Origin of the sequence: Haloarcula taiwanensis (assembly GCA_002844335.1) — an archaeon.
In the GTDB taxonomy this organism is placed as follows: domain Archaea; phylum Halobacteriota; class Halobacteria; order Halobacteriales; family Haloarculaceae; genus Haloarcula; species Haloarcula taiwanensis.
Genome location: CP019154.1, coordinates 1 through 453809 on the forward strand (window position 1 = coordinate 1; position 453809 = coordinate 453809).

Genomic DNA, 453809 nt, shown 5'->3' on the forward strand with positions numbered 1-453809 from the left:
ATGACTGACGAAAGCAACAACTCGGCCCCGGAATCCGATCTGTCGACACCAGAAACGTCGAACGATGCCGACGGGTCCGACGGGCACCCCGGCTCCGAAACGGACCCCGACATATCGACCGGGCCATCAGATCTCGACGATGTCATTCTCGACAATCTCGATACCGGATCCGATGATCCCTCAGACGAAGCGTCCCGTGGCCTGTTCGACGACCTTCTCGAAGGGGAACCCATTTTCGAGAACAAGGAGGTCCTTCGCCCCTCGTATACGCCACACAAACTCCCCCACCGCGAGGAGCAGATCAACAACATGGCGACGATTCTCGTTACCGCCTTGCGCGGTGATACGCCGTCGAATATCCTCATCTACGGCAAGACGGGAACAGGGAAAACCGCGTCCGCGAAGTTCGTCAGCGAGGAACTCGAAACGACCTCACAGAAGTACGAGGTTCCCTGTGAGGTCGAGTATATCAACTGCGAGGTGACCGACACCCAGTACCGCGTACTGGCTCAGCTCGCGAATAAGTTCATCGACAAGAATGCCCGGCTCATCGACGACCGAATCGCCGAACTCGAAGACCTCCAGTCGCGCGCACGCGAGAACACGGCGGCTGCACTCGAAGAGACGGCGTTTGACTCTCTCGACGACATCGAAACCGAAATCAGTTCGCTGGAAGCAGACAAGGCGGAGTTCGAGGAAGTGCCGATGACCGGGTGGCCAACGGATCGGGTCTACAGCTCCTTTTTCGACGCAGTCGACTACCACGAGCGCGTGGTCGTCATTATGCTCGACGAGATTGACAAGCTCGTCGAGAAAAGCGGCGACGATACCCTGTATAACCTCTCCCGGATGAACTCCGAACTGGAGAACTCCCGCGTCTCGATTATGGGCATTTCTAACGACCTGAAGTTCACTGATTTCCTCGATCCTCGGGTCAAATCAAGCCTCGGAGAGGAGGAGATCGTCTTCCCGCCATACGATGCGAATCAGCTCCGGGACATCCTACAGGCACGCTCCGACGTGGCGTTCAAAAATGACGCGCTCACCGAGGATGTCATCCCGCTGTGTGCGGCCTTCGCTGCACAGGAACACGGGGACGCACGTCGTGCGCTTGACCTCCTCCGGACTGCGGGCGAACTCGCCGAGCGCGACCAGACCGACAACGTCCTCGAAGACCACGTCCGCCAAGCTCAGGAGAAGATCGAACTCGACCGCGTCGTCGAGGTCGTCCGGACGCTTCCCACCCAGTCGAAGATCGTCCTTTTCGCCATCATCCTTCTGGAGAAAAACGGCGTCCACAACATCAACACCGGCGAGGTATTCAACATCTACAAGAACCTCTGTGAGGAGATCGACGCCGATATCCTGACACAGCGCCGCGTCACTGACCTCATTTCGGAACTCGATATGCTCGGCATCGTCAACGCCGTCGTTGTCTCGAAGGGCCGATACGGACGGACGAAAGAGATCTCGCTGTCGGTTCCAACCGAGGAGACGGAGGCGGTACTTCTGTCCGATTCACGACTCGGCGATATCGACGACGTCCAGCCGTTCGTGCAGGCCCGCTTCGACAACTGATCTGCGGATTGTCTGAGCGCCCGGCAGTCTCCGCCGTCGCAGGTGAAACAGTCCCCCTATCGAGAGTGACGAACTACCCGGACGCAGTCGTGTTCGTGGCTGTCGACCCTGTTTCGTTCGTCACTGCCGGTCCTGCCCCGCTTGGTACTACGTCGGTCGCTCCAGCCTGGTTCCACTGGAGCCGGACCTGCCCCAGCAGTGGGACCCGCATTTCCGCGGTACCGACGACCCACCCAGGCTTGACCGGTTCGCTGATTGGGCTGGAGCCGACCTGGTCGTACCGGCCGTTGTTGTCGCCCTTGGTGATGAAGCCGGCGTGGTCGGCCGGACAGGAGCTGAGTTCGTCACAGCTGTCCGCACTCCCGATGTAGTCCTTGTTCGCCCGGTCGTACCAGTTCTCGCCGGCATCAACCCACAGCATCGCTCGGTGGATGATCGGGGTCTGCCGACTGTTGCCGTCGGGCTCGTATACGATAACGTCGCCCGGTTGCTGGAACTTCCGATAGCTGTCGTCGTTCGCCGCAGTAACGACACCCCTGTGATCACCTGGGCCGGAGAACCGCTCCTCTTCCATCACGAACACGAGGTCGCCTTCCTTGATATGCGGGTCCATGCTCGGGCTTTCGATAGCGACCAGTGGGGGCCACACGCCGCTAACGGCGAACAGCAACACCCCGACAAGCAGGACTGAACCGGCGCTACTGACGATATCGGTCACGTACATCATCCCTCCCGGTCCCTCGGTTCCGTCCCCGTCCGACGACCGATGGTCTGACCCGGCCATTCGTACCACGAATACTCGGAGGCGGCCAATCAACCTTCTGTTGTTACAGCGACCACTACCGTCCGAGTCAGTCAACTTGCCGCTGGCGCTGAAGCTTCTCCGACCCCTATAGTCGCTGCTGTGTGCCATAGCTGGGACGGCTGGACCCGGACGTACCCGAGACGCGGGATTCGGAAGATTCCGGTTCCAATAACCCACTGCGGGCGCACAACAGTACTCGCTCCGGTCACCTGATCGTATCTCGTGTTGGTCACTTTGTTGTCACCTTTCGTAATAAACCCAGCGTGGGGGGCCGGGCAGTTCCGAAGCTCGTCGCAACTGTCCGCGCTTCCGATGTACGTCTGGTTCGCTCGGTCGTACCAGTTCTCGCCGGCATCAACCCACAGCATCGACCGGTGGATAATCGGCGTTCGCTGTTCGTTACCGTTGGGTTCGAAGACGATGACATCTCCGGACTGCTGAAAGGTCCGATACCCGGTTTCGGCCCCGGTTGCCGCCGTTACAACGCCGTGACGCGCCCCCTGTCCGGGGAACCGTTCTGCGTCCATGACAAACACCATGTCACCGGTGTCGATGTGTGGCTCCATGCTCCCGCTCTCGATTGCGACAAGCGGGGGCCACACTCCGCTGACGGCAAACAGGAGCGCACCGACGAGCATGACCGCTCCGACGCTCGTACTGATGTCGCGGACGTACAGGCCGAGACGAAACGTTGGGCTGGTGTCAGCAGCCTCCTCCGTCTCGTCTGGCGACGTGCTGCTGGTCGATTCGTCCCGGCCCATCCTACCTCGGATTGCCGACAGCGGGGTATCAATCTTGTGACGACTGTCGGTCCGCTATCCTTTTGCCCGCAGACACTGAGTGTGGAACGTGCCTCTGGAGACGCCGGCACGAATCGTCAGCGAACTCGCGAGCCGCGGCTACAACGCGGAGCGCGAAGCAGTGACGCGGATCGCCGATACCCCGGATCCATCGGCGACACTGGAACGCGCACTCGAAACCCTGCCCGATGACGCGCTGAAGCTGACAACCGACCACGTCGAATCTGTGATTGAGACGGCAGAAGACGCGGGAAGCACGCCGAAAACCGGACCAGGCGCAGGAGACGAAATTACCGGCACCCCTCCCAATCCACACCCCTCCGTTTCAACTGGAACGAGTGCAGCCGCGTCGACCGAACCGGGTACGTCTTCTCCACCTGAAACGGAGGGGTCACGGGATGTGGACACATCCCTCCGGGCAATCGAGGTCGCGAACGACATGACCGGTCAGTCAACTGGGACCGGCGAGTACTCGGACTTCGTCTCGGTGTTCCGGGACCGCTACGAGAAACTGGCGAGCAAACTCCGTGGCAGAGTGAACCACCGGCCGACCGACGCAATCGAAAACATGGGTGGCGGCAGCGACGCGGCGCTCATCGGGATGGTCTCGGACATCCGCTCGACCGCCAGCGGGCACTGGCTCGTCGAACTGGAGGACACGAACGGGACCTTCCCCTGTCTGGTGATGAAAGACCGCCCTATCGCCGACCTCGTCCAGCAGTTGCTCATGGACGAGGTCATCGCCGTCGAGGGAACGCTGGCCGACGACGCCGGCATCCTGTTTGTGGACTCGCTGTACTTCCCGGACGTGCCCCGAACGCACAGCCCCTCGACCGCTGACCGTCACGTTCAGGCGGCACTCATCTCAGACATCCACGTCGGCAGCCAGGAGTTCATGGAGGACGCCTGGCACCGCTTCACGGACTGGCTCCACACCCCAGAGGCTGAGACTGTCGAGTATCTCCTCATCGCCGGCGACATGGTCGAGGGCGTCGGCATTTACCCTGAGCAAGACGAGGAACTGGACATCATCGACATCTACGACCAGTACCGCGCATTCTCGGAGTACCTCAAGGAGGTTCCGGGCGATATGGAAATCCGGATGATTCCGGGCAACCACGACGCCGTCCGACTGGCCGAGCCCCAGCCCGGCTTCGACGAGGAACTCCGGGACATCATGACTGCCCACGACGCTCAGGTCCACTCTAATCCCTCGTTGGTCACCGTCGAGGGCGTCACGGTGCTGCTGTACCACGGCGTCTCGCTGGACGAGGTCATCGCCGAACTTCCGGATGAGGAGGCCAGCTACGAGGAGCCACACAAGGCGATGTACCAGCTCCTGAAGAAGCGCCACGTCGCGCCGCAGTACGGCGGTCACACCCGGCTCGCCCCCGAGGACCGCGACTATCTGGTCATGGAGGAGGTCCCGGACGTGTTTCACACTGGCCACGTCCACAAGCTCGGCTGGGGCGAGTACCACAACGTCGTTGCGCTGAACTCCGGGTGCTGGCAGGCCCAGACCGCGTTCCAGAAGAGCGTCAACATCGACCCCGACGCCGGCTTCGCGCCGATTCTGGACCTGGATACGCTTTCGATGACGGTCCGGAAGTTTACCTAACCACCTTTTTCCACGGGGGCCTCGCGCTCGCCGGGGCCGAGCGCTCAACCCCCGTACAAAAACGTGGGCGAAAAAGGCCGGACGCTCACTCCGTTCGCGTCCGGTGAAACCGGTCGCCAGGCGACCGGTATGCTAACCGCCCGGCACGACCGCAGGCCTGCCCTTCCCCGGGTCGCTTCGGGTGCGACAGTCGTCGCACCACTCGCTCCCGGCCCGAGTACTTCTCTTCGTGTTCTTCCAGAAGCACGATACTGACTCCACACGGCCTTCCGCGCCCGAATACGTCCGGAAACGGCCCGAATAATCACCGCTATCTCGTAGCAGTGGCGGGGCTCACCGGTGTGGTCGTTATTAAGACCCATCAGGTGAAAGCGGAGTGTATGAGCGACGACCAAGACCACGGATTCGAAACCGACGCCTTGCACGTCGGCCAGGAAGAGCCGGACGCCGAGACCCGCTCTCGCGCGCCGCCGCTGTACCAGACCACCTCCTACGTCTTCGAAGACGCCGAGGACGCCGCAAAGCAGTTCGCACTGGAGAAGCCGGGCCACATCTACTCGCGGCTGATGAACCCCACAGTTGGGATGCTGCAGGAACGGCTGGCGGCGCTGGAGGGCGGCGTCGGCGCGGTCGCCACCGCGTCGGGCATGGCGTCGCTGAATCTGGCGACCTTCCTCCTCGCGGACGTCGGTGATAACGTCGTCACGGCGTCGTCGCTGTACGGCGGCACCTACACCTACTACACCCACACCGCGCCGCGCAATGGCGTCGAAACCCGCTTCGTCGACACGCTCGACTACGACGCCTACGCCGAGGCTATCGACGAAAACACAGCCTATGTCCACTGTGAGACCATCGGCAACCCGGCGCTCGTCACGCCCGACTTCGAGCGCCTGGCCGAGATCGCCCACGACCACGGCGTCCCCTTCTTCGTCGACAACACGTTCGCGACGCCGTACCTCTGTAACCCGATTGAGCACGGGGCTGACCTCGTCTGGAACTCCACAACGAAGTGGATTCACGGCCACGGCACCACCGTCGGCGGCGTCCTCGTCGACGGCGGCTCCTTCCCGTGGGAGGAACACGCGGACAAGTACCCCGAAATCGCCGGCGACAACCCTGCGTACCACGGCGTCAACTTCCGTGAGCGATTCGAGGACGCGGCCTTCACCTACGCCGCCATCGCTCGCGGTCTCCGTGACTTGGGCTGCCAGCAGTCGCCCTTCGACGCGTGGCAGACGATGCAGGGTCTGGAGACGCTGCCCGCACGGATGGATCGCCACTGTGACAACGCCATGGGCGTTGCCGAGTTCCTCGCTGACCACCCCGAAGTATCGTGGGTCACCTACCCCGGCCTCGACGACCACGAAACGCACGACACCGCCAGCAAATACCTCGACGGTGGCTACGGCGGCATGATAACGTTCGGCCTCGACGCGGGCTACGACGCCGCCCGGACGACCGTCGAATCGACCGAGATTGCGTCGCTGCTGGCCAACGTCGGCGACGCGAAGACGCTCATCATCCACCCGGCCTCGACCACCCACCAGCAGCTCACGGACGAGGAGAAGGCCGCCGCTGGCGTCACTGACGACATGGTTCGTCTCTCTGTTGGCACTGAGTCTGTCGAAGACATCAAAGCCGACCTCGACCAGGCAATCGGCCAGGCAACTAACTAACGAAGAATACGGTATTCTACAGAACTTTTCTGAACGTGCGTATCAAAGTACTGCAATAATTCATCTATTCATTAGGCTTATTACGGGAGAAGACAATGCATTCAATGAACCGTCGCTGGTAGCGAGCACGCGTCGGTTCACGCTCAACCATACTCTGTCATTGGTCCGACAACGACTGCTCGCGTCCGTGGGGAGCGTGCCTCTCCCCGTTTGTTCTCCGTCTACCGTGCAGCGTACAGGTCGTGACCGTGAGCGACAAAAACAGAGATTCGTTACAGGATTCCTTCGGCTTCCAGCAGCTCGTACAGTTCGTCCATTGTCTCGACTGTCGTGTCACACGACGGCGCGACGGCCGGTTTCGGGTCGAAGCCGATAGCCAGGTTCGACACTTCGAGCATCGGGAGGTCGTTGGCCCCGTCGCCGACGGCAACAGTCGCGTCCCGGTCTTCGCCGGTGACGGCGGTGACGACTTCCATCGCGTCGTCTTTCGTCCCGGAGATGAGCGGCCCGCGAACTTCGCCGGTCAGCTTTCCGTCTGCCACGGGCAGTCGGTTGGCGACGATGGCGTCGACCTCGACCCCCTCCGTTTCGAGTGCAGCCTCGACGCCGCGCTCAAACCCTCCAGTGAGGATAGCGACGTAGACGCCGGCGTCTCGTAGCGCAGTGATGACCTCGGCTGCACCCGGACGCAGGGCGACCTCACTGAAGGCCGCCCGGGCCTGTTCATCCGAGAGGCCTTCCAGCAGCGCACAGCGCTGGCGCAGGCTCTCGGCGTACTCGATTTCGTCGTTCATCGCGCGCTCGGTGATGTCGGCCATGTCCTCGGCCGTCCCGTTCTGGCTCCCGAGCAGGACCGTCATCTCCGAATCGGAGAGCGTCCCGTCGAAGTCGAAGGCGACTAGCATTACCCGTCCGTTTCACGTGGAGGGTTTCAAACTATCCGGTTTCCGGTCGGTCGCTGTTCCGAACCCGTACTCAAGGCTTCGGCGGCGGCCCGTCGTAGGCGTCCATATCTTGGTAGAAATTCAGCATCGCGAACTTGAGTTTCTCGGGCCCGATATCCACCATCTCGCGGCGTTCCTCCGGCGGGAAGGTCCCGCGGACGGCGTAGTCGTGCATCTCCATCTCGGCGGCCTCCGTGTAGCGCTTGTCAAGCAGGATGCGCGCGCCGAAGTCCTCGGGCGAGCGGACAACTCGTCCGAGGGCCTGCCGCGTCTTTCTGACCGTCGGAATCTCGACGGCGTAGCGCCAGCCGGCCTCGTCCTCGTCGTCGCCGAAGGCCACGTCGTAGGCGTCCTGGACGGCATCCATCCGGTCGTCGAGGTGGGGGTACGGGACGCCGACCACGACCACGGTCCGGGCGTCGTCGCCGTCGTAGCTCACGCCCTCGCCGAGCGTCCCCCACAGCGAGGTGTAGAGCACGCCGTCGTCGCCGTCGGTAAAGGCCTCCCGGAGGTCCCGGGCCTGCGTGCCCGGCTCGTCGAGGTATCGCGTCGCGCTCACGGCGGTCATGTCGTGGTAGCGCTCGGCCTCGCTGTAGGAGGGGCAGAACACAAGTGTGTTGCCGGGGGTGAACCGGACGATGTCTTCGAGCGTGCGGGCGATGCGCTGCTGGGTCTGTGGGTCGTCCCGTTCGCTGGAAAACAGCGCCGGGCCGTCGACGGCATAGGTCCGCCGGCGCTCCTCGGGGAACTGCGCACCGTAGGCCATCGTCACCGGGTCGTCGACGCCGACGACGTTCTCGGTCACGTCGAACGGGCGCAGCGTGGCACTCATCAGCACCGCCGCGTGCAGGTCGGAAAACAGGTCGCGGGTCACCTGCTCGGGGATGCAGGTGTACAGTTCCGCGCGGCCGTACACCTCGTCTGTCGATTCGTCCCGGCGGACGCTGACGACGGGGTACTGACCGGTCTCGTCCGTTTCATCGAGCCAGTCGGAAATGAAGCCGGCGGCCTGCAGCGTCTGGCATTCCTTTCTGGTGTCGAGGTCTCCTTCTTTGAACGCCTCCTGGTAGCGAGCGTCGAGGTCCCGGCCGAGGTCCAGCGCGTGGTCCAGTTCCTCGTGGAAGCCGGGGCCGGTGTAGCTCTGCAGGAAGGCGAGCGTCAGGTCGTCTTTCCGGTCGTCGTTAGCGATGGTCACGTCATCCCAGTGCTCGTCGACGGCCGCGCGCCCGCCGAACTCGAACGAGTCCTCGTAGGCTTCGACGAGCGCGTCCCGGAACGTCTCGATGACGTTGGCCGCGGCGTCGGTCCGGGCGTCGTCCTCGCCGTCGAGTTCCTCGATGGCCTGGTCGAGCGTGTTCTCCGTCAGCGTCCGCCGGGCGTGGTCGCGTGCGGCCGATTCGACGTTGTGGGCCTCGTCGAAGACCGCGATGATGTCCTCGGGGTCCCGGCCGATCCAGTGGAAGAACTGCTCGCGGATGGTCGGGTCCAGCAGGTGGTGGTAGTTACAGACGACGAGATCGACGCCGTCCATCCCCTCTTTCAGCAGTTCGTAGCCACACAGGCCCTGCTGGTGAGCGTACTCGTACACGTCATCGGGCGTCCGGACGTCGTCGAACAGCCAGGAGTAGAACTCGCTGGTGTCGACAGTAAGGTTCCGGTAGTAGTGGTCGCAGGTCGAGCGTTCGGTTTCGATTTCCTCGCGCTCGTCCTGCAGGTCCCGGAGTTCCTCGACGACGGCGTTACGGGCCTCCATCGCTTCGCTGCTGCCCGCCTGGCCGTCCGAGAGGAGTTCGCCCTCGCGCTGTTCGAGTTCGGCGATGTCGTTCTCGACCTCGACCAGGTCACGGGTCGTGTCTCGAAGTGCCTGACACTCCTCGTAGTCCACGTCGATGTGGCACATCGAGCCCTTGCCCCGGAAGACCACGGCCCGCAGGCGCTCCTGGTCCGTTATCGCTCTGGCGTCCTCGACGAACTGGCGCATCTGCTGGTGGACGTTCGTCGTGATGACGACGGTCTTGCCCGTCTCGCGGGCGTGTTCCAGCGCAGGGACCAGCGATGCAAGCGTCTTTCCGGTCCCACAGGCCCCCTCGAACAGCACGTCCCGACCCTCTTCGAGGGCGTCGTATATCGTGCCCATCGCCTCCTGCTGATGGTCGTACGGCTCTTCGAAGGGGAAAAACCGCATGTAGCCGTCGTCTGTCGTTGCCACGTGCCCCGATTGGCCGTTCACCGGCAAAAGGGTTCGCCCCCACAGCTACTTGCCGCGAGCGCTCCTCAAGAGATACATGTGGCGTGTCACGCTCGCCGTCGGTATTGCCCTTCTCGCGGGGTGTTCCGGCTTCCTCCCGGCTGGCCCGTCGGCGGACGACAGCGACCCGGTGACGCCAGCGCCCGTCCCCACTAACACACCGGAGGCGACGGTCACAGTCCCGACCAGCGACGGGAGGGTCGACGTGGACCGACTGCTCGACCGCCATCAGCGGGCACTTTCGAACCGGAACTTCCATCGACACGTCGAACAGGCCGGGCCACAGAACACGCTCGACGTCTGGATCGACCGTCAACGAGGCATCCAGCGGGTCAGACAGCGGTTCGGTCCGATATCGGACGACGTGGTCCTCGCCGACGGGACGCTGTACACGAACGTCCGGGACGACCCCGATACGCCGTACGCCACCACGCCAGCGACGCCGAACACGTCGCTTGTCGCCTCGCCGCCCGGCGTTGACCTGCTTCGACGGCTCCTGTCGAACACTGCGTATCGGACGGTGGCGTCCGTCCAGCGGAACGGACGGCCTGTCGCTGTCCTGGCCGCAACGAATGCGGTCGAGACACCAACCGCCGAAAACGAATCCGCGGTCGTGCGGTCACGGCTGTACGTCGACCGACAGGGAGTAATCAGACATGTCGAACACACTGAACAGCGGCCGGAGCGGCCGGATATCGACACGACGATGACGGTCACAACCGATATCGCCCGCGTCCCGATTCCGTGGTGGCTCGAAGACAACGACCCTTACAGTTCCGGCTCGACGTAGGCTTTCCTGATGTCGTCGTTGGTGTCCTGCATCGCCGATTCCAGCGCCGTTATCTCGTCGTCTATCGATTCCGTGTCCAGCGCCGGGTCGAACTGCAGGTCTGCGAAAACGATGACCTCGTTCGGCCCGAAGTAGACCGTCCGGAAGCCGATAATTTCGTCCACGTGTTCGTTCTGCATGACAACCTCACGGAGGCGCTGTTCCTCGTCCGTCGGGAGACTCTCCCCCAGCAGGAGCCGCTTGTTCTCCCAGGCCAGTGCCAGGGCGAAGCCCATCAGCATAATCCCGATGAGTAGTGCGGAAACCCGGTCGAAGAAGGGGTTACCGGTCTGCTGCTCGAGGAACAGGCCGACCAGCGCGATGACGATCCCCGCGAGTGCGATGGCGTCCTCGGTCAGGGCGGTCAGCGTCGTCACGTCGCTGGTCTTGCGGAACGCCTCGCGGTATCCCGACCAGTCGTTGCGGTCTATCTGTCGCTGCATCTCCGCGCGGGCCTTCACCAGTGCGTACGTCTCAAACACGAACGCACCGAGGAGGACGGTGTAGTTGACCCACAGCGGGTCCAGCCACGCCGGGGGCTGGAAGGAGAAAAACAGGAACTCGACGGCCTCGCCGGCGTGTCCACCACCGCCGTGGCCGCCGGCCGTGAGCTCGTTCCAGCCGTGTTTCGCGCTCTCCCAGCCGGCGATGCCGAACAGGAACACGGAGACGAGGAAGCTATAGAAGAACTGTGCCTTGCCGTACCCGAAAGGATGACGGCGGTCGCGCTCCCGTTCGCTGAACCGAATCCCGATGAGTAGAAACACCTGATTCCCGGTGTCTGAGATGCTGTGGTACGTCTCCGACAGCATCGCGGCACTCCCCGTGAGAAGGAAGCCGAAGAACTTCAGAATCGCAATCGCGCCGTTGGCTATCAGTGCGGCGATGACGACTGATTTACTCCCTGCCATTATTTTTCCGTCACGACCGTAACGCAAAATGCTTCTGGATTTATACCTGGCCCCGCTACCGTCAGTATGCTCACTGCTATCTCAGACACGCACGGAACGGAGGACCACCGGCTGACAGGTCGGACGCTTGCCGCTGTCCGCGACGCCGACCATGTTCTCCATGCAGGCGATTTCATGACTGAGCAGGTCCTCGATGCCATCGAGGCCGAATGCGACGAACTGACCGGCGTTGTCGGGAACAACGACAGACCACCGGTCCGTGATCGACTCCCAGACGTTGCGACCGTCTCTTGGGAAGGGCTGACCATCGTCGTTGTCCACGGGCACGAGCACACCGAAACCGCACTCGGCATGCTGGCCCGACAGGAGGCGGCCGACATCGTCGTCGTCGGTCACTCACACAAACCCGTACTGACCGATTTTGGCGGCTGGACGCTGGTTAATCCGGGTAGCTACGCCGACCCGCGGCGCTATCAACCGGCCCACGCGGAACTGGACGTGATGGCTGGCGACGTTCGCGTCCGCCTTCGCTCCCCGGACGGGACGCCGATTTCGACGACTATCGTCAATCGGTGAGCGTATCGTAGCGACGCTAATTGTGGTAATACCGGAGCAAACCGGCTGCAGGCGGTTACTGCCGGATATACCACAGCGCCGCCATGCCCGCGATGACAAATGCGCCGCCAGCGAAGAACGCAAGGCCCGGCGGAATCACGGCGGCAGCGGCCTCGGCACCGCCCTGTGCGGCAGTGTCGAGTGCACCCGCAGTAGCCTCGAAGCCGCCGTCGGTCACAGTCGCGTTCTCGGCGTAAAAACTCGGGTCCCGGCTGCCAGTGTCCGCACTCCCGGACGACACTGTCGGGCCGCCAAACAGCGTTCCCTGCCCGCTCCCGAACACTTGCTGGACCAGCAGGCTTGCGAAGCCGATGATAGCGAAACCGCCGATAATGTTCGCCAGCGCCGCCCGGAGTCCCGACGTTTCCTGTTCGTCACCGGCACAGATAACGAGTGGCTGGTTGGCCGGCGCGAACACGTCCATCTCGCGTCCCTTCTCGGAGTACGCCGTATCGACGACCTCGACCGCGCCGGCGTTTTTCAGTTTCTTCAGGTGATACTGTGCGTTCTGCAGCGACGTATCCACCCGGTCGGCCAGCTCTGACGGCGGTGCCGGCTCCTTGTTTAGTTCTGACAGTAAATTGCGCGCTGTCTCTGCCGAGAGTGCCGACAGCACGTCGTCCGCATCATCACTGTCGACACCGATGACTCGGGGTTCGGCGTCCGGGGTCGCCGGGTCCCGAGAGGGCAGCAACGACATGACTATCTGTATGTTCTATGGGATTATGAGTCTTTGCCAAAGCACAGTGACCGTTGTAGCTATCGGTCAAACCCGTATTTTACCCTCCAAAATCGACCGGTAGACGCCCGAAGGCGCTCCTCCCGAAAGCATTTTCATCTCGGCTCGACAACCGCCGGTATGGCCGACCTGCTCACATACGCACTCCTCGCTGCTGTGCTCCTGTTTTTTTTCTTCATGTATCTGATGCTCCGGCGGACCTTCCAGGGCTTCAAAGAAGGGTTCCAGCAGAGCAAGAAGAAGTAGCCGGGAGGGTAACGATTAGGGGGCGTCGGTGGTGCCTATCTGTATGGACCCACGTATCCGCGAACACGCGGAAGTCATTGTCGACCACTCTATCGATTTGAGCGAAGGCGACAACCTCGTTATCGACGCGCACCCACAGGCTGCGGATCTCGTTACGGCGCTACACGAGTTCGCTGCTGACCGCGGCGCAAATCCGCTTGTCGTGCAGGACCGCCTCGGCGAGCGGTTCCGTCGCGCCTACCTCCGCAACCGGGACGAGTTCGAGACGCCGAGCCACGTCGAGGCGCTGTACGAGGAGATGGACGCGTACATCGCCATCAAGGGGAGCGACAATGTCACCGAGACCAGCGACGTCGACCCCGAAACGACGGCCGCCTATCAGCAGTCCCAGCAGCCGCTCCTGAACGAGCGGCTCTCGAAGACCTGGTGTCTCACGCAATACCCTGCGCCCGCCAACGCCCAGCTCGCCCAGACGTCCACGGAAGGGTACGAGAACTTCGTCTGGGATGCTGTCCTCAAAGACTGGGACGCCGTTCGCGAGCACCAGTCACAGATGGTCGAGATACTCGACCCCGCCGACGAAGTCCGCATCGTTTCCGGGGAGACAACGGACGTGACGATGTCCGTCGCCGGTAACGAGACGCTCAACGATTACGGCGAAAAGAACCTTCCCGGCGGCGAGGTGTTCACCGCACCGGTCCCAGACAGCGTCGAGGGCGAGGTGCTGTTCGACAAGCCGCTGTACCACCAGGGCCGGGAAGTGACTGATGTCTTCCTTCGCTTCGAGGACGGCGAAGTCGTCGAGCACAGCGCCGCGAAGAACGAGGACCTCCTGACAGAGGTGCTGTCAACCGATGACGGCGCGAGCCGACTCGGCGAACTGGGTATCGGAATGAACCGGGATATCGACCAGTTCTCCTACAATATGCTGTTCGACGAAAAGATGGGCGACACCGTCCATATGGCGGTAGGACGAGCTTACGACGCCACTGTCGGCGAGGACAACGAACAAAACGAGTCCGCCGTCCACGTGGACATGATTGTCGACATGAGCGAGGACTCGTTCATCGAAGTCGATGGCGAAGTCGTCCAGCGAAACGGGACGTTCGTCTTCGAAGACGGGTTCGAGGACTGAGTACTGACCGCGAACGGAGTGAGCGGCCGGCCTCTTCATCGACGTTTTTCAAGGAGCGGTCGCCAGAGACGACCCGACGCAAAAAAAGGTCGGCGCAGGTCGTCCAGCGAAACGGGACGTTCGTCTTTGAGGACGGATTTGAGGACTGAGTACCGACCGCGGCTATCGGCTGCTGGACGTTGACGGCTCAGTCGTCCCCTGTCGACTCTGCTCCCGTTCGGTCCTCGACGGCCGTCTCGAACACGTCAGTCCCACTGTCGATAGTGTCGGATTCGTCGACGGTGAACGTTTCCAGCAACTGCCCGAGGTCGGTGGCGCGGTCGGAGAGGTTCGCGACGGATGACTCGACGTCATCGACGGCCTCGACCTGCTCGGTCGCCGCGTCGGCGACGGCGGCCGCTTCGACAGCCGTGTCGTCGCTGATGTCGCCGACCCCTTCAACCATCGAGACGACCTCCTGTGTCGACTCAGCCTGCTCGTCTGTCGCGCGGTCGATCTCTCGCATCCCGCTGGTCGCATCCTCGATGTCGCCGACGATGTCGTCGAACGCATCGAGGGCATCGCCGACCGTCTCGGTTCCAGTATCGACTTTCGACTGTGTGGCGTGCATCTCGTCGACAGTGCGCTCGACCTGCTGACGCATCTCGCCGATAGCGGCCTCGATATCGTCGGTCGCTGTCACCGTCTCGTCGGCGAGCGCTTTCACCTCGTCGGCAACGACAGCAAAGCCGTCGCCATCGCCTTCACTTCCGGCCCGGGCGGCCTCGATGTTGGCGTTCAGCGCGAGCATCGTCGTCTGGTCGGCGATGTCAGTGATGAGGTCGGTAACGGATTCGATTTCACCCATCAGTGCGTCGAGTGCTTCGACCTGTGTGACAGTCTGGTCTGTCGACCGTTCGATCTCGTCGAGCGCCGTCGCCGCGCGCTCGGCAGCCGCTCGTCCGCTTTGTGACCGGCTGAGCGCTTCGTCAGCCCGGTCTCTGACCGTGTCAGCGGCGGTGGACACCTCCTCGACAGTCGCCGAAAGGTCTTCGAGTTCCGTCCAGACGGTTTCGAGCTTCTCCGACTGCGTCTCTGCCCCGTCGGCCATCTCTGTGGCCGAGGATTTCACGCTGGTACTGCGGTCCTGAACTGCGTCGACGTTCTCCGAGACGGTCTCGGTTGCGGTGTCGACGGCCTCACTGAACGCTCGGACCTCGCGGATGGTGTCTTCCCACTCGTCGAGCAGGTCGTTGTAGGCTGTTGCGATCCGGGCCATCGACTCGGCGTCAGCGTCGGACGACATCCGTGCTGTCAGGTCGCCGTCGGCGCACGCAGCCATGACCTCGGCGTAGTCTTCGGCGCGGTTCTGGAGCCTATCGCTGAGTGTCTCCGCGGCTTTGCGAGCCGCTTCTGCCTCTTCTTTCGCCGACTCGGCCTCTTCTCTGGCGGATTCGGCGTTCTCCCTGGCCGCCTCCGCGTCAGCGATCTGCTCGCGGAGCGACTGCCCCATCTCGTCGAAGGCGGTGAACAGCTGTCCGATTTCGTCGGACCGAGATGTCTCGAGCGTCACGTCGAGGGTGCCTGCGCGCATCTCGTCGGCCGTCGTTGCGAGTTCAGAGAGAGCTGTCGCCGAGCGCCTGCTCATCGCAACGGTCACGCCGCCGAGGATTACTATTGCGGAGATGAGCGTCAGGAGGAGACTGGTCGCAATCTGGTTACGGAGGGCATAGGCGCTCGATGCAGGCACTTGTGTCACGACCGTCCACCGGATGCTGTCGAGGCTCGAATACCCGTACACTGTCTCCGATGACTGGGTAAAGCCGTTGCCGCCCTCGCGTGTGACCGTAGTGACGGCCTCGCCCGGTATACTGTTGCCGACGACAGCCGTTCCCTCCGGTCCGAGAATCGTCGTCTCGCTGTCGGCCAGCGACCCACGGAACGATTCGGTACGCGCGGAGAGGTTCGCCTCAACGACGATGACGTGTTCCGTGTTCTGCGGCGCGGAGCTGACGAACGCCAGGACGCTGTCGTTTGTTACCGGTGACTTGTAGGGCTCTTCTGGGACAACGACAGTCCCGGACGTATCTGTCTCGTTGTCGATAGCTGCCATCTCCGACCCCCATGGAACGTTGAGGGATGCAAGTGTCTCCCCGCGGACCCCGCTCGCGGTGCTCGCCTCGACCGTGCCGTCCGAGGCTTGCACGTAGTGGACGGCGACGAACTCCGAGGTGAGGTCGCTCGATTCCAGCAGGAGGTAGTCCCTGATGACGCTCGGTTGCCCGTTCTGGAACTCCTTGACCGACGAGAGCGTCTGGGTCTGCCGTCGGAAGCCGTCGACCCAGTTGTCGAGCCCGTCGGCCTGTAACTCGGCGGTCGAGACGACCTGTGTCTGCACTCGCTGGTCGAGCGTTCGCGTCGTATCGGTGTAAAACACTGCCCCGATTCCGCCGGCAACCAGGACCGCCACCAGCACTGCGGCCACGAACTTCCGGACGAAACTCTCTCGCACAGCGGCCGGGACGAGGTGGGCGATTCGGGGGCGGGCATCTCGGCTTACCATTCGTCCGGCGATTTCCAGTTATCGTACAAAAAACTACGAGATATATAGAGATACTGACAGAGGCATATACGAATGATTTGCCCGGGAAATCGGCGATTTGTGGGCTGAAATGTCACTATCTGTAACTGCTTGTCCGATGTGCTGACATTCCTGGCCGCCGCCCCAGTTTCAGATTCAATATCGGCGGTGCGGTGTTACCACAGTCGTCTCCCTTCGAACCGGAGACTTATGCTGGCAGGTATGGTAGTGCCGATATGAGTGAACAGCGGTCCCTCTTCGTCAGGGCGGTGTGGTTCCTGCTCGTCGGCTGGTGGGTGACCGGCATCTGGCTTTCAGTCGCGTGGTTCCTGAACGTCACAATCATCGGCCTCCCGCTGGGCATCAAAATGATAAACAAGGTGCCGCTGGTGCTGACGCTCAAGCGACGTGATCGGCTCGTCACGGAGAGTGCTGGCGGCTCGCAGCACTCACTGCTCGTCCGGGCGATCTGGTTCGTCTTCGTTGGCTGGTGGGCCAGTGGCGTCTGGACCGGTGTCGCGTACGCGCTGTCGTTGACAATCGTCGGCCTGCCGCTGGCAATCTGGATGTACAACAGACTCCCGTTCGTCGTTTCGCTGTACCAGTACTGACGGTCACTCCAGATACGGCTTTTCGATGTCCGTTTCACCGGTGATGAGTGCGGTTATCCGGCCAGTGATGCCATCGAACACGGTGATAAGCGGAGAGAGTACGCGCTCGACGAGTCGGACGGGCGACGCGACAGTTAGTGCCCACGCCTGTGCGTTGCCGAGGCCGAACGCCTTGGGCACGATCTCCCCGAAAATCAGGATGAGGACGCTCGTCACGACCGTGGTTGCAACGACCGCCGGTCCGGGCGAGAGATAGCTCGCGACGAGGACGGTGATGATGCTCGAAATCGCGATGTTGACGATGTTGTTGCCGACCAACAGCGTCACCAGTAGTCGGTGGGGGTTATCGTACAGTTCCTGCAGCACCTGCGCCCGTCGTTCCCCCGTCGCTGCCTGTTGTGCTATCCAGTCTTTTTGCAGCGAAAACACTGCTATCTCCGAACTGGAAAAGAACGCGCTCAGTCCGAGAAGCAAGACCACAGCGAGGACGCTACCGACTGCCACGATAGGACCACTCATACCCCGCCTTCAGCGAGACGAGGCAAGAAGGCGTCGACGCCGTTTGACGGCCCGCAAGCCGACAGATGCGGCGAAGGATACTCGACTGTCCAGTTCATTGTGAGCATATGGCACTCGGCCAGGTGGAACTGGCGTTGCGCGTCATCGCTGGCCTATTCGTCATCGTCGCGCCGACGCTGCTGTTTCTGGGGCTATGGCGCGGCCTCGAAGCGATGCGTGACGACGAACTCATTCAGCAGGTCCACCAACACGCTGAGATGCAGGACCAGTCGCTGACTGGCCCTGACTGGCCGGCCGACGCAATCCTTGACGATGAGTCGTCGCCGCTGTCGGAGACCAGTCTGTCAGTCGTAACCTGTGCCACCTGCGGCACGCCGAACATGGAAGACGCCAGCTACTGTCAGGAGTGTCTCACAGAACTGGAGTAGTCAGTCTATCGTGTCGCTCTGGCTGACCTGCACCACCAGCGTTGGCTCAGAGCGCTCCGTACTGCAGTCGTGTCCCTGTTCGATGGCGTACGTTTGTGACTCCGTCCGGTTCGGGTCAATCGGTAACTCAGCCCTGACGGCGTAGGACTTTGTCGCCGAAGCGCCGATAGTGTCCTCGTCCCACTTGATATCGGTGTTTATGAACACGCTGTCATCCGGATGTTCTGTCGGGCCGACCAGACAGCCCGAAAGTGAGGGGAGATCTAGCGCCCGCAGAAACGGAGAGGGGTTCGACGCGGTAACGGTCCCGACCTCTGCCTCGATGTACGGGTACCTGTTCGGGGTGTGTTCCGTCTCCGGGACCGACACGGTGACCGACTCGTTTGTCTGCACATCGTAGGCCACCCCGCCGCTGAGCGCGTCGGCACCCACGAGTCCAGCACTCACGATGAGGAGGCCGCCGAGGGCGGCCGCCGCCGTTCGCTGCGACGGCGTCGGAATCCCTGCCCGGAGCGCGTAGCCGAGCCCGACGAACAGTCCTGCGGACATGGCGAGCAACAGGAACGTTCCCGTCTCGCCGGGCGAATACCGAACGACGACGTAGCCGACGAACACGACGTAGGTCACCCCACTGAGGGCGAAGGCAACGACGTCAAGTACGTCTCGTTCGAGGGCTACACCCGCAACGAACAGTGCGATAAAGGCCAGCAACAGCAGCGCCGCTTTCACGGTTATCGAGAGGTCGAACACGACATCACGGACAAAATACAGGAGCGCAGCCGCGGCGAACAGGACACCGAGTGCGTACAGGAGTTTGCCGCTGTCGATACCAAAGCGCATCGAGCGTACCCTCACTTCTCTGAGGCGGGACATAAACCCACGTCCTGACAGCACAACGTCTCTTTCCGACTCTCTCAGGCACGCTGCAACGAACCACGGGGTGGCTTGCTAATCGTCCGCAGTTGCCCGCCCGCTATCCGCGCCGCCGGCCAGCGGTGTCCGCTCGACGACCGTCCCGTCGTAGGTCGGGTACTGCTCGACGATTTCGCCCTTGTCGAGGTCGCCCTCTTCGACCATTTCCTCAAGCAGCCACCAGGCCAGCTCGACGTGCTCGGATTTGACAGTGTAGTACTCTTCGGGGACGCCGAGTGCCTCCAGCCGCGCCTCGGAGGTCCACGCCTTCCCGTAGACGAGCGTCCCGTCCTCGGTCACGTCGTCGAACGGACGCCGGATGTTTCGAGCCATCCGCTTGAGCCGCGAGCGGTGCTGGGCGGCGTCCTTGAAGACGCTCGTACAGAAGTACACCTTCTCGTGGTCGCCCATTTTCTCGAGGATGTCGTGGGACCCCTCGACGGCGCTCATGTGGTCCTCTTTCAGTTCGAAGCCTTCCTCCTGCATCCGGCGGTAGTTCCCGTCGGACATCTCGAACTCGTTGATGTTACAGAAGTCGGCCGCGCCCTCGTCTAAGAATTCGAGGAACTCCTCCTCGGCGCGGATGCCCGGGATCTCGAAGGCGGGGGTCAGCCCCTCCTCGCGGGCGATGTAGAGGATGTCCTCCCACTCGGTCCCGTGGAGGTCGCCCCACTGCTCCAGCGGCGGGTGGAAGCGAATCTCGTCGAGGCCCGCTTCCGAGAGCCGGCGCATGTTCTCCCGGCCGCCGGTGATGCCCGTATACAGGTGCGTGTGGTGGTCCTCGCCGAACTCGTCTTTCAGGAGCTCCAGGTAGTGACAGGTCCGGTCCAGCGCCTCCTGGGGTTCGCCGCCCGTGATGGAGGTCCCGAGCGCGCTCATGCGCCTTGCCTCCTCGATGACGTCGGCGTCGTCCTCGACGGGGCGCTCGTTGGCGTACATCTGGGTGACGTTCTTGCGGTTCTCCCCGAGGGGACAGTAGAAGCAGTCTCGCTGGTCGCAGTAGCCGTAGACGAACAGCACCATCTTGCCGCCTTTGGCGCACTGTTCGCAGCCCTCGGAAATCATTGTCTCTAGCCACCGCTCCCAGCGGGAAAAAGCGTGCGCATCGGGTTCGGCGTGCGAGAGACGCCCACGGCCCCGGCGCGCTTATCCGGCTCCCCGACCCAGGGGCAGGTATGACAGCCACCGGGACCGGCACCGCCGGCTCCCGCCGCCGCGCCCTCGCGGTCGTCTTCTTCGTCGTCTTCCTGGACCTGCTGGGTTTCGGCATCGTCATCCCCATCCTCCCGTACTACACCCGGTCGTTCCCGGGCGGGACGGAGTTCGTCATCGGCCTGCTGGCGGCCTCCTACTCCGCGATGCAGTTCGTCTCCGCGCCGCTGCTTGGCTCGCTGTCGGACCGCGTCGGCCGCCGGCCGGTGCTTGTGGTGTCGCTGTGTGGCTCCGTCGTCGCGTGGACGGTGTTCGGGCTGGCCGACGCGCTGTGGCTGCTGTTCGTCTCCCGGATGCTCGCCGGCGCGATGGGCGGGAACCTCTCGACGGCCCAGGCCTACGTCGCCGACGTGACGCCGCCGGAGCGACGCGCCGCGGCGCTCGGGTTCATCGGGGCCGCCTTCGGCCTGGGGTTCATTTTCGGCCCCGGCATCGGCGCGGTGCTGAGCTTCGACGCCACGGTCGCCGCCGTCGACGCGCTCGTGCCGGCGGCCGTTCCCGTCACCCGGTTCTCGCTCCCGAGCTTCGCCGCCGCGGCCGCGAGCCTCTGTGGCGTCGTCGTCGCCCTCCTGTTTCTCCCGGAATCCAGGCCCGCCTCGGGAACCCCGACGGCGACCGGCCGCCCCTCGGCGCTCTCACAGCTCCGGACGGCGGTGGCGACCCCCGGCCTCCGCCCGTTGCTGGCGGCCTTCTTCCTGGTCTCCTTTGCTTTCTCGGGCGTGCAGGTGATGTTCGTCCCCTACGTCGCCGACATCTACGGCTACACCGCGGCCCAGAGCGCGCTCCTTCTGACTTATATCGGCGTCCTCGCGGTCGTCACCCAGGGCGTCCTGGTCGGGCGGCTCTCGGCCCGGTACAGCCCGGTCCGGCTCTCGCTTCTCGGGACCGGCCTGCTCGTCGTCGGCGTCGGTGCCATCCCGGCTTCGCGGGCCGTCGGCTCGGCCCTGCCCGACCTGACCGCACTCGTCCCGTTTCTCACCGCCGACCTGCTCGGCCTCCTGCTCGTGCTGACGCTGCTGCCGCTCGGCAACGGCATCCTCTCGGTGACGCTGACGGCGCTGGTCTCCCAGCGGGCCGGCGCGGCCGTCCAGGGGAGCGCCTTCGGCATCACGCAGGGGGCCGGCAGCCTCGCCCGCACCGTCGGCCCGCCGGTCATGGGCGGGCTGTACTTCGCCGTCGGCTACTGGTCGCCGTTCGCCGTCGGGAGCGTCCTCCTGCTCCCGGTGCTGTGGCTCGTCGCCCGCTTGGGGACGACACCGGCGGCCTACGAGCCGCGGCCGGCCGACCCGGGCCATGCCAGGTAGGGACCGCTTTGAATGTGCTGGGGTCCGTTTCGGGTGTATGGACGACGAGGAGTCCGACCCCGTGGGCGGGCCGCTGCCGGCGGCGGAGTCGTTCGACGACAGAGTGTTGGCCCTCAGCGAGACGGCCATCCGGTACGTCGAGGTGGTCGCGGCGCTGGTGCTTGTCCTGCTGTTTGCCATCGGCGTGTTCGACCTCGGACTCCAGATATTCCAGAGCGCCATCCGCGGCGACATCACCGACCCGCTGGTCGTCGTCGGCTTCATCGACACCGCCCTGCTCCTCTTTATCATCGTCGAGGTGTACCAGACCGTCGTCGCCTACACCCAGGAGAGCGAGACCCGGCGAATCGTCCGCCTGGTCATCTACACGGGCGTCATCGCTATGGTCCGGAAGGCCATCATCTTCCGCACCGGCGAGTACGCCTCCGAACAGGCCGCCCTCCTCGCGGCCGGGGCCTACACCCTCATCATCCTCGGCCTCGCGGCGCTGTTGCTCGTCGAGCGCCGGACCCGCGGGCCGTCGACGGAATCGGGGTAGCGGTCCCGAAAGAAGTTAAACACAGACGGCGTAGCGCCGACAGATGCTGCTGGTGCTGTGTATCGACCTCGACGACGACCTCGGCCGCAAGACCGGCATCGAGACGCCAGTCATCGGGCGCGATGCCGTCGTGGACGCAGCGGTGGCGCTGGCCTCGAACGACCCGGAGGACTCCGACGTGAACGTCCTCTTCGAGGGCGTCCACATCTACGACGACATCACCGACGAGCCGGTCGAAGTCGCGGCCGTCACCGGCGTCGACGGGAGCGATGTCGCCGCCAACCGCGCGGTCGGCGAGGAGGTCGATACTGTTCTCGCGTCGCTGGCGGCCAGTGAGGATGTCCGGGCACTCCTCGTCACCGACGGCGCACAGGACGAGTCGGTGGTCCCCGTTATCCGCTCGCGGGTTCGCATCGACGGCGTCCGCCGCGTCGTCGTCCGGCAGGCCCAGAATCTCGAATCGATGTACTACACCATCAAGCAGGTGCTTGATGACCCGGAAACCCGCGGCACAATTCTGGTGCCGCTGGGTATTCTCCTGCTCATCTACCCGTTGACAATCGCTATTGAAGCGCTGGGCTACCCCGGCTCTGCGCTCGGTGTCATCTCCGGCCTGCTCGGACTCTACATTCTCGCCCGAGGCCTCGGTGCCGAGAAGATACTGGACGAAGCGGTCGAGCGAACGACCGCCGGACTGTACGCCGGGCGCGTGACGATTATCACCTACGTCGTTGCGGCCGCACTCCTTGCTATCGGCGGCGTCAACGGCGTTCAGGAACTCGGACGCCAGACGGACCCCGATGCACTCGAAGTCATCGCGTCGCTGGTGTCGGGCGCGATTCAGTGGTTCGCCGCCGCCGGCATCACCTCCAGCCTCGGCCGGGTGACCGACGAGTATCTCGACGGGAGCTTCCGGTGGCGATATCTCAACGCCCCCTTCTACGTCCTCTCGATCGCCCTCGTGTTACACGCCGTCAGCGCCTTCTTCCTCGGCACTCAGGACTTGGAGTATCTCGCCATAATGCTCACCGGCGGGACGCTGCTCGGCCTGGTCAGTACGCTGGCCTTTGCCGTCGCGGAGGCCCGCTTCGACCGCCCCGAACAGCACAATCAAGGCCCCGGGGGCCCCTCATCCGAATAATGTACGTCTCTCGTGCCGTCGAGAGTTTGCGCGCGGACCCAGTCGACGGCGAACCCGTCGATCTGGTTCTCGAAACGGCTGACGGTGCTGACCCCGAGCGCGTTGCCGCCGCCGCGGAGGCCGCCGGTGCGACCGTCGAGCGCCGCCTCCAGTTCGACGACCTGCTGGTCTCGGCGACACAGGACGAAATCGACGCCCTCTGTGGTCTGGACGGACTGGCAGCGATTCAGACCGGCAACGTGAACGCCATTACAACGCCCGACGATGTCGAAGAAGACCTTGACCCCCACGACTGACTGGCGACTGTGTTCCGCATTTCTTTTGTCACTACCGGAAGTACACGACAGCGAGGGCACGTAGCTCAGTCCGGATAGAGCGTCGGACTTCTATCTCCGCTGGCGCTGCCATCGGGGGAAGACATCCGACGGTCGTGGGTTCGAATCCCACCGTGCCCGTCCCGCCGCTGAACGATACCGAAGCGTGCCGAAACACACAGGAGGTTCCGCACACGGGAGTCACTGCCTTCGTCTCGTGGTCGAGAAACGCACTCGCCTTTCTGATGAAAAACTGACACGCCGGTGGGCTACGCCTCCACGATGTCGTCTTCCATGGCAGCGACTTCGGTGAGGATTGCTTCGATGTCGTCGTCGGGGACGCCGTTCTCGCGGAGCGCGGTTTCGAGATGGGAGGCGACACTGGCGAAGGCGTCCTCTGTGATCCCCATGCCCTCGTGGGCGGTCTGCATATCGTCCCCGTCGTAGTCGACCGGCCCGCCGGTGACGGCGCTGATGAACTGCGCCTGGTGGCTGCGAAGTTGGTCCATGTCGGTCTCCTCGAAGTACGGTTCGAGCAGCGGGTCGTCAAGCACGCGGTCGTAAAAATCCGAGACCACCGCCTCGACCGCGTCGCGACCGCCGATCCGCTCGAAGATGGACTGTGATGCCATTGCTGGAGGGCACGGAAGCGGTCGACATGACGGTTGTGGAAGAACATATTCGGGTCGGTCGTCGCCGCGGCCGCGCCGACGTTCCCGGCTCGAACGACGCCTATCTGGAGCTACGGCCGTTCCAGCCGTCGCTGGCGAGAGACCAGCACCACCGTCAGCATACCGAGCGTCCCGAGGACGGTCCACTCTCCATGGCGGTCGGTGACAGGTCGTGCAGTACCGACGCCGGCCCCGGACCTGTCCCCGGCGCTGGTCGCCGTGGTGGCGCGCTCGAGTGCCGGCGCGGCGTTCATCGGCCGCTCGGTCGTGTCTGCCGACCCGCTCCGTCGCGGGCTGAGGTCTATGAGCGCGTCCATCGGGACCGACGGTGCGTCGCCAGTGACGGCCCGCCGAACGAATGCATCGAGGTCCGTCCCGGCGACGGCTGACACCGTCTCGGCGAACAGCGCGAGAGTGACGCGGTCGTCCTGCTGCATCAGCCTGCCGAGGACGGCTTCGAACGTCCGGCGACCGTCGGTCGTCTGTCGGAGGCGGGCGTCGATGGCTGCGACGACGCGCGTTCCCTTGTGGTACTGCGGCCCGGGGCCGTCCCAGCTGTCGGGCCGTGTCAGGTCCGCAGTCTCGTAACGCTCGGTCGTGACCCTGTCCCGGAACCGGTCTTGCCCGATGTCGCCCGCGGTGTAGGTGAGCGCCGCTGTGTGGTAGTCGGCGCTCCCCTCCTCGAGCCACACCATCTCCGGTGTCGCCTCGAACGTCTGTCGGGTGTGGCGGTACTCGTGGACCCAGACGTTGACCGGGGAGCGGACGGGTTCCCCGGCGTTGACGATGACGTCCGGCTCGCCGTTCGAGGGGGCGTACCCGCCCGACGCGAGTTCGTTCGGCGCGACAAACACGCGGATGTGGTCGTGGTCCCGTCCGGCAGTCGAGGCACGCTTCGCATGGCTGATAGAGTCTAGAATGGCGTCTCTGTCGGGCCGCAGCTCCGACGCTGCCGGGACGATGAGCGTGATTCGGTCGCCATCGACCGTCTTGGTTTCTGTCCCGTGGGGACCGATGTAGGCGGCTGTCCTCCCGGCGACACCGCTCTGACCGGGCGCGAGCGCGAGTGACTCGTTCCACGTGGGCCGCGGCCCGACGTGCCAGCGCCAGCGGGCACGCAGTGACACTTCCTGTCTGGCCAATAGCGTCCAGTTGTGGGTGTCGGCGGTCCGCTGGCCGAACGCTGTCGAGAGTCCGACCGGCACGGTGTAGGTCAACCGTGCTGTCCTGGCAGCACCGCTGAGACGCCAGCGGTCGCCATTGGACTGGAGGCCGTCAGCTCTGTGGACTGTCGCCTCCGCTGGCGTCCGCACCGACAGTCCAGTGACGTGTCGTGGGCGATCAATCGTCGCGGTTACCCGGACGTGACCGGTCTGGTTCGGCTCTCTATCGATTGCGTACTCGACGCCAATCGAACTGTCGCCGCCAGCGCTGCCTCGCTCTGGTAGTCCCGATCCGACACCGAGGGCGACCGGGGACGCACAAACCAGAAGGAGACAAACCAGTCCTGTCAACAGCTGCGTTCTCATAGCTCTGGGTGCGACTGAATGCTACGCGACAACCAGCGAGTGGCGGTAAAGTGTGTGCCGGTGAAAATCTCAAAGGTAATAACAGGCTGTGTACCTCGGACACGGGGTCGCAAGCGTTTTGCCAGCGGCCGCGTTATCCCCTGATATGGCCGACTGTCCGCTCGCAGACGACTGTCCCAAATTCACCGAACGAATCCAGGGGATGGGCTGTACCCACTACGGCGACCGCGGCGGTGCAGAGTGGTGCAATCACTACAACCAGCCGATCTCGGAACTCAAGAGCCAGCCGGTCAAGATGGGCGAGGAGGTCACCGTCGACGTCGAGGACATCCACGAGAGCGGGGCCGGTGTCGGGCGGACCGAGGACGGCTTCATCATCATGGTTGACGGCGTGCTCCCCCCGGCCCGTTCGCTGGTCAAGGTGACGAACGTCCACTCGAACCACGCCCGGGCCGAGGAAATCGAGCGCCTAGAGATGGACGAAGCGCCGTCCGAAGCTGAGTCCGGTGAGAGCGACGCCGAGACTGACGAGACGGACGACGACCCCGACGATGACGGCCGCCGTCTCGGAAGCCGGGACAACTTCTGGGGCAGCTAGGCCAGTCAGCCGAACCGTTTGCGAGCGGGACTTCTTTGAGCCAGTCAGCCCTTCCTCTGGGTATGGACCTTGAACTCGATGGCAACGCAGCGCTGTGTACCGCCGCGACGAGCGGGCTCGGACTTGCGAGCGCCGAAGCGCTCGCCGCTGAGGGAGCCGATGTGGCTGTCTGTGGTCGGACGCCGGACCACGTCGACGAAGCACGGGGGCGGCTCGAATCAGTCGGTGACGGCGACGTGCTGGCCGTCGAAGCTGACATCACCGACCCCGATCAGATAGCGGCGCTCGTCGAGGAGACCGTCGACACCTTCGGCGGCCTCGACCACGTCGTCACCAGCGCGGGCGGCCCGGCCCCCGGCCCGTTCATGGAGACGACCGAGCGCGAGTGGTACAGCGCCTACGACCTGCTGGTGATGAGCGCCGTCTGGACCACCCGGGCCGCCTACCCGTACCTCAGTGACTCCGAGGCCGGCACCATCGTCAACATCACGTCCCGCTCGGTCCGGGAAGTCATCGACGACCTGGTGCTGTCGAACGCCGTCCGCCGGGCCGTCATCGGCCTGATGAAGACCCAGGCCCGTGAGCTCGCACCCGAGGTTCGCGTGAACGCCGTCCTCCCCGGGGCACACGAGACGCCCCGTATCGAGGAACTGGTTGAGGCCGCCGTCGAGCGCGGCGAGTACGAATCTTACGAGGAGGGCATCGAATCGTGGTCGGACGCGCCGCTCGAACGCGTCGGCCAGGCGGAGGAACTCGGCGACGTGGTGGCGTTCCTCTCGTCGGCCCGCTCGTCGTACGTCACCGGGACGGCGCTCCCGGTCGACGGCGGCGCGATGCGGAGCTGACGGTCCCGACCAGCGGTCCAGTCAGAACCGCTCATCGTCCCGCAGTTTGGCGACCACTTCCCTGACTCGCTGGGCCTCGTCTTTCGGAACGACCAATGTCCGGTCGTCGAAAGAAGCTACCACGAGGTCTTCGACGCCGACGGCGCTGACGTGGCCGTCGCTTGCTAGCACGTTCCCGTCGGCGTCGATGGTCACCGCGTCGCCGAGCACCGCGTTCCGGTCCTGACTGTCGAGGACGCGTTCGAAAGCGTCCCACGACCCCAGGTCGTCCCAGTCAAGCGCCGCTGGAACGACGAAGACGTTCTCGGCGTCTTCGAGGACAGCGTAGTCGATGCTCACCGGATCGACGATGTCGAACGCCGCATCGGCGTCCTCGTCCAGCCGTTCGACCATCGGTGCAAGCGGCGAGGACGCTGCCGCCGACAGGAGGGTCGTCGGCGTCCACGCGAACAGCCCGGCGTTCCAGTAGAATCCCTCCCGGACGTACTCCGTCGCGGTCTCCCGGTCAGGTTTCTCGTGGAATGTTTCGACCGGCGCAAAGCCGTTCTCTGACGGGCCCGGCTTGATGTAGCCGTAACCGGTCGCCGGCCGGTCCGGTTCGATGCCGACGGTGACGATCCCCTCCGTTTCCACTGCGACTCGCGCGGCCGTCCGCCCGACCCGCTCGAACGGCCCCGAAATCCGGTGGTCGCTGGGCAGACACAACAGGACACAGTCGCCGACCCGTTCGCGGATTCGGTGGGCTGCGTACACAAGGGCCGGCCCGGTATCTTTGGGGTCCGGCTCGGTCAACACTGCCGTATTCGGGACACGTTCTCGGACCCCATCGGCGAATGACTCCCGGGTCAGCACGTAGGTTTCGTCGGCGAACCCCACACGGTTGACAGTCTCGGTGAGTAGTGACTTGTCCGCCCCAAAGGAGAGAAACTGTTTGGGCCGGTCGCTTCGACTCGCCGGATACAGACGTGTGCCGGTCCCGCCGGCCAGAACGAGCGCGACGATTGGTCGCTCCATACTCCGCGTTCAGCCGGCCGGTGCTAAAGTGTTGTACTGGCGACCGAGGGGAGGACCGGCCGAAGCCACTGCCGTCAGCGACTTACCACGTCTCTATGGTGCCGCCCCTGATATCCTCGACACAGCCCTGACAGTCTGGGTTCTCCGCGTCGTAGCAGACTGGCCGTCGCTGCTCGTCCATCGACACCGCGCGGTACTCGGCGTGCCGGCGACAGACGATTCGGGCCCGCCCTTCCTCGTCTCTGGGCAGGCCGGCCTCCGCCGACCGCTTGCCGTTCTTGTAGGCCTTCTTCGCGTCGGAAAGTTGCTGCTCGGCCGACCGCAAGGTCTCCCGGATGAACCGTGCGAGTCGGTCGTCGTCGGCCATACTGACCGTTGTGCCCGGCCACAAATCAATCTTCTCGCGTGGCCCTCACAACTCAATTCGGGGCCGCGACATTCGCACGCAGTTTCACTTTCACTCCGCTGGGCGAGTGTTTATAACCAAAGGCGACCAACCATCGAACGTCTCCCAACGAAAACCAGGCGGAGACAGTGACAGCCAATGACTGAGTCAGATTTGCGAACCCACGCGACAGAGATACACGAGCAGTTTTCCGACCAGCTAGAGATTGATGTCGACGACGTCGTCGAGCGTCTCGATACGCTGGTCAACGATTATCAGGTCCCGATCAGCGAGGCCCGCCGGAGCGTCGTCAACACGTACCTCGACGAGGCCGGCATGGACCGCGACCAGCTGGGCAGCGGCGACGGTGGCGGCAACGAGCAGGTGAACGTCGCCGATGTCGACGCCCCCGAGGAGTGGGTCGACGTTCGCGCGACGGTCGTCGAACTCTGGGAGCCACGCGCCGACGCCGTGGCCCAGGTCGGCCTGCTGGGAGACGAGACGGGCACGATTAAGTTTACGAAGTGGTCGAAGTCCGACCTGCCTTCCCTGGAGGAAGGGAAGTCCTACGCCCTGCGCAACGTCGTCACCGACGAGTACCAGGGGCGCTTCTCCGTGAAGCTCAACCGGACGACCACTATCGAGGAACTCGACGAGGAGATCGAGGTCGGCGACGACAGCGTCGAGGCCGAAGGCGCACTGGTCGACATCCAGTCCGGCTCCGGGCTCATCAAACGCTGTCCGGAGGACGACTGCACGCGCGTCCTCCAGAACGGCCGCTGTAGCGAACACGGCGAGGTCGAAGGCGAGTTCGACCTCCGCATCAAGGGCGTCCTCGACGACGGCGAGGAGGTCACCGAGGTCATCTTCGACGAGGAAGCGACCGAGGAACTGACCGGCATCGCCCTCGAAGAGGCGAAAGAGATGGCGATGGACGCGCTCGACACCACAGTCGTTGCTGACGAGATGCGACAGAAAATCCTCGGCCGGTACTACCGCGTTCGCGGTCCGACCTTTGGCCGCTACTTGCTCGCCGACGAGCAGGAGCGACTGACCGGGGCTGTGGATGCAGACGAGATTCTTATCAAAGCGAGGTCGATCTAAATGGCGAGTACACCCACCCGCGAGGTCGCACGGCGCGTCTTCGCACGCGAGTTCAACGACGCGAGCTACACGTTCAAGGAATCCGACGACGACCGCGCGCCGGTGTACGTCCTCCTCCCGACCGGGCAGCGCGCCAACCGCGTGTTCCTGGTCGGGACCCTCACCGAGACTGAGGATGTCGGCGAGGACAGCGAGTACTGGCAGGGACGGGTCGTCGACCCCAACGGCGACACGTTCTTCATGTACGCCGGGCAGTACCAGCCCGACGCAGCGTCGATGCTGCGCGAACTGGAGCCGCCAGCCTACGTCGCCGTCGTCGGCAAACCACGCACCTACGAGACCGACGAGGGCGAAGTCAACGTCTCGATTCGCCCAGAATCCATCTCCGAGGTTGACGAGGCGACACGGGACCGCTGGGTCGTGGAGACGGCCGAGCGAACCCTCGATAGGGTCAAGCGGTACAACGAGGCCGACATGGAAGATCCGGCCACCGACGAGTACATCGCAATGGCTGACGAGGAGTACGAGCAGCTCTCAATCGAGAACTATCGGCAGTCCGTTGTCGGCGCGCTGGAGAGCCTACAGGACGAGCAGGCCGAAGCCAGCGCGGACTAACCTCGACGCTGTCGGCGGTTTCTTTGCGACTGGCGTTACGGCTCCAGTAGCTCGATTCGGTTCCCTTCGGGGTCGACGACGAACATGATCGTCGTCCCGCTCTCGGTCGTCTGGGGGCCGCTGAGCGTCTCGACATCGTCGGGCAAGCGGTCGGCGACGGCGTCGAGGTCGTCGACCTCCAGCCCGGGATGGGTCGCTCCCGGACGATTGAGGTCGGGGTCGGGCATTGCCCCACCCTCCGGCTCGTATGTCGCCAGTTCCAGACGGACGCTGCCGGCGTCGAGGTGGACCAGTTCGGCGCTGGCCCCCTCGATGTCGACAGCGGTTCCAAACGCCTCGTCACCGACCGAAAAGCGGGTCAGTACGTCGAGTCCGAGCGCGTCGCGGTAGAACTCAACGGCGCGGTCCAGGTCGCTGACGATGATGCCGAAGTGGTGGCCGGTTGCGTCGATATCTGTCGCCATCTCTGCCGATACCGAGGTCGGCCGGCTGTTAAATCACGGCGGTTCGACTGTTGCCGGAGACGGCTACCGAGGTGCGGGTCCGGTAGCGTCTGACAAACGATTAAATACGTTGCTGCTAAAACAGTACATAACTATGGGTAACAAAAACAAGACAATCTCCTTTCGCGTCAGCGAGGACAAATTCGAAACCCTCCGCGAAATCGCCGAGGAGCGCGATATCTCGCTCTCTGCAGTTTTTCGTGACTACGTCGACACGCTCGTCTCCCACGACGGCCAGGTGAAGGTCGCGCCGGAACACGAGTTCGAGGACGACGCAACCGAGACCAGCACCGAGAGCTTCCCCCCGAAGGTCGAAGTACCCAAGAGCTTCGTCCGCGAGCACGAACGACTCGAACTCGAAGCCGAGCACCTCCGCGAACAACTGGAAGAACACAAGCGCTACGTCACCAAGCTCCGGCAGCAACTCGACGAAATGGATCAGGACGAGGTCATCCACCTCGAAGACCTTGACCAGGGCGAGGAAGAGGACGCCTCCTATCGCATCGGCAGTTTCGACGACTTAGAGTAACCGCTGGCGTTTCTGTTGTACGTCTTCGGCCACGTCGTCTCGCCCGTCGACGTCGGCCAGGGTTTCCACGGCTTCTAACGTTCTGACGGAGTTATCGAGGAAGGAGAGCACGTCACCCGGATAGGCATACAGCATGTAGTCGTCGCTCATCACGTCGACGATGGCGTCCGGTCCCATTCCCTGTTCGCGGAGTTCCAGCAGGTACGAAATAAACTTCCGCTCGGCACAGCCACAGTGGGGGTTGGCCTCACAGTCACAGTCCAGAAAGTCTTCAGCGAAATCGAGGACTCGCTCTCTGGAGGCTTCGTCGAGCTTTGCCAACCCCTCGCCCTGAAACAGGATGTCCAGCGTCGCACCCTTGAACGCGCCCTTTGGGAAGCTCGTCTCTAGCTGGGAGGCAAGCTGCTGGTGGTTCTTGACGTAGATTTTGTCCGTGATGGCCACGCGTGCCCCTCTGTACGCGTCGGCTGTGTAAAAGCGTCTCGAAGCAGCCGGTGACCTAGTCGAAACCCACTCCGAACCGATGTGCAACCGCTGTCATGCGCTCTCACGACTCACTGGTTTCCAGATTCGTAACGTATTTCTGTTCCAGCGGAATATCTACGAATGCTTCAGCGAGCGTGTCCGGGTTGGGGTAGTGGTATCCTTCAGCCTTGTGGTGGCTGAGACGTGGGTTCAATTCCCGCACCCGGACTGTATAAATTTTCTTATATGTCTTGAACCGAGGACATCGGTACGTTTAGTTTTATTTTCACCCTACTCGGCTCATATTTACTATCTACTACGTTCTTGTCTGCCCTGTGAAAGAGTTCGACTGTCCGACATGTGGTCGGGTATTCGATAGTCGACGTGGTCTTGGAGTGCATCATAGCCGCGTCCACGACGAACGGCTACCGAATAGAGAGTGCAACCATTGTGGAGACTCCTTCTACTGTGAGTCCGCCCGAGCCTACTGTTCGGAGCACTGCCACGATGCCGCCGTATCGTACGAAGGAAAAGCTAATCCGAACTTTTCGGATGCGACAGAGCAGACGAAGTGCGAGGTCTGTGGCGCGAAGTTCGAGTATTACCCGTCGGAGAAAGATGGGGTGTACTGCTCTGACTGTGTCGAGAACGCGGCGTGGCGCGACCCGCCACAAATTTCTGGAGCTGCACACCACTCGTGGTCCGGTGGCAAACTATCGGTCTCCTGTGACGTTTGCGACGCCCGCATTGAGCGATATCCGAGTCAGATTCAGAGTGAAGTCGTCCTCTGCAGCCGTGACTGCCACGGGGAGTGGCTTTCGGCGGCGTTCACCGGTGACGGGCATCCGAACTGGCGCGGCGGTGGCGTGGGCGAATACGGACCGGGATGGCGGGCGGTGCGCGAGCAAGCCCTGGCGCGGGACGACCACGCTTGCGTACTGTATGGGACTGATGCCGACGAACTGGGCCGGAACCCGGACGTGCACCACATCGTGCCGGTTCGGTTGTTCGCCGCAATGCGGGCGCTCGCCGTTCGGGACGCACACATGCTGGACAACGTCATTTCGCTGTGTCCGGGCTGCCATCGCCGAGCGGAGTTCGACCATGTCTCGCGGGCGAAGTTGCGCTGGCGGGCCAGTATCCCTCGAATGGATACCCCTGTCGCAGGCGGCACGACGGTGTAATTGGACCGGAACCTACACAATCGGTCCCGCCGCCAGTACCCGTATGTCACCGACTGTCGACGAACTGCGGAACGAGATCCGCGAGGCTGTCGGGCGGTACGAACGGCCGGTCTCGACTGCGTTCACCAAGGAAGCGCTGGCGGCGATCTGCGAGGCTGTCGGATACGACGTAGATACGGACCGACTGCCATCGAAACCACAGATGCGGGCGGGAATCCTCTGGCAAATCGGAGAGCAGGAGGATGACAACCCTGCGGACGCAGAGCAGCCTTTCCGGAAGGGGGAACTCGAAGCGGTCGCCGCGGCGCTGGACACCGAGTAACGGTGTCCTCCGGCTGGCGCGAGGGTTCCAGCTGACCACCAGAATGCAGAAATATTTGCATCAAGACAGCGAACTAACCAGTATGGGACGCAACCGCTCTCCGACGTTCGCGAACAGGCAGGCGGCTGGAAACCGGCTTGGAGAGGCGTTGCGCGAGCGGGATATCGAAGTCGACATCGTCCTCGCTATCCCGCGCGGTGGGCTGCCGGTGGGGCATCCAGTCGCTGACGCGCTCGATGTGCCACTGGATATTTCGGTCGCAAAAAAGATCGGCGCACCGAACAACCCCGAGTACGCTATCGGCGCTGTCGCCGCCGACGGCTCGGTCTGGCTCAACAGCGATGTCATCAACCGACGAGAGATTCCCAGTGACTACGTTGCAAACACGCGATCGGAGATGGCCGAAACCGCCCGGCAGAAAGCCCAGCGCTACCGTGACTCGAAGTCATCGCTGTCACTTACCGGCAAGCGGGTGTGTCTCGTCGACGACGGCGTGGCGACGGGCGCGACGGCCCGGGCCTGCATCGAGCAGATTCGACAGGCTGACCCCGAGCGCCTCGTCCTCGCGGTGCCGGTCGCCTCGCCACGGGCGATATCGGACCTCAAAGCGCTGGTCGACGAGGTGATCTGTCTGGAGGTACCGTCGGAGTTCCGCGCTGTCGGCCAGTACTACGAGCAGTTCGAGCAGGTCTCCGACGAGGCGGCGATGTCGTATCTCGCCGCCGAGTGACCGCTACCGCTCTATTCTGGATTCGGGTTGGACGGTTTCGGTTTCCGGCTCGCCGATGGCGGTGTAGTCGCTGCTCGATTTGATGATGGAGAGTGCCGTCATAATGTCGGATCGGGTGAGCAGCCCTTCGAAGGAGTCGTCTTCGCCAGTGACCAGCAGGCGACCGACGGAGTTCTGTTGGAGCGAGGTCAACGCGTCCATCACGTCGGTGTCCGAGCTAATCGTGATGATTTCCGTCGTCATCACGTCGCCGACGGTGTAGGCATCGCGCTCGACTTCCTGAACGGCGCGGGCGTCTTCGAGCGTGACAAGGCCGATGACCTCGCCGCCGCGCTCGACCGGATAGCCGGTGTGGCGCTCCCTGAACATTGTCTGGATGAGCTCCCGGACGGACATGTCTTCGGGGACCGTCGTTACGTGGTCCGCCGGCGTCATCACGTCCGCGACGGTGACGCCCTCGAACGCGGCCCGCATCGAGGTCTGGCGGGACTCGCCCGCCGCGCCGATGTAGATGAAGAAGGCTAGGCCGGCGAGGAAGATGTTTCCGAGGACGAAGATGCCAAACAGGCCGAGGAAGATGGCGAACACCTTCCCGACCTCGGCGGCGATGGTTGTGGCTCTGGCGTAGGACCGTCGGCGGGCGAGCAGCGCACGCAGGACGCGGCCGCCGTCCATCGGGAACCCCGGGAGCATGTTGAACGCCGCCAGCGCGATGTTCATCAGCGCGAGATAGCCGAGAATAAACCGGGCTGATTCGACGATGGTCCCCACGCCGCTCGGGAGAATCTGGAACGCGACGTAACAGACAGCGCCGACGGCGATACTGACGATAGGACCGGCGATGGCGATGACCAGTTCCTGTTTCCAGTCTTCGGGCATCTCGCTGAGCTGGGCGATGCCGCCGAACAGCCAGAGCGTGATGGAGTCGATGGGAAAGCCATAGCGGATGGCCACGAGCGAGTGGCCGAGTTCGTGGAGGACGACGCCGGCGAACAGGCCGACGGCCGCACCGATGCCGAGCACCCAGACGAGTGCACCGTCGGTGAGGACGGCGGCGTCCAGCCCGGCGTTCAAGGTCCCGTTCAGGAGCTCGGTCGTCTGCTCTACCTGTGTCCCGATAATCCAGGCGAACAGCGGTAGTACGAGGAGAAATGTCAGGTCCAACTGGATCGGGATTCCGAACGCGCTTCCGATACGAAACCGGCGCATATCGAGGAGTTGACGCGGGACGGTCTTAAGCCCCCTTGGCGGGACTCCCGCCGCCACGCCTTTGCGCTGCACCCGCGATGTCTCACACATGAGCGACCCACTGATTCGGCGGGCCGAGGACATCGAGTACGAGGGTGTCGACGCAGCTGACGGGCTAAAAAAAGGCGTTCTCATCGGCGAGGGGACCGGCGGTGGCAATCTCGCAATTCGGCGCTTCACGCTCGCCCCCGGCGGCAGTGTACCGGAACACACCAACGAGGTCGAACACGAGCAGTACGTCCTTGCTGGCCGGTACACCGTCGGTATCGAGGGCGAAGAGTACGACGTCGAAGCCGGCGACAGCCTCCATATCCCCGCCGGCGCTGTCCACTGGTACCGCAACGACGGTGACGAACCGGGTGCGTTCCTCTGTGCGGTTCCCGCCGGCGACGACGAAATCAAACTGCAGGAGTGACTGCTAGCATGTGCATCTCCACGGGCGTAGCAACAGCTGAGCACCAGAGCGCCCAACACAGAGCCGACTACCCAATCCAGGCCGGGTGGGAGCGAAAGGGGCGAACCGCTGGGCGTTCGAGACGACCTAAACACCGCAGGGAGTGCAACGACCGAGGAGCGCAGCGAGTCGCAGTAGTCCAGCGGCTCGGGGCGTTCTGGCTGTTCGAAACCGTAGCCGCGTGATTCGTCCCGCCCACACCTAGTCCGAACCGCTCAAGTAGCGCAATCGCCACTAGACAACTGTGTCACAGCAGGCCGCACAGGTAGAGACGCTGTTCCTCCACGAACACGGCGAGGAGTTCCGCGTCGTCGCCCAGCGGGACGGCGACCGGCTCTTCCACGGCATCCTCGAACTCAAGGAGACCGACGCCGGCCCCCGCCCACGCCGACTTCGGATCAAGGACGGGACCAGCGAGGAGCTTCGCTCCCCCGACCAGTTCGTCGAGATCGCCCGTCGTGCGGCCCGCATTCGCATCTCCGAGCAGACTACCCCGCTCGCCCGCGAGCGCATCCGCGAGATGCTCGACGCGTACCAGATCGAGGCCAAGGTCGTCCGGAGCTGCCGGCTGTGTGCCTCCGACGGGCGCTACTCGCCGATCACGAGCGAGACGGCCATCGAAGCCGACGACGAGACCATCTGTCCGGAGTGCGCTCGTCAGCAACTCGACCGCGAACTCGCGTTCAAAGGGAGCATCAGCGGCGACGCGCGCGACCGCCTCGAAGAACTGCTACTGGAAGTCCAGGATCTCGACCGGGTGACGAACCTCCTGTCGGGCCAACTGGACCCGGACCTGACGAAGTTCGACGAGATTTCGGCGACCGTCGACGAGGTCGACCCCGTCCGCGTCGACTCGCTGGACCTCCACCCGGGTATGCAAGCACACCTCGAATCCCGGTTCGACACCCTGCTCCCGGTCCAGAGCCTCGCCGTCGAGCACGGGGCCACGGAGGGCCGCGACCAGCTGGTCGTGAGCGCGACGGCGACGGGGAAGACGCTCATCGGCGAGATGGCCGGCATCGACCGCGTCCTCAACGGCAAGGGCAAGATGCTGTTTCTCGTCCCGCTGGTCGCGCTCGCGAACCAGAAATACGAGCAGTTCCAGGACCGCTACGGCGACATGGTCGACGTGTCGCTGCGCGTGGGTGCCAGCCGTATCGCCGACGAGGGCGGACGCTTCGACCCCGAAGCTGATGTCATCGTCGGGACCTACGAGGGAATCGACCACGCGCTCCGGACTGGCAAGAATCTCGGCACTGTCGGCACCGTCGTCATCGACGAGGTCCACACGCTCGGCGAGGACGAGCGGGGCCACCGGCTCGACGGCCTGATTTCCAGACTCAAATACTACTGCGAGTCCGGCGGCGCGCCCGACAGCGGCGACACGCAGTGGATTTACCTCTCGGCGACGGTCGGCAACCCCGGCCAGCTGGCCGACCAACTCCGAGCGACGCTCATCGAGTTCGAGGAGCGGCCGGTCCCCATCGAGCGCCACGTCACGTTCGCCGACGGCCGCGAGAAGATTGAGACGGAAAAGAAGCTGGTCAAGCGGGCGTTCGATAATAAGTCCAGCAAGGGCTATCGCGGTCAGACTATCATTTTCACCAACTCCCGGCGGCGCTGTCACCAGATCTCACGGAAACTGGAGTACAGCTCAGCGCCGTACCACGCCGGACTGGACAACCGGAAGCGCCAGCGCGTCGAGCGGCAGTTCGCCGACCAGGACCTCGCGGCGGTCGTGACGACGGCGGCGCTGGCCGCTGGGGTGGACTTCCCGGCCTCGCAGGTCATCTTCGACTCGCTGGCGATGGGTATCGAGTGGCTCACCGTCCAGGAGTTCAGCCAGATGCTCGGCCGTGCGGGCCGCCCGGACTACCACGACAAGGGGACCGTCTACATGCTGGTCGAACCGGACTGCTCGTACCACAACAGCATGGAGATGACCGAGGATGAAGTGGCGTTCAAACTCCTGAAAGGCGAGATGGAGCCGGTCATCACCCGCTACGACGAGGGCGCGGCCGTCGAGGAGACGCTGGCGAACGTCACCGTTGCCGGCAAGCAGGCCAAGCGGCTCAACGACCGGATGGTCGGCGAGGTGCCGACGAAACACGCACTGGGGAAACTGCTCGAATACGAGTTCATCGACGGCCTCTCACCGACGCCGCTCGGCCGGGCTGTGACCCGGCACTTCCTCGCGCCCGACGAGGCGTTCCAGTTGCTCGACGGCATCCGGAAGGGACAGCATCCTTACGAAATCGTCGCCGACATGGAACTGCGCGACGAGCACTGAATCGCTTTCGCCCCGCAGACCTGTCGGCCGAATATCCTTTCGGCGTACATTCTTGTAGCGGCACGTACTTCCGGTGTCCATGGGCCTGTTCGATACGATCCGTCGCACCGTCGGTGGCGATACCTCGTCGACCGGCGGGGACGAACGGACGGCTGGAGGTGACTCCTCGTCCGACGATGGGCCGGACCGTCTGGACACGGCGACGCTTGACCCGACGGCGTTCCGGAAGTACGCCGAGCGCGTCGTTGACGGCGCGGACCCGCTGACGTTCGACCCCGATGCGCTCGCCCGTCTCGATACAGCCATCGAGGAGAGCTACGGCGGCGAGACCGTCGGTGGCGCCGCGGGGACGACGACCTACACCGAGAACACGGTACGGTTCGGGAGCTATCTCGGCGAACTCCTCGTGCGAGCATACGACGGTGAGTGGGTCCAGTCCGACGGCCGGTGGGGCGTCGCCGTTTCCGGGCCGGACGACGAGGTGGGCGTCGCGGTGTTCGACGTGGCCGCTCGCTCGTTCGGCAACGAGCCGGTGTTTGCGGCCGTCGTGACGCGTCTGGAGTCCGAACTGGCACTGGATAGTGTCCAGAACGCCGGACCTGCAGTCCCGGAGACGGACGAAACCGATACCGACAGCGGCGCTTCCGAGCCGACGCGGATCGTTAGCCGCGTCGACGATGGACAGGCGGACGAGCGCGACGCACCTCCCGAACCGACGGCGGCAGACGAGCAAGGTGAGACAACTGCCGGCGATACCGCTGCTTCTGCGCCGTCGCAGGCTGTCGAAACGGAGCCGACCCGAGTCGTTCGTCGGGTCGACGCCGACGCGGAGACGGGTGACGGGTCGGACGACACTGACCCTACACCTGTCGTCGGTGACGTTGCTGACGAACCAGCGAACGAGGCACCACCGGCCAACGAAGCTGATGGCACGGCTACCGACATCGCTGGAGACGCGAACCCCGACCCGACCGATTCAGCGTCAGACGATGCCGGTAGCGAGCCGTCGACCGCTGAAACCACCGAAGCGGAATCGACCGCCGTTCCGAGTGACCGGCCGTCGGCCACTGACACGCCTGCTACCGCCGAAACAGCTACCGATGAGCTCGCTGATTCGGCCGCGGCCGACGAGGCGGCCGCATATATCGACGAAGCAGAGTCCTCGTTCGATAGTGCTACAGCGGGCCCCTCGGACGACGCACCGACGACCGAGACACCGCCAGCAGGCTCGCCTATCGACTCCCGCGACGATGCTGGAACCGGTGACACCGCGCCCGTGGGGTCGGCAACTGACACACCCGTTGACGACGCAGCGACGGACACAGTCGCTGACGGACCGGCCGACGCATCGACGGACGACGAACCGACTCGCGATAGCTCGCCGGATGCGTCGTCAGGCGATGCTCCAGACGCAGAGGCGGCTTCCGAAACGACGGCTGACGAGTCACTTGCAGCCATCGACAACACCGCGGCGGTCGATGACGAGCCGGTAGCTGTTGCGGAATCCGACGCCGGGACATCATCCGATGACAGTCCCGATGCATCGGACTCTGTTGCGGACGCTGAGGCGTCTGGTGCCACTGCGACTACACCGTTACAGGACGGCTCCGCTGGCTCGACGGCCCGCTCGTGGGATCCCGGCACGGTCCGCGCGGGCCACGCTGACACCGCTGTCGAGTTCGCCGAGTTCTGGGGCGAGCACGACCTCGATTTCTCCCCGGCCTCGCTGTCACGCCTCGATGACCTGGTCGACACAGAGTGGGACAACGAGCGCTTCGCCGAGACGACGTTCGGGAGCGATGCGTCGTTCGACGACCGCGCATTTACCAGCGTCGTCCGGGAACTCGGCGGCTACTTCGGCGAGGTACTCGTCCGACATCTCGATGGCGACTGGACTGACGAGACGGACCACGAAGCGGCGGTCGTCGTCGGCGGACCGGACGGACAGTTCGCCGTTCCCGTCTTCGAGGTGGCGATAACCTCGCTCAGAAAACGGGCCGTGTTCGGCCGGAGCTACGACGCTTTGCTCGACGACCTCGGCCGCGACGGACCGGTTCGGTGAGCCCGTTCCCGGCGCGTCCACCTCGTCGTAGCTATTCGCTCAGGGCCATGACCGACGTGCTCCCACAGTCGGGGCACTCGTCGTGGTCCGCGTAAAGCAGCGTCTCACACTCTATACACCGGTGGGTGGCTTCGTCGTCGGACGCGTTTCCGACCTCCTGTTTCAGCTCCTCGACTTTTCGACCGAGATCGTTGAAAATTCCCATTGGGATACTGTTCGACCCGGACAGGGATAAACGTCGGCCGCCGGGTCAGGGTGCCAGCGGACGCCCGACTCGCAAACGACCCATCCTTTTGTCACTGGCCCCGCAGGGGACAGACGTGTCGCTGCCACCTGTCACGCCGGGGATGTTGTTCGTGTTCGCGACCATCGTCGCCGCGCTGGTGCTGTTTGCGACGGAGGCGCTGCCAGTCGACGTGACCGCTATCGCCGTCATGGTGGCGCTGATGCTGGCCGAACCGGTGACGGTACTCGCGGCCGATATCGGGCTGCTCGCCGAGCCGGTGTACGTGTTACATCAGCCGGGCGACGGGCTATCGCCGCTGGATCGCGGGCTTTCGGGTTTTGCCTCGACGGCGACGATAACTGTGCTGGCGATGTTCATTCTCTCCGACGGCGTCCAGCGGACCGGAATCGTCCAGATCCTCGGCGCGAAAATCGCCTCCCTGACCGGGGACAGCGAAACGAAACAGCTCGGTGCGACCGTCGGGCTGGTCGCGCCTATCTCCGGGTTCATCAACAACACCGCTGCCGTCGCCATCCTCCTGCCGATGGTGACCGATATCGCGCACAAGGGCAAGCTCTCGCCGTCGAAACTACTGCTGCCGCTGTCCTACGCCTCGATGTTCGGCGGGATGTTGACGCTCATCGGCACCTCGACGAACATCCTCGCCTCGCAGCTCTCGGCGGAACTGATCGGCCGTCCGTTCAGTATGTTCGAGTTCACCCAGCTCGGCATTATCGTGACTATCATCGGGACGATCTATCTGCTCACTGTCGGGCGCTATCTGGTCCCGTCGCGTATCCCGGCCGAAGAGGACCTCACCCGGGAGTTCGAGATGGGTGAGTACCTGACCGAAGTTGTCGTCCGCGAAGACTCCCCGCTCATCGGCCAGACTGTCGAGGAGGCGCTCAGAGTCTCGGAGTTCGACGTGGATATCGTCCAACTGGTCCGTGAGAAGCGCACGTTCCTCGAACCGTTCGGACAGAAAGCGATCCAGGCCGGCGACGTCTTTGCCGTTCGGACGGACCGGGACACACTTGTCGACCTCCTCGACGTCGAGGGGCTGGACGTAATTCCCGAGGTTGAGGTTGACGACGCGGAACTGGAAACCGCGACCGAGCGAAAGAATCTCGTCGAGGTCGTCGTCGCTCCCGGCTCCTCGCTCATCGGCGAGACGCTCGTCTCCACGAGCTTCCGCCAGCGCTACGACGCGACTGTGCTGGCGCTTCGCCACGGACAGGAGCTGTACCGCCAGCGAATGGACCACGTCACACTCCGCATCGGCGATACGCTGCTGGTGCAGGCCACCCCAGACAGCATCGACCGCCTCAACCGCAATAACGACTTCATCGTCGCCCAGGAAGTCGAACGACCGGACTTCCGCCAGTCGAAGATTCCCGTCGCGGTCGGCATCGTCGCCGCCGTTGTGGGTGTCGCGGCCCTGACGCCGATTCACATCGTCATCTCGGCGCTCGGCGGGGCGCTCGCGATGGTCCTCACCGGCTGTCTCCGCCCGCCCGAGCTGTACGACGCCGTTCAGTGGGACGTCATCTTCCTGCTTGCCGGTGTCATTCCGCTGGGAATCGCCCTGCAGGAGACCGGCGGCGCTGACCTGCTTGCGGAGCTGTTCGTCATGGGGGCCGGCAGTGTCCTCACCGCCGGTGGCGGCCTCGCGGTCGTCCTCGGCCTCATGTACCTCGTCACGGCGCTCCTGACGAACATCATCTCGAACAACGCCTCCGTCGTTTTGATGATCCCAGTCGCCATCGAAACCGCCCGGCAACTGAACGCCAACGCCTTCGCCTTCGTCCTCGCCGTCACCTTCGCCGCCTCGACGGCGTTCATGACGCCGGTCGGCTACCAGACGAACCTCCTCGTCTACGGTCCTGGTGGGTACCGATTCGCCGACTATCTGAAGGTCGGTGCGCCGCTCCAGGCCGTCTTCGCCGTCGCGACGACGCTCGGCATCGCGTACTTCTGGGGCCTCGCTCCCGCGTGACACGGCCGCCTCGCAACGAAACGCTTTACACGCTGTCGAGTCGAGGTGGTAGTACGGGATCGTGGGGTAGCTTGGTAACCTTCGGGCCTTGGGTGCCCGCGCCCCTAGTTCAAATCTGGGCGATCCCATAGCTGGATTCCGAATGCGACCGTTCTGTCGCTTTTCCCGCTCCTCTCTAGCGGTCTGTACTGCCAGTCGCCTGCTGTCGTCGCTGCTCTCACCCGTCTTCGTGGCCGGTCCTTACCGTTGTCCAGCAACGACTTTCCGAACAACACGGTGAAAAGAGCCCGCCGCGAGGGCACGTCGCGTCAGTCGTCAGCCCTGTCGGGAGCCGAACGCGTGGTGCGCTCCCCGCCGACACCGGCGGTATCGCCGCGCTCGACCGCTCTGCCGCTGGTGTCGAACTGATCGACGGTCCGGGCCAGCGAGTCGGCACGGTCGCGGAGTTCATCCGCGCTCTGGGCGATTTCGGCGACGGACGCGGACTGCTCTTCGGCGGCCGCCGAGACCTGCTCTGCGTCCTCCGTCACGTTCTGGCTGATCTCGGATACCCCGTCGACGCGGTGGACGACGCTCTGCGTCGCGTCGGCCTGGTCCTCTGTGGCGTCCGCGATCTCCTGAATACCGTCGTTGGCGTTCTCTATCGCGTCGACGGTATCCTCGATCGCATCGGCAGCCTCACGGACAGTCTCGACACCGGTGTCAATGTGGTCGCTGGTCGCGCGGATGTCGGTGACAGTCTCGTCGGTTTCCGTCTGTACGGCCGCGATTTCGGCTTCTATCTCTGCTGCCGCCTGCTTTGTCTCCTCCGCGAGGCTCTTGACCTCGTCAGCAACAACAGCGAACCCCTCGCCGTCCTTGTCGGCGCGGGCGGCCTCGATGTTGGCGTTCAGGGCGAGCATATTCGTCTGTTCGGCGATATCTGTGATGAAGTCGACAATCTCGCCGATGTCGTCCATACGCTCCTGCAGATCGAGAATCTGGTCGACCGCGTCTGCCGACCGGGACTCGATTTCCGCCATGTCGTCGATGGCCGACTCAGCGGCTTCCCGGCCGGTTTCGCCACGGTCGACGGCGTCCCTGGCCGTCTCTGCAACCGTCGTCGACGACGCTGCGACCTCCTCGATGCTCGCCGATAGCTCGTCCATCTCGGCGGCGGCCTCCTCAAGGTCGTCGTGCTGTCTGATGGCTCCGTCTGTGATCTCCTGTATGCGGTCGCTGACCGTCTGGCTCGTCGTCTCGATTTCCTCGGCCCCAGTCGCGACCTCAATCGTGGCATCCGCGACTTCGTCGGCGAACGCCGCGACCTCGCTGACGGTGGCTTCGAGCCCGTCGAGCATTGCGTTGAACTCCACCGCGACTTCTCGCATCGCTGTCTCCTCTGCGTCCTCGTCGAGTCGCTTCGTGAGGTCACCGTCGGCGATGTCCTGCATCACCGCGCTGTACTCGGCAGCGCGCTCCTGGAGGCGCTGGCTGGCTTCCTCTGCCTCTGCCCGTGCGTCCTCCGCTTCCGTACGCAGTTCTTCGGCTTCTGCTCGCGCCGTCTTCGCCTCCTCGACTGCGTCCTCCGCTTCTTGAATACGGTTCTGGAGTGAGAGCCGCATATCGTCGAAGGTACCGTAGAGGCGACCGATTTCGTCGGCGCGGTTCGTCTCGAGGTCGACATCGAAGTCGCCGGCCTCGATGCGCTCGGCACGGTCCCGCAACTGCTTCAGTGGGTCGACAGTCCGTTTCCCGAGCACGAGGCCGACAGCCGACAACGAAACGAGCGCCAGCAGGACAAGCAGTCCGACCGTCTGCCCGACCGTATCACGGACACTGAACGCCTGCGCCGTGTCCAGGCTCGTCACCGTGACCCAGTTCGTCGTCGGGACGGGTGCGAACGCGTACACGCGACCATCGGAAACTGCTGTCACCGGTGTTGCCGTACCGTTTGCGTCGCGGATCGCTGCGAGGCTCTCACTGTGGGTGTCGGCATCGAACTCGCGGTCGATGTTCAGTACCGTCTCGTCGTTGGTGTTCAGAATCGTGGTTTCTTTCGTGGAGTTCGTATCGCTGAGGCGGTCGACCTGGCTCTGGATGCGCGTGACGACGACGAGATGCGAGCCGTCACGCTTCGGGACCGAGCTAGCGAACGCCATCACGGGCTCGTCGTTGAGGACCGGTGAGCGGTACGACCGACTACTCGACCACACCTGACTGTTGTTCCCAGGCCCTTCCGGCACTTCGGCGTTCGTCCACGGCGCGTCAAGTTCGGACAGCGACCGCCCCTCCAGCGGGAGTTCCGTGCTGGCGACCACCTCGCCACGAGTATCATTCACGAGGTGCATACTGACAACATCATCGGGCAGTAGCTGGTCCTGCAGAAGGATGTACGCCGCGGCGCGTCGGTCGCTCCGGAGTGGCTCGCCCTGCGAGACGGAGCGTGTGTGCGTGCGCTGCTGCTCGACCCACGAGCCGATAGCGTCCCCCTCTAGCTGGCTGGTCTCGGCGAGCTGTCCGGTCGTCTGGCGTTCGACTGCTGTGGATGTCGCCTGGAAGGTGAACGCCCCAGCGCCCGCGATGACGAGCAACACGGCGAGGAACGCGACAGCGAACTTCGCAGCGAACCGCTGCCGGACGAACTCGGGGGCGACCCGATCAAGTGCGCTCGCCAGCTCATCGAGCGGACCGCTCGCCATCAGGCACCACCCGTGCTGGAGCGCTCAGTGGGGACGACGATGTCGCCGGCGGCGATCTGCTCCCGTGATGTCGACAGTGCCGTCCTGACGTCATCGGGAATCGCCGGCTCGAGGGAAGTGCCATAGACAATGCCGACCCCGTCACTATCTAGCCCGAGAGAGACGACCTCACCAGCGGGGAGGCTGTCCGCGACCGTCGCCGTCGCCGCGTCGTAGACTGCGACGTTCACCCGCTTGACCATGCTCGCCAGCACGACATCAGCGTACCGGGGGTTACTGCGAGACTGGTCTGAGTCCACTCCGATTGCGTACCGGCCGTGGGCCTGTGCGGCCTGGAAGATGCCAACACCTGCACCACCCGCTGCGTGGTAGACAATATCCGCCCCATCATCGTACATCCCGGCTGCGATGTCGCGGGCGCCCTGCACGTCGTCGAAATTCCCGAGATACTCCGTGAGGACATCGACGTCCGTGTTGGCGTACTCGACGCCGGCTCTGAAGCCGGCCTCGAACTTGTGGATGAGGGGCTGGTCGAGGCCGCCGACGAATCCGACGGTCGTCTCGTCCGGGTTCGTCGAGCCTGCCCCGAGGTCGATATCTCTGGTCGTGAGCAGCCCAGCGAGGTTCCCGGCCTGGAACGATCCCTCGTGTTCGCGGAACACGTAACTCGCCACGTTGTCGGCCTCTACGACAGAGTCGACGATCATGAACTGCTGGTCCGTGTACTCCGTTGCAGTCTCAGATAGCCCCTCAGCCTGCAGAAAGCCGATACAACAGATCAGGTCGTATGACGGGTTTGTCGAACTCGCCAGCTCAGCCTGTACTTCGGCGAATCCGGCGACACTGGTTGGCTCGTGGTTCGTGTACTCGACCCCGTCATCGAGCCGCGCGCGCTGAATGCCGCGGTTCGCCGCATCGTTGAACGAGCGGTCATCCAGCCCGCCCAGTGCGTACACCATTCCGACAGTCGCCGCCGCATCGCTCACGTCGATGTCGCTTTCCGTCGCTTGCTGGCTGTCGCCGGTGTCCTCGTCTCCGCTCCCTCCGAAATCCCCGAAGCGGCCTGCACAGCCGGCGAGCGTTGCGGTCGCGGCCGCGCTTCCGCTGGCGAGGAGCCGACGCCTTGTGATTTTTTGTTTACGCACGGTTATTCTACTCTGAGTGAATCAGGTATACCAGCAAAAACTACTGGTCCCAATTCTCGACAGTGATACTAATACCACCCCCGTACAGCCGCGGTTCAGTTCCACCCCGGTTTGCGAACCTTCTTAGGCCAGTGGGCATAACCACTGTCCACTCAGATGGCGACCGCCGAGAACACCGAACTCATCGACCGCTTCGAGGAGTTCTACCGCAACTACTACCGCAACGAAATCGGTGAGCTCGCCCAGAAATACCCGAACGACCAGAAATCGCTGTATATCGACTGGGACGACCTCTATCGCTTCGATCCGGACCTGGCGGACGACTACCGGACCAAGCCAGAGCAGATTCAGGAGTACGCCGAGGAGGCCCTTCGACTGTACGACCTCCCGGTCGACGTCTCGCTTGGCCAAGCTCACGTCCGCGTCCGGAACCTCCCCGAGTCGGAGGACATCCGGGACCTGCGCCACGAACACCACGGCAACCTCGTCGCCGTCCAGGGCATCATTCGGAAGGCGACCGACGTGCGGCCGAAGGTTATCGAGGCCGCATTCGAGTGCCAGCGCTGTGGCACACTCACGCGCATCCCACAGGCTGCCGGTGACTTTCAGGAGCCCCACGAGTGTCAGGGCTGTGAGCGACAGGGGCCGTTCCGGCTCAACACCGACCAGTCTCAGTTTATCGACGCCCAGAAGCTCCGCGTCCAGGAGTCCCCCGAAGGACTCCGCGGCGGCGAGACGCCCCAGTCTATCGATGTCAACATTGAGGACGACATCACGGGCCACGTCACCGCGGGCGACCACGTCCGCGTGACCGGTGTCCTCAAACTCGACCAGCGGGGATCGGACAACGAGAAGTCCCCGATGTTCGACATCTACATGGAGGGTATCAGCGTCGAAATCGAGGACGAGCAGTTCGAGGATATGGAGATCACCGACGCCGACAAGAAGGAAATCGTCGAACTCTCCAACGAATCCGACATCTACGACAAGATGGTCGGCGCTATCGCCCCCTCCATCTACGGCTACGAGAAGGAGAAGCTCGCGATGATGCTCCAGCTCTTCTCGGGCGTGACCAAGGAGCTTCCTGACGGCTCGCGTATACGCGGGGACCTCCATATGTTGCTGATAGGTGACCCTGGGACGGGGAAATGCGTTCACGGTGATACCAGAGTGACACTCGCAGACGGTCACGAACGCCCGATACGGGAGCTCGTCGAATCGAACTTGGACGACCCCAAACCGGTCGACGACGGGGTGTGGGACACCGCTGATTTCGATGTCCCGTCACTCCAGTCCGACGGAACGATAGCCGCCCAGCGAGCGACAAAGGTCTGGAAACGCGAAGCACCGGACTCCCTGTATCGGATACGGACCGCGACTGGGCACGAACTCGACGTCACTCCGTCCCATCCACTGTTTGTCCAATCCGCCGGTCGGTTCCAGGCCAGGAAAGCCGAGGACTTGGAGACCGGGACTCACATCGCAGTCCCTCGGACCCTCTCTACAGCCGCCTGCGACGAACTGGACGTCACGTTCCGAAAATCACAGGCGAACAACAGGGTCGACCTCGACCTGCCGGCGACGTGGACTCCCGAACTGGCCCGGCTCATCGGATACATCGTCGCCGAAGGGTACGTCGAACAGCGCCCGGACAACACCGGCTTCGTTTCGATAACGAACAACGACTCCGAAGTGCTCGATGACGCGAAATCCGTTCTAGAGTCGCTCAATCTCAACGTCACGGAACGCGACTCCCACGACGGGAAGGCTGCCCGCGAACTGCTGTGTTCGGCCGGTGAGTTCGTGAGCTTCCTCGCATCTCTGGACGAGACGCTGCTCGCGTCGTCGGCGGACAGACGCGTTCCGCGAGCTATCATGCGGGCTAGCGACGACGTCGGCTCCGGATTCCTTCGGGGATATATCGAAGGGGAGGGCCACGTCTCGAAGTCACAACGGGAAATTACCGTTGCTTCGATGAGTAAACCGCTGCTGGAAGATGTCCGGACACTCCTCGTGACACAGGGAATCACGGCGCAACTCCAATCCCGAAACAACGGAAGTTACCGGCTCCGCATCTCCGGGCAGTCCGTCCACGAGTACGCGGAAACCATCGGATTCGTTACGGAGCGAAAGACTGAGGCCTGCCAGAAATTCGAGGGCACCCGCGGAGATACGAACCTGGATACCGTCCCTGCTCTGGGTCCGGAACTCCGTCGCATCCGGGAGACGCTTGGACTGACGCAGTCCGAATGTGGCCTTCCACGGTCGACGTATCAACACTACGAACGGGGGCGCAGAAACCCGAGTCGTGACAGTCTCGAATCGGTTCTCGATGCGTTCGAGACGCGGTTAGCTGAGATGAGTCACGAGCCTCCGTCCGGTGACGTTGCGGCCAGCGACGGGGGCGGAACCGGCTCACTCCGTCAAGACCTGGATGCACTCACTGCACTCGTCGAAGGAGACGTCGCGTGGGACCGAATCGAATCGATAGAACCCATCGACCACGACGAAGAGTGGGTCTACGACCTCGAAATCGAGGGCACGCACAATTACCTCACTAACGGGGTTGTCTCGCACAACTCCCAGATGTTATCATATATCGAGAATATCGCGCCCCGCTCTGTCTACACCTCCGGGAAGGGGTCGTCGAGCGCGGGGCTGACCGCCGCGGCCGTGCGCGACGACTTCGGCGACGGCCAGCAGTGGACGCTTGAAGCGGGCGCACTCGTGCTCGCCGACCAGGGTATCGCTGCCATTGACGAACTGGACAAGATGACGCCGGAGGACCGGTCGGCGATGCACGAGGCGCTGGAACAGCAGCGAATCAGCGTCTCGAAGGCCGGCATCAACGCGACGCTCAAGTCCCGCTGTTCGCTGCTGGGCGCGGCCAACCCGAAGTACGGCCGCTTCGACCAGTACGAACCAATCGGCGAGCAGATAGACCTCGAACCGGCGCTTATCTCCCGGTTCGACCTCATCTTCACCGTCACCGACAAGCCCGACGAGGAGGCCGACCGGAACCTCGCCGAACACATCATCCAGACCAACTACGCCGGCGAACTCAACACCCACCGGACGCAGAATCCGACCTCGAATTTCAGCGAGGAAGAGGTCGACACGGTCACCGAGGAGGTCGCACCGACCATCGAACCAGATCTCCTCCGGAAGTACGTTGCCTACGCGAAGCGCAACTGCTTCCCGACGATGACTGAGGATGCGAAATCGCGAATCGAGGACTTCTACGTCGACCTGCGGCTCAAGGGCCAGGACGAAGACGCGCCGGTCCCGGTCACCGCCCGGAAACTGGAGGCGCTGGTCCGGCTTGCCGAGGCGTCCGCCCGGATTCGGCTGTCGGACACCGTCGACGAGGCCGACGCCGACCGGGCCGTCGACATCGCCCACTACTGCCTGAAAGAAATCGGGGTCGACCCCGAAACCGGCGAGTTCGACGCCGATGTGGTCGAGACAGGCCAGTCCAAGACCCAGCGCGACCGCATCCAGAACATCAAGGGCATCATCTCCGACATCGAGGACGAGTACGACGAGGGCGCACCCGCTGACGTGGTCATCGAGCGCGCGGAGGAGGTCGGCATCGACGAGTCCAAGGCCGAACACGAGATTGACAAGCTGAAACAGAAGGGCGAGGTGTACGAGCCCCGGACGGACCATCTCCGGACGACCTGAATATGGACCGTATTTCCGCACTCCGCAACATCGAAGAGGCGCTGGCCGACTTCGAGGCCGGGTCGAAATCGCTCGGTGACCTTGAACGGGACGTTCGCGGAACGCTCCGGACCTACGCAACTGAGTTCGAGGGCGACCTGCAGGCATACCGGGCGAGCGGCGGGGCCGCCGTTGACGGGCTCGTTGTCCTTGCGCCGTCCGAGACAGCAGCCCGCGAACGGGTTCGAGACCTCGTTTCAGACGCCGGTGAGTTCACCGTCACGGCCGTCGAGTAGGCCGCCTCGGGGTCGTGGGGCTGTCGATCTCGCCCGCAGACTGTACCGTTTTGTCCCGATTACCCTCTATTTTCTCCTCCAGACCTTCATATATTCGCTATAAAACTACTTCAATTCAGTAAAATTTTATAGCAATAATAGCAATGTCTATCCAGTGCTACTCGTCGTCACGTACTCCCGGCCGGCACGCAGAGACCTGCGGAACGTCTGTCGTGCCCACGAAGATTGTGTCGTTCGGCAGTTCGGGAGAGCAGCGTTGTTCTCCGGGACCGAGTTCGGGGCGTTTCAGGCGCTCCGACTCCACGAGAAACACGGGCTTGACGTTCAGATCGAGCGCGTTGAGCCGTTCGAACCGACGGATGTCCCGAAACACGTTCGTGAGGCGGCCAGGCGGTACGAGGCACGCGAGCAACCGGCGACGCCCTACGAGCGGTTCGCGTCGGGACGTGATCTCCCGGACCCGGACCAACTCCGAGGCGTTAACCTGTGAAGCTCCGCGTCGCTGGAACTACTTATACGGGTGCTGTCGTCGACCTCCGTGCCCGAACCGTCGACGGTCGGACCGTCGCCGCGAGCATCCGCGGACGGCGGTGCCTTCCGGCTGTGTCCTGTCCGGAACCGCCGGCCGTGTACGTTTACGCCGGACACGTCCACCCGTCGATGGGACTCCGAACGCGAACTGCACTTGCGGCTGCCGCCCGGTCACGGGGATACGAGACGCCGCAGGACGACGCTATCGCGGACTGCCGCGCAAAACTGGCCAAGCTTGAGTGTTCGCCGCCGGAGCTGCCGGACCCTGTCGACCCGGTCTCGGAGTCGACCATCGACGGCCTGCAGGAAGCGGTCGCTACCCACCGCGGGCGTCTCACCGCTCGGCAGGCGGTCGGTGCAGACGACGAAGCGGCACAGGCCGCCCTCCGCGACGCGGCAACGGAACTGAGCGAACGGGAGACGCGGCGGGCTGCCGTCAGCGAAACTCGCGAACTCCGCCGGGAGCGGGCACGCGCCTACCGGGACACGCTGGAGGAACAGCGTCGGTTTGCCGACGAACTGGCCAACCTCCGGCGGAGCGCTCGGGCAACTCTCGTCGACCGATGTACCGAGACGTTTGCTCGGGCCATCGACACCGTTCCGGGGCCAGTTCCGGACAGCCCGTTCGACGCCGATCCAGTAACGGCCGCTCTGGGCGTGCTCCGGTTCGCGAAGACGCCCGCACCGGTCGTCCTCGAAACGAACCGGTTCAGATCGCCGACAGCTGCATCAGACTGTCTCGACGCCCCTGTCGTTCGTTGCTGACTTTTAAATCAGAGGGCCAGGCCACCGACCCTATGGTTACCTTCGACTGTCGCGCCGAGCGAGTCGACGACGTGACGCTCGTCACGGCCACTGTCGGCGACATCCCTGAACCGACTCGAATTACCGTTCAGAATCGTCTCGATGGTCCGCTCTGGCCACCGAGGACGCAGGGCGTCCCTGAGGCCGGCTGGTCGGAAGGTGGGTTCGAGGGAGTCGTTAGGCCGGGGACACACGCGCTCGGGTACGCGACGCCGGCCCCGCCGGCCGCCAAGCCGGCGGAGCTGGTGCGTGCCGAGCCAGCGCCTGAGACTAGTATCGCCGACGAGCGACTCGACTCTGCAGCTGCCGTACTCAGAGAGCTGGGTGACCCGTCACCGCCTTCTGATGCTGTGCCAACAGCTGAGTCGGCCCACGTATCCCAAACATCGAGCGCTGGACCGCTCGGCCCCACACCCGGGCGGGACATCGAACGACTGCCAGAGGGAAGTCATCAGTCAACCGGGCCGGGGGCGTCCGGCCGGCGTCCGGAGCAGCAACTCCCCGATGCGGTCTTGCAGTGGCTCGAAACCGTTGCTCGGCGGGTAGACTGTGCCGAGCGGCTGGCTGAGGCAGAGTCGCTGTCGGCGGCGACAGCTGCAGTTCGCGCGGCAGACGGCCTCTCCGGCGTCCGGACGGTTGCGGCACGCGGCGATACTGACGAGCAAATGCTCCGGGCGCTGGCCCGGCGGGCCGAGCGGCTCGCCGATCGACGAGCGGCCGCCACGGTGCCGACCGAAACGCTGGCCCGGCTGGCATGATTCTGGCAGTCACCGGCGGCAAGGGCGGCGTCGGCAAGTCGACTGTCGCGTACAATCTCGCGGCGGAACTCGACGAACTCGAACGGGCTGACAGCAGGGGTTCGTTCTCGAACCCGAACGCGGGGAGCGTCGTCGTCGACGGCGATCTCGGGATGGCGGACCTCCCGTCCAGCCACGGCCCCGACCTGCACGACGTTCTCGCTGACCGCGCCGACCCACACGAGGCTGTCCGCGAGGACGGTCCCGTGACTCTCGTCCCGTGCGGACGAACGCTAGCCGGCGCTCGAAGTACCGATTTGCAGGCCCTCACAGACGTATTCGCTGCGCTGGAGCGGACCTATCGCTGGGTCATCGTGGATTCGCCAGCCGGCCTGCACGCCGACGTAGGGCTGCCCCTTGCAGCCGCCGACGCCGCGGTACTCGTCACGACGCCGGAAGGTGCGGCCCTCGCCGACGCGCTCCGGGTTCGGGCGCTGGCCCGCGAACTCGACGCCGGACTCTGTCGGGTCGTTCTCAACCGAGCCGGTCCGAACTCTGCGACCGGCGCCGCCGCAGACCGGTTCGGTGCGCCAGTCGTTGCCATCCCGGAAAGTGAGCCAATAGCGACGGCACAGGCGCACGGACAGCCGCTTCGAGACATAGCCCCGGACACGCCGGCCAAACACTCGCTTGAAGCGCTCGCCGACGCCGCTTACTCCTGTAGCTCGGTGTAGGTCCCCCGTAACGTGACCGGCGTTACGTCTGCTGTCTCTGCTGCTTCGGCCTGCGTGAGCGCCACGTCCTGCTCCTGGGCTGCGGTGTAGAGACACGCCGCAGCGACACCGGCCGGATTGCGCCCGCTGACCAGTCCACGGTCCTGTGCCACGTCGACGAGCCGCTCTGCGCGCTGTCGCACTTCCGTAGGCAGGTCCAGCGTCGTTGCGAACCGGGGGACGTACTCGCGGGGGTCAATCGGCCCAGTCGGTAGCCCGAGTTCTCTGTTCAGGGCGTCGTACGCCGCGCGAAGCTCTGCCTGGGTCGCTTTGGCGACAGTACAGAGTTCGTCGACGGTCCGGGCAACGCCTTCGGTTCGGCAAGTGGCGTAGATGGCCGCGGCTGCGAACCCTTCAAGCGTCCGTCCCTGCAGCAGGCCCTCGTTCTGTGCGGATTCGAACAGCACGCACGCTCGGTCTCTGATTGCGTCTGAGAGCGCCATCGAACTGATGATACGCCGTATCTCGGTGAAGGCATACACCTTGTTTCGCTCACGCTTCGAACTGATCTGGGCGCGGTTGTGTTCGCGGCGGAGGCGAGCAAACTGACGGCGTTTGCGCCCTTTGAGCCGCGTCGACCGGCCGATTTTCGTCGAAAGGCCGCGGTCGTGACGGGACCGCGTCAACGGCGCGCCCGTGCGTGCCCGGTCCGTGTCGTCATCGTCGAACGACCGCCACTCTGGGCCGGGATCAATGGCGTCCTCACCGACGACTAACCCACAGCCGCTACAGACCGACTCGACGCCCTGCTGTTTGACTGACCCGTTACACTCCGGACATTGCGTTACCGTCGTACTCATGTTTCCACCTACGGCTGGATGGCGGGTTAAAAAACCGATGCAAAGACGGGTTTCCGGGCGGTTTTCGTCGAAATTGCCAACCGGTAACCGGTAGGTAGCTGTCGGGGTCGGTACCAGAGTCTATCGGGATACCGACAGCATTAAATTCCAATACGGAAAAGAAAATTTTTAATGGCACTGTCGGATATCGCTGCCGGTGTCGAGGTCACGACCCACCAGCGTGACCACGGCGTCGCTGCTGTCGACGAAACGGACGCGCCGCTCTCGGAGCGCTTGGCTCCCGTGGCCGACGACCTCCCGTGCTCGGCGGCGACAGCGGCGACCGTCGTCGAGGCCTACGCAGCCGGCAAGAGCGTCGGCGATGCGGGCCGCGCCGCCGGTGTTGCGCCTGTGATGGCCGCCAAGACGCTCCATCTCGTCGGTGAGCAAGTGTCACCGGTCGGCCCACAGGGCCGTGAGATAATCGCCGATTGGCTCGCCGGGGACCTCTCTCGCAGCGATGCCATCGCACTCGCTGACGTAACTGAACAGGAGTTTGCCCTGGCGGTGTACATCGAAACGCACGAGCCGTTGCCCGCGGCCCGCGATGCGGTCGAGGGCGCACTGACGACTGCGGAACGGGACCCGTTAAGAGAGACGATGAGCGACATCGGCGAGCTGTTGTGAGGGTGTGCGCATAACTCTCTCGGCGAGGTCGGGAGTGAGTAACATCGGCGAGCTGCTGTGGGGGTGTCGAAACCGCTGTCTCGCTCCTCGCGACCTGTCTGGGGCATGCTTAACACCTATGGCTGCAAACGCGGAGTTATGTCGGCTTCGGAACTGGCAGACCGGGTGGCCGAGGTGCTTGCGGCGGATAGCGAGTCGTTCAACGAACAGGCGCGCGAGGAAGCCGAAGCGCTCAAATCCGCTGTTCGCGACGGGACGTTCGACAACACGGAAGCGATCGTCGGTATGGAACTGGAGCTGTACGCCGTTGACGAGCAGACCGACGCGCTCCAGCGGGTCCCTCGACAGTTGCTCGAACTCATCGGATTCGAGAAGGAACTCGGCCTGCACAACGCGGAGATGCAGACGAGTCCGCAGCCGCTGAATACGCATGGGCTGGCGGCCCAGCGAAACGAACTGAAGGCGTCGCTGATGCCGGCCCAGCAACGGGTACGCAACGAGGGTATCCGGCTCGTCTCCGACGGTATGTGGACCGTTCCACCCGCCGGTGAGACGGCCCGGGAGTACCTCTGTGACTGCGTCGAACAGAACGGCGTCCGCATCGGGACGAACATGTCCGACTCCGTCCGCTATCACACGATGGCCAACACGGACTACCCCTCGGCGTTCGAAATCGACGCGCCACACGTCTCGCTACAGGCCGAGACGGTGATGCCGGAGTCGCTCATCACCTCGATTCAACCCCACTACCAGATTCCACACGCCCCGGACCTACCGGAGTATTTCACGTACGCACTCCGAATTGCTGCGCCGCTGCTGGCGCTTGGCGTCAACTCTCCGTTTTTCCCGCCGGACCTCTACGACGACGCGCCCGATCTGGAGATCGTCGCCGGGGCGAACATGGAGAACCGTATCGGCGTCTTCGAGTCAGTGCTCAACCCGCCCGACGGCGATTCGACGCCACCGAAAGTGTGTTTTCCGCCGGATTTCGACTCAGTCGAGGCGGCCATCGACGATATCGTCGAGGACGACACCATCGTTCCGGTCGAACTACAGTCGGGGACCCGCTTCGACGACGATTTCGTCCACTTCCGACACAAGCACGGCACGTACTGGCGGTGGGTCAGGCCGGTGTTCGAGGGCCCGACCCGGTCGGCGGCCAACGCTCGCATCGAGTTCCGCCCGCTGGCTGCACAGCCGACCGTCGACGATGCAATCGGATTCGCCGCTGTCTTTGCTGGCCTGATGGAGAGCCTACCACAGCTCGAACACCCTATCCGGTCGCTGGACTGGGAGACGGCGAAGAAGAACTTCTACACCGCCGCCCGGAACGGTCTCCGGGCGAAAATCGAGTGGATAACCGCCGACGGGGCGACGACGACCAGCACCGAAGAAATATACGGCGAACTGTTCGAGCACGCACGCGAGGGTCTCGAACAGCGCGGTCTCTCGGCTGAGGAGGCCCACAGCTACATCCGGCCGCTGCGCGAGCGCGTCGATCGCCGGCTCACGCCCGCACGGTGGAAACACGACTACGTTCGCCGCCGCGTCGAGGAGAACGTCCCGCTTGCTGAAGCGATCTGGGGGATGCAGGCCACCTACATCCGTCATCAGGAAGAGAATCTGCTTGAGGGGAGTTTCGTCGACTGGTTCGAGTAACCTCAGTCACCGGTCGCCAGTTCCGACTGCTCTGTCTCCCCGTGTCGGTCCGCAATCCCTGCGTACGCGACGACGTCTTCGCCCAGTTCCTCGATGCGGTCAGCGATGTCTCTGTTGGTGATGCTGCCGTCCTCGAAGGCAGCCCACGTGTCGGGGTCGAACAGCGAGAGGTCCCACTCCCGCAGGTCGATGTGCGCAATCGTTGCGCCAGCCCCCGCCGCCGCGTCGAGGGTGCGCTGAACGGCGACTCTGGTTCCGATGTCGTCTCGAAGGCTGCCGTTGATCCCGATAACGTGTGGCGTGTCGTGCATGGTGTGCCTGTCCATAGCCGGTGCCTATTGGTGAGTACTCTGAGAAATAAATTTCAGTACGCACTCTGAGAGGTAGCTACGCGGCTAGACGGTCCAGAGTGACATTATGAAACCGTCGCCACGGCCGACGATACTGAACACTGATCGCCCCCTCTCAATCACACCGCTGAAGAGCCACGGGCTCCGACCGGTACGCACCTGCGATCGGAACTTGATTTCCTCTCGCTTACTGAAGATCGTCCTGCCGATCGCCGCTGTCGCTGTCTGTGACTACTTTTGATCTTCGTCGCGCTCCGCTGTCCCGTCTATCTCCTCGTCGACTTCCGACTCCGCCGTCTCGTCCATTGCCTCGTGTTCGTCGCTCTCGGCGAACTCGACTTCAGCTTCTAGTTCGATTTCGACGCCCTTGCCTTCCAGTTCGGCTTCGAACTCCGCCATATCTTCGACTTCTGCTTCCAGTTCCGCTGTGTCTATCTCTACCTCGACTTCGACTTCGACGGACACGTCGTCTCGGTCCATACCCACGTTCCGAGGGGCTGACATAATTCCGTTTTGCAACCGGCATGCTGCGGACAACTTCGACATCGCTATGTGCGTCAACCGCCGACAACTCGCTATGAGTGATCCCGTGGACGTGACCGTCGACACCGACGGCGAGTCGGAGTCGGTCCGCATCCACGACGACGGTGGCGAGGTCGAAGCCGGCGACGCGACCGTCCGGTTCAGTTTTTCGGGCACTGGCGACAACGACCAGTCTGGCGATGACGACGAGCGGTCACCCAACGGCAACGACGACGGTGCGGACCCGCGCCGCATCGTCGCGCTCGATTCGGTGCCCACCGACAGCACGCTCGTGTTCGAAGCGCGCGACGGTCGACGAGGTGTCAACTGCATCCTGCATCGTGCAGGCGACGCCGTCGTCGCCTGGCGTAACTCCTGTCCGCACCAGCCCGAGGTCCCGCTGGACCCCGGTCGGGGCGCGATTGTCCGCGGTGACCAACTCGTGTGTCACAAGCACGGCGCGCAGTTCGAACCCACGGACGGCGTCTGTACGCACGGTCCATGTGCCGGTGACGCTCTCGACGGTGTTGAGGTCGCAGTACAGGACGGCGACGTGTACCTCACGGACGAGCGCTTCGAGCGGGCCGAACGGCGCTGACTCACGTCTGCGTTTTTCTGCGGTTGTCTCCCAGCAAGCGACGCCGTCAGTCGTCAGCGACGGCTGGTTCGCTGCCGGCCCGCGCGTCGGCGTCGCGCCACGTTCCTCGGAGGAACCAGGCGGCGGCGATGAAAGCAGCGAGTACGTTCGAGACGGCGAAGGCGAGCCAGATACCCTGTTCAGCCAGCGAGTACGCGAAGAGGTCGACGACCTGCGGGCCAAGCCACGCTGGGACCGTGACCGGTCGGGATGCGACCCAGGCGACCGGGAGTCGGATAATACCCAGCATGGTAATCGCCAGCGCCGCCGCGGTGAGGGTCTTGCCGGCCCCGCGGAACCCGCCAGAGTAGGCCCGAACGATGCCGATGAAGCCGAAGGTCGGGGCGACCCACTGGAGGAACTCGGCCCCGATGCGGACGACCTCGGGGTCGTCGCTGAACACGCTGACGACGGTCGGTGCGGCGAAGATAGTGACCGCGCCCAGCACGGTGAGGATGACGAACGACACCTTCGCGGCGAAGTGGTTGGCCGTCGCCGCGCGGTCAGGCCGCTCGGCACCGAGGTTCTGGCCGGTCATCGTCTCGACGCCGCGGTCCATCGCGATGGCCGGCATGAACACCAGCGAGAACACGCGGATGCCGACGCCGAAGGCTGCCACGACGGTGACCGAGAACGTCCCGACGATGAACAGCATGGCGTTGACCGACAGCGCACGCCCGGTCCCCTCGACGGAGGCCGGGACGCCCAGCCGCAGCAGTTTCCGGAGGTACTCCATGTCGGGCGACATGTCGCCGAGGTGAATCCGCACGCCGCGCCTGCCCGACAGCAGGATGGCGATGCCGACGACCAGCGCGACACCACGCGAGAAGATGGTCGCGACGGCCGCGCCGACGACGCCCATCTCGGGGAACACCCACCAGCCGAAGATGAGGAACGGGTCGATGACGATGTTCAGGACGACGGTCCCGAACATCACCAGCATCGGCGTGATGGTATCGCCGGCTCCGCGCATCAGCGAGATGAATACGAAGAAGCCAAACATCGCCGTCAGCCCGAGCGAGACGACCTGCAGGTAGCCGGTCGCGCCCGGGAGCACCTCGCTGGATGCACCTAGCAGTGACAGGAAGTCCTCGACGAAGAAGTAACCCGTCGCGCCGAGCAACACAGAGGCCAACAGCGCGAACGTCACCGTCTGGGAGGCGGCGTACTCGGCCTCGCGGTGCTCCTCGGCCCCGGTGTGTTGGGCGACCAGTACGCTGCCCGCCACTGACAGTCCCATGCCGAGCGAGATGAGCAGGAAGATCATCGGGAAGGCAAAGGAAATCGCCGCAAGCGCCGTCGTGGAGTACTGCCCCAGCCAGAACGTGTCCGCGAGGTTATACGCCACCTGTAGCAGGTTCGTGATGACGATGGGAAAGGAGAGAAACAGTAGCGGCTTGCCGATGTCGCCACTGGTCAGGTCCAACTCATCCTGTCCCTTGAACAGGTTCCCGAGTCGCGCACCCAGCCGAGCCAGTTTCTGCCGGACGCTCACGCTGTGACCTCCTGCTGGCCGTCCAGAAGATGTGTCTCGACATACTCGGTGAGCATCCGTCTGGTACACTCGACCGGGCGACCGGTCGTAACGCGCTCGGTCGCTGCGCCGGTCAGCACGGTGACAATGAACCGGGCCGTTTCCTCGGCGTCGAGGTCTGATTTGAACGTCCCGTCAGCGATGCCGTCTTCGAGAATCGCTTCGAGTTCGTCGATGAGGTACTCGTCGAATTTCGTCAGCCGCTCACGAAAGCCGGGTTCGTATGGTGCGTGGGCACGGATTTCGAGAATCGCCGTCCCGAACTCCTCGCTCCCGTCGTCCGGCTTGTCAAGCACAGAGTCAACGAGCGAAAGCAGGCGCGCGTGTGGAGTTTCGCCCTCCGGGTCTTCGATCCGGTCGACAAACCCGTCGTACAGGTATTCGAGAAACGCACAGAGGAGGTCGTGCTTGCTGTCGTAGTGGTAGTGGAGGGCGGCCTTGCTCTTGTCCGACTCGTCGGCGATGTCCTGCATCGTCAGGTCCGCATAGCCGTGCGTACACAGCGCACGGTAGGTCGCATCCATAATATCGTCGGCCGTGTCGCCGTCGTTCATTACGTGAAACTAACTGACTGGTCAGTCAAGTATTCGTCGGTACTCTCTGCGGATGGGTGTGCATGCCATGCCATCGATGGGTCAGACTCACGAGAGCTGTCGCTCTGAGAGCGTTCGGCACGATGGTAGAAGAGCGGTTGCTACTCCTTCAGATCGAGGTCGAACTGCTCGTGTTCGCTCGCGGCGTTGAGCACAACGGAGGTGTTCGACTCCCTGATGTCCGGGTCGGTGAGCAGTTCCTTTATCTGGGCGTTCATGCCGTCGGTGTCGGTGAACTTCCCGACCGCGATGATGTCGTAGTCGCCGGTGACCTCGTACACCGAAATCATCTGCTTGTGCTCTTTGAGGTCCTCGGTGACCGCCGGGAGCGACGACCCCTCAACCTTGAGCTGGATGATTGCCGTCACGTCGTAGCCGAGCTTGTCGTAATCGACCTTGGGAGTATACCCGTTGATGATCCCCTCGTCTTCGAGGTCGGAGAGGTGGTTCGAGACGGTCGTTACCGACACGTCGAGGTCTTCTCCGAGGCTCCGGAGGCTGGCACGGCCGTCACCCAGAAGTGCATTCACCAACTCACGGTCGAGATTTTCGTACGTCATTACGCTTGGAGACGCCCCCCAGGGATTAGAATTTTACGAATGTCCAAATGTAGGCGAAAGCGTCGAAACCTTTGCGCAAATCAGCAGGGTTTTAGTAGTAGCACCGCTCCTATCGGGTGTCCAAAGATGACAAGCGAACTTTCAGAGGCGGCGGAGGAGGTACTCGACGAGATCGAAGAGAAGAACGTCGACTTCCTTCGGCTCCAGTTTACCGACATCCTCGGCACGATCAAGAACGTCTCGATCACAGCCGACCAGGCAGAGAAAGCGTTCACAGAGGGCATCTACTTCGACGGGTCCTCCATCAACGGCTTCGTCCGGATTCAGGAGTCCGACATGCGCCTGGACCCGGACCCGTCGACGTTCTCCGTGCTCCCGTGGAGAGAAAACGTCGAAGGTGGTTCGAGTGCCCGCCTCATCTGTGATGTCATCGACACCTCGACCGGCAAGCCGTTCTCCGGCGACCCGCGTGGCGTCCTGAAGCGTGCCATCGAGCGCGCAAACGACATGGGCTATACGGTCAACGCCGCACCCGAGCCCGAGTTCTTCCTCTTCGAGGAAGACGAAGAGGGTCGCGCGACCACCAAGACCAACGACGCCGGTGGCTACTTCGACCTCGCGCCGAAGGACCTCGCCTCCGACGTGCGCCGTGACATCATCTACGGCCTCGAAGACATGGGCTTCGACATCGAAGCCTCCCACCACGAGGTCGCACAGGGCCAACACGAGATCAACTTCACCTACGACGACGCCCTGACCACGGCCGACAACGTCGCCACCTTCCGGTCCGTCGTTCGCGCCATCGCGGCCGAACACGACCTGCACGCGACGTTCATGCCAAAGCCCATCCCGAAGATCAACGGCTCCGGCATGCACACGCACATCTCGCTGTTCACCGAGGACGGCGAGAACGCGTTCCACGACGAGGACGACGAGTTCAACCTCTCCGAGACGGCAAAGAGCTTCACCGCCGGTATCCTCGAACACGCACCGGCCATCACCGCGGTCACCAACCCGACGGTGAACTCCTACAAGCGGCTGGTCCCGGGCTACGAAGCCCCGGTCTACGTCGCCTGGTCGGACCGCAACCGCTCGGCGCTCATCCGCAAGCCGGCCGCCCGAACCCCGGCCGCAAGCCGTATCGAGGCTCGCTTCCCCGACCCGTCGTGTAACCCGTACCTCGCCTTCGCGGCGCTCATTCACGCCGGGCTCGACGGTATCGAGCGCGACCTCGAATGCGAGGACCCGGTCCGGGAGAACATCTACGACTTCGACGAAGAGAAACGCGAGGAGTACGGCATCACCACGCTGCCAGAGAACCTCGGCGAAGCCGTCGATGAACTCGAACAGGACGAAGTCATCAGCGACGCGCTCGGCGAGCACGTCTTCGAGAACTTCGTCGAGGCAAAGCGTCAGGAACACAAAGAGTACCTGGTCGACGTCTCCGACTGGGAACTCGACCGCTACCTCGAGAAGTTCTAAACGGCCACCGCTTCAGTATTTTTTCGCGAGTCGCTCACCAGCCAGCGGTAGCGTCAGCAGGGCTCCGGTCCCGAGCGCCGCAAGCAGCGTGACGGCAACCGGTGACGGGTCTAATCCGAACGTCACGCCGAGGAACGTTCCGACTGAGACAACGCCCAGCAACGCCGTGATACCGACACCGTGCCGGGTCGGCTCCGGAATCGTCTCACCCAGTCGCGACCAGACCACAGCGCCCGCGACAGCAACGCCTAACGCTCCGGCCGAATTACGAGAGACGCCGCTGACGAGCAGCCCTATGACGGCGATGACAGCCGCGAGTCCGAACACCCGCTCGGGCGTTTTGAGCGTCCCGAGGGCGAGTGCGAGGGCCGTCCCGGCGATGACAAAGCCCGCGAGGATGTCGGCGAGGTAGTGGACGCCCAGTACTAGCCGAGAGAGTCCGATGAGGGCAACGATTGTCGCGGCGACAGCGGTGCGCTGTCGGCGCGTGCCGACCCGGAGCGCCCACGCGATACCGCCCCAGACGAGCAGCGAAAGGGTGGCGTGGCCGCTCGGGAAGCCGAACCCTTCTCCGGTCGCCATCGACTCGTAGACGCCCCGCAGCGCCGCTGGAAGTAGCTCGGCGTGGGTGGCCGTGCCTGCCCCGGGCGGCCGCGGCAGTGCAAACATACCCTTCAGTGACACGACGAGCGCGACACCGACTGCGAGCAGCGCCACCAGCATCGCCGTCCGGTCGCGAGTGAGGTCCCGACCGAGTTTCGGTGTCCACGGGCCGAGCCAGTACAGCAGGCCACAGGCCAGAAAGGTGAACCAGAAATCCCCAAGCTGGGTGAGCAGCGCGAACAGCACGACGACTGCACCGGGCAGCGCCGACAGCACCTCGGTGACGCCGACAGCCCGTATCACTGTCGCCAGTCGCGCACGCGGTCGATGAGCCGTCCGGGGAGGCCGGTGGCAGTCAGTGTCACCCCGACCGCAATCATGATGGTATAAAGGCCCAGCACTGACAGCCAGATGACCAGCATCGCCAGCACGGCCCACATGCCCTGCAGGTAGTAGAACGCGCCAAGGGTCATGATCGTGCCGTACAGCAAGACGATGTAGGGCCCCCACTGTCGGGCGTGGCCGCGGCGCATCCGGCGGCGGACGTACTGCTTGAGGTCCGATTTCACCTCGTCACGGTGGAGCGTTCGGTCCTCGACGTCCTCGCGGAACGATTCGAACTCCTCGCGGAGGTCCTGCAGTTCCTCGTCTGTCAGCGCATCGGCGTCTCGTCCGGTTCCGGCCGGCGGGGGCGTGTCGGTTTCGTCAGCGTCCTCACTCATCGCTTTGCCGGACCGTCGGTGCGATACCTGTTGTAGTTGCCGGTCCGTGAGCGCCGCGTTGACCGCTGCCCCCACGAGCAGCACCTGTCCGGCGAAGTAAAACCACGTCACGAGCAGCAGGACCCCGCCGATGATCCCGTACACCTGATAGGAGTCGGCCTGTGCCGCGTAGACGTTGAACCCCGTCCCGAGCACCGTCCACCCGACACCGGCAAACACTGCGCCGGGGACGGCCTCCCGCAGCGTCATTTTCTGATCGGGGAACAGGTAGTACAGCGGAAGGAACGCGACCGCCAGCACGGGCACGAGCGCGAGCCCGCCGAGCGCGACTTGCACACCGAGTACCGTCCCGAACGCGCCGATGATACCGAGCCCGACCAGTGCGATGCCGATGCCGCCCAGCGCGGCCAGCCCGTCGACGAGTTCACCGACGATGGAGTCGGGGCCGTCCGTCCCGTAGACGCGACTGAAAGCTGTATCCAGCCCGCGGAACACCTTGAGCGCGCTCCAGAGTGTGACGCCGACACCGAGCACAGTCGCACCCCCGCGGCCGGCCCCGCTGGTCAGCGCGTCTTCGAGCAGTGTCGACGCCGCCGGCGTAAGCACGTCACCGGCGGCGCTGACGACTCGCTCGGCGAAGGCCTCCCCGCCCGCCAGCGTACCGACAACCAGCGTCAGCAACAACAGCGGCAGCAGGGAGACGAACATGTAGTAGGCGATGCCGGCTGCGAGAAAGGAGACCTCCTCCTCCCGTACCGTGCGGATGACCTCCTGACCGACGGAGACAGCGCGTGTGCGGTCCACGCGAGCATGTCGGAGTGGGGCTACAAATATACTGTCGACTGATTGATGTCAGTCGTCGAGCGCCGCGTCGGGCCGGTAGGATCGGCTCACGGCCCGCCACGTCCCCGAGTGGAACCGATAGTAGGTCACAGCCGCGGGAACCGCCGTCTCGAACACCAGCGAGGCGTACAGCGCAAGCGTGCCCAGCGGCGTGACGTAGCCGAGATACGCAAGCGGGAGGGCGAACAGGTACATCCCGGCCAGCTGTGAGTAAAACGGCCAGCGCGTGTCGCCGCTGGCACGGAGCGGTCCGATTGCGCCGCCGTCGACGCCCCGGAACACGACACTGCCACACGCGACGGCGACGAACACCGTCACCAGCGGGAGCACCGCGGGGTCCGAGACGAACAGGCGGGCGATGCCCCGTGAGAACGGGAGCAGTGTCGCTGCGACGACGATGTACACCCCGATACTCAGCCGGAGCACCGTCTGTGCCCAGACGCTCGCCTCGGCCTCGTTCCCGTCGCCCAGCGCCTGCCCGACCAGGCTACTGGACGCGAGACTCAGGCCCCAGTTCGGCGTATCGAGCAGCGCCCGGACGCGAAGCGCCACGACGTAGGCCGACACCACGCCCGGTCCGAACAGGCCGACGATGAACAGCCGCGGGAACTGCGCACCGGTCCGCGCGAGGTTGGCCCCGACCAGCGGCGTTCCAGTTTCCGCGAGGTCCCGCCCCAGTCGTCGGTCGAGGAACGGGCGCGACACCGGAACCCGGACCGGAAACGCGCCGATGATCGGCAGGCCACCGCGAGCTAGCCCCACCGCGAACCCGACCGTGACCAGCACGTTCGCGATGACCGTGCCAAGCGCCGCACCGACGACGCCGAGGCCGAACCCGAAGATGAAGACGGCGTTCAGCGCGATGTTGACGACTGCGCCGCCGGCCCGCAACAGCATCGGCGTCCAGGCGTCGTCGGCCCCGACCAGCGTCCGGCTGCCGATAAGATTCAGTGCGGCGAAGGGGACACCGAGGGCGATAATACGCAGGTACTGGACCCCGTACCCGACGGCTTCGGACCCCGTTCCAACGCGGTCGACGAGTAGTCCGGGGACGACCCAGTACGCCGCCGCCAGCGGGAGTGTCAGCCCAAGCACGACAGCGGCGCTGGTCGTGACGGTGACCGCCAGTTCCCCGTCGGCGTCGGCCCCGTACCGCTGTGACACCATGCCGATTGTCCCGCCGGCAACACCTGCGCCCAGCGCGAACACCAGTTCCCAGAACGGCGCGGCGAAGCCGACGCCGGCGATGGCGGTCGGTCCGAGCGCCAGCCCCACCATCGCCACGTCGACCGTTGACTTCGACATCCGTGCGAGCCCGGTGACGATTCGGGGCCAGGACAGGTCCGTCGCCCGGCGGACCCGCTCGTGCTCGACGAGGTCGTATCGTGCGAGCAGACTGCCGACGAGCAGTAGGACGCCACGGACCGGATTGAACGTGAAGGGCACGTCTCGCCACTGCTTTGCGGTCGACTCCGAAAGGTGTTAAGAAAGCGACGCCGCCCTCACAGGGTTTATACAGCGCCGCTGCAACGACCGGATATGGATACGGAAGCGGCCATCCGGCACGGGACGATGCAGGTAACCGTCCTGTTGCTCGTCGCGGCCGCGCTGGCTATCGGCTTCGGCGTTGCTGGCATCGGTGCGTCCCTGCCGATTGTCGTGGGGCTGCTGGTACTGACGGCTGTTCTGTTTGTTGCCCGTCCGGACGCGGACCGGTTCGGCCCCGTGGCTGGTGTCGATGTAGGCGGTATCGCCCGGTCGCTGTGGCTCGCGCCGCTCGTTACGGCGCTGGCGCTGCTCGTCCGCCTGTCGGCCACACCCGGAGAGGTACAGGCCATTGGCGGGCTGCTCGGTCTCGCGGGCATGGCGAACTACTTCCTGCGCCCGGTGTACCTGCTCGGCTACGATTTCGTCGCTGCGGTCCGGGAGAGCGTCGGGCGGGCGAACGGTCGGTAGGCATCGCTTCAACCACATTTCTGTCGCAATCTGTGGCACTGTCCCCGATTCCCGATTCTACGACTCCGCCGTCGCCTCGCGGATTTCCACTACGTCGGCGTCCGTTTTGAACGTCGTCCCGCCGTAGTGCGTGCGTGAGGCCTCGTAGCCGGCGTCGCGCAGTTTCTCGATGAAGGTGTCCATCGCCTCCGCGCCGCGGCCCCAGCGCTTGCAGAGGCGGTGCTGGTCGTAGTGGGTCGGCGTGTCGAGTTCGGCCGACAGCGTCGCCAGCAGGTCCGTCGCCTCGTCGGCGGTGCCCATCTCCTCGGTCGCGTGGTCGGCGACGGCGTCGGCGAACTCGGGCTCGCAGGTCCGGCCGAGCCAGATGGGGCCGGCAGTCTGGAGGTGTTCGCCACAGACCGGGCAGGCGTCGGGCGCGTCGGCGATGAGGCCGCGGTCGTGGTCGCGCCAGAGGCAGTGCTGGCAGTGGTGGACGTGACCCAGTTCGTCGATGCAGTCGTTGGCCACTTTCGCCCCGTGGTCGAACTCAAGATAGGTCCGGGCGTAGTGTTTCGTCGCGTGGCTGAGAATCGGCCGGGCGGCGATGTCGTACCGGGCGGCGGTGCGGACCATCGCCGACAGGAGGACGCGCATCCCCATCTCGGCGTGGAACTCGGTGTTGCGCGGCACCGCGCCGTACGACCGGACGCCGCTCTCGAAGTGGGCCCCACACAGCGGCGCGGTGTCGGTGGCCGTCACACAGAGGAGGTGCTTGGTCCCCTGGACGGCCGCGTCGGCGAAGGGAATGGGCGTCCCGAACGGGTCCACGTCGACCACGTCGAAGGCCTCCGAGTGCATGAGGACGTTCGCGTCCGACCGCCGGACCGAGGCCGCGAGGTCGTTGCGAGCGAGGTTCTCCTCGCACAGCGCCGTCGCGTCGTCGTCGATGTCACACAGCGTCGTCTCCCAGTCGTTGGCCGCGGCGCGGACGCCCCGGATGCCGCTGGCGGCGGTGGCGTCCAGATACGTCGACACGCGGGGGGTTCGCTCGCGGTAGGCCCGCAGCGCCGCCACGGTGATGTCGCGGTTCAGCTCCTGAACGGGGTTGAAGAACACGTCCGCGCCCTTCCCGGCGTCGGGCTGTTCCGGCACCGTGACGCTCACTCGGCCCTCACTGACGCGCATACTCCCCGGTCCGTGCGTGCGCCGTTAAGTCGTTCGGACCTCGGTGTTGGGTCTGGCGGTGCTTGATTTATTACGAACGGCCAGAAAGCCCCCGGCCGCTCGACTACTGCGACTCGTTGCGCCCTTCACTCGCCACGCTCGTTCCAGTGCTTACGTCGTCTCGCACGTCGAGCGGCCGGCCCTTTTCGGTCCCACCCGATGTCGGCTGTGCAATGGCACTGAGTCTGGTCGGTTGTGTAATTGCAGGCGGAACTGTCGGTTGTGGCGGCTGCCTACGTCGATTACCACATTCACGCCGCTTCGGCGGCCGTCCGCTCCTGTGGCAGCCGCACGGTCGCCGTCGTCCCGTCGCTCGTGTCGAAGTCGAGGTCCCCCTCAAGCGTCGTGGTCGTCCAGCGGACGAGCCAGAGGCCGATGCCGCTGCCGTGGTTCAGGTCCGTCTCGCGGCCCCGCTCCAGCACGCCGAGTTCGTGGTCCGGCACCCCGGGACCGTCGTCGCTGACTGTCACCACCACGTCGTCGCCCTCGATTGTTGCGCCGACGGTGACGGCGGCGTCCGGGACGTGCTGGAGGGCGTTCTCGACGAGGTTGGCGAGCAGAATCTCTAACAGGGCCGGCTGGGTCGTCAGCCGGAGGTCGTCCGGTATCTCCACGACGACCGAGCCGCCGTACTCCTCGCGGGCGGTCGCCACGACCTCGGCGGCGAGGTCGGCCAGCACGACGGGTTCGGGGGCCGCGTCGCCGGCCCCCGCTTCCGCGAGGGTCCGGGCCTTCTGGCCGGACTCGACAAGGCGCGTGACCGACCGCTCGATGGTCGTCGCGTGGTCGGCCTGTTCGCCGTTGAGCTCCGACGCCAGCAGTTCCGCCCGAGCCTGGATGACGACGCTTTCGTTGCGGACGTTGTGTCTGAGAAAACGGTTGAGCACTTCGAGGCGGCGCTCGCGGCGGATTTCGTCGGTGATGTCCTGAAAGACGACCGTGTAGCCCAACTGGGTGCCCGCCTCGTCCCGGAGCGCTGTCTGTTGGACTTTGAACTCGCGGTGTCGACCACCGGCCTCAACGGACACCCGTGAACTCCCGCCGTCGGTCGCGATGTCGTCGTCGCCGAGAAAGTCGTTCAGCGGCTCCGTCAGTGTCTCGTGCTTGTCGACGGCGAGCATCCGCTCGGCGGCGGGGTTGAGGTTCACCACGCGGCCCTGCCCGTCGACGATGGCGACCGGCGTGGCGATGTCGTGGATGGCCGCCCGTTCGCCGGCCCGGCGGGTCGCCGGGTGGAACTCGAACATGTCGCTGCGGACGAACGCGTACAGGTCCAGGGCGACGTGGGGCAGGAACATGAGCGTCGTCAGGTTCACCGCCGGCACCGGCCCGACGCCGCCGGCCCACAGCAACACCGCAGCGCCGGGCGGTATCGGACTCAGTCCGACCGCCAGCGCCTCGCGCCGGTACAGCGGGCCGTAGCTGACGACCGTATCGAACACCAGCAGGGTCCCGAAACTGACGAACAGCATCGCGACGATAATCGTGAGCAGCCCGACCGGCAGGACGGCGTACTCGGCCCCCGCGCCGCCGGCAGCCGGTACGACACGGAACCCCTGCCAGACCACGGTATGGAGCGGGTTCGTGACGACGAGCGCCGTGCCGGCCAGCGGGAGCGCTGCCACAGCCCGATACCACCAGCTCTCCAGGACGGTCGTCCGGCCGGTGTATCCCAGCGCAAAGGAGAGGAAACAGAAGCCTATCCAGATGATGCCCAGCCAGGCGACCATCTCCAGCGCGAGGCGAAGGGTCGGGTCGAACACGAGCAGCGCCGCGCCGTAGGCGAAACACCAGACCGTCTGCGTGACGATGGTGGCGACGAACCACTGCGCGCCGGGCTTGCCCCAGTGGGCCCGGAGGCGTGTCAGCAGATACACAGACCCGAGTCCCGAGGCGAACGAGCCAAGCGCCAGCCACGGGAGGTCCATGCCGGACGAAGCCGCCGCTCCGTGTTTACCCTTCTGGGCACAGTACAAGCATTGATAACTCCCCGCCGGGCTCCTGAAGCCGACGCCGTTTTGTCACCCCTTTCCGTAGCATGGCTGTGACCGGAGTCGAGGAGTGGGTGGCCGACCTCGAAGCCGCCGGGGAGCTGACCCCCGACGCAGTGTCGGCTATCGTCGACGTCCACGGCGACCGCGGCCACCAGGCCATCGAGGCCGTCGGCGAGAGCCGGGTCAAGCAGTACCGGGATTTCACCGTCGTCGTCGGCCACGACGACGAGTACATCGTCGAGGACGGCGGCTGTACCTGCGCCGACAGCGAGTACAACCTCGACGCCGAGGACCCCGACCAGCTCTGCTGGCACGCCATCGCCGTCCGCGTCGCCGAGGCCATCGACGCCGTCGACGAGCACGATATGTGGTACTCCGAGGTTCGGGAGTTTCTGTAGACCCACCTTTTTCCACGGGGGCCTCGCGCTCGCCGCTGGCGAGCGCTCAACCCCCGTACAAAAACGTGGGCGAAAAAGGCCGGACTCGCCGCACCGCGGCGAGTCCGGGGAAACCGCGCCGGAGGCGCAGTACGCCTGTGGTACGGCTTCTGCACCACCCTGCTACCGCACTGCTCCGCTCCTGCTACCCCCCGCTACCGCTCTACCGCCCGCCCAGCGCCGTACGTAATCCGCCCGTCCAGCGAGAACCGGAGCACTGACCGGGTGCCGAGGTCCAGCGCGCGGAGCGTGTCGGCCCGCTCGTGGTCGCCCGGAGCCACGGCGACGCGCCCGCTCAGCGGCGCGGCCCCCAGTTTCCCCTGGAACGCGACGGGCGTCCGTTCGAGTCGCCCCTCCCGGACCGCGTAGCTCGCTATCCGCTCCCGGCGCTCCCAGGTTCGGGGCCAGTCGATTCTCACCGTCGCCACGCGGTCGCCGTCTTCGACGACCGTCGTCTCGCGGCCGGTCGCGTCGTCGCGGTGGTCGATGTCGGCGACTGTCTTCGGGTAGCCCCAGATTTCGTCGCCGAGGGCGCGTGCGGGTTCGGTCGTCACCGGGAGCGACCAGACGTAGGCCCCGGCCGCGCGGGTCAGCAGGGGGAGCAACGGCGGCCGCCGCCCGTCCGGCGTCGCCGCGATGGCCACCGCGAACTCGTCGTATGGGGACATCGCGTCGTCGCCGATGCGGTGGTACTCGACACAGAGGAGCACGACCGCGGCTCTCCGGGCCGTCGCCCGAACCGGCGTCAGTCCCTCGGGCAACAGCGACGCCGCAACGTCGTATCGCGCCGGCAGCACCGCGCCGGCGACCGTCGCCTCGGTGACCAGCGGGAGCGTCACCTCGTGGCCCGTCGAGAGCCGGACCCGGTCGCCGTCGGCGAGTCGCGTCACAGCCACCGCCCCAGCGCCGCGCTCACGCGGCCGAACCCGCGGTGAATCGGGTCCTGCAGTCGCGCCGGGAGCCAGTGAGTCCACCGGACGAACGTAGCGAAGGCCCCGACGGGGTAGCGGGCCTTCGGTGGGTCGTCGGTCGCCGCGGCCAGCACCGTCGCGGCGACGGCCTCCGGCGTCGTCGCCAGCGGCCCGCCGGTGAGCACCCATCCGTCCTCCAGCGCGTCGTAGGTCCGGTCGTAGGTCGGTGTCCGGTCCGCCTCGGTCAGGCTCCCCAGCGCGCCCTCGGCGAAGCCGGTCTCGACCCACGCCGGCTCGACGAGCGAGACGTGGACATCGTCTTCCCCGGCGACCTCTATCCGGAGCGCGTCAGAGAGCGACTCGATGGCGGCCTTCCCGGCCGAGTATGCGCCCAGCCCGGGTGAGGCGGTGTGGCCCAGCACGCTGGAGACGGTGACGATGCGCCCGCCGTGTTCGCGCAGTTCCGGGAGCACTGCCTGTGCGAGTCGATGTGGGCCGTGGACCAGCACGTCGAACTGCTCGCGAACGTCGTCGCTGGCCACGTCCTCGACCGGGCCGGCGACCCCGTAGCCGGCGTTGTTCACCAGACAGTCGAGCCGGCCGGTCTCCGTGCTGATTTGGTCAACAACAGTCGCTATCTGTTCGTCGTCGGTCACGTCGAGTTCGAGACAGCGACAGCGTTCGCGGATAGCTGCCGGAAACGCGCTTTCGATGTCTGTCGCGTAGACCGTCCAGCCGTCGTCGGCGAACGCCTGCGCCGTCGCGGCACCGATGCCCGACGCCGCACCGGTGAGAAGCACGACAGCGTCATCCGTAGACATACGAAGAAATCGACTTCCCGGACTCAGTGTTCGAGACAGTAGTCGACGTAGTTCTGGAGGATACGAAGCCCGGTCTCGCCCGACTTCTCCGGGTGGAACTGCGTGCCGAAGACGTTGCCGGCGTCGTTGGCGACGATGGAGGCGAAATCCGTCCCGTAGTCCGTCGTCGCCACCGTCGCGTTCTCGTCGTCCGGGACGGCGTAGTAGGAGTGGACGAAGTAGGCGTGCTCCCCATCCACGCCCTCGACGAGCGGGTGGTCCCGCGTCACGTCGAGTTCGTTCCAGCCCATGTGCGGGACGGTCTGGTCGCGGCTGAACCGGACGTTCTGTCCGGGGATGAGGTCGAGCCCCTCGGCGTCGCCCTGCCCTTCGTGGTCGGCCTCCTCGCTCGTCGTCAGGAGCATCTGCATCCCGAGACAGATCCCGAACAGGGGCTTTCCGGCCTCGGCCTGTTCGACCAGCGCCTCGCGGAACGGGCCGGCGTTGTCCATCCCTTCGGAGAAGGCCCCGACGCCGGGCAGAACGATGCCGTCGGCCGCGTCGAACTCCGCGGGGTCCTCTGAGAGGGTCACGTCCGCGCCGGCGCGTTCGAGGCCGCGCGTGACGCTCCGGAGGTTCCCCAGTCCGTAATCGACGACGACCACGTCCGCGGTCGTCTGTCTGACACTCATACGTCGTCGTAGGCGAACGGAGGGTAAGTGATTTCCTGTTCGCGCAAGGCTGGACTCAGAACTCGCCGAGCCGCGACTGTCCGCTCCGAGCGTCGGTGAACTCCGCGGCGGTTTCCAGCGCCGCCTCGAACGTCTCCTTCTGGCTCGGGTCGTACAGCGTCGCCGCCGGATGGACCGAGACGAGGATGCGTCGTGGCTGACCGGCGATGGCCACGTCGAACACGTCGCCCGCTTCGCCCGTGACGGCCACGTCCCGCTCCAGCAGGTGCTCGGCCGGGACTTTCCCGAGCGTGACCACGACCGCCGGGTCAACACGGTCGATCTCGGTTTCCAGGTACTCCCGGCAGTTCGCCAGTTCGCCCGCCCGCGGGTCGCGGTTGTCCGGCGGGCGACACCGCACGCAGTTCGTGATGCGAACGTCGTCGCGGTCAAGGCCGGCATCGCGTAGCCCATCGTCCAGCACGTCGCCGCTGCGACCGACGAACGGCTCGCCCTGTTCGTCCTCGTTCGCGCCGGGAGCCTCCCCGACGAACAACAGATCCGCATCCGCGGGGCCGACACCGTTGACGATGCGCGAGCGCGAGTGACAGAGGTCATCACAGCGCTCACAGCCGACGACGTTGAGGCCGTCCATCTGCTCCATGCGCTGCCGTTTGCACTGGGTACTCTCAAACGCAGCGGTCCGCCGCGCGGTCGCCGACGAGGCCGCCGGTACCGATTACCGTTTCACACCCGTTGCTTCGATCTGCACCGCCGCGTCGTTCGGCAGGCTTGAAACGCCGACGACGGTCCGTGACGGTCGCTGTCCGTCGAAGAACTCCGCGTACGCCCGCTTGACTGCCGGTAGCTCGTCCATCTCGGCGAGGTACACGGTCGTGCGCAGCAGGTCGTCCGGTTCGAGGCCGGACTCGGCCGCCATGGTCCGAACCCGGTCGAGCGCGTCACGTGTCTGCTCCCGAACGCCGCCGCTCCGGGCCGTCTCCCTGTCGGGGGTCTGCCCGTCGAAGAACACGAGCTGGCTGTCCTGCCGGCGCGTCCCGTAGACGCTGCGGTCCGTCGGCTGGTCGCTTTCGTACCGGGTGACGGTACTGTCGACGTTGCGCTGTTCGTTCCGCTCTACCGATTCGACGGTCTTCCTCGTGCGCGTTCTGCTTTCGGCCATCGTGGTCCTACGTACACCGTGCCGTACAATCAGTGTGAGTTTAGTAATAGCTAAAGAATTGCCTGAGTCTGAACAGGGCAGATAGCCTTTTCCTCCACTTTCTGAGAACGCGTTAGCGATAGGTAAGCCAGTCACCGGCAGCGTCACGCCATCTCGACCAGGCCCCGCGCCGCCAGTCGGGCGACACGGAGCGGTTCCGGACGGCCGCCCTCAGGCGTGAACGCGCGGACGACGTCGGCGGCGGCACTGTCGCTAAGGCCGACGCTCCGGACGTACACTGTCTCGTCGTTCACCGTCACCGGTCGGCGCTCCGGCTGGGCGCGGTAGGTCGCCAGCCGGTCCTGTACGACATCGGAGTCGTCGAACGCCTCGCGGATGGCCCCTTCCAGCCCCGGCGAGGACTCGAAAGTGACAGAGACAACTGGCAGGTCGGTGTGGCCGTGAATCTGTTGGAGGTCAAGTATGTTGAACCACGCCGGCGCGATACCCGCCACCAGCAGGTAGCGGATGTCCTCCCGGTCCAGTCGGTCAACCATCGCACACACCGTCTCGGTCGCGTCGCTCCCACCGACCGTGGCAGTGCTGAAAACAAAGCCGTCAGTCACTCTACTGGCGCGGACGACAGCGCCAGCGAACTGACTGGTTTCCGCTCGGTACGACTCCGCAACGCCGAGGGCCCGTGCCCCTGATTTCACGTGTTCTGGTTGTCTTTGATGTCTTCCAGTCTGTCGAGTAGTTCGTCGTTCGACGCGGTGAACTCGTATTCGATGTCGCCCTCGTGGGCGTTTTCTTCAGCATCGAGGCCGTCCTCGTCCTCGAAGTCTGTGTCGTACTCCTGATTGTCTTGTTCCGATTCGTCGTAGCTCCCGAACCCCATGGTACGTGTACAACTATGACGTTCACAGTAAAAAATCACTCGCCGATCCAATCGTATAAGTGAATTAATACGACGGGGCGTCGCTCTTGGAGACGCTGTGGCGACCGGCAGCCGGGACAGTACACTCAAGCGGGCCGCGCCACAGGGTTCGTGTATGGACGTTCACAACGTCACCGCCGAGGCCGAGACGTTCACCTGCAACGCCTATCTCGCGACCGGCGAGCAGACGACGCTGGTCGACGCCGGCGCGATGCGCGGCGTCGTCGACGTCATCCGCGAGCACGTCGATACGCTCGACGCCGTCGTCTTGACCCACCAGCACGGCGACCACGTCCAGCAGCTCGACGCCGTCCTCGACGCCTTCGACGTGCCGCTGTACGCCTACGGCTCCCATCCACGCCGGGACCATGCACTCGCCGACGGCGACACGCTCACCGTCGGCGACGAGGAGTGTGAGGTCATCTACACGCCAGGCCACGCCGACGACCACGTCTCGCTCGTCTCCGAGTCGTCCCTGTTTTCCGGTGACGTGGTTGTTCACGACGACGGCGCGTTCGGCGACGGCTCCTTCGGCCGCACGGACCACCCCGGTCAGTCCCGCGAGCGCCTCATCGAAAGCATCGAGACCCTCCTCGACCGCATGCCTGCCGGCGTCGAACACATGTACTCGGGTCACGGCGGCGTCTTCCACGGCGATGTCCGCGAGGTCGTCGAGCGCGCCCTCGAACGGGCCGAGCGCCGCGAGCCGAAGTATCCCGACGAGTGACCACCCGAAACCGGCACAACGCTCTCGTGGGCGGGCCGATATTCGACACCATGAACCAGCGACTTCTGACGGGGGCGGCCCTGGCGCTTTCCGGCGTTGTACTGGCCGCCATCCAGGTGCTTCACGCGGTCCAGCAGACCCGGATTCCAGTGGCGGTCGCGGTAGATGCGCTCCCCTTTGCGGCGATGGGGCTGGCGATAGCGTACGCGGGCGTCTGGCTCGCTCGCGACACAACGTTCGAGGGGGCAGCGTCCCGGGTGGCCGCGTGGGCCGCCGGCGGAACTGTGACGTTCGCCGCTGTGGCGGCGCTGCTGTTGTTCAGTCAGCGCGTGACCTCCGGCTCACTCGCCCGGGCGTCGTACGTAACGGTCGATCTCGTTACCGTTGGCGCGCTGGCCGGCGTTCTTGTCGGTCTGTACGACGCCCGGAGCCGCAGTCGGCTCCGCGAACTGGCGGCCGAGCGCGACCGCATTGAGGCGTTCGCCGGGAAGGCGGCCGACGTGAACAACTACGGACGCGCCATCGCCAGCGCCCCCAGCGTCGACGGCGTCGCTGCCTTCGTCGTCGAGGCCTTCGGCACGATGACCGGCATGGAGGAGACGGCCGTCATCCGGCTCAGGGACGGCGATGCGGTGGCGCTCGCGAACACGATTCGAACCGTGCCGGTCGACGCCGTCGGCTCGCTCGCACGGGAAGTCCGGACACAGCAACAGGGCGAGGTCACCGTTCACGACCGGCCGTTCGCCGTCGACTTCCCCGAGTCAGTCACCGATTGCGTGTCGGCGGTGGTTCTGGACGACGCGGACACGACGACAGTCGTTCTCTCAGTGACGACAGACGAGACGACTGTCGGCGAAGAAGACACAAAACTGCTGGAACTCATTGTCTCACACGCATCGGTTCGCCTGGCGACGCTCAACCGGCAGGCAGTGGACAAAGACCCAACTGACCGGTAGCGAGCTGCCGACGAAGTGCCACCGGATACCGGCGGCAACTGATCCGAAAATTAGGCGCTGCGGGTTTCTTTCGCCTTCGGACGCAGGTTGCCGTAGCCACACTTCCGGCACTGTTGGGCGCGCTCTGGGTTCCGAGCGTTACACCGCATGCAGATCTGCTTGTTGAGGAGTCGATCGGACGCTGTCTCGAAGCTAGCCATGCGCGCTTATTTCCGGTGCGCGCGTTTAAGCTTTGAGTTTCGGGTCGGGTCCAATCCGCGTGAAACGACACCGAGAGCCGGACCGTCTCCCGTCTCGGCTGCACAGACAGGCACCGGATGGCACTTCTGGCTGTCTGAACACAGGCGGTCACCGCCAGTCGTCGCTGGCTTTAGATGCCCAAGCGGCGAAGCCGGGGTATGTACGAGCAGGTCGCAGACCTCCCGGTCACCGTCGAGCGCTGTGCGTTCGAGCGCCGAGAACGGGCGACGTCCAGCGGATTCGACCGGGTGACGACCGGTATCCGACTCTCCGGCGCGGGGAAAACCGGCAGTGGGGAGGACGTGACGTACACGACAGAGGCCCACGATGCACTGCAGGATGCCGACGCGTTGCAGGGCGCGGACTTCCCGCTGGTCGGCGAGTACACCGTCGATTCCTTTTCGACGGCGCTGGCCGAGGCCGACCTGTGGCCCGAACCCCCAGACGAGGAGCGCTTCCGTCACTACCGGCGCTGGGGGTTCGAGAGCGCGGCGCTCGACCTGGCCCTGAAGCAGGCCGACACGGACCTCGGGTCGGCGCTCGGACGGCAGTACAACCCGGTGAACTTCGTCGTCTCGACGCGGCTCTCGAACGCGGACGACGACACGCCACCGACGGCTGACAGACTGGCGATGCTGTGTAAGCGTTACGGCGACCTTTCGTTCAAACTCGACCCCACGCCGTCCTGGAGCGACGCCCTCATTGACGAGCTGACGGACTACGACGTTCGGGTGCTGGACCTGAAAGGGCTGTACGAGGGGACGGATGTCGACGTGGAGGCAGACCCCGAGTTCTACCGCCGCGTCGTCGACGGCCTCCCGGACGCGCTGATTGAGGACCCCGACCTGACCGACGCGACTCGGCCGGTTTTCGACGGACAAGAGGCGCGCGTCACCTGGGACGTGCCTATCACCGGCGTCGAGAGCATCGAGGCGCTGCCGTTCGAACCGGAGTGGCTCAACATGAAACCGTCCCGTTGCGGGACCGTCGAGTCGGTGCTTGCGACCATCGACTACTGCGAGGAACACGGCATCGACCTGTACGGCGGCGGCCAGTTCGAACTCGGCGTCGGCCGCGACCACATACAGGCGCTGGCGTCGCTGTGTTACCCTGACGGGCCGAACGACGTCGCGCCCGGCGGATACAACGACCCCGAGCCGAATGCGGACCTACCGACGAGTCCACTTACGCCACCTGACGAGCCGGCCGGAATCGGGACCGGGTTCTCGTAGGCGACCTTAGATATGAAGCCGAAGTTACATTATTGTACGCATACTAACTATTGTTATGCGGTGCCAAGTCTGCGGAGAACGCATCGACGACGTGCTGGAGGCACACGCACGGCAGGCCTGTCCACACTGTGATGCGCCGCTCCTCGAAAAGCCAGCAACGCCACAGTGACTACTCCTCGGCGAGGTAGTCGTCCTGTACGTCGATGACGTCGCTCGAATCCTCGCAGTTCGCGTACCGTCCCAGCGGCTCCTCGTTCAGTTCCAGAAACGTGTGGCCCCAGGAGAACGTCGACAGAATCCGTTCGGCGTGGTCGCGCTCCCCGAGAATGACGAGTGCGCCGGCGAACGCTTCGACGGTATTGAGCTGGAAGGCCGTCCCGTAGTTGACCGGATTGCCGGCGACGAGAAACGGGAGCGAGCGGTGTATCCCCTCGAGGTCGAACGCCTCCCGTTCGGCGGTCTCCCAGGAGCAATCGAGCGCGACCAGGCGGCTGTGGCGAGCGCCGTCGCCGGCGGTCGGCCGGTCGGCCGGGGACAGCGCCTGCTCAGCGAAGGGGTTGAGCACGATTCCGGGCGGCGTCGACCGCGTCGCGCGGTGGAGTTCGGCCTCGTCCATTCGGGCCAGCTTCCGCGCGCTACATTTGTCGGGGTCGTCGTCACCCTCATACCGGACGTGCAGTTCCACACGAACGGTACCACCGTGGCCGATAAAAACGCCTCGCTCTGCGATAGTGTGCAAACACTGTTATAGCCGGCCTCAGTTGTACAACGTGTGCTTTCAGAGGGGACAGCGGCACCACTGTTCGAACTACCGGCGCTCGTTGATGGCGACTGCCAGCGAGTCGGACTGGCAGACTATCTCGGCGAGGATGTCGTCATCCTCGCGTTCTATCCGGCGGATTTCAATCCGGCCTGTGACGAGACGTCCTGTGATCTGGACGAACTCGACCTCTTTACGATGCAGAAAGACGTGACTATTCTGGGGATCAGCCCGGATTCGGTGTACAGCCACCGGGCTTTTGCCGACCGCTACGGCCTGAAAATTCCGCTGCTGTCCGACACTGACCACGAGGTCGCCCGCGAGTACAGACTCGACTTTATCGACGATATCGGCCAGCAGCTCATCGAGCGCGCCGTTGTCGTCATCGACCACGACGGCGACGTGCAGTACGCCTGGAGTACCGACGACCTTCAGGCACTTCCCCGTGTCGGAGAAATCAAAGACGCTATCGCGGACACCGGCGGTGACGACACTGCGTTCGCCCGCTACCGCGTCGGCCACGCCCACTACACGGAGGGGCGGCGCGCATTCACGTCGGCGATGAGTGCCTTCGGCGAATCGGAGTGGATGGTCGCACAGGGCGACTTCCAGCAGGCACGCGACGAGTTCGCCGACGCCGAAGACCACTTCGACACCGCTGTTCGGTTCGTCGACGACGAGTCTCTGAGACCGATTTACGAGGACGCAAAGACGAAGGCGAACTCGCTGTGGCAGGCCAGCGACTGGCTCACACAGGCCGCCCGTGCCTACTCTAGCGGGAACGGCGCCGAGGGCCAGCAACTCCGCGACGACGCGGAGCGGCCGCTTGAAACCGCCCGCGGCTACGAGGAACCCCCGGACCCTGACGGCCCGTGGCCGCCAGATGTGGAGACGCTGGAAACAGAGGCAGACGACGACCGACCAGCCTTCCTCACACAGGACGAGACGGCTGTGGATACTTCGCTCGACGTAGATATCGACGAGGAAGTCGAACAGACGGACCGCGAACTGTCTGAGACAGCGCCGCCGCCTGAGGACGCCGATGCGGCCGATGACACGCGAGATGGTGCCGATGGGCCGACGATAGAAGCAGCCGAGGAGACGACGGCGGGGACAGCTGACCAGCCACCGAATTCGGCGGAGACTTCGACCAGCGACGCGACCGCTCTTGCGGACCAGTCGACAGCGGCGGAATCTGATGCTTCGTCGGCCGACGACGGCCCGCCGGAGTCGGTGTCGCCGCCGGACGGGGACGGTGAGCTTTCGGACGTTGATGACACCGATATCGAGGAGATTCAGGCTGAACTGGCCGCCAGCGACGCCGAGAACGAGCCGACGGAGCCGCTGGACGAGACCCCGACCGCGATGGTCGAAGCGCCTCCAGACACAGTCGGTCGCGGGGACGACGCTCCCACACAGGATGCGCCGGACGGCGAGCAGTCGACCGCCGGCTCGTCGCCGGACGCCGCCACCGCCTCAGGGACGGAGACCGACGACGCAGTTGAGCTGGACCTAGCCGACCCGACGGGCGACGACGGCGACACGGGAGAAGCAGCCGAACCGGGACACACTGACGATGCTGTCCCGGACGCAACTGACGAGCCGTCCGATGCGGAGAGCGATAGAGACACGCCTGACGACCACGAAGCAGACCTGTGATGCGACCCGCGCTTCTTCGGCGGACACGGGCCTACTACGACGCCATCGACGGCGACGACTACGACCAGTTGGCCTCGCTGCTCACCCCGTCGTTCGTCCACGACCGCCCCGACCGGACCATCGACGGCCGGGACCAGTTCGTACAGTTCATGCGTGAGGGACGGCCCCAGATGGACACCACGCATCCGCTGGACGGCCTCTACTGTCGGCAGAAAGACAGCGCGGCCGAGTCGATAGACGGCGACGACACGGCGACGGCGGAAGTCATCGCTCGCGGTCGCCTACTCGATGCTGACGGTGAGCGTATCGTCGGGTTCGTCGACGTGTTCACCTTCGCCGGGGGCGACATCGAGCGCATCGAGACGTACACGCGCTGATGCTGCCCGCTCGCGGCGTTATTAGTTCACCCTCCCGGTAGCGACAGCCGAACGCCGTACATCGACCCGTCGGCTTCGGTTCCGACGAGCGCGTCCACGGTCCACGGGGTCTCGCTGACCGCGTCGCGGAACCCTGACGGCGTGACCACCAACAGGTCGGTCCACGGGCCGGCCAGCCCGTCGTACTCGACGCGGAAGGTCCGGTAGGCGACACCGGGCTGGACGAGGTGGGCCGCGTCAGTCTCCGGGTCTGCCCGGTCGAGTGTATCCATGTCGGCAACGAGACGACCACCGGGCCGCGTCACCGCCGCCAGTTCGGTGAGCGTTGTCCGGAGGTCGGCCAGCGAACTGCCGAGGCCGAGTTGCTTGCCCAGGGCGACGACGGTATCGAACCCGTCACCGGGTGGCTGTCGAAGGCCGCCGACCACTGCATCCGTGACCCCGCACTCGCGGGCGACAGTGACGGCTCCCGGACTCCGATCGACCGCCAGCACGCTGTGGCCGCGCTCCTGCAGTGGGAGCGTGTGCCGGCCGACGCCACAGCCGGCGTCGAGGACACGTCCCGTCACGTCCGAGAACAGATCCCGCTCGATAGGATGCCATTCCGACGGCCGCTCGAAGTAGCCTGCCAGATGTGCCTCGGTCACATCGTCGTCGTCGCGGCGATAGCGGGGCCGTTCGGCGAGGTCCCCGCGGTGGAAGTCCAGTACCATCTGCCCGAAAGCGTCGTCCGGCATACTTCGGCAGTGCCGGCGAACGAATGTAATACTGTATTGAAATATGGCTCCGTGTAACACGCCCCGTACGAGAAAGCGGGAGACCGGCCGAGTGCAACGGACCGCGGCAGCCTACTCTTTCTCGCCCGCTCCGACGGCGCTCTCGCCGATTTTCTCGGAGCCTTCGATGACTTCCTGACCGCCCATGTACGGGCGGAGGGGTTCGGGCACAGTGATGGTCCCGTCGTCGTTCTGGTAGTACTCCATGATGGCGACAAGGACGCGGGGCACGGCCAGTCCGGACCCGTTCAGCGTGTGGAGGTAGTCGGCGGACTCGTGGCGCTCGGGGCGGTACCGCAGGCCGGCGCGGCGCGCTTGGAAGTCCTCGAAGTTCGATACCGAGGAGACCTCGAGCCAGCGGCCACCGCGGTCGGGACCGTCCTCCATGTCGTCGCCGGGAGCCCACACCTCGATATCGTACTTCTTGGCCTGCGTAAAGCCCATATCGCCGGTACACATGTCGAGGACGCGGTAGGGGAGTTCGAGGCGGTCGAGCACTTCGGCAGCCTCGTCAAGCAGGCTCTCAAGCCGGTCGTAGCTGTTCTCCGGGCGGACGAAGTTGACGAGTTCGACCTTGTGGAACTGGTGGACGCGGACGTATCCTCGTGTCTCGGTCCCGTGTTCGCCGGCCTCCCGGCGGAAGTTCGGTGAGAACGCCTGATGTTTGACCGGGAGGTCGTCGTCCAGTAGAATCTCGCCGCGGTACATGTTGGTGACCGGTACCTCCGCTGTCGGGAGCAGCCACAGGTCGTCGCTGTCGTAGTCGTCGTCCTGTCTGGCTCCGACGCGGTAGGCGTCCTCGGCAAATTTGGGGAGCTGGCCGGTCCCTTCCATCGAATCGGAGTTGACGGGAATCGGCGGGAGTACGTCGACGTACTCCTGCTCGCGGTGGACATCGAGCATGAACTGGACGAGCGCGTGCTCTAGGCGCGCGCCCTCGCCCTTGACGAACTGGTAGCCGCCGCCGGACACCTTCGCGCCACGCTCGAAGTCGAGCAGGTCCAGCTCCTCGCCGAGGTCGTAATGCGGGACGACCTCGTCGGGCAGGTCCCGCAGGTCGTCGAATCCCTCGCGGTAGCGCTCGACGTTGTCTGCCTCGTCCTCGCCGGTCGGGACTGACTCGTGAGGGATGTTCGGCAGTTCAAGCAGGGCGTCTTCCAACTGGGACTCAAGTTCGTCGGCCCGCTCCTCGATATCCTGCAGTTCGTCTTTGAGTTCCTGCGAGCGGTCGATGGCCTCCTGTGCCTCCTCGTCCTTGCCCTCCTGTTTGAGCTGGCCGATTTTGCTCGACACTTCGTTGCGTTCCTGTCGCAGACCGTCGCCTTCGGCTTTCAGTTCCCGCCACTCCTCGTCTATTTCGAGGATTTCGTCGAGGTCGACGCCCGTGACGCCCTTCCGCTCGATAGCGTCACGAACCGTCTCGGGGTTCTCCCGGACGAACTGTCTCGATAACATGGCCGACGGTTCTCGACGGCAGAAATTAGTCGTGTCGGTCCCGCGGCAGAGCGACCCCGGCTGTCGGCCCGTCCCGCTACGACTCGCCGCCGACCTTGGTCGCAAGTACCGGGACCGGCGAGGCCCGAACGACCGACTCGGTAACGCTGCCGATGAGTTCCCGGGACGGTCCGGTCCGGCCCTCCGTCGCCATTACGATGATGTCGATGTCGTGGCGCTCGACGTACGCCACGACTTCCTCGTGGGGCACGCCCTGTTCAACTGCTGTCGTCACTGCGTCGATACCGGCGTCTTCGGCCTGTGCACGCAGGTCGTCGACAGCCTGCTGCCCAGCGTCGGCGAGGCGGTCGTAGATGCTGCTGTCCTCGAAGTCGGGAATCTGGTCGACTACCTGTTCGGTTTCGAGGACGTGTAGCGCGTGCAGACTCGCGTCGTGGCGCTGTGCGAGGTCGATGGCGTGTTCGGCTGCAGTGGCAGACCCGTCGGAGCCGTCGGTCGGAACGAGTACGGCGTCGTACATACAGTGGTGTTTCTGATTCCGGGTAAATGGCTTTGCGCTTCCTCTCTATCAACTGTCAGGACAGCCGCAGCACAACGGTTTTGCCCCCGCCGGTCACGAGGAACTGTATGGGAATCGGTGACGTTTACGAGGTGACGGTCGGGGACTGCACAGATGTCCACTACGTCGACGTCGGGATGTACGACGTAGCCGAGTACGGGCCCGTCTACATAATCGACGCCGAGCGACCGGCGCTGGTCGACACCGGCACCGGCGCGCGACACGAAACCATCCTCTCGGCGATGGAGTCGGTCGGGATCGCGCCCGAGGACCTGGAGGTCATCGCGGCGACCCACGTCCATCTGGACCACGCCGGCGGGGCCGGCTACCTCGCCGAGGACTGCCCGAACGCGACGGTCTACGTCCACGAATCCGGCAAGCGCCACCTCGTCGACCCCGAGCGGCTCTGGGAGGGGACCAAACACGCCGTCGGTGACCAGATCGAGTTCTACGGGAAGCCGGTCCCGGTCGCCGAAGACCGTATCGAGACGCTGACCGACGGCGACGTGATCGACCTGGGTGACCACTCCCTCGAAACTCTGCACGCGCCGGGCCATGCGCCACATCAGGTCGTCTTCTACGACCCTGCCATCGACGGTGTGTTCACCGCCGACGCCGCCGGCATCTACAACCCGTCGACCGACGAGATGCACGTCACGACCCCGCCGGTCAACTTCACGCTCGACCAGGCGCTCGACGACGTGGCGATGATACAGGACCTCGACCCGGACATCCTCATGTTCGGCCACTTCGGTGCCGTCGAAACCGGCGATAAGCTGGAAACATACACCGAGATACTACCTGAATGGGTCGCCGAGGTCGAGCGAAAACGCGAGGAACTGGACGACGACGAGGCAGTCATCGATTACTTCGTCGAGCGGGCCGACACCGATACCTGGGGCGAGCGAAAGGGCCGCGCCGAGATGCGCCTGAACGTCCGCGGCGTCCTCGTGGCGCTCGATAACCGGAAAGAATAGTCAGTGTCATAACGGGCCTGAAACTGGGTGATAGTGCCCCCGTCTGCCGGTGAGTGAATGCGCTTATACGGTGGCGACGCGATAGCCCGGACAGATGGAGGCCAACTGTGGCTGGTAGTTCGGGGCTACTGATTCCGCTCGTCGCCGGCATCATCGGACTTGGCGTCCTTGCACAGGTCCTCGCCGCACGCCTGCGCGTCCCCAGTATCATCTTCTACCTGCTGGTGGGTGTCATCATCGGCCAGCCTGGACTGGACATCATCGGTGATGGTACCTTTGGCGGGGCGCTGTCGGCAATCGTCGGCTTAGCAGTCGCAATCATCGTTTTCGAGGGGGCCTATCACCTCCGATTTGACCGTCTGCGCGAGGCCCCGGCCGCCACGTTCAGGCTCGTAACCGTCGGTGCGGCTATCGCACTCGTCGGCACCGCTATCGCCGTCAAGTTCGCGTTCAGTTCCGCGGCCGTCTCCTGGAACCTCGCGTTCCTTATCGGTGCGTTGCTGGTCGCGACCGGGCCGACGGTCATCACGCCGATTCTCGATGTTGTCCCGGTTCGAGACCGCGTTGCCGCCGCGCTGGAGACGGAAGGGATCGTCAACGACGTGACCGCGGCCATCATCGCTGTCGTCATCTTCGAGACGGTCAATCCGGCCGTCGCCAGTGAGAACCTCCTCCGGGGATTTGCCCTTCGACTGGGGACGGGGCTACTGGTTGGCCTCATCGTCGCTGGCGTGGTGTACTACCTCCTCCAGTACGTTGACCTCTCGCCCGGTGACGCACCGCGGAACTCCCGACTGCTCGTCCTCGCCGGGGCGCTCATCGCATACGCGGGCGCGAACACGATAGCGACCGAGGCCGGCGTCGCCGCCGCCGCCACGGCGGGGATGGCGCTCGGGAACGTCGACCACCCGTACGAGGAAGATATCGAGGAGTTCAAAGGCGACATCACGTTGCTGGTGCTGTCGTTCGTGTTCATCGCCCTGGCGGCGCAACTGGAACTGGCCTCGCTCATTGATGTCGGGCTAGCGGGCATCATCGTCGTCCTCGCGGTCGCTCTGCTCATCCGCCCGCTGCTGGTGTTCGTCTCGACTGTCGGTGACCGGTTTACGACCAACGAGAAGCTGTTCGTCAGCTTCGTGGGGCCGCGCGGTATTATTCCGGCGTCCGTCGCGACGCTGTTTGCCGTTGAACTGAACGCCGCGGCCGAGGAGGTCACCGGGGCACAGGCCGAACTGCTGGGGACGCAGGCGGATATCCTGCTGGGCACCGTCTTCCTCGTTATTTTTGCGACCGCCCTGTTTGAGGGCGGACTGGCGCGCTACATTGCGGAAAAACTGGATGTGATACCAATGCGAGTCATCATCGTCGGCGGCGGACAGGTGGGCCGAGCGCTCGCCGCACGCCTCGAAGACCGGGGCGAGAACGTCGTCATCATCGAACAGGACGAAGAGACCGTCGAACGAGCCCGAAACGAGGGATACGCCGTCGAGATCGGCGACGGCACCGACACCGACGTGTTGCGGTCGGCCGGGGCCGAGAACGCCAAGACCGTCGTCGCGGCGACCGGTGACGACGACGCGAATCTGCTGGTGTCTCAGCTGGCGAGTTCGAAGTTCAGCGTCGACCGAGTGATAGCCCGCGCGAACAATCCGGACAACGTCGAAGCCTTCGAGGACCTCGGCGTCCGGACCATCTCCTCGGCGATGGCGACGGCATGGGCCATCGACAACCAGATCGAGCGCCCGGCTATCGCTCACTGGATGACTGATGTCGGTCGGAGCGGCGATGTTCAGGAGGTTGAGGTCAAGAACCGGGAACTCATCGGCAAGCCGATCCGCGAGATCGGGCCGATGCTGCCCGACGCCTGTCTGGTCGCGCTCGTCAGCGGGGACCTCCACGAGAATGCCGAGGTACCCACGGCCGACTACGTCCTCGAAGAAGGCGACATGGTGACGCTGCTGGGCCGCCGAGAGTCCGTGCGCGACGGAATGAAGATGGTCAGTGGCGATTAGTCGTCGGTCAGGTGGGTGACCTCTGATTCGTCGACGCCTTCCGTCCACGGCGACTCACCGCGGTCGCCGTCAGTTTTGTACGTTCCGCGAGCGCTCGCGATGTGATGGCCGTCGGTGTCGTACACTTCTGCGTCGACGACGGAGACGCTCCCGCCGCTTCGGATGACCTCCGCCTCAGTCCGTAAATCGGCGGTCGCCGGCGCGAGGTAATCGATCCGCATGTCGACCGTCGGTGAGACCGTGCCGGATTGCGAGACGACGGCCGCCCCGCCGACAGTGTCGACGAGCGAGTACGTGACGCCACCGTGTGCGATTATCGATTCGGGGTTCGAGGAGTGGCCGTCCTCCAGCGGGAGTTCGCCCGCCGCATACCCGTCATCGACAGCCGTGATCTCCATCCCTAACTGCTTGACAAACGGGATGTCGTTGAACATCGATTTGAGACTCATAGCTGTCCCCACGGAATCGAGTCTGATAAGCCTCCGAGAACGGACAACAACGGGTCAGGTGTGGGCGTTTACCCGGATCCGCTCTGCTGTCAGTCGTTTACTCCCAATCACTGTCCCTCTTTGGCCCCTGATGACCTAATATGATTTTAGGCAGATATGTGGGTACTACTATATGTTCCCCGTCGCAACCGGATGCTATGCAACCACAGCGGGCGACGTACGTAAAGAAAGCCTGTGCCTACATCACCAGAAACGGGTCGGAACTTCTGGTGTTCGACGGGCCGGGCCACGACGGGCTACAGATACCAAAAGGAACTGTTGAACCGGGCGAGGAACCGCGGGTCGCCGTCCAGCGCGAGGCCGTCGAGGAGAGCGGTCTAGCCTCCTTCGAGCACCTGCGACATATCGCCACCGACGTCTGGACGCGTCGCCAGTCCCCGCCGAAGCGGTACGTGCGGTCGTTCTACCATCTTCCCGTTCACGAGTCCCGGGACCACTGGGTCCACACCGTCACCGGGACGGGCGAGGAGCGCGGCGCGGAGTTCGAGTTCTCGTGGGTTGACCTCCCGACCGATGCCACCTTCGCACTCGACCTTGACGACTATCTCCACTCGCTGACGAGTCCCGCCAAGGCGACGACAGCTGGCGATGTGGCTGCCGATTAGCGACAGTCTTCTCTCAAATAGTGGTCACGCGAGCGTCGCAACGGTCGCAAATCACGGAGCCACAAGCGACGGACTGCGGTAGCGTACTGCACCCGCGCCGACAGCGGCCGTTCAGGGTAGCCGGAACTCGATGGCCGCACCCTGACCGAAGCCGACACACTCCGTTGCTAGGCCCAGCTCCGCGTCGCGGCGGTTCATTTCGTGGACGAGCGTCACTGGAAGGCGCGCGCCGGAGGCCCCGAGCGGGTGGCCGATGGCGATTGCGCCGCCGTTGACATTGTAAATGTCGTCGTCGAAGCCGAGTTCGCGCTGACAGTACAGACACTGGGATGCGAAGGCCTCGTTGAGTTCCACGAGGTCGTAGTCGCCCGTCTCACGGTCCGTCCGTTCGGTGAGTTTGCGAACGGCGGGGACTGGCCCGATACCCATTACCGTCGGGTCGACGCCGGCGACTTCGTGGGAACCGATTTCCGCCAAGATGTCGAGTCCGCGATCCTCCGCGAACTCGCGTGACGTGACCATCAGCCCCGCCGCGCCGTCGGAAACTTGCGAGGCGTTGCCGGGTGTGACCGTCCCGTCCGATTTGAACACCGTCGGAAGCTGGGACAGCTTTTCCAACGTGGTGTCGGGACGGATACCTTCGTCTGCTTCGAGTTGCCCGTCATCGGTATCGACAGGGACAATCTCGTCGTCGAAGCGACCGGACTCCGTCGCGTCGGCGGCGCGCTGGTGGCTCCGGAGTGCGTACTCGTCTTGTTCCTGACGGGTGACTTCCATCTCGCTGGCGACCTTTTCCGCGGTCATTCCCATCTGGAGTTCGCCGATGTTGTAGTGTTCGGCCAGTCGCGGGTGGACGTTGTGGGTGTTCTCGTCCATCTGCACGCGGGACATCGACTCGACGCCGCCGGCGATGAGCACGTCGCGCTGGCCGGCCGCGATAGCGTCGGCAGCCCGCATCAGCGCCTCGGCGGAGGACGCACACCAGCGGTTGATCGTCGATGCGGGGACGCTCTCGCCGAGGTCGGACAACAGCGCGATGACTCGGGCCATGTTGTTGCCCTGTTCCCCGCGCTGCTGGGCACACCCCCACAGCAGGTCGTCGACCTCGTCGGCCTCGACGCCGGTCGACGCGAGCAACTGGTTGATAAGCGGCACCGAGAGGTCTTCGCTCCGGACACCGGCGAGTGCGCCGTCCTCCTTTCCTTGTGGCGTTCTGACTGCGTCCACGATGACAGGTGTGGGCATGGACAACGGAACGTTTCGGCCTGTGTTAAATCCTGACAAACTCGACACAGTGGGGGAACCGTTGTCGTCTGCCCGGTCCGACCGCTACCCGTCGCGGTCGGGCGACGGGGTCACTCTGGCTCGAACCCCGGTGGGAGGCCAGCGTGTCTGAGTCCTTCCCGCTCGTCGATATGGAAGCGGTAGACTGTGATGTCGCCGTCTTCGATAGCGTCCCTGAACAGTTCCGGCCGCCATGCCGTATCGAGCACGCCCGCGAGGTCGTCCCACTCGGACTCGGGGACGGCCTCGATACTGCCCTGCAACAGGACGCTCTCCCAGTGGAACATCGACTCGACTTTGTACACGAGCACGGTCGCGTCCGCTGCCGCTTCGGTCAACTGTTGCTTGCGGCTCGCCGACCCGCCGACGAAGGTGAAATACAGCGCGCTGTCGCCGTCGTAGCCAAACGACAGGGGAATCATGTACGGGCCGCTCTCGGTCGGCAGGCCGAGCACGCCGACCCGCTGGTTCGACAGGAACGCCCCGATGTTGTCGTCGTCCATGCGCCTGAGTCCGGCCGCTTCGAGCGTCTCTACTGTCATATGAGTGTAACTTCGACCGAAAACTGCTTAATTAATTCGGCTATTCTTCCTGACGGAGAATCCCGGTCCGAGGGGCGCTCCGGCGACGCTACTCCGTCTGCGGCGCACCGGGTGGGTGGCGCTTGACCCGCTTGATTGCGGCGACGGCCTTGTTGCGCTCGGCGTACCCCTCGCCGGAGTCGGCGACGATTTCGCCGTTGTGGTGGCGGAGCCGCCAGCGCCACTCCGCACCCCGGTCCTCGTACACTTCGAAGGCCGCACTCCCGGTCTCAAGCAGGTCGGCGTAGGACTGGACCCGCTCGCGGCTCGCCTGTTCGGCGGCCTGGGACTGCTGTGTCGCTTCCCGCGCGGCCGTCTCGGCCTCCCGGGTAGCCTGTTCGGCTACTTCCGTCGCTGTCCCGTCCGTATGGCCTCGGCATAGACCTCTTTCCGGCCGGTCAGCAGCGGAGAAACGACCGCGCCGACTGCCATCAGGCCGAGACCGACGATGTACAGCGTCACCGCCGGATTCCCCTCTAGACCGGTCCAGTTCGACGGGTAGAACGTGGTGAACCACACGATTGCGACCAGTCCGACCACGGCACCGACGTACGTGAGTATCAGGCCCCGGCGTGTCAGCGGCAGTCTGGTGGTCGGGCCCGCAAACAGCGAGATGAGCCCGATAGCACCGAGGAGATAGGCCAACTGCCGGGGCGTGCTCCGCGAGCCTGTCAGGTAAAACAGGAGAAGGCCGACGATACACAGCACGATGCCGAACACGAACAGCCAGTACCCGTAGGCCTCGTCGTCGGTCGTTGGTCACCGATGCGGTTCCGGTACGCCGAGAGTAGTGTGTTATTAGTTGCCACGATAAGGGTGCACTGGGGTGATATATTACCTTGGTGTCGGCCACCGGGGCTTCGAGTGACTTATACCGGTCGCGTGGTAACATCAGTGGGAATGAGCAATCCGGAACTGGATGTCGTTGAGTTTCTGCTGACGGCCACTATCTACAGCGAGCGGCGGGACCTCGAGCCGGACGATTTGCCGGCCTCGTACCGGTCCGTCTTCTGGAGCGACGGCGAGATCGAGCGGCCCCTGTCGATCACCAACACGACCGCGAGCGAGGCCACCGGCGTCGAGCGCCCCTGGGCGGCCATCTCCGGCCTGATGTTCACCGACCGCGACGACTTCTCGGGGAGCATCTCCCTGACCGACCGTGACCTCGCCGAGGAGTGGTTCCTCGAACGAGTCGACGCCGCGGCCCTCGAAGACAACCCGGTTCTGACGAAAGCCTACGAGGACCAGGTCGAGGGGGCCGACTACGAGCGGGCTCGCGAGCAGAACCGGCCCTCGCGGGCCGACCGCGCGTTCATCGACGCCAAACTGGAGGAGGCCTTCGACACCGACGACGAGGACGACGAGGAGATGCTCGACCTCGTGGACGTGCGCGCCCCCGAGGAGGTGGAGATGACGCTGGACGACCTGGTGTTGACCACCGACCAGGAAGACGAGATTCAGAAGATAGTCAAGGCCATCGAACACCGCGACTACCTCGCCCGCATCGGCCTGCGGGAGATAGGGAAACTCCTCTTCGTCGGCCCGCCGGGGACCGGCAAGACGAGCGTCGCCCGCGCGCTGGCCCACGATCTCGACCTGCCCTTCGTCGAGGTGAAACTGTCGATGATTACCAGCCAGTACCTCGGCGAGACGGCCAAGAACGTCGAGAAGGTGTTCGAGGTCGCAAAGCGGCTCTCGCCGTGTATCCTCTTTATGGACGAGTTCGACTTCGTCGCCAAGACCCGCTCGTCGGACGAACACGCCGCCATCAAGCGCGCCGTCAACACCCTGCTCAAGAGCATCGACGAGATTTCGCTCATTCAGGACGAGGTGTTGCTCATCGGCGCGACGAACCACCCCGACCAGCTCGACGCCGCCGCCTGGCGACGTTTCGACGAAATCGTCAATTTCCCCAAGCCGGACCACGGGATGCGCGCGGACATCCTCCGCATCGTCACCCAGCAGATGGAGATCGACGACTTCGACCCGGAGACGCTGGCGGAGCTGACCGAGGGGCTGACCGGCAGCGACCTCCGGCTCGTGCTCCGCGAGGCCGTCCTCAACGCCCTGACTGAGGAGCGGACCACCCTCACTCAGCAGGACCTCGAAGACGCAATTATCGACTTCGAGGAGCGTGACAACCTCAAAAACATGGACATGATGGACGGCGACGCCGACGCGCTAGTCGCCGGGAGCGGCGGCTTCTCCGGCGACGGCGGCAGTGATCACGACCACGATCACGACCACTGAGGCGGCTTATCAGCGCAGGAACCCGTTCCGGCTGTCGGTATGAGCGATTTACTTATCACTACAGAAACCATTCTCTGCAGCCATGGCTGACGACCCCGTGTTCACTGAGACAGACGACCTCGCCGAGTCGTGGGTTGACGTTCGCATGACTGATCCGCAGGAAGGCGAGTGGGACGTAGACGTGGTTATCGCCGAGAAGCAAGTCGAGTACGTCGACCTGCGCATCCGGCCGGAGTTACTTGAGGGATTCTTCGAGTGTCTGTTCGACGACCTCTCGGACGAGCGCGCTCGGTCCCTGCTGGCGGCGACGATAGAGCGACAGGATATCGACCCCGCGATGCTCGTCGACGAGGAGTAACGAAAGCGAGGGGCTTACGCGGGTCGCCCTCTGACCCATAGGTAATGGAGGTCACGCTGCTTGGGACCGGCGACACGACTGGGACGCCGACTGTCCAGTGCAACTGTGACACGTGCGAACGGGCGCGCGACCCCGACGAGGAACTCCGGGCCCGCGTCCGCGAACGCGGCATCGACCCGACGGGGGGCGTCGAACGGTCGCGCTTCTCCGTCGCCGTGGCGAACGACGAAACCGGCGAGTCGCTGCTGATCGATCTGAGTCCGGACTTCCGTCACCAGTTCCTCCGTGAGTCGGTCCCGCTACCGGACGCGGCCATCGTCACGCACGTCCACTTCGACCACCTCGACGGTCTCGGGAACGCCTACCGCCTGTTCGACGACCTGCCGGTCCACGCCGCTGACGAGACGGACCCGGTGACCGACGAGAGCGTCGCCGAGAGTGTCCGGAGCCGCTATGATTACCTCGATACGGTCTCGGTCCACGCACAGACGCCGTTCGAGCCGTTCACCGTCGCGGGCTTCGAGGTGACCCTCGTCCCGGTCACGCACCCGCCGCTGCTGTGTTACGGTCTACGCATCGAGGAGCCCCAGACCGGCGCAGTACTGTCGATATCCGGGGACACCTGTTACGACGTGCCCGAGCGCTCGAAATCCGCGCTGACCGGTGCCGACCTCGCGCTCGTCGAGGGCATCGTCCACCCGGAGGCCTGCGAGTACCACCCGAAAGGCGGCGCTCACCACGACGCGGACGGTGTGCCGCGGACCTTTGGCACGAAACACATGACCTTGCCCGGTGCGCGGGACTTCGCCGACGACATCGCGGCCGACGACTACCGTATCGTCCACACCGCCCATTACGTCCCCGCGGACCGAGCCTTCGCCGACGATATCGGACTCGACGGCGAGCGGTTCACGCTCTAATGTCGCGCTCGGCTGGATGAAACAGGCCGTAGCTTATAGGCACTGGCGCATGATCCGGCTGTATGGACAGGCGTGGCATCGCGGAGATCGGTGGGCTGTCGCTGGCCGGCGGCGTCCTCGCAATCGCCGGTCAGCAGATCATCGCGAACAGCATCGACTGGGTGTTTGTCGTGGGGCTGGTAGCCTGTGTCGGGATTGCGGCCGCAGCGAACTATCAGGCCAGAACGAAACACGCAGCCAAGGTCGCCACCGAAGCCCCGGCGGTGACCGAAGACAACTACGAACAGCACGGCCGCCCGACCGCCGGCGACGGCGGTGTCCCGCCCGATGACGCGCAATCAGGCGACGAACGGTAGCCTTGCCGACTTCTTCTAGCCGAACCGATCTAGTCCCGACTGGCGTCGCCTGCGTCCGTCGGGGTCTGCCCGCCAGGGCGTCCGCTCGGCCCGGAGCGCGTCGCCGTCGATGGCCGGCGGGTCGGCCGCTTCGTACCCCCCGCAGTCCGGTCCGCACTCGTCGCTCTCCCGGACCGCGCGGTCCTTCCACTGACAGTACGGAATCCCGTCGCTATCCGGCGAGCATCGCTCGCACGAGGGGTAGTCGAAACTCCGCCACCCCTTGCCGTAGGCTCGCTCGGCCAACTGCCGGCGCGTGCGGGCCTTCTCAGCGGCGCTGACCACGCGCACGTCCGCCCGAACCGGACGCTCGTCGAGGAGTTCGACACCGGCGTCGTCTGTCGGCAGTGGTGTCGCCTCCCGACGGACATCTATCGTTCTGCTGTCGGCGTCGAACCGCCAGACGCCGACTTCCTCTGGAATTCGGTTGAGGTGCGCTCCGGTAACGTAAGAGGCCGTCGCCAGTACGACGCGGTCGGCGAGCGCGAGAGAGACATCGGTCCGCAACTGCGATTCCAAGTCGCCGGGCCGGCCCAGGTCCGGCTTGTTCTCGACGGCGACGATTTCGCCGACCCAGTCGGGGTACCGCGTCGTCTGGCGGACGTAGGTCCGGCCGCCGCGGCGCTCGCGTTCGAAGAACCCGCGCTCGACCGCCAGTTCGACGGCGCGCTCGGCGCGGTCGGGATGGCAGTCGAAGGCGTCCTTCCAGTACCGCGCCCGACCCGGGCCGACGCTGCTTTCGATGGCCGCCGTCGGCAGCCGTTCGGGAGTGATGGCTGCTCGCTCGTCGAACTCGGGTCCCGGCTCGACAACGACGGTGTCGAGGACGCGCCGGCCGTGGACAGCGCCGCCGAGCTGGCGGCTCACCAGCCGGCCCTCGCGTTCGAGGTGGGCACACAGCGCCAGTTCGAAGTCGAACTCCCGCACGACTGGAGGCAGGGCCGGGACGGGCAAAAGCACCGCGCCCGGCTCCCGCGCGCCGACGAGGCGGCGGGCCAGCGCCACCAGCGCGAGTACCGGAGTCAGCGAGGGCGTCCACAGGGGGCCGAGGTACGCCGCCAGCAGGGACCAGATCGGCGATTGAACGGGGGCCGTCGGGGCGCAAACAGTAGGTTTATCAGTTGCACGCGGCGAAACTCCACCAAGATTACTCTCGAAATGACATCAAACAAACAACCGGAGGTGAACATCGGACTCGTCGGGCACGTCGACCACGGAAAGACGACGCTCGTACAGGCGCTGTCCGGCGAATGGACCGACCAGCACTCCGAGGAGATGAAGCGCGGAATCTCTATCCGACTCGGCTACGCCGACGCGACCTTCCGTCGCTGCCCGGAGGCCGAGGAGCCGGAGGCCTTTACTGTCGACGAACACTGCGACGACCACGACGTCGACACCGACCACCTCCGGACGGTGTCGTTCGTGGATGCGCCCGGCCACGAGACGCTCATGGCTACCATGCTGTCCGGTGCGGCCATCATGGACGGGGCCGTCCTCGTCATCTCGGCGACGGAGCCTGTCCCGCAGGCCCAGACCGAGGAACACCTGAGCGCGCTCGATATCATCGGCATCGACAACATCGTCATCGCCCAGAACAAGGTCGACCTCGTCGACGAGGAGCGGGCGATGCAGAACTACGAGCAGATTCAGGAGTTCGTCGAAGGCACCGTCGCTGAAGGCGCACCGATTGTCCCCATCAGCGCGGGTCAGGAGGCCAACATCGACCTGCTCATCGAGGCCATCCAGTCTGAGATTCCGACGCCGGAACGGGACCCAGACGAGGACGCCCGCATGATGGTCGCACGCTCGTTCGACATCAACCGACCCGGAACGACCTGGGAGGACCTGATGGGCGGCGTGCTGGGCGGCTCGCTCGTGAGCGGGCAACTGGACGTCGATGACGAGATTGAACTCCGTCCCGGTCGCGAGGTCGAGGAAGGCGGCCAGACGGAGTGGCAGCCCGTCACGACGACGGTCCGGTCGCTCCAGTCGGGCGGTGACTTCGTGGACACGGTCACGCCGGGCGGCCTGCTGGGCGTCGGGACCGGTCTCGACCCCGCAATCACGAAAGGCGACGCGCTCGCCGGGCAGGTCGCCGGGCCGCCCGGAAGCCTCCCGCCGGTCCACGAGACGTTCACGATGGACGTAGACTTGCTGGAACGCATCGTCGGTGACGATGGCGGCGAGGTCGACGAGATATCGACCGGCGAACCGCTCATGCTGACTATCGGCACCGCCACCACGGTCGGGTCGGTCACGAGCGCCCGGGACGACGAGTGCGAGGTCGCGCTCAAGCGCCCGGTCTGTGCGGCCTCGGGCTCGAAAATCGCCATCAACCGCCGCGTCGGTGCTCGGTGGCGGCTCATCGGTGTCGGCACGCTGCGGTGATGATTGTGCTGGACACGAACGCGCTGATGATGCCGGTCGAATGCAACGTGCGACTGTTCGAGGAACTCGACAGAGTGCTGCCAGACGCGACGGACTACGTCGCGCCCGCCGCCGTCCGCGACGAGCTAGCGAAACTGGCCGACGGGGCTGGCGCGGAAGCGACCGCCGCTTCGGTCGGACAGGACCTGCTGGATCGGTGCACGGTTCGGGAGACGACGGCGGACTACGCGGACGACGCCGTCCTCGAACTGGCACAGACAGACGATGCGACACACGCGGTCACGAACGACGCCCCCCTCAAACGACGCCTGCTGGACGCGGGCGTTCCAGTAATTAGTTTAAGGGGCCGGAACAAACTGGGTATCACTCAACCATAACACATGTATAAACGGGTACGCCTACGCGATACGGTCGAAGTCCCGCCACGCTTTCTGGCGGAGGTCAGTCCGGGGCTGGTCAAACGGCTCCTGCAAGAGAAGCTCGAAGGTCGGATGGACGAGGACGTCGGCAGCGTCGTCTCGGTCATCGAGGTCCACGACATCGGTACCGGTGCCGTGTTGCCGAACAAGCCCGGCGTCTACTACGAGGCCGAGTTCGACGCGCTCACGTTCGACCCGCAGATGCAGGAAGTGGTCGACGGGGAGGTCGTCGAAGTCGTCAACTTCGGGGCCTTCATCGGCATCGGGCCGGTCGACGGGCTGCTGCACGTCTCCCAGATATCCGACGAGTATCTGGCATACGACGAGGAGAACCAGCAACTCGCCTCTCGCGAGTCCAACCGCACGCTCACCGTCGGCGACGCCGTCCGGGCGCGTATCGTCACCAAGAGCATCGACGAGCGCAATCCCCGCGACTCCAAGATCGGCCTGACGGCGAAACAGGTCGGCCTGGGCAAGCACGGCTGGCTTCAGGAGGAGCGCGAGCGCCGCGAAGGCACGGCGGAAGCCGGTGATAGCTGATGGCGGACCGCCTCGTCTGTCGCGACTGTCACCGTGTCCAGAGTGCGGAGATCGAAAGCCAGTGTGAGGCCTGTGGCGGCACCGCACTGACCGAGGACTGGGCCGGCTACGTCGTCATCGCGCACCCGGAGCGCTCCGACATCGCCGCCGAGATGGAAGTGACCGAGCCGGGCAAGTACGCGCTGAAAGTCCGCTAACGTGTCCGACGTCGTTCTCGAACTCCCGAGCGGCCTGCGAACGGAACTGAAAGAGCCGCTCGGACGCATCTACACCGACACAGCGGCGCTGCTGGGCGACGCCGGCGACCCGATTATCGCCGTCGGCGACATGGTCACCTACCACCTCGTCGAGGCCGGCCGCGTGCCGGACCTCGCGCTGATCGACGAACGGACCAAGCGCTCGGCCGTCGACGCGGACGTGACGGCGGCCATCGGCGGCTTCGACCGGGAACTCGCCGTGGCGAACCCGGCCGCGACGCTCACCGCTGAACTGCTTACTGCACTCAGGGACGGTATCGACAGCGATGGAACGACACTTCTGGATGTCGACGGCGAGGAGGACCTCGCCACGCTCCCTGCGGTGCTCGCTGCGCCCGCAGGAGCCAGTGTGGTGTACGGCCAGCCCGACGAGGGGATGGTGCTGGCCGACTGCGACGACGCGGCCCGGGACCGGGTTCGGTCGCTACTGGAGCGGATGGACGGTGACGCCGAGCGAGCGATTGCACTCGTGTCGAGCTAGCCGCAAAAAACGCAGACCGGTTTTATTCCGGCCGTGGAACGCTGAGATTCTGCATTTCCGTCTCACACCGGTCACAGGAGACTGTCGAGCGGTCGCTACAGAGCCGCTTTCCGCAGTCTGGACATTCGAACAGCTGTTCATCGTCGTCGCATGGGGCGGGGTCTGACCACGTTGGCATACTTGGTACTAATTAGCATTTGTCATGGCATAAACCTTGCTCATACCGGAATAACTTACGACGATTGTCCAAAGAAAGTGGACGTATGTTCACTCAAGCACGTGGACGTGTCTGACAAGCGAGCGATGGACGCGACGCCGGAAGTAGTCGGTGACGGTCCAGCCCGCACTGGTCCCCGCATCGCGCCAGTCGCGGTCGGCGACCAGTACGCACCGTCTTGCGACGCGATTGGCTTCGCCGAGTGCACCGGCCACGAGGGGTGCCAGTTCCCCTTCGATACGGGACTGGCGGCCATAGGGAGCGTCGAAGACGGCGGCGTCGACGGCGTCGTCGGCCACCGGCAGCGCGGACGCGTCGGACCGGAACACCTCCCACTCGCCCGGCTCAGGATAGGCGTCTCTGTCGGGGTGGCCGCTCCCGTCGAGTGCGTATGTGAGGTTCTCGTGTGTCCCCGAGACCATCTTTTTTTGTGCGTCACCACCGACCACGTCGGCCCCGACCAGCCCCGCCTCCAGCAGGAGACCGCCGGTGCCACACATCGGGTCCAGTATCGTGGCGTCCGGGCCAGCCCCGGCGATGTTGACCAGTGCGCGGGCTTCGAGCGGGTCCATGCTGCCGGGCTGGAAGAACGGACGGTCTGTTGGCTGGCGGTCCCCGAAGTCGCGGACGCTCTCGGCGGCGAGCCAGCCCAGTGCACAGCAGCGCTTGCCGGTCCCGCCCTCCTCGTCGCCGGCGGGGTCCGAGAAGTAGGCATAGAGAACGTGGTCAGGGTTGTCGAGGTCGACGGCGAAGCCGCGATCGGTTAGGACGCCGCCCAGCGTCCGCTCGGCCTGTTGGGTATCGACGCCGGTGCTTGCTCGCACGTCGACGGCACGCACGGCGACGCTCCCCTCGCGGTCGATTGTCGCGGCCGACAGCAACGCGGCGGCGCTTTCGATGTTCGGGTCCGAGGTACCGAGCAGGGCACAGGCTCGGTGGGCAAACGCGAGGTGGCAAACGCGGTCGCTGATACCGCGCGCTGTCGCCAGTCCGGGGGCGAGCACGTCGACGGCGCTCGCGGCGCTTGCGGCTTCCCGCCGCGCGAACGCGTCGTCCTGCCCGCCGAGTTCGAGGACGTACACGCCCGAGCGGTGTGGGCGAGCGGCTATGAGCGTGCCGGTCGCGGCCGGGAACAAAACGCACAAACGACCAGCCGCCGAACCCGGAGTATGCTCCAGTCCGGGTTCTCCAGCCTCACCGGCGGTGGTATCCTCGCGGTCCTCGTGACCGTCCTCGTCACCTGGCTCTTTTACGCCGTCACCCTCCATCTGGCTGCGACGTTCTTTATCGGCGACGTGCCGAGCCAACTCGCCGCCAAGGCCGCCCTCGCGCCGGCACTCGTTTCGCTCATCCTTCAGCGCTGGGGCGTCGAGTCCGGCGTCGTCTCGGCCGACCTCGGCGTCGCAGTCGTTCTGTTTCTCACTCTCGTCGCCGACGGCATTGCCATCAGCCTCTCCTACCGGCTGTCGACCCGCTCGACCGCGCCGCTTGTGGCGCTCCACCTGGCGTTTGCGGCGGTGCTCGGGTTCGCGCTGAACAACATCTTCAGGTTCTTCTGAGCTTCTGAGCTGGGAATGAGGTGGGCTCGACTGTCGAATGTGGGCGCAGAGCGTGGCTTGCATACCGCGCCGGAGGCGCGGTTTTACTCTGAGCGCGGCCACAGGCCGCGACTCGGAGCCTTTTTAACGTAGGTTTTTGCGGCGGGGGTGCCCGCAGGCCGCAAGGCGGCCGAGGATTCCCTCCGCAGTAAAAAGGTACTATTCCACCAGCCGCTCTATCTCCGTCACGAGGATATCGCTCGCGCCCACGTCCTTGAGTGAGCTAATCGTCTCGAAGACGGCGTGTTCCTCGACGACGGCGTGGACGGCGAGCTGGTCGGAGCCGGCGATGTCCATCACGGTGGGGCCGCCCATCCCCGGAAGCACGTCTTTCACGTCATCGAGGGCGTCTTCGGGGGCGTTCATCATCAGATAGCGTTTGTCTTCGGCGGCGAGGACCGAGCCGAGCGCGGTGTCGACTTGCTTTACTTTCTCATCGTCGGCGGTGTCCTCGCGGGCGAACAGGCGCACGGAGCTTTCGAGCACCTCGTCGACGACGGCCAGCCGGTTCATCCGGAGCGTCGTCCCGGTCGAAGTGATGTCGACGATACCGTCGGCGATGTCGACATGGGGGGTCAGCTCCGTCGCACCGGACACCTCAGTCACGTCCACGTCCACGTCGACGCGGTCGAAGTATCGGCGGGTGATGGTCGGGAACTCCGTGGCGATACGGCCCCCCTCGAAGTCGTAGACTGTCTCGACGTGGCTGTCCTCTGGTGCGGCGAGGACGAGGCGACAGCGGCCGAAATCGAGGTCCCGGAGTTCGACGAGGTCGTCGGCGTCGGACTCTCGGACCTGGTCGAGACCGGTGATACCCACGTCGGCAGCGCCGTCCGCGACGTATTCGGGGATGTCGGCGGCGCGGGCGTACAGGACGGTCACGTCCGGGTCAACGGTGTCGGCGTGCAGTTGGCGGTCGGCCCCGTCGACCAGATGGAGGCCGGCCCGTTCGAGCAGTTCCTCGCTTGGTTCGTGCAGGCGGCCCTTGTTGGGGACGGCGATTCGCATACGCCTACTGGCAGGCCGTGGGGCAACTGTCTTTCCCCTCAGGCTGGCCGGGGCCTGTGGGCGGAGCCGCTACAGGCGGTCCCGGCGTGGGAGGGCAACGAAGGTCCCCGCAGCCAGCAGCGTCAGGCCAGCGAGACCGTAGAACGCGACGGCAAACAGGTTCTGGTCGGCGAGCAGGCCGACAGCCGTCGAGCCCAGTGAACTGATCGCGAAGAAACCGGTCCGGAGCAGCCCCCAGCCGGTCCCTTCGGCAGCGTCAGGCAGCGTGTCGACGATGTAGGCGTTTGCCAGCGGGCCGACGCTCATCCGAACCCCGATGAGGCCGGAGACGACGGCCAGCGGCACGACGCCGCGGACGGACGGAATGAGCACGAGTGGAACGGTACTGACGAGTGCGACAGCGGTCAGGACACTGGGCGTTCCGTATCGGTCGGCGAGCCGGCCAGTGGCTGTCTGTGAGAGCGCGCCACCGACGAACAGCACCGAAAGGAGCGCCCCGGCGGTCCCCTGTGAGATACCCCGGACCGTGACTAGGTACGTGGTGAGAAACGCTGTCACAGCCTGAAAGGCGAACAGCATCAGTGTCTTGCCTGAAACCGACAGCACGAGCCGGCGGTTGCGAAAGCCGGTGAGAACCGTTCGGAGGTCCCGCCGGAGGCTCCGTTCGGACTCGCCGGTCGGACGGTCCGACACCGAGAGCCAGAGCGCGCCGGCGACAAGCATGAACAGGGGGGCGGCGCTGGCAAGCGCTAGCCGCCACCCGTACCGTGTGGTGACGAACGCGGCGACGGCGGGCAGTGCGGCCGCTCCGAGGGAGCCGGCGGCCATCACGATACCGAAGGCGGTCCCCTCGCGGGCGTCGAACGTCCGCGAGAGGGCGGTCCCCCGGGTGGGGCCGTACAGTCCCGTCCCGAACCCGAACGCGCCCGTCGCGATGAGGAACAGCGAGAACACCGGCGCGAAAAAGTAGCCCAGCAGCCCGACGCCGGACAGCAACGCCGCGGCCACCAGCAGCGTCCGCTCCCCGATTCGGTCGATCAGCACCCCAGCGGGAAACTGAACCGCCGCGTACGTGAGCCAGAGCACCGTGACCGCGAGCCCCGCCTGCGCGTTCGAGATGACGAACTCCTCTCGTATCGTCGGCAGAACCGCGGGCACGACAAACCGCATCCCGAGGACGAGGAACCAGCCGGCGGCGACGGCAAGCAGCATTCGGACTGGGCTCCCGTGCCGAATCGCGCTGACCCGCTGCCGGAGTTGCTCTGCCGCCGCCATTCTCTTGCCCGCTTGAACGCGCCGGAGCCGAAAGACCTCTGCGGAACAGGCACTGCTGTCACCGCTACCTCGCAGAAAGGCGTGGTAATACGACACACGGCGGCGCTGTCGACCCGGCGAACTAAGACCCGCGGTTGCGAAGCCATCGGCATGAGTGAACTCCTCGTCACCGGCGGGCAGGTCCTCCGGACAGACATGACCGTTGAGCGTGCGGACGTACTGGTTTCACAGGACAGCGGCGACATCGTGGCGGTCGACGAACCGGGAACACTGGACGGTGATGACGAACTCGACGCCAGCGACGGCCTCGTCATTCCCGGGCTGGTCAACGCTCATACACACGTCGCTATGACGTTACTGCGCGGCCTCGCGGACGACAAGCCCCTCGACGCGTGGCTCCAGGAGGATGTCTGGCCGGTCGAGGCGGAACTGACGCCCGAGGACATCCGTGCCGGCGCGGAACTCGGGCTGGTCGAGATGATTCGTTCGGGGACGACCAGCCTCTCGGACATGTACTTCGCGGTCGAGGAAATCGCTGAGGCCGTCGACCAGGCCGGGATGCGGGCGGTGCTCGGGTTCACGGCGGTCACGGTCGGCAAGGACGCCGAGGGCGCGCGGGCTGACCTCGAAGAGAGCCTCGACGTGGCTCGAAACCTCGACGGCGCGGCCGACGGCCGGGTTCGGACGACGTTCCAGCCGCACTCGCTCACGACCGTTGGCGAGGAATACCTCCGGGAGTTCGTCCCGCGGGCCCTCGACGACGACCTCTCGATTCACCTGCACGCCAACGAGACGCGCGACGAGGTGACCCCCATCGTCGACGAACACGGCCAGCGTCCGCTCGCCTACGCCGACGACATCGGCCTGCTCGACGGCGACACGTACGTGGCCCACGGCGTCCACGTCGACGACAGCGAAATCGACCTGCTGGCCGAGACGGGCACCGGCGTCGCCCACTGCCCGGCCTCGAATATGAAACTCGCCAGCGGGATGGCTCCGGTACAGGACCTGCTCGACGCCGGCGTCACCGTCGGCATCGGGACCGACGGCGCGGCCTCGAACAACGACCTCGACATGTTCGACGAAATGCGCGACGCGGCGATGCTCGGCAAGCTCGCGGCCGACGACGCCAGCGCGGTCGACGCGGGCACGGTCGTCGAGATGGCGACGGCAAACGGCGCGGCCCTGCTGGGCTTCGACAGCGGGCGCATCGAGGCCGGTGCGAACGCTGATTTGGCCGTCATCGACCTTGCCGCGCCGCACCTGACCCCGGCCCACGACCTCGTCTCGCACCTGGCCTACGCCGTCAACGGGAGCGATGTGCGACACACGGTCTGTGACGGCGAGGTGCTCATGCGGGACCGCACTGTCGAGGTGTTCGACGAGGCGGCGGTGCGGGAGCGGGCGAGCGAACACGCCGCCGCGCTGGTTGAACGGGCCGACTCTTAGCCAATCGAAGTGAAGTGGTAACTAAACGACGAGAACAGCGCATAAACGATATCGACGATTTTTGGACGGTCTCGCCGCGGCCGCGAACGGGGTGAACGAGTTGAACGGGAGGGGGTGTTTATCGCCCTCTCGGCGAACCTATCGGGCACGATGCGCACCAAACTCTTCGCACTGTACGCCGCTGTCGGACTGGTCGTGCTGGCCGCCGGGCCGGGACTGGCCGCCGGGGCGGGCTCGGCCGGCAACACCGCCGCGGGCAACACGCTCGCGGTCGGCGTCACACAGGCCGACGACGGCACGGCGACGGTATCGGTCACGGCGAACGAGACGGGCGTCGAGAACGCCTCGGTAGCTGTCGAGACGGTTGACAACGCCTCCTACGCCGGAACGGGCAACTACACGACCGACGACGCGGGCACGGTCGGGCTGTCAGCACCCGAGCAGAACGTCACGGTCGAGGTGACGGCGACGGCGGACAACCACACCGCGACGACGACGGCGGACCTGACCGTCGCGGCCGCGAACGTCACGGAGTTCGACACCTTCGGCCTCCGGGTATCGGCCTACGTCAACGACCTGCTGAGTGACGAGAACCGGACCGGCGGCATCGGCCCGGCAGTCGCCAGTTTCGTGACGGCGAACAACCCCGGCAACGCGCCGGACCACGCCGGCCCGCCCGCACACGTCACCGGTGAGAACGAGTCTGCCGACAACGAGACTCACCCCAGCGACCGGCAGGGTCCGCCGGCCGATATCTTCGGTGACGACGAGAATGAGACCGGAGACGAGAACGAGACGGAGGACCAACGCGGTCCGCCCGAGAACGCCGGCCCGCCCGAGGACCGCGGTCCGGACAGCGCTGAGGATGAGAACGAAACTGAAGACGAGACCGAGACGGACGACGACCGCCGTCGTCCCCCGGAAGACGCTGGGCCGCCCGAGGACCGCGGTAACGACGACGAGGAATCCGAGGAGGAAGACGAAGAGAACGAGACCGAAGACGAGGACGACGGCGAAGACGTAGAGAGCGAAACTGAAGACGAGGAATCGGAGGACGAGTCCGACGACGAAGAGAGCGCTGAAGACGACGAGGACAGCGACTCCAAGGAGTCAGGGGACGACGGCGATGACGGCGACGATAGCGACGACAGCGACGATGACGACGGCGGCGACCGCGGCCGACCGGACGACGCCGGTCCGCCCGCTGACCGCGGCAACTGAGCGGCTTCGGTAGCGTTTTAGGAGTTCTCTTCCTCTATCGTGCCATGACGACGCCTATTTCCGAGCGACTTGACGACCTCGACGAGGCACGCGATTCCGGCCGCCGAAAGATGGACTGGGCCATCCAGCATATGCCCATCTGCGGCGCGCTCCGCGAGCAGTTCGAGGCTGACCAGCCCTTCGCTGGCGAACGCATCGGCATGGCGATGCACGTGGAAGCCAAGACCGCTGTCCTTGCGGAGATCCTCGCGGTCGGCGGCGCGGAGGTCGCTATCACCGGCTGTAACCCGCTTTCGACACACGACGACGTGAGCGCCGCACTCGACGCCGTCGACGGCATCACCTCTTACGCCGAGCGCGGCGTCGACGACGAGGAGTACTACGCGGCTATCGAGGCCGTCATCGACCACGAGCCGACCATCACTGTCGACGACGGCATGGACCTCGTCGCGGCCATCCACGAGGACTACCCCGAACTCATCGACACAATCATCGGCGGCGCGGAGGAGACGACTACCGGCGTCCACCGGCTGCGCGCGATGGACGAGGACGGCGAACTCGACTACCCGGTGTTCGCGGTCAACGACACGCCGATGAAGCGCCTGTTCGACAACGTCCACGGCACCGGCGAGTCCGCGCTGGCCTCGATTGCGATGACGACGAACCTCTCGTGGGCCGGCAAGACCGTCGTCGTCTCCGGGTACGGTGACTGCGGCAAAGGTGTCGCGAAGAAAGCCAGCGGCCAGAACGCCGACGTGATTGTCACCGAAGTCGAACCTCGCCGCGCGCTCGAAGCGCACATGGAGGGCTACGAAGTGAAGCCGATGGCCGAGGCCGCCGCCGAGGGCGACGTGTTCATCACGACCACCGGCAACCGCGACGTCATCGTCGAGGAGCACTTCGAAGCGATGCAGGACGGCGTCCTGCTCGCCAACGCCGGTCACTTCGACGTCGAGGTCGACCTCGACGCGCTGTCCGACCTCGCCGTCGACACCTACGAGGCTCGCGACGGCGTCCAGACCTACGAGATGGCCGACGGCCGCCGCCTGAACGTGCTAGCCGAGGGCCGCCTGGTCAACCTCGCGACGCCCATCGCACTCGGGCATCCCGTCGAGGTGATGGACCAGAGCTTCGGCGTGCAGGCCGTCTGTGTCCGCGAACTGGTCGAGAACGGCGACGAGTACGAGGCCGGCGTTCACGCCGTCCCCGATCGACTGGACAAGGAGGTCGCCGAAATCAAACTGGACGCCGAAGGCGTCGACTTCGACTCGCTAACCGACGCACAGGCCGAGTATATGGATTCCTGGCAGCACGGGACGTAGAGTGGTCTGAGCGCAGCGAAGACCACTTACCAGCCGAGCGGCGAAGCCGCGAGACATAGTGAAGCCGACCGGAGGGAGGCCTCGGATACCAGAGCGGGGAGGGACGACCCGCGAGGGACGTAGAGCGGTCTGAGCGCAGCGAAGAACCTCCGACCGGAACGGCGAGCGGAACGAGCTGTAGAGGAGATCCGTTCTCGCCCCGGACGCGAGGACCGAACAGCCGACCGAGAGATCGAGGGTGGTAGGGTTTTCTGACTGGTGGGTGTGACACGCGATACCCGGACGGCCGGCCTCCCTGAGTCGGGATGCAAACACCCACCGTTCGACACCACGATGATTACGGTCGGGGCTGATGGCTGCATATGGCTGTCCACGAGACCGCGCAGATTGAGAATGCGACGCTGGGCACGGTCGAGATTCGAGAATACGTGACGATCCACGACGCCGACATAGACGACGGCGTCCAGATTTACGAGGGGACTTCGATCAAGAAGGCGACTATCCACGGACCGACCGATATCAACGCAAACGCCTACGTCGAGAACGCCACAGTCGGCGAGTCCGTCCAGATCGGACCCAACGCCTCTATCGTCGGTGTAACCCACGACCTCACCGACACAGGCATGGAGTTCCAGAACGACACGTTCGACGGGATAGTCATCGAGAACGGGGCTTTCGTCGGCGCTGGCGCGGTGGTCCTCCCCGGCGTCACGGTCGGCGAAAACGCCGTCGTAGGAGCCGGGACCACTGTAGCTGAAGACGTTCCGTCCGAGACTGTGGTCCGGAGCGCCACGGAAACGGTCCGCCGCTCCCTCTGAATCGCTAAGCTAGCAGCCGTCCAAGAAGCAGACGCTCGCTCCCGTGGCGCAAATAATATTTGAGAAGTGATATAATATCTCAGGGTCGTGGGGATATTCGTCCTATACAGACGCAAAACCGCTTGACACGTTGGTGTCGCCGACCGACTGCGGACTGGCGCTACTCAGTTACGTCAACGAAGACCGTCGACTGAATCCACGCAGACGGGTTCTCGGGGTCGCCGATGTGGGCGACCGTGTCCGCGCCGACGTCGTACTCTTCGAACGTCGCTCTGATGCCCTCTTGTGAATTGGCGTCGTGTTCGTGCGTCATCGGTGTGTTCAGTGTGTCGTTTGGCAGCTACCGCGTCGCAAGTGACTGCACTGGTCCGGTTCCTCGACCGGACCAAGTGTCGTCGCCGACCCGCGTCCTTACCACACCCTGTCAGTAGGGGATTGCAGGTATTTGCTTGTCTACTAGCTGTATTCACTTGTCGCCGGTCCGGGTCTATGTGTATAGCCCCACAGTCTAGCCGCCTTCGCTGCCGGACTACCTTTTGGGAACCTGACACTATCTATCTCGGTGACGGCAATTTTATTCGCTCCCATCCGAAAGGTGGTGGCAATGGAACCGCTCCACGCACGCTACCCCTTTCTGGCGCGGTCGCGGGAGGCCGTCGAAGCCGCGGCGGTGGACCTAGGCGAGATTGTCGCCACGGACGAGACGGTCACGGCGCGCGCGCTGGAGCGGGTCGAGTCGGCAATCACTGACGGGACCGTCGGAGAGCCACACCGGCGGACTCGCGTCGAACTGCTTTCGTACCCGGTCGCCCGCGTGCTCGTCTCGCTCGTCGACGTCCACATCTGTACCCGGAAGTACGCGCAGGCGGAAGCCGAGGCAGCGTACGACCGGTTCACCGAGGAGTTCGAAACGACCACAGAGCTGAAATCGACCCAGCGCGAGACGCTGGACCGCACGGAACTGCTTGCGGAGTTCGACCTCGCGAGCGCTGTCCGGGACGCCGGCGACGGCTACCGCGTCGAGGTCGGCGCGTATCTCGACCTGGCAGCCGACCAGCGGGGCGATTCCTGGCGGCTGGTCAATCGGCCACTGGCAGACGGCCAGGTTAGGATCACCGCCGAGGAACTGCACGTCCTGCTGAAACAGGCGATCCGTCACCGCGTCACTGAGGGCCTGCCGTTCAACGTCCCCGACGCCATCGCCGACGAACTGACAGCGGAGGTCGACCGGTTAGAGGAAGTCCTCTCGGAACTGGAACTCACCCGCGAGATCGACACCGTCGTCCCGGAGCTGTTTCCGCCCTGCATGAAATCGCTTCTCGACCGGGTCCAGAAGGGCGAGCATCTCGAACACCACTCCCGGTTTGCCATCGCGACCTTCCTCGTCGGCATCGGGATGACGACGGACGAGATCGTCGACCTGTTCCAGGTCAACCCTGGCTTCGGTGAGGAAGCCACCCGTTATCAGGTCGACCACATTCGCGGGGAGACCAGCCCGACGGAGTACTCGACGCCGGCGTGTTCGACCATGCAGTCCTACGGCGACTGTGTCAACATGGACGACCTCTGTGAGGCGATTTCCCACCCTATGGGCTACTACGAGCAGAAGTTAGACGACACCGACGAGGAGGAACTGGTCGACTGGCGCGAAGACGAGGGCGACGAAGAGGCCGACGCCTAGAACTGCTGGCGTTCGAGCCAGAGGCCGGCAGCGGTCATAAACACGACGAACAGCCCGATTGCGCCGATGAGCGCGTAGCCGCCCGTTGCCTCTACGGTTGACCCACTGAGATACATCTGTGAGACGGTAACAGTTGCGCCGACGAACAGCACGACGGCGACCGCCGAGATGACGATTTGCAGGAGCGTCTCCCGCTCGATATCCATGCTCTGCGGTTTCACAGGGCCGGCAAAAAGGGTATCGAAGCGCCGGAGCCCGCTGGCCGAGCGATTTACCAGCGTGTAGCACCTACGTTTCAACTGGACGCATTGGAAAATACAGCCGCGTCCGCACCTATGACGCTCATCGAATCAGCAGCCGACCGGCAGAGTACCGCACTTGCACCGGACCTCCGATCCCTCCCGGACCGGGCCGCCCGCGCGTGGACCGAGCGCATGGCTGTCCGACCACGGGCGGGCAGCACGTACGCCGTGACGACGGAGAGCGACAGCACGTACCTCGTCGACATCGCACGTCGGTCCTGCTCCTGCCCCGACAACCGTATCCGCGGCGAGCGCTGCAAACACCTCCGGCGCGTCGCTATCGAAATCACCGCACGACGGGTCGCACCGCCCGGCAAGCAACGGGCGGTCTGTGACGCCTGTGGGACCGTCACGTTCGTCGCCGCGGACGCGGGGCCACCCCACCTCTGTGGCAGCTGTCGGCTAGAAACCGGCGACATCGTGCGGGACCGCGAGACGGGCGACAGGCTCGTCGTTACGGCTGTCACCGACACGGCGGCCGACGACTGGACCATCGAGGCGACCGACGAGACAGTCGCCGACTACGACACCAACAACGGCTACCCGCCCGATGACCTCGTGGTGCTGGCTGCATATCTTTCAGACGCCGTCAGCGCGTCCGAACCGCGAGAATACGCCTTTCCCCTGTCACAGCTCCGCCGCGTCGAGGACGCCGAACTCGTCGGCGGCGGGAGCCAGTAACCGAACGCCTGCGAACCGCTACTCCAGCATTGCCGCGGCGTCCTCCTTGTCGAGGTCGCCGCGCTCGAAGGCCGACAGCACGTCCAGCACGCTCTGGTCGGGGCCGTTGTCGCCCACCTCGTCTAGCGTGACCTTCTCTGAGTTGCCCACGAACTCATCGAAGTCAGTCCCGTCGGAGAGGGCTTTCTCCTTTTTAACGCGGTAGTTGCCGCCGTCGGTCGTGTGGAGGTCTGCCGGGTGAAAGAAGTACCAGTCCTCGCGGTCGAATCGGACGCCGATGCGGGGTTTCGCGCCGAAGTTCCGGGCGAAAAACAGCAGCGCCTCGACCTCCTCACCGGTGAGATAGATGGGGTCGCCGGCGCTGGATTTCGCCTCGATAGCGTAGAACGTCTCGCCGTCGCCCGAGAGCACGTCCGGCAGCTCCCGCTCGGTCGCGCTGCCGCTCGCCGGCGCGCGCATCACCGCAAAGCCCGCCTCGTCGAGTGCGTTGACCAGTTCGCGCTCGCGGCGGTCGCCCTTCGCGTTCGAGTTTGCCATTATCGGGACGTGGAGCGACGGGGGTAAAACCGTTCAGATACGGACAGACCGTTCATTCCGTTCAAAGATGCGTACATGGTTTGACCTATCGCGGGGCATATACGCACCAGTCCCATCCCACGTCATGGAATGAGTACCTACGTAACAGCAGCGATAGAATCGACAGCGACGACAGCGCAGATGGGATGTGGCCGATGAGACGACGACGGTTCATCGCCACGGGCGCGGGCGTCGGGGTCGGTCTCCTCGCCGGCTGTTCCGGGTCGAGCGACTCCGGGGGGTCTGACGGGACCAGCGGTGACGGAACCAGTGCCGGCGGCTCCACCGACGAGGACGCGATGACGGACGACGGCGGAACCGTCGGGACGTTCCGGTTGCTGATCAGCGACCAGCCCGCAGCTATCGGCGATTTCGACTCGCTCGATGTGTCATTCTCCAAGGCTCGCATCTTCCGGGCCAAAGACAGCGAGGAGACGGACGAACGCGCAGACGCGACCAAGACTGAAGCGACGGAAGCGGCGACGGCCGAGGCAACTGAGACGGAGACGGCCGAGTCGACCGAGATGGACACGGCGGACGACGACGCCGAGGACGAGGCCGAAGATGGCGAGGACATGGACGAGGAAGCCGATGAGGACGAGGGTGGCTTCGAGGTTCGCGACCTCGACGGCGCAACTGTTGACCTCACCGAGGTCGTCGGGGACAAGGCCATCGGCGTTCTCGACGGTGAACTCGAAGCGGGCCGCTACAGCAAGATCGAACTGTACGCCGAATCCGTCGACGGGGTCGTCGACGGTGAGTCTGTCGACGTGAAGATCCCGAGCGAGAAGCTCCAGCTCACCAAGCCGTTCGAAGTCGTCGCCGGTGAATCGGTCGAGTTCGTCTTCGACATCAACGTCGTCAAGAAGGGTACCGGCGGCTACAATCTCTTGCCGGTCATCTCGGAAAGCGGAGTCGCTGGCAAGGACGTTGAGATCGAGGAGGTCGATAGCAACAGTGTAGAAGACGCGGCTGACGATGAGAAGGAGAACAGCGACGATACCGCCGATGACGAGGAAACAGAGCGCGACTCGATGACGGACTCGGACCGGGGCGGCAACGAAACGACGACCGCCGAGTAACGCTCACTTACGCTTAGTCTTCGATTCGCGACTCCAGTTCCTGAATGACCTCGTCGGTCGTACCGCCGTCGCCGCGAACCGCCTGCGTGTAGCGCTTGTACTCCTGTGGGGACACCTCAACAGTCTTGGTTTCGCCTTTGTGAGAAATCTCAAGTTTCACCGTACCCTGTGGATTGTTCCGCCGCCGGAAGCTCGCCATCGCGGTGAAGACGAACCAGAACGCCACGCACGCCCCGATGAAATACGCCATGGTCGTTTCGAACGCCAGCGTCTGCTCGCCGACCGTCCAGTTGTACGGGTAAGCCATCTGGAACAGCCCGATGCCGACCAGACAGAGGACCGCGCCGACGGCGACGCCGCTCTGTTCCCGGCGGCTTGAGGGAAGTACGGCAACGACACTCAGGAACATTGCGGGAATACCAAGGCCGCCCAGTGTCCCACCGAGTTTCTCGGCAGCGTGGGGCTCAGTTGCGCCAACAACTGCCGACAGCGGCGTCGTTACCAGCAGTATTGCGACGACCACCGTCAGCGCGCCGACACCCCCCAGGGCCGCACCGGCAACGACACGGCGAGGGTCACGCCCCTCCCAACGCCGGTTGCTGTACGCGTCCCCGAGGTTCTCCATACCGGCCCGTTAGCACCAGACCTACAAAACGGTACGTCAGACGCGCGTGCGACGCTGTACGGTGGCCAGCGCGTCGTCGCCAGCAGTTGTCAACGTCCCGAGATGGTCGCCGTCGACCGATTCAAACGAGGCGTCCGGAAGCCGCTGTGCGAGAGCTTTCCCCGTCGACGGGGCAACGTTGGCGTCGTTTTGCCCCTGGAACACGCTCACCGGGACCGAAATCTCTTCGAGGGCAAACGGCCATGGCTGTGAAAGCAGTCGCTGCTCGCGGATGATTCCGCTCGGACCGCGTGCCATCGACGTGAGCATATCCGCACGGACGATTCGTGCCACCTCGTCGGCTGCCAGGGCGTCCGTCTCCGGTGTCTCCTCGGCAACGAACCCGACAGCGTAGGACGGGCCCCGGCGAAGGGCGAACCATCGCTGCAGCCGGAACAGCCGCCCGAGCGCCCACGGAGCGTGCCGGGACAGTGCCCCGACAAACTGCTGGACGCGCCCTGTTGTGCCGACTGACGGCGGGCCGCTGCTGCCCAGCAGTGCGAGTCGCTCTATCTCGGGTAATCGATGGCAGGCCAGCGCGAACGGGCCGCCGCCGGAGAAGCCGACGGCACCAGCCGCGTCGACATCGAGGTGGGACAGGAGGTGTGCGGCGTCGTCTGGCCAATCTTCGAGCGTGACAGACGCGTCTTCGGAATTCCCGATACCCGGCCGGTCCGGGGCGATGAGGTGGACGCCGCGTTCGCGGGCCGGTGCGGCAAGCAGCCGTGCGGCGACGTGTGACCCGGGGGTACCGTGACAAAAGAGGACCGGATAGCCGTCGGTGTCGCCGTAGGTGGCGTAGGCCAGCCGCCGGCCGTCTGGGAGCGAGAGCGTCTCCGTCTCGGCGTCGTCGGGCAGCCAGTCAGTGGCTGGAATTGGCGGCGTGGACGGCATTTGTCCTTATTCGCTCTGGATGCGCGGCGCGAGCATGTACGTGACCCTGCCCTGCCCCTCGGCGAAGCTGAAGTGCATCTTGACCGGGAACTCCTCGCCGAGTTCCATCTCGACCTCGGCGTCTTTCGGGATGGCCTTGTTCATGTTCTTCAGGTAATCCAGCGAGAACAGCGAGTGGGCGTCACCAGGGGTGAGGTCGATGAGGTCGTCGCGAGTGAGTTCGAGGTGGACATCGTCGGTGTCGCCCTCGGCGTCGACGTAGAACAGTTCCTCGGTCGCGTCGACGCCCAGCGCGATGTGGTCGCTGACCATGTCCGCGGCGGTGACCGACCGGTCGATGTCTTTGCCCTCGATGACGATATTCGCCGAGAGGTCCAGATCCGGGAGGTCGGGCTCCTGCCGGATGGAGTCGGGGTCGATCAGCGCGAGGGTGTATTCGAGACCGTCGATAGAGATGTGGAGTTTCCGCGTCTCCTCGTCCAGATCGAGGTGGACGAGCTGGCCGGCGTCGGCCATGCCAGCGATGTCTTCGAGGCGGGAGAGATTGACGCCGATGAGCCCACCGTCAGTCTCGTAGGACTCGAACGCCGCCGCGTCGAGCCGCAGGTCGACCATTCCAACGTTTGCCGGGTCGACTGCCCGGATTTCCAGCCCGTCTTCTTCGAGGTGGATCTTGCACTCGTCCACCAGCACGCTCACAGAGTCGAGAGTCGCCTGGAGCGTGTCTGCGCTCACGATGGCGTTGAACATCTTGAACCGGACTATGCCCCCATCCATTAAAAAGTCCCTCATTGAAACCGCGTGCGCGCGAGCGACCGCGAGTGGAACGGCGTTCGCGAGCGATACTGTCAGCAAGGTGATTAGAACGCGACGCGGCAGTTCGCAGCGCTACTCCGGCGAAGCGCTCAGGCTTCCGGTTCGAACACGTCAGGGTTTGCCGAACCCTCGCGGTTGATGACGGCCATCATGCCCTTGCGGGCGACCCGGGAGAGCGCGTGGTCGACCAGTTTGATCGGGCCGGGCACCTCGGCGTGGAGCGTCGCGATGGCACAGGACCCGGGCTTGACCGGCGTGGTCTGGACGAACTTGTTCGGCGGCCCGGCGATAGATCCCTGCTGCCAGACCTCGTCCCAGACGGACCCGATGGGGTGGAAACTGGAGTCGAGGTTCGGCCCGCCGGCCACGAAGTGCACGCGAGCGGTGTCGCCGACCGAGATGCTCGGCGCGCCGTACCGGTCCGGCGTGATAGCGTACTTCTCGCCGTTCATCAGGACGTAGGTCGGGTCCTCGGCCGCCATCGCGTCCATGTCGAAGTCGTGGTGGCCCTTCTCGCCGGCCTCGCCGGTGGTGTACAGCTCGTGCTGGCCGAAGTAGAACTCGTGGTCTACTTCGGGGAGCCCGTCTTTCGGCTCGACGAGGATCATCCCGAACATCCCCGAGGAGATGTGCATATCGAGGTTCGGGACCGCACAGTGGTAGATGAACGCGCCGGGGTAGGTCGCCTTGAACCGGAACGTCTCGGTCTGGCCGGGCGTGACCATCGACGCCTCAGCACCGCCCCCGGGGCCGCGGACGGCGTGGAGGTCGATGTTGTGGGGCATCGAGTTGCCCTCCTCGTTCGTGATGGTGAGTTCGACGGTGTCGCCCCGACGGACCCGGACCATCGGGCCGGGAATCTGCCCGTCGAAGGTCATGTACGTGTAGGTGACGCCCGGCTCGATTTCCGCGACCTGCTCTTTGGTGGTCATCTCCACCGACACCGTCTTCGGCTGTGAGCGGTCGATGGGGTCCGGGATGTCGGTCGGGTCCGCGGCAATACGGTCGACGTCGGTCTGCTGTGCGGCGTTCATAGCTGGCTCCTGTGGGGTCGTCTCCGCTTCGGTCGATTGTTCTTTTGCACCCGGTGCGCTGGCACAGCCCGCAAGGGCGGCCGTGCCGACGCCCAGGGCTTCTAACACCCGCCTCCGCGTCGCCGTCGGAATAGTTGACATCGGGGGGTCACTTCCTACAGATGGGACTCGGCGCGTGACCTGTATATATGGGGCCGGCGAATCTCAGCCGTTGAGACGCGTTCTTATGCGGTAAGAACGGCACTGAACGTGTTCGGGTTGGTGGTAATGTAGTCCCGGAAACTGCCGACATCCCGGTCCGCTTCCGAGCAACTGATAGCGGCCGTCGTGCAGTGGTGACCGAAAACTCCGAGTCGGCATCCATTTGAGCGCTGACCGCTTCCGTGGTACTATGACTGCGATTTCGCCATCTTTCGGCGGTCGAGACGCACGCGATGTGTGGTAACCATGTCGGGCAAAGACGACTACTACAACAGAGCGAAGCAGGAGGGGTATCGCGCGCGGTCAGCCTACAAGCTCCAGCAACTGGACGACACGGCCGGCCTGCTCGGCGAGGGACGGACCGTCGTCGACCTCGGGGCCGCCCCGGGCGGCTGGATGCAGGTCGCGGCCGAGCGCATCGGCGAGCGCGGGACGCTGGTCGGTGTCGACCGCCAGACCATCGACGATTTGGAGGACCCCGAACCGACCGTCGAGTACGTCCGCGGCGACATGACTGAGGACAGCACGAAAGACGAAATCCGGGACATAGTCGGCGAGAGCGACGGCGAGGGCGGCCCGGTCGACGTGGTCATCTCCGACATGGCTCCGAACATGACCGGGCAGTACGACCTCGACCACGCCCGGTCGGTCCATCTGGTCCGGCAGGCCTTCGAGGTCGCGACGGACCTGCTCGATGCCGGCGGGGACTTCTGTGCGAAAGTGTTCGACGGGCAGGACCTAGACGACCTCATCGCCGACATCGAACCGGAGTTCGAGTACGTCCGCGAGGTCCGTCCCGACGCCTCGCGGGACTCCTCCTCGGAGCTGTATCTGGTGGCGAAACACCGCCTGACCGGGCCGGTCCGCGAGGGTGATATCATCGACGTCACCATCGACGACATCGGCGAGGAGGGCGACGGTATCGCCAAAGTCGAGAACTTCACCGTCTTCGTCAGCGGTGTCGAAGAGGGCGAAACAGTCGAGGTCCGCATCGACGACGTGAAGCCCCGGTACGCGTTCGCTGAACCGGTCGAATAAGCCGCTTGCAGCTGTTTTCAGTCGGCGCTCGCCGGGGCCGTAACGACGTCGTTTCGGCGGGCGAAGCCGACGACAGCGTAGACGAACGGCGTGTCGACGACAGCGATAGCGAGCTTTAACAGGTACTGGCCGACGATGAGCGCCAGCGCCTCGGCCGGTGGGACGCCCTGAAACAGGACGAAGCCGACGCCGACGAAGATGACCGTATCGATAAGCTGGCTGGAGGCCGTCGAACCGATGTTGCGGAGCCAGAGCTTCTCGCCGTCGGTTCGGTCCCGAAGCCAGTGGAAGACGAACACGTCCCAGTTCTGGCTCACGACGTAGGCCGACAGGCTGGCAACGACGATGGCTGTGCTGGCCCCGAGGACGTTCCGGAAGGCCGCGAGGTCGACTGGCTGTGCCGACTGCGGGAGGCCGGGCGCGAAGATGGTGCTCCAGACCAGCGCCAGCAGGACGAAGTTCATCGCGAACCCGACGTTGACGACGACCGTCGCGGCCCGCCGGCCGTACAGTTCGGCGTAGCAGTCAGAAGCGAAGAACGTCAGCGCGTACGCCAGCGCGGCCCCCGGCAGGACGAGCGTCGACCCCGCAAGCGGGAGCGAAAACGGCAGCGAGAACGCCAGAAGCTTCGAGGCGGTCACCTGCGAGGTGACCAGCGCCGTCACGAACAGCGCGACGAGACCGACGCGCACCGCCTCCGACCGCTCACTGGTCATCGTCGAGTCGTCCCTGCCGTTCATCGATGTCGTCGAGCATGTCAAGCGTCTTTCGCACCGAAGCGCGGATAGCCTCGCTCCGGTTGACGAACTTCCCGTCTTCGCCGACGTGCTTGTCGATGTCGTTCAGCAGCTCGGCCGGGACTTCGACGCTTATCTTGGGCATATCTGGAGAATATATCGAGCATATGCTTAGCCACTGTGGTTTGCCGACCGGGCGTATCGCCCTCCGTAGATAATATATACCGAGACAACTACCTGATATATTTTCATTTTCCCATTTAATATCTGAAATATGAATACATTGAAACGACGTACCGTACTTGGAGTGTTCCGCTGGCACTCGGGATGCGGGCTGTAGCAGTGAGAACGGTGCTGAACAAGACGATACCGCCGACCGAGCGTCGCAGTGCGACAGACGCGCAGTTGACGACCGCGACGGTGGCACAAATATCGTCGAATAACGTCCCGTGACCTGTCGCTGAGTACAACTCTCAGTCGGCGGGTTCGCTGCGGCGGTTCGACGTCCGCCGGCCGCCGAGCGTGTACACCCAGAGGACGCCGAGTCCGAGCAGGTACGCAAGCGCGGTTGGAATACCGACGATGAACATCGTGAAGATGCCGCTGGGCGAGAGGATCGCCGAGAGGGCGACGATGGCGATGACGACCTCTCGCCAGCGCTCGTACATCAGCCGGAACGGAATGATACCGCCCTTGTGGAAGAGGAACATCGTCACTGGAATCTCGGCCAGCAGGCCGATGCCGATGGTGAGGAAGAACACGAGCCAGCCGAAGTTGCTCACCCGATAGGCGATGACCATGTTCGAGTTCAATTGGTCGTAGGCGATCCAGGAGATGGTCATCGGGGCCACGTAGAGGAACCCGAGCAGGCTTCCGCCGATGAGTGCGGCAAACAGCGTCCCGCCCCAGATACCCAGGATGTTGCGGTTCCCGATGACCAGGCCGCGCTCGCGCATCGCCGGCCACGCGAAGTACAGCACCACGGGAATGACTGCAACGGCCCCGAGTATCGTCGAGAACTTGACGATGAACACGAGGTGCTCCACGGGGTGGAGCGTGACGATGCTCACGTCGGCGGCCATCTCCGGCGGGAGCCGGCTAACGAACGTCCGCTGAATCGTCCCGATGCCACCCTGATAGAGGAACAGGAACGCGGCGGCAAGCACCGCCCCGAAGATGCCCAGAATCACGAACGCCCGGGAGGCTAAGGCGCTGAGGATGAACTGGATGTCGTAGTAGTAGCCGCCGATCTCGTCTTCGGTTGTTTCGTCCTCGGTGAACGCGTCGACCATGCCAGCGGTCGTCGAGGTGAACACGCCCGCTTCTTCCTCCGATTCAGCGGCCCCGTCCGCGGTATCGCCGGTCTCGCTTCCCGGGTCGTCTTCGTGGGCCATGTCCCAGCGGTCGAGGACGGCCTGCGCTTTCTCCTTGTTGTCGTCCGCAAGCGCGCGGTCGGCGTGGGCAAGCGCCTCGTCCTCGCTCATCTCCTCAAACACTTCGGGCGGTGCGACCTCGACGGCCGAGGCGTTGAGTTCGCTGATGTCGATGGCCGTCGGGTCGCCGACCTGACCGGGACCGGCCTTCTCCGAGAGCGCGGTCAGGACGTGGTAGTACAGGACGACGACAGCACCGATGACACCGAACCCGACGGCGAGAAGTACTGCTGTACTCTCGACCGGGAGGCCGAATAGTGCCGGCGGCTGGATGTCACCGGTGAGCCGGTCGGACGGGAACACTTCAGCGAACTGCTGGATGTACTGGAACGCCGGCGTCGCTAGGACGTAGTACACCACACCGCCGCCAAGCACTGCACCGCCGAGAATCGTGTTCCAGTGCTCTCGGGCGACGGCACTGGTACTGACGAGGTCACCGGAGCGTCTGACCAACATTGCAAGCTTCGCCAGCGCGAGGCTGATACCGTAGAGGCCACACAGCGGCGCGGCCCACATAATCTGGGTGAAGGGGTCCGGCGGCGAGAACAGCGCCCCGAAGGCGAAAATCCCCATCACCGCGTAGCGCCACTTGTCCCGGAACGTCTCGTAGGGGACGATTTCGGTGTAGGAAAGCACCGTCATCACGAGCGGCAACTGAGCGGCGAGCCCGAAGGAGACGGCCAGCAGGAAGACGAACTGGAACCACTTGACGATGGAGTACTGTGGCGTGAAGCCGGCCTTGAACGCGTCCCCGGCGAGGAAGTTGAACATCAGCGGGAAGAACAGCTCGTAGGCGTAGGCGACACCGCCGAAAAACAGCCCTAAGCTGATCGTGACGAACAGCGCGCCCTTCCAGGTCGGGATGTGCTCGGCCGGCCACCAGCCCCGCTGGCGGAGTCCGTCGCGGCCGAAGTATATCAACAGCGGCAACGACATGAGAATCCCGATGACGGCTCCGATTTTCACCTGCAGGAGGATGACGTCGAACGGCGTGACCGCGACGATGCTCGTGGCTTCCTGCGTGGTGAGGTCCATCTGCGAGTACAGGAGATCGGCGCGCAGCGTGTCCCAGACGCCGTACTGCAGTCCCATGATCGTGCCGATCATCCCGATGACGAAGACGACGAACACCTTCTGGAGGTGCACCTGCGCCGAGCGAAGCATCGCGCCGAGCGTGGCGCGCCCGCTCTGAACCGTCTGGACGGTGTCCTCGTCGATAGCACTCGCCATCTTCTCTATGCCTAGCCCAGTGGGCGTTATCAATTTATTCATCCCGGTGACAGCCGCTGCTCGAAAAGAAAGTTTACAACACCCACCGTCTAAGCCCGGGACAGATGGAGGACGGTGACGCAGACGACGAGCGGCGCGGGTCCGAAGAGCCGCCACTACCGTCCGACGACGAATCCGACGAGTCGCCGATCCCCACCGACCCCGTGGCCGAGGCCGATGCCGATCGGGAGACGGCCGAGGTGACAGGCCCGGGTCCCGCGCCGGCCGGCGGTGACGAGGACACTGTTGGCTCGCACGCCGCGCCGACCGAAGCCGAATCCAGCGATGGGCTGTTCGACCGGGATGCGTCGGATATCGCCGCCGCCGTCCCGGCGGACGTTCCGACCGACTGGGGCAAGTCGACGCCCTCGCCGGCTGGTGCCGGTGGTGCTGCGCCGACGACCGGTGGCGGGACCGCACCGAGCTACGACCCCGACGACGATATCGTCGACGAGGGCGCACCCGACGACGAGGAGATGCCGCTGGCCGACCACGTCGAGGAGATGGCGATGCGGCTGTTCGTCGTCGTCGGCGTGATGGCCGTCGTCGCCGTCATCGCCCTGCCGTACTCCGACGAACTCATCAATTTCCTGTGGTACTCCTTCCTCGATGGCCCGGCAAGCCAATGCGGTCAGGTCGCGACGAATGCCGATGGCAGTGTCGTCGAAGGGGCGGACTGTCCGAACGTGTACAACCCGCTTGCGCTGATTCTGGCGCGGCTGAAAGTGTCGTCACTGGTCGGCTTTATCGTCGCGCTCCCGGTGTTCGTCTACCAGACGTACCTGTTCATGCGACCGGGGCTGTACCCCCGCGAGCGGCGCTACTACCTCGCGGCGGTCCCGACGAGTCTCGTGCTCGCGGCCGTCGGCGTCGGCTTCGCGTACTTCGCGGTCCTGCGGGCGATGTTCGATTACTTCATCACCTACTCCGACCGCGCGGCCGACCTCGCCTTTGGCCTCAGCGAGACGTTCAACCTCATCATCCTGATGCTCGGGCTGTTCGCGCTCATCTTCCAGATTCCGCTGTTCGTGATGCTCGCGGTGATGATGGGCGTGACGACGCGCCAGTGGCTTCAGGACCGGCGGCTGTACTTCTGGGGTGGCTTCGCCGCCGTGGCGTTCCTGTTCAGTCCCGACCCGACCGGGATGGCCCCGCTGATGGTCGCGGTGACGATGATCGGCCTGTTCGAGGGGACCCTGTTGCTCCTGCGGTGGACCGGCAGCACGTCGCCGATCCCGACCGCCGACGACCTCGCCGCTCGTCGCCCGGTCGCGTGGCTGACCGCCGGTATCGCCGGCTACGTCCTCAGCCCCGCGCCGGTCCCGACAGGCTACTACGAGCAACTGCCAGCCACAGTGACTGAGACGCTCGCAGCCGTCGGCCTCGGGAACGCCACGCCGATGCTCGTCGGCGGTGGGATGATCGTCCTGTTCGAGGCGCTAGCCTACGTGAACAAGAACTACTACGGCTCGGTCAAGCTCTGGCGCGGGTTCCGGGCCGCCCGCCTGCCGGTGTGGGCTGTCGCCATCGTCGTCGGCTACCTCGGCAGCCCTGACCCGACGCTGTTCCGGCTCGTGAACCAGTTCAGCCTCCCGCGAAACGCCGCCATCGCCGCCGCCGCCGGCCTTGTCCTCCTCTACGAGGGGACCATCGCCGTCGCGCGCTGGCGAAACCGGGGTGAATAAGATGAGGACCCTACTTGTCGCCCGGCACGGGGAGACCACCTGGAACCGCGACGGTCGCATCCAGGGGTGGGCCCCGAGCCGACTCACAGACCGTGGCCAGCAACAGGCCACGGCGCTCGGGGCGTGGCTCGATGAGCGATACAGTGTTGACCGCGTCTTCGCCTCGGACCTCCGGCGCACCCGCGAGACGGCCGCTGCGGTCGGTGACGGCTACGGCGGCCTGCCCGACTGCGCGTTCGACACCGACTGGCGCGAGCGCGGCTTCGGAATCATGCAGGGCCTGTACGCCGACGAACTGCTCGATGAGTTCCCCGACCACGACCGGGACGCGAGCGTCATCTCACTCGATGCGGCCCCGGAAGGCGGCGAGGGCATCCCGACCTTCCGCGGACGGGTCGAGTCGGCCTGGGACCGGGCAATCGCGACGACCGATGCTGGCGAGACGACGCTGGTGGTTACCCACGGCGGCGTCATCAAGGTCTTGCTGGCGAAGCTCACGGACAGAGACCCCGACGCGGCGCTGGCCGAGGACTCACAGCTGAACTGCGCCGTCAACGAGATTCGGCTCGACGGTGACGAGCCGGAACTGGTCGGCGAGGAACTGACCGGCTGGCAGGCGCTGCTTGACTGACTGCGTGGTGTCGCCGTTTCTCGATGCTATCCCGACCAGAAGTATCATTCTGTGCTCCCACCGGTGACCACTGCAAGTACCAGCGACTGCGGATGGTCGACGCGCCGTGGCTCTGATTATCTTATTAACAGAAGATAGAGGGCAACGAGTGTCAGTACTACTGCCCCGATAGCACTGTCAACGGCCGGTGTCACCGTAACGAACCGTCCCGGAACGAGTTTCGAGAGCACGTACGCAATAACAATCAATAGTGGTACAATACGCTCCAACTTGTACTCGGATTCCGCGTCTTCGGTCGATTGTGCGAGAACCCACGGGATAGCGAGCAACGAGCCGACACCGAGTACGAGAAGCGCCGAATCAATGAGGAGGGCGAGTTCCATGTGGTAGCGTGGTATACCTGCGGTGTTTGGGTAGCTGGCCGCACGGATGGCCGAAACTGGTTCCGAATCGATTCCAGACCTGCCGCGGTCTGCTGCCGTCTGAGACACTCACCTCGACGGCATCCCAGTACTTGTGTGTTATCGTACACTCCCAATCACAATGAAAGTGCCACTCTACGTGCCTGATCGTCTCGCGGAGCAACGATGGCTGACTGACGTACTCGTCAGAGAAGATAGCGTCGTCAGTCGACGGACGGGTAGTCGGCGTCGAAGACGTTGCTGACCACGTCCTCCGTCTCTTCTTCCGCTGGCTCCTCCGTTTCTGGGCTCACACTGCCGGTTTCGTACCCGTGGAGGTCGAGCGTCACGTGGTCGAAGCCACAGTCCTCGATGTGGTCGCGGGCGGTGCGGACGAAGTCGGGGTCGAGCGCGGTTTCGAGTTCTTCTTCGCCGACCTCGATGCGGGCGAGGCCGTCGTGGTCGCGCACACGGAACTGCTCGAAGCCCCACGTTCGCAGGAGACGCTCAGCCTTCTCGACGCGGGAGAGGCGTTCCTCCGTCACTTCGAGGCCAGTCGGAATCCGCGAGGAGAGACACGCCATCGAGGGCTTGTCGGCCACGGAGAGGTCATACTCGCGGGCGATCTCTCGGACCTCCTCTTTCTCGATGTCGTGTTCCAGCAGCGGGGAGTAGGCGTCAAGTTCCTCGACGGCACGGAGGCCGGGCCGGTGGCCCTCGCCCACGTCTGAGGCGTTCGTCCCATCACACACCACGTCAATACCGAGTTCGCGGGCGCGGTCGTACATCGCGCCCAGGCGCATCGACCGGCAGTGGTAACACCGCATGTCGTCGTTCTGTATGAACTCCTCGCTGTCGAGCTCGGAGAACTCCACGATCTCGTGTCGGATGCCGATCTCCTCGGCGACGCGGGTGGCGTCGGTAAGCTCGGCGGCGGGGAGCGTCTCAGACTTGGCGGTACAGGCGATGGCGTCGTCGCCGAGGGCGTCGTGCGCCAGCGCGGCGACGACACTCGAATCGACACCACCGGAGAAGGCGATCAGCACGCCGTCTCGCGACTTGAGGTCTTCGCGGGCGGCCGCTAGCTTCTCCGAAACAGCAGACATGGAACGTCTTTCTCGGTGGAGCACAAAAACGCCTTCGCGTTCGGTGTTCGACTGACTGAGCCGGGGCGGTTGACCGCTCCGCTGCCGCCGGAGCCGCTGGCAACGGGTTTTTTCTCGCTGGCGTCGAATGGGCGGGCAGATGGAGCTCGAATCGGTTCCGGGCGTCGGGGCGAAAACAGCCGCGGCGCTCCGGGAATTAGACGATCCGGAGGCGGCGCTCCGGGACGGCGACGTGGCGTCGCTCGCACGCGCACCGGGTATCAGCGAGGGCCGGGCCGCCCGCATCGCTCGCGGTGCGATCCGGGCTGAACACGACGACCCCGGTGGGTTCACCGCGACGAAACGCGCCCGCGAGATCTACGCGGATGCGCTGGCGCTGCTGACTGACCGGACAGTGACTGACTACGCCGCGAAGCGCCTGGAAACGATTTACCCCAGTGGCGTCCGCAGCCGTATCGAGGAAGTCCGCTCGTTCGCCGAGTCGGCGATGACCCGCGACCCAGACCCGGCGGTTCTCGACGCTCTCTCTGCCGTCGAACCGCTTGCCGAACCCGGAGATGTGCGGGTGCGGGACCGGTGTCTGGCGACCCGCGACGCCGAGCGCTACGCCGACGCGCAGGCCGCGATTCCGGAGGTCAGCGTCGAGGTCGTCGACGACGCCCGTCAGCTGGCCGAACTCGCCCGTTCGTACTCGACGGTCATCGCGCTGGATGAAGCATTCGCCGGCGTCGACATCGAGGGCGACGTGCGCGTGGAGCCGACCGCACTGGAGGAGCCCGAATCCGTTGTGCCCGAGCGAGTCCTCACCTTCTTTGCCCGCAACTGCGACCGGATACGGGCCGCCGCCGAGGTCCACCGCGTCGCCGACCTCGACGCGCCGTGTGACCTGGAGACGCTCCTGTCGGCGCTGGAGCAGCTCGACGAGGACGGGGGCGTCAGCGGTGACGAGGAACTCGACCGCCTGACCACTGCGGTCGACGACCTCGATGCCGCGGTCTCAACCGCCGAGAGCGTCGCCAACGACCACCTCCGAGAGGCCATTGAGGAGCAGGATGTGACCATCGAGGGGACGGACCTGCTGTCGCTGGTTGAGCGCGGCGCGGGCGTCGACTCGCTCCTCCAGCGTGAACTCGCCAACGAGTATGCCGCGGCTGTCGAGAAGGCCCGCGACCACCTCGTCGATGCCCTGGCGCTCCGGGACATGGAGGCGACGGCGCGCCGGGCCTTCCCCGACGAGCCCGCCTATCCCGTCGAACACAGCGAAGACGTCGTCGCCCGTCTCCGCGAGGAACTGACCGCCGCGCGCGACCAGCGCGCGACCCGCCGGAAGCGGGAACTGGCCGACGACCTCGCCGAGATGCGCGAGGACGCCGCGGCGCTGGTCGACGCCGCGCTGGAACTCGACGTAGAGCTTGCCATCGCGCGCTTTGCCGACGATTTCGATTGCACGATGCCAGACGTTACCGAGTCCGAGGGGGTCGCAATCGAGGGCGGACGCTCGCCACTGCTCGACGTGTCCTTTGAGGCCGTCGAGCCAGTCGACTACGCTGTCGACGGTGTGACCGTCCTTTCAGGCGTCAACAGCGGCGGGAAGACCTCGACGCTGGACCTCGTCGCACTCGTGACGACGCTGTCCCACATGGGCCTGCCCGTCCCGGCAGAGTCAGCCCGTGTCGGGCGGATTTCTGAACTCCACTACCACGCCAAGACGCAGGGGACGCTCGACGCCGGCGCGTTCGAAGCGACGCTTCGGGAGTTTGGCGACCTCGTCGCGGACGTGGACCACCGCAACTCAGAACCAGACGCCGGTGGCGATACTGATGGACCAGTAGCCGGGACCGACAACCGCCCGGTGATGGTGTTGGTCGACGAACTTGAATCGATAACTGAGCCGGGGGCCAGCGCGAAGATTATGGCCGGTATCCTCGAAGCGCTGGGCGAACGGCAGGCGACGGCCATCTTCGTCTCGCATCTCGCCCGCGACATCCGCGAGGCCGCCGACACCGACATCAGCATCGACGGTATCGAGGCAAAGGGGCTGGAGGACGGCGAACTGCGCGTCGAGCGCTCGCCGGTCAAGGGCAAGCTCGCCCGCTCGACGCCGGAGCTCATCGTTGAGAAGCTCGCCGACGACGGAACCAAGGATGGCTTCTACGGCGACCTGCTCGAAAAGTTCGAGTAGCGACGGCCGGCGAAACCGCGCCCCTCGCGCACCTGTCACTGCTCGTGAAGCTGTGGCAAATGGTTAAGTGCGCCGCGAAGCTCGGTGAAAGTGATGAGCGACGACCCCGAGGACCGGATGCTCGGCTGGGACGAGTCCGTCTTTCGGGACGAACACGTCTTCGAAATCGACTGGCTCCCGGAGACGTTCAAACACCGGGACACACAGATGGAGACGCTGAAGTACGCGCTCCGGCCGGCCGTCCGGGGGTCGCGCCCGCTCAACGTCATCGCCCGCGGGCCGCCGGGGACGGGGAAGACGACGGCCGTCCAGATTCTGTTCGACGAACTCACCGCACAGACGGACGTGAAAACCGTCCGGGTGAACTGCCAGATGGACTCGACGCGCTACGCCGTCTTCTCGCGGCTGTTCGCCGAGATATTCGACTACGAGCCGCCGTCCTCTGGAATATCGTTCAAGAAATTGTTCTCACAGATCACCAACAAACTGGTCGAGGAAGACGAGGTGCTCGTCGTCGCCCTTGACGACGTGAACTACCTATTCTACGAGAGCGAGGCCAGCGACACGCTGTACTCGCTGTTGCGCGCCCACGAAGCCCACTCGGGCGCGAAAATCGGCGTCATCTGCGTCTCCTCTGATCTCGAGCTCGACGTCATCGACGCGCTCGATACCCGCGTCCAGTCCGTGTTCCGGCCCGAGGAGGTGTATTTCAACCCTTACGGACAGGCCGAAATCGCAGATATCCTGGGCGAGCGCGCCGACCGGGGGTTCAACGAAGGCGTCGTCGGTCCCACGGTGCTCGACCGCGTCGCCGAACTGACCGAGGAACAGGGCGGCGACCTCCGGGTCGGTATCGACCTCCTGCGCCGGGCCGGAATGAACGCCGAACGGCGCGCCTCCCGCTCCGTCGAGACCGAGGACGTCGAGGCGGCGTACGACAAGTCTAAATACGTTCACCTGTCCCGCCGGCTGCGGGAACTGTCCGACTCCGAGACTGCGCTCGTGGAGGTCATCGCCGCCCACGACGGCCAGCAGGCCGGCGACATCTACGACGCCTTCTCCGAGCAGACGGACCTGGGGTACACCCGCTACTCTGAGATAATCAACAAGCTCGACCAGCTTGACATCATCGATGCCGAGTACACCGATGTCGAGGGCCGGGGCCGCTCGCGGGAGCTGACGCTCAACTACGACGCCGACGCGGTGCTAGAGCGGCTGTAAGACACTGTATTGGTTTGTTTACGTCGGTGGAAAATCCGCCCCCTGTCTGGAGACAACAGATAGCTTTCCGGACTCTGTCTGGGGTTATGACTGCTATAGATTCTTTGCTAGGAGTTAGAGGCACTATTCCGAAAGATAATTTAATATCTAACTATATATTTTGAATAGATGAAGCGGCGAAATTATATTGCCAGCTTGGGGAGCGGTCTCACGCTGCTGGCCGGGTGTGCTACGGGAGAAGGGAGCGGTGAGGGCGAGACGAACTCGACAGCGACGGAGACGGAAACCGCCACCGAAACGCCGACACCGACGCCGACACCGGAGCCTGACCCGAAAGCAGTCATCACCGATGCAGGGTTGATCCGAGAACGGGGCCGGTACACCGATCTGGCACGGAGTATTAGTGGCGTTGGCCTTGGCGGCGAGGCTATTGTCGGGATAGAATACAAGCTCCCGGTCAAAGACGGTGCCGTATCGGCTATTACCCAGGCAACGGTGTACGACGACGAGGGTACCCAGCTTACCCAGTCGTCGATGGATACCGACAAAGTTGTACAGGACGAATCGGAGTTCATCTCACGACAAGGGTGGTTCGCGGTCGAAACAGATGACTGGACCACCGGGAGCCACACGATAGAACTGGTCATCAACGCCACAAACTACGGGACAACCAGTGACCCAATGTCCGTCGAGTTTGATGTCGTTAAGCCACTGGGTCCCGAGGATGTCGAACTTGAACTGGTCGAGAAACCGACGACCATCAGGGTAAACAAGGAGTTTGACCTGACGTACAACATCCGGAATGTGAGTGACAGGGACTCGAGCCTCGTCGTGGACACAGTATTCATCGATCATCAAGAGCTAGAAGGAATTGAACTCGAACGGGACATCACTGGGAACATCCCGAAGGGTGGCCGGGAGCAGTTCGACGAAGCGGACCTCTCATTCAGAGTGGCCGGCGAGTTCACATACCAGATTCCGGAACTCGACGTAGAGTTCCCGTTCACGATTAAACCGCCGAAATAGCACGCCTCACTCCATCTTCTCGAACGTCGTCTCGGCCCACTGGACGGCGTAGTCAGCGCCGTACTCCAGATAGGCATCTGTGTCGAGCGCGGCAAACGGCGCGGGCAGATCGAGTCCGTGCTTGACGCCGCTGCAAGCGAGTTCGGCGGCCGCGGCGAACTCCGTCTGCCCCTGCGCGATCTCGCTGGGGAGGTCGTCGAGGCGGGGCTGCAGGCGCTCGCCGGCGTCGTCCCACGCCGCGTACAGATCCGGATAGTCGTCGGCCCAGTCGGCGAACTCCGCGCGGGTCTGGAGCCCGAGGTACGCCGTGTACACCGCCGCTGCGAGCTGATACCGGGCGTTCGCATCGAGGTAATCCTCGGTAGCGGTCACGAAATCCGGATAGCGCTCGCCGAAGAAGCCAAGGAAATGTTCCGGCTCGTCGAGACTGACCTCGACGAGCGCCTCGGCGATGAGAAACGAGACGAAGTCATCGGGCGACGTCTCCAGCCGCGGCTTGACGAACACGCAGGGCGGGACCGTCTGGCGCGTCCAGGCGACGCCGCCGTCGCCGGGCATCCCGATGGTGAGGCTGTTACCGATGTACTCCTGTAGCACCTCTGGCGCTGTGGTCGGAAGCCACGCACCGTCGTAGGAGATCTGATCGAGGCTGTCGGTCACCAGCAGGAGTTCTTCGGCGACTGCGGGGTCCAGTGTCTCGAAGTCGCGGTCGCAGTTCAGTACGAGCGCCTCCGGGGCGTAGGCCTCACGTACTGCCGGCAATTCGCCGGTCAGTGAACGCTCGGTGAACATCTACGCCGAGAACAGGACGAGGTTGATGACGATGCCGATCGACAGCAGTGCTGACACGCCGATTGTTCCGAGGACGATTTTCGTGGCCTTGCTCATGTCAATGAGTATCCCGGGCCAGACATTAAAACTTGAGAAACGATTTTCTGGGTCCACAGCGTTCGTCGAGTATGCGCCGCGAACGCACCTCGACAGGCACTGCCTGGGAGCAGCAGGTCGGGTACTCGCGGGCGATACGTGCGGGTGACACTGTTCGTGTTGCCGGCACCATCGCCACGGACGACGACGGCGAGGTCGTCGCGCCGGGTGACCCGTACGAACAGACGAAACACGCCTTCGGTATCGTCGCGGATGCACTGACGACTCTCGACGCCGACATCGAGGACGTCGTCCAGACCCGAATGTACGTCACTGACATCGACGATCAGGAACAGGTCGGCGAGGCCCACAGCGAATTCTTCGGCGACGTCCGTCCCGTGGCGACGATGGTCGAGGTGAGTGGGCTGGCAACACCAGAGGCCGCCGTCGAGGTCGAAGCCGTCGCGCAGGTCGAGTGATGCTGGGCCGGGGTGCCGTCTTGATTACTTGTCAGTCCTGCCGACACCCGCACGGTGGGCGACGGCACGCCACTTTCCGGAGCGGAACCGACCCACATTGACAGCGGCTTTCAAATAGAAATCCCCGATTAGCGCGGCGAAGATAGCCGGAAGGCCGAGTCCCAGTCCCGGGGAGAACGAAACGCCAGTCACGGGGATTGCTATGACGAACGCCGTCGGTAACGCGAGCGCTGCGACCGGCAGGCGGTAACAGTAGCTTCCGAGTACCGTTCCGTACAGCGGCCACCGGGTGTCACCAGCACCGCGAAGGCTTCCGCGCATCGTCCGCGAGACGGAGAAGCCGGCGACGAGCAGCCCGAAGACGCGGACAAACGTCGCCGCCAGGTCCGGGTAGGCGGTCCCGAACAGAGCAACGATCGGCCGGGCGAACACCACGAGAAGTAGTGCGACAGTGAGCTGGACCGCGAGTGCAACCCCGAGCGACTGCCAGCCGTACGCCGTCGCCTCTTTCGGGTCATCTGCGCCCAGCGACTGCCCAACCAGTGTCGACGCGGCGGTCGCATAGCCCCACGCTGGCATCAGCGCGAGTAGCATGACCCGGCGACCGATGGCGTACGCCGCGAGTGTCGGGGTGCCGAGTACGCCGAGAATGAACAGAAACGGAAACCGGCCAAAGGTCTGGAGCAGGCGCATTCCCGACAGCGGAAGTGCGACACGGACGAGTTCGGCGAGTAGTCCGAGGTCGAACTGTTTGCCACCGAGCGGCAGCGCCGTCGCGTACCGACCGGAGGCCAACAGCACGAAAAAGATGACTGCAGCGAGCGTGTTCGCTGCGACAGTCCCCCAGGCGGCTCCCGCGATTCCCATCGGTGCAACCGGCCCCAGGCCGAATATCAGCACACCGTTGAGCCCGACGTTGGTCGGCACAGTCAGCAACCGGACGTACATCGGCGTCCGCGTGTCGGCGCTCCCCGCGAGGGCGCGTGCGGCGACCATACTCCAGAACCGCGGCACCATCGACAGCATCACAATTGCGAGATACGTCGCGCCGTACTGGATCGCGGCCGGGTCATTGGAGAGACTATCGAGCAGTGCAGTCGGATACACCCACGCGATAGCAGTCAGTGGCAACGATAGCACGATTGCGAGCCACAGCGACTGCTTGACAGCCAGATTTGCTCGCTCCGGCTCGCCGCTCCCCTGCAGGCGAGAGACGACGCTTATTGTCCCGGAGGAGACAGCGAGCGCAAGTCCGAATCCCACGAAGTAGTACTGAAACCCCAGCTCGAGACCGGCCAGTGCGGCGTCACCCAGCGCCAGACCGACCATCAGAAAGTCCGCAAGCCGCAACAGGATTCGCAGACCTCCGGTGACCATCACCGGCGCGGCCAGGTCTGTCGCCTCGATGGCCCGGTCCCGGTCGACAGCATCCAATCTGGAGAGCGCGACTGGGACGGTGCGTACCAGCCGGCGGAGGGCGTCGCCGAGCACAGTTGTGTCACGGCGGGCAGGCAAACGTAGCTTACGACTCCGTGCCCCTGTAGAGTTGCACACAGCGCTTATCTATGCAAATCCCTACCTGTAGATATGGATCAAATACCCTCTAGGCGGTCGTTTTTGGCCGGCGCTGGGGCTGCTGCCACCGCTGGGATTGCTGGGTGTACTGGCCTCGGGATCGGGGACCAGACGCTAACGATGATTGACTGGGGGTACGTCTACAGTAACGGCGTCATCGAAGCCTTCGAGGAGCGCCACGGGGTAACGGTGGAGCGACAGGCCGCACAGGGATCGGCCGAAACCCTCGCGCAGCTGCGGGCCGGTCGCGCCGATTACGACCTGGTGCCGCTTGGCAACTACGCGGTGACGCCGGCGATGGAAGAGGGCTATCTCCAGCCGCTCGACCTCGATCAGGTCCCGGCATACGACGACGTGTTCGACTTCCTGAAAGCGGAGTACTTCGAACAGGACGGCGAGGTGTACGGGATTCCACGGAGCTTTGGGCAGACGCCGCTCGCCGTCAATACCGACATCGTTGAGCAGGATGTCACCGCGCTGGCTGACCTCTGGACCGAACCACTGGCCGGTGTCGTCGGCGGTCGCGACGACGCGCGCCTGCAGGTCCTGTACCGAAACGCGGCGAAAGGCGAGCCACTCAACCCGGCAAGTGCCGACGACGTGGACTTCGACTCGCTCCGTGCCGACCTTATCGACCGGCTGGAACTCACCGCCGGTCTCTGGAACAACGGGGGCGAGTCAGAGCAACTCCTCCGCAGTGAGGAGGTCGGCGTCCAGCCGGTCTGGAACTACGTCATCCAGTCGATGCAGTCGGATGGTCTCCCCGTCGAGCGAGTCTACCCCTCCGAAGGAACGAAAGCGTGGTTCATCCAGCACTGTATCCGGGACGGTGCGGAGAACCCAGAACTGGCACACACCTTCATTCAGGAGTGGCACACGCAGATGGGCTACAAGTCGCTGATGAAACCGAGCAACATCGCCGTCCCGAACGAGCAGGTGTTCTCCGAACACGATGTCGAGATGGCGGCGTACGGACTCGACGACCCGGACCAGTTCATCTACGAGGAACCGAAGCCACAGTCGCTCATCGAGCAGTACACCGAGACGTGGAACCGGGCAAAGACGGAGGCTGATCTGTAGTGAATGCGCTCGCTGTCGACGGTCTCACGAAGACCTTCGACGGAGCGCCTGCTGTCGACGATGTCTCGCTGACTGTCGAGCAGGGGGAGTTCTTCTCGCTCATCGGACCGTCCGGCTGCGGCAAGACGACGACGCTCCGAATGCTCGCCGGCCTCCTCACGCCGGATTCAGGGCGGGTGCTGCTCAACGGGCAGGACGTGACGGACCGGCCCGCCCGCGAGCGGGCGACGAACATGGTGTTTCAGGACCTCGTGTTGTTCCCCCACATGAACGTCGCGGAGAACGTCGGCTACGGGCTGGCTCGAAGTGGTGTTACAGAGCCGGAGCGCGGACAGCGCGTTGAGGACGCTCTGGCACTGGTCAATCTGGCGGGATTCGGCGACCGTGACCCGTCTGACCTCTCTGGCGGCCAGCGCCAGCGGGTCGCACTGGCCCGGGCGCTGGTCAACGACCCGGCGATACTGCTGCTTGACGAACCGCTTGCGTCGCTCGACCGGGCACTCCGAGAGGAGATGCAGGCGGAGTTCCGACGGATTCAGCGCGACAGCGACACGACCTTCCTGTACGTCACACACGACCAAGAGAGCGCACTGAGTATGTCTGACAGAGTCGCCGTGATGCGGGACGGGCGCATCGTCAACGTCGGCCCCCCTCGCCAGTTGTACACGGACCCGCAGACCCGGTTTGTCGCGTCGTTTCTCGGCGACGCCACGCTGCTTGAGGGCGACGTCATCAGGCGCGAGGGTGCCGATGTCGTAGTCCAGACCGGCGCTGGTCCGCTTCGGGCCAACGCAGACGCAACGAGCGACGCCGTGGGCGATGCGGTGACGGTCGCAGTCCGGCCGGAAGCCGTCACCCTCGGCGGCGACCTGACTGGCACCGTCACTGATGTCGCGTACAAGGGGTTCTACGAGGAAGCGACCGTCGACTGCGGCGGCGCGGAACTCGTCGTCCGACGCGAACGCAACACGGTGGCGGCCCCGGACAACGCGACATCCGCCGACGGCGGTACAGCCCTCCCGTTCCGCGTCGGAGAGACCGTCGAACTGGGCGTCAACCGGGCCGTCCTCGTCAGGGATGAGCGTCGCTAACGCACCCGGTCGGCTCCGGGACTGGCTGGTCGCCGGCAGCCCACTCTTGCTGGCACTGGCCCTAGGCGTGTTTCCGCTCCTGACACTGTTCGTCGAGAGCATTGGTCCCGGCCTTGGCAGCGAGAATTACGCGGAAGTGCTGTCGCCCCTATACCGCGGCGCACTGCTGTACTCTATCGGCGTCGGTGTCGGCGTCACTGCCATCTGTCTCGCCGTCGCGTATCCGATTACGTACTGGATTGCCCACCGGTGTCCGGACCGGTACCGGCTCGTCGCGCTGGTCTCGGTGACGTTGCCGCTGTGGCTCAATTACGTGGTGCTCAACTACGCCTGGGTGTGGATTCTGGCCCGGGGCGGCGTGGTGAACCGAATCCTCGTCGGGACGGGTCTCCTCGATTCGTCGCTTGACCTCCTGTACAACAACATCTCGATGACCATCGGGTTCGTGTACATCTACCTGCCCTACGTCGTGTTGACGATGTACGTCTCGATGGAGCGATTCGATTACCAGCTCATCGAGGCCGCGCGGGACCTCGGTGCGAGTGACATTCGAGTGTTTCTCGACGTCGTGCTCCCGCGAACACTTCCCGGCGCGGCGGCGGCGACACTCATCGTCTACGCACGCATCGCCGGCGCGTTTGCAACTCCTGAAATCCTCGGCAGTCCCGGGAACGTCATGATCGCACGGCTCGTCGTGCAGGCGTTCCGGCAGTACACGAACTACGGGTTCGCGGCGGCGCTGTCGTTCGTGTTCCTGCTGCTGGTGCTTGGAACGCTCGGACTCGGAGCGCTTTCGCCGCGGGTCAGACAGGAGTTACGACAATGGTGAGCCGCGTCACGCGGCTGGCCGAACGCGGTGCCGGGCGGCTCCCGGGCATCGTTGTCGCGCTGGCGCTCGTGTTCCTGTACACTCCCGTTCTCGTCATCGGGTACCTGTCGCTCTCACCCGCTGGCCAGCCGACGATTCCCATCGACGGGTTCTCGCTCCGGTGGTACACCGCGGTCCTGACTGATACCCGGTTTATCCGTGCGCTACTGACGAGTCTCGGCATCGGCGTCGTCACAGCCGTTGTCGGTACTGCGCTGGGGCTGGCCGGCGCATACGTGATTGTTCGGAGCCAACTCTCCCAGATTGCCCGTCGAACCATCGCCGTGATTATCGCCCTGCCGCTGTTCGTTCCGACGGTCGTCGTCGCCTTCGGTATCGGACGCGCTAGCGCGCTCGTCGGCCTCGGCTACGGGTACCTTCCGGTCGTTCTCGGCCACTTGTTCTGGGTACTCCCGTTCACTACGTTCCTCATTGCTGCCCGCTACGCGGAGCTCGACGACCGCCTCTCGGCTGCGGCCCGCGACCTCGGTGCCGATGACCGGACTGTGTTCAGGACGATCACGGTGCCGTTGCTGTGGCCGGCACTGACGGCGAGTGTGTTGTTCGCGTTCGCGCTCTCGTTCAACGAGTTTCTCATCACCTTCTTCCTCGCCGGGTCGAGCGTGACGACGGTCCCGCTGGAAATATTCGGCAAGGTCAGAATCGGTGCCACGGCCTTCCTGAATGCGGCGAGTGTGCTCGTCATCGTTGTCAGCGCTGTGGCGGCCGGTGTGGCTTCGACACTGCGCCGTCCTGTGTGAGTGGTTCCAGCCGCCAATCTGCTCTGCGACCCAGCGGCACGCTTTTGTGACCGAGCGGCGAGCGACGTAGTGATGCCAGACATTGAAGTCGGTGAGACGTTCACCGAAACCCGAACGTTCCAGCCCGACGATGTCGACCAGTTCGCCGCCCTCTCTGGAGACGACCAGCCCCGCCACACAGAGCCTGATGGGGACGGTCGGCAGATGGTCCAGGGGTTGCTCACCGCGTCGCTGCTAACCAGCATTGGCGGCGACCTCGAAGTGCTCGCCTCGCGGATGGAACTCCAGTTCCAGCGCCCGGTGTACACCGGTGAGACGCTGGTCTGTGAACTGACAGTCGTGAGTACCGACCCGGATGCCGACGGCGGCGTCGCTGTTGTCGGCGATGTGGCTGTCCGACGGATCAATCGCGGCGATGAGTCCACTCAGGCCGACACAGCCGCCGCGAACCCGGCCGACGGAGGCACCGCTGGAACCGTCGTGCTTGAAGCGACCGTCGAGGGACTAATCAGGGAATGAGCTGTTCGCCGTCGTCGTCGTAGAGTGTGATGGCGTCGACCGGACAGGACCGGGCGGCGAACTTCGCGTCCAGTTCGGCGTCGTCCGGGACCTCCCGCACGAACACGTCCGAATCGGTTTCCTCGCTGTCCGCCAGCACCGCTTTGCCGGCGTCCTCGTCGCGCTCGAAGGCGTCCCACTCCGCGACACACTGGAACATCCCGATACAGGTGTCGTAGTCGTACTCGACTCGCATACCTCGTGTTGGCCGCTCGCGGGCAAAGGCGTTCCCCTCGCCGCCGTCGCGGGTGTAGTGCGACAGTTTAAATCGGGGCAGGACCCAAGCGGGGTGTAATGGACGTTGCGGACCTGCCGGGCGTGCCCGAGTGGCTCCCGGACCACCTGCGCGACGACGGCATCGAGGAGCTGTATCCGCCCCAGGCCGAGGCCGTCGAGGCCGGCGTCACCGAGGGGAAGAACCTGGTCGCGTCGATTCCGACGGCCAGCGGGAAGACCCTCATCGCCGAGCTAGCGATGCTTTCATCGGTCGCTCGCGGCGGTAAGGCACTGTACATCGTTCCGCTGCGGGCGTTGGCCAGCGAGAAACAGGCTGACTTCGAGGAGTTCGAGCAGTACGGCCTCGACATCGGTGTCTCGACGGGCAACTACGAGTCCGAAGGCGGGTGGCTCGCGGACAAGGACATCGTCGTCGCCACCAGCGAGAAGGTCGACTCACTCGTGCGCAACGACGCCCCCTGGATAGAGGACCTCACCTGCGTCGTCACCGACGAGGTCCACCTCGTCGACGACGGCGAACGAGGGCCGACTCTGGAGGTGACACTGGCGAAACTCCGTCGGCTCAACCCCGACCTGCAGACCGTCGCGCTGTCGGCGACCATCGGCAACGCGGAGGCGCTGGCGACGTGGCTCGACGCGGGCCTCGTCGATTCGGACTGGCGGCCAATCGACCTCCAGAAGGGGGTCCACTACGGGCAGGCGCTACACCTCGAAGACGGGAGCCAGCAGCGGCTCTCGGTGCAGAACAACGAGAAACAGACGGCGGCTATCGTCCGCGATACGCTCGAAGACGACGGGTCGACGCTGGTGTTCGTCAACTCCCGGCGCAACGCCGAGGCGGCCGCGGGCCGGCTGGCCAACACCGTCCGGCCACACCTCAGCGACGAGGAGCGCGGGCGGCTGGCCGACATCGCGGAGGAGATCCGTGACGTGAGCGACACGGAGACGAGCGACGACCTCGCGGACGCCGTCGCAGACGGGGCGGCGTTCCACCACGCCGGCCTCTCGCGCGGCCACCGCGAACTCGTCGAGGACGCCTTCCGGGACCGGCTGGTGAAGGTCGTCTGTGCGACGCCGACGCTCGCGGCCGGCGTCAACACGCCCTCGCGGCGCGTCGTCGTCCGCGACTGGCGGCGCTACGACGGCTCAGCGGGTGGGATGGCCCCGCTGTCGGTACTTGAGGTCCACCAGATGATGGGACGAGCCGGCCGGCCGGGGCTCGACCCCTACGGCGAGGCGGTCCTCATCGCCAACAGCCACGACGAAGTGGACGAACTGTTCGAGCGCTACGTCTGGGCCGACCCCGAGCCCGTCCGGTCGAAACTGGCCGCCGAGCCAGCCCTGCGGACACATATCCTCGCGACGGTTGCCTCCGGATTCGCTCGGTCGCGTGAGGGCCTGCTGGAGTTCCTCGAACAGACGCTGTACGCCAGCCAGACCGACGAGGGCGGCCAACTGGAACGCGTCGTCGACGACGTACTCACCTACCTCCAGCGCAACGGCTTCCTTGAAATAGAAGCCGGCGAACTCGATGCTACCTCGCTGGGCCACACCGTCTCGCGGCTCTATCTGGACCCGATGAGCGCCGCCGAAATCGTCGACGGCCTCCGGGACTGGGAGCGAGGAGCCAGCGATAGCACCTCGGCAAGCGGGTCGCCGGCTGACCCGCAAGCGGAACCGCCGGCTGACAGCGGCTTCACAACCGCAAGCGAGCTGGCTGAGAATGCCGCCGGGAGCGACGATGATAGGGACCCGGACGACATCTCCGCACTGGGCCTGTACCATCTCGTCTCGCGCACGCCGGACATGTACCAGCTGTACCTCCGCTCGGGCGACCGCGAGGAGTACGAGATGGAGTTGTTCGAGCGCGAGGAAGAGTTGCTCGGCCCGACCCCCTCGGAGTTCGAGGAGGGCCGATTCGAGGACTGGCTCTCGGCGCTGAAGACCGCCCGCCTGCTCGAAGACTGGGCGACGGAGGTCGACGAGGCGACCATCACGGAGCGCTACGGCGTCGGTCCGGGTGACATCCGCGGGAAAGTCGAAACCGCCCAGTGGCTGCTGGGAGCGGCGGAGTCGCTGGCCAGCGAGGTCGACCTGGACGCCGCGCGGGCCATCAGCGAGGCGCGCATCCGCGTCGAACACGGCGTCCGGGAGGAACTGGTCGACCTGGCCGGCGTCCGCGGCGTCGGCCGCAAGCGTGCCCGGCGGCTGTTCCAGGCTGGCATCACCGACCGCGCACAACTCCGGGACGCGGACAAAGCCGTCGTGCTGGCGGCGCTCCGAGGCCGCCGGAAGACGGCCGAGAACGTGCTGGAGAACGCTGGCCACCGGGACCCGTCCATGGAGGGCGTCGAGCCCGCACCCGACGTATCCGTCGACCTCGACGACGGCGACACGGACACGAACGGGGACGTTACGGCCGACGACGACCAGTCCAGTCTGGGTGATTTCTGATGGAGGTTGTCGAAGGAACTGCTGAAATCGACGACGTGGGGTCGTTCGTGGAGACGCTCGGCGCAATCGGCGACCGCCACGGCGTCATAGTACAGGCATTCGACGCTCGCTACGTCGTGGACCGCGCCCATCTCGAACTGGCTGTCGAACTCGCAACCCGGGCCCACCGTCGGGGTGACGCTATCGCCGAGGACTTCGGCGTCGAGATACTGCTGTACGCAGCCGGTCGCCGCCAGATAAACCGCGCGCTGACGATGGGCGTCGGCGAGGGCTCCTGTCCCGTCGTAGCCGTCGTCGTCGACCCCGAAAAGGTTAGTTCCCACAAAGGTAATGACGAGCCGCGGGACATCGGCGCAGCCGCCGACGAGGTGCGTGACGCCCTCACGCCCGCGTCGACGCTCGGCGAGTACGACGCGGAGCGCGTCCGGTCGTTTTTCGACGTGACCGACGCCGAACTCGCCGCGACGGCCGGTGGCCTTCCCGACGCCGTCCGGGAGCGCGTCGCGCTGTTGCCGGTCGAGAAGTAGCGACAGTATTTTTGACGATGGCCGTGTTATCGTCACACATGGACCCACAGCGGACGGCACGGCAGCGGGCCAGCGAGCGTGCCCGCCGGGTCGAAGCGACGGTCGACCGCACCACCGGCGGGGCCGCGTACCCGGTCCGCGTGGAGGAGCTGGCAGACGAATACGGCAGCGCCGACCCGCCTGCCGAGGACCTCTCGGCCGCGATCGAACGCAGTACCGACGGCGAGTTCGACTCGCCGACGGAGGTCCGGGCGGCCATCCAGCAGGTGACAGCGCAGAACAGCGCCCGCACCGAGGCGACGTTCGACGAGCGCGAGCAGTCGTGACTGCGCTGGAGACGCCGCTGTCTATCGGCGGCGTCGAAGTCCCCAACCGACTGTATCGCGCACCGGTACTGGAGTGTGCCGGCAACGGCGAGGCTGCTGTCGACACGCTTGTCGACGAACTCGAACCGACGGCGGCCTCCGGCGTCGGCCTCATCTTTCAAGGCGCGAGCATCGTCACCGACCGCGGCGGCTGCGCCGCGCCGAACATGACGCGGGTCCACGACCCGGCCTTCGTCGAGCGGCTCGCCCGGCTCACCGGCGCGGTCCACGACCACGGCGGCCGAATCTTCCTGCAACTGGCCCACGGCGGTCTCCGGAGCATGGCGACCTGGCACGCCGAGTACCGTCGGCGGCACCCAGACCAGCGCCAGCTGGCCGTCAGCCGCCCGCCCTGGCAGCTCCGGGCGCTCGACTGCGCCGGCCTGATTTCGCTGCGGCCGGACGTGCTCTCGACCGCGGAGGTGTGGGACCTGGCCGAGCAGTTTGGTCGGTGTGCCGGCTACGCCGTCGACGCCGGCTACGACGGCATCCACCTCTCGGCGGCGAACATGAGCCTGATCCAGCAGTTCCTCTCCCCGTTCTACAATCACCGGGACGACGAGTTCGGCGACGGCATCCGCTTCCTCAAAGCGGTCCACGACGCTGTCCGGGACCACGCCGGCGACGTGCCGCTGGTCACGAAGGTCCCCGCCGAGACCGCTGCGCCCAGCTTCGTTCGAAGGTATCTCACCCAGACGGACGGCGTGAACATCGCTGAACGGGCGGCAGCCATCGGCTACGACGGGCTCGTCCCGGTCGCGGTGTCGCCGTTCTGGGACATGAGCATCGTTCGCGGCGCGTTCCCCGACCGGGCCTGGGACGCGAGCGACCTGCAGGACGACTACGCGGCGGTCTTTGGCGGTCGACTCCGGGCGCGTGCCGTCCGGCTGCTCAACAGCCTGCAGGCCCGCCGGTTCGGCCACGACCCGGGCTGGAACGCCGACTTCTGTCGAGCGGTCCGCGAGCGCGTGGACGTGCCGGTCCTGCTGGAGGGCGGGCTGCGGACGCGTGCCGACTGCGACCGGTATCTCGGCGCGGACGGGGCCGCGCCCGCTGCCGATGCGGTCGGGATGGCTCGGCCGTTCTACGCGGAGCCGCGGCTCGGCGCGCGCCTGCTCGACGGCGCGGACGCGCTGTGTGAGAGCTGTAACAACTGTACTGTTCCGCAAGTCACCGGCGAACCGGGCCGCTGTCGAACGCCCGCGATCGTCCGCGAACAGGCTCGGCTCCGGCGGGATGGTGCCTACGAGCGAACCGAGTAACGGGCTTCGGATACTGCCACCGCCACAACTGGGCAGATACAAAGGCTCATACGCGCTCGGTCCCGAACAGACGCCGATGACGACAGGGATTTCGTCCGAACGCGTCGAGCTGTCCGTCGACGGCGAAGACGTCGATATTCACTACCGGACCGGCGGCGAGGGGCCGCCGATGGTGTTTCTCCACGGTATCGGGCTGGACGCCGCGACCGTCTCGTGGCGACACGCACTGCCCGCACTCGCGCCAGAGCGGACGGTGTATGCGCTCGATTTGCCGGGCCACGGCGACAGTGACAAGCCCGACCGTGCGTACACGACCGAGTACTACCTCGAGACCCTGTCCGAGTTCATCGACGCGCTCGATATCGAGGAACCCGCACTCGCCGGCCTTTCGATGGGGGGTGCCATCGCACTCGGCCACGCGCTCGATGGCGGCCCCGTCGAGCGGCTGGTGCTGGTCGACAGCTACGGGCTGGGAGCTGACGCCTACTGGCGGACAGCGGCCAGCAGCGTCCTGCAGACGCCGATACTCGGAAACATGCTCTGGCAGGGCGTGGGGTCGTCCCGGCCGGCAATCCGGAACAGCCTCCGCAGCATGGGTCCTGGAGAGCCGCCCCAACAACTGGTCGAGGACGTGAATAGCGCTGTCGACCGACAGACGGTCCGGGCGATGCGGCGCTGGCAGCGTAGCGAGTTTCAGTGGTGCGGGTTTCGAACCGACTACTCCGATCGGTTAGCGGAAATAGATGTGCCGACGATGCTGATTCATGGAGCTGTCGACCCGCTGCTCCCCCGTCGGTGGTCCGAGCAGGCGGCTGGAATGGTCACTGATAGCACGCTGAAGATTTTCGAGAACTGCGGGCACTGTCCACCGCGGGAACACCCCGACCGGTTCAACCGGGCCGTTCGAGCGTTCTGCTGAGTTATTCCGGCAGTTCGTCGATGAGGACGACCGCTTCGCCATCGATGACGACATCGTCGTCAGCAAGGACGCGCGTGGTCAGCCGGTACTGTTCGTCGCCGAGGTCCTCGACGATTTCACATTCGGCAGTGAGCCGGTCACCAATACGGACCGGGTTGTGGAACTCCAGGTCCTGCGAGAGATAGATAGTCAGCCCCGGCAGCCGTGCCAGCGCCGCGCTGATGAGACTCCCGACGAGCGTCCCGTGGGCGATTCGGCCGCGGAAGCGTGTCTGCTCCGCGAACTCGTCGTCGAGGTGAAGCGGATTCGTGTCGCCGCTCGCGGCGGCGAACTGTTGCACGTCGTTTTCCGAGATCGTCTTTGTGAAATCGACGTGGTCGCCGACGCCGAGGCGGCCCGGATGGTCTTCGGAGATCGAGACGTGCCATTCGGGGAGATCTTCGTCCGGTTCGATACGGTCTGCGGGCGTTACGCCGTCTTCGTCCTCCTGCTGGACGCCGAACGCGGCGAACGCTGCCCGGTTAGCTGCGACGACGCTGTTGAACATATGTGACGATGTTTCAGTCCATGTGTCTAACAGCGGGTTTCGTGGCGATTCAGAACTCATCTGTTCTGGTAGTTTATTGGTCGGAGTATTAAACCTTGGTGTTGGTTTCGTCTCAGCTGTCGGTAAACGCCGTCTAACGGGCGTCAGACGGGTGTTTGGGGGTGCCGTTATCGGCGCTGCAGGGCGTAGCACTTCCCTCGACGCCGCTGAACCACTAATACCATTCTCTACCATTCAATGGTAATCAATGGTTTTCAGCGGAAGATTTATATTGTTGAGGAGAGTACATGTAGTTGACCGATGGCCGACGAGGATGATGGCCTGCTGTGGCCTCCGATGTTCAAGGGGATGCAACAGGCGAGCGAGAACGCGATGGAACAGCAACAGCAGCTGATGAAACAGATGTTCGCCAGCGGTGGCATGCCGAGTTTCGATATGAATCAGCTCGGTGCCATGAGCCAGATGGCGACGTTCAAGACCCGCGTGCAAAGCGGGGGTCGGATCAGCATTCCTGATGCGGAGCGAGAGGCGCTGGGCATCGACGAAGGCGACATCGTGCAAGCCGTCGTCCTCCCGGTCACTAACAACAACAGCGAGTAATCCAACAATGGTAGACTACACAACCCCCGTCACGACAGCGTTCGAGATGCAGCGTGCGACGATCGAGCAGAGCCAGAAGGCGCTCGAACAGAGTGTTTCCTTCCAGCAGAACGTTAACAACGCGGTTATCGACAGCCTCGACACGCAGGAGTCGGCACAGCGCCGCGGTGTCGAGCTCCAGCAGACTGCGTTCCACAGCTACCTCGACGCGATGGCGTCGACCATGCCCGGCATGACCGAAACCGTCGAGCAGATCCGTGAGACCGTCGACGAGCAGTTCGACTTCTTGCTCGAGAACCACGCCGAACTGTTCGACAATATGGAAACCGAGCTCGAAGAAGGCGTTGACACCTACGACGAGATGACCGACGAGTACGTCACGGCCGTCAACGACCAGGTCGACATGCTCGTCGAGGCCCACGAGGAACTCGAAGCGCAGTCCGTCGAGGCCGCCGAGCAGTTCGGCGAGCAGCTCGAAGAAGTGCAGGAGCAGGTCGAGGAGATTCAGGAGCAGGTCGAGGAAGTGCAGGCCGAAGCCGCCGACGCTGTCGACGTCGAAGCGTAACGACGACAGTCGGTTTTTTTGTGCGCCCGCCGCCGAGGTACTATTATGAGTAACACAAACGACATTCAGGAGGAATGGACGGAGATGGTTGAGGAGATGAACAACGCGGTCGCCGACTCGATGGAGCAGAACATGAAGGCCCAGGCGGCCTTCGTGGAGTCGTGGGCCGATGCTGTCGAGGATACAATCCCGGAGCAGGAGGACCTTGCTGACGGGATGGACGGCTACAACCGCGCCTACGAGGAGTGGATGGACGCCGCCGAGCAGATGGTCGAACGCTCTACCGACGCCGCTCGGGGCGAGGATGTCGACCCCGCCGAGTTCCGTGACATCTGGCTGCAGTCCGCCAATGAGGCATTCAAACACGTCATGGGTACCTCGGCCTTTGCGGCCGCCAACGGCCAGCTCGTCGAGTCGATGATGGAGATGCAGCAGGAAGCGGACGACCTGAGCCAGGACACGCTGGAACAGCTCGGCTTCCCGACGCGAGACGATGTCGACGAGGTCGGCGAGCGGCTCATTGAACTGGAGCGCCGCCAGCACGCGGTCGAACAGAAGCTCGACCGCGTGCTTGAACACTTGGAAGAGTAATCATGTCAAGCAACCCCTTCAATCCGTTCGAAGCCGCGCTCAACTGGCAGCGCAAGACACTGGAGAACATGACCGACGCCGCCGAGACCAGTCAGATCGCCGACGAGCGGCTGGAACTGCTGGAGTCCGTCGAAGTCGGTCAGACGCCGAGCAACGTCGTGTACGAGGAGAACAAGCTCGAACTCCTCCATTACGACGCCGAGGCTGCCGGTATCGAGGTACCGGACGAGGAGACGGAAGATATCCCGATTCTCATCGTCTACGCCCTTATCAACCGGCCGTACATCCTCGACCTGCAGGAGGAGCGGTCGGTCGTCCGACGGTTGCTCGAGGCGGGCCACGACGTGTACCTCATCGACTGGAACGAGCCCTCGCGGCTCGACCAGCACCTCACGCTCGACGACTACGTCAACCGTTACATGGACAACTGCGTCGACGTGGTCCGCGACCGCTCCGGCCAAGACGCCATCAACATCCTCGGCTACTGCATGGGCGGGACCATGTCGGTGATGTACACTGCGCTCCACAAGGAGAAGGTCAACGCTCTCGGGCTGATGGCGGCAGGACTGTGTTTCGACCACACTGGTGGCGTCCTCGAAGAGTGGGGCTCCGACGAGTACTACGAACCGAGCGACGTGACCGAGACGTTCGGCAACGTCCCCGCGGACATGCTCGACATCGGGTTCGCGCTGATGGACCCCGTCGAGAACTACGTCACGAAGTACATCCGGTTCGCGGAGAACATGGAGAACGAGGGCTTCGTCGAGAACTTCGGCCGGATGGAGAAATGGCTCGGCGACGGTATCGACGTGGCCGGCGAGGCCTATGTTCAGTTCCTCGAAGACGTGTATCAGGACAACAAGCTCTACAGGAACGAGCTGGAACTCAACGGCAAGCACGTCGACCTGGACAACATCGACATGCCGGTCCTCCAGCTCATGGGCGAGTACGACCACCTCATCCCGCCAGAGGCCTCCAAGCCGTTCAACGACGTCATCGCTAGCGACGACACGCGCACGATCGAGTTCTCGACGGGCCACATCGGCCTCTCCGTCTCGTCGTCGACCCACGCCGACCTCTGGCCCGAGGTCGCCGAGTGGTATTCTGAGCGCAACAAGGGAAGCGGCGAAGTCGACATCGAGGTCGAATCTCCCGACGAGGCTGACGACGACCCGGTAGACCAGTCGGAACCTACTGACATCGACGTTGACGCGACGACCGATGTCGATGCCACCGAGGACGAAGACGATGCGACCGACGAACCCGCGGACGTCGATAGCGTCTCCGGTATCGGCCCGACCTACGCCGACCGTCTCCACGGCGCTGGCATCCACAGCGTTGCGGACTTGGCTGAATACGATGCGGCCGAACTGGCCGACATCGCTGAGACTACCGAGTCCCGCGCGCAGGACTGGCTCGACCAGCTGTAATCCGGCGCTGTTTTTCTGTTTCGCGCTGCACGAGTAGCCATGCGCGTCTCGGTCATCGGCGGCTCGACAGTTACCGACGAACAGTATCAGCAGGCACGCGAGGTCGGACGACAACTCGGTGAGCACGGCCACGACATCGTCTGTGGCGGCCTCACCGGTGTAATGGAGGCAGCCTGTCACGGCGCGAGCGAGGCCGGCGGCCACACTATCGGCATCCTGCCCAGTGAGCGCCGGGCCGCCGCAAACGACTACGTCGAGACGGCCATCGCCACGGGACTCGGAAACGCCCGCAACGTCCTCGTCGTGATGAACGGCGCGGCAGTCGTCGCCGTCGACGGCGGCCCCGGGACGCTCTCGGAACTCGGCCACGCGCTTGATATGGGTCGACCGGTCGCCGGGCTCGGAACCCACCGCCTCGACGGCGGCGACGCAATCGAACACGTCGACACGCCCGCCGAAGCCGTCGAGTACGTCGAGTCGGCCGTGCAGTAGCTTTCACTCCAACAGCCGCTTGAGAGCCGCCGCGATTGCGAGAAACGCGACGCTGAGCAGCCTGACCCGCCGACGGGACCTCTCTTGTGGCGTGAACTCCACCGCCAGCACCCGGCGATAGCCCAGCCGTGCCGACGACAACAACAGCCCCGGAACGAGCAGATGAACCACGCCCGCCAGCGCCGTTCCGGTCCACAGCAACCGCCGTTCGGTCCGTGTCAGGTCCATACCGGCTCAAGGGGACGCGTCGGTTTGACCGTGGCGTCTGCTTGCGAAGTGCGTACTGCCCGACACTCTTGCAGAATCGAAACAGCGCCGTGGCTCACTCAGACTGAAGACAGAAAATGTAGAACCGCAACGATTCTTCGCGGGGTCGACGGGCGAGGCAGGCATCCGCGGCCGAAGGCCGCGGTTCTCGGAATCGCCGCAGTGCGGCGATTCCGCCTTTTTCGCCAATGTGGCTTGCCTCGCGGGTCACTTCGTCGTCGGGCGGCGATGCCGCCCGACTGCCTGCGGGACCTTCGGTCCCGCTCTGTTCCCCGCTCGGCGTGCCGAGGTTTCTTCGAAACCTCGCTTACATCATGCCGCCCATGCCGCCGCCCATGCCGCCCATGCCGCCGCCCATGCCGCCGGGCGCGCCGCCGGGGCCGCCGGGTCCGCCTTCGTCCTCGTCGTCGTCGCCCTGGCCACCCTTGAGGTCGCCAGCGGCGATGACGTCGTCGATGCGGAGGATCATGACGGCTGCTTCCGTTGCGCTTTCGACTGCCTGGGTCTTGACACGGAGGGGCTCGACGACGCCGTCCTCTTCCATGTCGACGACCTCACCGGTGTAGGCGTCGAGGCCGGACGTGACCGCGCCGCCGTCGTGCTTGCTGCGGAGGTCGACCAGCGAGTCGATCGGGTCGAGACCGGCGTTCTCCGCGAGGGTGCGCGGGATGACGTCGATGGCGTCGGCGAACGCTTCGACGGCGAGCTGTTCGCGCCCACCGACGGAGTCGGCGTAGTCACGCAGGCCGAGCGCGAGCTGGGTCTCGGGGGCACCGCCGCCGGGCAGGACCTTGCCGTCCTCCAGCGTGGCGGCGACGACGCCGAGCGAGTCCTCGATGGCGCGCTCGACTTCGTCGACGACGTGTTCGGTGCCGCCGCGGAGAATCATCGTGACGGCGCGGGCGTCCTCGACGTCCTCGACGAAGATGCGCTCGTCGCCAGCGATGTCCTTCTGGGCGACGGAGCCGGCGAAGCCGAGGTCGTCGGCTTCGATGTCGTCGATGTTCGAGATGATGCGCGCGCCGGTCGAGCGCGAGAGCGCTTCGATGTCGGACTTCTTGGCGCGGCGGACGGCCAGAATACCTTCCTGAGCGAGGTAGTGCTGGGCCATGTCGTCGATGCCCTTCTGGCAGAAGACGACGTCAGCACCGGCCTCGGCGAGCTTGTCGACCATCTCCTTGAGCTGTTCCTCTTCCTGGTCGAGGAACTGCTGGAGCTGGTCGGGGTCGGTGACGTTGACCTCGGTGTCGAGCTCCGTTTCCGGAACCTCGATGGCCGTGTCGAGCAGGGCAACGTCGGCGTCCTCGACGGCGAACGGCATGTTGTCGTGGACGCGCTCCTTGTCGACGATGACGCCTTCGACGAGTTCGGACTCGTCGGTTGCGCCGCCGACGACGGTTTCGATCTGGATGTTGTCGGTGTCGACGCTGCCGTCGTCGTCGACGACGGACTGTGCGGCGCGGACGACGAGTTCGGCGAGGACGTCCTTGGAGGATTCGGCGCCCTTGCCGGTCATCGCGGTCGCGGCGACCTTTTCGAGGGTCTCCGTGTCGTCGGCGTCGACGTCGATGGCGTTGTCTTCGAGAATCTCCTTGGCTTTCTCGGCGGCCTGGCGGTACCCCTGGGCCAGGATGCTGGCGTGGATGTCCTGGTCGAGGAGTTCCTCGGCCTTCGAGAGGAGTTCGCCGGCCATGACGACCGCCGTCGTGGTGCCGTCGCCCACTTCGTCTTCCTGGGTCTGGGCGACCTCGACGATCATGTTGGCGGCGGGGTGTTCGATGTCCATCTCGTCGAGGATGGTGACGCCGTCGTTCGTGACGACGACCGAGCCCGAGTTGTCGACGAGCATCTTGTCCATGCCCTTCGGACCCAGTGTCGTCCGAACGGCCTCGGCGACGGCCGTCCCGGCCGTGATGTTCATCGACTGCGCGTCCTTTCCGGATGTCCGCTGGGACTCCTCGGAAAGTACAATCATGGGCTGGTTGCCCATCTGCTGTTGAGCCATAGTCAAACGATGATTGAATGTGATTCTATATAAAAGCTTTGGTCACGGCCGGTATATCGCCCCACTGCATGCCACACTCGACGGTGTGATACTACCTAACGTGGGTGGTTTATATACCGACGCAGGGGCGCTCAGCGACCCATTCCGAACCGCCGGTGGCGCAACTCGGGCGTAATCTGGATGCGGGAGATGTCCTGTCCGGTCCGGTACCAGACGAACGCCGCCCTGGTGAACAGTTCCCGGCACTCGATGCGGACTTCCCGGGGGTTGCCCTCCGTCCGCTCGTGGATATCCTCGATTGCGGCCCGAGTGAACAGGTCCGGGGCCTGGCCCTCGTAGGGCTCGTCCCGGAAGTACGCCAGCGAGCGGGCGGTGTACTCGGCCACATCGTCCGGCGAGAACGGGTCGATGCCCTCGTAGTACCGCAGCCGGGAGTCCAGCGTCCCGCGAATCTCGGCAACGCGGCGCTTCCCTTCCGGTGTCCCGGTGAGGAACAGCCGAACGCCGGCGTCGCCGGCCACCTGCAGCGGCGACAGCAGGTCCGCCTCCAGCACCTCGATTTCGTCGACGACCAGCAACAGTGTCCTGTCGTCCTCGCGCACGCGACGGACGATTTCGTGGACGGCGTCTTTCGCCTCCGCGGTCGCCCACGGAATCCCGTCCCGGACCTGCGAGTAGTTGCGCTGGTCGATGGAGTACCCCGCCGCGTAGGCGGCGGTCAGCACCGTCTGGTACAGTTTCCGGGGCGTCGTCTCGCGCGGATTGTCCAGATGCGTGATGACAAACCCCTCGTGTTTCGAGAGGTCCCGAAGGACGATTTCGCGGAACGCCGTCTTCCCGGTCCCATAGGGACTCACCAGCCCGATGTGCTGGTCCTGGAGGAGCCACGACGTGACCTGATTCAGCATTTCGGTGTCGTGACGAACGTAGAGCGGCTCGGGCATGTGGTCCAGCCCGGCCTCCTCGGTGAACGGGAGGTCCGTCACGGTCTCGGCCGTGCCGCCCAGCGCCTCGCCGAAGGCCAGCAGGCGCTGTTCGACCTCTTTCAGCTGGTCCAGCAGGACGCCGGCGGTAGCGCTCTCGGCGCGCTCCGCCTCCTCAGACCGGAGCGACTCGAGCCGGTCCATCACCTCAGAGACGGACTGTCCCGAACCGCTGGTCTTCGGTTGCTCTGTGTCGTCTACCACGGCTATCTCTCTCAGCCTTGCTGGTCCGGCGCGTTATATGTTACGCCCCGAATTTTGGGGAAGATACCGCGGTCAAAACGGCAGCGGGAACGGAACCGAGCCGTAGGCATACCCTTCCATGCCACTCTCGGGCCGGGCGCGGAACACGACGGTCGGCGAGTAGCCCACGTCGGGCTGTTCGCCGTACACCCGCCGCCAGTCGTCGTCCGGGAAGGAACTGCAGTCGACGACGAGGACGGCCCCCGGGTGGGCCGCCAACTGGTCGCGGGTCTTCGCGTCGCCGGAGGCTTTCACCGCGGCGACGGCCGTGTCGACCTGTCGCCGGGACGGCGGCCGCGGCCGGGTGACCTCGACGAGCGTGTCCTCGACTCGGAAGTCGACGGAGTGGCCCGAGTCCAGTTCGACCTCGGGTCTGATGTCGTTGCCCGCGTCGACGAGCAGCTTGGCGACGTTGAACTCGCCCATCGTCGCCCGCATCCGCGAGAGGTCAAAGCCCTCGCTGGTCCCGAGTTTGCTCGCCATCGTGTAGCGGTAGTCGTCGAGTTCGCCGGTCGCGAGGAAGTCATCGTAGAATGCCAGCCCGTCCGCCCGGTCGGCGTCCGGGAAGCCGCCGGCGTGGTCTCGGAAGAACGTCCGTGTCGACTCGCGGCCGTCCTTCGACAGAAACACAGGGAGGAAGAAGTGCGCCAGCGCCTCGTACTCGGTGAGCCACGGGTCTTCCACCTCTAGCTGTGCGAACAGTTCACGCTGGACCCACTCGCTGATGGCGTCGGGCACCTCGTCGAACGTGTATTTCTCTGTCCGCCACAGCGTCTCCGGCGTCTCCGTGTTTCCGACCCAGTAGGCGCGCTGACCGTTCCAGCAAAACAGCGCCAGATCACCGTTGTCCATCTCCAGTCGGCGCGCGGCCCACCCTTCCGGCGGGGCGAACCACGGGCCGTTCATCGCCGCACCGAAAGTGTTCTGCAGCGGTGTCAGCAGGTCGTTCCGGACCCGATTTTCGCTCCATCGCTCGTTCGACTGTCGCAGACGTAAGGGACCAGCCACACGGTCGTGTAGACGGTCAGTGGTCTTGGGCGTTCCGCCCTGCCGAAACGCCGCCGCTCGGACTGCTTGATGCCTCTACCGCCCGTGTGGGACGGTTTCTGGCACCACCGTTACATTGATAGTCACTAGCAGCCAAGTTTCACTGTGGTAACCTATGTCGATGGGAGCGTACGACGACGACGAACACGAACGCCGTGAACGCAAGAACAGCGAGGTCGACCTGTCGGAAGACGACGACCGCAGTACATACCACGGGAGCGTCGATTACGACGGTGACGAGTCGACAGAAGAGTTGCTCGACCAGTTCAAGCAGATCAACTCCGACTGACTGCGGCCGTTCTCGACCGATAGCGCAATAGTCCGACAGAGACGGTCGTCACGGCTGTGACGGCTAGCACGTGGCCGACTAGCGCCGCGAGCAGCACCGGCTGATCAAGCACGAATGGCACGAGCACGAGCTGGAGAACGCCAAAGCCCCAAATCTCTAAGTCGGCCCGCATGAACACCCGCGCTGTCTCGGGGTCGAACCGGTAGCGAGCCGACCGCCACAGGCCTGTGACGCTGGCCCACCACCCGGTCCCGATGCGGTAACTCACATCCCAGAGGATGAGCAGCGTCAGATACACGACCAGTACCGGCGGCTCCGACCCGAACAGCCGGTTCAGCAGCGGCATCGAACTGACCTGCGGGTCGAACACGAACAGATGGGTGAGCAATGCGATGTACGCAAGGACGGACAACACGACTTCGACGTTCGAGGCGAACAGCAGCGCACGGTAGGTCGGTGGCACGTCGATACGCCGGATGAGCGTGCTGATCCGGAGCATTTCTGCGCTTCCGATGGTGGCGACGAACACGACGACCGTTCCAGCGATTGCGGCGCTCCAGACCTCGTAGTACCACGACAGGGCGATGATGGCAACCTCGAAGACGAGGAGCTGAATCGCCATCGCTGCCCACGTCGGGAGGCGAATCCCCGGCAGCGCGCCGATGATGCTCTCATACACCCACGTTTCGCCGTACTCGGGGCGGGCGCTGTCGCCGCTCATCTACCAGCACCACCCGTGGCCGCGGCCGCCCGTGCCGCGTCTCGACTCCGCGACTCGCTGAGGGCTAGCCTGACCGCATCCGCGAACGATGTCGGGTCCACGGCGAACTGTGCCTGTGCAGCCTCGGTGTCTGCGACCACCGGCGTTTTCAGCCCGTGGATGAGCGGGCGGGCGACGCTCGATGGCACGTCGGTCATGAGGGCGACCCAGTACGCTGATAGTTTCGGCGTCAACACCGGTATCGGAACGATTGTCGGCGCACCGGTCCCCATGAGTCGGCCCGTCTGTTCCAGAATCTCAGCGTATGTCAGCACCTCCGGCCCGCCGATTTCGTAGGTTTCACCCGCCGTTTCCGGCTTGTCGAGCACGTCGACCAGGTACGAGACGACGTCATCGATAGCGATGGGGTGGCAGTCCGTCCGTACCCAGCGCGGTGTCAGCATCACGGGCAGTCGCGTCGTTAGCTCGCGTATCATCCGGAAGCTCGCCGAACCCGCGCCGATGATGATGGCCGCCCGGAACGTCGTCAGGTCGTATTCGCCGTCCCGGAGAATGAACTCGACCTCCCGGCGCGACCGGAGGTGTTTCGACAGCGTCTCGTCGTCCTCTCCGAGGCCGCCGAGGTAGACGACGCGGTTGACGCCGGCTTCGTCGGCTGCCCGACGGAAGTTCCGTGCCGCCCGTCGGTCTCGCTCGGCGTAGTCGCTCCCGGCACGCATCGAATGGACCAAATAGTACGCGACATCGACGCCGTCGAGGCCGGCATCGAAACTGCCTGCGTTGAGCAGGTCACCTGTCACCACGTCAACGCCGTCTGGTGGAGTGTACTCGCTCGGGTCGCGAACGAGCGCGCGGACGCTGTGACCGGCCGCGAGGAGCGCCGGGACGAGATGGCTCCCGACAAACCCCGTTGCACCGGTCACGAGCACATGCATACCCTTCCTGCAGGACGGGACGAGGTTAAAACCGTGGCCTGTTCGGTTGCCGTCGTGTCAGACTGCCTTCGATTCAGGACTGCCGAACGAGCGGCTCGTACCAGTCGCGGTTGTCCCGATACCAGTCGATGAACTTCTCGACGCCCTCCCGGATGGTGTGGTCCGGGTCGTAGCCCAGCAGTTCCTCGGCACGGTCGGTCGCGGCGTGGGTGTGTTCGGCGTCGGCGTCGTGGCGTTCTTCATAGACTAGCTCGAGGTCCGGGTCGATCTGGTCGCGGATCTCCGTCGCGAGCGTCTTGATCTCGATGTTGTCCGTCGACCCGATGTTCACGGCCTTACCGTCGGCGGCGTCTTCGTGTAGCAGCGTCATGTTCGCGTCGATGACATCCTCGATATAGGTGAAATCACGCGTTTGCGTGCCGTCACCGTAGATGACCGGCGGTTCGCCGTTGTGACACCGCGAGACGAAGTTCGAGATTGCCATGTTCGGGCGCATCCGCGGGCCGTAGACGGTGAAATAGCGGAGGGCAACGGTGGGGAGGTCGTACACTTCGCTGTAGGCACAGGCGTAGCGCTCGGCGGCGAGCTTCGACGCGCCGTAGGGCGAGACCGGTGTCGTCGGATGCTCCTCGTCGTAGGGCAGGTACTGCGGCTTCCCGTAGACGGAGGAAGAAGAGGCCATCACGAACCGTTCGATGCCTTCGTCGCGGCAGGCGTCGAGGAGGTTCAGCGTGCCGTCGACGTTGACCTCGTCGTACTTTCGGGGGTTCTGCACGCTCGGGCGGACGCCGGCCTGTGCGGCCTGATGGTAGACGTAGTCGGCGTCGGCGACGAGGTCCCTCACCAGCTCCGCGTCACGCACGTCGCCCTCGATGAACTCGTAGCTTCCGCCGCTGTTCCGGGCGGCTTCCCGCCCCGCTTCGACGTTATGCTGCTTGATATCCAGATCGTAAAACGGGTCGCGGTTGTCAAGTACGACCACGTCGTGGCTGTCGGCGGCGAACCGCTCTGCTAGATGACCACCGATGAACCCGGCACCGCCTGTGACCAGTATTTGCATTATCCGGATGCTGTCCATCGGACGACAAAAGTATGTCGAGAGTTAACCACACTGAACTGTCCGAAGGAGCCAGCTACCTTAAAGTGTATACAGTACATAAAAACCGGACAGTGGCCTCCAGAGCCTGCGATGGGTGCGATACGAACGTTTCGATAGCTGGCGGCATCGCCAACATCTGGTCGCAGGAGTCCAGACCGACCGAGGGCATCGTCCTCGAACTCGCCGATGACACAGAGCATTTCCTCTGTTATGACTGCATCGACCGGCTACCGGACGATCAAGAAGTGACTGCGGCAGATGTGGCCGCTCTCTCTGCACAGACTGACGACTGATCGTTAGTTCTTGTCTGGATTACTGCGAACCGGCGCTGTCGCTTTTCGAGTAGTTCGATAAGAACAAGTGTCAGATGTGGTCGCCCGAAGGCGACCGAAAATCTGCCTTAGTTGCGGACGACGTTCGTCGCGCGGGGGCCCTTGTCGGCCTGTTCGATGTCAAATTCGATCTCCTCGCCTTCTTCGAGGTCAGGGCCGCCAACGTCTTCCATGTGGAAGAAAACGTCATCGTCCGCGTCCTCAGTCGAGATGAAACCGTAACCGCCTGTGTCGTTGAAGAAATCAACCTTACCGTTTGCCATTGCAAATATACGTACAGGGGGTATATGTATAAGAGTTCCGAGAGTACCAGTACCACGACCGTGTGCCTGTGAACACGACCCACGCTCTCATCTCGGGTAACTGCTGACGCACACTCGGCGACAGGAAAGGTTTAGGCCGCCTCGTCCGTTCCCTTCTCGCGTGTACCCCGCGCGGATCACCGACGAGTTCCCGGCCCCGTCGTACCGGGGCAACCAGAAACAGGCCCTGGCTGATATCCGCGCGGCCTTCGAGCGCGGCAAGGACGTTGTGCTCGTCCGCGCGCCGACCGGCAGCGGGAAATCGCTCCTCGCCCGGGCTATCGCCGGGTGTGCCCGGACCGCTGGCGAAGCTGCCGCCGAGCAGGTCATCGACGCCTACTACACCACACCACAGGTCTCGCAACTGGACGATGTGGCCGAAGATGCCCTGCTGGAGGACCTCTGTGTCATCCGCGGGAAGAACAACTACGACTGTATCCTCCCCGGCGAGACGGACACGCCGGTGAACCAGGCTCCATGCGTGCGCGAACGGAAGTTCGACTGCCAGGTCAAACACCGCTGTCCGTACTTTTCGGACCGCGCTATCGCCTCAAACCGCCGAATCGCCGCGATGACGCTCGCCTATTTCATGCAGACTGCCGGTAGCGACGTGTTCGGGAAACGCGACGTGGTTGTCATCGACGAAGCTCACGGCCTCGGCGAGTGGGCGGAGATGTACGCCACTATCGACCTCTCGCCGGGGACCATCCCGATGTGGAACGATATCGACGTGCCCGAAATTGACGGGCTGGACGAGGCTGTCGCGTTCACGGAGCGCGTCGAACACCTCGCCGAGCGCCGCGTGAAGGAACTACGAAAGAAGGCGGAACTCACCGGCGAGGAGGTGGCCGAGCGCGACTCGCTGAACACGCTCCGGCAGGACCTCGGGTGGTTCCGCGAGGACTACACGGACGCCGAGAGCGCGACGACGTGGGTCGTCGATCAGGCCGACGGCGAGAACGCTCCGGTGACTATCAAGCCGATGAACCCAGAGCGGTACCTCAAACATACCGTCTGGGAGCGTGGCAATCGCTTCGCCTTGCTGTCGGCGACCATCCTCAACAAGGAGGCGTTCTGCGCCAACGTCGGTCTCGACCCCGAGAACGTCGCGCTCGTGGAGGTCGGCCACACCTTCCCCGTCGAGAACCGGCCGCTGTACGATGTGACACAGGGGAAAATGACATACGAGTACCGCGACGACACGCTACCGGACATCGCCCGGACCATCGTTCGTATCATGGCTCAGCACACGGACGAGAAGGGGCTGGTCCACTGCCACTCCTACGCTATCCAGGAGCAACTGAACGAACTCTTAGACGATTTCGGCGTCGGCGCGCGCGTCCGCACCCACGACAAGGATGGCCGGGACGGGGCGCTCGCGGCCTGGAAGCGAAGCGACAACCCCGACGTATTCCTCTCGGTGAAGATGGAGGAGGCCCTGGACTTGGAGGGGGACCTCTGTCGCTGGCAGGTGCTGTGCAAGGCCCCGTACCCGAACACGCGGGACTCCCGCGTCGCCCGACGGCTCGAAGACGACCAATGGGGCTGGTACTACCGGACCGCGCTGCGGACGGTCATCCAGGCCTGTGGCCGCGTCGTCCGCGCGCCCGACGACTACGGCGCGACCTACCTCGCGGACTCGTCGCTACTGGACCTGTTTGACCGCGCCGAACACGACATGCCCGACTGGTTCCGTGCACAGGTCGACCGGCTCTCCCGGCCCGACCTGCCGCGGTTCGCGCCGGACCGGGCGCTGTCGGCGGTCAGTTCGGGCACGAAACGCCGGCACAATCGCTCACGGTCTCGGTCTGGGGACGAAAATCACCCGCTTTCGGACGTGTGGGACTAAAAGAAGGCGAAGGCTAATCCGTAAACCACTGACGACCCGACCATCAGGCCGACCAGAATGATGGCGATAATCTGCTGTCTATCCATACCTCTCCTTGACCGCTGGCGCAATTAGGCGTTACGACCGCCCGTTCGACGCGCCCCGTTACGGACGACCTACTCTACCCGAGCGTCGACAACGACGTGGGCGACGCCCTCGCTGTACTCCTTGACGCGCCGGGTGTCCAGTACCTCGACCGCCCGGTCGGCCTCGGCGGCGGCTGCCTCCAGGCGCTCTATTGGGCGGTCGAACACGAGCGCGTCCGGCGTCGCCTCGTGCATGTGGAGGACGCCGCCGGGCGCGAGCGCATCGAGCGCGCTGCCGAGGTACTCGTGTGCTTCGTAGTAGCCCATCACCACGCGGTCGGCGCGCCCCTCCTCGGCGAAGCCCGGAATGACCTCCCGACAATCAGCCCGATACGGGTGAACCCGCTCGTCTACGTCGTTTAGCATGACGTTCTCGACCAGAAAGCGAAACGCTGTGGGATTGCGCTCGACGGCGGTGACGTTCGCGCCGGCGCGGGCCATCGGGAGGGTGAAGTAGCCGATGCCGGCGAACATATCCAGCACGCGCTCATCTGCCGCAACGACATCGCCCATCCGTGCCCGCTCGGCCTTGTTGCCGGGTGAGAACATCACTTCGGCAAGGTCCATCGCGTACCGGGTCCCGTGTTCGGTGTGGATCGTCTCGGTATCACCGTCACCGGCGATGACCTCGACGCTGGGTTCGCGGTGCTCGCCGGAGATGCCGTGGCGGGCCAGCACCGTCTCTGCCTCGCCGTGGAGCGCCAGTAGCGCCTCGCCGACCTCGGACGGCCGGGGACTGTCGCCGATGTCGACCAGCACGACGGAGCCCAGTACGGCCCAGGAACCGGGTGCGGCGGCGATTTCTGCGTCGGTCCAGCCGCGCTCCCGAAGGTGGTCATCGAGCGTTCGGAGGCGGCGTTCGCCGACCTGGCGGACGACCTCCCGGAACTGCGTCTCCTGTGGCGGTGCCGTCACCGGAACGGCAACGCTGTCGGCGGTCCACTCGGTGATGCTTCTGGTGTCGTCGTAGACGCCCTCGGCCTGCAGGGACTTGATAGCGGCCTGCGAGCGTGGTTTGGCGACGACGGCGGCGAGCCGCTGGTCGCCATGCCCTCCCGCGTCGTCACTCATCGGCGTCCGTCTCGGCCGGGAGGACGTGCAACCCGGCGTGGCTTTTCAGCACCGGCACTTCGTCGGCGTCGGTGTCGAGGTAATCCGGTCGCGGGACGGTCTTGCTCTCGAAGGTTTCGGGGTCGAGGACCTGCACGGCCCGCTCGTCCTCGACAGCGACGAGCGTGGTCGTCTGGGCATCATCGCGGAACCCCAGCCGCTGAGCGTCTGGTGTCTCACCCTCTTCGAAACTCGCCTCGTAGTCCTCGCCGGTCGCCAGCCGGACCCCCTTGAGGTTCCCCTGGACCGACCGGACCAGCACCGGCCCGTCGCCGTCCTCCGGGTCGATAATTTCGCCCTGGCGGTAGCGGGGCAGGCGGACGGCGTAGGTCATCCGATACAGCTCTTGGCCGTCCTCGTCCTCGGAGATGAGACGCCGCGAGTCGGAGTAGGAGCCGCCGAGCTGGGCGGTGATGCGCTTGGCGATGCCAAGCCCCATCTGGTTCGTCGATATCTTCATGTCCAGCCCGTCGTCGACGGACTTGGTCTCGGTGATGAAGGCGTTGCGGTCGCCGGTCTCCTCGCGGGCGGCGATGTACTCCTGAGCTATCTCTTCGGCCCGCTCCCGCTCCTCGTCGGTCGGGTCGCGCCCGCTGGCCCGCACCTGAACGATGCTGGCGAAGGAGCCGCCGGCGATTTTCCCGCAGCGCTTGCACGTCTGCCGGGAGATACGGACGGGGACGGTGACCTCCTCAGTGACCGGCGTCCCGCGGATGACGCCGGAGAACTCGGCGTGCATTCGGATGTTGTTCTTGTCGAGTTGCTCGGGAGCGACCTGCCAGGCGACCGACTGGGCGTCGACGTGAATTCCCAGGGCCTCGCTGACCTGTTCGACGGCGATGTCGGTGTAGTCCTCCGCGCCGATGTCGACCCAGCGGTTCCCCTTGTGGACTGCGCCACACCGCGAACAGACCCGCACCTGAATGGTGTCAGGGGCGTCCACCAGGTCGAACTCCTCGAAGTAGCAGGCGTCACAGAGGACGTGCTCGGAGTTGCGCTGGCCGCCGGCACCCGAAAGCTCCGGGCGCTCGTCGGTGCCCTCCGGTATCTCGTCACCGCAGCGTGGACAGAACTCTCCCGACCGGCTCATTACCGGTCCTACTGTACTGAACCGCTTAAGCCGTGTGTTCCGCCATCGAGATGACGCCGCTGGCAGGCCCGATACCGCCCTCGCCTACTCACCCGTGAGTGTCGGCGCGGTAACGTCGGCGTCGGCGGCCTCACGCCATTCGTGTTCGGGCACCCAGTCCAACAGCCCCTGTGCTTTCGCGGTCGAGAGCGCCGACTGGTCGCCGTCGAGCTTGCACTCCGCGGGAAGCTCGCCCCACTGCTCCTCCACGAGGTCGGCCGTTGGCCGTCCGACGTAGTTCTCGGCGGCGGCGACGTTGAACGCTTCGTGCCCGCCGATGTCGGCATCGAGCGCCGCCGCGACGGCCGTCGCTACGTCACGGACATCGACGTAGGACCAGCAGTTACCCGCACCGTCGGCGAGGTCGCCTGCGGCCACGTCCCGGCAGTTGTACTCGCCGGGGTACTGAATCCACGACGGCCGTATCGAGGCCACGTCCACGTCGTCGCGCCGGACGACCATCTTTGCGATCTCTTCGCCGGCGACCTTCGACGTGCCGTACGGGTCCTCCGGCGCGGTCGGATGTGATTCATCTATCGGGAGATACGCCGGCAGCGGCGTCTCGTCGGCGAAGGCCAGCCCGTAGGCGCTTTCGGAGGACGCCCAGACGACATCTGCGCCGGCGCGACCTGCGGCGTCGATGACGTTGTACGTCGCCGAGACGTTAGTGTCGAACACTCGCGTGCCCGCGTGCCGCTCCGGCGCTGGCAACGCAGCCCAGTGGACGACGGCGTCCGGATCGACCTCGCTGAAGAGGTCCCGAACTTCCACCCCCTCGGTCACGTCGACAGCTTTGAAATCTATGCGCTCTCGCGTCGGAATCTCCCAGCCGGGGTGGTCTAGGTCCACGCAGACGACGTGGTACTCGCCGGCGAGGTGGTCGCAGATCCAGCGCCCGGAGCGCCCGCGCCCGCCAGTGACGGCGACTGTGTCGGTCATGTATCCGATTGTTGCCCGGAGAGTAAATGTGTGTGGACAGCTGCCCCGTTGACGGTCCACTGGCCCGTGCCGTGTGGCGCTTTCCCACGATAGCGAGGTTTTAGAGTGTCGACCGTCTATCAGTGGGTATGGAGTGGCAAACAGACTGGGGGCTCCGTGGCCGGATGGCTCTGACGATGTTCCTGCTGTTCGCGCTGTACATCGTCTTCCTTGGAGCGCTCACGCTGTATTTCAGCAATCTCGCCCTTATCGTGGTCGTCATGGGACTGTTCCTCGGCGCGCAGTTCTTCTTCAGCGACAAGCTCGCCCTGTATTCGATGGGAGCCCGGACGGTCGAACCGGAGGAGTATCCGGAACTCCACCGGACCGTCGACCGCCTGGCCCAGCAGGCCGACCTCCCGAAGCCGAAGGTCGCCGTCGCCGACTCTCGGGTGCCCAACGCCTTCGCCACCGGCCGGTCGAAGAGTAGCTCGGCCGTCTGCGTGACGACGGGCATCATGAATACGCTGGACCAGGACGAACTGGAGGGCGTCATCGCGCACGAACTGGCCCACATCAAGAACCGCGACGTGATGGTGATGACCATCGCCTCGTTCCTCTCGACGATTGCCTTCCTCATCGTCCGATGGGGCTGGCTGTTCAGCGGCGGCCGCGAACGCGGCGGCCAGCAGGTCCCGGTTATTGTCGCCATACTCATCTCGCTGGTCGTCTGGGTCGTTTCCTTCCTCTTGATCCGGACGCTCAGCCGCTACCGCGAGTACGCCGCTGACCGCGGCGGCGCGATGATTACCGGCAAGCCTGCCGCCCTTGCGAACGCACTGATGAAAATCGATGGTCGGATGGACAAGGTGCCAAAGGAGGATATGCGCGATCAGGCCGAAATGAACGCGTTTTTCATCATCCCGATTGACGTCGGGTGGATCGGCCGTCTGGCCAGCACTCACCCCTCGACGGAGAAACGCATCGACCGCCTGCAGGACCTCGAACGCGAACTCGAAAGTCGGTAATTTCCGCTGGCTGTCTGGCTGTTCGAATACGCGTCACCGAACACAGACACCGACTGGTCGAGACGCAAACCACCTTGGTCTCCGGCCCGTAGGGGCTCGCATATGGGACTGCTCGACGGACTCAAGAGCGTCCTCGGGGTGAAAGCCGAGGCCGACGCGACGCGGGACGCCGACCCGGACGACCTGTTCGGGATGAGTACCGCCTACATCACGATGGAAGCCGACTTGGGGTACGAGTCGACCGGCGAGGCAGCGCTGTGTTTCGCCGACGTGGATAGCACGGACTTTCAGGACGCCGTCGACGAGGTCGAATCCATCCTCGACGCCGGAATGGTCGAGACGGGCACGCGGGCGACGTTTGAGACCGACGACCACGGCTACCAGTGGGTTGTGCTCCACGACAACGACTTCGAGGATTTGCTCACGTCGATCCACTTCGCAGCGGACACGCTCGTCGAGCGGCGCTACGGGTCGCGCCTGCTCGCGGCGCTGTTCGCGTTCGAACACACGCGTGACGACCAGACCGTCTACTGGGTGTACTCCTTCCGCCGGGGCGCGTACTACCCGTTTGCTCCGGACCCTCACAACAGCCACGAGCGCAACACGTCCGCGGAGTTCAAACTGGACAGCAACCTCAGCGACGAGATCACTGTCGAGGGCGACAAGGAGTATTGGTATCCACTGTGGCCCGACCGTCCCGGCTACCACCCCTGGGAGTAAGACGGCTCGCTCTTTCCCTTTCACATCTAAAACTCCCGATTCCATTCCGTATTATCCCGCTGCCGTCCTACACTTTCACTTTCACTCTGGTGTTAACGAGGCTTTATACCCACGGACGCACAAGCCACGTCTATGTCCGCAAGTGAGGACCTCGAAGAGCTGCCGGGTGTCGGTCCGGCGACAGCAGAGAAACTCGAAGACAACGGCTACGACTCCTACCAGGGAATTGCGGTTGCCTCTCCCGGCGAACTGTCGAACACGGCCGACATCGGCGAATCGTCGGCAGCCGATATCATCCAGGCAGCTCGTGAAGCGGCCGATATCGGTGGTTTCGAGACTGGATCGACGGTACTCGAACGCCGCGAACAGATCGGGAAGCTCTCCTGGGGCGTCGACGAGGTCGACGACCTGCTCGGCGGCGGCGTCGAGACCCAGTCCATCACCGAGGTGTACGGCGAGTTCGGGGCCGGTAAGTCTCAGGTAACGCACCAGCTCGCCGTCAACGTCCAGCTCCCCGCCGAACACGGCGGGCTGGAGGGAAGCGCCATTTTCGTCGACTCCGAGGACACGTTCCGCCCCGAGCGTATCGAACAGATGGTCAAGGGCCTCGATGACGAGGTTCTGGCCGACACGCTGGTCCTCCACGGCGTCGTTGAGGAAGCAGACGACGCTGACCCCACCGACGACGACCAGCTCGACGCCCTCGTCTCTTCCGTGCTGGAGAAGATTCACGTCGCGAAGGCGTTCAACTCCAACCACCAGATCCTTCTCGCCGAGAAGGCACAGGAAATCGCCAGCGAGAGTCAGGACGAGGAGTTCCCCGTCCGCCTGCTCGCCGTCGACTCGCTGACTGCTCACTTCCGCGCCGAGTACGTCGGGCGTGGCGAACTCGCCGACCGGCAGCAGAAGCTCAACAAGCACCTCCACGACCTGATGCGCGTCGGTGACCTCAACAACACTGCTGTCGTCGTCACGAACCAGGTCGCCTCGAACCCGGACTCCTTTTTCGGCGATCCGACCCAGCCCATCGGTGGCAACATCCTCGGCCACACTTCCACGTTCCGGATGTACCTCCGCAAGTCCAAGGGGAACAAGCGCATCGTCAAGCTCGTCGACGCGCCGAACCTCCCGGACGGCGAGGGTGTCATGCGCGTCGAAGAGGACGGCCTGCTGAACGAGTAGTCCAGATCCGGCAGTCACGGCTCGCCGACTCGATCGACTGCAGAGCGTTTTCTCCAGCGGCCTTTGACACCTCCGACAGCTTTTTCCCGGACTAGTATGTGGACTGGTCCCGCGACTCGAACCCCTTCGTTTCATCTCGAACCGACTCCCGTCTGGCGTCTTGCGGCTGTCAGACGCACCGTGGTGAATGTGAAACTTCAACACCCTAACCGCAGGACGGCGATACATCTCCTGTTGAAACAGGGGGGTCGTAGCCGGGAATCAGCAGACGGCTGTCCGGTCGTCGATGTTTGCAGAGGGTACACCGTCGACTGGAGATTTCAGTGCCCGCTCCTCGGTGGTCGGACGATGTGGAAATCAGGTGCGCAGCGTCAAATCAGTCGCACGTCTGCCCGTGCGTCGGCGCTCCACCGCCTCGCCGTCAGTCCCCGGCAGATTTCATGCCGGTGTCTTCGAGGTCCGCACCGCCGACCGACGAGCGTAGAGCGTCCATCCCGTCGTCGCGGTCGATGCCGAAGTTGTCCCGGTACAGGTCCTGCACGCGGTCGTACTCCTCGTCGCTGAGCGGCGGCGTGTCAGGCGCACCGGCCCACTCGTCGATGTCGGCGTTCGTCCGGAACGTTGGGGTGACCGACGCCACCTCGTCGTTGTACAGGAGCCACTGGATGGCGGCCTGTCCCATTGTCCGCTCGCCGTCCCGCTCTAGGAAGCGGATTTCCTCGACTTTCTCCCAGCCGGTCTCGTACCACTCGCTGGGTCGGTGCGAGCGGTGGTCGCCCTTGCCGAGTTCCGTCTCGGGGGTCACCTGCTCGTTCAGCAGGCCCGAGGAGTGCGGGACACGAGCGAGTACCGACGTATCGGCGTTCTGCTCGCGGATAGTGTCGATGAAGTGCTGGCCGGGAGTCTGCTCGAAGAGGTTGAAGACGGTCTGGAGCGCGTCGAACTCGTTTGCGACCGCGGCGTCGCCCTCGGCGAGCCAGCCGATGGAGGGGCCAAGCGCCCAGCCGATGGCCTCGACTTTGCCTTCCTCGCGGAGTTCGTCTAGCGCTTCCAGTACGTCCTCGTCGACCTCGTCGACGTTGGCGTTGTGAAGCATCAGGAGTTCGACGTGGTCCATGCCGAGGCGGTCGAGCGAGCGGTCGACGGCGGTGTGGACCCACTCGGGCGTAATCTTCTTCGGGAGTTCGCCGTGGCCTGCCTGTGGGTTGTTGTAGAAGTCGTAGCCGATTTTCGTCGAGACCGTCACCTCGTCGCGGTGTTCCGCCAGCGCTTCGCCGATTATCTCCTCGCTGTCGCCGTGGCCGTACACGTCGCCGGTGTCGAAGAAGGTCACGTCCTCTTCGAGCGCGTGCTGGACCATCTCGACGGCGTCCTCGCGGGTGCGGTCGCCCCACCAGTCCGTCCCGACGACCCAGGCACCGAACCCGACTTCCGAGACCTCGACGCCGGAGTTTCCGAGTGTCGCGTATTCCATACCCGACGTAGCGGCGCTGTCCACTTAGCCGTCTTGGTTTGCCGTGTCGGACCGCGTTCGAACCCGGAGCTGTGGGGTCGCAATGTCGTCAAGCAACTCGACCGCGCCGTACTCGCGGTGGACCCACCAGTACAGCGCGGCCCCGCCAACGCCGAGCAGTGGAATGGCGATGAGTCCCCCTTCGGGACCGAACCCGCCGCCGGTCACGAGCGCGGGGCCGGTTGCGGTCGTCGAGAGCATGGCGACGCCCATCCGGAGGCCGCTGACTGGGAAGCCAAGCAGTGCCAGCGTGTAGTTCCAGGCGACGTGGAAGCCGCTGGCGACTCCGAGCCGCCCGGTCAGGACGTAACACGCACCGAGCAGGAAGCCGTAGAGAGTAATGTTGGCCACACTGAGCAGCGACGCGCTGGGGTTTGTCCAGTGGAGGACACCGAACAGTGCGCCCGTCAGCCCTGTCGCCGCGATGATCGCGCCTCGCTTACCGACCCACCCGGCGAGCCCCTCAGCCGTGTTTGTCAGGAGATATCCACGGACGAGCACCTCCTCGGCAGTTGCTTGGACGAGGAAGAACGCCCCCAGAAGGATGACGGCGACCGGTGGCCCGAACGCAGTCAGCGGAAGCGGTCCGCTGTCGACGGTTGCGAGGGCGACGCTGACCTCGGCGAACCCGACGGCCACCTCGACGAGGAGGACGAGCGTGGGCAGCCCCGCCCCGAGCGCGAGGCCGAACGCCGCGTCGCGCCACCACTGCCCGTCGAACCCTAGGCCGTAGTCCCGGAGTGTCCGCCGGTCGAGCAGATAGCCGATTACAACAGCGATGCCGGTTCCGGCAGCGAAGAGCGCAATCTGGCGCGTGACTGCGACCGCCGGCGTCATGCGCACTACCGACGACACCACCGCGACCACCCCTGAGAGGAGTACGAGGCCGAATCCGGCGAGAAACAGCCACACCGTCACCCGCCACGGCGCTCGCAGCCGGCGCTCGGCGGGATTGACAATGTAGCGCCGTATCTCCATGATGAAATCCGACCTGACCATGCCGTCGTCTGGGACGGCGTTGTCTTAACTGTGGCTTGCTCGCTGTGCCACTTGGTGCCGTGACACGGATGTTACTGGGTAGGTTTCACGTAACGGAAACCCCTATCTGCCCGCGAAGCCACGTACTCGACATGACGAAGCGTCACGTGTCGCTGCCACCGCTCGCCGAAGAGGGGCTCAGGGCGTTCATCGACGAGGTCGACGAACGCCTCTCTGGTGACGAGGACACCTGCGACGTTGTCACTGACGTGCTCATCGACCTCCACGGCGACCGAGAGGCCTACGAGCGCTGGCAGGACGGCGCGGATATCTCCCCGGCCGAGCGGGTCCGGCTCCAAGGGTATGACCCCTGTAACACGACCCTCGAGAGCGAGTACTACGCGGAAAAAGACGAGGAACGGTTCAAACGCTCGAAGCACCTCCAGTGGCTCTGGCGGCAGTTCGACGCGACGCCGATGGCGGACAACGTTGAGTTCGCGCTCCGGTTCCGGCGGATGCTCGCCGACCACCTCTTTGAGTCCTGTGGTGAGGGCTGTCGATTTTTCAAGGGTATCTCCTTTACCTACGGCCACAACATCGAGATCGGTGACAACGTCGTTGTCCATGACGACGTTCATCTGGATGACCGTGGGAAGCTCACTATCGGCGACCGCGTCTCCATCTCCGATGACACCCACGTCTACAGCCACGACCACGACGCCGTCGACCAGACCCACGTCGACAACTACCACACCATCATCGAAGACGACGTGCGCCTGACCTACGACTCGATGGTCCGGGCCGGCGTGAAGGTCGGGGAAAACGCCATCCTTGCAGCAAAGTCTATCGCCGGGAAGGACATCCCCGCCCACCACATCGCTGCCGGCACGCCGGCGAAATCCCTGACAGTCAAGGACGGCTGGGAGTCCGTTGCGGAGCCAATCGAAGGGGCGAACGTCGACCGCCGTGCCGAGCGGCAGTTGTCGTACGACCTCCCCGACGACCTCGACAAGTTCGACGAGTTCCAGCGGACTCTCTCGCCGCCGGACCGAGAGTAGGTGTCAGCACGCGCCGTCATCCCTTTTGTTACACCCGACGACGGTTACGTATGCGCAGCGTCGCCATCAACGTCGGAGCTAACACGAACGAACCCGGCTTCCGAGGACCGCTGTTTCCCGACGGCTCCTTCGAATACGTCCCGATTCCCGAGTCGGAGCCGACCAGCGAGCCAGTGCCGACTTACGCCGACCTCGACCTGGGGACTGACGTCTCCGCGGTGGCCGACCGGCCGGTCCACTTCGACCCGGAGTTCCCCGAGGCCGGCGGCGAGCGCTACACCTACGGCGACGAACACGGCGTGAAGGCCGGCCCGCTCTCGGGGCTGTCGGCCGGCGATTACCTCTTTTTTTACGCGACGCTCTCGACCGTCGGCGACGCGCCGGCCTGGGCTCCGCCAGAATGGGGCGCGTATGTCATCGGCCACTTCCGCCTCGTCCGCGACGCGGTGACCGGCGACGAGTACCGCGACCTCTCGCCCGAGGACCGGGCCCAGTTCGCCTCGAACGCCCACGTGAAACGGGACCCGTTCGACGCTCGCGTTCTCATCCGCGGCAATGCCGCCGAGTCACAACTGTACAACACAGTGGTCCCGCTGTCGGCCCCGAGCGGCGGCACCGACGCGAACGAACTGGTCACCGAACTGTCGTCCGACTCGGGGAAGGGGCCGTGGTGGCGACGGCCGATGCGGTTCGACGAGGCCGGCACGGAGCGACTGCTCGAACTGGCCGATAGCAACACCAGCGCTATCGAACGCTGACGCAGCCGAATGAGTTATCACCGGTGAAAATAGAATGTGAAAGCATATGTCCAGACGGACTCAGATAGCTGATATGCGTCTCTCTAGTGGGGTCCCCGGATTCGATGAACTCATTGAGGGGGGCTTACTTCCGAACCGTCTCTACGTGGTCAGCGGCCCGCCGGGCAGCGGGAAGACAACGTTTTGCTCACAGTTCATTACACAGGGCGTCAAGGAGGGTGAGACGTGCCTGTACGTGACGATGCACGAAACCAAGTCGGAGTTGATGCAGGACATGGCCGGCTACGACTTCGGTTTCGACCGGGCCATGCAATCTGACGCCATCCAGTTCCTCAACCTCGTCACCGAGAGCGGGAAACGAACTATCACGCAGTTCGGCAGCGAAGGCGGTCTGACGAACCGACTCGTCGCCTATATCAGACAGAACGATATCCAGCGGGTCGTTATCGACTCGACGATGCTGTTGCAGCACTTTATGAACGACGTCGAGGACGAGATCACGGGCTTTCTCTCCGCGCTGAAACAGACGGACGCGACGACGCTCCTTATCTCCGAGATGACCGACCCGTCCTCCTACAGTGACGAGCACTATCTCGCCCACGGCGTCGTCTTCTTCCACAATTTCCTCGAAAACGGAAGCATGACCCGCGGCGTTCAGGTTATCAAGATGCGGGGGACAGCTATCGACTGTGACATCCGTGAAATCTCCTTTTCTGACGCCGGACTTCGGGTCAACCCTGATCGGAAAGTGGAGACATGAGCCGCTACGAGCGCGAGTTTGGCACCGACTGGGACACTCTCGACAAGGACGAGGCCACCGACAGGGCATACGCTATCGGCGTCGCCGAGCGCCTCGGGGAGTTCAATCGCGACGAACTCGAAGCCATCTACGCCGAGATGAACTCGGCGTACCACAAGAGCATGGTCGAACTCGCGTACGACGAAGGTCGCAACGAAGCGAAGGAAGCGGCGGAGGCGACCAGCGCCGACCGGGACGCCGTCTGGGCCGACCTGATCAACGGCGAGAAGACGTACATCGACGAGGCGGACGTGCCGACTGGCGGCCGCGATGGCCTGCCGTCGGCGCTCGATTCGTCGGAACTGCTGGACAGGCAGTCAATCGACAGCACTGACGCCGTCGACAAACCGGACTTTCTCGACCGATAGCCGTTCTATGGTGCGCGCGGCGACTGTCCGAATAGTGCTGCCGCTCGCCTGTGTAAAACCGAAGGAGACGGAAAATCCGTCCAGAGCTGGGGATGACTGCAGGCCGTTCCAGGCCGTTAGAAGGAGACCTGGTCCGGTCCGTCTTCGCCCATGCAGATCGGGTCGCGGTCGGAGTAGCCCTTCCGGCCGATGGCCTTGCTCGACACACCCGAGAACGCTGCGAACTCAGCGTCTTCCGCGCTTTCGAAGGTTTCCGGGGCCGATCGGCTGAGTGCGTCGCCCAGCCGTTCGGTGCCGTTTGGCAGTTCCAGTTCCATGTCGCCGTCGCTCTCGATGATTTCCTCCGCGGAAATCGGGTAGTCGTACGATTGGAAGGCGTCCGTCGCGTTGCTTAGCATTCGCATATCTACCGAAAGTTCATGGTTCCTAATAAACCTTCACTATAGATAATCATAATATCCCTTAATGCGTATAAGGAACCCACGTTTCGTGTGGTCACGACACATGGTCTAATCAGAAGCGGCTTGCTGTTGGGAGGTGTGGACGTGGTATGGTCGTCGCTGACTTGCACGTACACACGACTCGCTCCGACGGGACGCTCACGCTCGATTCGGTCCCGGCCGCCGCGAGACAAGCGGGTGTCGAGGTTGTCGCCGTTACGGACCACGACCGCCTCCAGCCTGCTCTCGACGGTCCCGTCACCGAACGGGACGGTGTGACGCTGCTCCACGGTATCGAACTCCGCGTCGAAAGCGAGATACAGCGACTGGACCTGCTGGGCTACGGTGTCGACCCGACCGACGAACTCCGGGTCGAGTGTGCGCGCATCCAGCGGAACCGCCGCGAGCGCGGCGCGCGCATCATCGAGTGTGTCGAGGACCGCCTGGGCGTCTCGCTCCCCGTCGAGCCGCGTGACGGCCTCGGTCGTCCCCACATCGCCAGCGCTATCGCCGAGGTGTCGGACCACACCTTTCAGTCCGCGTTCGACGACCTCATCGGCGATGACTGCCCCTGTTATGTCGCCCGGGAGGTCCCGTCGTTCGAGCGCGGCTGTGCGTTGCTCTCGGACGCGTGCGGGCTGGTCGGCCTCGCGCACCCGTTCCGCTACCGGGACACTGCGGCCGCGCTGTCCACGTGTGCGTCGCTCGATGCCGTCGAACGGTGGTATCCGTACGGCCGAGCGGTCGACAACGGTCTCGTCGACGACGCCATCGAGCGGCACGGACTGATTCCGACCGGCGGCAGCGACGCCCACGGAGAGACACTGGGCGACACTGGTCTGGGCGCGGCCGCCTGGGACCGGGTCGAAACAGCCCTCGGTGTCTGACAACCGGCAGACGGAACCCGAGGGTTCAATGTCGTGCGGGACTACTATTCGAGTATGCAGTGTCACTACTGCGACCGTGAAGCCGACATCGCCGTCGAGAACGACGGCGTCAAGGTCGGTGTCTGCAAGACGCACTTCCGTGAACAGATGGCGGAGCTGGAAGACGCCGACTGGCTCGAAGACCTCGACGAGGAACTCGACATCGACCGACGCGAGTGACCGACGCTCCGTTTTGCTGCTTCTGCTGTGTCCCCCGCGTCTCCGCTGTGACCCACTCTGACTAACCGTTAAGGACTGTCCCCCGTACATGGCAACTATGGAGAAAGTCAGTATCGACGCCGTCGAATCGCGGATGGGGCCGGCGTCGGTCAAGCGGGCGCTCGCTGGTCCACTTGGCACCGACAATATCGCGTTGAATCACTACGAACTGGCACCCGGCGAATCCTTCGGCTTCGGCTACCACCGCCACCCGGAACAGGAGGAAGTATTTATCATCCAGTCGGGCACGGCGACGTTCGAAACGGAGGACGGTGATGTCCGCGTCGCAGCCGGAGAGGCGATCCGCTTTGCGCCCGGTGAGTGGCAACGCGGCCACAACGAGGGCGAGGAGCGTGTCGTCGCGCTTGCGCTCGGCGCACCACAGGAGATGGGCGATACGGATATGCTTCGACACTGCGAGGAGTGTGGCGGTCGCACGCACAACTACGTCGAGATGACGGCCGACCGGGACGCGCTCGTGACACGCTGTGCGGAATGTGACGCAGAAACCGGCCGGTTCTCGTAGCGCCACTGCGGCGAAGCCGGTCGGTTAGTCGTCGGCAGCGGTGGTAGCGCCGGTCACGTCACCCGCGTAACGCGCAGCGAACTCGGTGAAGTTGTCGAACAGCTGCTTGGCCTCGCAGGCGGCGCGATAGTTCGCCTCGGTGACGCCGTCCAGTACCGCTTCGATGCGCTCGTCGGCGAGCTGGTCGTCCTTGCCCTTCGTCACTGTCTCGGCCGTCTCGGGGTCGTACTCGGGGTGGAACTGCACCGAGAAGACGTTCTCCTTCCGGAACCCGTGAATGCCGTAGTCGTTCTCGGCGAACGTGGTCGCGCCCGGTGGCACCTCGGCGACGCGGTCCGAGTGCGTCGTAAAGACAGTGAACGACTCGTCGACGCCGGCGAGCAGTTCGTTCTCGCCGTCGTGGTCGACCGTCCGGTAGCCGATTTCGTACTCGTCCATCGGCTCGACGGTGCCGCCGAGCGCATGTGCGAGCAACTGGTGGCCGAAACAGACGCCCAGGAACGCGATGTTACGGTCGACTGCGTCCGTGACCCAGGATTCGAGTTCACGGATCCATGGTTCGTCCCAGTAGACGGACGCGCGGCTGCCCGTGACCAGACAGCCGTCGAACGCGAAGGTGTCGGGCAGTTCGCGCTCGGTCACGTCGTATTCCACGAGGTCGGCGTCGAGTTCCCGCCGAAAGTTCCGGCGGTTGTCGCCGCCGTCGTGGGCTGCGTTCAGCAGGGCGATTCGTGGCCTCATTACCAGTACGGAGCGGTTCGAATCGTAAAAACGTGCGTACCGACGGCAGTGATTGCCGCTCACAGTGACGGGACACCGGGTCGAAGCGCCCGCTGGCACAGCGGCTATCAGGAACAGCTGCCCACTCAGAATCGTCCCGCTACGGGGCGACGACTGCGATACGTGTTACGTCTGGTCCGCTTCCGGGTTGTTCGTCCGCCGATAGGAGCCGACCATCTTCCACAGCGTGTCGTTGAAGTCGTCGTTGTTGGCCTCGCTCTCGATCTGCCGGTACAGGTTTTCCGAGACTTCGATACGGGGCATCAAGCGTGTATAGAGAGCGGGAGTAAATAAATCTCCGCTGACACGGAATCGAGTAAAAGCTTCAACGCACCCCTCTAGGGGCCGTATAACCATTTGGCACCGAAAGAGACGAACCAGGCCATCCAGATGCAAAAGACGATCAGCCACGTCCCGTACTGGATCGTCGGGTCGGGAATCAGCACGTACGCCACGACAAGCAAAACGGCGATGCTTGCCGCGGCCGTGGCGTCCCAGCGGTCCAGTGCGGGCGGTTCGACCATCGGAACCTATTGCGAGATACCGTAGGTGTCGTTGTCCCAGTCGTAGACACCGGTATCGTAGACTGCCTGCTCGCGTTCGATGGCATCGATGCGCTCGTGGTCGGCGGCGTCGAGGTCCCAGTCGAACAGGTCGCAGTTCTGGCGGACGTGCTCGGGCGAGGAGGACTTCGGCAGGACGACCACCTCGTTCTCGACCGCCCACTTCAGGACAATCTGAGCCGGCGACCTGTCGTATTTCTCTGCCAGGTCCTGAATGACATCGTCCGCGAACACTTCCGTTCGACCCAGTGGCGCGGCGGCCTCAACGACAGTGTCGGTGTCGCGACAGAACTCGACCACCTGGTCCTGCGTGTTCCAGGGATGGTACTCGATCTGATTGACAGCGATAGGCACGTCGGCGACATGCTGGGCGGCCCCGAGCTGGTACGCGCTGAAGTTCGAGACGCCGACGTTGCGGATCTTCCCCTGATCGCGGAGTGTGGCCATCGCGTTCATCGTCTCCCGGATGGAGGTTGCGGGGTTGGGCCAGTGGACGAGATACAGGTCGAGGTAATCAGTCCCAAGTCGGTCCAGCGACGCCTCACAGGCCTCGATGACCGACTCGTAGTCGAGATGCTTTGGCAGCACTTTTGATGTGAGGAACACGTCCTCGCGGTCGTAGTCGGCGAGGGCCGCGCCGATTTCGCCCTCGTTCTCGTACCCTTCGGCCGTGTCCACGTGGCCGTAGCCCGCGTCGAGTCCGGCTCGAACGGACTGCTGAACGGTGTCGCCGTCGATGTCCCACGTCCCGACGCCGACCATCGGCAGTTCGTCGCCACTCGGGAGTGTCGCTGTTGGGGGTGTCACAGTACGTGCCTCACCCGCGGCAGTCAAAACCGTTTCGCGCTCGCCGCATTACAGTACACACCCGGTCGCCTCTCACTCGGGACTGGCGACGTGGACCGGTTCGCCGGTGTCCGCGCTTCTGGCCAGCGCATCTATGGCGCGCATATTCCCCAGTGTTTCGGCCCGGTCGATGGGCGGTGTCTCCCCGCTCTCGATAGCGTCTGCGAACGCCTCGACCTGCAACTGGTAGTGGTCGACCGGATCGAACGTTTCGGTGACCTCGCGGCCGTCGACGCTGTAGGTCAGCGAGACGGACTGGTCGTGGTCCGGGCCGAAGCAGTTCGGCGCTTCGAGCCAGCCGTCGTCCGTTTCGACTCGGTAGTACTCCCGTCTCGGTCCGTCAAACCCACAGGAAATCGAGGCGACCCGCCCGTCGTCGTACGACAGGACGCCGCTGAGGTTCGTGTCCACGCCACTGTTCTGGGAGTCCCGGGCATGCGCAAACGCTTGGCTTGGCTCGCCGAGGAAGCCCCGGACCGCGCTGACGGCGTAACAGCCTACGTCCATCAGGCTCCCACCGGCCAGCTCCGGGTCCAGACGGATATCGTCGGGGTCTGTGAGCGAGAATTTGAACGATGCGTCGACGGTGTGTACCTCGCCCAGTTCGGTTTCGACGATTTCCCTGGCCCGCTGGGTCCGCGGGTGGAACTGATACATGAACGCTTCCATCAGCGTGACGCCCTGCTCGGCACAGTAATCGAAGAGGTCCACTGCCTCAGCGGTGTCGACGGTCAGTGGCTTCTCACAGAGCACGTCGAGGCCGTGATCGGCGGCCCGCTGGCTCCACTTGGCGTGGAGCGCGTTCGGAAGCGGGTTGTACACCGCGTCGATGTCCGCCTCGGCGAACATCGTCTCGTAGTCGCCGAAGGCACTGTCGATACCGAGGTCGTCGGCTACCTCGCTGGCACGGTCTTGGGTTCTGGAGCTGATGGCCGCGACCGTGTGAGCAGACTTCTGGATACCCGGAATCACGTCCTTGCGCGCGATTCCTGCCGTCGAAATAATTCCAAAGCGCATACCGATACCCGGCTCCGCGGTGATAAACAATTACCGACCTTTCGGCTCCGCCTCGACGCTGACGCCCTGTTCGGACACGGCGGCTAGTTCGTCCGTCGCCGACCCGCGTCTGTCCGGCACGAGTTCGGCGGCAACTTCGCGTGCGCGCTCGAAGTGTATCGTCGCGCTGTCACACGCGGTCTCGGACGCCGCTCTTTTTGACTCGCCAGCTTCCCCAAGCGCCTGTCGCCCCGCCTCACGATGTGCATCGACTAGTTTGACAGCGATGTCCGCGAGCGCCTGTCGGAGCGACGCCCGGTCGCCGTCGAAGCGACGGTCACGACCCCAGTCAAGTTCGTACGCCGTCCGGTAGCGGTCGAGAGCGTCTTCCCAGTGTCTCGCTCGCTCTGCTGGGTCTGTCGTGGCTCTGGCCGCGCTTGCAGCCACCTGCGCCGCGTCGACTGGGGCTGACCGGAGTTCGGTGTACTCCGCTTCGACCGCGTTTCGAGCATCCGTGATGGCTTCTGTGGGCGGCTCCGATGCCGTTACGGCCAGCGCTCGCTCGTACTCGACGCCGGCCTGTGCGTATGCATCTGCGGCCCGTTCGTACGACCGGTTCTCCCATGCGCGGCGGGCCGTGTCGCGGTACTCATCGCCCGCGCTGACGTGGCGTCGGCGCTGGCAGGTGTTGATGCGTGCTTGCGCTGACTGGAGTCGTCCATCGACGGCCGCTCTCGCCCCCTCGCCCAGTGCTTCGACCCGCTTTCGCCCGTTGTCGAGCGCTTCCTGTGCGGCCGTGATATGCGTGGCTGCTGTCTCGAAATCTGTTGCTTCGAGTGCTGTCACAGCGGCCTCGACCTGGGACTCTGCCCGATCAAGCTCGGTGAGCGTGCGCGTCCAGACCTGTGTGGCTTCGTCGATGAACGACCGAACTGGCGCTAGATCGCCCTTGCATTCGAACGCCCAGCGGTCTTCGTCGACGGTGACGATTTCGAGCGTCGACGTGCGGAGTCCCGACGAACAGTGCACGGCAACGATGCCTTCGTGGGGAAGCGAGATGGTCCGGTCGCGGTCGTCGTCGCCGACGACGAACAGGACTCGAACGGTCGTGGCGAGCAGATACGCGCGGTAGTCGCCGGCCGGCGTGAGCGACTCGCTGTTCCCCCGGGCAGCGACGACGCCGGACTGGTCGTTGTACGCGAGATAGCTCGGTGTCTCTGCCCGCTGTAGATACTGCTCCAGCGGCTGCTGCAGGCGGCGCTTGCGTCCGAACAGCCCGTCGGTGTTCGCCCGGTCGAATACCGCTGGTCGACCCGCGGAACGTACGTCGATAACAGTTTCCACAGTTCACCCCTGTTCGTGACAGTATATTCAAATATATTGTCGTAGAAATAAATCCTTTGGCCGATAGCAGCGCTCAAACTGGTCGTTTCGACCCTCCCTTGCAACGCTCTCAGTACGGCTGGCTTCGGTCCGTCGGCTGGCGCTGCGGGCTTCCGCTGGTCAGGTCGGCGACGCACTGCCGGCAGAACTGGTAGTCCTGCTCGTTCCTCGCCCCGCAGTGGGGACAGTCGATGGATTCAGTGCTGTCGTCGGTGGCGCTGCCACGGCGCCCTTCGGCCTCGCCCTGCCCAGTCGCACCGGCTGGGTCACCCCGGTGCCGGTACGCGTACAGCATGGTCAGGACGTGGAGCCCCACGAGAAGCGCGATTGCGCCGTAGAGCCACTCGCTCACCATCATATGTGACGGTACGTGAACGTACTACTTGAGGGTTGTGCCGAGTTACCAATGGTCGGCGATTTCGACGGGTCTGGCACTGTCTCCCGTACCGAGCAGGCATCGGAGGTGTCCTGTGGGCCAGCGTTCAAATAGGACCACGCAGCCAGGGGTACGCATGCCCGTTGACACGCTCGGAGGTCCCTGATGGGCCGTCGCACGCTCGTCGCTGTCGCTCGCCCCGACGGCCGCTACGACTGCCGCGTCGCACACTGGGGCGTCGACGCCGACCCCATCGCTCAGTCTCGACCGCTCGGGACTGGCCTGACAGCGTCGGCTGCCCTCAGTGCCATCGATGCCACCTACGAGCAGTTTGTCGTGCTCGACCGCTCGGTCCGGACCTACGCCGTCTGCTGGCTCGACCCGACACTGTCGGCTCCCGACGACATCGTCCTCGCCCGCACTGCCGACCCTGAGTCGTTCCGGACGTGGTGGGTCGATCGGAAGGACAAGGCCTGTCGCGCCCTCGACAGCGAAGGCCGTGACCCGGCGACCGTTCGGCGTGCCCTGCTCGCGTCGCTCCGTGACCGTGCTTCGTCCGTCCACTGCCCCGACGACGCGTCCTTTTTACGCGGGGACCGCTAACCGCCATCCGTGACCGCCGTCGAAACGCTGACGTACCCTGACCCCGCCGACGCGCTGGACCTCGCGTCGCGTGCCACTGACCGCGGCGCGCTAGTGACGCTTGTCGGCACCTGTGCGGTCGAGTACGAGGGGCGAGCGGCCAGTTCGCTGGGGCTTGGCGACCGCCACGTGATGCTCAAGCCCGACGGGGCCGCACTGGTCCACACCGATGAGGGCCAACAGCCGGTGAACTGGCAGCCGCCGGGCTGTGAACACAGCATCAGCGTCGACGACGATTCGCTGGTCGTCCGCTCCACGCGGTCGACCCCCGAGGAGTCGCTGGAGGTCGCGTTCGAGACAGTCGCCCACGCCGCCGCCTTCGACGTGACGGACTCCAAAGACCTCACACTCACCGGGACGGAAGCCGACCTGAAAGACCGCATCCTCGCCGAGCCGGCGCTGGTCGAGTCAGGGTTTACGCCGCTGGCGACCGAACGCGAGACCCCCGCCGGAGCGGTCGACGTTTACGGCGAGGACGCCGACGGTCGGACGACGATACTCGAACTCAAGCGCCGCCGCGTGGGTCCCGACGCTGTCGGCCAGCTTGGTCGGTACGTCGATGCTCTGGGACGCGACTTACACGCTGACACCGAGGTCCGGGGGATTCTTGTCGCACCGTCCGTGACGGATCGGGCTCGGCAGTTGCTTGCCGAGAACGGTCTGGAGTTCGTCTCGCTGGAGCCGCCGTAACGCCCGTGTCGGCTCCTAGTCCACGGTGACCGTTCCGTCGGTGTCGACGACCACGCGGTGGCCGCTGTAGTCGAACGCGACGTGACCGGTAGTGTTCGAATCCGCGATACACGTCGTCAGTGCATCTGGATTGATACTGTCGGCCAGCGGCGGGAGCGTCTTGACCGGCCGTCTCTCCGCGGTCGCGACAGCGCGAACGACTGCCGTGACGATAGACTGGTCAGGGCCGTGAGCTTCGATAACGGTTGGTGATGTTCCAGACACGGTTCTCTGCCCTCATGCTGGATTCACTCTGTAGTGTAAAGTTCAGTATGGCTAGTATAGTAAACGCCGAACCACGACCCATGCCAACATTCTTCACGACGTGCCGACTGCACTTATTCATGTCCCAACAGCCTGGTAACGGCCGGGCGGTAACCCGTGTGGAATTTGCCCTGTCTGATGGCTCGTACCCCTTCGTATCCGTGTCTGCAGCCGAATCGTGTTCAGTGATTCTCGAGAAATGCCTGCCACAGACGGACGACACGTATGCGGAGTTTTTTTCGGTCGAAGACACGCCCCCTGAGCGGCTTGTTGAGCGAATCAGTGACGACACCCGTGGTAAGGCGCGGGTACTTGAGCGCACCGACGACGGCGGCCTCGTCGAGATCACCGTACAGGACAACTGTCCCGTTGTCTCGCTTGCGGACGCCGGGGCGGTACCACGGACCGCCCGGAGTGTCGACGGACAGGGGACTATCGTAGCCGATGTTCCAAGGCAGACCGAGACGGCTTCGGTTATCGAATCGTTCCTGACGGCCCATTCAGAGGCCGAACTCGCAGCGAAAAAGCAGCACGAGTCCATCGCCCCGCTGTTCGGGTTCCAGAACTACGCGTCCCACACCGAATCACTGACCGACCGCCAGCGGGAGGCTCTCGTGACGGCCCACGAAGCGGGGTACTACAGCTGGCCCCGCGAAGCGACAGCTGCGGACCTCGCTTCGCTTCTCAATATTTCGGAGCCAACGCTTCACAAGCATCTGCGGGCTGCCGAACAGAAACTCGTCGCGACCATGTTCGCCTGCCCGCACGACGACCTGGCTGCTGAGGGTGATAGCTGACCGGCGCTGTCATTCGAGTCTGTCCTGCAAGTCCGCGAGCGCGTTCATCGCCTCTATCGGCGTCATCGTCGCGACGTCCAGCGACGCTAACTGCTGTGCCACTGACTCTGGCAACTCGCCCTCGGCGGCTCCGTTCGCCCGAAGCATCCCTTGTCTGTGGTCGTCTGCTGGAGCCTCATCGGCCGCCGCCACCGCTGGTCCGTTCTCCGTCGCTCTAGTCGTCGCCGTGGGGGCGGAACCCGTATCGGAGTCACCCATCGTTTTGCCCTCGGATTCTGCCCCACTCGACCCTTCGACGCCCGAATCGGTCGCTTCGGCCTCCGCCAGAAGGGCCCGTGACCGATCGACGACGGATTCGGGGACGCCGGCCATGCTCGCCACTTCGACGCCGTAGGAGGCCGCCGCGGGACCGGGCGCGAGTTCGTGGTCGAAGCGCACGTCGTCGTCCTTGCGGCTGGTCTCGAAGTGGCGGTTGGTCGCGCCGGGCAGCGCCGCGGCGACGGCCGTCAGGTCGTGGTGGTGGGTCGCAAACAGCGTGTACGCGCCCACCTCGTCGTGGAGATGCTCGGTGACGGCGCGGGCGATAGCCAGCCCGTCGGCCGTCGACGTGCCGCGGCCGACCTCGTCCAGCAGGACCAGCGAGTCTCCGGTCGCCGCGTCCAGAATCGTCGCCAGTTCGGTCATCTCTATCATGAACGTCGAGCGGCCGCCGGCGATGTCGTCGCTGGCCCCGACGCGGGTGAACACCCGGTCGAGAATCGGGAGGTCCGCCGCCTTCGCGGGGACGAAACTCCCCGCCTGCGCGAGCAGGCATATCAGCGCGACCTGGCGCATGTACGTCGACTTCCCGCTCATGTTCGGTCCCGTGACGACCGCGAGGAAGGGCTGTCTGTCGTCCGCGGCGTCGCCGTCGCCGCTCCCGTCCGTTTTGTCCCCGACCGGCCCGCCGCCCAGCCCCGTGTCGTTGGGGACGAAGGCGTCTTCGGTGCGTTCGACGACCGGGTGGCGGCCGGCGGTGATGTCGATACCGTCGCTTCCGACGGTGGGCCGGCAGTAGTCGTACTGCGCCGCGACCTCGGCAAAAGAGACCAGCACGTCGAGGCGAGCCAGCCGCTCGGCCAGGGCTTGCACGCGCTCGGCCCCGTCGGCCACCTCGTCCCGGACCGCACAGAACAGGTCGTACTCCAGGTCGTCGGCCGCGCTCTCGGCTCGCAGAATCTCCTCTTCGCGCTCCTTGAGTTCCGGCGTGTAGTAGCGCTCGCTGTTTTTCAGCGTTTGACGGCGCTGGTAGTCCTCGGGGACGGAATCGAGATTGGCGTTGGTCACCTCGATGTAGTAGCCGTGGACAGAGTTGTGGCCGACCTTCAGCGAGTCGATGCCGGTGCGCTCGCGCTCGCTCGCTTCCAGTTCGTCTATCCACTCTTTGCCGGACTGCTCGGTCGAACGCAGTCGGTCCAGTTCATCGTCGTAGCCCTCGCGGATGACGCCGCCTTCGGTCACCTGCTGTGGCGGGTCCGGGCGAATGGCCGCCTCGATTTCTTCGCGGGTTTCAGTTAGCGGGTCCAGCGTCGCGTGCAGGTCCGCGAGCAGGCGGGCATCGGCGTCGGCCAGCTCCTCTCGGACCTCGGGCACGACAGATAGCGTGGCGGCCAGCGACCGGAGGTCACGGGCGTTCGCCCGACCCCGAGAGACGCGAGAAATGAGCCGTTCGAGGTCGTACACGTCCGCGAGCAGGTCAGACAGGGCTTCTCTGGTCACGGGGTCGCGCTGAAGTTCTGCGACCGCGCCGTGGCGGGCTTCGATGCGCTCGGCGTCGAGCAGCGGGCGGCGGAGCCAGTCGGTCAGCTTCCGCCGGCCCAGCGCACACGCCGTCTCGTCGACCGTGTCAACGAGCGTGCGGTTCTCGTGGCCCCGCACCGACCGCCGCTCGAACAGTTCGAGGCTCTCGACGGCGACGGCGTCGAGCAGCATGTACTCCCGCGGGTCGTACCGCGTGAGGTGATTGAGGTAATCGAGCGTGCCGGCGGGGTCCACGTCGGGGTCGACCGGTTCGCCGTCGGGGCCGACCGCGCCCGCGCTGCCGCGGGTGTACTCCGCGTAGGCCAGCAGGCCGCCGCAGGCCCGAATCTCCGCGTCGCCGGCGAGCAGGCGCTCCGGCGGGCCGAAGTACTGGGACACGCGGTCCTCGGCGCGCTCCCGGGCGAAGGCGTCCGCGTCGTAGCGCGTCACCAGACAGGCCGGGCCGAAGACGGCGTCCCGGTCCACGTCGACATCCGGCCCGACGATTGCCTCGGCGGGGCCGAACCGGCTGAGTTCGTCGGCGACGGCGGCCTCCGAGCCGACGCTCGTGGCGTAGCAGTCGCCGGTCGACACGTCCAGCAGCGCCAGCCCGTACCGTTCGCCTTCGGTCAAAGCAGCGACGTAGTTGTTGTCCGCGCCGCCGAGCAGTTCGCTCTCGGTGAGCGTCCCCGGCGTGACGATGCGGGTGACCGCCCGCTTGACCACGCCGCTGACCTCGTCGGGGTCCTCGACCTGGTCGGCGATAGCGACCCGGTAGCCAGCGTCCAGCAGCGTCTCGACGTAGGACTCGGCGTTGTCGATGGGGATACCGGCCATCGGGTACTCGCCGGTCGAGTCCTCGCGCTGGGTCAGCGTAATCTCACACAGTCGGGCGACCCGTTTCGCGGCCGCACAGAAGGCCTCGTAGAAGTCCCCGACCTGAAAGAGGACCAGGGCGTCGTCGTACTGGCGGCACAGCTCGTAGTACTGTGCCATCATCGGCGTCAGGTCCCCCTCGAGCTCGGCCATCTGCTCGGGCGGGCCAAGCGCAGCGTCCATACCCGGTGGCAACAGCCGACTCCCCATAGGCGCTCCGCTCTCCGCCGTAGCGTGACCGCTAGGTATCGCCGACCCGGCCTCTGATTTTTATACCGCCCGAGAGACGTAGGCTGTATGTCACGTCGCGCCAACTACGCGCTCTGTCAGTTCCAGCAACACCTCGGCCCGTCGGCGGACTCGCTCGACGTTCCGTGGGCCGAGTACAGCGGTGATTCGACCGACCCGGTTTCCGTCGACATCCCCACCTCGTCACCAGCAGACCCGTACGTGCAGATGCAGGTCTACGACGTCGAGGACTTCGACCACGAAATCGTGGTCAACGGGGACCCGCTGTCGGGGTTCGACATCGCGCCGGGCGAGGGGTGGCAGCTCTGGATGGACACGATTGCGCCCGAGCGACTGCACCGCGGCGAGAACACGATTCAGTTCCGACGGGACACTGACTCGAAGGACGCATTCGTCGTCGGGTCGGTCACGGTCCACTGGACGGAACCCGTCGAGTGAATATATAAACAGCCCGGCACCGTCCTGATGGGGCGTGCCAACAGCTACCACTGTTGACGGACAGTACCACCTCAGTCGGGTGATTTCACCTGTTCCGGTCGTGTCGGCGGGCGGCCGGTGAGCATCCTATAACCCCTACTTTTATATAGAACCACATGCAATCTTCGCTTGATTATGAGCCAACGCCAGATGCAGGGCCAGCCGATGATCATCCTGGGAGAGGACTCCCAGCGGATGAAGGACAAGTCTGCACAGGAACACAACATCTCGGCCGCTCGCGCGGTCGCCGAGTCAGTACGCTCGACGCTCGGCCCGAAGGGGATGGACAAGATGCTCGTCTCCTCGATGGGCGACGTGACCGTCACGAACGACGGCGTCACCATCCTCTCGGAGATGGATATCGACAACCCGACAGCGTCGATGATCGTCGAGGTTGCCGAGACACAGGAAGACGAGGCCGGTGACGGCACCACCTCCGCCGTCGCCATCGCAGGCGAACTCCTCAAGAACGCCGAGGACCTCCTCGAACAGGACATCCACCCGACGGCCATCATCAAGGGCTTCAACATGGCCGCCACGCAGGCCAAGGATGAGCTCGCGGACATCGCCACGGAAGTCGACCCCGACGACGAGGAACTCCTGAAGAAGGTCGCCGAAACCTCGATGACGGGCAAGGGCGCGGAGCTCAACAAGGAGCTGCTCGCCCAGCTCATCGTCGACGCGGTCAACGCCGTGACCGTCGAGGCCGATGACGGCTCCGTCGTTGCCGACCTCGAATACCTCAACATTGAGACCCAGACCGGCAGCTCCGCCGGCAACTCCGAGCTGCTGGAAGGCGCGGTCATCGACAAAGACCCGGTCCACGAGGAGATGCCGACCGAAGTCGACGGCGCCGATGTCTTGCTCGTCGACACGGCCATCGAACTCGACGAGACCGAAGTCGACGCCCAGCTCTCCGTCGACGACCCGAGCCAGCTCCAGAACTTCCTCGACAAGGAAGAGGAGCAGCTCAAGCAGATGGTCGACCAGATCGCGGACACCGGCGCCGATGTCGTCTTCTGTCAGAAGGGTATCGACGACATGGCCCAGCACTACCTCGCCGAGAAGGGTATTCTGGCCGTCCGCCGCGCCAAGAAGTCCGACATCGAGTTCCTCAAGGAAGTCCTCGGCGCTCGCATCGTCTCGGACCTCGACTCCGCGACCGCGGAGGACCTCGGCCACGGCTCCGTCACCCGCGACGACGCCGAAGGCCTGTTCTACGTCGAGGGCAGCGGCGACGAGGCTCACGGCGTCACCCTCCTGCTCCGTGGGTCGACCGACCACGTCGTCGATGAACTCGAACGTGGCGTCACGGACGCGCTCGACGTCGTCGCGTCCACCGTTGCCAACGGCAGCGTTCTCGGTGGCGGCGGCGCACCCGAAGTCGAAGTCGCCCGCCGTCTCCGCGACTACGCCGACGGCGTCGAAGGCCGCGAGCAGCTCGCCATCGAGTCCTTCGCCGACGCGCTGGAAATCATCCCGCGCACTCTCGCCGAGAACGCCGGTCTCGACAGCATCGACACGCTGGTCGACCTGCGCGCCGCCCACGAGGACGGCGATGTCAGCGCCGGCCTGAACGTCTTCTCCGGTGATGTCGAGAACACGCTCGATACCGGCGTCGTCGAGCCAGCCCACGCCAAGCGACAGGCGATTTCCTCGGCTGCCGAGGCCGCGAACCTGGTCCTCAAGATCGACGACATCATCGCTGCCGGCGAACTCTCGACTTCCGGCGGCGACGAAGACGGCCCCGGCGGCCCCGGTGGCGCCCCTGGCGGCATGGGTGGCATGGGCGGCGGCATGGGCGGCATGATGTAAGCGAGGTTCCGTCGGAACCTCGGATAGACAACGGGCCATCGGCCCGTGAGTCAGCAGTCGACCGGAGAGACCTCCGAACGAGCGAATCGCCGCTTGCGATTCGGTTTTTTTGCGGTTCTGTAACGCGCCGAGTCATCCCAGCGTGTATATCGAGACGTGAAACTGGAGGAACAGTTAGGTATCTCTCTACGAAGTATCGACTGTCCCGGTCCGTTTGGTGGGACGGACTGGTGACAGTGGGTGGGGGCCTCTCTCCGTTTTGGCGCTCCCGTGACAGTGTCCAGCCGTCCCTCGCATCAGTCGGGTCCTGTTGTTCGGTTTCGCTGGTGTCGGTCTTCGAACACCACGTCCGTCGTCCCGAGGTCGCTGTAGCGGAGGATCTCAGTCACTCGGTGGGTAGCCGTTCCGTTGACGGCCGTGTACTGGAGCGCGTAGCTCCGAACGATGCCGTTAGGCGTCACGGTTGCCGAGAGGGAGACATTGCTCACACGGTCGACGGGGCGGGTGGCAATCGCGCTGTCGTCGATTGTGCCGGTTCCTTTGACGCGATACAGCGACACTCCGTACAGTTGCTTGATGACCTCATCGCCGGGGCGGATGGCTGTGCTGTTGGTGGCGGAAAACAACGCCATGAGACGCGCATTGAACGTTGGCTCGAAGAACAGCGCGGCCCGAGGAGAGCGCGGCGGGCCACCGATACCCCGACTGTCCGCCACCACCTTCGCCGATGTCGAGCCGTTGACGGTCGTCCGCCTGAGCGCACGGCCGTCCCGCCAGGTGCTGTGGACCGCACGCGCTGTCACACCCTGTCCGGATATCGTTCGAGTGGCCGTGTACGACTCGTAGCCCGCGCTGATACTGGCACGGGTCCGGACGCGCTTGTGCAAGCCGCTGCCGTTCATGACGGTTCTGGTGTGGTGGACTCGATAGGAGGTGTTCGAGAGCTGGCTGACGTGGGCGCGGCCGAGCGCGGTAGCGTTGACGACGCGGTCGCCGACGACGCCCGGGGCACGCTGTACCGGACCCGTCGGTGCGTCTGCAGTCGGGACTGGGGCTGGCGTCACCGTCTCTCTGGCAGCCGCGTCGTCCCCCAACAGACCGGTACACCCGGCGCTCAGCAGACAGAGACAGACCGCGGCAATTGCCACCCCGCGACGCATACCGATGCCTGGTCGCGTGGTAATATAACCCCTGTGACAGCGGGGGTATAAGTGCTACCGAGTGCCAATATTTCGTATGCAGACGCTGCTTCTCGGCGCGGACGCGGTCGAGGACCACGCGACGATGCCAGCAGTTATCGACGCGGTTGCCGCGGCCTTTGCCGCCGATGCCAGAGACAACACCATCATGCCGGCCAAGTCCTACATCGACCTGCCGCAGTACAACGGCGATTTCAGGTCGATGCCGGCCTACGTCAACGCGGAGACGTGGGACGCTGCCGCGGTCAAGTGGGTCAACGTCCATCTGGACAACCCCCGCGACCACGACCTACCGACCGTCCTCGGGACGCTCATCTACTCGGACCCTGAGACGGCGTTCCCGCTGGCCGTGATGGACGGCACCGTCCTGACCCGCCTGCGGACCGGGGCGGCGGCCGCCGTCGCCACCGACCACCTTGCCGTCGACGACGCGGCCTCGCTCGGACTGGTCGGGGCTGGCACGCAGGCCTACACGCAACTGGAAGCCATCTCGTCGGTGCGGGACATTGAGACGGTGGTCGTCGCCGACCGAGACGCGGAGAAACAGCAGGCGTTCGTCGACGCGTTCGCCGACCGATTCGACGTGCAGGCGGGTCCCATCGAGGACGCCGCCGGCTGTGACGTGCTGTCGACGATTACGCCCGTCGAGTCCCCCATCGTCGAGCGGGCGTGGCTCGACGAGCACACCCATATCAACGCCATCGGGGCTGACGCCGCCGGCAAGCAGGAACACGACGAACGCACGCTGCTCGACGCGAAACTCGTCATCGACAACTACAAGCAGTGTACCCACTCCGGCGAGATTAACGTCCCTTGGGGTGAGGGCGTCCTGACCGACACCGACCTCCACGGGGAGCTCGGCGACATCGTCGCGGGCACCCTCTCGGGGCGGACTGACGACGACGGCATCACGCTCTTTGACTCGACTGGGCTGGCTATTCAGGATGTCGCGGCCGCACACGTCGTCTACGAGAACGCGAGCGCCGAGGGCGACGGGACGGCGTTCCCGCTCGTCGACACCGACGCGACCTGACTAGGTCGGCGTGAGGGCGTCCGTGACCTTCGAGATGCCCCAGACGATGACGATGAACGGCAGGAGCGGGAAGAGCAAAACGAGCAGGCCGACGAGCATGCCCCAGCCGATCATATCCATCCCCTCGTTGGGACGGCTCCGCGTCCCCGGCGTGACCGACCGGAGCGCCGCCGGCAGTCGTCCGCTGTCGTCCGTGTCGTCAGGTGATTCTGCCATACGCTCTCTTGCGCTGATACGTGTATAAGCCTAGCCCCGGCGACTACATCGCGCCGGCGACGCCGCTGCCGATGGCGGCCCCGCACTCGCCACAGGCGACGAGGTAGAACCGCTTCGAGGCCGTGAAGAAACCGGTCGTCGAGTCCATATCGAGGAACTCAACGTCGTCCTGGTCGGCCATCTCCGCGTCGCACTCGGGACAGTGGACCATCAGGCCGCACCCCCGTTGGACTTCGCGCCGGCGACGCCGCTACCGATAGTCACGCCGCACGCTGCGCAGTTTGCGGTGTAAAATCGCTTGGAGGCTTTGATGAACCCGGTCACAGCATCCACTTCGACGAACTCGATGTCGTCGGCCGTTTCGAGCGAGGTCTCACAGTCAGGGCAGTGTACCATACGTCTGTGACACCTGTTGAGTCCGGCAAAAATCTTGTGTGGGTTCCCGACCGTCGACCGGGGTCTGGCGGCCTCGTACCGCGGCCGCCGGTGGGTCGCCGACTCGACTACGACGGCGTCTCGTCGTCCCCAGCGATGTCGGTGACGTCGGTGTACACCGCGAAGGCCGAACAGACCCCGCCCGTCTCGTCGGGGTCTATCGGCACCGCCTGGAGCTGGAACGTCCGGGGACCGTCGACCGTCTGGCGCGTGACCTCGGTCGTCGTCACGTCCCCCGTCTCGGCGCGTCTCGTGATGCGTTCGGCCTGTTCCCGCTGGGCGTCGGTCGCCGTGATGACCCGGTCCAGGTTCCGGCCGACGACGTCCGTTCCCGGCGGGACGAACGTCGCCTCGAACGCGGGGTTGACCGACTGGATTATCGGGGCCCCGTTTCGCAGTTCGACCGAGGCAATCGCGTTGGTCGTGTGCGTAAACAGCGTCTCGTAGCGCTGTGTGGTTTCGAGCGCCCGCTGCTGGGCCCGGTTCTGCGCGACGGCGTTCGTGACCCGGTTCGCCAGGAGTTCGTACCGCTCGACGTCGCTGCCCTTCTGGAGGTAGTCGGTGACACCGGCGGAGATGGCCTCGCTGGCGATCTCCTCGCTCCCCTTCCCGGTAAACAGGATAAACGGGAGGTCGGGATACTGCTCGCGTATCGCCTGCAGGAACTCGATGCCGTTCAGGCGCGGCATGTCGTAGTCGGAGACGACACAGTCGACGGGCCGCTCCGCCAGCAGTGCCTGGCCGTCGCTGGCGCTGTCTGCCCGGACCACGGTGAGGCGGTCGTCCTGCCGCTCCAGGAGGCTCGCCGCAAACTCGGCGAAGTCGGGGTCGTCGTCGACGTGGAGAACGGCGATTGCTTCGGGCACGCTGCAGTAACCACCGTTCCCAGCCGATAAAAGCATCTCGGCGAAACTGGTCGATACACAGACAGGCCCGCTCGCGTCGCCCGTGGCGGCCGTCCGGTCTCCCGAAGGGAAAGGTATAGCACCGTCGCTATCGGATGTTCCGATATCATGACCACGACCGGCGAGGAACGCGAGCGGGGCTTTGACCACACCGAGGTCGAGCCCCGGTGGCAGCGCACGTGGGACGAGGCCGACGTGTTCCGCATCGACGACGACGAGACCGACCCGGAGTACGTCCTGGCGATGTTCCCCTACACCTCCGGCGAGCTACACATGGGTCACGTCCGGAACTACACCATCACGGACGCCTACGCCCGCTTCGAGCGGATGCGCGGCGAGAGCGTCCTCCACCCGATGGGGTGGGACTCCTTCGGCCTGCCCGCCGAGAACGCCGCCGAGGAACGGGACACCAACCCCCGTGACTGGACGATGCAGTGCATCGACTCGATGCGCGAGCAACTCACGGAGATGGGCTTTGGCTACGACTGGGAGCGCGAACTCGCCACCTGCGAGCCCGAGTACTACCAGTGGAACCAGTGGTTGTTCAAGCAGTTCCGCGAGGAAGGGCTCGTCGAGCGACAGGCCGCTGAACTGAACTGGTGTCCCTCCTGTGAGACCGTCCTCGCGGACGAGCAGGTCGAGGGCGAGGACGAGCTCTGCTGGCGGTGTGACACCCCCATCGAGGCCCGCGAGATGGACCAGTGGTTCTTCACCATCACCGACTACGCCGAGGAACTGCTGGAAGACTTAGACGATCTGGACGGCTGGCCGAACAACGTCCGGGAGATGCAGCGCAACTGGATCGGCAAACAGGAGGGCGCGAGCGTCGCCTTCGAGGTCGGCGACTACGGCGACGTGGACATCTTCACCACGCGGCTGGACACCATCCACGGGGCGACCTTCTTCTCGCTTGCCCCTGGCCACCCCGTCGCTCAGGAAATCGCCGCGGACAACGAGGAAGTCGCCGAGTACATCGAGATGGCCGAGGACGCAGACGAGGACGACCTCGACGTGACCTCCGGCGTGTTCACCGGCGAGTACGCGACCAATCCCGCCACCAGCGAGGAGATTCCCGTCTACGTCGCCGACTACGTCCTGACCGACGTTGGGACGGGCGCGCTGTACGCCGTGCCGGCCCACGACGAGCGCGACCACGAGTTCGCCGAGGCTCACGACATCGACATCGTGCAGGTCGTCGAGCCGACCGAAGACGCGGACGCCGACCCTGACGACATCGACGTGCAGGAAGCGGCCTACACCGAGGACGGCGTCCTCGTCAACAGCGGCGAGTTCGACGGCCTCACCAGCGAGGAGGCGCGCGACCGCTTCGTCTCCGAGTTCGACGGTGAGCACCGCACGGAGTACAACCTCAGAGACTGGGGCATCTCGCGCCAGCGGTACTGGGGCACGCCCATCCCGATGATTCACTGCGACGACTGCGGCTACGTCGAGGTCCCCGACGAGGACCTGCCCGTCGAACTGCCGGAGTTCGTCCACACCACCGGCAATCCGCTCGACGCCGCCGAGGAGTGGAAGCAGGTCGACTGCCCCGACTGTGGGGCCGACGCGGTGCGGGAGACGGACACGATGGACACGTTCGTCGACTCCTCGTGGTACTTCCTGCGCTACACCTCGCCGGACCTCGACGACGCGCCCTTCGACGCCGAGCGGGCGAGCGACTGGATGCCCGTCGACCAGTACGTTGGCGGCATCGAACACGCCGTCATGCACCTGCTGTACGCCCGCTTCTTCACGAAGGTGCTCGACGATCTCGACATGGTCGACGGCGTCCGCGAGCCCTTTACGAACCTCACGAACCAGGGGATGGTGCTGGGCGAGGACGGCAACAAGATGTCAAAGAGCCTCGGCAACGGCGTCTCGCCACAGCGCATCATCGAGGAGTACGGGGCCGATACGGCCCGGTTGTTCATCATGGAGGCCGCCCAGCCCGAGAAGGAGTTCGCCTGGAGCCCCGAGGGCGTCCAGTCGGCCCACAGTTTCCTCCAGAACGTGTACACGCTGGTCTCGGAGTATTCTGAGGGCGAGGTTGACACAGGCGACGCCGGCGACATCGCCGACTACGTCGCCCGTGAAATCGACGCCACCGCCGCGAACGCGACGGCGGAGTTCGAGGACTTCCGGTTCAACCACGCGCTCCAGGCGGTGCGGGAACTGGTGTCGCTGCTGCGCCGGTACCAGGAGGCGACCGACCCCGACGCCGACACCTTCGAGCGCGGGCTGGCGACGGCGGCGAAACTGCTCGCCCCGGTCGCCCCCCACGCCGCCGAGGAGATGTGGGCGGAACTGGACCGCGACGGCCTCATCGCCGAGGCCGAGTGGCCGGCGGCCGAGGCCCCCGACGGCTACGAGACGGAGCGGCAACTGGTCGAGAACACCCGCGAGGACGTCCGCGACATCGTTGACACCGTCGGCATCGAGGACCCCCAGACCATCACGCTCGCGGTCGCACCGCAGTGGAAACACCGCGTGCTCGACCTCGCCCGCAATGCCGACGGCAACGTTGTCGGAACGGTCATGCAGGACGAGGAACTGCGCGAACAGGGCGAGGCGGCCGCGGACTTCGCCAAGGAAATCGCAGGCCGGGCGCAGTCGCTTGACGAGCAACTGCCGCCCGAGCGTGAACAGACGGCGCTCGAACGGGCTGCGTGGCTCGTCGAACGGGAGTTCGGAGCCGAGGTCGTCGTTCAGGGCCCCGAGGAGGCCGCCTCGGACCTCGTCGGCAAAGCCGGTCCTGGCCGCCCGGCCATCGACATCGAAGAGTAGCCTGCGGCCGGCCGATTTTCGCCTGCCGCGGCTTACTCGGCCCTGACAAGCCCGGTATCGACGAGGTCTTCGAAAACGCTCGCCGCGTGCCCGTCGGGGCCGACCCGCTCGTAGACGGCGACGACCTGTTCCCGCGCGATGACGTACGTCGTCCGCTGTGCTCGGCCGTCGACGAGCGGCACGTCGAACGCTTCGGACAGTCGTCCATCGGGGTCCGCCAGCAGGTCGAAACTGATGTCGGTGGCTTCAGCAAAGTCACGGTGGCTCTCGACGCTGTCCGTCGAGACGCCGTACAGCTCGACGCCGGCCTCGATAAACCGCTCCGCGTGCGCCTCGAACTGATTTGCTTCTGTCGTGCAGCCGGGGGTGTTGTCGGCCGGGTAAAAATACAGCACCGTCGGCTCCTCGAAGCCCGGCTGGACCGCGTCGCCGTGCTGGTTCGTCGCTCTAATCGTCGGCACGTCCGTGCCGGGGTCGAGCACCATCGTCAGTTTACCGGGATATCCGTTCCGTCGTCGTCCTCGCTGTGGACGACCTTCGCCAGCCGTACCGTGAGGACGCCGTTGTCGTAGCTCGCAGTGGTCTCCTCGTCGTCGACGGCTTCGGGGAGGTGAACCGACCGGCTCAGCGACTGCTGGCGGCGTTCGCGCTGGACGTACTGGCCGTCGGTCGACTCCCGTTCCTGACTCGACGTGGCGCTGATGGTGAGCTTCCGGTCTTCGACGAGTTGGACCTCAATGTCCGCACTGTCGAAGCCGGGGAGGTCTGCACTGACGACGAAGGCGTCGCCCTCGTCGAGAACGTCGACCGGGACAGCGCCCATGTCGACGCCGAACTGCTCGCCGAGCATATCGAACGCGCGCTCAATCTCACTGAACGGATCGCGATCAGACATACGTGGGGGTACACAGCCCCGGGACTTAACCCTTGAAGCGGGGCTGGTGGATGACTGGTGGCTCAGTTGACGACCGTCTTGGAGTCGTAGGACCCGAGCCGGCGGACCCACCCCTTCTCGGCGATGGCCTCGATGTCGGCGAGGGCATCCTGGGTGCGCTGCTCGTAGAGCCCGGCCGAGATGTCGATGTGGAAGACGTAATCGCCCAGCCGCTCGCCGCTGGGGCGGGACTCGACGCGGGTGAGGTTGATATCGCGGTCGGCGAACGGCTCCAGCAGCTCGAGCAATAGGCCGGGGTAGTCGACGTCGGGATAGACAATGAAGGAACTCTTGCCGCCGGCCTCGCTGCGCTCGCTTTTCGGGGCGACGACGACGAAGCGGGTCGCGTTCGACGATCGGTCCTGAATGTCTTCGGCGAGCACGTTCAGTTCAGTGCCGTTGGTTGCGTTTTCCGGGTGGCCGATAGCGGCGATGTCTGTGTCGTCTCGGGCGCGTTCGACGCCGCGGGCGGTCGACGCGACGGCCTCGACATTGACGCCGGGGTAGTGCTCGTCGAGCCAGCCGCGACACTGGGCAAGCGCCTGTGCGTGGCTGGCCACCAACGAGAAGGAGTCGTCCTGTGCGAGCAGGGCGTGACGGATGGGCGTGATGATTTCCTCGACGACGGCGATGTCGTACTCCGCGAAGGCGTCCAGCGACTCGGTGACGGAGCCTTCGATGCTGTTCTCGACGGGAACGACGCCGCGCTCGGCCTCGCCGCTGGCGACGGCCTCGACGATGGCGGTTACCGACTCGGAGAAGTCGATCTCGTCGTCGGTGACTGCCTGTGCGGCGCGGTGGGAGTAGGTCCCCTCAGGACCCAGGGTAACAGTGGTCATACCCGGGGTACAGCGGTAGGAACCAAAAGAACGGTGGTCATCGGCAAGCGCTGTCCCGCCGCAGTCTCCCGTTGGTCAGGACAACTGCGCCAGTTCCTCGTCAGTGAGGTCGATGGCGGTTGCGGCCACGTTCTGTTCGGGGTTGAACACGGTCGTCCGCGCGCCTGAAAACAGCCCCGCCGGCTCAGCTCGTCACTGCAACGGGTGTCGAACCCCATGTCGAGCGCTCACTCGCCGCCGCGGTGGAACAGGGCGAGGTGAACGAGGAGATACCGCGAGGCGTAAAAGACCGCGACACTGGCGACGAAGGCGAACAGCGAGACGCCCGCGACTGAGACGCCGAACCCGGAGGCGACGAACGGGTTCCGACCCATCGCCGCGATGTACGACGACACCATCTCGCCGCCGCCCAGCCCCACGGCGAACAGGCAAAGCGAGAGCGCGATAGCCAGTCCGCCGGTTCCGAGACCGACGTAGCGGGCGAAGTCCTCGGCGTTGAGCGCCGCGTGTGCCTGTCGCTCGGTCAGCGGGGCGAGCCGAACGCGGTAGAGGACTGACCCGACGAGCAACGTCGCACCGAACACCTGCAAGAATCCGCCGAACAGTCCAAGCAACAGCACCTTCGGCGAAGCAACGGCGGGGTCAACTGCCGGGAGAAACGCCGCGGTGCTGTCCGGATACAGCCCGTAAATCGGCAGTAACAGCGCTAGCGCGCCAAGGAGGGCGCTCTGGAGCGCCAGCGTTCGCGGGACAGTCTGTCTGAGATACGAGTGCCGTTCGTAGCGGAGTCGTTCATACGTCGACCCCGAGATGATCGCTTTGGCGATGGTGTCGTCGGGTTGTGAATCAGTAGACATATCTTACCGGTTCCTATTCACCGACAGTTTACTCAATCCACCATATAACCCTTTTGCACGGTGCAAGATTCAGACTTGCTGTCGGTAAACCGCTCCAGAGTTGTGTTTAAATCACCCTCTGGTGGCCCCGTCCAGAACGGTCTTAGCGCGTATGGACCGCCTCGCCGCGTGCCGCCGCGGCCGCCTCGTGGACCGCTTCGGAGAGCGTCGGGTGCGTGTGGATCGTCCCAGCAATGTCCTCAAGCCGCGCGCCCATTTCGATGCCCAACCCGAGTTCCGCGATGAGTTCCGACGCCTCCGGACCGACAATCTGTGCCCCGAGCAGGAACTCCTCGTCGGCGTCGGCGACGACGCGGACGAAGCCTTCCCTCTCGTTGACGGTGAGTGCACGGCCGTTGGCCCGTATCGGCATCTGTCCGATGACTGGCTCGAAGCCCGCCGCCTCGGCCTCCGCCTCAGTCATACCGACGGTCGCGATTTCAGGGTCGGTAAACACCGCGGCGGGAATCGCCTGATGATCGAACGCGGCCGGTTCGCCGGCGGCGGCTCTCGCAGCAACCTCACCCTCTGCCATTGCCTTGTGAGCGAGCATCGGCTCGCCGGCCACGTCGCCGACTGCGAACACCGACTCGAACGCCGTTCGGCACTGGTCGTCGGTCGGAATGACGCCGTTTTCGTCCGTCTGGAGGTCGATGTTCTCCAGCGCGAGCGTCTCCGTGACCGGCTCGCGGCCGACCGCGACGAGACATTTCTCGGCGTTGTACTCGGTGACCGCGTCGTCTTCGTCGACGGTCTGGACGCGAATGCCCTCCTCTGTCTCGTCCCAGTCGTCGGCCGCCTCGCCGAAATTGAAATCGATCCCCAGCTCCTCGGCGCGGTCGCGGACGACCGCCGCGATATCGTCCTCGTAGCCGGGCAACACGTCATCGAGCATCTCGACGACGGTGACCTCGGCGCCAAGCTTTGCGAACACCGTCGAAAGCTCCATGCCGATGTAGCCCGCGCCGACGACCAGCAGCTTCTCGGGGACCGATTCGAGTGCGAGCGCGTCTTTCGAAGAGAGGATGTGTTCCCCGTCGAACTCGAAGCCCGGGACCGCCATCGGTCGGCTTCCCGTCGCAACGATGGCGTGTTCGAACGACAGCGACTCCGAGCCCTGCCCCTCGCCGCCGTGAGCGACTCGGACCGTCCCGTCGTCGACGAACTCGGCAGTGCCCTCGATCAGATTGACGCCGGCGTTCTTGCACAGCGATTCGACGCCTCGTGTCAGCCGTGTGACGACGCCGTCCTTCCACTCTGTCATCCCGGCCATGTCGACGGCCGGGTCCGCGAACACGCCCATCTCCTCGGCCTGCCGGGCATCGTGGGCGACGTCCGAGGCCGAGATGAGTGCTTTCGAGGGGATACAGCCGTGGTTCAGACAGGTCCCGCCGTAGGCGTCCCGCTCAACGAGCGTCGTGTCCAGTCCCAGTTGTGCGCCCCGGATGGCGGCAACGTAGCCGCCCGGACCGCCGCCGATAACAAGCAGTTCCGTTCCCGTAGTGACATCTCCGACGACCATAGCGGTGCCTCGTCCGGGTCCGTGAAAAGCTATCGCCCTTCACCTTGGTGACGTGTCTCGCCTCCGCCGCCGATACAGGTAGTAGCCGACGACCGGCACCGACACCACAAACGTCGCGAACAGTGTTGTTCCGACAGCGTGGACGATGCCGGCGAGCGCAGACAGCGGTGTCGGGGACCAGTCTCGGTCAGTCCGCCGGAGCTGTCGACTGTAGAAAAAGAGGCCGACCGTGAGAAGCAGGCTGAACAGCACACTCGCCCAACTGGCGAGGACGGTCAGGGCAAACGCGCCGAGAAACTCCCGAGATTCCCATCACTGACTGACCCCGACGAAACGACCAGCGCCATTCCTAGTCGGGAGAGGGCGGCACAGCCCGGAACCAGCACAAACAGCGCGGCTAATCCGTACCAGATTCATGTGTCTCGCGTGGCGGGCAGCACGAATCGTGTCTGTCCTGTGACCTGTCTGGTTTTCCGTTGCGACCCGGCAGCTACTCCAGCAGGAGTCGCGTTGGGTCCGCCAGATACTCCTTGAGCGTGTTGACGAAGCGCGCCGCGTCGGCCCCGTCGATGACGCGGTGGTCGATTGCCAGCGAGAGTGGGAGCGTGGGTTTCGCGACGACCTCGCCGTCTTCGGCCACCGGCCGCTCTTTCAGCGCTCCGATACCGAGAATCGCCGTCTCGGGGACGTTGATGATCGGGCTGGCGTACTCGCCGCCGATGGCTCCGAAGTTCGTGACGGTGAACGTCCCGCCCTGCATCTCCGACCGCTCGATGTCCCGCTCTCGGGCCCGTCCGACGAGGTCGTTGATCTCGTCTGCGAGTTCGACCAGCCCCTTCCCGTCCACGTCGTCGACGACCGGCACGACCAGTCCGTGGTCGGTCGCTGCCGCCACGCCGATGTTGTGGACGTCTCTGTAGACGATTTCCTCGTTTTCGGTGTCAAGCGCGGTGTTGAGCACCGGGTGCTGGTCCAGCGCCGCGGCGACGCATTTCACCACGAAGGGCGTGTACGTCAGGGTGACATCACGTTCTTCGGCGAGTGGGGCGAGCCGCTCACGGGCCTCGACGAGGCCAGACACGACGACCTGGTCGTGGTGGGTCGCGTGGGGCACCTCTCTCCGGGACCGAGCCATCTGTTCGCCGATGGACCGACGGACGCCACGGTACGGTTCGCGGCGTTCGCCGTCGCCTGTCTCGACGGCCGTCGCGTCGGCCCCAGTGCCGCCCGCCTTGGCTGCCGTCCCTGCCGCGCCACCTTCGGCACTGACAGCTTCGGCATCGGCTGCCTGTGCGGCCCGCTGGGTCTCCGCGTACGTCCGAACGGCCGATTCGTCGACGTAGGGCTGGCCGTCCCGCGTCTGGTCAGTCGGGACGGCGTCGATGTTCACGCCGAGTTCGCGGGCGGCCTTTCTGGTGGCCGGCGTCGCCAGCGTCTGGTCGCGGCTGGCGGCCTCCTGTCCGTCCCCGGAGACACTTCTGACGGCTGACTTGACAGCATCCCCGTCGCCTGTATCGCCCGTATCGTCGACCTGCGAAACTACTGCGGTCGGGCCGTCCCCGTCGTCCGACGCCTTCGAGACAACCGACGTCGGACCGTCGTCACTGCCAGCCGTCTCGCCGGCTGATGCCGTGGCCGCCTCGACATCTCCCTCGGTGACGCGGCCGCCCGGCCCGCTCCCGTCGACGGCCGCGATGTCGACCCCTTTCTCACGGGCGAGCCGGCGCACGCTCGGCGAGGCGAACACGCGACCGTCGGCCGTGGTTGCGTCCGACTGGTCCGGTGCATCGGCCGCTGTGGCTTCGCCCGCACCGCTATCGGCCTGTGCTGTGTCGGCACCCGCCGATTCAGCCTCATCCGTACCCCCAGCCGCCGCGTCAGCCGATTCGCCGTCGCCCGCTTCCTCGATAGTGACGAGCACCTCACCGGTCTGTACCATCTCGCCGACTTCGGCGTGCAGTTCCCGTACGACGCCGTCGACCGGCGACGGCACGTCGACGGCGGCTTTATCGGTTTCTACCTCCGCGAGGACCTGATCCTCGGTGACGGCGTCGCCCGGCGAGACGTGCCAGGTCAGCACCTCACCCTCTGCGACCCCTTCCCCGAGGTCCGGGAGATTGAACTCGAACATGCGTCAGAACTCCACTGCCTCTCTGATACCGTCTTTGATGCGGGCGGGTTCGGGGAGGTAGTAGTCCTCCAGCGCGTACAGCGGGTACGGCACGTCGAAGCCGGTCACCCGGGTCACAGGGGCCTCCTGATACAGCAGGACTTCCTCCTGAATCGTGGCGATGATTTCGCCGGCCAGCCCGCCGGTCTTGGGGGCTTCGTGAACGACGGCCGCTCGCCCGGTCTTCTTGAACGACTCGACGATGGCGTCGGTGTCCATCGGCGACAGCGTTCGCAGGTCGATCACTTCGGCGTCGATGCCCTCCTCGGCCAGTTCTTCGGCAGCTTCGACCGTCGGCCGGGTCATCGCGCCCCAGGTGAACACGGACACGTCGCTTCCCTCACGGCGGGTCTTCGCTTCACCCAACTCAACCGTGTATGGGTCGTCGGGGACCTCCTCGCGGAACGACCGATAGATAAGCTTCGGTTCGAGGAAGATGACAGGGTCCGGGTCCCGGATAGCCGCCGTCAGCAGCCCCTTTGTCTCCTTCGGCGTCGACGGGACGACCACCTTCAGCCCCGCCTCGTGAACGTAAAACGCTTCCTTGGATTCGGAGTGGTGTTCCGGCGCGCGGATGCCACCGCCGTACGGTGCGCGGACAGTAAGCGGGCAGTTGTATCGGCCGCGGCTCCTGTTCCGAAGCCGGGCGGCGTGGCTGACAATCTGGTCGAATGCGGGGTACATGAACCCTGAGAACTGCATCTCCGGAACCGGCCGGAGCCCGTAGGCGGCCATGCCGATGGCCGTCCCGACGATACCGGCCTCCGCGAGCGGCGTGTCGATGACTCGGTCGTCACCGAACTCCTCATGCAGGCCCTGTGTCGCCCGGAAGACGCCGCCGTTCTTCCCGACGTCTTCCCCCATCACGACCACGTCTTCGTTCCGTTCCATCTCGCCGTAGAGGCCGTCACGAACGGCCTGTACGAGCGTCAAACTCTGTGTCGCTGCGTCCTGTGTACTCATTCCAGTAGCACCTCGTCGCCGTGTCGCTCGCGCAGTTCTTCGAGGTAGGTTAGCTGCTGTTCGAGTCGCTGTGGCATCTCCGCGTACACGTCCGCGAACATCTCCTCCGGTTTCGGTCGCTCGGTCGCCTCGGCCTCGTCGATGGCTGTGGCCACCTCATCCTGAACCGATTCGTCGATAGCGTCGACCCGTTCGTCGTCAAGCAGGCCCCGGTCCCGGAGGAACGTCTCCATCCGCGGGATAGGGTCTTTCTGCTTCCAGCGTTCGACCTCGCTGTCGTCGCGGTACACTGACGGGTCGTCGGCAGTCGTGTGTGCGCCAAAGCGGTACTGCACCGCCTCGATCATCGTCGGGCGGAGCCCGTCCCCGGGCGGGTCGTGCGCCTTCTCGACGGCCTCCCGAGTCACCTGATACACCGCCAGCGGGTCCATGCCGTCGACCTGCACGCCGTCGAAACCGTAGGCGTTGGCCTTCTGTGCGAGCGTCTCGCTGGCGGTCTGGCGCTCCCGCGGCACCGAAATCGCCCACTGATTGTTGTTACAGAAAAACACCGCTGGAACGTCGAACACGCCCGCGAAGTTCAGGCCTTCGTGGAAGTCGCCCTCGGAGGTCGCACCGTCCCCGAAGTACACGAGGACAGCGGTGTCATCGCCCTTGAGTTTCGATGCCCACGCGGCCCCGGTTGCGTGCGGAATCTGCGTCGCAATTGGGACTGCAAAGGAAAACGCCTGCACGTCCTCCGGCGGCGAATTACCCGACTCAGACCCCATCCAGTACAACAGGTCGTCGGCCAGGGGCCATCCCTTGACGTACATCGCGAGATGTTCTCGGTAGCTCGGGAAGGCCCAGTCGCCGTCTCGCAGCGCGAAGGCGCTGCCGACCTGCGAGGCCTCCTGTCCAGACATCGGGGGGTAGGTTCCCATCCGGCCCTGCCGTTGCAAACTCACCGCCCGCTGGTCGAAGTGCCGGCCGAGTTTGAGATACCGGTACATCTCAACCAGTTCGTCGTCCGAGAGGTCTGGGACGGTTGCGCCGTCGACTACTGTTCCGTCTTCGTCGAGAATCTGTACCCTGTCCGCTGGGTCGCGCTGGAGGACACTCATAGAAACCGCCTCCCTCGAAGTGGCATACGCCGACTGTTCACTCGCACTACGTTTAGAGCTTTCGCGGCGCTGAAAAATATATCCGACGTGGGTATTACTGACTATATGGGCGCTTCAGATGTTCTAAGGCATCTTTAATTCTGGAAAATTTATCACCGATAACTCGGATGTATCAGTCGGTGTGGGCCCGGACCGACGACGCGTCGAACCCGGTGTCTGCCGTACTCGTCGCTCGCAGGGCCGACCAGCCGCCGGGATAGGCCGGTCCGATGTTTCGGCTCAGTCCACGAGCGTCCCCAGCGGGAGCGGCTCTAGCCCCGCGTCCCTGACCGCGTCGCGCAGAACGGGGACGCGCTCGCGGAGTTCCGCCGGCGCGTGGCTGTCGGTACCGAGGACGAACTCGACGCCGGCCTCGCGGAACACGTCGAGGACCGCCGGGTCGGGGTGGACCCGGCCCAGCGAGCGGTGGACCCGGCCCGCGTTTAGTTCGGGGACCGTCCGCGAGTCCGCGAGCGCCGCGGCGACGCGCTCGTAGTCCTCGCGGGTGGTGTACCGCCGGAGCGCCCCCATCCGCTCGGGGAGGTCAAGGTGACCGAGCACCTCGAACAGCTCCGACTCCACGAGCGAGACGACGGCGTCGTAGTACCGCTCGACCGCCGCGCGCCGGTCCGCGCTGTCGAGGTCGGCGTACTGGCTGGCGCTGGTGTAGTCGTACGGCCCCGCGAAGTGGACGCTGCCGATGGTGTAGGCGAACTCGGCACGGTCGAGGAACGCCCCGATACGGGCCTCGTCGCCCTCGACGTAGCTCACCTCGGCGGCGTCGTACAGCCGCAGGTCGGTCCCCGCTCGCGCTTCGTCGATGACCGCCCGCCGGTCGGCGTACGTCTCGACGAGGTCGTAGCGCTCGCGCCGCCCGAACGGGTCGTCGGTCACGATGCAGTGGTCCGTGAGCCCGAGCGCGTCGAGCCCGGCGGCCTCGGCGGCCGCGACCATGTCGCCGAGCGCCGACCCGTCGGAGAACGTCGTGTGGGCGTGTCCGTCGGCGTCCATCGCTCACTCGCCGCCGTCGCTCACGTCGACCAGGCGCTGGTCGACGAGCTTCGGGACGACCTCGCGGCTGTCGAAGTCGAGGGTGTACTCGTAGAGGTCGGTCCGCTTGACCTGGGGCTTTCGCTCGTACTTCGGCCCCTTCCCGAACGTGACCATCTCGCGGAACACCGCGCGCTGTTCTTCTGTCGGCGGACGCTCGTGGAGGTGTCGCGCGATGTACAGCGCCCCCGCGAGGTCCTCGGGAGAGGGCTTGCCGTTCGACCCCGCGCCGACGAAGTACGCCCGGCGGTCGCTGTCCCTGAGGTGTTCGGCGACGGCCTTGCCGTTGGTCAGACCGCCGACGTACACGTCGACGTCGTCGCCGCCCGCGAGCCGGAGGTCGGTGACCGCGTTGCCGCCGTTGGTCGAGGTCATCGCCGTCGGTCGGCCGGCCACGTCCACGTCCTGGACGAAGCTCGGCGAGTTGAAGAAGTCGTAGCCTTCCTCGCCCTCGTAGTTCGGCCCGGAACTGCCGCCGATTTTCGCGCGGGGGTGTTCGGCCTTGAAGTCGGGCTCGTTGCCTCGCTCTTCGGTGATGTAGATGTACTCCGCCCCGTTGGCGAACAGTTCGGGGACCGTCGTCGAGAACTGGGCCACGTCGACGACGACGTAGTTGCCCGGCTCGGGGTCGTCGGGAATCTGTGCCCGCGCCGGAATCATCGTCTCCAGCAGTTCCGCTTCGAGGTCGTCTTCGCCGTCGGAAACCAAGCGCATATGTGCAGGTTTTCTCCACGTTATTTAATTCGAACTAAGAGTGCTATACTAGGCTGCATACGTCTATATAGCCGTTTTTTCGGCCGACGGGGTCCCTGCCGGTCGGGAGCGCCGGACGCTGGCGGCCGCGCTCACAGCGCGATGGCGATGACTGCGACCACGGCCAGCGACCCGGCGAAGAACCCGACGTCGCGGGGCCGGACCCGCATGTCGGCCAACTGCAGTTCCTTGCTCGCCTCGTCGTGCAGGGAGTGTGAGAACCCCCGCGTCTCCATCGCTTCGACGGTGACCCGGCTGCGCTTCGCGACGTTGAATATCATCGGATAGAACGCCCGCATCGACGTTTTCAGCAGGTAGGCGTAGTGTCGCCACCGGAAGCGGCCCGGCGACTCCGGCGCGGCGCTGCGGAGCCGATAGGCGTTGACGAGGTCGTGGTACTCCTCGAACAGCACCGGCAGCATCCGGTAGCCGTACGTGATGAGGAACGTGAACTGCCGGGGGATGCCGAGGCTCCGGAGTCCCCGCGCGAGCGTCTTCGGCCCCATGCTGGAGAAGACAGCCAGGCTCGACACCGAGATGATGGTCAGTTTCAGCGTGAACGGAATCAGCGCCCGTATCGCGGCCAGCGGGTCGCCCGTGAAGGCGGTCACGACGGCGTACGACGCCAGCGTCGAGGCGACGGTAAACGCCATCAGCGCGACCAGAACGAGGCTCACCCGGGAGGCGTACGCGAGCAGCGAGACGAACGCCAGCAGGGCCAGCAGGACGCCCACGTCGTAGAACAGCCACGGGACGAACAGGAAGACGACGTACCACAGCAACAGCACGCGGGGGTCCAGTCGGTGCAGGAACGACCCCTCGTTCTCGTAGGCCGTCTTCAGCAGGTCGTTCTTGATGGCGTCGACCGAGGTGGCGTCCCGGAGCCCGTCGAGGTACGTCATCGCTCGGCCTCCACGGCGGCGCTCTCGGCGGTTTCAAGCCGACTCGCGAGGTCTTCCACGGTCAACGGCGCGGGCGAGAGCCCGAGGCGCTCGCTCAGCCGGACGACCTGCGGTGGTCGCAGGCTCGCCCGTTCCAGCGTCTCGGCGTCCGAAAAGACTGTCTCCGGCGGTCCGTCGGCGATGACCCGGCCCTCGTCGAGGACGACGACGCGGGTCGCCCACGACGCCGCCAGTTCGAGGTCGTGGGTCGCGACGACGACCGTCTCGACGCGCTGGCCCGCCCGGTCGATGGTCCGCCCGACCTCCGCCCGACTCGCCAGGTCCAGGCTCCCCGTCGGCTCGTCGAGCAGGACGATAGAGGGGTCCGTCGCCAGCCCGATGGCCAGCGAGGCGCGCCGTTGCTGGCCGACGCTCAGCAGGCGGCCGTCGCGGTGCTGGAGCGCGTCGAGGTCGAGGAACTCTATCACGTCGTCGACCCGCTGGTCCACGTCCGGGTACCCACGGTCGCGGAGGTAGTGGGCCACGTCGGCGCGCACCTCGTCCTCGATGAACATCTCCTCGGGGTTCTGGTGAACGTACACCACGTCCTCGGCGAGCGTCTCCGGCAGCGCCGCCCCGGCGTCGACGCCGTCGACGGTCACCTCGCCCGTGTCGGCGCGCTCGATGCCGGTGACGAGGCGCAGCAGCGTCGACTTGCCCGCGCCGTTGCTTCCGACGAGGACGACCCGCTCGTCCGGGTAGAGGTCCAGCGAGAGGCCGTCGAGCGCCTGTCGCGTCCCTTCGCGGAGCGTCTCGTAGCTGTGGGACACGTCCGTGAGAGAGATGACCGGCTCCCGCCCGGCGTCGGCCGCGGCGGACGCGGGGGACGGTTCGACCGCGCCGTCTGCTCGCGCGCCGCCGGCCGCCCGCCCTTCGAACCGCGCCGCGCCGTCGGCGACGGTCACGGGGAGGTCCCCGTCGTCGTCACACACCCGCTCGGCGACGCGGGTCACCTGCGGCGGGTGGACGTCCTGTGCCCGGAGGTCGTCGAGCCTGTTCAGCGCGTCCTCGACCGGGAGCTTCCACTGGACCGCTCCGTCAGCGACCAGCACGACGCTCTCGCAGTACTCCGCGATGAACTCGGTGTGGTGTTCGATGGTGACCACCGTCTTCCCGTGGTCGGCGTTGAGGTCGGTGAGGTGCTCGTAGGTCGACCGGGCGTTGACGGGGTCCAGTTGGGCCGCCGGCTCGTCGACGACGAGTATCTCGGGGTCGAGCGACAGCGCCGCCGCGAGGGCGACGAGGTGCTTCTGGCCGCCCGATAGCTCCCAGATGAACCGGTCTTCGAGCCCGTCGAGGTCCAGCAGGTCGAGTGTGCGGTGGACCCGCTCGCGGTAGTCCTCCCGGCCGTAGTTCAGCGGCGCGAACGCCACCTCCTCGAACACCGTGGGGTTGACCAGCTGATTGTCGAACTCCTGGAACACGTAGCCGACGTGCTGTGAGAGTTCGGCGACCGAACTGCTCGCGGTGTCGAGCCCGGCGACCGTGACGCGCCCGTCGAACGTCCCCTCGTAGAAGTGGGGGACGATGCCGTTGAACGACTTACAGAGGGTCGTCTTGCCGGAGCCGTTCCCGCCGACGACGGCGACGAACTCGCCCGGCTCGATGGTCACGTCGGCCCCGTCGAGGACGTTCTCGTCGGTCCCGGGGTAGCGAAACGACAGGTCGTCGACGACGATGGCGGCGTCGTGTGTTTCGTCCATCGCTGTTCAGGACGGCCGCTGGGTCGCTCGGTACCAGACGACGGCGGCGACGACGGCCGAGACCGCGATGGGGACCGCGATGAAGGTCTGGCCGTACACCTCCAGGAATTCGGGCTCCCAGACGACGTTTATCGCGCCGCCGACCTCGCTGGCCGCTTCGGCGACGAACGCCAGCGGGAAGGCCACAAGCATCGCGAGGAACGCCTTCGCGGAGAACCCGCGCCACATCGAGGCCCCGCGCTCGCCCTCGTAGGGCTCCATCCCCAGCAGCGGTTCGACCTTGCCGTGGAGCTTCGGGTAGAGGTACAGCGCCGGGATGACGCCGAAGACGATGCCGGTGATGACCATCTGCGTGACGAGGTCGACGGCCTCCAGCACGAGGATGCTCTCGGGGAGCCCGGGGACGGCCTCCAGTTCCTCGACGCCGACGTACACCTTGCCGATGTCGATGAACATCGCGAAGAACTCCTCTAAGCCCTCCGCGAGGAACACGACGAGGGCGAGTTGGGTCGTGTTCTCCGGGTCCTGCAGGAGCTTCGCGGCGAAGTAGTAACAGACCGGAATCAGGAGGACCCCCTCCATCGCCCCGAGCCCGTCGAACTCGCCCAGCAGGATTTCGCCGAACACGATTTCGCCGACCGGGACGGCGAGCGCCGCCCAGTAGGTCCGAAAGAGGAGGACCAGGACGACGGGGATGAAGACGAACTCACCGACCCCGAGTTCGAGCGGCCCCAGCGTGAACTCCGGGAGTATCTCTGTCACGGCGTTTTGCAACCCCGTGAGGGACATGACGAGGATGAACACCATCATGTCCTGTTTGTCGAACGTGAACCAGCTCTCTGACGCGGTCGACGTTGCGCTCATGCTTCAGCCCAACCGACATCTGGTTCCCTATTTGAACGCTTATAATAGTACTCTGATAGCTATTGGTCGACAACAGCTCTGTATACGTCTATATGGCGATACGTTCGAACAATTGCTCTCGGCACTCCGTCGCTCGCCACGCGCAGGCAGTACGCTACGAGCCGGTCTATATATTCCAATGTCGTCGATAGAGTGCTCATAGTCACCCTTAGATGGCCGCTTCGAGGACGATACGACGATGCGTCCGCTCTCGGACGGGAGTGACTGGGAGACCTTCGCCGACACCTACTGGCCCGCCTGCGCCGTCGTCGCCGGGTCCGCGCTGTACGTCCTCGTCCAGTTGCTCCTCTGGCCCTGGGAGACCGCCCACGCGCTCCCCGACGTCGTCGGTGAGGGCGCGGTCGTGCTCGCGCTCCTCGCGGCCGTCTTCGTCGTCCAGCGCATCCCGGAGCGGCGACTGTACCGCCCGCTGATGGGCGGGCTCACCGTCTTCCACCTGTTCGCGCTGACGGACTTCCTGGACGAGTTTGTCAGCCCCCCGAACGCCTACGGGCTCCTGTTCGAGAACGGCGCGCAGGCGGTCGGCACCGTCCTGCTGGTCGTCGGTATCTATCGCTGGACGGTCGCTCGCCGGGAGCGAGAACAGGAACTCCAGTCCCGGACCGACCAGCTGGAGGTGCTGAACCGCCTTCTCAGGAACGACGTCCGGAACGACACGATGGTCATCCGGGGGTGGGCCTCGGTGCTCCAGCGCGAGGCGGGGGCCGATGCCGACGACTGCCTCGGCCGAATCGTCGCCGCCGCGAACGGCATCATCGACCTGACCGAGACCACCGAGGAGTTCACGGACGCGCTGACGACGGCCGAGACGGTCGACCTCGAACGGCGGTCGCTGGCCCCGACCATCGAGGGCGAGGTCGAGAAGCTACGGGCCCGGTACGACGGCGCGCGGGTCGAAATCGACGGCTCGCTCCCCCGCGTCGACGTGGTCGCCCACAGCATGCTCCCCGCCGTCTTCCGGAACCTCCTGACGAACGCCGTCGAACACAACGACGCGGCGACGCCGACAGTCCGCGTCAGCGCCGAGCGGGTCGGCGACGCCGTCCACGTCCGCGTCGCCGACAACGGGCCGGGGATTCCCGACGACCGGAAAGACGCCGTCTTCGCCAGGACCGAGTCCGGCGACGGGCCGCCGACCTCCGGGTTCGGGCTCTATCTCGTCAAGACTCTCGTCGCGGAGTTCGGCGGCGACGTTCGGGTCGCCGACGCCGAGACCGGGGGTGCCGTCTTCACCGTCGTGTTGCGGGTCGCCAGCAGCGGCCCGCTCCCCGATTTCGACCCGGTGGACGCACGCTCGCCTCGCTAAACGGTTTAGTGTTCGCTTGCCGTACCCTCGGCCGTGACCGACACCGACGCGACGAGCGGGTCGAAGCGGGGGCCCGAGAACAAGGTCAGCAGGCTCATCGACGAGTACGACCTGGACGGCGTGGGCGCGACCCTCGAACGCCGCTGGACCGCCGACGGCGACGCGGGGGCCAGCCTCCGCGAACTGGCGACCGAGTTCAACCATCGCCTCGTCGAGGCGGCCCTCGCCGCGGAGAACGAGGCCCCGCTCGACGGCGAAGCGGCGAACCTGTACCGCCTGCTCACGGACGACGAGGCGTCGACCGGCGCGCGCACCAAGGCCCGCCACCGCCTCCGCCGGAGCGGCCTCGACGTCGACGCCCTCCGCTCCGACTTCGTCTCGCACCGCGCCGTCCGCTCGTATCTCACCTCCTGTCGCGGAGTGACGCCGCCGTCGGAGCGGGCTGACGACGGTGACGCCCTCGACCGCCGGAAGCGGAGCCTCGACAGGCTCGTCGGCCGACTCGAACGCGTCACCGAGGGGACCGTCCAAGACCTCTCGAACGCGGGCGAACTCACCGTCGACGACGCCGACGTGTACGTCGACGTGCAGGTCCACTGCCCGACCTGCGACGCGCAGTACGAACTCCACGACCTGCTCTCGCGGGGCGGCTGTGACTGCCAGTAGGTCGCCGTCGGGTGATTTCGCCGCTGACTCGAAACCCGTTCCACACGTACGGCTGTAACAGGATTTGCGGGCCTCGGCCGGACCGGCGACTGGCTGCACGTCCGGCTGTTTCGACGAGTCCGCGAAACCCGTTCCAGTCGTACGGCTGTAACGGGTTTACCGCTCGGACGGAAACGACTTTCAGCGGTTCGCGCCTGGGCTGACGCATGGCTCCGTCCTCCGAGACGGCGGAACTGCACGTCGAGAACGTCGGCGGTATCGAATCGACCGAGGTGACGCTCGCTGCCGGCGTCTCGATTCTCACGGGACGGAACGCGACGAACCGGACCTCGCTCCTCCAGGGCCTGATGGCCGCGCTGGGCAGCGAAGCGCCGTCGCTGAAAAGCGACGCGGCGGCGGGCTCGGTGGAACTCACCCTCCGTGGCGAGTCGTACACGCGCACGCTCACGCGCGAGGACGGCGCGGTCACGTTCGACGGGTCGCCGTACCTCGACGCGGACGTGACCGTCGCCGAACTGTTCGCGTTCCTGCTGGAATCAAACGAGGCGCGACAGGCCGTCACCGAGGACGCGGCCCTCCGTGACGTCCTCATGCGGCCGGTCGACACCGAGTCTATCCAGCGCGACATCGAGTCTCTGCGCTCGGAACGCCGGGAAATCGGTCGGCGGCTCGAGGAACTGTCGTCGCTGGAGTCGGACCTGCCGGACCTGCGGGCGCGCCGGGACGAACTCGACGCGGAAATCGAGTCGACCGAGGCCGACCTGGAGGCGGCGCGCCGGGACCTCGACCGGACGACCGCGGCCGACGGCGACCCGACCGACCGGCTCGAGACGCTGCAGGACCTGACAACGGAACTCGACCAGGTCGAGTTCGAACTCGAAGCGGAACGGGACAGCCTCGACGCCGTCCGCGAGGAGTGTGCGGACCTCGAACGGTCGCTCTCGGACCTCCCGGCGGCCCCCGAAGAGGAACTGGACGCGGTGGCGTCCGAGCTGTCCGACTGCCGTGAGCGGAAACAGCGCCTCGACTCCGACATCACGGAGCTCCAACAGACCATCCAGTTCAACGAGCGCCTGCTCGAGGGCGACGACCGCTCGATTCCACGGCCGCCGACCGCGGACCGGTCGGAGTCCGACGGGGTCGTCTGCTGGACCTGCGGGTCGGCCGTCGACCCCGCCGACATCGAGCGGACGGTCGACCAGCTCCGGACGCTCCAGTCGGAGCGCCGCGAGGAACGCGCCGCGGTCAGCGAGCGCATCGACGCGCTGCTCGACCGACAGGCGGAGCTCCGGGAGAGCAAGCGCCAGCGCGAGGACCTCGAAAACCGGCTGGACGAACTCACGGCCGAACGCGACGACCGCGCCCGCCGCGTCGAGGAACTTCAACAGCGCCGTGAGGACCTCCGGAGCGAGGTCGAGGCGGTCCGGGAGTCGGTCGGCGGCCCCGACGCGCCGGCCCAGTCCGACACGCTCGACCGACACCGCGCCGTCAACCGCCTGGAGTTCGAACTCGAACAGCTCCGGTCCGACCGGGCGACCGTCGCCGAGGACATCGACGCCCTGCAGCGCGAACTCGACCAGCGCGAGGACCTCGTCGCTCGGCGGGACGACATCGACGCGGAGATAGCGTCGCTTCGGGGGCATATCGAACGCCTCGAACGGGCCGCGGTCGCGGAGTTCAACGACCACATGAGCCAGGTGCTGGACGTCCTCGACTACTCGCGGCTCGCCCGCATCTGGATCGAACGACAGCCCGAGGAAGACGGGTCGGGGACCGGGCTCCCCGAGAGCGAGTTCGTCCTCCACATCGTCCGCCGGACCGACGACGGAACGACCTACGAGGACGTCATTGAGCACCTCAGCGAGTCCGAGCGCGAGGTCACGGGGCTGGTGTTCGCCCTCGCCGGCTACCTCGTCCACGAGGTGTACGAGACGGTCCCGTTCATGCTGCTGGACTCGCTGGAAGCCATCGACTCGGAGCGAATCAGCGACCTGGTGGGGTACGTCAGGCCATACACGGACTTCCTCGTCGTCGCGCTCCTCCCCGAGGACGCGCAGGCGCTCCCGGACTCCTACCACCGGATTCGAAACGTCTGACGGCGGTCAGGCGCTCCGCGCCCTCTCGCGGGCCTCGGCGGGGTCGTCGCCGTCGCGCAGGACGCTCTCGACGAACAGTTCGCCCGCCCGGTACGACGAGCGGACCATCGGCCCCGAAGCGCAGTACAGGAAGTCGAACTCCTCCTCAGCGACCTGCCGCCAGGTGTCGAAGGCGTCCGGGTGGACGTACTCCGAGACTTCGAGGTGCGAGCGGGAGGGCTGGAGGTACTGGCCGAACGTCACCACGTCGACGCCGGCCTGCCGGAGGTCCGACAGCGTCTGGTACACCTCGTGGGCGTACTCGCCGACGCCAAGCATCAGGCTGGTCTTCGTGTACACGTCGCTCTCTCGGTCGACCTGCCGGAGCACCGAGAGGGACTGCTCGTAGCCCGCCCGACGGTCCCGGACCGGCCACTGGAGGCGGTCGACCGTCTCGATGTTGTGGGCGATGACGTCCGGGTCGGCGTCTATAATCTTCCGTACGAGGTCCGGCTCACCCTGAAAATCGGGGATGAGACACTCGACGAGAATCGAGGGGTCCCGGTCCTTGATGGCCCGGATCGTCTCGGCGAAGTGGCCCGCGCCCTGGTCGGGCAAGTCGTCGCGGTCGACACTCGTCAGTACTACGTAGTCCAGCCCGATATCCGCGACAGCGTCGGCCACCTGTTGTGGCTCGTCAGGGTCCAGCGGCTCCATCCCGCCCGTCTCCACGTCACAGAAGTTACAGCCCCGCGAACAGCGGTCGCCCATCAGCATGAACGTGGCTGTCCCCGGTCCGTCGCGCCCGGTCCAGCACTCCCCGAGGTTGGGGCAGTTAGCCTCTTCACAGACCGTGTTGAGGTTTCGATCCCGGAGCGTCTGCTTGATATCGGTGAACCGCTCGCCCGACGGTGGCCGCATCTTCAGCCAGTCAGGCTTGCGCGAACGACTCATTACCCGGAGTTCGGTTCGCCCGGTGAAAAACGTGCGGGGCTCACGCGGTCTCCCGTATAGCGTGTGAACGACAATCGACTGGTCCGGCAACCGGATCGAAACGGTGGTCGGCGGCGTACTTCCGAGCACTCACTTTGCTGTCCGCGTTGCCGGCTCATGCCCGACAGACGGCAAGCATGTGTGCGGACATGTCGACGGCGGTCCGGTCCGTCCGGAGTTCGTCGACGAGCGCTCGGACACCGGCCCGCTCGCGCGCTGACAGCTCGTCAGCGGTTCCCCGGAGCGGGGCGGCGGCAAGTACCGACGCCAGCCCTTCCAGTCCGACCAGCGTCTCGACGGTTGCTCCGCCCGCCTCTAGCAGCGCCTCGAACTCGTCGGCACGGAAAAAATGGGTCTCGGTGAACGCCGCGTCGTGACCGAGTTGCGCCACGAACGGACGGTCGTAGTCGCCCGTTTCGGCCAGTTCGGCCGCATGGACAAGGTGGTCCGACCCGCCAACCAGCGAGAGCACCAGCCAATTGAGCCGCCCCATAACGGATGCAAACACTGGACACGCAGCTTTTGTCACCCGCATAAGCTCCTGCACGGCAGCCACGCGTCCGTCGGCGTCGAGCACGTGCGAGAGCGGCCCACCCAGACACAGCGTCGCGTCGAATGCGTCCCGGTCGAACTCGAGGTCGCGTACGTCCCCCGCCCTGACGGTCACCCGCTCCTCGTGCCCGTGCTCGGCGATCTTCTTCTGTGCGAGAGCCCGCTGGCCCTCGCTGGGGTCGACGAGCGTGACATCGTACCCTTGTTCGGCCAGCCAGACGGCGTACCGACCAGCGCCGCCGCCCACGTCGAGGACGCGTCCCGTGTCGGGGAGGTTCGCTTCGAGCTGTTCGACGGTCCCCGTCCACTCTAACTGCCCGTGTAGCGTGGCCGCCAGACGGTCCCACTCGCTCTCGTCGTTCTCGTCGTAGTAGTCTTCGGGGTCGCTGAGGGGCACGCTTGCGCACTGTCAGCCGGCCGGGTTAATCTTTGGGCAGGCGTGTGGGGCGCTCACAGCGGGCAGCTACGCAATGGCTCCGGAACTATGTCTTCTCCCACACTTCGGTTCCCCCATAGAAACGCCTTTGCCGTCGCGGAACTGCGACTGTGACGTGCCATCCCGAACCGACAGCGAGCCGACTGTGGCGGTCGCGGAGGTGCTCCCCGAGTTTGCCGACGCCTTCCCCTTCGAGGAGTTCAACCGGATGCAGTCGGCGGCCCTGCCGGCCCTGCTGAACCGCGACGACAACGTCGTCGTCAGCGCGCCGACGGCCAGCGGGAAGACCGCGCTGGCGGAACTGGCCATCTGCAAGACCCTCGCCGAGGACGGGACCGCACTCTTTCTCGCGCCGTTGCGTGCGCTCACCAACGAGAAAGAGAGCGAGTGGGAACGGTTCGAGGACCTGGGCTACTCCGTCTACGTCGTCACCGGCGAGCGGGACCTGAACCCCCGCCGCGCCGAGCGGGCCGACATCCTCGTGATGACGCCGGAGAAGGCCGACTCGGCCACCCGGAAACACGAGACCAGCCGCTACTCCTTTATCACTGACGTGGACTGCTGTGTCATCGACGAGGTCCACCTGCTGGACTCGGACCGTCGCGGGGCGGTGCTCGAAGTCACCGTCTCGCGCCTGCGCCGGCTCTGTGACCCGCGTGTCGTGGCGCTGTCGGCGACGATGCCGAACATCGACGACGTGGCTGACTGGCTAGACGCTCCCGACGAGACCACCTTCGCCTTCGGTGAAAAGTACCGCCCGGTCCCACTCAACGCCGACGTGAAGACGTATTCCCACGGCGAGAACGCCTTCGCCGACAAGTACCGCCGGCTCTACCGGGCGCTGGACCTCGCCGAGCCACACATCCGCGAGGAGGGTCAGGCGCTCGTGTTCGTCTCCTCGCGGCAGGATACCGTCCAGGCCGCGAAGAAGGCCCGCGACGAAATTGTCGAGCGAGATATTCCGATGGGCGCACGCGGAGACTACGACTTCCACAACGACGCCGCGGACCTCTCGAACGACACGCTCCGCCAGTCCGTGCTCGACGGCGTCGGCTTCCACCACGCCGGCCTCGCGCGCGAGGACAAGAACCGAGTCGAGCAGTGGTTCAAGGAGGGCAAGATACAACTGCTCTTCTCGACGTCGACGCTGGCCTGGGGCGTGAACCTCCCCGCCCGCTGTGTCGTCATCCGCGACACCAAACTCCACGACCCGCTGGAGGGCGAGGTCGACATGAGCCCGCTCGACGTACTCCAGATGCTCGGCCGCGCGGGTCGGCCCGGCTACGACGACATGGGCTATGCCTGGGTCGTCTGCGACCGTTCGGACGCCGACAAGTACCGCCGCCTGCTCCGTGACGGCAAGGAGATCGAGTCCCGGCTGGCGGCCGAACTCGACGCCCACCTGAACGCCGAAATCGCGCTCGGCACCATCGACGACGTGGACGACGTAATGGAGTGGCTCGGGACCACGTTTTACTACGCCCGCTCGCAGTCGGCCCCCGACGAATATGACGCCGGCAGCGATCTCCGAAACCGGGTCAGCGATACGCTCTCGGCGCTTGTCGACGAGGGCTTCGTCGAGCAGGACGGCCTCAACGTCGAGCCGACGCGACTCGGCCAGCTCGCCTCGAAGTTCTACCTCCGGCTGTCGACCGCACGCCGGTTCGCGGACGTTGCCGAACGGTGTCAGGACGCCGCGGACCCGGATTCCGCTGTCTCTGTTGACGCGGACGACCTGCTGACCGCGGTGGCCGGCGCGACGGAGTTCGACAGCGTCAGCGCCCGCTCCGACGAGGAGGACGCTGTCCACGCGGTGCTGGGAGACAGTGTCGACGACAGTCTCGACGCCGGCCAGCGGAAGGTGCTTGCCATCCTCCGCTCGGGCATGACCGGGACGACGCCGACCGAACTCAAAAGCGACGCGTGGGTCATCCGCCAGAACGCCCTGCGCCTGCTCGCGGCGATGCGGGAGTTCGTCGACACGCTCGGGCCGGCTCGCTACGCGAACCTGGCCTGCCGGGTCGAGGCCCGCGTTGAACACGGCATCAGTGCCGACGCGGTGGGGCTGACCGCCATCGACGGCGTCGGCAGCGGTCGCGCGGGCAAGCTCGCCGCCGCGGGCCTGTCCTCGCCCGCCGAGGTGGTCGAAGCCGGCGAAGACGGCCTCGTCCGTGCCGGACTCTCCGAAGGCGTCGCCGAGCAAGTGCTGGCCAACGCCCGGGACCTTCCTGTTGTCTCCATCGACTGGGGTGAGTTCCCCGAGACCATCGCGCCCGGTGACAACGATATGCGGGAGGTGACGGTGAAAAACACTGGTGGCAGTGCCCGTGCGGGCCTGCGGGTCACTGTCAACGGGCGTGAGATGACCGCCAAACCGTCGTATCTCGGTGAAGCGACGCTTCCGGTGGCCGTCTTCGGCGCGGACGCGGACGAACTCACGTTCACCGTCGAGGTGGCGTTCCCCGCGTTGCCGCTCCCGACGATCACCGAAACCCGGTCAGTTCTCGTTCGGTAATCGCCGTTTCGACTCCTGCTCTGAAACACGATTAGAATGGCCGATAAAATTTATAAACACCTCTAAAAGCGTTACAGTGCTCTGTGAAACATCGCTGAAAGGTGCTGAAATCCGGTTAACATTCCGAAAAGAGCACGAATTCTCCCCAAGGGTCTGGCGTTTATATTTGGGTATGGGTTCTTACGAAGAACTGAGGAAGCCCACAATGTCCAGTGCATCGCCCTTCCGTTCCCCGATGGAAGCCGCCCCCAGTAGCGTCGCCCTCCGATCACTCGTTCGTCCCCTGCAATTCATCGCGTTCTGGCTGGCTATCGTTACGCCACTGGCATATCCGCCGCTACTGCTGGGCGGACTGGACAGTCAGAGCTTCCTCATCTTCGTGGGTGTCGTTGCCCTCAACATCTTCGGCCTCCTCGCGGGCCGCGGATACGGTGACCCCGCCTGACCTGGCCGGGTCTTTCCCCCCACACTGGCATTTCCTGCACGCCGTTCTGTGGCTCTTGAACTTCTGCGTACCGTACTAAAGTATTGCCTCTCGGTTTCTGGCTCAACTCTGTACCGGAGCGCCATACCGCTGCTTCTGCGTCTGTCATCTCTCACCTCCGCACAGACTCGCGGGCGTTACACACCGGTTAAAAGTACCTGTCGCAGCGACGCGGCATCGTCTGCGGTCTCGTGGACCATCGAGAGGTCCGTCTCGTCGCCGTCGCCGCGGAACCCGACGGTCGTCATTCCGGCGGCGACGGCGGCGCGTGCGCCCGCGGTGGAGTCCTCGACGGCCCAGCAGTCCTCGGGCGCAACGCCCAGTTCTGCCGCGCCCTGCTCGTAGATGTCTGGCTCCGGCTTCCCGGGGCCGTCGATGTCATTTGCACTGATGGCGACATCGAACTTCGAGAGGAGGTCGAAGCGTTCGTCGGCCACGTCGATCCAGGCCCATGGTGCGGAGGTCGTCAGCGCCAGTGCCACGCCGGCGTCCCGCAGGTCGTCGAGCAGTTCGTGTGCCCCGTCGAGGACGGTCGCTTTTTCGCCGTAAATCCGCTCGCCGTGCTCCTCGAACAGTCTCTCGAAGCCCTCGCGGCTGATTTCGAGGTCGTACTCGGCGTTCAGGTCCGGATACACCTCTCGGTAGTTCCGCCCGGTAATCGCGGACACCGGGATGTCGTCGTTCGGTGCGGTCGTCGGAAGGATATCCTCGCGCTGGGCACGGACCCAGTGGTCTTCAGACTGGACGAGGACGCCGTCCATATCGAAACAGACCGCAGCAGGCGGTTCACTCATTGCCTTGCTGTCACTCGGCGACGGCTTTGGCTGTTGTGACTCCGGCAGCGACGACCGCGCTATGAAACCCCGTCCACCGCCTGAGGATTTAAATACCGAAACCCGGCCAGCCCAGTCCATGCACGACGGAACCCGTGTGATTGCTGGTGAATGTACGACCGTTTTCGAGGGCGCGCGCGAGCGAGAGCAGCGCGGTGATGTCCTCGTCGTCGTTAAACCGGACAACACTGTTCTGGTTCACGATGCCGAAGGATATCAGCCGGTCGCGTGGCTCACGCGCGCTGAAAGCGTCACCATCGACAACGGAGCGGTGACCGCCCGCGACGGCGACGAACTCCTCCGGGTGGTCACTCACGAGGAACACGGCAGTGGCCGCTATCCGGCCTCGAACGCCGGCGTTCCGGTGCGCGACTGTCCCGACTGCGCCGGGACGCTGGTTCGCACCCGTAGCGAGGTTACCTGTACCGGCTGTGACGCCGCCTATGGGATTCCGAGCGATGCCGCGGTCACTGGCGGTCGGTGTGACGACTGCGGACTCCCGACGCTTCGAGTGGAACGTGGGCGGGCGTTCGAACTGTGTCTTGACCGGGAGTGTGACTCACTAGACGACGCCGTTATTGCGGCCTTTGACCGTGAGTGGAGCTGTCCTCACTGTGACGGCGACCTGCTGATTCTCCGCCGTGGTGGCCTGCTCGCCGGCTGTGAACACTACCCCGACTGTGACACCGGCTTCTCGATGCCGTCCGGCGTCGTCGTCGGTAACTGTGACTGCGGCCTGCCGCTGTTCGAAACCGCTGGCGGCACGCGATGTCTGGACAGTTCTTGCGCAGAACGGGAGTGAGCACTGACCCTCCGCATCCGCCCAACTCCGCTACCGGTTCGGACCCGCAGGGGCTTTGTCGTCGCGGGAGCCACGTCAGAGCATGGGACTAACGCTCGACGGTGATGTTGTCCGGGCCGGCTACGAGGCCCGCGAGCGGTTCTACGACTCGCGTGGCTACGGGAAGGTCCGCAACGGGGACCTCGACCTGGCCCCGGTGGAGGCCGCACACCTCCTTTACCGCGGAGATATCGAGAGCATCGACGGCATGGACTTCCGGGCGTTCCTCGGGTCGACGGCCGTTTCCGAGGTCGACTTCGCTGTCTACAAAGACCTCCGTGACCGCGGCTTCTACCTCACGCCGGCCCGCGAAGGGTGGGTCGACGACGCGTCGGGGGCGGACTTCGTGGTCTACCCGCGCGGGAACGGGCCATGGGACACCGAAGTGGCGTACCGCGTCAGGGTCGTCGGCGAGCGTGATACCGCTGCCGCCGCGGCCTTGGGCGACTGCGTGCTGGCGGTCGTCGACGAGGAGAGCGAGGTCACCTACCTCGACACCGACCGGCGCGACGTTGAGGGAACCAGCGACGCTGTCGTCCCGGCAACGGAGGGGGAACTGCTCGGAGAGCGCGTGGTGTGCTGGGAGCCGCCGGCGGAGCTGTACGAGCAGGCCTTCTACGGCCAGCGGCTCGGTGACGACGGCGCAGTGCAGCTCTCCCTCGTTGAAGCCGCGTATCTCGCACAGGCGGGACTGCTCACAGTCGATGGCGGGGCTGACGCTGTCGTCGAGCGCGGCCGCGAGGTCGAGGGCGACCGCTTCGACCGCCGGCTAGCTGTCTATACGGCCCTGCGAGCGAGCGGCGTCGCGCCGAAGACCGGCTTCAAGTTCGGCGCTGACTTCCGGACCTACGCCGATGTCGAAAGTGCGGCGAACCTCGGGCACTCGGAGCTACTGGTGCGCGTGCTGCCGGCCGACCACCGGTTCGAGCCGAGGGACCTCGCGCTGGACGTGCGCCTCGCTCACGGCGTCCGGAAGACGATGGTATTCGCACTCACAACGGACGGCGGTGATGTCGATATCGAGTGGATAGCTGTCGAACGACTGACGCCCTGAGCCGCCCGGGCATCGGGGTCGGCCAGTGGGTATCTGCCCGTCGGTCCCTCGGCGCACCGAAACGAACCCTTTTTGCGCCGACCGGGACCAAAACACCTGTAACGTGGCTCACCGCGAGCCGACCACAGCTATGACAACGGACGACTCCCACCACGACGACGCATCGCCCGACGAGGACCGCCGCCAGTCGGGCGCAGCGTGGCGGGAGCCTGACGCCCCCTCCGGTGACGACCCAGTGCTGCCGGACGGCGGCACCGAGGCCGAAGGGGCCGACGAGGCGACGCTTGACCCGTGGGGCTCCTCGACTATCGCCGACTACCGCAAGCTGTTCGAGCAGTTCGGCATCGAGGAGTTCGACGAGGTACTTCCTGAGGTCCCCAACCCTCACTATCTAATGCGGCGGGGCGTCATCTTCGGCCACCGGGACTACCGACCGGTCGCCGAAGCCATGCGCAACGACGACCCCTTCGCCGCGCTGTCGGGGTTCATGCCGACCGGCGACCCACACATCGGCCACAAGCTCGTCTTTGACGAGATTATCTGGCACCAACAGCAGGGCGGGGACGCGCACGCGCTCATCGCGGACCTCGAAGCCCACAGCGCCCGCGGGCTCTCGTGGGACGAAATTGACGAGCACGCGACGGACTACGTCCTCTCGCTGCTCGCGCTCGGGTTCGACCCCGAAGAGGGGACGCTGTACCGCCAGTCCGACAACCGCGAAGTGCAGGACCTTGCGTTCGAACTCGGGGCTGAGGCGAACTTCTCGGAGCTGCAGGCCATCTACGACTTCGATGGCGAGACCGACATCTCACACATGCAGTCGGTCGTCACGCAGATGGCCGACATCCTCTATCCGCAACTGGACGAGCCAAAGCCGACGGTCATTCCCGTCGGCCCGGACCAGGACCCCCATATGCGGCTGGCCCGAGATCTCGCCGCGCGGATGCGGTATTTCGGCGTGACAGAAGCGTTTGCCAGCTTCGAGGCCGACGGAGTCGAACGGACACTGCTCCGACAGGCCTACGACGCCCGCGAGGACTACGCCGAGGATGCCGACCGACCGCGGTGTGGCGAGGCCGCCGACTGGCTGCGCGACCACCAGCCAGCACCCGCTGACGCCCGCGAGTCCGTCGTCTCGAAACTCGACGAGGCCGGGAAGGAACCACTCCGACCGCGGATCCGGTTCCTCGACCGCAACGCTACCGACGTAGCCTTCGAGGCCCTCATCGAAGCTATCGACGGCGAGAAGCGAGTGTACGACGAGCACATCGACACGTTCGACCTGGACCACGTCGAGGCGGAGGAACTCGCTCGGCAGGTCGAACTCGACAACGGGGGCTACGGCTTCCAGCCGCCGTCCTCGATCTACCACCGGTTCATGACCGGACTCACTGGCGGGAAAATGTCCTCGTCGATTCCGGCCTCCCACATCTCGCTACTGGACGACCCGGAGGACGGCTACGACAAGGTAAAATCCGCGACGACCGGCGGCCGCTCTACTGCAGAGGAACAGCGCGAGAAGGGTGGGAAGGCCGATGAGTGCCCCGTCTACGAGCTGTATGCCTACCTGCTGTCGGGTGACGACGACGAGTTCGCCAAGGAGGTGTACGACGAGTGCGTCGGCGGCGAACGGCTCTGTGGCGGCTGCAAGGAACAGGCCGCCGAACTGATGGCCGAGTTCCTCGAAGACCACCAGGAGAAACGCGCAGAGTGGGAAGACAGGCTCGACGAACTCGACATCGACCTCGACTCCGACCGAAAGCGCTCGGGCGCGGACTGAGCGCCCGGTCGCGTCGCCGGGTTCGTGTCGCGACGGCCACACGCGCAACGTTTTTGCCCGACAGCCACAATCGCTGAGACATGGCACCCGAATCCCACCGTGCCGGTGTCGCGCGCCAGCCATCCGACAGACAGGGGTTCGGCTTCTTTTGTACTGCCTGACCGCGTGTGGACTCTGACGGCGCTGAGAGGCGTGGTCGGACGAAACCGTGAGCAGGAAGTAAGAACCGTTAACTGAGCGACCCGCGGTTATCCCCACAAGACCGAGACACCCGTATGAAACGACCACAGGCACAGGTGGCCGTCCTGCAGGCCGCCGACGCACAGGAGGACAGGCGCATCGACGCGGTAGCCGAGGACGCGGGCCTCAAGCCCGAAGCGGCCACCAGAGCGGCGTTCGAACTGGAAGCCGACGGCCTCGTCGCCGTCGACGAGGAGACGCTGGAACACTACGAACTCACCGAGGAGGGCGAGGCGTACGTCCGCGAGAGCCTGCCCGAACAGGACCTCTATGAGGCCGCTATCGATGCCGGTGCGGCCGACGGCCCAGTCCAGATGGGGCAGGTCATCGGCGCGTCCGGTCTCGAAGGCGGCGCGGTCGACATCGCGCTCTCGAACTACGCCCGCAAGGCCTACGGCGACATCGACAGCGGCGAAATCACGGCCAACCCCGACGCCGACCCCGGGTCCGACCCCGAGATGCTGGCGCTGGAGGCCGTCGCAGATGGACGTGTTGAGGACGCCGACCCGGACGCGCTCGACCAACTGGAACGGCGCGGCCTCGTCGACGCGCGCGAGGAGACCGTCCGCTCCGTGCGGCTGACCGACGACGGCGTCACCGCCTTGATGGAGGGCGTCGAGGCCGCCGAGACGGTCGACCAGCTCACGCCCGAACTGCTCACCAGCGGCGAGTGGGAAGACGTGGAGTTTACCGAGTACAACGTCGAGGCCGACGCTGAGGACGTGAGCCACGGCAAGGAGCACATCCTCCGCCAGACCGCCAACCGCGTGAAGGACACGCTCGTCGGCATGGGCTTCCAAGAGATGGAAGGCCCCCACGCCGACGCCCAGTTCTGGATAAACGACTGCCTGTTCATGCCCCAGGACCACCCGGCCCGGACCCACTGGGACCAGTTCGCGCTGGAACGGCCCGACGAGATTCGGAACCTGCCCGACGACCTCGTCGAGCGGGTCCGGTCGGCCCACCGGGAGGGCGTCGGCCCCGACGGCGAGGGGTATCACTCGCCCTGGACCGAGGACATCGCCCGCGGGATGGACCTCCGGGGCCACACCACCTCGCTGTCGATGCGCTACCTCTCGGGCCACCAGGTCGGTGACCTCGAACCGCCCGAGCGTTACTTCAGCGTCGAGAAGGTGTACCGCAACGACACGCTCGACCCGACCCACCTGCTGGAGTTCTTCCAGATTGAGGGGTGGGTGATGGCCGAGGACCTCTCTGTGCGTGACCTGATGGGGACGTTCACGGAGTTCTACGAGCAGTTCGGCATCACCGACCTGGAGTTCAAGCCCCACTACAACCCCTACACGGAGCCCAGTTTCGAACTGTTCGGGACCCACCCCGAGACCGGCGAGGTCGTCGAGGTCGGCAACTCCGGTATCTTCCGCGACGAGGTGCTCACGCCGCTTGGCGTCGACTGCGACGTGATGGCGTGGGGCCTCTCGCTCGAACGATTACTCATGCTCATGTACGGCTTCGAGGACATCCGCGACGTGCACGGGACGCTGTGTGATCTTGAACTGCTGCGGGAGACGGAGGTGATGCGCTGATGCCCGTCGTCGACGTCGACCCCGACGAACTGCGGTATCTGACCGGTCACGACGAGAAAGACGACGACGAACTCAAATCGGACCTGTTCGACCTCGGCCTGGAGTTCGAGGGCTGGACCGAGGACGACGAGTTCCAACTGGAGTTCGCTCCCGACAGGCTCGACCGCCTCTCCGTTGAGGGCGTCGCCCGCTCGCTGCGCTACCACTACGGCGACGACCGCGGGGTGGACATCCCCAACACGAACAGCGCCGACTGGACCATCGAGGTCGAGGACCAGCCAGACGAGCGCCCGTACGTCACCGGCGCTATCGTCCGCGGGCTGGACATGGACGAGGCAGCGCTGGAGTCGCTCATCCAACTGCAGGAGAAACTCCACGCGACGATGGGTCGCAAGCGGGCGAAGGGTGCGATTGGGGTCCACGACCTTACGATGTTGAAAGGCGACTCGGTCACCGACGAGACTGGCAAGTCCATCACGTACACCAGCGCGGACCCCGACGAGGCGACGTTCGTACCGCTTGACGCCGACGCGGAGATGACCCCCAGCGAGGTCATGGCGTCCCACGAGACCGGCCAGACCTACGGCGACCTCGTCGCCGACTTCGACCGCGTGCCGGCCATCTACGACGCCATCGGCCTGTTCTCGTTCCCGCCGGTCATCAACGGCCGCCGAACCGAGGTCAGCGTCGACTCCCGGGACCTGTTCATCGAGATGACCGGGACCGACCAGTGGACCATCGACCACATGTGCAACATCGTCTGCTACGCCCTCGCCGCCCGCGGCGGCCAGGTCGAGAAGGTCGACGTGTCCTACGCCGACGACGCGCCCGGCGAGTACGCCGGCAAGACGCTGGAACGGCCGGACCTCTCGGTGCGGACGAAGACGGTCACGCACGACCGTATCGAATCCATTCTCGGCGTCTCACTGGACAGCCGCGAGGTCGTCGACTACGCCGAGCGCGCTGGCCTCGACGCGAGCGAAACCGACGCCGACGACGGCGTGGCCTACGAGGTGGAGATTCCGCCCTACCGCGTCGACGTCATCCACCCGCTGGATATCATCGACGACATCGGGCGGGCGCTCGGGTTCAACAGCCTCGAACCGACCTACCCCGACGTATCGACGGTCGGCGGCCGCCACGAGCGGTCCCGGCTTGAGGACGCCGCCCGCGACGCTCTGGTCGGGCTGGGCTTCGAGGATTTGCTGAACTTCCACATGATAAACGAGGCCAAGAACTTCGAGCGGATGGGACTCAGTCCGGACAGTACTGGCGGGGACGCCGTCGGCGAGGCCGACCCGGTCACCATCCAGGAGCCCTACAGCGAGGACTACACTATCCTCCGGACGTGGGCGCTCCCCTCCATCATGATGGTCCTGGAGAACAACACCCACCGGAGCTATCCGCAGGACCTCGCCGAAATCGGGCTGGCCGCCGGCCTCGACGACTCGGAGAACACTGGCGTCGCCGAACACCGCACCGTCGCCGCCGCGCTCGCGCGCACGGACGCCTCCTATGAGGACGCGAAGGCTCGCCTGCAGGCGCTGGCCGACGCCTTCGACAAGGACCTCGAAACGCCCCCGACCGCGCATCCGTCGTTCATCGGCGGCCGCGCCGCCGAGGTCGTCCTCGACGGGGAGTCGGTTGGCGTCGTCGGCGAAATCCACCCGAAGGTGCTTGTCGAGCACGACTTGGAACTGCCGGTGGCGGCGTTCGAGTTCCGACTGGACGCGCTGGAATAACGGCCAGCCGTCGGTCTATCGCTGTTCCAAAAGGCCAGCAAGCCCCAAGCTACAGGTCCGCGCCGACGGCGTCCTCGACCGAGTCGAAGCCGTCCTCCGCGAGCAGTTCGAGCAGGCCCTCGTTGATTTCGCGGGCGATGGACGGGCCGCGGTACACCAGGCCGGTGTACAACTGGACGAGTGAGGCCCCGGCGCGGATCTTCCGGTATGCGCCCTCCGCTGTCGAGACGCCACCGACGCCGACGACGGGCACGTCGACGCGCTCGGCGACGAACCGGACCATCTCGGTCGCCTGGTTCTCGATCGGCTTCCCGGAGAGGCCGCCCGTCTCGACCGCGTTCGGCGAGCGTAGGCTTGCGGGCCGTTCAGTCGTCGTGTTCGTCGCGACGACGCCGTCGAGGCCGAGTTCGGTCACCAGGTCAAGCGCGTCCTCGACTGCCGGCTCGGGGAGGTCCGGCGAGAGCTTCACGAGCAGCGGGGCCGCGCCAGCGTCCTGTAGCTCACTGAGGATCGCTTCCATCGCGTCGCGGTTCTGGAGCTCCTCGAAGCCCTCCGAGTTTGGACAGGAGACGTTGACGACGAAGAAGTCCCCGCCTTCGGCGACGTGTTCGTACGTGGTCCGGTAGTCGTCGGGGGCCTCCTCGGTTCCGACATGTTCCGTCTTGGCAATGTTGACGCCGACCGGGAACGGCGCGTCGACGTGTTTCAGCCGCTCGCCGACGACGACAGCGCCGTCGTTGTTCAGGCCCATCCGATTGATGATCGCCTCGTCCTCCCTGAGCCGGAACATCCGCGGGCGGGCGTTGCCGGCCTGTGGCTCGGCTGTGACGCCGCCGACCTCCGCGAAACCGAAGCCGAGTGAGGCCACCGCTCCGGGGATGGTTGCATTCTTGTCGAAGCCAGCGGCGACTCCGACGGGGTTGTCGAACGTGTAGCCGAACGCCTCCACTGCAAGTCTGTCGTCAGTGACGGTGTAGCGGTCGGCCATCGCGTCGGCGACTCGGGTTCCGTCGACCGCCTCTAACAGCCGGTGGACGCTCCGGTTGGCGGTTTCTGCTGGCAGCGAAAACAGGAGTGGTCTGGCGATATCGTAGGGTCTCATTGTGTTGGTGTTCGGGTTACCTCGAAGAACGTCGTTGCATGTCCGGTATCGGGCATCGGCCCAATGGCCCGGTGGCACTGTGTCACCGTCGATGGTGCCTCAAAAGTCGTGTTCGACCTCTTCCGGGTCGGCTTTCTGGATAATAATCTTGTTATCGCGGACGCGAACGAACACCTCGTCGCCGATCTCCATCCCGGCGACGGCTAGCTCGTCTTCGTGAATGTTGATATGTACGTTGTGGTACTCGCCGTCCTCATCTTTGGCGCCACTCGGGCTGAGCTTCTTCTTTCGCACCATCGCGCTATCCTACTCCGCACTTCACCGCAGGATACACTTAAGTCTACCGTGCCGCCGGCCGCTGGCTGGTGATTTCGTAGGCGCGCGTGACGATTTCGACCCGAATATCCGGGCTGAAACGGCCGGTCTGGGCGTTCAAAAGGGCGTGTGACCGTGCGAGCGTATATAAATACCCCCCGAGGGAGGCGGGATTGGGGGGTATATTTATGTTCTGCCATGTGCTGAATTGGCATGGAGCGGTGAAATCCATGGCACCCGACAGTGACAAGCGCAACTTCGCACTGCGCGAAGACGGTGACGAATCGAGCGTCTTCTCGGGCGGAACGCCTCGGCAGGCTGCACTGAAGGCAGCACGTCGACTCGAACCGGCTGACGGTGAAGATCAGGCTGATCCTGAGGAGATACGACTACGGGAGAAGGGGACCCACAAAGTCCACATCTATGAGGCGTGGGCATGGGTTGAGGAGGCTCCTGACGACAAACCCGACTGGATGCCCGGCGATATCACGAAAGGGAACGTCTCGAAGCAGGGCGTCGAACACCTAGACGAGATCTAGGTCGCGATTCGACGTTTTCGGTGGCGACATCACAGTGGCTACACCCGCGTGTGCGCGCGAGCGAAGACTACGATCCAGCAGTCCGTCGACCCCGAGGCCCGTACGGTCCGTCTATACACGTGTGGGACACTCACACCCGTGTAATTCCGTCTCGCAGTCGACTTCCTTCGACGGGGTTAAGTGTGGCTCACCCATCGGAATGAAATGCGAACGCGGTCAGGGGCGATGGCCCCAAACGAACGAACTCGTTCCGACGCCCTTAAGTGTAACAGGGCGCTGGGAATGAACGCGAAGGTCGCTCGCGTCGTGCGGTTCGACGCGAGCCCGTTCCGATGCCCTTAAGTGTAACAGGGCGCTGGGAATGAACGCGAAGGTCGCTCGCGTCGTGCGGTTCGACGCGAGCCCGTTCCGATGCCCTTAAGTGTAACAGGGCGCTGGGAATGAACGCGAACGACGTTCGGTCGGGGACATCGAATCTCTGCCGACACGGACTAGGCGGGGCCGACTCGCCAACGAAACTCGAAGCCTTTATGGTGGCTTCGAGACAACAATCAGGTCCGAAGAAATGAGGATTCCACCCCTGCGGTCCGCCGTCAAGATGGAATCTGATGTTAGCCCTGATAGTTCGGTGACACTCGGTCGACGGGTGTCCTCGAACACCCTTCGATAGCGACCACACCCATTATCTGGGTGTGATCCCGCCTAACCCCCCGGCATCGTGCCGGGATACATTCCGGTTGATCCTGCCGGAGGCCATTGCTATCGGAGTCCGATTTAGCCATGCTAGTCGCACGAGTTCAGACTCGTGGCATATAGCTCAGTAACACGTGGCCAAACTACCCTACAGACCGCGATAACCTCGGGAAACTGAGGCCAATAGCGGATATCACTCTCAGACTGGAGTGTCGAGAGTGAGAAACGTTCCGGCGCTGTAGGATGTGGCTGCGGCCGATTAGGTAGATGGTGGGGTAACGGCCCACCATGCCGATAATCGGTACGGGTTGTGAGAGCAAGAACCCGGAGACGGTATCTGAGACAAGATACCGGGCCCTACGGGGCGCAGCAGGCGCGAAACCTTTACACTGCACGACAGTGCGATAGGGGGACTCCGAGTGTGAGGGCATATAGCCCTCGCTTTTCTGTACCGTAAGGTGGTACAGGAACAAGGACTGGGCAAGACCGGTGCCAGCCGCCGCGGTAATACCGGCAGTCCAAGTGATGGCCGATATTATTGGGCCTAAAGCGTCCGTAGCCGGCCGGACAAGTCCGTTGGGAAATCGACGCGCTCAACGCGTCGGCGTCCAGCGGAAACTGTCCGGCTTGGGGCCGGAAGACCTGAGGGGTACGTCCGGGGTAGGAGTGAAATCCTGTAATCCTGGACGGACCACCAATGGGGAAACCACCTCAGGAAGACGGACCCGACGGTGAGGGACGAAAGCTAGGGTCTCGAACCGGATTAGATACCCGGGTAGTCCTAGCTGTAAACGATGCTCGCTAGGTGTGCCGTAGGCTACGAGCCTGCGCTGCGCCCTAGGGAAGCCGAGAAGCGAGCCGCCTGGGAAGTACGTCTGCAAGGATGAAACTTAAAGGAATTGGCGGGGGAGCACCACAACCGGAGGAGCCTGCGGTTTAATTGGACTCAACGCCGGACATCTCACCGGTCCCGACAGTAGTAATGACGGTCAGGTTGACGACTTTACCCGACGCTACTGAGAGGAGGTGCATGGCCGCCGTCAGCTCGTACCGTGAGGCGTCCTGTTAAGTCAGGCAACGAGCGAGACCCGCACTTCTAGTTGCCAGCAATACCCTTGAGGTAGTTGGGTACACTAGGAGGACTGCCGCTGCTAAAGCGGAGGAAGGAACGGGCAACGGTAGGTCAGTATGCCCCGAATGGACCGGGCAACACGCGGGCTACAATGGCTCTGACAGTGGGATGCAACGCCGAGAGGCGAAGCTAATCTCCAAACGGAGTCGTAGTTCGGATTGCGGGCTGAAACCCGCCCGCATGAAGCTGGATTCGGTAGTAATCGCGTGTCAGAAGCGCGCGGTGAATACGTCCCTGCTCCTTGCACACACCGCCCGTCAAAGCACCCGAGTGGGGTCCGGATGAGGCCGTCATGCGACGGTCGAATCTGGGCTCCGCAAGGGGGCTTAAGTCGTAACAAGGTAGCCGTAGAGGAATCTGTGGCTGGATCACCTCCTACTGATCGGGATCAGGCCTCTGGCCTGACCCACCTTTCGGTGTTCGAGAACTCCGTCGACCGGGCACCTATGGACTATCAGGGCTAACAACCGTGCGGATCTGCCGGGCCCATAGCTCAGCGGGAGAGCGCCGCCTTTGCAAGGCGGAGGCCCTGGGTTCAAATCCCAGTGGGTCCATACGACGTGCCAGTCCCGAACCGTGCCCCTTAAGTGTGGGACGGCGATGGGATATGGTACGACGACAGATGCACCAGGCCGGGTGAAACCGAGCCTGGGAAGGGTCGATTCGCCCACCATCTCCACCTTGGGGGCGAATATGAAACCGTGTGTACGTGCGATCCAGGCGTCCACTGGACTCGTTCAGTTGAACGAGTCACAACGACGTTGGCTACTATGCCAGCTGGTGGATTGCTCGGCTCAGGCGCTGATGAAGGACGTGCCAAGCTGCGATAAGCTGTGGGGAGCCGCACGGAGGCCAAGAACCACAGATTTCCGAATGAGAATCTCCTCTGCAATTGCTTCGCGCAATGAGGAACCCCGAGAACTGAAACATCTCAGTATCGGGAGGAACAGAAAACGCAACGTGATGTCGTCAGTAACCGCGAGTGAACGCGATACAGCCCAAACCGAAGCCCTCACGGGCAATGTGGTGTCCGGGCTACCTCTCATCAGCCGACCGTCTTCACGAAGTCTCTTGGAACAGAGCGTGATACAGGGTGACAACCCCGTACTGAAGACCAGTACGCTGTGCGGTAGTGCCAGAGTAGCGGGGGTTGGATATCCCTCGCGAATAACGCAGGCATCGACTGCGAAGGCTAAACACAACCTGAGACCGATAGTGAACAAGTAGTGTGAACGAACGCTGCAAAGTACCCTCAGAAGGGAGGCGAAATAGAGCATGAAATCAGTTGGCGATCGAGCGACAGGGCATACAAGGTCCCATGACGAATGACCGACGCGCGAGCGTCCAGTAAGACTCACGGGAAGCCGATGTTCTGTCGTACGTTTTGAAAAACGAGCCAGGGAGTGTGTCTGTATGGCAAGTCTAACCGGAGTATCCGGGGAGGCACAGGGAAACCGACATGGCCGCAGGGCATTCATTTGCCCGAGGGCCGCCGTGTTCAAGCGCGGGGAGCCATGTGGACACGACCCGAATCCGGACGATCTACGCATGGACAAGATGAAGCGTGCCGAAAGGCACGTGGAAGTCTGTTAGAGTTGGTGTCCTACAATACCCTCTCGTGATCTATGTGTAGGGGTGAAAGGCCCATCGAGTCCGGCAACAGCTGGTTCCAATCGAAACATGTCGAAGCATGACCTCCGCCGAGGTAGTCTGTGGGGTAGAGCGACCGATTGGTGTGTCCGCCTCCGAGAGGAGTCGGCACACCTGTCAAACTCCAAACCTACAGACGCTGTTTGACGCGGGGATTCCGGTGCGCGGGGTAAGCCTGTGTACCAGGAGGGGAACAACCCAGAGATAGGTTAAGGTCCCCAAGTGTGGATTAAGTGTAATCCTCTGAAGGTGGTCTCGAGCCCTAGACAGCCGGGAGGTGAGCTTAGAAGCAGCTACCCTCTAAGAAAAGCGTAACAGCTTACCGGCCGAGGTTTGAGGCGCCCAAAATGATCGGGACTCAAATCCACCACCGAGACCTGTCCGCACCCGTTATAGGGTGATCGAGTAGATTGGCGCTCTAATTGGATGGAAGCGGGGGCGAGAGCTCCTGTGGACCGATTAGTGACGAAAATCCTGGCCATAGTAGCAGCGATAGTCGGGTGAGAACCCCGACGGCCTAATGGATAAGGGTTCCTCAGCACTGCTGATCAGCTGAGGGTTAGCCGGTCCTAAGTCACACCGCAACTCGACTGTGACGAAATGGGAAACAGGTTAATATTCCTGTGCCATCATGCAGTGAAAGTCGACGCCCTGGGGTCGATCACGCCGGGCCTTCGCCCGGTCGAACCGTCCAACTCCGTGGAAGCCGTAATGGCACGAAGCGGACGAACGGCGGCACAGCGCAAGGTGATTCAACCTGGGGCCCATGAAAAGACGAGCATGATGTCCGTACCGAGAACCGACACAGGTGTCCATGGCGGCGAAAGCCAAGGCCTGTCGGGAGCAACCAACGTTAGGGAATTCGGCAAGTTAGTCCCGTACCTTCGGAAGAAGGGATGCCTGCTCCGGAACGGAGCAGGTCGCAGTGACTCGGAAGCTCGGACTGTCTAGTAACAACATAGGTGACCGCAAATCCGCAAGGACTCGTACGGTCACTGAATCCTGCCCAGTGCAGGTATCTGAACACCTCGTACAAGAGGACAAAGGACCTGTCAACGGCGGGGGTAACTATGACCCTCTTAAGGTAGCGTAGTACCTTGCCGCATCAGTAGCGGCTTGCATGAATGGATTAACCAGAGCTTCACTGTCCCAACGTTGGGCCCGGTGAACTGTACATTCCAGTGCGGAGTCTGGAGACACCCAGGGGGAAGCGAAGACCCTATGGAGCTTTACTGCAGGCTGTCGCTGAGACGTGGTCGCCGATGTGCAGCATAGGTAGGAGTCGTTACAGAGGTACCCGCGCTAGCGGGCCACCCAGACAACAGTGAAATACTACCCGTCGGTGACTGCGACTCTCACTCCGGGAGGAGGACACCGATAGCCGGGCAGTTTGACTGGGGCGGTACGCGCTCGAAAAGATATCGAGCGCGCCCTATGGCTATCTCAGCCGGGACAGAGACCCGGCGAAGAGTGCAAGAGCAAAAGATAGCTTGACAGTGTTCTTCCCAACGAGGAACGCTGACGCGAAAGCGTGGTCTAGCGAACCAATTAGCCTGCTTGATGCGGGCAATTGATGACAGAAAAGCTACCCTAGGGATAACAGAGTCGTCACTCGCAAGAGCACATATCGACCGAGTGGCTTGCTACCTCGATGTCGGTTCCCTCCATCCTGCCCGTGCAGAAGCGGGCAAGGGTGAGGTTGTTCGCCTATTAAAGGAGGTCGTGAGCTGGGTTTAGACCGTCGTGAGACAGGTCGGCTGCTATCTACTGGGTGTGTTATGGTGTCTGACAAGAACGACCGTATAGTACGAGAGGAACTACGGTTGGTGGCCACTGGTGTACCGGTTGTTCGAGAGAGCACGTGCCGGGTAGCCACGCCACACGGGGTAAGAGCTGAACGCATCTAAGCTCGAAACCCACTTGGAAAAGAGACACCGCCGAGGTCCCGCGTATAAGACGCGGTCGATAGACTCGGGGTGTGCGCGTCGAGGTAACGAGACGTTAAGCCCACGAGCACTAACAGACCAAAGCCATCATTCATACGCACTGTGACTCATTCACCGACGAATTACTCGTCGCTGAACGAGTCCAGGCGCAAACTGGATCGCACGGACACACGGTGGAGACCGACCGAGACCGGTATCCTCGCGGTTCGATTCCGCGACTCGGCGTTAGGCGGCCACAGCGGCGGGGTTGCCTCCCGTACCCATCCCGAACACGGAAGATAAGCCCGCCAGCGTTCCGGGGAGTACTGGAGTGCGCGAGCCTCTGGGAAATCCGGTTCGCCGCCACCATTCATACCTTACACAGCCCACTCGGGAGAGATGTCTCTCCCGAGTGGGCTTTCTGTATTTATAAGCAGTGGGTAACTACACAATCGCCCCGAGTGTGTACTGTATGAGTCGCGAAGTCAAACTGAATGAAGCACTTCTCGAGACGGCGACGTACCCGCTCTCGGTCGCAACTGCGCGGCAGGAGTTTGAGGATGTACGGCTCGTGTACGCAGACGGTACCGAACCGTTAGCTGCGGTACTGGATCGGGTCGAAGACGAGCAGTTCGACTCTCCCGACGAAGCACAATCGTCGATCTATAACTCTATCCCGGCTGAGGGAGTCGGCGAACCGGGCCAGTCAGGGGGCGAGGGCTGATCGAATCCGCTACCCTTAAACGAACGAATTGAGTACTTCTATTTGCGCCAAGGTGGCAGAGTCTGGCCTAACGCAGCGGCCTGCAGAGCCGCCCATCGCCGGTTCAAATCCGGCCCTTGGCTTTTGACTTCTTGACACGTCGGAGACCCAAGTAGACAATCTGGATGGACTCGCTTGCTGACGCCACAAAGTCACCTGAGATCACTTTGTGCGCAGGGCAGAACAGACTAATGTGACCACTGGCTCATCTGGAATAACCTTTGGGAGACGGTAGTTAGTATAGCCCCGGAAACTGTGTCCTGGCAATATAGGGAGTCATGAACCCCAGTGCGTAGCCGAGGAAGTGCTCATACAGATTTAACACACCGCTATCAACCTGTGGGCTAGCGGGGAACGCGATAATTGGAACAACGAAAAGTAGCAAAACAGTGAGTAACAGCAGGTCGGTGTACCCGGTTGCCCGCATTGCAGATTTGATCTTCGTCCGTGTATTGTCGGTCTGATCGTACACCGAAAGGCCATACAATACTGTACTGAGCACCGCCGCTAAAACCAGACCGGCGGTGCCCAGCAGTACTGTTGGGTTCTGAAGGAGCACGGACTGGAGACCCAACACTGCAATAAACCCCAAACTTGCAAAGAATAAAGTTGGCGCGAACACGCTGACTGGACCGATATCGAAGTTCGTGTCAACGTACTCACTCACTGCCAGTGGGAGGTAGCCGGCAAAGACCATGATGACTCCTGAGGCACCGAATGTTACAGAAGACCTGGCAATCGCGAGATTCAGATACGAAAGAACAGGAGGAAACGCAACGAAGGTCGTGAAGGCAAACACTCGGAACTGCTGCTGACGACCGCTCAGGACGCATAGGACATACAGTACTGGAATCAAGAGGACGTACAACCCGACGTTCGTAATCAGGTGTCCGAACTCGAAATGAACGAACGCAGACGTAACCGCTGCGAGCAGTGTGGGATTTCTATAATCAAAAACGAGCGACTCACTGATGTTCAGTGGAAGGCTGTATCCGAGCCACAGAAGTAGTGGAAATGAAAGTAGAAGGGCAATATCGAAGAGCCGTACCTGCTCAGAAACGGCTTGTCGTACCGATTTTCTCGTCCGCTTGTCGGTAGTCGTATTGATATCAGTGTATACCCGTGTTATTTAAATAAGCACTCGGCTACGGATATCAGACTTGATTCTGTGGTAGTATCGGACGTATCCACCAGTTATGTCTCTGATCGGTGGTGTTGTAGAATCACAGATAGCACTGCTGACCTGGTATCAACTCTTATTTGTCGGCACCAGTATTACAGTTGCAATGGGGTTGTTGGGACGGGAAACACGACGGACAGTCGTCGACAACTACGAATTGCTACTGATTTGTCTGGTTGCCATCGCTGCGGCTGGCGGATATCTCACGTATACGGGGCATGTTGCTCCAGGAACGGAGACAACCACGCGACAGGTATCGTCGTGGCAATCGTCTGGATCGTTCTCGCATAACGCGACAGTTCGCAACGGTACCTCAGCGTTTCCCGAGGGTGAAGTGCTCGAAGACCAGCCCGTGTACCTCCGAAAGGTCGCTCCTGTATTGGACGGCGTGTTTGCATACACATACAGCGCTAGTAACGAAAGCGACCTCACCGCCTCGGCTGACATATTCGTCCAGTATCGATCCGTCGAATCGACGCAAAACGGCGAGCTCGTTTACTGGGAGGTAAAACGCCCACTGACACAAGACACCGAGCGCTCGTTGGCTACGGACGAGCGTATGGCAGTCCCGTTCTCGCTGAATGTCAGTCGCGCAGCTGAAACTGTTCGGCGTATCGATTCGGAGCACGGCCAGACATCCGGCCGACTGGAGATCGCGGTGATTTCTGAGCTTGCTCTCTCGGGAACACGTAACGGGCGGTCGGTCGACACAGCTCGCACGTACCGACTCCAGATTATTCCGAGCCAGAGCAGTTATCGTGTTGCAAACGCCGGCCCGGTGACGAACGGCGGTGACCAAACTGTCGAAACACAGGTCGAGAAGAGCTACGGACCGCTCTGGATGCTCGGTGGCCCAGCACTCCTCTTTGGTGGCCTTGGTTGTGCTGCTGCTCTCGTCTACGGGCGCATGACCGACTATCTCACACTGACTGATGCCGAGTGCCGGTGGCTCGTATACAGGTCTGCCCGCGAAGAGTACGACGAGTGGATAACCGTCGGCCGGGCTGATCCAGTCGACGACGATATCTGGACCACTTCCGTTGATTCGCTTGTCGGTCTCGTAGATATCGCCATCGACACCGACGAACGTATCATCGAGTCGGATAGTGATTCTACTCTTATCGTGTACACAGGCGACCGACTGTTCCGGTACGAACCTCCGCCAGAGCCCGGGGCTGCTGTCACTGCCGGAGATAGTGGCGCTGAATCGTCGGACTGAGTGAGTATTTTATTGCTTTTCCGTGCTGCTGTCAGTGGCGTTCGGCCCGGGCGGTGCATCGAGCTTTGGGAGCAATCGATACCCGGTCACCGTGCCGGCTGCAGCGGAGAACGCGAGCGCGGCAACTAGTTGCGGGACTGGGCCGAAGCCAGCGCTCGAAACCGCTGAGACGACAAGCACCGTAAGCACGATTCCGGCGAAACCTATCGCCGCTTCACGGACAGCGACGTGGCGGAACCGGTGCCGGCGGTCACTCGGTTGTGTCTGGAGTACCGGGAGGACATCATGATATCGCGTTTGCACGAGGTAATTCGTCACTACGGCGAGAAGGCCAGCGATGAACGCCCACAATCCCCAGTTAATTCCGAATGCAGGGTCGAAATCGGGTGCGAATCCGCTCGGCTCGGCCGGCTGTTGGTTTTCGGGTTTCGACGGCGCGGGCTCGGCGCCACCGCCGGCCACGGTTTCGGTCTCTCTGTCGCTATCGGCGGGTGTCTCGGTCGGTGTCCCGACGCCAGTACCGCTGCCATCGCCTCCTCCGTCAGCGGGCGTTTCGGACTCGTTCCCGTCCTCGCCTGCGGCCCCGTTCGTCGAGCTATCGTCCCCTGGCGTTGGCGTCGGCGTTGCGGAATCGCTTCCGTCCTGCGTCCCGCCGCCTCCGTCGCCACCGGGTGAGATACCGCCACCACCCCCGCTGGTGCTCTCGTCGCCTTCGGTTGACCGCTGTTCGGGAACAGGGACGGTGATAGATACTGTTCCAGTGAAGTTGCGTTCTGCTGGTGTCACCGCCAGCCCAAAGCGCACTGATTCGTCTGGCTGTAACGAGACAGTATCACCGGCGACCCGTGTGCCAGTGTCCATCCGATATATGCGAACTGTTTCCGGCTCGCTGTCCAGCTCGACGGCAGCAGCACTACTATTCCCCTCGTAGCCTGCAAAGCCAACGACAAACAGGTCGTCGACACGGGTCTGACCGTTCGGGAGCACCGGTGCGAGACTGATACGTAGCTGTCCCGTCTCGTCGTATTCGGCGTACTGGTCCCCGTTTGCAGTGTCAGCGGGAGCCAGATAGATGCCGGAGTTCCGGTCGGGTGCCACTTCGTCGCCGGTGATGAAAGCACCCGTCGCCATAGCGGTCCCTGTCAAAAGGACGACCGCTGCCATGACGGCGACGAGTGTGCGATTCATAGGTGGTTGTGTTGTCCCGGCTACGTCGTGTCTTCGTGTGGGCCTGTATCTGGACCTGTTGGTCGACAGTCAGCGTCGGACTCGGGTTTCACTTACTGTTGGACCGCCTCGACGATGAAGGTCACATCGCTGATACTACTGAGGTTACTGCCATCAACACCGTCATCTCGGAGATCGACAACGATGTCTATCTCCACGGTGTCGCTGTAGCCGCCGTCTGAACTCCCACCGTCGGGGTCGAGCGTGATGGCCTGAGCTGAACCAACAATCGATGCATCAGTGCTGCCCGCGCGGAAGTCCAGAACCTCACCGTTTGTGGGGTCGTCCCCAATGCCAGTGGTGCTATCATCGATGTAGAGACTGACCTTCGACGCACTGTTGTTGTCGACCTGCAGGGCGTTCTCGAAGGTGGTCTTCGCTCGTTCGTTGAGGTCCGTCTGTTCAAACTTGATGATGTCAACCGATTCATCTGAGTCTGTTCCGATGATGCCTGTGGCACCGCTCCCCGGGCTAAACCCCACCTGTGCTGACCCGGTATCGCCGGTGACTTGCAGATTGACGTTCCGGTCTGCTTCGATAGAAGTGAACGCACCGGAGCCAAACACCGCACCAGTCCCCACACTGGCTGCACCAATACTAAGGAGAAAGCCACGCCGATTCATTGAAGCGTAGTTCACGGCATAGCGGCTTAGTACTGAACAGCGTTAGCAGCTTCAATGAGTGCTTTAGCCGGGCTAATGCAACAAAATAGTAAGTAGTAACCTCTCGACGAATGAACTGAACATGAAACTGAACCGTAGAAGCGTACTCGGTCTCATCGGGACAGTCGGTATCGGATCCGGCGCGGCGTTCGGCTCTGGTGCATTTAGCAATGTCAGCGCAACGCGTGAAGTCGAAGTCAATGTCGTCGGTGCTGACGGCAACGGCTCTGAGATCGCAACCGAATTTACCGACGTGCTTGTCGACGCGTCCGCCGCTGAGGTCGCGCTTCGGAATAGCGACGGCACTCTTGTTACCGATGCCACGACCCTGTTTCCGACGAGCTCTGACTCCCTAACTACCGACGGCGGCACGACTGTTTCGACCGACTACGTAAGCCTCATCGCAAACGATGTGTCTGTTGTCTTTGGCTACGAGGACAGTGGAACCGACGAGCGACTGATGCCAAACAGCACGTACGACTACTCGAGCGGGTTCTTCAAACTAGTCAACAACGACGACGGAAGCGGAACGAACTTTAACGTCGATCTGGATACTGGGAGCGGTCTCCTTACCGGAATTGGCGGTAGTACGGATTCCTACAATCAAGACGTGTCTGCTGGCTCGGTTTCCGATCTCTCTGCGACTCTCGAAACGGGCGACAGCGCCACAGAAACTGAAGATCTGACGATCACAATCACTGAAGCGTAACGCCCCCTGCAGGTCGAATCTTTCCCTTCACCACGCCCTGCCGCCGCCAGACGCCTGTCCCTGACGGTGGCTGTCTACCGTGGAAAACCATTTACTTACCATTTAGAATCAAATACGAACAAAAAATCTATCAAGTAGTACAGTATAAGCAGAGATATGGGACAGGTGGGGGTTAGCCGACCAGAAGAGCGACAGCTATCGCGCGATGACGTATACGATATACTAAGCAACCAACGACGTCGGTACGCTTTGCACGCAATAAAACAAGAGAACGAGCGTGCTGAACTCTCTGACCTTGCCGAGCAGGTCGCTGCGTGGGAAAACGACAAGTGCATTCAGGAGATCACGTCCACGGAGCGACACCGCGTGTACACGTCGATGCAACAGACACATCTCCCGACGCTTGAACGCGCGGGCGTCATCACGCACGACAACGGCACCGTAACGCTGACCGACACTGCTGACGGCCTTGATGTGTACCTCGACGTTGTGCCGGGGGATTCGATACCGTGGGCGGAGTACTATCTCGGACTCGCCGCTGTCTCGTTAGCGCTCGTCGTCGCTGTCTGGGTCGGTGTCTTCCCACCGTCGGTTCCGTCGCTCGTGTGGCCGACAGTGATTACGCTGCTATTCCTGGTCTCTGCGGCGTACCACGTCAAGGAGACTCGCCGGCTGCAACTCGGCGCGGCGGATAAGCCGCCGGAGCTGCTGGAATGAGTAAAAAGTGGACCCGGCGCAGTGCACTCGCGTTCATCGCCAGCGGTGCAGGCCTGCTTGCGGCCGACACATCAGGTGTCACTACCATTGACGCAGAGCGGTCCAGTAACCTGGGGACGGCCAGTGACAGCGATGCGCTGCTTGGTGTCGACATCGACCCAGTCAGTGGAATGGACGGCCAGCAGGTGATACTGGCAACACTCACAAACAACTTCGACCAGCAGCTCACGAGTGTTAGCGCCAGTCCCGGCCCGGCTCCGCCGTTCGAGACCGTCCAGACACCGAACAGGCTTCTGCCGGGCGAGAGCGGCGATGTCACAACGACGCTTTCCTGTGATTCAGAAGGGACGACGACTGTCGCCCTCGATATCACTGCGACCGGTCCCGACAGGCGTGTCGAACTGAGCCGGTCGCTTTCAGTCGAGTGTCGCGATCCCAGAGTGTCGTGGTGGCGCTTCGAAGACGTTAGCAGAACGGTTGTCCCGGATTCGTGGGCTGCCGGCAACGATGGTGAGCGTGCGTTTCGTCCCGGCAGAGGGTCCGACTTCCTTTTCGAACCTGACCTAGTAACATCACAACTGGGTCGCGGCGAAGTGCTGAATTTTGATGGTGACGATGCTGTTACCGTTCCCGACGACGAGACGCTTGACTTGACCGACGACTTCTCGCTCTCCGCCTGGGTATTCCCGCGAACCCAGGGCGGCCTCACGCGATTGTTCAGCAAATGGAACTCCCGTAACGAGAATAGCTATCAGTTCGGCTTCGGTGGCGGTTGGCAGGGCTCTGACGACAGAGAACTGCTCATTGAAACCACCGACGAATACAAGCTCACGGGTGTCTCACTGACGGAGAACCAGTGGGCACACGTCGTCTGGACCCACGGTTCACAGGACAAGGTGTACGTCAATGGGACTCAAAAGGGGCAGACGTTTTCACTCCCCGATGCGCAGGCGTCCACGCAACCGCTTCGAATCGGGACCGGCATCAACCCCGGTGGGAACGCTATCTACGGATTCAACGGCGCCATGGACGAGCCTAAAATATACGACGCCGCACTCACTGCCGACCAGGTGAGCACACTCTACAGCTCAAGCACGGCAAGTGCAGGCGGTGGTGGCGGCGACATCACCAGCTAAACTTGCCATCACTCACGTCCGAGCAGGCGACGTATCTGCCGCTTCAGCGGAACCGACCGGTCCCGGCTTCGCTCGCGCGTCGTTCCGAACCCGAATGTCGCCCCAACTGCCGCTGCAAGGCTTCCGAGAACCAGGAAATTGAACGCTCCGATGGCCACCAGCGGGTGGACTCTGTGCAGCCCTGCGATGACGCCCGGCGGTGCTAGCAGGAAGTAGCGATGCTCTTCAACGGTCACGACTGCCCGTTCGCCGGGCGGCGGGGCAGTCACCGACAGCGTTGCCGTCGCCGACCCGCCGCGCTGGACGACAAGCCGGTTACGGTCCATCGTTGCGTCCGGGTGTGGGGATTCGAGGACGATGAGCATCGTCACCAGGCCGCCGTTTTCCGCAGTGAATTCGCTTTCGACAGGCTCGCCCGGTGTGACCTCTTCGCTCGCACTATCGATGGTGACGCTATGTGTGCCGCTCGGAGCGACCATCGCGGCGTTTGCCGGCACGAGAATCAACACTGCCAGTGCGAGTATGATCGTCCAGCCGTTGATCGCGTCCCCATCGCGCGACCGAGTTCGGTCTCTGGTTCGCCCTTCACTGGCCCGGAAGCTGTCAACGAAGACGAGTAAAAACAGCCCGAGCCCGATAGAGATGAACAGTCCACTGAGTCCCTGCCCGCTCGTCAGGTCGCTGTTGCTTGCACCGCCAACCAATACCAATCCACTTTCCGCCGCCGTTCGAGCGGAGCTGATTGCGGTCCCGAGGCCGGGGAGCCGGACGACCTGTCCGTTGACCTGTAGTGCTGTCGCGACGACTCGGTCGTCAGTGACGACCGGCTCGCCGCCGCTCTGGTCTCTGAACGGGTTGTTGTCCCCTTTCGTGATGTACCCCGCTTCGGTCTCCGCGACGACCCGGTGTGTGGTCAGTCCGCCGCCCTGTAGCTCGACCGCTTCGAACACAATAACGTCTCCCGGCTCAATCTCGCCAGCGACGGGTGCAGGAACGGCGACAAACGCGTCACCCGTATTCAGCGTCGGCGACATACTTCCCGATGTCACGTACCCCAGCAGGATCGGCTGTCCGAGGAGTTGTCCGATAACGAGGGAGAGAACGACGAGGACAGCAAGCAGGGTGAACGCGTCCTCGACGGCCTGCCGCAGCATACCTGCAGTAACCGGCCACAGGTTTTCAACCCTCCGAACAGCGGAGGAGTCGCGGTGTGTCGACCAGTTATCGGTACGGTTCGAAACCGGCGCGTGCTGTCTCTGGACGCAACGCGCTGCCGTCTGTTGACCGCGCGGCAGGGGTTGGACTACTCCCGTCTCGATTACTCCCTTTCGACAGGGATCGTGTGGACCTGCCGAAGTGGCTCGATGTGTGCTTTTGCTGCCGTGTCCAGTGGAAAGGTGCCGTGGATATCGGCCGGGACCTGGCCGTGGATGAGACGCCCGAACGGCGCGGCGGCGGTGGGATACACCTGCTCGGCCAACCGAGCGACGGGGGCCGCGACATCGAGTCCTTCCAGCGCTTCCTTCACAGCCGCTTCGCCGACGTGGACGGACTCGCCTTCGATCAAAATGAACGCGAACGGTGGGTCGTCGAACTGCGCTTGGAGGAACGCCTGAATGGCGTCGGATTCCCAGGGGACCGGCGTGATGTCCGTGGCACAGCGGGTTACCGTCTCGGCAGCGCGCCGGAACAGGTCGGTACTGCCGTCGTAGACGAGAAGCGACTGAGTCACACCAACTGTACGGGTCTGGGCCGTTTGAACGTTGTGTCGTGTCACAACGGCTTATACGTCTGCACCTCGACCGTCCTGTATGGACGCGCGGGACGAACCAGTGGCAAAACTCGCCCGCCGACTCGAAACGGCACTGGCGCGCACACTCGATGATAGCGTGTCGTGGACGGTCACGACTGACAACCCAGTCATCGCTCGACTACCCGACCGCGAGTTCGTGCTCGAACAGCGCGATGGGCCGGACGGATACCGGTTGACAGTCGTGTTGCGCGCGGACGGTGCGGTTGTGAGCAAGTTCGGGCAGTTCGAGACCATCGATAACGCAGTCGAGAAGGTTGTGTCTCTTGTCCGGGCCGACGTTCGGTACACGGTTTGCTGTGACGGCTAGCTGTCACAGTGCTGGACCCGGTCTGTGTGGCTAACTCGGTGCCCCCGTGTCAGTCAGCAAACACCGCTTGGGGGTAATCTCTATACCAATCCCACACCAACAGTGGGCCGTATGAGTCTGCTCAAGAGCAAGCATCTCCTCAACGGAATCGTCTCGCTGGTGGTGAGCGTCGCTATCACTGTCTGGCTGGCTGATGACGAAGACGCGCCCTGGAGCCTGACTGATATGGCCATGGCCGTCGCTGTTTCGTCGTTTCTGTCCGGCTTTTTCACTAGCTACTTCGCTGACTGATAGTCGGACGCCTCTGTGCAATGGGGGAACACCGATGCCGTTCCGGTCCGTTTCCCCAGTATGGATGAGCCAGACCCCGTCGACAGCTGGCCTCACCGCCCGTTCTCACCGGCGGAAGCCAGTGCCCTGCTGGACGACATTGACGGTGCTGCTGCGGTCTGGGTGATGCACCACGACAACGACGTTCGGTCAGCTATCGTTCTCGATAATGCTCCCGAGGACGCAGCCATCGACATCATCGTCGAGACCGACGTTGGCTTCGAGATGTACAGTTACACGAGCGGCGTGTGGCTGAACTACGGTACGCAGCGGAAAGACGACCCGGATGCGCCGCCGATGGCAGGGACGCTTGACAGCTACGATGTTCTCGCTGGCGAGTCTGAGACAGCCTGACCAGTGCGGTTCATCGACACCGTCGTTGCTGGGGCGAAACGGCCCGTGCCACCCGCGTACCGATACGCTCGAAAAGTAATCATTAAACGGCGCGGCGACTGACCGTCCTGATATGCAACGACGAGCCGCGGCGGCGTACTTCGCGTTCTTCCTCGTTATCAGTGTTGCTGCGTACGCCTACATCGGCGTCGCGGAGAGTCAGCGGCCGACGGTGTCGCTCGACGCTGACGCCGAACTGACCAACGAGAGTACGTTCACTGTCGACGGAACGGAATACACAGCCACGAACATCCACATGTCCGGTGGCGGTGGCGGCCACGGCGGCGGTGGCGGGGGAAGTATGGCAGCTGACCTCTCGTGGACGAACGAATCGTCACAGTACACTGCGACGTTAGAGCACAACGCCACGACGACGTATCAGAACGACACCTACCGCGTACACACTGACAGCAACGAGAGTACGGTGACTCTCGAAGAGGAACTCAACGTCAGTGCGCTCCTCGCCGAGGACGCCTCGGTCAAGAACACGCTGGCAACCCAGAACGGAACTGAGTACGTGGTCTACCGGTCGAACAACACGCAGGTCCCACTGAGTGAATGGCTCCCTGAGCCGGAGACAGTGACGTTCTCCGTCGGTGATACCTACCCGTACGCGACCGACAGCGGTACCCAGGAGACCACTATCTCTGAAGTGACCGCCGACGGTGCAACGCTCGAATGGTTCGCCCCGCGTGAGAACACAGTCGAACTTTCGGAGGGTGGAAACGTCACGCTGAACGAGCAGCAGTTCTTCGCCCACTTCCCGGACCACAGCACCGTCCAGATCGTCCCGATTCAGCAGTACGACCAGTACCAGGCGACGCTTGACCAGCAGGACTACTTCCACGAGCGCAAGAACGGTATCTGGGGCGTCTCGATCCTCTCGGGCATCGCAGCCGTGCTGATGCTGGGAATGGCGTATATGCCCGTCCGCGGATAACAACGACGTCTGTTTTCGGTTTTTTCAACGACTGACTTACGCGTCGGCTGCCCAGGTGAGGTACGCCAGACCGATCCCGATCACACCCATCAGGACTGCCGCGACCATCTGTACAATCGCCGCTGCCATCGAGGCGTGCGTCTGCCACGGTGTGCCGGCGACCGCCGCGAGCGTGGCGACGACGAGCAATACACCGACAGTGACACCTAGCGGGCGCAACGGCTGCGTGAGTACGCGCTGAACCGTACCGGTCGTTCCGTCCATACTGATGCCATTCGCTGTCTGGGTGGTAAATGAACCGGTCTCGAAGTATACACTGCCGCGCCGCTTGTCCATAGAACAGCGTGTTGGGAGGGAGTTGAACCGACTCGCGTTGCTCAGCGGCTCACTGTGCGGGCCGGGAGGTGGTTGAACCGGAGCCAGACGCGCTCATTCGTTGCGCGCGACTGCAGGGTTCAACGCCCTCCGTAGCGTTACCACTATTCACTGTCGTTCATAGGGTAACGGGCCGGGAGGGAGTTGAACCCCCGACCATCTGGTTAAAAGCCAGACGCTCTGCCTAACTGAGCTACCGGCCCTCGCTATTCGCTCGGGGGAGCGGCGATTAAGACCTTACGGTCCGTCGTCGAAATACGATTCGATAGCTTCACTGATGACCTCGCCTGGGGACGCCCCGTCGAGTGCGGCCTGCCGGCGGAGTCGACAGTAGGCGTCGCGGCCGAGTTGTGTCCGCATCTCACCCAGCGCGTATCCGTTTCTGGCGAGTGCCGCGTCTACGGACGCGCCGTCGTTGACGCTGCTGGCAACGGAGCGGATCTGGCGGACAGTGAGGTCGTGGTCGAGGGCGGCCCACGCCAGCAGGAGGCGGGATTCGCCGGAGACTCTGGCGATGTGCTTGGCCGCCGTCGGCGCAATCTCTCCCTTGGCGACGTGAATGCGCACGGAGCGCGGGAGATCGTGCACGCGGGACCACTTGCGGATGAACGAGACCGACGCCTCGCCACCGGCCCGCTCGGCAGCGGCCTTGTAGGACCCTTCACCACGGACCAGGGCTGCACACGCGGCCGCGCCTCGTAGAATGAACACGTTGTCGTCGGCGCCGGCGGTGTTCTCGGAGAACTTCTCGACTGTTCTGGCCGCGAGTTCGAGACTCTCGGGGTCGTCGGGATCGAACTCGATTGCCTCCTCGGGTCGCTGGCCGGTGAGTGCCGGGTCACCGCGGATGACCGGTTTACCGACCGGTGATTCGCGGTCGGTCGATGGAACGTCGTTGTCGGGCCCCTCAGGCATCGATACGTGTTTGGGGAGCGCCGCACAAAAGTATCCCGTACAGGGGTGTCATGCAGGCTATTGTAAGTAATTCCCGGATGTCACCGACCCGGTGTCGGCGCAATCAGTGCCCAGTCTGTATCAGTCGTCAGATGCGCTCTCGCGCTCTTCGCTCATGTGCTCCCAGATTTCTGTGCAACCGCAGCCGTCCTCGACGTTATCGAGGTGGTCTGTGGTCGGCTCTTCGCGTTCGGCGTCATCGTCGTGGGTCTGTTGTGCGTTCGTCATCGTTTCAGTCACAGCAGCGACCTACGTGGCCGCCACGTGGTGTCGTACTCCTCCATAACGCCCCCATTATCTTAAACACGGACTCTCCTGTAAGCTTGGCCCGCACTGCGACTTACAGGCAACATTTAGTCCCATCTCGTACAGAACCCAGGAAATAGTGGGCCATTATATTTGATGCAGTTACCGCATGACTGCGACGGATTCGACCCGACCGCGGTGATACTTGCGACCGCCGATGTCCTCAGGTGTCTCGGGAATCTAATGAGATGTAATGACGACTGACGTTCACCAGCTCGACGACGGGGCCTGGATCTCCGTCAACGACTCGCGGGAAGTGAACGTCTCGGACCTGTGGCTGCTGGCTCGAAGCGGCTTCTGCGGGTGTGAGACGACGGATTTACTCGCTGAGGGGTTCGTGGAAGTGGGCGTTGATTACCCGGACATCCAGGCACGAATAGCCGGCCAGTGCATCGCCTGCGGTGAAAGCGGCGTTACCGACTGGTTGACCGTCGGCCGCGTCGTAGATCCCGATTCCGGCGAGTTCTACGGTGTTGTCCACGAGAGCATCCATTTTCCGGAGAAACGAACCCGGCTTGCGAACCCTGAAGAATAGGCAACAATCTCTTGTTTCGGGGAGTGGGGGAGACGGTTGACGGCAAAGTGTGTTGTATAAGTCTGTGAGACTTGTGAGAGAACACATTAGCTATGCCCAGTAAAGTCGAGAAATGGAAAGACGAGGTTTACGGCAACGAGATACGGGAGCATCTGATGGAGTTCGCGGAGAAGGGCTGGGACGCCATCCCGGAGGACGAACACGACGCCTGGTTCGAGCGCTTCAAGTGGTGGGGCCTGTACCACCAGCGCTCCGGGCAGGAGTCGTATTTCATGATGCGTATCGGGACGCCCAACGGTGTCATCAAGCCGGGACAACTGGAGGTCATCGGCGAAATCGCAAAGGAGTACGCGACCGGTCCCGCCGACAACCCCGAGTTCGGCGAGGCCTACTGCGACTGGACGACCCGCCAGAGCATCCAGCTCCACTGGATCAAACTGGAGGACATTCCGGAGATTTTCGAGAAGCTCGAAGCCGTCGGCCTGGGCACTCAGCAGGCCTGTGGCGACTCCTGGCGGAACATCGTCGGCTGTCCCGTCGCTGGCAAGGACAAGCACGAGCACGTCGACGCCTGGCCTGTCGCCGAGGACCTCCACGAGACGTTCAAGGGCAACGACGACTACTCGAACCTCCCGCGCAAGTGGAAGGTTGCCATCGCCGGCTGTGACGAGGGCTGTGGCCAGGGCGACATCAACGACCTCGCTTTCGAGCCTGCGGAAAAGGACGGCGAACTCGGCTTTAACGTCCGTATCGGCGGCGGCCTCTCCCGCAAGGAGCCGCGCCTCGCCCGCGATATCGACGTATGGGTGCCGCCGGAGCAGGCCGCGGACGTGGCCCACGGCATGTCCGCGCTCTTCCGCGACCACGGCGACCGTGAGGACCGCTTCAACGCCCGCATCAAGTTCCTCATGGACGAGTGGGGTCCCGAGAAGATGCGCTCGGTCCTGCAGGAGGAGTACGTCGACTTCGAACTCCCGACCGCCGGCGAGGACATGCGCGACCAGTACAGCTACAACACCGGGTCCCAGGACGGGCACAACGACCACGTCGGGATTCACGAGCAGAAGGACGGCAACTACTACGTCGGCCTGAACGTGCTGGTCGGCCGCATGGGTGCCGACGACGTGCTCGAACTCGCCGAACTCGCCGACGAGTACGGCTCCGGCGAGGTCCGTCTGACCCAGCGCCAGAACATCATCGTCACCGACGTGCCCGAGGAGAACCTCGACGAGTTCACCAGCGAACCCCTGCTCGAACACTACTCCCCGGATCCGTCGCCGTTCATGCGCGGCTCCATCGCCTGCACGGGCACGGAGTACTGCTCGCTCTCTATCGTCGAGACGAAGAACCGCCAAGTTCGCTACGCCCGCTGGCTCAAGGACAACGTCGAACTCCCCGATGACCACAAGGACTTCCACATCCATCTCTCGGGCTGTACGGCCTCCTGTGCCCAGCCCCAGATAGCCGACGTGTCCCTGCGCGGCATGAAGACCCGCAAGGACGGCGAACCGGTCGAGGCCCTCGACATCGGCCTCGGCGGCGGCCTCGGCGACGACCCGCGCTTCGCCGACTGGGTGGAGATGCGTGTCCCCGCCGACGAGGTGCCCGGCGCTATCAAGAACCTCGTCAACAACTTCAAGGACGCCCGCGAGGGCGGCGAGACCTTCCGTGACTTCGTCGCGGACCGCGACGAGGAGACGCTGGCCGAGATGGTCGAACCCGAAGAGACGGACTACGACGACCCGTACATGCACAACACGAAGATGACGTGGTACCCTTACGCCGAGGACGACGACATGCAGGCCTCGCCCGCGCCGACTGACGGCTCCGGCGAGCCGCTGCCCTCCGACGACTAAGTCGCACTGCTGGGCATTCGCGCCTCGTTTCTCGCGGAACCGCGTGGCTGTCCACGTTTTGATAGCTCTCTGTCGCTTCCTGTGGCCGGGAGCGCGCTCCGTCGCGCGACCCGGGGAAAGGTAGGTCTACCTCTGAAGGGGGACACAAGTTTTGCAGTCGCTGTTGTGAGCATACCGCGAGCGAAGCGAGCGGTTTCACGCGAATCGCGGCGCGATTCGCGCTTTTTTCATCGACGTTTTTTTGCCGGGGTTGAGCGCTCACCACCGGCGAGCGCGATGCCCCGGCGAAAAAAGGTCGTTGGTAAGTCTTATTCACGGCACTGGCGTACCCATTGGTGGCAGCGGGAGGCCGGCTCCCGTGGCGCAAGCCATGAGGAAAGTCCCCCCACCTGTCGGACAGGTGACCGGGCGCAAGCCCGGGGCGGGAGACCGTCGGCTCTGGAACAGCAACGACACGTCGTCGCCGGACCGATGAGGTGTGCGAATCCCGAGCGAGGCGACTCGTGCCCCACCAGACGGTGCGGCACGCCGCCAAAGCGAGGGAGAGGTAACCCACCGAGGGCAGTTGCGACCCGGTGACTCCGGGGCGCATTCCGTGGGCCGTCTCTGACGCCCCACGCTTCCGGCGACGGACCGATGGAACGGCGAAACCTCACCGGTGCAAGGCCGCGTCGACAGGTAGTCCGACGCTGCGCGCAAGCGCTGGACGTGGCCGCTCAGCCGAATGCTGGCCCGAACAGAAGGGGGCTTACTCCCCGCAGCCACACTACCTCGGTAGCGGCGGGTCCGATGGTTACAAGCCCGCGCCGGCCACATGCTGGAGTATGACTGCAGTCGACCTCATCGACGCCGTCCGTGACGACCAGCAGACGGAACTCTCCCGACTGGGCTCCTCGAAGACGCTCTATGCCGACACCCGCGGCGAGATGGACCCGGACGTGGTACTGGCGGCGGCGGCCGCCCGTGAGCAGGCGGCGCACGCAACCTTCGACGCTTGGAGCGACGACGACGCCGACGACGACGCGGCCGCGCTGTTTGCCGACGCGGCGGACGAGACGGCCGAGCGCGGTGACAGCACTGATGCCGAACCGGTCGACCGGACACCGGCGATGCACGACGTACTCGACGACCTCGATGGGACCGTCCAGCGCCTGGGCGGGTTCGTCGGCTGGTCGCTCGTCGACAAGAAAGTCAAAGAGCAGTACACCGGTTTCTTTACCGGGCAGGCGGACCCACAGACTGCGAGTACGTTCCGTAGCGCTGGCAGCGACGTGGTGGACCTCCGCGAGGACGCTGCCGACCTACTCGACGCAGTCTGTGAGAGCGACGACGACTGGGACGCCGCGGAGGCGGCCGCTATCGACGTTATTTCGACGGCCTACGACGAGTACTTCGAGACACTTGAAGACCTCGGCGTGAATCCGAAGCCGGTCTGCTAACTCTTTACGAACCACGCGGCTCAAGTCTATCCAGCCCGATATGTGGGTAATGAGCGACACCGGCGGCCCACTCTCTATCGACCGACCAGATGTCGACCGCGAGTTTCGTGTCGATGCCCCGTTCGACCCTGCGGGCGACCAGCCCGAGGCCATCGAACAGCTCGCGTCGGGCTTCCGGCAGGGAATGGACCGACAGACCTTGCTCGGTGTGACCGGTTCCGGGAAGACCAACACCGTCTCCTGGGTCGTCGAGGAGATCCAACAGCCCACGCTGGTCATCGCCCACAACAAGACCCTCGCGGCCCAACTGTACGAGGAGTTCCGAGAGCTGTTCCCGGACAACGCCGTCGAGTACTTCGTCTCTTACTACGACTACTACCAGCCCGAGGCCTACGTCGAACAGACGGACACGTTCATCGATAAGGATGCCTCCATTAACGACGAAATCGACCGCCTGCGCCACTCGGCGACGCGTTCGCTGTTGACCCGCGACGACGTGATCGTCGTTGCGTCGGTGTCGGCCATCTACGGCCTCGGTGACCCGCGCAACTACATCGACATGTCCCTCTCGCTGGAGGTCGGGCAGGAAATCGAGCGCGACGACCTCCTCGGTCGCCTGGTCGACCTGAACTACGAGCGCAACGACGTGGACTTCACGCAGGGAACCTTCCGCGTGCGCGGGGACACGCTCGAAATCTACCCGATGTACGGCCGCTACGCCCTGCGGGTGGAGTTCTGGGGCGACGAGATAGACCGGATGCTGAAGGTCGACCCGCTGGAAGGCGAGGTCAAAAGCGAGGAGCCGGCTGCGCTGATTCACCCGGCGGAGCACTACTCGATTCCTGAACAGCGACTCCAGCGGGCTATCGAGGAGATTGAGGAACTGCTGGACCAGCGCATCCGCTACTTCGAGCGCCAGGGCGACCACGTCGCCGCCCAGCGTATCGAGGAGCGGACCACCTTCGACATCGAGATGATGCAAGAGACGGGCTACTGTTCGGGCATCGAGAACTACTCGGTCCACCTCTCGGACCGCGAGACGGGCGAGGCTCCCTACACCCTGCTGGATTACTTCCCCGACGACTTCCTCACCGTCATCGACGAGTCCCACCAGACGCTCCCGCAGATTCGCGGCCAGTTCGAGGGCGACAAGAGCCGCAAGGAGAGCCTCGTCGAGAACGGCTTCCGCCTGCCGACGGCCTTCGACAACCGTCCGCTCACCTTCGAGGAGTTCGAGGAGAAGACCGACCAGACGCTGTACGTCTCCGCCACGCCCGGCGATTACGAGCGCGACCACAGCGACCAGGTCGTCGAACAGATCGTCCGCCCGACTCACCTCGTCGACCCGGCCGTCGAAATCGCCTCCGCGACGGGGCAGGTCGAGGACCTGCTCGAACGCATCGACGAGCGCGTCGAGCGCGACGAGCGGGTGCTGGTGACGACGCTGACAAAGCGGATGGCCGAGGACCTCACGGAGTACCTGGAGGAGTCCGGCGTCGACGTGGCCTACATGCACGACGAAACGGACACGCTGGAACGGCACGAACTCATCCGGTCGCTCCGGCTTGGCGACATCGACGTGCTGGTCGGCATCAATCTCCTGCGGGAGGGCCTGGACATCCCAGAGGTCTCCCTCGTCGCTATCCTCGACGCCGACCAGGAGGGCTTTCTCCGCTCGGAGACGACGCTCGTCCAGACGATGGGGCGCGCAGCTAGAAACGTCAACGGCGAAGTGGTGCTGTACGCCGACGAGCAGAGCAACGCCATGCAGTCGGCCATCGAGGAGACCCAGCGCCGCCGCCGCATCCAGCAGCAGTACAACGAGGAACACGGCTTCGAGCCGACCACCATCGAGAAGGAGGTCGGCGAGACGAACCTGCCGGGGAGCAAGACCGATACCGGCGGTATCTCCGGTGACGGGGCAAGCGACGCCGACGAGGCCGCCCGCCAGATCGAACAACTGGAGGAGCGAATGCAGGAAGCCGCGGACAATCTGGAGTTCGAACTGGCCGCGGACATCAGAGACCGCATCCGCGAGCTGCGCGAAGAGTTCGATCTCGACGGCGGCGACGACAGCGACGGCGTGCCGGCACCCGGGCCGGAGTTCTGACGGTCCGGTTCGGACCGCTCATCTGGGGAACCGGTTTGTACCCTGAAGTGAAATGGTACGTATCTCGATGACTGTCCCGTCGGAAGAGGCCATGCTCGACTCTATCCGTTCTCTGGGCGGCGGCATCTCGCCGTCCGGACTCGTCGTCGCTGGCCTCGGTTTTTTTCTGACTCGATTCACGGTCACGCTGGCGGTCAGCGACGGCCCGGTGGCGTTCGTCTTCGGCGGTGTGTTGCCGCTGATGCTCGGTCTGGGGCTGTCTGCATTCGGTGTCGCCCTTGCCGTCGGCGAGTTCGAACGCGCCTTCGTGCGGACGGTCACGCTGTGGTGTCTCGCTGGCACTGGCGCGATGTTCGTCCTCGTTCTGGTGACGCTGGTCGGAAACGGCGGCATGGGGCCGCTGTCCGCCGGAGGGAGCCGGACGTATCTCTCAAACTTCCTCATCGGTGGCGGCGTCGGCGGGGCGCTCACCGGCGTCTACGCCGGTCGGTCGAACCGGCAGCGACACGAACTCGAACAGCAGGCCGCCAGGCTGGACCTGGTCAACCGCATCCTGCGTGACCGGGTGCTGAACGCGCTGACGGTCATCCGGGGCCGGGTAGAACTCGCGGAGTCGCGGGACGGTATCAGTACGGCTGCGGTCCTGTCGGTCATCGACGACCGTTCGGCCGGCGTCCAGCAGGTCGTCGAGAACATGAAACACATCACCCACGGCGGCGCCGACCTGTCGCTGGATGCTGTCCCCGTCGTCCCATGCGTGGAGTCGGGCCTCGACGCTGTCCGGGAGGCCCACCCATCTGCCGACTACGACCTTCAGGCCGACGTACCGCCGGACCTTCGAGTGCAGGGTAACACGATGCTCGATAGCCTCGTCGCGCATCTGGTCGAGAACGCGGTTGTCTACAATGACAGCGACACGCCCCACGTTGAGGTTGTGGTCACTGCTGCCGAGGACACTGTCACCATCAGCGTCAGCGACGACGGACCGGGGCTACCTGAGCGGCAACTCGACCTGCTGGACCGCGGCGAAATCGGCTCCTACGAGGACCGCTCGACTGGCTTCGGGCTGGACCTCGTTCGCTTGCTCGTCCGGAGCTACGGCGGGCAGACGGCGGCGACCGTTACGGACGGCGGAACGACAGTCACGCTGACGCTGCCGCGCGTTTCGGTCGAGGAGGGCGTCGTGAGGGCCACATCCGACGAGGTGCTGGAACTCTCACCGCGCCGTCTGGGCCTCGCCGTCGGAGCGTCGCTCGTCGCCGCCGTCGTCATGGGCGTCCCGATGCAGGCCCTCTCCGGTGGTGTCCCCGTCATCGGAGCGCTGTACGGCGTCCAGAACCCACTGGTCGGGTGGGTCACCCACGGCTTCCACAGCGTCGTCTTCGGACTGGTGTACGCCGCACTGGTCAGAACCGTGCCGGACCATTTCTCCGACAGACGCCGATACTACGGGGTCGCCCTCGGCTGGTCGGTCACGCTCTGGCTCGTGGCAGCCGGGATCGTCATGCCGGTGTGGCTCTCACTTGTTGGTATCGAGGCGAGCCTCCCGAATCTCACCGCGACGGCACTCCTGTCTCACCTCCTCTGGGGCGGGTCCCTGGCCGCGCTCTACCGCTACGGCTGCCGTGTCTGGCCTCCCTGACCCGCGGACGCGACCAACGCCAGTCGCCGAACCCTGCTATCATCTGCATTTGGACTAATACAACCAAAATTGTTTTACGCGCTACTGTAGTTGTATAGCGTGATGTCCCGCGTCTCGCTCCCACACGATGCGAAGGCCGGTCCCACCAAACCGGAGGTCCGGGCCGTCCTCGCCAGCAAACTCGCTCTCACCGGGTCCGACCACTTCGCGGAGGTCGGTTCCTGTACCGGTGCCGTCACCATCACGGCGGCGCGCCGGGCCGGGCGGGTCACTGCGCTCGAACGCAAGGGGAATCGACTCGACGTGACTCGCAAGAACCTCGCCGCCAACGACGTCGACGCCGACGTCGAACTCCGCGAGGCAGAGGCCCCGGAGGGGCTGCCCGACGACGCCGACGCCCTCTTCCTGGGCGGGTCGCGCAACTACGAGGCCGTCCTCGACCACGCGGTCGAGACCGGCGTCGATCGAATCGTGATGAACGTCTCGCGGCTCGAAGTCGCCGGCGCGGCGACGGAGGCCTTCCGCGAGCGCGACATCTTAGAGGAGGTCGTCCAGTTCCAGGTGAGCCACGGCTACGAACTCGCCGGCGCGACGAGCTTCGACTCGGAGAACCCCGTGTATATGCTCGTCGGCAGCGCCAGCGAGGACGTGGCCGCTGACGGCGCAGGCGGACCGAGTGACGCCGAGACGGCCGACGGAGGGGCGCGATGACCCTCTACGGCATCGGTCTCGGCCCCGGCCAGCCGGACCTCGTGACGGTCCGGGGCAAGCGCGCGCTCGAATCGGCCGACGTGGTGTACTCGCCGGGGCGGCTCTCGCGGTCGGTCGCGACCGAGCACGTCCCCGAGGAGCGCATCGGCGACCTCGACTTCCCGATGACACGCGACGAGGAGAAGCTCCGGGCGGCTTGGAAGGACGCCGCCGCCGAAATCGCGCCGACGGCCCGCGACGGCGACGCCGCCTTCGTCACGCTGGGGGACCCGAACGTCTACTCGACGTTCGGCCACCTCCGGCGGACCCTCGCCGCCTTCCACCCCGAGGTCGACCTCGAAGTGGTGCCCGGCGTCAGCGCCATGTCGGCGTTTGCGACGGCGCTGGGCGTCGAAATCACCGCCGGCTCCAGCCTGGCCCTGCGAGAGGCCGACCGCGGCGCGTCCCCGACCGGCCCCGACCGGATGATTCTGTTCAAGGTGACCGACGCGCCGGCCACCCACGAGGGGCTGGTCGAGGCCGGCTACGACGTGGTCTACGGCCGCCGGCTGTTCATGGAACAGGGCGAGACGGTCGTCACCGACGACCCGACCGACATCGACGAGCGGGACTACTACACGCTGGCCTACGCCGAGAAACCCGAGACGCGCGTCGAGCAGGCGACCGACGCCTTCCTCGAAGCGGCCGACGAGAGCGGTGTCGTGACCGACGGCGGTGAGAACGGCTCCGGGGAACTCCTGCGACAGGAGCGCTCTGAAGCCGCCCTTTGCGGCGACGAGGTGCAGCATGACTGACGAGACTGGTGAGACGGACCCACAGACGGCGATTGACTCCGTCGCCGGGAACCGAGACGACCGCGTCTACGAGTACAGCGCCGGCGACGAGCAGGAGGGCATCCCCTTCGTCGGGGCCGGCCCGGGCAACCCTCGATTGTTGACCGTCGCCGGCCGCGAACTGCTGGCCGACGCCGACCTCGTGGTCCACGCCGGCTCGCTCGTCAACAGCGAACTGCTGGAGGAGTACTGCGACGACGCCGAGACGGTCTCCTCTATCGGCAAGGACTTGGAGGAGCTGATTCCGCTGATGCGGGACGCCTACGAGGCCGGCGACACCGTCGTTCGCCTCCACAGCGGCGATCCCGCCATCTACGGGGCCGCGCTGGAGCAGATGGACGCACTGGAACACGAGGGCGTTCCGACCTACATCGTCCCCGGTGTCACCTCTGCCTTTGCCGCCAGCGCAACGATGCGCACGCAGTTGACGCTGAACGAGGTCGCCAACCACGTCGCCTTCACTCGCCCGCAGGGCAAGACGCTGGACGAAGACGAGGACCACATCTCTGAGTTCGTCGGCATGGGCGACGTGACGACGTGCATCTATCTGGGGACCCACGCCGTCAGCGAGACCATGGACCGCCTGCTCGAAGACGGCCACGACCCCGAAACCCCGGTAGCGGCTATCTACCACGCATCCTGGCCCGACGAGGACGTCATCGAGGGGACCATCGAGACCATCGGCGAGAAACTGGAAGACGCCGGCTATCGCGCCTCGGCGATGGTCGTTATTGGGGATGCTGTCGGCGGCGAGGACTACGAGCGCTCCTTCCTCTACGGCGACTGGGCCAACCGGGGGAGCGATGCGGATTCACAGGAGGCTGACGACTGATGAGCACTGACACAGACAACGAATCCAGTTCGAACAGTTGCAAAGCACCCGATTCAGACGGCGAAGTAGCCGAAGACATCGCCATCGTCGCCTTCGAGCGGAAGATGGACACCGCCGAAGATATCGTCGACGGCATCGGCGACCGCTACGAGTCTATCGACATCCTCGAATACCACGGCGACGTGTTCGAGGAGCACTGGGGCGAGTACGACTGCTTCATCGGCCTGATGGCGAGCGGTATCGCGATGCGTAAGACCGCACATCTGCTCGACGACAAGTGGGACGACCCCGCAATCTGTGTGGTCGACGAGGAACTCACCTGGGCCATCCCCATCACCGGCGGCCACCACGGCGCAAATCAGGTCGCCGACGACCTCGCAAGCATGGGCGCGGTGCCGGCGATGACGACCGCAAGCGAGGCTGCCGACAAGCAGGGCGTCGAGAAGCAGGCGAAAGCGCTCGATGCCCACGTCGTCAACGGCGACTCGACCGTTGCGACGAACCTCGCCGTGCTGGACGACGAACTCGGCCCAATCGAGCGCCTCGACGGGCCGAAGGCCGTGCTGGTCGACGACGACGTGACTGTCCTGAAGCGCAACAAAGACGACGGCGTCGTGCTCGGCTGTGGCAGCGTCGCCGGCGCTGATGTCGAGCAGTTCCACGCAGCCTGGGAACAGGCGCTGAACGAGGCCGACCTCGACCGCGGGGACGTGGAGTTCGTCGCAACGGGCACCCGGAAAGCCGACGAGGAAGGCATGCTCGCCGCTGCCGAAGAGTGGGGGCTGGGCGTCATCGCCTTCGAGAAGGAGACTCTGGAGGAGTTCGAGGGACCGACGCCCTCCCGGTCGAAGGAACTCATCGGCTGGCCGGGCATCGCCGAGGCGTCGGCTATCGCCGCCGGTCGCGACCACGACCTGCTGGCCGAGAAGACCCGCTACGACGAGGCCGTGACCGTCGCTATCGGGGAATAGAGTCCCTTCCGAGAATTGGTTTTTAGTTCCGATTTTCCGTCGCCGAGCGACTGCTGAACTATCTCTGGCGGCGACTGTACAACTGTTCCGAGTTCCTGTCTCCGTACAACTCTCAACTTATTTATTATGTGCACCTGTGGTGATAAATGGCGCATGACAACACTACTCGAAGACAAGACGGCGGTCGTCACGGGCGGCGCGAGCGGGTTCGGCCGGGCCATCTGCCGACGGTACGCGGAGCACGGTGCTGACATCATTGTCGCGGACCTGCAGGAGGCACCCCGTGAGGGCGGCGGACCGACACACGAACTGGTCAACGCTGAGACCGACCGCGAAGCGCACTTCGTCGAATGTGACGTGACGAACCCCGACGATCTGGAGGTAGCCGTCGCTGCGGCCGAGGAGCTGGGCGGTATCGACATCATGGTCAACAACGCCGGTATCTCCGAGATAGCGGACTTCTACGAGACCACGGAGGAGGACTACGACCGGCTGATGGACGTGAACACGAAAGGCGTGTTCTTCGGCGCGCAGGTCGCGACCGAGGCGATGCGGGAGAACGGCGGCGGCACTGTCATCAATATGTCCAGCTCCGGCGGCATCCGCGGCACCGGCCTGCTGGTCAACTACTGTACTTCGAAGGGCGCGGTCCGACTGTTTACCTACGCACTCGCGGATCGTCTGAGTAACTACGACATCCGAGTCAACGCTATCCACCCGGGCTACAGCAAGACCCAGATGTTCGAGGACGAGCGCATCGACGACACGACGAAGATGATGCTGAAGGAACTCATCCCCTCAGGTCGCTTCGGCGAACCCGAAGAGATCGCCGACGTGGCGACGTTCCTTGCCAGCGATATGGCCTCCTACGTCAACGGCGAGAGCCTCGTCGTCGACGGAGGGCTGTCGAACACCTGACCGCGGGGGTATCGAACTGTTTCCGGCGTGAGTCACCGACGTGAGTGTGATTGGACAGCCACTGTTTTCGACGCTTCTGTGACTCGGGTACAACCAAACTACTTCCTCTCAACACATACGATTGAACTAGTACAAGCAAAATTGTTTTATGCGAAAGCGGCGTTGTACTCACCATGCGCCACAGTATCGAGATTCGACCGGCTGCCCTCGGAGACCGAGGATGAGTAGCGACGGACGCCAGTCGACAGCGGCCGCGGCTGAGGCGACGCGTCCAGCCGACTACGGGACGCTGTACGTGGTCGGTATCGGGCCGGGGCTCCCCCACGACATGACCCAGCGGGCGAAAGACGTTATCCAGACCGCTGACTGTATCATCGCCTCGAACCTCTATCAGGAGTTCCTCCGGAAGGACGGCACGCTCCCGCCCCAATCGGCTGAACTCGACGGCGAAACCGACGACGGCGCGGTCGCCGACGAGGAGGGAACCGTGCTGGAGCGGCCCGACGGCAGCCGCCAGACCCTCATCCGGTCGTCGATGGGCAAGCAGGTCGAACTCGCCCGCGAGGCCTTCGAGCGGGTCCGGGCCGGCGAGGACATCGCCCACGTCTCCGGGGGCGACCCGAACGTCTACGGGAAGTCCGACCTCCTCTTTACGATGGCCGACGCCGACGACGCTGACGACGTGCCAATCGAGATCGTCCCCGGCGTGACCGCGGCGCTGTCGGGCGCGGCCAACCTCGGCGCGCCGCTGTCGAACGATTTCTGTACCATCTCGCTGTCGGACAAGTGGCGCGGCTGGGACGAGATTGAGGAGAAGCTGCGCGCGGCCGCAATCAGCGGCTTCGTCGTGGTGCTCTACAACTGTTGGCGCGACTACGAGCGAGCCGTCGATGTTCTGCGGGAGGAACGGGCCGACGACGTGCCTGCCGCCATCGTCAACGACTCCGGCCGCGGCGAGGCCGGGCGCAATCTCGACGACGAGACGGAGACGATTACGACGCTCGGCGACCTGCCCGACCACGACGACAAGGTCGGTGGCATGGGTTCGTCTATCGTCGTCGGTACCCACGAGACCGAAGTCTGGCGCAACGACTACCAAGAATTCCTCGTCACCCCGCGTGGCGGGCGTGACGTCGACGACTTCTGACAATGAGCACTGACAATACTACCGACGCAAGTACCGAGACAGAATCGAAGTGCGGGGCAAGCGAGGCGAGTTCGTCCACAGAAACGACACCGGACACGGGCGACGATACGGCCTCGAAGTGCGGGGCCTCGTCGTCCACGTCCTCGTCGTCCAGCAGCAGTTCCTGCGGCGCGTCCTCCTCCAGCGACTCGGACGAGGAGGAGGTCGGCGCGACGGTCGACGACTTCGACGCCGAGCCGGGCCAACTCATCGCCGTCGGCCTCGGCCCCGGCCAGCCGGAGGGGATGACCGCCCGCGCCCGGTCCGCTCTCATGGACGCCGAGCACATCGTCGGCTACACGACCTACGTCGAACTGCTTCCCGACGAGGTGACCGACGCCGCGGAGGACATCTACAACACGCCGATGTGCGGTGAAGTGTCTCGAACGGAAGAGGCAATCGACCGCGCGCTGGCGGGCAACGACGTCGCCATCATCGGCAGCGGCGACCCGAACGTCTACGCGCTGGCGGGCCTCGCGCTGGAGATAATCGAATCTAAGGGCGCGACGGCGACGATGCTCGACTTCGACGTGGTGCCGGGCGTCCCGGCGGCCCAGTCCTGTGCGGCCCGCGTCGGCGCGCCGCTGGTCAACGACACCGTCTCCATCTCGCTGTCGGACCACCTCACCGACATGCCGACCATCGAATCGCGGCTCCACGCCGCCGCCAAGGAGGGCTTCACCATCACCATCTACAACCCGTGGAGTCGCAAGCGCCGGGACAACTACGAGAAGTGCTGTGAAATTCTGCTGGAGCACCGCGACCCCGAGACGCCGGTCGGCGTCGTCCACGCCGCCGGCCGAGAGGACGAGCAGGTCGAAATCGTCGAACTCGGCGAACTGCCCGAACTCGGCGAAACTGACCTCGTGGACATGACCACTACGCTGCTCGTGGGCAACGAGGACACCTACGTCTGGGACGACCGGATGGTGACCCCGCGGGGCTACGAAACCAAGTACGACTACTGATGTACCGAATCACTATCGACCGCAAGGCCTGCGACGGCGTGTTCGCCTGTCTCGTCCGTGACGCCCGCTTCGTCGAGGATAGCGAGGGACTGGCGGCTATCGAGACGGACGACCAGACGGCAATCGAGGCCACCTTCGACGACGACCGGCGGGACGATGCCGAGCAGGCCGCTGCGGCCTGTCCGCTCGATGCGATTCACGTGGAATCCGTCGAGGAGGACGCCGGGGCCGCCGATACACCTGCCGCCACCGACCACGAGGAGGTCCAGCCATGAGCGTCGAAACGGGTGCGCCAAACGATATGCTCGCAGCCCACCCCGAGACGGCGTACTTCTGGGGTCGGGTCACCGGCGACGGCGAGTGCGAGGACAGCTGTATCACCGTCCGGACGAACGACGAAACGGCCGCTCGGCGGCTCGCTTCCATCGCTGGTGCGGAGCGAGCCGACCGCCGCATCGTCGAGCGGGCGTATGCCCACGACACCTCGATTACCCGTCAGGAGGAGGAGTTCACCGTCCAAGTCGTCGGCGGGCTGGCCGACCGCGCCAGCGCGGCGCTTGGCCTGCCGTTCGAGGGCGACTCGGGCGGCTACCGCTTCGACGCGCTAGCCGACTACGACCGGCAACTCCTCCGGGGGCTGCTCGAAGGCTGTGGCACGGTCTGTTTCAAGTCCGACGACGACGCCGTCGGCATCTCCTTTGTCCACGAAGACGAGCGACTCCTCCGGACGATACAGACGCTGCTCGACCGCTGTCCGGTCGACGCGCCCTACGATGACCTCTCGGAAACGTCCTCAGGCTACTGGTTCGGCGTGGACGACGACGCGGCACCTGCCCTCGGCGACTGGCTGTACGAGGGTAGCGAGGAGACGGGGCTGTTCGCGCCCAGCCGGCGGCGCAAGCTCCGGAAGAGTATCGAACGAGTCCGATGAGCGAAGCCATCAGCGCGCCGGAGACGCTGGACGACGAGGCGGTCCTGCTCGTCGGCCACGGCTCCCGGCGCGAGAAGTCCAACGAACAGGTCCGCGACCTCGCGGTCGAACTGGAAGGGCGACTCGGCCTCCCCGTCGACGCGGCCTTCCTCGAACTCGCGGAGCCGGCCATCGACGAGGCCATCGCGGGGCTGGCCGGGGCGGTCTCGGAAGTGTCGGTGGTCCACCTCTCGCTATTCGCCGCCAGTCACGTCAAAAACGACGTGCCCCTGGCCGTTGAGCAGGCTCGGGAAGCCCACCCCGAACTGACCATCAATAACGGCGCACACCTGGGTGTCCATCCCGCCCTGCTTGACCTGCTGGACGACCGCGCGGCGGCCGTCGAGGCCGAACTGGGCGTCGACCGCGAAGACGACGACGTGGCCGTCGTGGTCTGTGCCCGCGGCTCCAGCGACCCGGACGCCAACGCCGACGTACACAAGCTCGCCCGCCTGCTGTACGAGGGCCGCGAGTTCTCGCGGGTCGAGGCGTCGTTCATCGGCGTCACCGAGCCGCTACTGGACGAGACGCTGCACGACATCGCCAAGAGCCGGCCCGACGCCGTCGTCGTCGTGCCGTACATGCTCGGCGACGGCGTGCTGACCGGCCGTATCAAGGACGGCGCACGCAAGTTCGACGAGGAGTATCCCTACGTCGACGCCGCTCCCGGCGAACCGCTGGGGACCGACACGCGCCTGCTGGACGTGCTCGGCGACCGCTGGCAGGAAGCCCGCACGGGAAGCGTCGAGATGTCCTGTGACACCTGCAAGTACAAGGTCGAACTCGACGGCTACGAGGAGGACCAGGGCGGCGCTCGCGCGATGCTCCGGGCGCTGACCCACCAGGCGGAACACGCCGACCGCGAGAACGTCGACGACGACCCGCACGTCCACGACGCCCCCGAGAAACACGTCGCCGTTTGCACGAACCAGACCTGCGCACAGGACGGCGCGCCGGCGGTCCTCGAACGGCTCCGTCAGGCCGCCCGCGACAGCGACCAGTGTGACGCCCGCATCACGCGGTCGTCGTGTCTCGGCCGCTGTGGCGAGGGACCGATGGTCGCCGTCTATCCCGACGGCGTCTGGTACGGCGGTGTCGAAGACGAGGACGCCGCCGACATCGTTTCCTCGCATCTGGACCGCGACCGCATCGTAAGCGAACTTGTCGACCAGACGCTTTGAGACTTACAACACTACTACATCCATGAGCTGCTACGAAATCGAGGCCCTCCGACTGGGCCTCATGAACGTCCTCGGTACCGAAGACGACCACGCCCGCCAGCACGCCGAACAGGAGCTGGAGGGCCACATGACCGGCCCCATCGAGGCCCTCGCGGGCGCGGAGACGCTGGCCGCCATCGAGCGCCACCTCGACGCCGCACTCGTGGACCTTGAAGAAGAGATCGCCGCGACTGATGAGGACGACCCCGAATACGACTACCTCCGGGGTCGACTCGTCGCCGTCCGCGACGCCGAGCGGGCGGTGTCGCGCATCACCATGCAGGGCGAGGATGTCCTCGCCGGACTCGGTGAGGCCCACGACGTGCTCCACGAGGCCTTCCCGGTCGATGAGTAGCCAGCGCACCCCGACCGTCGACCTCGGGGACGTGACACCGGCCCGCTCGCGCCATCAGGGCCGCCGCTCGGCGGTCACGCTGACGAATGGCTTCGCGGTCGTCGGCACCGCTGACGGGGACCTGCAGGCGTTCGACGCCGCGAGCGATGGCCCGCCACACCGGCGCTGGCAGTACGACACGGACGGCGAACCGAGCGTCGTCTCGGCGGTGCCCTTCGACGGCGGTGTCGTCGTCGGCGAACGCAGCGCCCGCGGCGAAATCCGCTGTCACGATGCCGACGGAAACCTGCGCTGGCGCTACGAAACCAGAACAGACCTGGGCGAGGCGCAGCAGGAGACGCGCTTCCTGCTCCCCTTCGTGGCCAGCCTCGCCACCGACGGCGACCGCTGCTACGCTGCCGCCCGGCGGTACGAACGCCGGACCGACGACGACGGAACCGACCTGCGCCACTTCGAGAGCGTCGTCTACGCCTTCGGACCTGACGGAACCGTCGACTGGATGTACCGAACCGACGGCTCCCCCATCTCGCTCGACGCCGACGAGAACCGCGTCGCTGTCGCATACAACCGGTGTCCCGGAGACCACCAGCACGGCCTCGTCGTACTCGACGCCGACGACGGCAACCCGGGCTGGATGTGGGACCCCGGGACCGACGGCCAGCGCCGCGTCGGTGATGTCGCGCTGCTTGATGAGGGCGCTGTCGTCTCCAGCCACGGCGACTACTGTGGCTACCGGCTCGACAGCGGCGGCCGGGAACGATGGCGCGTTCCGCTGGCGACGCCGACCGACGTGGCCGGCGACACCGTCTACGCGTACCCGAACCACGTCCACGCGACTGACGGGGGCGCGGTGTTCGTTACTGGCAACACCTACCCTGAGGACGGCCGCGAGACGGACGCCCGCCACCCGAACGAGCACACCGCCGTTGGTCTCTCACTCGACGGCGACCGCCGCTGGGACGCGCCCGTGGGCGGTTTCGCCAGCGGGCTGGGGACTGACGGCTCGCTACTGGCTGTTCCCGGCGCGCAGAACTTCCGGGACCGCGACGCCGACGACCACGCGCTTCGGCTGTTCGATGTCACAGACGGCCCTGTCGACACGCTGGACACTGACGGCGTCGTGACGGCGGCGGCAGTCTCCGACGGAACCGCCGTCGCCGTCGAGGAGCCGGTCGTCTACCACGACGAGGGCCGCGAGCGCGGCGCGTATCGGTTGCATCGAGTCGGGCTAGCACAGCCCTGTCGCTGACGCGCTGACGTCCCACTCTGGACCGGAGCGGTCTGTCAGACTGCTTTTTACGTCGACGTGCTGTCCCCGGTTTGGCTCCGATTACTGTGTTATGTGGTGTCAAACTAACCATTCGCCAGTCGTAGTGTCTCGGTACCGGAGTCCAGTATGGCCGACAACACAGACCCGGACCACGAGGAAGCACAGCCAGCGGCGGATGCCGAAGCCGACGACGACAGCACCGCCGATCACCCTACAGAGCGCGAGCGGGAGTTCGCACAGATGCAGCGACGGCTCAACGAGCGGGAGATGGGTCTCGACCAGCGGGGCGCGGAACTCGACCGGCGCGAAGAGAAGATTGACGCCCGCGAGGACGAACTCGACCGCCGAGAGACGGAACTGGACGAGCGGGAGTACCAGCTCGATGAACGCGAAGCCGCGCTTGAGGACCGTGAGACCGACCTCGACGAGCGTGAGGCCGAGCTGACAGAGTACGACACGCAGCTTTCCGAGCGCGCCGCGGAGCTCGACGAGCACGAGGAGACGCTGCACACCTACCTTTCGGGGCAGATGGCGGATGTCGAGGCGTCTGTCACGGAGACGATGCAGGACGCACTGGACCGGTACGAGGCGGACCGGGCGGCCGGTCAGTTCGGCCCGACCGGCACGATGCTCGTCGGGCTGGCCGGCGTGGCGCTCGTCGTCGCCGGCATCGGGTTCGGCGCACTGGCATCTGCCGGTACGGCCCCGTTCAGCGCCGGCGGAACGACAGCTGATCTCGCTATCGCTGCTGTCGTCGGTATCGTCGGGCTGGCGCTGAATCTCGGGACGGTTGCGGGAAAAGTCTGAGCCGCGTCGTCAGTCTGCCGTCGCGGGATAGTCCAAGCTGTCCGTGGCAGGCGTCTCACGGTCACCGAGCCATGCGTGAACACCAGCGATGGTGGCCCACAGCACCAGCTGGCCGAACACGACTGTCCAGCGGTAGGCCGCGACGAGCGCGGCAGGAACGTCGCCGTGGACCGGGTTTGCCGGCGCGAGCACGACCGGAGCCGCAAGCAGCGCGAGCGGCAGCGCCGTGGCTCCGAGTCGAACAGCGGTGTGGCGGTGTTCCGTCCGCTGATACGCGAGCCCGGCAAGCACTGCGACCAGCGCCCCCAGCGCCATCAGGCCGGCGTACCACGCGAGGCGCGTCTCCGTTCCGAGCGCCTGCTCGACGCCCGGTGGCTGCGGCGGCAAGACGAGCCACGGCGCGCCGGAGACGGTGAGAAAGCCGGCTCCCGCAAGCACCAGTCGCTTCGTCGCGCCCGACCCGGGAATCGCAGGTTCGAAGAAGAAGTACGCCATGCCGAAGGCGGCGACGCCGAACAGCAGGCCCCAGAGGACGCCGCCGCCGATGCTGGCGACCGTCGTCGTCAGCTCGGAGACGGCCGGCCCGCCGCCGTGGCTGTGTCCGTGTTCGAACGTCTCCAGCCCGGCGGTGAAGGCGTTCCCGACCGTCGCGACAAACAGGCCGTAGACCAGCCCACCCGCCACGCCGGCTATCGCGCCGCGTTCGAGGTAGTTAGTCGCCATCAGTGGCAGGTGATGCCGGCGCTGTGTCGGAAGTTGTGCAGTGAGTCGTGCAACATTGGGTCTTGCACGAACAACAGCGTGAAGCCGAGCGCCGCCACCAGCGCGACGGCGATGGCGACCTGTGGACCAGTCAGCGACGCTCTGGCGCGTTCGATACGGTCGTGCACGCTGTCCGTTGCGCGTGCAGTGTCAGTGTCGTCCTGCATTGAAATCTCGTTTGTCTCAAGAACAAGTAAGATTGTAAAACTTCCGCCTGACACAGCTTCGGGGGTTACTGTTCGCTGGCGACGGCATCGACGCGTTCGGCGGTCAGCGCGTCCAGCGGGACGACTGATGCGTCTGTTTCGTCTACAACAAGGTCGAGCAATCCAGCGCGCCCCTCTTCACCAGCATTCACGATAACGGTCCGGTCGGCTGCTTCACCGAGCGTTCGCGCCGCAGTTCTGGTCGCTGCAACCGGACTCCCGTCGGCGGTGTTCGCCCGGCCGTCGGTCACGACGACGACGACGCCGGCGTCCGGGTCGGCGCGGTCGAGCACCTCGCGGGCGGCGGTCAGGCCGGCCGGCAGCGGCGTCCGGTCGCCGGTCGGCAGGTCCTTGAGGTGGCGGGCGGCCAGCGAGACGCTGTCGGTCGGCGGGAGCACCACGTCCGCGCTCTCGCCGGCGAAGGTGACGAAGGCGACCTGGTCGCGGGCCTGATAGGCGTCTTTCAGCAGTTCCAGCACGGTGCCTTTTGCGGCCCGCATCGCCGGGCGCATCGACGCGCTCGCGTCGACAGCGAACACGACCAGCGTCTCGGCGTCGCCTGCGCGAACGGACTTGCGGAGGTCTCGCGACTCGACGCGGCCGCTCCCGCGGCTGGCTGCTGCCCGGACCGACGCTGCAGCGTCGACCTCGTCGTCGCGGCCGGCACGCTCGGTGCGGACCGTTGCGCCGCGGGTCGTGCCCGTCGCGCCCGCGCGGCCGCTCGCCGCGCCGCCGTCCGTGTCGACCTCCGGGGCGTCCACGTCGGGCGCGTCGCTGTCGCCGACTGCCGCACGAGACTGGCCGGGCAGGAGCGGCGTCGCGTCCTCCGGGTCGTCGGGGCTGCCGTCCTCGTCACGGTCGTCGCCGGCATCCGATTCGGCCTCACTCCCCTGACCCTCCCCGTCTCCGTCTGCCGACGCGGGCGCTGGACCGCCCGGTTCGTCTCCCCCCTCGCGGTCCTCGGAGCGCTCGCCATCGTCGGGGCGCTGTTTCTGTGGGCCACCACCGGCATCGCCGTCCGAGTCGTTTCCGTCAGCCGCTGACTCGTCTGCGTCTTCTCCGCCCGCCGTCTCGTCATCCGCTTCACTCTCCGATCCGTCGGCTTCCCCGGTGTCGTCTCCGCTTTCCTCGTCTTCGCCCTCGTCGTCATCGAAGTGGTCGTCGAGCACGTCGTCCACGTCCGGCGCGTCCTCGAAGGGTCGAGAGGTGAGCCGGTGGGGCAGCGCGAACTCGGCGGCGCGCTCGATGTCTGATTCGAGAACCGTCGTCCGCCCGTCCAGTGCGGCAAACGTCCGGGCTGCTCGCGCTGTGGCGATATCGCCACGGTGGCCGTCGAGGCCGGCGTCCCGGCAGAGTTCGGCGATTTGCTCGCGGAACTCGCGGGCGAGGTCAACCTCGGGGAGAATCTCACGGGCGGTCCGCAGTCGCTCGCCGGGGTCGCGGTCGGGTTCGGTCCCGTCTCCCCCTTCGTCGCCCTCTCCGAGCGCCCGGTCGATGATGGCGACCCGGTCGTCGAGGGCCTCGCACGCGCTGACCTCGGTCTGGAGGGCGAAGCGGTCCCGGAGCTGGGGCCGCAGGTCGCCCTCCTCGGGGTTCATCGTCCCGACGAGGGTGAACGCGGCGGGATGCGTGACGGTGACGCCGTCGCGTTCGACGCGGTTCACGCCGCTCGCGGCGGCGTCGAGCAGCACGTCCACGAGGTGGTCGTCAAGCAGGTTCACCTCGTCGACGTAGAGGATGCCGCGGTTCGCGCGGGCCAGCAGGCCGGGGTCGAACTCGTGGTCGCCGTCCAGTGCGTCCGCCACGGAGAGGGTCCCGACGACGCGGTCCCGCGTCGCGCCGAGCGGGAGCGTCACCAGCGGGACCGAGCGCGTCTCGACGGGCGGGTCCGCGCGCGCCCGGCAGTCCTCACACTGGGCCTCGGGGCGGTCGGGCGGACAGCCGTAGGGACAGTCCGCGACCGCGCGCTGCTCGGGGAGCAGGTCGGCGAGGGCCCGCACCGCCGTCGACTTCGCCGTCCCCTTCTCGCCGCGGACCAGCAGACCGTCGAGGTCGTCGTCCGTCGCAACCGCCAGCAGGCCCTCTTTCAGGTCGCGCTGGCCGACGACGCCCGCGAACGTCGGCCCCTGCGAAGCTTTTTTGCCCGCGCCGAATACAACCATACTTGTATTAGTGCAAACGGAGATTTAATAACGTTATGCCACAGCTAGGACTCTACACCGCGACGGAGAACGAACTCGGGGCCGTCCAGCGGGCCGCGGGCGAGGTGAACGCGGACCTCGTCGTGCGCTCGGAGAGCGACCTCGACGACGAACCGGCGGTCGAGGCGTTCGTCGACGAACTGACCGACGCCGACGCCGTAATCCTCTGGCTCCACGGGGCCGAGGACAGCATGCCGGGCTACGACCTGGCTGTCGAGCGCCTGCGCGAGGCCGGCGTCCCGCTCGTGGTGAAAGCCACCGGCGACGCCTTCGCCTTCGAGGACACGTCGGTTCCCGACGAGCACCGCGAGACGGTCTACGAGTACTTGGAGAGGGGCGGCGCGAGCAACGTCGCCAACTGCGCCCGCTACCTCGTCGCGCAGTACGGCGACGCCGACCCCTCCTACGACGACCCGGTGACACTGCCGACGGAGGGGGTCTACCACCCCGACCATCCGGGTGCGAGCATCGAGGAACTGCGGGCGACGTTCGACCCCGCGAAGCCGACCGTCGCCGTCTGGTTCTACGAGTCCCACTGGACCCACGAGAACACCCGCTACGTCGACGCGCAGGTCCGAGCCATCGAGGCCCAGGGCGCGAACGCGCTCCCAATCTTCTGCGAGCCGGCGACCGACGCTGAGGGCCAGTGGAACGCCGAGCAGGTCACCGAGGAGTGGCTACTGGACGCCGACGGTAATCCGCTCGTCGACGCCGTTTGCTCGTCGTTCATGTTCTCGCTGTCGATGGACGAACGCGGCCGCAGCGCCGACGACGAAGGACAGGACGCCGAGGACGTGTTCCTCGACAAACTCGGTGTCCCCGTCATCCAGACCGTGACGACGATGCGCTCGCGCTCCCGGTACGACAGCAGCGACACGGGCGTGATGGGCTTCGAACTCGCGCTCTCGGTCGCGCTGCCGGAGTTCGACGGCAACGTCATCACGCATCCCATCTCGGGCAAGGAGCGCACCGACGACGCCGCCGACATCGGCAGCGCCCCGAAGCAGCACTTCCCAATCGACGACCGCGTCGACCACGTCGCACGCCTCGCAGTCAACTGGGCCGAACTGCGCCACACCCCGAACGACGAGAAGCAGGTCGCCGTCGTCCTGCACAACTACCCGCCGAGCGACGACGGCATCGGGACCGCCTTCGGGCTGGACTCGCCCGAGAGCACGGTGAATCTGCTCGAAGAACTGGACGCCCGTGGGTATGATTTGGGAGATACGATGCCCGACAGCGGCCAGTCCCTCGTCGAGCGGCTCACCGCCCAGCTCACCCTCGACGACCGCTGGGTCGCGCCCGAGGACGTACGCGAGATGAGCGTCGACACCGTCTCGCCGACCCAGTACGGCGAGTGGTTCGAGGCCCTCGACGCGGACTTCCGCGCGAACGTGGTCGAGGAGTGGGGCGACCCGCCCGAGCGCCCCTTCGCGATTCCCGGCGTGGAGTTCGGCAACGTGCTCGTCACGGTCCAGCCCCCGCGCGGGTTCGGCATGGACCCCTCGAAGGTGTACCACGACTCCGACCTCCAACCGCCCCACGACTACGTCGCGTTCTACCGCTGGCTCCGCAACAGCTACGAGACCGACGCCGTCGTCCATCTGGGCACCCACGGCAGTCTGGAGTGGCTGCCGGGCAAAACGGTCGGCCTTGACGGCGAGAGCGCGCCGGACCCGCTCATCGACGACATCCCGAACGTCTACCCCTACATCGTCAACAACCCCGGCGAGGGAACGCAGGCCAAGCGGCGGTCCTACGCCGCTATCGTCGACTACCTGACGCCGGTGATGGCCAACGCCGGAACGTACGACGACCTCGCCGACCTGGAGGAACTGGCCGACCGCTACCGCGAGGCCGGCATGGAGGACGCCCGCAGCGACGACGGCGAACACCTCGCCGAGCAGATTCGCCGGACGGTCGACGAACTGGACCTCGCCGTTGAACTCGGCATCGCCGGTGAGATTGACGAGAAAGCAGACGTGCGGGGACCAGACGAGGCCGGGTCGACGCTCGCAGAGGGAGACGTCGAAGGCGACGACCTCGACATCGACGCACTCGTCGAGCGCGTCCACGAGTACCTCACGGACGTGAAGACGACCCAGATTCGCAAGGGCCTGCACACGATGGGCGAACCGCCGGCCGACGACCGACTGGTCGACTATCTGGTCGCGCTCACCCGCCTAGAGAACCCCGGCGCGCCGTCGCTGCGCGAGAGCGTCGCGGGCGTGCTTGGCGTCGACTACGACAAACTCCGCAACGCCCCCGGCGAGTACGACGAGGCCCTGGGGATGACCTACGCCGAGGCCGCCGACCGCGTCCACGAGACCAGCAAGGACCTCGTGGGGACGCTCGCCGAGTACGACTTCGACGTGCCCGTGAGCGAACTCGACGACGGCGACTCGGAGGTCAACATGAACCTCCTCGTCGTCGACATTGACCCCCTCGGGGACGCCCGCGCTCGGTCCGGCGCGCACGACGACCTCCGCGAGGCGCTGGCCTACATCTGCGAGGAGGCCGCTCCGCGGGTGGCCGGTGCGGCCGACGAGATCCCCCGCACCGCCGACGCACTGGCGGGCGAGTACGTCCCGCCCGGCGGCTCCGGCGCGCCGACCCGCGGCGGCGTCGACCTGCTCCCGACGGCCAGGAACTTCTACACGCTCGACCCGCGGAAGGTCCCGGCCAAGACCGCCTGGGACGTGGGCAGCGAAGTCGCATCCGGCGTGCTGGAACGTCACGAGAGCGACGAGGGCGAGTACCCCGAGGAAATCGGCGTCGTCGTCTGGGGGACGCCGACGGTCCGGACCCGCGGCGAGACCATCGCGCAGGTGCTCGCGCTGATGGGCGTCGAACCGGTCTGGTCAGACGCCGGCCGCGTCGAGGACGTGGAGCCGATTCCCTTAGAGGAACTCGGCCGCCCGCGTATCGACGTGACGACGCGCGTCTCGGGCCTCTTCCGGGACGCCTTCCCCGCGGCGGCGGGCGTGGTCCACGACGCCGTCGACGCCGTGGTCGACCTCGACGAACCCCACGAGATGAACTACGTGAAAAAGCACGTCGAGGCGGAGACCGACGACCTCGTGGCTGACGGGATGGACGAGAGCGACGCCCGCAGCGCCGCCAAACACCGCGTCTTTACCACGCGACCGGGCGGCTACGGAGCCGGGACGAACAAGGCCGTCGACGAGGGCAACTGGGACGACCGCTCGGACCTCGCCGACGTGTACGTCCAGTGGGGCGGCTACGCGATGGGCTCGCGCGGCCGCGTCAGCGAGGCCCACGAGTCCTTCGAGCGCCGCCTGTCCTCCGTCGACGCGACGGTCAAGATAGAGGACACCGCTGAACAGGACGAGTTCGACTCCTCGGACTGGTACGCCTTCCACGGCGGGTTCATCTCCGCCGTCACGGAGATAGCCGGTGAGGAGCCAAATTCCTACGTGGGCGATTCATCGGACCCGGACAACGTCGACGTCTACACCAACGAGGAGAAGGTGCGCAAGGCGATGCGCGCCCGCGTCCTCAACCCCGCCTGGCTCGACTCGATGGAGGAGCACGGCTACAAGGGCGCGGGCGACCTCTCGACCACGGTCGACGTGGTGCTGGGCTGGGACGCCACCACCGGCGTCGTCAGCGATACGCTGTGGGACGACGTGGCCGAGCGCTACGCCTTCGACGAGGACCGCCAGGACTGGCTCCGGGACGTGAACCCCTGGGCGCTGGATTCGATTACTGACACGCTGCTGGAGGCCATCGACCGCGGCCTCTGGGACGCCGACGACGAGACGCGCGACCGCTTGCGGGACCTGAATCTGGAAGTGGACGGAGACCTCGAAGCGCGCAACAGCAGTGCGGAACGGACGGAGGTGGCTTCAGATGACGACTGACGGCGCGACCCCGGAGGGGTCGCGAGACGGAGGCGGTGAAGCCGCCGACGCAGACGACGCGACAGACGCTGAGACGAACGACGAGGACGACTTCGAGGAGTACGCCGACCTCGGCGCGACGACGGAGAACGCGATGGACATCGCCGAGACGTCGATGGACCGCGTTCGCCGACTCGTCCCCGACGAGACGCTGGCCGACCGCATCCGCCAGAAGTCCGTCCACGCGACCGGCGACCCAGAGTTCCAGCACCTCGTCCGCTTCACCGGCGCGGACGACGACGAACCGGTCCGCGCGGGGGCACAGGCCGTCCTCGACGAACAGCCCATCGTCACCGACATCACGATGGTCAAAGCGGGTATCACCGGCCGCGGCCACGACTGCCCGGTCCGGAAGGCCATCGGCAACGGCGCGGAACTGGCCGCCGAGACCGGCATGACCCGGACGGCCGCGTCGGTGCTGGAACTCGACCGCGAGGGCGTCTACGACGGCGCTATCGCCGTCGTCGGGAACGCGCCAACGGCGGCGCTCGCGCTCGCTGACTGTATCGAGGACGGCACCCGGCCGGCCGTCGTCGTCGCGACGCCCGTCGGCTTCGTGAAGGCCGCCGAGAGCCGGGAGCGGCTCCGCGAGGTGGCGGCCGAGCACGGCGTCCCGACGATTACGAACGTCGGCCGCCGCGGCGGGAGCGGGCTGGCCGCCGGCCTGACGAACGAACTGGTGCACGTCGCCAGTGACGTGCGGGAGGGCGACGTCTCCCTGGATGACTGAAGGAGACGACTACGACCTCGATAGCGGGCCGGACCCCGCCGCCCTTGCGGCGAGCGCGCCCGAGGACCCCGCCGCCGACCGGCCGGTCAACGCCGTCGGAATCGGACCGGGGAACCTCGACTTCCTCACGCCGCGGGGCGAGCAGGCGATTCGGGAGGCCGACGTGGTCGTCGGCTTCGAGACGGTCGTCGACTTCGTCGCCGAGCGCACCGACGCCGACCTGCTGACCTGTGGCTACCGCGACGAACTCGATACGCTGGAGGCCTTCGCCGAGCGCGTGGCCGCCGGCGAGCGCGGGACGGCCGTGCTGATGGGCGACCCGAACCACTCGGGTTACCAGTTCGTCGGGAAGGTCCAGCGGGCCGTCGACCGCCCCGTCCGCGTCGTGCCGGGCATCTCGTCGCTCCAGGTCGCGGCCAGTCGCGCCCGAACGCCGATGGAGGACACGACGTTCGTCACGCTGCACAAGAGCGGTGACCTCTCGGCCGACCTCGACCGACTTCGGAGCGATGTGGGTGACCGACACCTGCTCGTCCTCCCGCGCCCGTTCGACCTGATGCCCGAGGACGTTGCGACTGAGTTGCTCGACGCCGGCGGCGACCCCGATCTGCCGGCGCTGGTCTACGAGCGACTCACCCACGACGACGAGGCCCGCACCGCGACGACGCTCGGCGACCTCGCACAGGATTCCGGCGGTGACAGCAGGGAGGACACGCGGTTCTCGGACTTGTCGGTGTTCGTCGTGCGGCGAGAGTGACGCGCGCGCCTCCAGTCCTGTCTAGCTAATTTCGGCCGTCCATCCCTGCCGTCGCCTGTACTCGCTGATAAGCCGGAACGCGAGCACGTAGCCGACAGCGGCGAACACGACGGCCAGAACGACGTTCCCCGTCCACAGTCGGACCAGCACGTCGCTCCCCATCGAGACCGAGACACCGTCAAACGACAGGCCGGGCACCGGCCCCAGAATCTGGTTCCCGAGCCAGAAGCTCGTCGCGTACACGCCCCACTTGACCGGCGGGTTGAGTATCAGTACAGACGCGAACAGCGCAACCTTGCTGAGTTGTTTGAACAGGTACGCGAGAACGAGGAAAGCGAGAAAGCCAGTCCCTAGCGTCGGGAGCGCGGTGAGGAACACGCCCACACTGAAGCTCACCGCGACTTCCCGCGGCGAGTGGTCTTCTATCAGCGCAGCCACGAGCTTCTCTTTGACCTGTTCCCGCGTCTGCGCTACTCGTCGGCGAACCATCTACGTGTCAGGATGTACCGTGGGTACAAATCGCTTCCTCTCGTTCGGCGTCCCCGGTTCTGACGCCGCGCCAGCCCTAATCGCCTTCACCGTCGGTCGCCATCGGCCGGTTTGTCGCGGCCAGCGTCGCCTCGAACGTCTGTGGCGTGCGTGAGTCGGCCATCGTCCGTGCCGTCTCGACGGCGGTTGCGACGGCCTCGGTGACAAGCGGGTGGTCGTCCAGCGTGTCGGTGTAGGCGAGTCCGCCCCTGTCGAGGTCGAGCTTGGCGGGAATCTGTGTCTCTGTCGCGTCAGTCGGCGCGAGAAAGAGCGGCACAGCGACGGCGTGGTCGTGGGTGAGATTGTATCGGACACATTCGACAGCGGGGTTCTGAAGCAGATAGCACGGCTCCACCTCGCCGAAGGCCGAGCGCTCGCGCAGGCGCTCGGCGTGGTATTCAGTCACTTGACGCTGGTACGGCTTGCCGCTGGAGCCGAAGGCGACGAGCGCGACGGAGGTGTCGGGGGCCTCCGGGACCGCAGCGGCGGCACGGTCCCGGAGCGCTTCGGTCAGCAGCGGGCTCCGCCCGACTGGTTCACAGTAGTGCGTCTCGGCGTTGACCTCGTCGAGTACCGCTGGCACGTCCGTGACTGTCGCGTGGTCGTGAGCGACGGTCATCGGCAGCGCGAACACGCGGTCGGCGTCGATGGCTACCAGTTCGTCGCGTAACTCCCGACGGGGTTCGTGGTCGTAGGTCAGCACCGCCACGTCAGTAGCTACCCCACGCTCGCGCAGCCGGCGAGCGTGTGTCTCGTAGGGCGTAGCGCGTGGCGTGTCCCGACCGATGAGCAGGAGTGTGTCGTGTGGCATTGGTAGCGTCCGACGCTAAAACAATCTGAGTTGTTTTAGCGAAAGTTGGCTTGCCTGAACGTTGGCAGGAATCCACTAATACCTTTGGGTCCTGCCGCTCGGACGTCGGCGACCCGCTATCCGAGCCCGGGCACAGGGGCTTATACGCAGTCGAGCGCAATTCCGGGCTATGGACGTGACAGAGACCGACCTGCCTGGTGTGGGAAAGAAACACGAGGTGGACATCGGCGGCGGGCAGCAACTGGTCGTCGTGACCCACAACACGGGTACACGCGAACTGTACCTCAAAAAGGACGAGGACGCCGACTCCGAGAAACTCCTCGAACTCTCTGACCGGCTGGCGCGGATGGTCGGCACGATACTCGAAGGCGCGTACTTCCAGCCGGTCGAATCCAGCCACGTTGAGACGATGCTGTCGGAGGGGACGCTGCTGGAGTGGTACGCGGTCGAGAGTGATTCGCCGCTGGTCGGCGAGACGCTGGCGGGTGCGAACGTCGGGCAGCGGACCGGTGTCACTGTCGTCGCGATACAGCGCGATGACAACGTCATCGCTGGCCCGTCGCCTGACATGCAGATCGAAGCCTCGGACACCCTCGTGGTTATCGGCGAACGCGAGAACTGTGAGCAGTTCGAGAAGCTCCTCACCGGAGACCTGTAGATGGCTGGGACCGAAGCGCCGGAGGCCCGCCGTGGCTGACCTGCTCGGCATCGGTGTCTTGTTCGCCGCCGTCGCCGCCGCCACGCTCGTCGCTGTGTGGCTGAACAAGTCGGTGATCCCGTTTTACATCATCATCGGGATGCTGCTGTCGCCGTCCGTTGCGGGGCAGTTTTCCGTCGCCGGCTACGGCCTTCCCGTCGTAGAGTCCTCGGAGTTCGTCGAGCTCGGCGCGGAACTGGGTATCGTCTTTCTGCTGTTTTTCCTGGGGCTGGAGTTCAACCTCGACCGGCTGCTGGAGAGCTGGGAGCGCATCACCAGAGCGGGGACCATCGACCTCGCCATCAACTTCGGTGCCGGTCTCATGCTCGGGTTCGCGCTGTTCCGGGACCCGCTCGCGGCCTTCCTCACCGCCGGTATCGTCTACATTTCCTCGTCGGCCATCATCACGAAGTCGCTCATCGACCTCGGCTGGATCGCCAACGACGAGGCCGACCCGATGCTCGGGACGCTCGTGTTCGAGGACCTGTTCATCGCCGTGTACCTCACAGTCGCAGCCGCGCTCGTCACTGGGGGATCTGATGTGGCGGCCGCCGCGACCTCCGTCGGCATCGCGCTGTCGTTCATCGTTGCACTCCTGCTCCTGGCCCGCTACGGGACGCCGTGGTTCGAGCGGGCCTTACAGACGACTTCGAACGAGTTCACGGTGGTCCGGGCCGTCGGCATCACGGTCTTGGTCTCCGGTTTCGCCCTCGCTATCGGCGTCAGCGAGGCCGTCGCCGCGTTCTTCGTCGGCATGGCCTTCGCCCCGACCACTCACACGCACAAACTGGAGAGCCTGCTGGAACCGCTCCGCGACACGTTTGCGGCGGTGTTTTTCTTCTGGATCGGCGTCGAGACCGACCCGCGGCTGTTCGCCGGCGTCGCGGGGCTTGTCGCCGCCGCTATCGTCGTTACGACACCGACGAAAATCCTATCCGGCTATCTGAGCGGCCGCGCCTACGAGCTCAACCCCCGGCGGTCGATGCGTGTCGGCCTCGGGATGGTCACCCGCGGCGAGTTCTCCCTGATCATCGCCGCCGTTGCGCTGACCGGCGCAGGCACGTCGCTGTCGACAGCGCTGGCCAACGCGGTCTACTCGTTTACCGTCGCCTACGTCCTTCTGATGAGCATTCTCGGAACGATGCTGATGCAGTACTCGGCCCCTTTCGAGCAGTTCGCGACAGCGCGGTTCGGAACGGAGTAACGAAAAAAACGCGAGCCGGTTCTACAGTTCGCTGTCGGGAACGACTACGACCTTTCCGAAGCCCTCGCGGTCCTCGATTATCTCGTGTGCTCTGGCGATTTCGCTCATGGGGAGCGTCTCGCGGACCCGTGGTTCCATTTCTCCTTGCCAGACCAGCTCCAGCACTTCGTCGGCCTGACCCGGAGTGGCCATCGTCGAGCCGATGACCTGCAACTGGTTCCAGAAGATGCGGTTGAGGTCCGTCTCCGGGTTGCCACCGGTTGTCGCCCCGCAGGTGACGACGCGACCACCCTTGACGAGGCTCTTGAGCGAGTCCTGCCAGGTCTGTGCGCCGATGTGGTCGACGACCATATCGACGCCGCGGCCGTCGGTCAGGTCCCGAATCTCGCTCGCGAAGTCCGCCTCCTCGTAGTTGATGGTGTGATCCGCACCCAGTTCTTCTGCGTAGTCAAGTTTCTCCCGGCTGCTGGCGGTCGCAAACACCTCCGCGCCGGCGTGGTCTGCGACCTGGACGGCAGCGTGGCCGACGCCGCCGGACGCGCCGAGAACGAGGACGGACTCGCCGGATTTCAGGTCGCCGCGGTCGCGAAGCATCCGCCAGGCGGTCTGGAACACAAGCGGCGACGCGGCGGCTGTCTCCCAGTCGACGCCTTCGGGGACTGGCGTGAGGTTCTCGGCAGGCACAGCGGCGTACTCGCTGTGGACGCCCCGGACGTGTTCGCCGATGATGTGGAAATCCGGCGCAAGTGTCGGGTCACCCTTTCGCGTGAACTCGTCGCCACCGCCGCTTTTGCCGGCGAGGACGGCCACCCGGTCGCCGGGTTCGAACCGCGAAACGTCGTCACCGACTTCGTCGACGACGCCCGCGGCGTCGCTGCCGGGGATATGAGGCATGTCGAGGTCGACGCCGGGAAGGCCGCGCCGGGTCCATATGTCGAGGTGGTTCAGCGCGGCCGCCTTCACGTCGATGACCACCTCGTCGCGGTCGGGTTCGGGGTCGGGAAACTCGCCATACTCGAGCACATCACGGTCGCCGTGACTGTCGAACTGAACGGCTTGCATCGTCACCACTTCCCGTGGCTTGGTTATAAACGCCAGCCTCCCGGACGATACTAGTCGTGGTTGCACTACTGCGGTCGTACACCTGTATCTGGATACATCATAATCTATCTACTTACGGGAATTATATTCTCATAATACGGGCAATATTTAGATATAGCAGAGATACGGTGCCCTATTATATCTAGTGCGTCGAGAAAAGCTAAATATAAACTTGAAAAGTGGATATTTCTCTACTAATAACCGAAGAATCTACTTACAGGGCTTCGTTTCTCGGTAGTACAGCCCTCTCTTGGGTTGGTGTGTGCTACTCCCCACCACTGCTGGCCCGATGAGGAGCATACTTACCGCTCGAACCCGTTTTCTACGCCACCAATGACACACACTGCAAACACACTCTCTGACCGCTCTCGGGGCGATCTGACATGCAACTGGGTGGCTCCTCGTGACAGGACAGTGGTGACCGACCGATGAATCTCTCACTCGTTATCGTCGCGACGATGACCGGGGTCGCTACCGGCGTTGTGTTCGGACTGCTGGATGTCCCCATTCCGGCCCCGCCGAACCTCGCCGGTGTCATGGGTATCCTCGGCATCCTCGTCGGCTATCGCCTCATCGAGTACTTCGACGTCGGCGTCAGCCTGCTGTCGTTGCTGAAGGTCTGAGAAGCTATACGCTCCGTTTTCGAACTAACTGCACCCCTTTCTAACTATCAGAACGACGGTGACGGCAGTGACGACACTGCCGCCGTCAGTGGGCTGCGTGCTCGGTCCCGTTGTGCTGGTGACCGCTCTCGTTCCCGCCGTGGTCGGTGCCAGCGTGGTCGTGGTCGCGAGTGAGGCGGCCGTGATACGTGTCGAGGGTCCGTTCGAGCAGCGCGGTCCGCGTCTTGTGGCCCTCGGCTACCGGTTCGACCCACCGCGATTCGGTTCGCCAGTAGCCCATCACGTCGCCGGACGGCTCGATCACCTCCGCGTCGAGACCTTCGACCCCCCAGTCGTCCGTGTACGCCTGGATGAACGAGACGACGACTGTCTCGATGCCAGCCGCGAGTTCGTGGCCGCGCGTGCTCTTCGTGACGTAGGTCAGCCTGATGCGCCCGTCTTCGACGGCGAGGGAGTCGATGTCGACGAACCACTCGCGCAGGTGGGATTCGAACGCGGCGAGCTCGGTGTCGGTAGCGCCGTCGATTTCGTCGTCGCTCTCGGCGTGCTCGCCGTCGTGGCTGTGCCCGTCGCCGTGGTCGTGACTGCCGTTCGTGTGCGTGTGGCCGTGTGTCTCGTCGTGGTGTGCCCCAGTGTCTGCCTGTGTGGACGTTCCCTCGGCTGTTGCCGTCGCGCCGCCAGCTCCGGTGTCGCCCGGCTGGCTGTTCTGGGTGCCGCCGAGGCTGCTACAGCCAGCGGTGGTCACCGCAGCCACCGCGAGGGTTCCGAGGAACCCACGCCGACTCCGTCGCTGGCTGGTGTCCCACATGGCTCAGGTCCCCCGTCGCGTTGCGAGCAGCGCTGCGCCGACGAGCGCGAGCAGTGTGACGACGGCGGTGAACCCGGGTCCAGACGCGGCGGTCGTCTCCGACTCCGCGGTTGCAGTGTCTTCGGCCATCGTTCCCGCCGACTCGCCCTCGGTGTCAGGCGCAACAGTCGCCGTGGTACCGCCGGACTCGCCGTTGCCGTCAGTCCCGGATTCGGCTTGCTGGCTCGTCGAAATCCAGACCGGGCTGGTCAGCGCTCGGTCGCCGTCCTCGTCGACGACGCGGAAGGCGACCCAGGCGTTCCCGTCGATGGCAACGTCGGTGCTCATAGTGTCGTTTGTCCCGTCGAGCGTGACGTTCGAGACGGTCGTGCCGTTCCGGATGACCTCGGCGTACGCGAGTTCGTCGAGGTTCCGAACCGTCGCGGACGCCTCTACGGAGGACCCGGCGGTCGTGTTCACGGTCTCGCCGGGCATCCTGTCGTCGACGGTGAACTCGACGGCCGGACCGTACGTCGCGTACGTGTGCCCGTCTTTCACTGACTGGGCCCACTTCTCGGGCGTGACTGGCCCCTCGACGTATGCCCGGGTGCGGGCACTGCCGTATTTCGCCGGGAAGCACTGCGAACAGTGGTCGTCGCTGACACCGGTCGCCGTAATCTCGTAGCCGTTGTTCCAGAGGGTGAACAGCCCGCGGACGCTGGCAGCGTCGGACTCACCGTACGGACCGTTGTACGCTTCGATGGCGTCGACCATCGGGAGGTACTTCTCGTGTTGGCCGGGCGCACTGTCGAGGCTGACGAAGCGGTCACCCGGATGGTTGACCTGGAACACCGTTGCGTTGTGTCGGGTCCGGGACTCTTCGATGAACTCCACCAGGGTCCCGTCGGAATCAATCATCTCCTCGCCGTGCATCGGGTAGGGGTTGAAGTGCCCGAGGTCGCCGGTGGTGATTTCCTCGCTCCGGATGAACATGATGTCGCGCTCTGCGGCCTGTGACTCCATCGAGCCCCAGCCGCCGATGGCGTTGTGGTCGGAGATGAACACCGCGTCGACGCCCGCCGATTTCTGGATGGCGACGAAGTTGTCGATGGGCGTCTTGCCGTCGAAGCTGACGCTGCTGTGGGCGTGGGGGTCGATGCCGACCCAGTTGCGCTCGCTGGGGTCCAGCTCCTCGGTGAACGTCGCGTTGACGCTGACTGCCTCGCCGGGCGTCACTGAGACGTTCTTCTCGACCGGGTCGGCGATGTAGCCGGTTCCGTGGTTAAACACCAGCGTGTAGTTGCCGGGCGGGAGCTGGAACGAGGCAGTCCCGGCCGGCGTCGTCTGTGTGTAGACGGTCTGGACCGCGGTGCCGTCGTCGAGCACCGTGATCCGAGCGTCGGCGGGACTGACCTCACCCTCGTCGTCTATCGTTGCGGTGACGTTGACTGGTGCCGGCCCCTCCAGCGAGTCGAAGTCTGCGGTGGCTGTCTCGCCGCCGGTGACAGTGACGGATTTTGGCTCTGATGCCGCAAATCCGCTGGCATCAGCCGTCAGCGTGTACTCGCCGGCGGGGAGTTCGAGTTCGTACGTTCCCGTCTCCGAGCCGACGGTGTAGGTGAACGCACGGTCGCCCTTCGAGGCGGTGACTGTGGCCTGTGAGACGGACTCGTTGTCCGTACTCTCGATGCTGCCGGTCACCGTTCCCGTCTCGGTGCCATGCTGCTTGTTGTAGTACTCGCTGGTCGCGCTACTTGCGCCCTCCGAGCCGACGAAGAGGGCGAACTCTGCTGACCGCGTTTCGCCGGGGTCGAGGCGGTGTTCGAGCCACGGGTCAACCCATGTCGTGGAACCCGTGTACGACGTAAAGGAGCCGTTCCCGCCCCAGACGCCGTAGCTCACGCGGTCACCGGTGAGCGCGGCCCAGGGCTGGTCGAGTGTGTCGGCACTCACCGGCGGCGAACGCGTTTCCTCGACCGTCCCCGAACCGGGGAGCCAGGTTGATTGCCCCTCAGAACTCAGTGCCGCCCCGCTCTGGAGGCGCTCGGAATCGTTGACCGGGAGGCGCTGGTCGCCGCCGTTCTCCATCGTGGTGTTGATCCAGATGTGGCTGGAGTTGGCCGGCAGCGTATACGTCGTCGTGACGGACACGTTCGAGTTCGTACTGACGTGGCCGGTCGCGGTGACGACTGCTGCGCCGCTGGGCCCGGTCGCGTTCTGGTACTCGAAGGACTCGTAGTCCGGCCACGTCCCGAAGTTGTTGAACGCGAACTCGGCGACGCCGATCTGGTCGGTCGTCAGCCCGTACGCGTTGGCGTCGTAGATGCCACCGGGGAGCGTGCCGAAGGGACCGTTTGTTTCGGTGCCGATGGCGGCGGCGACTTCACTGTTTTTCAGAACGATGGTTTCGTTCGCTGGTGTCTCGCCGCCCTTGATTCGCTCGCCGGTGACGGCGACCGGCTTGTCCGGTCGCTCGACGTGGCCCGACGAGGCCAGCCACTTCACCGTCCGGAAGAGAAACGGCCGCGTATCGGTTTGCTGGTGTTCGGCCTGCCACTCGTCGGTGAGATACGTCGTGAGCGACTTCTGACTGCCGAAGGCGACGACGCGGCCGTTGTCACCGATGTCCCACGTCGCGGCCGCACCGACGATGCGCTCGCCACGGGGATACTCCGTCTCTGTCGTGGAGTAGGTGTACTCGTAGGTGTCGCTGTCACCGTACAGTAACGGGGCCTGGGTCCCGTTTTCGGTATCGGTCACGTTGAGACTGACCCCGTCGTACTCCACGGTGTCGACGGTGTTCATTATGGGATGCTGGCCCGTGTTGTGCAGAATGACCCGCCACTCGTAATCTGCAACTGTCTTGTTCGTCGGATCCTGAATGTTCCGGAGCCACTTGTCGCTCTCGCCGTTGAAGTGAAGCCCGTACGGGTCGGTGATGTCGTTGAGCTTGCCGGCGTGGCCCTGCAGCGGCGAGGTCCAGTCCCCGACGACGAACAGGCTGCCGCCGTTTCTGACGTATTCGTCGATTGCGTCCTGCTCGGCCTCGCTATAGGCCGTCTGGGGGACGGGAATGATGACCACGTCGTAGTCCGACAGCCCGTTCGCGGCCGAACTGTTCCACGAGGTCAGCCCGCCGCTCGTCGACCGTTTCGTGTCGACGTCGTACCCGCGCTCGCTGAGTCGGTTCGCGAACTTCGTGAACGTTGAGCCCTGATGGCTCCCGTCGATCAACACGTCGACGCCGGCACCACTGTTGTTGAGGTCGACTGATCCGTCAGGAACCGGACAGCTCCCGTCAAGCTGACAGGTCGCCCCACCAGCTGTGGCCGTCTGTGCCATCGTCTGACTGTTCACCGTTGCCACCTCGCTTTGCTCGCTCGGTGCAGCAGCGGCACTTCCGAGGAAACCGGTGCTGACAACCGAGAAAACGAGTAGTACGCTGAGTAGTACTGGCCGTATGTGATTTCTACCCATCACTTCCTATACCGTATTGTGACTATATAGTTAAAATTTACCATGGTCTCACTATTCTCGGATACTGACTGTGTTCTGTAACGAATGACCGACTCTTGTCTGTGCGAACTGTGATCCGGATTCCCACCTCGGGTCGGGCCTGTTTTAGCTGTCCCCTAATGTCACACCCCTCGGCCAGTATAAGCTGAGACTGACACACCCCATCTGTCGGCCACACATTTCGACACACAGGTTGTGGTCACAACGACAGCCCGACAGATAACCCACAGAACACTTGCAGTCTGTCCACAGCGGCGCTTCCGTGTCAACTCCGGGACGTACCAGCTTTTAAGACCCGGTGGGCGGAACTCCGAAGGTATGTCACGGAAAGTCTTCTTCGATACGGACCCCGGCTGCGACGACGCGGTCATGCTGGCAATGGCGCTCGGTCACGAGGCAATTGATGTGGTCGGTCTCTCGACTGTTTGCGGAAACACGACTATCGAGAACACGACGCGAAACGCACACGCGATACTGGGTCTCGGTGGCTACGATGTTCCGGTGTCTCGGGGCTGTGGTCGCCCACTCGTCGACGACCTCACGACTGCCGAGTGGATTCACGGCGAGAACGGACTCCACGGCGATATCCCCGACAGTGAGGGCGACACACGTGATATCCACGGGGCCGACGCAATCGTCGAAGCCGCCCGCGAGTACGGAGACGAACTGACGATTGCAGCCGTCGGTCCGCTTCCGAACCTGGCAATGGCACTGGCAAAGGAACCCCGGTTACCCGACCTCGTCGAGGATATCTATCTCATGGGCGGGGCGGCGATGACGACCGGAAACGTGACACCGATGGCCGAGGCCAACTTCCACAACGACCCCGCGGCAGCCAGTCGCGTCCTGCAAGACGCCACTACCCGGATGGTCGGGCTAGACGTGACTAACCGCGCTACCGTCGCTCCCGAGTTCATCGAGGAGTTCCGCACGGCCGGTGGCATCCGGGGGACCGTCGCCGAGTGGCTCGACTACCGGCCCGACTCCGGAACCTACCCGCTGGCCGACGCGCCGGCCATCCACGACGCCGCTGTCGTCGCTGACATCATCGACGAGTCGGTGCTCACTTTCGAGGAGTACTACCTCGACGTGGACACGACCGGCGGCCCCTGCCACGGGGCAGTCATCTGCGACGAGTACGGCACGACCGACAATGAGCCAAACAGCGAGGTAGCCGTCGACATCGACGTGGACCGCTACCGTGAGGTTCTCGAAACTGGCGTCAGAGCGTACGCAGCGGACTGATTCACCCCTTAGCCTGTGACGGCTGCTTGCGGCGCTATTCGTAGACGTGGACGCTTCCGGTAGTGTTGTCCGCGATGTAGTCCCAGTCGTACTCCACGCCGAGGCCGGGGCCGTCAGGAACACTGACCGTCCCGTCGTCGTCGACCGCATCCATCAGGTCGGAGTAGCCCCCCTCGTACACCGGCGGCTGGGTGTTCTGGCAGTCCGGGTGGACAAGCGCCATTTCGTAGTAGTTCGAGTTCCGGCAGGCGGCGATGCAGTGACGCTGTGCCGGACCGGGCGCGTGGAACTCCACGTCCAGCCCGAACGCTTCGGCCATCCGGGCCACCTTAATCGCGCCGGTGATACCCGCATCGTACTCGGGGTCGGCCCGGAGGAAGTCGGTCGCCTCGCTGGCGGCGAAGTCGGATTTGATCTCCAGTCCGCGGATGTGTTCGGTCTGGAGAATCGGCGTATCGAGTTTCTGTGCCAGCTTCTTGTGTGCGTGCTGTGAGATACCGCCGTCGCGGAACGGGTCCTCGTACCAGAAGAAGTCCTGCTCATCGAGCGCCCGGCCAAGTTCCAGTGCGTCGGCGAACGTCTCCAGTTCGCAGGCCGGGTCGTGCATCAGGTCCATCTCGTCGCCGACCGCGTCGCCGACAGCGTGGACCGCCTCGACCTCGCGGTCGAGACTCCGGGCGTCGTCGCCGCCGCCCCAGCCGTGAATCTTGAAGCCGCCAAAGCCCTCGTCGCGACAGTCTTCGGCGAAGTCGGCGAAGGCCTCGGGCGAGTCCAGTCCGCCGGCGTCGTCGCCGTGATACGTGGAGGCGTAGGCGGGGATGCGCTCGCGGTAGGTTCCGAGCAGTTCGTGAATCGGCGCGTCGTAGTACTTGCCGGCGAAGTCCCACAGCGCGATGTCGATTGGGCCGATGCCCATCCGGTCGTATTTCCGGAGTGCGCGCTTGCATTCGGACCAGTGCTTCTCGCGTTTCAGCGGGTCTTTACCGATGAGGTACTGTGCGATGATGTTGTACTGGGCGGCTGCCGGCGAATTGCCGCCGACGTACTCGCCCGTGATTCCCTCCTCAGTATGAACCTGTACGCCGAATAGTTTCCGCGTGGTTGTCTCGCCCGGCGCATAGACCAGATTGAAGCCGTGCTTGTCGGTCCCCACATCTTCGAGGGGGTACTCGAACTCTCGGCTTTCGATTTTCGTTATCGTTGGCGACATTTGCCGGACATACTGTGGTGGGGGTATTAAAGCTACCCCGTGACAAAACGCTGTCTCTGCTTGAGCGGCTGCCACAGCAGCGACTGGACCGCCTGTCTCATTCAGTCCAGCGCGTCGAGGCGACGAATCCCGGGCTCACCCAGCCGCACCGAACAGCCGATGTACAGCGGTTCGATGACCCGGGGGTAGTCGAACGACACCGCGTGCTCGTGAAGCACTTTCGGGTCGCCGGCCTCGCCCTGCCACATATCGTGATGCGCGGGAAGCAACCGGGATAGCTGCAGCTGGTTCGCGGCCTCGATGATCTCGTTTTCGTCCATGTACCACTTCGTTCTGACACCGCTGTCCGGTTCAGGCTCGTAGATAGAGCCGACGGTTCCAAACGCCAGCGCGCCCACGTCGATGTCGAACCGTTCGCCAACGCCGGTAAACCCCTCTGCGGGCCGGCTGTCGCCGGCGTGGAAGAACGTCCCAGCGTCGTGCTCGATGACGTACCCCACCGGTTCGATGGCGTCAGGGTCGTTCGTCCCGGTAACGTGGATGGTGAAATCACCGACAACGAACTCATCACCGACGGCGATTTCGTTGCGCTGCCCGTCAGGCACCCGCATCTCACCGTCGTAGTCCGGGGAGTCATACGATGCCGACGGTGCATACAGGTCCGCGTCGAGGTCCTCGACCAGCGGGCCGTACGACGGCGGATGCATGTGGTCGATATGTTCGTGCGTGACGAGTGTGGCATCACACTCGGTCGCATCGGCGGGATCCATCGGTACCGGAATCATGCGGATGAGGTTCGGTGGGTCGCCAGTCCCGAAGTAAGGGTCGATGTACAGCGTCGTCGACTGCGAGCGGAGCACGAAACCGTTACAGCCGAGATACCAGACCACGACACCGTCGCCGGGGTCTGTCGCTTCAATCTCGTCGCGGACGAACCAGTCGTCCCACGTTGACTGAACCATGTGCCGAACTATGCCTGGCCGGGTCAAAAAATCTCGCACCGCGTTCAATCGAGCGTGACCGTCGACTCTGTCTCGGAGGCCTCGTAGACGGCTTTGATAGTGTTGATGTCGACGAGGCCGTGCTCTCCGTCGGCGTAGGGTTCGGTGTCGGTCAGTAGACAGTGGGCGAAGTACTCGAACTCCTCTTCCATCTGGTCGATCTGTTCGAAGCCGATGTCGACAGTCGTCCCCTCGTGAGACAACTGGAGCGCACGGTCGTCCCATGGGTAGAAGGCCGGTTCGACGCGGACCTTGCCTTCAGTTCCGAGTACGGAGATGTGGCTATCGAGATGTGCGTTCTGGCTGGCAGTACACACTGCGTACACGTGGCCGGGGAAATCTAGCTGGAACGCGCCGTGCTCGTCCGGCACGTCGGCGAACTCCTCCTGCACCGATGCGACGGTTCCCCGGACGGCCACGGGGTCGGCATCCAGCAGGAATCGGCTCGTGTTCAGCGGATAGATGCCGATATCCATGACGGCACAGCCGCCGGACAGCTCCCCGTCCAGCCGCCACTGGTCGGGGTCGGGGACGAGTTCGAGGATCGGCTCGGTCATGTTGCCGTGGACGAACAGCGGTTCGCCGATGTATCCCTCGTCGATGAGATCCTTCGCTCGCCGGACGGCTGGCTCGGTGTGCATCCGGTAGGCGATCATCAGCGTCGCGTCGTGTTCGTCACAGACGTCGACCATTCGCTCGGCACGCTCGATGGTGGCCTCCATCGGTTTCTCACAGAGGATCGCCTTATCCAGTTCTGCTGCCGTCTCGACGTACGGGAGGTGGAGCGCGTTCGGGGTAACGATGTAGACGGCGTCGTATGCGTCACTCGCGACTCCGTCGTGGAACTCTTCGTAGGTGATCGCGTGTTCGACCGTCTCCGAATCAGCGGCTACATCGGCTGCCTTTTCGCGGTCACTGCTGACCAGTACCGTTGTTTCACAGAGATCTCCCGCGTCGACGGCGGGCATCGCCTGTTCGGTCGTCCACCAGCCGACGCCGATCATCGCAAACCGAACGGGGTCGTCAGTTTCTGTCTGTTCCTGCCAGTCTCGACGGTCGAACCCTCCCGTGAGCGCGTCAACGTTCATACGGGTGCCGTCTCTTGGCTGGATATTATTTTTTGTGTTGGCATCCCGTGTCAGCCCATGCTGTCCCAGTGTATCGAATGACAGTTCATACATTAAGTAAACAAATCCCTGCAAATGAGATAATTGTTCGATATTGCAGAACAAAACAACAGTCTAACCGGTAGTATTCCACAGCCGTCAGTCGCTGCTCCGAATGGCAAATGCTGTTTTACGGCCCGTCTATGGCCTTTTCTCGTCCGTGCTCTCGGGTTCAGTATCGAGAATAACGGCAGTACAACCGTTACGGAAAGCGTTCCGTCATACTGAATGGTCGGTCATCACGGAGTGATAGGGTTCGGTCGACAGTTGGCTGGCTTGAAACGCTATCCTGATCGTTGTGGCCACGGTTTGCAGTGACTGACGATACCGCGGTGTTGTGTCCAACCGGACGCCGGGGCGCGCATCCCGAGAGTGGGCCGTCTGTACGGGATAGACAGTCCGATGTTGGGGCTGTTCCACAATCGTCGGTCGGGCCACGACCATGACTTTGCACGCTCACTCTTGCGGTTGACAAAAGCAACAGGGTCTAAAAACCAGTACGAAATAACCGTTCTGTAACAGAGCTCACACTCCGCAGACAACGACGGTGGCCGCCTCGGTTAGCTGTTGCGGTACACCGTCTTGATGTAGCTGAAGAACTCCAGTCCCGCGTCGCCCTGCTCGCGGTAGGTGTTCGTCGAGGAGCGCTTGAGGCCGCCGAAGGGAACGTGCAGTTCTAGGCCGGTCGTCTTCTCGTTGACCTTGACCACGCCGGACTCGGAGCGTTCGATGAACTCGTTTTCCTCCTCGATTCGGTCGGTGACAATGCTGGCCGAGAGCCCGTAGTCGATGTCGTTGGCAACTTCGACACCCTCGTCGAAGTCGGAGACGGGAATAACAGCGAGCACCGGTCCGAACACCTCTTCCTGTGCAATGCGCATATCCGACTCGACATCGGCGAACACCGCCGGCGAGATGAAGTTCCCGGCGTCGTACTCGCCGCCGGTGAGTTCCTCGCCGCCCGTTTCGAGGGTTGCCCCCTCCGACTGTGCGATGTCGACGTACTCCAGACTCCCCGCGAGTTCGTCTTCACTGACGTGTGGGCCCATGCCGGCCCGGTCGAGGCCGTTTCCGACTTCGAGGGACTCGGCGTAGTCGACGACGGCGTCCAGGAACTCGTCGTACACGTCCTCGTGGACGATAGCTCGGGAGGTCGCCGTACAGGCCTGACCCGTTCCGCCGAAGGCCCCGGCACCCACGATGTCAGCCGCCTTGTCCACGTCGGCGCTCGGCATGACGACCGTCGGGTTCTTCCCGCCCATCTCTGCCTGCGCACGCTTCCCGTTGCTCGTTGCCTGTTCGTAGACGTGCTCGCCGACCGAGGCACTGCCGGTGAACGAGACCACGTCAACGTCGTCGTGGGTGGTCAGCCGCTCACCGACCTCGCTACCGGGGCCACAGACCAGGTTGATAGCGCCGTCCGGAATCCCGGCCTCGTCCAGCGCCTCGACAATCATCGCGCCGACGGTCGGTGCCTGCATCGCGGGCTTGATGACAACGGTGTTGCCGACCGCGAGTGCCGGCGCAATCTTCCAGGCCGGGATCGCGATGGGATAGTTCCACGGCGTAATGAGCGCTGCGACGCCCATCGGCTCTTTTTTCGTCTGTAGGCCGGCACGGCCGCCGCTGGGCTGTTTGACGGTTCCGCCGAAGTCGCGGGCCTTCTCCGCGTAGTAATAGAAGATATCAATCGCACGCTGAACCTCGCCCTCGGCCTCGCCGAGCGGCTTTCCCTCTTCGCGGGTCAGTGTCTCCGCCAGCTTGTCTTTCCGGGATTTCAGGATTTCACCGGTCTCACGCAGGATCGCACCGCGCTCCGGACCAGACATCCCGGCCCACTCATCCGTCGCACCCGCTGCGGCCGCGACTGCCTCGTCGGCGTCTGCCGCCGAGCCCACCGGAACCGTGCTGACGATGTCCGTTTCGTCTGCTGGATTCGTGACGTCCTGTGTCTCCCCGGTTCCGGTCCACTCACCGCCGATATAGTTCTCATACGTCTGCGTCATACGTTTGAATCATCTCATTCCCAATACTTACGCGTTTCCCATCCTTCGCTGTGTCGCGACGTTCGACGGTGTGGAACGACGGCGACAACGCTGAACAACAAGCGTCGTAGTCACCGTAATCAGCGTTTCCAGAATCAGAGTTTCGATGACCGACTGCAGAATCCCAATTGAAGCCGGTAAAATAGCTACCGCTGTCAAACAACAAGACAACACGAACTCTGTGTGTTGCCAGATGTGTCACATCGCGAGGCGTGGCTGCGTTGCGATGCTTGTGTTGTTGGAAATCCTACTCTCTGCACGTATCTCTGTTCCTGTGTTATCTGCGCTCTGGTGTCGTCACTATGACCGATCCATGATGGGCGATATTCTAGTATATAAATGTACTCCATAGTATAACACGTGTATGTATGTTATCGGGCACGCTGTCGACAGTCGCTACTGCTGGACCAGCGGTCCCGGTATGACCACCTGTTGTTTAATATAGTGTTGACTGGTTTATTGACGTAAACAGCGCAGATCAAAAGATTGCAGTTACTGCACTTACGACGACCCAACTCTCTCTTGAATCAGTTGCGGCTATTCTGCCAGCGGCACTATTTCACTATTCGATCACAGAAACAAGATAATAAGTGGCCGAATACGAGCACAAATTTTGTGATAGCTTTCTAAAAGCCTACAATTTGGTACTACTCGAAGACACTCTCGCCCGTATCGAAATTAAACACGGATTTATCCGTCACCGTCAACGCCTTCGAGAAGTGCACCAGCAAGTGCACTCTTTCGGTGTGAGACCAGCAGATGGCAGTAAATATCATTTTCACTGTCTGCACCACAATTACACAGCGGGCATCCGTATGTGTGGTTCTTTGCTGTATCGGTGGCTCGCTTCGGGATGCTGGCTTGCATACATTGACAGACGCTCCGTGCAAATATAGCGATTTCTAGGACTCCTATGTCGCCCTCAATGGATATATGGAGACTCTCTTCAGGGTGTACTCCTTCCGGAAGCAACACATACCATGATTTACCTCATGTCCGGTCCAGCGTCGCGATAAACTCCACAGTCTGCGTGTTCATGTTGCGCACCAAACGAGACCTCGTCGGTTAGACAGCCTTGCCGAAATGACATACCGCGAGCAGCATCTGCCACGAAAATGCCCGCTACTTTCCTCATATCTCCCCAATATGTTTGCTGAATGCACCCGTATATAGCTGAAAAAGCTGGTTCGAATATATGGCATCTTCGGGCGTCGATCAACAGCGCAGCTACCGACGGTCGTTCGATAGTTCGCGTGCTCTCATAGAATTACCCTGCACCCGCTCCTGTAGCCGCTGTATTCGCTCGTCCATCGGCGGATGCGTCGACAGGAGGCGTGACAGATTGCTGTCCGTTTCGCCGTGAACGTATAGTTGTCGCAGGAGTCCCGGATCCGGCTTCGACGCCTGTTCGATTTTCACGAGGGCCCGGGCGAGCCCAACGGGATTCCCCGTAACCTCGACCGCGCGGTCGTCGGCTGCCAACTCACGACGTCTGGAGTAGCTGAGTATCAGCAGTGTCACGGCGAATCCGAGACCGGCAACGACCTGCAGCGAGTACCGCTGTGTCCGCCCAAGCCAGGAGCGCGACCACGACGACGGGTCGCCACGCACCAGTGCGAGCGACCGGGCGACACCACCGACCAGCACCACGATGGGAAATAACACGAGGCCGACGAGTCCGACAAGCGTCTGGACGAGGCTGTACGCGACGGTCTGAACGAGTGCATCACGGGTCTCCAGATGCGCGAGTTCATGCCCCAGAAGAGCCTCGAATTCTGCTGGGGACAACAGCTGGAACAGCCGTCTGTCGAGGACGATAGCTCCGGCTCCGCCACCGATGGCAAACGCGTTCGGGACTGGTAGCTCCGCCAGTAGCAGCGTCGGTGTGTCGACATCCATCTGATCGACAAGCCCGTCAAGACGGCGGTGGAGTTCCGGTGCACGCGTCCGCGAGAGTTCGACTGCATCGAGGGACCGCTTGAGTTGCGCTGTTGCAGCCCAGTAGTTCAAGATGCCGAGAACGATCGCGGTCCCGAGAATGACCAGCGCGGCCAACAGTGGTGACGGGCGGCTGTTCCACACTGGCAACAGCAGCACGTACCCCACGTATGCAGCCATGAGATAGACCAGCAGCGACACCAGCCCGACGATGCCCACGAGTAGCCGTCGGGTCACAGCCATGTATGGCGGTACGCCGTTGTGCGAAAAAACCGCTTTGGTGGGTGACTGCCGGCTACGCCTACACACTTCGGTGCCACGTTCCCGAGATATTTGATATAGCGATATTAGATTTATTATAGTTCCAAAAACGGGTCGCCTCTCGGCTGAAACGGCGGCAAAAAAGCATTTCGGCCGTGACCGACGATAGCTGTCGACTGGTGCACACTGTAGCCGACACGCCTTTTTCACCGCCACACAGACGACTCAGTATGCGAATCGCACGACTTCTGACGGACCGTGGACCGGTTACCGGCGAATACGTCGACGGCGTCATCCACGCTGACGATGGGCAGTACGTGGTTGGCCGCGACGGGCGGCTGCTCCCGCCGTGTGAACCGACCGCGCTGTACTGCGTCGGTCGGAACTACGCCGCTACGAACGACCAGATGGATTACGACCGCCCCGAGGAACCGGACTTCTTCATCAAGCCGCCGGCGGCGCTACTCGCCCATGAGCAGGACATTCCTTACCCGCCGTTCACCGATGAACTCACCTACGCAGGCGAGCTGGCCGCAGTCATAGACAAGCGGTGTCACGATATCGATCCCGCTGACGTTCCCGACGCGGTCAGGGGATACACGGTCCTGAACGATGTCGATGCGCTGGACCAGCAGGGTCGAACCGCGCGAAAAGCCTTCGATGGTTCTGGGCCGCTGGGGCCGTGGATCGAGACTGACGTTGATCCCACCAGCACCGATATGTACACGGACATCAACGATGAGCGCCGCCAGTCCGCCAACACCCGCGAGATGCTGTTCGGGCCCCACGAAGTTGTCGCGTACCTCTCGGAGCGGTTCACGTTCCGCCCCGGCGACGTCATCGCCTTCGGTAGCCCGGCCAACCCGGGGACTGTCGCGCCCGGCGACACAATCGAAATAACCTACGACGGCGTCGGCACGCTCCGGAACTCGGTTGTTGAGCCGTAGCGTCGACTGAGCACTAAAAACGCAGCAAAACGGCTTTTGAGGTCGTCTACGTGCAGAATGGTGGGCTTAGTAGTTGACTGGAATAAACTACTATCCGCTATACAAAATCACTGTAGCCGAGTCCGAATCGTTTCCGCGGTTTGCTCGCCGATACCGTCGATGGCCGTCAGTTCCTCGTCGGAGGCCGTCCTGACGTTGTCCACGCTGCCGAAGCGTCGGAGCAGTCGCTTCCGCGTCTCGGGGCCGATTCCGGGCACCTCGTCCAGCGTCGTCGACACGTCGTCCCGCAGCGTCTGGTGGTACTGCACGGCAAAGCGGTGTGCTTCGTCACGAACCCGCTGAAGCAGGTGGAGTTGCGGGGCGTCGTCGTCCCAGTCGTACACGCGGTCGGGCGTGATGACCATCTCCTCGTCTTTTGCGAGTGCGACGGCCGGCACGTCCCAGCCGGTCTCGGCCAGCGCGTCGCGGGCCGCCCCGAGCTGGCCGTCGCCGCCGTCGATGAGCAGCAGGTCCGGGTCCGGCCGGTCGTCCCGGCCTTCGACGGCGCGTAGCGCCCGCCAGCGAACGAGTTCGCGCATGTTCGCGTAGTCGTCGTTTCGCTCGGTGAGCTTCTTCCGGCGGTAGTCGCTCTTTGCCGGGGAGCCGTCGACGAAGGTGACGTTCGAGCCGACGGCCGACCGGCCCTGGGCGTGGCTCACATCGAACCCCTCGATGCGGCTCGGGTGGTCGATACCCAGCGCGTCGGCCAGACGGCCGCTCTCGTCGTCGGTCCCGCCGCGCTGACGGGCGTTCTTCAGTGCGAGGTCGACCAGCGTCGCCTCCCGACCGGCCCCGGGCACCCCGAGCGTGACGCCCTCGCTTTCCAGCCACGCCTCGATGTCCGGGTCGGCGGGGGACTCGGCACAGAGAATCCGATCCGGGAGGTCGCGTTCGGCGTAGTACTGCGGGATGAACGCCTGGTACACGCCGGCGGTTCCCTCGCCGTCTGGCGCTTCGAGCGTGTGGCGGTCCCGTTCGACGAGCTTGCCGCCCTCGGCGTGGAGCCGGGCGACGATGGCGCGCTCGCCCTCGATGGCGGCCCCGAGCACGTCCGTCGTCTGGGACCCCCCGGAGTCGCTGACGGCGGTGTCGCCCTCGCCGTGGAGCGCCTCGACGGCCCCGAGCTTGTCCCGGAGGTTCGCTGCGCGTTCGAACTCTTGGTTCTGTGCGGCGGTCTCCATCTCGCGGCGCAGCGGGTCCGCGAGCACGCCGGTCTCGCCTTCGAAATATCGGGTGACGGCTTCGACGTCCTCGGCGTATTCGGTCTCGCTGATCTCGCCGGTGCAGGGCGCGGTACAGATGCCCATCTCGTAGTCCAGACAGGGCCGGTCCCGGTTGCTGTACTTGTGGTCGGAACAGCCCCGCAGTCCGTACGTCTCCCGCAAGGCCTTCACCACCGTCTCAACCCGCCCCTTGTCGGTGAACGGCCCGTAGATGGTCGCGCCGTCCTCGGGGTCACGGGTCACCTCGATGCGGGGGACGGCGTGGTCTGTCAACTGGACCAGCGGGTAGGACTTGTCGTCTTTCAGCCGGACGTTGTAGGGCGGTCGGTGGCGCTTGATGAGGTTCGCTTCCAGCAACAGTGCCTGTGTCTCGGTGTCGGTGACGGCGAAGTCGATGGTCTCGGCCCGTTCGACCATCTTGGCGATGCGCTCGCTCCGCGGATCTGCGTAAGAGCGCACGCGGTCGCACAGGTCGACGGCTTTCCCGACGTAGAGGACCCGGCGCGTGTCGTCCCGGCCCTGTTCAAACAGGTACACGCCGGGCTCCCGTGGCAACGACCCCGCGCGTTCTCGGACCTCGTCGGCGTCCATTAGCTCAGAGTTGGTGCTCGGCGGGGTTGAACGTCACGGGAGCGGGTCGTCGGACGGCGGCTGTGCCGTCTCTTCGGCATCTGAAGTGGGCGTCTCGGGAACGATGGCGGCTTCGATCCGCTCGACGACGCTCTCGTCGTCTGGTGCGGCCAGTTCGATGTCGTCGTCACCGGCGACACGCACGACGAGCAACCGGTCGCGACTCCAGAGATAGACTCCGAGAACAACGGCGGCAAAGGCCAGCGCAAGGCCGCCAAACAGTCGCATTAGGTCGTCAAGTTGCGCCATCAGCGTCAGCATCGTCTGGAGCATCCCGAGCATCCCACCGATGCCGACGGCACTCGCAGCACCGCCGCTGTCCAGTGAGACGTTGCCGACGAGGCTATCGAGACTGACGGTCATCCCGGCAGCTACCAGCACGATACCGACCACCAGCGCTTTCACGCCGAGTTCGAGGAACGACCAGTCGCCGCTCGTGGTAGCGTCGACGCCCTCGACGTTAGGGCGGTCGACCTGCCGGTAGTTCGGTCCCTCGCGGTCCGGCGTGAACACGAGGACGCGGTGACTCGTCACGACGACGCCACCACGGTCCAGCCGAACGTCCGCTTCGATTGCCTCGCCGTCGTACAGGAGGCTCTCGGCCCGTGCGACCCAATCCATACTTCCCGTTTACTGTGGAGACGTGTATATTCTCCCCCCGTAACCGCTAACTGTGCCCCCTCGAACATGACAGTATGACCGCCGATCCCCGCTGCCCTCACTGCTCGGAGAAAGTCAGTGCGACCGCGACGTGGTGTATGCACTGCGGCCGGGACTTCGAGAGCCCGGTCGACGCCGGAACCGGGACAACGGTCCTTGATGCCGACGGCAGCCAGACCACGTCTGATCTTGAAGCGGCACTCAATGCCGGTGATCTCGACGGGATCCAGAACGCGCTCACCCAGAGCGACAACGGGCCGACAATCGTTGGTGTTGTCCTCGCCGGTATCGCCCTGTTCACGCTCCCACTCGTCTCGCCCCCGGGCGCTGCGCTGTATCTCCTTGTCGTCGCCGGCGTCGGAGCGATTGCTGCGACACAGCCGACGTTCGACGCGGCGCTCAGAATCGGCGGGAAGGCACTTGCGCTCGCTCCCTTCCTGCTGGTGTTCATCGACGTGTTCCTCGGATATCTGTTCAGCGGAGCGGTGGCGACCAGCGCGACAGTTCTGGTCGGTCCGGCGATTTACGCCGGGCTGGTCATGTACGGTATCCGCTGGTATCGTCGTCGCTGAGCGGTTTACGCTGGCTCGGTTGCGAGTCGGCGTGCATCTCGGCCAGCGTGTCGGCGACTTGCGCAACCGCTCTATCGGCGATAGCCGCTCGCTGGACGTCTGTGAGCGGGGTGTGGCGGCCCATGTTCGAACCTGATTGTCCAACTGATAAATACTTCGTGGCGAGGACAATTGATCTGTGCGTATTTTCCCCGTGAGCGGTCTACCCGTTCAGGACGCTCGCTGATTCGCTTGGTATCAAAACTACCATGCCTCCCGGATTCGAGAGTGTACCTACTACAGGTGGTTCTGTGACCGAAAAACGCGAATACAAAGACGAGTATCAGGACAAGACGCTGTATCTTCCGGGGCCGACAGAGGTGCGCGAGGACGTCATCGAGGCGATGGCCGAGCCGATGTTCGGCCACCGGATGGACCGGATGACCGATCTCTACACCACCATCGTCGAGGACACCAAGGAGTTCCTCGGTACCGACAACGACGTCATCGTGCTCACGGCGTCGGGCACGGAGTTCTGGGAGTCGACGACGCTCAACCTAGTCGAGGACAGCATGCTCGTGCCGACCTCCGGCGCGTTCAGCGAGCGCCAGGCCAACGTCGCCGAACGCCTCGGCAAGGAGGTCGACCGCATTGAGTACGACTGGGGCACGGCGGTCAAGCCCGAAGACGTCCGCGACGCACTGGAATCCGGCGACTACGACGCCGTCGGGGCCGTGATGAACGAGACCTCGACCGGCGTCCGCAACCCTATTGAGGAGATCGGCGACGTGGTCGCGGAGTACCCGGACACCTACTTCGTCGTCGACGCCATCTCCTGTCTCGGCGGCGACCAGATCGACATCGAGGCCCACGGCATCGACGCCATCTTCACGTCCACGCAGAAGGCCTTCGCCATGCCGCCCGGCCTCGCCGTCTGTGCGGTCAGCGACGACGCCTACGAGCGGGAACTGGAGAAGGAGTCGGCGTCGTGGTACGGCGGCTTCCAGCGCTGTCTGGACTACTACGACCGGAAGGGCCAGACCCACTCGACGCCGGCGATTCCGCTCATGCTCGCCTACCGCAAGCAGATGAAACACATGCTCGACGAGGGCCACGACGCCCGCGACCAGCGCCACCAGGAGATGGCCGAGTACACCCGCGAGTGGGCCCGCGAGCACTTCGACCTCTATCCCGAGGAGGGCTACGAGTCCCAGACGGTGACCTGCATCGAAAACACGCAGGACATCAACGTCGCCGAGACGGTCGAGGCCGTCTCCGAGGAGTATGACATGGTGTTCTCCAGCGGCTACGGCGACATCAGCGAGGAGAGTTTCCGCATCGGACACATGGGCGAACACACCGTCGAGAGTATCAGGGAACTAACCGACGCAATCGAAGACGTCGCCGATCTGTAACACCGGTGAAAACCGACGAAGACCGAAGCTATGGCTCGATCTGGAGACCGCTGCTGCTACCACTTGGCGTTTTCACAGTTTGATAATGCTGGGAAGACTATATTACTGCTTGCTACTTTGATGCAGATAGACAAACCGCATGAGTAAAAGTAACAGACAGAGTACGGACAGCGATACCGCAACACCGATGAACGTGACCAGAAAACAGCTCGACTGGAGCGAGACCCGACCGAGTGCGGCCGTGACCGAGTACATCTCCGCTATCACCGGGCGGGAACAGACTGATTTCGCACCGCTGTACGAGACTGTCGACCCCGAAGCGCTCGACTCGCTCATCGACTCCTCGAACCGTTCGACACCTGTCAGTATCTCGTTTGAATATGCCGACCACTCGGTCACTGTCCGAAGCGACGGGGAACTCGTCATCAAGGCCCCCAGTTCCAGTATCGGCCGATAGGCGGACGTTTCTGCACTATCTCTATCTCGTCATATCGGACAGTAGCCGTCGGAAACTCACTCACAGCTTTCGTCTGTTGTTCTCCCGACCTGAGGGGCGGAGCAGAGCCGTTTTTGTATACGAGACGTAACTCTGGGTCAGCATGACCACTGCCGAGGATGTCGCCGGGAACCCCTACATCTCCGATCCGCGGACCGAGTTCGAGTCCGTCGAGGACGTGGACGCCGAGACCGCTCGCGAGCAAGCCGCCCAGTTGCGCGAGGCCATTCGCTATCACGACTACCGGTACTACGTGCAAAACGACCCGGTCATCGGCGACCGGGCCTACGACGCGCTGTTTACCCGGCTCCAGTCGCTCGAATCGGTGTTCGACCTCGACACCGACGGCAGTCCGACCCAGCGCGTCGGCGGCGAGCCGCTGGACGAACTCCCCGACGTCGAACACGTCGCTCGGATGGGCTCTATCGATCAGGGTGGCGACGAAGCGGACGTGCGGGAGTTCGACGAGCGGGTTCGAGACGGACTCGACACCGATGAGGTGCAGTATTTCTGCGAGCCGAAGTTCGACGGCCTCTCCGTTGAGGTCGTCTACGAGGGCGGCGTCTACCAGCGGGCCGCCACCCGCGGCGACGGCGAGGTCGGCGAGGACGTGACCGAGAACGTCCGCACCATCGCCGCCGTCCCCCAGCGCCTGCGCGGCGACTGCCCCGAGTATCTGGCCGTCCGCGGCGAGGTGTACATCCCGCGGGACGCCTTCACGGCGTTCAACCGCGAGCGCGTCGAGCGCGGGGAGGACCCCTTCGCCAACCCGCGCAACGCCGCCGCCGGGACGCTCCGCCAGCTCGACCCGTCGGTGACCGCCGAGCGCCCGCTGTCGGTGTTCTTCTTCGGCGTCCTCGATGCCTCCGTCGACTTCGAGAGCCACAGCGAGATGCACGAGCGGTTCCCCGAGTGGGGGCTGCGGGTCTGTGACCGGACGGGCGTCGTCGGGGACATCGACGCCGCTATCGACTACCGCGACGCGCAACTCGACGCCCGCGACGACCTCGACTACGAAATCGACGGCGTCGTTATCAAGGTCGATGACATCGCCGCCTGCGACGAACTCGGGTCGACCTCCCGCGCCCCGCGCTGGGCGTTCGCCTACAAGTTCCCGGCCCGCAAGGAGGAGACCACCGTCCGGGACATCGTCGTCCAGGTCGGCCGGACCGGGCGGCTCACCCCCGTCGCGCTCATGGACCCCGTCGAAGTCGGCGGCGTCACCGTCTCGCGGGCGTCGCTGCACAACCCCTCGCTCGTCGCCGACCTCGGCGTCGACGTGGGTGACCGCGTCCGCATCAAGCGGGCCGGCGACGTCATCCCGGATGTCGTCGAAGTGCTCGACGACGACGGCGACGGCCACTTCGAGTTCCCAGAGACCTGCCCGGCCTGTGACAGCCCGGTCGAGCGCGACGGCCCGATGGCGTTCTGTACCGGCGGCCTCACCTGTCCCGCCCAGCGCGAGCGCAGCGTCGAGCACTACGCCAGCCGCGATGCGCTGGACATCGAGGGCCTGGGCGAGAAGGCCGTCCAGCAACTCCTCGACGCTGGCCTCGTCTCCGACCCGGCGGACCTCTACGAACTCACTGTCGAGGATCTCACCGATTTGGAGGGGTGGGGCGAGACGAGCGCGACGAACCTCGTCGACAAGATGGACGCCGCCCGTGAGCCGCCGCTCGCGGACTTCCTCGTCGCCCTGGGCATCCCCGAGGTGGGATCGGTCACGGCCCGGAACCTCGCCCGGGAGTTCGGCACCTTCGAGGCGATACTGGAGGCCGCCGACGAGGGCGACACCGACGCCTTCGAGGCCGTGCCAGACGTGGGACCGACAGTTGCCCGCTCCATCGTGGAGTTCTTCGAGGGCGCGGGCAACCGTGCCGTCATCGACCGCTTGCTCGACCACGTCGACCCGCAGGCCGCCGAGGAGACGGGCGGCGACGCTCTGGACGGCCAGACGTTCGTTTTCACTGGCACACTCGACGGCTACACCCGCAGCGACGCACAGGAACTGGTCGAACGCAACGGCGGGTCGGCGACGACCAGCGTCTCCGGCAACACTGACTATCTGGTGCTCGGTGACAATCCCGGCCAGCGAAAACAGGATGATGCGGCCGAACACGATGTAGCAACACTCAGCGAAGCCGAATTCGAGGAGCTGTTGGCCGAGACCAGCGTGTTGTGAGGGTGGCGGTTGAACTGCAGACCGGCCCTCTGTGGTGTGGACGCTGGTTGTGGTATCGAATGCTGCTGGACCTTGTCTAGAGCACTTCGAAGTGACTCTTTTCCGACCGCGTCTCGTGCAGTAGCTGGAACAGTTGCCTGAAGAGGTGATTCGATGATTCGATTTGCGTGTCCGGTTTGTAGTGCCAGTGTGCGTACGCCCCGAGACTTCTGAACCGACCGTTCAGCGCATGCGTGAACTTGAACACCGGCTGCGTCCCGAACGAATTGATGAGCTCTGTCATATTATCTATACAAATGGTGAGATTGTCAACTGATTTATCGAGGTCAGTTAGTATGTCGTCAATCTCTTTCGCAAGCCCGTTCAGGTCGGCCGACGTGAGTTCTGTGACTCCCAACGGCCCGTCGATAAAATCCCCATCGCTGACGACGTCTTCTGCTGGAAGCTGCGCTGTCATGTTGGGTGTGAGGATTTCGAGTCGCTGTGGCCAGTCCCCAACATTGTGACGCCACGCCTTGAGTTTCAGCGCCGGTGACTTCGTAACAATAAGCACGCCTGTGTTAGCGGACCCGTTCACACTAAGATGCCGAACACACGCATCCTGTGCCTGATCGCTATCTGGTGTCTCATGCAAGAGAAGGCTGCCGCCCGCTTGGCGCTGGTGGCTTCGAATCCGACGGACCAGGTCCCGGCGTGTCCCTGCCACGGCCGCGAAATCGCAGTGATTACAGGTCCACTCTGGAGGCACAGTAGTATGTCACCTTTTTCGAATAATACTGTTGTGTTACTGGCCGTTCAGAGGTCCTTGTTCTCGAAGACGTAGTAGCCGGCGACCAGCGGGACGACCAGCCACAGCAGGAGATAGCCGATAACCGCGACAGTGCTGTACTGGGGCGGTAAGGCGGCGTTGGCACACTCGGCACCGGCCTGTGTCACTTCGAGCGTTCCACCCAGCATTTCCTCACACGTCACCTGCGGGTTCGACGTCAGAAGGAGCCGCGAGCGGATCGGCGAGCCCTGTAGTACCTCTTTGACGAGCGTGCGGTACGCCGCAATGGGGCTCAGCAGCGAAACGAACAGCTCGACGTGTAGCTGGGTCACTTGGTCGATGTTCGCGTGGTCCGACAGCAGGTTCCCGAGGCCGGCTCCGAGGTTCGACCAGAACACCTGCAGGTACACGTAGATTCCGAGCGATGCCGCCATCGCCCGGCGAGCGGTCTTTAGCGCCGCCGAGAGGCCGATAGCGAACGCCGTGAACACAACGCCGTATGTCATCGTGGCGAGCGCGAACAGCAGGAACGATTCCCACGCGATTTCGATTTCCGACGGGAGCAACACGAGCAGGGTCGTCAGGAACCCGACCGTCACCGGGATGAGCGTGATGGCGCTCCGGCCGACGAACTTGCCGGCGAGCAGTTCGCCGCGCGTGTACGGGAGCGACAGCAGTATCTTCAGAGAGCCGCGCTCGCTCTCGCGGGCAATCGCCGCGTAGCCGATGACGATTGCCACAGCGGGGAGCAGCGGTGCCGCAATCGGCAGCGCAAAGCGGACGTACGCGTCTGTCGTCAGCGACGCCCCGGCTTCGGCGAACTGCTGGCCGATGTTGAAATACAGGCCCAGCACCGCCGGCAGGGCGAACAGCACGATGAAGATGAGCGAGAGCACCCAGATCCACGGCGAGCGGACCGTGTCCCGGAACTCCTTTTTCGAGATGGGGTACCAGTCGGCGAACTCGGAGTTCTTGATGCTCGTATCGATGTCTCCGAGGAAGCGCTTGACGGGGTTCTGCTCGGCACTCATGCGTCGGCCTCCGCGCGATCTTGGTCTTGCTGCTCGGTGTAGGCGGCGAACACCTCATCGAGCGAGGCCTCCTCGGTCTCGAAGTTGGCGACCTCGCTCCCGCTTTCCTCGACAGCGTTAAGAACGGCCATCTTCGCGTCGCTGTCACAGCCGACAGTGAGCGTCGTTCCGTCCGCGGTTACCGTCGACACCTCGTCAAGGCCCTCGATAGCCGTGACCGCGGCGTCGGTGCCGTCGCCGTCAGCCAGTGTCACGCGGAGGACGGTATCTCCGGCAGCGGCCTCGCGAAGCCCGGAAACGCTGTCTTTCGCGATGAGGCGGCCGTTCTGGAGAATACCGACCGTGTCACAGACGGCCTCAACCTGACCGAGGATGTGACTGGAGAAGAAGACAGTCGCGCCGCGCTCGTTCTCCTCGCGGATGATTTCACGCATTAGCCGTGCTCCGTTCGGGTCTAGTCCGGTCGTCGGCTCATCGAGGATGAGGAGGTCGGGCTTGCCGACGAGCGCCATCGCCAGCACGAGGCGCTGTTGCATCCCCTTGGAGTAGCCGCCGGCCTTGCGGTCGAGGGCGTCGGCGATGCCGACCCGTTCGGCCAGTGCATCGGCGTCTTCGTCGGCATCTTTCGATTCGATGACAAAGGAGAGGTGTTGCCGACCGGTGAGCCGGTCGTACACGTCGTAGCCTTCGGGGAGGACTCCAGTGCGGGCACGGATTCGCTTCGGTTCTTCGTGGATGTCGTGGCCGAGCACCGTCGCCGACCCGTCGGTCGCGCGGACGAAATCAAGGAGGATGTTGATCGTCGTCGACTTCCCGGCCCCGTTCGGGCCGAGGAAGCCGAAGATTTCGCCCTCCTCGACGGTGAGGTCGACCCCTTGCAGCGCGGTGAGACTCCCGAACTGCTTGGTGACGCCATCCAGTTCTATCGCTGCCATACGGCCGGTTTGTGACGGCCGCGTGTATAGTCTTTCGTGTTCCAAATATCAATCAAAAAACTCGATAGACGGGCCGTAGCTGTCGAAACGCTCGCTTACACTTCGGCGTCGGGGTCGTGGCGCTCGGCCATCCGCTGGGCCTCCGTGGCGTAGCGCTCCTGTGTCTCCTCGTCGGTGACGGGTTCGAGTCGGTCGGGTTCGACGTCGATGGCCGCCGTGATCCGCTTGCGCCTGAGCAGGTTCGGCGAGAGCTGCTTGGTCAGGTGGCGGTCGCCGTCCGGGGGCGCGTAGATGAGTGTCACCATGCGCTCATCGCCGTAACTGGAGCGTTCGACCAGCCAGCACTGGACCGTCTCCTCGTCGTCGGTCATTGCCGTGTCGTTTGCGTGCCGGCGGTTTATATCTTACAACCCCCTCTCACATCGCAATCTCGAACTGCCGTCAGCGGGTCACGTTCAGTCCCTGCTCGATGCCCGCGGTGTACGTCTCGTCGATGTCGATTGCGGTCCCGGCGTTGCGAACCGTGTTCGTCGCGACCACACCCGCGTCGCCAGACCGGAGTCGGATGCCGGCCGCCGAGGCGTCGCTGACTGTGTTGCCCGTGATGGTGAAACTGTACGGGCGCTTCGCAGTTCGTGCGTCGGTGTTGTCCGCATCCGCTGGAACCGTGCGAGCAAGGATGCCGACCGGACAGTTGTCGACCTGATTGCCCGTGATGGTGATATCCGACGATCGGGCTTCGGGGGTCCCGGCTACCTCGTCCCGGAGATGCGTCTCCTTGTACTCGATCTCGATGCCCGCCTCGCCGCCGGGGTCGGGTGCAAACTCGGTCAGGTCTCGACAGACATTCCCGACGATGGTTCCGTGCTGGGCCGGCGAACACGCGATGAGGCTGTGGCCGCCGTCGACGGCGACGTTCCCGATGACGGCGAAGTTCGCCACATTGTACGGGGCGATGTTGTTGAATTTCACGCCAACGACGCGGTTACCGGCGACGACAACGTCGCTTGACTGCCGGAGGTCCCGGGCGCTGCCGGTCGGTGCGGCCCGGCTGGTGATACCGTACCAGTTCGGATCGACAACCTCGTTGTGTTCAACCGTCACACCAGTACACCGCGTGAACGACAGGGCCATCTGGAAACCGCTCACCGTCCGGTTGCGAGCGATATAGACGCCGTCGCACTGATCGGCCTGAATCGCCTGATTATTCAGTTGCGTCCCGTCGGCGTCGAACTCGATGTCGGTGATGGCAGTGTTATCACCGCGCACGCGGATGAGGTCGTGGCCGGCCGGTAGCGGGTTCGACTGGGATTCAGACGGCGCGGGGTCCTCAGCTGTGCCCGTCTGCGAGACAACGAAACGGGTTCCCTGCTGTCCGATCAATGCGGTGTTGTCGCCCATCGTTGCCGGGCCGCCAAAGCGGAAGCTGTCGGCGCTAGCCATAACGGCCCCGCCGCTGTCAGGCACGTTGTCGAAGGCATACTGGAACGCTTCATCGGCAGTCCCGCCGGTCGAGAACGCGACACCGCCGCTGCCGTCAAGCACCAGATACTCTGTCCCATTGCCGTTCCCGTTCGACTGGCCTGCTCCGGTCGTGACGAGATAGGCCGCTCCTACTCCCGCCAGCCCAGCGCCCGCCTGTGCCCGTCCGGCTCCGCTGAACAGTCCGATACCGGCTGCAGCACCGATACTCGACAGCACGGACCGACGTGTCGCCTGCCAGCCCGACTGCTGTGACCCAGTCCCACCGCCGTTTGTGTCAGTTGTCATCCACGTACGGCTGCCCGGCCGCTCGCAATAACCGCTTATAATAGCGGTCTGAATCATACGTACCGGTCAATACCTGAACTGTCCGGCACAGCTACCGCTGATTGGTGAGCTATTTATTGTCGACGTAGCGTCCAGACGACAGAACAAGACGCCAGGCCGCACCCGCCCCGCCGCTGACAGCAGATTTATGCCGACAGCGCCGGGACGATACGATAATCCGACGTGGGCTCCGACGACTCGCCGTTCGACGACGTATCGGCAGACCGGGACTACCTCCGTGTCCTCCTCACTGCTGTGTGTGTCGTCGCTGTGGTGCTGGCGACGGCGACGCTCCCGGTTCTGGCACCCGGTGGGACACAGAGCCCGCTGGAGTCTCTTATTCCGCTTCCCCAGGAGAATCCGTTCGGTGAGGCTGGCGGGACCGCAGCCGGCGGCAGCGGCGGCCAGCTCGGCGCGCTGAACCCGGGGAGCCAGACCAGTGTTGGCGGCTCGCTTGGCGGCGGCGACAGTCCGTACCAGTCACAGAACACGGACCCGCATTTCACCGTCACGAGTTCGGAACCGGCGTACTGGCGGACTGGCGCGTACGAGACGTACACCGGGACGGGCTGGGACGGGCGTGCGGACCCGCAGGCCTATCAGGGACCGATGGCGGTCGACGGGATGGCCGACTCGACGGTCGATTACGAGGTGCAACTGGCCAAGTCCGCCACGTCGCTGCCGACCGTCTGGCGGCCGAAATCAGTGTCTCGGGACGACGTGATGGTCACCGAGTACGGCGCGGTCACGTCCGAGCGACCGCTTCCTGCCGGAACGACATATAGCGCGACCAGCGTAACGGCTCCCGACGACCCAGCGGTACTTCGTACGAGCGGCCGGGATTACCCCGACACCGTCGAATCGCGCTACACGGGCGTCCCGGCGTCGACCTCGGCACAGGTGGGGCCGTTTACTGACCGACTGACCGAGGACAGCGATTCGCCCTACGAGACGGCAGCGACCATCGAGCAGTGGCTGGAGGCGAACAAGAACTACTCGCTAAACGTCAGTCAGCCGCCCGAGGACGACGTGGCCTCGGAGTTCATCTTCCAGATGGACGAGGGGTACTGCGAGTACTTCGCCACGTCGATGGTGGTGATGCTGCGGAGTCAGGACATCCCGGCGCGCTACGTCGTCGGCTACTCCACTGGCGAGCGGACCGGCCAGAACCAGTACACCGTTCGCGGAATGAACGCCCACGCGTGGGTCGAGGTGTACTTCGAGGGCGTCGGCTGGGTGAAGTTTGACCCGACGCCGGGGCAGGAGCGTCTGGAATCCGAACAGCAGGCGATGCAAAACAGTAGTCAGGCCTACAGCGCATCGGAGTCCGGAAGTCCCGACGAGGAGTTCGCCGTCGGAACACCGACGGGCGAGACGCAAACCGAAGCCCCGACTGGCGATGAACAGGCGGCAGAGAGCGATGGAGTCGAGGGCACTGAGACGGGTGCAAACGGGGCCCGTGACGGCGACGAAACCGGCGACTCGGGCGACGGACAGACTGTCTCGCAGTCCGGCGAGTTCGTCATCGAACTCAATCGGACGGCGACGCCGGGCGCGGCGGTGGCCGCGACGGTGACACGCGACGGCGCCCCGGTCGAGGGCGCGATGGTCGCGTTCAACGGTGACCCGGTCGGAACGACAGGTCCGGACGGCACTGTTTCCGGGACCGTCCCTTACGAAGCCGAGCTGACGATTTCCGTTGAGGCACCCAGCAACGAGGAATCACTTGTCGCTCCCTCGGTCCCGCGTGACAGTGCTCGCGCCTTCGCCGTGGCCGGCCCGCAGGCCCAGCAGTCGACAAACGCGAGCTACGAACTGAACACGACCGCGTCGGTGAGTATCACCGGCGAACAGGTCACCGGCGGCGAGGTGACCGTCACTGCGACCGTCGACGGCGTGCCGGTGCGGGACGGGGATGTCCTGCTCAGTGGCGAGCAGGTGGCAACGACGGACCGGCAGGGGCGGGCAACGGTCACGCTCCCGACTGAACCCGGCAACGTCTCCGTTGCCGTCGAGCGCGACGCCGTCAGCGGTAACACAACTGTCGTGCTTGAGCGGCTCTCCGTAGCAACGTCGCCGTCGCTCCCGTTGGCCGTGCCCGTCGCTGGCCAGACGGTGAACGCGACGATGGGCGGGGACCCGGTCCCGAACGCCACAGTTGCCCTCGGCGGGGAGCCGACAGCACGCACCGGTGCGGCCGGTCGGGCAACCGTCGGGATGCCGGTCGCGGCAAGCGCCGAAATTTCCGTCTCGAAGTACGGACAGACGGCCACGACGACCGTTGGTGGTCTGTTCGTCAACGCCGCGGGCGTCGTCGGCGCTCTCGGTGTCCTCGTTGCCGGAACGGTCGTCGGCGCTCGGCGGCGGAACGTCACGCCGGGGACGCTCTGGGACTGGGTACGGGCCGTACGCGAACTTGCTGTCGGGGCGCTTGTCGGCGTTGCGGTAGTGGCCGATGACTTACTGGGCCGTTTCCGAACACGACTCGAACTCACTGTCACGGCGCTCCGTGACCTGCTCGCCGGCCACCGGTCGCCGGCGACACTGCTCGACGCGTTGCGAGCGTGGATTTCTGAACGACTCTCAGCAGCCGAAGACGCAGCCAGCGATGCGGTGGCGGTTGTCTCCACGACTGCATCCAACGAGGGCGACGGAACGCCTGCGGCTCGCGTCACCATCCGCGAAGCGTGGACGCGCTTCCTGACCCACGTTTCCCTTCGGCGGTACTGGACACGGACACCCGGTGAAATCGCGACCCACGCAATCGAACGCGACGGTCTCCCGCCGGCTGCGGTTCGGACGGTCCGGGATGCGTTCCGGGCGGTCGAGTACGGCCAGCGGGACCCACAGGAACACGTCGCGGCCGTCGAGGACGCGATCCGGACCATAGAGACGGCTGCCGGACAGCAGTCCAGTACGACCGACGACGCTGACGACGCAACGGAGGGGCAGGCCTGATGCGCCTCCGAACGGTCGTCTTCGGGACTGTGGGGCTGCTGGCGACCGCTGTCGCAGCCTCCCTTCTGTTTGCGCCGACGGCCGCCGGCGAGTCGCTGGTCGCCGTGGTCGGGAGTGTCGCCCCGACGACCGCCCTTCTCACTGGAAGTCTAACTGTGGGCCTCTGTGCGGTCCTCGCCGGCTGGCTCGGCGGGCTTCTCGGCGGTAGCTCGCCGACTACCTTCGACGTGGCCCTCGACAGTCCACCGGAAGACGTGACAGCGACGGAGAGCCGGCTGTTCGCCGCTGACATCGACGCGGCTATCGACGACGCCGTCGCTGGCGACGACGCGGCGATGGACACGGTTACCGAGCGACTTACCGCGGCAGCAACGACGGCCTATGCCATTGGAGCCGGCGTCTCGCAGGCGTCCGCCCATCAGGCAGTCCGTGCGGGGACGTGGACCGACGACGCCGTCGTGGCGGCGCTGCTCGCTCCCGACGAACCGCAGTCGCTGCTGGCCCGGCTCCGCCTGTGGCTCGACCCGGAGAGCGAGCGCCGCCGCCGCATCCGCCGGACCGTCGACGCTATCGAGCAGGTGTCTGGAGGTGAGCGCTGACGATGCACCGCCGCGTGCGGCGCTGGAGTGGCGGCCTCGCAGCCGCGCTGTTTCTCGTTAGCGTCTCGCTTCTGACCGCCGAGCCGCTGTTGCTCGCGGCGACCGCAATCCCGCTCATCTACGTCGCGTACGGCGCGCTCTCGCGGCTCCCGGCGGGAACTGACCTGCAAGCGACACGGTCCGTCTCCGACGCCCAGCCGACGCCGGGCGAACCGGTTACGGTCGAGCTCACACTCGCGAACACTGGCGGCAGTTCGCTGACCGACGTGCGGGTCATCGACGGCGTGCCCGAGGAACTGGCCGTCGTCGAGGGGTCCCCGCGGCTCTGTACCTCGCTGCGGCCCGACGAGAGCGTGACGCTGTCGTACGCCGTGATGGCAAAGCGGGGGACCTACACGTTCGACGCCGCCGCGGTGCGGGTGCGGACGCTGTCTGCCAGCGACGAGGTGACTGTCGACCTGACAGTGGCCGGCGACGGGACGCTGACCTGCTCGAACACCGTTTCCGAAGTCCCGATGGCCGACGCCACGCTCCCGCGGGCGGGCACACTCCCGACAGACACCGGCGGGAGCGGCCTGGAGTTCCACTCGACGCGGAGCTACCAGCCCGGCGACCCGGTCAACCGCATCGACTGGCGGCGCTACGCAAAGACCGACGAGCTGACCACCGTCGACTACCGCGAGGAACAGGCCGTCAGGACGGTGCTGGTCGTGGACGCGCGGCCGCCGGCCCGGGTGACGCCGGAGCCGGGGTACCCGACCGGAGCCGAACTATCGGCGTACGCGGCCGAGCGTCTGTTCGACGCGCTCTCCCGGACTAGCGTCGTCGCAAGCGTCTGTGCCGTCGGACTGGCCGAAGAAGATGTCCCCGGCGGGCTCGGGCCGGACGGGCTGGCGTGGGTCGACGCCTCGGGCGGTCACGCGGCTGCCCACGCGAGACAGATATTCGACAGCGTGGGCCGCGCCGCGGCCCGGCAGTCGGACGGCGAGACGGCCGATGACGCCGACGCGTCCGAGGACGGGCGACCACAGCAGTCCCGGGGCGAAGCGGCGAAGGTGACGACGGCTGACGGTGGCACCATCGAGGACCCGGCCCTGCTCGCCGTGCTCGCCCGACTCCCGCCGACCGCGCAGGTGGTCGTGTTCTCACCGGCCGCCGACGACTGGCCCGTCTCGCTGGTGTCGTCGCTCGCGGTCCGTGAGTACCCGACGACGCTCGTCAGTCCGTCGCTGGCCCGCGGCGACTCGCTTGGCGCGGCTGTCGCGAGTACCGAACGCGCCGCCCGCCTCCAGCGAGCCGAACTGTCCCGCGCGACCGTTATCGACTGGGACCTCGACAGCCCAATCGACGTGGCGCTTCGCGCCTCGCTTGCGGACCTGTTCAGCGTGTAACAATGGACACTCACACCACACTTCCGACCCGAATGCCCTGGACAAGCCTCGCCATCGTCGTCGGCGTGACGGCGTTACTGGTGGCGGCACTGCTGGAAACCGTGTCAGCCCATCGGGCCGCACTCGTCGGTGTGGCCACCGGCGTGTTGCTGGCGCTGTCCCTGTGGCTGAACGGCTGGGACCGCTGGCAGGCAGTCGGAACCGTTCTGGCTAGCCTTCTCGCCCTGCCGGTCGCCGTCGGGCTTTCCGTTGCCACTGGCGGCACAGTTGTCTCACTCGGTGCCGAACTGTTCCCTGCCCCCTCGCAGGCTGGCGTCCGACCGGCAGTCGTCACGCTCCTGTCGCAGGTGTTCGTCGTCCTCGGTTGTCTGACCGCTGTCTTCGGCGCGACCGCGGCTACCCGCGGTGTCGTCGACACTGAGCGGGTGGAGACCTACGGTGGCGTCGTCGTTCGGACGACCGCCGTACCGTTCGCTGTTGGCCTTGTGCTGTTTGCGCGTGGTGCCGTCGACTTCCTGCAGTCCAACGCCGGGACGCCGGGTATCCAGCAACTGACCGGCGAACTGCTCACACGGGTGCTGGACCCGATTTTCGACCCGGTCCCCGGGCGGACCCATATCACCATCTTCAGCCTGTTGCTCGCCCTCGCCGCCGCGGCACTGGCCCGCGGACTCGACGCCTTGCCGTTTTCCGAACTCGTCCCGGAAACGAGCGATGCGCCCGATGTCGACAGGGCCGTCGCCGCCGTCGAACGAACGCTCCGGTGGACGGGCCGACTCGCCCTGCTGGTCGCGCCGGTCGCCGGCCTGTTCGAACTGGGTCTCGGTCAGGAGTCATTAGCCGGACTGCTCCCGGTCGGGCTGTACGAACTCATCGTCGCAATCACAGCCGCACCGGGCCTTCGCGGCCTCCTCTGGTGGCTGTTCCTTATCGGGACGGTCGCCACAGTGGCTGTCTGGTTCCTCCGGCGGACGGTCCAGAGTTCGGCCGACCGCGTGGGGACCGTCCTCGCACCGTACGTCGGCGGCGGCGTCATCGCGCTGGCCGCGGTTGCGGTCGCGGGGCCGGCAGTCGATGCTCTCGAGACGGCGCTCCGGACGACGCCGGCCGCGCCGGCTGTCGAACAGTTCCTCGTTCCGATACTGGACGTGTACGGTCCGGAGACGGTCACGCTGGCGCTGGCCGTGGTGGCGCTGTTTTTGGCCATCGGCGTGACCGGACAGCTGTGGCTGGCGCTGGCGACGAATTACCTGCGTGCGCGGACGGCCGGCGTCACGCTCGCCGCGGCCGGTCTGTTCGGTGCAAGCGCGTTCGCCGCGACGCTTTCGACGCCGACGTGGCTGGTGCTCGGAGGTCTGGTCGGTGCCGTCGTCGTCTGGGACGCCGGGGCATTCGGGACGACGCTGAGACACGAGGCCGGTACCGGGGCCGCGACGCGCCGCACCGAACTCGTTCACACCGGCGGAACTGTCGGGGTAGGCGGCGTCGGTGCGGCGGCGACGCTGGGTCTCTCCGCCGTCGCCCGTGGTTCGATAGCTGTCGAGCCGTCGGTCGCCGTAGCCGGCCTCGTCGTCTGTCTCGTCGCCGTGTTGGCGCTGGTGGCTGCGATACGGTAGGCCCGCACCGAACAATCCATTGTGGTGTGGTGACAAGCCAGCAGTATGACTGACTGGTCTCCGCTGGGCCGAGCCAGAGCCAACGCGACGGAACTCGCCTCGCTGGGGGTCACCGGCTTCTGGCTCGTTGCTCTTTTTACCGGGCAGGAGTGGTGGCTCGCGGCGCTGCTCGTCGGATATGTCGTGGTCGTCCCGCTGACCGAACTGCTGTACGGTGAGCCGGACGAGGCGGAGGAAGATATCGAGGGAGCGGACTCAGCGCCGTCAAGCGATGCCAGTGACGAGTCACCGCTGGAGCGACTGCGCCGCCGGTACGCCGAGGGGAAACTGACCGACGAGCAGTTCGAGCGGAAACTGGGGCGGCTGCTGGAGACGGAGACACTGGAGGGCGTCGAGGACGCGACTCGGGACGAGTCGGAACGGGAGTTCGAGCGGAACTGAGGAGGTGTAGCGTCGCCGGTCGGTGTCGTTCTCACTCCGAGCGGGTGCCGGGCATCGATTTCTCCCGGTGAAAGCTATGGATTCCACCGCCAATCCTGCTGAGTCAGTGGGCGGCCATCGACGACAGGACGTTGAGGCAGTAGACGCCGGCGACGATGAGTGCGATCCCGACGACACCAACCGGGTCGACCGGTTCGTCGAACACGACGGTTCCGATGGCCGCGACACCGACGATACCCAATGCGGCCCACGTCCCGTAGACGACGCCGATGGGGAGTTCCTCTAAGGTCAGCGAGACGAGGTAGAACGCCGCGCCGTAGCCAAGGACGACGCCGAGGCTGGGAACGGGATTCGAGAACCCCTCTGAGAGCTTGAGCGCGGTCGTTCCGAGTAGCTCCGAGGCGATTGCGGCCCCGAGCAACACGTACGGATTCATACTGAGAACGCCGGCTGGCGGGGGAATGAACGTACTGAAACGCCCCGCCACTTTCGGTGTGTTTCGGCCGCTCGGCGGCTCTGGCGGCGCTGGCGGTGGCAGGGAACCCACACGGGGGCGCTCCTCGCGCCGACCGCACCCGCGTCGAGGCCGGTCCTGTGAATCTTTGTACCGGCCGCTCGACCACCCGACGATGACCGAACTGGCCGAACTCGGGCTCTCGAACTACGAGGAGACGGCGTATCGGACGCTGCTGGTGACCGGTGCGGTGTCCGCGAGCGATCTCTCCGACGCGAGCGGCGTCCCTCGGGGACGGATCTACGACGTCCTCAACGGCCTCGAAGCCCGCGGGATAGTCCAGACCCAGCCGACCGACCCGACGCGGTACACCCCCGTCGACCCGGAGACGGTCGTCGACAGGCTACTCGCGGAGCGGACCCGCGAACTGGCGTCGGAGCTCGATCGGTACCGGTCCGTCGCCGCGTCCGTCAGGGCGGACCTCCTGCCCACACCGCCCGTCGACAGCAGTTTCTGGCTCGGATCGCTCGGAAGCGAGGAGATGCGGGCGGCGATGAGACGGCACGTCAGGACCGCCCGAGAGCACGTCCGGGCGACCGTCGGTCCGCCGTACGAGCGCGCGTCGTGGGAGACGTTCCAGACTGAGGTTGACGCGTTTCTCGACGGCGTGGACAACGGTGTACGGGTCGATCTGCTCTGTAGCGAGGCGGTACTCGACGTGCTTCCCGAGTCGTTCCCCGACCTGCTCGCCGACCGCAACGCGGCGGTCCGGGCGGTGCCGACGGTCGGGGTCTCCTTCGACGTGATCGACGCCGCGGCGGTGACGGTCGACGTTCCGGATCCGCTCTCGCCCGCTGACAGGCTCGGCGTGGTCGGGATCACCGATTCGGAGGTCGCGGCGGCGTTCGAGGCCCGCTTCGAGCGACTGTGGGCCGAGGCGGAGCCGCTGCTGGGGCGGTAATCCGGAACCGACCGGCGGTGCCCGGTCTCAGCGGCCGGGGCTGACTGCGGGCACCTCGACGCGGTCAAGCACGTCCTCGACGACGGTCGCCGGGTCGACCCCGCGAACGCCCGCGTCGGCGGTCAGGACGAGTCGGTGGGCGAACGCCTCCTCGACGACGCTCTTGACGTCGTCGGGGACAGCGTAGTCGCGGCCGTCGAGGACCGCGGCGGCGCGAGTAGCCTCGAACAGCCGCTGGATGCCACGTGGGGAGACGCCGACCTCGACGCGGTCGTCCTCGCGGGTGGCCCGGCCGAGCTCGACGACGTAGTCCCGGAGCGTGCCGTCGACGGTGACCGATTCGACTGTCCGCTGGAGCGCCGGCAGGCGCTCGCCGTCGATGACGCTGGTGACGCTCGGAGCCTGTGCTGTCCGGTCTGCCCGCCGGTCGATGAGTTCGCGTTCGCCGCCGAAGTCGGGGTAGCCCATCGACGTTTTGACGATGAAGCGGTCCCGCTGGGCCTCGGGCAGGCCGAAGGTCCCTTCTTGTTCGACGGGGTTCTGCGTGGCGATGACGAAGAACGGGTCGGGGAGGTCGTGGGTCACGCCGTCGACGGTCACCTGCTTCTCGCCCATCGCTTCGAGCAGCGCGGCCTGCGTCTTGGGCGGCGCGCGGTTGATCTCGTCGGCCAGCACGACGTTGGCGAAGACGGGGCCGGGCTGGAAGTCGAACTCGCCGGTGGCCTCGTTGAACACGTTCGAGCCGGTGATGTCCGACGGCAGCAGGTCCGGCGTGAACTGCACCCGCTTGAAAGAGAGGTCCAGCGCCGTCGCGAACGACTGGGCGGTGAGCGTCTTCCCCGTGCCTGGCACGTCTTCCAGCAGGACGTGCCCCCGAGCGAGAATCCCGGTCATGACGGTTTCGAGGAAGCGGTCGTCGGCGATGACGGCACTGCCGACGGCGTCGAGAATCTGTCGGCTGGTTCGTCCGGCAGTGTCGTGGTCCATACCGGCGTGTAGATAGCCACCGACAAATACCCTCTCCCTCGGTTCCACTGGCCGGCGGGCCGATACCGTGCTATCCTATCACAATAAGAGAGTATTGCCGTAACTATGAGTTATAGATAGCTAGAGATATATGCATACTGCACATGACCGACGACTACGGATTCGGGACGCGCTGTGTCCATGCCGGCCAGGAGGAGCCGGACCCGGCGACGGGGGCACGCGCGCCGCCAATCTATCAGACCTCGTCGTACGTCTTCGAGGACGCCGACACCGCGGCCGACCGGTACGCGCTGGATGACGACGGCAACGTCTACTCGCGGTTCGACAACCCCACTGTCAGGATGCTCGAAAGCCGCATCGCTTCCCTCGAAAACGCCGTCGACGCCGTCGCGACGGGGTCAGGGATGGCCGCGCTCGACGCCGGGACGTTCGTCCTCGCGGCCAACGGCGACAACATCGTGACGGCCTCCTCCATCTACGGCGGCACGCACTCGTACTTCTCGAAGGCCGCCAGTCGGCGGGGCATCGAGACGCGGTTCGTCGACACGCTCGACCCGGACGCCTACGCCGAGGCCATCGACGAGGACACGGCCTACGTCCACTTCGAGACCATCGGCAATCCCTCGCTCGTGGTCCCGCCGATGGAGGAAATATCCGAGGTGGCGCACGACCGCGGCGTGCCCGTCTTCGTCGACAACACGTTCGGGACGCCAGCGCTCTGTAACCCGCTCGACCACGGCGTCGACCTCCTCTGGGAGTCGACGACGAAGTGGATCCACGGCTCCGGGACGACCGTCGGCGGCGTCCTCGTCGACGGCGGTTCGTTCCCCTGGGACGAGTACCCCGAGAAGTTCCCGGAACTGGGCGGCGAGAACGAGGCCTTCGGCAAGAACTTCTCCGAGGCCTTCGGTGACCGCGCGTTCTCCGTCGCTGCCCGCCAGCGCGCCCTCCGCTCGCTGGGCGACGGCCAGAAGCCCTTCGACGCGTGGGCGACGCTCCAGGGTGCTGAGACGCTCTCCCTGCGGATGGAACGCCACTGCGAGAACGCGATGACCGTCGCACAGCACCTTCAGGACCACCCCGAGGTCGCCTGGGTCACCTATCCCGGGCTGGAGAGCCACGAGACCCACGACCTGGCACAGCAGTACCTCTCCGGCGGGTTCGGCGGCATCGTCACCTTCGGGCTGGAGGACGGCTACGACGCCGGCCGACGGTTCTGCGAGGAGACGGACCTCGCCCAGTTCCTCGCCAACATCGGCGACGCGAAGACGCTGGTCATCCACCCCGCCTCGACCACCCACGCCCAGCTCAGCGAGGCGGAACAGCGCGCCAGCGGCGTCACGCCGGACCTCCTCCGGTTCAGCGTCGGCATCGAGGACTCAGCGGACATCATCGCAGACATCGACGAGGCAATCGAACGAGTCACATGAACGTCGAACACAACACCCTCTCGCTGGGCGAGTTCGAGTTCGACTGCGGGGAAACGATTCCTGATCTGGAAATCACATACGAGGCCTACGGGGAGTTCGACGGCGACAACGCGGTGCTGGTCTGTCACGCCCTGACCGGCAGCGCACACGTCGCCGGCCGCGACCGCGTCGACAGCGCCGACCAGGCCCGCGCCTGGTGGGACGACATCGTCGGGCCGGGCAAGGCCATCGACACCACGGAGTACTACGTCGTCTGTGCGAACGTCCCGGGCTCGTGCTACGGCTCGACGGGCCCGAAAAGCGAGAACCCGGAGACGGGCGAGCCCTACGGCACGGACTTCCCGCCGGTCACTGTCACGGACTGGACCGAGGCCCAGCGCGCCCTGCTCGACGAACTCGGCATTCCGCACCTCCACGCCGTCGTCGGCGGTAGCGTCGGCGGCATGAACGTCATCGAGTGGGCCAAACGCCACCCGGACCACGTCGACCGCATCGTTCCCATCGCCGCGGCCGCGCGACTGGACACGCAGTGCCTCTCGCTCGACGCCATCGCCCGCCGGGCCATCACGACCGACCCGAACTGGAACCAGGGCCACTACTACGGCGAGGACGACGAGCCACCAAGCGACGGGCTGGCGTTAGCCCGCCAACTGGGCCATGTGATGTACCTCTCGAAGGCGTCGATGGAGCGCCGCTTCGGCCGCCGCGCCGCCGGCCGGGACGCCGTCCGCACGTTCCCCACCGACGCTGCGGGCGCGTTCTTCCCGTACCGTGACGTGGAGTCGTACCTCGATTACAACGCCGAGAAGTTCACCGAGCGCTTCGACGCCAACAGCTACCTCTACCTGACGCGGGCGATGGACAACTACGACCTCGCCGCCGGATTCGAGTCCGACGCGGACGCGCTGGCGGCCTTCGACGGCGACGCGCTGGTGATGTCTTTCACCGCCGACTGGCACTTCACCACTCAGCAGGCCGAGGCGCTGGCTGATTCGCTCCGGGAAGCCGGCGCGAACGTCGCCCACCATGTCATCGACTCCGACCACGGCCACGACGCCTTCCTCGTCGAACCGGACAACGTCGGGCCGCCGCTCGCGGACTTCCTCGCTGCTGGTGTCGACGGCAACGCCGTCACCGACTCGGTGGTCGAGGACAGTCAGGAGAGCGATTTCGCACCCGTCCACAACAGCCTGTTCTCGCGGTAGCGACGCTGGCGTGCCGTCTGTCAGCCCGCGGGCTTGCTGACCCCACGATTCGGCTCGTCGATCATGCAATTCCTGATTCGCGGTAGCATTTAACACATCTCGGACCGACTAGCTCTATGTATGGCTGACATGACCACGAACATCGAAAGCGAGGAGTATTCGTTCGGACAGACGGTGTACGACGGGGACGGTAACGAACTCGGGACTATCCGCGGATTCGACGAACACGGGTTCTACGTCACAGTCGAAGACGGCATCGAGGCGATGTCGAGCGAGCACTTGCGCGCCGGGGCCGCGGGCGAGGCCGAACTGATGTGGCGCTGCTGGGAGTGTGGCGAAATGGGCCAGATAGCGGACATCCCCGACGAATGCCCGTCCTGCAACGCGCCAAAAGAGGACATCTACTACTGGCAGGAGGATTGACGGACCGGTGGCTGTCTGGACCCACCGACCACAAATGTGGGCCTACGCCTGCTCGAATCGCTCGGCGACGGCCGGTCCGACTGTCTCTTGCACTGTCTCGGCGGCCGACGGCGGGAGCGAGAACCGGAGCGTCGTCCAGTCGAGTTCGAGGATCGCCTGCCCGTCTTCGTCACCGATGACCACGTACACCAGCGTGCCGCCGTAGACCCGCGCCAGCGCGTCGAACGTTTCTGGCGTCATCGGCACCGTTCCGGTCGTGTGCGTATCGGTAGCCGAAACGTCGGTGTGGCCCGCGAGCGTCTCGACAGCGAACCGCTCGTGCTGTGGGGTGTCTCGCCGCCCGACACCGAGGTGGACGAACGCTTTTTCAGGAGACCGCGGTGACGCGTCCAACACCGCTGCGAGCACGTCTAGCCCGACCGCTTCGTCCGGTTCGGACAGTTCGAACCGCTGTGTGGTCTCCTCCTGTGGCCAGGTCGGCCCCGGTTCGGCGCCGCCACCGATCCCCTCCCACGCCGTGACAATCGTCTCGGTCAGTTGGTCGATACCAATCTCGTCGATGGCCCGGACTACCGCCTCGGCGTCGTCGGAGTCGCCCATGCCCACTCGTTCGTCACTCGCGGCCAAGTGCGTGCTGATTTCGCCTGCCGGTGATGGGTTTTTGTCCCGGCCGTCCCTGTGAGATGGTATGGATATCGTCGTCGTCGGGGCAGGGAGCCTCGGCAGCCTCGTCGGTGGCCTGCTCGCCCGCGAACACGACGTGACGCTGGTGGGCCGTGAGCCACACGTGGGCACCATCTCCGAGGACGGACTCTCGGTCGTCGGAGCCGAAGAGTTTCGGGTCCACCCGAACGCACAGACGACAGTCCCACAGGGTGCCGACCTCGCGCTGGTGACGGTCAAGGCCCACGACACCGCCGCCGTTGCAGCGGACCTCGCGGACTGCACCCTTGACGCTTGCCTCTCGCTGCAAAACGGGATGGGCAACGAAGCGGAGTTAGCTGCCGAGGTTGACTGCCCGGTGCTGGCAGGGACGTGTTCCTACGGGGCACGACTTCGAGAGCCGGGCACCGTCGCGTTCACCGGCCGCGGCGAGGTTGTGCTGGGGGACCGCGACGGCGGCCGGTCCACAGTCGCTGACGAGGTCGGGTCAGCGGTCGGTGCGGCCGGCATCGAGACGACCGTCGCGGCGGATATGCCGGCCCGCCTCTGGGAGAAACTCGCGGTCAACGCCGGCATCAACGCGGTGACGGCCCTCGCCCGCGTGGAGAACGGCGCACTGGCCGATTCGCCGGCCGACGCCATCGCCGCAGACGCCGCCCGTGAGACGGCCGCCGTCGCCCGCGAACAGGACATCGACCTCTCCGACGAGCGTGCAGTATCGCTCGTCGAACGTGTCGTCGACGACACCGCCGCCAACCACTCGTCGATGTACCAGGACATCTCGGACGGCCGCCAAACGGAAATCGACGCCATCAACGGCTACATCGTGGCGACTGCGACGGCACCAGTCCCGGTCAACGAGACGCTTGCCGGGCTCGTCCGTACGTGGGAGCGACACCGCGAGCGGTAGGTTCTGGAATCACACAACGACTATATACACGTCTCCTATGTGTGTCTCACATGACTCCACAGACCGACAGAGCGCGGCTCGACGCGCCGCGTAGTGCTCCCAGCGGGACTGCTACTACAGCGAGGAGACCACTGGTATGACAGCGGACGACGCGGGTGGGAACCGAATTGTCGACTACGAACTGTTCGAGGTCCCGCCCCGCTGGCTGTTCCTGCGGCTGGAGACGGCCGACGGAACCGTCGGCTGGGGTGAACCAGTCGTCGAGGGCCGGGCACATACGGTACGCGCCGCCGTCGAGGAACTCCTCGACAGCTATCTCGTCGGCGAAAATCCCGAGACAATTCAGGACCACTGGCAGGCGATGTACCGCGGCGGCTTCTACCGCGGCGGCCCGGTCCTGATGTCCGCTATTGCCGGCATCGACCAGGCGCTGTGGGACATCAAGGGCAAGCAACTCGACACACCGGTCCACCAGCTGCTTGGCGGGCAGGCCCGCGACCGGATTCGGGTGTACCAGTGGATCGGCGGCGACGAGCCCTCGGACGTGGCCGACGCCGCCCGCGAGCAGGTCGAGGCAGGGTTCACGGCGCTGAAAATGAACGCCACGCCCGAAATCGAACGGGTCGACACTCCGGCGACGGTCGAGGCCGCCGCGACCCGGCTCCGGGAGGTCCGCGAGGCCGTCGGCCCCGAGGTCGACATCGGCGTCGACTTCCACGGCCGCGTGACGAAGCCGATGGTCAAGCGGTTGGCCTCGGCGATGGAACCGTACGACCCGATGTTCATCGAGGAACCGGTCCTGCCAGAGCACAACGACGCGCTGCCGGCGCTTGCCGCCCACACTGACATCCCCATCGCCACGGGCGAGCGGATGTACTCGCGGTGGGACTACAAGGAGGTGTTCGAGGACGGTGCCGTCGACGTGATTCAGCCCGACCTCTCACACGCCGGCGGCATCACCGAGGTGTACAAGATAGCCGCGATGGCCGAGGCCTACGACGTGGCGATGGCTCCACACTGCCCGCTCGGTCCGGTCGCGCTGGCGTCCTGTGTGCAGGTCGACGCCTGCTCGCCCAACGCGCTCATTCAGGAACAGAGCATCGACATCCACTACAACGAGGCCGCCGACGTGCTGGACTACCTCGCAGACCCGTCGGTGTTCGACTACGAGGACGGCTTCGTCACTGTGCCCACTGACCCCGGCTTGGGCATCGAAATCGACGAGGCGTTCCTCCGGGAACAGTCCCAGCAGGAGGTCGACTGGCACAACCCCGTCTGGCGACACGACGACGGCAGCGTCGCCGAGTGGTAGGCCGGCGGCGATTCCACCGCCATGCTCCCTCGCCAGTGACTGTGTGGGACACAGCACGGAACGCACTAAAGGAAAGGGCTCATATCCCGCGCCCGACACGTATCTGTATGGCCTCCTCAACGTCGTGGAAGCGCGATTTCGCGAGCGGCCTTATTATCCTGTTACCGCTGCTGGTGACGGTGTACGTTATCATCTATCTCTACTCTATCCTCGCGTCCGCGGCGGTTATCCCGGCGATTGACGCCGAACTGCTAGCGGCGCTCGGGCTCCCCTCGGGAACGTCGTCTGTCGAACTCGCTCGGGTGTTTACGACGCTGATTATCTTCATCCTCATCGTGTTCTCCATCGGGTACCTGATGCGGACGGCCTTCGGCGACATCGTCGAACGGGCCATCGACGACGCAATGAATCACGTCCCCGGACTCCGGGTGGTGTACAACGCTTCGAAGATGGCGGTCGAGACGGCTGTCGGGGGAACCGAAGACCTTCAGGCGCCGGTGAAACTCGAAGTGTGGGACGGGATGCGGATGACGGCGTTCAAAACGGGACAGACCACCGATGACGGCCGCGAGGTGCTTTTCCTGCCGACCGCACCGAACATCACGACCGGCTACGTCGTCGAGGTCGAACCACACCGCTACGAAGAAATCGACGAGCGCGTCGAGGAAGCGCTGACGCGCATTCTCAGCGCCGGCTTCGGCGACACGGACCGCAGCAACGCCACGCCGATTCCGGTCGCCGACGAGGACGACCTCGCGGACGACTGACCGCGCCGCTCACCCCGCTCTCAGACGTAGTGGAACCATTCTTCGCGGTTGCCGCTCTCGATGACGTCGAAGAAGGCCGACTGGATGTCGTCGGTGACCGGCCCTTTCGTCCCCTCGCCGATCTCGTTGTCGTCGACGCTCCGGATCGGCGTGACCTCCGCCGCCGTCCCAGTGAAGAACAGTTCGTCGGCGGTGTACAGTTCGCCACGGGAGATGGTCGCTTCCTCGTGGACGGTGTAGCCCATTTCTTCGGCGAGCGTGATGGCGGTGTTGCGGGTGATGCCTTCGAGGATGCTCTCGGCCAGACCGGGCGTGTATATCTCGTCGTCCCGGACCATGAAGATGTTCTCGCCCGGCCCCTCGGCGACGTTCCCCTCCTTGTTCAGGACGATGGCCTCAGTGTAGCCGTTGCGGCGGGCCTCCTCGCCGGCGAGCATACTGTTGACGTACAGGCCGGTCGTCTTGATGTTGGTCGGGATCTGGCTGGAGGCGTGCTTGCGCCAGGACGACACCATCACGTCGACGCCCTCCTCCAGCGCTTCCTCGCCGAGATACGCGCCCCACGGCCACGCTGCAATAGTTGTCTTCGTCGGGCAGTCTTTCGGGCTCACGCCGAGCGAGTCGAAGCCGTAGTAGACGATGGGGCGGATGTAACACGACTCGAACCCTTCCGTCTCGATGAGTTCGGTCGTCGCCTCGGTGAGTTCCGCCTTGCTGAACTCGATATCGAGGTCGTAGGGCTTGGCTGATTTGTACAGGCGGTCGAGGTGCTCCTCCCAGCGGAAGATGGCCGGTCCCTGCTCGGTGTCGTAACAGCGCACGCCCTCGAAGACGCCGGTGCCGTAGTGCAGCGCGTGCGTGAGGACGTGGGTCTGTGCGTCCTCGAAGTCGACGAACTCGCCGTCCATCCAGATACGGTCGGTCCCCTCGAACATCTCCGGACGGTCGCTCATCGCACGATCCCTCCGCTGAGTCGACAGTCGCGATGCCCGCGGGTGGTGCCTCCTGCAGTCTCGTCGTGTGTCATATCTACCCCATTGATTCCCGTGGTTAAGAGTGTTGACGGTCCACGAGAGAGCGCCCTGCTCCGATCAGGGTCGCGCTCATTCAGCCGGGAACGCCAGTCCGCGTCTCACCGCATGCTCCCGGTCTCGCCGGCGCGGACGACGACCGTATCCGCGACGATGTCTCCGAGCCGTTGCTTGCGGTCTGTGACGAGCACGGCGACGATGCCGATAAGGTAAAACGCCGGCAGCGCGTCGACGATGCGAAGCACAGTCCGTATCGCTGCCGGCCCGTACTCGATTGGGTCGCCGTCCTCCGTCACGACGACGATGTCGAGGGCCATCTTTCCGACCGTCTGACCGTACGTTCCTTCGAGGTAGATGTAGTAGCCAAAGCCGATGACGAGTCCGAACAGGCTTCCAAGGAATGCGAGCCGAACCTGCGCTAAGATGCCGCTGATGACTGACGAGACGATGGCGATAAGCACGATGTCGATTATTATTGCGCCAATCCGCCGCCCGATCACGTCGCCTTCCGTGCCCATCTCGGGTGCTGGGCGTTCAAACCAAGCCATACGCACAGAATGACATGCCACTGATATAAATCTGGGTCAGACATCGCGTATCTCTACAACAGAGGCCAGTACACGCCTTTTCGGTCAATTACTGCCGAGACAGATCTCCGTTGCCGTCAGTCGAACCGCTCTAGCAGGCTCGCACCCTCGACGTAGACCAGCCCCTCCCGGTCGGCGTAAGCCCGCGCCGCTGCCGGGGGCAACGCTGCACCCGTCTCGTCGTCCAGCATCTCACAGACGACGGCGGCCTCCGGCAGGTCGGCCGCGTCGGCGAGTTCGAGCGCGAGTTCGGTGTGGCCCTCGCGGTCAGAGAGGCCATTGGGGGCCGCCCGGAGAAGGTGAACGTGGCCCGGCGACCGGAAGGCATCGCTGAAGGCCTCGGGGTCGGGGTCCGTCGCGGCGGCGGCCAGTTCCTGAATCGTCAGCGAGCGGTCCTCGTCCGTGATGCCGGTGAAGGTGTCGCGGTGGTTCACCGTCAGCGAAAACGAGGAGCGCTCGTCGTAAGCGAGGTCGTGGTCGGCCGCTGTCGGGTGGTCGAGCACCTCCTGCATGAACGGCAGTTCGAGCGCGTCGGCGACGCGGTCGGAGAGGGCAACACAGACGAGGCCGCCGGCGTCGTTGCGCATCCGGGCGACGGCCTCGGGGCTGACGGCCCCGGCCGGGTAGACGAGGTCGGTCTCGCCTTCGCGGTCGGCGGCGTCGTGGATCAGCACTGGCTCGCCGCGGGCGAAGGCGGCGACGGCGTCAGCCACGCTGTCGGCGTCGACGGCGGCGTCCTCACTCCGAGACATGGACTATCACCTCGTCACCGTCTGCCAGTTCCAGCACCTCGCGGAGCTTCTCGGGCGCGATGACTTCGAGTTGCTCCTCCCCGTGGTGGGTCCGCTCGGGCGCGATGACGTGGGCCGGCTCGTACTCGCCGTCGCTGCCCTCTATCGAGGCGGGGTAGCAGTACGCGGGGCCGTAGGTCCGCTCGTCGTCCTCCCAGCCCTCGATGGTGACCGGCTCGATAGCGCTCATCCGCGCCCGCTTGCGGACGCTCTCGGCCGTGAGTTCGAGGTTGAGCGTGCCCGCGAACGGCTCGTACCCCAGCCGCTCGATGAACTGCTCCATGTAGCCCGGCAGCGTGATGTAGTGTCGTCCCTCCCCCATCCCCGAGGTGACGACCCCGGTCAGGTCGACGCTGGCGTCGGCCTCGAAGATGCGCCGGTAGTCGGCGTACTCCGACTGGAGGCGGCGCTCGCCGTCGCCGGTCAGCTCCACCTCCTGTCCGTCGCTGACCATGTCCCGAGAGAGAAAGCCGGCGTCTTCGAGTCGCTGGAGCCGCCGCGAGGCGGTCTGGTTCGACGCGTCCAGCCGGTCCCCGAGGTCGGCACAGGACACTTTCGTCGGCTCGTCGAGCGCGCCGTCGAGGGCGAGCAGTTTCAGCGTCGCCAGCTCGTCCCGACCGACGCCCTGTCCCGTTGATTCAGCCATACGCCGACGTAGGGAGTCGTGCCGGATAAGCATACCGAAGGTGGAATGCATCCCACTTTTGGAACGGCTAGAAACTATTTCGGCGTTGGTAACGGGAGCGTACCACTGTTTGGGCCGGACACAACTTAAACTGCCGTCTAACACGTTCAAATCTATCACACTGTTGTGATGACGCTGTCTCGTTTGCGATACAGTCAGTACTCCACGAGTGCGTCCCGCTCCCAGAACTCGCTCGACTTCTCCAGTTTCGGGACCCACGTGTTCTCGTCCTCGGCGAGCATCGCCACGCGGGAGTCTTCGACCTCTTTCAGTACGTCGTGGTCGGGGAGGTACTCACTCATCTTTCGCGTGAACTCGCGGACCTCGCTGTGGTCGGGCATCGAGTCCCGGTCGAGGCGGCCCCGCGAGTGGCCGACGTGCATGTACGCCTTCATCTCGACGAAGTCCGCGTCGGCCCGGTCGCACATCGCCGCGTACCACTCGGGGTGGTGCATGTTGTGGCCCTTGACAAGCGTCGTCCGGATGACGGTGCGGGTGTCGCCTTTCTCGGCCAGCACGTCCAGCGTGTCGATGAGCGAGTCCCAGGCGTCGTCCTCCATGGCTTGCACCGTCGAATCGAACGTCCGGCGGTCGGCGGCGTCGACAGAGACGTACAGCTGGGTCGGGTCACACCGCTCCAGCATCTCCGTGTTGGTCCCGTTCGAGACGAGGAACGTGGTGATGTCGCGGTCGTGGAACTCCTCGATGAGTTCCGGCAGGTGCGGGTAGAGAGTCGGTTCGCCGTCCAAGGAAATAGCGACGTGGCGCGGCTCCATTGCCTGTTCGAACACCTCGCGCGGGACTTCGTCGTTGCCGCCAAAGCCCGACAGCAGTTTCCGCTGGAGTTCCACGGAGGCGTCGGCGACCGCCGCGGGGTCGTCCCATTCCACGTCGCCGAGTTCGTAGGCGTGGCCGGCGTGGTCGCGCCAGCAGAACACGCACCGCTCGTTGCATTTCACCACCGGCGTCATCTGAATGCAGCGGTGGGACTCGATGCCGTAGAAGATGTACTTGTAACACTTCCCCTCCCCACGCAGGGCGTTTTTGGTCCAGCCGCAGGTCTGGGCGGCCGTGTGGTTCTCGCTGTGGTAGGCCGGATCCGAGACCTGCTTCGGACCGCCGTCGGCGTCACTCATTGGACACTGATTCAACAGCCAGCGGCAAAAACTCCCGGATGTTGCGCGTCAGCAGCGATGCTTCGGGACCGCGGTGCGCTTATGTCAGTTTGACGATGGGGTTGCTCATGTGGTGGCCGACGACGTTGCCATTTTCCATGATCCGGTCGTAGCCATCGTCGTCAACTTCGATTCGCGTTTCGCTGTCTTTCTGCATCAGATAGAGTGTTTCGCTCATACATCTGTGGATGCCCCTGATACGCAAGACAAGAACTACTAGGTGTATAGATACGCGCTGCGATGGATGCTATATGTATCAAACTGCACCGGAAATGTACTTCAGCCGGAAGATTTTGGGGGTTCGATGTTGAGTGTACTAGTATGGGTGTAATTGACACGGTCTCCGAGCTGTTTGGCTCCGGAGGTCGACACTACAGGTTCCGCTGTGATGACTGCGGGACCGAGTTCGCACAGCGTGCGGCGACGGTCGAGGACCTGACCTGTCCGGAGTGCGGCGCTGGGTCGGTACAGCCCGCGGAAGCGGCGTGAGGCCGGGTGTCAAACGGACCGGCCGCGTCAGCGGCCCAGGTCGTAGAAGTCGTCGTTCGGGCGGATGTCGGCGAGCTGTGCCAGCCGGTTTGAGAGGTTGAAAAAGGCGGCGACGCTGCCGATGTCCCAGATGGCGCGGCGGCTGTAGCCGTGTTCCGCCAGCCGTTCGAGGTCCGCGTCCTCGATGCGGGCGGGCGACTCAGTCAGTTTCACTGCGAAGTCGAGCATCGCCCTGTGGGTCTCGTTGATATCGGCTGTCCGGTGGTTTGCGGCAACCTGTTCGGCGAGCTTGGGCGCGTCGGCGTAAATCCGCAGGAGCGCACCGTGGGCGACGATACAGTAGAGGCAGTCGTTGACGCCGCTGACGGCGACGATTATCATCTCGACTTCCTCGCGTTCCAGCTCAGTCTCCTCGACCAGCGCGTCGTGGTACGCAAAAAAGGCCCGGAAATGCGAGGGACGGTACGCCATCGCTGGGAAGATGTTCGGTGTGAAGCCGGCGCGGTCGGTCTCCTCCTTGATGCGGTCCTGCAGGTCTTCGGGGAGGTCGTCGATGTCCGGGGTATCGAACCGTCTCATCACTGTATCGGAGTCTGCCATACCACCTGTCCGTCCGGCCTCGGCTTGAAAGTTAGTTGCCTGTCAGGCCATGGCCGGTGAGAGCTGGTGTATAGCTCTTGCGGGGCCGTGGCACAAGGTCGAACAGCCACGCTGGCTCTTTCGTCAGACGACACGACGAGTCAGATGCATGTCAACGACGACAGAAACGACGCGAACGTACGATCTCGGTACCGGCAACTGGAAAGCCGGCGTGCTCGGCGGCATCGCCGGGAGCGCCGTCATGGGGGCGCTGATACTGGTGATGAATCCCCCGACGCTCGCCGTCGCAATCCCGTCGCTGTACGGGCTCGCACCGCCGCCGAGCCCGGCTGCTGGTCTCGTTGTCCATCTCTCGCACGGCGCTGTGCTTGGCGTGCTGTTTGCCGGACTGGCGAGCCTGCTCCATCTGGAGTCGTCCGGGAAACTGCTTGGACTCGGCGTCGGCTGGGGCGTCGCCACCTGGGCGCTCTTCGCCGCGCTTCTGATGCCAGTCTGGCTCGGTGCAGTCGGCTCGCCGGCCTCGCCGCCGTTCCCGAACTTCGCGCCGCCGTCGCTGCTGTGGCACGTCGTCTACGGCGGTGTCCTCGCGGTCGTTTACGCCGCGACCATGGACCGCATCTGAGGCCCAACCTGAGCCGTCGCGGTCGCCGCTACTGCTCCTGAAACACGGTCCACTGTTTCTCGCTGGTTTCGGCGTCGGCTATCGCTTCGACCTTCTCACGCTGCAGGTCGTCCAGCTGTGCCGTTGCCAGCCGAACCCACGACAGGAACTCCTCGCGGAGCCGCTCTCGCACGACTTCGGGCGGCTGTGGCGTATAAACGTACACGTGCCCGCCCTCCGTCCTGATCCGTCGGCGCTTCTCGACGACACCGAGGTCGGCAAGATGGTTGAGATGCCGCGCGACGACGCTCCGGTCGTAGCCGATCTGCTCGGCCAACTCCGCCACGGTCAGCTCCCCGCCTTCCATCACGCAGAGGCAGATGTCCAGTTCGGTGCCGGACATATCGAAGACGGTCTTGAGCAGGGTTTCGAGCGACGGCTCGCTGACTGCTGCCGCCTCTGTCTCGGTCGCTGCCATCGGCTCGCCACAGCACTCCGGACGATTGTCGCCGATGCCGACGCTACCGCAGGTCCCACACTCGAACAGCCGCGGTCCCTCAGCGGGGGGTGTCATACGACGGGGTACTCGCCCCGCCGATAGAAAGTTCAGGTATGGTCGGGGTAACTGCGGGCCGTGAGTTCGCCCCCGTGAGAGAGATGTTAGTCCAAAGGTCTAAGCCCTCCCGGGACCGAATACGAGTCACTATGAGCACTGACACAGAGGACGCCAACGACCTGCGCGAGCGAATCACGAACTTCCTGCGCCGCAACTTCCCCCAGATCCAGATGCACGGCGGGAGCGCGGCCATCGAGGAAATCGACCGCGAGGAAGGCAGCGTCACCATCCGCCTCGGCGGCGCCTGTTCCGGCTGTGGCATCTCGCCGATGACCATTCAGGCCATCAAGACGCGCATGACCAAGGAGATTCCGGAAATAAACGAGGTCACCGCCCGAACCGGAATGGAACAGCAGGAAGGGATGTCCGGCGGCAGCGGTGGCATGAGCCCCTCCTTCCCCGGCGAGTCCCGCGGCGGCGACGTCGGCGGCGACGACGACGAAGGCCCCGAAGCGCCGTTCTGAGGCCAGTTCTCGATCTTTTTTTAGATTCGTGGCTAGCAACGGGTGTAGGCACGCCCGTGTCTACACCGGGTCTGTGTCTACTGTCACCACCCGCACAGCAGCGAGTCACACAGATTAAGACGACGGGGGCAGACGGCGGGGATATGGAGACGGTCGACACAGTCGTCTGGGCGCTGTGGGCGATGTTGCCGGCGTACGTCCCGAACAACGCCGCGGTGCTCGCCGGCGGCGGCAGACCGATAGACGGTGGCCGAACGTGGAGCGGGCGGCGAGTGCTGGGCGACGGCAAGACCTGGCGCGGGACGCTCGTCGGCACCGCCGCGGGAACGGCCCTCGCGCTCGGCCTCACTCAGGTCGGGCCCGCCGTGAGCGCCGCGCTGGGAACGGACCTGCCGGCGTTTCCGTTCCGCGCGGGACTGGGCCTCGCCTTCGGCGCGATGCTCGGGGACATCGGCGCGTCCTTCCTCAAGCGCCGCACGGGCCGGGAACGCGGGGCCGCGTTCCCCGGCTTAGACCAGCTGGATTTCGTCGTCGGGGCGTTGCTCTGTGCCTTCGTGGCCGCCCCGTCGTGGTTCACCGAGACGTTTCCCCTCCCGGTGCTCGTCGTCGTCGTCGTCGCGACGCCGGTGTTACACGTCGTCACCAACGGCATCGCCTACCTGCTCGGGCTGAAAAACGAGCCGTGGTAGGCGACCCGTAGACCTACGTGCCAGCGCACGACGTCACTCGTGATGGCCCTGACCAATTCCCTCCCAGTCGTCAGCCGCGCCCCGCCGACCGTCCGACGCGCGACGGCCGCCGGCCTGCTCTGTACTGCGCTCTTCCTGCCGGCCATGTACGTCCTCCTGCACGCGTACCTGGTGCTCACGGTGAGCGTCGGCCCCGTCGACACGCTCCATCGACTGATAGACTTCGCCCTCGTCGCCGGGGGCGCGACGACGTTTCTCGCGGGGTTCGTCTCGCAGTTCCTCACTGAGACTCTCCTCGCCGAGACGCCCGCGTAGCGTCGAACCGACGAAGAAGTGCGTTTTTACGCGCAGACCGTGGAGTGTCGGGTATGACAACACGCGGGGAGACACTGCAACTGGCGACGCGGGGCTCTGACCTCGCGTTGCGGCAGGCGGCGACGGTTCGGGATTCGCTGAGCAGTCGCCGGCTGTCGGTCGAACTCGTCGAGGTGGAGACGACGGGCGACCAGATACGGGACGAACTCATCCACCGGCTCGGCAAGACCGGCGCGTTCGTCCGCAGCCTCGACGAGAAGGTACTGGAGGGCGAACTCGACGCGGCGGTCCACTCGATGAAGGACATGCCCACCGAACGCCCCGACCGCCTCGTCGTCGCGGCGGTCCCCGAGCGGGCCGCCGCCGAGGACGTGCTGGTGACGCCCGACGGCCGCTCGCTGGAGGAACTACCAGAGGGCGCGACCGTCGGCACGTCGAGCCTGCGACGCAAGGCGCAGTTGCTCGCCGAGCGCGAGGACCTCACCGTCGAGCCGCTCCGGGGCAACGTCGACACGCGCATCGCCAAACTGCTGGCCCCGTCGCTCCAGCGGGAACACCAGGAGCGCCACGAGGCCGAACAGGAGCGGAAGGGCAACGCCGGCGATCCCGACACCGACGAGGAAGAAGAACACCCCTACGACCGCACGGTCGAGGAGTGGTTCGACGACCTCACTGAATTCGAACGGCGGGCGATGGAGCGGGACCCGGACACCGAATACGACGCCATCGTGCTGGCGAAGGCGGGGCTCCACCGGGCCGGCCTCACGCGCTACGTCGGGATGTCAGACCTCGACCCCGACCGGTTTGTGCCGGCTCCGGGCCAGGGCGCGCTGGCGGTAACCGCCGTCGACGGCGACCTCGCGCTGGACATCAAGGACCGACTGGACGACCCCCAGACGCGCGTCGAGACGACCGTCGAGCGGACGATTCTCGAAGAACTCGGCGGTGGCTGTGTCGCGCCAATCGGTATCCACGCCCACCTGGAGGGCGGAGTCATCCACACACGAGTTCGCGTCCTCTCACAGGACGGCACAGAGGAGGTGTCGGTCGGCCGTGACATCCCGGCTGAGTACCACATCGACGCGGCACAGGACCTCGCAGCGGAACTCGCCGAACAGGGCGCTGACGACCTCATCGCCGAGGCCAAGCGGGACTCGACGGGCGCGGACGATGACGCTTCAACGGTGCGGGAGGACGACGAGGAATGACGGACGCTGCACCCGGCAAAGTGTACCTCGTTGGCTCCGGTCCCGGCGACCCGGACCTGCTGACGGTCAAGGCAAAACGCCTGCTGGAGGAAGCCGACGTGGTGTTGCACGACAAGCTCCCCGGCCCCGAAATCATCGGGATGATTCCCGAGGAGAAGCGCGAAGACGTGGGCAAACGCGCCGGCGGCGAGTGGACACCGCAGGAGTACACCAACGCCCGACTGGTCGAACTTGCAGAGGAGGGAAACACCGTTGTCCGACTGAAGGGCGGCGACCCGACGGTCTTTGGCCGCGGCGGCGAGGAACTGGCCCACCTCGTGGAGAACGACATCCCGGTCGAGGTCGTCCCCGGCATCACGAGCGCCATCGCCGGCCCCGAGGCCGCCGGCATCCCGGTCACGCACCGGGACTACACCTCCTCAGTCTCCTTCGTCACCGGCCACGAGGACCCCACGAAGGACGAATCCGCTGTCGACTGGGATGCGCTGGCCGCGACCGGCGGCACGCTGGTCGTCCTGATGGGCGTCGGCAAACTGCCCCAGTACACCGAGGCCCTGCGCGAGGCTGGCATGGACCCCGACACGCCCGTCGCGCTGGTCGAACGCGCGACCTGGCCCGACCAGCAGGTCGCCACCGGGACGCTCGACAGTATCGTCTCGGTCCGTGACGAGGCGGGCATCGAACCGCCCGCCATCACCGTCATCGGCGAGGTGGCCGGCGAGCGCGAGCGGGTGGTGGAGTTCCTGGAGGGGTACTGATGCGCGAGGAACCGCGCCTCCGCGTGGCCGCGTTTCGCCCGGCCGATGACCGCCTCGACGACGCGGTCGAACTCATCGAATCGCTCGGTGCTGACCCGGTTCCGGACCCGATGCTGGCGGTCGAACCAGCGGCGGCCGGCGACATCGACGGTGACGGCGACGACGGCCCGGTCACGCCGCGCACCGACGCCGACTACGTCGTCCTGACCAGCAAGACCGGCGTCGAACTCGCCGCCGAAGCCGGCTGGGACTCCGGCGAAGCGACGGTGTGTGCCATCGGCGAGTCGACCGCCGCGGCGCTCCACGAGGCTGGCTATGGCGTCGACATCATCCCCGCCGAGTACTCCTCGACGGGGCTGGTCGAGACGCTGGCCGGAGCGGTGGACGGCGCGCGGGTCGAAGTCGCCCGGTCGGACCACGGCTCGGCGGTGTTGACCGACGGGCTGGAGGCGGCCGGCGCGTACGTCCACGAGACCGTCCTCTACCGGCTTGTCCGGCCGCCCGAATCGGGCGAGTCCACGGAGCTGGCAGCAAGCGGTGACCTCGACGCGGCGCTGTTTACCTCCTCGCTCACCGTCGAACACTTCCTCGATGCGGCCGCCGAGCGCGGGGTCCGCGAGGCCGCCGTCGACGGACTGAACGAGGCGACCGTCGGCGCAATCGGTGAGCCGACGCGGGAGACGGCCGAGGCCGCCGGCATCGCCGTCGACGTCGTCCCCGAGCAGGCCGATTTCGAGGCGCTGACCTGCGAGACCGTCGAGGCGGCCGCTCCGACACACCACGAGTAACGTGACCGCGTGCGGCTCACTCCGCCGCTTCTCTGGTGGCCTCTCGGCTCTCAACCTCGGTCCGGAGCGTCGCCAGTTCGTTCTCGACGGCCCGCTCGCTGGAGAGTCGGTCGAGTTCCTGGTCGATGGAGTCGCCCTCGTCGAGGACGGATTCGAGGTCGCCGCTCGCTTCGAGTTCCTCCAGCGCGGCCGCGCGGGCCTCCATCTGCTCGGTGCGCTCCGTCGCGCGCTCGATGGAGCGGTGGACGTCGGCCATCGTATCGCCAGCGCCGGTAAAGGCCTCCGAGACCCGCGCCGACGCCTCGGCGGCCTGATAGCGGGCCTTCATGGTCTCTTTCTTCGTGCGGAACTGCTCTATCTGGCTACTGAGCTCGGCCCGCTTGCCGACTAGCCGGTCCTGTGTTTCCTGCAGGTCGTCTATCTGTCCCGACAGCTCCGAAATCTGGCTGACGTTGACCTGCTTTTTTTCCAGTGCCCGGCGTGCGAGGTCCTCACGGCTCTCCTGCAGGGCGGCCCGGGCCTGCGTGTCGTGTTTCTCGACGTTGGACCGCAGCCGCTGGCGGTGTATCTCCAGGCGTTTCTTCTGGGTCGTCACGTCAGCGATGCCGCGGGTCACGTCCTGTAGTTCGTCCCGCATCTGTTCGTAGGAGTAGTCCAGTTCCGCCGCCGGGTCCGACGTGCGGTTGAGCAGGGCGTTGAGCTTGGCCCGGACCGCGAACGCGAACCGCCGGAGCAGGCTCATCGCGCCCGCTCCCGACCGCCTGCGGCTCGAATCGGTCCCGACCGTGGCTCGGCTGTGACAGCGTGCATGTCCTCTCGTATGATTGACACCGTTATAATAACAGGGTGCCACCCGGTGCGATACGCGACTGCGCGGCGAAATCGGGAGACAGTCGCGGCGATTCGACCGTCGCGCCGGCCCCCACCGAGCGACCGCACGTCTGAACGTTTTTATCCCGGAGCGCACCAATCTCCGGTACGATGACTACGACCGGCCCCGTTCCGGCGCTCGCTGATCGCGCGGCCGCCTGTGCCGACCGACTCCGGGCGGCCGAGCGCGTCCTGCTCGCGTCCCACATCGACGCCGACGGGCTGACCAGCGCCGCCATCGCCACCGCGGCGCTATCGCGGGCCGGTATCTCCGTCGAGACCGTGTTCAAGAAGCAACTCGACGCGGCCGAAATCGAGAGCATCGCGGTCCGCGAGTACGACACTGTCCTGTTCACCGACTTCGGCTCGGGCCAGCTCGACGTCATCTCCGAGCACGTCGCCGCGGGCGACTTCGAGGCGGTCGTCGCCGACCACCACCAGCCGTCGGACCCGGCGGACTGCCACCCCGACGCCGTGGTCGACACCGACGGCTACGCCGACTTCGAGACCCACCTCAATCCGCTGCTGGAAGGCATCGACGGCGCGTCGGAGCTTTCCGGTGCTGGCGCGACGTACGTCCTCGCCCGCGCGCTCGCGGCCGACGACACCGACAACCGCGACCTCGCCGCGCTCGCGGTCGTCGGCGCGGTCGGGGACATGCAGGCCGTCGGCGGCGAACTCGTCGGAGCCAACGCCGGCCTCGTCGAGGAGGGGGTCGACGGCGGCGTCCTCGAAGAGGGAACCGACCTCTCGCTGTACGGCAAACAGACCCGGCCGTTGCCGAAACTGCTCGAATACGCCACCGAAGTGCCGATACCGGGCATCTCGAACGACCAGGCCGGCGCGACCCGGTTCCTGGAGGGGCTCGGGGTTGACCTGAAGACCGACGGTGACTGGCGGACGTGGGCAGACCTTTCTGACGACGAACGCCAGACTGTCGCCAGTGGGCTGGTCCAGCGTGCCGTCGAGCGCGGCGTCCCGGCAGACAAGATCGAGACGCTCATCGGCACGACCTACACGCTGACCACGGAGCCGCGCGGGACGGAACTCCGGGACGCAAGCGAGTTCTCGACGCTCCTGAACGCCACGGCCCGCTACGAGCGGGCAGACGTGGGACTGGCGGTCTGTCTCGGCGAGCGCGATGCGCCACTTGAACGGGCGCGGACGCTGCTGTCGAACCACCGCCGGAACCTCTCGGAGGGACTCACGCTCGTCAAGGAGCGTGGCGTCACGCAGGCCGGCTCGGTCCAGTGGTTCGACGCCGGCGACGCTATCCGCGAGACTATCGTCGGCATCGTCGCCGGGATGGCGCTGGGGACCGACGGCGTCGACTCGGACAAGCCGATTATCGCGTTTGCCAGTACTGACGAAGACGAGACGAAAGTGTCATCTCGGGCGACCGGCCCGCTGGTGGGCCGGGGCGTCGACCTGTCGGTCGTGATGCGCGACGCCGCTCAGTCCGTCGGTGGTGACGGCGGCGGGCACGACATCGCGGCGGGCGCGACCATCCCGGCCGGCGAGGAGTCGGCGTTTATCGAGGCTGCCGACGAGATTATCACCGACCAAGTATCGTAATCGAAACGTATCAAACCGCGCGGTAGTGAGACTGACGACGCTGTCACCAGTATCAGCAATAAAAGCTATACGTCCGCTTCTCCGAACACCCCACGATGGACTCTCGGGGCCTGTTCGATATTGCACTCGTCATCGTTGCCGGCCTGCTAGCCTACACTGAGACGTTCGGGTTTGCGAACCCGCGGACGACGCTACAGGAGATTATCGCAGCTATTGCCGGACTGGACATCCGCGTCTTTCTCGTCATCGGTGGCATCTTCGGCATCTGTTTCGTCGCGTACCTCACGATGTATCTCCCCCGGAAGGACGCACGCACGATACAACGCTGAACATCGGGCCATCTTTATCCCCAGCCCCGTACCGTTCTGGCAATGACAGAGTTCGATCCCGAGAAGTTCGAAGACAAGTACGCGAACTACTTCCCGGAGCTCCAGAAGGCCTACAAGAACGCCTTCGAGCGGATGAACGACACGTACGACTCTGAGCTGGTCCACGCTATCGACCAGCAGATCCTCAACGAGTCGGAGCCGTTTTATGATGACGGCGAGTTCAGCGTCGAACTACCCGAGGACCCGACGGAGCGGCTCTCAGCGGTCATCGTCGACGACGAGAAACTCGACGCCGTGCTTTCCGAATATCTCGACGAGATCGAGCGCGAACTGCACCGCGTGTTCGATCTCGACGACTGACTGCAGTCGCCGCGGTTCGGCGGTACCTGTCTACCAGTACTTCCAGCGAAAACGCGTGGTGATGTCTTACTCGTCGGACATCACAGTCTCGTTCGGGTCGGGCGCTGGGGTGGCATCCGGTTCGGACGGCAGTACACCGCCGCTGCCTGTTCCAGCACCGGGGAGCGAGCCGCCAGGTCCAGAATTACCCGATTCTGGGGGCCGCGGTGCGTCTGCGGGTGATTTTTCGCCTGTGACGAGGAAGTCAAGCAGATTTCCGACCAGTTGCTCGTTGTCGGCCCGGTAGAGGAACTCCTGCGTGAACACGCTCGTATCACCAACGGTGGCGACGTTCCCCGAGCGGGCAACGACGCCGTACGTGTCCTGTCGCCGGGTCTTCGAGAGCGTTGTCTGTTCCGTCGTCGTGAGTGCGGTGTCACCGCCCTGAACGGGGATCGCGGCGTAGAAGACCGCTCGGTCGACGCCCTCGGTGAGTTCCGTCTCGCCCGTCGGCGTCGCGTAGACGTTCTGGTAGTTCGTGTCGTACTCGTGCATATTGTACAGGTAGCCGTTCCCGTACGAGAGGCCGTACTGGCTCGCCAGTGGGGCCATCGGCTTGGTTACGCTATCCGACCGAATCGGGCCGAACAGTCCCAAGCCGGCGGGACTCGCCTGTGACGGCTCGTTCAGCAAGAGCACGCGACCGCCCGCATCGCTGAACGCGGAGAGGCCGTTCAGTTCGCTCTTGGTGTAGCGCTGTTCTGCGCCGAGAACAACGAGGGCGTCAGCCGAGCGGAGGGACTCGTTGAGTGGGCTCCCGCTCTGTCGCTCACCGACGTGGTAGCGGACCGTCGCTCCGTTCTCGGTCAGGGTCGAGACGAGCGGCGTGAGCGCTTCGCGGTCGATATCACCGGCGTGAGCGACATCGATAACGACGACCTTCCCGGACGCGTCGGCCGACATCGAGAGTTCACCGCTCTCGTCTGCCGGCGTTGCGACGGACTCGCCGCTGTTGAACGACGGGGCGTTCACCTGGGACACATCTGGGGCTGATTGTGCGCCGCCACCAATCGCGACGGTGCCGACAATCACCGACAGGACGAGTATCCCAGCGAAAAACCCTGCTCGGACGACTGGACTCGAACGTGAGCTATCGGCTGACATTTCAGGCACCTCCCTGTGCGGTACTGTTGTAGACGACCTGTTGATTCTCCGGCGTGCCGTATATCATGAGGAAGTGGACTGTGTCGACGCCCTGGAACGTGTACGGTGCGCCCTCGGCGACGACGGTCGCGTTCCCACCGGCTTCACTCCCGCCGGCGAGGAGGAACAGCCCTTGTGGGTCCGCGGGGTTGTGGTACACGACCTGATATTCCGAGAGGCCAGCAGCGTCGGCTGCACCGGCTATCGCGGCTTCGAGTCCGCCGACTTCATCTGCGTAGCCGGTCTGGACCGCGCGACCGCCCTGATACGCCGAGGCTTCGGCGACAGTCTCTCGGGAGACGTTGAGCCTGTCACCGCGTTCGGTCATGACCGCACCGACAAAGGCTCGTTTCATCGACTCGAGGCTGGCGTAGTACTGGTCCCGTGTCATCCCTCGATGGGCCTTGTCGGGGCCAGTAGTGGCGGCGGGGCTCAGTCCGTCACTCGGTGCGGTTCCGATGACGCCGACGTGGCCGACGAGGCTGGCCGGCGTCACGTAGATGCGGTCGCTCGGGACCGCGGTGTAGTACGCGCCGGAGGCGGCGTACTGGTCGACGCTCGTGTACACCGGCTTCTCCGCTGCGAGCCGCTTGACGGCCAGATACATGGACTCACTGGAGGCGGCGCTTCCCCCGGGACTCGATATCCGCAGGACGACCGCTTCAACTGACTCGTTGCTGCGGAGTTCACGGAGCTGCTGTACCGTGTCCTGTGAGCTAGAACTGGAAATCGTTTCGTCGATATTCACTACAGCGACGTACTGTTCGTCACCCTCGGCGACCGACGCCGCATACGGTACGACGGCGGCACCAATGAGAATGGCAATAACCGCAAGTACCGTATATGATTGGAGGGCAGTCGCGACCCGTCTATCGATTGGGTTGTTCATACGACAACATCGATTCGCTGTCACGTCGGACTAATAAAAGCATAGCCTGAACTGCTGGCCCAGAAGTCGCCATCCCGGAACGACATGGGAAGTTTCCTTACTATCGACCTGTAACCGGCGACTATGGACCAACGAAAGCCGCCAGCCACGGAAGAGGGCTGGTACGCGCTGCACGACTGCCGGAGCATCGACTGGGACGCCTGGCGCGAGGCCCCCCAGCGAGTCCGCGACCGTGCGCTCTCTGAGGGTATCGGCTTCCTCGACGCCTACGAAGCCGTTGAAGACGCCGACGAGGGCCAGACGGCGGTGTACACCGTCATGGGCCACAAGGCCGACATCATGATCCTCCACCTGCGGCCGACGATGGGCGACCTCGACGCGGCCGAACGGCACTTCGAGCAGACGGAGTTCGCCGCCTTCACCGAGCAGGAATTCTCCTACGTCTCCGTGACGGAGGCGTCGGGCTACACCGAGAAGTCCCGCGAGTACTTCGAGGGCGAGGTCGACGACGACTCTGGGCTGGCCCAGTACATTCAGGCTCGGCTCCACCCCGACGTGCCTGACGAGGAGTTCGTCTGTTTCTACCCGATGAGCAAGCGCCGCCAGCCCGACCAGAACTGGTACGATACGTCCTTCGAGGAGCGGGCGGCCCACATAAAACGGCACGGCGATATCGGCCGCGGCTACGGCAGCGAGGTGAGCCAGATGATAGCCGGCTCCATCGGCTTTGACGACTGGGAGTGGGGCATCACGCTCTGGAGCGACGACATGCGCCACATCAAAGAACTGCTGACCGAGATGCGCTTCGACCCCTCGACCTCGCAGTTCGCAGAGTTTGGTCCCTTCTACGTCGGCCGGAAGTTCGACCCGTCCGAGTTGCCGGCCGTTCTGGCTGGCCAGCGGGTGCCGACCGACGACGAGTCGGTTCCGGAGACGCCGGCGGATGTTGCGGAACACGAGCATGTGCCCACCGACACCGGCGCGAGTCACGGCCACGGCGAAGAGCCAGCGGCAAGCGGTGCACAGACGGGGGTACACGCCGGTGGAGACACCGACAGCCACGGCGGGACCCATCCCGGAAGCGCCGGCGAAGGTGACCACCCCCACGCCGAGGAGTCGTCCGACGAGGACGCGGATTCCGGCAGTAGCTCGGGCGGCCGGCCTGACGTTTCGGCCGACTTCGAAGAGATAGACGACGCCGCACAGCGACTCGGCCGGCTGGGGCTGCACGAGGGCGACGCGTATGACGCCGGCGACTACGCGCTGGTGTTCCATTCCTCGGCCGATGCGGAGGACATCGTCGACGACGTATCCGACCTCGAGAGTAACTTCGACCACTACGACCGCCACGTCCGGACGGCTGTGCGCGCCGACAGCGGGCAGACCTACGTTGTCAGTATCTGGACGGCGAAAGACGCCGCCGAGACGGCAGCCGGGTTCCTGAAAGACATCGACGGCGTTGACGAACAGCTCGGCGGCTCCCTCGGCGAAGGGGCCGCAAGCGAAGAGACCGAGGACGGCAGTGACGCCCAGACCGCAGAGTCATCGCAGTCTATCCGCGAAACGCTCGAATCGGCGGGCGTCTACGCCGGACAACCACACGGTGAGGACGTGTACGCTCTCGTGGTGTACTCCGAAGCCGACGCCGAAACGCTCGACGCGGAAGTCGCGGACCTCCGGAGCGCGTTCGACCGCTACGACACCCACGTCCAGACGACAGTGTATGGCGATTCCGACGGCAACCTCTCGGCCGTCGCATCGCTATGGGGCACTGAGGACGCCGCACAGACCGCCAGCGACTACCTCACCGACCTGCCCGGCGTCGTCGGCCGCCACGGCGAGGGCGACGGGTTCGGGACGATGGGGATGTTCTACACGGTCAAGCCCGAGTTCCACGACGACTTCGTCGAGAAGTTCGACACGGTCGGCGGCCTGCTCGAAGAGATGGACGGCCACCGCGAGACCTCGCTGCTGTTCAACCACGACGACGAGAACGACATGTTCATCGCCAGCCAGTGGGACTCACAGGAGGACGCGATGGCCTTCTTCCGCTCCGACGACTTCTCGGAGACGGTCGACTGGGGCCGTGACGTGCTGGCCGACAGACCGCGGCACGTGTTCCTGGCCTGACGACCGGCCGTCAGTCCACTTCTCCGCTACTCGGCGACAAGCCGCCAGAACTGTAGTTCGCCACCGTCGTTTTCGACCCGGGTCGCTCGTCGTAGTCGTTGCCTGGCATAGCCTGCGCTATCCTGGACTGAAAGGCAAGAGAATAGCAGCGGTGTTTCTACCCGTCTTAGTCGTCGTCTTCGGTCGTCGTCCGGTCGATGTCCTTCTCGCCGAAGTAGATCTCCGCGCCGTCCTGTGCCACCTTCTCGGCGAGGACGGCGCATTTCACCCGCATCGGCGAGATGTCGACGCCGAGCATCTCCGTGATGTCGTCGCGGTCCATCGCCTCCAGGTCCTCGACCGCCATCCCAGCCAGTTCCTGTGAGAGCATCGACGCGGAGGCCTGTGAGATGGCACAGCCGTCGCCTTGGAAGGCGACCCGCTCGATGGTCTCCTCGTCTTCGTCGAGGACGACGTCCATCCGTATCTCGTCGCCGCACATCGGGTTCTCGCCGACGTGGGTGAACGTGGGGTCCTCGATTTCCCCGTAGTTCCGGGGGTTCTTGTAGTGATCGAGGATCTGCTGCCGGTACATATCCGAGCCACCGATACCCATAATTGAGCTATGATACGGCTGTCAGTCGGAAAAGGGTTCCGAGCCACCGATACCCATAATTGAGCTATGATACGGCTGTCAGTCGGAAAAGGGTTCCGAGCCACCTTTTTCTGCGTCGGGTTCGAGTCGCGCTCTCCGAGCGCGTTCGAACCACGTCTGGAAAAACGTGGTCTTGCTGAGCAGCGCGAAGCAAGGCTCGAAAGACGAGCAAAGCGAGTCCTTCGGTGGCGAAAGAGGCCGGACGCTCACTTCGTTCGCGTCCGGGGGAAACCGCGCGCCGAGGGCGCGCGATAGAGATTGATTACGCGAACAGCTGACGCGCGTCGTCGATAGCCTCAACCAATTTATCCACTTCCTCGCGCGTGTTGTAGATGTAGAAGGACGCACGCGCAGACGCCGGGACACCCATCTTGTCGTGGAGCGGCTGGGTGCAGTGGTCGCCGGCGCGGATGGCGACGGCGGAGTCGTTGAGAATCGAGGAGAGGTCGTGGGCGTGGACCGAATCGAGGTTGAACGCGACCAGACCACCCCGTGCCGTCCCCGCGGGCGGGCCGTACGTCTCCACGTCGCCCTCTGCTTGGAGCTGTTCCAGCGCGTACTCGGCGAGCTGTTCCTCGTGGCGCTGAATCCGTTCCATGCCGATGTCGTCGAGGTAGTCACAGGCCTCCGCCAGCGCGATGCCCTGGCAGATGACCGGCGTTCCGGCCTCGAACTTCCAGGGGAGGTCGTTCCAGGTGGCGTCCTCGAAGGTGACCTTCTGTATCATCTCGCCGCCGTAGAGGTACGGCTCCATCTCTTCGAGAATGTGCTTTTTTCCGTAAAGAACGCCGATACCGGTCGGACCGGCCATCTTGTGGCCCGAAAACGCGAGGAAGTCGGCGTCGATGGCCTCCACGTCGACCGGTCGGTTCGGCACCGACTGGGCGCCATCGACGAAGATGTAGGCGTCATGGTCGTGGGCGATGTCCGCCAGTTCTGAGACGGGGTTGACTGTCCCGAGCGTGTTCGAGACGTGGACGACGCTGACCATCGCGGTGTCGTCGGTGATGAGTTCGCGGGCGTGGTCCATGTCCAGCGTGCCGTCCTCCTCGACGCGGATGTACCGACAGGTCGCGCCGGTCTTCTTGGCGATCTGCTGCCAGGTCACCAGCGAGGCGTGGTGTTCCATCTCCGTGAGCACGACCTCGTCCTCGGGGCCGAGTTCGTTCAGGCCCCAGGCGTAGGCGACGAGGTTCTCGCTTTCGGTGGTGTTCTTGGTGAAGATGATCTCCTCGCGCTCGCCCGACGCGCCGATGAACTCGGCGACGCGGTCGTGGGCGTCCTCGTAGGCGACGCTGGCCTCCTGGCTGAGCTGGTGGAGGCCGCGGTGGACGTTGGCGTTCGTCGTCCGGTAGTAGTCAGCGATGGTCTCGACGACGGGTTCGGGCGTCTGCGTGGTGGCTGCGTTGTCGAGATACACCACTTGTTCGCCGCCGAATTCGCGCTGGAGGATGGGGAAGTCCTCGCGGATACGCTCCACGTCCAGTAGTTCAGATTCAGCGTGTCCCATTACTTCTGTTCAAGGGCTCAACAGGCAACATTCCTTCGGTTCACCTAGAACTCTTTCCACCCGGTAGCGGCCGTTCCTCGCCCTATTCGGAGTCAGACTCGGACACGGATGTGGCGGCCATCGCGTGTTGTTCCCGGTAGGTCTCCAGCAGGTAGTTGTCCCAGACGAGGTCCCCGAGGACGTGGGCGTACAGGACGAGGGCGGTAAACAGCGATAGCGGCTCGGAGACGAGCCAGAGGCTCCCGACCGCGAGACCGCCGATGAGGTGGTGGCTGAGGAGCCGCTGGAGCGGCCAGAGGTCCTGCGGGCCGAAAATTTTGTCTTGGTCAAGCAGCACAATTTTTGGATTCCGGAGGCAGCGGCGGAGCGCGGCCCAGTCTCCGCTCTCCAGTCGAGCCACGGCGAAGTGGTCGACGTCGATGGCGACGCCGACGACGACCGCATAACCGACAGCGGCCCACCAGGGGAGCGAAAGGGGCAGGACGACAACGCCAGCGGCCCCGACGGCCGCGGAGACGATGGCGTGGTCTCGAGAATACATACGTACCCCTGTCGACGGGCGTGTGCAAAGACTGTCGGGGTCGGGCGTGCGGTGGCGCTACATCCAGAGCAGTTGCGCGTGGCGCGTCTCGCCCAGATCGAGGACGTTCTCCTCGTCGACGAAGCCGTGTTCGACAGCGACGCTGACGGCGTCGTCGCCGACGATGTTGGCGACCGAACACCGGGTGAGGCTGTCGACAATTTCGTCTTCGGTAGCCGTTTCGCCGCCGTAGAACTCCTCGTTGACGGTGAGTGACACGGGGCCGTTCTCGAACGTTTCGCCCATGATGTCGGGGTCACAGACGGAGACGAGCAGCCCCTCGTCGGTGTCGCGTTCGTTGAGTATCATTCAAGCAGTTGCTGTTCGGCCTCCTCGCGCATCTCGTCGACTTCCTCGGCCAGCTCCTCGGCGCGGTCGAACTCGCCGACCTCTTCGAGGGCGCGGGCCTTCTCTTCGAGCACGTCGGCGTTCCGGAAGCCGAGTCGGACCGCGTTGTCGAAGGCGTCGATGGCCTCGTCAGCCAGCCCGCGTTCGAGCAGGAAGAAGCCGCGGTTGTACCAGCCCTCGCCGAAACGGGGGTCGATTTCGACGGCGCGCTCGGCGTGTTCGAGCGCCTGCTCGGAGCGGCCCGATTTCCACAGCGCGTACGCGAGGTTCGTCTCCGCCGTGGCGGCGTGATCGGACTCCTCGTCGAAATTGAGGGCTTCCTTGTACGCGCCGATAGCGGCGTCCCACTCCTCGAGTTCCGCGTGGGCCGCGCCCTTGTTCGTCCAGGCTTCCTGTTTGAGCCGCTCGTCGTCCGTGTACTGGGCGACGCGCTCGAACGTCTCGGCGGCCTGTTCGTGACGGTTGATGTGCATGTACTCCAGCCCGACATCGAGCAGCTGCTCGGGGTCGACGGCGTCGGAGGAGATGTTCCGCTGGTCCAGCAGGTCAGTGACGACACGGGAGTCGACGGGGTCGACCTTGTCCGGGTCGACCTCGAACTCCGGGGGTTCGAGGTCAAACCCCTCGTAGGGGTCGTCGAACCCCTGCCCCTCGGAGAAAGCGTGGTCGTCGTCGTGGTCTGTCATGCCTCCTGATTGACGGCCAATCCGGTTAAGGGCTACGTCCACGGCTCGTGAAGATATAGGTGTCCTGCGGTCGAATTCCCGGATATGCGGGACCCACTGGCAGTAGACGCGTTGCTCGTCTTCTCCGGGGGTGTGTTCGCGGTCGTCGGCTGGGCTGTTATCTCTTCGAACGAGGTTCCGCTGTCACTGCCCGCTGCCGGAGCGGGCGTCGCTGGAACGGTCGTTCTGGCGGCTCTCGTCGGGCAGTACTACGCGCAGCTATCGGGGTTCTGGCGCTGGGTGTCCAGTCCGGCAGAGACGCTCCGAGAACGAGCACGGGTGGGTCTCCTGCTCGTGGCGGCCATCCTCGCTCGGCTCTCCCTCACACTGCTGCCCGACACCGCCGTCCCCGCTCTCTCCGGCATCGCGGTCGCAATGGTCGCTCTGGGGCTCGGACACAGTCTCTGGCGGTGGTATACGGCCCCGGAGCACAGCAGCCACTGACCCGTCGTAGCTTTCTTGCGGACACGACCGGAACCGCTAGCTATGGCCAAGCGCCTGTTCGTCAGCGTCGACCTGGACGGGCTCGAAGACGCGGTTGCGAACGTACAGGCACGCTTCGACGGGGTATCGGGTCTTCGACTGACCGACCCCGAACAGGCTCATATCACGTTGAAGTTCCTTGGCGATACAGACCCGGACCGTGTCGGTGACATCGTCACCGCACTCGAAACCGCGGTCGAAGACAGCGGCATCGAGCCGTTCGAAGCCGAGTTCGGCGGTTTCGGCGTCTTTCCGTCGCTGTCCTATATCAGCGTTGTCTGGGTTGGCGTCCGCGAGGGCCAGGGTGGCACGAGACTGACTGCGCTGCACGACGCTATCGAAGAGAGGACCGCCGCGATGGGGTTCGAGCCGGCGGACCACGAGTTCACACCCCACGCGACCGTCGCCAGAATGGACCATGCCGGCGGCAAAGAGACAGTACAGAACGCAGTCGAGAACGACGACCCCGACGTGGGTCGCCTGCTGGTCGAGGAAATCCGACTCAAGGAGAGTGAGCTGGGCCCCGACGGACCGACGTACCGGACCGTCGAATCGGTGCCGCTGTAAACGTGTGTCGTCACAGTCAGACGGCTACGCCGGTCCGACTTCCAGACAGACGGTTTTGGCCGGCGCTTATTGTAATAATATTTATACGAGCTGCGCGACGGCGTTGCGACCGCTGTAGCATGGGCGGTATTCCTTCCAGGGGCGTCAATTAGACCCCCGAGTAGCTATCGACAGCGTCTGGCTGCCCGTTTAGGTTAGCCAAAACAAATCAGGTTAGTGACAATTTTTATCGGTCCGAGTGGCGTAGGACCGATATGGTCGCCGTCGAGAACGTCGTCTTCGTGTTTGTCGCGGGGTTGCTTACGGCACTCGCCACCGGCCTCGGTGCGATCCCGTTCTTTCTGGTGGATGAGTTCTCTGACCGATGGAACGTCCTGCTGTGGGGGTTAGCCTCGGGGATCATGGTCGCCGCCTCGCTGTTCGGCCTCGTCCGGGAAGGGCTGGCCTACGGGTCGCCGGTGCTGCTGGTTCCCGGAATCCTCGCCGGGGTCGCGCTTGTGGCCGTGGCGCACGAACTTCTGGACGACTTCGACAGGTCACCCAAAGAGTTCGAACAGGCGGATTTCACGAAACTCCTGCTGATTCTGGGCATTTTGACTGTCCATAGCTTCCCGGAAGGCGTGGCTGTCGGCGTCTCCTTCGCGGAACTTGGGCTGGAATCGGCGACGCCAGACTCCGCCGTGAGTCTTGTCGGTGTCTCCGTCCCGCTGCTGGCAGTGTTCATGACGGTCGCCATTTCTATCCACAATATCCCCGAGGGGACTGCCATCGCCATCCCCCTCCGCTCGCTGGGCGTCAGCGAGTGGAAGATGGTCTGGTGGGCAGTGTTCTCCTCGCTGCCACAGCCGCTTGGGGCCGTTATCGCGTACTACTTCGTCACGCTGGCGAAGGCGTTTCTCCCGTTCGGCTTTGGCTTCGCCGCCGGAGCGATGGTGTATCTCGTGCTCACGGAGTTCGTCCCAGAGGCGCTGGAGTACGGCGGCGGTTTGCCGGGTGGGGGCAAACGCGAACTCCTCGCTGGCGTCGTTGTCGGAGTGCTGGCGATGGTGCCGCTGGCGTTCGTCTAGAAGGGGAGTTTGTTCCGGATGACCGTGAGATCGACGAAGGCCTTTAGCGGGTCGTCGTAGTCGTCAACCCGGGTTTCCATCCGGTAGTTCGAGTGGTCGACGGCGAAAAAGTACGGTCCGGGCTCGTCAAGTGACTCTCGTGCGCCGCCGTCGTCTGTCGACGCCTGATAGATATCCGACCCCTTTGGCTGAACTGCTGTCTGGCTGAATTTGGGGTTCCCCGGCGGTGTCTCGTCCGGTTCTCGACCCTTGATGTACGCATCGTACTGCTTGAACTGCGCACGGTCAGTGAAGAAGTACACGTTGAACGGCGTCTCAGACTTGACAATATACTGTAGCTCACCGCCGGGGTCAGATACGTCCGGAATCCGCTCTTTTATCCACGCCTCGTGTGGCTCGACTCTGACATCCTGCTTCACGCTGACGACGACTTCGCCGCCACCACCCATGCAACCAGAGCCAACGGCTGTTGCACCGACACCCACTGTCTGGAGGAATCTCCGGCGCTTCATCCATTGATAATCAGGGTTGCGCTCTACTTAGTTCTACGTCCGCAGTTATAGTCGCTGATAACGGGTTCGAAAAGGAAGGAATTTAAACCACGGCACGGAACAAGCACCATACCATGGGTAAGAAATCGAAGGCTACGAAGAAGCGACTGGCCAAACTCGACAACCAGAACAGTCGAGTCCCGGCCTGGGTCATGCTCAAGACGGACCGCGAGGTCCAGCGCAACCACAAACGACGCCACTGGCGGCGCAACGATACTGACGAATAATGAGCGCCAGTGACTTCGAGGAGCGTGTCGTCACCGTCCCGCTCCGAGACGCGCGAGCCGAACCGAACCACAAGCGCGCAGATAAAGCGATGGTCCTCATCCGCGAGCACCTCGCCAAGCACTTCTCTGTCGACGAGGACGCCGTCCGTCTGGACCCCTCCATCAACGAGGCGGCCTGGGCCCGCGGTCGCGCCAACACGCCGAGCAAAATCCGTGTTCGCGCCGCCCGCTTCGAGGAAGAGGGCGAAGCCATCGTCGAAGCAGAGACCGCAGAGTAACGTTGCTCCGCGCGGCTTTCTCCGGGTCGTCGTACGTGGGTGTGTTCGCCCGTGCGACCGACGACTGCGTGCTGGTTCGCCCAGACCTAGACGAATCGCTGCTTGACGACCTGAGCGACGAACTCGACGTTCCGGCCGTGCCGACCACCGTTGGCCGCTCCGGGACCGTCGGCGCGCTCGCAACCGGCAACGAGAACGGGCTAGTCGTCTCCGAACGCGTCCGCGAGACCGAAATCGAACGGATTCAGGACGTCGTCGACGTGCCCGTGACGCGGCTGCCCGGCCGGATCAACGCCGCCGGCAACGTCGTCTGCTGTAACGACTACGGCGCGTACGTCCACCCCGACCTCTCCAGAGAGGCCGTGCAGGCGATCAAGGACGGGCTAGACGTACCCATCGAACGCGGTGTCATCGCCGGTGTCACGACTGTCGGGACCGCCGCCGTCGCCACCAACAAGGGCGTCCTCTGCCATCCGAAGGCCACTGACGGCGAACTCGATGCCCTTGAGGACATCCTCGACGTGCCGGCCGACATCGGGACCATCAACTACGGTGGCCCGCTCGTCGGCTCCGGGCTGGTCGCGAACGATCACGGCTACGTCTGTGGTTCGGACACCTCCGGGCCGGAACTGGGCCGTATCGACCAGGCGCTGGGCTACATCGACTGACGCGACTTCTCTTTCACCACTCAGGATGGATGCTGGTGGCTGAGTTTCTCTGCCACCACGCCCGGAACGGGTAGTCCACAGTCAGCACACGCCCAGGACCGGCTGGTCCCGCCCCGCTCCAGCGTCAAATCCTGCCTGAAGCGCAGAGTCGCACCACACTCACACTGGTAGGTTGTCTCGCTCATATCTCAACGTATGTGGTGTCCGGCCAAATCCGCCGGGGTCAGTGACCATGATAGATCGTGTCAAAGAATAATATAGTGCGTTCCCAAACATCACGTATGGTCCAGCGAACACCGACTGCGGAAGACCAGAACCGCCTCGTCTGCCGGAAGTGTGACTACTCGACAGGTGTACTCCGGCCGTCCTGCCCGGAGTGTGGTGGTGATATGGTGTACGCGCCAGAACCCAGTGAATAGAGGTATTTCGCCCGTTTCTTGATATGTGGGTATCGGACTGCCCGGGTCTGAGAGTGGTGAATACTGGTTGGTTCTGTCGCGGACAGTTGCGTTACTGGAAAAAGGCGGAAGGGGAAGATACTTCCCTGCCCTGCCCGCATCTGCGTGTATGAGCACGTACACTGTTCGCGGTAGTTTCCCGGCCCGAGACGGCCCACAGGAGTTCGAGAAGGAGGTCGAGGCGCCAAACGAGAACGTCGCTGAGGAGCGCGTTTACAGCGACTTCGGCTCCCAGCACAACCTCAAGCGCACGCAGATCACAATCGAGGAGGTGGCAGCATGATGGGCGGTGGCGGCGGTGGCGGCGGTCAGATGCAGCAGGTCGCACAGGAAATCGAACAGATGGAGCAGGAAGTCGACGCCATCGACGAGGAAATCGAACGCCTCCGCGAGAAGCAGACGGACATCGACGAAGCCATCGAGGCCATCGAAACGCTCGACTCCGGCTCCACGGTGCAGGTCCCGCTCGGCGGCGACGCCTACATCCGCGCGACTATCGAGGACATCGACGAGGTTGTCGTCTCTCTCGGTGGCGGCTACTCCGCAGAGCGCGAACAGGACGGCGCTGTCGACACGCTGGAAACCAAGAAGGAAACGCTGGACGACCACATCAGCGACCTGCAGGAAGAGAAGGCCGAAGTCGAGACCGAGATGGAGGAACTCGAACAGCAGGCCCAGCAGATGCAACAGCAGCAGATGCAGCAGATGATGCAACAGCAAGAGCAGGAAGACGAGTAAGGCCGCCATGTTCGACGGACTGAAGGACAAACTCAGCGGGTTCACGAGCGACGTCGAGGAAGATGTCGACGACGACGCGCTCGAAGCGGAGGACGAACCGGACGCCGGCGAGGCAGATGGGAACGTGCCTGCCGATGCAGAGACTGAATCCGAGCCCGCACCGGACGCACAGCCGTCCGAAGACGACACGCGGGTGGCGGAAGCGACAGCCGAGACCGACCAGCAACAGGCTGACGCTGAACCGCCAGCAGCGGACTCTATGGCGACAGAGGAGTCAGCCACAGCGTCGGCTACGGAACTCGAAGACACGGACGCGGTCCCCGACGACGAGTCACAGTCGGACACCGCCGCGGCGACCGAGGAGGACTCGGAGTCCGAAGCCGATTCGGAGTCTGAGGAAGACGACGGTGGCCGCGGCCTCGCCGCGAAGGCGAAGCTCATGGCGACCGGGAAGACGGTCATTGAGGAGGAGGACCTGCAGAGCCACCTCGACGACCTCGAACTGGCGCTGCTGTCGAGCGACGTGGAGATGAGCGTCGCCAACGAAATCCTCGACGGCGTCAAGGAGAATCTCACGGGCCAGACCCGCCGACGGCTCTCTAGCACGGGGAACCTCGTCCGGGACGCACTCCGAGAGTCGCTGTACGATGTCATCAACGTCGGCCAGTTCGACTTCGACGAGCGCGTCCAGCAGGCGGACAAGCCCGTCACCATCGTGTTCACCGGCGTCAACGGCGTCGGGAAGACGACCTCAATTGCGAAACTCGCCCAGTACTTCGAGGACCGTGGACTCTCGACGGTGCTCGCCAACGGCGACACCTACCGCGCTGGCGCGAACGAGCAACTGGAGAAACACGCCGAGAACCTCGACAAGAAGATCATTACCCACGAGCAGGGGTCGGATCCGACGGCGGTTGTCTACGATGCCGTCGAGTACGCAAAGGCCAACGACATCGACGTGGTGCTTGGTGATACGGCTGGCCGACTCCACACCTCCGATGACCTGATGGCCCAACTGGCGAAGATCGACCGTAACATCGACCCCGACATGACGCTGTTCGTGGACGAGGCGGTCGCGGGTCAGGACGCCGTCAATCGGGCGCGCGAATTCAACAACGCGGCTGAGATAGACGGGGCGATCCTGACGAAAGCTGACGCCGACCCGCAGGGCGGTGCGGCTATCTCCGTCGCCCACGTCACCGGCAAGCCAATTCTCTTCTTGGGGACCGGCCAAGACTACGACGACCTCGAACCGTTCGACCCCGAGGAAATCGTCGACAGTCTCATCGGCGAGTAGGCCTCTTACTTTGCGGTTATTGTTGCCGCAGCCTCCGGGCTGTGCGTAGCTATTGTGCACCCTGTGCGTGGAAAACACGGAGCGGTCACACGCTTCTGCCGAGGGCCCACTGCACTCGATGCGGCAAATATTACTACATGAGCGGAGGTGTGGTCGTTTTCGCCGACAGGAGCGCGCTGAAGTCACTCGCTGTGCATCTCTGACGTACACACTATCGTAGCGTGACACCAATGCAGACAACCGAACGACGCGACGTTTCCAGCGATGTTGTCAACGGGGGAGATAGCGATGTCTGACGGCCGCTACTGTCGGCAAGCCGCGCCGGCTGATGTCGCACCTGAACTCGTCGGGCCGTCTCCGGATGATCGTCCTCTCCCTGTTGACGAGCAGCGGTCGTAACTGGCGGGGGCGAGTTGCTGCCCGCTGTCTCAGTTGGCAGTGACGAGAACTGCGGCGATGGGAGTTCCCGCAGGCTGGAGACTGCTGCTGGACACACGCGTTATTACGTTGCTAAACGGGGCTGAGTGGATGAGTTCTGACCGGTGAACGGCTGTCCGTCACAGTGCGGAGCAGGCCGGCATTCCCAGAGGCGCAGATGTCTATGTGTTTGATAACTGCTTGGGAACAGTATGCATACATATAAGCCGGGCACCGAACAACACCGCGACACCTCAATGTCTGGGCAATCAAAGCCAGAACTCCCGGTGAACCGGACGAAATACTGGCTTTGAACGAATCAGGGTCTGGCACAGACTGTTTATCGTTGTTCTGTGGACCGGCCCACCTTCGGATGTGTCTAATTCGTTCCGTCGGCTCCCTGTCAGACGCTTAGCAGGCCATTCATAAACTGCCCTGGTGGTCTTCGGGCAAACGCTATGGGACGACTCACAACTCGACGAAACGTTATCAAAATCGCAGGCGGCGCACTCGTAGCGCTCGCTGGCTGTAGTGACACTGGCGGTAGCGGCGGGAACGGCACGATGGAAACTGACGGCGGAGGTGGTGAAGCCCCGAACACACCCACGGCAGCAGCGACTGATGCGATGACGGAAGACGACACAGAACCGGCGATGGAGACTGCGTCCGACACCGAGGGCGAAACTGGAACCGATACCCAGACGGAATTCGACGAAAACGAGACCGGGATGCCGGACGGCGAAACCGACATACCCGGCAACGATACCGAGGGGCCGGGCAACGCAACAGACCTGCCAAGCAACGAGACCGAACTGCCGGATAACGAAACCGGTCTGCCCGGTAATGAGACCGACACGGCCGGAAACGAGTCGGGCAACGAAACGACTGCCAACGAAACCGGCACATAAGCCGCTGACGCCGTGCCGGACCGCGTTCTGTCCGGCCGGGTACGTCTGGTGTTACTCTCGGGCGGCTTCAACGGCGTCGACGAATGCCGCGGCCTGCTCGCGGACGCCGTCCATGTCGTCGTTTTCGATGGCCTCGTAGTTGACCAGCGCCGAGCCTGCGCCGACGGCGACTGCGCCAGCGTCGAAGTACTCGTCGACGTTGTCAGTCGAGACACCACCGGTCGGCATAATCGGGACATCGCCCAGCGGCCCCTGCAGCGCGCCGATGTGACCCGGGCCGACAGTCGAAGCGGGGAACATCTTCAGGATGTCCGCGCCAGCTTCCATCGCGGCGGCGGCCTCCGTCGGCGTCATGACGCCCGGAATCGCGAGGACGCCCTCGCGGTTGCAGACGTCGATGACGTCCTCGTTGAGATTCGGCGCGAGGACGAACTCCGCGCCCGCCTCGATGACGTTTCTGGCGGCGGCGGCGTCCATGACAGTGCCGGCCCCGATGATGGCGTCGGTATCGTCGAGGGCCTTGTCGACGGCGGCGATCATGTCCGAACAGCGCTTTGCGTCGGCCGTCAGCTCCAGCGCCGTGACGCCGCCCTCGTGGACCGCCGTCGCCACGTCGACCATTTTCTCCTCGGGAATCCCGCGCAGGACTGCCGTGACGCCGCTGTCGACCAGTTCCTGTTGTACCGCCTGTTTGCTCGTCATAGGCGCAACTGTGGTGGGGTGGCTGAAAAGCGTGTCTGAACCGCCGGCTCACTCGCTAGGCGTCCGGGTTGTACGGGCGCGCGATATCGGTCGGCGGCGCGCCGACGCCCAGCACAGTAACCGACTCGTCGGCATCAGCAGGGTTGTGGGCACGGTGTGGGCTTTCCGGTTCGGCGACGAACGCTTCGTCGGACGAGACAACGTACTCCCCGTCGGGCGTTTCGACGTGAAGTGTCCCCTCAAGGACGTAGAACAGTTCCTCGCGCGTCTCGTGGTAGTGGTAGGTCCGCGAGAGGTCTTCGCCGGGGGCCATCTCGTAGGTGGCCGCATGGAGCGCGTGGAGTTCGGCGGCGTCGGAGATGCCGCGCCGGTCACAGGGGTAGTCCTCGGTTTCTGACAGGTCCCGTGGGTCGATCTGATGATAGCCCATATCGTCGGTGGGGGCGTCGGCGGGCAAAAGCGTGCCCACGGCGCAGTGTCAGGTGAACAGCCAGACGAGAAGCGAAAGCGTTCCGATGGAGACGACCGTCGACGTGAAGACGTTTAGCGAGGCAAACGCCGCGTCGCCGCCGAGTTCCGTCGTGTAGACGTACGTCGACACCGCCGTTGGGGTGCCGAGCATCACAACCGCCGCGCTCAGCGCCGTCGTGTCCATCGACAGCGAGGAGTACACCAGCCACGCCAGCGCCGGCATCCACAGCACCTTCAGCCCGACGACGCTGACGGTCTTCTGCAGGTCCGCCACGGGGAGGTCCGTGTCGAGCGTCGCACCGATACACAGCAGGGCGACCGGGAGCGCCAGTTCGGCCGGCGGACCGAGCGCACCGACGAGTGGCTCCGGAACGGACAGCGACAGGACCGAGGCTGTGATACCGGCCACCAGTGCGATGAGAACGGGGTTCGTGAGGAGTTTCCTGCACTCGCCCAGCAGCGAGGCGTCGCTGCCGTTGATGCGGACCAGCAGGAACACCGTCACCGGGACGTGAGTCACCGCGCCGATGCCGAGGATGACGCTGGCGACGGCTGTCGCTTCGCTGCCCATCGTCGCCGCTACGAGCGGCAGGCCGAGAAACCCCATGTTGCTGTGATACGACTGCACGACCGACACGCTCCGGCGACCCGCCGACTCTAGCCGTCGATGGACGAGCCAGCCCAGCGCTATCGTCAGTCCGATGACGGCCCAGAACCCCCCGAGGAGCGCCGGCGAGATAATCTCCTGTAACGGGCGGTTGTAGGTAGACCGGAATATGAGCGCCGGCAGCGCGACGGTAAAGACGAGTGTGGTGAGGATATCCGTCCGCCGCTCGGTCAGCAGCCCGAAGTGACCGGCAGCGACGCCGGTCGAAAGAAACGCGACCATGAACCCGAGCTGCCCGAGAACGGCCATGTTGGTGCCCAATCGGTTCGAACGCTTGACCCTTTCGTCACAGGCGAAAGCGAATTTTAATCATGTAGTTCCCGCGCGGAGGGAGTCGGTTCCGCTCCCAGCCAGGGCGTGGCGGCCCGACAACAAGCCTTTACCCGCACCGTCGCGTATCTCGCGCCAACAATGGTACTCGACAATCTGGGGAGTTCACTCCGGGGGACACTTGACGACCTCCGGGGGAAATCCCGGCTCTCTGAAGAAGACATCGAGGACATCGTCAAGGAGATTCAGCGGTCGCTGTTGCAGGCCGATGTGGATGTCGGGCTCGTGCAGGACCTCTCCGACAGCATCGAAACACGCGCGCTGGATGAGGAACCGCCGGCGGGGACGACCCCGCGGGACTGGGTCCTGCGAATCGTCTACGAGGAACTGGTCGACCTCGTCGGCGAGTCGACCGAACTCCCGCTAGAAGAGCAGACCATCATGCTCGCCGGCCTGTACGGGTCGGGGAAGACGACGACGGCCGCGAAGATGGCGTGGTGGTTCTCGACGAAAGGACTCCGGCCGGCTATCATCCAGACTGACACGGACCGGCCCGGTGCGTACGACCAGTCCAAGGAGATGGCCGAACGAGCTGAAGTCGACTTCTACGGCGACCCCGACGAGGACGACCCGGTGAAGATCGCCCGCGACGGGCTGGAAGCGACGGCGAACGCGGACGTTCGTATCGTCGACACGGCAGGTCGTGACGGCCTGAACGAGGAACTCATCGAACAGATCGAGCGCATTGAGCAGGAGGTCCAGCCCGACCGGGACCTGCTCGTGCTGGACGCGGCGATGGGCCAGAGCGCCAAGAGCCAGGCCGCCGACTTCGAGGAAGCCATCGGCATCGACGGCGTCGTCATCACCAAACTCGACGGGACGGCGAAAGGTGGCGGCGCGCTCGCCGCCGTCAACGAGACGGACTCGACCATCGCCTTCCTCGGTTCCGGGGAGACGGTCAAGGACATCGAGCGCTTCGAACCGTCGGGGTTCATCTCTCGACTGCTCGGCATGGGCGACCTCAAACAGCTCACCGAGCGCGTCGAGCGCGCGATGGAGGAGACCCAAGAGGGCGACGACGAGGACTGGGACCCCGAGGACATGCTAGAGGGGCAGTTCACCCTCAAGGACATGCGCAAGCAGATGCAGACGATGAACAACATGGGGCCGCTCGACCAGGTGATGGACATGATTCCCGGCCTGGGCGGCGGGCTGATGGATCAGCTCCCCGACGACGCGATGGACGTGACACAGGAGCGGATGCGTGACTTCGACGTTATCATGGACTCGATGACTGAGGAGGAACTGGAGAACCCCCGCGTCGTCGGTCAGTCCCGGACCGAACGCATCTGTCGCGGCTCGGGCAAGCCCGAGGAGCGCGTGCGTGAACTCCTCCAGCAGCACAAGCAGATGGAGCAGATGCTCAAGCAGTTCCAGGGCATGGGCGACGGCGACATGGAGCGGATGATGAAACAGATGCAGCAGGGCGGTGGCGGTGGTGGCGGCATGGGCGGTATGGGCGGCGGCATGGGGCCGTTCGGCGACTGACGCCGCTGTGTCGAGTCGCGGACTGTGATACCCTACGCTATTTTGATGATTTATATTCGAAATCCGGGCCAGAACTAAGGGTTGGCCCGTCCTACGGATAAAGCGAGCATGTACGAAATTGTCGCTGGGATAGACAAAAGTGAGGCTCGTGGGACCGCCATCGCGGAAGCGATAACCGAGATTCCGATGGACGCCAGCCAGGTCCGCGTCACGTTGCTACACGACTTCGAGGAGAACCCCGAAGGTGCGTCCGTCGATCAGGTGGCCTCTATCCGTCGGGCACGGGAAGTCCTCGAAGAGGCTGGCGTCGAGGTGGCTCTGGAGGAGTCGAGCGGCGAACCGGCTGACGCCATCCTCCGGCTAGCTGACGAGCAGGACGCTGACATGATTGTCGTCGCCGGGCGCAAGCGGACGCCGACGGGTAAAGTGCTGTTCGGCAGCGTCACACAGAGCGTGATTCTGGGCACGGACCGCTCCGTGCTGGTCTGTAGCGGCGAAGAAGAGTAACGCCGCGGTCAGACGCCGTACACTTCTTCGACCCGCTTAGCGAGCGGCGACGGGTCCGTCCGGCCAGTGATCCGCTCGACGGGGTCGCCGTCCTCGAACAGCACGACGGCGGGCGCCGCGTTGACACCGACTGACCGACAGAACTCCGGCGACCGCTCGCCGGCGATGCCGCCGACCGGAACGCCGTCCGGGAACGCGGCCAGGACGTCGTCTAACTGTTCTTTCATCGCTTCGCAGGGGTCACAGAACAGCTTCCATACGGTCACGACACACCGCTCGTGGGCGTCGACGAAGGCCTCGTAGCTGTCGTCGTCTAGATGTTCGACCCCGTCGGGGACCGGCGTCTCCGGTCCCAGTTCGGTCGCCATCTGTGCCATCGTCGTCAGTTCCACGGTGGTGTAGGAGCCGTCGACGTTCGACCGCAGGGTCAGGAACGTGGCGAACTCCTCACGCGAGACGTCGAGTTCGTCGACGCGCTCGGCCGCTTCGGCAGCCGAATCGAGGCCGAACACGTCGGCGACGGACTCGTGGAACTCCGCGTCGCCCATCGTGACGTAGGTGTCGTAGTACACCTCGCGGTCGGCCTCGAATGCCTCTGTCGTGCTGACTTCGTCCGTCTCCTCGTCGATGACGGCAACGCCTTCCGACTGCAGCGCGTCAAGCAACGCTTCGGGAGAGCTTGTGTCCGACATTCAGACACCCAGATATTTGTCGCGCGTTTCTTGATCTTGCTGTAGTTCCTCGGCGGGTCCCTCGAAGACCACTTCTCCGCGATCCAGCACGTAACACCGGTCGGCAATCTTCATCGCCGCTACGGCGTTTTGCTCGACCAGCAGTATCGTCGTCCCGTCCTCGCTGATACGTTCGATGGCGTTCTCGACGGACTCGATGATCTGGGGGGCCAGCCCCTCGTACGGCTCGTCGAGCATCAACAGGTCGGTGCTCTGATGGAGCGCGCGGGCGATAGCGAGCATCTGCTGCTCACCGCCCGAGAGCGTGCCGGCCTTCTGGGAGCGTCGCTCGTCGAGTCGCGGGAAGTACTCGTAGATCTCCGCCGTCGACATCCCTTCGTCGCGGAAGTCGAGCTTCCGCCGCCAGGTGTTCGACTTGTTGCGGACGGTGTCCGCGAGGTGGAGGTTCTCGGCGACGGTCAGATCAGTGAACACGCGCCGTTCTTCCGGGACCAGCGAGATGCCGCGGACGGCGATGTCCTCTGGCGGCTGGTTCGTGATGTCCGTTCCGTCGAACTCGATACGGCCGCTCCGGACATCCGGCGGCGTCGCCCCGGAGATACACCGGAGTGTCGAGGTCTTCCCCGCGCCGTTTCGGCCCAGCAGGGCCGTGATTTCGCCGTCATCGACGTTCATCGACACGTCCTGGATGATGTGGCTCTCGCCGTAGTAGCCGTTGATGTTGTCCACGTCGAGCAGCGTCATTCTTCGACACCTCCAAGATACGCTTCCTGTACCGCAGGATCGTTCTGTACTTCCGTCGGCGTCCCTTCCGCGATGACTGCTCCGCGGTTGAGGACGACGATTCGGTCCGAGATGTCGAAGACGATCTCCATGTCGTGTTCGACAAGCAGGAAGGTCAGGTCGAGGTCCTCCTTGACTCGCTTGATGAGCTTGACGGTCGATTTCGTTTCGTCGGGGCTCATTCCGGCAGTCGGTTCGTCCATCAACAGCATATCCGGCTCGGCGGCCAGCGCGATGCCGAGTTCGAGCCGGCGCTTGTTCCCGTAGTCGAGGCTATCGGCCTGATTCTCCCGCTCGTCGTACAGGCCGACCGACTCGAGGACCTCGTTCGCCAGTTCGTCGACCGCCGGGTAGCTGTTCTGATTCCGGAAGAAATTGAACCGGAACGAGCCGTGCTCGGCCGCCAGTGCCGCGATGGTCGCGTTCTCCTTGACGGTTAGTTCGGGGAAGATAGAGGCCGTCTGGAAGGACTTGCTCATCCCTCGCTGGACGACCTCGTGTGGGTCCATCCCGATGATGGAATCCCCCTGGAACGCGATCTCGCCGTAGCTTGGTTCGAGCCGCCTGGTGACGAGGTTGATGAACGTCGACTTCCCCGCGCCGTTGGGGCCGATGAGGCTCACGCCCTCCCCCTGTTCTATCTCCAGGTCCACCTCGTCGACGGCTGTGAGGCCGCCGAACTGTTTGGTGAGCTGTTCCGTTTTGAGGACCGTCATTCGTCCTCACCCCCGACAACCATGTCACGAAGGTAGTCGATACCGCCCCAGATCCCGTTGGGGAAGAGGACGACAGCGACGACGAATACGATACCAAGAATGAGGTGCCAGAACGGGCCGAGCGTCTCGAACCCGCTGACGATGTTCTCGATGTACAGATACAGGCCGGCACCGAACAGCGGCCCGAACAGCGACCCGACGCCGCCGAGCACAGTCATGATGACGACGCGGCCGGATTCGGTCCAGTACAGCGACTCCAGTGGCACGTAGTTCCCCTCAATGGCGAACAGGCTCCCGGCGATGCCGGCGAAGGCAGCCGAGATGATAAACGCCATCAGCTTGTACCGCCAGACGTCGAGGCCGACGAACTCCGCCCGCCGCTCGTTCTCTCGAATCGCGCGGAACACGGTCCCGTACGGCGAGTGGAGGATGCGGTTCGCCATCGCGACCGACAGCACCGTCATGACGGCCACGAACACGTACAGCATGTTGTCGACCAGCATCGACAGCGGGAACGGCACGCCGCCGTGGATGTCGATGACGCCCAGCAGGCTGCCGATGTCCACGGAGGTGAAGCCGTTCTCACCGTTCGTCAGGAAGGCCAGCGGCGAGGCCGCCAGGTAGAACGACATCTGGCCAAACGTCAGCGTCAGGATGGCGAAATAAATCCCACCGCGGCGCAGCGACAGGAAGCCGACGATCCACGCCAGCAACACGGCAAACGCCGTGCCGGCGAGCAACACCAGCAGCGGCGAGCTACTGACGCTCGCGCTGAAGATACCGGCGGCGTAGGCTGCGCCCCCGAAGAAGACGGCGTGACCGAACGACAGCAGGCCGGTGTACCCCAGCAGGATGTCGAACCCAACGGCGAAGATACCGTAGATGAGAATCAGCGTCGCCAGCTGCGTGTAGCCGTTGAGGTAGTTGTTGAAGAGGAACGGGAAGACGGCCACGCCCACGACTGTGAGCAGTACCGTCGATATCTCCCGGTCGCGGAAGCTGGCCCACCGGTCGGCGAGGCCGCCGGTGACCTCCGCCTCAGCGTCGGCCGCTGCCGTGGCGGTCGCGTCACCCGGTTCGTCGCTCATGAGACGTCCACCTCCGAGCCCAGCAGACCCTGCGGACGCACCAGCAAGACGAGTGCCGCGAGCGCGTAGATACCGACCTGACTCCAGGCGGCGTACCCAGTCTGGATGAGGAGCACCTGTAGGGTTCCAAGCATCAGCCCGGCCACGACGGCCCCCTCTATTTTCCCGACGCCGCCGATAACGACAGTCAGAAACGCCGGAACCAACTGTTCAGTCCCGATGTTCGGATTGACATTGGCGAGCGGACCGCCAACGACACCAGCCACGCCGGCGAGTGCAGCACCGATGCCGAACACGACGAGGTACGGCCGGCTCAGTTTAATTCCCAGGAGGCGAACCATCTCACCGTCGAGGGTACCGGCCTGGACGATGAGTCCGAAGTCAGTGTACTCAACGAGGCCGTACACGCCCAGGACGAGGACTGCCGTAATCGCGATGACGCCGAGTCGCCAGCGCGGGAAGTTCCCAACGACGGGCAACGCGATGGGGCCGGATGCCCACGATGGCTGTGGGAACGGCTGGCTGTTCCCGCCAAGCAGCGCCCGGAGCAGTTCCTGGACGATGATTGCGAGCCCGAAGGTCACGAGAATCTGGTCCGTGTCGGGGCGGTCGTAGAACGCCTGTGCGACGAATCGCTCCATCAGGAGGCCGACGACGAACACGACAATCGGCACGATGATGAGCGCGGCGACGAACCCCAGACCGATGCCGTATGACTGGATGCCCCACTCTGCTAACTGGCCGTTGTTCAACGGGACCTGACCAGTTATGAACAGCCCCAGATACGCGCCGACGAGGTACAGTGCCCCGTGGGCGAAATTCACGAACTTCAGTGTCCCAAGGATAATCGACAGTCCAACCGCGAGTAGGACGTAAATCGCACCCTGTTGCAACCCGTTTAGTAAGATAGTGAGGATGTCCGCGAGTAGCGTCACGTCGGACTCCCCCCACTGCACTCCGCTCGTACTATCTGCGTATTCCTAATCATGCTAGTTTTTGTGTATCAAGTAAGGCGACCTCATGAACTATAAATCATGAGGGAACCGGTCCCCTGTCGGGATTATGGCCTATTCGTCGCCGTATTCGCCGAGTTCACACTCCGCGGCCGGCCCGGAATCGCACGCGTATCCGACATCGTCCCGGGACGTGACCTCGACGATTTCGATGAAGTTCCCGTCGCCCTGTTCGCTCTCCGGGAGTCCGCGGGCAACTGGAATCGCTCGCTGGGCCTGGTGGTCGCAGGCCCGCATCGTCTCCTCGCCCATGCCGATATTGTTGTAGTTGTAGTCTTCCAGTTCGCGGATGACTTCCGGCGGGTAGAACGTTCCCGCCCGCTCGGCGGCAGCCGCGTACTGGAGCGTCTGGGCGTAGGCGAGCTGGGCCGGGCCAGAGGGAACACGGTCGTACTCGTTCTGGAACACCTCCGTGAACGCGTTCGAGGGCTCGTTGTCGATCTGGGAGTCCCAAGCAATCGTTCCGAAGACGCCCTCGATAGCCCCGCCGGCGGCCTGTGCCATCGGTCGGTTGTACAGCGGGACGACGATTTCCATGTCCTCGTCGATACCGGCATCGACGGCCTGGGAGACGGAGTTCGCGCCGTCCAGCCCGTAGTGGTCGAGCAGCAACACGTCCGCGCCGCTGTTTGCTGCCTCCGAGAGGTACGACGAGAAGTCGCTGGTCCCGAGCGGCGTCGGCACGCTATCGACCTGCTCCCAGCCGATTTCCGAGAGGAACTGGTTCATCGACTCCTGGACGGTCTGGCCCCAGGAGTAGTCGGCGTACAGCTGGTAGAAGGAGTTATCCGAGCCGTACTCGCTTTCGAGCACCGGCGCAAGCGCCTGTCCGGTCATGTACGCGTTGAACATCTCCCGGAAGCCGTACCGGGCGCAGTCTTTTCCGGTCGTGTCGTTGGAGTGAGTCAGGCAGGCCATGAACATGACCTTCTCCTGCTGGCAGAGGCCCTGGACGGCGATGGCCACCGCGCTGGAGGAGCCACCAGAGATCATCACTACGTCATCCCGGTTTATCATCCGCGAAGCGGCCTGTCGGGCGGTGTCGGCGTCGGTCGCTGTGTCGCCGTTCACCGACTCGACCGTATAGCCAAGGACGCCGTCTCCGCTGAGGTCCTCGAAGCTGTCCACCCAGCCACCCCCGTTATTGAGGTGTTTCTGGGCGAGTTCGTACGCCCGGAGCTCGTCTTGCCCCTCAGACGAGTAGGGTCCGGACTGTGGCACGTTGAACCCGAACGTGACCGTGTCGCCCTCGACCGGGAAGTTCCCGAGCGACGGGTAGTCGTCGCCGCCGTCGCCACCACCGCCGTCGCCACCGTCGCCACCACCGCCGTCGCCACCGTCGCCACCGGAGCAACCGGCCAGTCCTGTTAGCCCTGCCACACCTGCGACGCCCGTACTCTTCAGCAACTGTCGTCGGTTGACCGATCTGCCATTAGTTGGCATGTTCCATACGGTGTGTGTATATATCATAATAGTTTCGGTAGGTTAACTAACGATTTAACATCTACAGGCCGACAGATTCCGGGTAAATTGCGATCCGCAGACTTATTTCGATCTGAATGGTTTGTTATAGCATGGCGAGGAACGCAGGGTGGCAGCTACTCGTCCTCACCGTCGTCGTTACCGCAGGCTGTGGGGGATTCGGGTTCAGCGGCGGCGACGGCTCGCCGACGCCGGTGACGCCCGCTCCGGTACCGACCGACTCTGCGACCGCGTATCCGGCCGGCGTTGGACCGACGGGTGTCACCAGCCCATCTCTGCTTGGGTCCGCACACGGCGACCGCCTCAACGGAACCGGGTACACGCTGACGATGACCCGCACCGTCAGATATGCAAACGGGTCGTTGCGGTCCCACCTTCGAGTCCACGTCGCGCTGGACAAGAACCGGACACATCTCGCGAACATCTCTGTCCGTGGACATGCAGCCCCAGTGCTCCTCGGCCGACCGCCGGCGACCGCCTCGTTCTGGTCCGACGGCGACACGTATCTCCGTCGACTTGTGCGCGACAACCGCACGGTCTACAACGAGTACGACCCGCCGGACAGCTACGCTGGTACGTGGCAATACTGGGTCCACACCGCCGCGCTGAACGGGCGTCCTGCCGCCGACGTCACTCGAACTGTTGCTCCGTTCCACACTCGGACCTCGCGGTCCGGGCGGTCCGACGGGGCGGTCTACGTCATCAGCGGTGACCGACTGCGGGACAACGCAACGTCGACAGTGTGGGCGAGCCGGAAGAACGCGACGCTCGTCGCCCACGTCACCCGGTCGGGACTCGTCCGCAACTACCGGACCGAGTACACGACGGTCACGGACGGCGGCGACCCGATCACCGTCACCAGAACTGTTCGGTTTACCAAGGTCGGGAACACGATGGTCGGGCCGCCGCCGTGGCGCGACAGGGCACAGTCGACTCCCGACTGAGCCGTCGCCAGCGCTATCAGGGGGCTTTTTTTCACTCGCCGTCCTTCGGCCTGCAATGACTGTCCGTGAGGTGGCACTCGAAGCCTACCGGGAATCGCTCCCGGTACTGGCGCTCAGTGCAGTCGGTGGCCTCTTCGCGGGCGTCGTCCTCGGCGGCATGGACGCGGAGTTGCAGGACGTTGCGGGACTGCTCGTGCTCGTGCCGGCGTTGCTTGCCACCCGTGGGAACGTCTACGGCTCGCTCGGGGCCCGTCTGGGGTCGGCACTCCATCAGGGACTCATTGACCCGCGGTTCTCCTTCGACGACGACCGCATCAACGCCGCCGTCGCGGCGGCACTGGCAAACGGCGTGCTCATCAGCGGCGTCGCCGCGGTGATGGCTGTCGCCCTGCTCGCGCTGGTCGGGCGACCGTCGGCCCCGCTCGCGACCCTCGTCGCCATCGCGCTCATCGCGGGCTTCGTCTCCGGGCTGTTGTTGACTATCGCTGTCGTCTCGGTCGTGTTCGTCGGCTACCGCCGCGGGCTCAACCCGGATACGCTGGCCGGCCCGGTCGTGACGACGACGGGCGACGTGGTCGGGGTCGCGACGCTGCTGGGTGCAACCCGCCTCGTTCTCGCGCTGGGGGGTGGCTGAGTGGCGGAGTTCGCCTCCCAGTGGTCGGTTTCGGGCATCATCCGGACGATGTTTCCCATTCTGATCGTCCTCACTGCTATCGAACTCGGGAGCGGCCTCGTGCTGGATACCTTCGAAGGAACACTGCTGCAGTATCCGTCGCTGCTCGTCCTCGTCCCGGTAACAATCGGAATGGCGGGCAACCTCGGCAGTATCCTCGCGGCACGGTTCTCGACGGCGTTTCACCTCGGCCTCCTGTCGTTTACGGCGACTGACGACCGGTTGGCCGGCAACGCCATCGCTACCCTCGCTCTCGCGGTGACACTGTTCCCGCTCGTCGGTGCCGGCGCGTGGCTTCTTCAGACCGTCATCGGCGGCGCTGCGCTCCCGCTCCGGACGGTCGTGCTGGTCGCGCTCGTCAGCGGCAGCCTGTTGGCGGTGCTGGCTATCGTCGTGACGACGGTGACGACCTACGCCGCCTACCGGTTCGAACTGGACCCCGACGACGTGGTCATCCCTGTCGTCACGAACGTCTGTGACGTGTTGGGCGTGGTGGTGCTGTTCGGTGCCGTCCGCGTGTTCGTGTGAGTGGCGACTGACGCTACCGATGGGCCTTTGCGGGACAGGCCGCTACGTCGAGCCGTGCAGTCGCTCGCCGCCGTCCTCGGGCACCCGGCCGTCTCGGTCCTCGGAGAGGTTGCCGTCCGTGTCCTCCGTATCACGCTCTTCCTCTCGTTTGGCGTGTTCCTCGCGGAACTGGCGGTCGCGTTCGGGCTGGTCGAAAAAATCGCCGTCGTCTCGCGCTATCTCACCTCGCCGGCGAATCTCCCGGACGAGGTCGGAACCGCCATCCTGACGACGACCGCGTCGACGACCGCCGGCTACGGGATGCTCGCCGACTTCCGGGAGTCCGGCGTGCTGTCCGACCGTGCGACGCTCATCGCCGTCACCATCAACACGTTCTTCGGCTTCGCCCAGCACATCATCACGTTCTACGCGCCGATACTCATCCCCATCCTCGGCTTCCGCGTCGGGGTGCTGTACGTCGCCACCCGCGGGCTCGTCGCGCTGGCGATTACGCTGACCGGCATCGCCGCGGGCGCGGTCCTGCTGGACCCGGCCGCCGTCGGCCGGTCGGGTGCCGGCGCGGGACCGGCCCCCGACGGCGGGACGGCCGACGACCCCGCGGACGTGTTCGACGAGCGCCCGGCCACCCGCCGGGCGGCCGTCAGGGCGGCGTTCGACGCGACGGCCGAGAAGGTCCGGGACATCCTGCCGCGGCTGGCGGCCATCTACGCCGTCGTCTCCCTGCTCGTGGCCTACGGCGACGAACTCCTGGCGCTGGCTGGCAGCGACGGCGCGTCCGTGACCGCCGCCGCCGACGGGTTCGCCGGGCTGCTCGGCCTGCCCGGCGCAGCCATCCCCGTCATCGCCGCGTACGCGCTAGATACCACCTCGGGGGCAACGGTCATCGCGCCGCTCATCCGGAACGGGACTTTCACCGCCCGGACCGCCGTGGCGACGATGCTCGTGGGCGGCATCATCTCGTTTGCCGTCTCGACGTTCAAGCGCTCGATTCCGTTCCAGTACGGTATCTGGGGCCGGGAGTTCGGTTCGAAAGTTATCGTCGTCAACACGGGGCTGAAAATCGTCTGGATCGCGCTGGCGCTGGTCGTCTTGCTGTAGGCTCACTCGAACGTGTAGGCCATCATCACCTCGTCGACCTGCTCGCCGTCGACGGTGTAGTGGTTGCGCCGGATGCCCTCGGTGTGCCAGCCGTGTTCTTCGAGGAACACCATCGCGTTCTCCGTTATCGCCGGCACGCTGTTGTACAGTTTCCGGTAACCGTTGGCCCGTGCCCAGTCCAGCCCGCGTTCCATGAGTTGGCTGCCGATGCCCTGTCCCTGCCGTTCCTCCCTGACGCCGACGGTGAGCTGGGCCGTCTCGCGGAGCTTGTCCAGTTGCGGGATGTCGAGGTGACACCAGCCGACGACCTCGCCGTCGATTGTGGCGACGAAGAACACCCGCGACTCGACCGTGTTGTGCCGCGTGACGGCGTCCTCGTACAGCAACTGCTCGGCGACGCTCTCGGCGACGACGTAGGTGCCGTCGCTGGAGACGTTCCGAATCGTCTGGACGAGCCCCTCGAAATCGTCGTTACGGGCCGGCCGAATCGTGTACGTCAGCCCGTCCGTGGTGTGTTGCTCGACGGAGCCGACGTCGAGCGCCAGCGTCAGGGTCCCGCCATCGTCCTCGATGTATCCCTTCGACAAGAGGTGTGTCAGGGTCTCCTCGAATGCCTCCGGCGATAGATCCACCGCCTCGCGGACCCTGTGGCGCGCCGCGGTCCCGTGTCGCTCGACGTACTGATACACCTCCATCGCCGCGCTCGTCTCAAAAGTCGGCCGTTCAACAGCGTCCATGTCGAGCATATATACTAGCAGATTATTAACAATTGTTGTTTGGTAACACAAACCATTGTTGCGGTGGTTTCCTGTGCGATCAGTCCCGGCCGAGCGTGCCGAGGCGGGCTTACCTGTCAGCTCAGGCCGTGTCCGGAATCGGGTCGGAGATGACGACGGCATCGCCCTCGATGACGCAGTTCCCCTCTGAGTCATCGACGGCTGTGGCCAGCCGGAACCGGTTGTCCTGTATGCGCTCGACGACCTCACAGCGGGCCGTGACCTCCTCGTCGATGTCGACGGGTCCCTGATAGCTCAGCTCTTGCGAGAGGTAGATGGTCAGCCCGGGGAGCCGGGCCAAGGCCGCGCTGATGACGCCGGAGACGAGTGTGCCGTGAACGATTCGGCGGCCGAACCGTGTCCCGTCCGCGAATGCCGTGTCGAGGTGGAGTCTGTTCGTGTCACCGCTGGCCTCAGCGAAGGCCTCCACGTCGCCCTGCGTTATCGTCTTGCTGAACCGGACGTGGTCACCGACGTCGATACCGTCGGCAGTCCCGTAGCTCTCGAAGGTCCAGTCCTCGTCCTCGTACAGCGTGTCCGGCCGGGTGAACCGCTCTCGCTGTGACGGCTCGTCAGCCGCTCCCCCTGCCCGCCTGAGGTATGGGATGTAGTCAGAGATGTCGGTTGTTGTAACAATCCCGACAAGTTCGCCGTCCTCGACGACGGGCAGTTTCTTGACGTTGTTCGTCCGGAGCCGTTCGACGGCTGTTTCGATGTCCACTTCGGGGGTGACCGTCACCAGTGTCTCGGCCATCACGTCGCCGACTGACAGCGCTCTGGTATCGCCCTCGGCTGCGGTGACAGCGACGATGTCACTCTCCGTGATGATGCCGACGCAGATGCCGCCGTCCTCGACGACGAGCGAGCCGATATCCTCGTCGCGGAGGCGCTGGGCCGCCTCGATGACCGGAGCGTCAGGACTGATAGTCTTGACCGGTGTCCGCATAATCTCTCTGACTGGCAGCGGGACGAGCATTGTACGGACACCCACTCGTGGCAAACCTATAACAGTCCGCCCAGCGGCACCGTCACACTTGTGCCGCCGGCCGACAAGGTCTATCCGATGCGATGGCCCGTGTTCGGTTTCGTCGTCGTTCTCGTGGTGGCTGCCGGCTGTAGCGGCTTCGCCGGCTCGCCGTCGCAGTCGACGGGGGCCGCCGCTGACGGCCAGTCAGCAATCGACGTGCCACACGCAGTCGTCACCGTTACCGTCACGGCCGTCGTCGACGGCGATACGATACAGATTGCCTACGAGAACGGGACTGGCGACACGGTCCGACTCGTCGGCGTCGATACTCCCGAAGTCCACACCGAGACCGACCCCGCGGAGTTCGAGGGCGTCCCCGAGACCGACGCCGGGTCGGCCTGCCTCCGCGGGGCCGGCACGAACGCCTCGGCGCTCGCCAAACAGCGGCTCCTCGGCGAGACAGTGGGACTCGCCTTCGATTCGAATCTGAACCGGCGGGGCTACTACGACCGACTACTGGCCTACGTCGTTCACGAGGAAGTGCTGTTCAATTACCGACTCGTCGAGACTGGCCGCGCGCGTGTCTACGACAGCGAATTCACGCGAACCGAGCGATTTTACGCGGCCGAGGACGCCGCGCGCTCCGACCGGCGCGGGCTCTGGCACTGTACGGACCCGGGCGCTACGACCCGGACGGATACCGCCGACAGCGGGGCTATCACCGAGAGCACCAGCGGTGTCGAAATTGCGACGATCCACGCCGATGCGGCAGGAAACGACCACGAGAACCTGAACGACGAGTACCTCACGCTCACGAACGCCGGCGACGAGTCGGTCGACCTCTCCGGGTGGACGGTCAGCGACGCTGCGGGGCACCAGTACACGTTTGCGAACCTGACCCTCGGCCCGAACGACTCGGTCACCCTCTACACCGGTCGCGGCACCGACACTGTGACCGAGCGGTACTGGGGCCGGAACGGGGCAGTCTGGAACAACGACGGTGACACTGTCACGGTCCGAAACGCCAGCGGTGAGCCGCTCCTCCGGCAGTCGTACTGACGCCGCTGCGCTGTCACGGCAGTATAAGCCGCTCCGGTGCTAACCGGTACCATGGCCATCCACCGGCTGACGCCAACGCCACGGGCGGTCGACTGGGGGCTGTTCGCGGCGGTGGCGACGCTGCTTGCCACAGGTATCGCCACCATCTTCGCAGGCATTCCCAGCAGTGCGTGGATAATAGACCTCCACGCGCTCTCCGGCGTGGTGCTGACGCTCCTGCTGCCGGTGAAGCTCCACCGTGTGGTCCACCGTGTCGCGCCGTCGCGGCTCACTGCGGCCCGTGTCCTCTCGGTCGGTCTGGCAGCGGTCACGCTGGGGGCGCTTGGCACCGGCGTCTGGTGGATATTCGGCGGCACGCTCGACCTCGGTCCGTGGGGGCTGTTTCACCTCCACGTCGCGCTCGGCCTGCTGGTCCCGCTGCTGTTGCTGATGCATCTCCGAACCCGGTTTTACTCCCCAGCAGAGGCCACCCGCGGCGGCCGCCGTGACGTTCTCCGGTACGCTGGGTTGGTAACCACGGGGGCACTGATCTGGCGACTCCAGGGGCCAGTCAACGACGCACTCGGTACGGCCGGCGCGGACCGCAGGTACACCGGCTCGCGGGAGGACGGGACCGGTGACGGCAACCGGTTCCCAGTCACTAGCTGGGTCGCCGACGATCCGGACCCGGTCGACGCGGCCGAGTGGTCGTTGTCGGTCGGTGGCCGGGTCGCCAGCGAGACCAGCTACGCCGCAGCCGACCTCTCGCCGGACGCGACCGAACCGGCGGTGCTTGACTGCACGAGCGGCTGGTACTCCGGTCACGAGTGGCAGGGCGTTCGCGTCGGTGACCTGCTCGACGCCGCCGACCCCGACGACGCGGCGGCGTGGGTCCAGTTCCGCTCTATTACTGGCTACCGGTGGAGTCTCCCGCTCTTAGAGGCCCGCGACGCCGTGCTGGCCACACACGTCGACGGCGAACCCCTGGCCCACGGACACGGCTACCCCCTCCGACTCGTTGCGCCCGGCCGTCGGGGGTTTCAGTGGGTGAAGTGGGTCGATTCGGTGCGGGTCAGCAAGCGCCGCGAACTCGGGGAGTGGATCGCGATATTCGTGAGCGGATTCTGAACGACGCCCACACCCTTCGAAAAGAGAGCTTACCGGTGTAGCTGTCATTGAAGCTACTACTAACGAAGTACTGTGTCGCGGTACCGGGTGGTATGAACTGGCGACACCCCGCCCGACTCACCGGTCCCTCGAACACTGCCATTGCTCTGTGGGCGGTTGCCGTCGCCTTTTTCGGCGTCGGCGACCTCGTCACGACGCTCGTCGGCTACAGCATCACCGGGGTGACGGAACTCAGCCCCGTTGTCAAGCTACTGCTTGCACAGCATGCGGTGCTGGTGTTGACCGGCCTGAAAGCCGCCGTGTTCGTGGGCTTTTTTGCCATCTGGAAGTACGTTTCTCGGCCGTACTCAATCGGTGTCCCGCTCGGGCTGGCGCTACTCGGCGTCGTGGTCACGGCGTGGAACACCGGCGTTATCCTTACCGCTGTACTGACCTGATTGTCGGCCGCTTCCAGTACGCCGCTCCGTACCGATGGCTCCGTGCGCTACACCAGCGCGTCGATAGAATCCCAGAGGTCCGGCCCGCTGTCATCACCCGACTCGTAATGAATCGGCACGAAGCCCGCGTTACGTGCGCCTTCGACATCGGTTTCGTACTCGTTGCCGACCATCACGTATTCGTCGGCCGGTAGCTCTTCCCGGACCCGGTCGAACGGCGCGCTGTCAGGCTTGTGTGCGCCGACCTCGTAGGAGGCGACAACAAGGTCGAACAGGTCGGTCAGCCCGTGGTGGTCGAGCTTGGCGACCTGCCGCTCCCGGATTCCGTTGGTGACAATCGCGAGCCGATTGTCGGTGGCAAGTGCGGTCAGGCTGTCCCGGGCTGTGTCGGGGACGGTCGTCGACGCGAACTCGGTCTGCTTGAGCGTCTCGACCAGCGCATCGAGGTCAACGTCTGCCCCGGCCGCTTCGGCGACCGCGGCCATCGACTGGCGGTACGGGTCCGGCTCCAGCGCCTCGAAGGCCGTATAAAATACCTCCTTGCTAACGGCCCGAAGCTCGTCGGTGTACTCGATACCATGGGCTTCGACGGTCCTTCGGATAATGTTCTTGTACGGCTCCGGATAGTGGACGACTGTGTCGTCAAGGTCGAAACAGATGGTCGTCGTCATGAGTCTTCGTCGTAGACCGGCTGGCCGTCTTCGGTCGGCGGCGCGACGTAGTCGATATACTCCTCGGCCGACGGTTCGTTGACGGTCACGTTCACGCGGATGTCACCGAGTTCGGAGGGGTCACCGACTGCGAAGTTTATGCGTCCCTCGAACGCCGCTTGCTTCTTCACGTCGAACGCGAAGGTGTCCCCCTCCAGATTGTCGAAGAAGACAGACCGCGCCGTATCGAGGATTTCCCGCCGGTGGAGTAGCTCAGAGAACCCGTCCATCGTGTGGACCTCGGCGACGAGTGCGCCCTGCTGGTGTGTCGGGTCGGCCTCCGGGAAGAGGGTCCGAACTGCGTCTGCAACCCGGTCGGTTACCTCGGTGTCGTTGACGGGCGCTTCGATTTGGATGTCGACGGCGTAGACGGCGCTCATTGGTTAAGCGCCTCCGACCCGTCCCGAATCAGTGTGCGAACAGTCCGCTGGAACGCGGCCAGCGTCTCCGTGTTCTCGATAGTCAGGTCGGCCATGTCCATGGCCTCGCCCATCCCGAAGCCGAGTTCGCGAGCGTCACGGTCCTCAAGCGACTCGCCGCCGTCTTCGGCCGAAGTGTCCCGCCCCCGGATGTCGAGTCGCTCGGCCCGCAGTTCGAACGGGGCGTCTATCTCGACGAGCAGGAACGCGTCGCCAAAGGCCGATTCGAACGCTTCAACCTCCACGTCCGACCGAATACCGTCGACGAGGACGGTGTCATTCGATTCGAGTTCCGCCTCAATCATCGGTAGCGAGCGCTCGGCGATGGCGGCAGGGCCGTTCTCTTCTCGAAGCGCCTTCGCGACCGTTCCGTGGTCCGATGCGGGGTCAAGCCCGCGGTCACGGCACTCCTCGCGGATGACGTCGCCCATCGTCACGACCGGCACGTCCATCTCGGCGGCGACGTTCGCTGCCTCGCTTTTCCCGCTGCCCGGCAGCCCGACGATACCGATAACTGTCATTGCCGGGCGTAATCGAGCAGCGGGCAAAAGCCCTCCCGTTCGGGCTCACCGCTCGCGGACGACGACGAACTCCGCGAGGTCCCGCAGGTACTCCATCGACTGGGACTCCGGGGCGTCGATGGTCGATAGCGACTCCAGGGCGGCGTCGGATTCAGCCCGCGCCCGCTCGTTTGCCTCCTCGGTCGTCAGCTCCGTCACTTCCACCAGCGACGGTCGTTCCATCTCCGCGTCGGTCCCGGCCGGCTTGCCCAGCGTTTCGGCGTCGGCTGTCGCATCGAGCACGTCGTCACGCATCTGGAAGGCCACGCCGACCCGTTCGGCGTACTGCCCGACCGCCTCGACCGTGTACGGGTCCGAGTCGGCCGCGATTGCCCCCAGTTCTGCCGCAGCGCGGAACAGCGCCCCGGTCTTCCGACGGGCCAGTTCCATGTACTCCCTCTCGTTGGAGGGCTCTGCGACCAGCTCCATGGCCTCGCCTTCGCCGAGTTCGACCATCGACTCGGAGACGGTCTGCATGGCGCGCTCGTCCGTCGAAAAGAGATTGAACGCTTCGCCGAGCAGGCCGTCAGAGGCGATGATAGCCGGGCCGTGGCCGAAGGCCTCCCAGGCGGCCGGAGAACCCCGCCGGAGCTCTGACTCGTCGATGATGTCGTCGATGACCAGCGAGGCGTTGTGGACGAGTTCGATGCCGACCGCGAAATCGACGGCATCGCCCGGCTCCCCGCCCAGCGCCTCACAAACCAGCACTGTCACCGTCGGCCGAACTCGCTTTCCCCCGGAAAGCGCCACGTGACGCACTTCATCTGCGAGTTCATCCGGCTCCACGCTGTCGAGAACCGCCTCCAAGCGCTCCTCGACCCGGTCTCGCCGGCGCTCGAGATACTCCATTACCGCCCCCTTAGGACTACCATAAAAAGTACCTTGTCACCCGCGATTCAGTGGGTCGCGGCTACTGGAACTGCTCGATGAGTGCCGGGACGACCTCGAACAGGTCGTCCTGAATACCGTAGTCGGCGATGTCGAAGATCGGTGCGTTCGGGTCGGTGTTGATGGCGACAATCGTATCCGAGCCCTTCATCCCGGCGACGTGCTGGACGGCCCCGGAGATACCGATGGCGATGTACACGTCCGGAGTAACGACCTTCCCGCTCTGGCCGACCTGGCGGTCCTTCTCCAGCCAGCCATTGTCGATGAGCGGCCGTGAACCCGACACCGTCGCGTCCAGTGCCTCGGCGAGGTCGTGGATAATGTCGAGGTTCTCCTCTTCTTCGATACCGCGGCCGACGGACACCAGCACGTCGGCGTCAGTGATGTCGATGTCGCCACCGCCGACCTCCTCGAAGCCCTTCACCGTGGACTTGACGGCACTCTCATCGATGGTCGCGTCGAATGCCTCGATTGTGGCGTCACCGTCCGCCTCGATTGTCGGCCACTCGGCCGGGCGGATGGTCACGGCCGCCTGCTCGGCGTGCACGTCGATTGTCGTCTCGGTTTTCGAGCCGTACAGCTCTCTGGTCGCGGTGAGGCCGTCTTCGGCGTCGATGTCGACCACGTCGGTCACGAGCGGCCGGCCCAGTCGGTTGGCGACTGCCGGCGCGTAATCGAGGCCGTTGACGCTGTTGGGCATCAGGAGAACGGTCGGGTTCAGTTCCGTGGCCAGCTGGGTGACGGCCTGCGTGTACACGTCGTGGTTGAACTCCTCGCCGATATCGACGGTGTGGACAATATCAACGCCCTCACGGTTCAGATCCGATCCAAACGCCTCGACATCACCGCCGATGACGGCGGTGTGTAGCTCGCCGCCGAGTTCGTCTGCGAGAGCGCGACCGGCTGCTAGCTGTTCTAGGCTCACCGGTCGGAGTTCCCCGCGCCGGTGTTCGGCGATAGCGAGGACCGACATTAGCTGGTCACCCCCTTCTCCGCGAGCAGTTCAGCCAACTCGGCCGCCGTCTCCTCGGGACTCCCTTCGAACACCGTCGCCTCGCCCTCGGTTTCCGGCTCGTACAGCGAGGTCTGTTCCAGCGGGCTCTCGATTTCAGCCGCGTCTAGTCCGACATCTACTAGGCTGTACTCCGCGAGTTCCTTGCTCTGAGCTTGCCGGATGCCCCGAAGGCTCGCGTAGCGTGGGTCGTTGATCCCGGTCTGTATCGTCAGTACAGCGGGGATTTCGATATCGGTGAGTTCCTCGACGCCGCCTTCCAGTTCACGGTGGACGCTTGCAACACCTGCCTCCAGATCGAGGTCGAGGTCGTTGACGACAGCGCCCCATTCCATGTCGAGTTTATCGGCCAGCGTGACACCGGTCGCCCCGAATCCGTCGTCGGCGGACTGAACGCCAGTCAGCACCAGATCGGGGTCTTCCTCGGCGGCGACAGCGGCCAGCACCTCGGCCTTCGTCTCGGGGTCCAGCAGGCCGGCGTCGGCGAGTGCGTCGTCCCAGACACGGATCGCGCGGTCGGCCCCTTTCGCCAGTGCCTGTCGGATCGTCTCGTCGGTTTCGGACGGGCCGATGGTGACGGTGACGACCTCGACATCGTCGTGGGCCTCCTTTATCTGGACGGCCTCTTCGACAGCGTACTCGTCCCACTCGTTGAGGTCGGCTGTGACATATCGGTCGTCGATAGCGAGTCCGTCGATCTCGAACTCGTCGTCGACGGCTGCCACCTCCTTCACCGTGACAAGAATTTTCATATCGGCAGTCCGATCGGACAGCGAATAAACGTTTCCGAACCAGAAACCACGCCCGGCTTGTTTACGCTCAGGCTGTCCTGTGGCTCACTCGTCGAAGTCGGTGATATCCTCGTCCGGGAACGAAATGAGGTTCTCCCGGCCGATGCGGAGTTTGTCGATCCGCCCTTCGTCGTCCATTGATGAGAGCAACTGGGACACCTTCGCGTTCGACCAGCCGGTCTCGGAGACGATGCGCGCCTGCTTCATCCGACCGCCGTTTTCTTCGAGGAGCCGTTCGACGCGTTCCTCGTCGCTCAGCAGTTCGACATCGACATCATCTGAGGCCGTGGTGTCGCTCGTTGCGGCTGCCGTCCCAGTACTGTCGTCTCCCTCGTCGTCGGTCCCGGCTGCGATTGATGGCAGCCCGTCAGTGTATCCCGTTTTGAACATGTACCCGACGGCACCAACGAGTAGCAACATCAGCACAACGCCGCCGATCCAGGCCGAGCCGATGCCACTGAAGATCGACTCCGGGGTCCCCGTCGGCGTTTCGGTCGTCGGTTGTTCGCCAGTGTACACGACGGACAGGTATCCCGGCTCGAACGTCCGACGCCCCTCGAAAACCAGCTTTCCGTCGTCTACGGCGCTCGGGGCGCTCTCTACACCGTACCCAGCCGGCGGCGAGATAACGAGTCGCTGGTCTGCAGTCAGCGTCCCGAACCACGTGCCGTCCGTTGAATTGAACGCGTCACCGACGACGACGTTCTCGCTGGTGACAACCGCGAAGTTCGTCCAGGTAAACTCAAGGATCAGTTGCCCTCTGCGGTCTGACACCTCGTACCGACGGTCGACGTTAGTGATCTCCATCTCACGACCGGTGACCGTACTGGCCTCGTCTTTTGCCTCCCGAAATGCTGGTAGCCATACCGCCTCGCCGTCGTCAGCGAACTGCTCACCGGTGTCTCTGAACGACTCAGTTTCGCTTTCGTCAAGCGCGTAGGTGTCTGTTATCGTCCACTTGGCGTCGCCGTTCGATTGTATCTGGAGGGCGAACGTCGTGTTTTCCGCGACCGGTGCCGGCGTCCCGGTTGTCTGTTGTGCGGAGACAGTATCCGCTGTCGCCGCTGTCGCGAGCGGCGGGGTCGCAAACAGGGCAAGCAGGACAAGGAGGAGGAGGGCACCTGAAACCCGCGGGGTCATTCTCGTTCATCGATGAACGTTCTGGGGGCAAAACCCTTTCCATCCGAGAATAAAACGTCAGCGGGCGCTTTGAAACGTCTCGTGCCTTCTCAGACGATTATTGATATATGGAGAATGGGGAGATTTTTGTACAGTGGGTGAGTATTCGTCGGTGATGCGTCCCCTCCCCGCAGTCGGTGTGATCCTCCTCATGGTTGTTTCCGTGGCTGCCCCGGTGACTGGGGCAGCCTCGCCAGCCCAGACCGCTGACGGCAGCGATCAGTTACCACAGATCACGGCCGTCGACAACACGACGAACCATCTCGCGATCCCAGCCAGTGATGTCAGGTCAACGACGTACAACCGGTCCTCAATCGACGTCGGCGTCGCGGTTGCAACCGGATCCAGTGACCTCCGGAGCGATTACGCGACGACGACGTTTGAGCGGCAGTTCTTCCAGCAGGACAGCGAGGCCGCTCGCGACCGCCTCGTCGACGAGACGCTGACCGATATCGAAAGCCAGCGAGCGAGTCTCGAACGACGGAATCAGGCCGCCATCCAGCAATACGCCAGCGGTGTGATAACCGCGACAGAGTTCCTGCGACAGCGTGCACTGATCGACGCTGAGTCACGTCAGTTGGCCACCCGGCTCGACCGTATCCGGGCCACCGCCGGCACCGCGCCGGACTACTCGCTCTCACCGGCGCAGCGCTTCCGCCTGGAGAACAGCAGAGGCGTGCTCAAGACGTACCGCGGCCCGATAAGTCAGCGTATCAGCGACGAGACCGCCGGGACGGTCGAGCCGAACGCGGTGTACGTTGAGGCGTCCTCAGAAGGGTATATGTTGTCTACAGTCGCAGACGGCCAATACACGCGTGAGACGTATCTCGGACAGGACCGCGAACAGACGGCAGTTGACCAGTTCGCACAGACCAACGACTCTCTCGGTGCGGTCAACACGCGGGCAGAGACCCTCTATCCGTGGCTCTACAGCGAGCAGTACCCGTCTGTTCAGACATACGGTCGGAGTGCCATCTACCAGATTCAGGCTGATCACTCCAACGGACAACTGACGGCCTATCTCGACGGCGGGACGACGAACGTCTTCTACGAGACGCAGACTCTCGAACTGACGACGGTCGACCGGTCGGAAGTGGCGGCGGGTGTGAACCAGTCCGTTCGGGTTCGAGTCCAGCAGTCCTTCGAGTCCGGCCCGCTGCTCATTACGGCCACTGATAACAGCACGGGCTCTCCGACCGATGCGACCGTCAGAATAAACGGTAAGCGGATCGGTACGACCGGGACAGACGGCACTCTCTGGACGGTCGAACCCCGTGGGGAGTACACGGTTACCGCCACCACACAGGACGGCGAACGGGTTCGAGTGCCTGTTAGCGGATCGGCGTAACGACGTGAGAAGGTAGAAACTCGCTGTTATTCGGGGACTTCTGCGATTGTCGTAATCGCACGCGGGCTGCCCGGTCGGGACTGCTGAATGTGGTGTTCGAACTCCTCGAAGCCGGCCTCAGTGAACATCCGGTCGGCCTCTTCCTCGTCGTAAAACAGCATGATGGCATCGGCCATCTTCTGGAAGACTGTCGAGTTCGGGTAGTCGGGACCGACGATGAGGACCTTGCCACCGGGTTTGGTCAGTCGGCGACACTCAGCGAGCGCGTCGACGGGGTTGGGCCAGTACTCGATGGACCCTGAGGACCACACCGCGTCAAAGCTGTCATCTTTGAACGGGAGTCGTTCGGCATCACCGAGGTGGTAGCGCACGTCACCGAACTTGCCGAACTTCTCGAAGGCTTTCGAAAGCTGGTGGGGGCTCTGGTCGAGCCCGTACACCGTATCGACGTGTTCGAGCAGTCCCTCGGTGGCGAAGCCGGTGCCACAGCCGACATCGAGGACTCTGTCGTCGGGCGCAAGGTCGAGCATTGCGATCGCCTCGTCGCGCATCCGTTCGTCCCAGATGAAGGGGTTGATCTGGTCGTACACCTTCGAGAGATACTTGTAGAACGTCCGCGCGCGGGCTTTATTCTCGAGGACTCCCATTACCCCCAGCTTAGGACTTGGCGGTCATAATTCCCCGGATTTTGGCCGGTGTCTCACACGGAGAAACTTCGCAACTACCAAATAGCCGCTCTGGCAACGCTCACATGATTAGAGAATGCCACGGCCAGAAGTTCTTGACAGGATACAGGAGGCCGAGCAGGAGGCCGACGAGATCGTCGCAGAGGCCGAACAAGACCGCGAAGACCGCATCGCGGAGGCTCGGGAAGAGGCCGAGGAGATCCGCGAATCAGCGCGGGATGAGGCCGACGCGGCCGCAGAAGACCGTCTTGAAGCGGCTCGCGAAGAGATCGAGGCCGAGCGCGAACAGATCATCGAGGACGGCGAGAGCGCTCGCGAAGACCTCGAACAGCAGGCCAGTGAACAGATCGACGAGGTAGTCGAATACGTCACAGACCTGTTCGAGGAGGCGGTGCATGCTCAGACCTGAGAAGATGTGCCGCGTCTCGGTGACGGGGTCGAAACGCGCGATGGAGCAGACAATCGAGGCCGTCCACGACCTCGATATGCTCCACGTCACCGAGTATGACGGCTCCTGGGACGGATTCGAACCCGGGAACTCGCTCGAGGGAACCAACGAGGTCTCGGATAAGCTCGTCACGGTTCGCTCGCTCCAGTCAATTCTGGATGTCAGTGAGGAGGACGCCGGTCCGACCCGAGTTGTCACTGACGAGGCGATCGAGGAACAACTCGACGAGGTGCGGACGGCGGTCAACGAACTCGACGACCGGCGCGACGATGTCCGTGATGAACTCCGGGCCGTCGAGGACCGGATCAACACGATGGCCCCGTTCGTCACGCTTGGCATCGATCTCGACCTGCTCCGTGGCTACGACTCGCTGTCAGTCGTCGTCGGCGAGGGCGACAGCGACGAGATCGAGACCGTCCTTGCAGCTAGCGACATCGAAACGTTCGAGCTGTTCACCGAGGACGGCGTCGTCGCCGTGTTCGCACAGGCCGACGAAGACGCTCTGCAGGACGCACTGGTCGGGGCGACGTTCTCCCGGCTCGAAGTCCCAGAAGGCGACGGCGACCCGACGTCATATCTCGAAGAGCTGGAACACGAGAAACAGCAGCTCGAATCGAAGCTCTCGACCGTCGAAGACGAACTCAATGAACTCCGTCTCGACCACGCCGGATTCCTGCTCGCAGCCGAGGAGAAACTGGCTATCGAGGCCCAGAAGGGCGAAGCGCCGCTCACCTTCGCGACGACGGAAAACGCCTTCATCGCCGAGGGGTGGATTCCGAACGAGCGCTACGAGGAGTTCGAGCAGGCCCTTTCGAGCGCTGTCGGCGATGCTGTCGACATCGACAGGATCGAAATCGCCGAGTACGACAGCGACGGGCACGCGGAGTCTCACGAGGAAGTCGAGCGCGAGGGCGGCAACGGCGGCGAACCGGTCGGCAGTTCGGTCGATGCTCCCGAGCCGGAGAGCGAGCGCCAACCGCAGGAAACCGTCGCTGACGGCGGCGTCATCACGATGGGCAGCGACGACCCACCGGTCATTCAGGACAACCCGAGCGGCGTGCGACCCTTCGAGGACCTCGTCGAGGTCGTCAACCGACCGAAGTACGGCGAGTTCGACCCAACGGTCGCCTTCTTCCTGACGTTCCCGGCCTTCTTCGGGTTCATGATCGGTGACCTCGGCTACGGGCTCCTGTACCTCGCACTCGGATACGGGCTGTACTCGAAGGTTGACAGTGACGTGCTCAAAAGCCTGGGCGGCGTTGCGATGTGGGCCGGTGGCTTCACCGCGCTGTTCGGTGTGCTGTACGGTGAGGTGTTCGGCTTGCACACCATTTCGAACGTCTTCTGGCCCGCGCTGGGATTCAAGAGCGCGCCGATGCACAAGGGACTCCAGCCGCACTACGCCGACTACGCGCTGGCGTGGCTGACAGTCAGCCTGCTTGCCGGGACGGTCCACCTCGCTGCGGGCTGGATATTCGACTTCATCGAGAACCTGAGCCACAGCCTCTGGGACGCCGTCACCGAAAGCGGGTCGTGGCTGCTGATGCTGTTTGGCCTCTGGGCGTGGGTGTTCTCCGGCGCGAACGGTGCAGCGCCAGACTTCCTCTATACCGCTGAGGCAGGTGTCTTCGCAGGGAATCCGTACGCATGGGGATTCACTGGGCTGCCAGCGATCAATCTCTTCACGATTCCGGGACTGGGTGCGCCGTTCTCGGCGTGGCTCATCCTCTTCTTTGCCGGCCTCGTGCTGCTGGCGCTCGCCGACCCAATCGAGGTCGTCGAGTTCCTCAACGTGCTGGTGAACGTCCTGTCGTACACGCGGCTGGCTGCCGTACTGCTGGCCAAGGCAGGGATGGCCTTCGTGGTCAATCTGCTGTTCTTCGGCGCGTACTCACACGACGGTGAGTTCCACTTCCTCATCGGGCACGGGCCTGAGTGGGCAATCTCCGAATACGGCGCGGAAGCGATCATGTTCCCCGGGCTCATCCACTCCGGTATCGCCGCCGCGCTGGTCGGGGTTCTCATCCTGGTCATCGGGCATCTACTCGTGCTGGTGCTCGGCATCACCAGCGCCGGACTCCAGGGCGTCCGACTTGAGTACGTGGAGTTCTTCGGCAAGTTCTTCGAAGGCGGCGGGAAGCGGTACAACCCGTTCGGCTACGAACGCACCTACACGACCGAGGACTGACCGCGCGCTTCCTTTCTATTCGGGCTAATCGCCGCTGTTTACTGCCGGTTTTGCCAATTTCGTTGCGGGTGTCGACTGCTACACGCTCACAACCGACCACAGCTGAGCCGCTAAACCGCCCGAACAGCACGCTGACGAACCGTTTTGGGAAGCTTTATGAACTACGTGGATTCACATACGCCTGTTCGGACACGAGCAATTCCAGAGACTACACATCCATGATCGAAACCATCGCACTCCTTGTCAACGCAGTACTGCAGGAAGGTACCGCCAGTGCTCCAGCTATTCCGGCTTCAGCCGGCGCAGCGCTTGCCGTCGGACTCGCCGCGCTCGGTTCGGGGTATGCGGAACGTGGGATCGGGGCCGCCGCCGTCGGCGCAATCGCAGAAGACGAGAGCATGTTCGGCCGCGGACTCATCCTGACAGTCCTGCCGGAAACGCTCGTCATTCTCGCGCTTGTCGTCGTCTTCGTCGTCTAACAACACTCCGTCTTTTCCAATAATGAGCCTTCAAACAGTCGTAGAGGATATCCGCGACGAGGCCCGCGCGCGTGCTCAGGAGATTAGCGACGAGGCCGACGAACGTGCCGAGGAGATTATTGCTGATGCCGAGGCCGACGCCGAGCAGATCCGAGAGGATCGCGAGGCAGAGGTCGAGCGGACCATCGAGCAGGAGCGAGAGCAGCGGCTCTCCTCCGCGAAGCTCGAGGCCAAACAGGCTCGGCTCAACGCCCGGCGTGACATCCTCGAAGACGTTCACGGTGACGTCGAGGACGCGCTTGCGGCCCTCGAAGGGGACAGACGAGAGGAACTGACACGCGCACTGCTCGACGCCGCTGTCGAGGAATTCGGCGACAGCGACGAGCTGTCGGTGTACGGCCGTGCGTCGGACCAGTCGCTTCTCGAGGATGTACTCGATGACTACGACGGCGCGACGTACGCCGGCGAACGGGACTGCCTCGGCGGCGTCGTCGTCGAGAGCGGTGAGTCACGGGTCCGTGTGAACAACACGTTCGATTCCATCCTGGAGGACGTCTGGGAGGACAACCTGAAAGCAATCAGCGACCGCCTGTTCGAAGACCAATGAGTTCGCGAACGGGAACGAGCGGCCAGGGAAGCAACTACGAGTACGTCATCGCACGGGTTCGTGCCCGCAGCGCATCCCTGTTCGACGATGACGACTACCGGAAGCTGGTCCGCATGGGGACGGGCGAAATCGCCCGCTTCATGGAGGAAACAGAGTACGAGACCGAGATGAACGCGCTCGGCTCCCGGTACGACGGCGTCGACCTTGTGGAGTACGCGCTGAACCGTAACCTCGCGAAACACTTCGACGACCTGCTTCGCTGGTCCGAGGGGGCGCTGTACGACTACATCGCCCGCTACCTGCGGAAGTTCGACGTGTGGAACGTCAAAACCGTTATCCGCGGGCTCTACTCGGACGCAGAGCGGACGGAGGTCGAGGACGACCTCATCCGGGCCGGCGAGTTCGCCGACCGCCGCATCGAGGACCTGCTGAACGCCGGTTCTATCGAGGAGGTCGTCGAGCAACTCGACGACACCATCTTCGGCGAGTCACTGGCCGAGGCGTTCGACGTGTACGAGGAAAGCGGCGTCCTCGTGCCCCTGGAGAACGCGCTCGACCGCGCCTTCTACGAGACGTTGCTGTCGGGACTGCCGGACAACCCCGAGGTCGACAGTCCGACCGGGCTGTACGTCGAGTTCCTGGAGACGGAAGTCGACTTCCGCAACCTCCGGAACGCGCTCCGGCTGGCCCGCAGCGGCGCGGACATCGACCCCTCGGAGTACTTCATCGAGGGCGGCCAGCTGTTCGATGCCCAGGAGGTCGCACAGCTGTCGACGAATCTCGACCAGTTGGTCAGTGCCGTCCGCGAGAGCAAGTACGGCGAGGACCTCGATCAGGCGCTGTCGGCGCTTGAGGAGGCCGACAACCTCATCGACTTCGAGCGGGCGCTGGACGCGGCGCTGCTCGAATACGCTGACCGGCTCTCGAACCGCTATCCGCTGTCGGTCTGTCCGGTGTTGTCCTACGTTCTCGCGAAGGAACGCGAGGTCGACAACATCCGGGCCATCGCCCGCGGTCGCGAGGCCGGTCTCGGCCCCGACGAAGTCGAACAGGAGCTGGTGATACTATGAGCCAGGAAATCGCTGTCATCGGCAGCCCGGAGTTCACGACGGGCTTTCGGCTAGCTGGCGTCCGAAAGTTCGCGGACGTGCCTGCCGACGAGAAAGACGAGCAACTCGACGAGGCCGTCGAGGAGATGCTCAACGACGACGACGTCGGCATCGTCGTAATGCACGACGACGACCTGTCGCACCTCTCACGCGGTGTTCGGCAGGACGCGGAGACGAGTGTCGAGCCAGTGATGGTCACGCTCGGCGGCGGCACTGGGAGCGGCGGACTGCGTGAACAAATCAAGCGAGCCATCGGTATCGACCTGATGGACGAAGACTAACCATGAGTCAAGCAACAGACACAGACGTCCGCGAGGACGGCATTATCGAAAGCGTCTCGGGACCGGTCGTAACGGCTCGGGACCTCGACGCCCGGATGAACGACGTCGTTTACGTCGGCTCGGAAGGGCTGATGGGCGAGGTCATCGAGATCGAAGGAAACATCACCACGATTCAGGTGTACGAGGAGACCTCCGGTGTCTCCCCCGGCGAACCCGTCGAAGGGACGGGCTCGCCCCTCTCCGTGGACCTCGGGCCGGGCATGCTCGACGCCATCTACGACGGCGTCCAGCGCCCGCTCGACGTGCTCGAAGAGAAGATGGGGTCGGCGTTCCTCGACCGCGGCGTCGACGCGCCGGGCATTGACCTGGAGAAGACCTGGGAGTTCACCCCCGAAGTCGAGGAAGGCGACGAGGTCGAAGCCGGCGATATCGTCGGCACTGTCCCTGAGACGCCCAGTATCGATCACAAAGTGATGGTCCCGCCCGACTCCGAGGGTGGCGAGGTCGTCGCCATCGAATCGGGCAACTTCACCGTCGAGGAGACGGTTGTCGAACTGGACAGCGGCGAGGAAATCCAGATGCACCAGGAGTGGCCGGTGCGCCAGCAGCGGCCGACCGTCGAGAAGGAGACCCCGACGGAGCCGCTCATCTCCGGCCAGCGCGTGCTGGACGGCCTGTTCCCGATTGCGAAAGGCGGGACGGCCGCCATCCCCGGTCCCTTCGGCTCCGGGAAGACGGTCACCCAGCACCAGCTCGCCAAGTGGGCCGACGCTGACATCGTCGTCTACGTCGGCTGTGGCGAGCGTGGCAACGAGATGACCGAGGTCATCGAGGACTTCCCGGAACTGGAAGACCCGACCACCGGCAACGCGCTGATGGACCGGACCTGCCTCATCGCCAACACGTCCAACATGCCCGTCGCGGCCCGTGAGTCCTGTGTGTACACGGGAATCACCATCGCGGAGTACTTCCGTGACATGGGCTACGACGTGGCGCTGATGGCCGACTCCACCTCCCGGTGGGCCGAGGCCATGCGCGAAATCTCTTCCCGGCTCGAGGAGATGCCCGGCGAGGAGGGGTACCCCGCGTACCTCTCCGCTCGCCTGAGCGAGTTCTACGAGCGTGCCGGGTACTTCGAGAACATCAACGGTACCGAGGGTTCGGTCTCGGTCATCGGGGCCGTCTCGCCGCCGGGCGGGGACTTCTCGGAGCCGGTCACCCAGAACACGCTGCGTATCGTCAAGACGTTCTGGGCGCTGGACGCCGACCTCGCCGAACGCCGGCACTTCCCGTCTATCAACTGGAACGAGTCGTACTCGCTGTATCGCGACCAGCTCGACCCGTGGTTCGAGGAGAACGTCCGGGACGACTGGCCGGAGACGCGCCAGTGGGCCATCGACACGCTGGATGAGGAGGCCGAACTGCAGGAAATCGTCCAGCTTGTCGGGAAGGACGCGCTGCCGGAAGACCAGCAGCTGACGCTGGAAATCGCCCGCTACCTGCGCGAGGCGTGGCTCCAGCAGAACGCCTTCCACGACGTCGACACCTTCTGTGAGCCCGAGAAGACCTACCGCATCATGGACGCCGCCAAGACGTACAACGATGCGGCCTTCGAGGCGCTCGATGCCGGCGTTCCCGTCGAGGAAATCACCGACATCGACGCCGCGCCGCGGCTCAACCGTATCGGCGTGCAGGAGGACTACAACGAGTACATCGACGAACTCGAAGACGACATCGAGTCACAGCTCAGGGAGCTGTACTAACAATGAAAGAGTACCAGACAATCACGGAGATCAGCGGACCGCTGGTGTTCGTCGAGACCGACGAACCGGTCGGCTACGACGACATCGTCGAAATCGAGCTCAGCGACGGCGAGACCCGCCGTGGCCAGGTGCTCGAATCTGCGAGCGACTACGTCGCCATCCAGGTGTTCGAGGGGACCGAAGGTATCGACCGCGACGCCTCGGTTCGCTTCCTCGGCGAGACGATGAAGATGCCCGTCACCGAGGACCTCCTCGGGCGGGTCATGGACGGGACCGGCCAGCCCATCGACGGCGGCCCGGAAATCGTTCCTGACGAGCGCCGCGACATCGTCGGCGAAGCCATCAACCCCTTCTCGCGGGAGTACCCCGAGGAGTTCATCCAGACGGGCGTCTCGGCCATCGACGGCATGAACACGCTCGTCCGCGGGCAGAAACTGCCGATCTTCTCCGCCTCCGGCCTGCCCCACAACGACCTCGCGCTCCAGATTGCGCGACAGGCGACGGTGCCGGAAGAGGAAGACGGCGAAGACGACGAGGGTTCGGAGTTCGCAGTCATCTTCGGCGCGATGGGTATCACGGCCGAAGAGGCAAACGAGTTCATGGACGACTTCGAGCGCACCGGCGCGCTGGAACGCTCGGTCGTCTTCATGAACCTCGCGGACGACCCGGCCGTCGAGCGGACGATTACGCCGCGGCTGGCCCTGACGACCGCCGAGTACCTCGCCTTCGAGAAGGACTACCACGTCCTGGTCATCCTGACGGACATGACCAACTACTGCGAGGCGCTGCGCGAAATCGGTGCCGCGCGTGAGGAGGTCCCGGGCCGCCGTGGCTACCCCGGATACATGTACACCGACCTGGCCCAGCTCTACGAGCGCGCCGGTCGAATCGAGGGCCGCGAGGGCTCCGTGACCCAGCTCCCGATTCTGACGATGCCCGGCGACGACGACACGCACCCGATTCCGGACCTGACCGGGTACATCACCGAAGGCCAGATCTACATCGACCGCGACCTCAACAGCCAGGGCATCCAGCCGCCGATCAACGTCCTGCCGAGCCTGTCGCGGCTGATGGACGACGGTATCGGCGAGGGGCTGACCCGCGCCGATCACGCCGACGTGAAAGACCAGATATTCGCCGCGTACGCGGAGGGTGAGGACCTGCGCGACCTCGTGAACATCGTCGGTCGCGAGGCGCTGTCGGAACTGGACAACAAGTACTTGGACTTCGCCGACCGCTTCGAAGAGGAGTTCGTCGATCAGGGCACCGACACGGCCCGCAGTATCGACGAGACGCTCGAACTCGGCTGGGACCTGCTCTCGATGCTCCCGAAGGATGCGCTGAACCGCATCGACGAGGATCTCATCGAAGAGCACTACCGCGAGGACGAGACCGCAGAAGCCGTCGAAGCGTAACGACGGCCCTACATCTCACGGCCGCCCGTCGTTTGTACCTAATATTTTGGGTATGCCACTATTTGCCTTTGAGTGCCTAATGTAAACTGCACTATGCCAGCACCAGGGAGCGAAGGAATTTGGCTGTGGTTAGGTACAGCGGGCATGTTCCTCGGCATGCTATACTTCATCGCGCGTGGCTGGGGTGAAACCGACAGCCGGCGCCAGAAGTTCTACATCGCGACAATACTTATCACGGCAATCGCGTTCGTGAATTACCTCGCGATGGCACTTGGCTTCGGGCTGACAATCGTTGAGTTCGCCGGTGAGGAACATCCAATTTACTGGGCGCGGTACAGTGACTGGCTGTTTACCACGCCGTTGCTGTTGTACGACCTTGGACTGCTTGCAGGGGCAGACCGTAACACTATCACGTCGCTCGTCAGCCTCGATGTGCTGATGATCGGGACCGGTCTGGTTGCGACGCTGAGCGCAGGCAGCGGCGTGCTGTCGGCCGGCGCGGAACGGCTGGTCTGGTGGGGCATCAGCACCGCCTTCCTGCTGGTCCTGCTGTACTTCCTGTTCAGCTCGCTGTCCGGCCGGGTCGCAGACCTGCCAAGCGACACGCGTAGCACGTTCAAGACGTTGCGCAACCTCGTCACCGTCGTCTGGCTGGTCTATCCGGTCTGGTGGCTCGTTGGTACCGAGGGAATCGGCCTCGTCGGTATCGGGATCGAGACAGCCGGCTTCATGGTCATCGACCTCGTCGCGAAGGTCGGCTTCGGTATCATCCTGCTCCGGAGCCACGGCGTGCTTGACGGCGCGGCCGAGGCGACCGGAACTGGCGCAACGCCTGCAGACGACTAACCGCTGCCGTTCGTCGACCTCGTTTTTTCGGTGTCAGTCCGGAAGCGGCAGCGCTCGGACCGAAATAACTGGAAACCGTTAACTGCCTACGTCGAAAAGAGGCCCGTAATGGCTAAGGACGTCAAACCCACGCGCAAGAATCTGATGCAGATCGAGGACCGCATCGAGCTGTCCGAGCGTGGGCACGACACGCTGGAGAAGAAGCGTGACGGCCTCATCATGGAGTTCATGGACATTCTGGATCAGGCGCAGGACGTCCGTGAAGATCTCGACGATTCCTACGAGCGGGCCCAGCGCGCGATCAATATGGCCCGGGCGATGGAGGGTGACGTGGCTGTCCGTGGGGCCGCTGCAGCGCTGAAAGAACACCCCGAACTGACGACCCAGTCGAAGAACATCATGGGCGTCGTCGTCCCGCAAATCGAGTCCAGCAAGGTTCGAAAGTCACTGGACGAACGCGGCTATGGCGTTATGGGGACCTCGGCCCGTATCGACGAGGCTGCCGAGGCATACGAGGAACTGCTCGAAAACATCATTCTCGCCGCCGAAGTCGAGACGGCGATGAAGAAGATGCTCGAAGAGATCGAGACCACGAAACGCCGTGTCAATGCCCTCGAATTCAAGCTCCTGCCCGACCTCTATGACAATCAAGAGTACATCGAGCAGAAACTCGAAGAGCAGGAGCGCGAAGAGATCTTCCGCATGAAAAAGATCAAAGCAAAGAAAGAAGAGGAAGAGGACACGCTCGCGGCCGAAGAGGCAGCGGAAGAAGAGCCCGAAGCGGTCACTGCTGACGACTGAACAGAGAGCCCGTCCTGACCGGTATCGTTTTTGCGGTTTCCCGTCCGTGGATGAGTATGTCCTGTCCCGACTGCGGTGGCGACCTCGTCTCGATTCCGGTTCCGGCTGATCTCCAGCAGTATCTCCCCGGCGACGCACCGGGGGCCAGCGTCTGCCGGTCCTGTCTGGCACTGCACCCAGAGACGGAGCCGCCCGCTGATGTGCCCGACCTCACAAGACTCGACAGTGCAATCCCCACTGCCGATGGGGCAGCGATCCCGGTGGTGTTGCTCGTCGGTCTGCTCGACTCGCTTGCGATGCACCGCGAGGAGATCACCGCGCTGCTAGAGCGAATCGAGCGCGAAGGCGTCGACCCGCTGCTGGTGCTGGATCGGCTTGCCGCAAGCTACGGGGAGGCGGCCCATGTCGACCTCGGCCGTCGCCGTCGGCAACTCGAACAGTTGCTATAACAGAACTGACGGTGTGAACGACGCGTTAGACGCCTGTCGAGTAACGCAGCAAGCCGGCGACGCCGCCAAAAGCGGTCAGCAGCTGTTCGCCTTTTTCGAAGTCAGTCGAGATGAACACCGTCTCTGTGCCCCGCTGGTCGGCCAGTTCCATCAGGTGGTCGATGGCGTCTTCGCGCTCGCCGTCCTCGGCGTCGACGGTGGCTCCACAGCGGGTACACTCGTGGTCGTCGGTCGCCGCGTTGCTGTTGATGAGGTCGTACTCGTCGTGGCCGTTCTCGCAGGTGTAGGCGACCACGTCCTTCCGGAGGTCCTCGGAGATGAGCAGCTGTTCGACCGCACCCATGTTGAGGTTCTGGCGGGTCTGGTCGAAGCCGTAGGTGGCCTTGTCCCCGTTGTGGAGCTGCTTGAAGAAGTCCTCCATGAGCTCCTTGTCCCGGAGCATCTCGTGTTCGGCCAGCACCTCGTCGGCTGCGTCCACGAGGTCGTACAGGCCCGACTCGTCGGTGTAGGCAACGTCGAACTTCCCCAGCACCATGTCCTGTAGCTCGTGGTGGAGGTAGTCGCCGTCGAGGAACTCGTCTTTCGTCGGTGAGGGGCCACCGACGAGGATACCGTCCAGGTCGTGGCGGTCGGCGACGAACAGGTCGTTGGCCATCCCCGCGACCTCCTGATAGAAGTTGTCGATGGCTTCCAGTCGGAGGCGGGCGAACCGCTGGGCGGACTGCCCACCTTTCCGCTGTTTGCCCGGAACCAGCGACGAGGCGGACTTGACGGGCTCGACGCGTTTGCCCTTCAGCCAGCCGACGTTAGCCTCGCGCCGGTCGAGCACGATGAGACCGAACAGCCCTTTGTCGGCCAGCATGTGTTCCAGTGGCTCGGTGAGAAACTCTGAGTCACAGTGATAGCGGAACGATTCGATAGGGTCTGGCGGGGATTCGAGGACCTTGGTCACCATGTCGGTCCGGCCGCCGCCGGTGTCGAACGCCCCCGAGAACAGCACTAGGCCGTTCTCCGGCGGCGTGTTGTCGTAGTATCGAAGCCGGTCTTTGATGGAAGTCAGCGCGTCTTGGACCGCGGTGCGGGTGTCCTTCGACTTGATGTTCGAGGCCTCGGAGTGCTCTTGGGTGACGTGGGCGACGACGTCGCTTATCTGCTTGTCCTCGGGGACGTAAATAGAGACCAGCTGGGTGCCCGAACCCTGGTACCCCTTGAGTTCCTCTATGACCTTCCGGAACTCGTATTTCTGCTTGTCAGATTGTTCCTGTTCCTGCTGCTCGCTCATTACTCTCTGTTGGCCGAGGTGGCGTAAGAACCTGTTGACAGCGAGGGGCGCGAACGGAGTGAGCCGTCCTCGTGCCGGAACGGTGACCGGTGGGTGCCGTGGAGGAAGGGGCGAGGGGCACGCGAAGTGCGGTCCTCGGATACCCAGCGGGAGGAACGACCTGCGTGGCCGTGGAACTGACTAGTCTGTGCGGCGCCTCCCGGAGCGGTTCGACAATTGACAGTCGCATTTATATGACTGCCTGCATTGTACCCAAGCAATCAGACTATGGCGGGGTACGTGTGTACGATTGCGGGCGGCAAGGGCGGCGTCGGGAAGACGACGACCGCGGTAAATCTCGGAGCTGTCCTTCAGGAGATGGACTACGATGTGGCTGTCGTCGACGCGGATCTGGGGATGGCGAACCTCGGCTCGATGCTCTCCGTGGAGCCGGAAAAGAGCCTCCACGAGATTCTGGCCGGCGAGGCTGCCGTGAGTGAGGCTCTGACCGATGCACCGGGTGGGCTCACGGTGATTCCGGGTGAACAGTCGCTCGAAGCGTTCGCGGACGCTGACCCCGCAAAGCTCCGGAAAGTCATCAAGACGCTCCGAAATGCCTACGACGTGGTGCTGATCGACACTGGGGCCGGACTGAGCCACGAAGTTGCCGTGCCGCTCGGGTTGGCCGACGGAATCGTCCTCGTCACGACTCCCGACGACGTTGCGGTGGGTGATACGGTCAAAACGGCCCAGCTAGCGAACCGAATCGACGGGATCGTCCTCGGTGCGATCATCAACCGTGCGACCCGCCACACTGATGTCGCGTCCATCGCCGAGCAGATGGAGTTCCCGCTGCTCGCGGTCATCCCGGACGACCCGCAAGCGACGACCGAAGAACCGCTTGTGCTCAACGCCCCCGAAAGCACGGCTGCAGACGCCTACCAGCGGCTGACCGAGGCGCTTGAGGGTGTGTTCTTCCGGGGCGAGAGTCCCGAAGTAGATGTCGAGACCATACTTGATGATGAGTGGTTCCTTGACGACACCGACGACCGCTCAGATGTCGACGACGACGAGGACTCGGGCGGCGTGTTTGGCCTGTTTAATTGACGGTTCTGTACCGCTTGCTGTTCCGGTCGCAGCCCGCCGCTCCGACCGCATTTCACTACGTTTGGGTTTCCGGAAGCGGCGGCCACAGCGTTGCGACCGTTTCCTGGATGAGCTGGGTCTGTGCTCGGCGCAGTCGTTCGGAGAGCGACGACGCAGAGATGTCCAGTTCCTGTGCCACGGCAGCCAGTGGTGCACGTCGCGGAATCTCGAAATACCCCATTTCGTATGCCGTCCGTAGCGCTTCGAGTTGGCGGTCAGTGAGCCCGTTACCGGGCGGCTTCGGCTCCGCATCCCGTGTCAGCCGCTCCAGTTCGAAGTCCGCGTTTCGCTGCCAGAACGAGGCGAACTCGGTGAACGCTGCTCGATCGGCGAACCAGCCCATTTGCACCCACCCATCTGCAGTCACGGTTATCTGCTCGATACTAGCGTCTGCTGTGGCGAGTGCTTCAAGCCCGTCCAGGTCGTCAATTTGGTCGCCGAGTTGCGCCTCGAAGCTCAGCGCCGGCACTGCCTGATACCGCTGGGTATCGCCTGCCGTCCCGATGCGCGTCCACTCCTGTACGTCGTAGGCGTCAGTGAGTGCCCGCTCGACAGCTTGCTCGGAGCTACCCGTCACCGTGGCAAGAAACAGCGGACGACGGCCGTGGTTGTACTGGAGGGAAAGGGTAATCGACGCTTCGGGAACCGTCTCTGCAACCGACACGAGCGGCAACGCATCGCAGTATATCTGAAACTCTGCAACGAGCCCCATACGCTAGCGTTTTTTGCGAGGGTGAAGCGACTGTCGGAACAGAGCGCCAGCGGGGCTGTGAGTCCTGACTTTGACACCCCGTTTTAAACGGCCCAATCACTGAGAGAACGGCTTAGCCCGACCGCGCTCGACCGTACTATTGTATGCAGCAAGCACAATCCACAGACGAGATCGATGTCGAATTCGAGCGTTACGGCGACGGCCAGCCACTCATTCTCTTACACGGCGGGATGGCCCCCACCGAGTACTGGGAACCGGTCATACCGGCGTTCGAAGGCTACAGCGCTGTCGTCCCCCAGCGACCGGGGTTCGGGACCTGTCTCGACTCTCCCGCAGAAACGAGCGCCGACGAGGTACTGGCTCGCGAGGGCAGGTACGTCCGGGCACTTACCGATGCCGTCGACGGAGACCCAATCTTGTTCGGCCACTCCTACGGCGCGCTCACCGCTATCGAGGCCGCGGCGGCTCTGTCGGTCGAGGCAGTCATCGCGTACGAACCGGCAGTACTTCCCGCTGAGTACCGGGCCGATGCCGACCTCGCCGACCAGATGGCGTCGCTCATACGGGACGGGGCGCGCGAGGAGGCGGTGAAACGCTACATCGAACATGTCCTCCACCCCGACGGCATCGACGACCTCGACGCCTGGCTAGCGGACTGGCCGGTCTGGCCTGACTGTGTGGACCTTGCCGAGGAGGTCGTTCGGATGAACCGGTCCGTCGAACAGTACCAGCTCCCAGACCGCCTCAATGTCGACGCGCCCACTCTCGTTCTGGCCGGTACCGACGGGCCGGACTTCCTCCGACAGAGCGCTCGGTCCGTTCACGAGGCACTGCCACGGAGTCGATTCGTCGAGTTCGAGGGCGTCAGCCACAGCGGTCCCGCCGAGGCACCTGCACTGATCGCGGCGGAAGTCGACACGTTCCTGCAGAACTAGGCCGACTCGACAGACGTTTCGCGGCAATCGCGTCCGTCACACCGGATCCCCGGCCCAGACCGCTCCTACATCGAGGTCGGTGCTTCGACGCCCAGTGCGTCAAGCGCGTTCGCAATCGCGGTTCGCGTCCCGTCGACGAGCGCCAGCCGCGCAGCGCGGGTCTCTGGGTCGGCGTCGAGGACCGGGCACTCCCGGTAGAAGGCGTTGAACGTCTCGGCGAGGTCGCGAGTGTAGGTCGCGACGGTGTGTGGCGTCAAGTCGTCTGCGGCCGCCTCGATGACAGCGGGGAACCGGGCCAGCTCGCGAAGCAGGTCCCGCTCTTCCGGGTCCGACAGCGGGTCGAGTGCGGGCTCGTCGGGGATGTCAGCCTCCACGTCCGAAAGAATGCCACAGCACCGTGCGTGGACGTACTGAACGTAGGGTGCGGACTGGGCCTCGAAGTCCAGCGCGCGGTCCCACTCGAAGGTGATGCCCTTCGTCGGCTGTTTCGAGACGATGTCGTAGCGCACCGCGCCGATGCCGACTTGGCGAGCGATGCGGTCGATGTCGTCCTCGTCGAGGTCGCCGCGGGTCCGGTCGTCGAGTCTGGCTTCGACCTCTTCGCGCGCGCGGTCGATAGCCTCATCCAGCAGGTCGTCGAGGTCGATACCGGTCCCCTCGCGCGTGCTCATGCCGCCTTCCGGGAGGTTCACCCAGGAGTAGAACACTTGCCGGAGCTGGTCGGTGTCGTTGTCGAGCAGCTCGAGCGCTGCCGAGAGCTGGTCGGCCTGCAGCTTGTGGTCTTCACCGAGCACTGTCACGGCGCGGTCGTAGGTGTCGAACTTCCACTCGTGGTGGGCTAGGTCGCGGGTCGTATACAGGGAGGTGCCGTCAGAACGCAGGAACACGAGGTTCTTCTCGAAGTCCGGCAGGTCTAGCTGCCATGCGTCCTCCTCGTAGACGGCGCAGTCGAGCGCTTTCAGGCGGTCGACCAGGTCGTCCGTATCGCCGTTTCGCATGAACCGCGTTTCCTTGACGAACTCGTCGAACTCTGCCGGGAGCCGACCGAGTGTGTTCTGCATCCCGCCTAACACAGTGTCGACGACCTCGGCGACCCGTTCGTACGTCTCCTCGTCGCCGTCTTCGAGACCCTGCAGAATTGACTGTATCTCGGTCTCTGCTTCCTCGACTTCTTCGGGGTCCCCCTCTTCGAGGACGGTGTTGCCCTTCCGATAGTACCGGACCATCTCGTACTCCGGAGAGTCGCGCTCGGGTTCGGGCAGGGCGTCCTCGTCGAATGTCTCGTAGGCCCAGGTGAACACCGCGATCTGTCGACCTGCGTCGTTGACGTAGTAGTGTCGGTCAACGTCGTAGCCGGCGTAATCGAGCACCCGGGCGACGGCGTCACCGATGATGGGGTTACGCGCTCGCCCGACGTGGACCGGGCCGGTCGGGTTTGCGGAGGTGTGTTCGACGACGACGCTAGTGTCGCGGTCGGGGAGCCGGCCGAACTCGCTCTCCGTGACCGACTGCAGGGTCTCGGCGAAGTACGTCTCGCTCGGGAGAAAGTTGACGTATGGTCCCTGTGTCGTCACGTCGCTGACGTAGGTGAGGCTGTCGGCGTCGATTGCCTCGGCGATGTCGCCGGCGACGTTCGGCGGCGCGGTACCGACCTCGCCGGCCAGCCGGAAGGCGACGCTCGACGCTAACACAGCGTCGACATCCTCCGGTGGCTCCTCGATACCGAGGTCTTCAGCCGGCAGGTCGAGGGTTGTGAGTGCGTCGGCGAGGGCGTCCTCGACCTCCGCACGGAGCTGCAGGAACATACGCCCGGCTTTCGCGGCGGGGAGTAAATGGGTAACGAAACCCCGACCGTCACAGAGGCCCGGTCGACTCTACAGCCACAGTAACCGCCGCTAGTCTGGCAGCCGTCGAGCGAATCAGAGACGACAGTCCGCCTCAGGTCAGGAGCCGCGGGCCAAACACCATTAACAGGAGGCCGCTGATCATCGACACCGTGATGGCAATCGAGACGGCCGTCGTCACCCGCCGCCCGTCCGAGACTGGCAGCCGCGAGACGAACGATTCAGTCGACGCCCGAAGAATATGACCCCCGTCGAGCGGGAACGTTGGGATGAGATTGAACTGGCCGATGACGAGGTTGATCCAGCCGGTCCAGAAGAGGACGTTTGCGAGCAGGAACACCGGCGTCGCCCCGAGCGCCCCGAGCGGGCCCTGAACGGTGTAGAAGTTCGTCGCGATTCCGGTGAAGCCGGCAAAGTTGTAGCCGAAGCCGCCAGCGACGCCGATGAACGGAAGCAAGAGCGTGCTGAATATCCGCTGTGCGAACGAGAACTCGGAGACCGATGTCGGTGTGTCAGGCGAGCCGCCGATGAATTCAAGAAATGCCGCCGCGGGGTAGGCGTCGATGCCGAAGTCACTGACCTGGATGCCGCTGATACCCTGCTGGATGCCGACACCGATGATGCCGTTGTCGACCTGTTCGCTCTCGGCCATCGTTAGCTCGTAGGTTTCCCGCGAGTCGTCGACGTAGCCGGTGACTGTCACTTTGTCACCGGGCTCTCTCCCTTCAAGCGCCTGCATCAATGCGGCCCCGCTGTGCGTGCGCTCCCCGTTGACCGCGGTGATGATCATCCCTTCGCCGCTTGGCGCTCCGTCCCCGGCGAGCGGGCCGTCTTCAGCGACCAGCACGTACGCGCCGAGCGGGGTCGTGACCGTCTCCCCGGACTCAGTTTCGAGCGTCGCGACGGGATGGGTTCGGGCCGCCTGCTCGAACTCACTGCGGGTCGCCACTGCGGTCCCGTTGACAGAGACAATTGTCTCACCAGTTCCGAGTGGCGCACTCTGAAGCGCCGCGGAGACGACAACGGAGCGTTCGACGGTGACGGGTTCGGCATCTTTTCGGGCCACTTCGACAGTCTGTGCATCGCTTTCGCTGAGCACCGATTCGAGTTCCTGCTGGTTTTCGACAGACTGGCCGTTGACCGCTGTGATAACGTCACCTGACTTGATGTCCGAATCAGCGGCGGGGGTTCCACTGATTGGGCTTCCGACCGGAACGCCATCGACGACAGAGATAGCACCGGCAACTGGTCCGAACAGCAGCAGGAGCGTGATGATAGCGAGCGCGAAGTTGTTGGTCACGCCGGCCGTGTACATCCGGGTTTGTGAGCCGCGGTCGGTACGGAGGAGTTCGTCTTCGTCGGGTTCGACGAACGCCCCGATCGGAATAATCGCCAGCAGGGCAAGCCCCATCGACTCGATGCTGATGTCCTCGACCCGACAGAACAGTCCGTGGCCGCCCTCGTGGACGACGAGGCCGAGCAATAGCCCGAGCACGATTTCGGGTGCGACCGACAGCGGGAGGAAGTCGTTCACGCCGGGAATCGCCAGCGCGTTTCGTGGCTCGTTCAGTGCCGAGGGCTGTGGGTTGACGAGCGCCTGGTAGGCTCCGAGCGCAACGAGGAGAAACGAGCCGACCATCACGACGAGGCCGAACCCGACGCCGAGGTTCCCCCAGGCGCGCCAGAACCGCTTTGGCCGCGCGAGCCAGTCGAGAACTGCCTTGCCCTTCTGCGTGTGGATCGTCGTAATCGGGCCGCTAAAACGGATATACTCGGGTACAACGCCGCGAGTCCGTAGCGCCATCGCGAGGAGGGTGTAGGCGACAAGGCCCGCGAGGACCCACGTCAACGTACTCACCATTTATCAGAAGATAGGTTTAGCCAAGCAAGAGGGTTTGGTTTGGGACACACTGCTGGCACAGAGCGGCTAACGGTGAAGTGACCTCGCCGCAAACGACCACACAATGTACGACCACATTCTCATTGCTGTCGATGGGAGCGACGAATCCGTCGCCGCCGCACGGCGTGGCCTCGAACTGGCGATGGACTTTGACGCGACTGTCGAGGCGGTGTATGTCCTCAATCAACGAGCGCGCAGGCTTACGCGAACGGACCCCGAGAGCGCCCGTCTCCGAGACCACGGCGAGTCGGTCCTCGCGGAAATCGAGTCACTCGCAGCCGATATCGGCCAGCCGGTCACGACAGAACTGCTGGCGGGAAAACCGAGCGTGCAGATAGACACGCGCGCTCGTGATACTGATGCCGGACTCATCGTTCTTGGCCGACAGGGGATAACTGGCCTCGGGAAGCGACTCCTCGGTGGCGTCACTGAACAGGTCTTACACCGGTCCGCGGTGCCTGTCCTCGTCGTTTCAAACGGGCCACAGCCGGACGACTTCGATTACTCCCGGCTACTGCTGCCGACTGATGGCAGCGAGAACGCTAAGGCGGCGACGGAACACGCTGCGGAGGTTGCGGGCCGGTACGACGCGACGGTACACGTGCTCAACGTCGTTGATATCCAGGCCGCCGGCGGCGCGTTCAACGCTGGCGGGCTGGATCAGACGTTCCTCGAACGACTCGACGAGAACGGACGTGACGCCGTTGCAGCAACCGCCGACGAAATCGGACAGTTCGCCCCAGATGTATCGGTTGCAACCGCGGTGGAACGAACGGACTCCCTCAACGGCGTCGCCGACGGCATCCGCGAGTACGTCTCGGACCAAGATATCGACCTCGTCGTGATGGCATCACACGGCCGCTCGAACCTGAAACGCCAGTTGCTCGGTAGCGTCACATCGCGACTTGTCAGAACTACCGATGTCCCCGTACTTGTGACACCCCGTTCGACCTGAGCAGGTGGACGAACCACCTGTTCTATGTATCGTGGGAACGTACCGCAAACCGGTGCCGGAACATGCCAGAAACATGTGGAATCTGTGGCGAGATGGTCCCTTTCGACGCGACCGTCCATGCACTGATTCACACGCATAGCGAGACCGGCGTCATCGACGCGTACGTCTGTGAGGACTGTTACGACGAACGGCTCGGACCGATGTTCGACCGACCAGATACGCAGCAACAGTCGTCCTGAACGCGCCGTTTCGCTCTGGTGGCAGCTCGGTAAGACCTGCTTACTCAGGCTCACTCGTTCTGACGGAACCGTTCCACGACGAACTCTCGGTCCAGTTTCGCGATGAACGTCCCGAGCTGTGGGCCTTCGGTGTCGTCGAACAGCAGCCGGTAGCCGGCCGAGAAGAACTCACCGATGTCGATGTCGTTTCGCTTCGCCGTCTCGTAGATCTCCGACTGAATCGCTTCTCCGTCGTGGCCCTCTGCGATGAAATCGGCCAGTTCGTCCAGCGCGGCCGCCGTCTCGTCGTCGAATGACACGTCGGGCATCTCGGCGCGCTTGAGTTCGTAGTTGAATTCGTTGTTCGTTAGGCTGGCCCACTCCTGGGCGCGTTCGACGCGGGCAAGCGCCTGCTCGACGGCCCACTCTGGCGCGTCGTCCGGGATGTGACCTTCCTTCCGGGCGATCTGCTCCCGGAGCGCCGGGTCATCCGTCATCCCGAGCACGGCCGCGAACGTGTAGGGGATCCGCACCCGCTGTTCCTGCGGTTCGTCTACGACCATCGGGTAGGCCTGCTCAGCGAGTTCCAGTTCGTCATCACTCCCGTCTGTCTCACCGAAGTAGCGCCGCTCAAACCGGTCGAACTCGTCGACGAGCTGGTCAACGTTCTCGACGGAGAAGTCCCGCTGCTTCCGCGGGTTTTTGACGAAGAAGTACTTGAACACCTCCGGTTCAAGAATGTCGAGCACTTCGTCGACAGTAATGACGTTGCCGGATGACGAGGAGAGCGGCTCGCCGTCGAGCGTGAACCACTCGTACACCATCGGGACCGGCGGCTGGATGTCAAGTACGTTCTCGGCAACATCTTCGCCGGAGGGCCAGGACCCCTCGGCGTGGTCCTTGCCGAACGGCTCGAAGTCGACGCCCAGAATCTCCCACTGGGCGGGCCACTCGAACCGCCACGGGAGCTTGCCCTCCCGGAGCGAGGCCGTGCCTTCGTGGCCACAGCCCTCGATTGTCTGGTCGCCGGCCTCGACGTCTTCACAGACGTACTCGATTTCGCCCGCGTCTACGTCGACCGCGGTGACGCCCTCGGTGAGCTTCCCGCATTCGGCACACTGTGGCAGGAACGGGACGTAGTCGTCGCCGACCTTGTTCTGATACTCGGCGAGCACCTCGCGGGCGCGGCCCGCGCGTTCGAGCACGCGGCGCGTGACTGCTTCGAACTCGCCGTCGGCGTACAGCTCCGTGTTCGAGACGAACTCCACGTCGACGCCGACCAGTTCGGCGCTCTTTCGCAGGAGCGTCGTGAAGTGCGCGCCGTAGGAGTCACAGCAGCCGAGGGGGTCCGGGATGTCTGTGTAGGGCTTCCCGAGGTTCCGCCCGAGCGCGCCGGCGTCGACCTCCCCGAGGCCGACGACGTTCCAGTCGAGGTCGGCGAGCTGTCGGGGGACCGCACGCAGGCGGTCTTTGTCGTCGGCGGTGAACACCTGCTGGACCTCGTGGCCGCGGTCCCGCAGCGCCTCGGCGACGTAGTAGCCCCGCATAATCTCGTTGAAGTGGCCGATGTGGGGGACACCCGACGGCGAGACGCCGCCCTTGATGACGATTGGGTCGTCGGGGTCACGCGCCTCGATGGCGTCGGCGACAGAATCGGCCCAGAACGCACGGGAACCGCCCCGGCCAACCTCGTAGGGGTCTTCCGCCATCTATGCCTCCGGGAGGATCTCAGACCCTTCGAACTCGCCGTCTTCGACCGCGCGCACGACGCGGGCTGGGTCAGCGCCGTCGAGCACTATCGTCCGGATACCGGACCGCTGGATGATTTTCGCGGCGAGCAGGTCGACCGGTGCGCTGCTACCGGCATCCATTTCGATGTCGGCGATCACATCGACGAGTTCGTCAGCGCCGAGTACGTCGAACCGCGTCGCGTCGCCGTCCTCGTTCGGGTCGGCGTCGTAAACGCCCGGAACAGACGTAGCATAGACGAGCAGGTCAGCGCCGACGTACTCCGCGAATGCGGCCGCCACGGCGTCGGTGGTCTGTGCGGCGACGATCCCCCCGAGAACAGGGATGTCCCCGCGACGGATGGCTTCTCGCCCCTCGTCGTAGCTCTCCGCGGGTGTCGGTGCCGCGCGGTCGTCCAGGGCGGCGATGAGCAGGCGGCCGTTCAGCCGCGTGACGGCGATGCCGAGCTGGTCGAGTTCGATCTCGTTGGCGCCAAGGTCGCGGGCGCTGCCGATGTAGTCACGTGCGGTCGGCCCGCCGCCGACGACGGTTCCGAGTGTATGCCCCTGTGCATCGAGCGACTGGATGGCGTCGGCGTAGTCGGCGACCCGGTCCGCATCGAGGTCCGGGGCCAGTACGCTTCCGCCAATGGAAACGACGACTTTCATTAGCCCGCCGTAACCGCGATGCACTCTTAAGGGTTGTCAAGGCCACTGACTGCCGTCTCTATAGACGGCCCCTTCTGGCCCCCACAGCGACTGCTATCCGCCGCGTACCGGCGCGGAGCTCCGTATGACGTGTGCCCGACGTGCTGACGCACGTCTGACGGCTCTGGCGTTCTACCAGCGAAACATGCCGTTTGTTCGGGTCACAGAGGGTGATATCTCTCTTTTACAGACCGTTCAAACCGCCACGAAAGTAGCGCCCAGATATCGGCTAAGAATACTTCGTAAAATGTCTAAAGGAATTTGAAACGGTTATAAAAAATGCGTTTTAGCTCGATTTGTCCTGAAAGTGACCGAAGTGACCTGAAGGTTCCTCCCTTTATATACTCCCGGCGGGGTTACGGAGGAGTGAGGTGACAAAGATGAGCGCTACCGCAACGCCCTCCGGCGAGGAAGAGCCCTCCAAAGAAGAGCGCCTGAAGTCGTTCCTCGCAGAGAAGGCAAGTGACGGCGAGATGTATTTCAAAAGCAAGTTCATCGCCGACGAAGTCGGTCTCTCCCCGAAGGAGATCGGTGCCCTGATGGTCAAGCTCAAGGACAGCGCGTCCGAGATCAACGTCGAAAAGTGGTCGTACACGAGCGCGACCACCTGGCGTATCGAGCCGGCGTAGGCGACTGGTCCCCGTGTACAGTTTTCGGACTCGTACCTGCTAACTGTGTGATCGTTCGCGGAGTATTTGTGCCCGCATCGTTTACGAGTAGTCGATGAGTGGCTCTGCCGATGACCCGCCGTCGCCCGACCGACTGGCCGGTGTGTTCTCGGTCTCGTCAGTGCGGCGGGGAGACGGCACCGTTCAGTATATTGGCGACCCGCTAGTGTCACCAGCCGCCGTCACTGAGCAGCTCAGGCCGGTGTTCCGACAGCAGGGCTACGACGTTCGGCTTGAAGAACTCGGCCCCGAATCGGCTGTGACGGCTGCCACGACGAGCAATGGTGGCACTGCTGTCGTCAGCCCCGGAGGCGATGACCCCACCGGCTCCGGTGGGCCGCTGGGCGCGCGCCGGAACCAGTACGCGTTGATCGCGGAACCCATCGACAGCGATTCCGGCGTCCCGTGGCTCAACATCGGGCTTCTGCTGGCGACCATCGCCTCGACGCTGTACGTCGGCGCGAGTGCCTGGTACTACATCCCGGTCGCTGAGACCCCATTTCGCATCTTCGAGGCCTGGCCGTTCGTCGTGGCGATGCTTGGCGTGCTCGGCATCCACGAACTGGGCCACTACGCCGCGGCCCGCTACCACGGCGTCGACGTGACGCTCCCGTATTTCATCCCGTTCCCGTCGTATCTCGGCACGATGGGGGCGGTCATCAACATCCGCGGCCGCATCCCCGACCGCACGGCGCTGTTCGACATCGGCGTCGCCGGGCCGCTGGCTGGCCTTGTCGCGACAACAGTCGTCACGGTCATCGGCCTCTCGATAGATCCGATTACGGTCCCGGAACGCGTGGCAAACAGCGACACCGGCGTCATCATCACATTCAATTACCCGCTCCTGTTTCAGGCGCTGGAAGCGCTGGTGAACGCGCTGGGGCTCGGGACCGAGGTCGGCCCCGGCGAGTCGGTCCATCCGATCGTGTTCGCCGGCTGGGCCGGGATGTTCTTTACCTTCCTGAATCTCCTCCCCGTCGGGCAACTCGACGGCGGCCACATCGTGCGGTCCATCGTCGGACAGCGCCAGGAGACTGTCGCCGCCGCAGTGCCCGGTGCACTGTTTGCACTCGCCGGCTACCTGTATTTCACCCGCGACCCGCCGCCGGTCGGCTTCGGCGTCTGGGGTCTGTGGGTGTTCTGGGGCCTGTTCGCTACCGGACTCGCGTATGCGGGTCCCGCCAGACCGACCGTGGACACGACGCTGGACCGACGGCGGACGCTGCTGGGGCTGTTTACGTTCCTGCTTGGGCTGGCCTGTTTCACGCCGGTTCCGTTCGAGATCAGCGCGATCTGACCGGTCGCTCGCGTCGCTGACGGCACGCTCTCAGTGTGAATACCCTTGATCTGGAAGCGGCTCGCCGTCGAGCGTGACGCCGCGCTCGGTGGCCGTACCGATCCGGTGAAGCGGGCACGGCACGGCCTGTTTGGCCTCGGGAACATCTGACTCGGGCAGCGTACACACCAGCTCGAAGTCCTCGCCGAAGAACACACCGAACTCCCTGCGCTCCTGTTCAGTTTCCGCGAGCGTGCCGGCCTGTGCGTCTATCGGCAGTGGCTCCTCGATAGCGAAGCCACAGCCGCTGGCCTCGGCTAACTGGTGGAGCGAGCGGGCCAGCCCGTCGCTCGAATCCATCATCGCCGTGGCGTGCGGTCGGAGCGCGACGCCAGCGCGTACGCGCGGCTCGAACCGGAAGAGGTCGTTCGCCCGGCCAGCCTCGCCCCGGTCGAACAGTTCGAGGGCGGCGGCTGAGCGACCGAGCGTGCCAGTGACACAGACCGCGTCGCCCGGCGTCGCGCCCGAGCGCCGGACTGGGGCAGCCGCGGAGCCGATGGCTGTCGTCGCGACGGTAAACTCGTCGTGGCTGTCCAGGTCGCCACCGACGTACTCTGCGCCGACCGCGTGACACACGTCCTGTGCGCCGTCGATGAACGCGCCGAGTTCGTCCCCCTCGAACGTCGGCGCGCCGTACGCGGCCACCGCGGCGGTCGCGTCGGCCCCCATGGCGGCCACGTCCGACAGCGAGGCCGCGACGGCTCGCCAGCCAGCCGTGTAGCGGGTCGTCCCCGCCGGGAAGTCCGTCCGCTCGTGGAGCATGTCGGTCGTGATGACCTGGTCGTCCACGACGGCGCAGTCGTCGCCCGCGTCGGGAAGCCGGTCGGCGAGGTCGGCGAGTGCAGCCCGCTCGTCCATACCCCGTCGTCGAGTTCCCGGGGCAAAACCCCCGTGGATATCCCTCGGCGAGACAGGGTCGGTGGGTTGAAATCGGAGACTGCCAATCCCATCCACATGGATGGGAACCGGATGGCGACTGTCGTCGGGTTCGCGGCAGCGCTCGCCGTCCTCGCGGGGCTGGTGTGGCTTGTCGGCATCGACGAGACGGTGGACGCGCTCGCGACAGCGGACCCGGCGGCGCTGCTCGCCGTCGCAGGCATCGCCATACTGTGGCTCGTCTCGTGGGGGTTAGCGCTGTGGACGGTCCTGCAGGCGCTGGGTGCATCGATGGCACCACACACTGCCGTGCTTGTGTTCGTCGCCGCCGTGTTCTCGAACAACGTCACGCCCTTTGGCCAGGCCGGCGGCGAGCCGCTGAGCGCGCTGTTGATTTCGACGGCCGCCGACTCCGAGTACGAGACCGGGCTGGCGGCTATCGCCACTGTCGATACGGTCCACTTCCTGCCGTCGGTCGGGTACGCCATCGTCGGCTTCACGTTCGTCGCCGCCGGTGCGGTCCAGTTGACCCGTAACCTGGCGTTTGCCGCCGGTGCTGTCGCGGTACTCGCGGTCGGCATCCCCATCGCCGCCGTTCTGGGCTGGCGACACCGGGACCGCATTCAGGCGGCGGTCGTTCGCGGTGTCGCACCCGCCTTCGCCGCGCTGTCGAGCGTCGTGCCCCGATGGTCACCGCCGTCCGCCGAAAACATCGAGGCGCGAATCGAGGGGTTCTTTTCGGCCATCGAGCGCATTGCGACCGACCGCCGGACGGTCCTCCAGACCTTCGGGCTCTCGGCGTTTGGCTGGGTCTGCCTGTCGGCGTCGCTGTGGACGTCACTGTACGCCGTTGGGGTATCGGTCCCAGTCGAAGTTGTCCTGCTTGTCGTCCCCGTCGGCAGCATCGCCAGCGTCGTCCCGCTCCCCGGTGGGTCCGGCGCTATCGAGACGGTGCTCGTGACGCTGCTCGTCTCGACGGCCCCGGTTTCGGCCGCACTCGCTACCTCTGCAGTACTGATCCACCGCGTCGGAAGCTACCTGTTGCCGACAATTATCGGCGGCGGCGTCGCCGCTGCACTCAGCGTAGACCAGGCGACTTCGCTTGAGGAGTGATTGCCGCGGTTCGTGGTATGAGCATCGCTGTCCTACGGGCGAGTGAACGGTTCACGCCCGCCGACTGCGAACGACGCGTTTAAATGACGGCGACGGAAAGCATTCTGCAATGGCTACACTCTACGACGTTCCCCCCGAGGAACTCATCGAGGCACTCACGGAGACGCTCGCAGACGAAGACGACATCGAAGCGCCGGACTGGGCCGAATACACGAAGACTGGCGTCGACCGCGAACTCCCACCCGAGCAGGAGGACTTCTGGGCCCGACGCGCAGCTAGCCTCCTCCGGAAAGTTGCCGTCGACGGCCCTGTGGGCGTCAACGCCCTCCGCTCCGAGTACGGCACCTCGAAGCAGGGGACGACCCGCTACCGCGTCCGCCCCCACCAGAAGACCAAGGGCTCGGGCAACATCATCCGGACGGCGCTCCAGCAGCTCGAAGACGCCGGCTACGTCGAGACCAGCGAGAACGACGGCCGCCGCGTCACCGGCGAGGGTCGCAGCCTCCTTGACGACACCGCAGGCGACCTCCTGACCGAACTCGACCGTCCGGAACTCGAACGCTACGCGTAACTGACGTCCTTCTGGCTATTTTGCACCTGTCCCGTAGTCCCTGCTCCGAAATCGTTTTCCGACCGACCCCAGTATTTTTACACAACTATGAGTGGCGACCCCAGCGAGGAAGAACTCGAAGAGCTCCGGAAAAAGAAGATGGAGCAGCTCAAGGAACAGCAGGGCGGCGAGAGCGAGGGGCAGGAGGCCGCACAACAGCAGGCCGAAGCCCAGAAGCAGGCGGTTCTCAAGCAGAACCTCACGGACGGCGCTCGCAAACGGCTCAACACGGTCAAGATGTCCAAGCCGCAGGTCGGCGAACAGATAGAACAGCAGGTCGTCGCGCTGGCCCGCAGCGGCCGTGTGCAGGGGCAGATAGACGAAGACCAGATGAAGGAACTCCTCTCGGAGCTGACGCCCGACTCCAAGAGCTTCGACATCAAGCGCCGGTAGATGCGCTGTGCCCTGTTGTACAGCGGCGGCAAGGACTCGACGCTGGCGGCGCTCTTGCTCGACCCTTTTTACGACGTGACGCTCGTCAGCGGTTCGTTCGGCATCTGCGACACCGACCCCGCTCGGGAGAGCGCGTCGGCCGCCGGCTTCGATCACGTGACCGTCGAACTGGACTTGGACGTGGCTCACGACGCTGCCGAGCGGATCCACGACGACGGCTACCCGCGAAATGGTATCCAGCAGGTCCACGAACACGCCGTCGAAACCGTCGCCAGCGGTGACTGGCTCACCGATGCTGATGGTATCGACACAGTTGCTGCCGTGGCTGACGGCACCCGCCGCGACGACCGGGTGCCGACGGTGGACCGCCCGCTCGCCCAGAGCGTCGAGGACCGCTTCGACGTGGACTACCTTGCGCCGCTTGCGGGCATCGGCCGCGGCGCTATCGACGCGATGGCCGCAGACAAGCTCATCGTCGAGAGCGGCCCCAGCGCGGAGGTTCCGAAGGCAGACTACGAAGTCGAACTCCGCGCACTCCTGCGGGAGCGCTACGGCGAGGGTGCCGTGGCCGACGTGTTCCCCGAGCACACGCAGTCGCGCGTCAAGGGTCTGCGGTAGCCGTTGGCCCCTCTAGGTACCCGCCCGGTCAGGCGATATCTCGCGTGGTATCCACGCTGATGCGGTCTGTGAGGTCGAGACAGATCGGCTCGGTGAGCGCTCGTCCCCCGCGGAACTTCGGAATATAGAGCCTGTTTTCGATGGCGTCGTCGCGTCGCTTCGTTTCGAGATCGAGCACGATGTCGCTCGTGTACTCCGTCCGGTGGCGCTGAGACGGCGTCCTGCCGTGTTTGAGCGCGTACAGGACTGCGATGCTACCGGTCTGTGTGAGTCTGGCCTGCAGCGTTTCGAGGAAGGCCCGATACTCCCCCGTATCGGCGCGTTCGAGTGGCTCAACCGGATCGATGACGAGAAGCGCTCCGTCGGTGAGCTCCTCGGCGTGCGCAAGCGCATCACTGACCGGGGCCTCCCGGTCTAATTGACTGACCGCGAGGTCGTCGTAGGTTTCTCTCCGCGACCGCAGCGCTGACGTGACCGTCGTAGGTGCCTGTTCGCCGGAGAGATACACCGTCTCCTGTCGGGCGACGAACTCGGAGAGAAACAGCTCCGCCTGGCTCGCCGGCTCAGCGAGCAGCGTGACGAGGCTTCCAGTCGGAATGCCGCCGTTGAGCTTTCGGTCCAGCGCCCGGACACCCATCTCGAATCGCTGTGTCACTGTCTCACCCCGCGCCGCGTCCATCGAGCCGCTGCCCATCCCATACGATATCTCTCGGTGGAGGCGACCTTTGTTGTCGCCTCTCTAATACGGGCCGTGTCTCACCTAGTCTGTCTCTACCTCTCTTACCGCCAGCGTGCACTGGCTACGCCGCCTGTGATAGAGAGGGGGCTGGCAAACGCAGTAATGGGCACACCGTAGCGAGTCGCTACCCGTCCCTCATCTGTGGTTCTGGTCAGCGTGAACGAACAGGTTCAAGCGCGCCCTCGCTGTAGGCGCGGGTATGTACGACTCCGTCAAGGGCTTTCGCGATTTCTACCCCGAGGAGATGCAGGCTCGGCGCTGGGCCATGGACACGCTGGAAGACGTCGCACGGCGGTACGGCTTCCGGGAGATCGCTACGCCGGCGCTGGAACCGACAGAGATGTACGTCGACAAGAGCGGCGAGGAGATTGTCGAGGAGCTGTACAGCTTCGAGGACAAGGGCGGACGCGAGGTAGCTCTGACGCCGGAGCTGACGCCGACCGTCGCGCGGATGTTCGTCGCCAAGCAACAGGAGCTGTCCAAGCCAATCAAGTGGGTGTCGACGCGACCGTTCTGGCGCTACGAGGAGCCCCAGCAGGGCCGGTTCCGGGAGTTCTACCAGACCAACGTCGACATCTTCGGGTCGTCGGAGCCGACGGCCGACGCCGAAATTCTGGCCGTCGCCGTGGACATGCTCACCGACCTCGGGCTCACGGGAGAGGACTTCGAGATTCGCGTCTCCCACCGGGACATCCTCTCGGGCGTGCTGGAATCGTTCGGGGCCGATGTGGACGTGCCCGAAGCGATTCGCGCGGTCGACAAGCGGGCGAAAGTCGACCACGACGAGTACCTCGACGCGCTCGTTGAGGCGGGACTCAACTACGGCCAGGCCGACAAGTTCGACGAGATGCTCCAGATTGACGCCGAGGAAATCGAAACGCTCGCGGACCTCACCGGCTCCGAGGATGTCCGCGCGGCGACTGACAACCTCCAGGCAGTGCTCGATGCGGCCGAGGACTTCGGCGTCCGTGAGTACCTCACCGTCTCGCTGACGACCGCGCGCGGGCTGGATTACTACACCGGTATCGTCTTCGAGTGCTTCGACTCGACGGGCGAAGTGTCACGCTCAGTGTTCGGCGGTGGCCGCTACGACGACCTCATCGAGGGCTTCGGCGGCCAGCCGACGCCGGCCGTCGGGTTCGCGCCCGGCCACGCCACGCTCCAACTCCTCTGCCAGCGGGCCGGCGTCTGGCCAGCCGAGGAGCTATCGACGGACTACTACGTCCTGCAGGTCGGCGACACGCGTCCGACCGCAGCCCGCATCGCCCGTGACCTGCGCGAGCAGGGCCACGTCGTCGAGAGCGACGTTGCCGACCGCTCGTTCGGTGCGCAGATGGGTTACGCCGACGGCATTAACGCCGAGACGGTCGTCATCGTCGGCGAGCAGGACCTCGAAAACGACGAGGTGACGCTCAAGGAGATGGACGACGGCGAGCAGGTCAGCGTCCCGCTCTCCGAGTTCCCGGGCGACCACGACCGGCCGACGTTCGATGACTTCGCGGAGTAACGCGGCCAAGCGGCAGGCAAACGACAGTAGCTTTTTGCGACCGCCGTGTTGATTGTGCGACATGCAGCTCCCCTCCATCGCCCTTCCGAGGTGGAAGCTTGTCGCGACCATCGTAATCGTTTCGACGGGCATCAGCATGCTCGCAGCCGTTGTCGGACTCGGCAACATACTTGCACCGGCCTCGATTATCCTCGGCTGGTTTATTCTGGCTCCGCTCGTCGGCCTTCTGGGATCGAAACTACCGATGGTTGAGCCGCCAGAGGGTGAGCCAGAGACGGACGATGGCGACACGACCATCCCCTCGGAATCAGCGGTGGACCCGGTTGACCAGCTCCGGGAGCGGTACGCTCGCGGCGAACTAACCGACAGCGAGTTCGAGCGACGGCTCGACCGGCTGCTGGAAACCGAACCTCTCTCAGCGAACAGCGGAACCGAAAACAAGGCCCGTGAAACTGACAGGGAAGTATCCCTCGAAACCGAGTGACGGCATCAGGGTCTACTGCCACGTACCACTATCCCTGCGTGTGGCTGTCCGTGAGTGGTCCAGTCAGAGCGCCCGTTCCATCTCCATCTCCACGCGTTCTTTGGCAATCGTCTCGAAGCCGACCGACTCGTACAGCGCCCGGGCGACGTGGTTCGTGTTCGAGACGGAGAGCCAGACGCGGTCGAGCCCGTTCTCCTGTCCGTAGCCAAGGAGGACACGGATGAGCCGCGAGCCGATGCCAGCGTGCTGGTAGTCCGGATGGACGAAAATCGCCAGTTCCGAGGTGTCCTGATACGGGACGAGGACAGCGTGGCCGACGGCGCGACCCTCGTGCCAGACAACGACGTTCAGGCCGTCTCCGACAAGGTTCGGTAGCCAGTCGCGGATGTCCGCTTCCGTCCGGGGTGGGACGCCCTGTGACCGGGAGTCGGGCCCGAAGTCAACATACATCTCCACCAGCGGGTCGATGGCGCCGTCATAGGCCTCGATTGTCACCGTCCGCCCGTCGTGGTCGGTGAACGTTTCGGGCGGGCGGGGGAAGTCGTGATCCGCCGCAGCGGCGTTGGACATACCCCATGCTTCGTTCTCAGCATGCCTAAGTTCGTCTATCCTTCCCAGCGACTGAGATTCGGGTGAGACAAGTGGCTCGCAGTCGACAAATCGGTATGCGCGCCTATCGCGTGGCCTACGACGGTCGACCGTATCACGGGTTTCAACGCCAGCCCGATGTCGACACCGTCGAGGGTCGACTGCGCTCGGCGCTCGTTCGCCTCGGTGTCTGTGAGCGCGGCGGAGAGCTACCCGAACGGTACGCGGCCGCCGGCCGGACTGATGCTGGCGTCTCTGCGCGGGCACAGACCGTCGCCTTCGACGCCCCGTCGTGGCTCTCGCCGGCGGCGTTCAACGGCGAACTCCCGGACGACATTCGCGTGTGGGCAAGCGCTGACGTTCGCGACGACTTTCACGCGACCCACGACCCCGCTGAGCGCAGCTACACCTACTACCTGTACGCACCGACGGACGCCGACCGGCCCGGACACGACCCAGTCGACGACCAGCGGTGGGCCCACGCTGTCGATGCGCTCGCCGGGACACACGACTTTCACAACCTCACGTCCGACGACACCGGCACTGAGCGGACCGTGGACATCGACTGGCACCGGGACGGCCGGTTCCTCATCGTCCGCTTTACCGCCGGTGGGTTCTGCCGCCAGCTGGTCCGTCGCCTCGTCTCGCTCGCGGCGGCTGTCGCGGACGGCTCGGCCCCGCTGTCGAAGGTCGACCGCATCCTCTCGCCCGACCCCGTCGACGGCCCCGACGGCGTCCCGCCGTCCCCGCCCGAACCGCTCGTACTTTCGGACGTGTGCTACCCGGAGGTGACGTTCACCCGGGACGAGGACGCTGCCGCGGACGCACGAGCGGTCTTCGCGCGTCGGCGCGCGACCGCTCGAACAACTGCACGAGTCGCCGACCACATCACTGACGGACTGTAGCTCCCCGCCGCTGAAACGAAGGCTTACTTCGACCCCGCTCCAAGGGCGGGCTATGAGTTCGGTACCCGCACGGAGCGACATCGACGAGGCGTACAAGTGGGACCTCGAATCCCTCTACGCCAGCGACGAGGACTGGGAAGCCGCCTACGAAGAAGCGGAGGAACTAATCGAAGATCTGTCGGCCTACGAGGGGCGGGCCACCGAGGACGCCGCCACCCTGCTGAAGACCCTGGAAACCTACGAGGAACTGATGCGGACGGTGTCGAACGTCGCCGCCTACGCCCGGATGCGCAAGGACGAGGACACGACGGACGACACCTACCAGGCCCTGACCGCCCGCTCGCAGTCGCTGTCTTCGGAGGCCAGTTCTGCGGCCTCGTTCCTCGACCCGGAACTGCAGGACTTGGACTACGACGACATCGAGGCGATGATCGACGCGGAGCCGGCGCTGGAACCCTACGAGCACTACTTCGACGACGTGCTCCGGATGAAAGACCACACCCGCTCGGCCGAGGTCGAGAACCTGCTCGCGGAACTGGGCGAGGTCACCGGCGCGCCCGGCGAGGTGTACAACATGCTCGCCAACGCCGACATGGAGTTCCCGACCGTCGAAGACCCGGACGGCGACCAGCAGCCGATCACGCTCAACAACTTCACGACGCTGCAGAAACACCCCGACCGCGAGTTCCGCCAGCGTGTCTACGAGGCATTCTACGACGAGTGGGAGACCGTCCGCAATGCCGTCGGCACGGCCTACAAGAACGCCGTCAAGACCGACGTGAAGATGGCCAACGCCCGCAACTACGACACCGCCCGCGAGGCCGCGCTGGACGGCCCGAACGTCCCTGTCGAGGTGTACGACACGCTTGTCGACACCGTCCACGATAATCTCGATACGCTCCACCGCCACGCCGACCTCAAGCGAGAGTCTATCGGTGCGGATGAGCTTCGGATGTGGGACCTCTACGTCCCGCTCGTCCAAGAAGAATCGCCTGAAATCGAGTACGAACAGGCCTGTGAGTACGTCACCGAGGCCGTCGCGCCGCTGGGCGATGAGTACCAGTCGCGGCTGGCCGAAGGACTGGACTCGCGGTGGGTCGACGTCTACGAGACCGAGCACAAGCAGTCCGGCGCGTACTCCGGGGGCACCTACGACTCCCAGCCGTTCATCCTGATGAACTATCAGGACGACGTGGAGTCGATGTACACGCTGGCCCACGAACTCGGTCACTCGATGCATTCGGAGTACACCAGCGAGGAGCAGCCCTTCGTCTACTCCGGCTACGAGATCTTCGTCGCCGAGGTTGCCTCGACGGTCAACGAGACACTGCTGACCCACCATCTGCTGGACACCGTTGCGGACGAACGCCTGCGTCGCCACATCCTCAACGAGTATCTCGAACGGTTCCGCTCCACTCTCTATCGGCAGACGATGTTCGCCGAGTTCGAGCACCGAACCCACGAGATGTCCGAGGCCGGCGAGCCGCTGACGCCTGACCGACTGGACGACCTCTACCGGGAGCTGAAAGGCGACTACTATGAGCCCGCGGCGCTCGACGACCGCATCGCCCGCGAGTGGATGCGTATCCCACACTTCTACCGGGCGTTCTACGTCTACCAGTACGCGACGGGCATCTCGGCGGCCGTCGCGCTTGTCGACGGGATCCTCGATGAAGGCGAACCCGCTGCCCAGCGGTACATCGACTTCCTCCGGAGCGGCTCGCGGCAGTACCCGCTGGAACTGCTTCGCGATGCTGGCGTCGACATGGCCAGTCCCGACCCGGTCGAGTCCGCGCTCTCGACGTACAGCGACTATCTCGACGAGTTCGCCGAGCTGTTGTAGGGCGACCAGCGGCGACTCGCTGCCTGCCCGCCTGTTCGAGCCACCAGTCTCACTGACCGCTACAGCCCCGCCTCGACACGGATAACTGTTTCACCCCCCCCTGTGACCCGAAGGCACTTTGTGTCTCAACCGTATAGTACCGACCATCCAAATGTCGCGCAGTCCCTCGCTTCCGGAACGACCACGGTTGGAACTTGATCCCGATATGACGCCCGACGAGCGTCTGGAGGCACTCCGGGAACATTTCAAAGAAATAGTACAGGTCAACGAACAGCTGACTGAACAGCTTGACGCCGCCCGTGACCGGCAGCACGACCTCACGGACGAGGTCGACCAGCTGGAACGGGAAAACGAGACGCTCAAGACCTCCTCGCTGTACATCGCGACAGCCGAGGAGCTGACCGACGACGGCGTCGTCGTCAAACAGCACGGCAACAATCAGGAAGTGCTGACGGAAGTCTCGCCGTCTATCCGCGACGGGCTGGAGGCCGGCGACCGCGTCGCCATCAACGACTCCTTCGGCGTCAAGCAGATTCTCGACCCCGAGACCGACGCCCGTGCGCAGGCGATGCAGGTCGATGGCTCCCCCGACGTGAGCTACTCGGACATCGGCGGCCTCGAAGAGCAGATCCGCGAGGTCCGGGAAGCCGTCGAGGAGCCGCTGGTCAACGCCGACCAGTTCCGCGAGGTCGGCATCGAGCCGCCGAGTGGCGTCCTGCTGCACGGCCCGCCCGGCACCGGGAAGACGATGCTGGCGAAGGCTGTCGCCAACGAGACCGACGCGACGTTCATCAAGATGGCCGGCTCCGAACTGGTCCGGAAGTTCATCGGCGAGGGAGCGCGACTGGTCCGGGACCTGTTCGAACTCGCCGCCGAGCGCGAACCGGCTATCATCTTCATCGACGAGATAGACGCTATCGCGGCCAAGCGAACGGAGTCGAAGACCTCCGGCGACGCCGAGGTCCAGCGGACGATGATGCAACTGCTTTCGGAGATGGACGGCTTCGACGAGCGCGGCGAAATCCGCATCATCGCCGCGACGAACCGCTTTGACATGCTCGACCGCGCCATCCTCCGCCCCGGCCGCTTCGACCGCCTCATCGAGGTCCCCAACCCCGACCGCGAGGGCCGCGAGCGCATCCTCGAAATCCACACCGAGGAGATGAACCTCGACGACGACGTGGACCTGGGCGCGTTTGCCACCGAGACCGACGGGCTCTCCGGCGCGGAACTGGCCTCGCTGGCGACCGAGGCCGGGATGTTCGCTATCCGCGACGGCCGGACCACCGTCCAGCAGTCCGACCTCCACGACGCCCTAGAGAAAATCGAAGCCGACGACGACGCAAGCAGCGTGCCGGTCGCGTTCGCCTAACCACCTTTTTCAGCGTCGGGTCGCCTTTGGCGACCACTCCTTGAAAAACGTGGGCGAAAAAGGCCGGTCGCTCGCTCCGCTCGCAGCCGGGGAAACCGGGGCCGTTGGCCGCGGTATGCCAACCGGGCGATGCTATCTCTCTTACTCTGTAGCAGTTTCGCCCTCTCGCTGGACCTGCTTGCGCTGCTCGTGCTCCCACTCCACCAGCCCTTGCTCCCACGCGATTTAAGCCACCCCGCCCGGTATCGGTGTCCGTGACAGAGCGCGCACGGACGCGACGGGCGTTTCTGGGGACGCTCGCGGCGACGATGGCCGGGTCGATTGCGGGGTGCCAGTCACAGTTCAATCCGCTCGCGTCGACGGCTCTAGACGAACGCGCCGCCACGCAGTTCCGGCAGGGACTCCTGAACCAGGGGTATCAGGACGCGTCGATTCCGGACGCTGTCGAGCGGGCCTGGGAACTGCCGGCCAATCGCGGGGACCACACCGCGGCAAAGGGAAGTCCCGCGCCGGCACCGACCGGCGACCTGATTCTGGCAGACGACACCGGCCGCGTGCGGGCCATTGCACCGGACGGTGAAGTCCAGTGGTCGACGACGATTACGCAGGCAACGCGCGGGAGCCACGGCACGCCCGCCATCGCCAACGACACCGTCTACATCGGGGCCTACGACGGCGCGCTGTCGGCGCTGGACCTCGAAACCGGAAAGCGGCGCTGGCGGACGGAACTGGGCGACGCTATCGGTGCGAGTCCGACCTACTACAACGGATCGCTGTACGTCGCCGTCGAACACGCCGCCCCGAGCGGCAGCGTTGTCGCTGTCAACGCTGCGACCGGTGATGTGCAGTGGCGAGACAGTCGGCCGACCGACCACCCCCACTCGACGGTAGCGCTGGACCGCGAACACGCCCGCCTGTTGTTTGGATCGAACGACGGCTATTGTTACGCCTGGTCGTTTCCGGCCCTCGAACGGGTCTGGCGGTACAACACTGGCGGCGATGTGAAAGCCCCTATCGCGGTCGCTGACGGGACCGCTATCGTACCATCGTGGGCCGAGACCGTCACCGCCATCGACGTGACCGACGGCTCGGAACTGTGGACCTTCGAGGCCGACGCCGACGTGATGTGTGCGCCGGCGGTCGACGACGGCACCGTCTACGTCGGCAGTCACGACGATCGGGTGTACGCAATCGACCTCGACAGCGGCGAGGAGCAGTGGCGCTACGACACCGGCGGCTGGATTATCGGGAGCACCGTCGCCACCCGGAACCACGTGCTCGTCGGGTCCTACGACGGCCGACTGTACGCACTGGAGCAGGACTCGGGTGCAGTGGCCTGGACCACGGACAACCGCGGCCACGTGACGAGTGCGCCGCTGGTGACCGCTGATGGCATCTACTACGCGGAGCGTGCCGTCGAGGGCGACCCGGACCGGCCGGGGATGTGTTACCGCCTCGTCCCGACGTAGCGAAGCGAAACCCCTTACCCCGCGGACCGTCGACAGTCGGCTATGAGCACCATCCGGGTCGTGTGGGGGACTGCGACCGGCCCGACCGCGCTGGCCGCGTACGACGCGGCACTCGCCGAGGCGGGCGTCCACAATTACAACCTCATCTCGCTCTCTTCTGTCATTCCTGCTGAGCCAGCTATCGAGGTGACTGGGACAGCACCGGACCTGGGGCCGCCCGGCGAGGCGCTAGAGGTCGTCCAGTCCTCGGCGACCGCGTCGCCGGGCGAGCGCGGGGCGGCGGGCGTCGGCTGGGCCCGGAGCGAGGACGGCCCGGGCATCTTCTACGAGGTCGACGGGACCAGCGAGGACGCAGTCCGGATGGAAATCCGCGAGGGGCTGGCCGCCGGTCGGGACCTCCGTGACTGGGAGTTCGTCGAGGAAAACGTGTACGTCGAGTCGGCGTCCGACGACGCCGAGTACGCCAGTGCCGTCGTGCTCGCCACCTACGGCGAGAGCCACCCGGTCGTGTGAGCCGCCCGCGACCGGACCCGGACAGCCCTGTGCCGGACCCTGGGTTTTTAGTCTTCCCCCGCATAGAGACAGAGAACGTTCATGTACGGCAATACGTCGTTTGGTGGGGAAACGGAAGAAGTAACGCTGACCGCGGAACAGCGCGAGGAACTCCGACGGGACCTCTCGAGCGTCGCCGCCCGGACCCGCGAACTCCTGCCCGGCGAGTTCGTCGTCGGTTCGGAAATCAGCAACAGCACGACGGGGCCGCGGGCCACAATTGCGGTCCAGCCCCCGGTCGGATCGGTCGTCAGCGCCGACTACACGCCCGAGGACCCAGAGAGCGCGAGCATCTCCGACGCCGAGCGCGACGACCTGGCCCAGGGTATCGCCGCCTCCGCCGCACTGCAGGTAAAGCAAGTGATGGGCGACGACACGTCGCCGACGGCACAGTAGCGCCGCTTCAGTTCTCTTCGACGCGCCGCGAGCAGACCGTCAGGCGCGACCGCCGCTGGCGACTGGCGGATTGTAAAACAGCGCATAGCCGATGGAGCCGGTCGCCGGGAGACTGCCGGCACTCAGCGCCGTCACGAAGCTGATCGAGGTGACGACTGCGCCGAGCGACGCCAGCAGCATCGAGAGGGCGATGCTGGCAAGCACGAGGTCGGGCATCGACGGGGACCCAGGCATTCGTGTCTGTACAGAGACACGCCTCCTAATTAAATATTATTACTCGCGCAAAAGCGCACTGAGTATCGTCTACTTCCCCCAGAAGGGGTCGCGGTTCCGGTGTTTCTCCAGATACATCGACAGCGCCTCGCGCTCGTCGACAGAGATGTCTTCCTTGAGTTCCTGTTCGAGAATCTTCGCGTGCTTCTCCGGGATTTCGACCCAGAGGTCGTCGCCTTCCTCTATCTGGCGGCCGACGGTCGGCCCCTGAATCGAGACGGCCATGCGCTCGCCGGCGCGGGCCGAGTCGACGTCTTCGCCCTCGTCTTGAATCGTCTTGAGGGTCCCGACGCGGTTCGGCTCGCCGTCGTCCCACCTGACGACGTTGACGTTCCGGCGGAGTTCACCCGAGAGGATCTCGACGCCGACGACAGCGGGGTCGGACTGGCGGAAGGTGTGGTCCTGCAGAATCCGGAACTTCGCGGGACGGGTGATGTTGTCCAGAATCTGCTCTTGTTGGGCCTCCTCGATGGCAGTAACGTGGTCGTCGTAGGACTCGACGAGCTGGTAGATGACGTCGTCCTCGAACAGTTCCACGTCCTCCTGTTCGGCGAGGTCCCGCGCGTCGTCAAGCACCTCGACGCTGAACGCCAGAATCGCCTGGTTCGTCGGTTCGCCGGCTGTCTCGGCGACTCGCACGTCCCGCGGTGCGACCGCGCCGACCTCGGCCCGCATGACCGGGATTTCCTCCTCTTCGAGCGTACTGGAGAGGGCCTCCAGCGAGCCCAGCGTGTCGGCCTTGATAACGACGCCCTCCTCCTGTGTTGTCACCTCAATCTCGGCGAGTTCCTGCTCCACCTCGGCGATGACCTCGCTGCGGTCGCGGTCGCGGATGACGCGGATCGGCGCGCCGGCCATCGCGTCGTCGAGGTCCGGTGCGGCGATCTTGACGCCGTCGGCGGCCGCGACCTGCTCGACCTGTTCGAACTCCTGTTCGGTCCGGATTTCTTCGAGCGGTCGCGGACGGAGCAGGGCGCGTACGTCGGTGACGATTGGCCCCTGCAGTCCGCCGACGACGATGGTGTCGTCGTTGCGGATGGTCCCGTCGTAGATGATGGCGTCGAGCGTCGTTCCAAAGCCCTGGGTGTCTTTCACTTCGAGGACAGTCCCGACACCGGGGCCGGTAGTGTCGATTTCCATCTCCTCTTTCATGTACCGCTGGGACAGCCCCATCATCACCGTCAGCAGGTCGGGGATGCCCTCGCTGGTTTCAGCCGACACCGGCACGACGCCGATGTTGGCCTGAAAGTTCTGGACGCGCCAGTACATGTCTGCGGAGAAGCCGTTGTCCGAGAGTTCGCCGATGATCTCGTACAGTTTCTCGTTTAAGTCGGACTGGACGCGGTCGGACTGGGCGTCCATCGTCTGCTGGACCGGCTTGCCCTCGTTGGGGTTCCAGCCGGGGACGGTGTCGATCTTGTTCGCGGCGACGATGAACGGCGTCTGGGTTCGCTTGAGGATGTCAATGGCCTCCAGCGTCTGTGGCTGGAAGCCGTCGTTGACGTCCACGACGAGGATGGCGATGTCGGCGAGTGCGCCACCACGGGAGCGAAGCGTCGAGAAGGAGTGGTGGCCCGGCGTGTCGATGAACAGCAGGCCGGGCAGGTCGAAGTCCGTCGGGTCGACCAGATCGCCGGCGATTTCGGAAATCACGTTCAGCGGGACGGCGGTCGCGCCGATGTGCTGTGTGATCGCGCCCGATTCGCCGGCGGTGACGGCCGACCCCCGGATTTTGTCGAGCAGGCTCGTTTTCCCGTGGTCGACGTGGCCCAGAACGGCGACGATGGGCGTCCGCAGGGTGTCGTCGGTGGCTGTGGTGGGGTCCGTGTCAGACATAGATGGCTCCAGAAGTTGTCAGAACCGAGTCGTCGGTGGCAGTTAAGTTCGTCGTCATCAAACGCGCGCGACCGAACGTCGGGCTAAGCGGGCGTCACTCGGTTATAGTGAACGACCCCGTCATGCCGATGCTCTGGTGTGGGACACAGTGGTACTCGTACTCGCCAGGAACCGCGAAGGTGTAGGCGTACTCGTAGCCCGAACTGTACGTCTTTCCGTCGTCTCCGGGCGTCCCGGACCAGTCGCTCTCTTCCGGCGTCGCGGTCGGTTTGACGTTGTGGCCGCTGCCCTCCCACACCCACAGCACGGTGCTTCCGACTGGGACCTCGAAGGACACGGGCTCGAAGACAAAATCGCCCGGCGCGACGGCGACTTCTTGATCGGCGTCTATCGGCGTTTCCGTCGGTGTGGCTGTCGGTGTCTCGGTCTGTGTTTCGGTTGGAGTGGCGGTCTCCGTTGGTGTCGTAACCGAATCGGCCGATGTCGTCGCAGTACGGGTCGGTACTTGCGTAGCGGTGGCTGTCTCTGTCGGGGACGGCTCACCGCTGTCGCCACCACTGCAGCCCGCGATAGTCCCGGTGACGACGGCTGTGACCGCGCCGAGAAACTGACGCCTGCTCTGGTCCATGCGTACTTGTGTGGGTGCCTGTCGCTTAGGGCTGCTGCCTGCTGTGACTGTTGTGACCTCCGTTTCCGCCGGTGTTTCTCAGTGACTCCGTCAGCCGCCGACGCGTCAGCCCTCGGCAACCGTTCCGGTACCCTGCTCTCCCCTCGGACATCCCCGTGGCGTTTATGTAACCTCGTTCGGAACATGGGGATATGGCCGCGATACTTGCGGAAAACCTGTCGGGCAAAGACGTGATGGGGACTGACGGCGCGGAAATCGGCAGTCTCTACAACATCACGATGGACTTCTCCTCGGGCGCGCTACACAACCTCGTCATCGACCCCGCGGAGTCGCTCCGCAACACGAATTTCGAGTACAGTGACCAGGGCCGCCTGCTTGTCCCGGTTGAGCGGGTCAAGGCGGTGAAAGACCACATGATTGTCAAACGGTAGATGTACGTTCTCGATTCCTCGGCATTTATCAACGAGTACCACACCGACGAGCAGATAGCGACGATTCCGCTCGTCAGAGAGGAACTGGAAGACGAGGCTGCCTATCGCTTCGACGCCCTCGAAGGCTCGGGGATGCACCTTCACATTCCCGAGGACAACACCGTCGAGCGCATCGAGCGCGCCGCCGGTGAAACCGGTGATCTGGCGGAGCTCTCGGAGACCGATATCCGACTGATTGCGGCCGCGTTCGAACTCGACAGCCGACTCGTCACCGACGATTACGCGATGCAAAACGTCGCGGAGAAACTCGACGTGGCAGTCGAAGTCATCGCCCGTGAAGGGATCTCCGAACAGCGGGAATGGCTGTTCCAGTGTGCCGGCTGCGGCCGTGAGTTCGACGAGAATCGCGACCGCTGTCCCATCTGCGGTAGCTCGCTATCGCGGAAGAACCCGGCTTAGACGGTCTGTTCGTCTCGGGCTTCGAGTCCGAGCGCAACCAACTGTGAAAGGACTTCCTCCTCTGTGATGCTGTAGCGTCGCGCAAGCGTTTCGATAATCCGCGCTTGGTCGTCATCACAGACGACGGTGAACCGCCGAGCCATGCCATCGCCTACAACGGTATGTCGCATAAACACCCGTCAGACAGCAGTCAGACGGCTCAGATTGCCGGATTTCCTGTAATCTCGATGTACAATGTGAGGAACTGGATAGCGTTGAACGCCCCGTGAATAAAGACGGGCACGAGCAGGTTCTCGGTCTTGAGGTAGCTCAGGCCCAGCAGTGTCGACAGGACGAACACCAGCAGCAACGAGAGGACGGTCTGTGTCGGCGTCCCAGTACTGTACTGTCCGAAGTGAACGACGCCGAACACAGCACTGGTGAGTATAATCGCCTGTAGGTCGCCGAAATCGTCGTAGAGGTACTTCTGGATGAGGTTTCGGTAAATAAACTCCTCACTTGGCGCGATGGTGAGAAACGCCAGCGGGACCATCACGAGCAGGAACGACGGGTCTTCGCGGGCCAGCTCTTCGACGCTGCTCCGAGCGGCTTCCAGCCCGAGCGCCTGAATGAGGTAACTGAAGCCAAACAGCGCGAGCATAAGGACGACGACGCCGCCGACGCTGTAGCCGATGTCGTGGAGACCGGGGCGACGGAGGTCAAGGTCGGCCCAGGTTCGGTCCAGCCGGCTGGCAACGGCCGCCCCGAAACCAACGAAGCCGACGCCGATGCCGATAGTGAGCGTGATGTACGTGGGTCCGGTGACCGTCCCGCCTTTTAGTGCTGCGGCGCTGACCAGCCCTCCCGCCGCGGCCCCGAGAACGACGAACTGGGCGAACACTGTGCCCACGAGGAAGCCGGCCAGTCCGATTCCCGTTGCGACCGAGAGCGCTCTGGCGACCGTGTACAGCCGGTCGTTCGGCACGCCGGTCGACAGCGCCCAGCCCAGTGCGACTGTGAGGCTGCCGGCCAGCACCGAAAAATAGACCGCGAGTCCGACAGTCGCCTCGACGCCAGTACGGAATTCTGGCCCGAAGAACGCGATGAGCGTCGCGAGGGTTGCGACGATGCTTGCGCCTGTCGCGCCCAGACCGGCCTGTCTGCGGCCGAGTGCGCCGTGGCGGACAAGTGAGAAGACGAGGGCGGCGACGACGAAGCCGGCGGCGGCGACCTGTCGGGCGGTAACTGGGCCGATAGCCGTCGCTGGTGTCATCCAGCCGACCACGCCGGTTTCTGTGGCGACGAGTACGACGAGACCGAGGCCAGCAGCGAGCACACCCCAGTTCGCGGCAGTGTCGTCCATTACCGGCAGTCCGTTGCGCCGGCCTAAAGGGACTCCGTTTCGCCGATCCGCAGGCGTTCGCGCTCGTCGATGACCGCCGTCTCGTCCGTCGTCTCGCCGCGGATGAGCGCCCGCGTGGCGTTTTTGCCCCACTCGACGGCCGGCTGGGTGAACGTCTCCACGTCCGCGAGTTCGCCGACGAGGACGCAGGCCGCCTCCATCGCGTACAGCAGCTCCCCGACGCTCTCGGCGTCGAGGCGGTCGATCTCTACTTCCAGCGCCGGCCGGTCAGCCGCCGGCAGACTCGCCACCGTCGCCTCGTACTCGGCGTCGATGAGGCCGCCGAGGTCGGTTCCAGCGAGATACGACAGGTTCTCGTGGTCCGGGTCGGGAATCGCCACGTCGGCGCGCTCGCGCGGTCGGACGAACGTGACGACCTTGTCGCGGTGGCCGGCGCGGTACAGCTGGAGCTGGGAGTGCTGGTCGGTCGCGCCAAGCGCCCGTGCCGGCGTCTGGCCCCGCCCGTCCTTGCCGAGACTCTCAGCCCAGAGCTGTGCGAACCACTCGCCGAAGGACTCCAGCCGTTCGGCGTAGGGCATAACAGCGTTGACTATCGCACCTTCTTCTTCGAGTGCGTAAGCCATCGCGCCGTAGGCGTATGCCGGCGAGTCATACAACGACGGCGCGAGATCGTCAGCCGCCTTTTGACCGCCGGAAAGCAGCCCCTCGATGTCGATACCGAGGATGGCTGGCGGGACGAGCCCGACCGCCGAGAGCGCGCTGAAGCGGCCCGGAACGCCCTTGGGAACCGGCAGCGTCGGCAGGTCGTGTTGCTCGGCCAGCGACCGTAGCGGGCCGGACTCACCCGTCGTGACGACGATTCGGTCGGTCCAGTCGACACCGTGGTCCTCGTAGGCCTCGCGGACAACGAGGAAGTTCGCCAGCGTCTCCGCCGTCGTCCCCGACCGTGAAACGACGTTGATCGCGGTGTCGGCAAGCGAAAGTCCGTCAAGCGTCCGCCGAACGTGCTCCGGGTCGACGTTGTCCAGCACGACGTGGCTGTCCGGGTCCTCGGCTAGCGCCTCCGTGATTGTTTTCGCCCCTAGCGCTGAGCCACCGATGCCGACAGTGATGACAGAGTCGGCGTCGGCGACCGGTGCGACGGCATCGCGGATGGCCTCGGCGTCGGTCGCTTCGGGGAGGTTCAGCGACGCGTAGCCGAACTCGTCGTCGGTTCGCCCCTGCTCGATTCGCTCGTGGGCCGCGGCCACCCGCTCGTCCAGCTCCTCTAGCGTCGCTCGCTCGACGCCCGGGTCGGCGGCATTGGCAAGCGCGGCTCCGATATCGACATGCATACTGTGGATGTCGACGGGCGGGTACAAACAACTCCCGGACAGTATGGCAGGCAGCTGACGCGGGTCCACAGTCACCGCCTGTCGGACAACACCGCGCTTAACCACGCGCTCGCCTAACAAACAGATATGACAGATGCGACGGCAGAGCAGTCCGTCACAGCCGACGACGACCGGCCCGAACCGTACAACGGGCTCCCCGGGGCGTTCCCGTACGCGTTCCGTGCCAGCGACTCGCTGCTGTTCAAAGCGTACGTTCCGGTCGCACTGTTACTGTCCGTGGCGATTACGCTCGTGTTCTCCTTTGGACTGATAACGCAACTCGCCGAAACCGGGAGCGTCCGCGGCGGGACGTTCACTTTCTCCCGGAGCTTTTTCCTGTTCGTTGGACTGTTGCTCGTCGCGCCGCTGCTGGCTCCGGTGCTCTCTGTCGCGCGCCGCCACCGACGAACGGAGTCATCGGTCGCCTACGACCGCGCACTCGCCGTTTCGGCGTTCCTGTTCATCGGGTCGATATACCTCGCGCTGTTGACCTCGGCTCCGGCGGCGCTTCGCGAGCCGACACAGAGTGCTGTCGTCGGCTTCTTCTACTCGCTGCCGCCGACTGCCGGCATCGTCCCGCCGCTGCTTGCGACGCTGGTACTCTATCTGACTCATCGGCTGTTGAAGTAGTGCTGTAGGCCTACAGTCGCCCGCTCCTCCCGAGATGACACGACAGTCCGTCCCCGGGTCGAAACGGGCAAGAACGCCCGTCACGAATCTGAATCTATGACAGCAATCGAAGGGACATTTCTTGTCACAAACGCTGACGACGCGTCGGCGACGCTTCGGAACGTCGCAAACTCGCAAGTACTGACACTGTCGGACAATCCCGGCGTTGAGACCGGCGAGGTAGTAGAGGGGACAGTCGAACCGGAGCCGCCGATGGAAGTCACGTACACCCTTACCGAAGTCGAAGAGCGGCGAACAATTCCTGTGGAGACGGTCGACCTCGCGCCCACGGCGCAGACGACCGAAATCGCGGCCGAACAGGCCCCCGGCGAGCTAACCACGGTCGAGCGCGCCGGAGAGGGTGAGGTACACGTTCTGACGGTCCCGGACGACGAGACAGCCGAGGCTGCGGCAGATGTCGTCGAGGACGAAGCCACCCTCTCACGAGCGGCCAGACTCGGCGTCGACCGCGTCGAAATCCGAACGACTGACGGCGTTGTCAGCGTGCGCTACCTCCCGGACTGACGCGTTCTCTCACCCGCTCGCACTCCTTATTCGGTCGGTCCGGCAGCGCTCTGGACTTCCCAGCCGCCGGCAACACCACACGCCTCGCGCTCGGTGTACACGAACTCGGTGTCTTCGGTCACCGCTGTGCCGCCGTCGACGGATTCGACCCGAAGCGGGAAGTCTAGCGTGTCGCCACAGCAGCCGACGCCGACGAACTCCGTCCACACGTCGCCCGGTTCGGCGCTGTCGTGTGTCTTCCGAAGGTACGCACGGAACGGCGACCCGTCGATCTTGTCGCGACCCCACCCGCTGAGGTCTGCTGGATACGAGAGTTTGACCCTGATGGCGCGCTCTGACATACCGGATATACGTGACAGACTGTCATAGATGTACGGCCATGTCGGATGTCAGCGGCAGTGATTGAGAAGGCTTATTCGCGCCCGTCTCACATCGTTCGGTCATGTTCGAGTTCGAGGTCCCGGAAGTCGATTACACCCAGTACTCGAACCGCCAACTGGTGGCGGTTCCGCTGGTGGTGCTCGGTCTGGCACTTGCGGTGCTCGGTGGCTGGTATCTGGTCACCGGTGCGCCGGTCTCTCCGAGCATCGACTTCACGGGCGGTTCGGAACTCACCGTCGAGTCGTCTCTCTCACAGGCGGAACTCAGGGACAATACGTTCGACGAGCCCGTGGTTTCTGTCCAACAGGTTGAGGGTGAGAACCGCTACATTATCACGTTCGATTCGTCGAATCTGGAGCCTATCGAGGAAACCGCGCGGTCGAGCGACCAGATGGAGTTCCTCGGTAGCGGAACAACCTCGCCGATATTCGGTCAGGAGAACCAGCGGCTCGCGGTCGTCGGCATCGGTGTCGCTTTCCTCGGAATGAGTCTGCTCGTTTTTGCGATGTTCCGGTCGATCGTGCCGAGCATTGCGGTTGTCCTGTCGGCGTTTTCCGACCTTGTCATCCCGCTCGCGGTGATGAACCTGCTGGGAATCAAGCTTTCTCTGGGAACTGTCGCCGCGCTACTGATGCTCATCGGTTACAGCGTCGACTCAGATATCCTGTTGAACAACCACGTCCTCCGGCGGTCCGGCGGGTTCTACGAGTCGACATACCGCGCGATGCGGACCGGTGTGACGATGACACTGACGTCGATGGCGGCGATGGCGGTGATGGCGATTTCGGCGACGCTATTCGGTATCGAACTGATGGCCTCTATCGGGTTCGTTCTCGTCGTGGGACTGGCTGCTGACCTGATGAACACCTACATGCTCAACGTCACGTTGCTTCGCTGGTACAAGTACGAGGGGGTCAAACGATGAGCACACTCAAGGAAAACTGGCGCGTCGTTGCGCTGGTCACGCTGTTGCTACTCAGCGCCATTGCGCTGTTCGTCCCCGGCGTTCCGCCAGGGACCTCGGATACTGAAGGGGCCGGGGCCGCCGACCAATCGACGAACCTCCAGTACGGCATCCAGTTGAGTGGCGGCACACGCATCCAGGCACCAATCGTCGGTACCACTGCGGAAGGTGTGGATGTTGCGCCCGCGGATGAGACGGCCCTCGAACAGTCCGTCTCGAACCGACTTGGCGTCGATTCAATCGACGTACGCGCCTCGAATCGGACTGAAACCGTCGAAGTGTTTGCGAGGAACGTCAGCGAGTCGGACGTCCAGTCCGCGCTCGAAGCCGAGGGGTACGAACCAAGCGAGGTCCGGTCCGGCGTGACCCGGGAGACCCGCGAAAATATGGTATCGGTCATCAACGACAAACTGCGGGAATCAGCCCTGACCGGTGGTTCTGTCCAGCAGGTAAGTTCTCCTGGCGGTCGGAGTTTCATTAGCGTCACGGCCCCGGACAGGGGGCGTGAGGAACTCATCGGCCTGCTCGAAGAACGGGGTGTCGTCCGCGTGTACGCCGTTCACGATAACACTGAGAATGGATCCTACGTCCGCGAAGAGGTTCTTTCGCAGGAGGATCTGCGGGCCGGATCAGCGCAGCGAAGCGAAACGCAGGGAACGCACGTCCCGGTGACGGTCAAACAGAGCGCCGCCGAGCGTTACGCGAACGACATGGTCGAGGCCGGCTTCGGTAGCGGGTCGACCTGCCGTCGCTCGGATTACGACCACGATAACCTCCAGAACTCGCAGGCAGACTGTCTGGTGACGACGCTGAACGGCGAACCGGTGTTCGTCGGCGGCGTCGACCCGGGACTTGGCCAGTCCTACCAGAACGGTGAGTTCGTCAACAACCCGCAGTTCATCATGCGGACCAGCAATATGTCCGAGGCGACCGAGCTGGAACTCGCGCTGAAGGCCGGCCGGCTGCCGGCTCCGCTCAACTTCGACAACGCCGAAAGCCAGACGCTCTCGTCTGCGCTCGCTCAGGAGTTCCAGCAGCGCTCCCTCCTGACGGGCATTCTCGCCGTCATCGCGGTGAGTCTGGTAGTGTATCTCCGGTACGGGCGTCCCGAGGTCGCCCTGCCGATGATCGTCACGGCGCTGTCGGAGGTGTTCATCCTCCTCGGGTTCGTCGCCTTCGTCCAGTATCCGCTGAACCTCTCGCATCTGGCCGGGTTCATCGCGGTCATCGGCACGGGGGTGGACGACCTCATTATCATCGCCGACGAGATACTTCAACAGGGGAAAGTCGAGACCGGACGCGTGTTCCAGAGTCGCTTCCGCAAGGCGTTCTGGGTCATCGGCGCGGCCGCAGCGACGACCATCGTCGCCATGAGTCCGCTGATGGTCCTCTCTCTGGGCGACCTCTCCGGGTTCGCCATCATCACAATCGTCGGCGTGCTGGTCGGGGTTCTGGTGACACGGCCGGCCTACGGTGATATCCTTCGGAGTCTCGTGCTGGACGAGGACTGACCGCCCGCGGCCCGTTTTTTCCCGTCTCCAGTAGTCCAGTGCCGACTATTTTCATGTGAGAAGGTACCAAATTCTTTTAGATTGACTTATTATCCAGCAGGTCCAAGCTACACATCCCGCCAGATGCGGGGAGCCATCGGACGACGGGTCTCAGACTGTCCACACAGGACGGAACAGGACGCGTTGGGGGCAACAACCGAGCGGTCCGTCAAACGACTCCGAGGTGAACGCTCCGAAGGAGAACCGAAACAGCCCACCGCCGGCCCGGCCGGCCGGACCGGTGCGAAGGCCAACTACCGGATGTCACGTAAGTGGCGTTCGGGAATCCAGCACATCGACAAAACCCGGTGCGAGCCCGGGTAAAGCCCGAGAGGGCGAGGCCGGTGCAAGTCCGGCTACAGTCGGACACGTGCTGGAAGGGCCGTACGGGCTGTGGAAAACAGCTCCCGTCCGACTCCAAGCCGCGTCTGCGGGGATTTTCGGTATTCAGAACTCGCCCAGCGACGCCTGTTCCGCCGCGGCCAGCACGTCGTCACACGTCGACCACGACCGACGAGCACACGCCGGTAGCTCGCCGTGGCGCTCGACGTAGTCCGCCAGGAACGCTCGCGTCGTCGGGTCGCTGGGGTAGCCCGACCCCACGTCGCCGTACTCACCGGCCAGGTCCGCGACGTGTGTGTCACGGGCCACCTTCGCAATAATCGAGGCCGCGCCGACCACCGGGTCCGTCTCGTCGGCCCCGTGTTCTGCCCGCACGGTTACGTCGGCGTCGACCGCCTCCGCGACCCGGTGGCCGAACCGCACCGCGTCGGTGTCACCGGCGTCGACCATGCCCGACAGGTCGTCTCGGGCCACTTCTGAGAGTGCCGCTGCCTGCCCCTCAACAGTCAGCGTGTTCATGTCCGTCCCGTCGGCGTCGATGCGTTCGACCGGAATCTCGGCGACGCCGACAGCGTCTGCCAACTCGCGGATTTCCTCGGCTAACCGTTCGCGTCGCTCCGGTCTGATGTCTTTCGAGTCACCAACACCATCGGGTAGGACTGCTGGGTCGGCCCTGACAGCAGCGGCGAACATCGACCCCAGAACCGGCCCTTTGCCGGCCTCGTCGACGCCAAATTGCATGGCTGGCACGTCGATGCCGGTGTAAAAACAGGTTCCGGTCCTAGTTGTTGGGGCCGCGTCCCTTCCCGCCCGGTGGGTTCCGGAGAAACGGTTCGAAGTCGACGTTGCCGACGACGTCGCTCCGGTCGTCGTCGTCCGCGTCTTGGTTGAAATCGGCTTCTTCTGGCCCCTCGGGACTACCCCAGTAGTTGTTCTTCGCGTCGACCTGTGGGTCGCTCGACGGGTCGCGATTCCCGTTGTCAGTCCCGTTCCGGTTGTTCAGCCCGACCGCGACCAGCAACTGGTTCGCCCGGACGGTCAGGCCACCGCCGTCGCCGTCGACTTTGATTGCTTCCGGGAGAATCGTCTCCGCGCTCGTGACGTCCTCGATGATGTTGTGGGCGAGAGTCGTCTCGCTCGTCGCGGGCGACGCGATGTTGATACCCTGTGCGAACGTGAAGCCGAAGTCCACGTCGTCGGACGGGTCGGAGTCGGTATCGTCCGCGGCTACGAGGTCCCGTATCTCGTTGTTGTTGATGTCGACGCCGTCGGTCTCGTGCTGGACGACGATGCCGAGCGGCGCGATGTCGCTCTCGATGTCCCGAATCGTGTTGTTGTTGACCGTCGTGTCGCTCACAGTGCCGGGGCCGCTGTTGTCGGCGTCGAAGAGCACCCCGTTGACCGTCGGGAACCCCGAATCGTCCGTCGTTTCCTGGTCGAGGTTCTGAATCGTGTTGTTCACGATCTCGATGCCCGAGTGGTCGCCCTGGCCGACGACGACGCCGGTCACGCCGAGGCGACCGGTCGGACCGACGTCTTCGATTGTGTTGTTGCTGATAGCCGCGTCGTCACGTCCGCGCTCGACTTTCACGCCGAGCAATCCACCCGGATTCGTGACGGTGAACCCGTCGAGCGTGACGCCGTCCGACTCGATGCCCACCGCCGCGCCGATCCCGCCGTCGCCCTCGATTGTCGGACTCGCGCTCGCCTCGATTGTGACCTCGGCGTCGACGGTGACGGGGTCGTACACCGCCGAGTCGACGACTGTCAGCGTCTCGCCGTCGCTCGCGGCGTCGATGGCCGACTGGAGCGCGTCGCCGCCCCCGGACACCGTCGTCGCCGCGCTCGCTGTGCCCACTGTCAATCCCAGCACGCCGGCCGCGACTGTCCCGTGGCGTAACACCGCTCGTCGTGAAAACGTGGTCTGCTTTCGTGTCATGGTGTCTCCCGCAGCACCGTTGATATATCCGGGGCCGAATAAAATAGAGCGACAGTTCACGACCGTTTCGTCTATAGTGACCTCCTACTGTGACGCCGGTACGACGGCGCTGCCAGTAGCAGGCTGCTACTCCTTGAGGTACTCGGCTTTCGCGAACGGCTCGTCCTCGCCCTGTACGTCGATTACGTCGAGGGCGGTCACCACGGCGTCGGTGTCGAGCAGGCCGGCCAGGCTCGGCTCCGTGCGGCCCTCGTCGCTGGAGACGAGTTCCTTCACGTACAGGCCGCCCTCGCCGTGGATGCGGAGTTCGGCGTGGCGCTCGTCGGTCAGTTCGCCCTCGGCGTCGTACACCGTCCGCGTCCGGGTGATGTCGGCCCGGCGGTGGGTGACCCGCTGGGGTGTCTCCTGCTCAATCGTGGTGCCGTCCAGTTCGGCAAGCGCGTCCCGCAGAGCGTCGGCGTCGACCGGCTCCCCGAACTCCACGTCCATCCGGTAGGTCTTCGAGGCGTCCAGTTCCTTGACGCGCTCGACCATCTCGTGGGTCGCCAGGTGGAGGTCCGTCACCTCGACTTTCCCGTCGGCGAAGGCGTTGATGTCGGCTTCGAGGTCGTCGGTGTCCACGTCGCGTTTTCGGGGCTCCATCACCTCGATGACGAACGGGCGGCCGGAGTCGAGCATCAGCGCGTCGACGTCTTCCCGACCGGCACCGTGGAACACGGCTTCCTCGCCATCCATCGCCTCGCGGACGACAGGGGCGGACAACTGTTCGACGCTCTCGTCGTAGCGATACCCGCTACCGCCACAGCCGTCGCAAGGCTCGCCCTGCCACAGCCCGGTCCCGTTGCAGTCGTTGCAGGGCCACTTCGTCTGTGGAATGTCGCGTTCGAGCTTGCGGTAGCGGCCGTAGACAAACGCCGAGTTGACGTGTGTCTCCACTTCGTCCGTTGCGAGGTCGAGTGTGAGCTGGACCGCTGGGCGGCCAAACTCCACCTCCGCGCCGGTCAGGTCACCGATTCGTTTGCCGACCTCGCGGTTGAGTTCGGTCTTCAGCGCTTCGCCGGCGTCGGGGTCGAGGCCCACGTCCTCTCGGAGCAGTTCGTCGTTCTCTTCGAGCAGCGGCGGCACCTTCGTCCCGACCTGATAGGTGTCGAACTCGTAGCCGCGGACGGCGCTTGCGGCCTGCTCGGCCCACCAGTCGAAGCGGTCGCACTCGCCTTCACAGACCCAGCAGTCCTCGCCTTCCTCGAAGGGGTCGTCGTCCGCGAGCGCGACCGTCACCCGCAGGGCGTGGCCTCGCTCGGCGTTAGCCAGCCCGAAGCTCCGGTCGGCGAAGAGCCGGCCGAGACAGGAATCACATAGCGGCCCGGTCGCAAGCGCCGCACGGGCGTCCTCAAGTATGCTCATTGCCTGAGCCGACGCGTCGCCATCGTAACTGCGTTTCGACCTCTCCGTCGCTGGGTCAGTGGGCGCTGTGACTGTGCTTGCACTCACTCGCCGGTCATGCCGCCGTCGTCTGTGGCTTTGCTCTTCGACTGCGCCTGATCGAATAGCTCGCCCGGAATCTCTTCGGCTGAGATGGAGATAGACCGCTGGGGGAACGGGATTTCGACGCCCTCGGCCTGGAACCCCTTGTATATCGCGCTGTTGAGTTCGTGTGTCGCCCTGGCCGTCAGGGCCGGGTTGCCGACCCAGCACAGCAGTTCGAAGTTTAACGCGGAGTCCCCGAACTCCCGGAACCGGACTCGCGGGTTCGGTCGGTCCTGTACGAGGGCCTCGGCTTCGGCTAATTCTAGGAGGATTCCTTCGACCCGGTCGATGTCCGTCCCGTAGGCGACGCCGACGGGGACGCGAATCCGGCGCTTGCGCCGCGGCGTCGACTCGTTGACGATGGCGGCGTTGTTGAGCTTCGAGTTCGGGACAGTGACGAGGATGTCGTCGCGGGTGCGGATGACCGTCGAACGGACGGAGATATCCTCGACGCGGCCGCGTTCACCACTTTCGAGGACAACGAAGTCGCCGACTGCGTACGTTCCATCGAGATACAGCGACAGCGAGCCAAAGAAGTTCGCCAGCGTATCCCGGGCCGCCAGGCCGACGATGATACCCATAATCCCCGCCGAGGCCAATAGCGGTGTGACGTCGATGTCCCAGAGGACCAGCAAGAGCAGGATGCCCCCGCCGGAGACGACCGCGCTCCAGATGTTCTGGAGGATGGGGACCATCTGGCGGTCGATATACGCCGAGTCCGTCGCGATGGCGGACGCCTGGCGGCCGATGCGCAGCAGCGTCACCATCCAGACGATGACGACCAGCGAGAGTGTGCCGGCTCCCAGTGAGACAGCGACGGCCGGGCGTACGTCGTAAATCTGTGCCCCGGCGTACGCGCCACCGAGACCGACCGTGACGTACATCGCAGTGTGAATTCCACGGAAGACGATGTCGTCGACATCGCCCTCGATGCGGGGCGTGACCTGTCTGAGCAGTCGGTCGCCGACCACGCGAATGCTCAGCGCGAGGACGACCCCGCCGCCGACGAGTAGCAGAAACCCCTGCCAGGCCGGCAGCCCCGACAGCAGGTCCACCGCACCGCTTCCCAGTTGCATACCTCCGATTGGACATCGGAGCTATATATACTGCCACGTCGACGCCCTGAACCGAACGGCCTTTGTCCCGCGGCGTCCGCTCCGTGGGTATGAACCCGATTCTCGTCGCTATTCTGCTGGGTCTGCTGCAAGGGGTGCTTGAGTGGATTCCGGTCTCCAGCGAGGGCGGCGTCGCACTCGCCTCGACGGTGGTCACGGGCGTCTCGCCCGCCGCTTCGACCCGCCTCGCGCTCTTTCTCCACGCCGGGACGGCGGTTGCGGCCGCGGCCTACTACCGCACTGAGGTCCGAACCATCCTCCGTTCGATTCGACGGCTCTCCCGTCGCCCGTTCGCCGACGAGACGGCCGACCTCTCGTTTCTCGTCGTCGCCACGGCGGCGACCGCCGTCACCGGCCTCCCGGCGTATCTGGTGCTCGACGCGGCTGTCTCAAATCTTGAAGGCGGGCTCTTTCTGGCGCTGGTCGGCGGCCTGCTCGTGCTGACGGGCCTGCTCCAGCGGTTCGCCGTCGCGCTGTCGCTCGGCGAGCGGGCGGTTCCCGACTGGGTCGACGCCGTCCTCGTCGGGGTCTTGCAGGGGCTGGCTATCCTCCCCGGCGTCTCCCGGTCGGGGACGACGGTGAGCGCGCTGTTGCTCCGGGGCCACGAGGGCGAGTCGTCGCTTCGCCTCTCGTTCCTGCTGTCGATTCCGGCCGCGCTCGGCGCGAACGCGCTGGTGCTGGTCGACGACGGCATCCCTGCAATCGACCCGCTGCCGGCTGTCGTCGCCCTGGCCGTCAGCGCTGTCGTCGGCTATCTCACCGTCGACGCGCTAGTCCGACTGGTGCGGCAGGTCCCGTTCTGGGCAGTCTGTACGGTGTTTGGTGGTCTTGGCGTCGTCGGCGGCCTGCTCGTCGCGCTGTGAGAGCGGTGCTGGAACTTATTTACCCTTCGGCGTCAAATCTCTAATATCAGCGGGCATGAGTGGTGACGAACGCAAGCTAGTCGACACGTCGGGGGACTTCCAGTACGTCGTCCGTGACGGCGACCCGGTCTCGGACCCGCAGTGGCGCTCCTGTCGACTCATCGTCACCAACAAGCGGCTCATTCTGGCGACGAACGGCTCGAAACAGCCGATTCCCCACGCCAACATCTCCCTCCCGTCGAACCCAGACGATCTGGTTCCTGACGGTGGGACCGGCGGCGCGACCGCACTGGAGGTCGGCAACAACGTTCTGCTGGTCGATACGCCGAATCTACCCGACTTCGAGACGGAGTACGTCCGCGCGACTTTACAGGGCGAGGTCATCCTCGCGCGACAGCAAGCGGTCGTCGGCGGCGTGGTTCAGGAGGACGCCGAGTGGAGCAAGGCGCGGTTTCAACTGGACGACGACATCATCCGACTTCAGTTCCCCGGCGGCAAGAGCATGTCATTCGAAATCGAGGACGTCGGTACCATCGAAATCGGGACCAGCACGGTGATGGGTCAGGAGCGGGAGGTCATCGAAGTCGAACACACTGACGACCAGGACCGCAGCGTCGAAACCCACATGTCGGGGATGGACCACCATACGCGGGCGCTGAAGACACTCTTTACCCGCGTTATCGAGGATCGCGAGGACGATTACGAACTCTCGGAGATGGAGAGTCAGGTGCTGATGGCGCTGTATTCCGGCGTATCACCGTTTGAGATGTCTGATTTCGTCGGGACGACACCTGACGAGGTCGAAGAAATCTATCAGAAACTACTCGATATCGGTGCAGTTGACGAGGTCCGGGTTCGGACCGAGGTCGCGTTGAACGCGCAGGGGCGAAATATGGCGAGTGAAGCGATGAGTGAGAAGTAGTGTGGCGCTACGCGCCACAAAACGACTGCTCTCGAATACCACTCGTGCGCGAACCAGTCCCGAGCCGAGCGGTAGGGCAGCACCGACGAACGACACACTCAGTATGACCCGGAACGGCGGTTCGTCTGCGGCGATTGCTGTAGCACCGACCGCTCAGACGGCCTCGCGGCTGCTCCTGTCTTGCCGCCGTTACTCGGGCAGGTACTCGACATCCTCAGCTTCCGTCACCGATACTCCGTCGGGGAGCTCTGATTCCGGGACTGGCGTCAGAGTGAGGATGTCACCTGCCTCGGTCTGTACCCATTCCTGTCCTGTCGCTTGACTCCAATCGTGCGGTTCCCAGTACCCCGATTCGAAGCGCATCCAGATGTCGAGACCACTGTAGTACTCTCCTGTTGAACTTTCGTATATCATTGCTGACTCCACAGCGACTGCTGCCATCGAAAAGGTCAATGCACCTACATGGTATTATTACTACCGGCAGGGCCGAAATTCGCCAGGCTTGAGCATAGAAGGGTGCCTGGATAGTACGGGTGTCGCGGCGACTCGGTCGCCGTCTGTGTGGTTCTCAGGTGGTCCTGCGAAACGGCTGGGGGACCCATCGCCATCGCGCAAACAGAGGGCGACTTACTGCTGTTCCATCGCCATCTCAAGCGACCAGAAGAAGCCGTAGTACGCGACCACGCCGGCGGCAAGCGTCAGGTAGTACGCCCACTGAGGTACCGACAATAGGTCGAAGATGACGCTCACGGCGGTCACCCAGGCGATAGCGAACACGAGGTCGACGAACATCCCCCGCTTGTGGTCGTGTACGTGGTCGCGAAGGGTGTCGACGACGCTCATCGGCGACCTCGCGTCGTCCGTGGCGGTCGGTGTCGGCTCTGTCCCATGCTAGTCACGCCTCGATGTCCGTGTCACCGTGCACGTCGACGACCAGTATCGGCAGCCGCGTTCGGCGCAGTACCTTCTCCGTGACGCTACCGAGAATGACACGCTTGAGGCCAGAGCGACCGTGTGACCCCATCACGACGAGGTCGATGTCGTTGTCCTCGACGAACTTCCGGATGGCGCGGGCTGGCTCGCCGGCGGTAACGTGTTCTTTGACTTCGATGCCGTGTTCGGCGGCCCGGTCGCGGACGTAGCCGGTGGCTTCGTCTGCGTCGGCTTTCACCTCGGTCATCTCGTCGAGGTACCCCTGTCGGATACGGTCGACCTGCTCTGTCCCCAGCGAGTAGCTGGTCGCGTCGACGTCGACGACGTACAGCGCATGGACTGTCGCGCCGTACTTCGAGGCGATGTCGACTGCTTGGTCGACCGCGTTTTCCGCGGTTTCGCTGCCGTCCGTCGGAACGAGGATGTTGTCGTACATTGGTTTAGTCGTCTGCGGGGGTGCCGCCGCCGGTGTTGTCGCCGACGACGTCTGCGGCAGTCTCCTGCTGTCCCATTGGTTCGGGGCTGTGACACTGTCGCACCATCTTCTTCGTCTCCAGTGGCGGTTCGGGCGTCGCAAGCGAGACGGCGATAGTGACGATGAACACGAGCGGCGTCCCGATCAGCGCAGCGCCGATGGGTGGGACGTACTGGGCGTATATCGGAACGAGTGCCCCACCTTCGCCGGCAATCGCTTCGAGCGCGCCGATGTAGCTCGGCAGGACGCTGTTGATGATCGAGGTAATCCAGATGAGCAGGCCGAGCACCATCCCGGCCAGTGCACCCTGTCGGTTCGTGTTCTCCCACCAGAGGCCGAGGAAGAACATCGGGAACAGCACGGTGCCCGCGAGTGAAAACGCGTAGGCGACCAGTTCGCCGATGAGCGCCGGTGGGTTGAACGCGGTCACCGTCACCAGCGCGCCCATGCCGATGATCGTTCCGCGACCGATGAGCACCTGCTGGCGCTGGGTCGCGTCAGGGTTGATCAGTTCGGTGTAGATGTCGTGTGCGACCGCAGAGGAGGCTGTGATGAACAGCCCGGCGGTCGTCGCAATGGCGGCGGCCATCGCACCGGCCGCGACGAGGCCGACGAACCACGTCGGGAGGTCGGCGAACTGCGCGGCGAGGACGACGATCACGTCACCCTCAGCGCCAGACATCCCGCCTTCAGCAGCGTATGCGCTCGCGCCCGTCGTCGTCTGGAACAGGTCGACGCCGAAGGCTGCCATCGCGGGCGACGCCCAGTAGAGCAGGAGGATGAAGAACAGCCCCCACACACAGGACCAGCGGGCGACGCGCTCGCTCCTGACCGTGTAGAACCGGACGAGGACGTGCGGGAGGCCACAGGTCCCAACAATGAGCGAGAACGCTGTCGCGATCCAGAGGTAGAACGGCTGGTTCACGAACGGTGCGGAGAACTCGCGACCGAGGTCGGCAATCAGCGCGCCGTACTCTATCTGCGGGAGTATCGTCGAGTACCCCTGCGAGAAGCCGACGACGTACACGCCGGCAAGGAACGCGACGATGAGGATGGTGTACTGGACGGCCATGTTCTTCGTCGCGCCTAGCATTCCCGAGAGCGCGAGGTAGCCGACGGTAATGGTCATCATCACGACGATCATCGGGATGATGTCAAGGCCGAAGACGTACTGACCGACCAGCCCCATGCCGCGGGCCTGACCAACGGAGTAGACGTACGCGATGAGTAGCGTAGTGAACGCGGCTAGCGCGCGGGCGGTTGGCGAATTGAACCGGTCGCCGACGAAGTCCGGCGCGGTGTACTTCCCGAACCGGCGCATCTGTGCCGCCAGGAATATGAGCAGGACGAAGTATCCGGTCGTCCAGCCGACGATGAACGCCAGCCCGTAGAAGCCAGAGAGCGCAACTAGTCCGGCGAGTCCCAGATACGAGGCGGCGGACATCCAGTTCGCACCGATGGCCATCCCGTTCTCGATGTTGCCGATGCCGCGGCCCGCGACCCACATTCCCTCCGTGTCGGCCACTTTGAACACGTAGCCGATGACGAGGAACGAGGCCATCATCAGGAAGACGATGATCGCCGGGACGAGCTTGAACGAGATGTCGAGCGCTTCGGCCTGTAGCGGGACCGTCACTGTTCGACACCTCCGTCAGTGGCCGCTGCCTCGCCGGTCTCCGGAGCCGTACTCTCGACGGCATCGGGGTCGATGCCGTACTTCTGGTCGAGCCGGTCCCGGTAACGGGTGTAGACCGTCGCCAGGATCAGCGCGCCCGTGGGCGCACCGAACGAGACGAGGAAGTAGTGCAGCGGGAAGCCGAACAGGGGCGTCTGCACGGTCATCATCTCCGGCGCAAGTGCGGTCAGCGTCACCGGCCCGAACACGACCAACGCCCAGAGCACGAAACTGCTCCAGATGATCTTCAGATGGTCGCGCATAAACGGTGTGCTTGGCCGTAACAGGTTCACCTCCCTGTCGAGGTAGTCGATGTCCTCATGGGCGGGCTCTGTACCACCGTCCGGTTGGATAATTGACTCTTCTCGGTCCGCAGGCGTGTCTCTTGACATGGGTTTGAAATGGTGAGAATTCGTGGTGCTGTTCGCCGCTACGGCTCAGTCACCCTGGACTTTGGTTTCGATATCACTGACAACGTCAGGGTTTCGCAGCGTACTCGTATCGCCCAGTTCCTCGCCGTTCGCGATGTCTTCGAGCAGGCGGCGCATGATCTTCCCGGAGCGGGTCTTCGGCAACTCGGGCGTGAAGATGACTGCTTCCGGCCGAGCTATCGGCCCGATAGCGTCTTCGACACCGTCGATAATCGCACTGCGGAGTTCGTCGGTCTCTTCGTAGCCGTCCTCGGTGATGACATAGGCGTACACCGCTTCGCCCTTGATATCGTGGTCGCCGCCGACGACGGCGGCCTCGGCGACGCCTTCGACGCCGACGATGGCACTCTCGATTTCCATCGTCCCGAGCCGGTGACCGGAGACGTTGATGACGTCGTCGACCCGTCCCAGTACGGTGATGTAGCCGTCCTCGTCGATTTTCGCGCCGTCTTCGGGGAAGTACACCCAGTCGTCGGAGTCGTCGCTGTCGGTGTCAGAGTACTCCGCCCAGTACTCGCTGATGAACCGTTCGTCGTTCTTGTACAGCGTCCGGAGCATCCCGGGCCACGGCTTGTTAACTGTCAGGTAGCCGGCGCGGCCGGGTTCGACTTCGTCACCCTCAGTGTCGACGATGCGCACGTCGTTGCCCGGTAGCGGCGGGCCGGCTGACCCGGGTTTCATGTCCTTGATGCCGGGGAGTGTCGTTATCATCATGCCGCCGGTTTCAGTCTGCCACCAGGTGTCGACGACGGGACACTCCTCGCCCCCGATGTGCTTGTAGTACCACTTCCAGGCGCGGGGGTTGATCGGCTCGCCGACCGTCCCCAGCAGGCGCAGGCTGGAGAGGTCGTGTTTCTCGGGGTACTCCTTACCCCACTTCATGAACGCGCGGATCGCCGTCGGTGCGGTGTACAGCTGGTCGGCCTCGTACTCCTCGACGATCTCCCAGAGGCGGTCCTTGTCGGGGTAGTCCGGCGTCCCCTCGTACATCATCGTCGTGGTCCCGAGCGCGAGCGGGCCGTAGACGATGTAGGAGTGGCCGGTAATCCAGCCGATGTCGGCCGAGCAGAAGTACGTGTCTTCGGGTTTGATATCGAGCACCGCCTGCGAGGTCCAGGCCGCCCAGGCGAGGTAGCCGCCGGTGGAGTGTTTGACGCCTTTCGGCTTCCCGGTCGTCCCGGAGGTGTACATGAGAAAGAGCATGTCCTCGGCGTCGCGGTCGACCGGCTCGACAGTCGCGCCCTCGTTGTCGGCGATGACGTCTTCGAAGGCGACCTGGTTGTCCGCGTAGTCGTGATCGAACTCGTCGCCGTCCATCAGGCGCTCGGCGACGATGGCGCGTTCGACCTCGTGGTCGACGCCACTCAGGCCCTCGTTGGCCTTGTCGAGGTGATCGAGCGGGTCGCCGCGGCGGTAGTAGCCGTCGCAGGTAACAAGATACTCAGAATCAGCGGAGTTCATCCGCGTCGCAAGCGCGTCCGCAGAGAAGCCGGCGAATACGACGGAGTGGGGCGCGCCGATGCGGGCACAGGCCAGCATGGCGATGGGGAGCTGCGGAATCATCGGCATGTACATCGTCACGACGTCGTCTTCGCCGACACCCATCTCACGCAGACCGGCCGCGAACTCGTTGACCTTCTGATGGAGTTCCTCGTATGTGTAGGTGATATTGTCTTCTTCGACCGGCTCACCGACCCACTCGATAGCGGCCTCGTCGCCGCGCTCCTCAAGATGGCGGTCGAGGCAGTTGGCCGAGGCGTTTAGCGTCCCGTCCGTGAACCACTCGTAGAACGGCGGGTTCGAATCGTCGAGTACCTGATCGTACTCCTCCTCCCAGTCGAGAAGGTCGGCGGCACCCTCCCAGCACTCCGGCCAGTTCTCTTCGAACTCGTCGTAGATACCCTCGTCCGTGACGTTCGCCTGCTCGACGAACGACTCCGGGGGCTCGAAAACCTCCTGCTCTTCGAGCCGTGCTTCGAGTTGGACATCTTCATCTGACATGGTCTATCATCGATATTTCACAGCGGCCATATAAACGGGGGGTCTAACTACGATAACATGAAACAGGGTTTCAGTTGTCGGCCGGCTGTCGCGGCTCGGTCGGCCGCTCGTCGAAAAACGCGGTCAGAACCTTCTGCTGGGCCTTTCTGAGGTGATTGTGCAGCGTCGGCGACGAGATATCCAGCGAGTCCGCTAGCTCCTCGGCAGTTGAGCCGCGGGGCCACTCGAAATAGCCGCTGTGGTAGGCCGCCTGCAGGACGGTCTCTTGCCGGTCTGACAGAGTGTCGGTCAGCCGGTCGCGGAATCCGGTGTCCGTCTCCGCCGGCCGTTCCGTCTCTCGCTTCGCTGCCAACGATGTCTCTGGATAGGCGTCGGTGACAGCGTTGACTGTTGGTCTGATATCGGCCTCGCTGGGAAGCTCGACTGCGATGGTCGCGACCCCGCCGGTGGCTGTCACAGAGCGAACCCGGCCACCGCTTTCGACGAGCTGGAGTGCTGGCGTGTCGGTGACCACGACTTCCAGTAGTACGCCGTCGCTGTGCTCTTCGAGGAGTCTGGCGTCGGCCACGCCGTCGTCCTCGTCCGCATATGAGAGGATCGCGTCGGCCGAGGCGCCTTCGACCATCAGGTAGTACAGCAGCGACTGGCCCGCAACGGGAACGACCCCGGACAGTTCGACCGTACACTGTAATGCCCCGGATACCCCGGCGGTAAAGGTCCGCTCGTCCGCACAGTGGAACTCTAACTCGGTCACCGTGTCAGCAAGCAGGAGGCGTTTGCGCTCGGCGGCGATCTGTGCGTGCCCGACCTGCACACCGAGCGCGGACAGTACGGCACGTTCGGTATCAGTTAGACCCCCATCCGCTGCGACTCCGACGACACCGGAGATGGTGTCTTCCCTGACGAGTGGCACCAGCGCGACCGATCCACTGTCGTCGTCGACGAGACGAACCTCACCCACGTCGAGCAGACCAGTGACTGACTCGATGTGGGTGTCGATCTGCTGCTCGACAGCCGTTTCCGAGATTTCTGCCGTCGTGTGCGGTGTCAGTCCGTCACCGGTCCGTTCGGCGAGCCAGGCGAACTCGAAGCCCGCTCCTTCTGTCAGGTGGTCACAGACTGTTGTCGCAATTCCCTCACCGGTCGCGGCGACCGCAAGCGCCTCGCTGACCGCCGTAACCCAGTCGACCGGTCGCTGTGGCCCGCTCGGAGCCGCCCGCTCGCCGGACTCACCCACGGCTGCGACGATGGTTTCGCGGTCCGGTTCGTCAAGCAAGGGGTCCAGTCGGTCGAGTCGGTCCCAGCCGCCGAGCGCACAGACGACGTCCGGCGCGACGCCGTCGTCCAGCAAGCTCGCCGCGAACCGCCACCGGAGGTCACGCGAGGAAACGTCTTTCAGGTGCGGTGTCGTCTCGGCGGCTCGGTCGGCTACTTCGCTGACGAGCATCTGGAGCCGACGTGCGGAGACGGAAAACAGTGGCTCGTCGTCGGCCGCTCCAGCCGCGTTTGCGTATTTTCGCATATCGTGTTCGACTGAGTCTGGAAGATAGGTCTCGCGGACCACCTCACCGCTTTCCCGAACAGCAAGCAGGCGATGCCCATCGAATTCGGTGATGTCGGCTAGCCGTACAGCGGTCATCTCTGCCGGGCGGAGCCCGATCTCTGCGCCGAGTCGGAGCACGAGGTCGGACCGGTGTGTCTCGGCCGCGCGTCGAAGCTGTTCGTACCCCCGCTCGCCGATGGGATCAGTTGCGCCGTCCATCTATTTCGGAAAGTCGAAGAATATCGAAATAAGCATTACGACCAAGGCGCGGCTGTCTGCGAGAAGAGCGAAGCGAAGGGGCTGTGAACGACGACGCTGGTACGAGAATTTTCGCAAATATCGAAGAAGACGAAACAGCTTATTTCTGTCTCGTCGTCGACTGGATTTCACCGAGGATTTCGGGGTTACGCAGCGCGCTGGTATCGCCCAGTTCCTCATCGTTCGCCACTGCGGTCAGCAGGCGGCGCATAACCTTACCCGAGCGCGTCTTCGGCAGGTCGGGCGTGAACACGATTTCTTTGGGGCGGGCGATACCGCCGATAGCATTGACGATAGCGTCTTCGATGGCTGCCCGGAGTTCACTCTCGGCGTAACCGTTCTCCGGGGAAGCGAACGCGTACACTGCCGTTCCGGTCGTCTCGTCGTCGGCACCAACGACGGCGGCTTCTGCGACGCCCGTGACGCCGGCGACCGTCGACTCAAGTTCCTTGGTGCTGAACCGCCGGCCAGCGACGTTAATCGCGTCGTCAATCCGGCCGAGGAACGTGATGTAGCCGTCATCGTCGACCGAGACGCTGTCTTCGGGGTAGTACCGCCACTCCTCGACGCTGTCTGGGACACTGCCCCAGCCCGTCCCATCGAGCAGCGCGCGCGGCATTCCGGGCCAGGGGCGCGTCACGACGAGCTCGCCGGCCGAATGAGGCTCGGCCGCCGCACCTGAACGGTCGACGACGGATGCTTCGATTCCCGGCAGCGGCCGTCCCGCGGCTCCGGGTTTCATCTCGTCGACGCCGGGCAGCGTCGATACGAGTATCGCGCCAGTCTCGGTCTGCCACCAGGTGTCGACGATGGGGCACTCGCCGCCGCCGATGTGTTCGCGGTACCACTCCCAGGCGCTCGCGTCCATCGGTTCACCGACGGTACCCAGCAGCCGCAGGCTGGAGAGGTCGTGCTTGGCGGGGTACTCTTCGCCCCACTTCATGAACGCTCGAACAGCCGTCGGTGCGGTGTAGAACACGTCGACGGCGTACTTTTCGATAAGTTCCCACAGCTGATCTTTTTTCGGGTGGTCCGCTGTGCCGTTGTACAGTACCGTCGTCGTCCCGAGTGCGAGCGGCCCGTAAACGATGTAGGAGTGACCGGTGATCCAGCCGATGTCGGCCGAACACCAGTAGGTGTCCTCTGGCTTTATATCAAGCACTGACTGGGCGGTCCAGGCGACGTGTGCGAGATATCCGCCGGTCGTGTGCGTGACGGCTTTCGGCTGGCCGGTCGTCCCCGACGTGTAGATACGAAAGAGCGGATCGTCCGCCGCCCGCGAGACGGGTTCGATTTCGGCCCCCTCGTGTGCTGCCAGCAGGTCGTGATAGTCGTCGTAGTCCGCGCCCAGGTGCACGTCACGGCCCAGTCGGTCAAGCACCACGACCGACACGTCGTGGTCGACGGCGATGCGCGCGTTATCGGCCTTGTTCTTTTGTGCGACGGCGCTACCGCGGCGGTAGTAGCCGTCGCAGGTGATGAGGTACTCCGACTCGGCCCGCTCCATCCGCGTCGCAAGCGCGTCCGCAGAGAAACCGGCGAAGACGACGTTGTGTGGCACACCAAGGCGTGCACAGGCCAGCATCGCGACCGGGAGTTCGGGCACCATCGGCAGGTACAGCGTCACCACGTCGTCCGGGCTGACACCGTGTTCGCGTAGCGCTGCGGCGAAGGCGTTGACTTCTCGGTACAGTTCGAGGTATGTGTAGGTGCGGGACTCGCCAAGGTGGCCCTCCCAGACCAGCGCGAGCTGGTTCTTCCGCTCGGGTAGATGCCGGTCGAGGCAATTGTAGGCGGCGTTTAATCGGCCACCGGGGAACCATTCGAACGGTGGGCCGTCCGTTCCATGGAGTACTGTCTCGAACGGCTCCTCCCAGTCGAGCAACTCAGCGGCCTCGCGCCAGCAATCGGGCCACTCCCGCTCGAAGCGGTCGTAGACAACTGAGTCTGTCACGTTCGCCTGTTCGACGAACCAGTCCGGTGGTTCGACTGTCTCTCGCCCCGGCTGGGACTGACCCCGATCCGGTTCGTCACCCCGTGTCATCAGTTGACAGTATACCGCCGCACGCAAAAAATATCCTATCTAATTGTGCACAATTCCGCTATGAGCGACTCGCCAGTGCAGTTGGCCGTTCTCAGTTTCGACACTGGCGACGGAAGTTATATTGAGTCCTGCGGACAACGGAGGTACGAGAGGCCGGTACGGGGCATGAGCGACACCGAAAAGAAGATCGCCGATACAAAAGGACAGTTCCTTCAGGCGGTCTCACAGGGCCAGCGCCTCACCGACGCCGAGTGGCGAAACTGTCGCATCGTCCTCACCACCGAGCGAGTCGCCCTGCTGGGCGACGACAAGCGACAGATTTCACTGACCGATATCGACCGTATCGCCGACCGGTTCGACGTGAACCAGCAGAGCGCCGGCGTCTCCGATTACGTCGCGCTCTACGTCGGCGAGGATGTCATCCTCGTGTCGGCATCGGACCACGAGGCGTTCGAAACTGACTTCTACCGGGCGAGTCTCGACGGCGCAATCGTGCTGGTCCAGCACCCCGCGCTCAAAGGCGGCGTCGTCCAGTCCGCCGAGTGGACGAAAGGCCGGCTGAAAGTCGGCGACGAGGCGCTAAAGCTCGCGATGGCCGATGGGCAGGCCGTCGTCGTCGACCGCGCCGATATCGGTGATCTCGCTGTCGAAGAGAAGCAGGTCAGCGGCGAGGAGCGGACAGTCATTCAGGTCGAGCACAGCGAGGACGACATCAGCGTCGAAACACACCTCGCGGGTGAGGAGTTCCACGCCACTGTCCTCCGGACGATGCTCGAAGAAAGCGCCGAACAGAACCAGGCTGATCTGGACCTGAGCTCGACGGAGAAACGGGTAATCATGGCACTTCACTCCGGCGTATCGCCGTTTGACATCCCCAACTTCGTCGGTATCGATGTCGACAAGACCGAGGAGATTTTCGACCGGCTGATTGAACTCGACGTAATAAGCGTGCTCCGGGAACGGACCGAAGTGAATCTGACGACGAAGGGGCGTCGCGTCGCCGGCGAGCGGATGGGCGAGCAGTAGTCCGCAGCTCTGGACTGAGTTGATACCGCTAGATGTCACAGCCGCCTGATACGTTTGATTTTCCCACCGCAATCTGGACATGCGTGGCAAGTAGACACCGACGAATCTCGGTAAGGCCGCCATATTGAAGCCCCTCCTCCGTCTGCAACAGGTATGCACATCGATACGGCTGTGGTCCTCGCTGCGGGTGAGGGAACTCGCCTCCGGCCGTTGACGCGAAACCGGCCAAAACCAATGCTGCCGGCCGCAAACCGGCCGATTCTCGAACACGTCTTCGACGCGCTGGTCGAGGCGGGCATCGAGAAACTGGTTGTCGTCGTCGGCTACAAGCGCGACCGCGTTCAGGACCACTTCGGTCCGACGTACCGTGGCGTTCCGATTTCCTACGTGAGCCAGACAAAACAGTTGGGTAGCGGGCACGCACTCCTCCAGGCACGAAGCGTTGTCGACGGCCCGGTTCTGGTGATGAACGGTGACCGTCTCGTCGACGCGGCCACTATCGAGGCGGTAGACTCCTCCTATGCAGAGACTGCGCACACGAGCATCGCTGTGGTTGAACGGCAGGACACCAGTCGGTACGGTGCTGTCGAGGTACAGGACGGTGACATCGTCGACATCGTCGAAAAGCCACAGCACGACGAGTTCAGGCTCATCAACGGCGGCGTGTACGCCTTCGACGGTGATATTTTCGAAGCGATCGACGAAACGACGCGCCACGCCGGCGAACTGGCACTGACCGACACAATCGAACTCCTGCTGGGATCTGACCGTGTCCGCGCGGTCGAGGTCGACGGGATGTGGGTCGACGCGACATACCCATGGGACCTGTTGACCGTTGCCCGCGAGGTGCTGGCGCGGGGGCGGGTCGTCGAATCGGCCCGCGACGAGCAGGTCTGGGTCGACAACTCCGCACGTGTCCACGACGAGGCGACTCTCCAGTCGCCGGCCGTCATCGGCCCGGACTGTGAGATCGGTCCGGACGCTGTCATCGGTCCGAATGTCGCACTCGGACGCAACGTCACTATCGGGGCCAACAGCGTCATCCAGCACACTGTCCTCGACGCAGACACGCGTGTCGACCCGAGCTCGACTCTCGTCGATACTGTCACCGGTCAGGACGTGAATCTCGGCGTCAACACAGTTGTCCCCGGCGGCCCGGCTGACGTTCAGGTCGGTACAGCGGTGTTCGAGGACCAGCGACTGGGCGCTGTTATCGCCGACCGTGCCGTCGCACTCGGTGACGTGAGTTTCGTCCCCGGGTCGCTTGTGGGCCCCAACGCTCGGCTCGCCACCGGCGTCACAGTCGACGGAACTGTCCGCGAAGACGCGGAGGTGGTCCGCTGATGTGCGGGATCATCGGCTGTGTCGGCCGCGGCGACGAGACGCTCGACACGCTCGTTCACGGTCTCTCGAAACTGGAGTATCGTGGGTATGACTCTGCTGGCGTCGCGCTGGCGAACGATCACATCGACCTCTGCAAACACTCCGGTAAAATCGCCGACCTCCGCGAAGCGTTGTCCGATCGGACGCTCTCGGGGTCGGTCGGCATCGGCCACACCCGCTGGAGTACGCACGGGCCGCCGACCGACGAAAACGCCCACCCACACCAGGACTGCACCGGCGATGTCGCAGTCGTCCACAACGGGATCATCGAGAACTACCAGTCGCTGCGGGACGAACTCGTCAGCGCCGGCCACACCTTCACATCCGACACCGATACCGAGGTCGTCCCACATCTGATCGAGGACGCGCTGGAGACGGGAGCCAACCCCGAAGACGCCGTCAGAGAGACAGTCGACCGACTCGAAGGCAGTTATGCCGTCGCCGTCGTCATCGCCGGCTGTGATTCAGTGTTCGCCGCGCGGAACGACTCGCCGCTCGTCCTGGGTATCGGCGAAGACGCGACCTACTTAGCGAGTGACGTGCCCGCCTTCCGGGATTTCACCGACAAGGTCGTCTACCTCGCCGACGGGGAGTTCGCCCGACTCAACGGTGCCGGCTGGACCGTCACCGACACCGACGGCAATATCATCGAGAAAGACATCGATACCGTCCAGTGGGACCCCGAGGAGACCGGCAAGAGCGGCTACGACCACTTCATGCTCAAAGAGATCCACGAGCAACCGCGCGCGCTTCGGCAGTGTCTGCGGGGTCGGGTCGACGAACTTGCCGGCACGGTCGACATCGGCGATCTCGGCGACCTCTCTCCGACCGGCGTCCAGTTCGTCGCTTGTGGCACCTCTTATCACGCCGCTCTGCACGGCGCACAGTTGTTCCGCGAAGCGGGCATTCCTGCCCAGGCATTCCTCGCTAGCGAATACGCGACTGCGACCCCACCTATCGGCGACGCGCTCGTCGTCGGCGTCACCCAGAGCGGGGAAACCGCCGATACCCTTTCAGCGCTTCGGGCGGCCCGCCGTCGCGGCGCGCGCACGCTGGCCGTGACCAACGTCGTCGGATCTACTGCGGCCCGCGAGTGCGATCATGCGCTGTACATCCGAGCCGGCCCGGAAATCGGCGTCGCCGCCACCAAGACCTTCGCCTCCCAGCTAGCCGCGCTGAACCTGCTTGCCCTCGGCACGTCGACGACCGGCGACGCCCGGCAGGTCATCAGCGCGCTCCGCGACCTCCCCGGTCACGTTCAGGAGGTCCTCGACGAATCTGCCGCCCAGGAGGTCGCTGAGTTGTATCAGGACGCCAGCGCGTACTTCTTCATCGGCCGCGGGTACCAGAATCCCGTCGCGCTTGAAGGCGCACTGAAAATGAAAGAGATCACCTACAAGCACGCTGAGGGCTTCGCTGCGGGTGAGCTAAAACACGGCCCGCTGGCGCTGGTGACCGAGAACACGCCAGTGTTCGCTATCGTGACCGGCGACGACGAGCGCGCCCGCAAGACCATCGGAAATGTCAAAGAGGTCGAGGCCCGCGACGCACCGGTCGTCGCGATCACCGATGGACAGAGCGACGTTGAACGATACGCCGACCACGTGCTCCACATTCCGGAGACCCACCCGCGGGCCGCTGCCGTGCTGGCGAACACGCACTTGCAGCTAGTGTCGTATCACACAGCCGCGCTGCTGGGGCGGAATATCGACAAGCCGCGCAACCTGGCAAAAAGCGTGACGGTCGAGTGAGAGGGCGTAGCTGGCTACTCGCGCTGGTCGCTGTTTGCTGGTGGTTCCGGCGGTTCCAGGAACTTTGCCGCCAGCTTGGCTGTTTTTGAACCAGAAAGGACGTTTTCGATAGCCCGTGCTACTACGGCGAGACGAGACATTTCCCAGAAGCGTGTGACTTGAGGTGTGGCAGCATCGAGAACAGCGAGTACTGGACCGACGCTGTGCGTTTTACGTAGATCAATGACGATACTCATCGACTCCGGTTCTGTCGTGAGCCAGCGATAGAGTCTGGATGCTCTCGTTCTCTCGAGGAGCAGAGTCCAGGCTCTGCCGAGCGTCGAGTGCTCGAAACTTCGTATAAAATCATCGGAAACTGACTTGAGCGTTGAGTTCTCGACAGCCGACTGGAGCCGCTGTTTCACCATTGTGACGTCGCTGTGCTTCTCATTGATGGCCTGAGACCACGGTCGCTTTGACTGTCATGGTGTCTAGATCCAGTGTCACGACGCGCCCCTGCTGGAGTGTTTGGCCTTTGAATGTGACGCCGGTATCCGTCTCTCGAACAGAGAGGTTTGCGGTGACGGTGACGTCTTGATTTATCGGATGTGTCCGCTCGTATATTTCTCCGTTCTGTCCCCTAGTAATAATTGTCGCATTCTGGCGCTGGACAGCCGAAATCTGCGCGATTGTTTCACCACCGAATGACTCTGTCATCCCTGGAGAGATGCTGTTAGCGAGTAACGGTGACACGTTAGAAAGCTGTAACTTGACCTCGCGCGTGGCGGGCTGGCCGCGTTGCGTTGTCGCACCGACTCGCGTGATTTTCCCCTTAACAAGGCCCGCTTCTGTCGGGAGTGAGAGGCTTACTCCCGGCCGGATTGTCGTCTCGCCGAACACCTGCTGTTCGCTGTAGGTCACGCTCTGGAGTGTTAATCCGAGGAAGACGGTCTTTGTATCAGGATTGTCGGTCCCGTATGCCGTTACCGAGTCGATGGTAGCTACTTCTCGTCCTTGCACACGGATCGGTTGCCCGGCGCTGAGACGACTGGCGTCGGTTTCTGACAGATCCGCTCTGACTACTACCTCTGTCTCAGTCGTGGTCAGTTCGGAGCCACCACCAACGTCACGAATCGTCCCTGTTGTGGAGTACGTCTCAGTCAGGATCTTGAGCTGTCGGCCGTGTCGTGGCGGTGCGCCGCTGTACTGGATTGTCTCTCCCGAAGCCGGTGCCGACAATTCGGCTCGAACTACCGCCCGTGTCGATCCATCTTGTGGAGTGAAATACACATCCGTGATCGTCACGTCCGAATTCTTCGACGGGCTGTAGCTGTCACCGGTCGATATTTGAGAAGTAATATATTCAGGTTGGGTACCGAGATCCAGTGTCACATTGGTTGTCTCGGTCGTCGGGGCTGAACTCGAATCGCTATCGTCTGCCAGTACCAGGCTGGTTCCAGCGACAAGTGCAGCGAGAACAAACACGACGACGAGGGCATCAATAATATTGACAACGCCAAACAGATTTCCCTCGTCGTCGATGATACCGTATGGCTCTTTCATCGACTTCATACAGGGGCATTTCCCGGCCAGTGTATGGCCTTTTCGCTTGGTCCCTAGACCTTACGACAGATCTCTGTTCATCAGTTCGCACGCAGCCTGTCATTGACCCCAGGGCATTTTCACGAACTGTCTGTGCTCCTCGTAACTGGTCTCACTCATGACTGGACTGAGTGAGTTCTGAGACCTGGTACCAATCCCTCCTGTTATTGCGTCCATTGCCCGCCGAAGGAGTATACGACGTACAATCGGTTCTACGGATCTCTGTACGCGACCAGTATATCGATAATAACACTCCAAATCTGCCTGGAAACGAGTTTCATATCGTAGCTAAACGACTGGTCGCGCACGTACTCTAGGTCGTACCGCAGCTTTTCGCCCGGCTCTTTCCCAGTTACGTGATTGACCTGGGCGGGTCCGGTCAGTCCCGGCTTGACGAACCATCGCTTCTGCCAGTCAACGACACCGGTCTGGATATCCGAGTCAAGCTCCGGTCGTTCTGGCCGTGGCCCGACAACGCTCATATCACCCCGCAGTATCGACCAGAGCTGTGGAATCTCATCGAGGTGCGTCTGCCGAAGGACTCGCCCGACTGATGTTACGCGTGGGTCGACTCCACCCGCATCCTCGTCACTGATCTTCGCACCGGTCTCGTCCTCCGCGTTCTCGATCATCGATCGGAACTTGTAGATGGAGAAGGTTTCGCCGAACACCGCTGTCCGGTCCTGCCGGTACAGTATCGAGCCGCCGTCTTCTAGCTTTATGCCGACTACGATCCCGAGAATCACCGGCGATAGCGCGATCAGCCCGGCCGATGCAAACGTGACATCGAATGCGCGCTTGAGAATGTAGTCCTGTATGTCCCAGGGTTCGATCTCTACGTCGACCAGGGTTCCGACTCCACCGCTGGCGGTCAACACAGAGTCTGCATGGTCGCGGTGGACTTTCGCGTCGAGACCGTACTCGTAACAGGCGTCGAGGGCGCCGAAGAACTCCGCCCGGTCGGCGTGTTCAAACGCCAGCACGACCGTATCGATATCATACTCGACGAGCACGTCCTCGATTCGCGAGAGGCCACCTAACCGCTCCAACCCACTCGGGTTAGTGCCGCCGTCAGCGATGGCTTCGGTCCGTTCGATTGTCGTCATTACACTCGTCGGACAGAGATAGCCCAGGAGCGTGCCGTCGACCTCGCTTGCCACTTCTTCTATCACACGGAGGTCATCGCCGACGACGATGGTCCGCTCGCCGTTTGACGACGGCCGCTTCCGAATCCACACAAACCACGCCGGCAGTGCGACCAGTAACAAAGGGGTCACTAACACGACAGTCAAACGCGGCAGCTTGTACGAATAGTCGAAGTAGCCGATTGTCGCCAGAACGAGAGCCGCCACGAGCACCCGCTTCTGGGCCAGTGCTATCGCGTCGAGAATTCTTCGCGGGCGGGGCTTGTACAGCGGGAGGAACACGCTGACGACGACTGCGATTGTGACCAAGAGCTCAATCGTGAACTCTGGCCCCGTTGGGGGGTCGGTCGGCAGCCGACTGAGTATCGGGAGAGTTGTCGCTATCGACTGGATGCTAGCGTTGTTAACAAGTGCGACGGCGACCGCTGTCAGCACGACAACGCCGGCTACACTTGCGACCCGGTACCGCCAGCCACTATCCATTATCACTGTGATTGCCGAGTTCCGGGATAAGTCCTGCGTCCCGGGACTCAAATACTGAAGTGACCGTGTGTGGACACGCAGCCCGACAACCCTGTACGGCCGTCGTGTTACTGAGAGCGAGTGCTACACGAACCGCGTTCGCGAGGCGACGTACCCACAATGACCGTCTCACCCCAGTCGTGTCGACTCTCGAAACGCCGAGCCAGCGTTCGTCATACCTGCCCTGTTTAACGGTGTCCGATGGAGATGGGATCACGGTGGTGGTCCAGCCTTTCGATTGAAATCCTATCCGACTGTGAAACATACCTGCCCGTGCTGTCACACTGGTAACTGGCGGGATGATACAGTTTCGTCGCTCACTCGCTTGCGGCGATGTTTTCGGCGGCCATCTCTGGGTTAATCTCGCCCTGTAGCCGCTTTTCGGCCTCGTCGCGGTCCTCGGGATAACCGATATCGTTTCGCCAGCCGTCCATGCGGATCGCATCGATCGTTCGCCCGGAGTGCAACAGGAGGTCAATCGCGTCACTGATCTCGTACTCGCCGCGATTAGACGGTTGCACCAGATGACAGGCGTGGAAGATGGCCGGCGTGAAGGTGTAGAACCCGGTCATCACCAGATTCGATGGCGGCTCTTCCGGTTTCTCGACGACTTCGGTTATCTCGCCGTACTTGTTGGTGTCACAGACGCCGTAGCGCCCGGCCTCCTCCCAGGGAACTTCCTCAACGAGGAAGGCGGCGTCGGCACGCTCCTCCGCCTGTCGGTTGACGACGTCTTGGAGGTTCGCCTCGAAGATGTTGTCGCCGAGCATCAACATGAAGTCGTCGTCGACGTGCTCTTCAACGGTCAGGAGCGCGTGGGCGAGGCCGTTCTGCTCGCGCTGGTGGGTGTAGGTGATCGGGACGCCTTCGAACTCGTCTTCGTAGTGATTAATGATGGCCTGCTTCTTGTAGCCGACAACTACCAGAAGTTCGTCGGCACCCAGTTCGATCAACTGCTCGAAGCAGTGGGTCAGGATCGGTTTCCCCGCGACCTCTACCATTCCCTTTGGCTTGTCTTCGGTCAGCGGACGGAGACGGGTCCCCTCGCCAGCGGCGAGTACGACAGCTTTCATATATCTCAATTCGTTGGCCGTCCGATAAAACTCTTGTCGAATTATAAGACCCGAATTATAATATCCGCTTCTCGACTATCGTCTCCTGATGAACGTCAGTATTGTCGGAAGCGGATACGTTGGGACGACGGTCGCGGCGTGTCTTGCGGACCTTGGACACGAAGTCGTAACGATAGATATAGACGAGGATATTGTCGACGCGGTAAACGACGGCGAGTCGCCGATACACGAACCCGGACTCGACGAACTCGTCGCTGAACATGGCGGCGGTCGCCTTCGGGCAAGTACCGACTACGCCGAGATTCTCGATACTGACCTGACGATGCTAGCGCTCCCGACGCCCTCGAACGACGACGGGAGTATCGACCTCCAGTTCATGGAAGCCGGTGCGGCATCCATCGGCGAGGCGCTGGCTGGCGCTGAGAACGCGGCAGCGGACCCACACCTTGTCGTCACGAAGTCGACTGTCGTTCCGAACACGACCGAAGACCGCCTCGCTCTCCGTATCGCCGACGCCGGTCTCGAACGCGGCACGGACTTCCTCGTCGCCTCCAATCCCGAGTTCCAGCGTGAGGGGACCGCTGTCGCGGACTTCCTGAACCCCGACAAACTCGTCTTTGGGACGGACGACGACCGCGCGACCGACCTCCTCCATGACCTCTATGCACCGCTACGTGAGGCCGCTGACGACGACGTGCCGGTCGTCGAGACCGGTATCGCCGAGGCCGAGATGATAAAGTACGCCAACAACACGTTCCTGGCGACGAAGATTAGCCTCATCAACGACATCGGGAACATCTGCAAGGAGTTCGGCGTCGACGCCTACGAGGTGGCCGACGCCATCGGTCTCGACGACCGCATCGGCGAGCAGTTCCTCCGCAGTGGCGTCGGCTGGGGCGGCAGTTGCTTCCCGAAAGACACCGACGCCATCATCGCCGCGGCGCGGGAGCAGGGCTACGACCCCACAGTCCTCTCTGCGGCCGTTGAGCTGAACGACGGTCAGCCAGAGCGCCTCCTTTCCCTCCTCGATGACCATGTCGACGTGTCTGGGAAACGCGCCGCCGTGCTCGGACTGGCGTTCAAGCCCGGGACGGACGATATCCGGAACACGCGGGCAGCACCGGTCATCGAGGGACTGAAAACGCGGGGTGCCGATGTCGTCGCCTACGACCCCGTGGCGACCGAGAACATGCGCGAGCGCTATCCCGACATCGAGTACGCCGACTCCCCGGCGGCCGCCCTCGACGGCGCGTCCGGCGCTGTCGTCGTCACCGACTGGGACGAGTTCGCGGCGCTCGACGCCGAGTTCGACGAGATGGCCGACCCCGTCGTCGTCGACGGCCGCCGCATCATCAAGCGCCGGGACGGCATCACCTACGAAGGGTTGACCTGGTAGCCAACTCAGTCACGTCGTACTCGCCTGTCGAGGACGGCGACCGCACCGGCCGCGAGAAGCGCTACGACGAGTACGGTCGGATCCGAAGACACGTACAGGCTCGGTGTCGGCGGCCGCCAGTTCGTGAACGGATACAGCCAGGCGCTGGCCCGACCGTCGGCGTACACCCGCAGCCCATCGAGCAGGAGCGAGGTGAGACCGCCGAACGTCACGAGGCCGAACACCCGTCCCCAGTACCGTCGCTCGAACGCGACAGTGATAAGACCGGCCAGTAGCAGAACTCCGCCGAGTGTCGAGAGGGGCATGTAGGTGAACGGCACGCCGAGAAGTGCTCCGACTGTCTCTTCGTTCACCACGATTCTGACTTTCACTACATCCGGAATCGCCGCACCACCCATCCCAACCACGACCCAGCGCTGGTCGAGCCAGTCGACGCGCCAACTCGCGACCGTGAGAAGGATGTACGGAGCGAGCAGATGTGTCAGCAGGTCAGCCATTGCGGGCCTCCAGCGTCCACGTGTCTCGATTGATGCGCCAGTACCGGAAGAACAGCAGCAGGAATCCGAGCGCGCCGATAGCCGAGGCGCCGTACTTGTAGAGTTCGGCCCACCGGCTGCTGTTGACGACTTCGACGCGCTCGGCCGCTATCGTTTGCTCTGGTCCGACCGTCCCGTACACTTGGACGACGCCGCCTGATTCGACGGCTGTGCTCGTCTCAGTGACTCTGAGTGTGATTGCCGTCCCGTCGCCCTCGACTTTTATATACAGCTCGCCGTCGCCGGTCTCTGTCACTGTTCCAAACACCATGAGTTGCTGTCCGACGTACGACTCGTACCCGGTCGAAAGGTCCGCAGCATCTGGATACGGTGACCGTTCGTCCTCTGTTATCTCCGCGTGGACGAACAGTCCTCCGAGTGTCAGACACAGCACAAGCACGATGCCGACACGAACCCAGACGCGCACACCATCTGTTCTTTCGGTGAGGACAATGGTCGTTTCGCTTCAGACCCACAGCGTGTCTGTCTCCAAGATCACTCGACAGTGATATTGCCGCCACTGTACACCATTTGTTCGGTGACTTCGACGGACGTTTTATTCCCGCTATCGGTAGTCACGGCGTACGTCCCGGGGTTTGCGACGGTAACAGTGAAGTCACCATTCCGGTTGGCCGTCGTCTGGCGCTCGTAGTCGACTTCTCTGTCCGAAACAGTGATGGTCGTTACGACCGAGACGGTCGAATTCGGGGCCGCAGTCCCCCGTATCTCTCCACCCGGAACAACCGCGAACGCCTTGTGGCTCCCGTCTTCGCTCGCGAAGAGCGGCCGGTAACGGGCCAGTCCGTCCACATTTCCGTTACGGCTTCCGAAGTGCTGGTGTAGCCGAGCGTACATCGTGGCCGGTTCCTCGATGTCGGTCGCCGTCGTTACGATATACCCGACTCGGTTGGAGATCCGACTGTGTGCCGCATCAGGGTCCGTTGCTGCGACGAATGGCCCGTACCTTTGGCGGGCGTAACTGAAGCTCCGTGACTCGCCACTAACGAAGTAGTTGTACACGCGGTTCTGTCCCCAGCGGCTGAGGACGTAGTTTTCGGGGTATTCGAGTCCCCGCTCGGTGGCGTCGGCTTCGATTGCAGTCGCCGCGTCGTACGTCCCGTCCTCGACGAGTACCTGGCTCGTCTTCACAGGGACCTGCACGATCCCGAGGGACCCGAACAACAGGAACAGCACGAACAGCGACGCAACCGCGCGGGTGTCCGGAACGAGCACGTCTCGCAGGTCCCGATCCCCGGTCGCTAGGACCGGTCGGGCGAGCTCAACCCACGAGGCGACCCAGATGAACGCGAGGCCAGCGAACAGCGCGAGAAACGTGGCCAGTTCGCCGACGAAACGGACCTGAATCATGGCGAGGCCGAACAGCACCCAGACGTAGCTACTGGCGACGAGCCAGCCGCTCTGGTCGCTCCGCGCGAGGTCGAGTCCCCACACCATTGCCGGAAGCGCCAGGAACAACGTCAGACCGAGCAGGAACAGGAAGCCGAAGGCGTCCGTGCTGAACAGGCCGTACGTCTCGGCGATTGCGTCGGATCGAAACAACAAGTCGAGCCGGCTATTGAACGTGTCCCACTGTTCGGTGAAGCCAAAGCGGAAGACGAGGAGGCCAACGACGCCAAGTCCGAGATCGACCACAGCCAGTTGTCCGACAGTACCACCGAAGCGCCGGGCTACCTCTGCTGTCGCAATGACGACGACAGTACCCAGCGTCAGTAGTGCTGGCGCGCTAGTGACGAGCGCAGTTTGCCAGCCGGTGACAGTATGAACACTCCAGGCGAGTGTCGCACCGAAGCTAACGCCTGCAAGGACCGGCGCGTTGCTGACCAGTGCCGACCGGTCGTTCGAGACATCCAGCAGTGTCTGTCCCAGCACCACCAGACTGACCGGCAGGACAAGCAACGGCCCGGCCTCCCACGCGAGCACCTGGCCGGCAGTCCCGACACCGATGCCGACCGCGGCAATCCACGGCTGTGGTCGACGAAGCGACGTTCGATTCGTGGCCGTCGTTAGCGCGATGACGAGTGCAAGGGCGGAGAGTCCCAGCCAAGGATAATCGAAGGCGTGGTGATCCGCGAAACCCAGGCTGGTCCGGAAGGCGTGGCCCGGCATAAACGCGAGGAACAGAACCGCTGCGAGGCCGACACGCCGGTCGCTGGACACCCGAACTGCGAGCAGATAGAGCAGGACGCTCGTGACGAGTGCCGACACGACTGGATACCAGGCGAGAACGTGGCCGATAACTTCCTTGCTCCCGCCAAAGAGGCTGGAAACCAACCAGAGTGTCGCGATCATAAGCGGCTCTCCCTTGGTCACTGCGTCCGGAAGCACGGAGAGCGCCCCGAAATCAGCCGCGCTGCCGGCGTTCGCCGCGACCTGTTCGACGTGGTATCTGTAATAATAGGGGTCGTTGCTCGAGAGAACGATATCGCCGTCACGATATACTGACCCGATGATGTAGGTTCGGGCGACGAGCACGACCGATAGGGCGGCGACGAGCAATCCGGTTGCTCGCGCGTCGAAATCAAAACGCAGTGCGTCACCGAGCGCCAGCCCGTGTCCGCTGTCGCTACCGGCCTCAGGCTCGCCGTTGAGCGCGGCCCGTACAGCGTCTGGATCGGCGACTCGATACTGCTCACCGTCTTTCTCGACGATGCCCGCGGAGACGAGTTCGCCGAACTGCCCCGAATCGATAGGGATGTCATCGAACGTCCAGCCGTCCTGTTCGTCGTCGACGGCCAGAACCGCTTCTGTCGCATCTCGTAGCTCGGGCCGGTCATCGAGTACCGCTCCCGCCCCGGGCGTGTCGCTCATGTCTCTTCTCTTTCCGGTCTGGCGAATAAATCCATCGGGACTCGATGTCTACGTGGTCGCCGATTCCAGTGCCGCCCGAATCGCTGACTCTACGTCGTGTTCCGGGGTCCAGCCCAGCACGTCAGCCGTACGGTCAGTGTCGACCGGGAACGAATCGACGAGCGTCTCGTCGTCGCCCCGCGGGTTCTCGACCAGTTCCACGTCGGTATCGATGTCAGCGACTGAGGCGGCGATGTCGCTGACGAGTTCGGCGACGGCACGGACGCCCGGGTCCTCGTCACTCGCGATCTCATATTTCTCGACGCCGGTCTCATCGCGGTCCAGTTGCTCTAGCAGTCGTTCGCAGCTGTCGACGTAGGCACGGGCCACGTCCTTGACGTGGACGAAGTTCCGGGACTGTGTGCCCGGTTCGTAGACCGTCAGCGTCTCGCCGGCGAGCGCGCGGTTCACGAAGAAGTTGATGACGGTCCCCTTCGAGACGGTCTGGCCGTCTATCTCGTGGCTCCCGTATAGGTTCGATATCATGAACTGGTGGGCCGGGAACGCGCCGGCGGCGTACGTCTCGATAGCACGCTCGTTGAGCAGTTTCGTCTGGCCGTACCAGTTCAGCGGGTCCCGTGGGTGATCGACCGTAATAGGGAACTCCTGTGGGTCGCCGATGACCGCCATCGAGAATGGGAAAATTAGCGCTGCGCCTGTCTTGCGACAGAACCAAGCAACGTTGTCGGTTCCCTGAACGTTGACCTCGTAGGCCAGATCCTGCTTTGCTTCGCAGTCGTCGACGCCGGAAATCGCGGCGAGGTGCATCACGACGTCGGCCCCGTCTAGCGCCGCCTCCAGACGGTCCCGGTTCCGGATGTCGACGTGTTCGATATCGACACCGCCGACGGTTTGCACGGTCCCGAGGTAGAAGTTGTCGATAGCGGTGATTTTCCAGTCGGGGTGGGCCTGCTGTAGTTCGTGGATGACGCGGCTGCCGATGTAGCCCGCTCCGCCGGTGACGGCGATGTTGGGCGTCTCGCTGGTAGGTTCTGTTTCAGACATTGGTGGTGAATTTCTCCGCGAGGTCGCGGACGCCCTCGCGGAGCGTCCACGATGGTTCGAAGCCCGTCCGACCCAGTCGGTCGAAGTTGACGTGATAGGACGGCCCGGGGTGCTCGTCTTCGAGATATGTGACGTCGACCGGCGCGACCTCGTCGGCGACGATATCGGCGATTTCGGCTATCCGGTAGTTCCCGGCCGCCGAGCCGACGTTGTAGACGGGTTTATCCCAGGACTCGGGCTCGCATGCGGCCGCCGCGTAGGCGCGGGCGGCGTCCCGGACGTGGATGAACGGCCGCCAGTTCGAGCCGTCGCCGTAGACGGTGAGCGGGCGACCGGTGAGCGCGCGGAACACGAAGTAGTTCACGACGAGGTTGAACCGGATGCCCGGCGAGTGGCCGAAGTTCGTGGCCATCCGCAGGGCGGTGCCGGTCATGTCGAACTCCTCGCAGTACTCCCGGAGCAGCGTCTCGGACTCCAGTTTCGTCTCCGCGTATGGGTTGATGGGGTCAGGGTCAACCGTCTCGTCGATGTCGGTGCTGGTCGCGCGGCCGTAGACGTTACACGAGGAGGCGAAGACGACGTGATCAACGCCGAGCTTGCCCGCCGCGGTCAGGACGTTCTCGGTGCCGTCGTAGTTGATGGCGAACGTCTCATCACGGCGTTCGTGGGTGCTCGACGCGCCGGTGATGGCCGCGAGGTGGATGACGCGGTCCACGCCGCGCATGACGCTCTCCACGTCGCCGTACTCGCGGACGTCGCCCCGCCGAAATTCGAGGCCGTCCCCGAGCGTCCCCAGCAACGCGCGCGGCGACCCTGAGGAAAGGTCGTCGAAGACCACGACGCTGTCGACACGGTCGTCGTCGCGCAACAGCGGGAGCAGCGCGCTACCGATGTAGCCACAGGCTCCGGTGACCAGCACGTCCATCGTCAGTCCTCGCTGAGAACGCCCGGCAGGAACCGGTCCTCGTGGGCCTCGATGGTGTCGGCGTAGCGGGTCAGCGTCTCGAAGATGTCGGCGACGCCGTCCTCGAAGGACTGTGACTGGCCGCCGATGAGGTCGGCATAGCGGTCGTTCTCGATTTCCATCTTGTGGGTCTCGTCCTCGTCGCGGGGGTTCTCGAAGTGCTCGACGGCGACGTCGAGGTCGAACTCGCTGCCCACGTCCGCGATGGTCTCGGCGATTTCGACGATACTAATCGCGCGCGTGACCTGATTATAGACGGTCAGCCCGTCCGGTCGGTCGTCGGGGTCGGCCAGCGCGACTTCCGCCAGCCCCTCGACGGCGTCCTCCAGCGAGATGAACGGCTTGCGCTGCTCGCCCTTGCCGTAGACGGTGACCGGGTAGCCCGCAACCGCCTGCGCACAGAAGCGGTGCGTGACGGTCCCGAAGTAGTAATCGAAGTCGAAGCGGGTCTTGAGCCGGTCGTCCGCGCGGGTCTCCTCGGTCTCAGTCCCGTAGACGATGGCCGTGCGCACGTCCGAGATCGGGATGTCGAACTGCGTGTGGGCAAGCCGCATGTTCTGTGCGTCGAAGCCCTTCGTCGCGTGGTACCAGCTCCCGCCCATGTTGGGGAAGGGCACGTCGTCGCGCTCGTCCTGGTTCTCCATCGTCGCGCCGCCCTCGGGGATGGGGAACTCCGGCGCGCCGTAGACGCCGGTCGTCGTCGTCTCGACGAAGTGGGTGTCCGTGAGGTCGTGCTCGTCGAGGCCCCACAGGAGGTTCCGCGTCGCCTGAAGGTTGTTGTGCTGGGTGTAGTTCGCCCGTTCGCCGTTGATCTGGGAGTACGGCGCGGAGGGCTGGGCGGCGGTGTGGACGACGACCTCGGGTTCGTGGACCGCCAAGAGTTCGTCGACAAAGGACTTCTCGGCGAGGTCGCCCTCGACGAAGGAGAGGTTCGTCAGGCCGTGGACCTCGCGGGCCGCGTCGAGGCGCTCATCGATGCTGGCCACCGGTGTCGCGCTCGTCGCGCCCACGTCTTCGACCCACTCTCTTCGGGCGAAGTTGTCGACAAGCAGCACTCTGTCGTCCGTCCGGTCTGCGATTCGCAGCGCGGCCGGCCACCCGACGTAGCCGTCGCCGCCAGTGATGAGGATGGTCATGGTTACTCAGATAGTGAGTAACTGCGGCGCGTAATCAATCTTCTGTTCGGTTGCCTGCTAGTCTTGTACAGCCTGCTCGCTCATCAGACACGCATTCGTCCTCAAAACAGCAATTCCTCCTCTACTGGCCGACGTCGAACCGTTCGAAGTACTCTGTGACGTACTGGTTCGCGTCCGCCGGTGGTTCCGTGACGACGCGATAGGCGTCATGCTGGTCGTCGAGTGCTATCTCTGCTCCGTCCTCGGGTACGACTCGATACACAACCGGTATCGTGTGCCGGGAGGCGACGCCATCGACGGACGACGCGTCCCAGAAGTGTTCGCTGACGCCGAGCCGTTCCGTCGCAACCGATGTGAGACCGAGTTCCTCTTCGGCGATGCGCACCGCCGCGTCGTCCAGTCGCTCTCCTTTGTAGAGGCGACTCCCCGGCCAGAACCACTCGCCTTTGGCTGGTTCGTTCTGTCGCCGTGTGAGTAAGATACCCTCCTCGTACTCAACGACGAGGTCGACACAGGGCTGGGGCATGTTGTCGAGACAGGTGGCGAACGTCTCCGTCGGAATGCGTTCGTCGTGCCGGTCCATACTTCGCCCTTGCGGGCTACCGGTGAAACCGCTCCGCTTCTCGCTGTTTCGCAACCGTTAAAACCGACCCTGTCCTCTTTCCGATTGCTATCGCACGGGCCGGTGGGGTAGCCTGGTATCCTTCGGCCTTCGGGTGGCCGTAACCGCGATTCGAATTCGCGCCGGCCCATACCATACAAACCCTTTTTCCCGGGTTTCCTAACAGTTAGCGGCCGCTCTACGGGGTGGTCGCTGTGAGTATTCAGCGGGCTCACGAGCTGTCCATCTGCGACTACTGCGGCGGCTACATCGAATCACCACGACAACCGTGCCCGGCGCTAGACGAGGGGGTGTGTCGTCCATGAGCCGTGCTAGCCGGAGCTGGCAGGCGAGCGACGACCTGCCTCAGTCTGTTGGCGGCCCGTCGACGTTGTCGATGCCCGACGACTGGACGCTGTCGACGGCGTGGAAGCGCGCACAGTCCGAGAACGACCGAGGCGGCGCTATCAACGACGCCGAGCGTGTCGTCTACCTGAGCGACGGCGACAGCACTCACCGCGTGCTGTGGGCGCTACAGGGCCGCACACTCGTCGCAGACTGCGACTGCGCCGGCTACCAGTACCACGGCGGCTGGTGTGCCCACGTCGCTTCGCTGTGGTGGCAGTGGGTCCGCGGGCAGATCGTTGTCGCACATCTCGACACGGGCCGCGAGTACCCATCACCACCAGCATGGCTCCGCCTCGACGACGAACCGACCGCTTTCAACCAACTCACTCCTGCCGAACTCGACGCTTACCTGACCTGTGACCTCGGAAGCCTCGGGGTTCGGGAGTACGCCCGACTCTCCGGTCGCTCGCCTGGAACCATCGGGAACCTACTCCGCTCTGCCCGTGACGAGATGGAGGGCCGCCGATGACACAGGCGCGCACGCCCGCCCTAGCGCGTGACCTTCTGGCAACCCCACGGGGGGCTGTCCTACACGTACCAACATCGGCGTCCGTCACGCCGCCGTATGGGGATTCGGCCCCGTCTTACGGGGAGGTGGCTAGTCAGACATGACTGGTGGAAGCCAACTTCACGAAGAAGATGGGAGTGACAAAATCACCTTCCGTCTGTCGACCACGCTGAAAGAACAGTACAAGGAACAGGTCGACAACATGAGCGCCGATCTAGAGGAATACGTTCGTCAGCGCGTTTCGGAGCCGGAGACTGATGGCGGGCTTGAACCATATGCTGACCCGGACAATCGAGAACTTGCCATTGCCTACCGGACGCTCTGCGAGAAGCGCACTGATAACGGCATTGTCCGAGGAGAAAGCGCGAAGCGTGCACTTGCTCAGGCTGTCGATAGTATCGACCAACAAGACGCACAGCGCCTTCTTGCCCGGCTTGAGAAGCGCGGGTATGTCCATCTTCAGAACGGGATACCACCAAGCGACTACACCGCTGTCCACGTCCGACCGTTCTCACGTAAGGGTGGAACTCAGAACCAAACTGCCGATGCGTGATTTCCGTCTTGCTTAGTTAATTATTAACTAAGCAACAGGTTTTATTTTGTATATCGCCTCATCAAAGACTATGACTCGAAATACAACCGGTGTGTCGATGCCCGAGTCAATGGTCGAAAACATAGACGAGAGATACGTAGCGGCTGGATATCACAGCCGATCCGATTTAATCCGAGATGCGGTTCGTGACAAGTTGTCTCAGATTGAACACCAGTCAAAGTAACCTGTTTCTCTATTCTCTGCTGTTGACAACAAGCGAGAACCCTTGGTAGTAGTGCCACTATCGCCGGCCGCATGGCCGCCAGCGAGGAAACAGACAGCTCCCAACCCGCGGACCCTTCTACAGTAGCGGAATTAGAGGCGCTACCGTACAGCGAGAAACAGCGTCTCGCTGGGGAACACGGGTACGGGCGAATTGTCGGTGTAGAGGAGGCAGAATTAGAGAATTTTCTCACAGATACACTCGCACTCAGTGAGAGCGAGAACGTCGACAGTGGCAACGATAGCGAACCGGAGGGAGGAACCCAGACAGTGACAAACTCAGAGAGTACGAGCGCCAGCACAGAGACACAGACAGACGCCATCTCCGTCGGTCACGAGGGGAAAGAGAAGCTATCCCCTGAAGGAGCGCCAGACGACGAAGGAACAGCAGTAGAACCACCCAGCGGTGTCGACTTAGACGGGCTGTCACCAGACGACCTCGAACCGAGTGAGTCGGCGTCACCAGCGAACCAGAGCGAGAATAGCGAACACGCTGAAAAACCAGAACAGCAGGAGCAGAACGACAGTAGCGAGAACAGCGAGGATAGCGGTGGCTTGTTGGACCGGATACGCGGCAATAGCGACCGTTCAACAGACGAAATCGTAGCGGAAGCAGATAGTGAGGGAGAACGACAGCGCCGCGAGGAAGTCCGTGAGACGTTTGCTGATGCCTTCGGGGAAGAGTCGGGAGAGAGCGGCGATAGTGCCGAGGAACAACCCGACTCCGGCGGTGACCACTCACCAGCGGGAACCCAGCAGGCCAGCGGCATGGTAGTTGATGAGACGGTCGTGAAGCACCTCATTGGAATGCCCTTCTCGATGACCGCGACGATGACTGACTGGGAGGGCTGGGAACTCTCTGAACAGGAGAAAGCGGCCAATGCAGAGCTGTTCATCGCCATGTGTGACGAGCACGATGTCGATGTCGGCCCGACAGCGATGTTCGCTCTATCGATGCTGGGGACCGCTGGGGGCCGAGCGATGCGCTATCGTCGCCATCGAGATACTGACCCGGTTGAGACTGACCGGAAACAGAGCGAAGACCCTCCTGACTTCAACGACGACGTGACAGCGGTACGCGGTCAGGACGGCCGTCGAGATCGCCGCGACACTCGCGCCGAACACAGAGCAGAACAGAGCGAGAACAGCGCAGAAAGCGAATTCGATTTTGAAGACAGCAGTACCTGGTAATCATGCAGGAAATCATTCAGCAGCTCGCGTTAGTAGCGAGTCAGGCAGACGAATCGCCCGAAGAACGAACGCAGCGACTCAAACAAGTTGCCGACGACAGTGGTGCAACGGCCCGGACACTCTACGAGGTGGAGGAAGATCTTCGCGGACTGGGATGGTCCGCTCTTGTCGACAATGAGGAAACAGTCGACCAGATCGAGGCGAAGCTACAGGGGTTCGCTCCGATGTTCGGCCTCGACCCACAACGCGCGGAGGACCAGTTCGGGCCTGAGACATTCATCCATCTCTTCTCGCAGTACGCGCTTGCGAGGCCGGAGGCGACAGCCTACGCTATCGCTACGCTTGACGACGTACTCACCCGGCGTGGGCTGTACGATGAGCTTGACGTCGACGTACCGGAACCCGGCGAGTACAGCGGCAGCGAGGGGCAGTAGCAAGCGATGGATATTGACCTGAGCGAAATCTCGGTCATCCTCGGCCAGAAGAACTCGGGGAAGTCAGTGCTCTTCGAGCACCTGTTGACCCAGACAGAGCGCTACATCTGTATCGATCCGAACGCTGAGCATGGGCCACCGGGTGCGGTGTTTCCCGATAATCCCGGTGACGTGCTCGACCACTGGATGCGCGGCAACACTCAGCAGGTGATTCGAGAGAACCCGTTCACCGAAGATGTCCTCGACGAGTACCTTCGAGCGTTCGGCCAGCTCAAGCGGTGTTACCTCTATCTCGATGAGGCACACAACTGGATGTCCGCACATCATATTCCCGAAGTCCTTCAGCACCTCGTGAAGTGGCACGTCACCCACGCTAACTGTGGATTAGTACTCGCCGCTCACAAGGCGAAAGAAGTCCACGATCAGATCTGGACACAGACGGACAACTACCTGATTTTCGCCTACGGAGACCACGAAGACAGCAAGTTCAGTAAGGTGAGTATCCCCGACAAACACCGGGTGACCGAAATGGACCCGAACGCGTACCAGTTCCTCACGTACAAAGATGTGGCTGGAGCATCATCGACTATCCGAGGGCCGGTTGAGATTCCGGCGCACTTACGATAGCGTAAAATAGCGCGTACAGACTTCTCGCGGCCATTCGCTATCGGTGTTGTCAACAAACAAATACTGAATCATCCCTCGCGGCAACTACTGGTCGCATGGTTTCGACCAGCACAAGCGGAAACTCGGAGTCGGGTGGGTCACCCAGTAGCTCCGGGTCCAATGGTATCGTCGAGTTCCTGAAAACGCCCATCGGGATGGCTGCTGTGGGCGGGTTCGGGGCTGCAATCATCGCGGGCTACTTCATCATCTGAATCATGGCACTACAAGTCTCTGAACGGAACGCTGCTATCGGTGCCAGCGCGGCGGCAGGGCTTCCCGTTCTGATGTCGGCAGGAGGTATCAACATCGAGGATCGACTGGTGGATGTATCGAATGCAGTGTTTGAGGGTGACCTTGGCTCTGCATCGATGGTGACCGGCGGGGCCTTCTCGCTCATCGGGCTCGGGCTCATCGCGGCAGCATGGGTCGGCCCGCTTCGGGGCTCGCTCGGGATGCTCGCTATCGGTATCGGAATCGGCTTCGCTATGCTCGGTGTCCAGAGCTTCGACGCTGCACGGAGGGCCAACTGATGACCGACGAAACACTCAGCACGGAACTCCAGTACGCGACAGTCTCGGAGAACGTCGCGGGTACGCCGACGCCGATCACGACCTGGGACGTGCCGGAGGGAATCGCTATCTCTATCGCACAGGGATCGCCAGCGATTCTCGACGTTGAAGCCAAGGACGGCGGCAACGTCTCGCGCTCGACGAAGATCGGCTTCGGCTATCGGGAACCGAACGACCCGCTGGATTCGTGGACAGTCATCAGCGAGTTCGCCGTCTCTCCATTCAACACACTGTCGCTGAAGGACCAACAGTCCGGCGAGAACGCACAGCGCCGCCGGGTTCGGTTCCTTCGTGACCGAATTCCGAATGGGCGGCTGACGCTGGAAGACGCTGACGAGCTGGCGCTTCTGGTGAACGGCCCCGACGTGGTCGACCCGGCAACGCTGTTCTTCAACTACCCCATGCAGGTGGACAACCGGTAGACCATGAGCGGAGCCAACACACGGCCGGGGAAGACGGTCTACCTCGGTTCCGAGATGTTCGATTTCAAGAGCTACCAGCCCGGTTCAGAGGGAATCGTCGCGACGACGAAGGTTCCGAGCACGCAGGTCTGGAAGGTTCCAGTCGGGATGCCGCTGGTGGTGGCACTCGTCGGTAAACAGACAGCGACGGCAGCAGGGGGTGACACTACTACGGTCGACCTCACTCCCGAGGCCCCGATCGTCGACTACATGGACGACGTGACTGCCGGCGAGTACACGACTGACGCCTCGCTCATCGGCTACTTCGACAGCGACGGTGACGGTGACCCGGATACGCTCATTACTGACAGCACAGACACGCAGTACACTGGCACGTTCGGGACTGACGGCGATTTCGTTGCGTCGGCAGAGCTGAAAGAGACGACCGGAAACGGCGATGTCTCAGTCGCCTTCTACGCGGTGATGCGCCACGGGCTGACGAAGATACAGAAGCGCAACAGCGGGAAGGGTAATGTCTCGCAGGAACTTCAGAGTGAAGACAGTATCACATGGGCGTTCTCGAACCCGGATTCGCCGGAGACGGACCGGCAGATCACATGGGATGGACGCAACAGCGGGATGCGCGGTGTTCTCCCGCCGAAGTTCAACATGGACCTGCTGTTCTTCGACACAGAGTTCGCTACGGCCGTCGAGGCAGCCGACGCGGAGAACGTCGAGGTAAGTATCCCGGTGAATCAGCGGCCTCTTCGACCGGATGAAGAGGCTGCTGAACTCCGGCGAAAGGTGACCCAGACCATGGTGGCCTAACGGGCCACCGTTCCAACACATGGTGATTCTACACGACACTGACGACCCAGATAGCAGCAGTACCGATACTGGCTGCCCGTGTGACAGCGGCGGGAACGTGCTTGCAGGGCTTGCGGAGAAGGCCCGGATAGTGGCCGACCTGATAGCGCCGTTCTCGTCGCTGTTGACCTCGCTGGTGCAGGCTGCGACCGTTCTGGCACTGATTCGGGGGCAGTCGATATGAGCGGGTATGGACTCATCGGGACAGATACACCGATAGACGATCTGCTTGAACAGTACTTCCCCGGCGCACCGAGGAACGTGCTGTACGAGGCTTTCGAAGACGAAACGAACGCGCTGCTGGCGGCCCTGCTGATGGAGATGCGGGGCGACGACATTGACCAGAACGTTTCGGGCGACTCGGAATCGGTGTA

The 453809-nt window shown here is 64.3% G+C and carries 458 protein-coding genes, 7 tRNA genes, 3 rRNA genes, 1 other RNA gene and 4 pseudogenes (1 of these 473 running past the window's edge); 257 read left to right on the plus strand and 216 right to left on the minus strand.

All coding sequences use genetic code 11. The annotated features are described in order from the left end of the window. Positions 1-1578, plus strand: a complete 1578-nt coding sequence (locus BVU17_00005) for a cell division control protein Cdc6 (protein ID AUG45988.1) — start codon at positions 1-3, stop codon at positions 1576-1578. A gap of 73 nt (positions 1579-1651) precedes the next feature. On the opposite strand, the gene BVU17_00010 is transcribed toward BVU17_00005, so the two are convergent. Together BVU17_00010 and BVU17_00015 are read right to left on the minus strand one after the other, a co-directional pair. After that, positions 1652-2305 carry a S26 family signal peptidase gene (locus BVU17_00010; protein ID AUG48789.1) on the minus strand — a complete coding sequence of 218 codons (654 nt, stop codon included), beginning with the start codon at positions 2303-2305 and terminating at the stop codon, positions 1652-1654. Between the two features lie 128 nt (positions 2306-2433). After that, positions 2434-3144, minus strand: a complete 711-nt coding sequence (locus BVU17_00015) for a S26 family signal peptidase (protein ID AUG45989.1) — start codon at positions 3142-3144, stop codon at positions 2434-2436. 88 nt (positions 3145-3232) lie between these two features. On the opposite strand from BVU17_00015, the gene BVU17_00020 reads away from it, so the two are divergent. Together BVU17_00020 and BVU17_00025 are read left to right on the plus strand one after the other, a co-directional pair. Further along, entirely contained in the window at positions 3233-4801 is a 1569-nt protein-coding gene (locus BVU17_00020; GenBank protein ID AUG45990.1) for a DNA polymerase II, read from the plus strand. 380 nt (positions 4802-5181) lie between these two features. Next, positions 5182-6480, plus strand: a complete 1299-nt coding sequence (locus BVU17_00025; protein ID AUG45991.1) for an O-acetyl-L-homoserine sulfhydrolase — start codon at positions 5182-5184, stop codon at positions 6478-6480. A 272-nt stretch (positions 6481-6752) separates the two neighbouring features. Here the strand turns inward: BVU17_00025 and BVU17_00030 are convergent, their stop codons facing one another. Together BVU17_00030 and BVU17_00035 are read right to left on the minus strand one after the other, a co-directional pair. After that, on the minus strand, positions 6753-7385 hold the full coding sequence (locus BVU17_00030; protein AUG45992.1) for a phosphoserine phosphatase SerB: 633 nt from the start codon (positions 7383-7385) through the stop codon (positions 6753-6755). 70 nt (positions 7386-7455) lie between these two features. Further along, complete coding sequence (locus tag BVU17_00035) at positions 7456-9633, minus strand: helicase (GenBank protein AUG45993.1); 2178 nt, start codon at positions 9631-9633, stop codon at positions 7456-7458. Between the two features lie 76 nt (positions 9634-9709). Between BVU17_00035 and BVU17_00040 the strand changes: the two genes are divergently transcribed. Further along, positions 9710-10462 (plus strand): hypothetical protein, encoded by a 753-nt coding sequence (locus BVU17_00040; protein ID AUG45994.1) that lies wholly within the window; start codon positions 9710-9712, stop codon positions 10460-10462. Here the strand turns inward: BVU17_00040 and BVU17_00045 are convergent. Beyond that, a complete protein-coding gene (locus tag BVU17_00045; GenBank protein AUG45995.1) occupies positions 10441-11412 on the minus strand; it encodes a cation transporter in 972 nt (323 codons plus the stop codon). The genes BVU17_00040 and BVU17_00045 overlap by 22 nt on opposite strands. 66 nt (positions 11413-11478) lie before the next feature. On the opposite strand from BVU17_00045, the gene BVU17_00050 reads away from it, so the two are divergent. After that, on the plus strand, positions 11479-11988 hold the full coding sequence (locus BVU17_00050) for a YfcE family phosphodiesterase (protein AUG45996.1): 510 nt from the start codon (positions 11479-11481) through the stop codon (positions 11986-11988). A 55-nt stretch (positions 11989-12043) separates the two neighbouring features. Here the strand turns inward: BVU17_00050 and BVU17_00055 are convergent, their stop codons facing one another. Continuing rightward, entirely contained in the window at positions 12044-12727 is a 684-nt protein-coding gene (locus BVU17_00055; GenBank protein ID AUG45997.1) for a transcriptional regulator, read from the minus strand. 328 nt (positions 12728-13055) lie between these two features. Here BVU17_00055 and BVU17_00060 point away from each other — a divergent pair, with 328 nt between their 5' ends. Beyond that, positions 13056-14147: an aminopeptidase gene (locus BVU17_00060; protein AUG45998.1), complete on the plus strand. Its 1092-nt coding sequence runs from the start codon at positions 13056-13058 to the stop codon at positions 14145-14147. Positions 14148-14334: 187 nt separating this feature from the next. On the opposite strand, the gene BVU17_00065 is transcribed toward BVU17_00060, so the two are convergent. After that, positions 14335-16689 (minus strand): histidine kinase, encoded by a 2355-nt coding sequence (locus BVU17_00065; GenBank protein AUG45999.1) that lies wholly within the window; start codon positions 16687-16689, stop codon positions 14335-14337. Positions 16690-16943: 254 nt separating this feature from the next. Here BVU17_00065 and BVU17_00070 point away from each other — a divergent pair, with 254 nt between their 5' ends. After that, complete coding sequence (locus BVU17_00070) at positions 16944-17318, plus strand: hypothetical protein (GenBank protein AUG46000.1); 375 nt, start codon at positions 16944-16946, stop codon at positions 17316-17318. Positions 17319-17321: 3 nt separating this feature from the next. Here the strand turns inward: BVU17_00070 and BVU17_00075 are convergent, their stop codons facing one another. Further along, positions 17322-17837 (minus strand): hypothetical protein, encoded by a 516-nt coding sequence (locus tag BVU17_00075; GenBank protein ID AUG46001.1) that lies wholly within the window; start codon positions 17835-17837, stop codon positions 17322-17324. A gap of 107 nt (positions 17838-17944) precedes the next feature. Between BVU17_00075 and BVU17_00080 the strand changes: the two genes are divergently transcribed. Then, positions 17945-18265 (plus strand): zinc ribbon domain-containing protein, encoded by a 321-nt coding sequence (locus BVU17_00080; protein ID AUG46002.1) that lies wholly within the window; start codon positions 17945-17947, stop codon positions 18263-18265. Here the strand turns inward: BVU17_00080 and BVU17_00085 are convergent, their stop codons facing one another. Both BVU17_00085 and BVU17_00090 read right to left on the minus strand, forming a co-directional pair. Next, positions 18266-19105, minus strand: coding sequence for a hypothetical protein (locus BVU17_00085; protein ID AUG46003.1), 840 nt, complete (start codon positions 19103-19105; stop codon positions 18266-18268). 108 nt (positions 19106-19213) lie between these two features. After that, positions 19214-20242 (minus strand): radical SAM protein, encoded by a 1029-nt coding sequence (locus tag BVU17_00090; GenBank protein ID AUG46004.1) that lies wholly within the window; start codon positions 20240-20242, stop codon positions 19214-19216. Positions 20243-20352: 110 nt separating this feature from the next. On the opposite strand from BVU17_00090, the gene BVU17_00095 reads away from it, so the two are divergent. The 5 genes from BVU17_00095 (at position 20353) to BVU17_00115 (ending at position 23827) form a co-directional block, all read left to right on the plus strand. Then, entirely contained in the window at positions 20353-21693 is a 1341-nt protein-coding gene (locus BVU17_00095) for an MFS transporter (protein AUG46005.1), read from the plus strand. A 37-nt stretch (positions 21694-21730) separates the two neighbouring features. Further along, on the plus strand, positions 21731-22231 hold the full coding sequence (locus BVU17_00100) for a hypothetical protein (protein ID AUG46006.1): 501 nt from the start codon (positions 21731-21733) through the stop codon (positions 22229-22231). Between the two features lie 43 nt (positions 22232-22274). Further along, positions 22275-23372 (plus strand): hypothetical protein, encoded by a 1098-nt coding sequence (locus BVU17_00105; protein ID AUG46007.1) that lies wholly within the window; start codon positions 22275-22277, stop codon positions 23370-23372. Continuing rightward, positions 23372-23668: a hypothetical protein gene (locus tag BVU17_00110; GenBank protein ID AUG46008.1), complete on the plus strand. Its 297-nt coding sequence runs from the start codon at positions 23372-23374 to the stop codon at positions 23666-23668. The genes BVU17_00105 and BVU17_00110 overlap by 1 nt, the downstream gene beginning before the upstream one ends. A gap of 54 nt (positions 23669-23722) precedes the next feature. Then, positions 23723-23827, plus strand: a tRNA-Arg gene (locus tag BVU17_00115). Positions 23828-23955: 128 nt separating this feature from the next. Here the strand turns inward: BVU17_00115 and BVU17_00120 are convergent. Together BVU17_00120 and BVU17_00125 are read right to left on the minus strand one after the other, a co-directional pair. Further along, a complete protein-coding gene (locus tag BVU17_00120; protein AUG46009.1) occupies positions 23956-24318 on the minus strand; it encodes a group 1 truncated hemoglobin in 363 nt (120 codons plus the stop codon). A 110-nt stretch (positions 24319-24428) separates the two neighbouring features. Beyond that, a complete protein-coding gene (locus BVU17_00125; GenBank protein ID AUG46010.1) occupies positions 24429-25886 on the minus strand; it encodes a hypothetical protein in 1458 nt (485 codons plus the stop codon). A 145-nt stretch (positions 25887-26031) separates the two neighbouring features. Here BVU17_00125 and BVU17_00130 point away from each other — a divergent pair, with 145 nt between their 5' ends. Further along, complete coding sequence (locus tag BVU17_00130) at positions 26032-26484, plus strand: deoxyribonuclease (GenBank protein AUG46011.1); 453 nt, start codon at positions 26032-26034, stop codon at positions 26482-26484. A 62-nt stretch (positions 26485-26546) separates the two neighbouring features. Next, the gene (locus BVU17_00135; protein ID AUG46012.1) at positions 26547-27329 is read left to right on the plus strand and encodes an oxidoreductase; all 783 of its coding nucleotides are present in this window, start codon (positions 26547-26549) and stop codon (positions 27327-27329) included. 21 nt (positions 27330-27350) lie between these two features. Here the strand turns inward: BVU17_00135 and BVU17_00140 are convergent, their stop codons facing one another. Continuing rightward, the gene (locus tag BVU17_00140) at positions 27351-28343 is read right to left on the minus strand and encodes a mannose-1-phosphate guanyltransferase (GenBank protein AUG46013.1); all 993 of its coding nucleotides are present in this window, start codon (positions 28341-28343) and stop codon (positions 27351-27353) included. An 82-nt stretch (positions 28344-28425) separates the two neighbouring features. Continuing rightward, the gene (locus BVU17_00145; protein AUG46014.1) at positions 28426-28710 is read right to left on the minus strand and encodes a hypothetical protein; all 285 of its coding nucleotides are present in this window, start codon (positions 28708-28710) and stop codon (positions 28426-28428) included. Positions 28711-28887: 177 nt separating this feature from the next. On the opposite strand from BVU17_00145, the gene BVU17_00150 reads away from it, so the two are divergent. Next, positions 28888-29832 carry a replication factor A gene (locus BVU17_00150; protein AUG46015.1) on the plus strand — a complete coding sequence of 315 codons (945 nt, stop codon included), beginning with the start codon at positions 28888-28890 and terminating at the stop codon, positions 29830-29832. Continuing rightward, positions 29833-30447, plus strand: a complete 615-nt coding sequence (locus tag BVU17_00155) for a DNA-binding protein (GenBank protein AUG46016.1) — start codon at positions 29833-29835, stop codon at positions 30445-30447. A gap of 35 nt (positions 30448-30482) precedes the next feature. On the opposite strand, the gene BVU17_00160 is transcribed toward BVU17_00155, so the two are convergent. Continuing rightward, positions 30483-30911 carry a bleomycin resistance protein gene (locus tag BVU17_00160; protein ID AUG46017.1) on the minus strand — a complete coding sequence of 143 codons (429 nt, stop codon included), beginning with the start codon at positions 30909-30911 and terminating at the stop codon, positions 30483-30485. Positions 30912-31044: 133 nt separating this feature from the next. On the opposite strand from BVU17_00160, the gene BVU17_00165 reads away from it, so the two are divergent. After that, the gene (locus tag BVU17_00165; protein ID AUG46018.1) at positions 31045-31479 is read left to right on the plus strand and encodes a CopG family transcriptional regulator; all 435 of its coding nucleotides are present in this window, start codon (positions 31045-31047) and stop codon (positions 31477-31479) included. On the opposite strand, the gene BVU17_00170 is transcribed toward BVU17_00165, so the two are convergent. Continuing rightward, entirely contained in the window at positions 31471-31923 is a 453-nt protein-coding gene (locus BVU17_00170) for a helicase (GenBank protein ID AUG46019.1), read from the minus strand. The two genes, BVU17_00165 and BVU17_00170, sit on opposite strands and share 9 nt — an antisense overlap. 179 nt (positions 31924-32102) lie before the next feature. Between BVU17_00170 and BVU17_00175 the strand changes: the two genes are divergently transcribed. The 4 genes from BVU17_00175 to BVU17_00190 all read left to right on the plus strand — a co-directional run bounded on the left by BVU17_00175 (position 32103) and on the right by BVU17_00190 (position 34180). After that, positions 32103-32173, plus strand: a tRNA-His gene (locus BVU17_00175). Positions 32174-32279: 106 nt separating this feature from the next. Then, complete coding sequence (locus tag BVU17_00180) at positions 32280-33128, plus strand: HNH endonuclease (GenBank protein ID AUG46020.1); 849 nt, start codon at positions 32280-32282, stop codon at positions 33126-33128. A gap of 43 nt (positions 33129-33171) precedes the next feature. After that, a complete protein-coding gene (locus BVU17_00185) occupies positions 33172-33450 on the plus strand; it encodes a hypothetical protein (GenBank protein ID AUG46021.1) in 279 nt (92 codons plus the stop codon). Positions 33451-33532: 82 nt separating this feature from the next. Beyond that, complete coding sequence (locus BVU17_00190) at positions 33533-34180, plus strand: phosphoribosyltransferase (GenBank protein AUG46022.1); 648 nt, start codon at positions 33533-33535, stop codon at positions 34178-34180. Positions 34181-34183: 3 nt separating this feature from the next. Here BVU17_00190 and BVU17_00195 read toward each other — a convergent pair whose 3' ends face one another. After that, a complete protein-coding gene (locus BVU17_00195) occupies positions 34184-35389 on the minus strand; it encodes a metalloprotease (protein AUG46023.1) in 1206 nt (401 codons plus the stop codon). A gap of 88 nt (positions 35390-35477) precedes the next feature. Here BVU17_00195 and BVU17_00200 point away from each other — a divergent pair, with 88 nt between their 5' ends. The 5 genes from BVU17_00200 to BVU17_00220 all read left to right on the plus strand — a co-directional run bounded on the left by BVU17_00200 (position 35478) and on the right by BVU17_00220 (position 42584). Beyond that, positions 35478-35843, plus strand: coding sequence for a cupin (locus tag BVU17_00200; protein ID AUG46024.1), 366 nt, complete (start codon positions 35478-35480; stop codon positions 35841-35843). 283 nt (positions 35844-36126) lie between these two features. Continuing rightward, positions 36127-38172, plus strand: a complete 2046-nt coding sequence (locus BVU17_00205) for a DEAD/DEAH box helicase (GenBank protein ID AUG46025.1) — start codon at positions 36127-36129, stop codon at positions 38170-38172. Between the two features lie 79 nt (positions 38173-38251). After that, positions 38252-40234 (plus strand): hypothetical protein, encoded by a 1983-nt coding sequence (locus tag BVU17_00210; protein AUG46026.1) that lies wholly within the window; start codon positions 38252-38254, stop codon positions 40232-40234. Positions 40235-40581: 347 nt separating this feature from the next. After that, entirely contained in the window at positions 40582-42456 is a 1875-nt protein-coding gene (locus tag BVU17_00215; GenBank protein ID AUG46027.1) for an SLC13 family permease, read from the plus strand. A 55-nt stretch (positions 42457-42511) separates the two neighbouring features. Beyond that, positions 42512-42584 (plus strand) — tRNA-Pro (locus tag BVU17_00220). Positions 42585-42764: 180 nt separating this feature from the next. On the opposite strand, the gene BVU17_00225 is transcribed toward BVU17_00220, so the two are convergent. Continuing rightward, positions 42765-45137: a methyl-accepting chemotaxis protein gene (locus tag BVU17_00225; GenBank protein AUG46028.1), complete on the minus strand. Its 2373-nt coding sequence runs from the start codon at positions 45135-45137 to the stop codon at positions 42765-42767. Further along, positions 45137-46282 carry a BMP family ABC transporter substrate-binding protein gene (locus BVU17_00230; protein ID AUG46029.1) on the minus strand — a complete coding sequence of 382 codons (1146 nt, stop codon included), beginning with the start codon at positions 46280-46282 and terminating at the stop codon, positions 45137-45139. The genes BVU17_00225 and BVU17_00230 overlap by 1 nt, the downstream gene beginning before the upstream one ends. Before the next feature lie 156 nt (positions 46283-46438). On the opposite strand from BVU17_00230, the gene BVU17_00235 reads away from it, so the two are divergent. The 6 genes from BVU17_00235 (at position 46439) to BVU17_00260 (ending at position 53047) form a co-directional block, all read left to right on the plus strand. Beyond that, complete coding sequence (locus BVU17_00235; GenBank protein ID AUG46030.1) at positions 46439-49966, plus strand: cell division protein; 3528 nt, start codon at positions 46439-46441, stop codon at positions 49964-49966. Positions 49967-49968: 2 nt separating this feature from the next. Next, entirely contained in the window at positions 49969-50241 is a 273-nt protein-coding gene (locus BVU17_00240; protein ID AUG46031.1) for a hypothetical protein, read from the plus strand. A 154-nt stretch (positions 50242-50395) separates the two neighbouring features. Then, positions 50396-50731, plus strand: coding sequence for a hypothetical protein (locus tag BVU17_00245; GenBank protein ID AUG46032.1), 336 nt, complete (start codon positions 50396-50398; stop codon positions 50729-50731). Continuing rightward, a complete protein-coding gene (locus BVU17_00250; GenBank protein AUG46033.1) occupies positions 50728-51537 on the plus strand; it encodes a hypothetical protein in 810 nt (269 codons plus the stop codon). Before BVU17_00245 ends, BVU17_00250 begins: the two co-directional genes overlap by 4 nt. Before the next feature lie 32 nt (positions 51538-51569). Continuing rightward, positions 51570-52334, plus strand: a complete 765-nt coding sequence (locus BVU17_00255; protein ID AUG46034.1) for a hypothetical protein — start codon at positions 51570-51572, stop codon at positions 52332-52334. After that, positions 52331-53047: a chromosome partitioning protein ParA gene (locus BVU17_00260; protein AUG46035.1), complete on the plus strand. Its 717-nt coding sequence runs from the start codon at positions 52331-52333 to the stop codon at positions 53045-53047. Before BVU17_00255 ends, BVU17_00260 begins: the two co-directional genes overlap by 4 nt. Here the strand turns inward: BVU17_00260 and BVU17_00265 are convergent. After that, entirely contained in the window at positions 53026-53886 is an 861-nt protein-coding gene (locus tag BVU17_00265; GenBank protein ID AUG46036.1) for a transcription initiation factor IIB, read from the minus strand. The two genes, BVU17_00260 and BVU17_00265, sit on opposite strands and share 22 nt — an antisense overlap. A gap of 171 nt (positions 53887-54057) precedes the next feature. Between BVU17_00265 and BVU17_00270 the strand changes: the two genes are divergently transcribed. Both BVU17_00270 and BVU17_00275 read left to right on the plus strand, forming a co-directional pair. Beyond that, a complete protein-coding gene (locus BVU17_00270) occupies positions 54058-54552 on the plus strand; it encodes a hypothetical protein (protein AUG46037.1) in 495 nt (164 codons plus the stop codon). A 138-nt stretch (positions 54553-54690) separates the two neighbouring features. After that, entirely contained in the window at positions 54691-56211 is a 1521-nt protein-coding gene (locus tag BVU17_00275) for a hypothetical protein (GenBank protein AUG46038.1), read from the plus strand. Positions 56212-56213: 2 nt separating this feature from the next. On the opposite strand, the gene BVU17_00280 is transcribed toward BVU17_00275, so the two are convergent. Continuing rightward, positions 56214-56522, minus strand: coding sequence for a hypothetical protein (locus BVU17_00280; protein AUG48790.1), 309 nt, complete (start codon positions 56520-56522; stop codon positions 56214-56216). A 270-nt stretch (positions 56523-56792) separates the two neighbouring features. Continuing rightward, positions 56793-57041, minus strand: a complete 249-nt coding sequence (locus BVU17_00285) for a hypothetical protein (GenBank protein ID AUG46039.1) — start codon at positions 57039-57041, stop codon at positions 56793-56795. A 97-nt stretch (positions 57042-57138) separates the two neighbouring features. Here BVU17_00285 and BVU17_00290 point away from each other — a divergent pair, with 97 nt between their 5' ends. Continuing rightward, positions 57139-57681 (plus strand): (2Fe-2S)-binding protein, encoded by a 543-nt coding sequence (locus BVU17_00290; GenBank protein AUG46040.1) that lies wholly within the window; start codon positions 57139-57141, stop codon positions 57679-57681. 46 nt (positions 57682-57727) lie between these two features. Here BVU17_00290 and BVU17_00295 read toward each other — a convergent pair whose 3' ends face one another. From BVU17_00295 to BVU17_00305, 3 genes are all read right to left on the minus strand, one after another. Further along, positions 57728-59215, minus strand: a complete 1488-nt coding sequence (locus BVU17_00295; GenBank protein ID AUG46041.1) for an MATE family efflux transporter — start codon at positions 59213-59215, stop codon at positions 57728-57730. Further along, positions 59212-59808: a TetR family transcriptional regulator gene (locus tag BVU17_00300; protein ID AUG46042.1), complete on the minus strand. Its 597-nt coding sequence runs from the start codon at positions 59806-59808 to the stop codon at positions 59212-59214. The genes BVU17_00295 and BVU17_00300 overlap by 4 nt, the downstream gene beginning before the upstream one ends. Positions 59809-59948: 140 nt before the next feature. After that, a complete protein-coding gene (locus BVU17_00305; GenBank protein AUG46043.1) occupies positions 59949-60407 on the minus strand; it encodes an AsnC family transcriptional regulator in 459 nt (152 codons plus the stop codon). A gap of 126 nt (positions 60408-60533) precedes the next feature. On the opposite strand from BVU17_00305, the gene BVU17_00310 reads away from it, so the two are divergent. Then, the gene (locus BVU17_00310) at positions 60534-61889 is read left to right on the plus strand and encodes a type I glutamate--ammonia ligase (GenBank protein ID AUG46044.1); all 1356 of its coding nucleotides are present in this window, start codon (positions 60534-60536) and stop codon (positions 61887-61889) included. A 12-nt stretch (positions 61890-61901) separates the two neighbouring features. Here BVU17_00310 and BVU17_00315 read toward each other — a convergent pair whose 3' ends face one another. From BVU17_00315 to BVU17_00325, 3 genes are read right to left on the minus strand one after another with little or no spacing between them, the layout of a single operon-like run. After that, entirely contained in the window at positions 61902-62792 is an 891-nt protein-coding gene (locus tag BVU17_00315; protein ID AUG48791.1) for a glucose-6-phosphatase, read from the minus strand. Then, a complete protein-coding gene (locus BVU17_00320) occupies positions 62792-64018 on the minus strand; it encodes a hypothetical protein (protein AUG46045.1) in 1227 nt (408 codons plus the stop codon). Before BVU17_00320 ends, BVU17_00315 begins: the two co-directional genes overlap by 1 nt. Positions 64019-64066: 48 nt before the next feature. Next, positions 64067-65503 carry an MATE family efflux transporter gene (locus tag BVU17_00325; GenBank protein AUG46046.1) on the minus strand — a complete coding sequence of 479 codons (1437 nt, stop codon included), beginning with the start codon at positions 65501-65503 and terminating at the stop codon, positions 64067-64069. Positions 65504-65596: 93 nt separating this feature from the next. On the opposite strand from BVU17_00325, the gene BVU17_00330 reads away from it, so the two are divergent. After that, positions 65597-66013: a hypothetical protein gene (locus BVU17_00330; GenBank protein AUG46047.1), complete on the plus strand. Its 417-nt coding sequence runs from the start codon at positions 65597-65599 to the stop codon at positions 66011-66013. Positions 66014-66070: 57 nt separating this feature from the next. Here BVU17_00330 and BVU17_00335 read toward each other — a convergent pair whose 3' ends face one another. Further along, on the minus strand, positions 66071-67177 hold the full coding sequence (locus BVU17_00335; GenBank protein ID AUG46048.1) for a tRNA (guanine(10)-N(2))-dimethyltransferase: 1107 nt from the start codon (positions 67175-67177) through the stop codon (positions 66071-66073). 290 nt (positions 67178-67467) lie between these two features. Further along, a complete protein-coding gene (locus BVU17_00340; GenBank protein AUG46049.1) occupies positions 67468-69144 on the minus strand; it encodes a PAS domain S-box protein in 1677 nt (558 codons plus the stop codon). Between the two features lie 110 nt (positions 69145-69254). Between BVU17_00340 and BVU17_00345 the strand changes: the two genes are divergently transcribed. Further along, positions 69255-69608 (plus strand): hypothetical protein, encoded by a 354-nt coding sequence (locus tag BVU17_00345; protein ID AUG46050.1) that lies wholly within the window; start codon positions 69255-69257, stop codon positions 69606-69608. A 194-nt stretch (positions 69609-69802) separates the two neighbouring features. Here BVU17_00345 and BVU17_00350 read toward each other — a convergent pair whose 3' ends face one another. The 7 genes from BVU17_00350 to BVU17_00380 all read right to left on the minus strand — a co-directional run bounded on the left by BVU17_00350 (position 69803) and on the right by BVU17_00380 (position 74089). Then, positions 69803-70543, minus strand: coding sequence for an acetoacetate decarboxylase (locus BVU17_00350; GenBank protein AUG46051.1), 741 nt, complete (start codon positions 70541-70543; stop codon positions 69803-69805). Further along, complete coding sequence (locus BVU17_00355; protein ID AUG46052.1) at positions 70534-71379, minus strand: oxidoreductase; 846 nt, start codon at positions 71377-71379, stop codon at positions 70534-70536. Before BVU17_00355 ends, BVU17_00350 begins: the two co-directional genes overlap by 10 nt. Before the next feature lie 23 nt (positions 71380-71402). Next, the gene (locus BVU17_00360) at positions 71403-72050 is read right to left on the minus strand and encodes an imidazole glycerol phosphate synthase subunit HisH (GenBank protein ID AUG46053.1); all 648 of its coding nucleotides are present in this window, start codon (positions 72048-72050) and stop codon (positions 71403-71405) included. Between the two features lie 55 nt (positions 72051-72105). After that, entirely contained in the window at positions 72106-72693 is a 588-nt protein-coding gene (locus BVU17_00365; GenBank protein ID AUG46054.1) for a hypothetical protein, read from the minus strand. Between the two features lie 75 nt (positions 72694-72768). Further along, complete coding sequence (locus BVU17_00370; GenBank protein ID AUG46055.1) at positions 72769-73212, minus strand: hypothetical protein; 444 nt, start codon at positions 73210-73212, stop codon at positions 72769-72771. A 143-nt stretch (positions 73213-73355) separates the two neighbouring features. Continuing rightward, positions 73356-73907 (minus strand): hypothetical protein, encoded by a 552-nt coding sequence (locus BVU17_00375; protein ID AUG46056.1) that lies wholly within the window; start codon positions 73905-73907, stop codon positions 73356-73358. Beyond that, entirely contained in the window at positions 73904-74089 is a 186-nt protein-coding gene (locus BVU17_00380) for a death domain-associated protein (GenBank protein ID AUG46057.1), read from the minus strand. Before BVU17_00380 ends, BVU17_00375 begins: the two co-directional genes overlap by 4 nt. A gap of 154 nt (positions 74090-74243) precedes the next feature. Here BVU17_00380 and BVU17_00385 point away from each other — a divergent pair, with 154 nt between their 5' ends. Together BVU17_00385 and BVU17_00390 are read left to right on the plus strand one after the other, a co-directional pair. Then, positions 74244-74855: an MBL fold metallo-hydrolase gene (locus BVU17_00385; protein AUG48792.1), complete on the plus strand. Its 612-nt coding sequence runs from the start codon at positions 74244-74246 to the stop codon at positions 74853-74855. A gap of 50 nt (positions 74856-74905) precedes the next feature. Then, positions 74906-75811 (plus strand): hypothetical protein, encoded by a 906-nt coding sequence (locus tag BVU17_00390; protein AUG46058.1) that lies wholly within the window; start codon positions 74906-74908, stop codon positions 75809-75811. 50 nt (positions 75812-75861) lie between these two features. Here BVU17_00390 and BVU17_00395 read toward each other — a convergent pair whose 3' ends face one another. Next, a complete protein-coding gene (locus BVU17_00395; protein AUG46059.1) occupies positions 75862-76011 on the minus strand; it encodes a 50S ribosomal protein L40e in 150 nt (49 codons plus the stop codon). A gap of 198 nt (positions 76012-76209) precedes the next feature. Between BVU17_00395 and BVU17_00400 the strand changes: the two genes are divergently transcribed. Then, complete coding sequence (locus BVU17_00400) at positions 76210-77283, plus strand: enolase (protein ID AUG46060.1); 1074 nt, start codon at positions 76210-76212, stop codon at positions 77281-77283. A 169-nt stretch (positions 77284-77452) separates the two neighbouring features. On the opposite strand, the gene BVU17_00405 is transcribed toward BVU17_00400, so the two are convergent. Further along, positions 77453-77968, minus strand: coding sequence for a hypothetical protein (locus tag BVU17_00405; protein AUG46061.1), 516 nt, complete (start codon positions 77966-77968; stop codon positions 77453-77455). 87 nt (positions 77969-78055) lie between these two features. On the opposite strand from BVU17_00405, the gene BVU17_00410 reads away from it, so the two are divergent. Both BVU17_00410 and BVU17_00415 read left to right on the plus strand, forming a co-directional pair. Next, positions 78056-79702, plus strand: coding sequence for a monooxygenase (locus BVU17_00410; protein AUG46062.1), 1647 nt, complete (start codon positions 78056-78058; stop codon positions 79700-79702). Next, a complete protein-coding gene (locus BVU17_00415) occupies positions 79702-80079 on the plus strand; it encodes a hypothetical protein (GenBank protein ID AUG46063.1) in 378 nt (125 codons plus the stop codon). Before BVU17_00410 ends, BVU17_00415 begins: the two co-directional genes overlap by 1 nt. Positions 80080-80105: 26 nt before the next feature. On the opposite strand, the gene BVU17_00420 is transcribed toward BVU17_00415, so the two are convergent. From BVU17_00420 to BVU17_00430, 3 genes are all read right to left on the minus strand, one after another. Then, positions 80106-80816, minus strand: coding sequence for an SAM-dependent methyltransferase (locus BVU17_00420; protein ID AUG46064.1), 711 nt, complete (start codon positions 80814-80816; stop codon positions 80106-80108). A gap of 111 nt (positions 80817-80927) precedes the next feature. Beyond that, positions 80928-82310 (minus strand): serine--tRNA ligase, encoded by a 1383-nt coding sequence (locus BVU17_00425; protein AUG46065.1) that lies wholly within the window; start codon positions 82308-82310, stop codon positions 80928-80930. A gap of 76 nt (positions 82311-82386) precedes the next feature. After that, complete coding sequence (locus BVU17_00430; GenBank protein ID AUG46066.1) at positions 82387-82830, minus strand: universal stress protein UspA; 444 nt, start codon at positions 82828-82830, stop codon at positions 82387-82389. 107 nt (positions 82831-82937) lie between these two features. Here BVU17_00430 and BVU17_00435 point away from each other — a divergent pair, with 107 nt between their 5' ends. Both BVU17_00435 and BVU17_00440 read left to right on the plus strand, forming a co-directional pair. After that, complete coding sequence (locus BVU17_00435; protein AUG46067.1) at positions 82938-83846, plus strand: MBL fold metallo-hydrolase; 909 nt, start codon at positions 82938-82940, stop codon at positions 83844-83846. Positions 83847-83953: 107 nt separating this feature from the next. Then, entirely contained in the window at positions 83954-85858 is a 1905-nt protein-coding gene (locus BVU17_00440) for a potassium transporter (protein AUG46068.1), read from the plus strand. Here BVU17_00440 and BVU17_00445 read toward each other — a convergent pair. Next, positions 85855-86307 (minus strand): thioesterase, encoded by a 453-nt coding sequence (locus tag BVU17_00445; protein ID AUG46069.1) that lies wholly within the window; start codon positions 86305-86307, stop codon positions 85855-85857. The two genes, BVU17_00440 and BVU17_00445, sit on opposite strands and share 4 nt — an antisense overlap. A 197-nt stretch (positions 86308-86504) precedes the next feature. On the opposite strand from BVU17_00445, the gene BVU17_00450 reads away from it, so the two are divergent. Continuing rightward, positions 86505-86972: a DNA mismatch repair protein MutT gene (locus tag BVU17_00450; protein ID AUG46070.1), complete on the plus strand. Its 468-nt coding sequence runs from the start codon at positions 86505-86507 to the stop codon at positions 86970-86972. Between the two features lie 111 nt (positions 86973-87083). On the opposite strand, the gene BVU17_00455 is transcribed toward BVU17_00450, so the two are convergent. The 4 genes and pseudogenes from BVU17_00455 to BVU17_00470 all read right to left on the minus strand — a co-directional run bounded on the left by BVU17_00455 (position 87084) and on the right by BVU17_00470 (position 89557). After that, a complete protein-coding gene (locus tag BVU17_00455; protein ID AUG46071.1) occupies positions 87084-88217 on the minus strand; it encodes an acetyl-CoA acetyltransferase in 1134 nt (377 codons plus the stop codon). Between the two features lie 110 nt (positions 88218-88327). Continuing rightward, complete coding sequence (locus BVU17_00460) at positions 88328-88798, minus strand: pyridoxamine 5'-phosphate oxidase (protein AUG46072.1); 471 nt, start codon at positions 88796-88798, stop codon at positions 88328-88330. 97 nt (positions 88799-88895) lie between these two features. After that, a pseudogene (locus BVU17_00465) lies at positions 88896-89036 on the minus strand (hypothetical protein). A 143-nt stretch (positions 89037-89179) separates the two neighbouring features. Continuing rightward, positions 89180-89557, minus strand: a complete 378-nt coding sequence (locus BVU17_00470) for a hypothetical protein (GenBank protein ID AUG46073.1) — start codon at positions 89555-89557, stop codon at positions 89180-89182. Positions 89558-89737: 180 nt separating this feature from the next. Here BVU17_00470 and BVU17_00475 point away from each other — a divergent pair, with 180 nt between their 5' ends. From BVU17_00475 to BVU17_00490, 4 genes are all read left to right on the plus strand, one after another. After that, entirely contained in the window at positions 89738-91087 is a 1350-nt protein-coding gene (locus BVU17_00475) for an AAA family ATPase (protein ID AUG46074.1), read from the plus strand. Between the two features lie 82 nt (positions 91088-91169). After that, complete coding sequence (locus BVU17_00480; protein ID AUG46075.1) at positions 91170-91445, plus strand: hypothetical protein; 276 nt, start codon at positions 91170-91172, stop codon at positions 91443-91445. 44 nt (positions 91446-91489) lie between these two features. Beyond that, the gene (locus BVU17_00485) at positions 91490-92365 is read left to right on the plus strand and encodes an ATP-binding protein (protein AUG46076.1); all 876 of its coding nucleotides are present in this window, start codon (positions 91490-91492) and stop codon (positions 92363-92365) included. Between the two features lie 62 nt (positions 92366-92427). After that, positions 92428-92721 (plus strand): hypothetical protein, encoded by a 294-nt coding sequence (locus BVU17_00490; GenBank protein AUG46077.1) that lies wholly within the window; start codon positions 92428-92430, stop codon positions 92719-92721. A 15-nt stretch (positions 92722-92736) separates the two neighbouring features. Here BVU17_00490 and BVU17_00495 read toward each other — a convergent pair whose 3' ends face one another. Then, positions 92737-93687 carry a hypothetical protein gene (locus tag BVU17_00495; protein AUG46078.1) on the minus strand — a complete coding sequence of 317 codons (951 nt, stop codon included), beginning with the start codon at positions 93685-93687 and terminating at the stop codon, positions 92737-92739. Positions 93688-93918: 231 nt separating this feature from the next. Here BVU17_00495 and BVU17_00500 point away from each other — a divergent pair, with 231 nt between their 5' ends. From BVU17_00500 to BVU17_00520, 5 genes are read left to right on the plus strand one after another with little or no spacing between them, the layout of a single operon-like run. Beyond that, positions 93919-95148 (plus strand): translation initiation factor IF-2 subunit gamma, encoded by a 1230-nt coding sequence (locus tag BVU17_00500; protein ID AUG46079.1) that lies wholly within the window; start codon positions 93919-93921, stop codon positions 95146-95148. Further along, positions 95148-95525, plus strand: coding sequence for a twitching motility protein PilT (locus BVU17_00505; protein AUG46080.1), 378 nt, complete (start codon positions 95148-95150; stop codon positions 95523-95525). Before BVU17_00500 ends, BVU17_00505 begins: the two co-directional genes overlap by 1 nt. 3 nt (positions 95526-95528) lie before the next feature. After that, complete coding sequence (locus BVU17_00510) at positions 95529-96107, plus strand: DNA-directed RNA polymerase (protein AUG46081.1); 579 nt, start codon at positions 95529-95531, stop codon at positions 96105-96107. Continuing rightward, a complete protein-coding gene (locus BVU17_00515) occupies positions 96104-96304 on the plus strand; it encodes a DNA-directed RNA polymerase subunit E'' (protein AUG46082.1) in 201 nt (66 codons plus the stop codon). Before BVU17_00510 ends, BVU17_00515 begins: the two co-directional genes overlap by 4 nt. A gap of 1 nt (position 96305) precedes the next feature. Further along, positions 96306-96845 carry a hypothetical protein gene (locus BVU17_00520; GenBank protein AUG46083.1) on the plus strand — a complete coding sequence of 180 codons (540 nt, stop codon included), beginning with the start codon at positions 96306-96308 and terminating at the stop codon, positions 96843-96845. A 267-nt stretch (positions 96846-97112) separates the two neighbouring features. Here BVU17_00520 and BVU17_00525 read toward each other — a convergent pair whose 3' ends face one another. Beyond that, positions 97113-98144 carry an RNA methyltransferase gene (locus BVU17_00525; GenBank protein AUG48793.1) on the minus strand — a complete coding sequence of 344 codons (1032 nt, stop codon included), beginning with the start codon at positions 98142-98144 and terminating at the stop codon, positions 97113-97115. Between the two features lie 87 nt (positions 98145-98231). Here BVU17_00525 and BVU17_00530 point away from each other — a divergent pair, with 87 nt between their 5' ends. Beyond that, complete coding sequence (locus BVU17_00530; GenBank protein ID AUG46084.1) at positions 98232-98621, plus strand: hypothetical protein; 390 nt, start codon at positions 98232-98234, stop codon at positions 98619-98621. A gap of 198 nt (positions 98622-98819) precedes the next feature. On the opposite strand, the gene BVU17_00535 is transcribed toward BVU17_00530, so the two are convergent. Beyond that, a complete protein-coding gene (locus BVU17_00535) occupies positions 98820-99668 on the minus strand; it encodes an ATP phosphoribosyltransferase (protein ID AUG46085.1) in 849 nt (282 codons plus the stop codon). Positions 99669-99737: 69 nt separating this feature from the next. Next, entirely contained in the window at positions 99738-100880 is a 1143-nt protein-coding gene (locus tag BVU17_00540; GenBank protein ID AUG48794.1) for an MFS transporter, read from the minus strand. A gap of 213 nt (positions 100881-101093) precedes the next feature. Here BVU17_00540 and BVU17_00545 point away from each other — a divergent pair, with 213 nt between their 5' ends. The 5 genes from BVU17_00545 (at position 101094) to BVU17_00565 (ending at position 107434) form a co-directional block, all read left to right on the plus strand. Then, positions 101094-102392, plus strand: a complete 1299-nt coding sequence (locus tag BVU17_00545) for an S-adenosylhomocysteine deaminase (GenBank protein AUG46086.1) — start codon at positions 101094-101096, stop codon at positions 102390-102392. A gap of 150 nt (positions 102393-102542) precedes the next feature. Beyond that, positions 102543-103613, plus strand: a complete 1071-nt coding sequence (locus BVU17_00550) for a hypothetical protein (protein ID AUG46087.1) — start codon at positions 102543-102545, stop codon at positions 103611-103613. 44 nt (positions 103614-103657) lie between these two features. After that, complete coding sequence (locus tag BVU17_00555; protein AUG46088.1) at positions 103658-104935, plus strand: adenosylhomocysteinase; 1278 nt, start codon at positions 103658-103660, stop codon at positions 104933-104935. A 362-nt stretch (positions 104936-105297) separates the two neighbouring features. Next, the gene (locus BVU17_00560; protein ID AUG46089.1) at positions 105298-105753 is read left to right on the plus strand and encodes a hypothetical protein; all 456 of its coding nucleotides are present in this window, start codon (positions 105298-105300) and stop codon (positions 105751-105753) included. Between the two features lie 604 nt (positions 105754-106357). After that, entirely contained in the window at positions 106358-107434 is a 1077-nt protein-coding gene (locus tag BVU17_00565) for a DNA primase (protein AUG46090.1), read from the plus strand. Here the strand turns inward: BVU17_00565 and BVU17_00570 are convergent. Then, complete coding sequence (locus tag BVU17_00570) at positions 107431-107640, minus strand: hypothetical protein (GenBank protein ID AUG46091.1); 210 nt, start codon at positions 107638-107640, stop codon at positions 107431-107433. The two genes, BVU17_00565 and BVU17_00570, sit on opposite strands and share 4 nt — an antisense overlap. A gap of 129 nt (positions 107641-107769) precedes the next feature. On the opposite strand from BVU17_00570, the gene BVU17_00575 reads away from it, so the two are divergent. Beyond that, positions 107770-108417: a hypothetical protein gene (locus BVU17_00575; protein AUG46092.1), complete on the plus strand. Its 648-nt coding sequence runs from the start codon at positions 107770-107772 to the stop codon at positions 108415-108417. A gap of 18 nt (positions 108418-108435) precedes the next feature. Here the strand turns inward: BVU17_00575 and BVU17_00580 are convergent, their stop codons facing one another. Next, positions 108436-108954: a nucleoid-structuring protein H-NS gene (locus BVU17_00580; GenBank protein AUG46093.1), complete on the minus strand. Its 519-nt coding sequence runs from the start codon at positions 108952-108954 to the stop codon at positions 108436-108438. A 212-nt stretch (positions 108955-109166) separates the two neighbouring features. Between BVU17_00580 and BVU17_00585 the strand changes: the two genes are divergently transcribed. Next, positions 109167-110075: a hypothetical protein gene (locus tag BVU17_00585; GenBank protein ID AUG48795.1), complete on the plus strand. Its 909-nt coding sequence runs from the start codon at positions 109167-109169 to the stop codon at positions 110073-110075. A gap of 13 nt (positions 110076-110088) precedes the next feature. On the opposite strand, the gene BVU17_00590 is transcribed toward BVU17_00585, so the two are convergent. The 4 genes from BVU17_00590 to BVU17_00605 all read right to left on the minus strand — a co-directional run bounded on the left by BVU17_00590 (position 110089) and on the right by BVU17_00605 (position 113624). After that, positions 110089-110700, minus strand: a complete 612-nt coding sequence (locus BVU17_00590; protein AUG46094.1) for a hypothetical protein — start codon at positions 110698-110700, stop codon at positions 110089-110091. A 36-nt stretch (positions 110701-110736) separates the two neighbouring features. Further along, a complete protein-coding gene (locus BVU17_00595) occupies positions 110737-111633 on the minus strand; it encodes an alpha/beta hydrolase (protein ID AUG46095.1) in 897 nt (298 codons plus the stop codon). Positions 111634-111639: 6 nt separating this feature from the next. Then, positions 111640-112383, minus strand: coding sequence for a DNA polymerase III sliding clamp (locus BVU17_00600; protein ID AUG48796.1), 744 nt, complete (start codon positions 112381-112383; stop codon positions 111640-111642). A 155-nt stretch (positions 112384-112538) separates the two neighbouring features. Next, positions 112539-113624 (minus strand): nitrite reductase, copper-containing, encoded by a 1086-nt coding sequence (locus BVU17_00605; GenBank protein ID AUG46096.1) that lies wholly within the window; start codon positions 113622-113624, stop codon positions 112539-112541. A 306-nt stretch (positions 113625-113930) separates the two neighbouring features. Here BVU17_00605 and BVU17_00610 point away from each other — a divergent pair, with 306 nt between their 5' ends. Beyond that, positions 113931-114722: a 23S rRNA (uridine(2552)-2'-O)-methyltransferase gene (locus BVU17_00610; protein ID AUG46097.1), complete on the plus strand. Its 792-nt coding sequence runs from the start codon at positions 113931-113933 to the stop codon at positions 114720-114722. A 17-nt stretch (positions 114723-114739) separates the two neighbouring features. On the opposite strand, the gene BVU17_00615 is transcribed toward BVU17_00610, so the two are convergent. From BVU17_00615 to BVU17_00625, 3 genes are all read right to left on the minus strand, one after another. Continuing rightward, positions 114740-115438: an integral membrane-like protein gene (locus tag BVU17_00615; protein AUG46098.1), complete on the minus strand. Its 699-nt coding sequence runs from the start codon at positions 115436-115438 to the stop codon at positions 114740-114742. Next, positions 115428-115604: a CopG family transcriptional regulator gene (locus tag BVU17_00620; GenBank protein AUG46099.1), complete on the minus strand. Its 177-nt coding sequence runs from the start codon at positions 115602-115604 to the stop codon at positions 115428-115430. Before BVU17_00620 ends, BVU17_00615 begins: the two co-directional genes overlap by 11 nt. Positions 115605-115932: 328 nt before the next feature. Next, on the minus strand, positions 115933-118122 hold the full coding sequence (locus BVU17_00625) for a preprotein translocase subunit TatC (GenBank protein ID AUG46100.1): 2190 nt from the start codon (positions 118120-118122) through the stop codon (positions 115933-115935). Positions 118123-118226: 104 nt separating this feature from the next. Between BVU17_00625 and BVU17_00630 the strand changes: the two genes are divergently transcribed. Together BVU17_00630 and BVU17_00635 are read left to right on the plus strand one after the other, a co-directional pair. Continuing rightward, a complete protein-coding gene (locus BVU17_00630; GenBank protein ID AUG46101.1) occupies positions 118227-119846 on the plus strand; it encodes a preprotein translocase subunit TatC in 1620 nt (539 codons plus the stop codon). A 1-nt stretch (position 119847) separates the two neighbouring features. Then, positions 119848-120477, plus strand: coding sequence for a phosphoglycerate mutase (locus BVU17_00635; GenBank protein AUG46102.1), 630 nt, complete (start codon positions 119848-119850; stop codon positions 120475-120477). Between the two features lie 116 nt (positions 120478-120593). Here BVU17_00635 and BVU17_00640 read toward each other — a convergent pair whose 3' ends face one another. Together BVU17_00640 and BVU17_00645 are read right to left on the minus strand one after the other, a co-directional pair. Then, a complete protein-coding gene (locus tag BVU17_00640; GenBank protein AUG46103.1) occupies positions 120594-120860 on the minus strand; it encodes a hypothetical protein in 267 nt (88 codons plus the stop codon). A gap of 242 nt (positions 120861-121102) precedes the next feature. Further along, positions 121103-121984: a TIGR00268 family protein gene (locus tag BVU17_00645; GenBank protein AUG46104.1), complete on the minus strand. Its 882-nt coding sequence runs from the start codon at positions 121982-121984 to the stop codon at positions 121103-121105. 139 nt (positions 121985-122123) lie between these two features. Here BVU17_00645 and BVU17_00650 point away from each other — a divergent pair, with 139 nt between their 5' ends. From BVU17_00650 to BVU17_00660, 3 genes are all read left to right on the plus strand, one after another. Further along, a complete protein-coding gene (locus BVU17_00650) occupies positions 122124-124166 on the plus strand; it encodes a DNA mismatch repair protein MutS (GenBank protein AUG46105.1) in 2043 nt (680 codons plus the stop codon). Between the two features lie 93 nt (positions 124167-124259). Next, positions 124260-125387 (plus strand): cell division control protein 6, encoded by a 1128-nt coding sequence (cdc6, locus tag BVU17_00655; GenBank protein AUG46106.1) that lies wholly within the window; start codon positions 124260-124262, stop codon positions 125385-125387. Between the two features lie 168 nt (positions 125388-125555). Further along, on the plus strand, positions 125556-126413 hold the full coding sequence (locus BVU17_00660) for a hypothetical protein (GenBank protein ID AUG46107.1): 858 nt from the start codon (positions 125556-125558) through the stop codon (positions 126411-126413). A 6-nt stretch (positions 126414-126419) separates the two neighbouring features. On the opposite strand, the gene BVU17_00665 is transcribed toward BVU17_00660, so the two are convergent. After that, positions 126420-127205 carry a hypothetical protein gene (locus tag BVU17_00665; GenBank protein AUG46108.1) on the minus strand — a complete coding sequence of 262 codons (786 nt, stop codon included), beginning with the start codon at positions 127203-127205 and terminating at the stop codon, positions 126420-126422. A 167-nt stretch (positions 127206-127372) separates the two neighbouring features. Here BVU17_00665 and BVU17_00670 point away from each other — a divergent pair, with 167 nt between their 5' ends. Then, on the plus strand, positions 127373-127759 hold the full coding sequence (locus BVU17_00670; protein AUG46109.1) for a hypothetical protein: 387 nt from the start codon (positions 127373-127375) through the stop codon (positions 127757-127759). 24 nt (positions 127760-127783) lie between these two features. Here the strand turns inward: BVU17_00670 and BVU17_00675 are convergent, their stop codons facing one another. Next, on the minus strand, positions 127784-129250 hold the full coding sequence (locus tag BVU17_00675) for an MATE family efflux transporter (GenBank protein ID AUG46110.1): 1467 nt from the start codon (positions 129248-129250) through the stop codon (positions 127784-127786). Positions 129251-129346: 96 nt separating this feature from the next. On the opposite strand from BVU17_00675, the gene BVU17_00680 reads away from it, so the two are divergent. The 5 genes from BVU17_00680 to BVU17_00700 all read left to right on the plus strand — a co-directional run bounded on the left by BVU17_00680 (position 129347) and on the right by BVU17_00700 (position 133653). Next, positions 129347-130414, plus strand: coding sequence for a spermidine/putrescine ABC transporter substrate-binding protein (locus tag BVU17_00680; GenBank protein AUG46111.1), 1068 nt, complete (start codon positions 129347-129349; stop codon positions 130412-130414). After that, complete coding sequence (locus tag BVU17_00685; protein AUG46112.1) at positions 130414-131505, plus strand: spermidine/putrescine ABC transporter ATP-binding protein; 1092 nt, start codon at positions 130414-130416, stop codon at positions 131503-131505. Before BVU17_00680 ends, BVU17_00685 begins: the two co-directional genes overlap by 1 nt. Then, the gene (locus BVU17_00690) at positions 131492-132334 is read left to right on the plus strand and encodes a spermidine/putrescine ABC transporter permease (GenBank protein AUG46113.1); all 843 of its coding nucleotides are present in this window, start codon (positions 131492-131494) and stop codon (positions 132332-132334) included. The genes BVU17_00685 and BVU17_00690 overlap by 14 nt, the downstream gene beginning before the upstream one ends. Further along, positions 132328-133134: a spermidine/putrescine ABC transporter permease gene (locus tag BVU17_00695; GenBank protein ID AUG46114.1), complete on the plus strand. Its 807-nt coding sequence runs from the start codon at positions 132328-132330 to the stop codon at positions 133132-133134. Before BVU17_00690 ends, BVU17_00695 begins: the two co-directional genes overlap by 7 nt. A 72-nt stretch (positions 133135-133206) precedes the next feature. Further along, positions 133207-133653 (plus strand): enoyl-CoA hydratase, encoded by a 447-nt coding sequence (locus tag BVU17_00700; GenBank protein AUG46115.1) that lies wholly within the window; start codon positions 133207-133209, stop codon positions 133651-133653. On the opposite strand, the gene BVU17_00705 is transcribed toward BVU17_00700, so the two are convergent. Further along, entirely contained in the window at positions 133643-133888 is a 246-nt protein-coding gene (locus BVU17_00705; GenBank protein AUG46116.1) for a ferredoxin, read from the minus strand. The genes BVU17_00700 and BVU17_00705 overlap by 11 nt on opposite strands. A 98-nt stretch (positions 133889-133986) precedes the next feature. On the opposite strand from BVU17_00705, the gene BVU17_00710 reads away from it, so the two are divergent. The 5 genes from BVU17_00710 (at position 133987) to BVU17_00730 (ending at position 139456) form a co-directional block, all read left to right on the plus strand. Continuing rightward, on the plus strand, positions 133987-136383 hold the full coding sequence (locus BVU17_00710) for a ski2-type helicase (GenBank protein ID AUG46117.1): 2397 nt from the start codon (positions 133987-133989) through the stop codon (positions 136381-136383). Then, positions 136383-136910, plus strand: a complete 528-nt coding sequence (locus BVU17_00715; protein AUG46118.1) for a KEOPS complex component — start codon at positions 136383-136385, stop codon at positions 136908-136910. The genes BVU17_00710 and BVU17_00715 overlap by 1 nt, the downstream gene beginning before the upstream one ends. A gap of 38 nt (positions 136911-136948) precedes the next feature. Beyond that, positions 136949-137236, plus strand: a complete 288-nt coding sequence (locus tag BVU17_00720) for a hypothetical protein (protein ID AUG46119.1) — start codon at positions 136949-136951, stop codon at positions 137234-137236. Next, positions 137233-138537 carry an NADH-dependent flavin oxidoreductase gene (locus tag BVU17_00725; protein ID AUG46120.1) on the plus strand — a complete coding sequence of 435 codons (1305 nt, stop codon included), beginning with the start codon at positions 137233-137235 and terminating at the stop codon, positions 138535-138537. The genes BVU17_00720 and BVU17_00725 overlap by 4 nt, the downstream gene beginning before the upstream one ends. 76 nt (positions 138538-138613) lie before the next feature. Further along, positions 138614-139456, plus strand: a complete 843-nt coding sequence (locus BVU17_00730) for an alpha/beta hydrolase (GenBank protein AUG46121.1) — start codon at positions 138614-138616, stop codon at positions 139454-139456. 1 nt (position 139457) lies between these two features. On the opposite strand, the gene BVU17_00735 is transcribed toward BVU17_00730, so the two are convergent. After that, a complete protein-coding gene (locus tag BVU17_00735; protein ID AUG46122.1) occupies positions 139458-140063 on the minus strand; it encodes an acyl dehydratase in 606 nt (201 codons plus the stop codon). A gap of 240 nt (positions 140064-140303) precedes the next feature. On the opposite strand from BVU17_00735, the gene BVU17_00740 reads away from it, so the two are divergent. Genes BVU17_00740 through BVU17_00760 form a run of 5 tightly spaced genes read left to right on the plus strand, consistent with a single transcriptional unit; the run spans position 140304 to position 143681 of the window. Continuing rightward, positions 140304-140603 carry a hypothetical protein gene (locus BVU17_00740; protein AUG46123.1) on the plus strand — a complete coding sequence of 100 codons (300 nt, stop codon included), beginning with the start codon at positions 140304-140306 and terminating at the stop codon, positions 140601-140603. 7 nt (positions 140604-140610) lie between these two features. After that, entirely contained in the window at positions 140611-141168 is a 558-nt protein-coding gene (locus BVU17_00745) for a hypothetical protein (GenBank protein AUG46124.1), read from the plus strand. A 45-nt stretch (positions 141169-141213) separates the two neighbouring features. Continuing rightward, the gene (locus BVU17_00750) at positions 141214-141759 is read left to right on the plus strand and encodes a poly(R)-hydroxyalkanoic acid synthase subunit (protein ID AUG46125.1); all 546 of its coding nucleotides are present in this window, start codon (positions 141214-141216) and stop codon (positions 141757-141759) included. 2 nt (positions 141760-141761) lie between these two features. Beyond that, complete coding sequence (locus BVU17_00755; GenBank protein ID AUG46126.1) at positions 141762-143189, plus strand: class III poly(R)-hydroxyalkanoic acid synthase subunit PhaC; 1428 nt, start codon at positions 141762-141764, stop codon at positions 143187-143189. Between the two features lie 39 nt (positions 143190-143228). After that, complete coding sequence (locus BVU17_00760; GenBank protein ID AUG46127.1) at positions 143229-143681, plus strand: TIGR00725 family protein; 453 nt, start codon at positions 143229-143231, stop codon at positions 143679-143681. 3 nt (positions 143682-143684) lie between these two features. Here BVU17_00760 and BVU17_00765 read toward each other — a convergent pair whose 3' ends face one another. The 7 genes from BVU17_00765 to BVU17_00795 form a co-directional block, all read right to left on the minus strand. After that, positions 143685-143909, minus strand: a complete 225-nt coding sequence (locus BVU17_00765; protein AUG46128.1) for a hypothetical protein — start codon at positions 143907-143909, stop codon at positions 143685-143687. A 346-nt stretch (positions 143910-144255) separates the two neighbouring features. Beyond that, positions 144256-145938, minus strand: a complete 1683-nt coding sequence (locus BVU17_00770) for a thermosome subunit (GenBank protein ID AUG48797.1) — start codon at positions 145936-145938, stop codon at positions 144256-144258. Between the two features lie 146 nt (positions 145939-146084). Further along, on the minus strand, positions 146085-147080 hold the full coding sequence (locus BVU17_00775; protein AUG48798.1) for a hypothetical protein: 996 nt from the start codon (positions 147078-147080) through the stop codon (positions 146085-146087). 132 nt (positions 147081-147212) lie between these two features. After that, entirely contained in the window at positions 147213-148187 is a 975-nt protein-coding gene (locus BVU17_00780; GenBank protein ID AUG46129.1) for a hypothetical protein, read from the minus strand. A 314-nt stretch (positions 148188-148501) separates the two neighbouring features. Next, positions 148502-149236, minus strand: a complete 735-nt coding sequence (locus BVU17_00785; GenBank protein AUG46130.1) for a hypothetical protein — start codon at positions 149234-149236, stop codon at positions 148502-148504. Beyond that, the gene (locus BVU17_00790) at positions 149233-150171 is read right to left on the minus strand and encodes an NADH-binding protein (protein ID AUG46131.1); all 939 of its coding nucleotides are present in this window, start codon (positions 150169-150171) and stop codon (positions 149233-149235) included. The genes BVU17_00785 and BVU17_00790 overlap by 4 nt, the downstream gene beginning before the upstream one ends. Positions 150172-150244: 73 nt before the next feature. After that, on the minus strand, positions 150245-151231 hold the full coding sequence (locus BVU17_00795) for a UDP-glucose 4-epimerase (protein ID AUG48799.1): 987 nt from the start codon (positions 151229-151231) through the stop codon (positions 150245-150247). Between the two features lie 110 nt (positions 151232-151341). Between BVU17_00795 and BVU17_00800 the strand changes: the two genes are divergently transcribed. Beyond that, complete coding sequence (locus BVU17_00800) at positions 151342-151563, plus strand: hypothetical protein (protein AUG46132.1); 222 nt, start codon at positions 151342-151344, stop codon at positions 151561-151563. Positions 151564-151670: 107 nt separating this feature from the next. Here the strand turns inward: BVU17_00800 and BVU17_00805 are convergent, their stop codons facing one another. Next, positions 151671-151865 (minus strand): cold-shock protein, encoded by a 195-nt coding sequence (locus tag BVU17_00805; GenBank protein ID AUG46133.1) that lies wholly within the window; start codon positions 151863-151865, stop codon positions 151671-151673. 160 nt (positions 151866-152025) lie between these two features. Here BVU17_00805 and BVU17_00810 point away from each other — a divergent pair, with 160 nt between their 5' ends. Continuing rightward, a complete protein-coding gene (locus BVU17_00810; GenBank protein ID AUG46134.1) occupies positions 152026-153753 on the plus strand; it encodes a helicase in 1728 nt (575 codons plus the stop codon). Between the two features lie 155 nt (positions 153754-153908). Here the strand turns inward: BVU17_00810 and BVU17_00815 are convergent, their stop codons facing one another. The 3 genes from BVU17_00815 to BVU17_00825 form a co-directional block, all read right to left on the minus strand. After that, positions 153909-154949, minus strand: coding sequence for an SAM-dependent methyltransferase (locus tag BVU17_00815; protein ID AUG46135.1), 1041 nt, complete (start codon positions 154947-154949; stop codon positions 153909-153911). Beyond that, positions 154942-156078, minus strand: coding sequence for a hypothetical protein (locus tag BVU17_00820; GenBank protein ID AUG46136.1), 1137 nt, complete (start codon positions 156076-156078; stop codon positions 154942-154944). The genes BVU17_00815 and BVU17_00820 overlap by 8 nt, the downstream gene beginning before the upstream one ends. Before the next feature lie 84 nt (positions 156079-156162). Continuing rightward, positions 156163-157056 (minus strand): UDP-glucose 4-epimerase, encoded by an 894-nt coding sequence (locus BVU17_00825; GenBank protein ID AUG46137.1) that lies wholly within the window; start codon positions 157054-157056, stop codon positions 156163-156165. Positions 157057-157184: 128 nt separating this feature from the next. Here BVU17_00825 and BVU17_00830 point away from each other — a divergent pair, with 128 nt between their 5' ends. The 3 genes from BVU17_00830 to BVU17_00840 all read left to right on the plus strand — a co-directional run bounded on the left by BVU17_00830 (position 157185) and on the right by BVU17_00840 (position 159965). Further along, a complete protein-coding gene (locus tag BVU17_00830; GenBank protein AUG46138.1) occupies positions 157185-158063 on the plus strand; it encodes a zinc metalloprotease HtpX in 879 nt (292 codons plus the stop codon). A 102-nt stretch (positions 158064-158165) separates the two neighbouring features. Next, a complete protein-coding gene (locus tag BVU17_00835) occupies positions 158166-158783 on the plus strand; it encodes a hypothetical protein (protein AUG46139.1) in 618 nt (205 codons plus the stop codon). Positions 158784-158915: 132 nt separating this feature from the next. Beyond that, on the plus strand, positions 158916-159965 hold the full coding sequence (locus tag BVU17_00840; GenBank protein AUG46140.1) for a DNA repair and recombination protein RadA: 1050 nt from the start codon (positions 158916-158918) through the stop codon (positions 159963-159965). A gap of 421 nt (positions 159966-160386) precedes the next feature. Here the strand turns inward: BVU17_00840 and BVU17_00845 are convergent, their stop codons facing one another. After that, positions 160387-161439 (minus strand): general stress protein, encoded by a 1053-nt coding sequence (locus BVU17_00845; protein ID AUG46141.1) that lies wholly within the window; start codon positions 161437-161439, stop codon positions 160387-160389. Between the two features lie 24 nt (positions 161440-161463). Continuing rightward, the gene (locus BVU17_00850; protein AUG46142.1) at positions 161464-162477 is read right to left on the minus strand and encodes a CAAX protease family protein; all 1014 of its coding nucleotides are present in this window, start codon (positions 162475-162477) and stop codon (positions 161464-161466) included. Positions 162478-162608: 131 nt separating this feature from the next. Between BVU17_00850 and BVU17_00855 the strand changes: the two genes are divergently transcribed. From BVU17_00855 to BVU17_00870, 4 genes are all read left to right on the plus strand, one after another. Then, a complete protein-coding gene (locus tag BVU17_00855) occupies positions 162609-163514 on the plus strand; it encodes an acetyltransferase (protein ID AUG46143.1) in 906 nt (301 codons plus the stop codon). Positions 163515-163564: 50 nt separating this feature from the next. Further along, positions 163565-164272: a hypothetical protein gene (locus BVU17_00860; protein ID AUG46144.1), complete on the plus strand. Its 708-nt coding sequence runs from the start codon at positions 163565-163567 to the stop codon at positions 164270-164272. Between the two features lie 73 nt (positions 164273-164345). Further along, entirely contained in the window at positions 164346-165032 is a 687-nt protein-coding gene (locus tag BVU17_00865; GenBank protein AUG46145.1) for a KaiA-binding protein, read from the plus strand. Then, a complete protein-coding gene (locus BVU17_00870) occupies positions 165029-165439 on the plus strand; it encodes a hypothetical protein (protein AUG46146.1) in 411 nt (136 codons plus the stop codon). The genes BVU17_00865 and BVU17_00870 overlap by 4 nt, the downstream gene beginning before the upstream one ends. Positions 165440-165555: 116 nt before the next feature. On the opposite strand, the gene BVU17_00875 is transcribed toward BVU17_00870, so the two are convergent. Next, entirely contained in the window at positions 165556-165837 is a 282-nt protein-coding gene (locus BVU17_00875; protein AUG48800.1) for a DUF2795 domain-containing protein, read from the minus strand. A gap of 152 nt (positions 165838-165989) precedes the next feature. Between BVU17_00875 and BVU17_00880 the strand changes: the two genes are divergently transcribed. Together BVU17_00880 and BVU17_00885 are read left to right on the plus strand one after the other, a co-directional pair. Beyond that, positions 165990-166766, plus strand: a complete 777-nt coding sequence (locus tag BVU17_00880; GenBank protein AUG46147.1) for a histidinol-phosphatase — start codon at positions 165990-165992, stop codon at positions 166764-166766. 316 nt (positions 166767-167082) lie between these two features. Then, positions 167083-167550 carry a cupin gene (locus tag BVU17_00885; protein AUG46148.1) on the plus strand — a complete coding sequence of 156 codons (468 nt, stop codon included), beginning with the start codon at positions 167083-167085 and terminating at the stop codon, positions 167548-167550. Between the two features lie 24 nt (positions 167551-167574). Here the strand turns inward: BVU17_00885 and BVU17_00890 are convergent, their stop codons facing one another. The 6 genes from BVU17_00890 to BVU17_00915 form a co-directional block, all read right to left on the minus strand. Beyond that, a complete protein-coding gene (locus BVU17_00890; protein ID AUG46149.1) occupies positions 167575-168291 on the minus strand; it encodes a hypothetical protein in 717 nt (238 codons plus the stop codon). 377 nt (positions 168292-168668) lie between these two features. Then, on the minus strand, positions 168669-168854 hold the full coding sequence (locus BVU17_00895; protein AUG46150.1) for a hypothetical protein: 186 nt from the start codon (positions 168852-168854) through the stop codon (positions 168669-168671). A gap of 6 nt (positions 168855-168860) precedes the next feature. Next, on the minus strand, positions 168861-169655 hold the full coding sequence (locus BVU17_00900) for an oxidoreductase (GenBank protein ID AUG48801.1): 795 nt from the start codon (positions 169653-169655) through the stop codon (positions 168861-168863). A 117-nt stretch (positions 169656-169772) separates the two neighbouring features. Continuing rightward, a complete protein-coding gene (locus BVU17_00905; protein ID AUG46151.1) occupies positions 169773-170756 on the minus strand; it encodes a glucose-fructose oxidoreductase in 984 nt (327 codons plus the stop codon). 30 nt (positions 170757-170786) lie between these two features. Continuing rightward, complete coding sequence (locus BVU17_00910; GenBank protein ID AUG46152.1) at positions 170787-172079, minus strand: hypothetical protein; 1293 nt, start codon at positions 172077-172079, stop codon at positions 170787-170789. 109 nt (positions 172080-172188) lie between these two features. Further along, a complete protein-coding gene (locus tag BVU17_00915; protein ID AUG46153.1) occupies positions 172189-172476 on the minus strand; it encodes a zinc ribbon domain-containing protein in 288 nt (95 codons plus the stop codon). Positions 172477-172659: 183 nt separating this feature from the next. Between BVU17_00915 and BVU17_00920 the strand changes: the two genes are divergently transcribed. Continuing rightward, entirely contained in the window at positions 172660-173097 is a 438-nt protein-coding gene (locus tag BVU17_00920) for a hypothetical protein (protein ID AUG46154.1), read from the plus strand. 9 nt (positions 173098-173106) lie between these two features. Continuing rightward, positions 173107-173826, plus strand: a complete 720-nt coding sequence (locus tag BVU17_00925; GenBank protein ID AUG46155.1) for a recombinase RecB — start codon at positions 173107-173109, stop codon at positions 173824-173826. Positions 173827-173841: 15 nt separating this feature from the next. Here the strand turns inward: BVU17_00925 and BVU17_00930 are convergent, their stop codons facing one another. Beyond that, positions 173842-174090: a hypothetical protein gene (locus BVU17_00930; protein ID AUG46156.1), complete on the minus strand. Its 249-nt coding sequence runs from the start codon at positions 174088-174090 to the stop codon at positions 173842-173844. 119 nt (positions 174091-174209) lie between these two features. Here BVU17_00930 and BVU17_00935 point away from each other — a divergent pair, with 119 nt between their 5' ends. Beyond that, positions 174210-174926 carry a bacterio-opsin activator gene (locus BVU17_00935; protein AUG46157.1) on the plus strand — a complete coding sequence of 239 codons (717 nt, stop codon included), beginning with the start codon at positions 174210-174212 and terminating at the stop codon, positions 174924-174926. 9 nt (positions 174927-174935) lie between these two features. Here the strand turns inward: BVU17_00935 and BVU17_00940 are convergent, their stop codons facing one another. Further along, positions 174936-177764 (minus strand): DNA mismatch repair protein MutS, encoded by a 2829-nt coding sequence (locus tag BVU17_00940; protein AUG46158.1) that lies wholly within the window; start codon positions 177762-177764, stop codon positions 174936-174938. A 114-nt stretch (positions 177765-177878) separates the two neighbouring features. Between BVU17_00940 and BVU17_00945 the strand changes: the two genes are divergently transcribed. Next, positions 177879-178268, plus strand: coding sequence for a hypothetical protein (locus BVU17_00945; protein ID AUG46159.1), 390 nt, complete (start codon positions 177879-177881; stop codon positions 178266-178268). A gap of 174 nt (positions 178269-178442) precedes the next feature. Next, positions 178443-180122, plus strand: coding sequence for a thermosome subunit (locus BVU17_00950; GenBank protein ID AUG46160.1), 1680 nt, complete (start codon positions 178443-178445; stop codon positions 180120-180122). A gap of 296 nt (positions 180123-180418) precedes the next feature. Here BVU17_00950 and BVU17_00955 read toward each other — a convergent pair whose 3' ends face one another. Continuing rightward, a complete protein-coding gene (locus tag BVU17_00955; GenBank protein AUG46161.1) occupies positions 180419-181282 on the minus strand; it encodes a hypothetical protein in 864 nt (287 codons plus the stop codon). A 76-nt stretch (positions 181283-181358) separates the two neighbouring features. On the opposite strand from BVU17_00955, the gene BVU17_00960 reads away from it, so the two are divergent. After that, complete coding sequence (locus tag BVU17_00960) at positions 181359-182354, plus strand: ornithine cyclodeaminase family protein (protein AUG46162.1); 996 nt, start codon at positions 181359-181361, stop codon at positions 182352-182354. Here BVU17_00960 and BVU17_00965 read toward each other — a convergent pair whose 3' ends face one another. The 3 genes from BVU17_00965 to BVU17_00975 all read right to left on the minus strand — a co-directional run bounded on the left by BVU17_00965 (position 182355) and on the right by BVU17_00975 (position 183871). Further along, positions 182355-182570 carry a hypothetical protein gene (locus BVU17_00965; GenBank protein AUG46163.1) on the minus strand — a complete coding sequence of 72 codons (216 nt, stop codon included), beginning with the start codon at positions 182568-182570 and terminating at the stop codon, positions 182355-182357. Between the two features lie 210 nt (positions 182571-182780). Next, complete coding sequence (locus BVU17_00970; GenBank protein AUG46164.1) at positions 182781-182966, minus strand: hypothetical protein; 186 nt, start codon at positions 182964-182966, stop codon at positions 182781-182783. Between the two features lie 107 nt (positions 182967-183073). Further along, a complete protein-coding gene (locus BVU17_00975) occupies positions 183074-183871 on the minus strand; it encodes a hypothetical protein (GenBank protein ID AUG46165.1) in 798 nt (265 codons plus the stop codon). A 147-nt stretch (positions 183872-184018) separates the two neighbouring features. Here BVU17_00975 and BVU17_00980 point away from each other — a divergent pair, with 147 nt between their 5' ends. Next, a complete protein-coding gene (locus tag BVU17_00980) occupies positions 184019-186694 on the plus strand; it encodes a leucine--tRNA ligase (protein AUG46166.1) in 2676 nt (891 codons plus the stop codon). Positions 186695-186726: 32 nt separating this feature from the next. Here the strand turns inward: BVU17_00980 and BVU17_00985 are convergent, their stop codons facing one another. The 14 genes and pseudogenes from BVU17_00985 to BVU17_01050 all read right to left on the minus strand — a co-directional run bounded on the left by BVU17_00985 (position 186727) and on the right by BVU17_01050 (position 200471). After that, complete coding sequence (locus BVU17_00985) at positions 186727-187179, minus strand: peroxiredoxin (GenBank protein AUG46167.1); 453 nt, start codon at positions 187177-187179, stop codon at positions 186727-186729. A gap of 2 nt (positions 187180-187181) precedes the next feature. Further along, positions 187182-187589 (minus strand): heat-shock protein, encoded by a 408-nt coding sequence (locus tag BVU17_00990; GenBank protein ID AUG46168.1) that lies wholly within the window; start codon positions 187587-187589, stop codon positions 187182-187184. 62 nt (positions 187590-187651) lie between these two features. Further along, positions 187652-188467, minus strand: coding sequence for a prephenate dehydratase (locus BVU17_00995; protein AUG46169.1), 816 nt, complete (start codon positions 188465-188467; stop codon positions 187652-187654). Positions 188468-188694: 227 nt separating this feature from the next. Then, entirely contained in the window at positions 188695-189324 is a 630-nt protein-coding gene (locus BVU17_01000) for a hypothetical protein (GenBank protein ID AUG46170.1), read from the minus strand. Between the two features lie 142 nt (positions 189325-189466). Further along, positions 189467-190885: a dihydrolipoyl dehydrogenase gene (locus tag BVU17_01005; GenBank protein ID AUG46171.1), complete on the minus strand. Its 1419-nt coding sequence runs from the start codon at positions 190883-190885 to the stop codon at positions 189467-189469. A 39-nt stretch (positions 190886-190924) separates the two neighbouring features. Continuing rightward, positions 190925-191232, minus strand: a pseudogene (locus tag BVU17_01010) (hypothetical protein). Positions 191233-191375: 143 nt separating this feature from the next. Further along, the gene (locus BVU17_01015) at positions 191376-193016 is read right to left on the minus strand and encodes a branched-chain alpha-keto acid dehydrogenase subunit E2 (GenBank protein AUG46172.1); all 1641 of its coding nucleotides are present in this window, start codon (positions 193014-193016) and stop codon (positions 191376-191378) included. Between the two features lie 3 nt (positions 193017-193019). After that, positions 193020-194018, minus strand: a complete 999-nt coding sequence (locus BVU17_01020; GenBank protein ID AUG46173.1) for an alpha-ketoacid dehydrogenase subunit beta — start codon at positions 194016-194018, stop codon at positions 193020-193022. Next, entirely contained in the window at positions 194015-195121 is a 1107-nt protein-coding gene (locus BVU17_01025) for a pyruvate dehydrogenase (acetyl-transferring) E1 component subunit alpha (GenBank protein AUG46174.1), read from the minus strand. The genes BVU17_01020 and BVU17_01025 overlap by 4 nt, the downstream gene beginning before the upstream one ends. 279 nt (positions 195122-195400) lie before the next feature. Beyond that, positions 195401-196171, minus strand: a complete 771-nt coding sequence (locus tag BVU17_01030) for a histidinol phosphatase (protein ID AUG46175.1) — start codon at positions 196169-196171, stop codon at positions 195401-195403. A 3-nt stretch (positions 196172-196174) separates the two neighbouring features. Continuing rightward, positions 196175-196924: a 2-phosphosulfolactate phosphatase gene (locus tag BVU17_01035; protein ID AUG46176.1), complete on the minus strand. Its 750-nt coding sequence runs from the start codon at positions 196922-196924 to the stop codon at positions 196175-196177. A gap of 131 nt (positions 196925-197055) precedes the next feature. Continuing rightward, positions 197056-197865 carry an ABC transporter permease gene (locus BVU17_01040; GenBank protein AUG46177.1) on the minus strand — a complete coding sequence of 270 codons (810 nt, stop codon included), beginning with the start codon at positions 197863-197865 and terminating at the stop codon, positions 197056-197058. After that, positions 197862-199607 (minus strand): cobalt ABC transporter ATP-binding protein, encoded by a 1746-nt coding sequence (locus tag BVU17_01045; protein ID AUG46178.1) that lies wholly within the window; start codon positions 199605-199607, stop codon positions 197862-197864. The genes BVU17_01040 and BVU17_01045 overlap by 4 nt, the downstream gene beginning before the upstream one ends. Before the next feature lie 6 nt (positions 199608-199613). Then, positions 199614-200471, minus strand: a complete 858-nt coding sequence (locus tag BVU17_01050) for a hypothetical protein (GenBank protein ID AUG46179.1) — start codon at positions 200469-200471, stop codon at positions 199614-199616. Positions 200472-200709: 238 nt separating this feature from the next. Here BVU17_01050 and BVU17_01055 point away from each other — a divergent pair, with 238 nt between their 5' ends. The 3 genes from BVU17_01055 (at position 200710) to BVU17_01065 (ending at position 204599) form a co-directional block, all read left to right on the plus strand. Continuing rightward, positions 200710-201837: a hypothetical protein gene (locus tag BVU17_01055; protein ID AUG46180.1), complete on the plus strand. Its 1128-nt coding sequence runs from the start codon at positions 200710-200712 to the stop codon at positions 201835-201837. 33 nt (positions 201838-201870) lie between these two features. Next, positions 201871-202503, plus strand: coding sequence for a hypothetical protein (locus tag BVU17_01060; GenBank protein AUG46181.1), 633 nt, complete (start codon positions 201871-201873; stop codon positions 202501-202503). A gap of 206 nt (positions 202504-202709) precedes the next feature. Then, on the plus strand, positions 202710-204599 hold the full coding sequence (locus BVU17_01065; GenBank protein AUG46182.1) for a hypothetical protein: 1890 nt from the start codon (positions 202710-202712) through the stop codon (positions 204597-204599). Between the two features lie 6 nt (positions 204600-204605). Here BVU17_01065 and BVU17_01070 read toward each other — a convergent pair whose 3' ends face one another. Together BVU17_01070 and BVU17_01075 are read right to left on the minus strand one after the other, a co-directional pair. Continuing rightward, positions 204606-205532, minus strand: a complete 927-nt coding sequence (locus BVU17_01070) for a lipoyl synthase (GenBank protein ID AUG46183.1) — start codon at positions 205530-205532, stop codon at positions 204606-204608. Positions 205533-205686: 154 nt separating this feature from the next. Beyond that, a complete protein-coding gene (locus tag BVU17_01075; protein ID AUG46184.1) occupies positions 205687-206520 on the minus strand; it encodes an SAM-dependent methyltransferase in 834 nt (277 codons plus the stop codon). Between the two features lie 184 nt (positions 206521-206704). On the opposite strand from BVU17_01075, the gene BVU17_01080 reads away from it, so the two are divergent. Together BVU17_01080 and BVU17_01085 are read left to right on the plus strand one after the other, a co-directional pair. After that, the gene (locus tag BVU17_01080; protein ID AUG48802.1) at positions 206705-209074 is read left to right on the plus strand and encodes a DEAD/DEAH box helicase; all 2370 of its coding nucleotides are present in this window, start codon (positions 206705-206707) and stop codon (positions 209072-209074) included. 235 nt (positions 209075-209309) lie between these two features. Beyond that, on the plus strand, positions 209310-209519 hold the full coding sequence (locus tag BVU17_01085; GenBank protein ID AUG48803.1) for a hypothetical protein: 210 nt from the start codon (positions 209310-209312) through the stop codon (positions 209517-209519). Positions 209520-209695: 176 nt separating this feature from the next. Here BVU17_01085 and BVU17_01090 read toward each other — a convergent pair whose 3' ends face one another. Beyond that, a complete protein-coding gene (locus tag BVU17_01090; protein ID AUG46185.1) occupies positions 209696-210352 on the minus strand; it encodes a haloacid dehalogenase in 657 nt (218 codons plus the stop codon). 118 nt (positions 210353-210470) lie between these two features. Here BVU17_01090 and BVU17_01095 point away from each other — a divergent pair, with 118 nt between their 5' ends. The 5 genes from BVU17_01095 to BVU17_01115 all read left to right on the plus strand — a co-directional run bounded on the left by BVU17_01095 (position 210471) and on the right by BVU17_01115 (position 217595). Continuing rightward, the gene (locus tag BVU17_01095; GenBank protein AUG46186.1) at positions 210471-211193 is read left to right on the plus strand and encodes a DUF91 domain-containing protein; all 723 of its coding nucleotides are present in this window, start codon (positions 210471-210473) and stop codon (positions 211191-211193) included. 82 nt (positions 211194-211275) lie between these two features. Beyond that, positions 211276-212286: a tRNA-intron lyase gene (locus BVU17_01100; GenBank protein AUG46187.1), complete on the plus strand. Its 1011-nt coding sequence runs from the start codon at positions 211276-211278 to the stop codon at positions 212284-212286. A gap of 130 nt (positions 212287-212416) precedes the next feature. Then, on the plus strand, positions 212417-214066 hold the full coding sequence (locus tag BVU17_01105; protein ID AUG48804.1) for a tryptophan--tRNA ligase: 1650 nt from the start codon (positions 212417-212419) through the stop codon (positions 214064-214066). Between the two features lie 275 nt (positions 214067-214341). Continuing rightward, positions 214342-215853, plus strand: a complete 1512-nt coding sequence (locus tag BVU17_01110) for a phenylalanine--tRNA ligase subunit alpha (protein ID AUG46188.1) — start codon at positions 214342-214344, stop codon at positions 215851-215853. Beyond that, entirely contained in the window at positions 215853-217595 is a 1743-nt protein-coding gene (locus tag BVU17_01115; GenBank protein ID AUG46189.1) for a phenylalanine--tRNA ligase subunit beta, read from the plus strand. The genes BVU17_01110 and BVU17_01115 overlap by 1 nt, the downstream gene beginning before the upstream one ends. A 49-nt stretch (positions 217596-217644) precedes the next feature. Here BVU17_01115 and BVU17_01120 read toward each other — a convergent pair whose 3' ends face one another. Together BVU17_01120 and BVU17_01125 are read right to left on the minus strand one after the other, a co-directional pair. After that, positions 217645-218697 (minus strand): dihydroorotate dehydrogenase (quinone), encoded by a 1053-nt coding sequence (locus tag BVU17_01120; GenBank protein AUG46190.1) that lies wholly within the window; start codon positions 218695-218697, stop codon positions 217645-217647. A 99-nt stretch (positions 218698-218796) separates the two neighbouring features. After that, the gene (locus tag BVU17_01125; GenBank protein ID AUG46191.1) at positions 218797-218994 is read right to left on the minus strand and encodes a hypothetical protein; all 198 of its coding nucleotides are present in this window, start codon (positions 218992-218994) and stop codon (positions 218797-218799) included. A 248-nt stretch (positions 218995-219242) separates the two neighbouring features. Here BVU17_01125 and BVU17_01130 point away from each other — a divergent pair, with 248 nt between their 5' ends. The 7 genes from BVU17_01130 (at position 219243) to BVU17_01160 (ending at position 225797) form a co-directional block, all read left to right on the plus strand. Then, on the plus strand, positions 219243-219551 hold the full coding sequence (locus BVU17_01130; GenBank protein AUG48805.1) for a chromosomal protein MC1: 309 nt from the start codon (positions 219243-219245) through the stop codon (positions 219549-219551). Positions 219552-220281: 730 nt separating this feature from the next. Further along, a 16S ribosomal RNA gene (locus tag BVU17_01135) occupies positions 220282-221754 on the plus strand. A gap of 104 nt (positions 221755-221858) precedes the next feature. Further along, positions 221859-221930: transfer RNA gene (locus BVU17_01140), tRNA-Ala, on the plus strand. Positions 221931-222140: 210 nt separating this feature from the next. Next, positions 222141-225015: ribosomal RNA gene (locus tag BVU17_01145) — 23S ribosomal RNA — on the plus strand. A gap of 182 nt (positions 225016-225197) precedes the next feature. Further along, positions 225198-225320, plus strand: a 5S ribosomal RNA gene (gene rrf / locus BVU17_01150). The 16S, 23S and 5S rRNA genes sit together here with 1 tRNA gene alongside, the layout of an rRNA operon. A gap of 103 nt (positions 225321-225423) precedes the next feature. Continuing rightward, entirely contained in the window at positions 225424-225675 is a 252-nt protein-coding gene (locus tag BVU17_01155) for a hypothetical protein (GenBank protein AUG48806.1), read from the plus strand. Positions 225676-225721: 46 nt separating this feature from the next. Beyond that, a tRNA-Cys gene (locus tag BVU17_01160) sits at positions 225722-225797 on the plus strand. A 152-nt stretch (positions 225798-225949) separates the two neighbouring features. Here the strand turns inward: BVU17_01160 and BVU17_01165 are convergent. Then, positions 225950-226747, minus strand: coding sequence for a hypothetical protein (locus tag BVU17_01165; GenBank protein AUG46192.1), 798 nt, complete (start codon positions 226745-226747; stop codon positions 225950-225952). 253 nt (positions 226748-227000) lie between these two features. Between BVU17_01165 and BVU17_01170 the strand changes: the two genes are divergently transcribed. After that, positions 227001-228113, plus strand: coding sequence for a hypothetical protein (locus BVU17_01170; GenBank protein AUG46193.1), 1113 nt, complete (start codon positions 227001-227003; stop codon positions 228111-228113). 9 nt (positions 228114-228122) lie between these two features. Here BVU17_01170 and BVU17_01175 read toward each other — a convergent pair whose 3' ends face one another. Together BVU17_01175 and BVU17_01180 are read right to left on the minus strand one after the other, a co-directional pair. Beyond that, positions 228123-229301 carry a hypothetical protein gene (locus tag BVU17_01175; GenBank protein AUG46194.1) on the minus strand — a complete coding sequence of 393 codons (1179 nt, stop codon included), beginning with the start codon at positions 229299-229301 and terminating at the stop codon, positions 228123-228125. Positions 229302-229393: 92 nt separating this feature from the next. Then, entirely contained in the window at positions 229394-229963 is a 570-nt protein-coding gene (locus BVU17_01180; protein AUG46195.1) for a hypothetical protein, read from the minus strand. A 115-nt stretch (positions 229964-230078) separates the two neighbouring features. Between BVU17_01180 and BVU17_01185 the strand changes: the two genes are divergently transcribed. The 3 genes from BVU17_01185 to BVU17_01195 all read left to right on the plus strand — a co-directional run bounded on the left by BVU17_01185 (position 230079) and on the right by BVU17_01195 (position 232564). Further along, positions 230079-230711 carry a hypothetical protein gene (locus BVU17_01185; protein ID AUG46196.1) on the plus strand — a complete coding sequence of 211 codons (633 nt, stop codon included), beginning with the start codon at positions 230079-230081 and terminating at the stop codon, positions 230709-230711. A 156-nt stretch (positions 230712-230867) separates the two neighbouring features. Next, positions 230868-231428 carry a hypothetical protein gene (locus BVU17_01190; GenBank protein ID AUG46197.1) on the plus strand — a complete coding sequence of 187 codons (561 nt, stop codon included), beginning with the start codon at positions 230868-230870 and terminating at the stop codon, positions 231426-231428. After that, entirely contained in the window at positions 231425-232564 is a 1140-nt protein-coding gene (locus BVU17_01195) for a hypothetical protein (GenBank protein AUG46198.1), read from the plus strand. Before BVU17_01190 ends, BVU17_01195 begins: the two co-directional genes overlap by 4 nt. Positions 232565-232572: 8 nt before the next feature. Here BVU17_01195 and BVU17_01200 read toward each other — a convergent pair whose 3' ends face one another. Both BVU17_01200 and BVU17_01205 read right to left on the minus strand, forming a co-directional pair. Then, on the minus strand, positions 232573-233718 hold the full coding sequence (locus BVU17_01200; protein ID AUG46199.1) for a signal peptidase I: 1146 nt from the start codon (positions 233716-233718) through the stop codon (positions 232573-232575). A gap of 164 nt (positions 233719-233882) precedes the next feature. Then, a complete protein-coding gene (locus BVU17_01205) occupies positions 233883-234296 on the minus strand; it encodes a hypothetical protein (protein ID AUG46200.1) in 414 nt (137 codons plus the stop codon). A gap of 79 nt (positions 234297-234375) precedes the next feature. Here BVU17_01205 and BVU17_01210 point away from each other — a divergent pair, with 79 nt between their 5' ends. From BVU17_01210 to BVU17_01225, 4 genes are all read left to right on the plus strand, one after another. Further along, entirely contained in the window at positions 234376-234684 is a 309-nt protein-coding gene (locus BVU17_01210; GenBank protein AUG46201.1) for a hypothetical protein, read from the plus strand. 111 nt (positions 234685-234795) lie between these two features. Next, positions 234796-234975: a hypothetical protein gene (locus BVU17_01215; GenBank protein AUG46202.1), complete on the plus strand. Its 180-nt coding sequence runs from the start codon at positions 234796-234798 to the stop codon at positions 234973-234975. A gap of 60 nt (positions 234976-235035) precedes the next feature. After that, entirely contained in the window at positions 235036-235368 is a 333-nt protein-coding gene (locus BVU17_01220; protein ID AUG46203.1) for a hypothetical protein, read from the plus strand. 112 nt (positions 235369-235480) lie between these two features. Then, positions 235481-236347, plus strand: a complete 867-nt coding sequence (locus BVU17_01225) for a hypothetical protein (GenBank protein ID AUG46204.1) — start codon at positions 235481-235483, stop codon at positions 236345-236347. A 36-nt stretch (positions 236348-236383) separates the two neighbouring features. On the opposite strand, the gene BVU17_01230 is transcribed toward BVU17_01225, so the two are convergent. The 3 genes from BVU17_01230 to BVU17_01240 all read right to left on the minus strand — a co-directional run bounded on the left by BVU17_01230 (position 236384) and on the right by BVU17_01240 (position 237637). Further along, positions 236384-236611: a hypothetical protein gene (locus tag BVU17_01230; GenBank protein AUG46205.1), complete on the minus strand. Its 228-nt coding sequence runs from the start codon at positions 236609-236611 to the stop codon at positions 236384-236386. Positions 236612-236851: 240 nt separating this feature from the next. Continuing rightward, positions 236852-236925 (minus strand) — tRNA-Lys (locus BVU17_01235). A 34-nt stretch (positions 236926-236959) separates the two neighbouring features. Continuing rightward, complete coding sequence (locus BVU17_01240) at positions 236960-237637, minus strand: hypothetical protein (protein ID AUG46206.1); 678 nt, start codon at positions 237635-237637, stop codon at positions 236960-236962. A gap of 538 nt (positions 237638-238175) precedes the next feature. Here BVU17_01240 and BVU17_01245 point away from each other — a divergent pair. The 19 genes from BVU17_01245 to BVU17_01335 all read left to right on the plus strand — a co-directional run bounded on the left by BVU17_01245 (position 238176) and on the right by BVU17_01335 (position 256605). Continuing rightward, positions 238176-238517, plus strand: a complete 342-nt coding sequence (locus BVU17_01245) for a hypothetical protein (GenBank protein ID AUG46207.1) — start codon at positions 238176-238178, stop codon at positions 238515-238517. Positions 238518-238609: 92 nt separating this feature from the next. Beyond that, the gene (locus BVU17_01250) at positions 238610-240373 is read left to right on the plus strand and encodes a ferredoxin--nitrite reductase (protein ID AUG46208.1); all 1764 of its coding nucleotides are present in this window, start codon (positions 238610-238612) and stop codon (positions 240371-240373) included. A 337-nt stretch (positions 240374-240710) separates the two neighbouring features. Further along, positions 240711-241136, plus strand: an RNA gene (gene rnpB / locus BVU17_01255) — RNase P RNA component. Between the two features lie 61 nt (positions 241137-241197). Further along, positions 241198-241812 carry a rubrerythrin family protein gene (locus BVU17_01260; GenBank protein ID AUG46209.1) on the plus strand — a complete coding sequence of 205 codons (615 nt, stop codon included), beginning with the start codon at positions 241198-241200 and terminating at the stop codon, positions 241810-241812. 49 nt (positions 241813-241861) lie between these two features. Next, positions 241862-243922, plus strand: a complete 2061-nt coding sequence (locus BVU17_01265) for an excinuclease ABC subunit B (protein AUG46210.1) — start codon at positions 241862-241864, stop codon at positions 243920-243922. 91 nt (positions 243923-244013) lie between these two features. Then, on the plus strand, positions 244014-245564 hold the full coding sequence (locus tag BVU17_01270) for a histidine kinase (protein AUG48807.1): 1551 nt from the start codon (positions 244014-244016) through the stop codon (positions 245562-245564). Positions 245565-245666: 102 nt separating this feature from the next. Next, a complete protein-coding gene (locus BVU17_01275) occupies positions 245667-246275 on the plus strand; it encodes a precorrin-6Y C5,15-methyltransferase (decarboxylating) subunit CbiT (GenBank protein ID AUG46211.1) in 609 nt (202 codons plus the stop codon). Further along, entirely contained in the window at positions 246272-247069 is a 798-nt protein-coding gene (locus tag BVU17_01280; protein ID AUG46212.1) for a precorrin-2 C(20)-methyltransferase, read from the plus strand. Before BVU17_01275 ends, BVU17_01280 begins: the two co-directional genes overlap by 4 nt. Beyond that, positions 247062-247940 carry a cobalamin biosynthesis protein gene (locus BVU17_01285; protein ID AUG46213.1) on the plus strand — a complete coding sequence of 293 codons (879 nt, stop codon included), beginning with the start codon at positions 247062-247064 and terminating at the stop codon, positions 247938-247940. The genes BVU17_01280 and BVU17_01285 overlap by 8 nt, the downstream gene beginning before the upstream one ends. Further along, on the plus strand, positions 247940-248911 hold the full coding sequence (locus BVU17_01290) for a cobalamin biosynthesis protein CbiG (GenBank protein ID AUG46214.1): 972 nt from the start codon (positions 247940-247942) through the stop codon (positions 248909-248911). Before BVU17_01285 ends, BVU17_01290 begins: the two co-directional genes overlap by 1 nt. A 153-nt stretch (positions 248912-249064) precedes the next feature. Then, positions 249065-249829, plus strand: a complete 765-nt coding sequence (locus BVU17_01295) for a 3-ketoacyl-ACP reductase (protein AUG46215.1) — start codon at positions 249065-249067, stop codon at positions 249827-249829. A 220-nt stretch (positions 249830-250049) separates the two neighbouring features. Next, on the plus strand, positions 250050-250976 hold the full coding sequence (locus tag BVU17_01300) for a cobalt-precorrin-2 C(20)-methyltransferase (protein ID AUG46216.1): 927 nt from the start codon (positions 250050-250052) through the stop codon (positions 250974-250976). Positions 250977-250978: 2 nt separating this feature from the next. Beyond that, positions 250979-251983 (plus strand): precorrin-3B C(17)-methyltransferase, encoded by a 1005-nt coding sequence (locus BVU17_01305; protein AUG46217.1) that lies wholly within the window; start codon positions 250979-250981, stop codon positions 251981-251983. Then, a complete protein-coding gene (locus tag BVU17_01310) occupies positions 251983-252258 on the plus strand; it encodes a ferredoxin (protein ID AUG46218.1) in 276 nt (91 codons plus the stop codon). The genes BVU17_01305 and BVU17_01310 overlap by 1 nt, the downstream gene beginning before the upstream one ends. After that, positions 252255-252914 (plus strand): cobalamin biosynthesis protein, encoded by a 660-nt coding sequence (locus BVU17_01315; protein AUG46219.1) that lies wholly within the window; start codon positions 252255-252257, stop codon positions 252912-252914. The genes BVU17_01310 and BVU17_01315 overlap by 4 nt, the downstream gene beginning before the upstream one ends. Next, positions 252911-254134 carry a ferredoxin gene (locus BVU17_01320; GenBank protein ID AUG46220.1) on the plus strand — a complete coding sequence of 408 codons (1224 nt, stop codon included), beginning with the start codon at positions 252911-252913 and terminating at the stop codon, positions 254132-254134. The genes BVU17_01315 and BVU17_01320 overlap by 4 nt, the downstream gene beginning before the upstream one ends. Positions 254135-254156: 22 nt before the next feature. Continuing rightward, positions 254157-254528: a cobalamin biosynthesis protein gene (locus BVU17_01325; protein AUG46221.1), complete on the plus strand. Its 372-nt coding sequence runs from the start codon at positions 254157-254159 to the stop codon at positions 254526-254528. Then, positions 254521-255777, plus strand: coding sequence for a transcriptional regulator (locus BVU17_01330; GenBank protein AUG46222.1), 1257 nt, complete (start codon positions 254521-254523; stop codon positions 255775-255777). Before BVU17_01325 ends, BVU17_01330 begins: the two co-directional genes overlap by 8 nt. 147 nt (positions 255778-255924) lie before the next feature. Beyond that, on the plus strand, positions 255925-256605 hold the full coding sequence (locus tag BVU17_01335; protein AUG46223.1) for a hypothetical protein: 681 nt from the start codon (positions 255925-255927) through the stop codon (positions 256603-256605). A 9-nt stretch (positions 256606-256614) separates the two neighbouring features. Here BVU17_01335 and BVU17_01340 read toward each other — a convergent pair whose 3' ends face one another. From BVU17_01340 to BVU17_01350, 3 genes are all read right to left on the minus strand, one after another. Next, the gene (locus BVU17_01340; protein AUG46224.1) at positions 256615-257328 is read right to left on the minus strand and encodes a hypothetical protein; all 714 of its coding nucleotides are present in this window, start codon (positions 257326-257328) and stop codon (positions 256615-256617) included. Continuing rightward, positions 257328-257534, minus strand: coding sequence for a cobalamin cluster protein (locus BVU17_01345; GenBank protein AUG46225.1), 207 nt, complete (start codon positions 257532-257534; stop codon positions 257328-257330). The genes BVU17_01340 and BVU17_01345 overlap by 1 nt, the downstream gene beginning before the upstream one ends. A 65-nt stretch (positions 257535-257599) precedes the next feature. Then, entirely contained in the window at positions 257600-259735 is a 2136-nt protein-coding gene (locus tag BVU17_01350) for a magnesium chelatase (GenBank protein AUG46226.1), read from the minus strand. 35 nt (positions 259736-259770) lie between these two features. Here BVU17_01350 and BVU17_01355 point away from each other — a divergent pair, with 35 nt between their 5' ends. The 3 genes from BVU17_01355 to BVU17_01365 are packed head-to-tail and all read left to right on the plus strand — an operon-like array spanning position 259771 to position 265184. Then, complete coding sequence (locus BVU17_01355; GenBank protein AUG46227.1) at positions 259771-263658, plus strand: cobaltochelatase subunit CobN; 3888 nt, start codon at positions 259771-259773, stop codon at positions 263656-263658. After that, complete coding sequence (locus tag BVU17_01360) at positions 263648-264427, plus strand: precorrin isomerase (GenBank protein ID AUG46228.1); 780 nt, start codon at positions 263648-263650, stop codon at positions 264425-264427. The genes BVU17_01355 and BVU17_01360 overlap by 11 nt, the downstream gene beginning before the upstream one ends. Continuing rightward, positions 264420-265184, plus strand: coding sequence for a precorrin-6y C5,15-methyltransferase (decarboxylating) subunit CbiE (locus BVU17_01365; protein ID AUG46229.1), 765 nt, complete (start codon positions 264420-264422; stop codon positions 265182-265184). Before BVU17_01360 ends, BVU17_01365 begins: the two co-directional genes overlap by 8 nt. A 21-nt stretch (positions 265185-265205) precedes the next feature. Here the strand turns inward: BVU17_01365 and BVU17_01370 are convergent, their stop codons facing one another. Next, complete coding sequence (locus tag BVU17_01370; protein ID AUG46230.1) at positions 265206-265673, minus strand: hypothetical protein; 468 nt, start codon at positions 265671-265673, stop codon at positions 265206-265208. Positions 265674-265749: 76 nt separating this feature from the next. Further along, positions 265750-266523, minus strand: coding sequence for a cobalamin biosynthesis protein CbiX (locus tag BVU17_01375; protein AUG46231.1), 774 nt, complete (start codon positions 266521-266523; stop codon positions 265750-265752). Between the two features lie 169 nt (positions 266524-266692). On the opposite strand from BVU17_01375, the gene BVU17_01380 reads away from it, so the two are divergent. Together BVU17_01380 and BVU17_01385 are read left to right on the plus strand one after the other, a co-directional pair. Then, a complete protein-coding gene (locus BVU17_01380) occupies positions 266693-267181 on the plus strand; it encodes a potassium transporter TrkA (protein AUG46232.1) in 489 nt (162 codons plus the stop codon). Between the two features lie 31 nt (positions 267182-267212). After that, positions 267213-268424 carry a sodium:proton antiporter gene (locus BVU17_01385; protein ID AUG46233.1) on the plus strand — a complete coding sequence of 404 codons (1212 nt, stop codon included), beginning with the start codon at positions 267213-267215 and terminating at the stop codon, positions 268422-268424. 21 nt (positions 268425-268445) lie between these two features. On the opposite strand, the gene BVU17_01390 is transcribed toward BVU17_01385, so the two are convergent. Then, positions 268446-269486, minus strand: a complete 1041-nt coding sequence (locus BVU17_01390) for an alcohol dehydrogenase (protein AUG46234.1) — start codon at positions 269484-269486, stop codon at positions 268446-268448. Positions 269487-269953: 467 nt separating this feature from the next. On the opposite strand from BVU17_01390, the gene BVU17_01395 reads away from it, so the two are divergent. Continuing rightward, positions 269954-270148, plus strand: coding sequence for a XapX domain-containing protein (locus BVU17_01395; GenBank protein AUG46235.1), 195 nt, complete (start codon positions 269954-269956; stop codon positions 270146-270148). Between the two features lie 85 nt (positions 270149-270233). On the opposite strand, the gene BVU17_01400 is transcribed toward BVU17_01395, so the two are convergent. Next, positions 270234-270956: a hypothetical protein gene (locus BVU17_01400; protein ID AUG46236.1), complete on the minus strand. Its 723-nt coding sequence runs from the start codon at positions 270954-270956 to the stop codon at positions 270234-270236. A 3-nt stretch (positions 270957-270959) separates the two neighbouring features. Continuing rightward, positions 270960-274412: a PGF-CTERM sorting domain-containing protein gene (locus BVU17_01405; protein AUG46237.1), complete on the minus strand. Its 3453-nt coding sequence runs from the start codon at positions 274410-274412 to the stop codon at positions 270960-270962. 357 nt (positions 274413-274769) lie between these two features. Here BVU17_01405 and BVU17_01410 point away from each other — a divergent pair, with 357 nt between their 5' ends. Then, entirely contained in the window at positions 274770-275696 is a 927-nt protein-coding gene (locus BVU17_01410; GenBank protein ID AUG46238.1) for a nucleoside hydrolase, read from the plus strand. A gap of 34 nt (positions 275697-275730) precedes the next feature. Here BVU17_01410 and BVU17_01415 read toward each other — a convergent pair whose 3' ends face one another. The 5 genes from BVU17_01415 to BVU17_01435 all read right to left on the minus strand — a co-directional run bounded on the left by BVU17_01415 (position 275731) and on the right by BVU17_01435 (position 283299). Continuing rightward, complete coding sequence (locus BVU17_01415; GenBank protein AUG46239.1) at positions 275731-276906, minus strand: mandelate racemase; 1176 nt, start codon at positions 276904-276906, stop codon at positions 275731-275733. A 101-nt stretch (positions 276907-277007) separates the two neighbouring features. Then, positions 277008-277868 carry an MBL fold metallo-hydrolase gene (locus BVU17_01420; GenBank protein ID AUG46240.1) on the minus strand — a complete coding sequence of 287 codons (861 nt, stop codon included), beginning with the start codon at positions 277866-277868 and terminating at the stop codon, positions 277008-277010. 44 nt (positions 277869-277912) lie between these two features. Next, a complete protein-coding gene (locus tag BVU17_01425; protein ID AUG46241.1) occupies positions 277913-278995 on the minus strand; it encodes a glucose-fructose oxidoreductase in 1083 nt (360 codons plus the stop codon). A 638-nt stretch (positions 278996-279633) separates the two neighbouring features. Then, positions 279634-281079, minus strand: a complete 1446-nt coding sequence (locus BVU17_01430) for an aldehyde dehydrogenase family protein (GenBank protein ID AUG46242.1) — start codon at positions 281077-281079, stop codon at positions 279634-279636. A 1266-nt stretch (positions 281080-282345) separates the two neighbouring features. Continuing rightward, positions 282346-283299: a heat-shock protein HtpX gene (locus BVU17_01435; GenBank protein ID AUG46243.1), complete on the minus strand. Its 954-nt coding sequence runs from the start codon at positions 283297-283299 to the stop codon at positions 282346-282348. A 248-nt stretch (positions 283300-283547) separates the two neighbouring features. On the opposite strand from BVU17_01435, the gene BVU17_01440 reads away from it, so the two are divergent. Beyond that, complete coding sequence (locus BVU17_01440) at positions 283548-284264, plus strand: fumarylacetoacetase (protein AUG46244.1); 717 nt, start codon at positions 283548-283550, stop codon at positions 284262-284264. A 107-nt stretch (positions 284265-284371) separates the two neighbouring features. Here the strand turns inward: BVU17_01440 and BVU17_01445 are convergent, their stop codons facing one another. Then, the gene (locus BVU17_01445) at positions 284372-286117 is read right to left on the minus strand and encodes an excinuclease ABC subunit C (protein ID AUG46245.1); all 1746 of its coding nucleotides are present in this window, start codon (positions 286115-286117) and stop codon (positions 284372-284374) included. A gap of 33 nt (positions 286118-286150) precedes the next feature. Then, positions 286151-286777: a hypothetical protein gene (locus BVU17_01450; protein AUG46246.1), complete on the minus strand. Its 627-nt coding sequence runs from the start codon at positions 286775-286777 to the stop codon at positions 286151-286153. Between the two features lie 137 nt (positions 286778-286914). Here BVU17_01450 and BVU17_01455 point away from each other — a divergent pair, with 137 nt between their 5' ends. The 4 genes from BVU17_01455 (at position 286915) to ligA (ending at position 291460) form a co-directional block, all read left to right on the plus strand. Continuing rightward, a complete protein-coding gene (locus BVU17_01455) occupies positions 286915-287388 on the plus strand; it encodes a hypothetical protein (GenBank protein ID AUG46247.1) in 474 nt (157 codons plus the stop codon). Positions 287389-287678: 290 nt separating this feature from the next. Then, on the plus strand, positions 287679-288782 hold the full coding sequence (locus BVU17_01460; protein AUG46248.1) for a septum site-determining protein: 1104 nt from the start codon (positions 287679-287681) through the stop codon (positions 288780-288782). A 187-nt stretch (positions 288783-288969) separates the two neighbouring features. Then, complete coding sequence (locus BVU17_01465; protein ID AUG46249.1) at positions 288970-289239, plus strand: hypothetical protein; 270 nt, start codon at positions 288970-288972, stop codon at positions 289237-289239. Positions 289240-289381: 142 nt separating this feature from the next. Further along, on the plus strand, positions 289382-291460 hold the full coding sequence (ligA, locus tag BVU17_01470; GenBank protein AUG46250.1) for a DNA ligase (NAD(+)) LigA: 2079 nt from the start codon (positions 289382-289384) through the stop codon (positions 291458-291460). 76 nt (positions 291461-291536) lie between these two features. On the opposite strand, the gene BVU17_01475 is transcribed toward ligA, so the two are convergent. The 5 genes from BVU17_01475 to BVU17_01495 all read right to left on the minus strand — a co-directional run bounded on the left by BVU17_01475 (position 291537) and on the right by BVU17_01495 (position 295965). After that, positions 291537-292013: a hypothetical protein gene (locus tag BVU17_01475; protein AUG46251.1), complete on the minus strand. Its 477-nt coding sequence runs from the start codon at positions 292011-292013 to the stop codon at positions 291537-291539. A 242-nt stretch (positions 292014-292255) separates the two neighbouring features. After that, on the minus strand, positions 292256-293260 hold the full coding sequence (locus tag BVU17_01480) for a copper ABC transporter permease (GenBank protein AUG46252.1): 1005 nt from the start codon (positions 293258-293260) through the stop codon (positions 292256-292258). Beyond that, positions 293257-294195, minus strand: coding sequence for a copper ABC transporter ATP-binding protein (locus BVU17_01485; protein ID AUG46253.1), 939 nt, complete (start codon positions 294193-294195; stop codon positions 293257-293259). The genes BVU17_01480 and BVU17_01485 overlap by 4 nt, the downstream gene beginning before the upstream one ends. A gap of 95 nt (positions 294196-294290) precedes the next feature. Next, a complete protein-coding gene (locus BVU17_01490) occupies positions 294291-294566 on the minus strand; it encodes a hypothetical protein (protein ID AUG46254.1) in 276 nt (91 codons plus the stop codon). A 70-nt stretch (positions 294567-294636) separates the two neighbouring features. Then, positions 294637-295965 carry a hypothetical protein gene (locus BVU17_01495; GenBank protein ID AUG46255.1) on the minus strand — a complete coding sequence of 443 codons (1329 nt, stop codon included), beginning with the start codon at positions 295963-295965 and terminating at the stop codon, positions 294637-294639. 222 nt (positions 295966-296187) lie between these two features. On the opposite strand from BVU17_01495, the gene BVU17_01500 reads away from it, so the two are divergent. The 5 genes from BVU17_01500 to BVU17_01520 are packed head-to-tail and all read left to right on the plus strand — an operon-like array spanning position 296188 to position 303009. Next, the gene (locus BVU17_01500) at positions 296188-298962 is read left to right on the plus strand and encodes a hypothetical protein (protein ID AUG46256.1); all 2775 of its coding nucleotides are present in this window, start codon (positions 296188-296190) and stop codon (positions 298960-298962) included. Further along, positions 298962-299561 carry a hypothetical protein gene (locus tag BVU17_01505; protein AUG46257.1) on the plus strand — a complete coding sequence of 200 codons (600 nt, stop codon included), beginning with the start codon at positions 298962-298964 and terminating at the stop codon, positions 299559-299561. Before BVU17_01500 ends, BVU17_01505 begins: the two co-directional genes overlap by 1 nt. 2 nt (positions 299562-299563) lie before the next feature. Beyond that, the gene (locus BVU17_01510) at positions 299564-300952 is read left to right on the plus strand and encodes a hypothetical protein (protein AUG46258.1); all 1389 of its coding nucleotides are present in this window, start codon (positions 299564-299566) and stop codon (positions 300950-300952) included. A gap of 2 nt (positions 300953-300954) precedes the next feature. Beyond that, positions 300955-302568 carry a hypothetical protein gene (locus BVU17_01515; GenBank protein ID AUG46259.1) on the plus strand — a complete coding sequence of 538 codons (1614 nt, stop codon included), beginning with the start codon at positions 300955-300957 and terminating at the stop codon, positions 302566-302568. A gap of 45 nt (positions 302569-302613) precedes the next feature. Then, positions 302614-303009, plus strand: coding sequence for a hypothetical protein (locus tag BVU17_01520; GenBank protein AUG46260.1), 396 nt, complete (start codon positions 302614-302616; stop codon positions 303007-303009). Between the two features lie 103 nt (positions 303010-303112). Here the strand turns inward: BVU17_01520 and BVU17_01525 are convergent, their stop codons facing one another. Then, positions 303113-303445, minus strand: coding sequence for a QacE family quaternary ammonium compound efflux SMR transporter (locus BVU17_01525; GenBank protein ID AUG46261.1), 333 nt, complete (start codon positions 303443-303445; stop codon positions 303113-303115). A gap of 193 nt (positions 303446-303638) precedes the next feature. Between BVU17_01525 and BVU17_01530 the strand changes: the two genes are divergently transcribed. Continuing rightward, positions 303639-304424: a TrmB family transcriptional regulator gene (locus BVU17_01530; GenBank protein AUG46262.1), complete on the plus strand. Its 786-nt coding sequence runs from the start codon at positions 303639-303641 to the stop codon at positions 304422-304424. Positions 304425-304451: 27 nt separating this feature from the next. Here BVU17_01530 and BVU17_01535 read toward each other — a convergent pair whose 3' ends face one another. Beyond that, the gene (locus tag BVU17_01535; GenBank protein AUG46263.1) at positions 304452-305411 is read right to left on the minus strand and encodes an ATPase; all 960 of its coding nucleotides are present in this window, start codon (positions 305409-305411) and stop codon (positions 304452-304454) included. A gap of 143 nt (positions 305412-305554) precedes the next feature. Here BVU17_01535 and BVU17_01540 point away from each other — a divergent pair, with 143 nt between their 5' ends. The 3 genes from BVU17_01540 (at position 305555) to BVU17_01550 (ending at position 308469) form a co-directional block, all read left to right on the plus strand. Continuing rightward, positions 305555-306841, plus strand: a complete 1287-nt coding sequence (locus BVU17_01540; GenBank protein ID AUG46264.1) for an O-acetyl-L-homoserine sulfhydrolase — start codon at positions 305555-305557, stop codon at positions 306839-306841. Continuing rightward, positions 306838-308046: a homoserine O-acetyltransferase gene (locus BVU17_01545; GenBank protein AUG46265.1), complete on the plus strand. Its 1209-nt coding sequence runs from the start codon at positions 306838-306840 to the stop codon at positions 308044-308046. The genes BVU17_01540 and BVU17_01545 overlap by 4 nt, the downstream gene beginning before the upstream one ends. A gap of 120 nt (positions 308047-308166) precedes the next feature. Then, a complete protein-coding gene (locus BVU17_01550) occupies positions 308167-308469 on the plus strand; it encodes a hypothetical protein (protein AUG46266.1) in 303 nt (100 codons plus the stop codon). A 42-nt stretch (positions 308470-308511) separates the two neighbouring features. On the opposite strand, the gene BVU17_01555 is transcribed toward BVU17_01550, so the two are convergent. After that, positions 308512-309069 carry a hypothetical protein gene (locus BVU17_01555; GenBank protein ID AUG46267.1) on the minus strand — a complete coding sequence of 186 codons (558 nt, stop codon included), beginning with the start codon at positions 309067-309069 and terminating at the stop codon, positions 308512-308514. An 88-nt stretch (positions 309070-309157) separates the two neighbouring features. Between BVU17_01555 and BVU17_01560 the strand changes: the two genes are divergently transcribed. The 3 genes from BVU17_01560 to BVU17_01570 all read left to right on the plus strand — a co-directional run bounded on the left by BVU17_01560 (position 309158) and on the right by BVU17_01570 (position 312121). Beyond that, entirely contained in the window at positions 309158-310042 is an 885-nt protein-coding gene (locus BVU17_01560) for a 2-dehydropantoate 2-reductase (GenBank protein ID AUG46268.1), read from the plus strand. Positions 310043-310178: 136 nt separating this feature from the next. Continuing rightward, positions 310179-311354, plus strand: a complete 1176-nt coding sequence (locus BVU17_01565; GenBank protein AUG46269.1) for a galactonate dehydratase — start codon at positions 310179-310181, stop codon at positions 311352-311354. Positions 311355-311461: 107 nt separating this feature from the next. Beyond that, a complete protein-coding gene (locus tag BVU17_01570; protein ID AUG46270.1) occupies positions 311462-312121 on the plus strand; it encodes a hypothetical protein in 660 nt (219 codons plus the stop codon). A 20-nt stretch (positions 312122-312141) separates the two neighbouring features. On the opposite strand, the gene BVU17_01575 is transcribed toward BVU17_01570, so the two are convergent. The 5 genes from BVU17_01575 to BVU17_01595 form a co-directional block, all read right to left on the minus strand. Then, the gene (locus BVU17_01575) at positions 312142-313074 is read right to left on the minus strand and encodes a branched chain amino acid aminotransferase (protein AUG46271.1); all 933 of its coding nucleotides are present in this window, start codon (positions 313072-313074) and stop codon (positions 312142-312144) included. Between the two features lie 179 nt (positions 313075-313253). Beyond that, positions 313254-313670 (minus strand): hypothetical protein, encoded by a 417-nt coding sequence (locus BVU17_01580; protein ID AUG48808.1) that lies wholly within the window; start codon positions 313668-313670, stop codon positions 313254-313256. Positions 313671-313816: 146 nt separating this feature from the next. Then, positions 313817-314491, minus strand: coding sequence for a 3,4-dihydroxy-2-butanone-4-phosphate synthase (locus tag BVU17_01585; protein AUG46272.1), 675 nt, complete (start codon positions 314489-314491; stop codon positions 313817-313819). Then, on the minus strand, positions 314478-315176 hold the full coding sequence (locus BVU17_01590) for a riboflavin kinase (protein ID AUG46273.1): 699 nt from the start codon (positions 315174-315176) through the stop codon (positions 314478-314480). Before BVU17_01590 ends, BVU17_01585 begins: the two co-directional genes overlap by 14 nt. 194 nt (positions 315177-315370) lie before the next feature. Next, a complete protein-coding gene (locus tag BVU17_01595) occupies positions 315371-316351 on the minus strand; it encodes a tRNA-modifying enzyme (protein AUG46274.1) in 981 nt (326 codons plus the stop codon). Positions 316352-316711: 360 nt separating this feature from the next. On the opposite strand from BVU17_01595, the gene BVU17_01600 reads away from it, so the two are divergent. Next, positions 316712-316879 (plus strand): rubredoxin, encoded by a 168-nt coding sequence (locus BVU17_01600; protein AUG46275.1) that lies wholly within the window; start codon positions 316712-316714, stop codon positions 316877-316879. A 27-nt stretch (positions 316880-316906) separates the two neighbouring features. Here the strand turns inward: BVU17_01600 and BVU17_01605 are convergent, their stop codons facing one another. Next, positions 316907-317479, minus strand: a complete 573-nt coding sequence (locus tag BVU17_01605; GenBank protein ID AUG46276.1) for an alkylhydroperoxidase — start codon at positions 317477-317479, stop codon at positions 316907-316909. 148 nt (positions 317480-317627) lie between these two features. On the opposite strand from BVU17_01605, the gene BVU17_01610 reads away from it, so the two are divergent. After that, positions 317628-318101, plus strand: a complete 474-nt coding sequence (locus BVU17_01610; protein ID AUG46277.1) for a histidine kinase — start codon at positions 317628-317630, stop codon at positions 318099-318101. Between the two features lie 28 nt (positions 318102-318129). Here BVU17_01610 and BVU17_01615 read toward each other — a convergent pair whose 3' ends face one another. After that, positions 318130-318654, minus strand: coding sequence for a TrmB family transcriptional regulator (locus BVU17_01615; GenBank protein ID AUG46278.1), 525 nt, complete (start codon positions 318652-318654; stop codon positions 318130-318132). 131 nt (positions 318655-318785) lie between these two features. Between BVU17_01615 and BVU17_01620 the strand changes: the two genes are divergently transcribed. The 6 genes from BVU17_01620 to BVU17_01645 all read left to right on the plus strand — a co-directional run bounded on the left by BVU17_01620 (position 318786) and on the right by BVU17_01645 (position 322918). After that, positions 318786-319160, plus strand: a complete 375-nt coding sequence (locus BVU17_01620) for an iron-sulfur cluster biogenesis protein NfuA (protein AUG46279.1) — start codon at positions 318786-318788, stop codon at positions 319158-319160. Positions 319161-319303: 143 nt separating this feature from the next. Further along, positions 319304-319849, plus strand: a complete 546-nt coding sequence (locus BVU17_01625; GenBank protein ID AUG46280.1) for a hypothetical protein — start codon at positions 319304-319306, stop codon at positions 319847-319849. Between the two features lie 42 nt (positions 319850-319891). Further along, the gene (locus BVU17_01630; protein AUG46281.1) at positions 319892-320164 is read left to right on the plus strand and encodes a hypothetical protein; all 273 of its coding nucleotides are present in this window, start codon (positions 319892-319894) and stop codon (positions 320162-320164) included. Between the two features lie 53 nt (positions 320165-320217). After that, the gene (locus BVU17_01635; protein ID AUG46282.1) at positions 320218-321372 is read left to right on the plus strand and encodes a porphobilinogen deaminase; all 1155 of its coding nucleotides are present in this window, start codon (positions 320218-320220) and stop codon (positions 321370-321372) included. Continuing rightward, on the plus strand, positions 321369-322130 hold the full coding sequence (locus BVU17_01640) for a uroporphyrinogen-III C-methyltransferase (protein ID AUG46283.1): 762 nt from the start codon (positions 321369-321371) through the stop codon (positions 322128-322130). The genes BVU17_01635 and BVU17_01640 overlap by 4 nt, the downstream gene beginning before the upstream one ends. Beyond that, positions 322130-322918, plus strand: a complete 789-nt coding sequence (locus BVU17_01645; protein ID AUG46284.1) for a uroporphyrinogen-III synthase — start codon at positions 322130-322132, stop codon at positions 322916-322918. The genes BVU17_01640 and BVU17_01645 overlap by 1 nt, the downstream gene beginning before the upstream one ends. Before the next feature lie 16 nt (positions 322919-322934). On the opposite strand, the gene BVU17_01650 is transcribed toward BVU17_01645, so the two are convergent. Then, complete coding sequence (locus BVU17_01650; GenBank protein AUG46285.1) at positions 322935-323660, minus strand: phage shock protein A; 726 nt, start codon at positions 323658-323660, stop codon at positions 322935-322937. A gap of 239 nt (positions 323661-323899) precedes the next feature. On the opposite strand from BVU17_01650, the gene BVU17_01655 reads away from it, so the two are divergent. From BVU17_01655 to BVU17_01665, 3 genes are all read left to right on the plus strand, one after another. Continuing rightward, a complete protein-coding gene (locus BVU17_01655; GenBank protein ID AUG46286.1) occupies positions 323900-325363 on the plus strand; it encodes a recombinase RecJ in 1464 nt (487 codons plus the stop codon). A 95-nt stretch (positions 325364-325458) separates the two neighbouring features. Continuing rightward, positions 325459-325692, plus strand: coding sequence for a hypothetical protein (locus BVU17_01660; protein AUG46287.1), 234 nt, complete (start codon positions 325459-325461; stop codon positions 325690-325692). A gap of 42 nt (positions 325693-325734) precedes the next feature. Then, a complete protein-coding gene (locus BVU17_01665; GenBank protein AUG46288.1) occupies positions 325735-326052 on the plus strand; it encodes a hypothetical protein in 318 nt (105 codons plus the stop codon). A gap of 66 nt (positions 326053-326118) precedes the next feature. Here the strand turns inward: BVU17_01665 and BVU17_01670 are convergent, their stop codons facing one another. Continuing rightward, a complete protein-coding gene (locus BVU17_01670) occupies positions 326119-327195 on the minus strand; it encodes a hypothetical protein (GenBank protein ID AUG46289.1) in 1077 nt (358 codons plus the stop codon). Position 327196: 1 nt separating this feature from the next. After that, positions 327197-328123 carry a peptidase gene (locus BVU17_01675; protein AUG46290.1) on the minus strand — a complete coding sequence of 309 codons (927 nt, stop codon included), beginning with the start codon at positions 328121-328123 and terminating at the stop codon, positions 327197-327199. 123 nt (positions 328124-328246) lie between these two features. Here BVU17_01675 and BVU17_01680 point away from each other — a divergent pair, with 123 nt between their 5' ends. Next, entirely contained in the window at positions 328247-330253 is a 2007-nt protein-coding gene (locus BVU17_01680; protein AUG46291.1) for a heme-dependent peroxidase, read from the plus strand. 166 nt (positions 330254-330419) lie between these two features. On the opposite strand, the gene BVU17_01685 is transcribed toward BVU17_01680, so the two are convergent. The 5 genes from BVU17_01685 to BVU17_01705 form a co-directional block, all read right to left on the minus strand. Beyond that, positions 330420-330848: an SUF system NifU family Fe-S cluster assembly protein gene (locus BVU17_01685; protein AUG46292.1), complete on the minus strand. Its 429-nt coding sequence runs from the start codon at positions 330846-330848 to the stop codon at positions 330420-330422. A gap of 301 nt (positions 330849-331149) precedes the next feature. Then, positions 331150-332397, minus strand: coding sequence for a cysteine desulfurase (locus BVU17_01690; GenBank protein ID AUG46293.1), 1248 nt, complete (start codon positions 332395-332397; stop codon positions 331150-331152). An 82-nt stretch (positions 332398-332479) separates the two neighbouring features. After that, positions 332480-332938: a hypothetical protein gene (locus tag BVU17_01695; protein ID AUG46294.1), complete on the minus strand. Its 459-nt coding sequence runs from the start codon at positions 332936-332938 to the stop codon at positions 332480-332482. Between the two features lie 57 nt (positions 332939-332995). Beyond that, positions 332996-333286 carry a hypothetical protein gene (locus tag BVU17_01700; protein ID AUG46295.1) on the minus strand — a complete coding sequence of 97 codons (291 nt, stop codon included), beginning with the start codon at positions 333284-333286 and terminating at the stop codon, positions 332996-332998. Then, positions 333283-334011 carry a hypothetical protein gene (locus BVU17_01705; GenBank protein AUG46296.1) on the minus strand — a complete coding sequence of 243 codons (729 nt, stop codon included), beginning with the start codon at positions 334009-334011 and terminating at the stop codon, positions 333283-333285. Before BVU17_01705 ends, BVU17_01700 begins: the two co-directional genes overlap by 4 nt. Positions 334012-334095: 84 nt before the next feature. Here BVU17_01705 and BVU17_01710 point away from each other — a divergent pair, with 84 nt between their 5' ends. From BVU17_01710 to BVU17_01720, 3 genes are all read left to right on the plus strand, one after another. After that, complete coding sequence (locus tag BVU17_01710) at positions 334096-334494, plus strand: hypothetical protein (GenBank protein ID AUG46297.1); 399 nt, start codon at positions 334096-334098, stop codon at positions 334492-334494. A gap of 42 nt (positions 334495-334536) precedes the next feature. Beyond that, positions 334537-335100: a 2'-5' RNA ligase gene (locus tag BVU17_01715; protein ID AUG46298.1), complete on the plus strand. Its 564-nt coding sequence runs from the start codon at positions 334537-334539 to the stop codon at positions 335098-335100. A gap of 254 nt (positions 335101-335354) precedes the next feature. Beyond that, entirely contained in the window at positions 335355-336167 is an 813-nt protein-coding gene (locus tag BVU17_01720) for a ZIP family metal transporter (GenBank protein ID AUG46299.1), read from the plus strand. Here BVU17_01720 and BVU17_01725 read toward each other — a convergent pair. Continuing rightward, complete coding sequence (locus BVU17_01725) at positions 336164-336616, minus strand: hypothetical protein (protein ID AUG46300.1); 453 nt, start codon at positions 336614-336616, stop codon at positions 336164-336166. The two genes, BVU17_01720 and BVU17_01725, sit on opposite strands and share 4 nt — an antisense overlap. Before the next feature lie 176 nt (positions 336617-336792). Between BVU17_01725 and BVU17_01730 the strand changes: the two genes are divergently transcribed. From BVU17_01730 to BVU17_01765, 8 genes and pseudogenes are all read left to right on the plus strand, one after another. Next, positions 336793-336945 carry a 50S ribosomal protein L39e gene (locus BVU17_01730; protein ID AUG46301.1) on the plus strand — a complete coding sequence of 51 codons (153 nt, stop codon included), beginning with the start codon at positions 336793-336795 and terminating at the stop codon, positions 336943-336945. After that, positions 336945-337223, plus strand: a complete 279-nt coding sequence (locus tag BVU17_01735) for a 50S ribosomal protein L31e (protein ID AUG46302.1) — start codon at positions 336945-336947, stop codon at positions 337221-337223. The genes BVU17_01730 and BVU17_01735 overlap by 1 nt, the downstream gene beginning before the upstream one ends. 2 nt (positions 337224-337225) lie before the next feature. Continuing rightward, a complete protein-coding gene (locus BVU17_01740) occupies positions 337226-337891 on the plus strand; it encodes a translation initiation factor IF-6 (GenBank protein ID AUG46303.1) in 666 nt (221 codons plus the stop codon). Between the two features lie 567 nt (positions 337892-338458). Then, on the plus strand, positions 338459-338632 hold the full coding sequence (locus tag BVU17_01745; protein ID AUG46304.1) for a 50S ribosomal protein L18a: 174 nt from the start codon (positions 338459-338461) through the stop codon (positions 338630-338632). Next, a complete protein-coding gene (locus BVU17_01750) occupies positions 338629-339087 on the plus strand; it encodes a prefoldin subunit alpha (GenBank protein ID AUG46305.1) in 459 nt (152 codons plus the stop codon). The genes BVU17_01745 and BVU17_01750 overlap by 4 nt, the downstream gene beginning before the upstream one ends. Positions 339088-339094: 7 nt before the next feature. Then, entirely contained in the window at positions 339095-340384 is a 1290-nt protein-coding gene (locus tag BVU17_01755; protein AUG46306.1) for a signal recognition particle-docking protein FtsY, read from the plus strand. Positions 340385-340672: 288 nt separating this feature from the next. Next, a pseudogene (locus BVU17_01760) lies at positions 340673-340908 on the plus strand (hypothetical protein). Between the two features lie 351 nt (positions 340909-341259). Next, entirely contained in the window at positions 341260-341709 is a 450-nt protein-coding gene (locus BVU17_01765) for a cell wall anchor protein (GenBank protein ID AUG46307.1), read from the plus strand. Positions 341710-341760: 51 nt separating this feature from the next. Here the strand turns inward: BVU17_01765 and BVU17_01770 are convergent, their stop codons facing one another. Genes BVU17_01770 through BVU17_01780 form a run of 3 tightly spaced genes read right to left on the minus strand, consistent with a single transcriptional unit; the run spans position 341761 to position 343798 of the window. After that, complete coding sequence (locus BVU17_01770; protein ID AUG46308.1) at positions 341761-342411, minus strand: 2-dehydro-3-deoxyphosphogluconate aldolase; 651 nt, start codon at positions 342409-342411, stop codon at positions 341761-341763. A 55-nt stretch (positions 342412-342466) separates the two neighbouring features. Further along, entirely contained in the window at positions 342467-342841 is a 375-nt protein-coding gene (locus BVU17_01775; protein ID AUG46309.1) for a cupin, read from the minus strand. A gap of 48 nt (positions 342842-342889) precedes the next feature. Then, entirely contained in the window at positions 342890-343798 is a 909-nt protein-coding gene (locus tag BVU17_01780; GenBank protein AUG46310.1) for a malonate transporter, read from the minus strand. 162 nt (positions 343799-343960) lie between these two features. Here BVU17_01780 and BVU17_01785 point away from each other — a divergent pair, with 162 nt between their 5' ends. After that, a complete protein-coding gene (locus BVU17_01785; GenBank protein AUG46311.1) occupies positions 343961-345367 on the plus strand; it encodes a signal recognition particle protein in 1407 nt (468 codons plus the stop codon). Positions 345368-345475: 108 nt separating this feature from the next. After that, entirely contained in the window at positions 345476-345874 is a 399-nt protein-coding gene (locus BVU17_01790; protein AUG46312.1) for a universal stress protein UspA, read from the plus strand. An 8-nt stretch (positions 345875-345882) separates the two neighbouring features. Here BVU17_01790 and BVU17_01795 read toward each other — a convergent pair whose 3' ends face one another. The 6 genes from BVU17_01795 to BVU17_01820 all read right to left on the minus strand — a co-directional run bounded on the left by BVU17_01795 (position 345883) and on the right by BVU17_01820 (position 351609). Continuing rightward, on the minus strand, positions 345883-346566 hold the full coding sequence (locus BVU17_01795) for a thiol reductase thioredoxin (protein AUG46313.1): 684 nt from the start codon (positions 346564-346566) through the stop codon (positions 345883-345885). Continuing rightward, positions 346567-347310 (minus strand): ABC transporter ATP-binding protein, encoded by a 744-nt coding sequence (locus BVU17_01800; protein AUG46314.1) that lies wholly within the window; start codon positions 347308-347310, stop codon positions 346567-346569. Then, positions 347307-348065, minus strand: coding sequence for an ABC transporter ATP-binding protein (locus BVU17_01805; protein AUG46315.1), 759 nt, complete (start codon positions 348063-348065; stop codon positions 347307-347309). The genes BVU17_01800 and BVU17_01805 overlap by 4 nt, the downstream gene beginning before the upstream one ends. Next, complete coding sequence (locus BVU17_01810; protein ID AUG46316.1) at positions 348062-349153, minus strand: branched-chain amino acid ABC transporter permease; 1092 nt, start codon at positions 349151-349153, stop codon at positions 348062-348064. The genes BVU17_01805 and BVU17_01810 overlap by 4 nt, the downstream gene beginning before the upstream one ends. After that, positions 349150-350088, minus strand: a complete 939-nt coding sequence (locus BVU17_01815; GenBank protein AUG48809.1) for a branched-chain amino acid ABC transporter permease — start codon at positions 350086-350088, stop codon at positions 349150-349152. Before BVU17_01815 ends, BVU17_01810 begins: the two co-directional genes overlap by 4 nt. Positions 350089-350220: 132 nt before the next feature. After that, positions 350221-351609, minus strand: coding sequence for a branched-chain amino acid ABC transporter substrate-binding protein (locus tag BVU17_01820; GenBank protein ID AUG46317.1), 1389 nt, complete (start codon positions 351607-351609; stop codon positions 350221-350223). A gap of 131 nt (positions 351610-351740) precedes the next feature. On the opposite strand from BVU17_01820, the gene BVU17_01825 reads away from it, so the two are divergent. From BVU17_01825 to BVU17_01840, 4 genes are read left to right on the plus strand one after another with little or no spacing between them, the layout of a single operon-like run. Then, the gene (locus BVU17_01825) at positions 351741-352592 is read left to right on the plus strand and encodes a hypothetical protein (protein AUG46318.1); all 852 of its coding nucleotides are present in this window, start codon (positions 351741-351743) and stop codon (positions 352590-352592) included. Positions 352593-352647: 55 nt separating this feature from the next. After that, a complete protein-coding gene (locus BVU17_01830; protein ID AUG46319.1) occupies positions 352648-353226 on the plus strand; it encodes a hypothetical protein in 579 nt (192 codons plus the stop codon). Next, positions 353227-353793 (plus strand): ABC transporter permease, encoded by a 567-nt coding sequence (locus BVU17_01835; protein AUG46320.1) that lies wholly within the window; start codon positions 353227-353229, stop codon positions 353791-353793. It begins immediately after the preceding gene. A 54-nt stretch (positions 353794-353847) separates the two neighbouring features. After that, positions 353848-354891: a nucleoside recognition protein gene (locus BVU17_01840; protein ID AUG46321.1), complete on the plus strand. Its 1044-nt coding sequence runs from the start codon at positions 353848-353850 to the stop codon at positions 354889-354891. 2 nt (positions 354892-354893) lie between these two features. Here the strand turns inward: BVU17_01840 and BVU17_01845 are convergent, their stop codons facing one another. Together BVU17_01845 and BVU17_01850 are read right to left on the minus strand one after the other, a co-directional pair. Further along, positions 354894-355628 (minus strand): GNAT family N-acetyltransferase, encoded by a 735-nt coding sequence (locus BVU17_01845; GenBank protein AUG48810.1) that lies wholly within the window; start codon positions 355626-355628, stop codon positions 354894-354896. Between the two features lie 121 nt (positions 355629-355749). Then, positions 355750-356643: an acyl dehydratase gene (locus BVU17_01850; GenBank protein AUG46322.1), complete on the minus strand. Its 894-nt coding sequence runs from the start codon at positions 356641-356643 to the stop codon at positions 355750-355752. An 87-nt stretch (positions 356644-356730) separates the two neighbouring features. On the opposite strand from BVU17_01850, the gene BVU17_01855 reads away from it, so the two are divergent. From BVU17_01855 to BVU17_01865, 3 genes are all read left to right on the plus strand, one after another. Continuing rightward, positions 356731-357693, plus strand: coding sequence for an endonuclease (locus tag BVU17_01855; protein AUG48811.1), 963 nt, complete (start codon positions 356731-356733; stop codon positions 357691-357693). A 51-nt stretch (positions 357694-357744) separates the two neighbouring features. Next, a complete protein-coding gene (locus BVU17_01860; protein ID AUG46323.1) occupies positions 357745-358800 on the plus strand; it encodes a sulfite oxidase in 1056 nt (351 codons plus the stop codon). A 92-nt stretch (positions 358801-358892) separates the two neighbouring features. Beyond that, positions 358893-359237 carry a hypothetical protein gene (locus BVU17_01865; GenBank protein ID AUG46324.1) on the plus strand — a complete coding sequence of 115 codons (345 nt, stop codon included), beginning with the start codon at positions 358893-358895 and terminating at the stop codon, positions 359235-359237. A gap of 47 nt (positions 359238-359284) precedes the next feature. Here the strand turns inward: BVU17_01865 and BVU17_01870 are convergent, their stop codons facing one another. From BVU17_01870 to BVU17_01900, 7 genes are all read right to left on the minus strand, one after another. Then, positions 359285-359908, minus strand: a complete 624-nt coding sequence (locus BVU17_01870) for a haloacid dehalogenase (protein ID AUG46325.1) — start codon at positions 359906-359908, stop codon at positions 359285-359287. Further along, positions 359905-360327, minus strand: coding sequence for a coaE operon protein (locus BVU17_01875; protein AUG46326.1), 423 nt, complete (start codon positions 360325-360327; stop codon positions 359905-359907). The genes BVU17_01870 and BVU17_01875 overlap by 4 nt, the downstream gene beginning before the upstream one ends. Then, positions 360324-360887, minus strand: coding sequence for a hypothetical protein (locus BVU17_01880; GenBank protein AUG46327.1), 564 nt, complete (start codon positions 360885-360887; stop codon positions 360324-360326). Before BVU17_01880 ends, BVU17_01875 begins: the two co-directional genes overlap by 4 nt. Before the next feature lie 45 nt (positions 360888-360932). Further along, positions 360933-361775 (minus strand): isopentenyl pyrophosphate isomerase, encoded by an 843-nt coding sequence (locus BVU17_01885; GenBank protein AUG46328.1) that lies wholly within the window; start codon positions 361773-361775, stop codon positions 360933-360935. 61 nt (positions 361776-361836) lie between these two features. Next, positions 361837-362787: an electron transfer flavoprotein subunit alpha gene (locus BVU17_01890; GenBank protein ID AUG46329.1), complete on the minus strand. Its 951-nt coding sequence runs from the start codon at positions 362785-362787 to the stop codon at positions 361837-361839. Further along, positions 362787-363578 (minus strand): electron transfer flavoprotein subunit beta, encoded by a 792-nt coding sequence (locus BVU17_01895; GenBank protein ID AUG46330.1) that lies wholly within the window; start codon positions 363576-363578, stop codon positions 362787-362789. The genes BVU17_01890 and BVU17_01895 overlap by 1 nt, the downstream gene beginning before the upstream one ends. Positions 363579-363662: 84 nt before the next feature. Further along, positions 363663-364757 (minus strand): hypothetical protein, encoded by a 1095-nt coding sequence (locus tag BVU17_01900; GenBank protein AUG46331.1) that lies wholly within the window; start codon positions 364755-364757, stop codon positions 363663-363665. A 154-nt stretch (positions 364758-364911) separates the two neighbouring features. On the opposite strand from BVU17_01900, the gene BVU17_01905 reads away from it, so the two are divergent. Then, positions 364912-366144 (plus strand): hypothetical protein, encoded by a 1233-nt coding sequence (locus BVU17_01905; GenBank protein AUG46332.1) that lies wholly within the window; start codon positions 364912-364914, stop codon positions 366142-366144. A gap of 26 nt (positions 366145-366170) precedes the next feature. On the opposite strand, the gene BVU17_01910 is transcribed toward BVU17_01905, so the two are convergent. Then, entirely contained in the window at positions 366171-366791 is a 621-nt protein-coding gene (locus BVU17_01910) for an SAM-dependent methyltransferase (GenBank protein AUG46333.1), read from the minus strand. A 115-nt stretch (positions 366792-366906) separates the two neighbouring features. Here BVU17_01910 and BVU17_01915 point away from each other — a divergent pair, with 115 nt between their 5' ends. From BVU17_01915 to BVU17_01965, 11 genes are all read left to right on the plus strand, one after another. Beyond that, positions 366907-367239, plus strand: coding sequence for an ATP synthase archaeal subunit H (locus BVU17_01915; GenBank protein AUG46334.1), 333 nt, complete (start codon positions 366907-366909; stop codon positions 367237-367239). Further along, positions 367226-369466 carry a V-type ATP synthase subunit I gene (locus BVU17_01920; GenBank protein AUG46335.1) on the plus strand — a complete coding sequence of 747 codons (2241 nt, stop codon included), beginning with the start codon at positions 367226-367228 and terminating at the stop codon, positions 369464-369466. The genes BVU17_01915 and BVU17_01920 overlap by 14 nt, the downstream gene beginning before the upstream one ends. A 218-nt stretch (positions 369467-369684) precedes the next feature. Beyond that, on the plus strand, positions 369685-369945 hold the full coding sequence (locus tag BVU17_01925) for a F0F1 ATP synthase subunit C (GenBank protein ID AUG46336.1): 261 nt from the start codon (positions 369685-369687) through the stop codon (positions 369943-369945). Between the two features lie 22 nt (positions 369946-369967). Beyond that, on the plus strand, positions 369968-370552 hold the full coding sequence (locus BVU17_01930) for a V-type ATP synthase subunit E (GenBank protein ID AUG46337.1): 585 nt from the start codon (positions 369968-369970) through the stop codon (positions 370550-370552). Continuing rightward, positions 370549-371622, plus strand: coding sequence for an ATP synthase A1 subunit C (locus tag BVU17_01935; protein ID AUG46338.1), 1074 nt, complete (start codon positions 370549-370551; stop codon positions 371620-371622). Before BVU17_01930 ends, BVU17_01935 begins: the two co-directional genes overlap by 4 nt. Continuing rightward, positions 371619-371942 (plus strand): V-type ATP synthase subunit F, encoded by a 324-nt coding sequence (locus BVU17_01940; protein AUG46339.1) that lies wholly within the window; start codon positions 371619-371621, stop codon positions 371940-371942. The genes BVU17_01935 and BVU17_01940 overlap by 4 nt, the downstream gene beginning before the upstream one ends. 2 nt (positions 371943-371944) lie before the next feature. After that, positions 371945-373705: an ATP synthase subunit A gene (locus tag BVU17_01945; GenBank protein AUG46340.1), complete on the plus strand. Its 1761-nt coding sequence runs from the start codon at positions 371945-371947 to the stop codon at positions 373703-373705. A gap of 2 nt (positions 373706-373707) precedes the next feature. After that, entirely contained in the window at positions 373708-375120 is a 1413-nt protein-coding gene (locus BVU17_01950; GenBank protein AUG46341.1) for an ATP synthase subunit B, read from the plus strand. Between the two features lie 93 nt (positions 375121-375213). Continuing rightward, positions 375214-375966, plus strand: coding sequence for a rhodopsin (locus tag BVU17_01955; GenBank protein AUG46342.1), 753 nt, complete (start codon positions 375214-375216; stop codon positions 375964-375966). Between the two features lie 108 nt (positions 375967-376074). Further along, on the plus strand, positions 376075-376767 hold the full coding sequence (locus tag BVU17_01960) for a V-type ATP synthase subunit D (GenBank protein ID AUG46343.1): 693 nt from the start codon (positions 376075-376077) through the stop codon (positions 376765-376767). Between the two features lie 56 nt (positions 376768-376823). Beyond that, on the plus strand, positions 376824-377216 hold the full coding sequence (locus BVU17_01965) for a hypothetical protein (protein AUG46344.1): 393 nt from the start codon (positions 376824-376826) through the stop codon (positions 377214-377216). Positions 377217-377241: 25 nt separating this feature from the next. Here the strand turns inward: BVU17_01965 and BVU17_01970 are convergent, their stop codons facing one another. Further along, the gene (locus BVU17_01970) at positions 377242-378498 is read right to left on the minus strand and encodes a peptide chain release factor 1 (GenBank protein AUG46345.1); all 1257 of its coding nucleotides are present in this window, start codon (positions 378496-378498) and stop codon (positions 377242-377244) included. Positions 378499-378765: 267 nt separating this feature from the next. Here BVU17_01970 and BVU17_01975 point away from each other — a divergent pair, with 267 nt between their 5' ends. Beyond that, positions 378766-379584 (plus strand): septum site-determining protein MinD, encoded by an 819-nt coding sequence (locus BVU17_01975; protein AUG46346.1) that lies wholly within the window; start codon positions 378766-378768, stop codon positions 379582-379584. A gap of 55 nt (positions 379585-379639) precedes the next feature. Here the strand turns inward: BVU17_01975 and BVU17_01980 are convergent, their stop codons facing one another. Beyond that, positions 379640-380335: a DNA-binding protein gene (locus tag BVU17_01980; GenBank protein AUG46347.1), complete on the minus strand. Its 696-nt coding sequence runs from the start codon at positions 380333-380335 to the stop codon at positions 379640-379642. A gap of 143 nt (positions 380336-380478) precedes the next feature. Between BVU17_01980 and BVU17_01985 the strand changes: the two genes are divergently transcribed. Beyond that, a complete protein-coding gene (locus BVU17_01985) occupies positions 380479-381270 on the plus strand; it encodes an alpha/beta hydrolase (protein ID AUG46348.1) in 792 nt (263 codons plus the stop codon). 65 nt (positions 381271-381335) lie between these two features. Here the strand turns inward: BVU17_01985 and BVU17_01990 are convergent, their stop codons facing one another. Then, positions 381336-383075, minus strand: coding sequence for an arginine--tRNA ligase (locus tag BVU17_01990; protein ID AUG46349.1), 1740 nt, complete (start codon positions 383073-383075; stop codon positions 381336-381338). A 133-nt stretch (positions 383076-383208) separates the two neighbouring features. Further along, a complete protein-coding gene (locus BVU17_01995) occupies positions 383209-384975 on the minus strand; it encodes a metalloprotease (protein ID AUG46350.1) in 1767 nt (588 codons plus the stop codon). 103 nt (positions 384976-385078) lie between these two features. On the opposite strand from BVU17_01995, the gene BVU17_02000 reads away from it, so the two are divergent. Then, on the plus strand, positions 385079-385969 hold the full coding sequence (locus BVU17_02000) for a universal stress protein (protein AUG46351.1): 891 nt from the start codon (positions 385079-385081) through the stop codon (positions 385967-385969). Between the two features lie 289 nt (positions 385970-386258). On the opposite strand, the gene BVU17_02005 is transcribed toward BVU17_02000, so the two are convergent. Together BVU17_02005 and BVU17_02010 are read right to left on the minus strand one after the other, a co-directional pair. Further along, positions 386259-387896, minus strand: a complete 1638-nt coding sequence (locus BVU17_02005; protein AUG46352.1) for a lysine--tRNA ligase — start codon at positions 387894-387896, stop codon at positions 386259-386261. Further along, positions 387897-388583 carry a UMP kinase gene (locus BVU17_02010; GenBank protein ID AUG46353.1) on the minus strand — a complete coding sequence of 229 codons (687 nt, stop codon included), beginning with the start codon at positions 388581-388583 and terminating at the stop codon, positions 387897-387899. A 419-nt stretch (positions 388584-389002) separates the two neighbouring features. Here BVU17_02010 and BVU17_02015 point away from each other — a divergent pair, with 419 nt between their 5' ends. Together BVU17_02015 and BVU17_02020 are read left to right on the plus strand one after the other, a co-directional pair. After that, positions 389003-389251, plus strand: a complete 249-nt coding sequence (locus BVU17_02015) for a hypothetical protein (protein ID AUG48812.1) — start codon at positions 389003-389005, stop codon at positions 389249-389251. A 94-nt stretch (positions 389252-389345) separates the two neighbouring features. Then, complete coding sequence (locus BVU17_02020; protein ID AUG46354.1) at positions 389346-390587, plus strand: hypothetical protein; 1242 nt, start codon at positions 389346-389348, stop codon at positions 390585-390587. Positions 390588-390617: 30 nt separating this feature from the next. Here BVU17_02020 and BVU17_02025 read toward each other — a convergent pair whose 3' ends face one another. Next, the gene (locus BVU17_02025; GenBank protein AUG46355.1) at positions 390618-391484 is read right to left on the minus strand and encodes a thiamine-phosphate kinase; all 867 of its coding nucleotides are present in this window, start codon (positions 391482-391484) and stop codon (positions 390618-390620) included. Positions 391485-391580: 96 nt separating this feature from the next. Between BVU17_02025 and BVU17_02030 the strand changes: the two genes are divergently transcribed. From BVU17_02030 to BVU17_02045, 4 genes are all read left to right on the plus strand, one after another. Further along, positions 391581-392615: a TIGR00374 family protein gene (locus BVU17_02030; protein ID AUG46356.1), complete on the plus strand. Its 1035-nt coding sequence runs from the start codon at positions 391581-391583 to the stop codon at positions 392613-392615. 109 nt (positions 392616-392724) lie between these two features. Continuing rightward, positions 392725-393186 carry a 30S ribosomal protein S19e gene (locus tag BVU17_02035; GenBank protein ID AUG46357.1) on the plus strand — a complete coding sequence of 154 codons (462 nt, stop codon included), beginning with the start codon at positions 392725-392727 and terminating at the stop codon, positions 393184-393186. An 87-nt stretch (positions 393187-393273) separates the two neighbouring features. After that, positions 393274-393618 carry a DNA-binding protein gene (locus BVU17_02040; protein ID AUG46358.1) on the plus strand — a complete coding sequence of 115 codons (345 nt, stop codon included), beginning with the start codon at positions 393274-393276 and terminating at the stop codon, positions 393616-393618. Continuing rightward, a complete protein-coding gene (locus BVU17_02045; GenBank protein ID AUG46359.1) occupies positions 393619-394236 on the plus strand; it encodes an alpha hydrolase in 618 nt (205 codons plus the stop codon). Positions 394237-394264: 28 nt separating this feature from the next. Here BVU17_02045 and BVU17_02050 read toward each other — a convergent pair whose 3' ends face one another. After that, positions 394265-394930: a transcriptional regulator gene (locus BVU17_02050; protein AUG46360.1), complete on the minus strand. Its 666-nt coding sequence runs from the start codon at positions 394928-394930 to the stop codon at positions 394265-394267. Between the two features lie 244 nt (positions 394931-395174). Between BVU17_02050 and BVU17_02055 the strand changes: the two genes are divergently transcribed. Together BVU17_02055 and BVU17_02060 are read left to right on the plus strand one after the other, a co-directional pair. Continuing rightward, on the plus strand, positions 395175-396482 hold the full coding sequence (locus BVU17_02055) for a histidine--tRNA ligase (GenBank protein AUG46361.1): 1308 nt from the start codon (positions 395175-395177) through the stop codon (positions 396480-396482). 61 nt (positions 396483-396543) lie between these two features. After that, the gene (locus tag BVU17_02060; GenBank protein AUG46362.1) at positions 396544-396966 is read left to right on the plus strand and encodes a hypothetical protein; all 423 of its coding nucleotides are present in this window, start codon (positions 396544-396546) and stop codon (positions 396964-396966) included. Positions 396967-397029: 63 nt separating this feature from the next. Here the strand turns inward: BVU17_02060 and BVU17_02065 are convergent, their stop codons facing one another. Beyond that, the gene (locus BVU17_02065) at positions 397030-397536 is read right to left on the minus strand and encodes a GNAT family N-acetyltransferase (protein AUG46363.1); all 507 of its coding nucleotides are present in this window, start codon (positions 397534-397536) and stop codon (positions 397030-397032) included. A 95-nt stretch (positions 397537-397631) separates the two neighbouring features. Here BVU17_02065 and BVU17_02070 point away from each other — a divergent pair, with 95 nt between their 5' ends. From BVU17_02070 to BVU17_02095, 6 genes are all read left to right on the plus strand, one after another. Further along, positions 397632-398459 carry a tRNA pseudouridine(38-40) synthase TruA gene (locus BVU17_02070; protein ID AUG46364.1) on the plus strand — a complete coding sequence of 276 codons (828 nt, stop codon included), beginning with the start codon at positions 397632-397634 and terminating at the stop codon, positions 398457-398459. A gap of 52 nt (positions 398460-398511) precedes the next feature. Then, positions 398512-400302, plus strand: a complete 1791-nt coding sequence (locus BVU17_02075; GenBank protein AUG46365.1) for an oligoendopeptidase F — start codon at positions 398512-398514, stop codon at positions 400300-400302. Positions 400303-400453: 151 nt separating this feature from the next. Continuing rightward, entirely contained in the window at positions 400454-401674 is a 1221-nt protein-coding gene (locus BVU17_02080; protein AUG46366.1) for a peptidase, read from the plus strand. A 254-nt stretch (positions 401675-401928) separates the two neighbouring features. After that, the gene (locus BVU17_02085) at positions 401929-403143 is read left to right on the plus strand and encodes a cell surface protein (protein ID AUG46367.1); all 1215 of its coding nucleotides are present in this window, start codon (positions 401929-401931) and stop codon (positions 403141-403143) included. A 42-nt stretch (positions 403144-403185) separates the two neighbouring features. Next, a complete protein-coding gene (locus tag BVU17_02090; GenBank protein ID AUG46368.1) occupies positions 403186-403656 on the plus strand; it encodes a pyruvoyl-dependent arginine decarboxylase in 471 nt (156 codons plus the stop codon). Between the two features lie 81 nt (positions 403657-403737). Beyond that, positions 403738-404091: a hypothetical protein gene (locus tag BVU17_02095; protein AUG46369.1), complete on the plus strand. Its 354-nt coding sequence runs from the start codon at positions 403738-403740 to the stop codon at positions 404089-404091. A 39-nt stretch (positions 404092-404130) separates the two neighbouring features. Here the strand turns inward: BVU17_02095 and BVU17_02100 are convergent, their stop codons facing one another. The 3 genes from BVU17_02100 to BVU17_02110 all read right to left on the minus strand — a co-directional run bounded on the left by BVU17_02100 (position 404131) and on the right by BVU17_02110 (position 406828). Beyond that, the gene (locus BVU17_02100; protein AUG46370.1) at positions 404131-404325 is read right to left on the minus strand and encodes a hypothetical protein; all 195 of its coding nucleotides are present in this window, start codon (positions 404323-404325) and stop codon (positions 404131-404133) included. Between the two features lie 69 nt (positions 404326-404394). Next, the gene (locus BVU17_02105; GenBank protein ID AUG46371.1) at positions 404395-406200 is read right to left on the minus strand and encodes a translation initiation factor IF-2; all 1806 of its coding nucleotides are present in this window, start codon (positions 406198-406200) and stop codon (positions 404395-404397) included. Positions 406201-406294: 94 nt separating this feature from the next. Further along, positions 406295-406828, minus strand: coding sequence for a halocyanin (locus BVU17_02110; protein ID AUG46372.1), 534 nt, complete (start codon positions 406826-406828; stop codon positions 406295-406297). A gap of 191 nt (positions 406829-407019) precedes the next feature. Between BVU17_02110 and BVU17_02115 the strand changes: the two genes are divergently transcribed. Further along, positions 407020-407259 (plus strand): photosystem reaction center subunit H, encoded by a 240-nt coding sequence (locus tag BVU17_02115; GenBank protein ID AUG46373.1) that lies wholly within the window; start codon positions 407020-407022, stop codon positions 407257-407259. Next, entirely contained in the window at positions 407260-407718 is a 459-nt protein-coding gene (locus BVU17_02120; protein AUG46374.1) for a DNA-binding protein, read from the plus strand. On the opposite strand, the gene BVU17_02125 is transcribed toward BVU17_02120, so the two are convergent. Genes BVU17_02125 through BVU17_02135 form a run of 3 tightly spaced genes read right to left on the minus strand, consistent with a single transcriptional unit; the run spans position 407715 to position 410394 of the window. Beyond that, positions 407715-407861 (minus strand): CopG family transcriptional regulator, encoded by a 147-nt coding sequence (locus BVU17_02125; GenBank protein AUG46375.1) that lies wholly within the window; start codon positions 407859-407861, stop codon positions 407715-407717. The two genes, BVU17_02120 and BVU17_02125, sit on opposite strands and share 4 nt — an antisense overlap. A gap of 56 nt (positions 407862-407917) precedes the next feature. After that, entirely contained in the window at positions 407918-409060 is a 1143-nt protein-coding gene (locus BVU17_02130; GenBank protein AUG46376.1) for a CAAX protease family protein, read from the minus strand. A 23-nt stretch (positions 409061-409083) separates the two neighbouring features. Beyond that, on the minus strand, positions 409084-410394 hold the full coding sequence (locus BVU17_02135; protein ID AUG46377.1) for a glucose-6-phosphate isomerase: 1311 nt from the start codon (positions 410392-410394) through the stop codon (positions 409084-409086). A 126-nt stretch (positions 410395-410520) separates the two neighbouring features. Here BVU17_02135 and BVU17_02140 point away from each other — a divergent pair, with 126 nt between their 5' ends. Both BVU17_02140 and BVU17_02145 read left to right on the plus strand, forming a co-directional pair. Beyond that, a complete protein-coding gene (locus BVU17_02140) occupies positions 410521-411063 on the plus strand; it encodes a hypothetical protein (GenBank protein ID AUG46378.1) in 543 nt (180 codons plus the stop codon). Between the two features lie 96 nt (positions 411064-411159). After that, complete coding sequence (locus BVU17_02145; GenBank protein AUG46379.1) at positions 411160-411627, plus strand: hypothetical protein; 468 nt, start codon at positions 411160-411162, stop codon at positions 411625-411627. A 26-nt stretch (positions 411628-411653) separates the two neighbouring features. Here BVU17_02145 and BVU17_02150 read toward each other — a convergent pair whose 3' ends face one another. Beyond that, positions 411654-411968, minus strand: a complete 315-nt coding sequence (locus BVU17_02150) for a hypothetical protein (GenBank protein AUG46380.1) — start codon at positions 411966-411968, stop codon at positions 411654-411656. Positions 411969-412069: 101 nt separating this feature from the next. Here BVU17_02150 and BVU17_02155 point away from each other — a divergent pair, with 101 nt between their 5' ends. Further along, positions 412070-412933, plus strand: a complete 864-nt coding sequence (locus BVU17_02155) for a preprotein translocase subunit SecF (protein ID AUG46381.1) — start codon at positions 412070-412072, stop codon at positions 412931-412933. Then, entirely contained in the window at positions 412930-414483 is a 1554-nt protein-coding gene (locus BVU17_02160; protein AUG46382.1) for a preprotein translocase subunit SecD, read from the plus strand. The genes BVU17_02155 and BVU17_02160 overlap by 4 nt, the downstream gene beginning before the upstream one ends. 486 nt (positions 414484-414969) lie before the next feature. Here the strand turns inward: BVU17_02160 and BVU17_02165 are convergent, their stop codons facing one another. The 4 genes from BVU17_02165 to BVU17_02180 all read right to left on the minus strand — a co-directional run bounded on the left by BVU17_02165 (position 414970) and on the right by BVU17_02180 (position 419406). Continuing rightward, positions 414970-415605: a ribonuclease HII gene (locus BVU17_02165; protein AUG46383.1), complete on the minus strand. Its 636-nt coding sequence runs from the start codon at positions 415603-415605 to the stop codon at positions 414970-414972. 40 nt (positions 415606-415645) lie between these two features. Beyond that, entirely contained in the window at positions 415646-416803 is a 1158-nt protein-coding gene (locus tag BVU17_02170; GenBank protein AUG46384.1) for a hypothetical protein, read from the minus strand. Between the two features lie 126 nt (positions 416804-416929). Further along, positions 416930-418207 (minus strand): tRNA pseudouridine(54/55) synthase Pus10, encoded by a 1278-nt coding sequence (locus BVU17_02175; GenBank protein ID AUG46385.1) that lies wholly within the window; start codon positions 418205-418207, stop codon positions 416930-416932. Positions 418208-418290: 83 nt separating this feature from the next. Next, positions 418291-419406 carry a mechanosensitive ion channel protein MscS gene (locus tag BVU17_02180; GenBank protein ID AUG46386.1) on the minus strand — a complete coding sequence of 372 codons (1116 nt, stop codon included), beginning with the start codon at positions 419404-419406 and terminating at the stop codon, positions 418291-418293. Between the two features lie 89 nt (positions 419407-419495). On the opposite strand from BVU17_02180, the gene BVU17_02185 reads away from it, so the two are divergent. After that, positions 419496-420308, plus strand: coding sequence for a UDP-diphosphatase (locus tag BVU17_02185; GenBank protein AUG46387.1), 813 nt, complete (start codon positions 419496-419498; stop codon positions 420306-420308). 55 nt (positions 420309-420363) lie between these two features. Beyond that, complete coding sequence (locus BVU17_02190; protein ID AUG46388.1) at positions 420364-421230, plus strand: hypothetical protein; 867 nt, start codon at positions 420364-420366, stop codon at positions 421228-421230. A gap of 189 nt (positions 421231-421419) precedes the next feature. Here the strand turns inward: BVU17_02190 and BVU17_02195 are convergent, their stop codons facing one another. The 8 genes from BVU17_02195 to BVU17_02230 form a co-directional block, all read right to left on the minus strand. Continuing rightward, a complete protein-coding gene (locus BVU17_02195; GenBank protein AUG46389.1) occupies positions 421420-421671 on the minus strand; it encodes a hypothetical protein in 252 nt (83 codons plus the stop codon). A gap of 186 nt (positions 421672-421857) precedes the next feature. Beyond that, on the minus strand, positions 421858-422073 hold the full coding sequence (locus BVU17_02200) for a hypothetical protein (protein AUG46390.1): 216 nt from the start codon (positions 422071-422073) through the stop codon (positions 421858-421860). 52 nt (positions 422074-422125) lie between these two features. After that, a complete protein-coding gene (locus tag BVU17_02205; GenBank protein AUG46391.1) occupies positions 422126-422599 on the minus strand; it encodes a universal stress protein UspA in 474 nt (157 codons plus the stop codon). 4 nt (positions 422600-422603) lie between these two features. Then, positions 422604-424274: a cation acetate symporter gene (locus BVU17_02210; GenBank protein ID AUG46392.1), complete on the minus strand. Its 1671-nt coding sequence runs from the start codon at positions 424272-424274 to the stop codon at positions 422604-422606. After that, positions 424271-424705, minus strand: a complete 435-nt coding sequence (locus tag BVU17_02215; GenBank protein ID AUG46393.1) for a sodium:solute symporter — start codon at positions 424703-424705, stop codon at positions 424271-424273. Before BVU17_02215 ends, BVU17_02210 begins: the two co-directional genes overlap by 4 nt. A gap of 45 nt (positions 424706-424750) precedes the next feature. After that, positions 424751-426745: an acetate--CoA ligase gene (locus BVU17_02220; GenBank protein ID AUG46394.1), complete on the minus strand. Its 1995-nt coding sequence runs from the start codon at positions 426743-426745 to the stop codon at positions 424751-424753. Positions 426746-426815: 70 nt separating this feature from the next. Continuing rightward, positions 426816-428507 carry a bacterio-opsin activator gene (locus tag BVU17_02225; protein ID AUG46395.1) on the minus strand — a complete coding sequence of 564 codons (1692 nt, stop codon included), beginning with the start codon at positions 428505-428507 and terminating at the stop codon, positions 426816-426818. A gap of 139 nt (positions 428508-428646) precedes the next feature. After that, positions 428647-430590, minus strand: a complete 1944-nt coding sequence (locus BVU17_02230) for an acetate--CoA ligase (GenBank protein ID AUG46396.1) — start codon at positions 430588-430590, stop codon at positions 428647-428649. Positions 430591-430755: 165 nt separating this feature from the next. Between BVU17_02230 and BVU17_02235 the strand changes: the two genes are divergently transcribed. The 3 genes from BVU17_02235 to BVU17_02245 all read left to right on the plus strand — a co-directional run bounded on the left by BVU17_02235 (position 430756) and on the right by BVU17_02245 (position 434750). Then, positions 430756-431616 (plus strand): chemotaxis protein CheF1, encoded by an 861-nt coding sequence (locus tag BVU17_02235; GenBank protein AUG46397.1) that lies wholly within the window; start codon positions 430756-430758, stop codon positions 431614-431616. Between the two features lie 153 nt (positions 431617-431769). After that, positions 431770-432960: a nucleotidyl transferase gene (locus BVU17_02240; protein ID AUG46398.1), complete on the plus strand. Its 1191-nt coding sequence runs from the start codon at positions 431770-431772 to the stop codon at positions 432958-432960. After that, entirely contained in the window at positions 432960-434750 is a 1791-nt protein-coding gene (locus BVU17_02245; protein ID AUG46399.1) for a glutamine--fructose-6-phosphate transaminase (isomerizing), read from the plus strand. Before BVU17_02240 ends, BVU17_02245 begins: the two co-directional genes overlap by 1 nt. Positions 434751-434764: 14 nt before the next feature. On the opposite strand, the gene BVU17_02250 is transcribed toward BVU17_02245, so the two are convergent. The 4 genes from BVU17_02250 to BVU17_02265 all read right to left on the minus strand — a co-directional run bounded on the left by BVU17_02250 (position 434765) and on the right by BVU17_02265 (position 439071). Then, complete coding sequence (locus tag BVU17_02250) at positions 434765-435157, minus strand: hypothetical protein (protein ID AUG46400.1); 393 nt, start codon at positions 435155-435157, stop codon at positions 434765-434767. Between the two features lie 19 nt (positions 435158-435176). Beyond that, entirely contained in the window at positions 435177-436292 is a 1116-nt protein-coding gene (locus BVU17_02255; protein AUG48813.1) for a hypothetical protein, read from the minus strand. 251 nt (positions 436293-436543) lie between these two features. Beyond that, the gene (locus BVU17_02260) at positions 436544-437959 is read right to left on the minus strand and encodes an exopolysaccharide biosynthesis polyprenyl glycosylphosphotransferase (protein ID AUG46401.1); all 1416 of its coding nucleotides are present in this window, start codon (positions 437957-437959) and stop codon (positions 436544-436546) included. A gap of 356 nt (positions 437960-438315) precedes the next feature. After that, the gene (locus tag BVU17_02265; protein ID AUG46402.1) at positions 438316-439071 is read right to left on the minus strand and encodes a UTP--glucose-1-phosphate uridylyltransferase; all 756 of its coding nucleotides are present in this window, start codon (positions 439069-439071) and stop codon (positions 438316-438318) included. An 88-nt stretch (positions 439072-439159) separates the two neighbouring features. On the opposite strand from BVU17_02265, the gene BVU17_02270 reads away from it, so the two are divergent. Beyond that, positions 439160-440467, plus strand: coding sequence for a UDP-glucose 6-dehydrogenase (locus BVU17_02270; GenBank protein ID AUG46403.1), 1308 nt, complete (start codon positions 439160-439162; stop codon positions 440465-440467). Between the two features lie 5 nt (positions 440468-440472). Here BVU17_02270 and BVU17_02275 read toward each other — a convergent pair whose 3' ends face one another. From BVU17_02275 to BVU17_02305, 7 genes are all read right to left on the minus strand, one after another. After that, positions 440473-440964, minus strand: coding sequence for a hypothetical protein (locus BVU17_02275; protein ID AUG46404.1), 492 nt, complete (start codon positions 440962-440964; stop codon positions 440473-440475). Continuing rightward, on the minus strand, positions 440957-441430 hold the full coding sequence (locus BVU17_02280; GenBank protein ID AUG46405.1) for a hypothetical protein: 474 nt from the start codon (positions 441428-441430) through the stop codon (positions 440957-440959). Before BVU17_02280 ends, BVU17_02275 begins: the two co-directional genes overlap by 8 nt. A gap of 68 nt (positions 441431-441498) precedes the next feature. Continuing rightward, complete coding sequence (locus BVU17_02285) at positions 441499-443832, minus strand: hypothetical protein (protein ID AUG46406.1); 2334 nt, start codon at positions 443830-443832, stop codon at positions 441499-441501. 48 nt (positions 443833-443880) lie between these two features. Then, complete coding sequence (locus BVU17_02290; protein ID AUG46407.1) at positions 443881-444876, minus strand: oxidoreductase; 996 nt, start codon at positions 444874-444876, stop codon at positions 443881-443883. Continuing rightward, complete coding sequence (locus BVU17_02295; GenBank protein ID AUG46408.1) at positions 444869-445801, minus strand: oxidoreductase; 933 nt, start codon at positions 445799-445801, stop codon at positions 444869-444871. Before BVU17_02295 ends, BVU17_02290 begins: the two co-directional genes overlap by 8 nt. A 2-nt stretch (positions 445802-445803) precedes the next feature. Continuing rightward, positions 445804-446976 carry a UDP-sulfoquinovose synthase gene (locus tag BVU17_02300; GenBank protein AUG46409.1) on the minus strand — a complete coding sequence of 391 codons (1173 nt, stop codon included), beginning with the start codon at positions 446974-446976 and terminating at the stop codon, positions 445804-445806. 121 nt (positions 446977-447097) lie between these two features. Further along, entirely contained in the window at positions 447098-447559 is a 462-nt protein-coding gene (locus BVU17_02305) for an ADP-ribose pyrophosphatase (protein AUG46410.1), read from the minus strand. Positions 447560-447655: 96 nt separating this feature from the next. Here BVU17_02305 and BVU17_02310 point away from each other — a divergent pair. From BVU17_02310 to BVU17_02365, 12 genes and pseudogenes are all read left to right on the plus strand, one after another. After that, positions 447656-447728, plus strand: a tRNA-Pro gene (locus BVU17_02310). A 171-nt stretch (positions 447729-447899) separates the two neighbouring features. After that, the gene (locus BVU17_02315) at positions 447900-448454 is read left to right on the plus strand and encodes a hypothetical protein (GenBank protein AUG46411.1); all 555 of its coding nucleotides are present in this window, start codon (positions 447900-447902) and stop codon (positions 448452-448454) included. Positions 448455-448593: 139 nt separating this feature from the next. Then, a complete protein-coding gene (locus tag BVU17_02320; GenBank protein AUG46412.1) occupies positions 448594-449046 on the plus strand; it encodes a hypothetical protein in 453 nt (150 codons plus the stop codon). Between the two features lie 97 nt (positions 449047-449143). Continuing rightward, positions 449144-449242: pseudogene (locus BVU17_02325) on the plus strand (hypothetical protein). A 98-nt stretch (positions 449243-449340) separates the two neighbouring features. Continuing rightward, positions 449341-450498: a hypothetical protein gene (locus BVU17_02330; protein ID AUG46413.1), complete on the plus strand. Its 1158-nt coding sequence runs from the start codon at positions 449341-449343 to the stop codon at positions 450496-450498. Positions 450499-450500: 2 nt separating this feature from the next. Then, positions 450501-450932, plus strand: a complete 432-nt coding sequence (locus tag BVU17_02335; GenBank protein AUG46414.1) for a hypothetical protein — start codon at positions 450501-450503, stop codon at positions 450930-450932. Between the two features lie 6 nt (positions 450933-450938). Then, entirely contained in the window at positions 450939-451559 is a 621-nt protein-coding gene (locus BVU17_02340; protein ID AUG46415.1) for a hypothetical protein, read from the plus strand. 254 nt (positions 451560-451813) lie between these two features. Then, complete coding sequence (locus tag BVU17_02345; GenBank protein AUG46416.1) at positions 451814-452128, plus strand: hypothetical protein; 315 nt, start codon at positions 451814-451816, stop codon at positions 452126-452128. After that, on the plus strand, positions 452128-452589 hold the full coding sequence (locus tag BVU17_02350) for a hypothetical protein (protein ID AUG46417.1): 462 nt from the start codon (positions 452128-452130) through the stop codon (positions 452587-452589). The genes BVU17_02345 and BVU17_02350 overlap by 1 nt, the downstream gene beginning before the upstream one ends. A gap of 3 nt (positions 452590-452592) precedes the next feature. Continuing rightward, on the plus strand, positions 452593-453396 hold the full coding sequence (locus tag BVU17_02355; GenBank protein ID AUG46418.1) for a hypothetical protein: 804 nt from the start codon (positions 452593-452595) through the stop codon (positions 453394-453396). Between the two features lie 19 nt (positions 453397-453415). Continuing rightward, positions 453416-453619: a hypothetical protein gene (locus tag BVU17_02360; GenBank protein ID AUG46419.1), complete on the plus strand. Its 204-nt coding sequence runs from the start codon at positions 453416-453418 to the stop codon at positions 453617-453619. Continuing rightward, positions 453616-453809 carry the 5' end (the start) of a hypothetical protein gene (locus BVU17_02365; GenBank protein AUG46420.1) on the plus strand. It continues 274 nt past the right edge of the window, so 194 of the gene's 468 nt are visible here — the first part of the coding sequence; the start codon lies at positions 453616-453618; the stop codon falls past the right edge of the window. Before BVU17_02360 ends, BVU17_02365 begins: the two co-directional genes overlap by 4 nt.

Coding starts and splice junctions, on each gene's coding strand:
- BVU17_00650 (AUG46105.1), top strand. CDS start 122,124: ATGGAGCTCGAATCGGTTCCGGGCGTCGGGGCGAAAACAGCCGCGGCG.
- BVU17_01775 (AUG46309.1), bottom strand. CDS start 342,841: ATGGGCTATCATCAGATCGACCCACGGGACCTGTCAGAAACCGAGGAC.
- BVU17_00385 (AUG48792.1), top strand. CDS start 74,244: ATGGACGTTCACAACGTCACCGCCGAGGCCGAGACGTTCACCTGCAAC.
- BVU17_02135 (AUG46377.1), bottom strand. CDS start 410,394: ATGCATGTCGATATCGGAGCCGCGCTTGCCAATGCCGCCGACCCGGGC.
- BVU17_01410 (AUG46238.1), top strand. CDS start 274,770: ATGTCACGGAAAGTCTTCTTCGATACGGACCCCGGCTGCGACGACGCG.
- BVU17_01250 (AUG46208.1), top strand. CDS start 238,610: ATGCCCAGTAAAGTCGAGAAATGGAAAGACGAGGTTTACGGCAACGAG.
- BVU17_00630 (AUG46101.1), top strand. CDS start 118,227: ATGGAGGACGGTGACGCAGACGACGAGCGGCGCGGGTCCGAAGAGCCG.
- BVU17_01830 (AUG46319.1), top strand. CDS start 352,648: ATGACTGTCCGTGAGGTGGCACTCGAAGCCTACCGGGAATCGCTCCCG.
- BVU17_00025 (AUG45991.1), top strand. CDS start 5,182: ATGAGCGACGACCAAGACCACGGATTCGAAACCGACGCCTTGCACGTC.
- BVU17_00550 (AUG46087.1), top strand. CDS start 102,543: ATGCGCACCAAACTCTTCGCACTGTACGCCGCTGTCGGACTGGTCGTG.
- BVU17_01610 (AUG46277.1), top strand. CDS start 317,628: ATGTCAACGACGACAGAAACGACGCGAACGTACGATCTCGGTACCGGC.
- BVU17_00640 (AUG46103.1), bottom strand. CDS start 120,860: ATGGAACTCGCCCTCCTCATTGATTCGGCGCTTCTCGTACTCGGTGTC.
- BVU17_00335 (AUG46048.1), bottom strand. CDS start 67,177: ATGCGCGTCAGTGAGGGCCGAGTGAGCGTCACGGTGCCGGAACAGCCC.
- BVU17_02060 (AUG46362.1), top strand. CDS start 396,544: ATGCAGCTCCCCTCCATCGCCCTTCCGAGGTGGAAGCTTGTCGCGACC.
- BVU17_00240 (AUG46031.1), top strand. CDS start 49,969: ATGGACCGTATTTCCGCACTCCGCAACATCGAAGAGGCGCTGGCCGAC.
- BVU17_01340 (AUG46224.1), bottom strand. CDS start 257,328: ATGGCGACTAACTACCTCGAACGCGGCGCGATAGCCGGCGTGGCGGGT.
- BVU17_02145 (AUG46379.1), top strand. CDS start 411,160: ATGACAGCAATCGAAGGGACATTTCTTGTCACAAACGCTGACGACGCG.
- BVU17_02290 (AUG46407.1), bottom strand. CDS start 444,876: ATGTCTGAAACAGAACCTACCAGCGAGACGCCCAACATCGCCGTCACC.
- BVU17_01045 (AUG46178.1), bottom strand. CDS start 199,607: ATGGACGAAACACACGACGCCGCCATCGTCGTCGACGACCTGTCGTTT.
- BVU17_00920 (AUG46154.1), top strand. CDS start 172,660: ATGGGCCGTCGCACGCTCGTCGCTGTCGCTCGCCCCGACGGCCGCTAC.
- BVU17_01425 (AUG46241.1), bottom strand. CDS start 278,995: ATGAACGTTGACGCGCTCACGGGAGGGTTCGACCGTCGAGACTGGCAG.
- BVU17_00900 (AUG48801.1), bottom strand. CDS start 169,655: ATGGTCGGCGTCGGGACGTGGGACATCGACGGCGACACCGTTCAGCAG.
- BVU17_01130 (AUG48805.1), top strand. CDS start 219,243: ATGGCACCCGACAGTGACAAGCGCAACTTCGCACTGCGCGAAGACGGT.
- BVU17_01850 (AUG46322.1), bottom strand. CDS start 356,643: ATGCTCGTCCCGCTGCCAGTCAGAGAGATTATGCGGACACCGGTCAAG.
- BVU17_00225 (AUG46028.1), bottom strand. CDS start 45,137: ATGGCGAGCGGTCCGCTCGATGAGCTGGCGAGCGCACTTGATCGGGTC.
- BVU17_01550 (AUG46266.1), top strand. CDS start 308,167: ATGGCTGACATGACCACGAACATCGAAAGCGAGGAGTATTCGTTCGGA.
- BVU17_00045 (AUG45995.1), bottom strand. CDS start 11,412: ATGGCAGGGAGTAAATCAGTCGTCATCGCCGCACTGATAGCCAACGGC.
- BVU17_02230 (AUG46396.1), bottom strand. CDS start 430,590: ATGACACGGGGTGACGAACCGGATCGGGGTCAGTCCCAGCCGGGGCGA.
- BVU17_00480 (AUG46075.1), top strand. CDS start 91,170: ATGGCTGACGACCCCGTGTTCACTGAGACAGACGACCTCGCCGAGTCG.
- BVU17_01655 (AUG46286.1), top strand. CDS start 323,900: ATGACTACGACCGGCCCCGTTCCGGCGCTCGCTGATCGCGCGGCCGCC.
- BVU17_02180 (AUG46386.1), bottom strand. CDS start 419,406: ATGCAACTGGGAAGCGGTGCGGTGGACCTGCTGTCGGGGCTGCCGGCC.
- BVU17_00100 (AUG46006.1), top strand. CDS start 21,731: ATGGACGACGAGGAGTCCGACCCCGTGGGCGGGCCGCTGCCGGCGGCG.
- BVU17_00285 (AUG46039.1), bottom strand. CDS start 57,041: ATGGACCGAGACGACGTGTCCGTCGAAGTCGAAGTCGAGGTAGAGATA.
- BVU17_02240 (AUG46398.1), top strand. CDS start 431,770: ATGCACATCGATACGGCTGTGGTCCTCGCTGCGGGTGAGGGAACTCGC.
- BVU17_01985 (AUG46348.1), top strand. CDS start 380,479: ATGCAGCAAGCACAATCCACAGACGAGATCGATGTCGAATTCGAGCGT.
- BVU17_01090 (AUG46185.1), bottom strand. CDS start 210,352: ATGAGTGAACCGCCTGCTGCGGTCTGTTTCGATATGGACGGCGTCCTC.
- BVU17_00715 (AUG46118.1), top strand. CDS start 136,383: ATGGAGGTTGTCGAAGGAACTGCTGAAATCGACGACGTGGGGTCGTTC.
- BVU17_01570 (AUG46270.1), top strand. CDS start 311,462: ATGGCCTCCTCAACGTCGTGGAAGCGCGATTTCGCGAGCGGCCTTATT.
- BVU17_00565 (AUG46090.1), top strand. CDS start 106,358: ATGGAACCGCTCCACGCACGCTACCCCTTTCTGGCGCGGTCGCGGGAG.
- BVU17_02170 (AUG46384.1), bottom strand. CDS start 416,803: ATGACACGAAAGCAGACCACGTTTTCACGACGAGCGGTGTTACGCCAC.
- BVU17_01855 (AUG48811.1), top strand. CDS start 356,731: ATGCGATGGCCCGTGTTCGGTTTCGTCGTCGTTCTCGTGGTGGCTGCC.
- BVU17_02345 (AUG46416.1), top strand. CDS start 451,814: ATGGCACTACAAGTCTCTGAACGGAACGCTGCTATCGGTGCCAGCGCG.
- BVU17_00755 (AUG46126.1), top strand. CDS start 141,762: ATGTCAAGCAACCCCTTCAATCCGTTCGAAGCCGCGCTCAACTGGCAG.
- BVU17_01970 (AUG46345.1), bottom strand. CDS start 378,498: ATGAGCGAGCAGCAGGAACAGGAACAATCTGACAAGCAGAAATACGAG.
- BVU17_00090 (AUG46004.1), bottom strand. CDS start 20,242: ATGATTTCCGAGGGCTGCGAACAGTGCGCCAAAGGCGGCAAGATGGTG.
- BVU17_01380 (AUG46232.1), top strand. CDS start 266,693: ATGGACGTGACAGAGACCGACCTGCCTGGTGTGGGAAAGAAACACGAG.
- BVU17_01015 (AUG46172.1), bottom strand. CDS start 193,016: ATGTTCGAGTTCAATCTCCCGGACCTCGGGGAAGGGGTCGCAGAGGGT.
- BVU17_01640 (AUG46283.1), top strand. CDS start 321,369: ATGACGGACGCTGCACCCGGCAAAGTGTACCTCGTTGGCTCCGGTCCC.
- BVU17_02125 (AUG46375.1), bottom strand. CDS start 407,861: ATGGCTCGGCGGTTCACCGTCGTCTGTGATGACGACCAAGCGCGGATT.
- BVU17_02295 (AUG46408.1), bottom strand. CDS start 445,801: ATGGACGTGCTGGTCACCGGAGCCTGTGGCTACATCGGTAGCGCGCTG.
- BVU17_01035 (AUG46176.1), bottom strand. CDS start 196,924: ATGCGCTTGGTTTCCGACGGCGAAGACGACCTCGAAGCGGAACTGCTG.
- BVU17_01105 (AUG48804.1), top strand. CDS start 212,417: ATGACAACGGACGACTCCCACCACGACGACGCATCGCCCGACGAGGAC.
- BVU17_00960 (AUG46162.1), top strand. CDS start 181,359: ATGCAGACGCTGCTTCTCGGCGCGGACGCGGTCGAGGACCACGCGACG.
- BVU17_00450 (AUG46070.1), top strand. CDS start 86,505: ATGCAACCACAGCGGGCGACGTACGTAAAGAAAGCCTGTGCCTACATC.
- BVU17_00705 (AUG46116.1), bottom strand. CDS start 133,888: ATGCGAGTCGAGTACGACTACGACACCTGTATCGGGATGTTCCAGTGT.
- BVU17_00735 (AUG46122.1), bottom strand. CDS start 140,063: ATGAGTTCTGAATCGCCACGAAACCCGCTGTTAGACACATGGACTGAA.
- BVU17_00645 (AUG46104.1), bottom strand. CDS start 121,984: ATGTCTGCTGTTTCGGAGAAGCTAGCGGCCGCCCGCGAAGACCTCAAG.
- BVU17_00860 (AUG46144.1), top strand. CDS start 163,565: ATGCGCAGCGTCGCCATCAACGTCGGAGCTAACACGAACGAACCCGGC.
- BVU17_01755 (AUG46306.1), top strand. CDS start 339,095: ATGTTCGACGGACTGAAGGACAAACTCAGCGGGTTCACGAGCGACGTC.
- BVU17_01540 (AUG46264.1), top strand. CDS start 305,555: ATGACCGACGACTACGGATTCGGGACGCGCTGTGTCCATGCCGGCCAG.
- BVU17_02350 (AUG46417.1), top strand. CDS start 452,128: ATGACCGACGAAACACTCAGCACGGAACTCCAGTACGCGACAGTCTCG.
- BVU17_01820 (AUG46317.1), bottom strand. CDS start 351,609: ATGCCAACTAATGGCAGATCGGTCAACCGACGACAGTTGCTGAAGAGT.
- BVU17_02075 (AUG46365.1), top strand. CDS start 398,512: ATGAGTTCGGTACCCGCACGGAGCGACATCGACGAGGCGTACAAGTGG.
- BVU17_00130 (AUG46011.1), top strand. CDS start 26,032: ATGGCCGACTGTCCGCTCGCAGACGACTGTCCCAAATTCACCGAACGA.
- BVU17_02275 (AUG46404.1), bottom strand. CDS start 440,964: ATGGCTGACCTGCTGACACATCTGCTCGCTCCGTACATCCTTCTCACG.
- BVU17_00300 (AUG46042.1), bottom strand. CDS start 59,808: ATGAACGACGGCGACACGGCCGACGATATTATGGATGCGACCTACCGT.
- BVU17_01515 (AUG46259.1), top strand. CDS start 300,955: ATGGACACTCACACCACACTTCCGACCCGAATGCCCTGGACAAGCCTC.
- BVU17_00415 (AUG46063.1), top strand. CDS start 79,702: ATGCGACCCGCGCTTCTTCGGCGGACACGGGCCTACTACGACGCCATC.
- BVU17_00905 (AUG46151.1), bottom strand. CDS start 170,756: ATGCGCTTTGGAATTATTTCGACGGCAGGAATCGCGCGCAAGGACGTG.
- BVU17_00140 (AUG46013.1), bottom strand. CDS start 28,343: ATGGAGCGACCAATCGTCGCGCTCGTTCTGGCCGGCGGGACCGGCACA.
- BVU17_01990 (AUG46349.1), bottom strand. CDS start 383,075: ATGTTCCTGCAGCTCCGTGCGGAGGTCGAGGACGCCCTCGCCGACGCA.
- BVU17_01280 (AUG46212.1), top strand. CDS start 246,272: ATGACCCTCTACGGCATCGGTCTCGGCCCCGGCCAGCCGGACCTCGTG.
- BVU17_01880 (AUG46327.1), bottom strand. CDS start 360,887: ATGACAGTTATCGGTATCGTCGGGCTGCCGGGCAGCGGGAAAAGCGAG.
- BVU17_00110 (AUG46008.1), top strand. CDS start 23,372: ATGTACGTCTCTCGTGCCGTCGAGAGTTTGCGCGCGGACCCAGTCGAC.
- BVU17_01685 (AUG46292.1), bottom strand. CDS start 330,848: ATGGGTATCGGTGGCTCGGATATGTACCGGCAGCAGATCCTCGATCAC.
- BVU17_00785 (AUG46130.1), bottom strand. CDS start 149,236: ATGAGCGGCGACAGCGCCCGCCCCGAGTACGGCGAAACGTGGGTGTAT.
- BVU17_01695 (AUG46294.1), bottom strand. CDS start 332,938: ATGTATTCTCGAGACCACGCCATCGTCTCCGCGGCCGTCGGGGCCGCT.
- BVU17_00055 (AUG45997.1), bottom strand. CDS start 12,727: ATGTCGTTGCTGCCCTCTCGGGACCCGGCGACCCCGGACGCCGAACCC.
- BVU17_00915 (AUG46153.1), bottom strand. CDS start 172,476: ATGATGGTGAGCGAGTGGCTCTACGGCGCAATCGCGCTTCTCGTGGGG.
- BVU17_01365 (AUG46229.1), top strand. CDS start 264,420: ATGACTGAAGGAGACGACTACGACCTCGATAGCGGGCCGGACCCCGCC.
- BVU17_00870 (AUG46146.1), top strand. CDS start 165,029: ATGAGCCGCTACGAGCGCGAGTTTGGCACCGACTGGGACACTCTCGAC.
- BVU17_01870 (AUG46325.1), bottom strand. CDS start 359,908: ATGACGACGACCATCTGTTTCGACCTTGACGACACAGTCGTCCACTAT.
- BVU17_00155 (AUG46016.1), top strand. CDS start 29,833: ATGGCGAGTACACCCACCCGCGAGGTCGCACGGCGCGTCTTCGCACGC.
- BVU17_01745 (AUG46304.1), top strand. CDS start 338,459: ATGAGCACGTACACTGTTCGCGGTAGTTTCCCGGCCCGAGACGGCCCA.
- BVU17_00575 (AUG46092.1), top strand. CDS start 107,770: ATGACGCTCATCGAATCAGCAGCCGACCGGCAGAGTACCGCACTTGCA.
- BVU17_01000 (AUG46170.1), bottom strand. CDS start 189,324: ATGTCTACTGATTCACAACCCGACGACACCATCGCCAAAGCGATCATC.
- BVU17_02285 (AUG46406.1), bottom strand. CDS start 443,832: ATGAGCGACACGCCCGGGGCGGGAGCGGTACTCGATGACCGGCCCGAG.
- BVU17_02040 (AUG46358.1), top strand. CDS start 393,274: ATGAGTGGCGACCCCAGCGAGGAAGAACTCGAAGAGCTCCGGAAAAAG.
- BVU17_01025 (AUG46174.1), bottom strand. CDS start 195,121: ATGAGTGTCCTCCAGCGCGACCCAGCGGACAGGGTACAGATTCTCGAC.
- BVU17_01495 (AUG46255.1), bottom strand. CDS start 295,965: ATGACAACTGACACAAACGGCGGTGGGACTGGGTCACAGCAGTCGGGC.
- BVU17_01070 (AUG46183.1), bottom strand. CDS start 205,532: ATGAGTCGTTCGCGCAAGCCTGACTGGCTGAAGATGCGGCCACCGTCG.
- BVU17_01865 (AUG46324.1), top strand. CDS start 358,893: ATGAACTGGCGACACCCCGCCCGACTCACCGGTCCCTCGAACACTGCC.
- BVU17_00165 (AUG46018.1), top strand. CDS start 31,045: ATGGGTAACAAAAACAAGACAATCTCCTTTCGCGTCAGCGAGGACAAA.
- BVU17_00890 (AUG46149.1), bottom strand. CDS start 168,291: ATGAGGCCACGAATCGCCCTGCTGAACGCAGCCCACGACGGCGGCGAC.
- BVU17_01510 (AUG46258.1), top strand. CDS start 299,564: ATGCACCGCCGCGTGCGGCGCTGGAGTGGCGGCCTCGCAGCCGCGCTG.
- BVU17_02215 (AUG46393.1), bottom strand. CDS start 424,705: ATGTCAAGAGACACGCCTGCGGACCGAGAAGAGTCAATTATCCAACCG.
- BVU17_02100 (AUG46370.1), bottom strand. CDS start 404,325: ATGCCTGGGTCCCCGTCGATGCCCGACCTCGTGCTTGCCAGCATCGCC.
- BVU17_01260 (AUG46209.1), top strand. CDS start 241,198: ATGACTGCAGTCGACCTCATCGACGCCGTCCGTGACGACCAGCAGACG.
- BVU17_00580 (AUG46093.1), bottom strand. CDS start 108,954: ATGGCAAACTCGAACGCGAAGGGCGACCGCCGCGAGCGCGAACTGGTC.
- BVU17_01885 (AUG46328.1), bottom strand. CDS start 361,775: ATGGAGTATCTCGAGCGCCGGCGAGACCGGGTCGAGGAGCGCTTGGAG.
- BVU17_02105 (AUG46371.1), bottom strand. CDS start 406,200: ATGTCTGACACGGACCCCACCACAGCCACCGACGACACCCTGCGGACG.
- BVU17_01585 (AUG46272.1), bottom strand. CDS start 314,491: ATGTCTCGGAGTGAGGACGCCGCCGTCGACGCCGACAGCGTGGCTGAC.
- BVU17_00290 (AUG46040.1), top strand. CDS start 57,139: ATGAGTGATCCCGTGGACGTGACCGTCGACACCGACGGCGAGTCGGAG.
- BVU17_02045 (AUG46359.1), top strand. CDS start 393,619: ATGCGCTGTGCCCTGTTGTACAGCGGCGGCAAGGACTCGACGCTGGCG.
- BVU17_01665 (AUG46288.1), top strand. CDS start 325,735: ATGACAGAGTTCGATCCCGAGAAGTTCGAAGACAAGTACGCGAACTAC.
- BVU17_00305 (AUG46043.1), bottom strand. CDS start 60,407: ATGACGTACGAAAATCTCGACCGTGAGTTGGTGAATGCACTTCTGGGT.
- BVU17_01490 (AUG46254.1), bottom strand. CDS start 294,566: ATGACCGACGACGAGGAGACGGTCCAGTGCTGGCTGGTCGAACGCTCC.
- BVU17_01455 (AUG46247.1), top strand. CDS start 286,915: ATGCACTGCGGCCGGGACTTCGAGAGCCCGGTCGACGCCGGAACCGGG.
- BVU17_01095 (AUG46186.1), top strand. CDS start 210,471: ATGCACGACGGAACCCGTGTGATTGCTGGTGAATGTACGACCGTTTTC.
- BVU17_01305 (AUG46217.1), top strand. CDS start 250,979: ATGAGCACTGACAATACTACCGACGCAAGTACCGAGACAGAATCGAAG.
- BVU17_01925 (AUG46336.1), top strand. CDS start 369,685: ATGATCGAAACCATCGCACTCCTTGTCAACGCAGTACTGCAGGAAGGT.
- BVU17_00530 (AUG46084.1), top strand. CDS start 98,232: ATGCTCCAGTCCGGGTTCTCCAGCCTCACCGGCGGTGGTATCCTCGCG.
- BVU17_02155 (AUG46381.1), top strand. CDS start 412,070: ATGTTCGAGTTCGAGGTCCCGGAAGTCGATTACACCCAGTACTCGAAC.
- BVU17_00935 (AUG46157.1), top strand. CDS start 174,210: ATGTCCCAACAGCCTGGTAACGGCCGGGCGGTAACCCGTGTGGAATTT.
- BVU17_00125 (AUG46010.1), bottom strand. CDS start 25,886: ATGAGAACGCAGCTGTTGACAGGACTGGTTTGTCTCCTTCTGGTTTGT.
- BVU17_00790 (AUG46131.1), bottom strand. CDS start 150,171: ATGCATGTGCTCGTGACCGGTGCAACGGGGTTTGTCGGGAGCCATCTC.
- BVU17_01180 (AUG46195.1), bottom strand. CDS start 229,963: ATGAATCGGCGTGGCTTTCTCCTTAGTATTGGTGCAGCCAGTGTGGGG.
- BVU17_02080 (AUG46366.1), top strand. CDS start 400,454: ATGTCGCGCAGTCCCTCGCTTCCGGAACGACCACGGTTGGAACTTGAT.
- BVU17_00050 (AUG45996.1), top strand. CDS start 11,479: ATGCTCACTGCTATCTCAGACACGCACGGAACGGAGGACCACCGGCTG.
- BVU17_01390 (AUG46234.1), bottom strand. CDS start 269,486: ATGCAAGCCGTTCAGTTCGACAGTCACGGCGACCGTGATGTGCTCGAG.
- BVU17_00885 (AUG46148.1), top strand. CDS start 167,083: ATGGAGAAAGTCAGTATCGACGCCGTCGAATCGCGGATGGGGCCGGCG.
- BVU17_01945 (AUG46340.1), top strand. CDS start 371,945: ATGAGTCAAGCAACAGACACAGACGTCCGCGAGGACGGCATTATCGAA.
- BVU17_00445 (AUG46069.1), bottom strand. CDS start 86,307: ATGAGTCTCAAATCGATGTTCAACGACATCCCGTTTGTCAAGCAGTTA.
- BVU17_01375 (AUG46231.1), bottom strand. CDS start 266,523: ATGCCACACGACACACTCCTGCTCATCGGTCGGGACACGCCACGCGCT.
- BVU17_01620 (AUG46279.1), top strand. CDS start 318,786: ATGAGCACTGACACAGAGGACGCCAACGACCTGCGCGAGCGAATCACG.
- BVU17_01770 (AUG46308.1), bottom strand. CDS start 342,411: ATGACGAGCAAACAGGCGGTACAACAGGAACTGGTCGACAGCGGCGTC.
- BVU17_00600 (AUG48796.1), bottom strand. CDS start 112,383: ATGTTCAACGCCATCGTGAGCGCAGACACGCTCCAGGCGACTCTCGAC.
- BVU17_00680 (AUG46111.1), top strand. CDS start 129,347: ATGGATCAAATACCCTCTAGGCGGTCGTTTTTGGCCGGCGCTGGGGCT.
- BVU17_02065 (AUG46363.1), bottom strand. CDS start 397,536: ATGTCCAACGCCGCTGCGGCGGATCACGACTTCCCCCGCCCGCCCGAA.
- BVU17_02120 (AUG46374.1), top strand. CDS start 407,260: ATGTACGTTCTCGATTCCTCGGCATTTATCAACGAGTACCACACCGAC.
- BVU17_02130 (AUG46376.1), bottom strand. CDS start 409,060: ATGGACGACACTGCCGCGAACTGGGGTGTGCTCGCTGCTGGCCTCGGT.
- BVU17_00775 (AUG48798.1), bottom strand. CDS start 147,080: ATGGACCGGCTCGAGTCGCTCCGGTCTGAGGAGGCGGAGCGCGCCGAG.
- BVU17_00310 (AUG46044.1), top strand. CDS start 60,534: ATGACAAGCGAACTTTCAGAGGCGGCGGAGGAGGTACTCGACGAGATC.
- BVU17_00265 (AUG46036.1), bottom strand. CDS start 53,886: ATGAGTACGACGGTAACGCAATGTCCGGAGTGTAACGGGTCAGTCAAA.
- BVU17_00875 (AUG48800.1), bottom strand. CDS start 165,837: ATGCTAAGCAACGCGACGGACGCCTTCCAATCGTACGACTACCCGATT.
- BVU17_00330 (AUG46047.1), top strand. CDS start 65,597: ATGGATACGGAAGCGGCCATCCGGCACGGGACGATGCAGGTAACCGTC.
- BVU17_01890 (AUG46329.1), bottom strand. CDS start 362,787: ATGTCGGTCCTCGCTATCGCCGAACACCGGCGCGGGGAACTCCGACCG.
- BVU17_01705 (AUG46296.1), bottom strand. CDS start 334,011: ATGACAGACCACGACGACGACCACGCTTTCTCCGAGGGGCAGGGGTTC.
- BVU17_01780 (AUG46310.1), bottom strand. CDS start 343,798: ATGGCCGTTCTCGGGCAGCTCGGGTTCATGGTCGCGTTTCTTTCGACC.
- BVU17_00260 (AUG46035.1), top strand. CDS start 52,331: ATGATTCTGGCAGTCACCGGCGGCAAGGGCGGCGTCGGCAAGTCGACT.
- BVU17_01790 (AUG46312.1), top strand. CDS start 345,476: ATGTACGAAATTGTCGCTGGGATAGACAAAAGTGAGGCTCGTGGGACC.
- BVU17_00965 (AUG46163.1), bottom strand. CDS start 182,570: ATGGCAGAATCACCTGACGACACGGACGACAGCGGACGACTGCCGGCG.
- BVU17_00795 (AUG48799.1), bottom strand. CDS start 151,231: ATGCAAATACTGGTCACAGGCGGTGCCGGGTTCATCGGTGGTCATCTA.
- BVU17_00060 (AUG45998.1), top strand. CDS start 13,056: ATGGACCCACGTATCCGCGAACACGCGGAAGTCATTGTCGACCACTCT.
- BVU17_01725 (AUG46300.1), bottom strand. CDS start 336,616: ATGGGTGGTGGCGGCGAAGTCGTCGTCAGCGTGAAGCAGGATGTCAGA.
- BVU17_00590 (AUG46094.1), bottom strand. CDS start 110,700: ATGGAGAACCTCGGGGACGCGTACAGCAACCGGCGTTGGGAGGGGCGT.
- BVU17_00595 (AUG46095.1), bottom strand. CDS start 111,633: ATGCCGTCCACGCCGCCAATTCCAGCCACTGACTGGCTGCCCGACGAC.
- BVU17_01600 (AUG46275.1), top strand. CDS start 316,712: ATGGGTGTAATTGACACGGTCTCCGAGCTGTTTGGCTCCGGAGGTCGA.
- BVU17_01535 (AUG46263.1), bottom strand. CDS start 305,411: ATGGACCACGACACTGCCGGACGAACCAGCCGACAGATTCTCGACGCC.
- BVU17_01940 (AUG46339.1), top strand. CDS start 371,619: ATGAGCCAGGAAATCGCTGTCATCGGCAGCCCGGAGTTCACGACGGGC.
- BVU17_01680 (AUG46291.1), top strand. CDS start 328,247: ATGGACCAACGAAAGCCGCCAGCCACGGAAGAGGGCTGGTACGCGCTG.
- BVU17_00500 (AUG46079.1), top strand. CDS start 93,919: ATGACATCAAACAAACAACCGGAGGTGAACATCGGACTCGTCGGGCAC.
- BVU17_01275 (AUG46211.1), top strand. CDS start 245,667: ATGTCCCGCGTCTCGCTCCCACACGATGCGAAGGCCGGTCCCACCAAA.
- BVU17_02115 (AUG46373.1), top strand. CDS start 407,020: ATGGCCGCGATACTTGCGGAAAACCTGTCGGGCAAAGACGTGATGGGG.
- BVU17_00420 (AUG46064.1), bottom strand. CDS start 80,816: ATGCCGGACGACGCTTTCGGGCAGATGGTACTGGACTTCCACCGCGGG.
- BVU17_01175 (AUG46194.1), bottom strand. CDS start 229,301: ATGAATCGCACACTCGTCGCCGTCATGGCAGCGGTCGTCCTTTTGACA.
- BVU17_01910 (AUG46333.1), bottom strand. CDS start 366,791: ATGGGAGTCCTCGAGAATAAAGCCCGCGCGCGGACGTTCTACAAGTAT.
- BVU17_01360 (AUG46228.1), top strand. CDS start 263,648: ATGACGACTGACGGCGCGACCCCGGAGGGGTCGCGAGACGGAGGCGGT.
- BVU17_00560 (AUG46089.1), top strand. CDS start 105,298: ATGGCTGTCCACGAGACCGCGCAGATTGAGAATGCGACGCTGGGCACG.
- BVU17_00665 (AUG46108.1), bottom strand. CDS start 127,205: ATGTTCACCGAGCGTTCACTGACCGGCGAATTGCCGGCAGTACGTGAG.
- BVU17_01065 (AUG46182.1), top strand. CDS start 202,710: ATGGCTCCGTCCTCCGAGACGGCGGAACTGCACGTCGAGAACGTCGGC.
- BVU17_00635 (AUG46102.1), top strand. CDS start 119,848: ATGAGGACCCTACTTGTCGCCCGGCACGGGGAGACCACCTGGAACCGC.
- BVU17_01210 (AUG46201.1), top strand. CDS start 234,376: ATGGACGCGCGGGACGAACCAGTGGCAAAACTCGCCCGCCGACTCGAA.
- BVU17_01605 (AUG46276.1), bottom strand. CDS start 317,479: ATGGCAGACTCCGATACAGTGATGAGACGGTTCGATACCCCGGACATC.
- BVU17_01215 (AUG46202.1), top strand. CDS start 234,796: ATGAGTCTGCTCAAGAGCAAGCATCTCCTCAACGGAATCGTCTCGCTG.
- BVU17_02360 (AUG46419.1), top strand. CDS start 453,416: ATGGTGATTCTACACGACACTGACGACCCAGATAGCAGCAGTACCGAT.
- BVU17_00695 (AUG46114.1), top strand. CDS start 132,328: ATGGTGAGCCGCGTCACGCGGCTGGCCGAACGCGGTGCCGGGCGGCTC.
- BVU17_01630 (AUG46281.1), top strand. CDS start 319,892: ATGGCCCTGACCAATTCCCTCCCAGTCGTCAGCCGCGCCCCGCCGACC.
- BVU17_01225 (AUG46204.1), top strand. CDS start 235,481: ATGCAACGACGAGCCGCGGCGGCGTACTTCGCGTTCTTCCTCGTTATC.
- BVU17_01395 (AUG46235.1), top strand. CDS start 269,954: ATGAATCTCTCACTCGTTATCGTCGCGACGATGACCGGGGTCGCTACC.
- BVU17_00850 (AUG46142.1), bottom strand. CDS start 162,477: ATGGTCAGGTCGGATTTCATCATGGAGATACGGCGCTACATTGTCAAT.
- BVU17_01580 (AUG48808.1), bottom strand. CDS start 313,670: ATGGGCACGGAAGGCGACGTGATCGGGCGGCGGATTGGCGCAATAATA.
- BVU17_00615 (AUG46098.1), bottom strand. CDS start 115,438: ATGACCAGTGAGCGGTCGGAGGCGGTGCGCGTCGGTCTCGTCGCGCTG.
- BVU17_01155 (AUG48806.1), top strand. CDS start 225,424: ATGAGTCGCGAAGTCAAACTGAATGAAGCACTTCTCGAGACGGCGACG.
- BVU17_01445 (AUG46245.1), bottom strand. CDS start 286,117: ATGGACGCCGACGAGGTCCGAGAACGCGCGGGGTCGTTGCCACGGGAG.
- BVU17_02205 (AUG46391.1), bottom strand. CDS start 422,599: ATGTACGACAACATCCTCGTTCCGACGGACGGCAGCGAAACCGCGGAA.
- BVU17_01555 (AUG46267.1), bottom strand. CDS start 309,069: ATGGGCGACTCCGACGACGCCGAGGCGGTAGTCCGGGCCATCGACGAG.
- BVU17_01975 (AUG46346.1), top strand. CDS start 378,766: ATGGCGGGGTACGTGTGTACGATTGCGGGCGGCAAGGGCGGCGTCGGG.
- BVU17_00835 (AUG46139.1), top strand. CDS start 158,166: ATGGGACTGCTCGACGGACTCAAGAGCGTCCTCGGGGTGAAAGCCGAG.
- BVU17_01520 (AUG46260.1), top strand. CDS start 302,614: ATGACTGACTGGTCTCCGCTGGGCCGAGCCAGAGCCAACGCGACGGAA.
- BVU17_01085 (AUG48803.1), top strand. CDS start 209,310: ATGGAAGCCGCCCCCAGTAGCGTCGCCCTCCGATCACTCGTTCGTCCC.
- BVU17_01170 (AUG46193.1), top strand. CDS start 227,001: ATGGGGTTGTTGGGACGGGAAACACGACGGACAGTCGTCGACAACTAC.
- BVU17_00005 (AUG45988.1), top strand. CDS start 1: ATGACTGACGAAAGCAACAACTCGGCCCCGGAATCCGATCTGTCGACA.
- BVU17_00880 (AUG46147.1), top strand. CDS start 165,990: ATGGTCGTCGCTGACTTGCACGTACACACGACTCGCTCCGACGGGACG.
- BVU17_02225 (AUG46395.1), bottom strand. CDS start 428,507: ATGGACGGCGCAACTGATCCCATCGGCGAGCGGGGGTACGAACAGCTT.
- BVU17_01575 (AUG46271.1), bottom strand. CDS start 313,074: ATGAGCGACCGTCCGGAGATGTTCGAGGGGACCGACCGTATCTGGATG.
- BVU17_00660 (AUG46107.1), top strand. CDS start 125,556: ATGAAGCGGCGAAATTATATTGCCAGCTTGGGGAGCGGTCTCACGCTG.
- BVU17_01860 (AUG46323.1), top strand. CDS start 357,745: ATGGCCATCCACCGGCTGACGCCAACGCCACGGGCGGTCGACTGGGGG.
- BVU17_00490 (AUG46077.1), top strand. CDS start 92,428: ATGGACAGGCGTGGCATCGCGGAGATCGGTGGGCTGTCGCTGGCCGGC.
- BVU17_00805 (AUG46133.1), bottom strand. CDS start 151,865: ATGGCAAACGGTAAGGTTGATTTCTTCAACGACACAGGCGGTTACGGT.
- BVU17_00745 (AUG46124.1), top strand. CDS start 140,611: ATGGTAGACTACACAACCCCCGTCACGACAGCGTTCGAGATGCAGCGT.
- BVU17_00605 (AUG46096.1), bottom strand. CDS start 113,624: ATGTCAACTATTCCGACGGCGACGCGGAGGCGGGTGTTAGAAGCCCTG.
- BVU17_00535 (AUG46085.1), bottom strand. CDS start 99,668: ATGCGAATCGCCGTCCCCAACAAGGGCCGCCTGCACGAACCAAGCGAG.
- BVU17_02090 (AUG46368.1), top strand. CDS start 403,186: ATGAGCACCATCCGGGTCGTGTGGGGGACTGCGACCGGCCCGACCGCG.
- BVU17_01120 (AUG46190.1), bottom strand. CDS start 218,697: ATGAGACCCTACGATATCGCCAGACCACTCCTGTTTTCGCTGCCAGCA.
- BVU17_00765 (AUG46128.1), bottom strand. CDS start 143,909: ATGGACCTGACACGGACCGAACGGCGGTTGCTGTGGACCGGAACGGCG.
- BVU17_02265 (AUG46402.1), bottom strand. CDS start 439,071: ATGAAAGCTGTCGTACTCGCCGCTGGCGAGGGGACCCGTCTCCGTCCG.
- BVU17_00160 (AUG46017.1), bottom strand. CDS start 30,911: ATGGCGACAGATATCGACGCAACCGGCCACCACTTCGGCATCATCGTC.
- BVU17_01765 (AUG46307.1), top strand. CDS start 341,260: ATGGGACGACTCACAACTCGACGAAACGTTATCAAAATCGCAGGCGGC.
- BVU17_01450 (AUG46246.1), bottom strand. CDS start 286,777: ATGGATTGGGTCGCACGGGCCGAGAGCCTCCTGTACGACGGCGAGGCA.
- BVU17_00355 (AUG46052.1), bottom strand. CDS start 71,379: ATGTCTACGGATGACGCTGTCGTGCTTCTCACCGGTGCGGCGTCGGGC.
- BVU17_01935 (AUG46338.1), top strand. CDS start 370,549: ATGAGTTCGCGAACGGGAACGAGCGGCCAGGGAAGCAACTACGAGTAC.
- BVU17_00200 (AUG46024.1), top strand. CDS start 35,478: ATGAGCGACCCACTGATTCGGCGGGCCGAGGACATCGAGTACGAGGGT.
- BVU17_01715 (AUG46298.1), top strand. CDS start 334,537: ATGGCCAAGCGCCTGTTCGTCAGCGTCGACCTGGACGGGCTCGAAGAC.
- BVU17_02250 (AUG46400.1), bottom strand. CDS start 435,157: ATGGTGAAACAGCGGCTCCAGTCGGCTGTCGAGAACTCAACGCTCAAG.
- BVU17_02050 (AUG46360.1), bottom strand. CDS start 394,930: ATGGGCAGCGGCTCGATGGACGCGGCGCGGGGTGAGACAGTGACACAG.
- BVU17_00700 (AUG46115.1), top strand. CDS start 133,207: ATGCCAGACATTGAAGTCGGTGAGACGTTCACCGAAACCCGAACGTTC.
- BVU17_02110 (AUG46372.1), bottom strand. CDS start 406,828: ATGGACCAGAGCAGGCGTCAGTTTCTCGGCGCGGTCACAGCCGTCGTC.
- BVU17_02175 (AUG46385.1), bottom strand. CDS start 418,207: ATGAGCATACTTGAGGACGCCCGTGCGGCGCTTGCGACCGGGCCGCTA.
- BVU17_01590 (AUG46273.1), bottom strand. CDS start 315,176: ATGGCTGAATCAACGGGACAGGGCGTCGGTCGGGACGAGCTGGCGACG.
- BVU17_02335 (AUG46414.1), top strand. CDS start 450,501: ATGCAGGAAATCATTCAGCAGCTCGCGTTAGTAGCGAGTCAGGCAGAC.
- BVU17_00865 (AUG46145.1), top strand. CDS start 164,346: ATGCGTCTCTCTAGTGGGGTCCCCGGATTCGATGAACTCATTGAGGGG.
- BVU17_00990 (AUG46168.1), bottom strand. CDS start 187,589: ATGTCTGATCGCGATCCGTTCAGTGAGATTGAGCGCGCGTTCGATATG.
- BVU17_02005 (AUG46352.1), bottom strand. CDS start 387,896: ATGGCGGAAGACCCCTACGAGGTTGGCCGGGGCGGTTCCCGTGCGTTC.
- BVU17_00760 (AUG46127.1), top strand. CDS start 143,229: ATGCGCGTCTCGGTCATCGGCGGCTCGACAGTTACCGACGAACAGTAT.
- BVU17_02020 (AUG46354.1), top strand. CDS start 389,346: ATGAGTGGCTCTGCCGATGACCCGCCGTCGCCCGACCGACTGGCCGGT.
- BVU17_00380 (AUG46057.1), bottom strand. CDS start 74,089: ATGGGGTTCGGGAGCTACGACGAATCGGAACAAGACAATCAGGAGTAC.
- BVU17_01505 (AUG46257.1), top strand. CDS start 298,962: ATGCGCCTCCGAACGGTCGTCTTCGGGACTGTGGGGCTGCTGGCGACC.
- BVU17_00435 (AUG46067.1), top strand. CDS start 82,938: ATGGGAATCGGTGACGTTTACGAGGTGACGGTCGGGGACTGCACAGAT.
- BVU17_00845 (AUG46141.1), bottom strand. CDS start 161,439: ATGGAATACGCGACACTCGGAAACTCCGGCGTCGAGGTCTCGGAAGTC.
- BVU17_00830 (AUG46138.1), top strand. CDS start 157,185: ATGGAGTGGCAAACAGACTGGGGGCTCCGTGGCCGGATGGCTCTGACG.
- BVU17_01895 (AUG46330.1), bottom strand. CDS start 363,578: ATGAAAATTCTTGTCACGGTGAAGGAGGTGGCAGCCGTCGACGACGAG.
- BVU17_02300 (AUG46409.1), bottom strand. CDS start 446,976: ATGACCATCCTCATCACTGGCGGCGACGGCTACGTCGGGTGGCCGGCC.
- BVU17_00215 (AUG46027.1), top strand. CDS start 40,582: ATGTTGTTCGTGTTCGCGACCATCGTCGCCGCGCTGGTGCTGTTTGCG.
- BVU17_01875 (AUG46326.1), bottom strand. CDS start 360,327: ATGAGCGCCGTCTACGCCGTCGACATCCAAATCGAAGCGCCCGTCAAC.
- BVU17_00395 (AUG46059.1), bottom strand. CDS start 76,011: ATGGCTAGCTTCGAGACAGCGTCCGATCGACTCCTCAACAAGCAGATC.
- BVU17_00955 (AUG46161.1), bottom strand. CDS start 181,282: ATGCGTCGCGGGGTGGCAATTGCCGCGGTCTGTCTCTGTCTGCTGAGC.
- BVU17_01915 (AUG46334.1), top strand. CDS start 366,907: ATGCCACGGCCAGAAGTTCTTGACAGGATACAGGAGGCCGAGCAGGAG.
- BVU17_01315 (AUG46219.1), top strand. CDS start 252,255: ATGAGCGTCGAAACGGGTGCGCCAAACGATATGCTCGCAGCCCACCCC.
- BVU17_01525 (AUG46261.1), bottom strand. CDS start 303,445: ATGAATCCGTACGTGTTGCTCGGGGCCGCAATCGCCTCGGAGCTACTC.
- BVU17_00815 (AUG46135.1), bottom strand. CDS start 154,949: ATGAGTGACGACGCGGGAGGGCATGGCGACCAGCGGCTCGCCGCCGTC.
- BVU17_01720 (AUG46299.1), top strand. CDS start 335,355: ATGGTCGCCGTCGAGAACGTCGTCTTCGTGTTTGTCGCGGGGTTGCTT.
- BVU17_02220 (AUG46394.1), bottom strand. CDS start 426,745: ATGTCAGATGAAGATGTCCAACTCGAAGCACGGCTCGAAGAGCAGGAG.
- BVU17_00070 (AUG46000.1), top strand. CDS start 16,944: ATGAGTGAACAGCGGTCCCTCTTCGTCAGGGCGGTGTGGTTCCTGCTC.
- BVU17_00540 (AUG48794.1), bottom strand. CDS start 100,880: ATGCTGCTTGCCGTCGCCGCCGGCTGGTTCCTCGTCCTCGGGATGCGG.
- BVU17_02140 (AUG46378.1), top strand. CDS start 410,521: ATGACAGATGCGACGGCAGAGCAGTCCGTCACAGCCGACGACGACCGG.
- BVU17_00610 (AUG46097.1), top strand. CDS start 113,931: ATGTCGGGCAAAGACGACTACTACAACAGAGCGAAGCAGGAGGGGTAT.
- BVU17_00270 (AUG46037.1), top strand. CDS start 54,058: ATGGCACTGTCGGATATCGCTGCCGGTGTCGAGGTCACGACCCACCAG.
- BVU17_01415 (AUG46239.1), bottom strand. CDS start 276,906: ATGTCGCCAACGATAACGAAAATCGAAAGCCGAGAGTTCGAGTACCCC.
- BVU17_00460 (AUG46072.1), bottom strand. CDS start 88,798: ATGACAGTAGAGACGCTCGAAGCGGCCGGACTCAGGCGCATGGACGAC.
- BVU17_01825 (AUG46318.1), top strand. CDS start 351,741: ATGGCGAGGAACGCAGGGTGGCAGCTACTCGTCCTCACCGTCGTCGTT.
- BVU17_01350 (AUG46226.1), bottom strand. CDS start 259,735: ATGGTTGTATTCGGCGCGGGCAAAAAAGCTTCGCAGGGGCCGACGTTC.
- BVU17_01465 (AUG46249.1), top strand. CDS start 288,970: ATGAACGTGACCAGAAAACAGCTCGACTGGAGCGAGACCCGACCGAGT.
- BVU17_00430 (AUG46066.1), bottom strand. CDS start 82,830: ATGTACGACGCCGTACTCGTTCCGACCGACGGCTCCGACGGGTCTGCC.
- BVU17_00235 (AUG46030.1), top strand. CDS start 46,439: ATGGCGACCGCCGAGAACACCGAACTCATCGACCGCTTCGAGGAGTTC.
- BVU17_00545 (AUG46086.1), top strand. CDS start 101,094: ATGAGTGAACTCCTCGTCACCGGCGGGCAGGTCCTCCGGACAGACATG.
- BVU17_00190 (AUG46022.1), top strand. CDS start 33,533: ATGGGACGCAACCGCTCTCCGACGTTCGCGAACAGGCAGGCGGCTGGA.
- BVU17_01310 (AUG46218.1), top strand. CDS start 251,983: ATGTACCGAATCACTATCGACCGCAAGGCCTGCGACGGCGTGTTCGCC.
- BVU17_01320 (AUG46220.1), top strand. CDS start 252,911: ATGAGCGAAGCCATCAGCGCGCCGGAGACGCTGGACGACGAGGCGGTC.
- BVU17_01810 (AUG46316.1), bottom strand. CDS start 349,153: ATGAGCGACGAACCGGGTGACGCGACCGCCACGGCAGCGGCCGACGCT.
- BVU17_00105 (AUG46007.1), top strand. CDS start 22,275: ATGCTGCTGGTGCTGTGTATCGACCTCGACGACGACCTCGGCCGCAAG.
- BVU17_02160 (AUG46382.1), top strand. CDS start 412,930: ATGAGCACACTCAAGGAAAACTGGCGCGTCGTTGCGCTGGTCACGCTG.
- BVU17_01690 (AUG46293.1), bottom strand. CDS start 332,397: ATGGGACACGCTGAATCTGAACTACTGGACGTGGAGCGTATCCGCGAG.
- BVU17_01730 (AUG46301.1), top strand. CDS start 336,793: ATGGGTAAGAAATCGAAGGCTACGAAGAAGCGACTGGCCAAACTCGAC.
- BVU17_00135 (AUG46012.1), top strand. CDS start 26,547: ATGGACCTTGAACTCGATGGCAACGCAGCGCTGTGTACCGCCGCGACG.
- BVU17_01805 (AUG46315.1), bottom strand. CDS start 348,065: ATGACGGTCCTCAAAACGGAACAGCTCACCAAACAGTTCGGCGGCCTC.
- BVU17_01300 (AUG46216.1), top strand. CDS start 250,050: ATGAGTAGCGACGGACGCCAGTCGACAGCGGCCGCGGCTGAGGCGACG.
- BVU17_00365 (AUG46054.1), bottom strand. CDS start 72,693: ATGGAGCAGATGGACGGCCTCAACGTCGTCGGCTGTGAGCGCTGTGAT.
- BVU17_01980 (AUG46347.1), bottom strand. CDS start 380,335: ATGGGGCTCGTTGCAGAGTTTCAGATATACTGCGATGCGTTGCCGCTC.
- BVU17_01430 (AUG46242.1), bottom strand. CDS start 281,079: ATGACGCAGACGTATGAGAACTATATCGGCGGTGAGTGGACCGGAACC.
- BVU17_01785 (AUG46311.1), top strand. CDS start 343,961: ATGGTACTCGACAATCTGGGGAGTTCACTCCGGGGGACACTTGACGAC.
- BVU17_00370 (AUG46055.1), bottom strand. CDS start 73,212: ATGGCCGAAAGCAGAACGCGCACGAGGAAGACCGTCGAATCGGTAGAG.
- BVU17_02030 (AUG46356.1), top strand. CDS start 391,581: ATGGATGGGAACCGGATGGCGACTGTCGTCGGGTTCGCGGCAGCGCTC.
- BVU17_00980 (AUG46166.1), top strand. CDS start 184,019: ATGACCACGACCGGCGAGGAACGCGAGCGGGGCTTTGACCACACCGAG.
- BVU17_00145 (AUG46014.1), bottom strand. CDS start 28,710: ATGGCCGACGACGACCGACTCGCACGGTTCATCCGGGAGACCTTGCGG.
- BVU17_02055 (AUG46361.1), top strand. CDS start 395,175: ATGTACGACTCCGTCAAGGGCTTTCGCGATTTCTACCCCGAGGAGATG.
- BVU17_00210 (AUG46026.1), top strand. CDS start 38,252: ATGGGCCTGTTCGATACGATCCGTCGCACCGTCGGTGGCGATACCTCG.
- BVU17_02255 (AUG48813.1), bottom strand. CDS start 436,292: ATGAAAGAGCCATACGGTATCATCGACGACGAGGGAAATCTGTTTGGC.
- BVU17_00620 (AUG46099.1), bottom strand. CDS start 115,604: ATGCCCAAGATAAGCGTCGAAGTCCCGGCCGAGCTGCTGAACGACATC.
- BVU17_00010 (AUG48789.1), bottom strand. CDS start 2,305: ATGATGTACGTGACCGATATCGTCAGTAGCGCCGGTTCAGTCCTGCTT.
- BVU17_01050 (AUG46179.1), bottom strand. CDS start 200,471: ATGAGCGCAACGTCGACCGCGTCAGAGAGCTGGTTCACGTTCGACAAA.
- BVU17_01920 (AUG46335.1), top strand. CDS start 367,226: ATGCTCAGACCTGAGAAGATGTGCCGCGTCTCGGTGACGGGGTCGAAA.
- BVU17_02355 (AUG46418.1), top strand. CDS start 452,593: ATGAGCGGAGCCAACACACGGCCGGGGAAGACGGTCTACCTCGGTTCC.
- BVU17_00555 (AUG46088.1), top strand. CDS start 103,658: ATGACGACGCCTATTTCCGAGCGACTTGACGACCTCGACGAGGCACGC.
- BVU17_01055 (AUG46180.1), top strand. CDS start 200,710: ATGCGTCCGCTCTCGGACGGGAGTGACTGGGAGACCTTCGCCGACACC.
- BVU17_01650 (AUG46285.1), bottom strand. CDS start 323,660: ATGAGCCTGCTCCGGCGGTTCGCGTTCGCGGTCCGGGCCAAGCTCAAC.
- BVU17_00345 (AUG46050.1), top strand. CDS start 69,255: ATGGCTGTGACCGGAGTCGAGGAGTGGGTGGCCGACCTCGAAGCCGCC.
- BVU17_00750 (AUG46125.1), top strand. CDS start 141,214: ATGAGTAACACAAACGACATTCAGGAGGAATGGACGGAGATGGTTGAG.
- BVU17_01955 (AUG46342.1), top strand. CDS start 375,214: ATGCCAGCACCAGGGAGCGAAGGAATTTGGCTGTGGTTAGGTACAGCG.
- BVU17_00095 (AUG46005.1), top strand. CDS start 20,353: ATGACAGCCACCGGGACCGGCACCGCCGGCTCCCGCCGCCGCGCCCTC.
- BVU17_01565 (AUG46269.1), top strand. CDS start 310,179: ATGACAGCGGACGACGCGGGTGGGAACCGAATTGTCGACTACGAACTG.
- ligA (AUG46250.1), top strand. CDS start 289,382: ATGACCACTGCCGAGGATGTCGCCGGGAACCCCTACATCTCCGATCCG.
- BVU17_00710 (AUG46117.1), top strand. CDS start 133,987: ATGGACGTTGCGGACCTGCCGGGCGTGCCCGAGTGGCTCCCGGACCAC.
- BVU17_01800 (AUG46314.1), bottom strand. CDS start 347,310: ATGACGCTGCTCGACGTGGACAACATCAACGGCTACTACGGCGAGAGC.
- BVU17_00475 (AUG46074.1), top strand. CDS start 89,738: ATGAGCAATCCGGAACTGGATGTCGTTGAGTTTCTGCTGACGGCCACT.
- BVU17_00945 (AUG46159.1), top strand. CDS start 177,879: ATGTCACGTCGCGCCAACTACGCGCTCTGTCAGTTCCAGCAACACCTC.
- BVU17_01220 (AUG46203.1), top strand. CDS start 235,036: ATGGATGAGCCAGACCCCGTCGACAGCTGGCCTCACCGCCCGTTCTCA.
- BVU17_00970 (AUG46164.1), bottom strand. CDS start 182,966: ATGGTACACTGCCCTGACTGTGAGACCTCGCTCGAAACGGCCGACGAC.
- BVU17_00030 (AUG45992.1), bottom strand. CDS start 7,385: ATGCTAGTCGCCTTCGACTTCGACGGGACGCTCTCCGATTCGGAGATG.
- BVU17_00150 (AUG46015.1), top strand. CDS start 28,888: ATGACTGAGTCAGATTTGCGAACCCACGCGACAGAGATACACGAGCAG.
- BVU17_01370 (AUG46230.1), bottom strand. CDS start 265,673: ATGGTTCGCCGACGAGTAGCGCAGACGCGGGAACAGGTCAAAGAGAAG.
- BVU17_02235 (AUG46397.1), top strand. CDS start 430,756: ATGAGCGACACCGAAAAGAAGATCGCCGATACAAAAGGACAGTTCCTT.
- BVU17_00505 (AUG46080.1), top strand. CDS start 95,148: ATGATTGTGCTGGACACGAACGCGCTGATGATGCCGGTCGAATGCAAC.
- BVU17_00015 (AUG45989.1), bottom strand. CDS start 3,144: ATGGGCCGGGACGAATCGACCAGCAGCACGTCGCCAGACGAGACGGAG.
- BVU17_02165 (AUG46383.1), bottom strand. CDS start 415,605: ATGCAATTTGGCGTCGACGAGGCCGGCAAAGGGCCGGTTCTGGGGTCG.
- BVU17_02010 (AUG46353.1), bottom strand. CDS start 388,583: ATGAAAGTCGTCGTTTCCATTGGCGGAAGCGTACTGGCCCCGGACCTC.
- BVU17_01845 (AUG48810.1), bottom strand. CDS start 355,628: ATGGACGCTGTTGAACGGCCGACTTTTGAGACGAGCGCGGCGATGGAG.
- BVU17_00390 (AUG46058.1), top strand. CDS start 74,906: ATGAACCAGCGACTTCTGACGGGGGCGGCCCTGGCGCTTTCCGGCGTT.
- BVU17_00825 (AUG46137.1), bottom strand. CDS start 157,056: ATGACCGACACAGTCGCCGTCACTGGCGGGCGCGGGCGCTCCGGGCGC.
- BVU17_02200 (AUG46390.1), bottom strand. CDS start 422,073: ATGAGCGTCGTCGACACCCTTCGCGACCACGTACACGACCACAAGCGG.
- BVU17_00280 (AUG48790.1), bottom strand. CDS start 56,522: ATGCACGACACGCCACACGTTATCGGGATCAACGGCAGCCTTCGAGAC.
- BVU17_01965 (AUG46344.1), top strand. CDS start 376,824: ATGTCCTGTCCCGACTGCGGTGGCGACCTCGTCTCGATTCCGGTTCCG.
- BVU17_02185 (AUG46387.1), top strand. CDS start 419,496: ATGAACCCGATTCTCGTCGCTATTCTGCTGGGTCTGCTGCAAGGGGTG.
- BVU17_01615 (AUG46278.1), bottom strand. CDS start 318,654: ATGACACCCCCCGCTGAGGGACCGCGGCTGTTCGAGTGTGGGACCTGC.
- BVU17_01670 (AUG46289.1), bottom strand. CDS start 327,195: ATGTCAGCCGATAGCTCACGTTCGAGTCCAGTCGTCCGAGCAGGGTTT.
- cdc6 (AUG46106.1), top strand. CDS start 124,260: ATGAGCGACGACCCCGAGGACCGGATGCTCGGCTGGGACGAGTCCGTC.
- BVU17_00840 (AUG46140.1), top strand. CDS start 158,916: ATGTCCGCAAGTGAGGACCTCGAAGAGCTGCCGGGTGTCGGTCCGGCG.
- BVU17_00065 (AUG45999.1), bottom strand. CDS start 16,689: ATGGTAAGCCGAGATGCCCGCCCCCGAATCGCCCACCTCGTCCCGGCC.
- BVU17_00895 (AUG46150.1), bottom strand. CDS start 168,854: ATGGTCGAACCGCCCGCACTGGACCGCTGGGACGCCACGGCCGCGGCA.
- BVU17_01595 (AUG46274.1), bottom strand. CDS start 316,351: ATGAGTGACGCCGACGGCGGTCCGAAGCAGGTCTCGGATCCGGCCTAC.
- BVU17_01420 (AUG46240.1), bottom strand. CDS start 277,868: ATGGTTCAGTCAACGTGGGACGACTGGTTCGTCCGCGACGAGATTGAA.
- BVU17_01100 (AUG46187.1), top strand. CDS start 211,276: ATGGGACTAACGCTCGACGGTGATGTTGTCCGGGCCGGCTACGAGGCC.
- BVU17_00425 (AUG46065.1), bottom strand. CDS start 82,310: ATGTTATCGAGACAGTTCGTCCGGGAGAACCCCGAGACGGTTCGTGAC.
- BVU17_02270 (AUG46403.1), top strand. CDS start 439,160: ATGAACGTCAGTATTGTCGGAAGCGGATACGTTGGGACGACGGTCGCG.
- BVU17_01645 (AUG46284.1), top strand. CDS start 322,130: ATGCGCGAGGAACCGCGCCTCCGCGTGGCCGCGTTTCGCCCGGCCGAT.
- BVU17_01230 (AUG46205.1), bottom strand. CDS start 236,611: ATGGACGGAACGACCGGTACGGTTCAGCGCGTACTCACGCAGCCGTTG.
- BVU17_00995 (AUG46169.1), bottom strand. CDS start 188,467: ATGACCACTGTTACCCTGGGTCCTGAGGGGACCTACTCCCACCGCGCC.
- BVU17_00485 (AUG46076.1), top strand. CDS start 91,490: ATGGAGGTCACGCTGCTTGGGACCGGCGACACGACTGGGACGCCGACT.
- BVU17_01675 (AUG46290.1), bottom strand. CDS start 328,123: ATGAACAACCCAATCGATAGACGGGTCGCGACTGCCCTCCAATCATAT.
- BVU17_01290 (AUG46214.1), top strand. CDS start 247,940: ATGAGCACTGACACAGACAACGAATCCAGTTCGAACAGTTGCAAAGCA.
- BVU17_00040 (AUG45994.1), top strand. CDS start 9,710: ATGTGGCGTGTCACGCTCGCCGTCGGTATTGCCCTTCTCGCGGGGTGT.
- BVU17_02025 (AUG46355.1), bottom strand. CDS start 391,484: ATGGACGAGCGGGCTGCACTCGCCGACCTCGCCGACCGGCTTCCCGAC.
- BVU17_02260 (AUG46401.1), bottom strand. CDS start 437,959: ATGGATAGTGGCTGGCGGTACCGGGTCGCAAGTGTAGCCGGCGTTGTC.
- BVU17_01355 (AUG46227.1), top strand. CDS start 259,771: ATGCCACAGCTAGGACTCTACACCGCGACGGAGAACGAACTCGGGGCC.
- BVU17_01635 (AUG46282.1), top strand. CDS start 320,218: ATGACAACACGCGGGGAGACACTGCAACTGGCGACGCGGGGCTCTGAC.
- BVU17_00690 (AUG46113.1), top strand. CDS start 131,492: ATGAGCGTCGCTAACGCACCCGGTCGGCTCCGGGACTGGCTGGTCGCC.
- BVU17_02190 (AUG46388.1), top strand. CDS start 420,364: ATGAGTGGTGACGAACGCAAGCTAGTCGACACGTCGGGGGACTTCCAG.
- BVU17_01700 (AUG46295.1), bottom strand. CDS start 333,286: ATGATACTCAACGAACGCGACACCGACGAGGGGCTGCTCGTCTCCGTC.
- BVU17_01545 (AUG46265.1), top strand. CDS start 306,838: ATGAACGTCGAACACAACACCCTCTCGCTGGGCGAGTTCGAGTTCGAC.
- BVU17_00195 (AUG46023.1), bottom strand. CDS start 35,389: ATGCGCCGGTTTCGTATCGGAAGCGCGTTCGGAATCCCGATCCAGTTG.
- BVU17_02315 (AUG46411.1), top strand. CDS start 447,900: ATGAGCCGTGCTAGCCGGAGCTGGCAGGCGAGCGACGACCTGCCTCAG.
- BVU17_01295 (AUG46215.1), top strand. CDS start 249,065: ATGACAACACTACTCGAAGACAAGACGGCGGTCGTCACGGGCGGCGCG.
- BVU17_00360 (AUG46053.1), bottom strand. CDS start 72,050: ATGAGTGTCAGACAGACGACCGCGGACGTGGTCGTCGTCGATTACGGA.
- BVU17_02150 (AUG46380.1), bottom strand. CDS start 411,968: ATGTCAGAGCGCGCCATCAGGGTCAAACTCTCGTATCCAGCAGACCTC.
- BVU17_01660 (AUG46287.1), top strand. CDS start 325,459: ATGGACTCTCGGGGCCTGTTCGATATTGCACTCGTCATCGTTGCCGGC.
- BVU17_00075 (AUG46001.1), bottom strand. CDS start 17,837: ATGAGTGGTCCTATCGTGGCAGTCGGTAGCGTCCTCGCTGTGGTCTTG.
- BVU17_02015 (AUG48812.1), top strand. CDS start 389,003: ATGAGCGCTACCGCAACGCCCTCCGGCGAGGAAGAGCCCTCCAAAGAA.
- BVU17_02195 (AUG46389.1), bottom strand. CDS start 421,671: ATGGCAGCAGTCGCTGTGGAGTCAGCAATGATATACGAAAGTTCAACA.
- BVU17_00820 (AUG46136.1), bottom strand. CDS start 156,078: ATGAGCCGGTCGGGAGAGTTCTGTCCACGCTGCGGTGACGAGATACCG.
- BVU17_01795 (AUG46313.1), bottom strand. CDS start 346,566: ATGTCGGACACAAGCTCTCCCGAAGCGTTGCTTGACGCGCTGCAGTCG.
- BVU17_00740 (AUG46123.1), top strand. CDS start 140,304: ATGGCCGACGAGGATGATGGCCTGCTGTGGCCTCCGATGTTCAAGGGG.
- BVU17_00570 (AUG46091.1), bottom strand. CDS start 107,640: ATGGATATCGAGCGGGAGACGCTCCTGCAAATCGTCATCTCGGCGGTC.
- BVU17_01270 (AUG48807.1), top strand. CDS start 244,014: ATGCTCGACTCTATCCGTTCTCTGGGCGGCGGCATCTCGCCGTCCGGA.
- BVU17_02035 (AUG46357.1), top strand. CDS start 392,725: ATGGCTACACTCTACGACGTTCCCCCCGAGGAACTCATCGAGGCACTC.
- BVU17_00950 (AUG46160.1), top strand. CDS start 178,443: ATGAGCCAACGCCAGATGCAGGGCCAGCCGATGATCATCCTGGGAGAG.
- BVU17_00720 (AUG46119.1), top strand. CDS start 136,949: ATGGACCCACAGCGGACGGCACGGCAGCGGGCCAGCGAGCGTGCCCGC.
- BVU17_00185 (AUG46021.1), top strand. CDS start 33,172: ATGTCACCGACTGTCGACGAACTGCGGAACGAGATCCGCGAGGCTGTC.
- BVU17_00625 (AUG46100.1), bottom strand. CDS start 118,122: ATGGCGAGTGCTATCGACGAGGACACCGTCCAGACGGTTCAGAGCGGG.
- BVU17_01115 (AUG46189.1), top strand. CDS start 215,853: ATGCCCGTCGTCGACGTCGACCCCGACGAACTGCGGTATCTGACCGGT.
- BVU17_01325 (AUG46221.1), top strand. CDS start 254,157: ATGAGCTGCTACGAAATCGAGGCCCTCCGACTGGGCCTCATGAACGTC.
- BVU17_01710 (AUG46297.1), top strand. CDS start 334,096: ATGCGGGACCCACTGGCAGTAGACGCGTTGCTCGTCTTCTCCGGGGGT.
- BVU17_01195 (AUG46198.1), top strand. CDS start 231,425: ATGAGTAAAAAGTGGACCCGGCGCAGTGCACTCGCGTTCATCGCCAGC.
- BVU17_02320 (AUG46412.1), top strand. CDS start 448,594: ATGACTGGTGGAAGCCAACTTCACGAAGAAGATGGGAGTGACAAAATC.
- BVU17_02330 (AUG46413.1), top strand. CDS start 449,341: ATGGCCGCCAGCGAGGAAACAGACAGCTCCCAACCCGCGGACCCTTCT.
- BVU17_01030 (AUG46175.1), bottom strand. CDS start 196,171: ATGGACGCCGACGGACACGCCCACACGACGTTCTCCGACGGGTCGGCG.
- BVU17_02245 (AUG46399.1), top strand. CDS start 432,960: ATGTGCGGGATCATCGGCTGTGTCGGCCGCGGCGACGAGACGCTCGAC.
- BVU17_01750 (AUG46305.1), top strand. CDS start 338,629: ATGATGGGCGGTGGCGGCGGTGGCGGCGGTCAGATGCAGCAGGTCGCA.
- BVU17_00855 (AUG46143.1), top strand. CDS start 162,609: ATGACGAAGCGTCACGTGTCGCTGCCACCGCTCGCCGAAGAGGGGCTC.
- BVU17_01625 (AUG46280.1), top strand. CDS start 319,304: ATGGAGACGGTCGACACAGTCGTCTGGGCGCTGTGGGCGATGTTGCCG.
- BVU17_01285 (AUG46213.1), top strand. CDS start 247,062: ATGACTGACGAGACTGGTGAGACGGACCCACAGACGGCGATTGACTCC.
- BVU17_01930 (AUG46337.1), top strand. CDS start 369,968: ATGAGCCTTCAAACAGTCGTAGAGGATATCCGCGACGAGGCCCGCGCG.
- BVU17_01405 (AUG46237.1), bottom strand. CDS start 274,412: ATGGGTAGAAATCACATACGGCCAGTACTACTCAGCGTACTACTCGTT.
- BVU17_02340 (AUG46415.1), top strand. CDS start 450,939: ATGGATATTGACCTGAGCGAAATCTCGGTCATCCTCGGCCAGAAGAAC.
- BVU17_01040 (AUG46177.1), bottom strand. CDS start 197,865: ATGACGTACCTCGACGGGCTCCGGGACGCCACCTCGGTCGACGCCATC.
- BVU17_01200 (AUG46199.1), bottom strand. CDS start 233,718: ATGCTGCGGCAGGCCGTCGAGGACGCGTTCACCCTGCTTGCTGTCCTC.
- BVU17_01560 (AUG46268.1), top strand. CDS start 309,158: ATGGATATCGTCGTCGTCGGGGCAGGGAGCCTCGGCAGCCTCGTCGGT.
- BVU17_01400 (AUG46236.1), bottom strand. CDS start 270,956: ATGTGGGACACCAGCCAGCGACGGAGTCGGCGTGGGTTCCTCGGAACC.
- BVU17_01265 (AUG46210.1), top strand. CDS start 241,862: ATGAGCGACACCGGCGGCCCACTCTCTATCGACCGACCAGATGTCGAC.
- BVU17_02305 (AUG46410.1), bottom strand. CDS start 447,559: ATGGACCGGCACGACGAACGCATTCCGACGGAGACGTTCGCCACCTGT.
- BVU17_01345 (AUG46225.1), bottom strand. CDS start 257,534: ATGCAGGACGACACTGACACTGCACGCGCAACGGACAGCGTGCACGAC.
- BVU17_01900 (AUG46331.1), bottom strand. CDS start 364,757: ATGACCCCGCGGGTTTCAGGTGCCCTCCTCCTCCTTGTCCTGCTTGCC.
- BVU17_00770 (AUG48797.1), bottom strand. CDS start 145,938: ATGGGCAACCAGCCCATGATTGTACTTTCCGAGGAGTCCCAGCGGACA.
- BVU17_01335 (AUG46223.1), top strand. CDS start 255,925: ATGGCCGACAACACAGACCCGGACCACGAGGAAGCACAGCCAGCGGCG.
- BVU17_00275 (AUG46038.1), top strand. CDS start 54,691: ATGTCGGCTTCGGAACTGGCAGACCGGGTGGCCGAGGTGCTTGCGGCG.
- BVU17_00340 (AUG46049.1), bottom strand. CDS start 69,144: ATGGACCTCCCGTGGCTGGCGCTTGGCTCGTTCGCCTCGGGACTCGGG.
- BVU17_01240 (AUG46206.1), bottom strand. CDS start 237,637: ATGCCTGAGGGGCCCGACAACGACGTTCCATCGACCGACCGCGAATCA.
- BVU17_02070 (AUG46364.1), top strand. CDS start 397,632: ATGCGCGCCTATCGCGTGGCCTACGACGGTCGACCGTATCACGGGTTT.
- BVU17_01440 (AUG46244.1), top strand. CDS start 283,548: ATGCGAATCGCACGACTTCTGACGGACCGTGGACCGGTTACCGGCGAA.
- BVU17_00085 (AUG46003.1), bottom strand. CDS start 19,105: ATGCGCTTTGGTATCGACAGCGGCAAACTCCTGTACGCACTCGGTGTC.
- BVU17_00985 (AUG46167.1), bottom strand. CDS start 187,179: ATGGTGCTCGACCCCGGCACGGACGTGCCGACGATTAGAGCGACGAAC.
- BVU17_01245 (AUG46207.1), top strand. CDS start 238,176: ATGACGACTGACGTTCACCAGCTCGACGACGGGGCCTGGATCTCCGTC.
- BVU17_00255 (AUG46034.1), top strand. CDS start 51,570: ATGGTTACCTTCGACTGTCGCGCCGAGCGAGTCGACGACGTGACGCTC.
- BVU17_01020 (AUG46173.1), bottom strand. CDS start 194,018: ATGAGTACACAGGACGCAGCGACACAGAGTTTGACGCTCGTACAGGCC.
- BVU17_00120 (AUG46009.1), bottom strand. CDS start 24,318: ATGGCATCACAGTCCATCTTCGAGCGGATCGGCGGTCGCGACGCGGTC.
- BVU17_01735 (AUG46302.1), top strand. CDS start 336,945: ATGAGCGCCAGTGACTTCGAGGAGCGTGTCGTCACCGTCCCGCTCCGA.
- BVU17_01995 (AUG46350.1), bottom strand. CDS start 384,975: ATGGTGAGTACGTTGACGTGGGTCCTCGCGGGCCTTGTCGCCTACACC.
- BVU17_00510 (AUG46081.1), top strand. CDS start 95,529: ATGTATAAACGGGTACGCCTACGCGATACGGTCGAAGTCCCGCCACGC.
- BVU17_01005 (AUG46171.1), bottom strand. CDS start 190,885: ATGGTCGTCGGAGATGTCACTACGGGAACGGAACTGCTTGTTATCGGC.
- BVU17_00730 (AUG46121.1), top strand. CDS start 138,614: ATGACGACAGGGATTTCGTCCGAACGCGTCGAGCTGTCCGTCGACGGC.
- BVU17_01330 (AUG46222.1), top strand. CDS start 254,521: ATGAGTAGCCAGCGCACCCCGACCGTCGACCTCGGGGACGTGACACCG.
- BVU17_00455 (AUG46071.1), bottom strand. CDS start 88,217: ATGCCCACACCTGTCATCGTGGACGCAGTCAGAACGCCACAAGGAAAG.
- BVU17_01435 (AUG46243.1), bottom strand. CDS start 283,299: ATGGCTGTGACCCGACGGCTACTCGTGGGCATCGTCGGGCTGGTGTCG.
- BVU17_01950 (AUG46341.1), top strand. CDS start 373,708: ATGAAAGAGTACCAGACAATCACGGAGATCAGCGGACCGCTGGTGTTC.
- BVU17_00940 (AUG46158.1), bottom strand. CDS start 177,764: ATGGACGCTGCGCTTGGCCCGCCCGAGCAGATGGCCGAGCTCGAGGGG.
- BVU17_01530 (AUG46262.1), top strand. CDS start 303,639: ATGACCGAACTGGCCGAACTCGGGCTCTCGAACTACGAGGAGACGGCG.
- BVU17_01905 (AUG46332.1), top strand. CDS start 364,912: ATGCGTCCCCTCCCCGCAGTCGGTGTGATCCTCCTCATGGTTGTTTCC.
- BVU17_00400 (AUG46060.1), top strand. CDS start 76,210: ATGTACGAGCAGGTCGCAGACCTCCCGGTCACCGTCGAGCGCTGTGCG.
- BVU17_01125 (AUG46191.1), bottom strand. CDS start 218,994: ATGGTGCGAAAGAAGAAGCTCAGCCCGAGTGGCGCCAAAGATGAGGAC.
- BVU17_02000 (AUG46351.1), top strand. CDS start 385,079: ATGTACGACCACATTCTCATTGCTGTCGATGGGAGCGACGAATCCGTC.
- BVU17_01190 (AUG46197.1), top strand. CDS start 230,868: ATGGGACAGGTGGGGGTTAGCCGACCAGAAGAGCGACAGCTATCGCGC.
- BVU17_01960 (AUG46343.1), top strand. CDS start 376,075: ATGGCTAAGGACGTCAAACCCACGCGCAAGAATCTGATGCAGATCGAG.
- BVU17_01110 (AUG46188.1), top strand. CDS start 214,342: ATGAAACGACCACAGGCACAGGTGGCCGTCCTGCAGGCCGCCGACGCA.
- BVU17_02095 (AUG46369.1), top strand. CDS start 403,738: ATGTACGGCAATACGTCGTTTGGTGGGGAAACGGAAGAAGTAACGCTG.
- BVU17_00670 (AUG46109.1), top strand. CDS start 127,373: ATGCGCCGCGAACGCACCTCGACAGGCACTGCCTGGGAGCAGCAGGTC.
- BVU17_00080 (AUG46002.1), top strand. CDS start 17,945: ATGGCACTCGGCCAGGTGGAACTGGCGTTGCGCGTCATCGCTGGCCTA.
- BVU17_01480 (AUG46252.1), bottom strand. CDS start 293,260: ATGAGTGCCGAGCAGAACCCCGTCAAGCGCTTCCTCGGAGACATCGAT.
- BVU17_01485 (AUG46253.1), bottom strand. CDS start 294,195: ATGGCAGCGATAGAACTGGATGGCGTCACCAAGCAGTTCGGGAGTCTC.